The organism is Streptomyces sp. B3I8, from assembly GCF_030816915.1.
GTDB lineage: Bacteria > Actinomycetota > Actinomycetes > Streptomycetales > Streptomycetaceae > Streptomyces.
In genome coordinates this window covers 5,548,027-6,006,888 of record NZ_JAUSYN010000002.1, presented here as the reverse complement: position 1 = coordinate 6,006,888, position 458,862 = coordinate 5,548,027, and the positions used below count along the sequence as shown (strand labels likewise).

The window sequence follows — 458,862 nt, the reverse complement described above, 5'->3', positions numbered from 1 at the left end:
CAACCCCCTGTTCGCCGGCAGCGTCCACGACGGCGTCCAGCCCGTCTCCGACGCCCTCGACGAAGTCCTGTGGACCGACCCTCCGGTCTCCAACTACAGCCCGCTGTACGCGCTGGGCCAGCAGACCTTCGAGGGCATGGTGCTCCAGCCCGGTTACCCCATCCTCGTCAGTTTCGCCGCGGCCAACGGCGACCCCTCCCTCGGCCTCGCCCCCACCTCCTACGCCGGCAACCGCGGGCACCTCGCCTTCAGCGCCGGCGTCCACGCCTGCCCCGCCCCCGACCTCGCCCGGATCATCGCGGAGACCGCCATCGAGCGCGCGCTCGACCGCCTGCCGCACCTGGCCCTGGCCACCACCCAGTTGATCCGCCGCCCCGGCACGTTCCACTCCGGCTTCACCGCTCTGCCCGTCCGCTTCCAGCCCGCAGCAGCCCTCGCCCCGACCGGAAGGTGACCGACATGACCACGCAGACGCCCGCCCGCTGCCCGTACCGGATCGACGGAGCCGGCACCGACATCCACGCCGAGGCCACCACCCTGCGCGCCCTCGGGCCGGCCACCCACGTCGAGCTGCCCGGCGACGTGGCGGCCTGGAGCGTGACAGACCCCGACCTGATCCGACGGCTGCTCACACACCCCGACATCTCCAAGGACGCCCACCGGCACTGGCCCGCGTTCATCAAGGGGGAGATACCCGCCGACTGGCCGCTGCGGGTCTGGGTCGAGGTCCGCAACGCCCTGAGCGCTTACGGCAGCGAGCACACCCGTCTGCGCCGGCCGCTTGCGGCCGCGTTCAACCCGCGCCGGGTCCGCGCCCTTCGCCCGCAGATCACCTCGATCACCCGCCAGCTCCTGGACGAGCTCAGCGACACCGCCCCGGACGAGGTCGTCGACCTGCGGGCCCGCTTCGCCTGGCGGCTGCCACTGCTCGTCGTCAACGTGATGCTCGGCGTGCCCGAGGAGCTCCACGACGGCTTCCGGGCCGCGATCGGCGCCCTGTTCGACACCTCCCGCAACGAGCAGGAGGCCGCCGCCGCGTACGCCGAGACGTACCGGCTGCTGAACCTGCTGGTGGAGACCAAGGGCAAGCAGCCGGACGACGACGTGGCCTCCACGCTGATCGCCGACCACGACAGCGGGACGCTCAGCCGCCAGGAACTCCTGGACAGCCTCATGCTGGTCATCGGCGCCGGACACGAGACCACCGTCAACCTCCTCGACCACGCCGTAGTCAACCTGCTCACCCACCCCGACCAGCACGCCCTGATCGCCTCCGGCAAGGCGGCCTGGGAGCAGGCCATCGAGGAGACGCTGCGGCACCAGGCGCCCATCGCCAGCATCATCATGCGGTTCCCCACCCGCGACATCGAGGACGAGCCGACCGGTCTGACCTTCCGGCAGGGCGACGCCATCGTCATCAACTACGCCGCGGGCGGCCGCGATCCGCACGTCCACGGCGCCAGCGCCGACGCCTTCGACATCACCCGCACCACCGCACGGGAGCACCTGGCGTTCGGCCACGGCCCGCACTTCTGCCCTGGCGCGCCGCTGGCCCGGCTGGAGGCCGCCATCGCCCTGCCAATGCTCTTCGACTCCTACCCCGAGCTGCGCCTGGCCGTCGATCCCGAGGAGCTCAAGCCGCTGTCCTCCTTCATCTCCAACGGCCACCGGCATCTGCCCGTCCGCCTTCGGCCCCCGGCCGATTCCTGACCACCCACCCCACCACCACGGCCTGTGGCCGGAAGGGAAGACGCATGGCTGCCACCCTGCGCTCAGCAACCGAGTTGACCACCTTGACGCCCACCGAGAAGCGCGTTGCCGAGAAGATCGCGGCCGGTCTCAGCAACCAGGAGGCCGCAGCCGAACTCGGGATGCAGCCCGGCACCCTGGGCCGGCACGTCATGAACATCGGCCTCAAGTTCGGCGTCAGCTCCCGTCCGGCCAAGATCCACGCTGCGCTGGCCAGCGGCCAGGCCCTCGCTCCGGAAGCGCCGGACACCGTCCCGGCCTTCACCGAGGACGAATTGCTCCTGCTCCGCGCGGTCGCCACCAAATCGGACAACGACGAGATCGCCGCAGCCGCACGCATCGCCCCGGCCTTGGTGACGACCCGCATCCGCGACCTGGCCGACAAGGCCGGGGCGCTCAACTCCAGCCACCTGGTGGGCATGGCCCACGCCTGGCAGCTCCTGGACTCCGAGACGGCCACGAAGCCGGACACCTCGGCCTCGCCGTCGCCGACCACGCTGCCGGACCATCGCGCCTCCGGAGGTACGCAGTGACGACGCCCCACCAGCACCAGCCGCAGCGGCCCGACATCGCCCAGACCCTGATCCAGCATGCCAAGGCCGCCAGTGAGAACCGGCGGGCCGCCCGTTCCACCGCCGCGGCGCAGCAGGGACCGGCGGGGGCCGACGCCGCGCTGCTCACGGACCAGGCCAACACCCAGGTACTCGCGCGGATCGTGGCCGCCCACGGGTGGCCCGGCCGCAGCCTCGTCGGCGAGGAGGCCGCGCGGGCCGCGCTGACGCTCGCGCTGCACGCCGATCACGACCTCCGTGACCAGAACGGATTCCTCCGCGCGGTCCACGAAGCCGCCCAGCAACGCGAGGCGAGCGCGGGCCAGTGGGCGCGCTTGTACGACCGGTGTCTGGCGCGCGACGGAAAACTGCAGGTCTACGGCACGCAGCACCGCCGTCGGTCCGACGGAGAGCTGGAGCTCTACCCGGTCCAAGACCACGATCAGCTCGACGTCCGGCGTGCACAGGTCGGGCTGCTCCCCCACGCAGAGCAGTTCCGGCTCCTGCGCGAGCGCCTGGCGGGCGGGAGCGGTTCGTTACCGGTCCCGGTAACGGACCACGACGAGGACCTCGCCTTGGCCGGGAGTAATCCGTGAGCAGGGCCAGCGGCTGCAGCCGACTCGCACGGGCTCCGCCCCAGGGAGCCGCTGAACGCACGGAACCCAGCTGGTACCACTTCGATCTTTTCCCTGACTCCACCGGGATGGGGCGGCGCGATGATGAGTCCGAGATCAGAGAAGGCGGAGCGAAACGAGGTCTTACTCAAGCATCTGGAGACGCTGGACTGGTCGATCAGCGGCTTCGCACGCCGGATCGCCGCACGCTGTGAGGCGATCCGTTTGCCCTACGCAGTGGCCACTAGCACCGTCTCTCGGTGGTGCAAGGGCGCGACTCCCGGCGAGGACCTCGCAGCCGCCGCCTGCCATGTACTGTCGGCAGCGCTGCACCGGGTAGTGACGCCGGAGAGCTTAGGTTGGCCGTCCGACACCGGCCTGGTCGCGGTGCAATCGTTGGAATACCTGGACGTTCCCCACGCCGTACGCATGCTGTCGAAGCTGTGGGCCCTGGACGCCATGCGCCGGCGCAGCGTGGTCAAGAGCGCGTTCTCACCGAGCGTGTTTGGTCCCGCGTCGCGCGAGGCGCTCGTGATGCCGGCGGACGCCGCCATCGGTGGCCACGGGCAGCACAGGGTCACCGCAGCGGACATCGACCTGCTTGACGAGCAGACTCGGTTGTACGGCAAGCTGGACTCCCAACACGGCGGGGGCAAGTTCCGCAGTGTGTTCGCGTCGATGATGGACACGCACGCAACACCGATGTTGAACGGGAGCTTCTCCGCACGAACCGGTCGCCGACTGTACGGCAGCGTGGTGGACGCGGTTCTTGCGATGGCCTCGATGGCCTACGACGATCAGCTCCCCGGTTTGGCGCAGCGCTACGACCTTCAGGCAATGCGGCTGGCCCAGGCGATCGGAGACCGCGCCCGCATCACTCGGGTCCACATCCACCAAGCCCGGCTGGCGGCAACGCAGGGCGGGCAGGCGGATGTGCTCGCTCACGCGCGCAGTGCTGTGCTGGCGGCCGAGGGAGCGCCTCCCCTCGTCAGGGCCTATGCGTGCGTGACCGAAGCTCGAGCATGGGCGCTGAACGGACAGCCGGATCAGGTCGTGGCGGCGGTGAAGCGGGCCCGCGAGTTCTTCGCCCGCGCGCAGAGCAGCACCGGTCCGGCCTGGCTGGAGTGGTTCGACTTCCGTGAGCTGGAGGGACAGACGGCGTGGGCGTTTGCCGTTGCCGGGCTGGCCGAACAGGGGGCGCAGGCCCTGAAGGAGGCGTCGGTCCTTTCATCGGACCGGACACGCGACACGGTGGAACTCCTGATTACCGAGGCCGAACTGGCGCGGCTGCGCGGTGACTCGGCCGAGCACGCGGCCGTGGCGAAGCGCGCCTCCCAGGCGTCCCAGCATCTGATGAGCCGTCGGCTCTCTGAGCGCCTCGACCGCCTGAAGGCGGGCGAGCCGCTGCGAGGCTTCTGACCACCTCGGCCCGCACTGGAGACACATCTAGTTCTGTTCACGAGCTCCGGCTCCGACGGCAGATGTGCACGACTTCGGGAGGTGCTCCGACCGGGCCGTGGTCGATGTTCACCAGAACGTTCTCGTGAACAGAGACACACATCCGCACGCCGGGACCGAGGCCGCCGTGTCATCGTCCGGCGCCGCTCCGGAGCACGTCGGCGCTACGACGGTTCCGCCAACATCTGGAGCTTCGCTCTCTACCTCGCCAGCACCGATAAGTACGAAGACACCATCCTGCCCACCGGCGCCTTCGTCGGCAGCCCCGAGGACGCCCTGGACCGTGCCTGCGGCCTCTACCTGTCGCCTTCGACATTTGAACGTCAGGGCCAGACCTCGCCATATTCGGCCAGCAGTTCTCTGAGACGCCTGGCCCGCTCGTTGTCCTGGCCGCGGAGCTTGCTCTTGTACTTGTGCTTCCACCGGGCAAGCGCGTGCTCATGTTCATCCCCATTCATGAGCGAGGGGGTCACGTGGCCGTGGGCCTTCCCGAAGTCGGTCAGTGCGGCGAGCTTGGCCGCCCAGGCGTCCGCGTTCTTGCTCCAAGTCCAACCCGGCAGGGCTTCCAGGTCACTGACCTGCTCGACCGTCAGCCGTGGTCGAGAGGACCGCCAGTTGGTGACCCACATACCGATCTTGTGCCCATCCCAGACGTCCTTGTCCTTGACGCTCGCCAGAGTGGTGCCCAGCCTGTGGCAGTAGTCGACCAGCACGTCGATCTGCTCTTCGAACCGACTGTCACGAGGCGTCCAGGACCAGCCCGGCAGCGCGTCCATCGCTTCGACCTGATAGGCCGGGAGGTCCCGTCCTTCCGCAAGCCGGTTGCGGCGCCGTTCGCGCAGCTTCTGGGCCCACCGTCGGGCTTCATGAACCTCCTCGGTTTCAGCCTCGGGGTTGCGCTGGCCGGCGCCGTTCCAGTTGAAGGTGTTCTGGAATTTCTCGTGGCCGTCCCAGAACTTTCCGCTCAGAGCATCGAAGGTCCAGGACGGGATCGACTCCAGGCGCTGCCGCCGGTCCTCCGCGAGTTTTCCCTGTCGGTGGGCGGCCCGCTGTGAGTAGCACCAAGTTCGCAGGTCAACACCTTGGACGAGGATGCCGTCCGGGACGCGGCAGTGCCCGAAGCGTGCCTGGAAGCTCTCCAGGGCCGCGTGCATCCGATCCCATTTGTCCCCCACGGAATCGCGCTCGGCACTGGAAACAGCGCTGCCGAGGCGCTCGGCTATCCAGGCATCGGACAGTTCCTTGGCCTGCAGGGCACCTGCTTGAACGTAGGTCTCAGCGGCGGTGGCAGAGATGAAACCGAGGAGCGCAAGGTGCTCGACCACTGCCACCGCGACCTTGTAGGGGTGGGCGTCCTTATCGACGGTGATGTCGAACCCAGGGTCGACCTTGGTGAGGCTGTGCTCCCGGACTCGAACGACGGTCCAGCCCGAATCCCTGAGACGGCGGGTCTTCGCGATGTCGCGCTCCAGGCCGCCGGGGCGGCCGTGAAAATATGCGCCGTCGAATTCGACAACAAGCCGGCGCCCCGGATCTGCGATGTCGACCTCTTCCCGCACTCCGCCGTCAACGAGTGCCTTGTTCGGTTCCGGATCGACGGTCAGGAACCGGCTCAACTCTGCCTTGAGTCGCAGTTCGGGGCGAGAGGTGCGGACGAGCGAGCAATCAGGGCAGCCGGTGCCCTCCCTCGTTGCGCTTCCGACGCGGTCGGAGACGGCCGCGGGCCAGGACGGATGCTTGGGGTTGTCGAGGCAGTCCCAGATGACGGTCTTGCCACTGGCCAGCGACACCTGTTCCGGTGTGAGGGGAAGGTTCCGCTCCTTGTTCCACGACCGGACCAAGTCCGGGCGGCAGATGGACAGGCGGTTCTCGTCGGTGACCCGGAAGGCGAGCATCGGACGGCGCGGGCACTCGGGGCACTTCGCCGGAAACCTCTCGCGGGTCCGTGTACTGACTTTTGATGGATAAGAGGGATGTTTTCCTGTCGGACACTTCCAGAACCACGCCCTCGCGCTCGAGCTGACCGAGACGTCATCGGGGGTGTGCGGATAGTTCTTGTCGTAGTCCCAGTCCTCGGCCACGTCCGGACGACACATCGAGAGGCGGTTCCCGTCGTGCAGGTGTGCCGTCGACAGAGGGTCCGCATCTGACCGAGGCACGAGCACCGGCCTTCGTGCCGGGCACTCCGGACACTTCAGCGGATTCTTGCGCGTGCGCTGTTCGATCTTGCGCTCGAAGGAAGGGTGCCCCTCTCGGCAGATCCACCATTTCCACGCGTTCGAGCTGACCGTGAACTCAGCGGGTGTGTCCTCGTTCTTGTCGTAGTCCCAGTCTTCGGCCACGTCCGGGCGGCACATCGAGAGGCGGTTCGCGTCGGTGAGTCGTGCCACTGTGCCCCCCGGGGCGGAAGCTGATCATCATGCAGGAACATGGGAGCACTTCTCTGCCCTCCGCCGCCAGCCTGTCACGGGGCACTGACAATTCAAGATTCGACATTTGACACAGCGACAGCACGCTATTGGCACCAGGTCGACCCCCGAAGGACTTTCGGCCCTGACCACTTAGTTACGTTCGTCGTCGGTGGTCTGCGTGACCGCGTGCTGGGGAAGTCTCAGCCGCCGGCACCGTCGAGCCAGGTGATCTTGGCAAAGTTGTCGAACGGCGGCCGTTCAGCGAAAGTGCCGGACGGGCACCGGGTACCGACGTACAGCCAGCCCAGAAGCTGCTCCCTGTCGGCGACGCCGAGGTACTTGCGGACCTGGGGCGCCTGGACTGCGGACCCGGTGCGCCAGATCGACGCCCAGCCGTAGCCGTGCAAGAGCAGCGACAGTGTGGTGACCACGCCCGTGGTGGCGGCCAGTTGCTCCCATTCGGGGACTTTCGGATGGTCGGGCACGGGGCAGTGGACGATAGACAGGAGCAACGGGGCGCGCAGGGGCTTCGTGGCGGCGCGCCGGGCCTGCTCCGGCGAGGCGGCGGCTTCGGCGAGCACGTCACCGAGTCGGGCCCGCTCGTTCCCGGTCACCGCGACCAGCCTCCAAGGGCGAAGTCGCCCGTGGTCGGGTGCGGTGGCCGCGGCCTGGATGAGTCGCTCCAGGTCGTGACGGCCGGGCGCGGGCTCGGTCAGTCGGGGGGCGCTGCGCCGGGTGAGGACCGCTTCCAGAACCGGGTTCGGGGGCTGGGTCATCCGGTCACCTCCCGGGCGGGGTCACGCTCGGGATCGTCGTGCGCTGCCGGCGGGGTCATCCTCGGGTCGTCGCTGGCCACGCGCCTGAGTATCGGGGCGGTGGCCGCGGTAGTGATGACGGTCATGACCACCAGGAGGGTGAACAGCGGCTCGCTGATGACACCGCTCTGGAGGCCGATGCCGAGCACGACGAGTTCGGTTAGGCCGCGGCAGTTCATGAGCGTGCCAACAGCGGCCGACCAGCGCCAGTCGGAGCCGGTGAGTCGGGCTGCGCCAGCCGTGCCGCCCCACTTGCCGATGACGGCGACCGCGAGGATCGCCGCTCCCCAGCCCCACTGTCCGGCTGGCAGCGTGGAGAAGTCGGTGTGCAGGCCGGTGTCGACGAAGAATAGCGGCAGCAGGAGCGGCAGAACGACGGCGCGGAAGCGCGCGGCGCTGCGCTCGACGGCCGGGAGCCCACGAGGTGCGGTGACGCCGAACAGGAAGGCGCCGAAGGCGGGGTGCACGCCGATCTGGTCGGTGGTGTAGGCGCTGAGGCACAGTCCGGCGAAGAGCAGGACCAGGACGAGGTCGTCGGAGGTTCGGCTGGCGCGTTCGAGTAGGGCGCGCAGCAGGGGGCGCAGGACGACGGTGAGGCCGGCGGCGAAGACGGCGGTCAGGGCGAGGGTGGTCAAAGCCGACAGGACGGTGCCAGAGGTGGACAGGGCGACAACGGCGGTGAGCAGGCACCAGGCGAGGGCGTCGTCGGTGGCGGCGCAGGCCAAGGCGAAGGCGCCCAGGGGCGTGGTCTCCAGGCCGCGGTCGGCGAGGATCCGTGCGAGGACCGGGAATGCGGTAATGCTCAGGGCGACGGCGATGAACAGGGTGAACGGCAGTCGTCCGACCCCGTCGGGCGCGAAGTGCGGGTAGAGGGCGGAGGCCAGCGCGGCGCCGAGGGCCATGGGGAGCAGGACCCCGCTGAGGCTGACTGCGGCAACCGAGCCTCGGGTGGTGCCCAGGCTGCGGAGGTCGAGTTCCAGTCCAATCAGGAAGAGGAACGCCAAGAGGCCGAGGTTGCCCAGGGCGGAGGTGATGGGCAGGACCGAGAGAGGCAGGATGTGGTGCTGGACGCTGGGTGCGAGCCAGCCGAGCAGTGAGGGGCCGAGCAGAATCCCTGCCAGGATTTCGCCGATGACCGGCGGCTGGCCGAGCAGCCTGACGGCGCGCCCGCCTGCCTGGCAGGCGAGGACCACGACCGGGACGGCGAGGAGCACAGGCAGCAGCGGGTCGGACACGGCAGCTCCAGGAGTCGGCGCGGATGGCCGCACCGCGGCCAGGCGTGGAGAGAGCGGATCAGGCGCGGGTCAACGGCAGGGTGGTGCAGCGAAGCGAGCCGGGGATCCGGGTGACCTCGGAGTAATCGACGGTGAGGACCTCGAGTCCGCGCGCGGCGAGCTGCGCTGCGATGCGGTCGCTGCCGGCGGCGACGATCACGGTGCCCGGCGCGATCGCCAGAACGTTGGCCTGGACGGCACGGGCCTCGTCGTTGGTGACGTCGATCAGGTCGAAATGCTGCTCGAACCAGTACAGTTCGCCGGGTGGGAAGACGCTGCGGTGGATGAGCGCGGTGCCGGGAGCGACGATCGTGAAGTGGTCGTCCAGGTGAACGATGCCGTCGACGGCGAAGTGGACCGGGCGGACCTCGCGCGCGACCCCATGGTGAGCCAGCGCCCGCTGCAGCGCCCTCACGCCCGTGGGGGACGTCTCCTCGCCGAGGCCGACCAGGACGGTGCCGGTATGCAGGATGACGTCACCGCCCTCGATGGTGCCCTCGTCCAGGTGGGCGACGTGCAGGGCGTCGGCCAGGAGCGGGGCGAGCGCGTCGGCCTCGGGAAGGCGCTTCGCGGAGTTCAGGCGTGCCAGAACGATGACGTGGTCGATGACGAAGGCGATGTCGCGGGGGTAGTGCTGGACCGGACAGCCCGGCGACTGGTCGAGGAGGGTCACCTCCGTGCCGCGGCTGCGCAGCAGGTCGATCAGGGTGTCCTGCTGGGTGCGGACGGTGGCCGGGGCGTACGGCCTCCAGGAGCTGGTGGTCTTCTGGCGGGTCAGGACGGGATGGCCTTCGGGGCCGTCGAGGTCGGGGGTGACGTCGCCGGCATAGCGCATGGCGACGTGGCGCAGGGCGCCGTACTCGCTGGTGGCATGCGGAGTGAGCACAATGAGTTCTCCTGGGCCGGATGCTGGACGGGTCGGACGGCGAGCCGGACGCGGCGCAGACAGTCCCAGGCAGGACGGGTCCCGGGGGCCGGCAGGTCAGGGCTGCCGGCCCCCGGAGGTCTCGCGGGTGTCAGCCGACGGGGCTGTTCTGGGTGTCCGGGACCTGCGGCAGCCAGTGCACGGCGTCGTCGCGGAAGGACTGGTTGACGGGGACGAGGTCGGCTCCGCTGGTGTCGTCCAGGGCCGTGACGACGATGCCGAGCTCGGGGACGTCGCTGTCGATCGCCGCGAGGCGGCTGCCGCAGTGGGGGCAGAAGCCGCGCTGGGCCTCGCCCTCGAACGTCTCGAACCAGGTCGGCTCGATCCCGTTGGTCCAGGTGACATCGTCCGTTGCGAAGCCAGCCCACCACATCATCGGGCCGCCCCCGAGCTTCTTGCAGTGCGGACAGCTGCACGTGTGCGGGTAAACGGCCCTGCCCTTGACGGTGAAGCGGATCCGCCCGCACAGGCATCCGCCGGAGCGCTCCTGGATGGCGGCGACGATGTCGGAGGTGGCGTTCATCAGTTCATCTCCCAGGCACGGTGGGCGAGTTGAGCCCACCAGTGTGTCATCCCCTCGGCGATCGTCAGGAAGCCGTCCATCGCCTGGGGCAGCTCGACGTGGAAGAGTTCACTCTCCTTGATGAACCGGGCCAGGCCCTCAATGTGCGCGGCCTCGACGCTCAGGCCGCCGACCTGGGCGGCCTCGTGCCCCTCGTCGAGGTGGAGCTCGTAGTAGTAGTGCAGGGCCTTCAGCTCGCTGTCGCTGCCCTGGCCGGTCAGCTCGCCGTAGCGGTTGGTGATGTCCCGCAGGATCTCGGTCTCGGCGATCGCCACGGCCTCGGTCGCGTAGTAGGCGCCGGCGATGAAGCTGGGCATGTGCGAGCCGACCATCCACTGGTGGAGGTTGACCAGCGTCTCGGTCTCGCGGGCAGGCACATGGCCGTTGACGAGGAGCCCGAGGTCGGACAGAAGCGCGTTGGTGTAGAGAACGTAGTGCGCAGGAACCTTGCCGCGCTCGCCGCCCTCCTCCAGGTGGTTGCGGCGCAGCTCGTGCGCGAGCTCGGGGCAGAACCCCTCCACGCCGGTGGCGGCCGCCTTGAGGAACTGGGCGTTGTAGCGGGCGAACACCGAGAGCTCCTCGATGTACATCCGGGCCTGACGTACGTTGAGGTCGGCGGCACCAACCTTCTCGGCGATCTTCCCGTAGGCCCAGTCGATCATGGGAGCCAGGTGCGCGGTGACCAGGGCATCGCCGGAGGTGAACTTGCCTAGCAGGGTGCCGTTGACGGCGCTCTGCGTCTCGGGGTTGGCCTTGAGGTAAGCCTGGATGAGGCTGTTGTCGGGGGTCATTTCTCGGTGTCCTCCCTGTCGGCGGGGCGGGGCGTCAAGTGCAGGCCGCCGGTGGCTCCCAGGGCCCGGACGACCGCGAGTAGTTCCGGGCTGTCGGGCAGGGTGATCGCAGCGCCGTCGTTGAGCGCGGTGATGGTGTCCCGGGCCAGGGCCGCGACGTCGAGGGCGATGCCCGTCTGGTGGCCGCGCAGCAGGACGTGCTGGGTGTCGTCGCCGCCGTTGAGGGTGGTCACCTGGTAGGGGGCGATCAGGGTGATCTCGGCGCCGGGCGCCACCTGCTGGGGATCGAAGGCGTCCGCGGCTTCTTGGCGGGCGAGGTCGCCCTCGACCAGTTCCCAGCCGCCGTTGCTGAGCAGCGTGGCCCACCGCTGTTCGGCGTGCTCGCGGGCCGCGCCGCGGACGCGGTCGGCGGCGACGGTCAGGAGTTCGCGGCCGACGCCGGCCAGTCGGTCGGTGACGGAACCGGGCCCGGCGGCCGTGTCCGCCATCGCGGAGGGCTCGTTGAGCGGGTCGTCGGGTCCGTCGCCGACCAGTTCGGCGAGGACGTCCGGGATGATGCGGCTCTGCAGGAGCTGCGCGTACGGGTAGGTGTACAGCGGCATCGCCACCGAAACGGAGAAGGTGTCCTGGGTGCCGACGTGGAAGACCCGGCGGGGCAGGAACAGGGCGTCGCCCGGCTCCAGCAGGAAGTGCTCGGCCTCCTCCAGCAGCGCGCGGTAGTCGCCGTAGGTGGGCTGTTTGCCACCGGTGAGCTTCTCGTACTGCTCGGCGGGCCAGCAGTAGAAGTTCTTGGCGTTGGGGCCGAGGTGGACGAGGAAGGCGTCCTCGTAGCCCTCGTGGATCCCGAACGCGGTCCCGCTGTAGTTGCCGGCGAAGGCGACTTGTTCAGCGCCGCCCAGCGGCAGGCCCCACCCATCGATGACGCTCTTCAGGAAGGTGCCGAGTCCGGCTGCGAGGGCGGGGCTGACGGTCTCCAGGTTGTTGATGACCAGGGAGAACCGCTCGGCGGCGGCGAGGTCCTGCATCCACGGCACGAAGGCGTCCACGCCCCCATCCCAGGAAGGGGCGGTCAGCGCCTGGGGCAGGAGGTCGTCGCGACGTTCCTCGCCGACATAGACACGCGCGTGCGCCTTGATGCTGGTGCCAGCAGCATGGGCCCTTCGGATGGCCTCGAATCCTCCCAGGACGTCGTCCGGGCCGGCCGCGGCGGCGGGGATGATGCCCTTGAAAAGGAAGGGCGTGGTCCGTCCCGTGGTGTGGTCGAGGAAGGCGCCGGTCCAGAATGCCTGGTCGGGCGGCCAGGGGTAGGCAGTGTCCATCAAGAAGCTCCTGATGTCGGGGGCTGTCGTGATCGGGGCGGGAGAAGAGGCGCGGTGACGGGGCGCCATGGTCAGCTGAGGTAGTCCTCGGGGCCGCCGCGGCGGACGGTGTCCAAGGTGAAGCAGTGGAATCCGCCGCCGAACAGGCGCCGGTGGCGGTGGCGGACCGGGACGACAGTGAATCCGCGTCGCTCCAGAACCGTGATCAGCTCCGGGTAGAGGAAGTTGACGACAACCGTGTCCTCGTCAACGGACAGCAGGTTGATGTCCATGTACCGGCTGCCGATAGGGATGACGAAGCCGAGGTCGGTGTAGTCCGGGAAGTTGCTGTCGTCGGTCTCCGGGGCGTAGATCACGTCCCAGGACTGCATGGCCTCGGGCAGGTACTTGAGGTATTCCGGCGAGCGCAGCAGCATCAGGCCGGGGCGTAGCGGGACTAGGACGCTGTCGATGTGGTTGTCGGCCATGGCGTCCAGGCGGTGGAACCGCAGGTTACGGACGTTGTCCCGCAGCCAGCGCAGGGCAAGTTCGTGGTTGTGGTTGGCGACGTTGACCAGGACGTCGCGGCCCAGCCGCATGCACTGCGCGCCGTCGAAGACCATCTCCAGGCCCAGGCCCTCGATGCTGCCGGCCGTCTCGCCGTCGGTGGCACGGCTGACGTCCAGGCCCTGGCGGGTGAAGTAGCTGGTGTCCAGAGAGTCGCTGGCAAGGGCGGGCCGCGGCATGCTCAGCCAGTTCGCTCCGGCCTCGTAGTAGCGGTAGAAGGCTGGCTTGAGCAGGTCGTTCTCGAAGATGCGGGCGCGGATGTGGGGTGCGGTCTCCACGATGGTGTTGCCGAGGATGATGGTCTGGTCGCGGACGTTGAGGGGTGGGGTGGCCCTCGCGTCCCAGTGCGGGGAGCGGATGTCGACGTCCTTGCCCGGAACGGCGGGTCGCAGGACGTTCACCCCGCAGCCGGTCAGGGCGTCGGCCAGGCCGGAGATGTCCTCGTTGAGCTCGTCGGTCAGCTGTGAGGGGATCGGCAGGAGTTCCTCCCCCGAGGGGGTGGTGTGCCGGCCGAGGACGGGGGCGACGTTGTCGTAGAAGAACAGCCGCCACGAGGGTTCCGTGTGGTGGGCGTTGTAGTGGTCGGCGCGGCCGAGGACGACTTCTTCGAGCCGGGTGAACTCGTCGAAGCTGTTCAGGGCCGGCGGGGGGACGGAGGTGGGCTGGGGCATGGTGGGCCGCCTCCTCGGCGGCGGGCGACGGCGCGACCCTGTACTGGCGCGCGCGTGCGTCCCGGAGGGTCGGTGCCGTACGGGCTTATGTGGGCGGGTTCGGGGCCGGAGTCAAGCGGCCGAGGCGTGCTGGTGCGGGGTGCAGGCGGCTTCGGGTGCGGGATGCAGCCGGGCGATGATGTCCTCAATCACGCACGGCTGGTCGGGAGTGGAGCGCCGGCGGAAGAAGTAGCCGGAGCACCAGGGCACTTCGCCGAAGCGCGACAGACGCTGCGCGGTGAGGACGCGGGCCGCGGGCAGGCGCCGCCAGGGGATCTGCGGGCACCAGTGGTGGATGGGGTGGAACATGTCGTCGAGGTGGCCGCCGAGCAGGTGCCGGGTGAGCCAGTGGGAGGTCCAGCCGCGGGTTTGCAGGAGGACGTCGTCGTTCTCGATCAGCCCGGCGTGGTTGCCGAGGTCGGTGATCCAGGTGACGACGGGCCGCACCAGGACGAGGGGGAGCAGCCAGTAGAGCAGGAGGTACGGAACGCCGTCCACGGGCCACAGCGCGGCGACGACGCCCGCCCACAGCACGGCCCGGGCGGCCAGGGCCCGCCAGGTCTCCCCTGGTGCGCGGGTGACCAGGGTCAGCACCGCGGTCTTCGGCAGCCGCCACAGGGCGTTGCGCACGATGACCCGCAGGACGAACGAGCGGCGGCTGGGCGCCTGACCCGCAGCGCGGATGTTGCCTGCGCGGTAGGACTGAAACATAGGGTCGTCGTCGGAACCGAGCTTGGCGTGGTGCACGTAGTGGCTGATGCGGTAGGGCTCGAAGCCTTCGCCGAGCAGGCCGGTCAGGATGTAGCCGAGGGCCCGGTTGCCGCGGCGGGTGGCCATGAGCTTGGAATGCACGCACTCGTGCCCGAGGTTGGACAGGTGGCGCTGGCGCACGCCGATGTAGCAGACGGCGAGCAGGGGGCCGACGACGTGACCGATGAGGTGGCCGGTGATCGCCGCGGCGGCGATCGCGACGAGGTCCCATGCGACGTCCCACAGGCCGATGGTCGGGCGTCCGCAGAGCTTCTCCAGGTCGGCGATGAGCTGCTGCCCGAGGGCCTTGCGGACGGGGCCGGAGGCTCCAGTGCCGTTGCGGGTCCTGCTGGCGACGGGGCTGCCCATCAGGTCCTCCAGTCGGATGCGGTGCGGGTGGGGATGTGCCGGGCTCCAACGCGCCCGCAGTCGGACAGTGCACTGGCAACCTGCCGTGGGCGGGCGCGCCGGAGCCGGACGAGGGGTGATTCAGCCGCAGGTCAGGCTGCGATGAGGGCGCTGTCGGGGCGCATCCCGGCCTTGAGCACGGGGGCGTCGGGACGCATCCCGAGCTTCAGCTCCGGGGCGTCCGGGCGCATGCCCGACTTCAGCGCGGGGGCGTCGGGACGCATCCCGAGCTTCAGCTCGGCCGCGTCGGGACGCATCCCGGCCTTCAGCACGGGGGCGTCGGGACGCATCCCGAGCTTGAGCTCGGAGGCGTCCGGGCGCATGCCGGCCTTCAGGCCGGTGTCCGGGGTCATTCCGGCGGTAGCGGTCATCTAGTTCTCCCTCTTCGGTCGCGGGTGATCCGCGAATCCGGGTGATCGGGCTGTGGAACTGCCGGGCCGCGGGTCCGGTGAGGTGCTGAACCATCGGCTCGGCACGCCATTGGCGCAGGCGCGCGCCGGTGGAGAAGGTCGCGCCGGGGCACGTCTTGTCCATCTGCGGATGAGCGTTGCGTGGCGCGGTCGCGCTGGGCGCTTGGCCAGTCACGCTAGGGCTGCGCCAAAGAGAGCCGCAACGGCTCTGGGCGTTGCGCCGGTTGCACGGGACCGTTGCGTGCCCGTTGCGCGCACATCCTGCTTGAGCTGCGAAAACGCCGAAGTCTGGTCCTGAATGGGCGGCAGATCAGCCCCGTTGGGCCCGGCAGGGCCGGTGGAAGGGCTTCTACTGCTCGCGTCGGCGCGGCTAGTTTGTGGCCCCGCCGAGAAGCCACGCACGAGATCGCCGTGGGCCCGGCTTCCCTCCAACTTCCGTCGGAGTAACCGACCTTGAGGAGCACCCGTGCTCAACCCCGTCGTCATGAAGTCGGACCTGCTGTTCAGCCTGCGGGACACGCTCCGCGCGGATGCCTTCGTCGAGGTGGTCACCCCGACGCTGCGGAGGGCCGACCTCGGCCCGGGGCGCCGTCTACCGGTGGACCATGACGGCGGGCGGTTCCTGCGGGCGATGATCGGCCCGGCACTGCGGGTGAACTTGGAGCACCACCGGCGGGTCTTCGAGATCGGCCCGTGCTTCCGGCCCGAGAAGCCGGACGAGCTCCACGCGCCCGAGTTCCAGATGCTCGACCTCTACGCCGCCGACGAGGACTTCGACTTCCTCATGGCGCTCGCCGAAAAGCTGATCGGCCCGCACATCCCCTACACCCCCCAGCGGGTCTCCGTCGCCAGCCACATCCGCGACCACTTCGGCATCGACCTTCGCCGTGAACCCCTCGGTGACCTGCCCGCGCAAATGGCCGCGCACCTGGGCAAGGGCAGCGACGTGCCGTTCAAGACAGTGCTCGGGCAGTTCGTGGAGCGCGAGCTGGAGACCCAGAGCACCGGCGCCGCGCTGTTCCTCACCGAGTACCCGGTCGGCGGGGACGAGCCGTGCGCCCGCCTCACACCGGGCACGGCCGCCGTCCTCAACCGCTTCGAGCTCCTGGTCGACGGCGTCGAGGTCATCCACGGCTACGAGGACGAGCCCGACCGTGCCGAGTTCGTCGAACGGGCCCGTGCGGTCGACCTGTACGACGACGAGCAGGCCCTGGTGTGGAAGGCGATCGACGCCGGGCGGGCGCCGGCCAGCAGCGTTGGGCTCGGCATCGGCATCGAGCGGCTTTGCATGGCCGCCTCTGGCATCAAGGACGTCACCTTCTTCCAGCAGTCGTCCCAGTTCTGATCACCGACACGACCGTCCGGAAAGGAGCCGCGATGTCCTTGCCGCTGCGCCCGCTCGACGAGAGCGGCTTCGGCGCCGTCGTCGACTGCAACCTCGCGACCGACGCCGAAGACCTCCTGCCCCAGCTGGCGCGAGCCCTTCATCGGCACCGGTTGCTGATCGCGCCCCGACAGCACCTGACCCACGCCGATCTCCTGACCGTCGCCTCCTGTTTCGGGACGGTGGACACGAGCGTCGACCGCCGGTACGCCGTCGGCGGCTTCCCCGGGCTGACCGTCATCAGCAACATCGTTGAGGACGGCGAGCACGTCGGCATCTACGACGGGGACAACGAGGAGGAGTGGCATGCCGACAACAGCTTCAAGCCGAAGCTAACCTCCGCGACCCTGCTGTACTCGGTCATCACCCCCGAGCAGGGCGGTGAGACCCGCTTCGCCGACGCGACCCGCGCCTACGCCGCCCTTCCCCCGGCGATGCGGCAGCCGATCGAGGGGATGCGCGCGGTGCACTCCATCGAGCAGCTACGTGTCCTGCAGAGCCAGGCCAGCGGCGGCCAATCGTCGGTCGCGGCCGGAAGTCTCGCTGGTCACCCGGAGGTTGAGCACCCGCTCGTCCTGACCCACCCGGTCACCGGTGCCCGCTCGCTGCTGCTCGGCTCCATGGTGATCAGCGGCATCAACGGACTCCCCGAGAAGGAGAGCCGCGCCCTGATCGACGAACTGCTGGAGCACACGATCAGCGCGCCGTACGTCTACAGCCACCGCTGGAGTCAGGGCGACCTGGTCGTGTGGGACAACCTCGCCACCCTCCACACCGCCTCCCCCTGCGACAGCTCCCGCCAGCGCCGGCTGCTGTACCGCGCCGCCGTCCGATAGCCGAAAGCCTCGTGTTCACACCGCCGGATGACCTGCGGCGAGAACACGAGGGCGGCCCCGTAGTCAGCCCTAGGGTTTGCCCATGACCGTGAAGGTTCCCCTGAAAGAGACCGCCCTCAACGCCGAGCGCATCGCCCGCATCGGCCGCGAAGTCCATTCGGCCTGCCCCGAGTTCGACGTCGACAGCTTCGTGAAGTCGGTGACGGCCGACCTTCCCCGGCTGGAGCTCAGCGGCCGGATCGCCCGCACCAGCGAGGGCCTGCACGCCCACCTTCCGGTCACCGGCCCCGACGCGCTCGACATCCTGCTGCGCTCCCTCCCACCGACGCCCGAGGCCGCCGGCGTGACCAATGACTTCGGCCTGCACATCTACTCGCCCCACTCCGACTACGTCTCCCGCTACCTGCGTACCGCTGAGCACCTGGACCAGGCGCTCGCCGCTCTGGCCCGCATGACGGGGTACTTTTCCGCCGAGCTCCCGGTGCGGCACTTTCTCGCCGACTTCCCCGACGAGACAATGAAGGCCGTCGGCGCGTGGACCCGCGACGAGGACTTCCGGGTGCGCAGACTGGCGAGCGAGGCCACCCGGCCCCTGCTGCCCTGGGCCCCACGGATCCAGATGCCCGTCGACGCGGCACTGCCCGTCCTCGATCAGCTCTACGGCGACGCTCACCTCTATGTCCGCACCTCCGTCGCCAACCACCTCAGCGACATCGCCGCCAGCCAGCCCGACCTCGTGGTGACCACCTTTCAGCGGTGGAAGCAGTCGGGCCGACTCGCAGACGAGCACTTCGCCTTCATCGCCCGGGGTGCCCTGCGCAACCGGCTGAAGGAGGGTTGGCCGCCCGCCTACGCCATCCTCGGCTACGCCCACGACGCGCCCATCGCGCTCACCCCCCTCGTCCTGGAGCGCACCGAACTCCGCGACGGCGACACCCTGAACTTCTCCGCCGCTCTCACTGCCACCGCCACCGCACCAGTCCACGTGATGATCGTGATCGCCACCACGGGGCAGAATGGCCAGCCGCGGGAGAAGGTCTCCTTCCTGCGGCGTGCCACAGCCGAAGCGGGCCAGGCACTGCGGCTCGCCAAGGCGCACCCGCTGCGCTCGACCGCACGGTGGAAGGTCTCACCGGGCTCCTACTCCCTCGCCCTCCAGGTCAACGGCCGCCGCTTCCCCTCCGTCGCCTTCACCGTCCTCAACGCCTGACACCCTCCCGCCGGTCCTGCTCTGAACACCTACCGCACGGCCGCCGCGGACTTCCGCGGCGGCCCGGTCCGTGCTGTCCGCAACCCCCTGAAGGAGTGAACCGCCCTGATCGAACGAGTTTGAGTCGCGACCGCCCAGAGCCCGCCTGCCCTGCTCCTGGCATTAGAACTCCCGTTCACCAAATGCCCTCCGATCGGGCCGTGACGGGACCAGGTCCAGTGCGTTTTTAGAGCATCAGTGCCACACCGACGCCCAGACGGAGGACACGCCATGCATCCCACCCCTGCCCCCTTGCAGCAGCCTCCCGGAATCGAACGGCGGCCCGGCGTGATCACGCACAGCGTTGACGACAAGCTCAGCTCAGCACGTCCGGATACGGGGTGGGCGGCATGAGTGAGCCCACCGATGCATCAGCCGACAGTGTTCCGGGACCGCGCACCACCCCCGCAGCGTCCCCCTCCGCGCCGTCCGCCAGAACGCCCGCACCCTCGCCGAGCGGCACTTCGCCCACGCCGGCTCCCGAGCCGCAGATGCGGTACGTCGACCTGACCGGCAGCCGCGAAGCAGCCGGCCGCTCAATCCGGATGCGCGACATGGCCCGCCGCCTGCCGCAACTGGTGCGCCGCTCGCTGGCTCTCGCCTGGCGCGTCGACCGACGAGCAACCGTCGGCCTCCTGCTGTGCCAGACCGTCACCGGCGTGATGCAGGCCCTGGGCCTGGTCGCCATCGCCGGCACCCTGACCGCCCTGCTGCGCAGCGGAGACGTCTACCACCGGCTCCTTCAGGCATGGCCCTCCGTCGCCCTGCTCGCCGGTGCCGCCGGCGTGCGCGCGCTCCTCGGAATCACCGTCAACTGGCTGTCCTCCCGGCTGGGCCCGCTGATGTCACGCGAGGCCGAGCAGATGCTGCTGACCGGCTGCGCCGAGGTCGAGCTGTGCGCGTACGACGACCCCGACTTCAACCGTGACCGGGAAGCCGCCGACCGCGGCGCCCAGGTCACCGGCGACCTGATCAACGAGGGCCAGGACTTGATCGCGTCGGGCGCCAGCTTCCTCGCCGGGGCGATCGTGCTGACCGGCGTGCACTGGGTCCTTCTCCCCCTCCTCGTCGCAGCCAGCCTGCCGCAGGCCCTGGCCCAGGTGAGCGCTGCGCGCGTCCGGTACCTGGCGAACCTCCGCAGCAACGGCGACAACCGGATGCTGTCGGTGCTGCGCTGGCACATCTACACCAAGGACGCCGCCGACCAGATCCGCGCCGGCACCATGGCCGGCTTCCTGTCCGGCCGGTACCGGCACACCGTCGCCCGGATCAACCGCGAGGACCGGGCCGCGGCCGACAAGGGCGCCCGGATGTCCCTGGTCGGCGCGGTGTGCGGAGGGCTGGGGTCGGCGGTGGTATGGGCGGCGGTCGTGTGGCTGCTCGCGACCGGCCGTATCACCGTCGGGCATGCCGGGACGGCCGTCTTCGCCCTGCAGACGGTAGGTATGTCGGTCCACGGTCTGGTGGCTGTCGGTGCGCGCGCCGTGCGGACGGGGCTGTACATGGACGACTGGAGCGGCTTCCTGGACAAGGCCGGCGGCTTCCGCATGCGCCGGGGTCCGCACCGCCCTGAGCCGCCGGAGACGATCGAGGTCAAGTCGGTCACCCACCGGTACGCCGGCAAGGACCGCGACGCGCTGTCCGACGTCTCCCTCACCTTGCGCCGGGGTGAGGTCACCGCGCTGGTGGGCTTCAACGGCTCGGGCAAGTCGACGCTGTCGAAGCTGGTCAGCGGTCTCTACCTGCCCACAGGCGGGCAGGTGCTGTGGGACGGCGTCCCCACCGGCGACGCCGATCCGCAGGCCCTGTGGCAGCAGGTCGCCCTCGTGCCGCAGAACTACGCGCACTGGCCGCTGACCGTGCGCGAGAACGTGACCCAGGGCCAGCCCACGGCGCGCGGCGACGCGGCGGTCCGCGAGGCGTGCGAGGCGGCCGACGCCGACGAAGTCGTCGACAAGCTCGGTGCCGGCCTGGACACCCTCCTGGCCCGCGAGTGGCTCAACGGGGAGGAATTGAGCGGCGGCCAGTGGCAGCGCATCGCCCTGGCGAGAGCGTTCTTCCGCCAGGCCGGTCTGCTGGTCCTCGACGAGCCGACGGCGAACCTGGATCCCCGCGCCGAGTACCGCATCTTCCAGCGGCTGCGAAACCTCGCCCGGGACCGGGCGGTGTTGCTGGTGACCCACCGCATCACCAATGTCGCCATCGCCGACCGCATCGTGGTCCTCGACGACGGCAAAATCGTCCAGGAGGGCACCTACGCCCAGCTCTCGCAACAGCCGGGTCTGTTCCAGCAGTTGCTGTCCTACCAGATCACGTCCGAGCCGGACGGCGAGAAGCGCGAGACCCCCGCGTGAGCGGCCCCGGCGCCATCTCAGTACGCCCCGCCGAAGCAGCCGCACCCACGGCCGCGGACGACCCCGCCCTTCCCATGCCGTCCCGAGGTGATGACGTGCCGCTCACCCGTTCCCACATCCGCGCGACCGCCGAGGCGTACCTGGCCCGGCATCCGCACGAGCGGGATTCCCTAGCCGGGCTGTTGTCCCTCCTGGACGGAGCCGACGCCCCGGCCAGCCGTGCCACGCTCCCCGGTCACGTCACTTGCAGCGCGGCGGTCATCGACCGGGAACAACGCGTTCTGCACATCGGCCACAAGGTCACGGGGCTGCTCCTCGCTCCGGGCGGCCATGTCGAGGACGACCGGACGCTCCTGGCCGCGGCGCTGCGGGAGGCGTGCGAGGAGACCGGCATCCGGCCGGGCGACCTGTGCCTGACTCCGCAGTTCCTCGGGGCTCCGATCGACATCGACGTCCACGACATCGACGCGAACCCCGCCAAGGGCGAAGGCTCCCACCAGCACTTCGACTTCCGCTTCGTCTTCTATCTCGTGCCCGAGCAGCACCCCGAGCTCACATTGCAGGACGATGAGGTTGCCGGCGCCCGGTGGCTCGAGTTCGCCGACGTCAGGTCCCCGACCTTGCGTGCCAAGCTCCTGGACGCCCGAGACCAGGGCCTCGACGGGCGGCCAGAGCCCGTTAACGCCTCCGCGCTGATCCACGACGGCCACGGCAGATACCTGCTTCACCTGCGTGACCAGCGTGAAGGCATCTGGGCCCCTGGCACGTTCGCTCTCCTCGGCGGCGGCCGTACGGTGGAGGACGTCAACCTGGAGGCGACCTTGCGGCGGGAGCTCGCCGAAGAGGTCCCGGGCCTGGAGGTGAATGGCCTGACGCCGTATGCCCTGGAGGAGGCGACGAGCGTCGACGGCTTCGCGGTGCCGATCCAGGTCTTCGTGGGCCGCTGGAGCGGTGATCCGGAGACGGTGGCGCTGCAAGAGGGCGTGCTGCTGCGGTGGTTCACCCCGGACACGCTGGAGCAGCTGCACCTGAGCCCCGGTCTCGGTGACCTGGTCCGCCGGCACGCGGCAGAGCATCCCCCCGCCGGCAGTCCGCCGGCCACGGCCTGGCTGCTGCGTGACGAGGCGCCGGAGGGGACCGAGCTCCACATCGTGGGTGTCCACCTCTACCTGGAGGACAACCGCGGCCGGATCCTCCTCGGCCTGCGTCACCCGGACTCGGCATACGCGGGCAACACGTGGCACTTCCTGGCCGGGCACTGCGAGCGGGAAGAAGCGATCAGCTGCCTGATCCGGGAGGCTCAGGAGGAAGGGGGGCTGATCATCGAGCCGGGCGACGTCGAGCTCGTGCACCTCGTCCACCTCGTGGACTCGCCGTCCGCCCGCCCGCGTATCGGCCTCGTCTTCCGGGCCCGCACCTGGTCCGGCACCCCAGTCGTCCTGGAGCCCGACCGGTGCGTGGAGTGGCGGTGGTGGAACCCGAAGGATCTCCCGGCCGCCGTCGTGCCCTACACCCGCCAGGCGATCGACGGAGTGCTCGCCGGGCGCTTGTACTCGCAGATGGGGTGGGACGGGCGATGAGGGCCCTGGACGCGAGCCCAGTCACGGCCGGCCGGACACCAGGGCGAGCAGGACGGCCGGCCGACAGCAACCGACCTTCGGCTGCCGAAGTGAATCCGGTCGACGCGCGCGCAGCAATGGTCGCCGAGCTGGAGAAGAAGCACGGGCTACGGCCCGGGCCGGTGCGCGACGCTCTGCTCACGCTGCCCCGCGAGGTACTGATGCCGCAGGCGTACGTGCGGCGCAGCGCCCCGGGTGAGGAGCCGCCGCGGTGGGACCTGCTGGACTGGTCGGCGCCGCAGGACCGTCCCGAGTTGCTCGGGCTGCTGTACGGCGGGGCCAGTGTGCTCGTCCAGCACGACGGTGAGCCCCTGATGGGCCGGGTGCGCGGGACGCGGTCGGGGGCGTCGATCACGTCGATGTCGACGGTGATGGGTCTGACCGCCTCGCTGCTGGAGGAGCTGGATCTACGCCCGGGTCAGCGGGTGTTGGATGTCGGGACGGGCGCGGGGGTGACCGCCGCGGTGGCCTGCCAGGTCTGCGGCGACCAAGAGGTGGTCAGCCTCGACCGGGACCGACACCTCACCGACGCGGCCAGGGTCCGGCTGGCCGACCTGGACTTCCGACCGGAGGTGGTGTGCGGGTCCGGCGAACAGGGTCTACCGGGGCGGAAGTTCGACCGCGTTTTCGTGTCGTACGCGGTGGGGCGTGTGCCGGCGGCCCTCGTCAAGCAGCTCGCCCCTGGCGGCAAACTGCTGGCGCACGTGACCAGCGCGTCACCGTCGTGGCCCGCCCTCGCCGTCGTGGAGCGCAACGACGGCGGGCAGATCACCGGAGAGCTGCGGGCGGTGGAGTTCGCCCACCGAGCCGGGCACGGAATGGAACGGATCTGGCTCAGCGAGGACTTCCGGCAGCGCATCGCCGCCGAGCCGGGCACCTGGACGCAGCGGAGCATGCTGGTGCCGCCTGCGGACACCGACCGGGGCCTGTGGCTGGCCGCAGACCACCTGCTCGGTGGGCTGGTGCGCGACTTCGGCGCCGAGCACCTGGTGATCGGCGCGCCCGCCTGCGGATCCTGGCTACGGGTGGAGCCGGTGGGGCGCTCTCGTTGGAACGTCACCACCCACGGTCCGCGCGACATCTGGAAGGAACTCCAGGACCTGGCCGTCCGGTGGCAGGCGGCCGGCAGCCCCAGCCGATACCGCCTCCTCTTCGAGCCGGACGGTGGCCAGCGGGCCGTATCCGCGTGCGGCCGTCTGTCCTGGCGCCTTCCCACCCGCCGTGCGCTCGACGAGGGAGCATCCGCGTGACCTATCCCGACGATCCCTCCCCGAGCCTGCCTGCGGGCCACGAAGCACTATTCGCGGCGGCCGCCGCCGAGTACGACCGCTACCGGCCGGGTGTGCCCGCCGAAGCTGCCCAGCTGCTGGCCGACACCGTCCGGGACCTTCCCGATCCAACACTGCTGGACCTGGGCACCGGCACCGGACAAGTCCCCCGGGCACTGCTGAAAGCTCTCCCCACTCTCGCGTACATCGAAGGCGTCGACTGGAGCCGGCCAATGCTCGACCAGGCCCGGGCCGCGCTCACGCCCCTGCTCGGGGACTGCACCCTCAACCTCGTCCAAACCTCCGCCGACGTCTACGCGCCCCTCGCCCCTCTGCCCGGGGAGGATAGATGGACGCCGGACTTGATCACCTGCTGCCGGGCCTACCACTGGATGAGCGGCCCGGACGTGCTGGCGATGGCGCACCGGATCGCCGCCCCGCAGGCCACACTGGCGATCATGGGGGACGGCAGCCTATGGACGTACGAGGCCGACTGGACCCGGGCACTGCGCGACCTGATCCAGGGCTACCTGGGGCCCAGGCGTCGCGCCGGAGTGCTCGGCGACTACCTCGAGCCCGTCCGCCCGTTCCAGGAGGACCTCGCCGACTCGGCGTGGAGCGAGGCGACCGAGCACCGCGTCCCCGTCACGCGTTCCTGGACGCCGGAGGGGGTGCTCGGCTACCTGCGCACCACGTCCTTCGCCGGGGCCGAGCTCTTCGGGGAGCGGCACGCGGCGTTCGAGGACGAGGCCCGGGCGCTGCTCAACGAGCTCGCAGCCAGCGGATCGCTGCTGGAGGAGGCCGTGTTCACGGTCCTACTCGCCCGGCGTCCGGGTGATGCGCGGTGAGCGGCGGGCAGCGGCACACCGAGCCGGTGGACGTCCATCTGATCTTGCGGCGGGAGAGCGCGGCAGGTCCGGAGGTTCTGTTGTCGCGGCGGGCCGGCCAGGTGTACGCCGCCGGCCTGTGGCACCTGCCCTCGGGGCATCTGGACGGTCCGCACGAGGACGTCGTCGCCGCCCTGGTGCGCGAGGCGCGGGAGGAGACCGGTGTCGTCATCGATCCGGCCGACGTGCGGGCCGCCGTGACCGTGCACCACCGCAGCCCCGGAGGGGCCTCCCGCACCGGATACTTCTTCGAGGTCCGGCGGTGGCAGGGCACGGCCCGGATCGCGGAGCCGGACGTCTGTGACGCCATGGACTGGACGCCCCTGGACGCCCTTCCTACCGGGATGGTGGCGTACTGCCGGGCTGGCCTAGACGCCTACTCCGCCGGTGCACGTCTCGCTGTCCACTTCCAACTGCCCGGGGACGCCATCGCCTTCGACTCTGGCACCGACCGTCTGCGGATCGTGCCGGACGTCACCGGCCGGGCGTTCGCCAGCTGTCCCGACGCTGCGGTCGTGGAGTTCGCCGAGCGGGCGGTCGGTCGGATCACCGAGTGGACGGATGCGTCGTGGGCGCGCGAGAACAGCCGTGTCTGGCGGGCCCAAGGCATCCAGGGCGGCACCTGGTACGTGAAGGTCCACCAGAACGACAAGTTCCACGGCAGGGAAGTACGGGGACTGCGAACGTGGGCACCAGCACTGGGCGCGGCCGCACCTCGACTGGTTGCCGCCGACGAGAAGCTGCTGGCGGTGGTACTCACCGCGGTGCCGGGCCGTCCGCTGCACGGCGCCGTCCTTGCCCCGGATCGGCAGAGGGCGGTCTTCCACCGGATCGGCGCGCTGGCCCGGCGCATCCACCAGTCCTCTCCCGCACGGCCCGCGCCTGCCGGCAGTGGCCCGGCCGTTGCCAAGGCCGACCGGCACCTGGCCGGAGCGCGGCCCCATCTGAACCCGGGCGATGAGGAGTTCGTCCGCAAGCTCGTCCGGCGGGCCGAGGATCTGCAGCCGCTGGAATGGGTGGAAACCCACGGGGACTTCCAGCTGCGCAACATCCTCTACACCCCCGACGCCGCAGATGAGGCGGACGATCCCGACGTCTTCGTGGCGGTGATCGATCTCGAGCGCAGTGAGCCGGGACCGGCCGTACGGGATCTGGTCCGCCTGTCCGACGCCTGGGTCGGCCGCCCCGACCTCTTCGAGGCGTTTCTGGCCGGGTACGGCAGGTCCCTGACCGCCGCCGAGGAGGCCCGGCTGGTCATCGACGCAGCTCTCGATTCCGTGAGCGGGATCGCGTACGGGGCCGCCCACGGTGATCCCGAGCTGGTCGAACGCGGCCACCGCACGCTGGCCCGGCTGCGGGCCAAGCACGACGCGACCCTCTCGTCGAAGGAGCAACCCGGTGCACGCTGATCCCACCTCCCCGCATGGCGAACGGCGCGCCGCTGAGAAATTCCTGGTGCGCGCGGCTGTGCCACAGGACGGCGCCGCCATCATCCAGCTGCGTTCCGCGTACATCCTGTCGACGCCACTGAGCGCTCAGTGGATCCGGCGGTGCGCGGACGAGCTGGCCGTCCGTCTGATGCCGGACGGCGACGCGCGCGCGTTCGTCATCGACTCCCCCACCGGTGGGCCGGTCGCCTGTGCTCTCGGGCTGATCCACCCGGTTCTTGCGGCGCCGTCCTACCCGCACGGGCTGGCCGCTCGCGTGCAGATGGTCGCCACCCATCCCGAGTACCGTCGCCGCGGCTACGCGCGGGCCGTTGTCGGCACGCTCGTTGACCACCTGGCCGACGAACACATCACCCTATTCGAGCTGCACACCAGCGCGGAGGCTGCGCCGCTGTACCGTGAGCTCGGCTTCAGCGGCAGCCCGGCACTGATGCGGATGACCCGGCACAGCGAATGCGCCGTCGCGGCGCACGACGCGCAGCCGGAGGAGACGTGGGTGCCGCCGGAGCAGTACGCCCAATCACTGCCCAAGGCGGTCGCGTTCGTGTGCCTGTACATCACCGACGAGGAAGACCGGCCCCTGCAACTGCACTCCGTCTACTCCCCCTCCCATCCCTGGCACATGATCGGCGGCGCGATGGATCTGGGCGAGCGGCCCTGGGACGCGGCCGTGCGCGAGTGCCGGGAGGAGACCGGCATGAGCGTCAAGGGTCCGCCCCGGCTGCTGGCCACCGTGTACGGGCAGCCCCGGGCACAGCGCCCCTACAGCACCCTTCAGCTCGTCTTCGACGGCGGGCGTCTCACCGCCGAACAGATCCGCGCCATCACGCTCGACGCGCGCGAGCACGACGAGGCCCGTGTCCTGCCCCTTCAGCTTTGGCAGCCGCTGATGCCGAAAGGCGACTTCGCGCGACTCCGCGCGGTGGAGGAGGCCCGCCGTACTGGCGTGGCCGCATACGTCGACAGCTGGGGGAACGCATGAACAGCGACGGCATTGTGTTGATGTCCGATTCGAGGGTCGCGGCGATCCCCGTGCAGGACCTTGGCGAGGCTTTGGTCGACGTCCGCGCAAACGGCCTGCCGGTCGATGACCGCAAACGCGACGCCACCGGGGCCTGGGCCTACGTCCGGCACGGAGTCCTCAGTCGGCTGCTGCACGCCCAGTCACTGCTGCCCAACGGGCTGCGGTTGCTGTTCATCGACGGGTACCGGCCCCCGGCGCTGCAGCGGCAGTACTTCGAGGAGTACTCGAAGGAGCTCTCCCGCGCCAACCCCGGGTGGCCGCCAGCAGAGCTTCGTCAGGCCGCCAGCCGCTTCGTTTCGCCTCCGGAGATCGCGCCGCACTCCGCCGGCGCGGCCGTGGACGTGACGCTGACCGACCACCAGGGCCGCGAGCTGGACATGGGCACGCGCGTCAACGCCTCCCCGGAGGAGTCCGACGGCGCCTGCTACACCGACGCACCCGGCCTCAGCGACCGGGCCCGCACAAACCGGGCCGCGCTGGGCCGCGCGCTGTCCTCCGCAGGCTTGATCAACTACGGCACGGAGTGGTGGCACTGGTCGGTCGGAGACCGGTACTGGGCGCTGCAGACCAAGCAGCCGACCGCCTTCTACGGCCTCATCGAACTGCCCTGACACCGCACCACCACCCCGCCATTCACGAACGAGGAGCGATCCGTGGGATACACCCGGACTGACTGGTCCGAGCATTACACCGAGGGGCGAGGCTTCCGGCGGCTCGGGGACGAGGAGAAGCGCCTGCTCGTCGAGCACGCGCCGGCACCCATGGACGGCCGCGCGCTCGACGTCGGCTGCGGCACGGGCGAGCTGGCTAGCTACCTCGCCTCCCTCGGGTACACCGTCGACGGAGCCGATTTCGCTGAGGGCGCGCTGAAGCGAGCCCGCGCGGAGCACGCCGAGGCGGAGGCGGTGCGCTGGCTGTGCGTGGACGTGGAGCACGACGACCTGGCAGACCTCGCGGAGGGCGGCTACGACCTGGTCGTGCTGCGGCTGTCCATCGCGTTCGTCCGCGATCGTGCCCGTGTCCTGCGCCGTCTGGCCGCGCGTCTGCGCGAGGGCGGGGTGCTGGTCATCATCACGCCGGTCGTGGAGCACACCCCGGAGGAGCGACGCCACATCGCGCTGGACGAGAGTGAACTGGCTGCGCTCACCGACGGCTTCGAGCAGGTTGAGCGGTTCGACGCGCAGGGCCTGGCGGTGCTGGTCCTGCGCGGGCCGGCCAGTTCGTTCAGCGCGGAGGAGAAACGGCGGCCCGAGCCGCAGGCCGTTTTCGGTGCCGCAGTGGTGGTCACCGACGCGTCCGGACGTGTCCTGCTGGGCCGCTCGACCCGGGGCATGTGGGAACTGCCGGCGGGCCGGATCGAGACAGGGGAGGCCGCACCGGCTGCCGCTGTCCGGGAGTTGGCGGAGGAGACCGGGCTGACGGCGCGCCTGGAAGACGCTCACGTCATCACCGTGCTCCACGACGACCGCCTCGACGTGCGCCGCATCACCGCCGTGGTCCGCGTCACCACCTGGAGCGGTGAACTCGGCCTGGCCGAGCCGCACCGCTTAGTACGGTGGGAGTGGCACGACCTCCATGCCCTGGCCACCCTGGGGAAGATCTTCGCGCCCACCACGCAGGCGCTCACCGCAGTGTGGCCCGGCGTGCTGCCTGGGCTGCCGCCCATGCACTCCTACGCGTGCTCTGCCGCCGTCCCGCCGGTGCCCGGGGAGCCGGCCGAGGCCGCGCGGCTGCGTGAGCGGATGGCGGACACCGTCATCGAGAAGGGCTGGGCGCCCTCCCCCCGCGTCCAAGCCGCACTGCGGGAGGTCCCCCGGCACCGGTTCGTTCCCGAAGCTCCGCTGGAGACGGCCTACCACGACGACCTTGCCGTGGTGACGGTCCGGGAGTCGCCCCAGACCGCGCTCAGCTCCGTCTCCGCAGCCTGGCTGCAGGCCGACATGATCGAGCAACTCCGGCCTGAGCCGGGAATGACCGTGCTGGAGGTCGGCTCCGGCGGATACAACGCGGAGCTCCTGGCCCACGTCCTGGGAGAGCGCGGACGCGTGGTGACCGTGGACGTCGACGCGTACGTAGTGCACCGCACTCAGCGGCTGTGCGCGGAAGCCGGCAGCGGCCGGGTCACCGCCGTCCTCGGCGACGGTGGTCTCGGCACCCCCGGCCACGTCCCCGCCAAGGGATTCGACGGGATCATGATCACGCACAACGCGTCCGACATCGCCCCGGCCTGGCGGGAGCAACTCGCCGAGGGGGCGCGCTTGGTCGTTCCGCTGGAGATGGGCGGCTACACCCGCTCCCTCACCCTCGTCCGGCGCGGCGACGTGCTGCACTGCGAACACTGGACGTACTGCGGGTTCGTGCGGGACCGCGGCGCCGCCGCCCGTACCGCACCCGCCGTCCCACTGGCCGGCGGCGAGGTCACCGTGCGGTGGGAAGACGGTGAGCCCGACGGTACCTCCGGGATCGAGGCGGCGCTGCGCGGACCGCGGCACGAACTCACCACGGGCCTCGTCGTCCGCGGCATCTTCAATTTCGAGACCCTGCAGGTCTACGCAGCGACCACGCTGCCGGGGTTCTGCCGCCTGGCCACCTCAAAGGGTTCCGCGCTGGTCGCGCAGCAGGACGCGGCGGCGATGCTGTCGGACGGCTCCCTCGCCTACCTGACCTACCGTAAGGTCAAGGACGCCCCGGATCCGGCCGACCGGCTCACGGAGTTCTTCATCCACGGCTACGGGCCGGCCGCCGACGAGCTGGCGGAGCGCTTCGCCGACTGCGTGCGCACATGGGACCAGCAAGTGCGCGAGAGCGGCTACCCGCCGATGACCGTCCACCCGGCCGGCACCCCGAACGAGCAACTGCCTACCGGCGACGTGCTCGACAAGCCCTCCGCGAGGCTCGTCTTCCAGTGGCCCGGACGCGTTCCCAACGGGGCCGCAGGACCTGCTCGCGGCGGGTGTCGACACTGATGCAGCGGGCAGGCGACCACGGCTCGGACATACTCAATGTAGGTGTCAGCCTGCTCGAGCCGATCAGATCTGTTGCGTCGTGGTCCATGGTGGCGTCGATACCGAGCGCGGCGATCAGGACACAGTAGAGCGTGCGTTGGCCGTAGGGGGCCAGAGCTCCCATCCTGGAAGACTCACCTCTTACTCGATGATCGCCGCGCGGCCTGGACCCACTTCGGCCGAGCCCGCTGACCTTGCTCGAGCATCGATTGTCAGGCTTACGCCGTTACGTGCCACGCCGGTACGATGCGATCCTCGCGCAGGCTGCTGCGAACTGGAAGAGGGGGCGCTGATCCATGGGGAAATCAGCACGGGTGTTGGGCTGGGAGTTTGGCCGAACGGCTCGCGAAATGAATGAGCTTCTCAAGAACTACGGCTACTTGTACGGGAACCCCGGCACTTATGGACTCACCGAGAAGGGGAAGCAGTACGCGGAAGAGCAGTACCACTCGCGCGGAACAGGCGGTTACGCGCAATACAACAGAAGCTGGGAAACTCGCACTTGGAGCGACGAGACGGCAGCGGCGCTTAAGGCTGACATGGAAGCTAACCCCGGAGGCTTCGACACAGGAGACTCTCCCACTGAAGAAGAGGAAGCTCTCGGGTACGAGCCTTTTGCAGACTACGACGGCAGTAGCGATGACGGCGCCCCTCAGCCAAGTTGGAAAGAATTGGCAATCGGCGGAGCCATAGTAGGAGCTCTTCTCATCTCCCCTCATGTCAAGCCCTTCTGGAACAACAAGGTGAAACCTGCTGCGAAGAAGCTGCGGGACGGGCTACTGAAACAGCCGTCGGTCGAATCCACCGACTCCTGATGCCACCGAGAGATTAATAGGTGATCGGGTATCTAAACTCTCCGAATTGCTCGACCAGCATGATGGCTCCTCCGTCGGGGCCGCAGATCGGCTTGGCCGGGTCGACGGAAGCCGCTGCGGTAGGGTGATGGCTCTACGAGCGGTGGCACCGGGGATGCGCTGGCGGCCCCGCTGCGGCGTCTCCAGATCGGGCGTGTGGTCGTCCTTGAAGTCGGCTCCACGATCTCGCGATCCAGTGGAGTCAGTCCAGCAAGGAGAAGTCGAGGTTGACGAAAATTTCGTTGAGGTCGATTCCCTCGGCTTCGGTAAACGCGCGCAGCTGACCCCACATTTCGGGGATACCGCTGACCGCGCCGCCCCGCAGGAGCACTCGGGGCAGATCATCGCCCCATTCGTCCACGTATAGCTCTGCGGCTTCGATTCCCGCCAATTCCTTGCAGATGCTGATGAGAGTCGTGGAGTCGGCCGTCAGACGTCGTTCGATGAACTGACAATCTGGCTCGTTCTCCTTGACAACCAGGGCGAGCACCTGGCGAGATTGCCGGGTCAGGGTGCTCACTCGGTCCGCGAGCTGGCAGATTAGGGCAAGAACCTGGGCCTCCTCCTCTGGTTCCAATTCCTCGCCCTCCCAGGCGAAGTACCGCCGCATCGTCGTGGCCGGGATGACGGTGTTCCCCGCCACCGCATCCTTGAACTCCGCTTCCAGTTGTTCCAGGCCGTATCGGTATGGCGCCTCATGACGTTCCTTTACGGCCCGCAGGTACTCCACGGTGAACTCGTCGCGCGAGTTCTTGTCATCGATGTTCCGGGCATGCACCTTGCAGAGCAATATCAGATTACTAAAATGCCGGAGGTCATCGACATCCTTCCCGTCCCACTCTTCATGCCTTGCACTGGTCGGCTCCGCACCAATGATGTGGGCGATCTCCCCCACCCAGCCGTCTTCCGCGGTGACGAGCCGTGTTGTGCAATTTGGGTCACCCCATGCGCACTCGTTCCCGGAGAAGACGAATAGCTGCCGCGCGACATCCGGCAGCGGCTTCCGCCGGTTCTTCTCCGTACCGTCCATCCTCTGCGCCACGGCTACCCCCCTGCCGATCCATGCTGGCTGGCGTCAGGCTACCCAAAACTCCACAGCTGCAGAGAGTGGCAGATGGAGCGATGGCGACAGTTGCACAGGCGAGCTCGCCAGTACCGGGTCCGCCGAGCCGCGCCCGTCCCCTCTTTGACGAGCGGCGTCAGAGGCTGACTGCTCCGGCCACTTCTCCGAACTCCGACGCCAAGTATTCGGCCATCGCAAGCAAGGTTCGGTCCGAGTACATCGGTCCCACAAGCTGTACGCCGATCGGGAGCCCCTCCGCGTTCCGCGCAACGGGTACGACCAGGCTGGGCAGACCGACGTGGCTCGTGAGGTTGGCCCAGCCGGTCTGGTCGAAGAAGCTGCGCTCGACGCCGTCGACCGTGAGAGAGCGGGTGCCAGCTGGGATCGCAGCGGTGGGGGCGGCGGGCGTGACGAGAATGTCGTGCTGGGCGTCGGCGAAGAACCGGTGCCACGTCTCCCGAAGCTGGAAGCGCTCCTCGTTGGCGCGGAGCCAGGAGCGGTGTGTCTGCGTTCGGTGGCGGAGGAAGGTGGCTCGTAGGCTTGCGTCATCCTCCTGCAGGTCATGCGCCGCCGCGAGCTCGGCCGCACCGGATTCGTCGTCGCTGGCGGCCGTCGCGGTCGCGTGAAGGAGCTGCTCGAAGAGTCGGAGAGAGCTGGCGAAGCCGACCGGTCCCCCGGTGCGGCGGACGTTCGTGCCGCCGGAGGCCAGTGCCTGCTCGACGGTGGTGAGAGCATCGGCAGCTTCGCGGTCGACGGGGCAGCTTGTGTCCTCGGCCCACACCACCACGCGGAGCTGGCCGACTGCGCGGCGCGGTGCGGGCAGATTAACGAGCCAGGGGTTGTTCTCGACAGGTGACGGCGTCGTCAGCGCGTCGAGGAGCAGAGCGATGTCGCGGGGGTGGCGTGCAAGAGGGCCGGGGATGACCATGTCGCTGCTGCTGATCCAGCCTGGCGGGCGAGGGATGTGACCGCGAGCCGGGATGAGTCCCTGCGTGGGGCGCAGGCCATAAACCCCGCAGTAGTGAGCCGGAAGCCGAAGTGAACCAGCGAGGTCGCTGCCGAGGTCGGCGGGGGTCAGGTGGGCGGCGACTGCTGCGGCCGGGCCGCCGGAGGAGCCGCCAGCGGTGCGCTTGGGGTCGTGCGGGTTGAGTGTGGGGCCGAACAGACTGTTGTCGGTGTGCAGGTCCTGGCAGTACGCCGGGGTGTTCGTCTTACCCATGATCACGGCGCCTTGGTGGCGGAGCCGGGCGACCGCGTCGGCGTCGCGTGCGGGTACGTGATCTGCCAGGGCTTCCGCACCGCTGGTGGTGCGTAGGCCGGCCGTCTCGAAGCTGTCCTTGATCGTGAGGGGAAGGCCGTCGAGGGTCCCGCTGCTCTCGTTGCGGGCGCGGCGTTCGTCTGCTGCTCGCGCGGCGGCTCGGGCCGCGCTGTCGTCACGGGTGATGACGGCGTTGACGTGGCTGGCGTCGATCCGGGCGAGGTGGAGGTCGAGCAGCTCACGGCTGGAGATCTCGCGGCGGTCCAGCGCCTGGAGCTGGACGTGTGCGGGCTGGCGGGTGAGGTCGGTCGTCATGCGGAGACTCGCTCAAGGTGGGGGGCCCGTGCCGACTGGCGGGGCAGGTGGCGAGCGACGTCGAGGAGAGCGTCGATGTCGTCCATGGGCCGGCTGGTCTGGCGTTCGAAGTCCGCGAATTCGGTGAGCTGGTCGGGCGCCGGGTGGGCACCTTCGGCCCGAGCAGCGATTCCGGCGAGGATTTGGTCGGCCGTGACGGCTGCAGACAGCTCCTGGCCGTGAAGTCCTCGGGCCCGATGGTGGGCTTCGCTGGCCTCGCGGACGGCGGCATCGAGGTATTGGCGGATCACGAACCGGCCGTCCCGGATCTCGACTGCTCGGCGGTAGAGGCGGATCGAGATGCGGCGGAAGCGACGCCTCTGGGCCGGGTCGACTCGGTCGATCGGCAGCTCGATCTCGGGCGCCTCGCTGTAGAACGCCAGCCACAGGGGGCGCAGGCCGTAGTAGCTGCGGTACTGCTTGATCCGGTATTGGACGCTCTGGGCTTGGTCGCTGATGGTGGGCACGAGCCAGCCAATGAGCGTGAGCATTGCGCCGACATCGCCACAGGTCCAGGCGAAGCCCTCCCACTCAGCGAGGGAGGTGCCGAAGGCGCCGGCGATCACGTCGCCGATGCGGACTGCGCTGTATCCGAGGGTGACGGTAGCCCCGAGGGCGACGATGCGCAGGCCCAGGCTGACGGATCCACGGGTGCTGCGGCGGGCCAGGCGCCAGCAGGCGCGGGCGAGGAACAGCTCCCCGACGGTGTAGGCCGTGACGTACAGGGTGAGGTACCCGGCGTACCAGTCGTCGTGCGCGTAGTACAGCGTGAAGTTGATCGGATGCGGCGCGCTGGGCGTCAGCAGGGCGAACAGCACCAACAGCCCTGCGATCACCGCAAAGCCGGCCCCGAGCCACCGGCGACTCCGCTGGCGGGCGACCTCGGGCGGGGATCCCCAGTAGGTGAGGACCACCTGTTGGCAGGCCAGCAGCGCGACAACGCAGCCTTGCGCGAGAGGCACGGAGAGGTTGGCGGTGCCGAGCACGCGGTCGAGATAGTTCCACATCGGCGCGATGGAGAACAGGAACGACAGTCCTGACAGTAGGAAGACGGCGGCCAGCGCGGTGGAGGCGGCGTCTCGGCGGCGGGTCAGCACGTCCCGCAGGAGGCAGAGGAAGCCGAGCGTGGCGACGACGAGGCTGATCGGGTGAAGCAGGTCCTTCACGACCGGGCCTCCCGTCGACGCAGAAGCGTGTGCGTGACTCGGTCCTGGACTTCGTCCCCGGAGGACTCATCGCTTCGCAGCCACCGGTCGATGATCCGGTGCTGGAGCAGCGAAGCGAGGAGTTCGGTGTCCCGCTCCTCGTCCTCGTCGTACTTGGTGCGCCCCAGCATCATCTGCACGGTGGCCGGGTCCAGGCTGGTGATGAAGGCCGGAGCCAGCGCGGACACCGGTCGGTTTTCGTGGTGGCCAAGCAGGAGGTGGCTGAACTCGTGGGCGATGATGTGGTCCTGGTGCAGGGAGCTGGTCCATGGGTCGTAGAACACGTGGACGGTACTCTCCGTGACGGCACATGCCCCGCACACCGAGGGCGCCTGCTCCCGGGGCTCCAGGACCACCGTCCGTCCCGTGCGGCGAGAGACCTCGTCGCTGAGGTCGCGGATATTGGTGACGTGCGGGAGCTTCAGCTCGGCCAGGAGGTCAGGCCGACGCAGCCTACGTGCAGACCACATTACTTTTCCTTGATCATTTACTGAACTAAGGCCGATTCATACGCCAGTTGAGGGCGGCAACCCCTCGGATTTCCGCACACTCTCAACGATCCCCAGGATGGCGTCCTTTCCATCCGCAGAGACGTCGGAGAGTCGAAGAAGAACGTTCTTGATCTTCGCGTCGCGAAGCAGCGCGAGCAACTCAAGCTCCTGCACGGTCTTTTCAGCGACAACGTCGTCGAACCAATAGGCAGGGTCCACTCCGAAAAAGCCTGCCAGCGCTTCGAGATGACGCTTCGTCGGATTATCCCGCTGCCCCGTCCTCAGGAGCCACAGGTACTGGGCCGACAACTTCCCCAGCCCACGCTTCTCCATCAGTTCGGCGACTTCAGCGTTGCTGAAGGGGCCGCGATTGGGCGGGTGCACCGTGTCGAACAGGCGGTTTAGGCGGTCCATGAGCCCCTTGGGGTTCACCTGACCTTCGATCGACTCTTCCATGATCCTTTCCCGGGGAGCTTCGCAATCACTTCGACCACTCTACCCCGCGATAAACACGAGTTGACGGGCCGATCCCGCATATGGAAAGTTCTCCCTCACCAGCACGTTTGCGTGTGGCGTACGCCGCACTTTTGGGTGGAACTGTCCGTTTCGACCGGCAGGAGCGCGCCGGGCGACGTGGCGCGAGCCACATTCACCCAGCAATACACGTCACGCCTGGTAGCACCAGGCTTTGATTTTCGACCGGAAAGCGCGGAGGCGACAGTGGAAACACCCCATCCACATCGCATTCCCGCCGCGGGAAATATCAGACACCTGCCCCAATTCGGACATGATGGCACGCGCTTGGCGTTCAGGGAAACCGCGGTAACGGTGCCCTTCGATGCTGGAGGGCGGCTCATGCCGGGCAGTACAGGCGGTTCCGGCGATAGATCGCGCCGTGACTCTCTGCAACCAGTACAGAGTTTAAGAACCAAGTCTGGATCTTGACACGGGTCCGTGCGTATGTTCATCGTCCCCGGGCAGCCCGCCCGCGACGACGGATGTGAGGAGCCAGCGAGCACGGACCGGACCGAGAAGGTCCGCAATACAGCGACGGCGCCCGAGAGCGGTAACTCGCGGACGCCGAGCGCTAAGCGGCATACCCGCCCCGGCAAGGGCGGAGATTGCCCACCATCACCACGCTGAGTCCTTCCAAGGGGCGCGTCAGCGCGGCAACACTGCAAAGGGGAGTATCGCATGCCTCCTGCCCTGCGCAAAAGGCCCTTCCGTCTGGCCTGCGCGGCAGCCACCTCCGCCTCGGCGCCTCAGCGCCCCGAGCCGGACCACACCATCCCGGCCCAGGCGGGCCGTCGGCCCCGCCCGTTCTCCGGGAGCGGCCGATGAGCAGCGAAGCCCGCGAGTGGGTTTGGGAGCACAGCTCCAGCCGGGGCACCGCGCGCCTGGTCCTGCTGTCGATCGCAGACCGGGTGGCCGACGAGCAGTGCGTCTCCTGGGCCTCGCTGTCCAGCCTGGCCAAGCGCACGCGTGCCTCCGTCTCCACGGTGCGCGAGGCCATCGATCGCCTGGTCGACGCCGGTGAGCTGGAGCAGCTTGACGACCTCACCGGCCCGCAGCGCAGCACCGTTTACCGCCTCCCCCTCGCCGCCAAGACCGTGGCAGAGACCGCCGAGGAGGACGCCGACCACGCGTCGAAGGAGGGGGCCGAGGCCACCCCGGCGCTCCGGATCTCGGCCCTGCGGCGGTGCGGAATCCGCCCACGTGAGGTGCCGGAATCCCCTGCGAGGGTCCGGAAACCGGCAGTACCGGAAACCGGCAGGTCCCGACGGAATCCGGCACCTCGACGTACCGGAAACCGGCACAGCGATGTACCGGAAACCGGCACACAGAACCGTAGTGAACCGGATTTGAACCGTAGGTACAGCAGTGGTGGTGCTGCCGTCACCTCGGCCGCCGAGTGGCAGGTCGACCCAGCCACCCACACCTGGGCCCGCCAGCAGGGACACCTCGACCGCCTCGGCGAACAGGGCCTCGCCGCGGCCGACGCGAAGTGGCGTGCCCACCGCGCCGACTTCAAGCCGAGGCCGGCGGATGCCTGGGCTGCCGACTGGCGCTCCTGGGTCGCCCGGGAACACGCCCCGGGTCGCCCGAACCTCTACGCCGTGCCCGGCAAGAGCCCCTCCGCGCCAGGCGGGATGACGCGGGCCGAGGCCCACACCGCCGCCCTCCTCGCCGCCCTTGACGAGCCGACTGGAACGGAGGGCTGACCGTGGACCGCCGCGAAATCGCCGCCCTGCTGGCGTACATCGGCCGACTCGACCCCCGCACCATCCGCACCGACCAGGGCGAGGCCCGCGACCAGCTCGCCCAGTGGCACGAGCTGCTCGGCGACGTGCCGATGGCCACCCCGCACGGCTGGGACGCCCGCGTCGCCGCCCGTCAGCACGTCCGCACCTCGCCATATCAGATCGTGCCCGCGGACGTGGCCCGTCCTTGGGAGAGCTACCGGCGCGATCGCCTGGCGAGGCACTCCGACCCCACGCCGTCCGTCGACCCGGACGACCAAGCCGCCTGGACCGCCGAGCTGGTCGGCACTCGCCGCGCCGTCGCCGCCGGCACCGCGCAGCCCGCGCAGGCCAGGGCGATCACCAGCGGTCGCGGCGGGATCGACCCGAGGCTGGAGGCGCGGCTGCGGGAGGTCGGCTCCTGCATACCGCCCGCAGCCCGTGCCGCCCTCGCGCCCTACCGGCCCGCGCGAGCAGCTCGCGAGGCCGCCGTCGCGCAGGGGCTGCCCGACGCTCTGAGTGTTAGGTGCGAGTGGTGCCTGGCCCAACCCGGCGAGCCGTGTCGTCGCCGCCGGATCGGTCCCGACGACGGGGTACGCGGAACCGCCCCGCGCGCCACCCCCCATCCCGGCCGCCTCGACCTCGCCGCGGCCCACCAGAAGGAGCAGGCCCAGCAGCCCGCCTTGGCCTGACCGGCGCATCCGGCCCGTGCATCCCGTCCGATGCACCGCCGCCCAACACCACCGTCCCGCCCCGGCTGCGGCGCAAGCCCTCGCGCCGCAGTCGGCACCCGACGCCGCATCCGCCCGGCACCGCCGCAGTCGGCGGACGTGGCAGCACATCGGAGACCCCCTTGCGCCACATCACTACCCACGACGCGCCGGCCACCGGCCTGCGCGGCATCGGAGACACCAGTTGGCACACCCGCGGAGCGTGCCACGGCATGGACGTCGAGGACGCCGACGCGGTGTTCTTCCCGCTCCCCCGTGACCACGAAGCCATCGCCGAGGCGAAGGAGCTGTGCGGCTGGTGCCCGGTACGCCGCGACTGCCTCGAATTCGCCTTGGAGAACGTCCTCAAGGAGGGCATCTGGGGCGGCTTCACCGAAGCCGAGCGGCGTCCCTTGCACGACGGACTGCCCCAGCGCCTCGACTACCGGCGCGTGATCGCCTTCTTCCAGGGACGGGACGTGCACCTGACCGAGGCCGAACGGCAGGTTGTCATCGACCACGCTTACGTGCGCGGCTGGCGGCCCGACCGGCTCGCTGCCGCCCTGCAGATCAGCCACAAGCACGCCCGCGATCTGCTCCGGCAGGCAGCCAACAAGGTGTTCGACCGCGACCGCGCGTACGGCGTGCCGCGCCCCAAGAAGAAGCGGAAGAAGACCACCCCGGCAACGGGCAGCCCCTCGCCCGACGCTCTCAGCACCCAGCAGCCGACAGCCCTCCCGGCAGCGTCGACCCCGGCGCACGCCCCTCTCGGAAAGGCCGCATGCCCCACCCCGCCTTGGCCCTCAGCGCCACTCCGGACCTCCCTCTCCTCCTCGCCGCCAGCGTGCCCGCCGCCCTCGTGCTCGTGCTGACCGGCTGGACGATCCGGCGCCGAGGCACTCGCCCGCAGAAACGTCTCGGCGGCCCGGCGGTCAAGGTCGCAGCTCTGGCCGCTCTCGGCTGCACCGCATACAGCGCCGACACCTCGTGGCGCTTCGCGGCCGACTACCTCGACATGGCCGGCACCGCCGAGCGGGCCGGGATGTTCTCCGCGGCCGAACTGGCGCTCTTCGCGACCGCGCTCATGGCACGGCAGAACCTGGCCATTGAGGGCGCCCCCGGTCTGCCGGGGACCCTGGTCTGGGTGATCACTGGAGTGCAGGTGATCCCCGCCTATTCCGAGAGCGGTCCTATCGGCGGCACGGTCCGGGCCTTCGTCGGGCCGGTCATGGCGGCGATGCTGTGGCACCTCGCCATGGGAATCGAACTGCGCGTGCGCGCTCCGGGCGCCGCCTCCCACGGACTGATCGCCGTCCTGGGGCGTGAGGCGCGCGAACGGCTCCTGTCCCGCCTCGGCATCGCAGCGCGAGACCGCGACGCTGCGCAGATCACCCGGGACCGGGCCACCGCCCGCGCGGTCGCCCTCGCTGCCCGCCTCGCCGAGCGCACGCCCGAGCAGCAGAGGAACTGGCGCAGCCGGCGGCTGACCCGGCGCCTGTCGAAGGCGGTCGGCAGGGCCTCGGTCGGCACCGACCCCCTCCAGCGCGCGCAGCTGCTCGACCAGCTCGCCGCACGTCGGCACGCACTCGCGCTCGCCACGGTGCCGCTGCCCTCTCCCTGGTCCCCAGAGTGCGGCACCGCAACGGCTGCCAAGGTCTCCTCGCAGAAGACCTCGGAGGCGCCGGTCCCCGTAGTCGGTCCCCACGGCCCCGGCGAGTTGGACACGGACTGGGGACCGGGCGACCCGAGGGGACCGGTCCCCGAAATCGCGGACTCCAAGGCGTCGGCAGGCGCGGGGACCGAAGGCGACGAAGCGGGGACCGAGGCCCCCGAAGCGAGGGCGGTCCCGGGGACCGGTCCCGCAAATCCGGAAGCCGCAGAGGGGGACGCCGGGGGCGCGGGGACCGCCCGCACCACGCGAGAAGTCCCTGCTCAGGGCCTCGATTCGCATCGGGGACCGAGCGTCGCCGGCATGGGGATCGAGACCACCGGGGACCGGGGGCCAACCGACACCGACACGGGGACCGAGACCACCGGGGACCGGGAACCAACCAACACCGACACGGGGACCGAGACCACCGGGGACCGGGAACCAACCAACACCGACACGGGGACCGAGACCACCGGGGACCGGGGACACAAGGCCCCCCTTCGCCGGAAGACGACCACGAAGCCCCGGACGAAGAACAAGGGGAAGCGCGCCCGGCCCCGCACCCCGCAGACACAGCGCCCGCCACGCGAGCCGGAGCAGTCGGTGGACCAGCTCGTCCAAGAGGTCCGTCCCCACGTCCCCGCCCTGCTCGAACGGGACGGCAACGAGTTCGTCACCCGGGTCCAGCTGCGGGAAATCCTCCGCCGCGAGGGCCTGAAGGGCGGCCGGAACGACCGACTGAGCCTCGTCCTCCAGCAACTGCGGAGCGACGACACCACGGCGACAAGGAGCTCCGCCCGATGAAGACCTGCCACCAGTTCGACACCGTCCGCGCAGAGTACGAGCGGGAGATCGGCTTCATGCTCGCCCACTCCAAGCGGCACGAGGGCAGGCCGGCAGCGAAGTCCAGCGCGAAGCAGGCTGCCTCGACGAAGCAGCGGATGGCCCGCGCGCTCAACAGCCACGTCGGCCGCTGCCCAGAGTGTGGCTGAACCAGCAAAACCCCTAATCGCAACCGGTGGCCCGGCTCTGTCCCGGGCCACCGTCCCGTTTCAGGAGACACGCCGTGATTCCGCATCCCCCTCGCTCATCCGAGCCCACATCCGCCGAGGCCAGCGCCTGGGCGGACGTTCTTGTCCGCCGGCGACTCCTGCGCGCCGCCGTCCGCATGCCGAACGGCCAGTCGCTCGTCCAGGACCACCCCGACGGACCCGTCCGCCCCCTTCTGGCACCGGCCGACGTCCTCGCGCTGGCCGCGACCATCCAACACCACACCCGCTCCACGAGGCCCGAAACGCGATGACGAACCCCGCCCAGAACGGCACCACCCCGGAACCCGCTCCCGACTCCAACTCGGTCTCGGGGCGAGCAAGTTGGGGCGGAAGCGTAGCTTCCGCCGAACCCGCCCCCAAGGGGGCGGGAGAGGACCTGCACCGGGGGGCGCAGGTCCTTCAGGCTTCGACCGGGGGCGGATCGAAGCCGGGGCAGGAGGAGAAGCAGACTGAGCCGCGCGCCCGCCGACAGCGCACCCCTCGTGCCCGCCAGCGTCCGCGCCAGTCACCCGAGAAGAAGCGCCTGCACCAGCCCAACACACGTTTCAACGATGATGAGTTCGCCCTGATCAAGTCCGCCGCCGCCCAGTGCAATCTGTCCGTCGCCGGATTCCTCGCCCGCTCCGCACTCGCCGCCGCCCGCGACCTCGACCGCACCAGTGCCGAGATCGCCGACGAACGCGAAGTGATCACAGCCCTGTTCGACAGCAGGCGTCGGCTCGGCTGGGCCGGCAGCAACCTCAACCAGGCAGTCAAGGCGCTCAACTCCGGTGCAGACGTCCCTCAGCTCGAAGCGGCCGTCGCCGCCGTACGGCGGGCCGCCGACACCGCGCACGAAGCCGCCACACGGCTGATCGAGCACCACGGCTCATGATCCCCAGCGTCAACCCGTCCGGGTCGGACACCAGAGGTCTCCTCTACTACCTCTACGAGACCGGCAAGTACGAGGACCACACCGACCCTCACCTCGTCGCTTCCTTCGACGGCATGTCGCCCGATCCCGGCCGCGACCCGAACGCCACCCTCAAGGACCTCCAGCAGCTCCTGGACCAGCCCGTGATGGCCCTCGCCAAACACGCACGCCCGGCCAAGCACGTATGGCACACCTCCGTACGCGCCGACCCCGGCGACCGGATCCTGTCCGACGAGGAGTGGGCCGACATCGCCCGCCGCATCGTCGCCGCCACCGGCATCGACCCCGGCGACGGACAGCCCGGCTGCCGCTGGGCCGCCGTACGCCACGCCGACGACCACATCCACATCGTCGCCACCCTCGTCACCGAGGACGGCCACCGCCCCGACGACTTCCGCTCCGGCGCTCGCGCGCAGGCCGAAGCCCGGCTCATCGAGAAGGAACTCGGTCTCCACCAGGTCGCGCCGGGCGACGGCACAGCCGCACAGCGGCCCACGAGCGCCGAGCGCCATAAGGCCGAACGGCAGGGTCGCGAGCGCACCGCCCGCGAGGAACTGCGCGAAACCGTACGACGCGCGGTGGCCGGGGCGAGGAGCGACGAGGAGTTCTTCGACCGGCTCGCCGCCGCCGGCCTCCTGATCCGCAAGCGTGCTGCGCCCTCCGGCGACCTGCTCGGATACAAGGTCGCACTGCCCGACGACCTGAACAAGGACGGCGAGCCAGTGTTCTATCCCGGCGCGCGCCTGGCCCCCGACCTGTCGCTGCCCCGCATCCGCGAGCGCTGGGCCGGTGAGGCCCAGGACGTTCCGGCTGCCCGGCGGGAGGATGCGATCCGTACGGGGCCGGGCAGTCCGGCCGCCGCGCGCCGCGGGACGGCTTCGGCCGTGTGGCAGGCCGTGCTCGTCGTCGAGCAGGGCGAGGACGCGGTCGCCGCCGCCCACATCGCAGCGGCCGGCGAGGTCCTGGATGCCCTCGCGAAGACGTCCGCTGCCCACACCCGCCGCGAACTGCGCGACGCGGCAACGGCTTTCGAACGGGCCTCGCGGTCTCACGTCCGCGCCATACGCGGGCACGACCGAGCCCTGCGGCAGGCCGCCCGCAACCTCGTCCAAGGCGGCCCGGCCCTCGGACGCGGCGAGGACGGAGCCACCACGGCCATGGTCATCGACATGCTGTTCTTCCTCATCACCGCCGCCGCGCACTGGCACGCAAGGAAGGGCCACGCCCAGCAGGCCGAGGCCGCCACCCGGGCCGCCGAGCACCTGCGCACCGCCTACCAGACCGCCGCCGCACAGCCTCTCGGCGTGCTCTACCAGCGTGGCCGGCGTCTGAGCCGGCCGATGCTCCAGCGGCAGACCGTGCTGCTGCGCGAGGCGCTGCCGGAGCTGGCCGAGCAGATCCTCGCCGAACCCGGCTGGTACGCCCTGGCGGCGACCCTCGCGGAAACCGAAGCCGCCGGCCACGACCCGGCCGCCCTACTGTCCGACGTCGCCGGACGCCGCGAACTCGGCACCGCGGACTCCATCAGCGACGTGCTCGTGTGGCGGATGCGGCGGACCGCCGACCTGCCCGCCGACGCCTCCCACCTGCCCGCCGACGCCTCCCACCTGCCCGAGACCAGCACCGCAAGGAGCCGGTCCGCAGCGCGTGAGACGCCCACCAGGCCCTCCGCGCCCGGCAGGCGGCGCAGCGGAGAGGAGACGTCGCGTAAACCCCGGTGAGCCCGTCAGGCGCTGGCACGGGCCTCAGCGCATCACCGCGAGAAGGGACAGCGCCACCGCTCCGACCGCAATCCACAACATGGTCGTACGCCACATCGGACCTCGGTGCCGGCCAGGTCCGATGCCGAGGCCGTCTGCATCCGTGCACGCGCAGGACGGACGGGCATGGCGCAGGTGGGGCGAGTCGAGCCAGTAGGCGTCGTGAAGTTGAGCGGTTGAGGCAGACAACGACGTGTGATCGGGCACACCGTGGCAGCACCGCCGCGCGGTATAGCACCGTGGCCAACTCGCCCTCTGGGCAACCGAGAAATCCGAGTACCCCTGCCGACCTGGCCGGAGGCGACTGTGGACTTTGTGAATTGAAACCGCCGGGGGCGCGGGGCACGATCATGAAACGCGCAGGACGAGGTGACGAGGTAGAGGAGGACGCCAGAGTGTTTCACCGGATACGCCGCCGCGCCAAGGAGCCGAGCGAAGCTCAGAGGCAGTTCGCCAAGCTGCATGCGCAGCTGCAGGGCCAGGTCCCGTCCGGCTTCGGAGTGCCGGCGCCTGAGCCGGAACCCACCGAACCGGCCGCCGTCGTGGACGACTTCCTTCCGCCGGAACTGCGCGTGCCGAGCCACGACCAGGTCGAGGGCAAGATGATGCCGTGGAAGCAGCCCCTCGTCCTCGACGGCGAGATGGCCGGCTGCACCGAGTGCGGCGCATACCGGGACTGGCTCATCCTCTCCACCCGTGGCGAGATCTGGCTGCGCTGCCGGGCAGGCCACCAGCAGCAGGAGACCCGCATCGACACCGCCTGGTACAACCGGCACTCCGGACCGGCGGACGCGACGCACGCCACGTTCGAGGACTGCCTGCGCCACCTCGGGCACTGACCACCACTCCTACGACCCCACCGGGCCCGCAGGCCCGCACTGACCACCCGTCGCCTAGCACCAAGGGGTCAGTTCCGTCATGCGCGTTCGCGTCGCCACCACCGCCCTCGGCATCACCGCCGCCCTCCTCGCCCTGCCCGCCTGCTCCACCGACACCACCGGGGGAACGCACCAGACCTCCTCCGCCGCCCGGACGGGAAAGCCGGCCGACGCCGTCCAGAAGCCAGCCGCGCTCTCCTCGGCCGCGCTCGAGTCCCGCCTGCTCGACCAGAGCGACCTCGGCAGCGGCTACCTGCCCAAGCCGGAGCGTCCGGCCCAGCACGACGACGTCACCGTCATCGGCTGCCCAGCCCTGAGCGAGCTGGGCGGCGACGCGGCGACTGGCGGCACGCTCGCCTTCCCGCACAAGGCGAAGGCGGACTTCACCTACGGCGGCAGCTCCTCGGAGATCTCCGAGGAGCTGTACAGCGACAGCGCGAGGAAGCTCTCCGACGGAATCGACCGGATCTTCGACGCCATGACCGGCTGCCCGACCTATCAGATCGTCGCGGGCGGCACCCCAGTTGACGTGACCTCGCAGAAGCTGCCCTCACCCCACGCCAGCGGTGACGAGCAGTGGAGCCAGCTCCTGACGTTCACCGCCGGGGGACGGAGCACCGTGGTCAAGCAGACCGCGATCCGCGACGGCAGCCTGCTGCTGATCGTCTCCGGCTCCCCGGCCCTCGTCGACCGCCACCTCGATAAGGCCCTCGCCAAGGCCACGTCAACGGGCTGACCTGCATGCACGTCACGCTGCTGCCTCCGACCACCGCGGGTCGGGGGCAGCAGTGCGTTACTGGATGGCTCGTTGAGCGGCGCGAGCGACTTGGCCTGGTACCCAGGCTCGGACCTGGCCGGGCTGTACGTAGAGCACGTTCGGGAAACAAGAAAGTCCGGCACCCCAACTGGGAGGGTGCCGGACTGCGATCGTCGAGAGTTGCGCGCTGGACGCTAGATGGCCGGCGCGCGCAGGAGGCGCTCCTGGGTGGCCACGGGCAGCACCCGCCGCAGGACCGGTGCGGTCGAGCTGAGAGAAGCGGCGAAGGCGGCGACGAGATCGTGCGGGACGCTGGCGGCGAACGATGCCGCCCACAGACACGGTGCGCCGAGCGCGGGCTCGGCCCACGCCTGCCATCCAGCCGGCCCCGTCTCGTCGTCCTCGGCGGACAGGGCACGCGGGTCGGCGTCCTGGATGAGGGGCGGGACCTCGCCGAGGCTGATGTGTGAGGTGAACGTCGGGTCCGTCGCTGCCGCCTGGGGCTGGTCGATGTCGCGGAACCATCCGTGGGCGGCGACAGCGTCAAGGACCAGCTCGGATCCGGCGAGCGGCACGGCAGGCTGGTCGCTTGCGTCGAGCGCGACGAGGAAGTCGACCACCGCCTCGCCAGGGACGTCGCGGGTGAAGTAGGCCGACCACTGGGCGAGCGGGCTGCTCGCCTCGGCTCGGGCGGAGATCTGCCAGGCGATCGGCAGCTCGCCCAGGTGGAACGGCTCGTCCGCCAGGCCCCACTGGGCCCATCGCAGGGCGTCTGGGCTGATGTGCAGGACGGTGCTGCGCAGGACCTGGCGGTCCTCCGGGGCCTCGTCCGGCTCATGACGTCCGCGGACGATCGTCAGGCTCGTCCAGCCCAGGCCGGCGAGCGTGTCGGCGACGACGTCGTAGAGGCGCCCATCGTCACCAGCCAGGTGCCGAGGACCGACCCAGAACGCGGGCTGGCCGCCGCGCGGCGTGGACGAGTCGGGCGGGAAGTCGGGGTACAGGGGCGCCTCCAAGGGCTCGGTGCGTATCTAGTTGCCGCCGGCGCGGCGGCGGGGGCGGCGCGGGGGTGCCTGAATTGGGCCCTGCCACGTCAGCTCGATGGCGACCTCGGGTGGCAGATGGCCGAGCTGTGCGTCCTCGTCACGCCCTTCAGCGAGGTAGACGACGGTCCGGCCGGTCTCGTCGACCGACTGCAGGACCTGCGCCAAGCGGTGGGCCATCGGGAAGAACGGGTTCATGGCCTGGCGGACCGGAGCATGCGGGTCGCAGCCGGACAGCAGGTCGATGAGATCGCCGACGGTCATCTCCGGGGACGTCACGAAGAGCCTCCTGGGGTGCGGGAAACGGGGCGGTGGAGCGGGCCGCCGTTCGGACGGCCAGCTCGCTCACAGGGCGGGCATTATCTGTCGGTGTCCGCGCTGTCAGAGGCGGCGTGAGGTCTCCAGCACGCGCGCTACGGCGGCGGCGACGATGTCGGCCGGCGTCTCGGTATCGAACGACAGGTGGTAGCCGCGGACCTTGGCGGTGCCGGTGACGGCTATCTTCCATCCCTCGCCGTCCGTGCCGGGGCGGCCGAGCGGGAACCAGCCGAGGTAGAACCTGCCGTCCTTGCTGCTGACATGCACGTCCGCGCGGTCATCGACGATCAGGTGGAAGTCCTCGGCGGAGAACTGGTCCATGACCAGGGTCGGCTGACCGGGGCCGAGCTGCCACTCCCGCAGTCGCAGGGCTTCGACGGTGGTGGAGAAACCGGGGCCGACAGGGGCTACGGTCACGGGCAATCACCTCTCTGACCTGGGATTTCTTGCAAGGTCGTCTACGTTGACATGCCCTCGAACCCGTTGGCCAGTCTTTCCGCGATCTTTCCTGTCTGCCCCCGGCGAACTGCCCATGGTCACCGAACCCACGTCGTGGCTCCGGCGCCCGTCAGGACGATGACCGAGGCCGGGCGGACTGGTGTCCGTGCGCTCTCTCAGCCGCTCGGACGCTCTCCTCCAGCGCTGTCATCAGATCCATCGCAGCGGTGGGTGCCGCTGGCTCGACGAGCTGAGCGCCGGTGATCTTCGCATCTACGAGCTGCTCAAGGGCATGAGCGTACTCGTCGCGCACCTCACCGACGTCGATACCGATAAGCTCCCGAATCAGCACCTCGGCCAGCCCCAGCTCCCGGTCGCTGACCGGCGCGGATGGCGCCAGGTCTCCCGGGTCACGCAACTCGTCCTGCCACAGCAGCGTCTGCAAAATGAGCACTCCGTGGCGGGGGCGAAGCAGCGCCAGACGCTCCCGGCTGCGCAAGGCGACCTTGCACACAGCAACGTAGCCGGTGCGGGCGAGGGCCTCGACAAGGAGGGCATACGGCCAGCCGGCACCGGGTCCGGGCCCCACGTAGTACGGCCGTTCGTAACTGATGGGGTCGATGTCCTCGAAGGGCACGAAGCCGAGCACGTCAATGGAGCGCTTGGTGGGCAAAGGCAGGCGGGCCAAGTCCTCCTCCGTAAGCGGCACCATGCGCCCATCGGCCAGTTCGAATCCCCTGCCGACCTGGTCGTAGGGGATTTCCCTGTTCTCGGCCCTGCAGAAGCGACGGTGTTCGACGCGGCTGCCGTCGGCGATATGGATCTCGCGAAGGCGCACGGGATGCTCCTCGGTCGCCGCGTACAGCTTGATCGGCATGGTGACCAGCGCGAACTGGATCATCCCGGACCACGTGGCCTTCATACCTCCAGAGTCATCCGGCGGCAGGGGGCACGCATCCCGGTCCGGGCTCATCCCGCTCCAGCCTCTGGTCACAGGGACGGTCTCGGCCGGCCGTGATGGACGTACGCAGACGCTTCGCCATGTCCGCGCTCTGCTCAGGGGTCGGGGCCAGTACGCCGTTCTCGGTCATGAGGGCGTGAAATTGTTGACGCTCGTACGGGACGCCGGGCGGCAGCCCAGCGATGTGCCAGTGCACGTGTGCGTTGCCCTGCTGGCTTCCCAGCGACAGCAGGTAGGTCCGTTCTGGGCGGAAGACTTCCTCCACGGCGAGCGCGACTCTGTGGACGACGAGCATGAGGCTGCTGAACGCGGCTTCGTCCAGGTCCCGGGCAATGTGCTCGATGTGTGCCTTCGGGGCGACGAGGGCTTTGCCGGGGACGGTGGGCCACCGGTCCAGGAATGCGACATGCGCATCGTGTTCCTAGATCGTCTCGTGCTGGTAGTCAGGGTGTCCGTCCAGGTACGCACAGATGAAGCAGGGGCCGGTCCGGGCCCTGGCGGCGTAGGCATCGAGATCCACGGACTCCCGCTCCGTCAGTTCACCAGTCCTTGATCGCGCGCCGGCGGTCGAAGGGCCTCGCGGTCACGCAGAGCTCTCATCGCCGGGGAGCCGGGCGCTGATCGCCGTCTCCAGTTCCGCCATCGTGCGGCGAAAGGCAGTCTCCAGATCGACGCCATATCGGTGGGCCAAGATGAGCACCGACCACAGGCAGTCCGCGAGTTCATGTTCCAGTGCCGCTCGCCCGCCCGGCATGTCCCGCGCTCCCTCTTCGGCCATGACCAGTTTGGCCAGATCGCCGACGTCACCCGCGAAGCCGAGCATGAACTCTTCCCGTGTCCACCCCCGGCCCCGTTCATCCAGGTTCAGCCGGTCGTACAGGTCATGCACTCGCATCGCCTGCTGCAGCAGCTCGTCAAGGCCCATCCGCGCCTCCCGCCGATCCGCGTCGAAACGCCCATGCTCCCAGTGTGACTGAGTGCCTCATCTGGCCACCCTCGGCATCGGAGTTGGCCACAGATAGGGACCGCCGTAGGCATACCAACTATCCCACTCGGTTCCAGCCTGTGATGTAGGGCGGAAAGAGAAGACGGCCGCCCGTATGCACGCCTGCGCAACTTCATGATCACCGTCTGATCATCAACCGAGCAGGGCAGCAAGTGCATCAGAGATCATTACGGGACGGCCGCAGGCCACGTTTGGTAGCGCTGGAAGGTGAGTGTGGGCGGTATTACGCAGCGCACGCCTTGTCCGGAGTCTTAGCGTCCACGTAATTTAGCCACGAAATGTCACCACGTGGCCGCTCGAACACAATGAGTCACAACGCATGCGGGGTGAGTGTTCACTCCGTACCGTGAGAAGGAGTTGCATGTCGCCACAGCGCAGAGCAGAGGAGACCGAAGTGTCCAGATTGGGATACGAAAAGCCTACCGCTCCGAAGGAATTTGTTGTGGCAGTAGATGAAGCCCTTCGTGAGATAGTGGCATCAAAGGCGCACAGCGGGGTCCTCAGCCGATTCCTTGCGGCTTACAACCAGAGAAAATCCTATCCGTGGCTTCCGGAGAGCGGATTGAATCCAGAGGCAGGCATGGAGAATGGCCTAGTCTGCGCTTTTCGTTACGCGCTCGCTACATACATCCCCGGACGAATTCAGCATGGCGATCCCCCCACTGACTTCTCCCCGGTTTCTGAGGAGGCTCGGAAACGAATCGAAGAGGCTGCCGCGCTAGTGGTGGAGGATTCAGTGAGTATCCTGCAGTTCTCCAGGGGCCTTTCTACAGAGGGCTCCGGCCCCCACGTTATTGGGCTCGACGAAATCAAGCGACACATCTCATCGGCACTTGAAGATTACTACCTGCTTCGGGAAACGGCCACATCCCCGGACCCCTGGTGACTTACATGTCTACTCAGCCACCCCCCTCCCCAGCTGGAACCTCACCCCTCCACCAGTGACCTCAACCCGGTGATCCGCTTGGTCGTAATAGCGTTGTCGCGCCACGCGCAGAGGTTCACCACCAGACCCCGCAACGGTTTTCTTTCCGAACTGCTTGCACAGGTCATCTGCGAAGCGGCTGGCCGCAATCGGGGAAGAGGTAAATTTCCCCGGATAAAAGACTCCGAGTCGCCAATCTTCGTAATATTGAGCCAGTGGCCCGCGCGATGAACCATTGAGCTTTTCCTTGAGTTTTTGGCAAGTGTAGAAATGGGCTTCCACCCGCCTCGACGACGCTTGGACAACTTCCCTAATTCCCGGCAGGTGGGCCTCTAGCGAAGCGGCAAAAGCTTCCGGTGTCTTCGGGGGCAAGAAATCGTTTCCTGCACGATCTATCGGATAGTCCGTGCGGGACAGGCAGACGCTAACTCCCGCAACATCCTCGATGGGCTTGAAGGGTACGAGGTTAAGTCCGCCAGGTTCCAACGGCATCATGATCGCATACCTGCATATTTGATGACCCTGGAGCACCAAAACCGGCGTTTTAGTTATCTCGACTGCCAGGGGAATTTCAGGGGTAATCCTCTCAAGCAGTTCAGGGATGTAGGCCCCGCAAGCGAGGACAAGAATCCTGCATCCTATGGCACTACGATTGCCAACATTAACGATCCACTCATGGTTTTTGGGCGAAGCAGTGATACTGTCTAGACTGGCAATCTCCATAGGCTCGACCCTGCACGATGCGACCTCATCCGCGACAGTCTGGAGCAGGTGACGTGTATCGAATGGCCGGTCATACACCTGGGCCATATAATCCAGCGGGGTCCCGTGAAGGATGGGATTCTCGTCCTGAATTTTCCGGATTTCCTTCTCTCCTATTGCGTTAATCGGGATCCCCTCTCTTCGACAGCGCTCCAATGTTCCCGTGAGACCTTGTTGACTTCTAAAAAGGAAGTAGCTCTCTACCTCCCGCAAGATAGCGTCAGGGTAGGTCTCAGTGATGTAGTCAAAGCCTTCGCGGCACCCTCTAGCCGCAGCTGCGTCGTCCACCGCCGCATAAAATGATCCACTCTGCAGCCATCCCTGGTTTCGAGTAGATGCATGTGCAGCCGCTGGGTCTTTTTCAATTACAATGCAGTCGCAGCCCCGTACCGCCAATTCCCTTGCCAGGAATAGCCCAGCACATCCACCGCCGACTATGCCCACGTCGTGATATGCCATCAGGACTCCAGCCTCACAGGAAGGTGGGAACGCTCGCGCAGTAGCCACCCAGTTCCAGTGCACCGCTTCGCCCACGACCGTGCAACTGGGCAAGGCGAGGGTTGCTTCACCCCGTGTCTGTAACCACAGTGGCGCCGGTCCTATCGGTGCATTGCGTGGAACGCTTGCCAATTAGGGCCTAGGAGAGGCCGCTGGCTGACGCGATGGAAACGCCTCACCTCAACCTCAAGCAATTCGGAGTTCTCGCTAGACGAAAATCGCATCTCGCATAGTAAAAGTTCTCTCTATGACGTCCATCGGACCGCCCAGCCCACTCTGCAGCCGTGCGTCGGCCGACCGCAGTGTCCGGCCACGCGCGGCGAATCGCGCGAGGGACGCGCCCGCCGGTCCGGCGCTCCACAGGAGCGGCTACGTCGTCGCCCCGAATCCGGCTGGCGTGTCCGTCGCAGCGCTGCCACCGCTCCGAACAGCAGAACGGCGCCCGTCGAGGCCCGTACTTCTTATGCTCCGGACGGGTACGCCTTGACCCTCAGGGCGGAAACCATCGGCTGCCCATGACCCCCGGTCACCAGGCCCGTCCGGCGCAGCGCCCGGCTAGGCGCGGAAATGAGTGCCGCCGCGGCCACCCAACACGCGCAGTGGCCAAGTGGCGCGCTCAGTCACACCCAGGGGGGCGGCCGGGACTCTACCGGGTCGCATCGAAAATCGAACACATGATTGGATTCGGTCATGCGATCGATTCCCGACGACCTCGCGCGAGCACAGGAGGAGTGGCACGCCGCCTACGGGCAACTCGCTGCGTGTCCTCGGACCGCGCTGCGCAGACGACTGATCCGCCTGTCGTCGCAGGTACTGTTCCACCCTTACTGGCAGGGTCGGCGGTCAGCGGCCTGGGCAGCGCTGCACGGTGAGCGCCGTGTCCGAACCTCCTCCTAGCCCGCCGCTGCCGCCCGACCCCCGTCGGCTCCGGGTCATCCTCGCGCACCTCGCCGAGGAGATCGCTGACAACGAAACGGTCGCCACCTACCTTCGGCTCCAGCGGGAGGCTGTTCTCGCTGCGCTCGGACGCGCCGAACGGCCGCCGCAGCAGCAGCGGCCGGGGCGCAAGGTGAAAGGCGCAGGACCGTTGCCGGCGTTCACTCCTCCGCCCGCGAGGGCCGGGTACGTCGTGCAGCAGAAGCGCACCACACACGGCCCGGAGCCCGCCTTCATCCACCTGGCCGACTGCACCATGTTCGAGGGAACACCGCACCCGATCAGGGCTGATGAGGCGCGGGCCGCCCTCACCGACCCCACCATTACTGCGTGCACATTCTGCAGACCGGACACCGAGCTGGGCATCGACCTGGCGTGACTTCCCCGGCCGACCACGAGCCGCCGGCCGCCGGGGGGACCTGGGTTTGATGTGTGGACGGGGTGGCGCAGCACATCGCCGTGCGGGCTGACCGGACCGTTGTCGGCCGGTTGCCCGGCTGCCTGCCGGATGCGCTGCTCTCGCCGAACTTCCCGCGAGTGAGTCCGCGAGTCCCATATCGTGTCCCGGCATGACGGTCTTGATCGTTGGCGGCAGCGGGTTCCTCGGCAACGAGCTGGTCCGCCAGGCGTCAGAGGCGGGACACGTGACGGCCGCGACGTTCGCTACCCGCCCCGGATCTGCCCCGCGCGCCGCCTGGCGTGCCCTTGATATGAGGGATGCAGGGCGTGTGGAGGCCGTGGTGGCGGAGACGAAACCGCGCGTCATCATCAACACCACGAGTGGCGGGCCCGACTGGGCGGTGACGGCGGAGGGGCCAGTCCGGCTGGCATTGGCTGCTGCGCGGTACGGGTGCCGGCTGGTCCATGTGTCGAGTGACGCGGTGTTCTCCGGTTCCAGCGTCAGCTACGACGAGTCGCGACTGCCCGATCCTGTCACCCCCTACGGCGCGGCAAAGGCCGCGGCCGAGACCGGTGTCGGCCTCGTGAACCCGGGCGCCGTCATTGCCCGCACTTCGCTGATCATCGGCGACCAGCGTTCCGAGCACGTGCGGACGGTGCACGACCTGGTGTCGGGCAGGCGGGACGGAGTGCTCTTCACGGACGACGTCCGCTGCCCCGTCCATGTAGGAGATCTGGCCGCCGCTCTCCTGGAATTGGCTGCCTCCGATGCCCGCGGCGTGCGCCACCTGGCGGGAGCCGATGCCCTCAGCCGTCACGAACTCGGTGTCCTCATCGCGCGTCGCGACGGGCTCGACGCCTCCCGGCTGAAGACAGGGCTGCGCAGCGAGGCGGGAATTCCTGGCGGACTCGACATCCGTCTTGACTGCCGCGCGAGCCAGCGCGAGCTAAGAACCTCCCTGCGCGGCGCCCGGCAGTTCCTCGCGGAGGGAACCTGAGAGGTTACGGCCGGCCGTCACTGATGCGGTCGATGTCCTCGGAGGGTACGAAACCGAGCACGTCTTCGTCGCGCAGCAGGCCAAACGCACAATCGTGGGACCTTGCGTGAAAGCTCGGCGGTGAGCTGACACCTGGGCCTAGGGTCGTCGGGCACATAGTCGTACGAGAGGTGTCACGCGATGCCTGAGCGGATCTGGCGCCCCATCGGCATGCTGGAGTCCTTCGTCGATCACACCCGACGCCGGACGGCTGAGGAAATGTCCAGGGGCACCATCGACAGAGTGGTGGCTGCCTCGGATGCGGGGCTGGGCTTGGCGTCGCTGCTCGGCGAGCGGCAGGGGGTGTAGACGGTGGGGCGGACGAAGAAGAACAGGCCGCGGCGCGAGGGGTCCGGCATTCCCAACAGGGTCATCACCGCGGAGGAGGCGGCGGAGCACAGGCGCGCCGTCGCGGCGGCCGACGTGCTGGAGCTGCCGGTCATTGCCTCCGAGCAAGAGACGGGCCTGGTCCTGGACGTGGCAGCCGTCGGCATCGACGGCGCCGGCCTGATCACCGGGGCGGAACCCGCGTATGTGCGTTGCACCGACCACAAGCTCTACCGGCTCCCGCAGTCGCTGCGGGAATGGGCGAGCACGGTGGTGGCCACGCACCTGGCTCACCGGCAGGCCGGACACCCGTCGATGTTCCCGTGCCGGGTCGAGTTCGGGATCCTCAATGGCGGGGCGTACGCCGAACTGCTGTAGCCCTCCCACGGTCAGTGCCGTGTCTACCCTGGCGCCTGTGCGAAGGAGACGGATGTGAAGCGGGCTCGGGCCGTGGAACTGGTTGAACAGATGATTCGCCGGCTCGACGGGGACACCAGTTGGCCGTTGGCCCTGGTGCAGGAGGTCTGGCTCTTCGGGAGTTTCGCGCGTGGCGCCCTGGAGCCGCACGACGTCGACGTGGCGGTGCGTTTCGAGCGTGACGAGCGGATGGACCAAGGTCGTCGTCCAGTCCCTGCTCTCCGGGCGTGGCAATCCCTACGCCGCTTCGCCGCGCGCTCGCGGGCACTTCCCGCGGGCTGCAGTTCCAGTTCGAGAATTCCGCGCGCGAGCAGCTTGAGGCCGAGGGAACGGTGATGCTCCCCCTGTGGCAGCGGGGCCACACGCTCACCCAGGCCCTTGCCGTGCTGCACGGGATCGCCGCGGATCCGACCGCTGGCCGGGCCGAGCGTCACGACATGATCGCCGCGTTCGACGGCCTCGACCGCTACATCCCCCGCCCCGTGCGGGCAAGGCTGATCGAGTGGCAGCAGCAGGGGTTCATATCCATCTCCCGCATCGAACTGCCAGACGCACCGGAAGACACCGATCTGCTGGCGAGCCCGGACATGCGGTGGGCCTTCCGACGGTGGGGCGATGACAGTCCACTGCGGCGCGCGGCCCTGGCGGGCCTGGCTCACATGCAGAACGCGTGAGTCATGCGTGGAGGCTAGCCGCATACCGTCACGTGCGGCGTTGCGGGTCGGGCGCGAGCGTGATGGTCATCCAGGGCGCCGCTGCTTCGCGGTAGCTGTGTCCGACCGGGGCCAGTTCGGCGCTGCGGGTGAGGCTGAAGATCGTGACCATGATCGTGTCCGAGCCGTCTGCGACGGAGGTGAGCTGGGTGCGGCAGCGCTGGCAGGATCCTCGGTGCAGAGTCGGCCAAGTGGAGAAGTAGGTCGGCGCTCCTGCCGGGCCCGTCCACTTCAGGGCGTCCTTGTGGAACCCAACCCATGCCATCGCCGGCGAACCGGACAGCCGCGTGCAGTGCTCGCACGAGCACAGGTGGGGGTCATCGGGGATGCCGAACGCCTCGTACACATGGTCGCCGCACTGGCAGCTCCCACTCCACTGGTCGGGCACGACGATCGACTCGGCTACGGGAACGACTCCTCTGCGTGCGAGAACGCTGGTTCGGTGGCAGTGTGCCGCACCCCTACGCTCTCGCGCTGGTGTTCGGCGCCCCGCGGCCCGAACGGGACAGCGAATCCACCCCTGACGGTGAACGTCCTTGGTTGCGTGACATGTTGGGCGGTCGCACCGCAGCGCGAGACACCCCGGGAAGAGGCGCTCCGTACTTCACAGTGCGTGCCTCGCCGCGAGAGCAGCAGGGGTCGACCCACCCTTCAGTTTCGAGTGACGTCCGTCACAGTTGAACAGAAGTGGCCACGAAGAAGCGTCACCGGCAGCCGGGATGCCTCAACGCACCTGACCAGCGCACCTCTTGATGCTGACGCGTATAACTTACCTAACCCCCTTCAATGGGTAAATTAGTGCATAAGATCACATCTTGTACTGTCTCCGCATGGACCACGCCACGCTGTTCGCGACCTTCTCCAGTCCGTTTCTTGCCTTGCTGACGGTGCTGTTCGCCGTAGCCCTGTCGCACCCCGAACCAGAGGTCAGGGTGCGGGCGGAGCGACTGCTGGCGGTGATCTTCCGAAGCCGGTAGATCGACCCGACGGCCAACCTGCACAAGGACTCACCTGTCCGTTCCTGCAACTACCGACGACATAGCCCCCGGAATCCTCGGCGGATTGCGGGGGCTATGCGCGGTGGGGCAGTTGGGGTTATTTCTCGGCGGAGCCGTTGTCGGTGGAGCCGTCCGTGCGCCGTCGGCGGGCGACGATGAGGGCACCTCCGCCGGCAGCGATCAGCACTGCCGCGCCGCCGATCAGCCACGGGATGCCGTCAGCTCCGGTGTGGGCGAGGGAGCCCGTCGGCGCCTTCGGTGTGGAGTTGCCTACCGGGGTTGCGGCAGCGGTGGAGGAGTCGAGATCCGATGTGTCGCTGCCCGGCGCGGAGGGCGTGGACCCACCGGTACCGCTGCTCGGCTCGCCCGAACTGGACGGGTGGTCGGTGGGCTTGTGCGTCGGCTTGTCCGAGGGGTCGGGCTTCGGGTCGGTGGCGGTCTTGGCGTTGGTGACGGTCACGGTCACCGGGGCGCCGGGACCAGCGGTGAACGTATTGGTCGGCTTGTAGAGGTCGTAGCCGGCGGGGGCCTTGATCTCCTTGACCCAGAACTGCGTCTTCCGGCTCGACACGGGCAACTCTCCGGAGGCCGTGCCCCTGGCTCCTGTGGTCAGGGTGAGCAGCGTCGAGGTGCCGGTGCCGATGTTCACGGTCGCTCCGGGCAGAAGCTCGCCGGTCTTGTCGTCCTTGGCCTGCAGGCGGACCTTGGCGGCCTTGAACGGATCGGTGACGGTCAGCCGGGTGGTCGCGCCCGGCGTGACAATGACGTCCTGATCGGCGACGACCTCGTGGAGCGCGTCGGACGCCGTCTGCTTGAGCCGGTAGACACCCGGCGCAAGGTCTGGGAAGGACAACTTCCCTTGTGCGTCGGTCTTCCCACGTCCGGCCTCTGCGCCGGCGGAGTCGAGCAGCAGGAACGCGGCACCGGGAAGCACATCCCCGGCCGTGTCCTTGCTGGTGATCTCAACGCTGCCCCCGTCCGGGGCCGCTGTCTCGGCGGGAGCGGCAGAAGCCAAGGGGGTCGGTTCGGAGGGCTGGGCGCTCGCGGTCGGCGACCAGATGAAGGGGCCGGTCACCGCGACGGCGACAGCAGCGGATCGGACGAGGCGTGCGTGCACGAGGAAGAGGACTCCTTGAGGCAGGGGGCGGGGAAGGTCATCGGGTCCGACCAGGGACCGGCGCAGGAGGCGCTGGGGCGACATGCGTGGTGCCCTGCGGCTGCTTGGCTGCCGGAGTAGCGACGTAGAGGGCGCGGCGGGTCTGGGCAGGGACATCCTGGACGGTGCGCTGCAGCGCTTCAGTGGAGATGAGCGAGGCGGTGAAGGCCGCGATGAGCGTGGTGGGAGTGCCGAACGAGAAGCGTGCCCTCCAGTGCGGCTCGCTGGGGTACCCGCCCCAGGCCCGCCAGGCTGGCCCGCTGGAGCCGCTGGTGGCGTAGCGGTGGCGTATACCTCCGAGTCCCTCCGGGGTGAGGAAGGTCTGTGTGCCGTCGGTCTTGACGGCGTGGCTCCAACCGCGGGTGAGCAATGGCGCGTACACCTCGTGCGGCGCCGTCTCGTCTTGGAACAGCCGGTCCTGGTCGCTGTGCCGGTCTTCGAGGTAGAGGTCGAGCAACTCGGTGTGGACATCGTGCAGCAGCTCGGCGGGAGTGGTGGCGTCGAAGGTGATCTGCCAGGTCGGCTCGGTGAACGGGGCCCGGTGGGCATTGACGGTCCACGTGCCGCTGCCGGGCTTTTCGGGCTGGGGGTCGAAGGTGGTCTGTAGTCGCAGGCACGGGCTGAACGCGGCGGCCGTGCCTGCGTCGGTCTGGGCGAACGGCCAGCCCTCGTCGAAGGGGAAGGCCCACACGGTTCGGGGGTCAGCCGCCCCGGGGCCGGCGAGGTGACGGGGCAGGACCTTCACGCTCTGGGCCGGGTCGAGGTTCTCGAAGGAGTGGGTCATCGCGGGCGGGGCTCCTGCTGGGAGAGTGCGAACGCCGGGGCTGGCGGGGTGGCGCAGCTCAACGTGCGCGGGTGCCGCTGCGTGCGGCCGGCAGGGTGGGAGCCGGGTGCGCGGTCCGGCCTGCGGCGCGGCTCGGCGCGGACTCGGTCCAGGCGCCGGGGAACCAGACGGCTGCGTACCTCTGGATGGCGTCGCGCAGTCCCGTGGTGTCGGCGCCCTCCCATGGGGGCTGGCCCGGCTTGGCGAGCGTGATGTTGAAGGTGTCCGGCATGTTGCGGTGGTGCAGGGCTCCCTTACGGCGGTGGAAGGTGCCGTGGTCGGCGAAGCTGAGTGCTACGGCGTCGATCTTTCCTCGGTCCACGTGCATCACGGTCAGACGCAGACCGCCGTACGTGTTCCTGTACATCGTGTCTGTGAAGCTGATCTGCAGACGTAGCGGTGCGTCCGCGATGGGGGTGGCGTAGTAGGTGTTGCCCACGGCAGTTCCGCTGGGGAAGGGAAGGCGGAGTTCGGCGAAGAACTCGGGGGCTCGCAGGGACAAGGGGGTCCTCCGGTTAGACGGGCTGGTTCTACCGGCGGGGGCCTGGCAGGGCCGGTCGGCTGGTGGTGCTCCAGCGCGGAACGCTGGCTGCGGGCAGCGCTGCAGGGCGCCGGGAGGCGGCAGCCCGCCGCACGTCAAGCGGGGTTGGGGCCGGCGGTCCGGGCGGGAGAATCGGGGTCAGCTCAGCCATGCCTTTGATGTAGCTGAAGGTCTCCTCGCGCCACCGGGGCAGTGGAGCCGGGTCGGCGACGCACTGGGTGACGGCGGCGAGCAGGGCGACGGGGGTGTCGGTGCTGGCCGTGGCGTACCAGACGGGCCGGTCGATGGAGTTGCCCGCCCACAGCTGCCAGCGGGCGTCGCGCGTGGTCAGTTCGGCTTCCGGGTCGATGTCGCCGGTGGTGAACTCCAGGCCGGCGAGTCCGTCCGGGGCCTGGATGGCGAAGACGCCCCAGCGCGGGCGGTCGATCTCCCAACCCTGTTTCAGCAGGGGTACGACGGCGAGGAAGGGGTCGTGCTCGTCGGTCCCGGAGACCGGCCGGGCGAGGTAGGCGTCCGGACCCTGCTGGTACGCCGTGACGAGGGCGGTGGTGAACGCCTGGACGAATTCGGTAGGGACGCGGTCGTTGAAACAGACGCCCCAGGTCGGTGGCCCGAACGGATCGCGGTAGGCGTTGATGCGCCAGAGCCCGTCGTCCTCGCCCTCAGGGAGGTAGCCCAGGCGGATCTTGCGGTCGGGGGCGTTGACGTAGGCGTTGCCGAGGTCGTCGTGATGGAGGTCCCAGCCGAGGTCGATGAGCGGGGCGAGAGCTGGGTCGCCGATTCCGGTGGTAGAGGCGAGGTGGCGCGGGGAGACGAAGACGTCTCCGTCAATCGTGCGCAGGTCGTCGTGAGAGGTCACAGGTTCCTGAAGGGTGAAGGCGGGTCAGGCAGCGAGCGCCAGTGCTTCTTGGAGGGCCTTGCTGGAGCCGGTGTAGTGCAGCGTCCGCAGGCCCAGGCGGGCGGCGGCCTGGCAGTTGTCGGCGCGGTCGTCCACGAACAGAACGCGTCGTGGATCGCGAACTCCGGATGCTCGCAGGGCGTGGTGGTAGGCGGCCGGGTCGGGCTTGCACACCTGCAGTCGGGCTGAGTACAGCGCCTGGGTCATCAAGCGTCGCCACCCGTGGGTGTCGAGCACGGTACTGAGATGGGCGGGTGCGTTGGACAGCAGCACCATGCGCAGTCCGGTGGCGTGAGCGCGGCGGAGGACAGCCAGGACGCTCTCGTCGGTCTCGGTCCACATGGCCGTGTCCGCGGCAAGGAGTTCGCGCAGCAGGCGGGAGCCGGGGTGGGCGCCAAGGACGCGCGCCCAGTACGCCAGGTCGCTGAGCTGGCCGGCGTCGTAGAGGTCGCGGGCGTTCCAGAAGGCCCGTTGGAAGCCTGCGAGATCGGCTTCGGGCCAGGAGGCGGTGTGGGCCAGTCGAAGCCAGTGGGCGCGGGTGGGCTGAAGTCCGATGACGCCGTTGTAGTCGAGGATGACGGCATCGAGTCTGGTGGGGCGGGTCAAGGGGCAGTGTTCTCCAGAGCGCGACGGGCGAAGGTGGCGAGAGCGGCTGCGAGGAGGGCGGGCAGCAGCAGGGCTGTGGGCAGGGTGGTGATACTGGCGAGGGCGCCGATGAGGGCGGGGCCGGCGAGCAGGCCGAGGTAGCCGGTGACGGAAACCGTGGCGACGGCCCTCGGCCCGTGGCTCCCGGCGGCGGTGATCAGGGAGGGGACGGTGCCGGACAGGCCGAGCCCGAACACGGCCCAGCCGGCCAGCGCCGCAGGCACGATGTCGGCCAGGACGCCGGTGGCCAGTCCGGCTGCGGCGAGCACCGCGCCGACGCGGACCACGGCAGGGGCACCGAAGCGGGTCGTGAGCCGGTCGCCGGTCAGCCGGCCGATCGCCATGCCGGTGCTGTAAAGGGCGAAGGCACTCGCGGCAACAGCCGTATTGGCGTGCAGGGCGTGCACATGCACGGCGGCCCAGTCGGCTGCCGCTCCCTCCCCCATCAGGCTGGCAGCCGCCAGCACCCCCAGCAGCCATACCCTCCCCGGCGCCCGGTCCCGATCGGTCCCCTGGGGGTCGAAGGTCTCGGGGTCGGCGCCGCTCAGCGTGAGGGTGCGCGGCCCGGCCACGAGCACGCTCGCCGTCAGCGCAGCGCCGACCGCCAGGAACAGAGCGCTGTGGGCGGTGCCGGCGGTGGCGGCGGCCAGGGCGGCGCCGCCCAGCGCACCGATCGAGTACGCGGCGTGCAGGGACGACATGATGGGCTTGCCGTAGGCGGTCTGACAGCGGACCGCCCCGGTGTTGGCGGCGACGTCCAGGACACCGTGCGCGGCGCCAAAGGCCAGCGCCGCTGCGAGCAGCGATGCCAGAGTCCGGCATTTCCCCAACAGGGCGAGTGCTGCTGCCAGTGCGACAGCTCCGCCGATCAGGAGCGCGGGAAGGCGTTCGGGCCGGGCGAGCCGGCCGCCGGCCTGCAGTCCGGCGACCATGCCGACAGCGGCGGCGAGCAGGACGAGGGAGAGGCTGCCGGTGGTGAGGTGGGCGGCGTTCTGGACGGCCGGCATCCGGGCGCCCCAGAGAGCCATTACCACGCCCAGGCCGAGGAAGTAGCCGGTCAGCAGGGCACGGCCGCGCCGGAGGGAAGCGTCGGTGCGGCTCATGCGGGGCGCCCACCGGCAACAGGCTCGTGGGCCGGGCGGGGCTCGACGCGGACCTGGATGCGGCGGACCGTTTCCTCGGCGCGGGCCTGTGCGAGGTCCGCAGTGGGCGCGGTGGTGATCAGGTAGCCGATCCGCGCGGTCCACATGTTGCCGCCGTCGGCCGGGAGAAGCAGCTGGTCGCCAACCTGGTGCTGGAAGTGCACGCGGTCCAGCCAGTCCGGGTTGACGCTGTCGAAGCCGAGGTGGAGCAGGGTGCCGGAGGTGTCCGGGTAGAGCAGCTGGATCGCGGCGGACGAGGACCGGGTGGGGGTGAGGTCGGGGGCCCGGCCGCAGGCGATGTCGGCGGCGGCGCGCGGCAGGTCGATGCCCGTGGCGAGTCGCACGAGGTGGCCGATCATGTCGCCGGCGATCCGGCCGTTGACCTCGACGAGCCGTGGCCGGCCGTCGACCAGCCGCATCTCGACATGGCAGACGCCGTCGGTGATCCCCAGAGCGCGGATCGCGGCCCGCGCCACGGGGGTCACCACGTCCAGCAGCGGGTCGGCGGCGTCCACGCAATGGGCCAGTTCCTCGAAGAAGGGCGGGGCGCTGACCGTCTTGCGGGTGACCGCGACCACGGTGGTCTCGCCGCGGTAGGTGACGCACTCGACCGACACCTCGGGCCCGTCGAGATACTCCTCCACGAGCACGCTGGTGGACTCCTGCCCGAGCCCGGCCGTCTGGTCGGCGAACGCGAAGGCAGCGGTGAGCTGTTCGGGGGTGTCAGCACGGATCACGCCGATACTGGCCGCGTGCGCGGCGGGCTTCAGCACGAGCGGGTAGCCGATCTGCTGGGCCGCCGCCACGGCCTCGGCCAGGGTGCGCACGCTCACCGAAGCAGCCGACGGCACGCCGTGCCGTGCGAACAGCGCACGCGACGTGGCCTTGTTGCGGCACGCCTGCATGGCCTCCGGGGTGGTGGTGCGCAGGCCGAGCTGGCGTGCAAGGCGGGCCACGGGGACGAGGTACCACTCGGTCCAGGTGAAGACCCCGGCCAGGTCATACCGTTCGGCCAGGGCCCGGCCGGCCGCGGACAGCTCCGCCTGGTCGGTCGGATCGGACACGACCACGTAGTCCCGCAGGTACGGCACCTCCCACGACGGCTCTTCGCCAGTGATCAAAACAACGTCATACGCGGCGGCCACGGACTGAAGGCAGTACCCGCGGTACGCCTCGGCCTCCATGTCGGCCGCGGCAACGATCAAGGCGACGGGACGATCGGACAAGAGCAAGCTCCTTGGGGTCGGAGGGCGGCAATGCGGTGGGCATGAGGCGGCGGACTGCAGCGGCAGAGGACGGCTGCTCAGCGAGCAGCCGACGCGCGGCCGGCGGCGTGGTGCGACTTCGGGCCGAGGCTGCTCGCGCAGCCCGCAGACTGCGGGGGTCACTCACGAGGCGGCCCGGCAGGCGGCCTTCGTCCGGCCGAACAAGGCGCGGAAGCGATGGAAGGGAGGGATGGTCAGGCGGCGCGGCGGCGACGCAGTTCGAACACGCTGGCCCAGTGGGGGTGGTCGTCGATCAGGCGGCGGGCGTAGAGGGCGGTGAAGTTGTTGTTCAGCCCGGCGACTCCGTACGGGAGTTGGCGGCGTAGGTCCTCGAAGAGGTCCTTGAGGCTGACCCGCGTGGCGCCGGCGGCCAAGCGGCGGGCGGCCATGCGTTCCAGGGCGCGGTAGACGTGCGGGTTGTGCGCGTCGAAGGCGTTGAACTGCTCGGTGATGGTGCGACCGCTGGCGCGGTTCATCCCGAGGACGGTGGGGGGCATGAGGTTCTCCACAGGCTGGGGGCGCAGCAGGGTCAGGTGCGCAGGGCGGGATCGGTGCGCAGGCGGGCGAAGGCGCAGAAGAGGCCGAGGGCCTGCAGGGCGGCGCAGGCGGTGATGACGTGGCCTAGTTCGTCGGGCGGGGTAAGCGCGGTGAGTACGCCGGCGACGGGGAAGGGCAGCAGGAGGATGAGGATGGTCGCCGACAGGGTGCTGCCGAACTTCTCTGGGGGGATCAGGCGGGAGCGCAGGGTGCGCAGGACCACCGTCATGCCGCCGTCTGCCGCCATGAGGACCGCGACCAGGACCAGGTAGCACAGGTAGTCGGGGGCCTGGGCGGCGGCGAGACAGACGAGCGAGGCGAGGGCTGCGCAGGTGGCGCCGACCGGCCACAGGCCCAGGCGGTCCAGTGCGAACCGGCAGAGCGTGACGCTGAGGAGTGTTGCGCCGGCGGCTGCGGACCAGACCAGGCCGACGGCAGTGGTGGACCGCCCGAAGTGCGCGACGACGATCACCGGACCGGCCGCCTGGAGGAGCCCGGTGGCCAGGTTGGACAGAGTCAGTCCGGCCACGAGCCAACCGAGTGCGGGCAGCGAGCGGATGGTGTGCCACCCGGTGAGGAGGCCGGCGCCGGGCCGCCCCTTCGGCGCGCGGGCCGGGGCGACTGGCGAGGGGGGTGTGCGCAGAGCGAGCAGCGCGGCAAGCAGCGAAAGCACGGTGATCACCGCGAGCATCGGCGGCGGCCCGGCGAGCAGGAGCAGCCCGGCGAGCGCCGGGCCGGCCAGCGTCGCGGTCTGGTCGATACCGAGCAGCACCGCCTGGACACGGTGAGCGCGTGCACCTGCCCGGCGGCCGGCGGCGGCGCCCGCGGTCTCGGCCGCGATGTAACTGCACTCGGTGAGCACGCCGGTGGCCGCCGCGAGCACCATCACGGTCACGCTCGCCACGGCGCCGGACGGGTGGAGATGGAGAAGGACCGCGCCGACGGCGAGAACCAAAGCGCGTCCCAGGGAGGCGAGGTGGAAGACCACGGATGCCCCGCGCCGGTCGACGACCGATCCGGCCCACCCGAACGCCGCCAGGCGCGGGATCCACTCCAGGGCGAACGCGGCGCCCGTCAGCGCGGCGGAGCGCGTGGTGGCCAGGACCAGCAATGGGATGCCGTAGGTGGACATCGCGAACGCGAGGGCGTCCGCCGTGCGCGGCAGGTAGATGCTGCGCATCAGCCCGGCGGAGTGGCGCGCGTGCCGGGGTGTGACCGCTACGCTCACGCGACCGGCTCGGGATCGGAAAGGGCGGTGACCTGCGGGTTCGCGGCCAGCCACTGGAGCAGGAGGGCACAGAGCCGGGCCAGGTCTTCCTCGGCCTCCGCGCCGGGTAGGCCCCGGGCGGACAACCGTGCGAGGCTGTCGGCGCCCTCGGTCGCGAGCGAGGGCGTCAGCAGGTCGAGGACGTGGTGGACGCGGTTGCTGAACTCGCAGACCGGTGACGGGGAGGCGTGGCGTCTCGACCAGCGCGCAGCCGTGTCGTACAGGTCGGCCAACTCCGACCCAGCGTCTGTGAGTTCCAGGCCGGTGCCGGGCGCGGTCCGGACGAGGCCGCGAGCGCGGGCTGTTTCGGTCGCGTGCCGCAGTTGATGGGTGGAGAGGTCGGCGAGGGTGTCGGCCAAGCGTCGTGGCGGTATCGCCCCGTTGTCGTCGATCTCGGTGACCAGGCGAATCAAGGAGCGAGAGGCCAGTAGATCGACCGCATTGCGTACTTCGGCGGTGGTGAAGAGGGTGGTCATCGGCGCGGGCCTCCCGCCGGGACGGCCGCCTTCGGGCGGGCGGTCGTGGCATGGGAGAAGAGATCGCGGTTCTGCCAGGCCGGAGCGGATTCGCCTGTCCGGGTTGGGGATATCGCCGCGGGCTCCGGGCGGGACTGGCTGCTGACCCACGGCCTCGACGCGGGCTTCGCCAGCGGGTGCCCCCAGACCGGGTGGTGGGCCGCCTGGTCGAGGGGCTGCCCGGCGGACCACGCGGACAAGGCGCCGAGAACTGGGCCCAGGCCGTCGCCTGCAGCGGACAGCCGGTACGGCTGGCCGGCGCCTTCGGTGTCGACCAGGCCGTCGGCCACGAGCTGCCGCAGCGGCGGGTACACGTTGGTCCAGTCGCTGTTGGGCATCACGATCCGGGCCAGCGCCCGGCCGCTGACCTCCTTGCGCGACTTCAGTACCCACAGGATGGCAGCGGCGTGCCGCCGGGTGAGCAGGGTGAGGCTGTCCTCGATCTGCTCGATCGCGGGCAGCGGGCAGTCCGCCGTTTCCAGATGTTCTTCGGCCCAGGTGACGATCATCGGCAGGACCGGCAGCAGGGCAGCACCACGCTCGGTGTGGCCGTAGGTCACGTGGCGTGCGGTGTGTTCGGTGCGCTCGACGAGACCGGCGTTGCACAGCGACTGGAGCTTGGGGTGGAGCTGGCCGTTCTGCAGCCAGGACACCTTGGCCGCCAACTCGCTATAGCGCAGTGGCGGGCCGGAGAGTGCCAGCAAGATCCTCACGTTCCAGCGTGGGGTGATCATGGCGAGGACTTCGGTGACCCGGGCGATGTCGATGTCGGTGTCAGGTGGCAGAGCGGTGATGGCCAAGGGAGGAACTCCTGGGTGGATGAGGGGGGAACTGCCTGCGGTCAGCGGCTGTGCGCCGGGCTCTGCACCGGGATGGGCGGAGCCGGTAGCGGCGGTGACGGTGCCGGCGGGGACGGCGCTGGGGCCGGGGCACGGGCGAGGCTTTGCAGGACGGCGGCGACCGACTTGGCCTGGACGTCGCGGACGGCGACGGCTTCGGCGAGCCGTCGCGCACCGTCGAGAAGGTGGGCGACCTCGTGCCGACCGATCTGCCGCTCGGGGAGGATGAGCCGGGCGAGGTGGTCGCGGTGGAAGTCGATGCTGCGCTCGGCGAGCGCGAGGTCGTGGTGCATGCCGAGCAGGGCGGAGAGCATGCCGGGCGGCTGGCCCTCGGCGTAGGCGGTGAGGTCGGCGAGCGGTGCGCCGTACAGGTCCTCGATCCGTCCGGCAATCTCGGTGGACGTGAGGGGCAAGCGGGGCTTTCAGGGTCGGCGGGCCCGCGCCGCCCCGGCACGCGGTGGTGCCGGGGCGGCAGACGGAGGCAGGGTGGCGGTGGCCTTGAGCTGCTTCATGCGGACGGGCCGGGCCTGCTGGTCGGGCGGGGGCATCGTGCGTAGCAGTTCGCCGAGGGCCGCGCGGTAACCGTCGCGGGCATCGAGCGCTGCCTCCAGCCACTGCGCGTCGAAGCGGAGCTTGTCCGCCGACAGCTCGCCCATGTCGCGGTCCGGGTCCATGTCCGCGTGCACGCGATCGCGAACAAGGGCCACCTGCTCCTCGGTCAGAGCCAGGAACGAACGCAATTCCAGGGCACGGGCGAGGGCCGGAGAGGCATCGTGGCCGACAGCTGCCTCGTGCAGATCAGGAACCGTACCGCCGAAGACCTTCTGCAGGTCGGCGTCCATAGTGCTGGCCTTGACCGGGCTCATCGAACAGCCCTTCCCGCCCGCCCCGCCGTCGCCGGCACGGGTGTACCCGCGGGTCGGTGAGGAGCGCTGGTCTGCACCGCCGGACCAGTTCGAGGGCGAAGGCGGGCGAGCCGTTCGGCGGCGAGGTCCTTCTTACCCGGAGCGTCCGGGTCGAGGAGCCACCGGACGACCAGGGCCCGGCCGTCGCGGGCAGTGACGGCCGCGTTCACGCGGTGGGCGAGACCCATCGTCGGGTCGTCGACCTCGCTGGGTTGGGTTTCCAGCGCGGCGAGGAGGTCGTCCTCCGCGTGGTCGAGCACGGATTGGGCCTCGACGAGGAGGCCGTGCCACTTGACGACATCGGTGGCGTCAGGATTCGCCAGCGGCGCGGCGGTGACCGCGGCCTTCAACTGGTCCATGTCCATGCCGAAGCGCGCTTCGATCCGTTCGGTGAGCACGCCGACGACATCCTCAGCGTCATCGAATATGCCGTCGGACAAAAGGGGAACTCCTGTTCTGGAAAGGCCGATGCCTGGAGGAATACGAGAGGCAGCCGTGCTCGGCGACTCAACTGCTTTCGGGCCGCCTATTGGGGCCTGTCAGTCGAGGCACATTCGGACGTCGCGGTAGACGTACGTGCCGGAGACCCAGCCCTTGACGCCGGTCGTCTTGTCCGTGATGTAGAGCCAGTTGCCGCTCTTCCTGGCCACGCTGAACTTGTGGCTGCTGTAGAGCACGCCGAGCGCGGTGGACTTCGAGCTGGCCTTGGACCGGATGGTCACAGCCTTGGTGTGCACCGCGTACGGCAGCGGCGGCTTGGACGAGCAGCTGCTCGCCGGGGCCGCGGAGACGGCAGCGGGTGCCGCGTTGGCGGTGGTGGCGGAGAGTACCGGCAGCGCGAGCGCGCCGAGCATCGCTGCGGATATGGCAATTCGGGTGGAGCGCATGCGAAAGAAACCTCCGTGAAGGCATAGGGATTGCGTGGAAGGCACCGCGGGTGTTGTCCCGGCGGCTGTATAAGAGTCCGGAGAATCGCCGGTTTGGCTAACCGGCGATCGTCGGCTATGTTGCGCCGCCGTAGGCGGCGGCGGGGCTCAGCGAGCCCGGCCGGGCGGGCGCGGAGCAGGGGACTTCGCCACACCGACTGAGCGGCTGCCGGCGGCTGCCAGGCGGACCGGTGGCAGAGAGTCGGCCTCGCCGGCAATCCGGTCGTCGCACCACTGCAAGGCGTCCTCGACCGTGGCGAAGCCGCCCTCTCGAAGCGTGCGCGTCCAGGCGCCGGTGTCGACCTCTTCGACGATGACGCGGAACGGCGAAGGGGCTCGCTCGTCCAGGGCGCGCAGTGCCACGACGGTCACCATGTCGTCGGGGTCGTCGCAGGTGTAGGAGTAGCCCATGGCGTAGTGGTCGCCGTCGCCCGCGAGGCGTCGTTCCAGTGCACGTGTCGCCTCGTCCGCCGGCTGCGGGCCGAACTCGGGGTTTAGGCCGATGGCGTCGTGCGGGCAGCCGCGGTGGATGAGCCAGGACTGCGCCATCGCGGGCAGCGGCAGGGGGGCCTGCTCGAAGGCGAACGTCCGCTGCTCACGGTCCCGTTGCAGATGAACGGCGAGGACCTGCGGCATACCGGGGTGTCCCCAGGTGGCGGTGCGGTCGAACAGGACGTAGTAGCTGTGCGCGCCGTCGGGGGTGTGGTGTTCGGCGAGGGGGACGAGCATGTCCTCGCGGACGGCGACCTTGCGGTAGAAGTCGCGGTACATCTCCTCGTCGGCGTCGAAGTCGTCCAGCTCGAAGTCGACCTGGGGGATGGACTTCCGGGACGCCGGTTCGGTGGGAGGCAACAAGGGCCTTTCGGTGGAGTTCAGCGCCGCTGTGCCGGGGTGGACGGCGACGCGCCGGGGCGGGCCGGGAGCTTGGATGGCTGGGTCGTGGGGGTCCGCCGGGCGGCGAACAGTGCGGCCCGTCCGGTGTCGGTGAGGGTGACCGGCTGGCCGGCGTGCACGGGGTGGCCGGTGTCCCGGACGACCAGGCCGGCATCCTCCAGCCGCTGGAGCTTGGCGTGAGGAATGCGGGTGCCGGAGGCCGCGGTCACGGACATCCGGCCGGTTAGAAGGTGTTCGTAGAGCTTGGCGCCGCCGGCGATGGCGAGCAGCGCGGCCTGGTCGTCCGTCGAGAGCTGCTGCGCGCGGGGCGTCGAGGCCGCGGCAGCGGCCTCGATCGGCTTCAGCGCGGCGAGGACCTTCCGGGCAGCGGCGTCACGCTGGTCTCTGGCCTCGTCCAGCTGGTCCACGGTGCGGTCGATGCGGGTGAACAGGGCGTCGTCGACGTCGAACTCGCCGCTGGACAGGCGGTGGAGGAGGCGGAGGTAGAAGGTGACGCCGGTCTGGGTCTTGGCCAGTTCGCGGTGCCGGTCGACCAGGTGGGCGTGGGGCTCGTCGAGGACGCCGCGGTCGCGGTAGGACCACAGGGTGTCAATGTCGTGGCCGGTCACGGCTTCGAGGCGATGGTCGAGCGGGGACACCGCACGCCGGGCTGGTAGCGGCGCGGGTTCAGGGGGCATAGGCGACGCTCCGTGCGTCAGCGGGTGTGGTGGTGCGCGGGGTTGTGTGCGGGACGGGGCAGACCCGGCAGTGCGGTGGGCGGCGGACCGGACCGGGGCGCGGGAGTGCGGGTGGTCAGCTGCGGGGAACGGGAGCGGGCCGCGTGGGTGCGGGCGCTCAGCGGCCGGCGGGTCATCCCCAGGCGGCGGCCGACCTCGTCGTAGACGTCGTTGCCCGCGCGCGGCCGGACGGCGACGACGTGGATCTCCTTCTGATGTGCGGACTCCGCGGGTGCCGGACGGACGCCGTAGACGACGCGCCAGTCCTTCCGGGAGTCCACGAAAAGCTTTCGATAGCCCTCCAGGTCGCCGTCGAGGCGCAGTCCGAAGCGCTGTGCGTTCACGACTTCCTGCAGGTAAGCGAGGGTGAGGTCGCGGATATCGCTGGGGGCCTGGAGGAGATCGGTCAGCGCTCGGGGGTCGAAGCTCAGTCCGAAGGCGGGCTGTCCCACTCCCGCGTTCATGACGTCGGCTCGTCCGGCTCGGCGGCGCCGGCGGCTTCCGCCGTGGACGCCGTCTCCGTCCGTACGGACGGCGGCGGGCCGGGCAGAAGACGGTGCGCGGGCCGGTCGGGAGATGTCATGCAGGCCGACAGCGGGCCACCCGGCGCGCGGATCGCCGCAACGGCGTGGGTGAGGAAGTCCCGGTGCCACACGAACAGACCGCTCAATCCGACTTCGGAGTCCTTGTGCTGCTGGTAGGCGAGCCACAGGGCGTGGAGCCAGGCCACGACGTCGTCGTGCTCCTGCCATTGCAGGCACCAGGGCGCCGCGGTGGTGACCTCCGCTCCGTAGACCGGGAGGAAGAAGTCGTCGACCCAGTCGCTGAGCGCGTCGAGTTCGTCCTCGCGCTCCTCTCCGTCCAGCTCCAGGATCGGGCGGGGCTCTGGCGGAGCGGCGGGAGCAGGCCCACCGAACCCCGGCATGCCGAAGGCCGCGAACGGCGATCCGCCCGGCGCCGGCGAGGACGCGAGATGGTCGAGCTGTTGGGCCTGCTGAGCCGACTGCTCCATGAGCCGTCGGACGCTCGCCTCGATCCCCTCCAATTGCGGGTCCGGGACGCGAACCGGCTCCAATTCCCCGCTGCCTGCGGGTTCTATGGATTCGGGCATGAAAAGTACGGCCTCCTACGAGACGCGAGATGGCAGGTGGGCGGAATCCACGGCGCACGGACCCGCCGGAGGGTTGCACGAACGTCCCGGCGGGATCCGGAAAAGACTGGGAGGGTGCGCGGGGCTCCGGAGCGAAATACAGCGGAGCGGATCAGACGGTGAGAACCACGTCGTCCTGGGTGAGCGTTTCACGGATCGTCTCGGTGAGCCGGTCGGCCGCGATCGACGCGTAGTGCTCGGTTTTCTCCACGCCGATGAAGTCGCGGCCTTCCAGCAGGGCGGCGACGCCCGTGGAGCCGGAGCCGGCGCAGAAGTCGAGAACCGTGCCGCCCTCGGGGCTGATCTTGACCAGCTCGCGCATCACCTCGACGGGCTTCTGCGTGATGTGCTGACGCTTCGCCCCCGAAGGCTGCGACGCGCTGTAGAGGCCGGGCAGGTAGACGGGGTTGCGGGAGCCGTCGATCGCTCCCTTGGACGCCCAGACGATGAATTCACAGTTCTGGGTGAACCGGCCCTTCTGCGGCCTGGCCTGCGGCTTGTGCCAGGCCAACACTCCGCGCCAGAGCCATCCGGCCGCCTGGATCGCGTCCGTGGTGACGGGGAGCTGGCGCCAGTCGGTGAACAGCAGCGCGGTGCCGCCGCTGCGGGTGAGGCGGTGGGCTTCGGTCATGATCTGCGTCAGCCAGAACCCGTACGACCTTTGGTCCATGTTCTCGCCGGTGAAGTCCGGCAGAGCGTGCTGGGCGGCACCGGAGGTGTACTTCTGCTTCGCGGAGCGGGTGGTGCGCTCCTTCGCGGTCCGCCCGCCGGAGTTGTACGGCGGGTCGGTGATGACGGAGTCGACGCAACCGTCCGGGAGGCCGGCGAGAACGCTGAGGGCGTCGCCCTGGTGCAGGGAAAAAGGCAAAGAGGAACCCCTATTCGGGTGCGGAATCGCGGAGGGAACTGCCCGTCTCGTGCAGAAACCTCGCGGGCCGGAAGTGGGCATACAGAAGCCCAGGGCCACAGACCGAGGTGGGAGAGAGGGAGTCCAAAAACTGTAGAGGCGAATCCGCCGACGACCAAGAAGTGCTGTGCTGGGGTATCGGATTCCGGCACCTCACGCCGACTTTTTGGTCAACCGCCGATCTGCGCCTACTGTTTTTGAACCGCCCGGCGCACACCGCCGCTGGCTATTCCCGCCACGCCTCACGGAGGTACCCCTTGCCCCGGCACACCTAGCTCACGGTCCGGCCTCGCAGAGCGAGCGGCAACTCGCCCGCGCCGGCCCGTCCCGATCGCCCACCCCGGCCGCCGCGGCCTTCCGACACGCTTCGCGCACGCGGCTCGCCGGACACCGCACCCCCGAAGGACACGTTCATGACGTCTCGTTACCCACCTCTGCCCGACATCGCTGACCGGCGAGCGGTCCGCTCGGGTTGAAGGGGCTCGCCGCCGGCATCGGCGTCGTCTTCCTCTCCCCGATCCTGATCGCCGGCACCGGCATGATGCTGGCCTCCTCCGCCGACGCCGTGCAGAGCAGCGGCTCCTTCAGCAGTTGCTCGACCGACATCGACACCGGCAAGGTCGCCGAACAGGTCACCAAGATCCTCGACGGCGCGTCCGCCAAAGACGTCCACGTCGAGGGCCTGGACCTGCCCGCCGAGCAAGTTCCCAACGCACAGACGATCGTGGCCGCCGGTCTCTCGCTCGACGTCCCCAAGAAGGGACAGATCATCGCGCTCGCCACGGCGATGCAGGAGAGCCGGCTGCGCAACCTGAACTACGGGGACCGCGACTCGCTCGGCTTGTTCCAGCAGCGCCCTTCCCAGGGCTGGGGCAGCGCCCAGCAGATCCGCGATCCGGTCTACGCCTCCGAGCAGTTCTACAAGCACTTGCTCAAGGTCGACGGCTGGCAGCAGATGACCGTAACCCAGGCTGCCCAAGCCGTGCAGAAGTCCGGGCTGCCGGACGCGTACGCCCAGTGGGAAAACCTGGCCACTGCGTTGCAAGAGGCCATCGCCAAGACCTTCCCGGGTGGCAACGACAAGGACGGCAAGGACGCGGACCAGGGCAAGCAGGCGTCGCCCGGCACCACCGGCTGTGCTCCGGGCCAGGACGGCTCCGGCTTCGGCCGGATCCCCGAGGGGAGCGTCCCCAAGGGTTACAAGATCCCCAAGGACGCTGATCCGCGGGCGCGCAAGGCCATCACCTGGGCGATGCAGCAACTCGGCACGCTCTACCAGTGGGGCGGCTCCTGCACCAACGCGCACGGCCCCGACCCCATGGGCCGCTGCGACTGTTCCTCCCTGATGCAGCAGGCGTACGCCCACGCCGGCGTGACACTCACCCGCACCACGTACACGCAGGTCAACGAGGGCAAGGCGGTATCGCCCGCCCAACTCAAGCCCGGTGACCTGATCTTCAGCCGCGGCGCCGCCGCCCGGCCCGAGCACGTCGGCATGTACATGGGCGAGGGCCTCGTGATCGAGGCGCCCCGCACCACCAAGCCGGTCCGGATCACTCCGATCAAGGACTGGACGATCCTCGCCGCCCGCCGCGTCCTCTGAGGCCGCCGCCGCCCGGCACCGCCCCGGGTGGGGTCGCCGTCGCGGCCACTTCCGCGTCCCAGGCGCACCTCCCCTCTCCGCTTTCCCCTTCCCGCAGGTCCTCGCCTGACCCGCGTATGCAAGGAGCCCCGCCACACCTATGTCCGTTCCTCTCGCCGACCGCGTCATCCAGCTCGCCTACGACCCAGGAATCTCACCCAAGGGCGGTGGTCTGCCCGGCCTGAGCGTGCTGAAGAACGTCGTCAACTCGATCAACATGTTCGGCATCATCGCCGTCGTCGGCGCCCTCGCCGTCTCGCTCGGCGTATGGGCCTGGGGCCACCACACCGGTGGTCACCAGGCCGAAGCCAACGGCAAGAAGGGCGCGGTCGTAGCCGCCGGCGCCGCCCTCGGTCTGGGCGCCGCGAACGGAATCGTGGCCTTCTTCTCCGGCCTGGGGGCGCAGGTCCACTAATGCGGAATCGATTCCCCGCCTTCTCGCTGTCCTCGTACGGAGCGGGCTGGTCGGCCAACCGGCGCATCGCGATCGTCACCTGCGTCGTCGCCGCCCTGCTCGCCATCGCCGGGATCGTCGCCCTGCTGTCCGCCGGCAGGAACGGCCACCAGACCCCGGCCGCCGATGCGCCCGCCCCGACCGGCAGCCCGACCGCCTCCGAAGCCGCACCGAAGCCTTCCTCCGGATCCGGTTCCGTGCCCAAGCCTCCGCAGATCGCCGATCCGGTCACCTACGCCAAGGCAGCCACGCAGATGCTGTGGTCCTACGACACCCGCGACACCAGCCACGACCAGCAACTCGTCGGCATGCGCGCCTGGATGACCACCGAGACCAAGTACGCCGACTGGGCGTCCGTCTCCGGCCAGGTTCCCGATCCGCTGCTGTGGTCGCGGATGGCCGACCAGGACCAGCACGCCACCGCCAGCGTCACCGAGGGCCACTACCCCGGCGCGTTCAAGCGGGCGTTGGCCGACGACCCGTCCGCGATCGCCGAGGCGTACATCTACGTCGTCACCGTCAATGGCAAGCAGCAGATCGCCTGGAAGAAGGGCGGCGGCGGGGCCGAGGAACGGGCCGTGACTCTCGCCATTCAGTGCCGCCCCGGCCACGACTGCTCCCTGGCCGCCATCGCTCCGAGCGTCACGCAGTGACCCGCGCCTGATTCAAGAAAGGAGGGGCAACTCTCTCGTGGGTTTCTGTGATTACCCCCTGGCAGACAAGCTGTGCGCCGTCGGAGACGCGGTGGATTTCGCCTCGGACCCCGGCAAAGCCATCGGTGACTGGATGGCAAAGTCTGCCGGTGAACTGGCAGCCGCCGCTGCCGATTTGGCCGCCGAGGCAGTCGACACCACCACGAAGGTGGACCTCAACGCATCGTGGTTCGTCGATAACTACGAGATGCTGCTGCCACTGGGCCTGGTCCTGCTGGTCGCCACGTTCTGCGCGCAGCTGGTCCGGGCCGCCGTCCGGCGCGACGGACAAGCCCTGACACAGGCGTTCACCGGCACCATGAGCGGCGTCCTGTTCGCCTTCTGTGCCATCGCCTTGACCACGGTCGCCGTCGAGGTGGTCGACGCCGTCTCCGACGGCTTGTTCAAGACCGCGCACCTGAACATCGGGTCGGCCGTGCGCCGCATCGTGAAGGTCAGCCAAATCGGGTCCCTAGCCGGGCTGGGCTGGCTCGTCCCGGTCGTCGTCGGCCTCGGTGCCGCCATCGGCGCCTTCCTGTACTGGTGCGTGATGATGGTCCGCAAGGTCGGCATCCTGGTCATGGTCACGCTGGCTGTCTTCGCGTCCGCCGGCGGCGGGTGGGAGGTCGCGCGGCGCTGGCGCAAGGGCTGGATCGAGGCCACCGCCACCCTCGTGGTCTCCAAGCTGCTGATGACCGTGATCTTCGTGCTCGGCATCGCCGCCATGGGCAAGACGGAGGCGAAGGACGGCGTCGCGGCCCTCGCCGATGTCATGTCCGGCATCGTGATCATGATCCTGGTGCTGCTGTGTCCGTACGCCGTCTTCAAGTTCGTGCACTGGGCGGCCGACGGGACCGACGGCGAGTCCATCCACCGCGCTGGCGGAGCCGGAGCGCAGATCGCCAAGGCGCATGCCGAGAAGGCCGCCCGTAAGGCCGCCGCGGCTGCGGCCACTGCCGGAACCGGTGGCGCTGCAGCCGGAGCAGGCGCGGCACCGCAGGGCCCCGACGCCGCTGGCGGAGGCGGCTTCCCCGGCGACATTGCCGCCACCCCGTCAGGCGGAGGCGGAGAGGGCAAGGAAGGTTCACAAAGCGGCGGAACGGGCAGCTCGCCCGGTGGCGATGCCGTCAAGTCCGGTCTGGAGAAGGCCGTCCAGCCCGCGCCGACGAGCGCGTCCGACAACACCAGCGGCCAGGTGGGAGGCAGCCCGGGGCCGGGCGGAGCCGGAGCGAACGCCGCGTCCGGCCAGGGCGGCGGATGGCAGTCCACGGCGCCGACCACGACCCCGCCGCCGCAGGGCGCACCACCGTCCTCCGGTTCACAGAACGCCGCGTCAAGCGGGGCGAGCGGACCGCCGCCGCCTCCGACCGGTCTCTGATCCCCTGCCCGACTCCCGGGGGCGGGAGTGCACGCCACCTCCCGCCCCCGGGTTCCACCCGCGCCTCCAGGACCCGCCCCTTGACTGATTTCTCCGTCGCCCCGGTCACGGTGAAGTTCCCGCACCGGTCCCGCCGCGGCATCCTCCTCGGCCTTTCCCTTCCTCAACTCGTCCTCGTTTCGTGCACGTTGGCGCTGCTGCTGATGACGGTGATCTCCACCGGACTGCTCGGCGCCGTTGCCCTGGCCCCGCTGTGGGCGGCAGCCGGTGCGCTCGTCGCGATCCGCCGGCATGGCCGCTCCCTGATCGACTGGGCGCCGATCGTCGCCCGCTACGCGCACCGCCGCCGCACCGGCCAGACCCTTTGGCTCGCCCGGCCCGTCACCCGGCCCCGGCAGGACGGAATCCTCCACCTGCCCGGCACCGCCGCCTCCCTCAAGGTCGTTACCCCCGGCGACTCGGCCAATCAGGCCGCGGCTGTCCACGACCCTCATCAGCAGACACTGACCGCCATCGCCCGCATCAGCAGCCGCGCCTTCGCCCTCCTCGACCCCGCCACGCAGAACCACAACGTGAGCAGCTGGGGACGTGCGCTGGCGGGCATCGCCCGCACCGGGCACATCGCCACCGTCCAGGTGCTGGAGCGCACCGTCCCCGACAGCGGCGACACCCTCACCCGCCACTGGACCCAGAACGGACAGCCCCAGACCCCCGTCGCCGGACAGATCTACTCCGAACTGGTCGCCTCGGCAGGCCCCGCCGCCGCACCGCACGAGACCTACCTCGCCATCTCCCTCGACCTCAAGGCCGCCCGGCGCCTGATCAACCAGGCCGGCGGCGGGCTGCCCGGGGCGTTCACCGTCATGGAGCAGACCACCGCGTCCATCGCCCAGGCCGCCCGCAACGCCGGACTCCAGGTCACCGGATGGCTGACCTCGCGGGAGATCGCCGCCGTCATCCGCACCGCCTACGACCCGAAAACGCTCGGTGCACTCCAGCAGTGGTCCGAGACCGGCCGCGCCGAGGCCGCCCCTGCCGCCGCCGGGCCCGTCGTCCAGTTCGAGGAGTACGACCGCCTCGCCACCGACAGCGCACGGCACGCAACGTACTGGGTGGAGAACTGGCCGCGCACCGAAATGGGAGCCGGGTTCCTGCACGGGATCATGTTCACGGCCGGCGTGCGCCGCAGCCTCTCCCTTATATACGTGCCGCAGGGGCTCGAATCAGCGCTGCGGGACGTCCAGCGGAAGAAGGCGGCGATCATCGCCGACGCCAACGAGAGGGCCCGCCGGGGGCAGGTCGACAGCGAGGAAGACTCCGTCGAGTACGCCGACGTCAAGCAGCGTGAGCGCCAGCTCATCGCCGGGCATGCCGACGTGGCGCTGACCGGCTTGGTCACCGTCACCGCCGAGACCGACGCGCTACTGGACGCCGCCTGCGCACAGATCGAGACCCACGCCGTCACCTCGGGCGTCGATCTCCGACGGCTCAACTACCAGCAGCCGGACGCCTTCACCCTCACCGCGCTCCCGCTCGCACGGACTGCCCTGTGAGCCCGTCCCGCCGCCGGCACCCTGGCCCGCTGCTCTTCGATCACCCGCGACGGACCACCCGTCGCTGCCCCTGCCTCCCGGCAGGAAGGACCACCACCTTTGACCTCCCGCACACCTCCGGACGACGCGCACCCCTACCTCCGCGCCGCGAGCGCCGGAGTCCGCCACCACACCCGGGCCCTTGCCTCGTCGGACGCGACCCCACCCCGGCCGGCGGACCGCCTGCACCTTGACGTGCTCCACGCACACCTCACCGCCCTGCACCAGCTCCTGGACCGCCTCGCCGAAACCACCCGTCCGCCACACCCCGTCGCCGGCCGCCACCTGGCCAGCGCGCACACCCGCCTCTGGCAGGCCACCAGCGAGGTTCACGCCGCCTTCCACCTGCTGCCCAGCACCACCGTGGCAGACGCCGAGGCGAGCGCGTGCCATCCAGAGCAGCTACCCGAGGGGCCGCCCGCACTGACGATCTGCCAGCGCCACCTCACCGCCGGACACGTCATCCGCCGCAAGACCACCCCCACCGACCTTCGCCCGCACACCACGGCCTGCGTGCGATGAGCACCACCCGCAGAATCGAGGGCCCCCGATGAGCCACCGGCCAGCCCGTCGCGCCCGCCGCGCCTCCGCCAGCCCCCTGTTCACCCCCCACGGCACCGACCGTGCCAGCCGCAAAGCTGCCCGCCGCCAGCTCGCCGAGGCCACCGCCAAGGCCCGCGCCGAAGCCAGCGCCCACCAGAGCGAGACCACGTCAGCCGAGCACCAGATGCCCGCCGCGCTCCACCCCCTGAGCGGGCGTCCCGGTCCCGCCTCCGCGCGGGGGAACCGGATGAAGCTGCCCGCCCACCGCATGACGACGGCCGTGGCCGCCGGCGCGTACCCGTTCCTGGCCGAAGGTGGCCTCGGCGCCGAGGGCATCTACATCGGCCGCGACGTCCACGCCGAGGCTAGCTTCGTCTTCGATCCGTTCGCGCTGTACGGCAAGGTCGAGGGGTTCACCAACCCGAACCTCTTGCTCGCCGGAGTGATCGGCCAGGGCAAGAGCGCGCTCGCCAAGTCCTTCGCGCTGCGTTCGGTGGCCTTCGGATACCGCGTCTACGTGCCGTGTGACCCGAAAGGCGAGTGGACGCCGGTGGCGGAAGCTCTCGGCGGCCGGTCCGTCGCCCTCGGTCCCGGACTGCCGGGACGGCTGAACCCCCTGGACGCAGCCCCACGCCCGGAGAGCGTCTCCGAGACCGACTGGGTCGGCGAGATCCGTAAGCGGCGCCTGCTCCTGCTCGGCTCTCTCGCCCGGACCGTCCTGGGCCGGGACCTGATGCCCATGGAACACACCGCCCTGGACATCGCCCTCGACGCCGTCGTCACCCGCGCCGCCGACACGCACCGCGCCCCACTCCTCGGCGACGTCGCCGCCACCCTCAACAACCCCAGCGCACTCGACGAAGCCGCCGGGATGATGTCGGGCCAACTCGGCGACGCAGCACGCGACCTCGCCCACGCCATGCGGCGCCTCGTCCACGGCGACCTGGCCGGCATGTTCGACGCCCCTTCCACCGTCGCCTTCGACCCGAACGCGCCGATGCTCACCATCGACCTGTCCCGCCTCGGCGGCTCCGGCGACGACACCGCCCTCGTCCTGGCGATGACCTGCGCCTCCGCCTGGATGGAGTCCGCCCTCTCCGACCCCAAGGGCGGCCGGCGCTGGATCGTGTACGACGAGGCATGGCGCCTGATGCGACACGTCGGACTGCTCCAGCGCATGCAGGCCCAGTGGAAGCTCAGCCGCGGCCTCGGCATCGCCAACCTCATGGTGATCCACCGGCTGTCTGACCTGCTCACCGCCGGCGACGCCGGATCACAGGGTCGGGCGCTGGCCGAAGGACTCCTCGCCGACTGCTCCACCCGCATCATCTACCGCCAGGAGACCGACCAACTCCACGCCGCGGCCTCTTTGCTCGGCCTGACCTCCGTCGAAATGGATGCCATCGCCCACCTCAACCGAGGGCGTGGCCTGTGGAAAGTCGCCGGACGATCTTTCATCGTGCAGCACCTCCTGCACGCGTACGAGCTGGCGCTCTTCGACACCGATGCCCGGATGCATTGAAAACATGACATTTTGCGCAAATAGGCCGATCCCGACCGGTTCAGGGATACATACAGGACAGGGATGTACGACACCTCCACCTACCCCCATGACATCCGTAGAACCAACCCCGGCTACCTCCGGGCAGCGGCGCGGAGCCTCGAAAGGTTCGCAGACCAACTTCCGCAGTCCGTCGCCGGAGGACAGGGCGAGGCCATCAGCGACGCGATCGATGCGGCGCTCGCGCAGATCACCTGGGAATTGAACTGCATCGCCGATGACCTGGTCACCAGTTTCAACGGCAAGGGCAGCGACCGCGACATGCACGCGACGGCTATTCGCCAGTGTGCCGCGCCTCTGGGGCTCGCCCACCACTACCTGGCCAAGGCCATGGACCAGATCAGCTCCCACCATCATTTCTTCGCGCCCGTCACGGACGCGCAGATCGAAGCCCCGAAGGATCTGCTCCTGTTCTTGCAGCAGGACATCGAGCACGCTCGTACCGCGATCTACGCCACCGCGAACCAGTTCAAGACCAACGCTTCTCTGCTAGGCAGCCACCCCATCGCCAGCACGCCGCCGCCGAACTGACGGCCTACAGACAGGGCCGAGTTCACTCCGACTGACGGATTCTCACTTCCCATGCACCTCCGTCAGGTACAACAGCCCCCATCCGACGGCACCTGTGACACACGAGACTTGGAGAACCCCTGCAAAACCCCGACTTCGAGCTTTACGACAACGTCGGCCGCACCTCCGACCAGATCCACGCCTACCACACCCGCTCCGCCACCCGAGGCGACCTGCACCGCTGGGCCGATCGCGATGCCGCCGCCTTCCGGACCCGGCACCCCCTGCCGCACGAGCCCTTCCCCGCCCCGGACCTGAGCCCCTACCGCGCGGCTCTGGACGCAGCCGAGACGCCGGCCGAGTTCAGCACCGTACTCAATGCCCTGCTGGACGCCGTCGCCCCGTTCCTCGGCGAGGTCATCGATCACCTGGGCACCACGGCGAAGTGGCGGGGCCAAAACCGGGGAGCCGAACCCGAGTCACCGCCCTGGCTACTGCGCGGCGCCGCCAGCAATATTGCCTCCGGACTGGCCATGGCCACCGAAGCGGATCTCAAGATCCTTCGCGCGCACTACGACCCGGCCCCGGACCTCGACGCGCTCCTGAAGCAAACCCGCACTGCGCCCGGACCGCCCCCGGCCCCGCCCGGCCCGCAGCCCGGCCCCGCAGGGCCACGGCGCTGACCGCCGAGGGGTCAGCCACCCGCCACCTCGACTTCCACCGCTGCTTCCCCGCGCCCTCCCATCGCGAGAGCACCGTGGCACCACCGCTGCCCAGACCGAGTGGTCTCCACCGTTAACCCTGGCCGCCCCTCACGAGGAGTCCCCTGAACCGCCCCGCCCACTTCAGCGACGCCGACTGGGCCGAATACCAGCAGTGCCAAGCCGAGCACGACGACCTCATGGCACAGATCGCCGACCGCGAAGCCCAGATGGAACACGGCCTGATCGCCACCTACGACGAGTACGAACTCGACTTCAGTCCGGCATCGAAGCCGGAAGCCGACCCCGCTCGCCGGCTACCGCCCTCGCACCGATCGCCAGCCTCCCGCAGGAGGAGCCGTGGCCGCTGACGAGCAGAGCACTCCAGACGCCCACCGCGCAGCTCGGCTCGCGCCGCTTCCGAACCACCGCAACGTGGACACCTCGTGGTGGCAGGAGCTGTGGCGCCGTCACGCGCACATCACCACACCGCTGCGAGAGCGTGGGCTGGAGTGCGACATCGAGTTCGGCCTCAGCGCCTACATCGTGCGTGTGTCGCTCCCCGACGACAGTTACCTGATCATCAGCCCGCCGCAGGAGCCCCCCTCCGAGCGCCAGCCGGGAAACCCGGAGGGCTGGATCGCGACCCGTGAGCACCCCGACGACCAGTCGCTGTTCGAGGTCCTCTACGACTCGGCTCCCTCCGGCGACCCCGGTGCTCCGCAGCGGCCCGAAGCCCGCCATGGCGGCAGCGCCCAGCCCCTGATCGAGGCGATCGACCATCGCCTTACCCAGCTCGGGCTGCTGCCGCATCCCGTCGTGCCCCACGAAGGCTCACCTGTGCACCCAGCTCAGTCGACACCCCACCCGCGCCAGGTCCCGGGTGTCCCCGACACAGCAGACCACGCTCGCAACTACGTCTATGGCGACGCAATCCTCGCCTTGACCGACCGGCTCAACGGAGCCGAGTCGCATGCGGATGCGGCTGCCCTGCTCCACCAGATCCTGGATCCGATCAACGGCTTGCTCGAACGGCTCGGCGAGTTCTTCGAAGCAGCCGGGGAGAAGGCCAAGGAGGCAGTGGAGGACGACGGCTTCGACCTGTTCTACGACCTCGCCGACGCCGCCGCCGAGATCCGCAATCTCGGAGAGGTGTTGCACGTGGCCGAGGACCGGATGCGGGCACTCACCCCGCTCGTGCCGGCACCGCGGCTCCCTTCCACCGCGGCTCGTGCGCCCTCCCTTCCCCCGCGGGCCCTCCCGCCGGCACAGCCGCGGCACATGCGCTGAGGCCGGACCATCGCCTCCCTCCAGGAACACATGACGTCACCCCGCACCGACCTGTCCGCGTTCGCCGTCGGCCTTGCCGCCCGCCTGCCCGGCACCTGGACCAGCGAATATCAGCGCTACGGGCAGTACGCGGACCAGTTCCCCCGCACCGAGCAGCTCTGGGACACCGGCCACGTCGAGTACATCGTCAGCCAGTACGTCCTCACCCACGACGCAGTGCTCCACGGGCCGGCCGACCAGCGGCTGTACGTGACCGACCGGCCCCTCTACCCGCACCAGTTCGTCGTCGCCCCGCTCGCCCCCGACGGCACGCACATCAAGCCCCACCACTTCGTCGCGGTCGAGGAACCCAATGGCATCGCCGTTCCCAAGGACGTCGTGCGGGCGGCGGCGCAAGTCGCCCGGAGGCTGCTGCCCCGCTACGGGCAGGCCCTGCAGACTGTGCTCGCCAACGCGACGAACCAGCCCGACCCCCCGCACCGGCCCGGCCCGCCACAGGTCGATCAGGTCCTCACCCTGACCCTGTACAGCGACGGAGCCCTCGGCGCACCGTACGAGAGCGTGCCGGTCGATGCCCGCATGACGCTGTACGCCCACGGCTTCCAGTACCACCCACACCAAGCAGCGTTCCTCCTGCCCGCCGCGTACGGGGACAGCGGTCGCGCGCTTCGTGTCCACGGCGTGGTCCAGCAGCTCACGGCCAAGGGCATCGGTGTGAACCTGCGCCACTCGGCGCCCACGACCACCGCAGCCCTTCCGCCGACATCGCCGAAGGCCGCGCCAACGACCAGCCGTACGCGCTGATCCACTCCCTCCCCGTAGATCCTTGGAGCCTCCATCCGCACCACTCGCCGTACCCTGCCGCTGTTCATCGGCGCGGCCTGCCTCGCCTTGGCCCTCACCGGCTGCTCCGACGACGACGGCACCACCCGCACCCAGCAGACGCCCAAGGCCAGCACTGCCCCGGACCCCGCCCCGGCCCTCAGCGCCGCCGAGGCCCGCGACGTCATCACCCACTACTCGAAGATCAACAACGCGGCCAACGCTGTCCGGAACCGCGCCCTGCTCGACACGGTCGAGGACGGACCTCTGTACGCGATGTCCGTCTCGGACTACACCGAGACCGAAGGGCTCCCCGCGGCGGACCGTAAGCCGTACAAGCCGTGGTCCTACGACTCCGCAGACGCCAAGCTGTACATCCCGCGCCTGGCCGCCGGGCAGGACCGCTGGTTCGCCGCCGCGCTCTCGGACCAAACGGGCAAGGCACCCTCGCGTCTGGGCGTGTTCGCCGAACGCCCCCAGCACGAGCGCTGGGAACTGGTCTCCATTGTCGACCTCGACAGCCCGGAATTGCCGGACATTGCCCTCGACCGCGACGGGTACGCGACGGCTGTCGCCGCCGACGGCAACAAGCAGCTGGCAGCGGGCGCCACCCTGCTGCGCACCGCCGTGCTCGACAACTTCGCCACCGGAGGCAAGGACACCGGGACCAAGGTCTTCGCCCCGGCCAAGGCGAGCAAGCAGCAGATCGAAGTTCACGACAAGACCGGCACCCGCTACGGGAACCAGGGCACCACCGTCTTCGCCGGCGCCGCCAACCGCTATGAGGACGCCTACGCCCTCAAAACCACCGACGGCGGCGCGCTGATCCTCTTCTCCCACACGCACACCCAGACCGACGCCGTCGCGCACTCCGGCCTGCAAATCAACCCAGGCAAGGACGACCGGGCCTGGCTCCACGACGTGCCCCGCACCTCCATCACGTACACGTTCGTGTGCAACGACGCCGCCACCGTCCCCGCGAAGGCCGAACCCTCCCGCCTGATCGGCTACACCTGCGCCCGCACCGACGCCTCCGGCCCACCGGTCCCGTCCTGGTCGGACCGCGCGTAGACGCACCCGCGCGCACCTTGATGGCCTCCGAACATCCCCCGCCCCCTGCTCGATCTGGAGAACTCCCTGTCCACACGCTCCTTCATCGCCCGACCCACCGTCGGCACGGGATACAGCGGCATCCACGTCCAGCTCGACGGCGTACCCAGCCACCACCTTCCCCTGCTCCTGGCCGCCTACCAGTACAAGTTCGGACGCAACGTCGAGACCATGTGCCGGCACCTCATCGACGACGTCGCCGTCGGCTGGGACGAACTGGGCACCGATCTCCTCGACAATGCGCCGCCCGCACTCGTGGCCGCGCTGACCGGCGGCGAGCAGTGGCCCAGCCGTACCCTCGACCACCTGATCACCCCGGACGGCTCCCCGCCGGTGCGCATGTCGGTCACCGACGAGACCGCCGACAAGCAGGACATGCAGTGGGGGTACGTCCTGAACAAGGAGGGCGTCGAGGGGATCAGCCTCCTGAACGAGGACATCGGCCCGGTCGTGGACTGGGACACCGACCCGCACACCGTTTTCAACGACCACCCGTCGGCCTGGTCCTCCCTCGACCCCGCGCCAACTATCCGGGCATCGCGCAGCACGCCGCCCCCGAGCGCCCCCGCCGCAACCCCGGCGAAGGCCAGCACCCCGCGCCCCGCCGCCCGCCGCTAGTTCTCCTCGTCTTCCCGGAGCCCTCCCTGTCCCCGCACACCACGCCCCTGATCACCGTCGTTATCTCCAGCCGCCTGCGCGAAGACCGGCTGGACTATCTGACTGCCATGCACGCCAGTCTTACCCGGCAGTCCGTGCCGTGGGAGGCCGTGATCGCCCTGGACGGTGCCTCGCCCGACCGTCTGCCGGCCCCGCTCGCGCAGGACCCTCGCGTCCGCACGCTGGTGCTGCCCCGGCCGGTCGGCGCCGCCTGCGCCCGGAACCTGGCCCTCGCCCACGTCCGCACCCGGTACTTGAACTGGGCCGACGACGATGATGAGTTCCCGAACGACGCGATGTCCGTACGGCTGAACGCCCTGGAATCGACCGGAGTCGGCTGGTGTGCGGGCTGGAGCGAGGACCAGCACCTCGACGGCTCGACCACTCTGTGGCGATGTCCCACACCGCCCGGCCGGCACGAGGCCGGCGACGTGTGGACGTACTGGAAGTCGCCGGCGGACACCATCCCCATCGGGCCGACCACGATCCTCGCCCGCACCGACCTCGTGCGTGCCGCTCCAATGGGCGGCCTCGTCCAGGGCGAGGACTACTGCGCGGCCCTCGGCGTGACCACTCTTGCGCCCGGAATCCTGCTGCCGGTCCCCGTATACAGATATCGCAAATGGGACGGGCAGATGACGGCCCAGGTCGGATACGACCAGCTCGAGGTGGCGGCCCGGGCGCACGCCTGGGCCTACGGCCGCAGCCTGCGCGCCGCCCTGCGCCGCGGGGAGGACCGGGTCCATGGCTGAGGCGCAGATCATCCTGTCGCACAGCCGAGAGTCCGGGATCGTCGCCATCGCCTCGGGCGAGCAGTACCCGTGGGCACACACCGCCCTCGCGGAGAGCGGCTTCCGGCGAGACGACGAGGGCGTCTACCACCTGCCGGCAGATGGCACCGGGACCACCGTGGTCGACCTGGTCACGTGCGCGAAACGGCACCGCACCAGCGTGCACACGAGCAGCCGGCGCTTCATCGGCGATGCCGCCCGCGACCTCGCCCGCCAGCTGCCAGGCCAGTGGCATGCCTCAGTCGAGATCTACTCGCACCCCTCCTGGCAGGAAGACCTCGTGCCCTGGATCTGGGACAGCGGCGAACTCGGCCGCGCCCTCCAGAGCGAGCGAATCCCCTACGCCGCCACGCTCACCGACACGGTGCACGGCACCACGCTGCTGTTCATCGAGCGCCCCGGCCGCCAACTCGACTACCTGGTCGGCGCCTTCGCTCCAGAGGGCCTCGAAGAGGGGTACGGCGATCCGCACGCCCCGCGCAGCATCGTCCTGCCGCCGTTCGCCGGTCGCGCGGCCCAGGCCGTCGCCGACCGATATCTGCCCTCCTACGAGCAGGCCGTCCATGCCCGCCGGACCGCAGCCATCGCCGCCGTACTCGGGGACATCCGCTCCGAGCGCGACACCTGGCAGGCCATGGTCGCCTCCTGCCGCTACTGCGACGCCACCCTCCTGAGCGCTGCCGCCCTCGGCTCCGCGACCGAGGAATTCCTCGACCATGCCTGGCGCCGTTTCCTCGTCGTCGTCGACCACGCCCCGACGCTGATCGACCGGTGCCGTCCTGACAGCAGCCCGTGGCCCGACGACGCCACGGCGCTGTCCCGCCTAGCCGACGCCGTGGCCGATGCCGAGACCCTGCTCGACGAGGTCGTCCACGGCGGTTCTGTGCCGCCGCAGGAGCGCCGTGCACGCGCGTGGCCGGCCATCGAGACCTGGCTCACCAACGGCGAGAGGTTCTTGCGCCAGGCCCGCGTGAGCGCACCTCACCGCCGCCCAGCCCTTCCCGTCGCCGCGCCGGCCAGCCCCCTCACCGCGGGCCGGCTCGCGCAACGCAGCCGCTGACAGTTCCACTCCAACAACGCGAGGAGAACCCCGCCCCCTTGCAACCCGGCACCCATTTCGCCTTCGGCGACCACGCCACCCACGGCTTCGTCGCCTCCTTCACCTCCTCCGTGCCCGCGCACCTCGCCCACTGGTACCTGGTGCGCGAACAGTTCGAGCCCGTCCCCGATGAACCCGGCTTGTACCGGCTCAGCGAGCCCGAGCGCGACGGTCCCCGCCGGACCCGCCAGGCCGTCCACGATCTGCGCCGCCAGGGCTACACCGTGCAGGCCGACATCCGCCTCGACCCATCTCTCGCCGCCGGCCCGCCACGCCCCGTCCGGCCCAACGGACTCCAGGAGCGCCGCAGCCGTCTCGCCCAGGCCGCCGCCGGCCGAACGACGCAGCGCTCCGCACCGCCCACCACCTCCCCGCCGTCGGCTCGGCCGATCCCGCCGAAGCCCACCTATGCTCCGACCGTCCACCTGACGGCTCCGGGCGGCGGGCGGTCCCGATGACGCCCGCGAGTAATCCGGTCGCCGACGGCCCCTTGGCGGCACCGGAACTCGCCAATGGGGTCCGTGACTTCCGGCTACGGATGGCGGTCATCGACCGTGAGACCGAGGTCGCGCTCGACTTGACACGCGACCGGTTCGGCCGCACCGTCCACCCGGGCGCCGCGGCAGCCGCACGAGCGCACCGCGACAAGGCGGCGGTGGAGGCGTACACCACCCACCTCGCCCCGCACGCCGAGGCTCTGCTCGATGTCGCCCGCCTTGTGCTCGACGAGCTGCCACCTGCCCGGCACCTGGCCGGGTGGCGGGCTGTGCTGGACGGCTTGGCCGCCTCCGCCGCCGAGATCCGCCGGGCCCTCGACCGGCCGGCCGCCCCCGACTCCCCGGCCGAACGCGCTCAGCACTCGGCCCTGTGGCCCCACCTCACCGCCTGGGTGGACCACAGCTCCATCGCCAGCAACCTCGCCGACCAACGCGATGGCCAGCACCACAAGGCTCCGCTGACCGACGAGGAACAGCGAATGTGGACCGAGATGGCCCAGGCAGCGCAGCAGCGAGGCGAGCTGGAGCTGACCGAGTCGTGGTACGCCGCCGACGGGCAGCCGATCACCCTCGCCCACCTGATCGAGGACGACGACTCGACGCTTGTCGCGCTGCGAGGCGACCCGGACGCACCGGGCTGGCAGGTGATCGGGCACTACGCGCACGAATACGAGGCAGGGAAGGTACTGCCCGCCCCGGTCCCGCCCGGCGTGCTGCGCGCAGACGTCTCCCGGTTCAACCGCCCGGCACCGGCCCCGGAGGTATCCCTGCAGGAACTCATCCGCGACGTCGTCGAAGGCCAGACCGCAGGAGACGCCTCCGAAGCCCTCCTCGGCGCCGTCCACCGCGGCTACGACGCGGGCCCGATGATCCGCCTCCAGGAACTCCTCGAAACGAGTAGCCAGTTCGCCAGCGCCCTGGAGACCGTGCAGGGCCGCCAGATCGCTGCCCGCCTCTCAACGCTGGGCCGGCAAATCGAGTTCCTCACCCGCGAAGTCGAAGAAGTGGCCGAAGACCTCGGCGCGACCGTCGCCGTCCTGCCCCCACACCGCACCCCCGCGCTGCGTGTCCGCCCACCACGCCCCGCCGTGGACACCACGCCCCCCGCTCCACCGCCCCGCGCCAGCACGACCGCCCGCCACCGCTGAGCACCGCCCCGGCTGCTTGCCGCCGGTGCCGTGTTCAACGCCGGGTGGATCCTGCCGGTGGCTCTGCCGGGACCCATCGCGGCCACCGTCGCGGTCGCCCTGCCCTGTGCATTCTTGACCGTGATCGCCTGCGCCTACGTGACCACGGACGCTCTTGCCCCGGCGGGCCGGTCCAGCGAGGCGTACCCGTGGCTGATCCTGTCGGTCGGCGTCGGACAGTCCGCCGGTACCGCCTTGGCCGGACGCCTCGCCGAGCAGCCGCTCGCCAGCGCTGTGCTCCCCGCCGCTAAAGCGGCCTTCGCTCTCGCCGTCCTTCTCGCCGCGCGCCGACGTCTTGTCCCGCCGGACAGCTGCCGCGCGGCCGACACCGCCGCCCACTCCGAGGCCGGCACAAGACGCCCAGCTCAGGGCGCAACCCCACCACTTTCCAACCCTTTTGAGGAGACTCGTTTATGGCCGTGCGTACGCAGTGGACCGTGGAGCATGCCTGCTCCCACCGTGTGGATCATGACCTGTCCAATCGTCCTGCCGACAAGCGGGCAGGTTTCGCCCGCTGGCTCGCGTCGAAGGACTGCACCGACTGCTGGAAGGCGGCGCGCGACACCGACACCGAGTCCAAGCAGGAGTGGCTCGCGGCGAAGCGCACCGCGGAGCAGGAGGCGGCCGTCGTGTGGGCGAAGCAGTTCGACATGCCGCAGTTGGAGGGCCCGGAGAAGGCCCTGGACTGGGGCGAGCGCTCCCGACACCAGCTGATGACGGCCGCGCACACCGCGCTGGTCCTAGAGGGGAGTTGGGACGAGGCGGACTGGGCGGAGCTGGAGGAGAAGGCCCGCTCCATCACCCGTGTCGGATGGTGGATCGACCAGCGCGATGCCGAAGGCACTGACCTGCTCGAACTCCTCGACGCAGCCACCGAGGCGGACCGCGGGACGGAGAACCCGTTCCGCTGACGGCGGGGGAACATAGCCGGGAAACGCCGGTTAGCCAAACCGGCGTTCCTCCGGACCATTGTTCCTCCCACCCCGCCACCGACCGCGTGGAAGGAACCGCATGTCCCAGCCCCCGCCCACTTCGGCCTTCGCGCCGACGCCCGACCCGCTCACCCTCAACCGGGACATCACCCACGCACACTTCCAGGCCGGCGACACCATCGTCGTCCTGAAAGGGGTAGCCAACGGGGAACTGTGGGGCGATGCGATGCGCGTCGTGGCCCCGTCCTGGCACACCCCGACCGACGAGGACGGGTGGCGGCTGCGTGATGCGACCGGCGGCGCCCAGTCCTACGTCACCGGCCACCCCCGCTACCTCGTGCACCTCTCGCGCCGCTGCCCGGACTGCCTGATCTACCTGCGGGCCATGGAGGACGCACTCCTTGCGCGGTTCGCCGGCCGCGACGAGCTGATCGATTGCGGCTGGTACACCACCACCGCCCTGGGCCAGCTCGTGCACATCGCCGACATCCGGAGCGGCCGGTGATCCCCCGTCTGCACGAGCGGACCCACCGGCCCCAGGACCCGCTCGAAGAGGCGCTCGGCCGGCCGGTCTCACCGAACGAGGGCCTGACGGAGTACACCGTCGTCGCCCACTGGCCGGGCCTGGATTACTTCACCCTGGACGACGAGCAGAAGACCTGGACGGCCGTCCAGTGGGCCGAGCACCTCGAAGACCCCTACCTGGAGCACCCGTTCACCGCCAGCCCAGAAGACGACCGGCGGGCGATTCTCCACCTCAGCATCCGCCTTCACCCGCACGACCGGGAACTGACAGGACCCGAGTGGGCCGAAGTCGCTCACCGGCTCGCGCGGGCCGCCGGCATCGAGATTCCCGGTAAAGATCACGGCTGCCGGTGGATCGCCGTCCAAGCCCAGCCCGGGCGGCTCGACCTGATCGCGAACCTGATCCACCTCGACGGCGCATGGCACACCCCTCCCGCCGACAGACTGCGGCGCCTTGCGAACGAGGCGCGTCGCATTGAGCAGGACCTCCATCTGATCCCCGTTCGCTCCGGCCCCGCTCCGCGGCCTGCCATTCGCTCGGCGCCCACGGCATCGGCCCAGCTCGCGGGCATCCTCACGCAGCTCGCTGACGAACAGGCCGGCCCGCTGGCCACGGTGCGCGGACTCGTCGAGCACACCGCACACCGGATCGCCCGCCAGCCGGGAGCGGCCGGCACCGATACCGCGCACCGCCTGGAGCTGATCGCCCGCCGCCTCGACGCCATCCAGCAGGACCTGGACAGCACCGCAGCCCACCTGTTTCAGCCACCTGCCGTCGCCGTCCCGGCCGCCGTCCGGCACACCGCCCACCGATCGCCGTAGGAGAAGCGTCTCCTTGCTCCGTACCGACCGCTTCCTGGACATCCGCCGCGACCCGCACTCCGGAGAACTGCTCGCCCGCGGCGGCGACTCCGAGGCGCACAGCATTTTGCAGCGCGTGGGCTTCATCGCCGTTGTCCGCGTCCACGAGACCTACCACCGTGCCCCCACCGGTCTGGCCTCGGATGACGAGTCCCGTCTCGGCACCGATGCCGTCGCCCGACTCCCAGCCGCCGGATACCACGTCGACTGCGACGCGGTCTTCGACACCGACTCGCGTCCGGCCAGTTACCTGCCGCTCGGCGCTTCGGTCGCCCACCTCGCCGAGCGGGTCCGCGAGGCCACCACCACGGACGAGGCGGCCGACGCGCTGACCGAGCTGACCGCCGCCCACGACGGCATCCTCGCCGCGCTGGACGAAGTCCTCACTGCCACGGCCGACTTCCATGACGGGCTTGGTGGCCCGTCCGACAAGTACATCGCCCAGCGGCTCCGCCACATCGCTGACGAGCATCTCCGCGTAATCCACGGCGACCTCTCCTACCTCCGCAACAAGCTCGCCGACCGGCACGCCCCGCATCCCGGCCGCAGCACCTGCACCAGGGAAGTTCCGTCCACCGAACAAGAGCGCTCCGCCGTGTGCGCCTGCCCGCCCCCGCCGCGCGCGCTCCCTGCCCCGCCGCCCCCGTTGGCCGCCGGACTGCGCCGCTGACTCCAACCCTGCCCAAGGACACCATGCACGACCACGACACCTCCGAGCGCCTCGCCTCCTACGCCGACGTCCTCGCCGGCGAACTCCCTGATACCTGGACCAGCTCCCACCTCCCGACGGACGCCAAGGACGACCTCGCCGAACTCGCCGACCGCATCTGGGACCTGGACCTGGTAGCCGCGTCCCTCGCCGAGCACCCGCTGAAGCAGGCCGCCGTCCTGAGCCGCCCGGACGGAGCCCAGCTTGTCGTCCTTGACCGGCATGACGGACGCGACGGATTCCTCGTCGCCGCCGTCGCCCCCCGCGCCCTGCCCGACGAGGCGTACCGCGCCGTCCCCGAGCCCAACGGCATCGCGCTGGCCGACGACCCGTTTCTGAGCGCCGAGCAGGTCGCCGGCGACCTGCTCGCCCGCTACGACAGCGCCCTCGCCCAGGTCCGCCACAACGCCCTGGGCGGCATCCAGCCGTCCCAGCCGGACCGGGTCGTCCTGACCTGGCAGCAGGACGGCAGCGTCGCCACCGCCCCCGCCGACGACCGTGCCGACACCGTCCTCGTGGCCCACGGCTTCGTCCAGGACCCGCACAGCGGCATCTACCGCCTCAACGGCGACGACACCCAGGCCCAGGCCCGCGCCCTGCGCGAGATCGGCCCGCAACTCGACGCGCTCGGCATCGGCACGGCCCTCCAGCACCCCGCAGGCCGGATTGCGCCCACCGCCGCCCCAGCTTCCATGCCGCCGGTACCGGCCGGCAGCCGTACGCCGACCACCAGGTCTCGGTGAAGCAGCCGGAGCCCGACTTCTGGGTGTTGGAGTACGTCACCATCACCAAGGATCCCCGCACCGACCTGGTCGTCGCCATCGGCGGCACCGAGAAGGCGGCGGACATCCTCCAGCGGACCGGGGGCTTCCTCTCCGTTGCCGGGCCTCGCGGGGACTACCACCGGCTTCCGCACGGCCTGCCCACCGAGCAGCAGCGCCTGAAGGCAACCACCGCTTCACACGCCCTGCTCGCCGCCGGTCACAGCGTCCACCTCGACCCCGCCCTCAACATGCTGGTCACACCGGACGGCGAACGTGAGGCAGCCCTGCGCTACCTGGCCCGGCTCGCCGAGCGGGTCGCTGCCGCCGAGACCAGCGGTGAGGTGGCAGAGGTCCTGACCGAGGTCGCTGCCCCAGTCCAAGGGCTGCTGCCCCTCACCAGGGAAGTGGTCGTCCGCGCCTGGACGGCCGCCTGTGACCTCCCGGGGGCACTCGGCGAGGAACCCGAGCCGATCGCGCGGCTCGGGGACACCGCGAGATCCATGAGCGAGGCCGCCCGCGTGATCCTCCACGCCCGCAATCACGCCGCACGGCCTGCGCAGCGGCCGGCCACGGCACCGGCGCCGAGCCGCGTCCAGTCCTCGGTATCCCGCCGCCGCTAACCCCGGAAAGAACTACATGGCCAACCTGGCCGACGAGTACGGCACAGACGTCGAGATCTACATCAAGGCCCTGACGACCACCATCCACGCCGACACCCCGACCGGCGCTCCAGCCAAGCTCCACGACCTGCTGGAAAAGCTCGGCCTGGAGCGCCACGCATACCCCACGGACGCCCCGATCTACATCTGGCACACCGTGCCCGAACACCTTGATGCCGACGAGCAGAAGCGCCTGGCGACCCGCACCATCCCCGCCCTGCTCCTGGCCGGGTATGAGGTCAACTGCACGCCCGACGTCTTCGACGAAGCCACCTACCGGCAGGCCGTGCACGACATCCGCACCCGTACGGCCCGCCCTGCCGCGCAGCAACCGGCGCCGGCCGGCTCCCCCTCGCGCCCCGCACAGGCCCGCCGTACCCCGTAATACGCCCGGGCGGCCCCGGTACGACGCCGGGGCCGCCCGGCCACCGCACCGCCCGATTCCCGGAGAAACCCGTAGCAACTCGCACACCCCCGCCGATCAGCGACCGGCTCAAGCCCCGGCTCGCCACGGCCCTGTTCCGCCGCTATCTGCGCGCCTGCATTCCCGCCGGCCCCGACCGCGCCTCCCCGCTGGCCGGCGCCCGCCCGGAGGCCGTACTCGCCGAGACGCAGCGCGTCGGGCAGCGCCACAACCACTGACCGTCCACCGACCCGGAGGAGCATGTCCCACCCCGCCCCCTACCCGGTGAGACTGGCCGACGAGATCTCCCGCCAGCTCGGTCAGCTCGCCGACCACCTCTCGCGGCTTCCCCCGACCCAGGCCGCTCAGGTCATCGCCCGCATTCTCGACCCGGACGCCGGAGTCCTCGGCGGCGTCACCACCTCGTCGCCACCGGAAGCGTGTTCGCCAAGGACCAGGCAGAGCGAGGCGCGCTCCCCGCAGAGGTGTGGCTCGCTCTGGGCCGTGCCTCGAACGAACTGCACGACATCACCCTCGACCTGGACGAACACCAAGACACCCTCAAGCGCGTCGGCGCCCAACCCGCCACCACGGCGGCAAAGCCCCCGGCACCCGCACCGCTCGTCGTCCGGCGGCGCCGGTGAAGAAGAAGCAGTGGCAGGGCTGGGGGGCGGGCGAGCAGGCCGAGCAGCACTACCTCGTCCAGCCCCGTGCCCTGGCTGGTGGCGGCGACGTCCGGCACGTCTCGGAGTTCCTGCGCGCCTCGGGCTGGCGGGACAAGTCCAAGTCGGGCGACCCCCTGCACATGGAGAGCCCGGACCGGACCGTCCGCGTCGCCTACGACCCCTACGTCCTTCCCGGCGGGTGGACCATCCACGGCCAAGCAGATGGTGCCAACGGCGAGTGGTCGGCGCACCTGGGCCGGCAGACCCCGGTGGAGATCGTCGCCGGACTGACCGACGCCCTCACTCGCCCCCGCTCCGCCCACGCCCCCAACGTCTGGGCACCTCTGCAGGAGCAGAACTGGCACACGCGTTTCGAGGGCGCGCACTACATGGCGACGAGCCCCGACGGCACCGCGTGGATGCAGTACCACCAGGGCGCCGACGGCTCGGCGATGTGGTGGACCGGAGCGCAGGACAAGCAGGGCAACGGCTGGACGGCCAACTTCACGCCGAACACACCGATGCACCTGGTGCAAGCCTTCTCGACCGAACTCGCCAGCCCCGATCCCGTGATGCGTCCGCGCGGACGCGTGCCGCACAGCGCGCAGATCCGTACCTGGTCGGTCTCCGTCAAACCCTCCCAGCTCAGTGCGTGGCAGCAGGCCCGGATCACGGCCGCCCGCGCCGCCACCTGGGCCCGCAACAGCGCCCGAAGTACCCGGCCGCGTACCAGCCCCCGTCCCTACACCCCGACCAGCAGCGCCCGGACCCGCCGCTGACCCCCGCCCCCCTTGCAAGGAGCCCGATGCCCGCACTCACCCCGGACACCATCCGCACCCTGACCGAAACGCTGGCGGACCTCACCGACTACCTGCGCGAGAACCCCGACCCCGCGGAAGCCATCGCCCTCGTTGAGCCTCTCCTCGACGAGTACACGGGCCTGCCCGTCCAGCTCGCCGACACGCTGCGCGCCCTCGCCCGTGCCGTGCAGGAACACCCGGACACGCCCCGCACCGCGCAAGTCGACCTCCTGATCACCGAGTTGCGTACGGCCGCGTGGGAACAGACCGACCAGCACACCCTCCACTACGTCGTGGACGATCTGCGCCAGCTGTACGGCAGTTCGCCGGCGAGCGAGCAGGGGTGCTGTTGGTGCCGCTGAGCGAACGGCAGCTCGCCGCCTTCGCCGACAAGCACGCCGGACGCATCCCGTTCGACACCAGCCCCCGCCACCTCGCCGGCCCCGGAGACGCCCGCCACGTCACCCACGGCCTGGCCGCCGCCGGATGGAGTCCCGTCTCCGACCCCCTGAGTGCCGAGATCGTCCTGTGCAGCCCTGACCTTCGCCACCGTCTCCAGTTCGACCCGCAGTCCACCACCTCCGCGTGGTGGCGGCTGCGGGCCGAGCCCACCGACACCGAGCCCGGCTGGTACGCCGAGTTCGGCGAACTCGTGCCCGCCGAGGTCCTCGCCGCCTTCGCCGACGCCCTCATCGTCCCGCCGCCACGGCAGCCGGACCCTTGGCGGCCGGTGACCTCGGCGGGCTGGCACCACGACTCGGACGGCACCGCGCGCTCGCCGGACTCCATGTGTCACATCGAACTGCGCCCGCTGAGCGAATTCCACGACCGGCCGTCCTGGCACATCGAGACCCGCGAGCCTGGCCACGGAGAGTTTCCCGGCCCACGCATCTGGCACGCCTACCTCGACGAGCACACCCCCACCCACCTGGTCAGCGCGTTCCTCACCGCGCTGGCCGACCGCAGCCCGCTCCAGCGAGGCATGTACGACCGCACCGGCCACTACAGCGCCGTACAGGAGCCCAGCCCGCTGCGCCCGCAGCAGGTGGTCGACGCCCACGCCACTCGCCTCAAGTCGCTCCGCGCACAGGCACGCTCCGCCCGCCGCCGGCAGACGAAAACCGTGACGCCCCCGGCGCACGCCAGCACCGCGCTGCTGGCCGCTCGCCGCTGAACCGACAGGACCCCTCCCCATCTCCCGAGACCACCACGCACACCGCGACTTCTTGCGCCACCTCGACCACTACGTGCGCGACAGCAAGAAGATCCTCGACGCCTGGGACGCCTACTCCGACGAGCACACCGACCTCGACGGCTGGCCCCACGACGACCACGCCTACGGCATGCGCGCAAGCCAGCGCGACGCCGACACCGCCGAGGCGTTCGAGCCGCTCCGCTACGGCGCCCGTCACCTGCTGGCGACCGCCGAGACACAGATGGCCCAGCTGCCGGAGAACACGGTGCAAAGCCGCTGGGTCTACCAGTTGGGCGTCCTGCGCGACGCCCTCGACCGGCTCGACGAACTGCACGAGCAATGGCTGGTCACCCGCGACGCGCTCCCCGCCACCGCCAAGCCCGGCACGGCCGAATTCGACGACGCCCTCGCCGAGCATCACGCCGAATCGTGGAGCTACCTCGACGACTGGGCCACTCACGGCAAAGCGCTCCGGGAGATCAACACCGCTGCTCGAAAGGCCCGTTCGCCTCTGGCCCCAGTACCGGCCCCCGCGCCCATCCGGCGAACCGCGGCACGGAAGTGAACATGCCCGCGACTCCCGAGACCGTCGAGGTCGACTTCATCACCCCGCGCCACCTCGCCGGCGGCGGTGACCCCGCCTGGATCACCGTCCCCCTCCACCGTGCCTGCGGCTGGAGCCACGGCAACGACCCCCTGATGCCGCGCGTCCTGCTCTCCAGCCCCGACCAGAAGGCCCTCCTCCGCCTGGAGCCCGACCCCGACGGACAGTGGTGGACCCTTCACCGCGCCGCCGAGCCGGACCGGCCCGCCTGGTACGCCAGCTTCGGCGCCCGCACCCCCGTCGAACTCATCGCCGCCGTCACCGACGCCCTCACCGACCCGGCCCCAGCCGCTGACGCGCCTTCCGACCCGTACGGAGCACTCCGACAGACCGGTTGGTCACCGTACGGCGACAACGGCCTCGTTTCCCCGGACAAGACGGCGTACATCGAGCGCCTGGGAACACCGGCTGATCTGGAAGCCTGGTTCGTCACCGTCACCCTCGGCATGCATCAGAAGGTGTGGCAGGCCCGCTTCGGCGAGCACACCCCGCCTCACGTCGTCGCCGCGTTCACTGGTGCACTCGCCGATCCGAAGCCCGTACTCCGTATCGACAACGGGCGCAGTCTCCCGACCCTCGACCCCAGCGTCGTCACCCGCCAGACCACGGACGTGCTCGCCTTGTACGTCGCCGGGGCGCTGGAAGAACGCGTCCACACCCTCGCTGCCCGGCACGCGACCGCGCCGACGGTCTCGGTCCCCTCGCGGCAGCCGCCGGCCAGGAACAACCGCAGCCGCTGACCCTCACCTCCCCGCCCGGAAGCACGTAGCCCTTGCCCTCTTCCTCCTCCAACAGCGGCACCGACGGGTACGACCTCGTCCTGCGCCTCCTGATCGGCGTGCTCGCCATCGTCGTCCCCCTGTCCCACCTGGCCTGGCTGTCCGGCAACATCACCGCCTACCTCACCGGCACCGCCTGGGCCCCCTACCAGCCGACCAACGCCCTGCTCCACCCCGAGCGGGTCTGGCCCGACGCAGGAGAAACGTCCCTCCTGATCGGTGCCCGCATCGTCCCCGTTTTCCTGCTCCTGGCCCTCGGGGTGGGGGCGGGCGTCCTGTGGGCCCGGCACAAGAACCGAAGCGGCGGCCGGAAGAAGAAGATCGCCGACATGGCCAAGGCCCGGGACATCGAGCCGCTGATGGCCAAGGCGATCACCGACAAAGCCCGCTCCCTGCGCCCCAGCCTGAAGGACAGCAAGCGCATCGACGCGAAGGACACCGGCATCCTCCTCGGCAACCTGCAGGGCAGCCGCCACGAGGTCAGGATGGGGTTCGAAGACGTCGCCGTCGCGATCATGGCGCCCCGATCCGGCAAGACCACCTCGCTCGCCATCCCCTCCATGCTCGGCGCACCCGGCCCGGTCCTGCTGACATCGAACAAGGCCGCCGGCGACGCCTTCACCACCGCCTACGAGGCGAGGGCCCGGGCGGGGACGGTGTGGACCATGGACCCGCAGCAGATCGCGCACGCCGCCCGCGAGATGTGGTGGAACCCCCTCGCCAGCGCGAGAACCCTGGACGGGGCGAACCGGCTCGCCGGACACTTCCTCGCCGCCTCCGTGGACGCCTCCCAGCAGGGTGACTTCTGGTCGAAGGCCGGCAGCAACATCCTCTCCCAGCTGCTCCTGGCCGCAGCGCTAGACGAGCGGCCCATCACCGACATCATGCAGTGGCTCGCCTTCCCCGCCGACCGCACGCCGCTGGACATCCTGCGCGACCATGGCTTCGCCGCCGTCGCCGCCCAGCTCAAGGGCACCGTCGAAGGGCCGCCCGAGACCCGAGACGGCATCTACGAGACCGCCCGGCAGTACGCCTCCGCGCTCCTGAACGCGGAAATCGCCGCCTGGGTGACACCGCAGAAAGACGTACCGGAATTCCGGCCGGAGCAATTCGTCACATCCACCGACACCCTGTTCCTGCTCAGCAAGGACGGCGGAGGCGGAGCCTCGGCGCTGATCGCCGCGTGCGCGGACTCGGTGATGCGAGCCGCGACCGCGCAGGCCGAACGAGCAGGCGGACGCCTTGACCCGCCCATGCTCGCGATCCTCGACGAGGCAGCCAACGTGTGCAAAATTTCGGACCTCCCGGATTTGTACTCCCACCTCGGCAGCCGCGGGATCATCCCGATCACCATCCTGCAGTCCTACCGCCAGGGTCAGAAGGTCTGGGGAGACGCGGGCATGGACGCCATGTGGTCCGCCTCGACCGTGAAGGTCATCGGCTCCGGCATCGACGACCCCGACTTCGCCGACAAGCTCAGCCGTTTGATCGGCGACCACGACGTGGAGACCACGTCCACCTCGCACTCGGAGTCCGGGAAGTCGACTTCGGTCAGCATGCGGCAGGAGCGGATCCTGCCCGCCGACGCGATCCGCGCCCTCCCCAAGGGCACCGCGCTCTGCTTCGCCACCGGCATGCGCGCCGCCATGCTCGACCTACGCCCGTGGTACCGGGAGCCCGGCGCGGAGGAGTTGTCCGCGGCGTCCGCCCGCGCGTCGCAGGCAATCACCGCCCGCGCCGTCGCAAAGCACGCGCCGACACAGTCCGAGTTCGGGAAGGCCGCGTGAGCGACGCCCGGCTGCACCTGGTGCCGGTCCGCTCACGCCAGGCGAAGGACTTCGTGCGCACCTGGCACCGCCACCACCCTCCGCCCGCAGGCCAGATCTTCGCCGTCGGCGCAGCCGATGAGACCGGCATCCTGCGCGCCGTGGCCATCGTCGGCCGGCCCGTGGCCCGCCACCTCGACGACGGCGCCACCCTCGAAGTCACCCGGACCGCCAGCGACGGCACCCGCAACGTCAACTCCCTTCTGTACGGCGCATCGTGGCGCGCGGCCAAGGCCCTCGGATACCGGCGCCTGATCACCTTCACCCAGGAGGGCGAGAGCGGCGCCTCCCTGCGCGGCGCGGGCTGTCACCTGATCGCCAGCCGGCCGCCCCGGGCTGGATGGCACACCCCCGCCCCCGGGCCAGCCACGGCAACGACCACGTCGCCCGCTTCCTGTGGCAAGCCCCCTGAACCACACGCCAGGAGACGACCTGCACACCTACGAACCTCGCGACCTCGAAGACATGTCTGTGCGCCAAGCCGTAGACGCCGTGACCGCGGACATCCGCGACCACCACATCACCGTGGACGGCACCGGCCTGTTCACCGCCATGCGGCATATCGACCTGCTGTGCCACCTCGCTGCTCGCATGGCCGCCGACGTCGAGTACCAGCTCTCCTCGAACATCGCCGACCTCCCGCCCGCCGAGACCCTCGGCGCCAGTGCCGGCCATCTCGGGCGAGCCATCGCCCACTACACCCAGGCCCTCGCCCCGCTCATCACCCTCACCACCACAGCGCAGGACACGCTCCAGCAAAAGCTCGACTCGCTCGACCACCACAGCCACCTGCGGATCCACCTCGACGACGCCGACCGGGCCCTGGCCGCCGCCCGCACCGCGCTGGAAGTGCCGCGGCCCCCCGCTGCTACGAGCGCACCCGCCCCGGCCCCGATGCACACCCCGGCCGCCCGGCGCCGAGCATGACGACACCGCCCGCCGAGGGCCTCCTGTTCCACGTAGCCGCCCCACCGACGCCGGTTGAACGGCTGATGCTGCTCGCAGACCAGTACGTGCAGCACAACGACACGCTCGACCGGCTCCTGCAGGCCCGTTCGCAGTCCCAGCCCGACGTCCATGCCGCTTCCGCACAGCAACTCGCCGCCGCGACCCGCACCGCCATCAAAGCGGTCACCGACGAACGCCTCTTCCAGAGTCACGAACTGTCGGACGCGGTGGTCCGCCTCCAGCAACTCGCCTTCCTGAGCAGCGCCTCCGCGGACCACCGGCTCCCGATGGCCCGGACTCTGACCGCCTTGGCACCCGAAGCGGCCATGGGCTGCGCCGACACCCTCGCCCACGAGATCCGACGCCGACGTGGGAGTACCAGCGACGCTCCGGACCACCGGCTGACCGCCACACACCGCACCGCCCTGTGGGAGATCGCCTGCGGAAACGTCGTGGCGACCCGCTCTCTGGGACGGCAGTACGTCCACTACCGCGACGAGCGCGTGCTCATCGGCACACTGCGGTCGCTGGAGGCGAACGGCCTCGCGGAACGCGTCCCGCAGTCCGCGCCCTCCGCCTACGTGGACGGACCGCTCCAAGACCGAGTCCGTCTCACCCCCGCCGGCACCACCGCCCTGGCCGCTGCCATCAGCAGCCCGCCCGCCAGCAGAGCGCCCGGTACGACACCCGCGCCCGCACCCACCGCCGCGAAGACGGCCACCCGAAGCCGTTAACCGATCCTCCGGAGCCACACCAGCCCATGACCTCGCACAACCATGCAGAACAAGCGGAACAACTCCGCGCCTTGGCCCGGGACTTCGAAGGGCTGGCCACGTGATACTCGATCTCTTCGCGGGGCCGGGCGGCTGGAGCAGGGCACTGCATGTCCTTGGCGTGCGCGACGTCGGTCTGGAATGGGACGAGTGGGCGTGCAAGACCCGTGCTGCTGCTGGACAGTTGACTATCCGGACCGACGTGGCGATGTATCCGACCTGGCCGTTCATCGGCCGCACGCGCGGGCTGATCGCTTCCCCGCCGTGCCAGGCGTGGAGCATGGCCGGCAAGCGCCTCGGCCTGCTCGACCAGCCGCTGGTGCATGCGGCGGTCGAGGACCTGGCTGCCGGACGCGACACCCGCGAACGCCTCCTCGTCGCCTGCCGTGACGAGCGTTCCCTGCTCGCGGCCGAGCCGATGCGGTACCTCCACGCCCTGAACACGGTCGGCGAGCCCGACTGGGTCGCCATGGAGGAGGTGCCGGACGTCCTACCGCTGTGGAAGCAGTACGCGGCCGTCCTGCGCGGGTGGGGATTCTCGGTCTGGTACGGGATCCTCAACGCCGCCGACTTCGGCGTTCCGCAGACCAGGAGGCGGGCGATCCTGCTGGCCTCCCGGGTCCGTACGGCGCAGCCTCCCATGCCCACGCACTCCCAAGTCGCCGAGCCGGAATCGCTGTTCGGTCCGGGCCGGGCCCGCTGGGTCAGCATGGCCGAGGCCCTGGGATGGGGTGCGACTGACCGGCCAGTTCCCACCGTCTGCGCCGGCGGCGGGCCGGGCGGCGGACCCGAACCGTTCCCGTCGGGCTCCCGCAAGACGCTCTCCGACGCCCGGGAGCGCGGCACCTGGATGCCCAGGCCGGATGGAGTAGCCCTGCGGTCCCGCCGTGAAGGCGCTGGATGGGCGGCCCGGCACGGCACACGCGAGAACCGGGACGCCGACCTTCCGGCGTCGACGTTCACCGCCGAGGCGCACCGCTGGTCCTGGTCCCTGCGCAGCAACAACCAGGCCAACGCCACCGTCCGTCCGCTGTCCGAGCCGGCAGGCACGCTGTTCTTCGGACACCGGGCCAACGAGTGCACCTGGGTCGCCGAACCCACCTCGCCTCCCACTGCGGACACGGACGCGTCGGCAGTGCCGGAGCCGATCCGGATCACCGCCCGCGAGGCCGGCATCCTGCAGACATTCCCCGCCGACTACCCCTGGGCCGGAAACAAAGGCCAGGTCTTCGGCCAGATCGGTAACGCCGTACCGCCGCTGCTCGCCGGCCACCTCCTCGCTCCGCACCTCGGCGTCGCCCTCGACCCCGACGACTTCGCTCTCGCCGCCTGATGCCCCAAACCCCAGAACCCGACGAAGACGACCTCTACGCCAGCGCACCACCGCAGCCGGTGTTCCACGTCGAGCAGGCTCTCCTCGGTGCCCTCCTCCTCGATCCGCACCGTCTCGGCGACGTGAACGGCATCTCCGCCGACTCTTTCTCCACAGCCGCGCACTCCGCCCTGTTCGCCGCGATCAGCACCCTGCCGCCGCCCGACCCGGCCGAGCACGCGAAGAACACCAATTGGCTCAACCGCGTGCTCGCCATGGCACGCGAGCAGGCACGCGGACTGACCACCTCAGACCTGCACGCCCTCGTCCAGGTCTGCCCCTGGCCCCGCCACGCACCGGCCTACGCACGCATGGTCGAGGCCGAACACGCCCGCCGCCGCCTGCAGACAGCCGCCGAACGCCTCATCCAGACCGTCCACGATGCCTCCCTCCCGCACCCCGTCCAGACAGTGCTCGCCGAGACCGACGCGCTCACCTCAGTCGTGGACGACGTCGCAGCCCGCTTCCCTCCACGCGCCGGCGTGCTGCCACGCACCGGGGCACCATCGCCGCCCGTCCCGCCTGACTACACGGAGGCAGTCGAGGAGGAGCAGTTGCTGCTCGCGACCGCCACCGCCTACCCCGCCGACATCGAGTCCGTCCGGTGGCTGCTCCCGGACGACCTCACCCTGCCCTTGCACGCCGGTCTCTGGCAGTGCCTGACCGCCCTGGCTCGCCGCCCCGAGCCCGTCGACCCCGTCACGGTCCTATGGGAGGCCCAGCAGCGCGGCCTGCTGGGCGACGGAAGTGAGCCGGGCGAGGTGCTCCGCATGCTGGCCGAACCGGCCGGATCCGTGGAGTACTGGGGCGAGCGCGCCCTGCAGCGTTCCCTCCTGGCCACTGCCGATCTCACCGGCCGGCACATCAAGGCGTACGCAGGAGACCCCGCGAACACCCCGTTCCAACTCGTCGTCGGCGCCCGCCGAGCCCTCGCCGACATCGGCGCCGTCCGCACCCGCTGGCAGCACGCCACCGGAACGGTCCCGACGCCGCGACCGCGACCGACGCCCACCACCCGTGCCGGCCCGCCCACCACCACGGCCGCGCACGCCGCCCGCGCCGCGCGAGCCACCCGATAGCACCCCGCACACGCCGGTGGCCGGACCCGAAATCCCGGCCACTGGCAGAGGAGACGACACCCCACGTGACTTCCAGCATCGACGCCCACGTCCGCCTCGACACCCACCCCATCCATCCAAGCGCCGTGACCGCCGTCTTGACCGGCACCCAGGCCCACGTTGCCCAACTGGGTCTGGAGGCAGCCGACTGGACCGCCGTCGCCGACAACGTCCTGGTCCTCGTCCGCATCGACCGCGAGGAGCCCTACTGGGCCAAGGACGCAGCCAAGCACCTGTCCGCCGAGGGCATCGCGGTCGAGATCACCCCTCGGCTGCAGGAGGCCATGGACGAGGAATGGACCTGGGCGAACTATCCGATGCCGTGGTGCACCCGCAGCGAAATCCGCGAGGTCTCCAATCAGGCGCAGAAGATCCACGATGACATCCACCACGGCCAGCTCCTCATCCACGCCCACGCCCACGACGGCCACACCACCGTCGCGGTCGGCACCTACCTTCCCCGAGGCGACAAGTCCGTCTACCTCCACGGCGAGGACCACCTGCGCCAGATCGCCGACACCTTCGACTCACCCGCGCAGGCCCTGCTTGCCTTCGAGAAGCTCCACGCGGCCGAGATGCGCCCCGGCCCAGCACCCCTGACCGACACCGAACGCGCCGCCATCGAGGCCCGCTCCGTCTTCGACGTCACCGCGGCCAAGACCGAACCCTCCCGCCCAGAGCCGGATACAGTCCCCGTCTACCTGGCCGATGCCGGCGACCACGACGCTCTCCTCGACGCCTTCCTCGACGCGCACGGCGAGTTCGAGAAGTGGCGGACTTGGTCGGATGAGACAACGCACGCCATCCACGAGTCCCAGACCCTGCGCATCGAGCGCGTCCACGAAACGCCAGCTCACGAAACAGCGTGGACCGTGGCCGCCTACGAGACACCCGTCTCCGACCGCATGTGGGTCCTCACCGCGACCGGCGCCACCCCCGCCCCGGTGTTGGAGGAGTTGCTGAATCACCTCGCCGACGGCGACGGCTGGGACACAGTCATCGGCGCCCCAGTGGACGAGAAGATGGTCACCGCGGCCACGCAGCCTCTGTCCGACGCCGGATGGAAACACACCGTGGATGGTCGATGGATCCGCTGGACGTCCCCCACCGGGGACGCGGGCATCCAGTTCGACGCCTTCACCGCCCAGCACCCGAGCCAGAACCTGGCCACCTGGACCGTCTGGGCCGGTCCCGACCCGGACCGACCCACCTGGACCCTCACCGCGTCCCCGCACACCCCGAGTTCGCTGCTGGCCGATCTCTCCGAGACCCTCGCCCACAAAACCGGCACTCGCCACCCACAGACCGGAACCCCCGAACGCAGAACGAGCCTCGTCACCAGCCCGCCGGTCACCCCCGCGGTCGCGGCCACCCCCGCTGTCAGCCGTACACGCTGATCGTCAGCACGCAAGAGCGGGGCGACATAGCGCGGGATCGCCGGTTAGCCCAACCGGCGATCCCGCACATCATTGGTAGTCCACCGCCACGCCCTACTCGCACGTCGAAAGGGGCCACCCCACGGCCACAGAGCAGCCATAGGCCGGCAGACGATCACGCCGCCGCGTAGCTGGCCCGGAACAGATCCTGCGCCCGCTCCACGTCTCGCGGCGTACGCAGCTGCACCTCCAGATCACCCGTCCCGTGGTGACCGAGACCGGACACGTCACGGGTGAAACCCGGAACGAGGTCGACGTCCTGCGGATCGACCTTCAGGTAGACCAGCAGCTTGCTGCGCTGCGGCGGGCAGAGGCAGGCGAAGTTCCGCAGCCGCTGATAGGCCCGGTAGGTCTTGCGCTCGACGCGGTTCACGCCGTCCCCGAGCCCGAGCAGTACCTCGTCGACAGCGTTCGCCAGCTCCACCATCGACGCGCCCTGGACGTCGGCCGCAGCCCGGGCAACCGCCTGGCGGCGCGGCCGGCGTGCTACCTGCATGCCCCCGCTCACGGACGCCACGGTCTCAAGGCCGAGCAGGTCGCCGCCGAAGAGTCGGTAGCGGACCAGGTCGATCGACCGCCGGTGCTCGCGAACGGCGTGCACGTCGTAACGCGTGAAGTCGCCGGCGATACAGATCAGGCGCGGTCCGCTCCACAGGACCTGGGACGCGGCCGTCACCTCGAGCCGGTCGCGGACCATCTGCTCGAACTCGGCGCGATGGTCCATCAGCCATGAGAGGTAGAACAGGCCCTGGTTGATGACGCCGGCGTCGACGCCGCGCTTGTACTCGACGATGACCGGCGATCCGTTCTCGTCCAGACCGAGCGAATCGATGCGGCCCCCGTGAACCGGCCCCGTGCCGTACTCGCTCGCCAGGAACCGGACACCCAGCAACGTCTCCATGTGCGCCTCGACGAGACCTTGCACATCTGCCTCGGCCTCAGCAAGACGCGGCGTGACCTCGGTCATGCCACTATTCGTCGTGTTCGTGCGGAACAGCTTCAGGCCCGACACCTTCCCCTCCTCGACTCGGAGATCACCAACGCCGATGAGGTGCGGGATTGTTTCCGCGAGAGGCTGAGGAGGCGTGAAGATAATACGAGACCCTGCGTGCGGCCCGGCCGGAGAGGCGTCGCCTCTCTCGGTCACCGGGAATCTACGGTTCCCCCATGCGTCCCCCGCGCCCCAGGGGACAGCATTAGGAAGCTCTGGAGCATGACGCCACGAGGGCTGGCCGCGGCAACGCTATGGGGCCATTCCGTCGCCGTACCATCCTTGGCAGAACGGGTGTGGAGCGAGCGCAGGCCGGACCTGGAGAGCAGGTCCGGCCTGCTGATGGCGCTGTTCTTCTGCGCGAAGGTCGCAGGGCCACACGTGCACCCGGGGGATCCCCGGCTGGAGCCGGCCAGGAAGGAAGCCGCGCGGCTCATTGCTGAGCTTCACAACCTTGGACGACGGCCCCGCGGCAGCTGCCCGGACTGACCGTCATCAGCCCTCTGGCCAGCCGTCCAACGAGAGGATGGGGCCCCCGTCCAAGTACCGCTTGACCGCGACCAGGGTGGTGTGTGTAAAGGGTTGCGGAAGGCCGTCCGGAGGCACCCAGGCGATGGTGTCGTGCTTGTGCGGCTCCGCATTGCGGGGAGGACCGCTCCACTGGTCGGTGTGGAAGACCAGGGCCATGAACATTCCTGGGGCCTCCGCTCCCCAGCAGCCATGGACGACGTGGATGAGGCGCAGGTCCGTCTCGGCGACGACGACGCCCGTCTCCTCCTTCAGTTCTCGTACCGCAGTCGCGGTGATCGGTTCCCGGGGTTCGCCCTTTCCGCTGGGGACATCCCATTCGCCAGGCGCGAAATCCAAGTGGCTGCTCCGCCGCAGGATGAGGAGTCTGCCGTTGTCAGGATCCGTGACGAGAACAGCAGCGATGAGCCGCGTCGTCATCGGTTCACTCTTCCACCGGGCCGTCGGCTGATCGGACTCAGTCAATCGCCCTCCTCCAAACGATCTCAAAGCGTGGGAGCGATACACCCAGCTCTTAAGCTCGGTCAGTCTGCCGCAGAAGCCGAACGATGCGCCTCAATATTTCGCGGCGCGAACGCCCGCTGGTCGCTTTTCATGACCAGCCCTCACCCTGGTCATGGGCCCTTGACTCGAATGCTGCCCCTTTTCGCCGGGATACCCAGCCTTCCCACGCATTGACCTCACCCGGCCGATCCACAAGAAGCGCCCCACCGGACAGGACCCTGCGGCCACTTCCTCACCATCCAGTCGCTACCGAACCCTCGGAGCGATCGGCTCCGGGATGAGCACGGCCCCGTCGCAACACTGTCGGACGCCAAGGACCTCCACCTCAGCAGGAGATCAGGGAAACGCCTTTGAGCCATAGGTTTCGCGCCAGCCGCTCAAATCTGCGCCCATCCTCCGCCATGGCGGCCACACGAACTGGGAACGGTCACCCGAGAGCGGCACGCCAGCCATCGCAGGCTGCCCCTCACCGCATCCATAAATAGCGCACCAGTTCGGGTCCTGAGTGATTGTCAGTGCTGTGTCCTAGCTTGAAATCGCAAGGCGAGACCGGGAATTAGGGGAAGACCTGGTGATCTTTGAAGAGCCGTCCGCAATCTACGAGAGCATCACGTCGCGGATGCGAGCCCTAGCGGTGGTCTATCCGGTGCTGGGCTTGGATGCCAGCAAGGCCAAGAAGGAGCGCGGGTGGGACCGGTACCGTATGGCTGAGCTGGCCTTGGCCGCGATTGACTTCGTAACGCTGCGCACCGACATGCGGACAGCCGTGCGGCAGGAGGCTGTCGTGGAACATGTGGCCGAATTCGCCGCACTGCAGCAGTCGGGCCGGACTGGGGAGGAGTACCGGGCAGTCGCCCGCTGGGTGACCGAGCGGCTGATCAACACCGAAGAACGCGACCGCGCCTTCCGTCACGACGTCGGGTACGTGACAGACAACGAGTTCGAGACGCGCGAGGCATCTTTCCAGATCCTCAAGGAAGTCCCCGATCACGTGGGGCAGGCAGCTCTCATCGCCACGGACGCGGCGATCACCGTGCTGGTGCATGCGATCGACGTCGATATTGCCTCGGAACAGATTGCCGCCGAAGCCAAGCTGGAAGCTCTGCTCAAGCGTTCACGGATCAGCGAGGCGTGGCAGGCCGCGCACAACGCACGGATCCAGAGCGTCCGGTACGCCAAGGACATCCATGGGCGCATCGAAGCCATGAAGCGCAATGTGCGGGCTGTGGACTGGGACACGGAAGTCAGGGACACGGTCGATGAGGCTCTGGAGCACGTGCGCAGCCGGTCCGCGGCCGAGACGAAGCACAAGGAGCGGGTCAACCAACTACTGGAAGCCACCGCCGATGAACGCAAGCGCAGACAGCTGCAAGACCTGGAGGCGCTCATCCACGAGTGCTGGCAACGCCACGCGGTACTGATTGACATGCTGATGACGGTCGGTCCTGAGTTCCGGCGCCAACAGGACCGTCAGGTGTTCGTGGCTCCGGCGATTCACACCCGCGTACATCTACATGAGCAGCTCCTTCAGCCGGTGCTGGAACTCTCACTTAACGCGTGCTTGGGCCCCTTGGAGGCGTTCACTCGTGCCGTCATGGGGCCCGTGCGTCCTCGTGTGATGTACCTGCCCGACTTTCTGGAAGGGCTCACCAGGGTCGCCGAGGAGGCCGGCGGGGAGCTGGTGCCGGTTCAGAACGAGTACGACTGGTCGGAGATCGACGCCCGTACCGCTTTCAGCGAAGAGCAACACTACGCGGTGGACGCGCTGCTGGCTGCCATCACGGACCAGGGCGTGCGGCTCTCGACCCTGCTGGCGGCCACACGCCAACCAGGCCCGGGAACAGGACCGGAATCAGGCACCGACGAGTTGCTCACGCTTCGCACCCAGCAGCTCTTCCGGCTCATTCCGGTGCGCCAACTCGTCGATGGTGAAACTGCCGTGGTGGCCGTCGACGACGGCACAGTCCTGGATGACGTCCTCTTTGGCGGCAGCGACTTCCTCCTGGTCCGCACCGGGGGCATCGGTCCCTCGCAGGAGTCACAGACGAACGCGCCACTGCCCACTTTCCCAGCACCGCGCCGCCCGCAAGGCCCTGACGCCCACCAGCTTGATCAGGAGAGTGCATGAACCGTCACGAGGATGCTGCCGAGGCTGCCCGGATGGTCGCCTTCGCCATGGCCCGCCGCAAAGCGCCCGCTCGCTCTGGCGACTACGCCCGACTCGTCCAACGCTTCGACACTGAGCCGGACTTCGCGCAGGTAGTGCGCAAGGTCGCCCAGGGATTCGACCTGACGGTGCTGGAAGTTCATCCCATGACCGGGTTGGTCCTGGGCACCACGCCCGAGACCGACTTCGGGGTGTCCGTCTCCGACCTCGTCCCGCAGACCGCCGATCGCCCCCTGTACCTGCTGGCCCAGCTGACCATCGCCGCCATGGTCTTCCCCCGTCCCGAAGACCTCGACGATGACGAGCATGTCGGCCGGATCTCAGTCAAGCAGGTCGATGAAGAGGTCCGGGTCCTGGCGTCGACCATCGAACGCCGCCTTGCACAGAGTGACGGAGATGTTGATCCACCCTCCGATCAGCCGGGGCTGGAAGGACTGTGGCGGGCCTACCTGCGCCGGAACGCCACGGGAAAGACGCAGACCGACAGGGCCCCACGAGCCTCGACGAGAGCACTGGTGAAAAAGGCGTTCGCGCATTTGGAGAGCCACGGTTTCGTACGCAAGGTCAGCGACGAAGACGCCGGCACATATGTCACCAACGTCAAGTACCGACTGCAGATCCGCGACCAGGCCGCGCGCGACATGCTGGAGGAACTCGCAGCACTGGGAGTCGCAGCGCTCCCCACGGACGGCACACCCAACCACGACCAGCCATCACCGCACGACCCCCCGTCGCCGACCGAGAACACGCCGGTAACCGACCTGTTCAGCTGACCGCCCTCCTGCAAGGACCTCTTTCATGTATGAGCTCAATCGCATCCTGCTGCGAAACTTCGGGCCGCGAGATGCCCGCTACGAAGACGTACCCCTGGACTTCTCCGGCGCCGGCGCCGAAGTGGAGACCGCCTCGCTGATCCCCGACGCCGGACACGTCGCCCAGCGCCCGGCACCCGCCAGCCTGGTGATGCTGCAGAACGGCGGCGGCAAAGGCGTCTTACTGACCGGCATCACCTGCACCACCATCCCCTACCGTCACAGCGATCTGGAGACGCTACGCAACTTCACCGTTTCGATGGCCCAGCCGTCGCACGTGGTACTCGAATGGGCCGACGCCCGCACCGGACGCCTGCTGGTCACCGCACAGGTCCTGGCCCCCGAACACGACGGCAAACTGCACCGCTGCTTCTACAGCTTCCACCCTTCCGCGGCCCTGGACGCCGACCGGCTTCCCTTCCACCGTCAAGGGCACTGGACTCCGTACGAGGACTACTGCACCGAACTGCGCGACTGGGAAAAACGAATGGAAGCGCTCGAACTGCACATCGTCGAAGGCCAGGAGAAGTGGGAGAAACACCAGCGCGGCCTCGGCCTGCAACCCGAACTCTTTGACGTGCAGCGCAGGATGAACGCGAAGGAGAGCGACGCCGCCGCAGCCTTCACCACCAACACCGCCGACGCCTTCGTCGAATGGCTGCTGCGCAAGGCCACAGACGATGACCGGTACACCGAACTGGGCACGGCCTTCCACGGTTATGCCGCTGCACACGACGAACGCGCCCTCTGGGAAAGGGAGCGGCAGTTCGCGATGGAGATGCAGCACGCATGCGAGGACGTCGCCAGCCTCCACGACACGCTCAACCGGCATGCCGGTGCAGCCAAGAACGCCGAAAAGGACCTCGTTCACCTCACCTCCGCGATCCGGGCACGTCACACCGCCCTCACCGCCACCGAGGCCGAGAGAAACACCACCCTCAAGGACACGCACCGCGCGCTGGAAGCCGCGAAGCGCAGCAGCGAACTCGCCCACTCCCGCGTCCAGCACGTACAGGCGTGTTCCCACACCCTCGAACTGGACGAGATCACCGCCCAAGAACAGGAAACCCAGAAGAACAGGCAACAGGCGCAAGATGAGAGGACGGCGTGGGCGAGCGTCCCGATCGCGCTGCGTCACACACAGGCACTGGACAACAACAACCGTGCCCAGCGGGCCCTCGTCCAGGCCGAACTGACCGCTGCCCCCTTCGTCCAAGCCCTCGACGCCGCAGCAGCAGCGCTGCGGGCGGGCTATACCCGGGCTGAGAAAGAGGCCCGCGACACGATCCGCACGCACAAAGACACCACAGCCGAGACGCAGAAGCAGATCGAACAATGGCGTATCCGCAGCAACAAGCTACTCACCGCGGCGGGCGCTGCCCAGGAGGAAACCCGCACCCTACAGAAGCAGACCGACGCCTTCGCATTACGCCTGAACGCCGCCCGGGAAGATGATCTCCTTGCCCCGCAAGAAAGCGCCGCCGATGCCGCCGCCCGTACCCAGGACCACGCACGCCACAGCGAGCAGCTGCTCCGGGAAGCCGACCAGGTCCGCAAGAGCGTCCGAACCGAACGGGACCGCGCCCACTCCGCACTGGCGGGGCAACAAGAACTGGCCTGGTCCGCGCGTGCGGCCGCGTCAGCAGCGGACGAGGAGACCAGCCAACTGCGAGCTCAGGCTGTAGCCATCCGCAGCAATCCGCTGTGCGCCGAGCTACTGGAAGCCAACAGCGACGAGCTTCACGCCGACGACGCATTGCGCTGGCTGGATGACCATGCCGGCGCCCTGCACCAGCTCGCCGAGCGTCGCACCGGCGGCCTCGAGACCGCACGGACACGCAAGCACATCGACCTGCAGAACGATCAGGATCTCCTCTCCCTCCTCGACACCAGCGAGGGCCTGCTGCCTGCCGCCGAAGAGGTACGCGACCTGTGCGGCCAACTGTCGGACCACGGGATCCACGCGGTGCCCGGCTGGCAGTGGATGCGCGACAACGTCCCGACCACGGAGCGCCAGCAGGTCATCAGTACACACCCCGATCTGGTCGGCGGGATCATCGTGGGCGGTCTCGACGGCTTGGACACCGCCCAGAGCATTGTGGAGCGCCTGCGCCCCCTGCCCTCCGCGGCCGTCACCGTCGGCACCGGAGAACGGATGCTGAGCACCCAGGCAGCGTCCGACGGCGGACGATTCGTGGTCGAACCTACCCCCGCCCTCCACGACGAAGAAGCCGCCGCACACGAGCGCGCTGCGGTCGACGCCCGCATCACCGAGGTCACCCGCGAGTTGAACTTGCTCGGACAGCGCATCACCGCTGTACGAGACCTTCTGCGTCAGATCGCGAACTGGCGTGATGCCTGCGGTATGCGGACTGTGTCCGACCTGCTTGGCCAGCTGGAACTTCTGGAGACCTCTGCTGAAGAGGCCGAGACCGCACTGGCCGCAGCCCGCACCGCAGCAGGTGAGCAGGAGACTGCGCTGGAGGTCGCTGAGGACGAATGCGAACGTCGTACCGAAGGTCTTAAGGCGGCGCAGAGGGTCGCCGAGGAGCTGGCTCGCCTGGCGGAGGAGGAGACCGCTGCCGACCAAGCACGGGCCCGGATCAAGGCCCTTGCCGGCGAGAGGGTCGCCCGCACCAACGAACTCGAGTTGCTGGCGGGCCAGATCGACCAGGCTGGTGAGGAGATCCTGTATCTCGCGCGAGCCATCGAATCAGCCGAGCAGGCCGCAGACCGATACGCCCGGGCGCGCGAAGAGATCACCAGCACGTCCCAAGCGCAACAGGCACACGAAGCCTCCAACGCAACCCTGTTGCCCCTCCCCTCTCTCCAACATCGCTATCTGCAAGCGCAGGACGAACTGAGGGGCGTTGAGGTCGGTGAGGACCAGCAAGTGCGTGCCACGGCCGCGCAGAAGGCTCTGCTCGCGAGCCAGGAAGAATGGAACAAAGTCCCCGAACAGGTACGAGGTCTGGCCATGGCCCACAGTCGCGATGGACGGGCCGGTGACCCCGTTCAGCGCGACGCCATTCTGCGCGCCCTCACCGCCAAGATCGATTCCTGCGACGTGGCCCTTCAGCGACTGCGGGATCAGTCGAGCCGTCTTGCGGAGCGCTCCAAGCATCTCACCCCGGCAGCAGTCTCGCTGAACGACGAAGACGCCGCAGCCTGGACACCGACCACCGTTACTGAGGCCCGCGAGCTGGAGGCCCGGGCCACGGGCGCACTCGACACGGCTCAGGACAAGGAACGTCTTGCCGCTGCAGCCTTCAACACCGCCCGCCGCGATCAGGCCAGTTCCACCAAGGAGCTTGTGGCATTCGACCGTGTCCTGCCGGTGCTGGAAACCGCTGTCCACGGCCTAGCCGTTCCTCCGGACCGGGAGCCCTACGACGGCACTGCGGAAGCAGCCGCATTCGCCGCTCGACAGGTGACAGCCGCACACACCACGTGCCGGGACGCAGCCCGCCAGACAGAGCGAAGCCTGGAAGGAAGCGTCAGCCGGCTCAAAGAAGTACCCGCCGATGTCCGATTCGAAGGACTCGACATCCCGCTGCGTACGCAGATCTCCGCCCTGGACAGCCGCCACATCCCAGCAATGGCTGCCACCTGGACCGATGCACTGACCTCTCGCATCGCAGCCCTGAACTCAGATCTCGAAGGCATGGCCAAAGCCCGCGAGGCCCTCGCCTCACAACTCAGCGGCCACGTCACCGACCTCCTGCAGCGCCTCGACCAGGCCAGCCGCTTCTCCGCCTTCCCTGAAGGGGACGCTCCCTGGTCCGGACAGAAATTCCTCACCATCCGCTACAAGAAACCGGATCTCACTGCCCTAGCCGCCCAGATGCACGAATCCGTCGATGCACTGGCCGGCAATCAACGCACTCGCAAGCTCAAGGGTATCGACGTCGTCATGCGCTGCCTCGTAGCGGCCGTCCCCCGAGGATTCACCGCCGAGGTCATGAAGCCCAACGCCTCCCAACGCCTGGACCGCGTCCCCGTCGAGGAAATGAGCCGCGTCTTCTCCGGTGGCCAAGAACTGACCGGGGCCATCCTCCTGTACTGCGCACTCGCCGCACTCCGTACTTCACCCGGGCCTCGCAGCCGCACCCGTAACGGCGGACTGCTCCTGCTCGACAACCCCATCGGTCGGGCCAATGCCGGGTACCTCGTCGACATCCAGATGGAGATGGCCGCCGCCCTCGGAATCCAGCTGATCTACACCACCGGACTGAGCGACGAGGACGTCATCTCGCGGTTCCCCATGCGCATCCAGCTCCGCAACGACGCCGAGGCCCGAAGCGGCCTCTCCCTCATCCGGCTCGATGAACAGGTACGCAACGCTCTCATCCCCGCCCCCCGTATCAATCCAGACCAAGACGTCCCCGAACCCGTCGGTGTCCTCACCTCTGCCCGGCTGTACAGGAAGCAGGGCGACGCTAAATGACCTCCCCCACGGGACAACTCCAGGTGCCGCTCTCCCCCGCAGCAGCACAACTCAGCGCCGCACTCCAGGCCCGCACCGACCGCGTCACGGTCGGCCGGGCCACCCTCATCGAGGCATTCCGCGACGCTCTACCTGGCGCCGCCAGCGGCGAGAACGCACGCAGCACGCTCGCCACACTCCTGTACGAAATCGCCGAACACGGCATCATCGACCTGCCCACCTCCCGCACCAAATGGGACGCCGGCCGCCCGGCCCTTCCGGAACAGGTCCGGATCCCCACCGCGCCGCCAGCGAAATCCTCCACCCCACGCCAGCATGTGTCATGGCGGCCAGAGCTCAACTGGGCCTACGGCACCCGGTTGACCGCGTCCCAAACCGAAGACCTCCTCGCCTGCAACCGCTGGTTCCGGGATACCCACAACCAACCAGCCCGCCGCGCTCCGCTCCCCCTACGCGAGCGCTCACACGAGATCTTCCGCTACGAAAAGCGCCTCGACACCCTGATCACCGGAGCACTCTTCGCCCCCGGCAGACTGACCCTCGAACAGCTCTCCACCTACCGCGAACCGCCACCGCTGGCCTACCGCAGGCTCGGCGACGGCGACACCATGCTCGTAGTGGAAAACAGCGACACCTACGCCACCTTGCACAACCTGCTCAAGGCCGCCCCCGGCCCCATCGGATACATCGCCTTCGGCTCCGGAAGAGCCTTCGAAGCATCCGTAGAAAACATCGCTGAGCTCCCTGGCATCCACCGCATCGTCTATTACGGCGACCTCGACGCCGAAGGCATCGCCATCCCAGCCAGAGCCTCAATCAACGGCGTCCAGCACGGACTGCCACCTATCGAACCGGCGACGGGGCTGTACCGCCTGTTGCTGGCCCGCGAACCCAACGCCGGCGACATCATCGCCAGCGACCGGGCCCACAGCCTGACGGCATGGCTCCCCGAGGAACTCCGGGAGGTAGCGCACGTCCTACTGACCAAAGGGCAACGCATCGCGCAGGAAGCAACCAACCGGAACGAACTCAGCGTCGATCCAGACTGGCGATGGTGAGCCTCCCCTTCGGCAATTGTTCGCCGTGACTCTCGCTGGTAGGGCTTCGCATGGGACGGCCCCTTGCGCGGGGGCCGTCCGACGGACTGGGGAGGCAGTTGTTACGTGGTGTGCGCGGTAGCTTCGTCGCCGCTCTGACCAGGTAAAAGTTCAGCTAGCGACCATGGGAGGACGGTGAGGTCGGCGACGGACCGGGGAAGCCGCGGATAGCGGTTCAGCTGGCGCATCTTCTGCATCAGGGCGAAGCCGTCCTCCGCAGCGACGAATCCCGCTTTCACGGCAAGCTGCATCATGTCGAGCGTCTCCGCCGTCATGATGCCCTGCCCAATCGCATACTCCAGAGCGGATTTATCATCCGATATCCACCATGCACCGGAGAACTGGGGCCAGCGTTGGATGATGTGGCAGGTCTCGGCCTCGCCGAGGTGCTGCAGGTACCGGTCGGCTTGGCCGCCGAACACAGCCGTGCGAAGGTGCCCGACGTTCTCAACGTCGTCCGGAGCCGTTAGTCGGATTGCTTCGCCGAGCCAGCCCTGCTGTCTCAGGTCGTGAAGAGCGGGCAGCTGTTCGGCCGATTTGCGGGCCTCTCGCGACACAGCCGCGGTCCACTTGCCGCGGCCGGCCAGGACCGCGCGGAGCAGATCGAGGCGTTCAACGGCGGCGAAGTTGCACAGGACGGTGTTGTCCGGGAACAGGAAGTCGCTCATGCTGTACCGCCGTTGTCCTGTTCGGACGCTAACTGGTCTCTGAGCTCGTCGACATCAACGCCGAGTAGCGACGCGTACGGACGCAAGGTCGCCTTGCCGGCGTCATAGGCAGCGCGCGTGTCGCGTACAAGAAGTCCGGGGAGCCGTTTCTCCTGCGAGGCCACGACTTGCCGGTCGAGTTCTTCCACGCGGTCAGCGACGACTGCGGCCTCGCGCACGGTCATGCGCTTGTAGTAGTCGCAGGCGCCGGCGTCGATCACACGAAGCGTGAGCAGTCTGTAGGCCAGGGTCGCAGGGCTGACGATGAAGTCGCAGCACAGCGCGGCAAAGCTTTCCCGGGTCAACCTCACTGCACCGACTGCTTCGCGCAGGGATTGTTCGGGCAAGAGGAAGACGGAAGCGAAGGCGTTGGCTCTCTGCTCGCTCGGATCGATCTTCTGGGCCCGTTCGAAGATATCGCGGTCGAAGTGGACGTCCTGGTCGTCGTCGGCGAGAAGGTGCCCAAGCTCGTGCGCGAGAGTGAAGCGCTGACGTGCCGGGTTAGATGTCGTAGTCAGGAGGATGAGCTTGGCACCTTGCCCCATGGCAGCGAGGCCGTCAAAGCCGTCGCCCAGCGGCTCGACAGCCACATCGGCACCGAAGACCGCCTCGATCAGTTCCGGCAGGCCGCCCTGGACCACCGATCGTCCCTGGAGCTCCACCGCCCTCCGAGCGGATTTCGCCAGCGCCTCTCCCTGGGCAGCGTAAGTACTGCCAGCAGGCGCTGCCGAGGAGACGGGCCGCCAGGGCTGCGTATACCCGAGCTTGTCCAGGTCGGCGCGTCGGGCAACGTAGTCCCGAGCGGCTGCCAGTGCCTCGGCCGCCTTTCCAGTGGTCGTTCTCGCTGCCACGGCCAGTGGGGGCTCGGCTCCGGTGAGCAGCCAGTCCATGGAGACGTGGAATTCATCGGCAATGACCGCGAGATCAACAGTTGAGAAGGGGCTCGTGCCGCTGAGGCACTCACGGAACTGCTCGGCGTCGATGTCGGCCTGGTCGGCGAAATCGTGGAGGCTCAAGCCCGACTGGTCGATCAGGCTTCTCACGCGATCGGAGATGCTGGACACCCGTGGACAGTAGTCCGCCATCTGCCCAGTTCTCAAGGCGAATGGCAGACGATCCCCAGGTGTCGAACCCGTACTGCTCCCCAGCCGGGAGACACCAGCTTTAGCTGGAGGATCGCATCGCCATTGACCCGAGATCAAGCGGAATCCGGTCCCAGGAGCCCGGGGCTGCCAACGCCTCCCGGGACGGTCTGTGAGGGCACTCCTGCACCCGGCTGACCAGCGATGTCAGCGAGTTCGCGCGACTCGAAGCAGGCCGCACCCAAGGTCGTAGATACTGGTGCTTTCGTGATCCTCCAGCGCCTCGTGGCGGCGCGAAGCGCAAAGGGGATCTCAGTCCGGCAATGACGGCATCGGTGAAGGAGTCTGCCCAGGTGGCGACCGCTACGGAGCATCCGCAGGGATCAGCGAGCACTACCCCGAGCGCAGCGGCCCTTCCGCCACTCCCAGAGCCGGGTCAGGTCGTCAAGGTCCGAGGCTCCACCTGGGCCGTGTCTGATGTCCGTAAGCAAGGTCTCCCCCGCAGCCCTGCCGACGAGGGCGTGCCGGGTCTAACCCATGTGGTCAGCCTGCAGTCGCTCGACGAGGACCGGCTCGGTCAAGAGCTGACCGTGGTCTGGGAGCTGGAGATCGGGCACACCGTCGCCCCGAACCAGGGCCTTCCCGAGACCGTGCGCGCCGAAGCATTCGACGATCCGAACACGCTCGCCGCATTCGTGGACGCGGTCCGCTGGGGCGCGGTCACGTCGGCGGACGCGGACTCTTACCAAGCTCCCTTCCGCAGCGGCGCGAATGTAGAGGCGTACCAGCTGGAGCCATTGCGCCGAGCTCTGCAGTCATCGCGTACGAACCTGCTCCTCGCCGACGACGTCGGCCTGGGCAAGACCATCGAGGCCGGTCTCGTCGTGCAGGAGCTACTGCTGCGCCACCGCGCCCGATCCGTGATCATCGTCTGCCCTCCGAGCCTCTCGCTGAAGTGGCAGGACGAGATGCGCGAGAAGTTCGGCCTCGACTTCGTCATCGTCAACAGCGAGCTGATGGCGAAGGTACGCCGCAGCCATGGCCTGAACGCCAACCCCTTCCGACTCTTCCCACGTGTGATCGTGAGCATGGCGTGGCTGCCGTCGCTGAGAGCGCAGCGTCTGCTGCGCGACGTGCTGGCCGACGTGCGTAGCTCAGGAACGGCTCGGCGGTACGCATTCGACGCGGTTGGTAGTCGACGAGGCGCACCATGTGGCACCGGCCAGCCCAACGACGGCGCCGGGCCAGCGCGGATACGCAGTGGACAGCCATCGGACGACGGCCACAAAGAAGCTGGCGGAGGCGTGCGAGCACCGGCTGTTTCTGAGCGCGACGCCGCACAACGGCTACTCGGAGTCGTTCACCGCCCTCCTGGAAATGATCGACGGTCGACGGTTCACCCGCGGCGCAAGCATCGACGAGAAGGCGCTGAGGGAGGTGATGGTGCGGTGGCTGAAGAGCGATCTCCCGGAGAAGGGGTTCAAGGCGCGGAAGCTCGGAACCCTTCCGTTCACGCCGTCGGAAGAGGAGCAGCGACAGTTCGAGCGTCTGGAACGACTGCTGACAGAAAGCGCCCGGGCAAACGGGAAGGGATCGGGCGGCGACATCGTCGCGATGCTGCTGAAGAAGCGCTTCCTGTCCAGCCCCTGGTCCTTCGCCCGCACGCTTGAGCTGTACGAGGGTGCGGACGGCGGCGACCGCCAGCTGCAAATGGACGACGAGGACGAGTACTACACGGAGGTTCTGGGCAGCGGCCAGTCGGACGAGGAGGAAGGCTCAGCCGAGCACCCCGAGTTCACCGCGCTGCGCCACTCGAAAGCGTCAGACCCCCTGGTCGCGGCCACACGCAGCGAGATCGCCTCACTGATCGAGTGGGGGCGCGGCTATGAGCACAAGCCAGACTCCCGGCTGGAGAAACTGCTTTCCTTCCTGAGCGCCGTCTGCCGCCCCGACGGCCGCCACTGGACCAACGAACGGGTCGTGGTATTCACCGAGTACGCGGCCACCCTCGACTGGATCGCCGGCATCCTGCGGCAGCGCGGCTACAACGACGTACTGGAAGTCATCCAGGGCTCAACCCCTACCGAGGAGCGGGAGAAGATCCGCGCCCGGTTCACCGAAAGCCCCGACAAGCACCCGGTACGCGTCCTACTTGCCACCGACTCCGCAGGCGAGGGCATCGACCTGCAGACCCACTGCCACCGTCTGGTGAACTTCGACATCCCCTTCAACCCGTCCCGCCTGGAACAGCGCATCGGCCGAATCGACCGGTACGGGCAGACGCAGAACCCTGAAATCTTCCACTTCGTGCCCGTCTCCAGCTCCACGACGTACGAAGCGGACATGAAGTTCATGGGGATCATCGCCACGAAGGTCGGACAAGCCACCGAGGACCTCGGCAAGGTCAACCAAGTCATCGACGCAGAGGTGCAGGAGCACTTCAGCCCCACCCGTACGACACGTAAGCCACGGCTGACGGCGCCGGACGACGGCAACGAGGTAATCACGCGGGTGCTGGCCGGCGGTATCGAGCTGAACCGCAAGCTGACCCAGCTGTCAGCCACGTACGGCGAGTCCAAAGCCGCCATGCACCTCACACCCGCCAATGCGCGCCGGGTAGTAGATACCGCACTCGCCCTCACCTCCCAGCCCCCGCTCATCGAGATCGGCGACGACCACACCGAGGCGCAGGTCTTCGAAATCCCAAACCTCGGCCGTACCTGGCAGTGGGCACTGCGCGGCCTGGACACCCGGCTTGAACCGGGCGTGCTGCGTCCTATCACCTTCGACGACCAAGCAGCACAACAGCGCACCGACCTTGTCCACATTCACCTCGGGCACGCCCTCATGCAGCGGGCCACCCGCACCCTGCGCTCAGCGCTGTTCAGCACGGACTCCCCGGTCCACCGCGTCACCGCCGTCATCACCCCCGACCTCCCCCAGTCGTGTGTCGCGGCCGTCTCGCGGCTCGTCCTGGTCGGGCGCGGCGGGCTACGACTCCATGAAGAGGTCTTCCTCACCGGTGTCCGTCTACGCGGCCAGGCACTCGCGGAGTCCAAGGTCGAGCAGGTACTCGATGAGACGCTCGACTCCGAGAAGCTGCTCCTCGCGGACGAGGAGGTACGGGCCCACCTTGCCGAGCAGTGGAACGACGACGGCGCGCGGTTGCGCAGCCGCCTGCTGACCGCGATGGAACGCAAAAGCGCCAGCCGGCAGGAGAAGGTCACCGAGGCGCTCACCCAGCGACGGGACTCCGACATCGCACGTGCCCGTGAGATCTTCGGCGCGTTCCGGATCAACCTGCGTGAGTCTCGTGACCGTCTGGAGCAGGCCATCCGCGCCGAGGAGGAGCTGCTGTTCACCGACGACCAGCAGAGGCAGCGCCGCCGCGACCTGCAACACATGAACGAACGCCTGGAGAGCCTGGGCGACGAGGAAGAGCGCGAGATCGCGTCCATCCGGGAGCGATACAGCGACATCAGGCCCTACGTGTCGGCCGCCGCGGTCGTGTTCGCCCTGACCCCCGAAGACGCGAAGAACGGAATGGTTAAGGCATGAGCCGCATGTACGCCCCGACATCCGCCGACCTTCATCGCGCCTGGCTCGAACTCGTCGACGCCGACGGCCCGTTCCTAGCCGTCCCCGCCCTGGAACGCGTCTGGCCTCAGGGCATCCCCCAGCCTGACGCCCGGGCGCTCGACGCCATCAAGGACGCCAAGCCCGCCTTCGAGAAGGCTTGGGAGAACTGGGACGAGCACCGCGACGACGAAGCCGCCCTCGACCTCTACCGTGGGGCCCGCGACACCTGGGTCGACCTCGTCCTGCGCCAGGGCCTGCGCTGGGGCACCTCCTATACCGTTCCCGGCCCGGCCACTGCCGAGGTCCACTCGCCCGACTACGCCGTCTCCGTGCGAGCCAATGGCGCACTCGTCCATGGCGAAACCACCGGGGCACTCGTCCTCATCACCGACCCTGCGGACTCCCTTCGCGACCCGCTCACCGACGGCTGGTTGGCCAGCCCCATCGACCGTATGGAAGAGCTGCTGCGCGCCTCGGAGGTCCCCATCGGCGTCGTCACCGACGGCCGCTGGTGGGCGATCGTCAGCGCCCGCTCCCAGACGATGGTCGCCTCCGGCATCGTCGACGCCCAAACCTGGATCGAAGAGCCCCAGACCCGCAACGCCTTCATCGAACTCCTGCAGCGCCGCCGCCTGATCGGCGGCAAGCCGCAGGACCGGCTGACCGAACTGTTCGGCGAGTCCGTCACCGCAGCCGAAAAGATCACCGAAGCCCTCGGCACTCAGGTACGCCGCGCCGTCGAACTCATTGTCCAAGCCCTGTCCGAAGGCGCCCTGGCCGCGCAGCGGCGCGGTGAGGCAGACCCGCTGCCCGCCCGACGCGGCGAGGTCTACGAGGCCGCCGTCACTGTCATGATGCGCGTCGTCTTCCTCCTTTTCGCCGAAGAACGCGGACTCCTTCCTCAAAGCCGCCTCTTCGCCATGGGCTACGGCATCAGCGATGAGCTCGACCTCCTTGACGCACGGGAGAAGGAGGAAGGCGAACAGGCTCTCGACGCCACCTTCCTGACCTGGCACCGACTCCTTGCCACCTCCCAGGCCCTCTATCGTGGCGCGTCCTTCGAGGACCTGCGTCTGCCCGAGTATGGCGGCTCGCTCTTCGACCCTGCCCGCTTTCCCTTTCTCACCGCCTGCGACTCTCAGGACACACTGGCCATCACGGTCAGCGACCGCGTCATGCTTGAGGTCCTGCGCGCCGTCCAGATTGCTCAGTTGCCGGGCGGCGCTAGGCGGATCTCCTTCCGCGACATCGACGTCGAGCAGATCGGTTACATCTACGAGGGTCTCCTCGGGTACTCCTGCGAACCCGCCGAAGAGATCGTCGTCGGCCTGGCCGGCAGCGCGGGCTCCGAACCGGAAGTACCTCTGGCCACCCTCGAAGAGTTCAGCCAGGCCAAGCACACCGAGGCCGCACTGGCCGATGCGATCCTCAACTGGATCAAGGTGAACCAGCCAGCGGCAAAGCCGCCCAGCAAGGCCGCTCTCACCACGGCGCTGAAGGCCGGCGAAACACTCGACGATACCGAGACCGCCTTGCGTGACGTCACCGACGATCCCGAACTACGGGAGCGACTGCGTCCGTACATCGGCATCATCCGCCGCGACCTGCGAGGCCGCCCCCTCGTCGTCGAACCCGGCGGTGTTCTGCTGGTGGAGACCCCCTCGCGAGCCTCGGCAGGTGCGCACTACACGCCGCGCTCGCTGGCCGAGGAAGTCGTCCGTTACGCGCTCGAGCCGCTCGTCTACTCGTATGGCCCCCACCAGAGTGTCGACCAGGACGCGTGGCGGCCGCTCGACTCCGACCAGATCCTCGAACTACGCATCGCCGACATCGCCTGCGGCTCGGGCGCCTTCCTCGTTGCAGCCGCACGCTACCTCGCTGACCGCCTCGTTGAGGCATGGCAGCGCGAGGGGGTGGCGTACGGAAGGACGCCGCATGACCTGCTCGTCCACGCCATAAGGACCGTCGTCGCGACTTGCCTGTACGGCGCCGACATCAACGGCATGGCCGTGGAAATGTGCAAACTGTCGCTGTGGCTGGTCTCCCTCGACCCCAAACTGCCCTTCTCCTTCGTCGACGACAAAGTGCTGCACGGCAATGCCCTGCTGGGCCTGACCGCCGCCGACCAACTACGCCGCCTCCACATCGACCCCGCCGCGGCCGACCACCAGCTCAGTGTCTTCGCCCTGGACGTGGACGACATCCTCAACCAGGCCACCCGCCTACGCCGCCAGCTCGCCACCGAGGTCGATGACAGAGACCCGCAGCGCTCAGCGGCCACCAAGCGCCGGCAATGGCGCCGGTACCAAGAACTGACCGAGCAGCTCGCTGACGTCGCGGATGGGGTGGTCGCGGCCGGGCTGCAGTGGGGCGGGAAGCCGGGGAAACAGTTGAAGGCGGCGTACGAGAATCTGCGCATCGCGGTAGAGCGCGCATACCCCGCCGGGGGCGAGGATGCGGACCGGGAGCGGACGATGCTCGACAGCATCAAGGATGCTGGGCTCACCCCGACGGTGACAACGGACTACGCGCGGTGGAAGCCGCTCCACTGGATCCTGGCCGTGCCAGATGTGATGGAGCGAGGCGGATTTGACGCTGTGATCGGGAACCCGCCGTTCCTAGGTGGGCAGAAACTCACCGGCTCGATGGGGACCAACGTCCGCGACTGGTTCGTCAACGCACTCGCGGTCGGGAAGAAGGGGAGCGCGGACCTGGTGGCGTACTTCTTCCTGCGCGCGCATGAACTGCTGTCGCGGCGCGGCACTCTAGGGCTGATCGCAACAAACTCGGTCGCTCAGGGGGACACCCGACGAGTTGGACTCGACCAGCTGGTCTCAAAGGACTTCACCATCACCCGCGCGATCCAGAGCCGGTCGTGGCCTGCGGCCAGCGCCAACCTCGAGTACGCGGCAGTTTGGGGCACCCGGGCTGACATCAATTCGACGGTGCCCCGGGTCGTCGCCGAGATCGAAGACGACATCGAGGTTGAGCGGATCTCCACCCTGCTGGAACCGGGGGGCCGTGTGGACGGCGACCCTGTGCGGTTGGCGAAGAACGTGGGGATCGCGTTCCAGGGCTGCATCGTGCTAGGCATGGGCTTCGTGCTGGAGCCCAATGAGGCTGCGGCGTGGATTGAGGCCGAACCGCGGAACGCGGAGGTTCTCTTCCCGTACCTTAACGGTGAGGATCTCAACTCCCGCCCAGACAATTCAGCTTCACGATGGGTCATTGACTTCAATGACAGGTCGGAGCAGCAAGCGCAGGAGTACGAGCTGCCATATGAGCGGGTGCTGGAGCGCGTAAAACCCGAGCGGGCGAGGAACAAACGGAAACCTCGACGTGAGCGATGGTGGCAGTTTGCCGAGCTGGCACCCGCGATGCGGAGGGCGATTGCCGACGCCGACTTGGAAGAGGTTCTGGTCATCGCACGAGTCAGTAAGACTGTGATGCCTCTGCGTGTGTCAACACGACAGGTCTTCCACGAAAAGCTAGTTGTGTTCGCTAAGGGGGCATCCACAGATCTGGCGGTTTTGTCCAGTAGTGCTCATCAGTTGTGGGCAATCAAATATGGCACCACGATGAGGATTGACCCGACGTACACGCCGTCGACGGTCTTTGAGACCTTTCCGCGTCCGGATGTGAACGAGCATCTTGCTGAGGTCGGTGAGCTGCTCGACGCCGACCGCCGCGAGATCATGCGCCGCCGCGACCTCGGCCTCACCAAGCTCTACAACCTAGTCAACGACCCCGGCATCCCCGACTCCGGCGACGCCGATGTAGCCCGCCTCCGCGAGATCCACGTCCAGCTCGACCGAGCCGTCATGGCCGCGTACGGCTGGGACGACGTCCCCCTAGACCACGGTTTCCACACCTACCGCCAGATGCAGCGATGGACGGTGAGCCCCGCCGCCCGGGTGGAGATCCTCGACCGCCTCCTCGAAGAGAATCATCTCCGTGCCGTCTCACAGGGCGTTGTCGTACCCACCAGCGACAATGAGGACACCGAGGAAGAGGAGGGCGACGAGTGACCACCCCCCGGCGCGACGGCACCCAGCCCGCAGCGGGATCCGGCGGCCCCCAGGCCCCGGCCTACCGTCTCGCTCTCGAACCCGACAACCGTTCCTGGACGGCCCGCGAGAACCTGGTCGACATCCTGGAGCGTGAGCTCCTCGGCCCGGCCAACGGCCCGGACGAGATCCTCGACGGGGTCCCCGACTCGGCGTACCTGATCGGCCGGATCGCGCCCGTGCGGCTCACCGCCGGCCAGGACGACCCCGGCGAGGCTGGATCGGACAACGCAGCGACCGACGTGGGCGACGCCGTGGACGCTGCCGAGAGCCGGGGCGTGCCGCTCACCGCCGTCGACGACAGCAGCGCGAGCTCGGACGAGGACGAGGTCGAGGACCAGCCGCAGAAGCGTGGGCTGATGATCCCGGCGTCGATGGGGCTGCGCTTCCAGATCCCTGACGACCTCGACGAGTTCACAGTGACCGCTTCGTGGGGCACGTACGAGCCGGTGAAGGAGAAGCGCGGCGAGGGCACCGAAGGCGGCGGGAACGACGGCGCGGCACCCGCTCCGGCTCTCCGTCGTTTCCAGCGTACCCCGCACGCCATCGCGAAGACGATCAACGTTGCCGACCTGGAGCCGTCCCGTACGACCGAGATCGTACTCAAGGACAAGATCTTGGTCCGGGTGGATCGGTACGACGACTCCGAGCGTGGCTGTCGGCTGATCGAGGTGGCGCTGTGCAACGACCGGGAGACTCCCCGCAAGATCCCGGTCGAGGCGTGGCTGTACCAGACCAAGCTGTCGGTGTCGGCCGGTGGCGTTGAGGTGTTCCTGCCGGTCAATGACGTACTCCTGGACACGCGCGAGGAGCCGGACGACGAGCTGCGGCGACTGCGGCTTCAGTACCGCCACCGTCTGGAGTTCGCCCACGGCCGGACCTGCTCGGTGGACTGGAAGGTAGCCGAGGGAGCGCGCAGGGCCAGCGAGGTCTGGACGACGTGGCTGCCGGTGAGTGAGACGCCTCAGACGGCCGCCGAGGAGATCGGCGCGGCCCTGCTGGACATGCGCAAGCTCCAGGAGGCGTCGACCGACGAACTGCGTACGGGTCTTGAGCCGATCGTCGCGGGTTACACGGCCTGGCTGGACGGCGAGGAGCAGCGGGCCGAGGTGCTTCCGGAGCATCTGCGGTCCGAGGGTTTGGACGCGGTCACCGAGGCGCGTCGGGTGCAGCGCCAGCTTGAGGAGGGTCTGAAGCATCTCCTCGGGGCCGAGGAGGCGTTGCGCTGCTTCCGGTTCATGAACCGGGTGATGGCCGATCAGCGTGTGCAGTCCCAAATCGCGGAGCGGCGAGCGAGTCGCCCGGAGGAGAGCATCGACGAGGCTCGCGAGGCGATCCTCGCGGAGAAGGGAGCCCTGGCGCATTCGTGGCGTACCTTCCAGCTCGCCTTCGTGCTCATGCAGTTGCCGTTGCTGTCCGACCCGGCGGCCGAGAAGCGGTCGGGGGATCTAGCCAAGGCGCAACTGCTGTTCTTCCCGACCGGTGGTGGCAAGACGGAGGCGTATCTGGGTCTGGCCGCGTACACGTTCGCGATCCGGCGCCGCCAAGGCGTTGTGGATGCCTTTGAGGGGCCATTGGACGGACGGTCCGGGGTGGCCGTTCTCATGCGGTACACGTTGCGTCTGCTCACCGCCCAGCAGTTCCAGCGCGCCACCGCCCTGGTGTGCGCAGCGGAGATGGCGCGGCGCGATGATGTGGCGACCTGGGGAGACGAGCCGTTCCGGATCGGGCTGTGGGTCGGTACCGATGTGAGCCCGAAGCGGTATGACGAGGCTGCCGAGCAGTTGCAGAAGGCCCACGGGGGCCGCGGCTATCGGCTGACGGTGCTGCAGATCCAGCGCTGCCCGTGGTGCGGGACGCGGGTCGAGGCGCGGGATGTGCGCACGGAGCCCGCGCTGCGTCGGGTGTACGTGTACTGCGGCGACGAGCTGGCCGAGTGCCCGTTCTCTGACGGCGGTGAGGTCCCCGACGGGCTGCCGGTCCTCACGGTCGACGAGGAGATCTACCGGCTCGCGCCGGCGTTCGTCATCGCCACAGTGGACAAGTTCGCCCGTCTGGCGCGGGAGGGCGAGGCGGCCTCGCTCTTCGGGCATGTCTCGCGACGCTGCGAGCGGCACGGCTTCGTGCACCCCGACTATCAGCAGTGCGATATCAAGGACGGCAGCAAGCACCCCAAGAAGGACGGCCATCCGGCCGCTCCCGTGCACCCGGCCACCCGGCTCCGGCCCCCGGATCTGGTCATCCAGGACGAGCTTCACCTGATCACGGGAGCCCTTGGCACCACGGTGGGCCTGTTCGAGGTGGCCATCGACGTGATGACCGACTGGCGTACGAAGGACGGGCGCCCGGTTCGTCCGCTCCTTGTCGCCTCCACCGCCACCGCACGCAACGCGGCCGACCAGGTACGTGCGTTGTACGGGCGGGACGTCACTATCTTCCCGCCGCAGGTCCTGGATGCCGGGAACACTTTCTTCTCCAAGGAGATCCCGGTCTCCGAGGACAAGCCGGGTCGCCGGTACGTCGGGATCAGTACGACCGGGGTGCGCTTGACCACGGCGGAGATCCGGGTTGCCGAGGTTCTCATGGCCGGCGGGCAACTGCTTCTTGACCGCTCCGGCAGCGTGGCCGATCCGTACATGAGCCTGGTCGGCTACTTCAGCGCTACCCGTGAATTGGCCGGCATGGCACGGTATATGAGCGACGACATCCAGACCGCGCTCGCCAAGGGCCGCCCCTGGTCGAAGCTGCCCCGCCGCACGGGTACCAACTACGGGTCGCTGCACGTCGCCGAGCTGACGTCACGTGTGGCCAGCGCCGACATCACCGCTACCCTCGACCAGATGGCGGTGTCGTTCGATCCGGGTTTCGACTCCACCGCGGGCAAGCGGAACCGGCGCGCGTTGCGGGAGGCGAAGAAGTCTGAGCCCACGCGCGAGGTGAACCCGTACGACGTGGTACTGGCCACCTCCATGCTGCAGGTGGGGGTCGACGTGACCCGGCTGGGTCTGATGCTCGTAGTCGGCCAGCCGAAAAACACCGCCGAGTACATCCAGGCGTCTTCCCGCGTCGGCCGGGCAGCAGACCGGCCGGGCCTGGTCCTCGCGCTGGGGAACTGGGCGCGCCCCAGGGACCTCGCCCACTTCGAGCAGTTCCGCCACTACCACGAGACGTTCTACGCGCAGGTCGAGGCGCTGTCCGTGACTCCCTTCTCGGTGACCTCGCTGGAACGCGGCCTGGACGGTGTGCTGGTCAGCGCGGCCAGGGTTTTGCAGGCCGCAAAGGCCGGCCCCGGCCAAGGGCTGTCCCCGGAGGACGGCGCGGCCCGTATCGAGGCCGAGCAGCACTTCGCCGGTGAGCTCATCGACGCCCTAGTGCGCCGGATTGCGCGGGCCGGCGACGAGGACGCGTCCAACCGCGCCCGCCTGCGCTTGGAGAACCGGCTCGATCAGTGGGGCAAGCGTCGCAAGCACCTCGTAGAGCTGCGTAAGTCACTGGTGTACGAGAGGGTTCTGGACGACAGCCGGCACGATGCCCTGATGATGAGCGCGGAGAACGCGAAGGCGGGCCTTGACACACGGGACGCGCCGCCGTTCATCGTGGCGAACTCGATGCGTGAGGTGCAGCCGGAGATCAACTTGCTGGTGAGCCCGATCAAGGAACGACTGGTGTACCGAGCACCTGACTATGCCCCGAAGTGGCAGATGCCGGAGGAGAGTTCATGAGTGACGAGACGCGGTTCGTCTACGACGTCGCTCACGCCGTCGACCCACTGGGCGATCTGGAGCAGGAGGCGGAGAAGGCCACCAAGCACAACCGCGCCAAGGTCGGCTCAGCCCGCCCCTCCTCCCTGCTTTACACCTACGGTCCCGGCGCGATCATGGACCTGCCACAGTTCACGATCATGCCCACTGGCTTGGACGAGTGGGACCGCATCTGGCAGCGGCGTGACTCTGCGCCTCCCCAGATCCACGCTCCACGGCTGCGTGACGTGGTCCGGATGATGCTGCGCTCCCCCGACGTGCAGCTGCGGCCGTATCCCTGGCAGCCGAAGAAGCACAGCCGGTCCGCCGAGGGCAACGACCTCGGCGTCCCGTCCCGGGTCTTCCCGCAGTGGCTGCGGTGCACTGGCTGCGACATGCTCGGGTTGCTCGCCCAGTTCGATTACCGCAATACGCATCCCTTCCGCACCGACCTGGCCGTCTTCGAACATGCCAAGTGCACGGGGCGCGCGGGTGGCCGCACCCGCAAGCCGATGCGGCGCACTGCCATCCCGGCCCGTTATCTGCTGGCCTGCGTCGACGGGCACCTGGACGAGTTCCCGTACGACCTGTGGGTGCACCGCGGGCAGCCATGCAGCAAGGCAGAACTGCCCGCCCTGAAGATGGTCGACCGGACGGCCGGGAAGGGTGCCTCGGCCGTCATCCAGTGCGCCTCCTGCGACCTGCGGCGCCCGATGAACGAGGCACAGGGCGAGGCCGGCAAGGCGAAACTGCCGAAGTGTCGCGGACGTCACCCGCACCTGGACGCCTTCGAGCCCAGGGGGTGCGGCAACGACACCCGGCTGATGCTCGTCGGGGCCTCCAACCTGTGGTTCCCGGCCACCCAGTCGATCATCGTCATGCCGGAGTCCCAGGAAGAAAAGGCCAGCGACCTGGCCGACCGGGTCCGCACCGCGCTCGGCGACAAGCTCGCCAAGTACCGCGCCAACCTCGACCTGATCAGGGACCTGCTCGGGATGGACGGCGGCGTAAACGTAACCGGCCTGTCTGACCACGATCTGGAACAAGTCCTTCAGGCCGCCTCCGCACCCACCGACACTCCGGAGGAGCAGGAAGAGAAGCTCCGCGACTGGGATCCAGTCGACCTTCTCGTCCCTGAATGGCGTTACTTGCTGCGTGACATCGTCGGCACCCGCGTCGAGGACCCCAAGAGCGGCCTCACCCTCGCCACCCGCGAGCGAGGCGACACCCTGCAGCCGGAGATCACCCGCGTCCTCGCGGTCGAACGTCTCCGCAAGGTGAATGCCCTGGTCGGCTTCACCCGCATTGATGACATGGACCGCGTCGGCGACCTCCCACGCCGCCTGGCCCCACTGACCCGTACACCACGACCGGCCTGGACCGTAGCAACCGAGGACCGGGGCGAAGGCATCTTCCTACAGCTCGACGAGAACGCAGTCGCCGCATGGGAAAAACGCGTCCTCGACACCGACATGTGGAAGTTCCACCGCGAGGCACACGTCAGAAACTTCAGACGCCGCTTCTCCGACACCGCCGACCAGGTCGACCCCGACACCCGGCTGAAGCCCCCGCGCTACTGGCTCGTCCACACATTCGCCCACATCCTGATCCGTGAACTCGCCCTCACCTGCGGGTACTCGGCGGCAAGTCTCAGCGAACGCCTCTACGCCTGGCCCGCCGCGGAGGGCCGAGACCCGTCGGCCGGCCTTCTGATCTGCACAACCGCCTCCGACAGCGACGGCACCCTCGGCGGACTCGTCCAACTCAGCGAGCCTTCCCGCCTCCAAAGGGTCGTCGGCAGCGCGCTACGCAAGGCCGCCCGATGCTCCTCCGACCCCATCTGCTCGAAGCGCACCCCGCAGGACCCCGAGGACTTCCTCCACGGTGCCGCCTGCCATTGCTGTGTCATGGCCTCGGAGACCTCCTGCGAACGCGCCAACCGTTTCCTCGACCGCCGCTTCCTCCTCGACCTGCCCGGCAGCAACCTCGGGTTCTTCCAGGTCCATGAGTGAGGCGGACGCGCCACGACGCCTTGGCCAACTGCTCACCGGGACCGAGGCCAAAGGCATAGCGGACCGGCTTGCCGACGGTGACACCCTCACCGCGGCGCTCAAGGTCGTCGCGGTCGGCCAGCGGGCAGAGGTCCGACGCCTTCTGGAGGCGGTTGCCAGCGGCACCGGGACAAGGCACCAACAGGTCCTGGCCCTGCGCGCAATCGAGGGGGCACGGGCTCTGCCGACCACGTTGTCGCCGCTCTGGACCATGCCCGGACACCTCGTCCAGAGCGGGCCGCTCACCACCTCGGTGACCCGCCTCGTGGACAGCGCACGCCACGCAATCACATGCTCAACCTTCAACTTCCAGCCGACTTCAGCGCTTTGGAAGTCATTACGAGAAGCCGCACAGCGTGACGACATCGCCGTCCGCGTCTATATGGACGCGCGGGCCGCGGACGGCGTCGGACAGCAACGGTCCCCGACGACTGCAGAAGTCGCTGCGCACCTAGCGCCGGCCGAAGTCTGGCGAACCAAGCAGTTCGACGGCACATACGTCCGCAACCACGCCAAGTTCCTTGCCATCGATCACCATCTTCTCCTGGTGACCAGCGCGAACTTCTCCTGGAGCGCGGAGAACAACAACGTCGAGTTCGGCGTCCTCATCGACAACCCGAACCTCACCGAAGCCGTCGAGCGCGAGCTGCGCGAGGCGGAGGGCGCCCTGTACGAACGGATTTCCTGACGTCTCGCAGAGCGGCCTTCCGGAGCCTTTCTGCGAGAACCAGGCGCCGCCAACCCGCCCGATCTGCATCGCCAACAAGCTGCTGGCCCATCAGAACAGGCCGACCACATAGACGATCTCTGGTACTCCGACTACTCGTGGCGCACCATGCGCCACGACGGCATGCCCTGCTACGGATTCACCCGGTCCCTCCCAGGCTGGACCCGAGTAATGCAGTTCCCGAGGCCGAGCAGCGCCTCGTCGACCACCTCGGCCAGCTCCGCCATCGCGCCGTCCTGCCGTCGGGCCGGCACCCGCCTCACCGCGCGCCGGCGAGGCCGGGTGTCGGTGCCGTTGCCCCGACGGAGTAACGGAAGGCCGGGGCAGTTACGGCGCCGAGCTCCACAGGTGTTTCCCGGGAGAAGGCAGCAAGAAACGGGCCCGGGCTGGAACAGCCGGTCCACACGAGTGGACGCATATGGGCCCAGACAGCTTCGAAGCGAAGCAACATAGCCCAGGATCGCCGGTTAGCCAAACCGGCGATCCCGCGGATCATTGATGGTCCACCGCCACTACCTGCCCCTACGTCGAAAGGGATCGCCAAGACGGCTGTCAATTCAAAGCGTCGCGCGTCTGTCAGCGCTCTGCGGTGCCGCAAAGCTCCTGCGAACAGGTGCCGTGAGCACTCAAGGTCCCGTAAGGCGCGTAGCAGCATCCCGAGTACACCCGGGCATGGAGTCGACCTTGCACCCGGGGGGCTTGCTCATCGGCATCAGCCGCAGCCCGCAATGCAGGTGACCTCACTTACGTCGTCAATTTCCAGGTCGGCACCGTGATCCACAAGCACCGTCTTAACAACCGGAGAATCCGAATTGCACGGACAGACCAACGAGGTGCAAGGCACCCGTTACAGCCCAACGCACATCCGCGCCACCTGGGACGGAACGGGGAGCGTGCAAGACGCCTCCAGAGCGTTGGGGTTCTCTCGGGCGAAGGGCTACGACCTGGTGCGTCGCGGGGAGTTCCCGTGCCGCGTGCTACGCATCGGCCGTACAACACGTGTCGTCACTGCATCCTTGCTCCGCGTCCTGGAAAGCGGAGAGCCGGAGTACAACGGTGCCCTCGCCGGACACTGCACGCCGTCGTAGCCCCCCATGCGCAGACGCCCCGCCGGAGTTCCCCGGCGGGCTTCGTCGTCTCAAAGGCGCCAGCAGTGCGCCCGGCCGGCAGATGAGCTGGCCGGGCGCTTCGCTTCTGCCATCGAACGGCGGGGGCCGCTGCGCCGTCTCACTCAGAGGCGAGACACGCAGCCGGTACCCCGCGTTCACCAAGCAGTGTCCTGAGCGACGAGACCGGATCCGGTGCAGCGGTGATAGCGGTGACCTCCGTATCGCTGATCCGGATTGTCGGGAGCCCGTCGTGCACGGGCGGCAGCAGATCCGCCAGTGCGTCCCTGAAGGCGCGTTGCCGATGGCGCCCGCCCTCGCCAGGGAACAACGGCGGCTTTGACTTGCCGAAGCCGCCGCCGGGTTCACGCCCGGTGAGAGCCTGCGAGCGGGCCAACCATCTAGAAGCGTCGAAGCCGAGCTTCACGCCTGCCGGGTAGCACTCCAGCGTCAAAGCGCGGGCTGCGGTGAAGTGCTGCTTCTCGTCAACTTCCAGGATCTGCTGCTGCCCGTTCTCGCAGGTCAGCAGGACGTCCAGGCTCCGCCGCTCGCGAGAAGGGGCCTGCTCCGGCAGGACCAGCCCAGTGAGCGCGCCGTAGATGGCCGCGACCGTCTCCCACATGCCGACGCACTCGGTCCGCCCTGGCCGCCGCAACCAGGTCGGGCAGCTCTCTGGCTCAATCTCCGCCTTGACCACGTCAGGCAGTAGGCGGGTTATACCGTCCTGCAACTCCTTCACACCGACACCCTCTCACCTGATAAACCATCCGAGTATCGGCGACGCCTCTGACACCGACTCGCTCTCGTTGGCCCTGCCTCCGGCCTTCCAGCGCGGCCGGGCAGCGCCGCCCACATACGTCCACCAGCTTCCGCGCGCGTGGTCGAATGCCGATCGCGGGTCCAGCCCAGCCAGCGGGCTGGCGAGTTCTGCACGTCATCGAGCAGGGCAGCATCGTCACCTCCACTATGGAAGGCAGGCGATTTTCGGGATGTCGTCCGTGCTCGCCGGACCCCAGCGCGAGCTGATCGTGGCGAACACCAACGACGGGCTCGCCTCCGCGAGGGCTCGCGGCCGGTCCGGGAGCCCGGGCCCAAGCTCACTCCCGACCCGGCCAAGCTCGCCCAGCAGCTCTACGTCGCCCGGGAGAAGACCGTCCAGCAGATCGCAGACCTATTCGGAGTGCCCTGGTCCTCGGCCTACGGACACCTCGGCAGGAAGACTGTGCCCCGCCATCCGAAATCGAAGATCCCGCTCGCTGAGTCCCTGACGGCTACCTTGCGTTTGGGAGCAGAGGGGAGTTCGGGCCTGTTTTTCTGGTCTCCCCTGCTAGTTGGTGCTGGCGTTGTGCAGGTGTTCACCGAAGAATCCCACGACGATCAGGCCGCTTTGATCCGTGTCATCGAGGTAGTGCAAGCGCGGTGCGGGTGGCGCTCCGTCGCCGATGCGGATGTGTTCCAGCATTGCCGCGTATCCCGACGGGTCGATGTCCTCGGGGACCCGGAGTCTCCTGTCAGCCTTGCCGCGAGGGCTGCTGCTGGCGAACTTCCCCTCATTCAGAATAACCTTGACTGGTGAGAGCAAGGGGGATGGGCGGCTGCCGCAGTACGCCCTCAGGTTGGCGAAGTCAGGGCCCGCCCCGCGGCCGCGCGCCCTGGTCAGGTTCTTATCCTCGGCGTACGCCTGGATCATCGCGAGGGCGTCTGCAAGGCGCTTCCTCCAGAGCGACGCCTTTTGATGGTGCTCAAGCCGTTCGGCCTCGTCAAGATCAGCGGTGATCACGAGCAGCGTGCAGTACTGCTTCGCTTGTTCGAGGACGCCGCAAAGGGTGGGTGCATCCAACCTCAGCTGGAGGGCCTCCGCGTCTCCCACCACAATGCCGTCCTCCTGCCGGGGTCGCAGGCGTGCGATGGCAGTGTCACGGGCGCGCAGGGCTGCGTCTCGCTCCTCCTCTGCAGCTCTGAGCAGCTCGGCGAGGCTGCCCCGCTCCTTCTCCGCCGCCCTGAGCTGAGCTTCCAACTCAGCGACCTCGGGTTCCTTCGGCAGGTGCTGCACTTCCTGCACCAAGTCAGGGATCATCGATTCGAGTTTCGCTTTGAGGTCATCATGCTGGTCTATCACTTTGGCGTAGGACCTTGCCCTAGTCTCGGCCTCGCGGCGCGCGTCCCTTTCCATTTCAGCAAGGTGCTGGTACTTCGCGGTCTCCTTCCTGTATTCCTCCACGAGTGCCTTGGACAGGTTCTTAACGTTCTCGTCGAGCAACACCAGCTCAGCATGGGCCTTGATGTTGCAGTGCTGCTCTGCTGCAGGGCCAAACGGGCTCCGCGCTATCGGGTTCATGCATCCCCCTCAACGTCCGTGTGGGGTCGATCGTATGGGCGGAGCGTGACGGCCCTGACCAGTACCAGCAAGTTACTTGTCCCCTGGTGTCTGAGTTACTGAACTCTTCGGAGCGTTGTCGGCTGATCCGTGAGCTTGAGTCCAGTGCCAGCAAGGCACCCGTCGATCAGGTCTGGGCGGAGCTGAATATGACGCAGACCCCGGCGGAGGGTGCGTTCGAGATGGTCGTCGTCGGTGAAGGCGGTGTTGGCCAGCGGACCGCGCGAGCGAATCGCAGACGCTCCGCCAGGATTGGGCACATGACCTGCGTCATCTCCGCTTCTGAGACCGCGTCCCACGGTACGAGGCGTCGGCCCGTGCCGTGGGACGCATCCAGCGGCCGGTTACGGGGTGAGCCGGTTTGGCCCGCGGAAGAGGAAGCTGGCCTCGCGGATGGACTCCAGGCCGAGCATCACCATCAGCACCCGTCCGAGGCCCATGCCCAGGCCGCCGTGCGGCGGGCACCCGTACCGGAACGCGTTCAGGTAGTCCTGCATTGGCTCGGGGCTCATGACCTTCTCGGCGGCCTGCTTCAGCAGTACGTCGTAGCGGTGCTCGCGCTGCGCGCCGGTGGTGACCTCCAGCCCCTTCCACAGCAGGTCGAAGCTCAGGGTCACGCTCGGGTCGTCGTCCGGCCGCATGTGGTAAAAGGGCCGGATACTCACCGGATAGTGCGTGATGAACACGAACTCGTGCCCCGTGGCCTCCTGGATATGGGCGCTAATGCTCCGCTCGCCCTCCGGGTCCAGGTCCTCCTTGATCCCCTCCGGGTCCCAGCCGCCCTTGCGCAGGATGTCGTGCGCCTCGGCCATGGTGATGCGGGGGAACGGCGTCTCGGGGACAGTGATCTCCACGCCGAACTGTTCCCGGACGGCCTCGCCGTGGGTGTCGGCGACCTTGGCGATCGCGTGGGCGAGCATCCGCTCCTCGAACACCATGACGTCCTCGACACCGTCGATCCATGCCAGCTCGACGTCGACGCCAGTGAACTCGGTGGCGTGCCGGGAGGTGAACGACGGCTCGGCACGGAAAACGGGGCCGATCTCGAAGACCTTGTCGATCCCGGCCGCGATCGCCATCTGCTTGTAGAACTGGGGCGACTGCGCCAGGTAGGCGCTGCGGCCGAAGTAGCCGAGCTTGAAGACCTCAGCGCCGGACTCCGAGGCGGTGCCCATGAGCTTGGGGGTGTGCATCTCGGTGGCGCCCTGCGCGTAGGCGTACTCGCGCATCCCGTGCTCCAGGGTGGTCTGCACGGCGAACATCAGCTGGGTGGCGGGACGGCGGCGCACGTCCAGGAAGCGCCAGTCCAGCCGGTGCTCGATCCCGGTGTGCTCGTCGATCGGCAGCGGTGTGGCGGCCTGGTTCAGCACCTGGATCGTCTCAGGGACGAGTTCGAGGCCACCGAGCTTGACCTGGGCGGCGTCCACGACGCGGCCGGTGATCTTGACGGCGGACTCGGCGGTGAGGGCTTCGAGCTGGACCTCCAGCGGCCCGCTGTCCCGCCTGTGGGTGACTTGCACCAGACCGGTGCTGTCCCGTACGACGACGAACTGCATCTTGCTCTGCAGGCGAAGGGTGTTTACCCATCCGCAGACGGTTACGGTGCGGCCGACGTGTTCTCGCAGGTCGGAGACGTGTACGTGGCTTTGGATCATTGCGGTCCTCCGAAGGACATCGTCATGATCCCTTAGGAGTGCGGGCGAGAAGGGCAACTCGCGGTACCACCGCACTTTCGCCGTCACCTGCCGGTGGCAGCCTCATTCGGGCCCGGTGACGGGGGCCGGCCGGCGGGGTTGGGACACCCAGGGGCGCCGTTTCTCCCCGCGCTCGGGAGGGTCTTCACCTTGGGGTGCGAGACCGCCTTCACAGCTTCCGGCGGCTCTCTCGGCTCGCGAGATCCCTGGCTACTCGTCTCCGTCAACGCGTTGCCCGGAAGGATATGGATCTCACGGGTACCGCCGCAACCAAGAACGGCGAACCCCGCTATGGGAACTGGCCCTGTCTCGGGAAGTCCAGTGAGCAACCACCCCCCAAAAGGAGCGGCACCGAAGATGCGGTGGATCTTGATCTATTTGACCACCGGCGTGATCTTTCCCGTCCACCGTCCCAGCCGCGGAGCCCCGCGCTCACTGAGCAGAAACGTCAGAAGCTCCCTGGTCATCTTCGCCACCCCTAACGCCTCATCAAGCATCCCGTAAGGCGTGCGTCACCGGCGTCACTCCGCCAACACCCTCGCCGCAGTCGCCCGTCGCTGCACCGCACGGGTATAGGCCGCTGGCCTCGGAGCGTACGGGCGTCCACCCGGTGTACGACGGATGCTCCCCGAACCCGGTCGAGCGGCCTCCCCAGTCCACGCAGAGGCCCCCACCGAACGCTGCCGTGTGTATGAGGTGATCTCACCGGGGTGCCGCTGTCGAGACTGACGGGGCCGCTGCCGTCATCTCGGGTCACTCCGGGGGAAGGCGTCGCCGGTGGGCCAGCGTTCCGGCAGACCGAGAGCGGTGTGGACGGAGCGAATCGCGGGCTGGCGCTTGACCTGGATCCCCGCCAGTTGCGCGGTTGCCCAGGTAGGGAAGATGGGGGCAGGAAGCGAGGCGGGATCCGGGCTTTGCCAGAGAACGGGAGTGTTTTTCGTCCAGGTCCAGGGTGCTGGGTTGTTCACGACGAGCACGCCGCTGACACGGCTGTGGGCATGGTCGTAGGTGGCAGTCCAGTAGCCATCGGGCTTTCGGCTGAAGGTCGATCCGCTGTCGTAGGCGTACTCGACCGTACTCCCGTACAGCGCTCTCTCGATGTCCTCATCTTCGGGGAAGTCGGCTGCATGGCCTACCGCCACGATGAATGGCAGCTCCAGGTCACCATACTTCCCGCCCTTGTGTGTGACGGCGTGGAGCACTCGCTCCGATCCGTCCTCGACCGCCCATGCCGAGGGGTAGACGCCGATTGTCCTGCTGGATGGATTGCCACGTTTGCCTGGGCTGCGGGGGATCGCTTGAAACGTGAGGCACCAGCCAGCCTCTTGCCAAGTGTGACGGGGAAGCGGCACCTTGCGCTCATGGTCGGCGATGACCTGGTCGGGGTCCAAGCTTGCAAGCCATCGCGTCAGCCCGGACTTCAGCCGTCTCTGCGGCGGCGTTGCCGTACTGGCGCTGTGGAGTTCGCAGGATACGAAGAAGTTCGGACTCGGCACGCGATCGATGGCATCGCTCAACTGCGGTGGGAGTGAGTAGGGCCCAGCGTCGCGCTTCTGAGCCTTCCAGATCGCCTCGACGACGAACTGCTCGTTGCCGCGCGTAACCAGGAAGTCGGGCTTATAGCCACCTGTTCCCGTTTGCTGCTCAACCTCCACGCTGCAACCTGAACCGAGCAACATCTGGTGCAGGTACAACTCCCACAGCGCAGAGTAGACGTTCGTGTCGGAGTTTCGGTCCCGCAGCCGGCTGAGCAGGCCGGGTTGAGCCTGATCAGGGAAGCGCGACCACCATTCGTTGATCACATCCCGAACCTGGTCCCAGAACGGACCGGCGACCCTCTCGAAGAACTCGGCCTGTGACTCGGCCGCCCGCTTCGGCGCCGCATCCGTCCGATTCCGGCTCGCGTATACACCCATGACAGACGATCGTAGGTCGCTCCGCGGGCCATTCTCATTCCCTTTCCACTGCGTCCCGACGACCGCAGGGCTCAACCGAGTCAGCCGTTCTCACACCTTCCGGTCCCCTGTTGAAGTGGCCGACCCGAGGAAGTGCCCACAGGCCGGTTTGGCCTCCAGCGGGGGCACAGGTGCGAGATGCGCGAGTGCTCGGACCAAGACCGGCGGGCGCCCTACCGCCAACCGCGTTGACCATCACCTCGCTGGCGACGCGGACGCGTTGCCCCAACCAGCAATGCTGGTTGGGCTTGCAACTCACCCTCACGCTGAGCGGAGCAGGGTATCCGTCAAAGGCCGGTTACCGAAACCGGTGATTCCTTGGACTATGGGCAGTCCACCGCGTCTCCCCGCTTCCCCGCTGCCCGGGAAGCAATCAAGCCGGAAAGGCACTGTTGACAGGAATGCCCAGCCAGAGCAGCGAAACGCATCACGGCCCGTTCAGCCCCGAGCACATCCGCGCCACCTGGAATGGGACCGCGAGCGTCGAGGACGCCGCCCAGGCGTCCGGCTTGTCGAGATCGAAGAGCTACGACTTGTTCGCCGCCGGGAATTCCCCTACCGCGTGCTGCCGATAGGCCGCACCGCCCGCGTCGTCACCGCCTCGCTCCTCCCCGTACTCGAGAGCGGCGAGCCGGAGTACAACGGCGCCCCCAGTACAAGCCCCAATCCGTCTTGACCAACTGCACGACGACGTCCCGCTGGAGCAAGCCGGCGGGGCGTCGTCGTATCACGTCCCCATCTATGCAGCACCCCCGTCGGAGCATGCCGAAGGGTCCTTACACATCACAGCCCCTATGAGCGGGGTGCCGGCTGTAGCTGTTTGACCAGGTGGAAGACCTCGCGGGCCGCGTAGCGCTTTAGGCAAGGGACGATTTCGCGACGGGACTTACCCCCTTGATCGGCGCTCGTAGTAGTCCTGAGCGCGCGGGGTCGACGGCCCCGCAGGAGCGATCATCATCACCATCCGCGGAGCATCCCCGCGGGGGCGCGGGGTCGACGCGACCGATCAAAACTACGGTCGACGTTGTACGGGCACCTCGTCCGCCCCGCCTGGGACCACCGCAAGACGATCCGGCGAGCAGCTGTTCGGCCCGCCTCTACGTCAGTCAGACGAGAAGTCGCATCCAAGAGACGCAACTCGCCCACAGATGCCGGGCTGACTCCCGCCGTCAGCGGGCGGTCGCTCACCGAGGCTCGCCCATGCCAGGCGGGGAGCGGAAGCGGTTCAAAGCGACAGCTCGGTCGTGGAATCGGGAACGGGACATCCGAGAGACCATGCGCCACATTTCTCTCTCTTCTGCGATGTCCTGTGGCAGCTCAAGGCCCATGGCCTGAGCCAATGGGTGGCGCCCCAGGTTGACCAGTGCGCGGACGGCTGCCGCCCATTCATCAGTTGCTGCAACCGCGGCCCGATACCAAAGCGGGCACAGAGCGCAGAGGACGCCGGCCGTGCCGAGGAGAACTGGGGGATCGGCACTATCAACCGATGTGGCACACAGGGCCATGGCGACGAGGACTGTGTGCCCGTACAGCAGGGCTATGAAGAAGTCGACGCTGGTGCGCGCGGTGTCGACCTGCCGACGAGCTTGCTCGGGTGCCATCGCGGTGAGCTCGTTCCAAAGCACCTGAGAATCTAGGCGATACCGGTCATATCCGTACTCCTCCAAGCGTCGAATGGCGTTGCCAAGCCTAGTAGGAGTGACCTGGTCGTCCTGCACCGGATATCTGGCCAGCCGCTCACCAAGCAGCGCCTGCTGCGTCGCTGTTAGTACTTCGTCGCGCGGATCCGGCACGGCCGGGGCTTCTCCGTCAGGGGTAAGTGGCGTCTGTGCAGTGCCTGCCGACTGCACCCGCTCAGCTGCAGCCCGACGCGCGCGGCGCGTCCGTGTCAGTTCATCGGCCAGTTCGCTACGGCGCTTGCGGTGGTGGCGACAGCGCCGCGCATACAGTCGCGCCGGCCAGAGCAGATACCCCTCCAAAACTCGATAGAGGGGAACTTGCAAGGCATTGAGGATAAGGCCCGTCAATACGGAAGCAATCAGTAACAGCAGCGCCTTGGCGCCCGGCGAGGCAGTGAATATCTGGTTCGCCACCGGGACCTGGCGCAGGCTGGGCCCCATGGTGATGGCCAGAATGCCCAAGTTGATGGCTGTCGGCAGGATCCAGCCCACCAACAGGCTCCACCCGCCACCGAGAACACCCTTGGCGATATCCCCCAACTACTCGTCCCATTCATCGTCGTCATCGCCCAGTGGAGGGCCCGGCGGGGTGTGACCAAGGGGCATGTCGAGCGGTGGGCTTTCGAGAGCTGCGCGCTCCTCGGCGTCTCGGAACTCGGGCTCCGGGTCCGGCAGTCGCAGATCCCCAAGCTGCCGAGAGTCAGACAGGAGTATCCGCTGGCTAATCCGGAGAAACATCCGAGCATCGCGAAGCAAGTCCTCCGCTTCGCGCATGCTCGCCGCGCCTGGGAGGTCGGCCTCGGCGCGAGCGCGCGTTTGAGCCCTAGCCGCGAATAGAACGCTCCACTCGGTCAGCTCCGGAGCTACTTCAGGAAGCACCTCCCATGCGCTGCGGATCCGCCTGCGGCGTCCATCGCTCGCGCCTTCCGGCGGCCGCCCTCGGGCAGCAAGCACGGCGGCGGCGGTGCGTAGTGCTGCCAGATGAGCCGTGGCGAAACGACCATTCGCAGACTCCATCGCAGATGCCTCTTGCAGGCCAGCCTCTGCCTGGGCCAACAGCTCCAGCGCAGGACGGGGAACGGTCCCCTGACGCCTGCGGGCTCTCGCAGCGAGATCCATCAACTCTCGAAGGCGCGTTATCAGCGCCTGTGGGACGTTGGTGACTGCCAAAGCGTCATCCAGCTGGTGGGCGACCGTTCCAACCGTTCGTTCCGCATCGGCGATCTCGTCGAACGCGCGGTATACGAGTGCCACGGCCCTGACGGTCTGGGCGTCCGTACCAGCCGCGAGGTGGAGGCGAATTTCCGCTAGGCACTGTGCGACTGCCGTAGAGGTCCCCGGGACGTCATTGACGTCCTCCCCATAGGTGAAACGGATAACGGTGCCGCCATGGCCATCCGAAACAGCACCCTCTTTGACCGCAGATCGTCGACCATTGCCCGCCGCCATCACACCCCCGAAGCCAACACGAATGTTGCACACGACGCCCTCACCAGTGGTGGCGTAAGGCCGCGCGATCCGCCCGAGGTTATCGCGCGGGGAACCTCCAGGACACGTGCGAGCCGGACATGCGACGCAGGATACTCACCGCAGGTTCCGCCTTCGGGCACCATCGCGGGACGGTGGCATACAAGCGGCCTCGTCCGAAGGGCCAGGTGCAACCGCGACTGCTCTCGTAGTACCGGAAGAGCGTGGCCTGGTACACGACCTCGTACAGCGCCCAGGAGCGGCCCAGCGGTGCGTCCGGCTGCCAGTGCGGCGGGGCGGGACCGCCTCTCAACACCAACTCTTGTGCACAGGTGTGCAGTCGGACCTCGACGCCAGCTTCGCACAGCAGCGCCGCGCTCTCCTGCGCAGACTGTCCGGCGCCCACCACGAAGACATCCGTCCCCGGAGAGCCGCACGTTGGCACACGACCGGCTGGCGGAGTTGCTGACCGAGCCTGCATGGACCGCCACAGAGCCCGCACAGACAGCCACACAGCCTGCCGCACGACGCCCCCGCCCCGCCGAAATCCGCAGGCGCCACCCCCGCCCGCCAGGCAGAATCGCCCTCATGTCCCAGCGCGCCGAACACCTGCTCACAGCCGTCGACCGGCTCTCCTACCCCCACCGCATGCGTGAGCTGGCCTCCGCTGCCCGGCGCGCCGCGGCAATGGGGGCGGTCGACGAGCTTGTGACCGGGCTCGCCGCCCACGGCGTCTACGGGCGGCGGCTCGCCGCCACCGTGGCGGACATGGTGCGCCACGACGGGTATCTGGAGGGCTGCCTCGCGGACCCCGACCGCCTCGTCCGCGCCCCCGCGATCAGGGCGCTGCTGCAGGGGCGGCTCACGGACGCCACCGTGATCGAGGCCATCGAGGACGCACCCGCCGCCGTGCGGCAGCAGCTCGTGCACGCCATCGCCGTGGCGGGGCGTACGGGCCTCGCCGAGGTGCTGGTCGGGCCGACGTACCGGCGATGGGGCGCCGAGGCCGCCGCGGAACTGCTCGCCGCCTGCACGGTGGAGACCGCCGCCCGGCTGCTGCCCCGCCTGTTCCGCGGACTGAGCTCCTACCGGCTGCTCGCCGCCCGCCATCCCGCTCTGCTGCTCGCCGAGATGGAGCGGCAGCTCGACACCCTCCCCGCCGTCGTACGGGACGGCTGGCTGGCGTCCCACGCGGACGCGCTCGCGCTCCTCGCCGAACGGGATCCGCTCGGCGTGCTGGCTGTGCTCGAGCGTTACGAGACGCTGCCGATGCCCGTGGACCGCAAGCTGCACCTCCTGGTCGAGGCGGATCCCGGCCGCACGGTGCGGCTGCTGCTACGCCCGAAGCTGCGGTCCCGGCTGAACAGCGGCCGCCTCGAACCCGCCGTGCTGCGCCGCCTCGTCCGCCACGCCCCGGCGGAACTCACCGACCTCGCCTGCGCCTGGAGCGACAACGCAGCCGCTCTCGCCCGGCTGCTGGCCTGTCTGCCGCCCTCCCGCCGCGGCGCCCTGTTCGACGCGGCGATGGAGGGCAAGGACCTCGCCCACGCGGGCCTCAGTCCCGCCCTGCTCGACGTACTGCCGTACGAGCGGCGCACTGCCGAGGCTCGGCGGATAGCGACGCTGGCCCGCGGCAGGGGCGCGCACTGGACGCAGATACTGACGGCAGCCGCCTATCTGCCGCCGGACGAGGTCCGTGACGACCTTCTCACCGCCGTCCGCCGCTCCGCCGCGGACGACCGCGCCACGGCGTACCCACTGCTCGTCCGCAACGCGGCACGCTCCCGCGACCCACAGGAAGTGAGCCGGTTGCTGCGTGCGCTGCTGCGGCTGCGCAATGAACAGGACTCGGTCCGCAGCGCCGCCCTCTCCGCACTGGCGGAGGTGCGCCCTTCGCTGTTCGCAGAGGACGCCGCAGAGGACCTCAGACGAATCGCCATCGACGCCGTCGAAGCCCGCGACTCCTCCTGGAGCACCCGTCACGCGCTCAGCACGCTCGCCCTGTCCGTGCTGCGCGAGCACGCCGTCACGGGCGGCACGCGGCTCATCGGCTGGGCCCTCGACACCCTCACCCGGCTGTCCGGCCACACCGGCGGCGCGAACGTCGGCCGCCTCGACATCGTGCTGCGGCGCGGCCAGGAGTACGAGGTGCTGGCGGCGCTACGGCCGTGGCTGGAGGCCGCCACCGACAAGGCCGACTACTCGCTCGTCTTCGCACTCGTACGGGCACTCGGGCGGCGCGCGTGGGGGATGGCCGAACTCCAGGAGTACCTGTGGCAGGCCGTCCAGTTCGGAAACGACGCGTCCGTCCGCACCGCCGTCGACCTCTGGCTGGAGCAGCCGAAGGGGCGCGACGAGCGGGTGGAGCGGCTCGTGCGGCTGGAGCCGTCCGCCGCCGTCCTGCCGTCCGTTCTGAGAGTCCTGACGGGGCGGCGTACGGACCTGCTCGACCCGGTGCTGGCGGACACCCCACCGTACGGCCGCTTCCTGACCGCCCGCAGCCACTGGACGCCACCCACCTACCGGGCCCACCGCTGGGTGCCGCGCCAGCAGCGGGCGGCGGCGGAGCTGCTCGCGCGCACGGCGGGCGACGCGGGGCAGCTGGTGCATGTGCGCGTCCAGGCACTCTCGGCGGCGGCAGTGATCCCGGAGGCGGGCCTGGAAGTCGTCCGCCGCTACACGGGATCGTCGAACATCCCGCTGGCGGAGGCGGCCCTCGGCGCACTGCCGTGGACCGACCGCCCCGACGAGGTGCTGCCGCTGCTGCTGGAGCACGCGGGCGGCGACCGCGCCCGGGTCGCGGTCTACGCGGCGACTCGGGCCGCACAGTACGTCGCGCCGTCGCGGCTCGCCACGGAGCTCCGCAGGCTGCTCACGCCGAAGGACCCGCGGACGGTGAAGGTCACCAGCCGCAAGGAGGCGGTGCGCCTCACGGCGACGATGCTGCCCCCGGCGCAGGCGGCGCCGCTGCTGTGGGAAGCGTTCGAGCTGCCCGGGTAGCACCACGACGTTCAGTCGGTGTGCGTCGCGTTTGCCCAGGGGATGCTGGCGGAGCCGGCCAGCTGGCCCATGCTGGAGTCGGCCGCGCAGGGACGCACGGAGCTCCGCCAGGAGCTGGCACGGGCGGCCGTGGCCGAGGTGGACGAGGAGCATCGGGCCAGGTACGCAGGGCTGCTGCATCGCGCCTGCGAGCCGCTCGAACCGGAAACGGCTGCGGCGCTGTTCCCAGCACTGGCGGAATGGGCACCGTGGCAGCCGGAGATCGCCGAGATGCTGGTGGCCGCCACCACGGACCTTGACGATCGGGCGGTGTGGGCGATGGCCGGGCAGGAGCTGGTGGAGCTCGCGGCGGACGACGACGGCCCGTACCTTCGGGCCCTGCGGGCGATGCTGGAAGCCACAGGAGACCCGGACCAACCCGACGCCGAGCCCGAACGCGACCAGCCGGCCCTGCAGCGGGGCGCGAGCCTGCTGCACCACCTCCTGCTCCACCATCGCTACCGGGGCGGGGGCCGGCCGACGGCGGACGTGCTGCTGCGCGCCGCCGACACTGCCGCCGGGCACGAGGATTTCGCGCGCTCCGTCGCCGAACTCCGGCTGTACGCCCTCGAACTGAACAAGGACGCCACCGCGCTGTCGTCGGGCCTGCGCCGATTGGCTGCCGACTGCGAAGGACGTCCGCTGCTCGCCCGGGACATCGCCGAAGGGCTCAGCTCGCGGCTCAGCGCGATCAGCGGCCCAGCGCCAGACGCGTGGTTGGAGACCGCCCGCACGCTGGGTGCGGAACCGGGCCTGGCCCAGGGCCTGTTCGCCATCAGGCTCATCGTCGCCGGCGGCAGCCGCTCTCGGTGGACGGAGCCGTGGCGCGGCCAGCTCCGCACCCTGCGCCGGCACGCACACCCCGACGTCCGCGCGTCGGCACGCGAGACGGTCACGGCACGGGAGGCGCCGCCGTCGGTCCCAGGGACGATCCAGTGGTGACCGGGACCCGCGCGGTGGCGCCGGGCCGGTGGCCGCCAGGCCCTGATACGGCGGCCAGCCACACCCAGCCGGCGAACGGACCGACACCGTCGAACGCTCCCCCGAAGACCAGCTTGCGGGCCCACCCAGGAGATCACGCCCGCCAGCGCAACCTCCGACCCCAGGCGCGTTGCCGAGATCGAAGCGGCACACCACAGGCGCATCCACCGGGAAGCCGCCACAAAAGAGGCCCGCATCCAGTACGTCGAGGCTCAGCGCGCGCCATCCCCACCATCGCGCCAGCCATGCCGCCGAGCCAGACCAAAACACAACCAGCCGACCGGGGGCTTCGTCGCGCTGCCAGCTGTCACGGGCGAGTCACAAACGCCGTGGACACACTCTCGGCACAGGATCTCGAAACCAGACATATATGCCCGCACAGGACTGGATGGACGCCCCTGGACGCCTTCTACGACATGTGCCATGTGGTACCCAGTGAGGGACCCAAGATCAGGACCGGAGCGTCTTCTGGCCCGTCAAAGCGGTATTGCAGGGTGTTCGGTGGTGTCTCACTCACGCCCCAGACCCTCTCACGTCTCACGGACGCCCCTATAACGCGGGGGTGCGGGCAACCCGTCTGACCAGGTTGAATACCTCGCGGGCTGCGTATCGCTTGAGGCATCGGATGATCTCACGGCGGGTCTTGCCCTCCTGGGTGCGGCGTTCGTAGTACGCCTGGGTGCGCGGGTCGTGGCGCAGGCGGGTGAAGACGATGCGGTGCAGGGCCGCGTTGGCCTGGCGATCGCCGCCGTGATTGAGCCGGTGCGTGCTCCGACGGCCGGAGGAGTACTCGATGGGGCTGACTCCGCAAAGGGCAGCAAACGACGCCTCGGTGTTCAGTCGCTCGGGGTTGTCTCCCATGGTGATCAGGAGCGTGACGGCGCTGTCCGGGCCGATGCCCACCGGTTCGAGCAGCTGTGGGGCGTGGTGTTCGACGAGCCCGGTCAGGCGCTGGTTCAGCTCATTGATCTGCCCAGTGAGCTGCTCGATACGCTCGGCGAGCATGCGCAACGTCAGGTGGGTGGCCTGTGCCACCGCGTCCTCGTCTCCCTCAGCGTCGGGTGGGCCGAGGCGTGCGCAGGTGCGGAACAGCTCGGCATTGCCCAGGCCGGAGAGCTGTTCCCGCAGAACGGGGTCGGCGATTACCAGGACGGCCTTGAGCTGGTTGATCGCCTGGGTGCGGGCCTTGACCGCGGAGTCCTTGGCGAGCTTGAACAACCGGGCACTTTGCACCGGACCGTCACCGGACTTGGCCCGGGCCCGGGCGCGACCGCTGAGCACGGCCCGCGCGGCAGCCTGCGCGTCGAGCGGGTCCGACTTCCCGAGCAGTCGGCGGGCCGAGCGGTCGGGCCGGTTCACTTCGAACACCTGGATCTGCTGGGCCAACAGGTAGCGGGACAGGCCCGCGCCGAAGGTGCCGGTGCCCTCCACACCGGCCCGGCGCACCGTCCCCCGCTTACGGGCCCACACGAGCAGCTGCCGGTAGCCGGCCGCCGTGGCCGGAAAGGACTCCGTGCCCAGGATCTTCCCGAGCGGGGAGACCACGGCGGCGACATGCACCTCGCCGTGCGTGTCCACGCCCAGGACGACCTCGCTCGGAACAGGAGGATCCGTGGTGGAGGAGGTGCTGCGCTGTCTGGTCGTCATGGTGGTTCGCCTTCCCGCGGGTGACGTGCTGGGTGGACGGCACCGGCCCGCTCGGGCGGTCTGAACCGTGATGGCGCCTGAAACTCGGCAAGGCCCCTATGGGGACACGCCCCTGTGGCTCGGTACCTGCAGGTGCTGTCCCGCAACGACAGTCGACACGCCTGTGACTGGACACTTGGGTCATATATCTCATGAGTCAGACCCCCGTCCGGAACGGCACCGCGCAACCGTCCCATCGGTCCCGGTACAACGGCATGACCCGACCACAGCCGAAAAGCTTCGCCCGAACCGGTGCTCAACATGGCCAGGGCGAGCTGCCCTGTGTTGCCTCTTCGTCTACTCACGACCGGCATTGACGGACAGCCTTGCCGCCCGCCTTACGAGCTGTCGTTCGTCGACCATGGCACGAACGGCACGAGACACCGTCCACGGGGCGGGCCTCGCGCAGCCCGGCGAAGACTCCTCACTGCCGAGGGCGTCTCGGGTCCTCCCCCGGTCGAGCAGCTGCCGGCGTGGCGTTCCCCGAGTCGGGCCAGTCGGCCTTCACTTCCTGCCTCCGAGGCTCCCTGGTGTGTGCCGAGGAAGCGCGGTTCTCTGCGCTGCCTCGGCACTCTGGGCCTGCCCGGTCGGGCGCTGTGCGGTCTGTCAGCCCATGTCCGTCAGGAGGGCATTCAGTTCTTTCTCCTGCTGCGCAGGCGACATCGGCGGGTTCGAGTGGTCGATGCCGAACGTCTTGAGCATCTTGTCCATCTGGGCGTCGATGGAGGTCCAGCCGGTCTGGTCCAGCGGCTGCAGCGACGCCTGGTCGGCGTCCCACAGGTCACGCAGCTTCTGGGCGGCCGCGTGGGCCCCGGTCTCGTTCCCCGAGCGTGCGTCCTTGAGCGAGGTGGAGGCGAGGGTCTTCAGCGCGGCGACCTTGGCGGGCGGGAACTTCTTCACCGCCTGGCCGGGGGCCATCTGGACGGCGGAGGTGTTGTCCTCCTCCGGCGCCGGGCCGACGTGCGGCTGGCCGTGGGCCCAGACGAGCAGGCCCGCGGTGGCGACGGCGAGCAGTCCGAAGCCGGCCAGCGCGACGCGCTCCTTGCGGGGGTCGCCGGTGGTGTGTGCGGCGTGGGTCGCCTCGTGGGTCTCGGTCACGTCAGAGCGCGTCACCGTCAGGTAGATCACCGTGGCCAGGATGAGGCCGAGGAAGATCAGGCTGGTAGTGAACGTGCCCAGGGCGAGGCCGGTCGGCTCGCCGGGCTGGGCGACCTTCGGGGAGGCGAGCCAGTCGCCGATGTTCGCGCCCAGCGGGCGGGTCAGGATATAGGCGAGCCAGAAGGACAGCACCGGGTTGGCGCCGAACTTCCACAGCGCGGTGATCGCCGCGATGAGGCCGAGCGGCAGCAGGACCGAGACTCCCGGGCTCCAGCCGGTCAGTTCCAGGGTCCAGTCGCCGGTCGCGGTGCCGAGCGCGAAGGTGACGAGAACGGCGAGCCAGTAGAACGACTCCCGCGGAAGCGTGGTGACCGAGTGGATCGACAGGGTGCGCTCCCGCGCCCACCACACGCCGAAGACCGCCGCGAGCAGCACCGAGAAGACCGCGGAACTGATCCACAGCGGCACGTTCAGCTGGTCGGTCAGGATGTCGGTGTACAGGGTGCCGGTGACGCTGACAACGACCACGGTCAGCCAGTACGGGAACGGGACGTACCGCTTCAGCCGCAGCTGGACGGCCAGGGCCACCACGAACACCGCGGTGAAGATCCAGGCGGTGTTCACCAGGCCGACGCCCAGCTTCATGTTGATCCAGTCGGCAAAGCTCTCACCGACGGTCGTGCACAGGACCTTGATCACCCAGAACCAGATGGTGACCTCGGGAACCTTGTTGAGCATGAGACGCCCACTGCGCGCGCGTGCTTCCGTTGTCGTTGTCATGCGGGGAGGTTTACGCGGGGAATCTGCACATAACCTGACTACGCGGCTGCACGGGCGGCCGGGAGTGTCATCTCGACGTGACCGCGGCCGTCCGCGATCGCGCGGACCTCCACACCGGCCGAGGCTGCGATGCGCCGGACCACCGGCAGCCCCAGCCCGTACCCGTCGCCACCGGTCACCCCCACTTCGAAGACCCGGTCGACGTCCGCGGGATCGAATCCGGGGCCGTCGTCCAGGACATCGACCACGATGGCCTCGCCCTGGTTGCGCGCTGTGATCCACACCCGGGACTTCGCATGCCTCAGGCCGTTGTCCAGCAGGGGTGCCAGCAGCGACACGGCGACGTCGGCCGCCACGGCGACCTCGAGCCTCGAGGGGAAGGCGACCTCGACCGCACGGCCGGCGATCGCCTGCCGTGCGGCGGAGCGCAGGTCGCACCAGGTCCCCTCGTCCGTCCGTGCGCGCGCGGCGCGCAGAAGCGTCGTGATCGCCGTATCGAGGCGGTCGACCTCGCTCAGCACCGCCTCCGTCGGTACCGGCTCGCCGGACAGCTGCGCCAGCTGCGCCTCGGCCCGCAGGACCGTGAGCGGTGTCCGCAGCTCGTGGGCGATCTCATCGGTGAGCCGGCGCTCGTCCGCCAGCGCGTTGTCGACGCGCTCCAGGAGATGGTCCAGGGTCCGCCCCAGTTCCCCGAACTCGTCGCGGGGGATGCCGAGGTTGAAGCGGCGCCCGGGTTCGTGCTGGCCCCAGTCGTCGGCGAGGGCGGCCATCTCGTGCACGACCCGCAGCGCGCGGCGCACCACGAGGTGTGCGACCCCGCCGGCGAGGAGGATCGTGAGGCCGCCCAGTATCAGGGACAAGGTCAGGCTGCGCTGCTCGGATGTCTCGTAGGGCGTGAGGTCCACCCGGGCGATCACCATGACGTGGTGGCCGTCCATCGGGACCTTCCGCGCGTACAGGAGGTAATCGCTGACCGACGCCGTCTGCGAGCGCCCCGAGTCCGCGAGCTCCTCGACGCGACCGACCAGGCTCGGCGGGACGTTTCCGTCGATCAGACGGCCGTCGGCATACATCCAGGCGACCTCGTCCAGCGCCTCACTGCCGTTCTCCGTCAGTACGATACGGCCGCCTTTGGCGGTGACGTTCGCCGCCACCGCCTCGGCTCGCGTACGTGCCAGGTCGTGGGCGTCGGCGTCCGTCACCCGGCTCAGCAGCACGTGCGAGACCACGACCAGGATCGCGACCACGGCGGTGGCGATCAGCACGGTGAGTGCGACGACCCGCTTACGGAATCCCGTCACTGCCATCGGTAGCCCACGCCGCGGACGGTCGCCAGACGCTCGGCCACACCCAGCGAACCAAGCTTGGCCCGCAGCCGGCGCACATAGGAGTCGAGGGTGTTGTCGCTGACCTGCGCCCCGTGCGGCCAGCCGGCAGCGACGAGGGCGTGGCGGCGTACCGCGTCGCCCTGCGAGGCGATCAGACGGCCCAGCAGCCGGAACTCCGTCGGGGTCAGGCTCATGCTCACCGAATCGTAGGTAACCACGTGCTTCGCTGGATCGAGGACGACCTCGCGCGGTGCGGGCACCACGGTGGCCCGGCGCAGCAGCGCCCGGACGCGGACCAGCAGTTCCGGAATGTCGAAGGGCTTGGTCATGTAATCGTCGGCGCCGGCCTCGAAGCCGCCCACCTTGTGATGCAGGCCGTCCAGGGCGGTGAGCATCAACACCGGCGCGTCGACGCCGCGAGCCCGCAGGGCCAGACAGACGTCTCGGCCGTCGGCATCTGGGAGCCCGAGATCCAGGACGACCAGGTGGGGCGCCGGTTCGAGCTGCCGCAGCAGGCTGTCGGCCGTGGCGGCGACGGAGACGGTGTGCCCGTCGTGCTCCAGGGCGCGCTTGAGGACGCCGCGGACCGCCGCGTCGTCTTCACACACCATGATGAAAGCCACCAGCTGACCCTAGATACTCCCGTCCCAGTTCTCCATCTTCCCTGGTCAGCCGCTGAGGGCGGGGAGCAGGCCACTGTTGACGGCCCCACGTGCGAGCTGACCCGCATAGAGCCATACGGTCACAGGTATCGACGCCTGTCGCACCCCGAGGACATGCTGCGGCAGCTTGCGCGCACGGCCGCAAGCAGGTCCAGGGAACTCCGATCGCCGACGTGAAGGACGGGGCGCCGGTTTCATGGCCCTGCGAAGAACCCGAGCTCATGGACGAACTTCGTACGGAAGTCGGCAATGTCCCGGTCGGTGGCACCGGGCCGGGCGAAGGCGACGTCGTCCCGCAGACCGCGCTGGAAGAGCTCCGGGTTTTACCCCTGCATTACTGCTCCATGACCATCCGACTACAGGTCTGTAGTCATGATGGTCCAGTCTTAGTTAGGGTTGCCTACGCTAATGGGCGCTGCTCGTACGGAGGCCGCCCGGGGAGGGTCGCATGTGGGATGACGTGGTTCCGAGTTTCCTGATCGGGTTGCGGGAAGGGCTCGAAGCGGGACTCATCGTCTCCATCCTCGTCGCGACCCTTGTGCGGGCCGATGCCCGCTCCCGGCTGCCGCAGGTGTGGACAGGCGTACTCGCGGCGATCGCGCTTGCCATGAGTTTCGGCGCGGTCCTCACCTTTACGGCAGCCTCCCTTTCAGCGACCGCGCAGGAAGCCTTCGGCGGCACCCTCAGCGTGATCGCGGTCGCGTTCGTCACCGCCATGGTGTTCTGGATGCGCCGCTCGGCCCGCAGCCTGTCCGGTGAGATCAAGGAGAAGGTCACCGGAGCCCTGGCCATGGGCTCGGGCGTGCTGATCCTCACTTCCTTCCTCGCCGTGGGCCGGGAGGGTCTGGAGACCGCCCTGTTCCTGTGGACCACGGCCCAGGCGGCCGGCGAGTCCTCCGGCCCTCTGACCGGCGCCGCCATCGGGCTGCTCCTGTCGGCCGCTCTGTGCTGGGGCCTGTACCGGCGGGTCCTGAAGATCAACCTGACGAAGTTCTTCACCGCCACCGGCGCGGTCCTGATCGTGATCGCGGCCGGCGTTCTCGGTTATGGGCTGCGCGACCTGCAAGAGGGCGGAGTGCTGCCCGGCAAGGCGGCGTACGCCGTCGACCTGAGCGGCAGTATCGACGCCGGCTCCTGGTACAGCACGCTGGTGCAGGGCGTGTTCAACCTGACGCCCGCCATGACCTGGCTGCAGGTCTTCGGTTACGCCGGCTATCTCGCCGTGGTCATGACGCTGTTCGTGCGCGGCCTGCGCGCCACGGCGCCGAAGCCGGCCTCCGGCAAGGCGGCACCGGCCCCGGACGCCCCGACGCCCGCGCGGCGCCGCCCTGCCTGGGTGGTTCCTGTCGCCGTCGTCACCGTCCCCGCGCTCCTCGCGGGCCTCGCCGTCACTTTCGGCCGCCCCAAGCCCGGCGCCGCCCAGACCGTCGCCGTCTCGGAGAAGGACTGCGGCGAGGGTTTCACCGCGCCCAGACCCGGCCGGCAGACCTTCCAGATGCACAACACCGGCGACAAGACTGCCGAGGTGTACCTCATCGACCCGGCCACGAACGCTGTCTACGGCGAGATCGAGGGCCTGGCCCCCGGCACCACCCGCGCCCTGGTCGCCACTGTCGCCGACGGCGCATACGCCTGGCGGTGCGTACCCAGCGGCGGCACCGCGGTCACCTCCGAGGCCGTCCGCGTCACCGGTGGCGGGGTTGCGAAAGCGGTCGTCCCGGTCTCGGAACACGACCTCTCCGGCCCGCTCGCGCAGTACCGGACGTACGTCGACAAGGGCCTGGCCACACTCGTGACCTAGACCCTCACCCTGGCCGACGACATCAGGCACAACCACCTCGGCCAGGCCCGCACCGACTGGCTCACCGCCCATCGCACCTATGCCTCCCTCGGCGCCGCCTACGGCACCTTCGAGGACTTCGACCAGAAGATCGACGGAAGGGCCGACGGACTGCCGGACGGCGTGCACGACAAGGATTTCACCGGCCTCCACCGCATCGAGTACGGCCTGTGGCACGGCGAGCCCGCCACCTCGCTCACCGCGCCGGCCCAGCGACTGGCCGCCGACGCCGCCGGCCTACGGAAAGCCTTCCCGCACCAAAACTTCGACCCGTCCGACCTGCCGCTGCGCGCCCACGAGGTCCTCGAGAACACACTGCAGTTCGAGCTGACCGGCGACACGGACGAGGGCAGCGGCACCAACCTCGCCACCGCCGACGCCAACCTCGCCGGCACCCGCGAACTGCTCACCGTCCTCAGGCCGCTGCTCACCAGCCGCTCTCCGCACCTGCTGCCGACCGTCGACGCGGACGTCACACGGCTGCAGAAGCTCCTGGACTCCGCCCACCATGGCAGCCACTGGACCCCCGTCGGACAGCTCGGCGCCACCGCCCGCGCCCGCATAAACGGGGCCACCGGCCAGCTGCTGGAGGACCTCTCCCCCGTCCCGGACCTGCTGGAGATCCGGAAGTCCGCCTGATGACCACCGCACACCACCGCATCGACGACCCAGCACGCACCGAAGGGAACGCCCCCATGCCGTCCGCCGAAACCCCCGCCCCGCAGGGTGGCTGCCCGGCCGGCGCCGACCGCCGCTCCTTCGTGAAGACGGCCCTCGGCGCCGGAGCAGCCGGCGCGGTTCTGGCCGGCGGCGGGCTCGCGCTCGCCGAAAGCGGCGGCGGCACCGCACAGGCGGCCGCGCAGACGCAGAACGCCGCCGAAGTGCCCTTCCACGGCCTCCACCAGGCCGGCATCATCACCCCGGCGCCGGCCGCTGCCACCTTCGTCTCCTTCACCGTCATCGCCGAAGACCGCGCGCAGTTGGTGGAGTTGCTGAAGACGCTCACCAGCCGGGCCCGCTTCCTGACCGCCGGCGGCATCCCCGCCGATCTCGGCGTCGGCGCCCCGCCCTCCGACAACGGCATCCTCGGCCCGACCGTCCCCGCCGACGGTCTCACCATCACCGTCGGCGTCGGCGCGTCCCTCTTCGACGACCGCTACGGTCTCGCCACGGCCAAGCCCCGCCGCCTGACTCCCATGCGGACCTTCCCCAACGACAACCTCAAGCCCGCCGAGTGCCACGGCGACCTGTCCCTGCAGATCTGCGCCAACCGTCAGGACACCGTCCTGCACGCGTTGCGCGACATCGCCCGGCACACCCGTGGGGCCATGCAGATCAAGTGGCGCATCGACGGCTTCCAGAACACGCCCCGCCCCATTGGCGCCCAGCGCAACCTGCTCGGCTTCAAGGACGGCATCGCCAACCCAGACGTCGCCTCGTCCCGAGAAAGCAACCGCCTCATATGGGCCGGGGGCGGCGCCGGCGAGCCCGCATGGGCCAGTGGCGGCAGCTACCAGGTCATACGGATCATCCGCATGCTCGTCGAGTTCTGGGACCGGGTCTCCCTCACCGAGCAGGAGAAGATGTTCGGCCGCCGCAAGGACACCGGCGCCCCGCTCGACGGCGTCAAGGAGACCGATGTCCCCAACTACGCCAAGGATCCGCACGGCAACGCGATCCCCCTCGACGCCCACATCCGTCTCGCCAACCCACGCACCGTCGCCACGGACGATTCCCGCATCCTGCGCCGCGGCTACAACTACGACCGCGGAATCGACGATGTCGGCAACCTCGACATGGGCCTGGTCTTCTGCTGCTACCAGCAGGACGTCAAGCGCCAGTTCGAGGCCACCCAGACCCGGCTGATCGACGAACCCCTCGTCGACTACATCTCACCCACCGGCGGCGGCTACTTCTTCGCCCTGCCCGGAGTCCGCGACACCAAGGACTGGCTCGGCCGCGGGATGCTCACGAGCTGACACAGATTCCTCAAGCCCGCCCCCGTGCCGTGCCGCCCCGGCTTTCGAAGGAGTCCATCGCCTCATGCCCGGCCGCGCAGCGGCGTGGTGACCAAAACGCCCGATGCCTGCTCGCACGTTCACCACTCAGTGAGCGGGCGTGGACCGCACGGCCCGGGTGAACCACAGCAGAACCAGCGCGGCGACCTGGATGCCGGCGACGACCACGATCAGAAGGGGAACGGAGATGTCGTACAGCACCCCGACCAGGGCGCCACCTGCCAGCGCAGCCGCTCCCATGATCCCGGCGAAGACGCCGTACGCGGTGGCCCGGCGGCCCACGGGTACGAGGTCGGCGACGGTGGCACGCAGCGTGGACTCCTGGACCCCGACGGCGGCGCCCCACACCAGTGCACCCGCCACGGCGGCCCCCACCGTGTCGGTGAAGGCGAGGGCCGGAACAGCGGCGGACAGCAGCGGCAGGACGACCAGGACCTGGGCTCCGAGCCGGTCGTACAGCCAGCCCGTGGCCAGCGCCGCCACCGCGTCAGCAGCCATGGCCGCCGCGTACAGCACCGGCACCATCGCGGTCGGCATCAAGTGGCGGACGACCAGGTGATAAGAGAGCACACCGAAGGTGGCGAAACCGGTCAGGGTCGCTGCGGTGAATACCGCGTAGGCCCAGAAGGCCCGCGGCAGCCTCCTCTCGCGGGATCCGGCGGGAGGCGACTGCTCGGGCGCCGCCGTGCCGACGGTGGTCTCGTAGCCCACCGGATCGGGACCCTGGCACGCAGCCAGAGCAGCAGTGCGACGGCGGCCACGCCGGGCAGCGCGAGCACCCCGAGCGCCGGGGCGTAGTCGCCGCCGGTCAAGGCGAGGACCCCGGCCACCGTGAGCGGGCCGATGAGCGCGCCGACCTGGTCCATCGCCTCGTGCACCGCGAAGCCGCGGCCCCGACCGGTGGCGGCGGTGGCGTGCGAGAGCAGCGTGTCCTTGGCCGGGGAGCGCACGGCCTTGCCGACGCGTTCCGCGATCACCAGGGTGCAGGCCACCCACAGCACGCCGGTCAGGCCGAGAACCGGGACTGTGGCCGCGGTCAGCACGTATCCGGCGATCGTCCATGCCCAGAAGCGGCGGCTGCGGTCGGCCAGCGGTCCCGAGGCCAGACGCAGCCCTAGCTGTTCTGTCCCGGGAGGTTGTGGACGGGTGAGGCAGGTCTCGGCTGGGGGATCTTGAACAGGTGAGGGCCTTTCGAGTTCGGTGTGGATTGCGACGTCTACACCAACAGAAAGGCCCTCGTGCCCCACCGTAATGCACCCCTGACCGAGACCGGCCGCCTGCGCCTGGCTCGCTGTGTCGTCGAGGACGGCTGGACTCTTCGCCGGGCCGCCGAACGCTTCCAGGTCTCACCGACCACGGCCCAGCGCTGGGCCGACCGCTACCGCACCCAGGGCGAGGCCGGGATGAGCGATCTGTCCTCCCGGCCGCACACCAGCCCTCGCCGCATCCCGACCCGCACCGAACGGCGGATCATCAAGGTCCGCATCCTGCGCCGCTGGGGACCGGCCCGCATCGCACACCTGCTGCGGCTCGTGCCCTCCACCGTGCACCGGGTGCTGACCCGCTACCGCCTGGCCCGGCTCACGCACCTGGACCGGGCAACGGGCCGCGTCATACGCCGCTACGAACGCGACCGCCCCGGCGAACTGGTCCATGTCGACATCAAGAAGCTCGGCAACATCCCCGACGGCGGCGGACACAGGGCCTTGGGCCGGCAGGCGGGACGCAAGAACCGCAAGAATGCCGGCTACAGCTACCTGCCCACCGCCGTCGACGACCACTCCCGCCTGGCCTACAGCGAGATCCACTCGGACGAGAAGAAGGAGACCGCCACCGGCTTCTGGCAGCGGGCTCACACTTTCTTCGCCCAGGCCGGGATCACCGTGGAGCGGGTGCTGACCGACAACGGCTCCTGCTACCGCTCACGCGACTGGCGGGACCTGATGGCGGCAACAGGGATCGCCCACAAGCGCACCCGGCCCTACCGGCCGCAGACCAACGGCAAGGTCGAACGCTTCAACCGCACCCTGCTCGATGAATGGGCCTACGCCCGCCCCTACCGAAGCGAACAGGAACGACGCGGCGCCTTCCCCGGCTGGCTGCACACCTACAATCACCACCGCGGACACACCGCGCTGAAAGGCCAACCACCCGCCAGCCGCGTCCCCAACCTCTCAGGGCAATACACCTAGCGCGGCGGCCTCACCCGCCCCCGTGACCACGCCGACCACGGCCGCGGAGGCGCCCAGGTGAGCGAGCAGCGGGCCGGTGACGGAACGAGCGCCCTCGTAGACGAAGTCCATCAGCAGACTGACGCCCCCGAACACCGCCACGAACCGCCACGCTGAGAGCTCCCGGGCAGGTGGGTTCGACGGCTCGGGCGTGGCGGACGTGGTGCGGGCAGGCTTCATGGACTTCTCTCGAGGCTGTCACGTGCCCGGCAGGCCGGACATGGCTTCTTGGATGTCGGACCACCTCCTGGGAGCACTCTCCTCTTCACTGGAGACTCCGGCAGACGCATCTTCTCTCGACACGCTGCAGCAGTCAGGTGGGGAAGCGGGCGCGCGACGGGCACGCGCATCAGGGCCACCAGCACCACCAGGACGCCGGTCACCAGCGCTGCCCCGTCGGCGTAGCCAGGCCCGAGCTGTCGGACAGGAAGTCGCCCATCGAGACGCCGAGCGGGCGGGTGAGGATGTAGGCGATCCAGAGGTCCACACCGCGTCCAGGCCCAGTGCGAAGTGCGCGATCGCCAAGGCGGCGATGGCCAGCGCGAACAGGACCGCCGCGAGTCAGTAGCCGAGGTCCATGCGCTCGGAGACCAGATCGCCGCCGGTGCACGCCCGCTCGGTACGCCGTGGTGCGGAACTGGACGACGAGGCGACCGCGAGCGGCGCGCTCATGAACACGAACACTCCGGTCGGGCCCAGGCCGGCCTTCTCGTTGATTCAACGCGGAGGGCGGCAGGAGCGAGCGGAGGCACTCGCGCCGGGTTCGGCCTAGGGAGTCTCGGAGAGTTCGTAGGTCATGGGCAGGACGCTGCCAGCGGTTACCTGAACGCATCCTGACTGCGCGCGGCGATCCCGGCCCCGCCGGGTCCGCCTGATCACGATGGGGTGCATGCACACCCGCGCCGCGTCCTGGCTGCGGCACCGGCTCGGCCGCGCCGTCGTCCTGTCCTATGCCCTCGCCCTGTTCCTGCCCGGACCCGGCCTGTGGCTGCGCCGCCCCCACCCCCTGCCGCCCCCGTCGCACCTGACGCTGCACACCGCACCGCTCCTGCTGTCCCTGGTGCTGTTCTCGGCCGGGCTCCAGGTCCCCGTCCGCGCGCTGGGTGCCCTGCTGCGGCATCCGAAGGCCCTGCTCGCCGGCCTCGTGCTGCACCTGGCGATCCCCCTGGCGGTCGTGCCGTTCGTCGCCTTCCTCCTGCGGCGCACCCCGGACACCGACGGCGGCAGCGGACTGCTCACCGCGATGATCCTCGTCGTGGCGATGCCGGTCGCCGCCGGGGCGACCGTGTGGACCGACAAGGGCGAGGGAGATCAGCCGACGATGGTGGGCCTCGTCCTGGCCTCCACCCTCCTCAGCCCGCTGAGCACGCCCGTGCTGCTGGCGACGCTGTCGCCGCTGCTCAGCGGCGGCTACGCGCACACCCTCGCCGACACCGGCCGGCTGGCCCAGGGCGGATTCGCCCTCACCGCCGTGGTCCTTCCCTGCGCTGCGGGCCTGCTGGGCGCACTCGTCCTGCCCACGCGATGGCTGGGCCGCCTGGTCACGACGGTGACGCCGTCGGCCATGGCCGGATCGCTGGTCCTGACCTACGTCAACGCCAGCGGCGCCCTCGGATCCGTCCTCACCCGGCCGCGCCCGCTGCTGTTCACCGCCGCTCTGGCCGTGGCCGCCCTGGTCTGCCTGCTCTCCTTCGTCCTCGGCCGGGTCGCCGCCCGCCTCCTGCGGCTGGAGGCGGCTACCGCCTCGTCGCTGACGCTCGCCTGCGGCATGAACAACAGCAGCGCGAGCGCGGTACTGATCACCGCGTCCCTGCCCGACAAACCGCACCTGCTGCTGCCGGTCCTCGCCTACGGGCTGCTGCAGAAGACCGCCGCGAACCGCATCGTCACCCGGCGGCGCCCGGCTCCCACCGCAGCAGGCACCTGAACCCTCCTCAGCCGGCGCCCTCGGAGCCGGGCTCCTCGCGGCGTACGGGGATGAGCAGGGTGAAGGCGGTTGGATGGCGGCCGCTCAGGGAGAGTCTGCCGCCCAGGGACACGGCCAGATCGTGGGCGAGGGACAGGCCGATGCCGGAGCCCTCCCCCCGCGCCGGTGCGGCCGCGGTCGAACAGCCGGGACGCCTCGCCGTCCACCGCGCCCTCGTCGGTCACATCGAAGGCGACGGCTTCCCCGAGGTCGCGGGCCGTCAGGCGCACGGTGCCGCGCCCGTGGACGCGCGCGTTCTCCAGCAGGACGCCGAGGATCTCGGTGACGGGGGCACCGAGGACTCGAACGTCGCCCCCCGTCTCAAGGGCCCCTGCCTCCAGGCGTCTGCCGTCGCGGGCGAACAGTCCGTGCCAGCGCTGCTCGGCCTCGCGCAGCAGCTGTGACACGGGCGTGTCCGGGGCGGGCCGACGCGGCAGGCCGTGGAAGCGGGACAGGCGCAGCACCTCCTCCACCGTGCGGTGCAGGCGGCGCGTGGTGGCCAGAGCCGCCTCCAGGGCGGGCCGCAGCCGGGCGTCGTCGTCCTGGGCGATCCCCGCCTCCAGGATGAGCTGCAGCCCGGTGAGCGGGGTGCGTAGCTGGTGAGAGGCGTTGGCGGTGAAGTCGCGCTCGTGGCGCAACAGTTCGGTCAGGCTGTGCAGCATCTCGTTGTGGGTCCGCGCGACCTGGTCGATCTCGGCGACGCTGCTGGGCGCGGCCCGGGCGCTCAGGTCGCCGGCGGTGACGGCCCGGCAGTGCCCGGAGAGGTCCTCCAGCGGCGCGGCCAGCACCCGCGCCTGCCTGCGGGCGACGAGGACCGCCACCGTCAGCGCGAGGGCGCAGACCCCGGCGAGGACCGCCCAGGCGATCAGGACACGGCTGCGTACAGCAGCCCCTGGTGAGGAGGCCCGTACGACGCCGATCACCCGCTCGGCGTGCGAAACGGGCACCACCACGACCAGGTCACCGCTCGACCGGCCGCGCACCACCTCCGCGGCCAGCGCCCGTCGCACGGCCGCGTCGCCGGTGCGGGGGCCGGTGCCAGCCCGCAGGCGCAGTGCGGGATCGTACAGGCCGAGGCGTCCGCCGGCCGGGGGCGCGGACAGTTCCACGGGGTCGCCGGTCACGTAGTCCGGGCTGACGCGCACGGCACCCGACAGAGCCGCCCGTTCCAGCGTGTCGCGCTGGTCGGCGTACAGGGACGACCTGATCGCCAGGGCCAGCGGGACGGCGAGGAGGACGACGGCGACCAGGGCGGCGGTGAGGGCGACTCGCACCACGCGCTGTCTCATGCCCCCATCCTGCGGGCCCCCGACCGGTCCCTGGGCGGTACGCCACGCGCTTTTGCCGTCGTCTAACCGTCGGTGGGCGGGGCGTTAACCGACGGCTCTCTAGCGTCGGTGACATGACCGGGGAGCAGTTCCCGGCAGTTCCTCGGGAGGGCAGTGGCATGTCGTACAAGCGTACTTCCGCCGGCCTCGTGGCAGTGACGGTGGTCGCGGCGGTGATCGCGGGGTGCTCCGGATCGTCGTCCGGGGCGCATTCCGGCTCGGGTTCGACGGCCCCGGTGCGGGCGAATCCGGCCCCCACCGAGTCGAACCCGCCCGGGGACATCCCCGACAACCAGGTGTTCGTGGCCTACCGTCCCACCGGCGGCTTCACCGGGTTCACGGTGAAGGTACCGGAGGGCTGGGCCCGCACCGACAAGGGCGGTACGACCGTCTTCACGGACAAGCTGAACAGCGTCACCATCGCCACGGCCAACGCCTCCATCGCCCCGACCGTCACCTCCGTCAAGAACACGGTCGTACCGCAATTGCGCGGGAAGGTGTCGAAGTTCGCATCGCCGAAGGTGTCGCAGGTGACCCGTAAAGCGGGCCCGGTCGTCCTTCTCACCTACCAGGGCGACTCGGCCAAGGACCCGGTCACCGGCAAGGTGGTGCGGGACGCGTTCGAGCGGTACGCCTTCTACCGGCAGGGCCACGAGGTGGACCTGACGCTGTCCGGCCCGGTCAACGCCGACAACGTCGATCCGTGGCGGATCGTCAGCGACTCGTTCGCGTGGCGGTGAGTGCGATGCCCGCCGAACTGTCCCACGACGAGGTGGTGTTGGCCGCCCGGGAGCTCTATCGCTTCTACCGGGCCGGTGAGGAGGAGACGCTCGCGTTGCGCGGGGTGTCACTGCGGGTGCGGCGCGGGGAGACGGTCGCCGTCGTCGGCCCGTCGGGGGCGGGCAAGTCGACCCTGCTGGCGTGCCTGGCCGGTCTCGACGAGCCGTCGGGCGGCGAGGTCCGGGTGGCGGGCGTGCGCATCAGCCACCGGCCCGAGACCGAACGCGCCCGGCTGCGCGCGCGTCATGTGGGGGTGCTTCTGCAGTCCCGCAACCTGCTGCCGCATCTGACCGTGCGCGACAACATCCGCCTCGCCCAGCATGCGGTGCGCGGCCGTCCCACGGTGCGGGCCGGGGCGCTGCTGGAGCAGGTGGGGCTCGGGCGGCGGGCGGGCGCGCTGCCGCGGCAGCTGTCCGGCGGTGAGCTGGCCCGGGCCGGGCTAGCCGTCGCGCTGGCCAACTCCCCGGCCGTCCTGCTGGCCGACGAGCCGACCGGCGAACTCGACGGCATGACCGAGGAGTTGGTGCTGCGGATGCTTCGGGACCGGGCGGCGGACGGTTGCGCGGTGCTGATCGTGACGCACAGCGCGGAAGCGGTGCGGGGCGCCGACCGAGTGATCACACTGGACGACGGGCGGGCCCACGAGGGACGCGAGGGAACCGCTCAGGCAAAGGAGAGCAGCCATGTCCTCCGCTGACCTGCTCGTCTCCTGCCGGGGCGTCGCGCTCACCTTCGGCCGGGGCCCCACCGCCGTGGTGGCGGTGCACGGCGCCGATCTGGACGTCCGCTCCGGCGACCGGCTGGCGATCGTGGGACCGTCCGGGTCGGGGAAGTCGTCCCTGCTCCATCTGCTGGCCGGGCTCGAACGCCCCACCAGCGGCACGATCACCCGGCCCGGACTCCACGGGCCGCGGGACATCGGCCTGGTCTTCCAGGCCGACAGCCTCATTCCCGCCCTCGACGTCACGGAGAACACCGCGCTGCCGCTCGTCCTCGCGGGACGTCCGCAGGAGGACACCCGCCGTCGGGTCGGCGAGGCGCTCGACGTGGTCGGGGCGGCCGGGCTGGCCGACCGGCTGCCCGACGAGATCTCCGGCGGCCAGGCCCAGCGGGTGGCCGTGGCCCGCGTGCTGGCGCAGGCGCCGCGGCTGATCCTCGCGGACGAGCCCACCGGCCGCCTCGACCACGCCACCGGCGCCCGCGTCCTGGACGCCCTGCTCGCGGCGGCCGACCGGACGGGCGCGGCCCTCGTCGTCACCACCCACGACCCCGCCGTCGCCGCCCGGCTCACCCTTCGGCGGGGCATGCGCGACGGCCGGCTGCTCGCACCCGAAGCAGCGGAAGCGCCGGATCCACGAGGGAGCCTGTCATGATCACCGCCTGGGCGGGCGGACTGGCCCGCCACCGCATCGGACGGCTCCTGGCCGCCGTCGCCGGGATCGCCCTCGCCGTCGCCCTGGTCGCCGCGCTCGGCTCCTTCCTCACCGCGTCCAAGGCGACCATGACCGAGCGCGCGGTTCGCTCGGTCGCCGTGGACTGGCAGGTCGAGGTACAGCCGGGCGCCGACCCGAACGCCGTGCGGTCGCTGGTGCAGGCCGCCGACGGCACCCGGGCCGCACTGCCCGTCGGCTTCGCCCGCACCACCGGCTTCACCGCCACCGTGGGAGGCAGCACCCAGACGACCGGCCCCGGCGTCGCGCTCGGCCTGCCCGCCGACTACCGCAGTCACTTCCCCGACGAACTGCGCACGCTCTCCGGCTCCGGCAACGGCGTTCTGCTCGCCCAGCAGACCGCCTCCAACCTGCACGCCGCCCCCGGCGACACCATCGGCGTGCGGCTGCCCGGCACCGGGCTGCGGCAGGTGCGGGTGGACGGCGTGGTCGACCTGCCCCAGGCCGACTCGCTGTTCCAGAAGGTCGGCGCGCCCACGCAGTCCCAGCCGACCGCTCCCCCGGACAACGTCGTCCTCCTGCCCGCCGCCCGGTTCGCCTCCCTCACCCGGGGAGCCACCGACGTCACCACCCAGATCCACGTGGCCCGCGACGCGAAACTGCCGGCCGACCCGGCCGCCGCCTTCACCTCGGTCACCGGCGCCGCACACCACCTGGAGGCCACGTCGGCCGGCTCCGCGCTCGTCGGCAACAACCTCGGCGCGGCCCTCGACTCCGCCCGCCAGGACGCCCTCTACGCCCAGATCCTCTTCCTCTTCCTCGGCGTCCCCGGCGCCGTCCTGGCCGCCGCCCTGACGGTGGCGGTCGCCTCGGCCGGCGGCGAACGGCGCCGCCGGGAACAGGGCCTGCTGCGGCTGCGCGGGCTACGTCCCCGCCAGATCACCGCGCTCGCGGGCCTGGAGGCCGCACTGGTAGGCGCCGGCGGCGGCCTCGCGGGGCTCGGGCTCGCCGCTCTGACCGGCCGCCTCGCCTTCGGCGCTGCCTCCTTCGGGGCGGGCGCGGGCACCTGGGCCCTCTGGTACGCCGTCGCTTTCGTCCTCGGCGTGGCCGTTGCCGCCGCCGCCGTGCTCGTGCCCGCCCTGCGGGATCTGCGCACGGTGACCGTCGCCGACACCAGGAGAGAGCCGCGCGGGTCGCGTTCGCCCTGGTGGCTGCGGTACGGCCTGGACTTCGCGCTGCTGATCGGCTCCTGGCTGGTCTTCCGCGCCTCCTCCGGCAACCAGTACGCCCTCGTCCTCGCCCCGGAGGGCGTGCCCAGCGTGTCCGTCTCCTACTGGGCGTTCCTCGGGCCAGCCCTGCTGTGGCTGGGCGCGGCCCTCCTGCTGTGGCGACTGACCCTGCTGGTCCTCGCCCACGGCCGGCCGGCCCTGGCCCGCCTCGCCCGACCGCTGACCGCGACCCTCGCCACGACCACGGCAGCCGTGCTGTCCCGCCGCCGACGGCCGCTGGCCCGCTCTGTGGTACTGCTCGCCCTCGCCGTGTCGTTCGCGATCTCCACGGCCGTCTTCAACTCCACCTACCGGCAGCAGTCCGAGGTCGACGCCCGCCTCACCAACGGCGCGGACGTCACCGTCACCGAACCGCCCGGCGCGCAGGTCCGGCCGAGCGCGGCCGACACGCTGAACGTCTCCGGCGTCCGGCACGTCGAGCCCCTCCAGCACCGCTACGCCTACGTCGGCTCCGACCTCCAGGACCTCTACGGCGTCCAGCCCGCCACCGTCACCAACGCGACCTCTCTCCAGGACGCCTACTTCTCGGGCGGCACGGCAGGTCAGCTGATGCGCCGGCTCGCCCAGCGCCCCGACAACCTGCTGGTCAGCGTGGAGACCGTGCACGACTTCCAGCTCTCCCCGGGCGACACCGTCAACCTCCGGATCCAGGACGCCCGTACGAAGGCCCTGCGCACCGTGCCCTTTCACTACGCGGGGATCGTCAAGGAGTTCCCGACCGCGCCGAAGGACAGCTTCTTCGTCGCCAACGCCGCCTATGTGGCGAAGGCGACCGGCAGCGACGCGGTCGGCGCCTTCCTGCTCGACACGGGCGGCAGCCACCAGCAGCAGATCGCCGCACATCTGCGCCGGCAACTGGGCACCGGCGCCACGGTCACCGACCTCACGCAGACCCGCGGCACGGTCGGCACCAGTCTGACCTCGGTCGACCTGGCCGGACTCACCCGGATCGAGCTGACCTTCGCGGTGCTGCTGGCCGCCGGGGCGGGAGGGCTCGTCCTCGCCCTGGGCCTCGCCGAGCGCCGCCGTACCTTCGCCGTGGCCACCGTCCTCGGCGCGAAGAGCGGCCAACTGCGCGGCATGGTCCTCACCGAGGCCCTGCTGCTGGCCGCCGGCGGCCTGGCGGGCGGCGCCCTCATCGGCTGGGCCCTGTCCGAGATGCTCGTGAAGGTCCTGACGGGTGTCTTCGATCCGCCGCCGGCCAGTCTGTCGGTGCCGGGGAGCTACCTGGCCCTGACCGCGGGCGCGGCCGTCGCCGCCGTACTGGCGGCCGCGCTGAACGGCATCCGCAGCGCCGGCCGGCCCGCCGTGGAGGAGCTGCGTGACCTCTGAGCGGACGGGAGCGGGCAGGCCGCGCGCGTCGCCCGCTCCTACGCTGTCCAGCATGCGTACGCACGCGACCGCCGACCCCAGCCGTCACCGCGTCCTCGTCGTCGAGGACGACGAGACCATCGGCCGCCACCTGGAGACCGGCCTGCGCGGCAACGGCTACGCACCGACCTGGAGCCGGACGGGTTCCGCAGCGCTGACCGAAGCCGCGCGGACCCCGTACGACGTGCTGCTGCTCGACCTGGGACTGCCCGACATGGACGGTCTGGACGTCGCCCGCGCCGTGCGCGCCCGGCATCCGGACCTGCTGATCGTCATCCTGACAGCCCGCACGGACGACATCGACGTCATCGCCGGGCTGGACGCGGGGGCCGACGACTACCTCGTCAAGCCGTTCAGCCTGACCGTGCTGCTCGCTCGGCTCCGCGCCCATCTGCGCCGCCGGGTCGTCGCCACGCCGCCGCAGGGACCCGTCCGACTGGCCGACCTCGTCCTCGACGTCATGGCCCGACGCTGCACGCTGCACGACGCGGACGTCGACCTACGTCCCAAGGAGTTCGACCTGCTCGCCGTCCTGGCCCGGCACGCGGGGGAAGCCGTCTCCCGGGAGACCCTGATGGCCGAGGTCTGGGACGAGAACTGGTTCGGCTCCACCAAGACCCTCGATGTCACCATGGCCGGCCTGCGCCGCCGCCTCGCGCAGGCCGCCGACGCCTCGGTCCGTTCCGCTGACCTGCCTCGCATCACCACCCTGCGGGGGCACGGCTACCGCCTGGAACTCTGACGGGCGCCGCGGCGCGGCAGCGGCGAGCAGGCCGCCGGTCTTCCCGGACGTCGCTCATCAGGTTCAGTCCACGCCGGGCCGGGCGAGCCCGTGGTCGTAGGCGAAGATCACGGCCTGGATGCGGTCACGAGCGCCGATCTTGGCCAGGACCCTGCCGACGTGGGTCTTGACGGTGGACTCGGACAGGACGAACCGGGCGGCGATCTCACCGTTGGTCCAGCCCTTGCCGACGGCGACGAGGATCTCCCGTTCGCGGTCGGTGAGGGAGCCGAGCCTCGGGTCCTCGGCGGAGTCGCCCCGGTGGGCGGGGACGTACTGGGCGAACTCGTCCAGGAGGCGGCGGGTGAGGGCCGGCGCGATCACGGCGTCGCCGGAGGCGACGGCGCGGATTCCGGCGAGAAGCTCCTCGGGGCGCGCGTCCTTGAGGAGGAAGCCGCTGGCGCCGGCGCGGATGGCTGCGTGGACGTACTCGTCGAGGTCGAAGGTGGTGAGCACGAGGACGCGGGAGCGGCCGCCGGAGGCGACGATGCGGCGGGTGGCCTCGATGCCGTCCATGCCGGGCATCCGGACGTCCATCAGGACGACGTCGGGACGCAGTTCGGCAGCCTTGCGCACGGACTCGGCGCCGTGGGCGGCCTCGCCGACGACGTCGGTCTCGGGGACGGAGTCCAGGAGCAGGTGGAAGCCGTAACGTTGCAGCGGCTGGTCGTCCACGATGAGGACGGTGGTCATCGGTCACCACCGCTTCCAGGCGGGAGGTCGAGAACGGCCTCGACGCACCATCCTCCGCCGCCCGTCGGTCCCGCGCTGACGGTGCCGCCGTACAAGGCCGCTCTCTCCCGCATGCCCACCAGGCCATGTCCTTCCTCGTTCGGCGGTCCGGGCGGTGTGGCCGGGCCGGTGTCCAGGACCCGGATGCTCAGCCGGGCGCCCGTCACGACGACCGCCAGGTGCACCCGGGCGTCGTCGGCGGCGTGCTTCAGGGTGTTGGTGAGGGCTTCCTGGACGATGCGGTACACCGTCAGCTGCATCCCGCCGTCCAGGGCGTCCACGTCGCCGGATGTCCGGTAGACGACCTCCAGTCCTGCGGCGCGCACGGTGGCGCACAATGCTTCGATGTCCGCAATGCCGGGCTGCGGGCTGAGTTCGGGTCTGTCCGGGGGACCGTCCGCGGTCTCGTGCAGCACGCCGAGCACGCGTCGCAGCTCGCCGAGGGCCTGTCGGCCGGTGTCGCCGATGAGCCGCAGGGCCTCCTTGCCGCGTTCGGGTGCGATGTCCGTGGCGTAGGCGCCGGCGTCGGCGAGGGTGATGATGACGGACAGGTTGTGGCCGACGATGTCGTGCATCTCGCGGGCGACCCGGGTGCGTTCGGTGGCCGTGGCCAGCCTGTTGCGCTGGTCGCGCTCGATCTCCAGCCGGGCGGCCCGATCCCGCAGTCCGGCGAGCTGGGCCCGGCGGATCCGGACCATCATGCCGAGCGCGAGCGCCGCGGTCGCCGTGCTCAGCAGGAAGAACAGCGCGTCCCAGACGGACACGACCGAGGACGCGCGGACCGCGACCAGCACCATGGCGGCCGCCATGACCGCACAGGCCCACGGCAACTGCCGCAGCCGCCCGTGCAGGGCCAGGCTGTACAGCGCGACGAAGAGGGCGATGTCCGCACGCATCGCGGCGCCCAGGGACCACTGCAGGACGAACACCGCGGCGATGACGCCGAACGCCACCTCGGGCTTGCGCCGCCGCCACAGGAGGGGCAGGACCAGTCCGGCCTGCAGGGCCAGCATGCCCGCTACGGGCAGCCGGGTGAAGGCGACCCGGAACCGGGGCGGGCTGTCGCCGTCGTGCACACCGCCGTGGATCAGGTCGGGCAGGCAGAACATCAGGAAGACCAGGACGACGACCGCGGTGTCCAGCACCCACGGATGTGTCCGGTCGGCATGCCGCAGCCGCTGGCCGCCCCGGGACAGTCGGGCGACCAGCGGTCCCATCCCGCTGATGTCATCGGTGGTCACGGACGTCACCTGCCCATGGTGCGGGCGTCAGACGTCACTGCGCACGAGCCGGTACGCCGCGCCGCCCAGCGCCAGCGCCGTCCAGCACAGGAACACCAGCAGTCCGGCGCCCGGCGACAGGGTCGTGGAGTCGTGGGTCAGGGCGAACATCGCCTGGCCCGCGTTGGACGGCAGGTAGGGGCTGATGTCGTTCTGCCAGGAGCTCGGGAGCAGTGAGATCAGTCCGGGGATCAGCATCAGGGTGGCCACCAGGACCGAGATCCCGCCGGCCACCGACCGCAGCAGTGCACCCAGGGCGGCGCCGATCACCCCGACCAGGCCGAGGTAGAGCCCCGCGCCCAGCAAGCTACGCAGGACACCCGCGTGCGAGAGACTCATGGCCGCGGGTGTGCCCGAGACGATTCCGCGCCCGATCAGGAAGGTGACGAACGCCCCCAGCGTCCCCACCACCAGCGCGACCAGGCCGAACACAGCCGCCTTGGACCACAGCACGGGCAGCCTGCGGGGCACCGCCGCCAGCGTCGAGCGGATCATGCCGGTCGAGTACTCGCCCGCCGTGACCAGCACGCCGAGCACGCCCAGGGCGAGCTGGGCGAAGTTCGTACCGAAGAGGGACAGGCTCACGGTCGTCGAGTCGGCGAAGTCCCGGTCCAGGTTGCCGGAGTCGATCCCCGCCTTGTAACGGCTCGCGGCGATCAGGCCGAAGGCCACCAGGAACAACAGGCCCAGGCCCAAGGTGATCCAGGTCGAGCGCAGGGACCACAACTTAGCCCATTCGGAGGCCAGCACGCGCCGCCCGGTCACCCGGTAGGCGGGGCGGGCAGGCGTGGTGCGGGGCTCCTCGGCGGTTGCGGTGAGGGTGCTCATGCGGGCCTCCCGAGGGTCTCGATGCCGGTCGTGGTGCCGTGGTACTCCACGGCATCCCTGGTCAGGTCCATGAATGCTTCCTCCAGCGACACGGTCCGCGCGCTCAGCTCGAACAGGGCGATCCCGTGCTCGGCGGCCTTCAACCCGATCTCTCGGGCCGACAGCCCGGTCACCTGCAGCTCCTCGGAGCCGATGCGGCCGGTGACGTCGACACCCGGTCCGGCCAGGACGTCCCGCAGCCGCGCCGGGTCCTGCGTCGCGACCTTCACCGTGTCGCCGCCCGCCTCGCGGATCAGGTCCGCGACGGTGGTGTCGGCCAGCAGCCGCCCGCGTCCCACGATGATCAGGTGGTCCGCGACCAGAGCCATCTCGCTCATCAGGTGGGAGGACACGAACACCGTCCGGCCCTCGTCGGCGAGCCCTTTCAGGAGGTTGCGGATCCAGAGCACTCCTTCCGGGTCCAGCCCGTTGACCGGCTCATCGAGCATCACCGTCTGCGGATCGCCCAGCAGCGCCGCCGCGATGCCCAGCCGCTGGCCCATCCCGAGGGAGAAGGCGCCGGCCCGCTTCTTCGCCACGCTGTCGAGCCCCGCAAGGCCGATGACCTCGTCGACCCGTCGGCCTGAAATGCCGTGGGTCAGCGCGAGGGCCCTGAGGTGGGTGTACGCCGAGCGGCCGGGGTGGATCGACTTCGCCTCCAGGAGGGCGCCGACCTCCTGCAGCGGCGCCTGGTGGCGGGCGTAGGGGTGGCCGTTCACGGTGACGGAGCCGCTGGTCGGGGCGTCCAGGCCGACGATCATGCGCATCGTCGTGGACTTGCCCGCGCCGTTGGGCCCCAGAAAGCCGGTCACCGTGCCGGGCTTCACGACGAAGTCCAGCCCGTCGACGGCCGTCTTCTCGCCGTATTTCTTGGTCAGCTGCCGTGCGTCGATCATTCGCGTTCTTTCTGTCGGGCTCCGGCGTCCGTCACTTCGACGCCGCACCGGCAACGCTAGGTGCCGAATCACCAGAATCCGGTGGTACCGGGAGGCTGAACCGCGGCTGGCGCGTAGTACCGCGGTACTACGTGGACACCTGTGCTGCCTTCCGTGTTCGTCAGCCCCACGGCCGCAGCAGGCGCCCGGCCGCTACAGAGGGCGCCCCATGCTGCGCTCGGCATCCCAGCGCCCGCGGCGCACTGTGCCCACTATCGACCAGGCTCTCGCCGTCCGACGCGCCGTCGCCCCGTACCCGCGTGTCACGGGGGGCCACGAAGCGCTCGTCATGACGTGCGGCGTGCGGCGCTGGGCCGGGACCAGCAGGCCCTGCGCATCGCGCTGGGGCACCGCCCGCCAGGCGCGGCCAGGACGGCAAGTGGCACCGAGAGGAGCGACGTTGAGTCTCGGATTCCGTTGGCATCAGCCAGCATCACAGGACGGAGCTGCGGACCAGCAGCCCCAGCACCAGCAGGCCGGGGAACAGCGGCAGCCAGGCCGTCAGCAGCCGGTAGCCGAAGACCGCAGACAGGGCCGCGGCTCCCGGCACCCCGGCCGCGGTGAGCGTCAGCACGAGCGCGGCGTCCAGCGAGCCCAGACCGCCCGGGGGCGGAGGAACAGCCCGCGTAGTGGGCGATGGGGACGTCGTTCACTCCAGTGACCAGGCAGGGCGGGCGAACGCCCAGCCGGTGCAGCCCGGCGGCGACGGAGGCCCACTCGCGGTGAGCTGCGGTGGTACGGCGCACGGTGTCCTCCAGCACCACGAGCTGCGCGGCCAGATGCCCGGCCAGCGCGAGGGTCAGCAGCGTCACGGTCAGCGGCCGGCGGATCCGTCGTCCGGGCACCCGTACCAGGTGCACCAGGAGATCGGCGACGGGAACGGCCAGCAGCGCGTAGGCGGGCAGCAGGAAGCGGGGCGCCGCGTAGCCGATCATGAAAAGGTAGGGGAAGGCCGCCGAGGCGGCGCAGGCCAGCGGTACGAGCGTGGCGGCGGGCCGCCGGGCGCGGAGGGCGACCACGACCGCGAGGACGGCGAGCAGCGGCAGGGCGTACCACCACAGGGTCACGGGCAGAGGAGGCGCGGCGCCGGTGCACGGGCGGCACAGCGTACGTCCGCCCAGAGCGCGCAGTTGGTCTCCGACGGCAATGTTCCAGCCGAGGCCGCCCTGGATGCGGGATGCCTCGGACAGGCGGTGCGCCAGTCCGCCGTAGGAGACGTACGCCTCGATCACCCACTCGGCCGCCCCGGCGACCAGGCCGCCGACCAGCGCCCCCAGCAGCGCGGGACGCCGCCACCGCCGTACACATACCGGCAGGACGAGCAGGGGCAGGGTCGACCAAACCGCGTCCGTGGGGCGCATCCAGGCCGTCAGCGCCGCGCTCAGGCCCACGCCCCACAGGGCCGTATGGTCGAAGCGGTTTGCCTGGGCGCGCAGGAAGCAGCCCGTCCCGGCCAGGCCGCCGACGGCGACCCAGTAGTTGGGCATGGCCTGCGGGCCGTAGAACAGCGTCACCCACAAGGCGGCGAACAGGGCGCCCGCGGTCGCGAGCACCCGCGCGGGAAGGACGCCCCGCCAGGCGCGGAGCGCGAGAAAGAGGGCGAGACCGTACAGGACGGCCAGGTAGATCCGCAGCAGCACGGTGGACGACGACCAGGCAGCGACCGGCGCCACCAGCAGCGGGACTCCACGGGCGCGCGGGGCGCTGAAGAACGCGGCCGGCGCGTGGGAGGAGACCTGGCTGACGTAGACCGCCTCGTCCCAGCCGAGACCCATCCCCGGTCGTACCAGAAGGAGCTGCGCCACGGTGAAAGCGCCGGCCACGACCGCGAGCGCCACCACACCGCGGGATCGTGGGGTGAGGCGAACGGCCGTGAGCGGGGCGGGCCTGCGCGAGCCGGTCGACGCGGCTGACGCGCTGCCCGTGGCCTGAGGGCCGTCTCTCATCACTCACCCCTTGCTCCTACAGGCTGTAGGGCCAGATTAACCCTACAGACTGTAGGGTTAGCGCCAACGCCTCGGTCCGGCACGCCCCTACGCGCTGTAAGGTTTCAGACATGGCTGGCAGGAGCCCGCGGGGCAGAGCCGAACGACGCAACGCCGGTGAGCTGGAGAGCGAGGTGCTCGCCGCCCTGTGGGCGGCGGACGGGGCGCTGACGCCGGCGGAGGTCCAGACCGAACTAGGCGGCGACCTCGCGTACAACACCGTGCACACCATTCTCAGGCGCCTGTACGACAAGGGGCTCGTCCTGCGGGACGCGGACGGGCGGCGCGGCACCTACCGGCCGGCCAAGGACGCCGCCGAGCTGACCGCGCAGGCCATGCACGAGGCTCTCGAGCGGGGCCCGGACCCCATAGCGGCGCTCCAGCGGTTCGTCACCGGACTGAGTGCCGAGGAGGAACGGGCGCTGCGCGAGCTGCTGGGGGGAGAGGAACGGTGAGGGTCGACGTCTACACACCGTTCCTGCTCTCGCTCCTGCTCGCCGGGGTCTGTCCGCTGATCGGCAGCCGAATGGCACCGGCGCTCGCCGCCCGCGTGCTGGCCGGTGCCGCCGTCGTCAGCGCGGTGGCGACCGTATGGTCCCTGCTTCTGCTGGTCGCCACCCTCCTCGACGAAGCCCCCCTGGTCGTCGCGGACGCCCGCGAGGACGGCCGCCGGTTGCCCGAGCCCGTACCGGAGGTCGTCGCGTTCGCCGCGTGTGCGCTGCTCCTCGTCGTGGCATACCGGCTCCTCAGAGCCGCCCGCACCGAGTACCTCACCCGCCAAACGCTGCGGCTGCTGTGCGAGGGGGAGCCGCCGGACACCGAACTGATCGTGGCCGCCTCCGCCGCCCCCATGGCGTTCGCCATCCCGGGAAGTACGGGTTCACCGGGCCGGATCCTGGTCACCGACACCATGCTGGGTGCCCTCTCGGCCGAAGAACGCCGCGCGGGCGCATCTGACCCACCGCCACGCGCGGCTGGGCACCGCCGTGACCCTGGCCGCCGCGGCCAACCCGCTCCTCGCCCCGGTCCGGCACATGGTCGCCTTCCTCCTGGAACGCTGGGCCGACGAACAGGCGACCGTGGTGGTCGGGGACCGCGCGTCCACCGCCCGCGCCCTCGCTCGGGCAGCGCTCACGGCCGGCCGCCGGGAGCCGCCGCACGGACTCGGCTTCACCGACCGCGCGGTCTCCCGCCGTATCGCCGCCCTCCAGGCCTCCCCACCCCCGCACCTGTGGCCGCTGGCGGCGACCGTTCTGGCTCTCGGCGCCCTCACCGCGCTGGGCGCCGCCGACGCAACCGGCGACCTGCTCCGACTGCTGGAGCCGTCCCTCGCCTGAGGTTGGTTACGCGGCGGGCCGGTTGAGCTTCAGGCGGTGGGCCGCCGGGCCGAACGGGTCAGGGAGTCTCCTCGCCCTGGGCGACCTCGACCTCGTGGTGGAAGTCGACGACGCCTGCCGCTCCGGCGGCGACGGACAGGACCGTGCAGGCCACGAGGAGGAACGCGGTACGGCGGGTGGTGCGCGGGCGCGCCCGGGTGGGTGCGAGAAGCGCCGCGACGCGTTGCGGCACCGGTCCGGTCGTCGCCGCGGGCGCGAAGTCCGGGCGGGTGGAGGTGGAGGCGCTTCCGGCGAGGGCGGCGCGGGCAATGGCCGTGGCGATCAGGCGTCGGTCGCCGGTGACCTCGGCGGCGGCCTCGTCGGCGGCTCGCTCGGCGGCGAGCCGGATGGTGTCGCGGGTGGTGCGCAGGGCGGGGTGGCAGTGGGCGGCGAGTTCGGCGGCGGCCAGGAAGTAGTGGTGGCCGGCCCGGTTGTGGGCGCGCTCGTGGGCGAAGAGTGCCTCGCGCTCGGCGGGTCCCAGGCTGCGCAGCATGGCGGTGGTGACGACGATACGGTGGGGCCGGCCGGGCAGAGCGTATGCGTCCGGATCGGGCGATTCGATCACGCACAGGTCACCTGCGGCGGGGCGGCGGTCGGCCCGCGTGCGGGCGGTTCGGAAGGCGCGGGCCTGCCGGAAGGCCGAGCGTGCGAGGGTCCAGACGCTGAGGGTGAGCACCCCGGTGGCAGCCATGGCGGCGGGGACGGCGAAGTAGTCCGAGGCGGTCCTCAGGGGGTGGACGAGTTCGCCGAGGGTGGCGAGGACGGGGAGTTTGAGCAGTCCGGTCAGGACCAGCGCCCCGAGGGAGGCGACGCAGGCTCCCGCCAGGGCCAGGGCTGAGGCGGCGAGGACCCACAGTGCGGTGGCGGGGGCCAGTCGGTCGAGGGTCCGGCGGGCCAGCGTCGGCGCGAGGAAGGGCAGGATCAGCGGGAGGAGCAGCAGAGCGGTCATCGCTCGTCACCCTCCAGGAGCCGGCGCAGGTGCTGCTCGTCACCGGGGCTGAGTTGGGCGACGAAGCGGGCCAGGACCGTCTCCCGGTCGGTGTCCCGGTCGAGTTCGGTGTGCATGCGCCGGGCGGTCAGGCCGGGAGCGTCCTGGACGGGGAGGTAGGCGTAGCCGCGGCCCTGCCGCTCCCTGTCGACGATGCCCTTCTCGTGCAGGCGGGTCAGTATCGTCGCCACCGTGGTCCGGGCCAGGCCCGAGCCGAGTTCGGTCTGCACCCGTCCGGGCGTGAGCGGGGCCCCGGCGGCCCACAGCGCGGCCATGACGGCGGCTTCGAGCTCGCCGGCCGGCCGCCTCTCGTCCCTCGCGTCCGTCTCGTCCCTGGCGTCGGTCATGGGAACGTTCCTCATTCCGCCATCGTCTACAGTTCAGTAGACCGTCTACAAGATTGTAGTCAGTCGTCGGATGCCACCGCGCCGCCGTTCCGCCGCATCCGACCGTCCGGAAGAACGATGAAGGAGCTCCCGACGATGACCACAGCCGTACACCTATCGTCGCAGCTCGCCCTCAATGTGCTCGACGCGCGGTCGCTGCTGTCCGCGTTCGGCGTGCTGAGTGTGGGCGTGGTGCTGTTCGCCGAGACCGGGCTGCTGATCGGCTTCGTCCTGCCTGGCGATTCCCTGCTGTTCACCGCCGGTCTGCTGTGCACCGGCACCGCCGAGAGCGGTCTGAAGCTGTCACTCGGCCCGCTCCTGGTCGCCGCGGCGGTGGGAGCTCTGGCCGGCGCACAGTGCGGATACCTCCTGGGCCGCCGAGCGGGCGGCACCGTGCTCGCCCGAAGCCGCTCGGCCCGCCTGCACGAGGGGGCAAGACGCGCGGAGGAGCTGCTGGAACGCTACGGGTACGCGAAGGCGATCGTCCTGGCCCGCTTCGTTCCGGTGGTGCGCACGGTCCTGAACCCGATGGCAGGCGCCCTGCGGGTGCCGGTGAGGACGTTCACCGTCTGGCAGGTGACCGGCGGGCTGGTGTGGAGCCTTGGCCTCACCCTGGCGGGATACGCGCTGGGCTCCTCCGTGCCGAACGTGGACCGCTATCTGCTGCCGATCGTCGCGGTGATCGTGGCCCTGTCGCTGATTCCCGTCGCCTCCGAGGTGTACCGCTCACGCCGGGCCGCGAAGGCGAAGGAGGCACGCGGATGATCATCGCCCTTGACGGCTCCTCGGTCGACGGCTCGGCGTACACCGACGTGGTGGACCTCGCCCGCCACTCCCCCGTCTGGCTGGACGACACGGTGTCGGCCTGGTCGACCTACGGGCTCGCCCTGTTCGCGGTGCTTATGGCCGCCGGCTGGTGGCACGCCCGGCGTGTGGGCGCCACCGCCTCGGTGACGGCGCTCGCCGTACCGTTCGTCGTGGTCGTGGCCTTCGGGGTGGACGCGATGCTGAAGCTGCTGGTGCGCGAGGACCGGCCCTGCCAGAGCCTGCGGGTGACCACGCTGGAGGCGTGTCCGACGCCCGGCGACTGGTCCTTCCCCAGCAACCACGCGGCCATCGCCGCCGCGGGCGGCCGTCGCCCTACTGTTCGTCTCCCGCCGACTCGGCGCCCTCGCCGTGGTGGCTGCCTGCGCGATGGCACTCTCGCGTGTCTGGGTGGGCGCGCACTACCCCCACGACGTGCTGGCAGGCGTCGTGGTGGGCGCGCTCGTCGCCTTGCTCGTCATGTCGGCACTGCGCAGGCGTGCGCAGGCCACAGCTCTGCGGCTCGCGGCCACCCGTCTGCGTCCGCTGCTGGTGGTGTCGTGAAGCGCGGCGAGGTCGCCGAACTGGCCGGCAGCTGCGGCCTCGGCGCGTGGACGGCGTTCGGCGTGCTGACCATGGTCGTGGTGGGCCACGACGGCATACCGCTGTTCACGGACGCCGACATCCTCTCGTGGTCCGTCGGCCATCGGCCCGACGTGGCGGTGGCGTTCGCCCGCGGGCTGACCGACACCGGGACCGGTGTCATCCCGTACGCGCTGGCGGTGCTGGCCGCGCTCATCGCCGGGCGCACCCCACGCCAGCGCGCGCTCGCCGTCGCCCTCTGCCTGGGCTGCCTCGGGGCGGGCCAGGCGCTGCGGTACGCGGTGATGGCACTCGTCACACGGCCCCGACCACCCCTGACGGGCTGGGCGACGCACGCCTCGGGATGGGCGTTCCCGTCCGGTCACACCACCACTGCGGCCCTCACCGCGGGACTGCTGATCATCGCCGTCCGCATGCGCGGCCCGCGCGGCACGACCCCGCTCGCCCTGGTCATCGGCGGCTGGGGCGCGTCGGTCGGCCTGACCCGCGTCTACCTCGGAGTGCACTGGTTCACCGACGTCGTCGGCGGCTGGCTGTTCGCCCTCGGTTGGCTTGGCCTGTATCTGGGCGCCGTAGCCCGCTGGCTTCCCGACCGATGGACCCCCGGCGCGACGGACACGGACACGGCGCGCGGGACGGCAGAACCTACGGGCAGCACAGCAGGGGGCCGAACGCACCCGGCACCGGAACAGACGGACGTGGCACGAGAACAGAGGAAGGACCATGCGCCAGACGATCCTGGTCGTCGAGGACGATCACGCCCTGCGTGACGTGCTGATGCGCGGCCTGCGCGACGAGGACTTCGACCCCGTGCCCGCACCGGACGGCGCCACCGCCCTACGACTGGCCACCCCCGACATCTGTGCCGCCGTACTCGACATCGGGCTGCCGGACGCCGACGGACGGGACGTGTGCCAGGCGATGCGCGCGAACGGATTCCTCTCCCCCGTCATCTTCCTGACCGCCCACCACCGGCTGAGCGACCGGCTGTCCGGGTTCTCGGCCGGAGGCGACGACTACCTGCCCAAGCCGTTCCATCTCAGCGAACTCGCGGCCCGCCTGCGGGCAGCCCTCAAACGGGCCGCACCGCCGCCTGCCGCCGCAGCGGGAGACCTGGCACTGGACGCAATGCGGCACGTGGTCAGCATCCGAGGCACCCGAGTCGACCTGACACCGACCGAATTCCGTCTCCTGGCGGCGCTCATGGCGGCTTCCGGCGGCATCGTGCGCCGTCGCGAGCTGGTCCGGGCGGCCTGGCCCGAGGGCGCCCAGGTCCACGACAACACCCTCGACCAGTATCTGACCCGCCTGCGACGCAAGCTGCGCGAGGCGGGCAGCGACCGGACCATCGGCACGGCCCGGGGAATCGGCCACCGGCTGTCATGAGCGGTGCCCGCCACCGGCTGCGGCCCGCTGTGACGGCCTTCCTCCACCGTCTGGCGCCTCGCACGCTGCGCGGCCAGCTCTCCGTCGTGGCCCTCACCACGGCCGCGCTGCTGATGCTGGTCCTCACCGTCGCCTTCAACGCCGTGGCCCAGCACCGCCTCCAGCACCAGGCGGACGACGAACTGCGCACCCGCGCTGCCGCCGTCGCGACGACCATCGACACCACCACCACGAGCGTGGGCGTCCTGGAGACCTCCAACGACGCCCTCCTCGACACCAACGTATGGATCTACGCTGGCAAACGCCTGCTAGAAGAGCCCCCGAACGCCGGCCGCCTCACCAATGTCGCCGACGCCCTCGCCGGGCGCGGCGGGCGGCGGTGCATCACCGCCGACGTGGACGGCCCCCTCCGGCTGTGCTCGCAGACAGTGGCAGGAGACAACAGCGAGGCCATGGTGATCACCGCGCTCGACCTCTCCCCCTACCGGAGTTCGGCGGACACCCTGCTCGTGGGATCGCTCGGGCTGGACGTCGTGATGCTCGCCTGCACCTACGCCCTGACCCGGCTGGCGGTGGGCCGCGCGCTGCGCCCGGTCCGCACGATGACCGACCAGGCCACCCAGTGGAGCGCCATCGCCTCCGAAGAACGCTTCGGCCATACGCGGCACCCGGCCGAACTCGCGCGCCTCGGTACGTCGCTGGACTCCATACTGGACCGCATCCGCACCCTCCTGCGCCACGAGCGGCAGCTCACCGGGGAACTCTCGCACGAGCTGCGCACACCCCTGAGCCGGATCGTCGCCGAACTCGACTGGTGGCAGAACCACCCCCGCACCGCCGACCAGACCCACGCCAGCCACAAGGTCATCGCGGAAGCCGCCCAGTCCATGCGCACCATCTGCGACACCCTCCTCGACGACGCCCGTGGCCGCACACTCACCGCTCCCGGCACCACCGAGATCCTCCCCATACTGCGACGCCTCACGGAAGTCCTCCACAGACGCCCCTATGACGCGGGGGTGCGGGCGACCGGTCTGACCAGGTTGAACACCTCTCGGGCGGCATATCGCTTGAGGCATCGGATGATCTCGCGTCGGGTCTTGCCCTCCTGGGTGCGGCGTTCGTAGTACGCCTGTGTGCGCGGGTCGTGGCGCAGGCGGGTGAACACGATGCGGTGCAGGGCGGCGTTGGCCTGCCGGTCGCCGCCGTAGTTGCACAGCTGTTCCCGCAGTGCGGGGTCGGCGATGACCAGGACGGCTTTGAGCTGGTTGATCGCCTGGGGACGGGCCTTGACCGCGGAGTCCTTGGCGAGTTTCAACATCCGGGCGCTGTGCACCGGACCGTCGCCGGACTTGGCCCGGGCCCGGGCACGACCGCTGAGCACGGCCCGCGCGGCGGCCTGAGCGTCGAGCGGGTCCGACTTCCCCAACTGCCGGCGGGCCGACCGGTCGGGCCGGTTCACCTCGTACACCTGCTTCTGCTGCGCCAAAAGGTAGCGGGACAGGCCCGCGCCGAAGGTACCGGTGCCCTCCACCCCGGCCCGGCGCACCGTTCCCCGCTTGCGGGCCCACATTAAGCAGCTGCCGGTAGCCGGCCGCCGTCGCCGGAAAGGACTCGGTCCCCAAGATCTTCCCGAGCGGGGAGACCACGGCGGCGACATGCACCTCGCCGTGCGTGTCCACGCCCAGGACGACCTCGCGCCGAACGGGAGGATCCGTGCTTGAGGAGGTGGTGCGCTGTCGGCTCGTCATGATGAATCGCCTCCCACGTGATGACGTGCTGGGTGGATGGCACCGGCCCGCTCGGGCGGTCTGAACCGTGATGGCGCCTGGAACTCGGCAAGGCCCCTACTGGGACACGCCCTGTGGCTCGGTACCAGCAGGCGCCGTCCCGCAACGACAGTCGACATGCCCGTGACTGGACACTTCGGTCATAGATCTCATGAGTCAGACCCCCGCCCGGGACGGCAGTGTCCAACCGTCCCACTGATGTCGGTACAACGGCATGACTCGATCGCCGCCGGACGACTTTGTCGGAGCTGGCACTCAACCTGGCTTGGACGGGCTGACAGCGAGTCGAGTTCTCGGCCACCCGTGACCGGCATTGACGGAGAGTCCTTGGGCCCGGCTTACCGGCCCTGCGGTCGGGTAGCTACGGCAAAGGAACAGTAGCGTCGAGTAGCTGCTGTAACTAAGCGTGATGGGCGAGGGGCCCGTCGGGCGAGCACCGCCGGCGAGGCCAGCGCCGGGAGGAACCACGGGGTCATACCGTCGCAGTGCAGACGAAGCCGAGGTCGGTCAGTCCCTTAACCTGGCAGAGCCGATCGGAGGCACCGCCGGCGGTGGTCTGCAGCAGCTGGTAGTCCGGTGTCGGGGACCAGCGGAAATCTCAGGAGTCAGACCCCGCCGCAGGACAGCACCCACCTACCGTTCTGCGTCTATCCGGCTTGCAGCCACGTCAGCTCGCTCGTTCGGACGAATCGAGTCGAAGCGCCGGTCACCTGCCAACGGAACTGGCACCATGCCGCCGTCGTACGTCACTGCAAGTCGAAGGCGGACCATTGGAACGGCGGGTCAATGAGCGACAGCTCTCGGTGTTGCAGTGGGTGGAAGCCGGGTGCCCTGCCGGCGAATGGGAGACCAACTCCTACAAGACCACCTGTCAGGCACTGCACAACCGGGGCCTGGTAACGGTCTCCCGGAAGGCCGGGCAGCGGAGCGTAGCCCTGACGAGCGCCGGCCAGCACTACCTGGCACACGGCACGCACCCTCCCCACAACTCACGCGCGCGGAAGACCCAGGTCGCCGCTCCACGTCCCCCTTACTGCAACTACTATGCAATAGCTTGAGATCATCAATAAGGGTGTGAGGTCCATGACGGTCCGACGGATACGGACAGCCGCCGCCACGGCGGCGATACTCACGGGTGTCGCCGCCTGCTCGGCTCCCGGCAACAGCACAGGCAGCGGCGACGTAGCCGACTCCGTCGTGATCGGGGTGGCCTCCGAGCCGGACACGCTCAGTCCGCTGCTCGGATACGGCAAGGACGGCAACTCGAAGATCTTCGACGGCCTGCTGGCCCGGGACGCCGACCTGAAGCTGAAGCCGGCCCTCGCGAGGGCACTTCCCGAGGTGAGCGGCAACGGCCTCACCTACACCTACACCCTGCGCGACGGCGTGAAGTTCAGCGACGGCCAGCCGCTTACCTCCGCCGACGTCGTCTTCACGTACGACACGATCCTCGACGCGAAGACCAATAACACCAACCGCAGCGAACTGGACGCCATCAAGGACGTGCGGGCGGACGGCAATGACAAGGTGGTCTTCACCCTCAAGTACCCGTACGCGCCCTTCGCCGGGCGCACGGTGCTGCCCATCGTCCCCGAGCACGTCGCGGGCAAGCAGGACCCCAACACCGGCTCCTTCAACACCAAGCCGATCGGCACCGGCCCCTATCTGCTCGCCTCCTGGAGCAAGGGCGAGAAGCTCACCTTCAAGGCCAACCCCGACTACTGGGGCGGTGCGCCGAAGGTGAAGAAGGTGACCATGGCGGTCATCGAGGACGACGACGTGCGGGCCACCCGGTTGCGCTCGGGCGACCTCGACGGCGCGATCCTGCCGCCCAACCTTGCCGCCACCTTCAAGAGCGACAAGGCGAAGAAGACGTACGACGCGAAGACGTACGACTTCCGCACGGTCACCCTCCCTCAGGAGAACAGGGTCACCGGCGATCGCGCCATCCGCCAGGCCCTGGACGCGGCCGTGGACCGGCAGGCCATGGTTGACAAGATCCTCGACGGGGCCGGGCGTCCGGCGTACGGGCCGCTGCCGGTCGACGACCCGTGGTTTGCCAAGGGTATCGAGCGCAAGCAGGACCTCACCAAGGCCAGGCGCATCCTGGACCAGGCGGGCTGGAAGAGCGGCGAGGGCGGCATCCGCGCCAAGGACGGGCAGCGGGCCTCGTTCACACTCCTGTACCCCTCGGGCGACAAGGTCCGCCAGGACCATGCCCTCGCCTACGCCTCCGACGCCAAGAAGGCCGGCATCGAGGTGAAGGTGGAGAGCGCAACCTGGGAGGTCATCGAGCCGCGCATGAAGACGGACGCGGTTCTGGCCGGCTTCGGCAGCAGCGGCGACCCGGACTACGGCCTCTACACGCTGCTGCACTCCTCCCTTGCCGACGACGGCTTCAACAACATGGCCCGCTACAACGACCCGGTCGTGGACAAGGCTCTCGATACTGGCCGCCGCAGCTCGGACACGGCGACCCGCAAGGCCGCCTACGACAGCCTCCAACGCGAACTGGTGAAGAACCCCGGCTACACCTTCCTCACCCACATCGACCACGTCTACGTCCTCGCCGATCGCTGGGCCGGGCTGACCACGCAGGTCGAGCCGCACGAGCACGGCTTTGCCTCCGGCCCGTGGTGGAATCTCGAAGCCTGGCAGCCGAAGAAGTGAGGCCCTCCCTGCCCTGGGGAGCGATGGCACGGCTGGCGGGGCGGCGGCTGCTGTTCGCCGTCCCAATCCTGCTCGTCGTGACTCTCGGCGTCTTCGCGATCGCCGCCGCCTCCCCCTTCGACCCGGTCAAGGCGTACGCCGGCACGGCCGCCCTCGGCGCGGACGCGGAGACGCTGGCGCGGCTGCGGGAGAACCTGGGCGTGGACCAGCCGTTCACCTCCCGCTGGTGGCACTGGCTGACTGCAGCCGTCACGGGCGATCTCGGGCAGTCCAGCGTGATGCGGCAGCCGGTCGCCCAGGTCATCGGCGAACGCCTCGTCTGGTCGACGCTGTTGTGCGCGGTCGCGTTCGTGGTGGCCGTGCCGGCGGGTACGGTGCTGGGTGTGCTGGCGGCTCGGCGCCCGGGATCGGTGCTCGACCGGGCCGTGACGTCGCTGGCCTACTCGCTGGAGGCGGCGCCCGTCTTCTGGCTGGCCCTGCTGGCCGTCTGGCTGTTCGCCCTCCAGCTCGGCGTGCTCCCGGCCGGCGGTCTCACCGACACCGCGAGCGAGCAGGTCACAGCCGATCAGGTAGCCAGTCACCTTGTGCTGCCGGCCGGGGTTCTCGCCGTCTCCCAGTTGCCCTGGTTCACCCTGTACGTCCGTCAGGGTGTCGGCGATGCTCTCGCCGAGGACCCTGTACGCGGAGCACGGGCCAGGGGGCTGAGCGAGCGAACGGTCCTGCTCGGCCACGCCCTGCGCTCTGGCCTGCTGCCGCTCCTGACGCTGGTCGGCTCGAGGGTGCCCGAACTCATCACCGGAGCCCTGCTGGTGGAGAGCGTCTTCAGCTGGCCCGGCATCGCGGCCGCCACCGTGGAGGCGGCCACCGCCGTCGACTTCCCGCTGCTCGCCGCGCTCACCACGCTCGCCACCGCCGCGGTGCTCGTCGGCAACCTCCTCGCCGACCTGCTCTACGGCCTGTTCGACCCGCGGGTGAAGTTCAGTGACATGTGAAGCAACTGGTGACGTGACAGGTGAATCGACGGCCGAGCCCGTCTGGCGGTCGTACGGCACGAGCCGCCGCTCCACCAGGACGCTGCGGGTACGCATCTCGGCAGCCCTTGTCGGTGTCACCGTCCTGGCCGTACTCCTCGTGCCACCGCTGGTGCAGCTCGACCAGCAGGCGGTCGACCTGGGCGCGAAGCTGCTGCCGCCGAGTTGGTCGCACCCCTTCGGCACCGACGACCTCGGCCGGGATCTCCTCCTGCGCTGCCTCTACGGCCTGCGCGTGTCCTTGCTGGTCGGGGTCGCGGCGGCGCTCACGGCGACGGTGATCGGCACGGCCGTCGGGGCGATTGCCGGGGCCTTGGGCGGCTGGGCCGACCGGGCTCTCATGCGGGTCGTCGACACGGTCTCGTCCGTGCCGCATCTGCTGTTGGGCATCTTCGTCGTGGCCATGTTCCGGCCCGGGGTGTGGCCGGTGGTGGTGTCGGTCGCGCTCACCCACTGGCTGTCCACCGCCCGGATCGTGCGCGCCGAGGTGCTGTCCCTGCGCTCGCGCCCCTACATCGACGCAGCCGTCTCCGGTGGCGCGTCCCGGTGGCGGGTGGCGGTACGGCATCTGCTGCCCGGCGTGCTGCCGCAGGCCGCGCTGGCCGCCGTGCTGATGGTGCCGCACGCCATGTGGCACGAGTCGGCGCTGTCCTTCCTCGGGCTCGGCCTGCCCACCCACCTGGCCAGCCTCGGCAACCTCATCCAGGGCGCGCGGGGCTCGCTGCTCGCTGGGCAGTGGTGGCCGACCCTCTTCCCGGGCCTGTTCATCATCGTCCCCACGCTCGCCATCGCCGGGCTCGCCGGTGCCTGGCGGGAGCGGATCAATCCCCGCCGCCGATCGGAGCTGATGCTGTGACTGACCGAATCCCGGTCCTGTCGGTACGCGGGCTGTCCGTGCGCTTCCTGATGCCGGGTGGGCGGCGGATCGCCGCCGTCACTGAAGCGCACTTCGACGTGGCGGCCGGCGAGTGTCTGGCCCTGATCGGTGAGAGCGGCTGCGGCAAGTCGGTCCTCGCCTCCGCCCTGCTCGGTCTGCTGCCCGCCAACGCCCAGGCCGCGGGTGAGGCCCGGCTCGGCGACCTGGATCTGATCGCCGCCGACGAACGGACGCTGGCGCGGACGGTACGGGGCCGCCTGATCGGCCTCATCCCGCAGAGCCCCGCCGCGCACCTCACGCCGGTGCGCACCGTTCGCTCCCAACTGGAAGAAACCGTGGCCGCGTTGACCGATGTCCGCGGGCGGGCAGCCGTACGATCCGGGGCCGAGGCAGCTGCCGAACGCGCCGCCTTCCCCGCCGGCCACCTCGACCGCCACCCGCACGAACTCTCCGGCGGCCTGGCCCAGCGCGCTGCCACCGCCCTCGCCCTCGTCGGCGACGCGCCCCTGCTCCTGGCCGACGAGCCCACCACCGGCCTCGACCGCGACCTGGTCGACCACACCGTGGACGAACTACGCCGCCACGTCGACACCGGCCGTCGGGGCCTGCTCGTGATCACCCACGACCTGGCCGCCGCCGAGCGCATCGCCGACCGCGTGGCTGTAATGTATGCGGGCCGGATCGTCGAACTCACCGACGCGAGAGCCTTCTTCGGCACGCCGGGCCCCCGCCACCCCTACAGCCGCGGTCTGCTCCAGGCCCTCCCCGACCGCGACTTCGCCCCGATCCCCGGCATGCCGCCCGAACTCGGCAATCTCCCCGACGGCTGCGCCTTCGCCCCACGCTGCGAGCGGGCCACCGACGCCTGCACCGCACTTCCGCAGCCGGCCGACGGCATCGCCTGCCACCACCCGCATGTACCGGAGGACCTCCGTGCTTGAACTGCACGACATCACCGCCGGATACAACAGAGGAGCCCCCGTCGTCCGCAACGCCACCCTGGCCCTCGCCCCCGGCGAGTCCGTCGGCCTGCTGGGTCCCAGCGGCTGCGGCAAGTCCACCCTCGCCCGGGTCGCGGCTCTGCTGCACCGCCCCGAGGCCGGCACCGTGACGCTCGACGGTGAACCCGTACGCGGCTGGCGCTACCGCACCCCACGCGTCCAGCGCACCGCCCTCGGCGTGGTCTTCCAGCAGCCCCGCCTCTCCGCCGACCCGCGGCTGCGGCTCACCGACCTGATCGCCGAGCCCCTGCGCGTCACCGGCCGCCGAGACGGAATACCACAGCGCCTGGCCGAGTTGGCCCCAGCCGTCGGCCTCACACCCGACCTCCTGGACCGCCGTCCCCACGAGGTCAGCGACGGCCAGCTCCAACGCGCGTGCCTCGCCCGCGCTCTCGTCCTGCGTCCGCGCTGGCTGATCTGCGACGAGATGACCGCGATGCTGGATGCCTCCACCGCCGCCGCCCTGGTGGCAGCCGTCGAGGAGTACCGCACCGCCACCGGCGCCGGACTGCTAGCCGTCGGCCACGACCAGGTGCTCCTGGACCGCTGGTGCGACCGCACCGTGCACTGGGAGAATCTGACCGCCGCAGAGGTCGGGGAGTAAGCGGATGCAGTCCACGACGATCAAGCGCGCCGTCGCGCAGGACGCCGACCGCCTCACCAGCCTGATCCAGAACTCCGGTGCCTACCGGGGACCGTACGCCTCGATCATCTCCGACTACCGGGTCACCGCCGACTACATCGCCGGACACCAGGTCTTCGTGGCCATCGATACGGCCGAACGGCTCCAGGGCTTCTACGCCCTGCTGCTGGAGCCACCGGAGCTGGACCTGGCGTTCGTGGCGGACGACGTTCAGGGCAGGGGTGTCGGCCGACTCCTCATCGAGCACATGATCCGCCAGGCCAGGGCCGCCGGCCTGACCGAGGTGCGGGTGGTCTCCCATCCGCCGGCCGAGGAGTTCTACCGACGCCTGGGCGCCGAGCGGGTGGGGACCGTTGCCCCCTCACCACCGAAGGTCGACTGGGAGCGGCCCGAACTGCGGTTCACCACCGCCTGAAGCCGCACAACAGCCCCTCACGCCTGCCTCAGCAACAGGAAGGCTCCCGCAGGCATCGGGCCTGCGGGAGCCCTCCCTCCTACCGCCTGCTCCGTGAAGGGTGAGAAGACGATCACGAGCAGGACGTCTGTGCGACGCGGCTACGGCGTCACGGCTTGAGCAACAGGCTGTCGCCGCGCTCCTTGGCAGCGGCGTAACGCTTGGCCACGTCCTGCCAGTTGACGACGGCCCACATGGCGTCGATGAAGTCGACCTTCTGGTTCTTGTACTGGAGGTAGAAGGCGTGCTCCCAGGCGTCGAAGACCAGGATCGGGGTGGAACCCTGGCCGACGTTGCCCTGGTGGTCGTAGACCTGCTCGACGATCAGCCGCCCACTGACGGGCTCGTACGCGAGGACGCCCCAGCCGGATCCCTGGGTGGTGGCGGCGGCCTTGGTGAGCTGGGCTTTGAAACCGGCGAAGGAGCCGAAGGACTCGGTGATCGCGTCGGCGAGGTCGCCCACACCGTCGGCGGCCAGGGGCTCGCCGCCGCCGCCCTTCGGGCCGGTCATGTTCTGCCAGTAGATCGAGTGCAGGATGTGGCCGGACAGGTGGAAGGCCAGGTTCTTCTCCAGGCCGTTGATCGAGCCCCAGGTCTCCTTGTCCCGCGCCTCGGCCAGCTGCTCCAGCGTGTCGTTGGCGCCCTTCACGTAGGCGGCGTGGTGCTTGTCGTGGTGCAGCTCGATGATCTCGGGGCTGATGACCGGGGCGAGCGCCGAGTAGTCGTACGGCAGGTCCGGGAGCGTGTACACCGGCATGTCCAACGTCCTCCGACATAATTGCGAATAGTGTGCAGCTGCACGCTAGCAGCAACAAGTGTCGCTGCCGATCAGGCATTGGACCTAGGACTCGGGGCCGTGTCGGGGCAGTTGCAACCAAGTCTTTGCCGTTGGGCAACAGCCGTGGGAAGGGGCGGAGGCGTGAGGGTGGTCCAGCAGCCGGCGCATGACGCAGCGACAGCACGGCCGGAGGCGCGCGGGAGACTGAAGCGGCACGGCTTGCGCTGCACTCCGGGCCGACTTGGTTTGCTGGCACTGTTGTCCTCGTCGGAACGCCAGCTCTCCCCGGCCGAAGCCTTCGAGGAACTGGCCCGGTCCGGGTACGCCGTGAACCCCACCACCGTCTACCGCACGCTGGATGCGCTGACGGCCGTGGGCCTCACCCACGCGGTCCACGGTCCCGGACCGGCGCGCTACGGCATCACGGGAGAACCGCACCACCACACCGTGTGCCGCGAGTGCGGCAGCGTCGCGGCCCTCGCGAGCCGGCACCTGACCGAGGCGGCGGGCGAGATCGAGGAGCTGACGGGTCTGCGGCCGGACTCCGAGGGGGCGATTCTCATCTACGGGCGGTGCACTCGCTGCAGCTCCTGACCGGTGAGGAGCGCGGCGCCGCCTGGAGGCGGGCCGCGCTTCAACCCGCCCTACTCGGCGGCCTGCTCCGCCGTCGCGGGCTCGGCCAGGCCCGCAGTCCACTTCTCCTCGATCCGGCCGAACTTCCACACCAGCAGGGCGATGGCCCAAGTGGCGAAGAACAGGCCGACGATGACGTAGCCGATGATGTTCAGGTCGATGCCGGAGACCCGGTCCCAGAAGGGGCCGTGCAGGTCTGCCTTCTCGGCGATCAGGCCGAGCAGTTCGACGGTGCCGATGATGAGGGCGACGGCGACGGACAGGCCGGTGATGGTGAGGTTGTAGTAGACCTTGCGGACCGGCTTGGAGAAGGCCCAGCCGTAGGCGAAGTTCATGAACGAGCCGTCGATGGTGTCCAGCAGGGACATGCCGGCCGCGAAGAGGACCGGCAGACAGAGGATCGCGTACCAGGGCAGGCCGGAGGCCGCGCCCGAGCCGGCGAGGACGAGGAGCGCGATCTCGGTGGCGGTGTCGAAGCCGAGGCCGAAGAGCAGGCCCAGGGGGTACATCTGCCAGGGCTTGGTGATCGACTTCATCAGGCGGCCCAGGAGGCGGTTCATGAACCCTCGGTTGTTGAGCTGTTCCTCCAGGGCGGCCTCGTCGAAGTGGCCGGAGCGCATCTGCCGGAAGACCTTCCAGATCCCAACCATGATCAGCAGGTTGATGATCGCGATGACGTAGAGGAAGGTGCCCGAGACGGTCGTACCGATCCAGCCGGTGACGCTGTGCAGCTCCGAGTCGTCGTTCTCGACCGGGCCTGCCAGTTCCTTCACTCCCAGGGAGAGCAGGAAGGCCAGGGCGAAGACGATCGAGGAGTGGCCGAGGGAGAACCAGAAGCCGACCGACAGCGGGCGCTGGCCCTCGTTCATCAGTTTCCGGGTGGTGTTGTCGATGGCGGCGATGTGGTCGGCGTCGAAGGCGTGCCGCATGCCCAGGGTGTAGGCGGTGACGCCGATGCCTACGCCGAAGGTCTTGCTGCCCAGGCTGTAGTGCTCGGGAGCGACGATCACGACCAGCGTGAACCAGCCGATGACGTGCAGCGCCAGGATGAACGCGGCCATCCCGCCGACGCTGGCCCATTCTTTGCGGGTCATCGAGGTGCGGATGCGGTGCCACGAGAGTCCGCGGCCCTTGCCTGGGGCGGCAGGGCGGGGAGAAGCGGAATCAGGAGCGGTGGTCATGAAGACGCGGGCCTTACTGCTCGGCGATCGGCTGTTTTCAGCCGCACCATTCAGGTTTCTGCCAATGAGTTGCAACTACAAGATGACTGCGGCAAAGCCCCGGTCAGTATTCGGCCAGCGGCAAGGAAAGATTCCAGGTCAGATGCTCGCACGCCGAGACCACTGAGCGGCGGCCGACGCGAATCTCGGCCGATGCCACGGACCGGTCAGGTCGTTGGCACCTTCTCTGCAGGAGCAGACCGCGTCTGCCGACCGTGCTGATGGTGTTGCGCCCAGCGGACAGCAGGTGGTGCCGCCAGGTCCGTCAGGGTGAACATGGCCCCCACGACGTACCAGCCGGGGCGGCCCCAGGTGATGCAGAGCAGGATGAGCAGGCCGGGCCCGAGGGCCTCGGCGAGTCCGGCACCGAGGCCGAAGGCACCCAGGTACTGGCCGGTGGCGTGCCGCGGGGCGAGGGCGAAGGAGACCTCGAAGCCGGCGGCGGAGTGCCAGAGTTCGCCGACAGTGTGGATCACCACGGAGGCCAGGAGCAGGATGGCGGCGGCCCACGCCGGTATGCCCGCCGACAGCGAGATCAGCGAGCAGGCGACGAGAAATGCCACGCCGGCCCGGCGGTAGGCGTGTGCGCCGGCCGCGGGGGAGTCGACGTTGCGGCTGGCCCGTACCTAGCAGTGCTTGTCCTCCCCGTAGAAGGCTTCGAACCCTTCCCGGGCGAGCGCATTGTTCAGCGCGCAAGGCATTGGGCCGGTCGAGACCCTCGTTGAGGGCATCCGCCGGATTCATCAGGTGGTCGATCACCCTGCAGAAGGACCCGGTGGGTGTGAAGGCCCCTCGTGCGGCTCTGCCAGCAATTGTTCCAGCACCCCTGCGACCCAGCGGTGCCGCGTCGAGCCGTCGTGTTCCCAATCCATGTCGAGTTCCGCGAAGAACTCGGTGATGTAGCTGCTTGAGCGATACGGGAAATATGCAGGCTCGGCGTCAGCTTGAGGGTCTGCTGCACCGAGGTTCCCGCAAATGAGGTCGCCAAGCATTTCCAGCGTTCGCTTTCTGAACTTCACGACGCCCTCCCCAGAGCCGCTCCCCCAGACACCGCGTGCCGACCATTGTGCCCTGTCACCGCAGGACGCCCGGCACGTACGACCAAGTCCGGTTTCATCACGGGGTGCAGCACCAACGATGGCCACGACGTCGCACATCCGCCCGCCCGGTTTCCCCGCGGGACCGCGTGGCCTCACAGGTCCCGTCTTGCTGGCTGCAATCGCAAATTCAGCGTCGCCGAACGCAGCGCAGGAACACGAACTGCATGAGGAGCCGAGCGCGTCATGAGCGTAAGCACAGTCGAGAGAGGAAGCCCCACCGGAGTGCTCCGGTGGGGCTTCCTCTCGTGGCTCCCGGCAGAGGCGCCGCCAGCATGCTCCCCCCCCCCCCCCCCCCCGCCTCGCCCTGTCACCGGGCTGTCACGGGCGCTGTCACACGTCTGTCACCAACTACGCCGACTCCCCCGGACCGCGATGCCGTGACCTGCACTTACGCACCCGCTCTGGACTGACGTGGACGCCCAAAGACGGTCTCTACAACCTGTGCCATGTGGTGCCCAGTGAGGGACCCAGGATCAGGACCGGAGCGTCTTCCGGCCCGTCGAAGCGGTATTGCAGGGTGTTCGGTGGTGTCTCACTCACGCCCCAGACCCTCTCACGTCTCACGACTGCCCCTATAACGAGGGTTGCGGCTGCACATGTCTGACCAGGTGGAAGACCTCCCGGGCCGCGTAGCGCGCGAGGCTTCGGACTGTCTCGCGTCGGGTCTTGCCCTCCTAGGGCCTGTTGCGGCGCCCATACCGGGAATCAGGCCGCGACGAGCTCCTGCTCGCGGGCCGGCGTGCTGACCTTGGGCTTCTTGTTCGGCAGCGAGAGCCGGAAGACCTTGTGCCACGCGGAGAACACCTGCTTGGGCAGCGGCCCGGTGACGTACTCCAGCTCGTACTTCTCGAACAACGCGCGCACCTTCACCGCGACCTCGGCGTACCGGTTGCTCGGCAGGTCCGGGAACAGGTGGTGCTCGATCTGGTGCGACAGGTTGCCGGTCATGAAGTGCATGGCCTTGCTGCCGCTGATGTTCGCCGAGCCCATCATCTGGCGCAGATACCACTGGCCGCGCGTCTCACCCTTGATCGACCGGCGCTCGAAGACCTGTACGCCCTCGGGGAAGTGCCCGCACATGATCACCGAGTGGGACCAGATGTTGCGGACCAGGTTCGCGGTGAACGTGGCGGCGAGCGTGGTGAGGAACGACGGGCCCGACAGCAGCGGGTGGATCACGTAGTCCTTGAGCACCTGCTTGCGGATCTTGCGGCCCACGGCCTTGGCCCGCGCGCGGAACTCCGGGTCCTTGCGGCGGCGCTTGTTCAGGTTGTTGCCGAGCTCCAGGTCGTACGCCGCGATGCCGTACTCGAAGAAGCAGGCGTTGATGAAGTTCCACAGCGGCTGGCCGAGGTGGAACGGGTGCCACTTCTGGTCCTCGTCGACGCGCATGATGCCGTAGCCGAGGTCGTTGTCCTTGCCGATCACGTTGGTGTACGTGTGGTGCAGCTCGTTGTGCGAGTGCTTCCACTGCTCGGACGGCGAGACGTGATCCCACTCCCAGGTGGTGGAGTGGATCTTCGGGTCCCGCATCCAGTCCCACTGGCCGTGCAGGATGTTGTGGCCGATCTCCATGTTGTCCATGATCTTCGCCACGGACAGACCGGCGGTGCCGATCAGCCACGCGGGCGGGAAGGTCGAGAACAGCAGCACGCCCCTGCTGACCAGCTCGAGTTTGCGCTGCGCCGAGATGACCTTACGGATGTAGGCGGCGTCTTTCTCGCCGCGGCCTGCGATCACCTCGTCGCGGATCGCGTCCAGCTCGCGGCCGAGCTCCTCGATCTGCTCCGCGGTCAGGTGGGCGGTGGGGTCGATGGCGGTCAAAGTGCTCCTACCGTTCGATGTCGCAGGGGCCCGCCGCGGCGGACACGCAGGTCTGGATGAGGACGCCCGGCTCGGCCTCGGTGATCTCGCCGGTGCGCAGGTCGCGGACGGCGCCTGCCTTGAGCGGCGTGACACAGCCGAAGCAGATGCCCATGCGGCACCCGGAGGGCATGAGCACGCCGGCCTCCTCGCCGACGTCCAGCAACGGCGTGGCACCGTCCGCGTCGACGGTCTTGCCGGTGGCGCTGAACGTGACCTCGCCGCCGTCACCGGCGACGACGATGCTGGGGCGGAAGCGTTCGGTGTGCAGGCGCTCCGGGACGCCGTGCTCGCTCCAGTGCTTTTCGGCGGCGTCGAGCAGGCCCGCGGGCCCGCAAGCCCAGGTCTCGCGCTCGGCCCAGTCGGCCACGAGTTCGTCGAGACGGGCGATGTCGAGCATGCCGTCGGTGTCGGTGTGCACCTCGGTGAGCCGCAGCTTCTTGTCCGCGACCAGGTCATGCAGTTCGTTGCGGAAGATCACGTCTTGCGGCTGTGGCGCGCAGTGGACCATGACGACGTCGTCGAACTCGGTGTCGCGCAGCATGCCCATCACGGGCGTGATGCCGCTTCCGGCCGTCAGGTAGAGCACCTTGGCGGGCTTGGCCTGCGGCAGCACGAAGTCACCGGTCGCCTGGTCGAGCTGGATCAGCGTGCCCGGTCTCACCCTGCGGACCAGATGGTTGCTGACCTTGCCGTCCGGGATCGCCTTCACGGTGATCGTGACGCGGCCGTCCCGGCGGTCCGCCGGTGAGGTGAGGGAGTAGGCACGCCACAGGCGCACACCGTCGACGTCGACGCCGATCCGCACGTACTGACCGGCCGTGTGGCCGTGCCAGCCCCGGCCCGGCCTGATCACGATGGTCGCGGCGTCATCCGTCTCGGGGTCCACGGCCTCGATGCGCCCACGCAGGTCGGCGCCCGCTCGCAGCGGGCTGACCAGGTCGAAGTAGTCCGACGGCAGCAGCGGCGTCGTGACCATCTCCAGCAGTTTCCACGCCCTGCTGCGGAGGGCTGCACTTCTCATGACCCCAGCTTGATGCGCCTCCGCGCGTAAAGTCCTGACCACAGGACGTAAATCTGGCCGGCTGAATTGTTCGCAGGGAACAAAAAATGAGGCATGCAATCCGGAGGGCCAGCGAACTGGCCCTGGATGAGACGACGGTCACCGCACTGCGGGCCGCGCTGAAAAGCACCGCGGACGAGGTCGTCCAGGCGATCATCGACGAGGTCCCTCCCTATGCCAACGCCCTTTCGGGCAGCATGGGCGCCACCATCCGCAGAGCCGTCCGCACCGCCCTGGGGCACTACCTGGACCTCGCCAGCGGGAACGCCACAGGCGGCGACGCCGGTGACGCAGCCTACGAGCTGGGCCGCGGCGAGGTACGCGACGGCCGTTCGATGGACGCCCTGCTCAGCGCCTACCGCGTCGGCGCCCGCGTGGCCTGGCGATGCCTCGCAGCGGGTGCCGTACCCGCAGGTCTGCCCGCCGCCGAGGTCGCCAAGTTCGCCGAGCTGACCTTCGCCTACATCGACGAGCTCTCCGCCGCGAGCGCCGCGGGCCACGCCGACGAGCTGGCCGCCCGGGGCCGGGCCCACGAGCGCCACCTGGAACAGCTCGCCCGCGACCTCCTCGCCGGCGCGAGCCCGGACGTGCTGCTCGTCTCTGCTCAACGGGCCGGGTGGCAGCCTCCGGTTTCGCTGACCGCGGTCCTGCTGCCCGCCGCCCAGGCCCGGCCTGCCTACCGCGCACTCGACCCGAGCACCCTCGTCCTCGACGATCTGCCGGACGCTTCCGGCGTGCTGCTCGTCCCCGATGCGGACCGATCACATCTCTTGCGGCAGCTGACCGACCGCACCGCCGTGGTCGGCCCGGCCCGGCCATGGACTCGTGCGTCCGCCTCGTACGCACGAGCCGTACGCGCGCGTTCCCTCTCCTCCGATATTCGCGACACCGAGGACCATCTGCCCGAGCTGGTGCTGAGCGCCGACCTGGACGCGTTCGCAGACCTGCGTGCCCGAGCCCTCGCACCGTTGCGGACCTTGCCTGTCGCAACCGCGCGGCGGCTGGAGGAGACGTTGCGGGCGTGGCTGCTGCACCAGGGCAAGCGGGATGAGGTGGCTGCGGCGTTGTTCGTCCATCCCCAGACCGTCCGGTACCGGATGTCCCAGCTGCGGGAGCTGTTTCCGGATCTCGCATCGCCGCACCGGGTCCTTGAACTGACCCTGGCGGTCGGTCTTCGGGGCAGCTGACGCGTTCTTCGACCGTCCAGGACCGTTTCCGCGAGCGGTCCAGGAATCGGCCTCGTCCTCGGTGCGGTCTTCGCAGTTGCCCATAGGCCGACGCTGGATACCCGTCCTGAACCCTGCGGGTTCGGTGGAGGCTCTATGCGTCGACTCCAGCCGCCGGTTGGGGCGGACGGACCTGCCATGACTCGATCCTCTCAGGGAATCGAGCCTCCATCAGATCCGGGGCGGTTCACAAGCCGGTGCTCTGCGAACCGGCACACCGCGTCAGGCCGACGAAATGCGAAACCCGAATTCGGGACGGTCCCACGGCACGGCGGGCGGGTATGCGAGCGCGGTTCCGCACCGCACCGCACCGCACCGACGCGGTGGTAGAAGTCCTCAGCGGGAAGATGCGACACGACCTTGACACGGTCGAGCCCAGCGGCACGGGCCCTCGACTGCATGTGCGCGACGAGCAGTCGTCCAAAACCCCGTCCTTGCGCTTCGTCGGTGGCGAACAGCGGATCGAGCTCCGGTGGAGCGAGGACGAGCGAGCAGAAGCCGAAGACCCGGCCTCCATGCCCGTCCGCGCCGACAGCTACGAAGGCCCGGTGGGCCTCGACGTAATCAGGTGCGCGGACTCCTCGGGAAGGCATGTCGCGCCGAGGCCCCCTCAGCATGTTCCTCAGCGGGACCTCGCCGTCTCACCCGTTGTCACAGGGAGATCACACGGGCGACAGATCATCTCGTTCCGCTCTCCGGGTACCGTCAGGGTATGAGTCATCCACACCCCGAGCTGAAAGCCGCCCCACCCCTTCCCGAAGGAGGGCTGCGGGTCGTCGCACTGGGCGGCCTGGGTGAGATCGGCCGCAACATGACCGTCTACGAGTACGCCGGCAAACTGCTCATCGTCGACTGTGGTGTGCTGTTCCCCGAGGAGACCCAGCCCGGCGTGGACGTGATCCTGCCGGACTTCACCTCGATCCGGGACCGGCTGGACGACGTCGTGGGCATCGTCCTCACCCATGGCCACGAGGACCACATCGGCGGCGTGCCGTACCTCCTGCGCGAGCGGTCCGACATCCCCGTCGTCGGGTCCAAGCTGACGCTGGCGTTCCTGGAGGCCAAGCTGAAGGAGCACGGCATCCGGCCGCGCACGGTGCGGGTACGGGAGGGCGACCGGCGTGGTTTCGGGCCCTTCGACTGCGAGTTCGTGGCGGTCAACCACTCCATCCCCGACAGTCTCGCGGTCGCGATCCGCACCCGGGCCGGGATGGTGCTGCACACCGGCGACTTCAAGATGGACCAGTTCCCTCTCGACGACCGCATCACCGATCTCCGCGCCTTCGCCCGCCTCGGCGAGGAGGGTGTGGACCTGTTCCTCACCGACTCCACCAACGCCGAAGTACCCGGCTTCACCACCTCCGAGCGGGAGCTGAACCCGGCGATCGAGCAGGTGATGCGCACCGCGCCCCGCCGGGTCATCGTCTCCAGTTTCGCCAGCCACGTGCACCGCATCCAGCAGGTCCTGGACGCCGCCCACCAGCACGGCCGCAAGGTCGCCTTCGTCGGCCGGTCGATGGTCCGCAACATGGGCATCGCCCGTGACCTCGGCTATCTGAAGGTCCCCTCCGGTCTGGTCGTGAGCACGAAGGAGCTGGAGAAACTCCCGGACCACAAGATCACTCTGGTGTGCACCGGCTCCCAGGGCGAACCCATGGCCGCGCTGTCCCGAATGGCCAACCGCGACCACATGATCCGCATCGGCAAGGACGACACCGTCCTGCTCGCCAGCTCCCTCATCCCCGGCAACGAGAACGCCATCTACCGGGTGATCAACGGACTCACCCGGTGGGGCGCCCACGTGGTGCACAAGGGCAACGCCAAGGTGCACGTCTCCGGGCACGCCAGCGCCGGCGAACTCGTCTACTGCTACAACATCGTCAAACCCCGCAACGTCATGCCCGTGCACGGCGAATGGCGCCACCTGCGGGCCAACGCCGACCTCGCCATCCGTACCGGTGTCGACCCCGACCGGGTCGTCATCGCCGAGGACGGCGTCGTCGTCGACCTGGTCGACGGGCGCGCGTCCATCACCGGCAAGGTCCCCGCCGGCAACGTCTACGTGGACGGCATGGAAGTCGGCGGCGCCACCGAAGCCTCCCTCAAGGACCGCCTCACCCTCGCGGAGGAAGGCGTGGTCACGGTGGTGGCGATCGTCGACGCGGACACCGGCGCCCTCGCCGAGGCTCCCGACTTCCTGGCCCGCGGCTTCGTCCACGACGACACCACCTTCGAGCCGGTCGTCCCCGTCATCGAGAAGACCCTGGCCACCGCGGCCGAGGAAGGCGTCGGGGACGCCCGCCAGCTCGAACAACTCCTCGCCCGCGCCGTGGCGAACTGGGCCTTCCGCACCTACCGCCGCAAGCCCCTCATCATCCCCGTCATCATCGACGCCTGAACCACAGCCCGGCGCCCGGCCCCCGGTACCGGTCACGGTCTCGCGGCGTCGCGGCCGGGCACGGGGGTCGGCAGCCACCCACCTGTACGCCGGCACCGGCGACAGGACGACCGGGCACGACCGGGGTGATTCCGTGCGCCGACGCCGCCCGGCCTGATCGTGCGCACCCGCGCGCTGCATCCCCGCGAGGCCGCCCGCACCCTCATCGCGGCGATCGTCGACGCCGACCACGGTCACCTGCAGGACGATTCCCGGACCATGACTCGGGCCTTCTCCGGTCCCCCGCTTCCGCGGGCCCTCGGGCGGACGAACCAGGGGTGCTTTGCCCGGGATGGCGGCGTCACCGGGGCAGGCGCCTCCGAAGGCGGCCCAGGCGCGGGCTGAGAAGGACGAAGACAGCGGTCAGGACCACCACACCGATAACGAGCAGGTGGAACAGGCTCTTTGCCACCGATCCTCGGAGTGGTGGGGGAAGTCGGTTTCTCGTAGCGACCGACCTTCAGATGCCCCGGATCGACCGCCGCGTCGCCCGGAGGGACGAACACCAGCCGGTGCCGGGTCGGCAGGCCGACCGTGACTGTCGCGAGGCCGGGCTGGTCCGTGGTCGGGGTGCAGATGTGGACCGCTTCCAGGTCACCCACCGTGTGCCACGCACAGTCGGTGTCCTGGCCTCGCCGTTCCCTGACGCCTTCCGTCTCGCACTCGAGGCTCCTCCGGCGGGTCAGCTACGGACCGATACCCCGGCCACCGCCCGGCCCATTCAGGGTCGTCGTGGAAGAGCCTCGCCCAGGGGTCCCCAGGTGCCGCGGTGGTGGACGGCGCTCGTTGCGAACAGCAGCCGGGCGGTGACCGAGTACACGGCGCAGGCCAGGACCGCCTGCATGGAGCCGGCCACGCAACCTCGGCTTGATCGGTTCGGCCAGGTCGGCCGCCCGCCCCGCCAGAGCGGCAACCGAGTGAACCTTCTCCCCTGCATGGCCGCCTTGCGATCCGTCGGGTAGCCCACGGCGCTCTCCACGCGCTGAGGCAACGTGACCAGATTCGACTTCAGCGGCATCACGGGACACAGCTTCTCGTTCTCCCCTCGGACGACTGGGCGTCACTGGCAGCAATGCGGTGATGCCGAAAGACCTCACTCCGGCAGCATCATGGGATGTCGGTCCAGGGCCCCAGGGCCATCGCCGGGCCCGGGCCGGCTCGCCACCGCGTGAACTCCAGCCCTGTTGACCCTCGCGCCGATTGGGCCTGCCCAAGCCGATGAGAACGGCCGGCCATGGCAAAGATCAGGGCTTCCGAACGGGCATCTCCGCTCGCCTACGCACAAGGATCGCCCATGCTTCCTGAGGTCCGCCCCCACGTATCCACCGCCCTCGCAGACCAGTCGGAACACCAACTGGACCTGGCTCCGGATCTCGAGGCCGGCCGGTTCGATGTGGAGGGCGTCGCCGGCATCGCAGTCGTCGCAGCCGCCCACTCCGACGGCTGTGCGGCCACCGGCCATCTCCTGGGGCTGCTGGCCGCGCTGCCTACCCCCACCTCCAAGCTGCGCGAACCGAGGGGCAGGGCATGCGGCACCCGAGCCGTACGACGCTCGAGGCAACTGAGGTCAGGAGGTTCGACCGAGGTCGCACTCGCCTCAACACATCAGGGGCCGCACAGCAATGGCTGCGCGGCCCCTGATCCTGTGCACGCCGGGCACGCGAGCAGGCGCTTCACCCGGTGGGCGGCAGAGCCCGCACGAGCGGCGCTCCCCGGACGCAGGGTGCGCGATCTCTCGGGCAGGTCCGCGCGGTCAGGCCAGGTTGATGTTCTCGGCCTGCGGACCCTTCTGGCCCTGGGTGACGTCGAACGTCACAGCCTGACCCTCCTGGAGCTCACGAAAGCCCGAGGAGTTGATCGCGGAGTAGTGCGCGAAGACGTCCGGGCCGCCGCCGTCCTGGGCGATGAAGCCGAAGCCCTTCTCCGCGTTGAACCACTTCACAGTTCCCGTTGCCATGTTGATGCCTTCCAGTCGATGAACGCCCCCACTCCATGTGGCAGGCGGAGGTGATCGCCCTGGTTCCTGCGGCACAGCACAGCAAAACGCCCACACCAAAGGCGCGGGCAGGGGGAAATTCCGAACCACGACAGCTGAGACAGAACGCTACACGCCCACACGCCGTGTCACCACAGGAAACGATCACACCGGACGGCAGACCATGCGCGCGGTGCCCGCGGCACGGACGTGCATGCTCACCTCACGCTGCTGCGGTCGGGTTCGCTGATTCGGTGGCACGTCGGTATTCGGCGTTGATGCGCCGGGCTTCCTCGAGCCGGTCCTCGAGGATGATGATCCGGCAGGCGGCCTCGATGGGAGTGCCGTGGTCGACGAGCTCCCGGGCGCGGGCGGCGATGCGCAGCCGGTAGCGGGAGTAGCGGCGGTGTCCGCCCGCGGAGCGCAGCGGGGTGATGAGGCGGGCTTCGCCGATGGCGCGCAAGAAGCCCTGCGTGGCGCCGAGCATCTCGGCGGCCCGGCCCATGGTGTAGACGGGGCAACTCTTCCTCCCGGGGCGATCCTGATGGCGCTCGGCTCCTCCGTCCTTCCCTCTTGATCAACTACTCACTGAAGGAAACTGCGAACTGCTGATACCTCGAACCACTGGTGGCCTCGAACAGCGCCACTCTTCGGCAGCCGGCCCCGTCGCCCGTCCTGCGTCTGCTCTGGCTCAGAACCCCGCTGCCGAACGTCCCGGTGCGCGCGCCCGCAGCCGACGCCTTCACCGAGGTAGTCCGCCTCGTCCGGTCTGCCTCGACCGGCCCACAGATGGTTCAAGCAGCTCCGAGGCTCGGTCCGGCGCACTCAGTGGCCCCGCCGCGCAGTGCGGCCGGCTGAGCGCGAGGTCGCCGACCGGGACCGATGCACCGGTCGGCCGACCGCCGAGCCGGTGTGGGAGCAGAGGGTGCCGGATGTGCTGAGGGATTCCGCCCGCTTGGGCGAGATCGCCGCCGTCCTCGGCGCCCCCGTGAAGGAGGACGGGCCGCCCGCGCGTCTGCACTTCCATGCCGCCCGGAACCTGCAGGGCAAGGTGACGGAAACCCGCTGCACGTGGTGTGGGCCCGACCGGCGTACCGGTCGGGCCCACACTGCTGCTCAGGTGTCTGCTCGTGCCTGTTACCCGGTCAGACCGTGACGGGGGTGTCGAGCATCGCGGAAGCGTGCTGCATCGGGCTGAGAATGCCCAGGGGCGCTGCCTTGGGAACGGCGCGGCAGGTGAAGCCGAGCTGAGCCATGGCCCGCAGGACTTCGGCGGCGCTGAAGTCACGGCGGTCCTGGCGCGTGATGACCTGGCCGACCTGCTTGACAGGGTAGTGGCGGCGGCCGATGATCACCGACTGGCCGATGACCGGTTCGGGCTTGATGCCCTTCATCGATTCCAGCACGCCGCCCTTGGTGAGCTCGAAGGGGAAGCGGGCGATGACGCAGCGCATGTGACCTCACAGAGAGAAGGGAAGAACGGTCCGACCAGGGGCCAGGTGTTTCAGCGGGAGAGGGCGAGGCTGCCCGGGGCGCTGCCTTGCTCGTCGACCACCGGCAGGACACCGAGCCGACGGGTGCGCATCGCGTGCTCGGCTTCGGCCATCGTGGTCACGGGTGAGGCGAACGAAACCGTGGTCGCCGAGGATGTCGCGCAGGCGGACACGGTCCGTATCGTCGCAGCTGTCACGGACGGCGGCGAGTTCGGCATGGGTGACCAGGCCGGTGCACTGGCCGTCCTGGTCGCAGACGACCAGTCGGACCGTGCGGGCAGCGGCCATGACGGCCAGCGCCACCTCGACGCTCATGTCGTCACAGACCTGCGGTCCGGCCGCATCCGTGACCTCCACCGCTGTCCTGTGCACGGGGTCGGCGTCCGCCGGGCGGGACTCTGTCCGAACCAGCGTCAAAACGTCCCTCATGCAGAGATGGGCCGGCTTCCTGATCACTGAAGTTCTAGGCCACCGCGCCGAAGCCGGTCTGGCGTACGGGGGTGCGCCTGGTCGCCGAGGCGGGGCGGCGGCGACCTCGGGAGGTGGCGCTGCGCTTGGGGCGTTCGACCACCGGCGCGGTGATGACGACCGGGATGCCGGAGGGGGCCTGGGCGCCGGTGATCCGGCTCAGGGCCTCGTCTCCCGAACGGACCTGGGTGGTCTGCGGCCGGATTCCGGCGTCCGACATGAGGCGGACCATGCCTCGGCGCTGGTTCGGCGTGACCAGGGTGACGACGCTCCCGGACTCGCCGGCGCGGGCGGTCCGGCCTCCGCGGTGGAGGTAGTCCTTGTGGTCGGTCGGCGGATCGACGTTGACGACGAGGTCGAGGTTGTCGACGTGGATGCCGCGCGCCGCGACGTTGGTCGCCACCAGCACGGTGACGTGTCCCGTTTTGAACTGCGCCAGCGTGCGGGTGCGCTGCGGCTGCGACTTGCCGCCGTGCAGCGCCGCGGCCCGTACCCCGCTGTTGAGAAGATCCTGGGTCAGCCGGTCGACGGCGTGCTTGGTGTCCAAGAACATGATCACGCGGCCGTCGCGCGCGGCGATCTGCGTGGTCGCCGCGTGCTTGTCCGCGCCATGGACGTGCAGGACGTGGTGCTCCATCGTCGTGACCGCACCGGCCGACGGGTCGACCGAATGCACGACAGGGTCGGTCAGATAGCGGCGCACCAGCAGGTCGACGTTGCGGTCCAGGGTGGCGGAGAACAGCATGCGCTGCCCCTCCGGGCGCACCTGGTCGAGCAGCGCGGTGACCTGGGGCATGAAGCCCATGTCGGCCATCTGGTCGGCCTCGTCCAGCACGGTGATGTCCACGTGGTTCAGCTGACAGTCGCCGCGGTCGATGAGGTCCTTGAGCCGTCCCGGTGTAGCGACGACGATCTCACTGCCGGCGCGCAGTGCGCCGGCCTGTCGGCCGATGGACATGCCGCCCACCACCGTCGCCAGCCGCAGCCGCACGGAGCGGGCGTACGGGGTCAGCGCGTCGGTCACCTGCTGTGCCAGTTCACGCGTCGGGACGAGGATCAGCCCCAGCGGCCGGCGGGGCTCAGCACGCTGCCCAGCGGTACGCGCGAGCAGGGCGAGGCCGAAGGCGAGGGTCTTGCCGGAGCCGGTGCGTCCGCGGCCCAGGACGTCACGGCCCGCAAGGGAGTTCGGCAGTGTCGCGCCCTGAATCGGGAACGGTGCCGTCACACCCTGCCTGCCGAGCTCGGCCAGCATCTGCTCGGGCAGGTCGAGATCGGCGAAGCCCTCGACGGCGGGCAGCCCGGGAGTGGTCGTCCTGGGCAGCGCGAACTCACCGCGCATCGCGGCGGGCCGGCGGCCGGAACCGCCGGAGCGCACGGGCCCGCCGGTACGACGCGGTGCCTGTGAGCCGTGACCGCCGCCCCGTCCGGCGTCGGCACGGCCGTCGCGGGAGCGGGCGGGGCGGTCGTTCGTGTACGTGCGGTTCATGCGGAACCTTCCTCGATGTGGCACATATCAAGGAATTCCCGCTGCGGTGAACGGCACGGAGAATCACAAGTATGGACCGGTGGCAAAAGAAAGCAGATCTGGCCGCCCGAAATCCCGGGGGCACAGGTGCTGAAATCGGTGACGCGATGGGGACCTCGCGATCCCGGCGCCGGCTGCGGGGCAGCGCTTCAGGATGCGCCTGCGTCCTGAGCGAGGAACCCTTGTGGTGGTACTGCGGGTTCCTCCGGGGCGTCCCGCGGGTGAAAGCCGGCGCGGGATGCGCGTGCAGCTGGGGCCCGCACCCCGAAGGATGCGGGCCCCAGCTACGGATTGCGCGTGAGCGTCAGGCCGGAACGATGTTCTCGGCCGTCGGGCCCTTCTGGCCCTGCGCGATGTCGAAGTTCACCTTCTGGCCCTCGAGCAGCTCACGGAAGCCCTGCGCGGCGATGTTCGAGTAGTGGGCGAACACGTCGGCGCCGCCACCGTCCTGCTCGATGAAGCCGAAGCCCTTTTCCGCGTTGAACCACTTCACGGTACCAGCAGCCATGTCATATCTCCTTCGGGGCAGTGCATCGGCATCCGCACTGCGCGGACGCCGAGTCGCCGCGATGATTACCCCGCCCGGAAAATGACCGGAAATACAAAAGTGCTCCCAACCGGAAGAAGCCTGGCGGGGGCACTTGAAGTCTTGGGAACCACAACTGCAACTGAGACGACAGTAGCACGCCGGAACGGCGCGTGCACGGTGAATAATTCTGCTCTGCTCTTCGCGGCAAAAACTCCCGCTGCACGGCTCTCGAAAAACTGATCCCTCGGGAACAGATATTGATTCGGCGTTCAACACCTCAGGAAGGGTGGCCGATCGGCATGCTGCGTGAAGTCGGCGCACCTGGGTCACGTGCCAGGTCGTCGTCCAAGGACTCCTGCAGAAATTCTTCCAGACTGCGGCCACCGATTTCCGTGACCGGGCGGCCGCTCAGGGCCTGGGCCAAAGACCTCTGGCTCAGGACACCAGGCACGGGTCCGCGCGACGTACTGGGCGTCGGCGGTGCGCGCGTGCGGGCCGAGTCGGCGTCGTTCGCCATGCTGTCAGCCGACGCCGCCACCCCGCACGCCGGCACCGTCCCCGCGCCGGCCGCTCCCGTCTCATTCGCCCCCGCAGCGCCTCGCTTCACGGCAGACGTCAGGGAAAGCGGTGAGGCCGACGGGAGCGCAGGCTGTTACTGGGGGCGGCGTCCGGCGATGTCCCCGCTGGGGTCGTCAGGTAGGGCGATGCGGGCGGTGACGCGTTTGCCGACCGGCTCCCGCTGAGCCTCGAAGCCCTGGGCGACGGCCATGACGATCTCCAGGCCGTGCTGCCCGACTCTGCCCGCATCGGCGGCCCGCGCCACTGGCAGGGGCCGCGGCGGATCATCTGGTGGGCCAGGTAGCCGAACCACCGCTCGATCTGGTCGATCCAGGAGGAGCCGGTCGGGGTGAAGTGCAGGGCGGGAGTCTTGTGGGTGCCGTGCGGCCGGGGGCACGGCATGGGGAAGGCGGCCGGCGCTTCGGTACGGCGCAGGTCACGGTCCCTGCGGCGACCGCGCCTCCGACATCGTTGTCGGTGGCGCGGCCTGCCCGAGCGCGGCCCTACCGGACGCCGTACGCCCCGAGGGGGCGCCGAATGCCGGGAACGCCGGGGCCTGTGGTCCGTCTACGGCGTATAGCGGGCGTTGCTTCCGTACAGCTCCCTGGTGAACGCGGAGACGTCGGCGCTGCGATCGGCGCCGTCGAGGTTGTACGTCAGATAGACGCCGTATCCCTCACTGACCGTACGGCGGGCCAGGCTGGTGACCGTGCTCTGCGAGGTCCGACCGATCTCGACGGCCGCCGGCGACAGCTTCGACTTGGGCAGTGCGATGCCGGGGACCTGCCAGGAGCCGTAGTACGGGTTCCAGGCGTAGTCGAACTTGGACGAGACGTCGACGCCGCCGTAGGACAGGCGCGACGCGGCCGGTCCGATGTTGTAGAGGCTGATGATCTTGCCCGGCATGTCGGCGCGCAGTGCCGACACCAGGTGGACGAACGAGCCGGCGTTGGGCTGGCCGGTGCCGTTGTTGCCGTACTCGGCGTACTCGTCGTCGAAGTCGATGCCGTCGAGGCCGTACTTGGCCACGGTGTCCGACAGTCGTCCGGCGAACGTCGAAGCCGCCTGCTGGGAAGGGAAGTTGGCGAAGCCCGCGCCCTGGTGGTTGCCGAGCACCGAGAGGACGACCTTGATGCCCTTCTGCTGCAACGGCCGTATCTGCGTGGCGGCGTTGTCGAGAACGCGTTGGACGTTCTCGTTGAAATACAGCGTCGTCGACTTCGTGCCCGCGTCGTAGTTGATGTTCGCCGCGAAGATCACGGCGACGTCGAAGACGTTGCCGCCGCCGTTGGTGAGGGTGTATTTGCCGACGTTCAGCATGCTGTTGTTGTTCACCTCGACGTACGCCACCGAGGTCGGTCCCTGTTTCGCGGGAGCGGGAGCGGGGGCCGCTGCCGCGCCCGTCGTGGAGGTCGCGCCGAAGGTGAGGGCCGCAATGGCCGAGAGCGCGAGCGCGGCTCTCCGTAGTCTGCTCCGCACCGGAGTGAACATCGTCGATCGGTCTCCCATCGCATGGAGCGGCGCCCGACGTGCTCGCGAGCGCCGAGAAAGCCCCCCCCCTCCCGGATCCTTCCGTTCCCGTGACCGGATCCCCAGAACCATGCGGGAACTCTTCACGACTCCCACGCACACACGTCGCACCGTGACTCCTGACCCCGGCAGGGGAGTTACCGGAACGCGGCGCTGTCGCGCAGGAGCCCGGCCGACACCTCCCGGGTTCTGTACGCGTCGGCCGTCTCCCGCCTGCATGACCCTTTCGGGCACGCCGGCGAACTCCTGATCGCGGCTGCGGCGTGCTGTTCCCGGAGGAGAACCAGCCCGGCTGGACGTGATCCCGCCGGCCTTCACGGCGGTGGCGATCGCCTACACCGGCACCCTCGCCGAGGCCCCGGACTTCCCGGCTCGCGGCTTCGCCCACGACGACATCGCCTTCGTCGCGGCCGACGCCGTGGCCCGTGACCGCGGCCGAGTACTGGCCTCTGGTGGATGCCCGAGCCGCGCCCGAGCCGCGTGAGCCGTTCGGCGTCCCGCGCGACGGCCCTCCGTGTCGTGACCTCCCCGCCCCTCGGCGCGGTGCGTGGCTGCACCGAGCGCGTATGCCGCACCCGAGCCGGCCTCACACGGTGGGTCGGCCGACGGGGCGGACCGGTACGGCGCCCTGCGCGGCAAGGCATGATTCCGAGCAGGATCGGATGCGTTGTCGCACTCGTTCACACATGAGCATGATCGCCTCGACCGGCCGGACCGGTGACGGGCGACGACGAGTACGCCGGCCTGCCCGCCTTCGACCAGTGCCGGACCCGGGCCGCCGCACCTGGGCGTGCCCGCCTCCCGGCACGTCGGCGCTCCGGTGCGCCGGCGTGCCGGACGCCGTTCTCAGCGGGGCGGCGCCACGGGCGGGCGCGTGCGGGGATCCTCCGGTGCGCTCCAGCGCAGGGGGGTGGCTCCGGCGATCTCCACCACGCCGGTGACGGTGAACTCTACGATCCGCCGCGCGCCGGGCACGGCCGCGGCCGCCGCGGGGTCCCAGTCGGTGCGGGCGGTGCCGGTGAGCTGCACGGTGGCACCCGTGCGCCAGTCCGGGAAGAGCAGCCCGGCCCGTGCGTCGACCTCCAGATTGCCCAGGGTGTTGAACATGGCGTTGCCGGTGTAGTCGGGCCAGCGCAGCGCGGTGGGTGAGAGCACCTGGACGAAGCCCGGGTCGCCGCCGCGGTGCGAGGCGTCGGTGTGGCCGTCCCGGTCCGTCGTCGCGACGAAGAACGTGTCGGCGTCGGCGAGGAACGCGCGCAGGTGGTCCGGCAGTCGTGTGTCCCGCGTCCGTACGACGGGGCTGCCGGAGGTGCCCGGCGCCCGGTGGGGTTCCCTTCTCCGGATGTACTTCGGGCAGTTGGCGTACACCTGGTCGAGCGCGACGTGGAAGCCGTCCCCGCTCGGTGTGCCGTACCCGTTGAGGCGCATCCGGCGCCGGGTCGCCGGCTCGATCGCGATCATCCCGACCGGGGCGGGACCGCCGCCCAGCCGTGCGTACAGGGGGTCTGCGGGCACGGGGAGCGCGGCGACGGCGAGTTCCGTGTCGCTCTCCGCCCGCAGGAACCCGGGGTTCCCGGAGAGAAGGGAGGCCCAGAGGCGGCCCTCTTCGTCGGCGGCGCCCAGCACGGCCATGGGTTGCCGGGCGAGGAAATCCCGGGCCACGCCGGGGATCGACGCGCGGACGGCGCGGGAGACGTGTGCGCCCTGATCGAGCAGTCCCGCGCGCCGCTGGACGGCGAGCTCCCCTTCGTGGAAGACGTCGAGCGGCACGGCGCTCTCCTTATCAGTGGACGTCGGCGGCCGGTGCGCCTACCGGTCAGAAGAAGCCGCAGGTGGGCGCGGTGCCGGTGGGGGCCGTGGCGTTCTCGGCGCCGTTCGGTGCGTAGATCTCCAGACGGATGCCGTCGGGGTCGGTGAAGAAGATGCCACCGGACGCCGTGCCCTCGCCGTGCGGGACGACGCCCTCGTGGTGGAAGTCGGCGCCGAGTTCGCGCAGCACCTCCTCGGCCGCGCGCACCTGCTCCATGGAGTCCGCCTCGAAGGACAGGTGGTGCAGCCCGGCCGAGGCGACCGGGAAGGGCGCCGTGCCCTGCTGCCACAGGGTCAGCACCAGCCGTCCGTCGCGCCCGAGGAAGGCCCAGCGGCGCCCGTCGTCCTCGCCCTCGGACTGCGTCTGGAGACCGAACACGCGGGCGTAGAACGGCGTCGAGCGCTCCAGGTCGGTGACATTCAGGCCGACGTGTCCCGTCCGGACGTTCGGGCCGACGTGTCCCGTCCGCGGGGCGCCGGGAGCAGCAGTGGTCATGGTCCACCTCCGTGAGATCTAACCGATGAAGTGAAGATAGAAGGTTGGGCGTCGACCGTCAACCGCCAAAGATGCGTTAGGCGGTAAAGTGGAGGGGGTTCCGCCCGTTTCCGCCGACCGCCGCAGGAGGCGCCGCCGTGTCCGAGTCGTCGTCCCGGGTCCCCGGGGACCGCCGTCCGCTGGTCGGTGAGCCGCTCTGCCTCGACCTGCTCAACACGCGATGGATGCACCACGCCGAGCCGCAGGACCTGCTGGACTCGGTGGAGGGGCTGGCCGTCTGGCTCTGTGCGGCGGGCCTGGAGGAGGACGCCGGCGCGGACGGGGCGACGCTCGCCGCCGTGCGGGAGACCCGCGAGATACTCCTGGCCCTGGTGGACACCGGTTCGGACACGGCCCGGGAGGACCTCAACCGCGTACTGGCCCACGGCGCCCTCCGCCACGAGCTCGGGCCCGAGGGTCCGCGGACCCGCCCGGAGGTCGACGACGCGGCCTGGCTGCCGGCCTGGCTCGCCGCCGCCGACTATCTGCGACTCGTCGCCGAGGCACCCCGGCGGATCAAACGTTGCGCGGCCCACCCGAGGTGCGTGCTGCACTTCCACGACACCACGAAGAACGGCACGCGCCGATGGTGCTCCATGGCCGCGTGCGGCAACCGGGCCAAGGCCGCCCGCCACTACGGGCGGAGCAGGACCGGCGCACGGCCGGGGGCCTGAGGCGCCGCCCGCCCGAGCCCCGGCCGCGCCGGGTGCACGTGGGTTGCGCGCCGGGTGCACGTCCGCCGCGCGGCGGCGTACTCCTCACGCGGCCGGCGGGGCGCGGGGAACCCCGCGCCGGGTCGGGCCTTCGCGCATGCTCGGAGCGTCGGAGTACCGCTCGGCGTCGCGCTCAGCCCCTCGATGTGCGGGGGCACATCACCGCGCGCCCGCGCGGTGGTCACCGTGTCGCGGCGGCCAGGGCCGCGCGGATGGTGGCCTCGTCGGCCGGACGGCCCTGCTCGTCCGAGTACGGACCGTACGGGGTTCCCCACACCGGTGTGCCCGTCGCCTGCCGTCGGCCTTCGGCGAGCGGTCCGGCGTCGACCACGCCGTACCCGAGGGATTCGATGAACGCGGTCACCTCCGCCTTCGCCTGCGCGGAGTCCCCGGCGATGGGCAGGAAGGAGCGATCGGCCGCCCCCGCCGGGCGGGCGAGTGACAGCAGGTGCTTGTAGTAGATGTTGTTGAACGCCTTGACGGGTCGGGCGTCCGGGAGGTGCCGCAGCAGCAACTCGCTCGAGGTGAGCGACCCGTTGTCGAGCTCGGGAATGTGTCCGTCGCGCTCGGGGCCGTAGTTGCACGTGTCGATGACCGTCTTCCCGGCCGGCATCGCGGCGGGCAGATCCGGGAAGGCCTTGACCGGCACCGTGACCACGACGATGTCACCGGCCGTCGCGGCCTCCTCGCTCGTCGCGGCGGACGCCCGCGGCCCCAGCTCCGCGAGGGTGTCCGCGAGGGTTCGGGGACCGCGCGAGTTGCTGAGCACGACCCGGTGCCCGGCCCCGACCGCGAGCCGCGCCACGGTCCTGCCGATCTGTCCGCTTCCGATGAATCCCACAGTCGTCATGATGTCCGCGTTCCTTGAGAGGAGGAGTCGAGCCGAACTCCCGTATTGCAGAGTTCCGTTGCGATTCCGAGCCGTCAGCCGGCCGGGAAGTAGTGGCCGTTGTCCAGGCCGGCGAGCAGGCCGGGCCGGGCGGGTTCCCAGCCGAGGGTCCGGCGGGTGAGGAGGTTGGACGCCGGATAGCTCTGCGTGACGATGTTCGCCAGGAAGCCGAAGTACCCCGGCACCATCAGCTCGTCCGCGGGAACGCTCACGGCGGGCAGGCCGAGACGGCCGCCGATGGCCTCGGCGATCTCCCGGAACGGGAGGGCCCCGTCCCCCACCGCGTGCCAGTATCTGCCGGCCTGCCCCTTCTCCAGCGCCAGGCGGAAGAGGGAGGCGAGGTCGCGGGCGTGCACGGCGTTCCACACGTTCGTGCCGTCCCCGGGGTAGCCGGCGAAGCCCTTCTCCTTCGCCAGCGCGATCATCTGCACGAGGAAACCGGCACGGTCCGTCGTACTGTGCGCGATGTTGGAGATCCGCACGACCGAGGAGCGCACTCCTCGCTCGGCGAGTCCGATCACGGCCGTCTCCACGACGTTGCGGACCCGCAGGGTTCCCCTGTGCTCCTCGCCGACGGGCAGGGCCGGATCCTCCTCGGTGACGGGGCGGCCCAGGTTCCCGGGCGAGCCTATGCTCCCCGCCGCGACCAGCGGCTTTCCGGTTCCCGCGAGTGCCTCGCCGTACGCGAGCATGATCGGGAGCTCCGCGGCGGCCACGGCGTCGATCCCGCCCGACGGAAGCAGGTCCTGACGGTGTGCGACGTGGATGACGCCGTCGGAGTCCGCGGCCGCCTCCTTGAGTCCGTCGAGATCCTCGAGGTCGCCGCGACGCGCCTTCGCGCCGAGGGCGGACAACGCGGCCGCCGCGGTGTCCGACCGGGCCAGGCCGGTGACCTCGTGTCCGGCGGCGACGAGTTCGGGGATGATGTACGAACCGGAATGGCCGGTCCCGCCAGTGACGAAAACGCGCATGCTTCGATTCCTTGTGAGTGAGGTGGCGCGAGACGTGGCGCCGAGAAGTGACGGTGGCGCGCTCAGGCAGACGTGTGGGCACCGAGGGCGGGGTCGGACGTTTCGACGCCGAGGGCGAAGTCGAAGCTCCCGCCGCGGCGGCCCAGGCTGATCATCAACAGGCCCGTTCCCTCCAGCCAGCGCGCCATCGCCAGGGGGCCGGTGTCCCTCGGCCGCAACCCGAGGCTCGTGATGAAGGCCCACACGGCCGCCTTGGCCTCGGCGTCGTCACCCGCGAGAAGCACGTCCAACGCGCCGCCCCGCGCCAGCATGTGACCGAAGACGGTGTTGAACGCCTTCACGACGTGCGCGCCCGCCGGAACCGCCTTGGCGATCTCCTGCGCACCGGAGCTGTCGTCGGGGGTGACGAGGCTCTCGGCGTCCGGGGAGACGGGATTGGTGAGGTCGACGACGACCTTGCCGCGCAGTGCGTCCCCGAACTCGCCGACCACCGCCGCCGCGCCGGCGTACGGCACAGCCAGGACAACGAGGTCTCCCGCCGGGACGGCGTCGAACGTCCCGACAGTGGCACCGTCGAGTCCGGCGGCCAGCTCCCCGGCCCTGGCCGGGTCGCGGCCGATGATCTCGACGGCGTTGCCGCCGGCGAGCGCCCGGCCCGCCAGGGCGGCCGCCATGTCGCCCGTGCCGATAATGCTGACGCTGCTCATTGATACGCCTGCTTTCCCGAGTGTTCCATTCCCGCATTCATTTCGAACCCGAGCTCCCGACTCATTCCGAGTGCGGGCGCCGCTTTCACATTCCTGAAAGAATTCCTGCGCCGGATTCACGCGCCGGTATCGCTTCGCCCCCATCGGGGATCCGGTACTTGTTCAGGCTGTCACCGGCGTGAATGGGCGTCCAATACTTGTTCCGGACGCGGTGATACCTTGGAAGCATCACCGGAACCGGGAGGCGCCGTGGATCTGGACCTGCGCAAACTCCGCTACTTCGTCGCCGTGGCCGACCAGTTGCACTTCGGCCGCGCCGCCGAGGAGCTGCACATCGCGCAGCCGGTGCTGAGCCGGCAGATCAAGGCGCTGGAGCAGGATCTCGGCGCTTCGCTGTTCACCCGGGACCGCCATGGCGTGGCGCTGACCGACGCGGGACGACAACTGTCGGCCGAGGCCGGTCCGCTGCTCGCCTCGGCGCTCGCGGTGCGCCGCCGGGTGTCCGAGGCCGCCCGTGGCAGCCGGCGGCTGGTGATCGGCTTCCGGGCCGGCGTCGCCGTCATCCCGGCGGCTCGGGCGTTCGAGGCCCGGCACCCGGACGTGGTCGTCGACGTGCAGCGGATCGAATGGGGCGACCAGGCTCCCCTGCTGCTCGACGGCCGCATCGACGTCGGCTATGTGCGGCTGCCCATCGACGAGACCGGCCTGCGTGTCACCCCGCTGTACACCGAGCCGCGGGTGGCCGTCCTGCCCACCGGCCACCGGTGGGCAGGCAAAGGGGAGGTCACCGAGGCCGACCTGGCCGGCGAGCCGCTGGTCTGGCACGGCGACCCCAGCACGCAGCCCACCAGGCGTCCACATCCCGACGCCGGATACCGGGTGCGCGGCGTCGACGAGACACTGGAGCATGTCGCGGCCGGACGGGGCATCTCGTTCCTGCCCCGTTCGACGACCGTGTTCCACTCGCACCCGGACGTCACCTACGTCACGGTCCGGGATCTGGCGCCCGACCAGGTGTGCCTCGCGGTGGCGGCCTCACGCACCTCGCCGCTGGTCGACGCATTCGTCGCCGCGGCGCGGGCGGCGGCCGAGATCACGGCAGAATGCGGAAACTACGAAATGTGGCAGCGCGCGGGCGACTCGGTTTCCCGGCACGGTTGAGCGGTCGGCTTTTCCGGGCACGACCGGACGGTCGGCGTTCACGAGCACGGCTGATCGGCACGTTCGGTCGGTCCGGTCGGTCCGGTCGGCCTGAAGCAGCGGCGCCGGTGCACCGCCTCATTCCGGAGCGATGCGGAACTCGAATTCGGGACGGTCCCACGGCACGGCGGGCGGGTTCGCGGGCACGGTCCCGATCCGCACCGCACCGACGCGGTGATAGAAGTCCTCGGCGGGTACGTGCGACACGACCTTGACACGGTCCAACCCGGCGGCACGGGCCTCGGACAGCATGTGCGCGACGAGCAGTCGCCCGATACCCCGCCCCTGCACGTCGTCGGCGACGAACAGCAGGTCGAGCTCCGGTGGCGCGAGGACGAGCGAGTAGAACCCGAGGATCCGGCCCGCGGGCGCGTCGGCCTCGACGGCCTCGACGGCCTCGACGGCCTCGACGGCCTCGACGGCGACGAAGGTGCGGTGGGCCTCGATGTAGTCCTGCCCCACCCGGTAGCCCGCGACCGCCGCCGCGTACACGCCCTCGTAGGCACCCGAGTTACGCACGAGCCGTGTGAGCCGCTTGGCATCCCTGGCGACAGCCCTCCGTATCGCGATCGGCCCGCCGGGAGGGGAAGTGCGTGAGCTCATCGAACGAGTATTTCGCACCGGAAGGTGCCCGCGTGCCGGGGGCCGCCGTCGGGGGGCGACTGACGGACCCCAGGGCGCTTTCGTTGAGACTGCACTTTCAGAAAGATTGCGCTTTCGAAAAGCTAGTGCAAGGCTGTGCGCGTCCTCACGAGTCCTCGCGGAAGGAGTGACACCGTGGATCGTCGTTCACTGCTCACCAAAGGCGGCGCGGCCACGTTCGGCGCGCTCGCCCTGACCGCCGTCACCGACGGCACCGCGTTCGCCGGAACGGCACAGAGCCAGACCTCGGGGCACCCGTGGGCGGGGCCGCTCCCCGACCCCGCCACCACGCCGGTGCCCGACCCGCCGTTCCCCAAGGGGCTCACCGCCGGGGAACGCCGCAATCTGCGGACGTTCGACGAGCTGGACTTCGACGTCTTCTCCCACGCCGACTGGGACAGGCTCGACGAGAGTCACGCCCGCACCATCCGGGTGCACTGGCCCGACGGCCACTACACCGACGGCATCGACAAGCACATCGCCGACCTGGCGGCCATGTTCGTCTTGGGCGCCCGACACCCGCATCGAGTCGCACCACCTGCGTGTGGCCACGGGCGACCTGACGGCCGTCGCCGGCGTGATGCGGGGCACCTTCACCCGGCCCATGCCCGACGGGAAGGGCGGGACCATCGCGCCCACCGGGAAGAAGTACGCCATCAGCATGGCCACCGTCGGCCTGTGGACCCCTCGCGGTGTGATGGACGAGGAGTTCCTGTTCTGGGACAACCAGACCTTCTACCAGCAGATCGGCCTGGCCTAAGGGCTGTCCCGTGATCCCCGGCGGGCGCGCGACGACAGCTACGGCACCTCGCCGCGTTGTCGGAACGTCCGCATACATCCAGTATGCGGACGCCCCTCCGCCTTGCGATGCACCGCATCTGACGCCGCGCGCTGATCCACCGGGGATCACGGGACAGCCCTTAGGGCCTCTCGTTCGGATCATTCCGGCGTCGCGGGGTTTGGCACGCGCCTCTGCGGCGTTGTCGTCGGTTGCCGGGGCTCCGCCCCGGCGCCCTCCTCCGCCTTGCCGCCGCACGCACCGGACCCCGCCCGGGTCGGTCGAAGACGCACCGCGCCTCCCAGCCGGCCCGATCCAGACGAAAGACCCTAGAGGGTCCGGCTCCACACGAACGGAGCCGGACCGGCAGGTGGCAGGGGGCCCGGGGGACACTCCGCGGTCAGGGGCACCCCCTGGCGCCGGGCCGGCATGCGCAGAGCGGCGCGCTGCGCGGTGGTGAAGTCCGTGCAGAACCCGGTCAGCAGCCGACGAAGGAGAGCTGCGGCATCTGAGCGAACCACTGCGGCCGCAGGGCGGCGGTGCCGAGGAGTTCCTCGAACGGCCCGTCCAGGACCTCCAGGTTCAGCAACGTCTCGTAGACGTCGAAAGCCGGCACGTGGGTCGTGGGCGGGTCCGTTCAGGGGTCGCGCGGTGAGTGAGTGTGAGGAGGCGGGCGCGGGGGACGGAGGGGCGTGCGCGCGTCACGCCGGTCGGTCGGTCAGCCGATGGTTTCCGTGAGGGCCGCGAGGATGCGGTCGGGCTCGGTGCGGGTCGTGTAATTCGGGTGGACGTCGATCCAGCGCAGGACGCCCCGGTCGTCGACGAGTACCACCGTCGGCATGACGATGTCCTGCGTGCCGTCGGCGTTCACCTCGGTCAGGTCCACGCCGAGGGACGCCTGCGCGTGCAGCACCTGGTCGTCGGACCTGGTGACGATGCCCAGCTCCCGGCCGATCCGGTTGCCCGGGTCCGAGAGGACCGTGTACGTGAGTTCATTGGCCTCGACGATGCTGAGCGAGCCGTCCGGTTTCTGCGGGCTGACGGCGATCATCACCACGCCCCGCTCGTCCAGCTCGCCCGCGAGCTCCCGCTGATAGGTGCGCAGGGCCACGTTGCAGTACGGGCACCACGCGCCGCGGTAGAACACCACGACCGCAGGACGGCCGGCCCGCGCCTCATCCAGCGTGACGGGGCGGCCCCGCACGTCGAGCAGTGACGCGTCGGGCATGGGGGTGCCGGGCTCCGCGATGCCGGACGGCAGCCCGGCGGTGTCCAGGTCCGCCTGTTCGGCGCCGAACACCTTCAGCACCTCGGCCGGCAGCTGGTCGGCGACCTTCTCCTGGAGGTCGGCGACCTGGTCGGCGATGGGGGTGGTGGTCACGGGGTACCGCCCTTCCGCTTCTGGTTCTGGTTTGATCATTTTTAGATCGATCACTCTAATCTTGAGCCGTAGAAAATAGAATGTCAAGTCTAAAAACTGACGGGATGCGGTAGCGTGAAGGGGTGACGAGCAGCACCGCAGCACGACGTCTGACCCCCAAGGGGCAGGCCACGCGCAACCGCATCGCGGCGGCGGCAGCCGCGCTGATGTACGACAACGGCGTGGCGGGCACCAGCACCGAGGACATCCTCAAGGCCGCGGGGGTGAGCAGCCCGTCGCAGCTCTACCACTACTTCGGTGACAAGAAGGCGCTGGTCCAGGCGGTCATCGAATACCAGACCGAGCGCGTCCTCGACTTCCAGCGGCCGCTGCTCGGCCGGCTGGACAGCTTCGAGGCGCTGCAGGCCTGGCGGGACGCCGTCGTCCGGGCGCAGCATGCGCGCGACTGCAGGGGAGGGTGCCCGCTGGGGTCCCTGGCCGCCGAACTGTCCGACACGGACCCGCAGGCCCGCGCCCGGCTCGTGGCGGGCTACGCGCAGTGGCAGGACGCCATCCGCGACGGGCTGCGGGCCATGCGGGAACGCGGCGAACTGGACCCGGACGCCGACCCCGACCGACTGGCCCTCGCCCTGCTCACCGCCCTGCAGGGCGGCCTGTTGATGACGCAGGCCCACCGCGACACCACGGCTCTCGAAGCGGTGCTCGACGCGATGATCGACCGCATCCGCTGCCACGCGGCGGGGCGGGCGTAGCGCTCGCGAGCGGTGCGGACGTGGTGCGGTGCGCGTGTGGTGCGGGTGCGGTGCGCGCCCGGTGCCGGGGCCGGTCGGCGCCCCGTCACGGTATGCCGCCCAGTCCTGTGAGGGCGCCGATCGGGTCGAGGTCGGGGATGCCGCGGGGCCACCAGTCGTCGGCGCCCGGATCGGACTCGTAGGCGTACCAGAGGTGGTCGCGGCCCAGACGGAGCTGGACGTGGCCGACGGGGTGCGTGAGCCGGTTGCGCCAGGGGCGGAAGGCGGGCAGGTCGGCGGCGAGGAGCAGCGGGCGGGCCCGGTCGAACCGGCCTGCCGGCGGGTCCCACGGTTCCTCCAGGACGGCGAGCCCTTCGAGTCCGCCCTGCCGCCAGGCGGCGACCGCGCGGGCGAGGTCGGCGGTCGTACGGCCGGTGGCGGAGGCGAGGGAGGCGTAGACGGCGCGGGTGGAGGCGGTGAGGCCGGAACCGGGGCGGGCGGCGGCGAGGCGGACGGCGTCCTGCCACAGGGTGAGTTCGGCGACGGGGTCGCGACCGGTGGTGAGCAGTGCGTGGGCGCGGGCGGCGGCGTCGGTGGCGAGTTGGTCGAGGGCGAGTGGGTCCGGGCCGCCGGGGGCGGCGGGGTGGGCCGGGGGCTGCTCGGGGTGCGGGGGCGGGGGCAGCGGGGCGGGGAGCGGCGGGAGCGTGCGCGGGGTGACGGCGTCCCGGGCGCGGACGCCGGGGAGGGCGGCCGTGTCGTGCGCGTCCTGTGCGGCGCGGGCCGCGTGGGCGGCGCTGCGGCGGGAGAGGGCGTCGAGGATCTCGCGTTCGCCCCGGCCGCGGAGCAGGAGCAGGACGAAGGGGTCCTCGTCGAGCAGGCGTGCGGTCTGGTAGCAGAGGGCGGCGGCGTGTTTGCAGGGGTGGCCTCGGTCGGGGCAGCTGCACAGCGGTTCCAGGTCGCCGGGGCCGGGGAGCAGGGGGACGCCGCAGTCCGACAGCGAGTGCGGCATCTCCTTGTCCAGGAGGGCGGCGATGTGGCCGGTGTGTTCGACGGCGGCGTCCAGGAAGCGGTCCCAGTCGGCGTCGGAGAGGGTGCGGAGGCGGACCTGGGTGCGGTAGGGGCGGGGGCGGCTGCCGCGGACGTAGGCCAGTGCCTGGCCGGGGGTGACGGTGATGGCGTCGACGTGGCCCTGCGCGGCGTAGGTGCGGCCGCGGGCGAGGCGGGCGGCGTCGAGGGCGCCGGCCTCCAGGGCGGTGAGCCAGGCGTTGCCCCACCATGTGGTGGCGACGGGGTCGCCGTTCGCGTCCGTGGCGCGGGGTGCGCTCGGGGGGAAGGTGCGGCGGAGGTCGCCGTCTCGGGTGGGGGCGGCCATGGAGTGGGGGGTGCGGGGGGTTGTCGGTGCGGGGGGCTCGGGTGCGGGAGGGGGGTTCGGTGCGTTGACGGGTGCGGGTGCGCGGGGGTTGGTCGCGCGGCTCCCCGCGCCCCTGAGGGGGGTGCCGTCGGGCTCGGACGCCGGGGAGCTCGAAGGGGTCGGTGTGCCGGCGGGTGCGGGTGCGTCGGGGCTGGGCGCGCCGTTCCCCGCGCCCCTGAGGGGGGCCGGGGCGTCGTGGGGCACGGTGGGGGGCGTGGCCTCGGCGCGGGCGGCTCGCAGGGCCCGGCGGGCGATGTCGCCGGGGCGGGCCGGCTTCGCCGGGGGGCGGGTGGGGCGCGGGGTCCCCGTCCCGGGCGATTTCCCTGTCCCGGATGATGTCCCCGCCTCGGGCGGTTTTCCTGCCCCGGTCGGTTCCCCCGCCTCGGTCGGTTCCCCCGGCTCGGGTGGCCTGGGTGCGCGGGCGCGGGCCTCCCGCAAGGCCTTGCGGGCCGCGTCGCCTGGCCTGGGGGCGGGTGCGTTCGGGGTTTCCTCCGTCATGACGCCGCCCTCCGCAGGGAGACCAGGTCGGACAGTTCGCGGTCGGACAGTTCCGTCAGGGAGGTCTCGCCGGAGCCGAGGATCGCGTCGGCGAGGGCGCGCTTGGAGCGCAGCATGTCGTCGATGCGGTCCTCGACCGTGCCCTCGGTGATCAGCCGGTGCACCTGCACCGGCTGGGTCTGCCCGATACGGTAGGCACGGTCGGTGGCTTGCTCCTCGACCGCCGGGTTCCACCACCGGTCGACGTGGACGACGTGCCCCGCGCGGGTGAGGTTCAGGCCCGTGCCGGCGGCTTTGAGGGAGAGGACGAGCACCGGGGTCGCACCCTCCTGGAAGCGGTCCACCATGCGCTCGCGTTCCGGCACCGGGGTGCCGCCGTGCAGCAGCTCGACGGGGACGGCGCGGGCGGCGAGGTGGGCGGTGATCAGCCGGGCCATGCCCACGTACTGGGTGAAGAGCAGCGCCGAACCGTCCTCGGAGAGAAGGGTGTCCAGGAGTTCGTCGAGGAGCGCGAGCTTCCCGGAGCGCTCCCCGAGTGACCGGGCGGTGGCGGGGTCCTCCTTGAGGTACAGCGCGGGGTGGTCGCAGATCTGTTTGAGGGAGGTGAGGAGCTTGAGCACCATGCCGCGCCGGGCGATGCCCTGGGCCGTCTCGATCGCGAGCATCGACTCGCGGACCACCGCCTCGTACAGCGCGGCCTGTTCGCGGGTGAGTGGTACCGGGTGGTCGGTCTCGGTCTTGGGCGGGAGTTCGGGGACGATGCCCGGGTCGGACTTCTTGCGGCGCAGCAGGAACGGGCGGACCAGGCGGGCCAGCCGTTCGGCGGCGCCGGGGTCCTCGCCGCCCTCGACGGCGCGCGCGTGCCGGGCGCGGAAGGATTTCAGCGGGCCGAGCAGTCCGGGCGTCGTCCAGTCCAGCAGCGCCCACAGTTCGGAGAGGTTGTTCTCCACCGGGGTGCCGGTCAGCGCGACCCGCGCGGGCACCGGGATCGTGCGCAGCGCCTTGGCCGTCGCCGAGTAGGGGTTCTTCACGTGCTGCGCCTCGTCGGCGACGACGAGCCCCCAGCTCTGCTCGGCCAGCAGGTGCGCGGTGGAGCGCATGGTGCCGTAGGTGGTGAGGACGAAGCCGCCGTCCAGGCCGTCCAGCGTACGGTCGGGGCCGTGGAAGCGGCGGACGGGGACGCCGGGCGCGAAGCGGGTGATCTCCCGCTGCCAGTTGCCGAGCAGGGAGGCCGGGCAGACGACGAGGGTGGGTTCGCGGCGGGCGCGGCGCAGGTGCAGCGCGATCAGGGTGACGGTCTTGCCGAGGCCCATGTCGTCGGCGAGGCAGCCGCCGAGGCCGAGGGAGGTCATGAGGTCGAGCCAGGCCAGTCCGCGCAGTTGGTAGTCGCGCAGGCGGGCGTCGAGTCCGGGTGGCGGCTCGACGGGGGTGATGCCAGCCGTCAGCCGGTCCCGCAGCGCGGCCAGGGCGCCGACGGGGACCGCTTCCACGCTCTCGCCGTCGACCTCGGCGGTGCCGGTGAGGGCGACGGACAGCGCGTCGACCGGGTCGAGCAGGCCGAGTTCCCTTTTGCGGGCCTTGCGGACGAGGGCGGGGTCGACGAGCACCCACTGGTCGCGCAGCCGGACCACCGGGCGGTGCGCCTCCGCCAGGGCGTCCATCTCGGCCTCGGTGAGCGGGTCGCCGCGCAGCGCGAGCTGCCAGCCGAAGCGGAGCAGGTCCTCGCTCTCGAAGAAGCCTGTGCCGTCGGTGGCGGAGCCGGGGGCCGGGTGCAGTACGGCGGTCGCGGTGAGGTCCTGGGCGAGGTCCCGGGGCCAGTGCACGGCGACGCCGGCGGCGCCGAGCCGGGTGGCGGCGACGCCGAGGAGGTCGGTGAGCTCCTCCTCGGACAGGGCCAGGACGTCGGGCGCGTCCTGTTCCGTGAGCCGCTCCAGGGGTGGCCAGACGCGGGCCGCGCGGCGCACCGCGAGCGCGGCGTCCACCCGGGCGCGGGGCCCGAACGCGTCGTCGGACTCCCCCGCCCACAACGTGGCCGCGTCGGTGACGAGTGTGGGATCGGCGAGGCTGTGCACCTGGACGACGGCCGTTCCGGCCCGGCGGGCGTCCTCGGCGTCGTCGAAGAGCTGGTACGCCGACAGGTCCAGGCGCAGCGAGATCCGTACGCCGGTGTCCATGCCGGCGGCGACCTCGGCTGCCCAGTCGCGGGCGCCGGGCAGCCGGGTCGTGGCGCGGGCGGCGAAGGGCCGGCCGGACACGTGGGCCGCGGCGGGGGTGCGTGGCAGGGTGTCGGCGACCGCGTCCAGGAAGGCGCGCACCAGGGCCTCCGGCTCGGGCAGGCGGAGGGGGCCGCGCCCGGGAAGCGGCACGGCGTGCCCCTCGTACGGGAGGGCGGCGGCGATCGCCCTCAGGTGGGCGATGTCGTCCCGTTCCAGCGGGCCCGCGCGCCAGGCGTCGTACCCCTCGGCGGTGAGGCCGGGCAGCAGCCGGCCCCGGGCGACGAGCCGCAGGGCGTGCAGTGCGGCTGCCCCCCAGCAGGCGGTGGCGGGGTGGGCGGCCGGGGCGTGCCGGGCGGCGGTGAGGACGGGCAGGGCGGCCGCGACGGTGAGGGTGCGCGCGGGCACGGTGGCCCGGCGGACGGTGGCGCCGTGCGGCCGTACGACGACCAGTTCCTCGACGGGGGCGGCGGGCGGCGCGGAGCCCTCCGGGTCCCAGAAGGCGACGCGGCCCTGCCGGGGCACGGGGCCGGGCAGGAAGACGGCGGCGAGGCGCGCGGGCACTCCCTCGTGCGCGTGCTCCACGTGCGTGTGTTGCCCGTGTTCCATACGTCCGGCCACCTCCCGCCCCTCGCGTCGTGTCAGGTGTCTACGACTGTACGGGCGGGGTCTGACAGTCGGCTCCGGAGCCCGTGCGGGGTGGCCGCGGCAGCGCGGCGACGGCGCCGGCCTGCCGGAAGCGGCCGCAGCGGCAGCAGCGGCAGCGGCGGCAGCCACTGTGGCGGGCCGGTCTACGGCACCGTGCGCGACGGCCGGTCTACGGCACCGTGCGCGACGGCCGGTCTACGGCACCGTGCGCGAGACGACGTACACCATCGGGTGCGCCGGGTCGGAGCGGTTGACGACGATGTCGTGGGTGGGGGACGGGCTCTTCTGCTTGTGGACCAGCCCGTACCAGGGTCCCGGCCCGCTGAAGCTCCAGCCGATGACCTGCTGGTCACGGGTGCCGATGGCGACGTCGCCCATCTTCAGCGCGGTGGCCTCGGTACCCGTCTGGCGCAGGAAGCGCTCCAGCCCCTCGTTGCTGGTCAGAAACTGGGTGTACAGCCTGCTGGTCTTCCAGTTGTTCGTCTCGTAGTAGGCGACGTCGCGCGAGTACGGCGGGACGGGCACCTGGTAGAGGCGGCGCTGCACGAGTGAGGGCCAGCCGGCGGTGAGACCGGTCGCCGACCACTTCTCCTCCTTCTGCTTGCCGCTGTCCCGGCTCTGGTTGGCGGAGATCACCAGGTAGCCGGCCGGGACGCCGATGAGCAGCACGATGGTCAGGAGGGTGAACGCACGCCGGCGGATCATGTGCCGGCGGTTCTCGGGCGTACGTGCGGTCTGCTGGGGCGTGAGGGGCTGGTGGGGTACCGCGGCGGACGTCATGAGGCGTCCTCCCGTTCCGAGCGCCGGGAGTCGGCGTACCGCTCGTAGCGCTCGTGGCGCTCCACCCGGCGGCGCTTGGCGCGGCGGAAGCGGCGGGCGACCAGCCGGGCCAGGTCGGCGGCGCCGACCATGCCGGCCTCGGGGCCGAGCTGGGCGCGCACGATACGGGCCTCGGGGCGGTAGCCGCGGCCGGTGAGGTGCCGCTTGAAGGCGTCCCGGGCGGGGCCGATGAGCAGGTCGTCGGCGGCGCTGACGCCGCCGCCGATCACGAAGCAGGACGGGTCGAGGGCGGCGGCGAGGTTGGCGATGCCGACGCCGAGCCACTGGCCGATGTCCTGGAGCAGTTCGACGCACATGGCGTCACCCTCGCGGGCGAGTTCGGTGATCATCGGGCCGGTGATGTCGCCGACCTGCCCCTTGACGTGCTCGATGATCCCGTACGCCACCGGGGAGTCGGCGGCGGCCAGTTCCCTGGCCTCGCGGACCAGCGCGTTGCCGGAGCTGTACTGCTCCCAGCAGCCGCGGTTGCCGCAGGGGCAGCGGTGCCCGCCGGGCACGACCTGCATGTGGCCGAACTCGCCCGCGACCCCGTACTTGCCGCGCTTGACCTGGCCGTCCTCCAGGATGGCGCCGCCGATGCCGGTACCGAGGGTGATCATGACGAGGTGGTCCTCGCCGCGCCCGGCGCCGAAGCGCCACTCGGCCCAGGCGGCGGAGTTGGCGTCGTTGTCGACCAGGACGGGCACGGCCAGGCGCTCGGCCAGGCGGTCCCGCAGCGGCTCGTTGCGCCAGGACAGGTGCGGGGCGAACAGGACGCGGTTGCGGTCGGCGTCGACCCAGCCGGCCGCGCCGATGCCCACCGCGTGCACGTCGTGCCGGTCGGACAGGTCGAGCACCAGCTCGGCGATGGTGTCCTCGACGACCTTGGGACTCTTCGACTTGTCCGGGGTCTCCGTGCGCAGCCGCTCCAGGATGTTGCCGTCCGCGTCCACGACGCCCGCCATCACCTTGGTGCCGCCGATGTCGATGCCGACGGTCGGCACGCGGGGCGCCGTCAGGTGCGAGCGGCGCTCGCGGGTGCCGACGGTGCGCAGGGCGGTGGCGCGGCGGGAGCCGATGGGCGCGCCGGCGGTGACTCTGGCGGCGCCCAGTGCGCGCGGGAGGGAGAGGTCGCGGTAGGTGCTCATCGTCGCCGATTGTGCCGTATGACTGCGTCGGCCGGGGGGCGGGCTCCCCGCCCGGGGGTGCGGGGCGGGCGCCGGGCAGGGGGGTGGCGGGCGCCGTTGTTTCCGGGTGCGGGGGTGTTGTGGCTGGTCGCGCGCTTCCGGTGCCCGGCCGCGGACCGGGAGTCGGACTTCGCCGGACCTCTCGGATCAGCCGCGGACGAGGAGCTGGAATTCGAACGAGTAGCGGCTGGGACGGTAGGTGTGGGTGCCGTACTCGACGGCGCGGCCGGTGTCGTCGAACGTGGTGCGCTGCATGGTCAGCAGGGGGGCGCCGGCGGCTTCGTCCAGCCGCTCGCCCTCCTCGGCGGTGGCCGCGCGGGCGCCGATGGACTGGCGGGCGCTGTGCAGGGTGATGCCGGCCGCGCGCATCATCCGGTACAGGCCGGTCGCCGCGAGCTGCCCGCTGTCCAGGTCGAACAGCCCGGTCGGCAGGTAGTTGCACAGGTGGGCCATCGGTTCGCCGTGGGTCAGCCGCAGCCGCTCGATGCGGTGCACCTGGACGCCCTCGGCGATCTGGAGGGCGGCGGCCACCAGGGCGGGGGCGGGCTCCAGCACATTGACGAGGACCTCGGTGGCGGGGCGCTGCCCGGCCGCCTCCAGGTCGTCGTAGAGGCTGCTGAGCTCCAGCGGGCGTTTGACCTGGCTGTGCACGACCTGGGTGCCGACCCCTCGCCGGCGCACCAGCAGTCCCTTGTCGACCAGGGACTGGATGGCCTGGCGCACCGTGGGCCGGGACAGGCCGAGGCGTGCGGCGAGTTCTATCTCGTTGCCCAGCAGGCTGCCCGGCGTCAGCGTTCCGTGCTCGATCGCGGCCTCCAGCTGCTGGGAGAGCTGGAAGTAGAGGGGCACCGGACTGCTGCGGTCGACGCCGAGTTCGAGCGACACGGTGTGGTCCACTTCTGGTTTGGGCACGGCCCGAGCGTAGCTGCGGCACCTGTTGACGGGAAGTTGTGCGGTCAGGTTGTCCGGACAAAGGATTGACAGCGTGACGGCTGTCACCTCACTTTGTTCACATGCGCATCGGACTCATCGGGGCGGGCCGTATCGGCACGCTCCACGCGGCCACGCTCAGCCGCCACCGCGACGTGGGAGCCCTCATCGTCACCGACGTCGACCCGGCCCGGGCGCACGCCCTCGCGGACCGGCTGGGCGCAACGGCGGCCCCCGGGGTGGACGAGATCTTCACCTGGGGCGTGGACGCGGTGGTCATCACGGCGGCCACCGCGGCCCACGGCGAACTGATCGGCCGGGCGGCGCGGTCGGGGCTGCCGGTGTTCTGCGAGAAGCCGGTCGCGGTCGACCTGCCGGGCACGCTGGCGGCGCTCGCCGAGGTGAAGGCGGCGGGCACGGTGCTGCAGATGGGCTTCCAGCGCCGGTTCGACGCGGGGTACGCCGGCGCGCGGGACGCCGTGCGCGCCGGGCGGCTGGGCCGGTTGCACACGGTGCGGGCACTCACGGCGGACCGTACGCCGCCGTCGGCCGCGCACCTGCGGGTCTCGGGCGGGTTCTTCCGGGACACCCTGGTGCACGACTTCGACATGGTGCGGTGGGTGACCGGGCGCGAGGTCGCCGAGGTGTACGCGACCGGCTCGGACGCCGGGCCGGAACCGTTCCGGGAGGCGGCGGACGTGGACACGGCGGCCGCCGTGCTCACGCTGGACGACGGCACGCTCGCGACGGTGACCGGAGCGCGGGTCAACGGCGCGGGGTACGACGTGCGGATGGAGCTGGCGGGCGAGCGGGACACGATCGTGGTGGGGCTGGACGACCGCACCCCGATCGCGTCCACGGAACCGGCCGGACCACCCCCGGCGGACAAGCCGTGGCCGGGGTTCCTCGAACGGTTCGCGGCGGCGTACGAGGGGGAGCTGGGCGCGTTCGTGCGGGTGGTGCGGGGGGAGCGGGAGAACCCGTGCGACGGGTGGGAGGCGCTCGGGGCGTTGCGGATCGCGGAGGCGTGCGAGATGTCGCGCCGTGAGCGGCGCGCGGTGAAGGTGGAGGAGGTGGCGGGGGGTTAGGGCCTGGGGCGGGGGTGCGTGGGCCAGGGGGGTTTTCGCCCCCGCCGCCCCTTCCCTTCCCGACCCCGGGGGGGCCGCCCCCCGGCCCCCCGAAGGATCGCGCAGTTCCCCGCGCCCCTGAGTACCTACCAGCGGATCGGCAAGGTGCGGAAGCCGCGCATCAGCATGCCCGGCACCCGCGGGCCCGGAGGGCCGTCGAGGGTCAGATCGGGGCAGCGGTCCAGCAGGGACCGCAGCGCCGTGCGGGCCTCCAGGCGCGCCAGCGGCGCCCCCAGGCAGAAGTGCAGGCCGTGCCCGAACGCCAGGTGTCCCTGCGGGGCGCGCCGGATGTCGAAGCGGTCGGGGTTCGGGTAGCGCGCGCCGTCCCGGTCGGCCGAGTCGAGGCCGACCAGCACCCCCTCTCCCCTGCCGATCAGCCGGCCGCCCAGTTCCACCGGCTCCGCCGCGAAGCGGAACGTCGCCGTCTCCACGGGCCCCTCGTAGCGCAGCATCTCCTCGACCGCGCCGTCCAGCAGCGACATGTCGGCCCGCAGCGCCGCCAGTTGCTCGGGATGGGTGAGCAGCGCGTGCACGCCGTTGGTGAGGAGGTTGACGGTCGTCTCGTGTCCCGCGACGAGCAGGATGAACGCCATGCCGCGCAGTTCCGCCCGGGACAGCCGGTCGCCGTCCTCGGCGCGGGTGCGGATGAGGTCGCTGAGCAGGTCGTCGCCCGGCGCGGCGGCCCGCTTGTCCTCGATCAGCTCGTCCAGGTACGCCGCCATCTCCCCCAGCGCGCCGCCGTGGTCGTCGTCACCGGCGGCCGGTGCCACGACCCGGGTCGACAGCGCCCGGAACGCCTCGCGGTCCAGGTCGGGCACGCCGAGCAGTTCGCAGATGACGGTGATGGGCAGCGGATAGGCGAAGGACCCCACCAGGTCGGCCCGGCCGCGCGGCACCATCTTGTCCAGCAGGTCGTCGGTGATCTGCTGCACTCGCGGAGCGAGCGCCCGGATCCGCCGCGCGGTGAACGCCCGGGTGACCAGCGCGCGCAGCCGGGTGTGCTCGGGCGGGTCGGAGACGAGCACGTGCCGGCCCATGATCCGCTCGTCGAACGCCTGCGCGCCCAGCTTCCGGACGTCCTTGGCGAACCGCGGGTCGGCGAGCGCCGCACGCGCCTCCTCGTACCCGACGACCAGCCAGCACTCCCACGGATCGGGCTCCGGCATCCGCACCCGGTGCACGGGTCCCCGCTCCCGCAGCTCCGCGTAGACCGGGAACGGGTCCTCGGCGAAGGCCTCGCCGTACTGCCCCAGGTCGATCACCGTGTCCGCCACGGCACTCCTTCCGTTCGCGTGTCACGCCCGCGTCCTCGAACGGGACAACGTGTGGCGGCCCGACTTGGTGCCCCGCGGCCGTCAACGGCGGTTCGCCCCCGGGAAGGTCCGCAGGCTCACCGAGGGCGTGACGCCGTGGACGGCCTTGTAGGAGGCGGCGAAGCGGCCCGCGTGGTGGAAGCCCCATCGGGTCGCGATCTCGGTGACGGTCGTGGCGTCGGCCGGGTCGGAGGGGTCGGCGGCCAGGAGCTCGCGGTGCGCCCGTTCCAGCCGGATCCGCCGCATGTAGTGGTGCGGGGTCTCGTCGAGGGCGCGGCGGAAGCCGAGTTCGAGGGCGCGTACGGTCAGTCCGAGGTGGCGGGCCAGCTCGCCGACGTTGAACTCGGCGGTGGTCTCGTCCTCTATCAGGCGCATCGCCGAGCGCACCGCCTTGCTGGGTGTCGCCCGGTAGGCAGGCCCGGCGGGGGCGCCCAGGTCGTGGTCCAGACCGAGCAGCACGGCGTTCAGGGCGTGTTCGGAGAGCCGCCGCAGCAACCCGCCGGGAACGGCGGCGACATCGCCGTACCGTCCGAAGTTCTCGGCGAGCAGTCTGGCGGCGCTGTGCACGGCGTGGCCGCGGTCCAGGGGCAGCACCTGGTGCACGAAGCGCGGTGGCCGGTCCGTGTCCCGTTCGCCGGTCAGCGCGCGGGCCGCACGCGCCAGTGAGGTGGTCGTCACGCGCAGCATGAGGGCGCGGCAGTCGGCGCTCCAGTCGACGAGCACACGTCCGTCCGGTGCGATCACCACGACCGATTCCCCGGCGTACGCGTCGAGGACCTCGCTTCCCCTCCGGACGCGGAGGCGCCCCGACAGGGGTATCGCGATGCCGAGGTAGCGGGAGTCCGCCTCCCTGTCCATGATCACGTCCGCGCCGTAACTCATGTGCCCGACCCCTACGGAGCCGGTGTCGGCGTAGAAGGCGCGCGCGTCGACGTCGCCGCGGCGATCGGGGCGCGCGCGCAGCCGGCCCGGTGCCATGAACCGTCTGACCTCCCCTTCCGCCACCTCCAGATCGTGGGTCTCGAAGCGCTTGTAGGCGGCGAGCGCGCGCAGGACACAGTCGTCGGGATGCACGCGGTGGGTTCCTTCGAGGGGGGCGGTCATACGGTTCTCCAGGATGTCGGCACGTGGTCCGCCACGGACCTCGCGCTTCACACCCTGACATCACGCGCACCGCATGCCACCGCACCGCATGCCACCACTCCGCACGGCGCCGCCCGCGGCCGGCCCGCGTGTCAGTGGGCCGCGCGGCCCGCCAGCAGGGTCGCGGCGTTCGTGGCCGTCAGCTCCCGCCACGGGCCATGGGACTCCGCCCGCCATCCGGTGTCGAGGGCGGCGACCTGGTCGGCGACCAGCCCCGGCGGCGTCCAGCAGTAGTCGCTGCCGTAGAGCAACCGCCCGGTGCCGACATGGCTGATCAGAGCCTCGACGTGCACCGGCAGCGGGGTCCCGGCCAGGTCGAACCAGAGGTGCGCGAGCCCCGCGTCGATGCGCGCGGCCCCGTCCGGGGAGGGCTGGAGGGCGGCGAACAGCCGCAGCCGGTCCACGAGCACCGGCAACGACGCGCCGCAGTGCGGCACGACGGTCCGCAGCCCGCTGCGACGGGCCGCCTCGCCGCCGGTGAGCATGGCGGCCAGCACGCGGGTGGTCTCGGCGAAGAACTCCACCATGGGACGCGGCAGTTCCGGCACCGTCGGCTCCCAGCCGAGCGGGGTCGTGGGGTGCACGAACATGACGGCGCCCCGCCGGTCCAACTCGTCGAGGAACGGCGCGACGCGCGGGTCGCCGAGGGAGACGCCACCGGCGTTCGTCATCACCACCGTGCCGGCGGCGCCGAGTTCGTCGAGCGCCCGGCCGGCCTCCGCGACGGCCTCGTCGACGTCCGGCAGCGGCACCGAGGCGAAGAACCGGAACCGGTCCGGATGCTCGGCGGCCAGACCCGCCGCGTAGTCGTTGACCCGACGGCACAGCGCGACCGAGGCCTCCCTGTCCCCGAACCAGACCCCCGGTGAGGAGATCGAGAGGACGGCCTGCTCGATGCCGTGCGCGTCCATCAGCCGGAGGTGGTCCTCCGGGCTCCACGCCGGCCACGCCGGCATCCCGTCGGGGTGGTGGTGTCCGGCGGCCTTCGCGGCCTCGACGTACCAGGGCGTCACGAAGTGGGCGTGGACGTCGACGAGGGGTTCTGCTGGGTGCTGCTCCATCGTTGTTCCTCTCCTGTGACGGCCGTGTCGGCCCTGTCGGCCGTGTCGGCTGGAAGGGGCGGCGGCCCGACGGGCGGGTGACCGCGCGGTCGTGGTCCCGTCATGGTCCCGGAGCGCGGGCCCGCTCCGGGCCCTCGAACGCCTTTCGGCCGGGCTCTTTTCGCAACTTGGACACCGGGGCCGGCCCACCCCCACGTGCTCCCGGGTGCGGGCGGGCGGGGGCGCTCCGTGTGTCCGCCCGGCCGCCCGCCGTCCCGGTGGAAGAATCTCCGTCCATGCGCGCCGCTTACATCGAACAGCTCGGGCCGCCCGAGGTGATCCGTCTCGGGGAACTGCCCACGCCCGTGCCGGGGGCCGGTGAGGTACTGGTGGACGTGGTGGCCAGCGCCGTCGATCCGGTGGACACGCTCGTGCGGTCGGGGGTGTTCCGTACGCCGCTGACGTTCCCCTTTGTCGTCGGGCGCGATCTGGTGGGGACGGTCGTGGAGGCGGCCGGCGGGTTCGCGGCGGGCGAGACGGTGTGGTGCAACAGTCTGGGGCACGGGGGGCGGCAGGGAGCCGCCGCCGAGCGGGTCGTCGTCGCCGCGAACCGGTTGTACCGGCTGCCGGACGGGGTGCCGCCGCTGGAGGCGGTGGCCGTGCTGCACCCGGCGGCCACCGCGTATCTCGCCCTGTTCAACCACGGGGAGCTGCTCCCCGGCGAGACGGTGCTGGTGGCCGGGGCCGCGGGCAACGTGGGATCGGCGCTGGTCGCGCTGGCCGCGCGGGCCGGTGCGCGGGTGCTCGCCACTGCCTCACCACGCGACCACGAGCACGTACGGGCGCTGGGTGCGGCCGAGGTCGTCGACTACCGGGAGCCGGTCGAACGGCTGGCCGAGCTGGCCCCGGGCGGTGTCGACCTGCACGTCGACACCTCCGGTCGGCACGACCTCGACGCGGCCGTCGGGCTGCTCGCCAACCGGGGCCGCATCGTGCTGCTGGCCGGTCCGGGAGCGCGGCCCGCGCTGCCGGTGGGGCCGCTGTACATGAAGGACGGCTCCGTGCGCGGCTTCGCCATCTCCCGGGCCACCGTCGCCGAACTGGCGGAGGCCGCGGCGGCCCTGAACGACGTGCTCGCCCGGGGCCTGCTGCGCCCGCGCGCGCTGGAGGTGCTGCCACTCGACGCGGCGGCCGAGGCCCATCGCCGGCTGGAGGCCGGTGAGCTGCGCGGCCGCCGGGTGGTGCTGCGGGTGGCGGCGGGGACGCCGGGGGCCGACGAGGGGCAGTAGCCGTCGCGGCAGAGGCACCGGGGCCGGGGATCGTGAGTCGGGGATCGGGGCCCGGGGCGGCGAGGGGCCGTGGCCGTCGCGGGCGGGGCCGTGTTCCGGGAAGGTCGGCCCGCGTGAGCCGGGACGGTCAGCTTGCGCGGGTCGGGACGGTCAGCTTGCGCGGGTCGGGACGGTCAGCCCGCGTGCGTCGAGAACATCCCGCCCGTGGGGCCCTGTTTGTCGCCGCCCTGGGCCTTCTTGAGGGCGTTGGCGAGGCCCTCGATGGTGAGGGACTGCAGGATGACGCGGCCGTTGCCCTCCAGCGTCGCCAGGGACAGGCCCTCGCCGCCGAGTACCGCGTTCATCAGGCCCTGCCGGTTGAGGCCGCCGATGCGCTGGACTCCGTACCGGATGCCCTCCTCGAAGGCGACGACGCAGCCGGTGTCGACCTCGATCCGGCCGCCGAAGTCCGCCGGGTTCAGGTCGATGAAGTTGCCGGCACCGGCGATGATCACGGTGCCCAGGCCGGTGAACTTCTCCAGGACGAAGCCCTCGCCGCCGCTCATGCCGGTGCGGCCGCCCTGGAAGGCGATGCCGAACTCCACCGTCGACTCGGCGGCCACGAAGGCGTCCTTCTCGGCGAACCACGCGCGCGTGCCGTCCAGCTCCAGGGCGCGCATCTCGCCGGGGAGCACACCGGCGAAGCCGACGGTGCCCTCGGCACCGGACGCCGTGAAGTGCTGGAACGCCAGGGACTCACCTGCGAGCATGCGCTGGCCGGCCTGCATGGCCGTGCCCATGGCCTGGCGGAGCATGCCGCCCATGCCGCCGCTCCCGGAGCCGGAGCCGCCTCCCGCGCCGCCGCCGCTGCCCGGGGCGGACAGGCGCGTCTCCATGCTGACGTTCGCGGTCTTGAAGAGGAACTTGCCGGCTTCGCAGTAGACGGTCTGGCCGGGGTGCAGGTTGACGATCGCCATCTGCATGGCGGTGCCGACGATGTCTTGCCGAAGAGTCACACCGGCGCAACGAGTGGACCCGGCCGCGGGTTCCCGCACCCGCCGGACCTCACCCGACCGCCGGGTAGGCTGCTGGCCTCCGTAGGTCGCCGGCTCCTCGTGGGCTGCCGGCCCGTGGGTTGCCGGTCCCCGTCCCCCGGAAAGGAACGCGCCGTGCCGTCGTCGTCCAGTGCCCGAGACGCCGCCAGGTCCGCCGGCTCCGGTGGTGGTGTCCAGTCCCTGGAGCGCGCCTTCGACCTGCTGGAGCGGATGGCGGACGCGGGTGGCGAGGTCGGCCTGAGCGAGCTGGCGGCGAGCAGCGGGCTGCCGCTGCCCACCATCCACCGTCTGATGCGCACACTGGTCGCGTCCGGTTACGTGCGTCAGCAGGCGAACCGGCGGTACGCGCTCGGCCCCCGGCTGATCCGTCTCGGGGAGTCCGCCTCGCGGCTGCTCGGCACCTGGGCCCGGCCGCACCTCGCCCGGCTCGTGGAGGAGACCGGCGAGACGGCCAACATGGCGCTGCTCGACGGCGACGAGATCGTGTACGTGGCGCAGGTGCCGTCCAAGCACTCGATGCGGATGTTCACCGAGGTGGGCCGGCGGGTGCTGCCGCACACCACGGGGGTCGGCAAGGCGCTGCTGGCCGGTCTGGAGCCGGCTGAGGTGCGGGCCCTGCTGCGCCGCACGGGCATGCCCGCCGCGACGGAGCGCACGATCACCTCGCCGGACGCCTTCCTCACCGCCCTGGAGGAGGTACGGCGCCAGGGGTACGCGGTCGACGACAGCGAGCAGGAGATGGGCGTGCGGTGCCTGGCGGCCCCGGTGCCGGGAGCGCCGACCGCCGCGGCCATCTCCATCTCGGGCCCGGCCGGCCGGGTCACCGAGGCGGCGACGGCCACGATCGTGCCGTTGCTGCGGCAGGTCGCGGCGGACCTGTCCCGGGCGCTCGCCACCTGATCACATCCCGGGCGCTCGCGACCTGGCCGCGCCCGCGCCGCGCACCCCGGCGTGCGCCCGCCTACGTGCGCGGCGGCGTGCCGAACAGGTCCACCGCGTCCCGGACCTCCTCCAGCCCCCGCGACAACGCGCTGACCGAGCCGATCGACCCGGCGATCAGCAGCAGCGAGCGCCGCATGCGCCGTGTTTCCGGCGCGCCCCCCGCGATCATCGCGGCGAGGGCCGCCAGTTCGTCCTCGGCGATCGACCGGTCGGGCAACTCCGCCGGGTGAAGGGCGAGTTGACGCCGTAAGCGGGACACGGCCGTCCGCAGTCCGGTCACTCTCGGGTCCTCGTCGCCGCCGGTCACCCGTCTCTGCCCCAAGCTCCGCAACACAGCTCCCCCTTCGCGCCTCACCCGTGCGCACCCCCATGACGCGGTTGCACGACCGCGTGCGCCCCGGCGCACGGACAGGGCGCATGGGGGGTGCGGGTCAGTAAACGCCACCCGACGCCGCGTGCGCCACCGTGCGGACCGAAATTGGGCACCAACGTGTATGCAGGAGTGCATGCGATCGAACGAAGAGCGAACCGGGGCCGCCGCGTCCGCCCACGCCGCCGCCGCGTCCGGCCCCCGTCCCGTCGTCGGGCTGTTGCTCGCGGCGGGGGGCGGACGGCGGCTCGGCGGGCGCCCCAAGGCGCTGCTCGTGCACGACGGGCGCCCCCTGGTGGAACACGCGGCCGAGGCGCTGCGGGCGGCCGGGTGCGCCCGGGTGCACGTCGTGCTGGGCGCCGCGGCCGAGGAGGTGCGCGCCCGCGCGGAGCTGCCGGACTGCGTCCTGGTGGACAACCCGGAGTGGGAGGAGGGCATGGGCACCTCACTGCGCGCGGGGCTCGGCTCACTGGCCGGGACGGGGGCGGGCGCGGCACTGGTCACGCTGGTGGACCAGCCCGGCATCGGCCCGCGCGCCATGCGGCGCGTGCTGGCCGCGTACGCCTCCCCGGCGACCCTCGCCTCGGCCGCGTACGACGGCGTACGCGGCCATCCGGTGCTGCTGGGCGCGGACCACTGGGCGGGCGTGGCCGCGACGGCGACCGGCGACCGGGGGGCGCGCACGTATCTCAAGGCGCACGGGGGCGCACTCCGGCTCGTGGAGTGCGGCGATGTGGCCGAGCCCTACGACATCGACACCGAGGCGGATCTCGTCCGGCTGCGCGTCGGCCCGCCAACGGCGCCCCCTACGACGTCCCCCACTCTTGGTCAGCATTGAAGTTCCACAATGAGGAAACTAGGATCCACCAGACAGAAAACTGTCTGGCGACCACAGAGCTCCACCGCGCCCGTCGAAGGATGTGACCTCCGCATGTCCGCACCCGTGCCGTCCCCGCCGCGCGGCGGTGCTGTCGTCGTGGACGACGCCGCCCCGTCCCTGCCCCGGCAGGAGGAGGTGCTGACCGAGGAGGCGCTCGACTTCGTGGGCGAGCTGCACCGCCGGTTCACGCCCCGTCGCGACGAACTCCTCGCCCGCCGCGCGGAGCGCCGCGCCGAGATCGCCCGCACCGCGCGGCTGGACTTCCTGCCGGAGACGGCCGCGATCCGCGCGGACGACTCTTGGCGGGTGGCCCCCGCGCCACCCGCGCTGGAGGACCGCCGGGTGGAGATCACCGGCCCCACCGACCGCCGGATGACCGTCAACGCGCTCAACTCCGGCGCCAGGATCTGGCTGGCCGACTTCGAGGACGCTTCCGCGCCCACCTGGGAGAACGTGGTCCTCGGCCAGCTCAACCTGATCGACGCCCACCGCCGCACCATCGACTTCACCGACGAGCGCACCGGCAAGTCGTACGCCCTGCGCCCCGACGCCGAGTTGGCCACGGCGGTCGTGCGCCCGCGCGGCTGGCACCTGGACGAGCGCCATCTGCGCGACGGGGCGGACGGGGCCCGGGTCCCGGGGGCGCTCGTCGACTTCGGGCTGTACTTCTTCCACAACGCGGGCCGGCTGCTCGACGCCGGCAAGGGCCCGTACTTCTACCTGCCGAAGACGGAGTCGCACCTGGAGGCCCGCCTCTGGAACGACGTGTTCGTCTTCGCGCAGGACCGCCTCGGCATTCCGCGCGGCACGGTCCGGGCCACCGTCCTGATCGAGACGATCACGGCCGCGTTCGAGATGGACGAGATCCTCCACGAACTCCGCGAGCACGCCTCGGGGTTGAACGCGGGCCGCTGGGACTACCTGTTCTCCCTGATCAAGAACTTCCGTACCGCGGGGCCCGAGTTCGTCCTCCCGGACCGCAACGCGGTCACGATGACGGCCCCGTTCATGCGGGCGTACACCGAACTCCTCGTCCGCACCTGCCACCGGCGCGGCGCGCACGCGATCGGCGGCATGGCGGCGTTCATCCCGTCCCGGCGGGACGCGGAGGTCAACCGGGTGGCGTTCGAGAAGGTGCGCGCCGACAAGGACCGCGAGGCGCGCGACGGGTTCGACGGCTCCTGGGTCGCCCACCCCGATCTCGTGCCGATCGCGCGGGAGTCCTTCGACGCCGTCCTGGGCGAGCGCCCGCACCAGAAGGACCGGCTGCGTGAGGACGTGCGCGTGACGGCCGCCGACCTGCTCGCGGTCGGCTCCCTCGACGCACGTCCGACGCGCGCGGGCCTGGTCAACGCCGTGCAGGTCGGCATCCGTTACATCGAGGCGTGGCTGCGCGGGCAGGGCGCGGTGGCCATCTTCCACCTCATGGAGGACGCCGCCACCGCGGAGATCTCGCGCTCCCAGATCTGGCAGTGGGTCAACGCCGGTGTCGTCCTCGACGACGGCGCGGAGGTCACCGCGGAACTGGTGCGCGAGGTGGCCGCAGGCGAACTCGATGCCCTCGGCGAGGAGTTGGGCGCGGAAGCGTTCGCCGCGGGGGCCTGGCAGGAGGCGCACGACCTGCTGCTGCGGGTGGCGCTCGACGAGGACTACGCGGAGTTCCTGACCCTGCCGGCGTACGAGCGGCTGAGGGGCTGAGACGAGAAAATCGGCAGAAGAGGGGCGCGCCCGGTTGCCCCCGGCCGCCTCGCGTCACCCCAGGTGTGTCGACCAGTCCTGTTCCGCCGCCGGTCTGCCGTGCAGGTCGGGGACATGCCGGAGCCAGGCCGGGCGGCCGCGCCGGGTGTGGGCCGCGCGCCGGGCCTCCTCGGCGGCGCGCTCCTCCCGGGTGGGGAAGTCCGTCGGCAGCCAGGCCGCCGAGGCCCGGACGCGGGCGGCCAGATAGCCGACGTAGGCCTCGCGGACCTCGTCGGCCGTCGCGAACCCCGCCTCGCCGGTCAGCCACGCGTCCGGCACCGCGGCGGTCACCTCGCGCAGCAGATCCTCCGTCACGCGCGGCGCGAGTGCCGCGTCGGCGGCCCTTACGTCCGGCGCGGCGTGGCCGAGCGCGTGGTGCCGGAAGTCGTACGCCTTCTCGGGGGCCGAGGTGTCCCAGCGGTGGTGGAAGACGAGGGCCGCGCCGTGGTCGATGAGCCACAGGCGCGGGGGCGCCACCCCGAGCGTCGGCCAGACCATGAGGTTGGAACTGTGCACGGTGCGGTCGACGTTGACGGTGAGGGCGTCCAGCCAGACGATGCGCCCGGCCTCCAGCGGGTCGACGGGGAAGGTCTCGGCGAGGTCGGGGGTGTAGTCGGCGGCGCCCGGCAGGTGGTCCATGCCGAGGTTGAGCCCGGGGCTGGCGTTCACCAGGTCGCGGACCTCCTGGTGGGGCTCGTGCGCGGCGACCGCCGGGTCGAAGCGGACCCGGACGAGCTCGGGGACCCGCAGGCCGAGGGCGCGGGCCAGCTCACCGACGATCACCTCGGCGACCAGCGCCTTCAGCCCCTGCGCGGAGGCGGTGAACTTGACGACGTACGTCCCGAGGTCGTCGGCCTCGACGATGCCGGGCACGGAGCCGCCGGAGTGCAGGGGTGCGACGTAGTGGGTCGCGGTGACCTCTCTCAACATGAGCAATGGTCCCGCGTCTCTTGATCCTCGGATTTCACGGCCCGCCTCCGGCCTCCGGCACGAGGTGAGCATAACCGGGCGGCGTCCGCGCACCGGACCCCGGGCGGCCCGCCGACCGCGACGCGGAGCCGAGTGATCAGTTCCACAACGGCCACTATTGCATATTTGCCGCAACTACTGATTTGACGCGTTGACGTGGTTCCGCGGCGCCCCGCGCGAACCCCGGCCGGCGGGCACGGGGCCCGACCGTCCCACCGCCGTGCGGTGGCACCTCGACACGCTGCGCGCGCAGGGCTTCGGTGAGGCACGGCAGATCCGGTGCTCGGCGAGCGACTCACTGGTGGCCGCACCGCGCTGAACCCGCACCGGGCGCCGGGTGGCCGTCACCGCGCGAGGTGCCGGGCACCCGGGGCGAACGCGGAGGACCGACCGGTCCACGTCCGCCCGCGGGCTCGGACCGGCCGGTCCGCCCTCGGACCGGCCGGTTCACGTCCGCCCTCAGTGCGGTCGGGCGCCCGCCTGGTCCGTCACCAGGAGGACTTGGTCACCCCCGGCAGGTTCCCGGCGTGCGCCTGGGCCCGCAGACTCACCCGTGACAGCCCGAACTTGCGCAGATGTCCACGAGGCCGGCCGTCCACGCTGTCCCGGTTGCGGATCCGGGTCGCGCTCGCGTCGCGCGGCTGACGGCGCAACTCCGCCTGGGCAGCGGTCTTCTCCTCGTCCGTGCTCCGGGGCGAGGCCAGGACGGACTTCAGCACGGCGCGCCGCTCGGCGTAACGGGCCACGATCTCCTTGCGCCGCTCGTTCTTCGCGATCTTGCTCTTCTTCGCCATCAGACGCGTTCCCCTCGGGCCCGGATCCGCGCGACGGCGGCCTCGATGCCGATGACGTCCACCGTCTTGATACCGCGCGCGCTGAGCCGCAGTCGCACGTGACGGTTCTCGCCGGGCAGCCAGTAGCGCTTGCTCTGGATGTTGGGGTCGAAGCGGCGGGACGTGCGCCGGTGCGAGTGGGAGATCTTGTTGCCGAAGCCCGGTTGCGCGCCGGTCAGTTGGCAGTGAGCGGACATGGTGGTGCTGCCTTTCTCTCCATCGGCGTACCGATAATGGAAATCATTGTCGTATGCTACCCGCCATGGCACGCAACGAACTACGCCCCGTCATCAAACTGCGCTCCACCGCCGGGACCGGCTACACGTACGTGACCCGCAAGAACCGCCGCAACGACCCGGACCGGCTCGTTCTGCGCAAGTACGACCCGATGGCCCGACGGCACGTCGACTTCCGCGAAGAGCGCTGACGCAAGCACCGCTCCGCCCCGGGCGGCCGGCACACCCCGCCGTCCTCCCCGCTCCCCCGCTCCCCCGCCCCTCCGGCTCCCTGCCTTCCCTGCCTTCCCTGCCTTCCCTGCCTTCCCTGCCTTCCCTGCCTTCCCTGCCCTCCCTGCCCTCCCTGCCCTCCCTCAAGGAGCATCCCGTGAAGCCCGGAATCCACCCCGAGTACCGCCCGGTCGTCTTCCGCGACAAGGCCGGTGACTTCGCCTTCCTCACCCGCTCGACCATGACCAGCGACCACACCGTCGAGTGGGAGGACGGACAGACCTACCCGGTCGTCGACGTGGAGATCTCCTCGGCGAGCCACCCCTTCTACACCGGCACCCAGCGCGTCCTGGACACCGCCGGGCGCGTCGAGCGGTTCGAGCGCCGCTACGGGACGGGGAGGGGCCGCCGATGATCTCCGGGGAACCGATGGCCGTGGTGGTCGTGAGCGGTCTGCACGCCGAAGCCCGCCGTGCCGCGGTCGAGCGGATACTGCGCGAGGTGCCCGGCAGCGTCGCCCTCCTGCACGACCTGTCCGCGGGCCCCGCGGGCGAAGTGCGCCGCAGCGTCCGCGACGCCACCGGCGAGCTGTCCTGGGGCGAGACGCCCCTGGTCGACGACTGCCCCTGCTGCGCGCTGCGCGAGGACCTCGTGCCCGAACTGGAGCGTCTCGCCGGCAGCGGTCTCACCCGCCTCGCGGTGGTGGAACTGTGGGACTCCGTCGAGCCCCGGGGCATGGCCGAGGTGATAGCGGCGCACGGCGACGGTGCCTTCCGGCTGACCAACGTGATGACGGCCGTGGACCCCTCCCTCGTCCTGGCCTGCCTGTCCAACGGCGACGATCTCGCGGAGGCCGGGCTCGCCGCGTCCGCGACGGACCGGCGCACCGTGGCCGACACCTTCGCCCGCCAACTGGAGTACGTACCCGTCCTCGCCGTGTCCGACAGTGACGACACCGGCCTCGACGACCTCGCGCTCCTGCGGCAGTTGCATCCGACCGCCGAGCGCGTCCCCCTCACCTCGGGAATGCTGGGCGCGGCCGCCGTCGCCGGCTTCGACGTGGACGCGGCCGCGGCCGCGTCGCATCCGGCCTGCGCCCGCCTCCCCCACGACTGCCACGCACACGGCGTCAGCACCCTCGTCTGGCAGCGCCGCCGCCCCTTCCACGCGGGGCGGCTCTACGACGCGCTGGAGGACCTGTGCTGTGCGGCGGCCCGCAGCCGCGGACGGTTCTGGCTCGCGGACCGGCCCGACACCCTGCTCGCCTGGGACGCCGCCGGAGGTGCCCTGTGCGTGGAGAGCGCCGGGCCCTGGATGGCCTCGCTGCCGGACGCGGCCTGGGAGACGGTGTCGCCCGAACGCCGCGCCGCGGCCGCCCTCGACTGGCACCCCGAACACGGCGACCGCTGCCAGCACCTCGTGTTCACCTCCCCCGACCTCGACCGGGAGGGGCTGCTCCACCTGCTCGACTCCTGCCTTCTCACCGACGCCGAACTCGCCGCGGGGCCCGACACGTCGTCCCGGCCCACCGGATTCGACGAACTGCTCGACTTCGCCGCCTGACCATCGCCGCACCTCCTTCCGACGAGGAACCACCATGCCCCGGACCGGCAAGCCCGCTCCCGCCCGCAAGAACCGGCCGAACCCGCTCGACGTGGCCGGCATCACCTACATCGACTACAAGGACACCGACCTGCTGCGGAAGTTCCTGTCCGACCGCGGCAAGGTCCGCAGCCGCCGCGTCACCCGGGTCAGCCGGCAGCAGCAGCGCCGACTGGCCGCGGCCATCAAGAACGCCCGCGAGATGGCCCTGCTGCCGTACGCCAACCGCTGACCCGCCCACCCGACTCCGACCAACCACCCGACCGTCCGTCCATCCGTCAGAAGGAGCCTCACCATGGCAGTGCCCAAGCGCAGGATGTCCCGCAGCAACACCCGCCACCGCCGCGCCCAGTGGAAGGCGAACACCCCCGCACTCGTCCCCGTCACCGTCGACGGCAGCACCCACCTGGTGCCCCAGCACCTCAGGAAGGCGTACGAGCGCGGCCTCCTGCACCCGCAGGACTGACCCGTGAAGGGCCGCACGCCGACCGGCGAGCCCCCTCCCCCCGGCGGTACACCCGGCAGCGCGCCGCGGTCCTCCGGGCCCTCCGGGACTCCAGCACGTTCGTCTCCGCGCGCGAGCTGCACGCCCGACTGGACGCCGGCGGCGCCCTGGTGGGGCTGACCACGGCGTACCGGACCCTGCGCGTGCTGGAGTGGGAAGGGCACGTGGACGTCGTCCGCGAGCAGTCCGGGGAACGCCTGTACCGCCCGCGCCCCTCGGACGGCCATCGCCACTGTCTCGTCTGCCGCGTGTGCGGCCTCAGTCCGACCGTCGTGCTTCCCCGATGCCCCCACGGCGCGTGCGCACCGTACGGCGCCCGCGGGAACCGCCGCTCCGGTCAGAAGGCCCTGGCCAGGGCGAGGACGACGTTGTGGCCACCGAAGCCGAAGGAGTGGCTGACGGCCACCCGGACGTCCTGCCGCCGGGGTTCCTTGCTGACGCAGTCGAGGTCGAACTCGGGCGCCGGGGCGCCCAGGTTGGCGATCGGGGGCACCGTGCGGTGCTGGAGGGTGAGGACGGTCAGCGCCGCCTCGATCGCCCCCGCCGCGCCCAGGCCGTGACCGAGGACGCCCTTGGGCGCGGTGACGCTGGGTCGGTGCGGCAGGACCCGGGCGATCAGGGCCGCCTCCCCGGCGTCACCCAGGGGGGTGGAGGTGCCGTGGGCATTGACGTGATCGACGTCGTGCGGCGCGAGTCCGGCGTCCGCCAGGGCGGTGCGCAGGGCCGCCTCCGCGCCCCGGGCGCCGGGTGCGGGCGCGGTGGGGTGGTGGGCGTCCGCGGTGCTGCCGCACCCCACCAGGAGGGCGCGGACACGGGCCCCGCGGGCGGCCGCGTCCCCGGTGCGCTCCAGCACGAGCACGCCGGCGCCCTCCGCCAGGACGAAGCCGTCGCGGTCGGCGGCGAACGGCCGGGACGCGCCGACGGGGGTGCCGGTGCGCCGGGACAGGGCGCCGGCCCGCCAGAAACCGGCGCAGACGAGCGGGGTCACGGCGGCCTCGGTGGCCCCCGCGACGGCGATGTCGCACCGCCCGGCGGCGAGGAGGTCGCGGGCCACGGCGAGGGCGCTGCCGCCGGAGGCGCAGGCGGTGTTCGGGGCGAGGACGGGACCGCGGGCACCGAGGTCGATGGAGACCTCGCCGCTCGCCATGTTCGACAGGACGAGGGCGGAGGTGAGCGCGGAGACCGCCTCGGGGCCGGATTCCCACAGCCGCACGGCCTGCGCCTCGCGTTCGGCGTCCGCGCCCAGTCCGCAGCCGAGGACGACGGCGACCCGGTCACCGTCCCAGCTCCCGGGGTCGAGGCCGGCGTCGAGGACCGCCTCGCGGGCGGCGAGGACCGCGAGCCCCGAGTTCCGCGCCATGCGCCAGGCGGCGCGTCCGATCCGCCGGCCCAGTTCCTCGGACGACAGGGGGACACGGCAGGAGAAGTCCACGGGGAGGCCGTGCAGCGCCGGATCGTGGGCCGCCGTGCCCAGACCGCGCCGGACCCCGTCCCAGGTGGCGTCGGTGCCGTCGCCCGCAGGGGTGAGCAGGCCGAGGCCGGTGACGGCGACGGGAGCGGTCGTACCGGCGGTCACGAGGACGCCACCGCGCCGCTGCCGCCCGCGCACAACGAGGCGAGGTGGCCGGCCAGTCGGTCGACGGTCGTGTCCCGGGAGGCGTACTCGCCGTCGATCCGCACCCCGAGGCGTTCGTGCAGGACGAGCGCCAGCTCCGCGAGGGCCAGCGAGTCCAGGTCGAGCTGCCCCAGCGTGCGGCCGGGTTCGATGTCCGTCCCCGGCACGCGGAAGGTATCGGTCAGGACGGATCGGACGGTGTCGTAGGTGTCCGGCACGGCGACTCCTGGGGGTGGTGGCTGTCTTCGTCGGAAGGGCCGGCTTCGGCGGGGTGACCTGCCTCGTTGCCGTGGCCGTCGTCCGGGGCGGTCCGGGTGAGTTCCGCGATCCCCTCGTCGAAGCCGATCGGCGGCTCGAAGCCGAGGTCGCGGCGGGCCGCGGTGAGGTCGAAGTGGTGCGGGGTCAGCAGTTCCGCGACCAGGAAGCGGCTCAGGGCGTGGGTGCGGGTGCTGCGGGTCACGCGCAGGACGGTGTCGCCGACGGCGGCCGCGGCGGTGGCGAGCCGGGGCGGCACGGCGTGCCAGCGGGCGTCGACGCCGGCGGCGCGCAGGAAGTGCGCGGCGATCTCCCGCAGGGGGCGCGGGTCGCCCTGGGAGATGAAGTAGGCGCGGCCGCCGATCGCCGGGGTGTCCGCCGCCGGCGTCCGTCGCAGCCGGTCGAGGGCGAGCAGATGGGCGTGTGCGGCGGTGCGGACATGCGTGGTGTCGACGAGGTTGCCGCCGTCGCCGGGCATCAGCAGGCGGCCGGCCCGCACGGCGCGCAGGAGGGCGGGGGCGAAGTGGGGGTCGCCCGGCCCCCAGATGATGTGCGGGCGCAGCGAGACGGTGGCCAGCTCCGGGCCGTGCGCGGCCAGCACCAGCGCCTCGGCGCGGGCCTTGGTGGCGGGGTAGGCGGCCAGGCGGCAGGGGGTCGGGTACGCCTGCTCGGTGGCGCCCTCCAGGCCGCCGGGCCGGAAGGCGACACTGGCGGTCGAGGTGTACACCAGTGCGCGGACACCGTGGGCACGGCACTGCGCGATCACCTGACGGGTGCCGACGACGTTGGCCGACCAGTACGGCCGCGCCGGGCCGCTGACCCCGGCGAGGGCCGCGTTGTGGACGACGGCGCCGCACCCGGCCACGGCACGGGAGACGGCGTCGGCGTCGGTGAGGTCGCCCAGGTGCTGCGGGACGCGCAGTCGCCGCAGCGCGGCGCTGGGGCGGCGGGCGAGGGAGGAGACGACCGCGCCGTGGGCGCCGAGAAGGCGGCACAGTTCCCGTCCGAGGAAGCCGCTCCCCCCGGTGACCAGTACCTTCAGCCCCCGCAGGTCCGGGTCCGTCATCGGAACCTCCCGCGCAGCCGCCGGGTCGCCCAGCCGGCCAGGCGCATGCGGTCGATCTTGGAGTTGTGCCGGGGATCGACCGGGAATCGGCGGTGCGGCAGTACGGCGCCGACCCGGTGGCCGTCGGGGTGGTCCGCCAGTACGGCGCGTACGGCCGCCAGGGCGTCGGCGCGTGTCACGGAGGGCAGCGACTCGACGCACAGGACGGGCAGTTGGCACACCGCCGGGCCGGCTCCCACGAGGGCGGTGCGGCGCACGCCGGAGGCCGTGTCCGCCGCGGCCTCGAGGTCCTCGGTGGGCAGGGTGAAACCTGCGCCGGTGACCAGGTGGGCCTTGCGTCCGAGGAACCACAGCCGGCCCTCGTCGTCCAGCCGGCCCAGGTCTCCGGTGCGGTGCAGTACGCCGTGGCCGGTGGCGCTCTTGGTGACGGCGTCGGCGTCGGGGCGCGCGTGGTAGGCGGGGCTGACGGTGGGACCGGCGACGGCGATCTCGCCGAGCCCGGTGGCGTCGGCGTCGAGGATGCGCGCGTGGACGCCGGGCAGCGGCCGGCCCAGGCAGGTGCCGGCGTGCCCGGCGGGCGGGGCGAGGCGGGAAGTCCGCAGGGTGTGGTCGTCGAGCGCGGAGACGGGCAGGCACTCGGTGGCGCCGTAGACGCTGAGGATCTCGGCGTCCACGGGCACGGCGGCGCGCAGGGCGTCGGCGAGCCCGGTGCGCAGGGGGGCGCCGAAGGAGAGAATCCGCCGGACCGAGGGCAGGGTGAGGCGGTGGCGTGCGCAGTGGCCGGCGAGGAGGGCGAGGACGGCGGGGGACGCCAGGATCGTGGTGACCCGGTGCTGGAGGACGGGCCCGACGAGCTCCCTCGGCGGTGTGCGGGCGGGCGCGAGGTGGTTGACGGCCGGGGCGACGGTGACCGGCCCCAGGAGCGGGCCGAGCAGCGCGACCGGCAGGAACCCGGCGAGGAGCACGTCGTCGGGCCGGGGGTCGAGCAGGGTCCTCAGCGCGTCGATCTGTCCGGCCAGGGTGGTGTGACGGTACTCGGCGCCCTTGGGACGTCCGGTGGAGCCGGAGGTGAAGGCGATCATGGCGAGCGGGTCGCCGTCGGGGTCCTGTGCCCGCAGCGACGAAGGCGCCGCCGACGAGGGTGACGGGGCCGGGATCGACGTGTCCCCGTGCACCTCCAGCCGCCTCCCCAGCGCACCCGGCGCCGCACCGATGACCAGCGGGACGCGCACATGTGCCCGCCCCCAGCCGAGGACCCGGCGCCCCAGATGGGCCAGGGGTTCGCCGATGAAGACGTCCGGGGCGACGTCCTCCAGGCAACGGCCCACCTCCGCACGCGGTTCGATCAGTACGGGGACGGCGCCGAGGACGCCGAGCGCGTACGCGAGGGTGGTCAGGTCGTAGGCGTCGCGCGTCATCACGACCGCCTTGTGGCCGGGGCGCACCCCGGCGTCGTACAGCGTCCGCGCGAGCCGGTGGCAGTCCCGCACCAGCTCGCCCCTGCCGGTCGTCCGGGAGGTTCCCCTGCGGCAGCGGATGAGGGCGGTGTCGTCGGGCCGGTCGGCCAGGTGTGCGGCGAAGCCGGGCACGGAGAGGATCATGCGGTCTCCTGGAGGAAGTCCCGGATGCGGTCGGCCAGTCGGGGTGCGGCGTCCTCCATCACGTAGTGCCCGGCGTCGGGGAAGCGGTGGACGTCGGCGTGGGGGAAGCGGCGGATCCACTCCTCCAGCAGCGCCGGGGTGAAGACGGGGTCGCGCATGCCCCAGGCGACGAGCAGCGGCAGCGCGGCCAGGCCGGCGCCTCCGTCGGGCGGTTCGAGCATCCGCCAGGCCGGGTCCGCGGGGTCCCGGGGGATCGCCCGGACGGCGTCGGTGAGCGCCCGGCGTTCCGCGCGGCGGGCGTGCGGCCGCAGCAGCGCCCGGCGTTCGGCGGACGGCAGCGGGTGGTGGACCCCGGCGCGCACGGCGATGCGGGCGAACGCGTTGGTGAGGTGGACCAGTTCGGCGACCGGCCGGTGGTCGCGGATCCAGCGCAGGTAGTACGGCAGCGCGAAGCCGTCCGGGAAGGGGAAGGCCACGGTGTTGCAGACGACGAGGCGGGACACCACGCCCGGGTTGCGCAGGGACCAGGCGGCACCGAGCGGGCCGCCCCAGTCGTGCAGGACGAACGTCCAGCCCTGTTCGGGCAGGCCCGCCTCGCGCACCAGGTGGCGGTAGAGGCTGTCCAGGCACTCCAGTTGGGCCTCGTAGGGGTCGGGCACCCCGTCCGAGGGGCGCATGTGCCGGGAGAGGCCGAAGCCGGGCAGATCGGGGGCGAGGCAGCGGGCGTGCGGCGAGAGCAGGTGCAGCAGCTTGCGCCAGACGTAGCTCCACGACGGGTTGCCGTGCAGGAGGAGCACGGGCCGGCCGGTGCCGAGGTCGAGGTAGTGCTGTCCGGTGGCCGGCACCCGCCGCCAGTGCCGGGGCGAGGGGTAACCGGGGAGCATCGGCGGGCCGGAGCGGCCGGGGAGCGCCGACCGTGCGGGGTCACCGGGGAGCGCCGACCGCCCGGGGTGATCGTCGAGCGCGGGCCGCCCGGGGTCGCCCGGCAGCGGCGGGCGACCGGCGGGCGGGCCGTCGGCCTTCGCGGTCACCACCGGACCAGTGCCAGGCCGAAGCTGAACCCGCTGGCCAGGCCGATCATCGTCACCAGGTCGCCGCGCTCGATGCGGTCGGCCTCCCGCGCCTTGACCAGTTGCAACGGGAGGGAGGCAGCGGCGCAGTTGCCGTGCTCGGCCACCGCGGGCATGCAGCGGTCCTCGGGCAGGGAGAGCAGCTCGATCATCTCCCGGTACTGCGGCATGGCGATCTGGTGGAAGGCGACGAAGGCGCTGGAGCCCACCGCTTCGAGTTCCTTCCCGGCGGCCTCCAGGATGCGCGGCAGGGCGTCGAGCGCGCCCTGGCGCAGGTCGCCGTTCAGGCGCAGCGTGGTGTGGTCGTCGTGCGTGGAGAGGTGGTGCATGCTGCCGCCGCCGGACACCGTGCAGGCCTCCCAGGCGTCGGAGTTGCCGGCGAACCGCAGGGCGAGGATGCCGGGGTCGTCCTCGCCCGCGGGACCGGCGGTGAGGACGAGCGCGGCGCCCGCGTCGGAGGCGGTGTAGCCGGGCAGTGCGCGCAGGAGGGCCTGACGGTCGGGGGCGTGCCAGCGGGTGGCCAGGGTGGCGGGTTCGCCGCAGGCGATGAGGACCGTGCGGTAGCGGCCGGTCTCGATGAACGAGGCGGCCACTTCCATGGCGTTGAGCACGCTGTTGCAGGCGTTCTTGATGTCGAACACCGGGCAGGAGGCGCCGAGTTTGGTGGCCACGAGGTGGGAGGTGGCGGGTTCGACCAGGTCCTGCGCGGTGGCGGCGAACAGCAGCAGGTCGATGTCGCCGATGGCGAGGCCCGCCTCGTCGAGCGCCGTGCGGGCGGCGGCCACGGCGAGGTCGGAGGCGTTCTCGCCGTCTTCGTGCACATGGACGCCGCGGACCCCGGTGAGGTCTTCGAGCAGTCCGGGCGGGGGCGCGTAGCCGCCGGTACCGGCGATCCGGGCACGGATCTCGTCCATGGTCCGGTAGTGGGACGGCAGATGAGCGGAGACGGCGGCGATGCGGGCACGGAGGGCTTCGGGCACCGCGTCACCGTAGCGGCGCCCTCGCCGCGCTCGCGCCGAAAATCCCTCTGTGCGGCGGTCTTCACCACAACGAGTGGTCATGACTGGCTTTTCCGTACGGCGCCCCTCTTCACTTCGCTACCAAGGTGCGCAAACGGCGCGAGAGGGCGGGGATTTGGCATGGAGCAGTGCGAACGGGCCGTGGCGGTGGTGGGGATCGGTTGTCGGCTCCCCGGAGGCATCACGGATCTGGACGGACTGTGGTCCGTGCTGCGCGACGGGCGGGACATGGTCGGGGAGATGCCCGCCGACCGGCTCCCCCGGCAGCGCGTGGTGGACCCGGAGACCGTGCGCCCCGGCCGCAGTTACACCGCCGCCGGCGGCTTCCTCACGGACGTCGCCTCGTTCGACGCGGCCTACTTCGGCATGTCGCCCGCCGAGGCCCGGCACATCGACCCGCAGCAGCGGCTGCTCCTGGAGATGGCCGCCGAGGCGCTCGACGACGCGGCGCTGCCCGCCGGGTCGCTCGCCGGGTCGGACACCTGCGTGTACGTGGGTGTCTCCGACCCCGGTTACGGGGTGACCCTGTCGATGATGCAGGACCACACCAGTCCGCACACCATGCCCGGCGCCACCCTGTCCCTCACCGCGAACCGCCTGTCGTACGCCTTCGACCTGCGCGGTCCGAGCATGGCGGTGGACACGGCCTGCTCCTCCGCCCTGGTCGCCCTCGACCGCGCCTGCCGCACCCTGCGCGAGGGCACCGGCCGGGTCGCGCTGGCCGGCGGCGTCAACGTGCTGTCGACGCCCTATCCGTTCGCCGGGTTCTCCTACGCGGGCATGCTGTCGCGGCGCGGCCGCTGCGCCGCGTTCTCCGCCGAGGCCGACGGTTTCGTGCGGGCGGAGGGCGGCGCGGTGCTCGTCCTCAAGCGGCTCACGGACGCGCTGGCCGACGGCGACCGGGTGCACGCCGTGCTGGCCGCCACCGGCAACAACACCGACGGCCGCAGCACGGGCCTGATCGTGCCCAGCTCCGAGACGCAGGAGGCGCTGCTGCACACGGTGTACGGGGAGGCCGGGATCGACCCCGACGACCTCGTGTACGTCGAGGCCCACGGCACCGGGACCCAGGTCGGGGACCCGGTGGAGGCCGAGGCCATCGGGCGGGCGCTGGGCCGGCGCCGCAGCGGCGGGCCGCTGCCGATCGGCTCGGTGAAGTCCAACCTCGGCCATCTGGAGCCCGCCTCCGGGATGCCGGCCCTGCTCAAGGCGATCCTGGTGCTGCGCCACCGGATGGTGCCGGCGTCGCTGCACGCCCTCCCCCTCAACCCCGCGATCGACTTCGACGGCCTGGGGCTCGCCCCCGCCGTCGAGCCCGTCCCGCTGACGGTGGGGCCGCGGGCCGCCGTGGGCGTGTCCGCGTTCGGCTTCGGCGGGGCCAACGCGCATGTCGTGGTCACCCTGCCGCCCGCGGACCGGGAGCCGGGGGCGGTGCCGGGCCCGGAATCGGGACCGGTGTCGGCGCCGGTGTCGGTGTCGACGCCGGGCCGGGAACCGGTTCCGGCCCCGCTGCCGCTGGTGGTCTCCGCGCGCTCCCCGAAGGCACTCAAGGAGATGACCGCCCGCATGGCCGAGCGGCTGCGGAACACCGCGCCCGGGGAGTTCTACGACCTCGCCCACACCAGCACCGTACGGCGCACCGCGCACCCTCACCGCGCCGCCGTCCTGGCCGCCGATCCGCGGGACGCCGCCCGGCAGTTGGAGCTGCTGACGGCCGCGGAGCCCGCCCGGGGAGCCGTCGTCCGCACGGCCGAGCGGGGCGGGACCGCGTTCGTGTACTCCGGGAACGCCTCCCAGTGGCCGGGCATGGGCGCCGACCTGCTGAAGCGGGAGCCGGTGTTCCGCGCGGCCGTCGAGGAGGCGGACGCGGCCCTGGCGCCCCACCTCGGCCGGTCGGTGGCCAAGGAGCTGGCGCATCCCCGTCCCGCGTCCTGGCAGCGCACGGAGATCGCCCAACCCGCCCTGTTCGCCGTGCAGGTGGGCCTGACCGCGCTGCTGGCCTCGCACGGTGTGCGCCCGTGCGCGGTGGCCGGGCACAGCGTCGGCGAGGTCGCCGCCGCGCACGCCGCCGGTGTCCTCACCCTGGAGCAGGCGGCGCTGGTGATCGCCGAACGCAGCCGGACCCAGGGCGCCACGGCCGGCCGGGGCCGGATGGCCGCCGTCGGCCTGCCCGAGGACCGGGCACGCGAGGAACTGCGCGCTCACGGGGGCGCGCTGGAGATCGCGGGCGTCAACAGCGAGCGTGACGTGACCGTCGCCGGGGACGCCGACGCGCTGGCGGCCTGGGGGGCGGACCTGACCGCGCGCGGTGTCTTCTTCCGCGAACTCGCGCTGGACTACGCCTTCCACAGCCGGGCCATGGACCCCATCCGGGAGCCGCTGCTCACCGCCCTCGCGGGACTCGCCCCCGCCCCGGCCCGCGTCCCGTTCGTCTCCACCGTCACCGGAACCCCGCTGGACGGGCCGGAGCTCGACGCCGCGTACTGGTGGCGCAACGTCCGCGAGCCCGTCCGGTTCGCGGCGGCCGCCGCCGTTCTCGCCGCCGAGCACGCCGGTGTCCTCGTCGAGGTCGGCCCGCACCCGGTGCTGCGCCCGTATCTGCGCCGCACCGGCACCGTGAGCGTCGGCACCCTGCACCGGGACGGGGACGGCGTGCGCGAGACCGCGGCGGCCGTCGCCGCCGTGCTCGCCACCGACACCGGCACCGACTGGCACCACCACTTCCCGCGGCCGGGCCGCGTCCTCGACCTGCCCGCCTACGCGTGGCAGCACGAGCGGTACTGGCACGGCACCCCGCAGGATCTGGTCGTCCGCGCCACCGGCAGCGGTCTGCTGGACCACCCGCTGGTGGGTGAGCGGATGCCCGCCCCGCACCCCGTCTGGCACGGCACCGTCGAGCCGCAGCTCGTGCCCTGGCTCGGCGACCACCGGATCGGCGAGGACGTCCTCATGCCGGCGGCCGCCTACGTCGAGATGGCGCTGAGCGCCGGCCGGCGGGCCCTGGACCGGCCGGTCGAGGTACGGCACCTGGAGATCGGCCGGCCGCTGTCCGTGCCGTGGCCGGACCCGACGCCGGTCGCCCTGCAGACGGCGCTCACCCCGGACGACGGGGCACTGACCGTCAGCGTCCGCGAGGAGCACGGCGGGGAGTGCCGGCCCGTCGTACGCGCCCAGGTCCGCACCCTCCTCGGCACGGCACCGGCGCCGCTGGCCGTCGACGCGCTCCGTGACCGCTGCCGACGGACGCTGGACGGGGCGGAGTTCTACGAGAAGTGCCACGGCATCGGGCTCAACTGCGGGCCCGCCTTCCAGCTCATCGACCGCGTCGACACCGGCGACGGCGAGGCCCTGGTCTCGTACCGACTGCCGCACACCGCCGACACAGATGCCGGTTCCGACGCCGACGCCGATGCCCGCGTCTACACCGCCCACCCGGTGCTGCTCGACGCGCCGTTGCAGGCCACCGTGGCGCTCGCCGGGCCGGACGCGGAGTCCGCCGCGTTCCTGCCGACCGTGTTCGGCGCCGTACGGGTGTGGCGCACCCCGTCGCCCACCGGGGTGGTGCACCTGCGCCGGCGCAGCCGCAGCGCCAACGAGATCTGCTGGGACATCACCTACGCCGACCCGGACGGCACGGTCACCGTCGAGATCGACGGCTGCCGCACCCGGCGCGGCCACCTGACCGAGCACACCCCGCTGACCGTCCAGCGCACGGTCCTGCGGGCCGCGCCACGGCCGGGGACGCCCGCCGCGCCCTCGCCACTGCCCGCGCCCACCGAGGTGATGAGCGCCGTCGAGGGGCGCCTGGCCGCCGCCCGCGCCGCCCTGGACGACACCGGCCACGCCCGGTTCGTGGCCGCCGCCGCACGGGCCGGCGCCCACTGCTGGGCCGGGACGCTGCACGGTCTGCTCGCCGACCCGGCGGCCCCGTTCTCGACGGCCGACCTGGTGGCCGGGGGCATGCAGCCCCGGCACCGGCGGGCGGCCCGGCTGCTGCTCCCCCTGCTGACCGAGCACGGCCTCGTCCGGCAGGAGGGGGAGAGCCTGCGGCTCACCGGCACCGGGATCCGGTCCGAGGCGTGCCTGCGTGAACTGGTGGAGGACCATCCCGCGTACGGCGCCGAGACGCTGATCCTCAACCGGCTGTTGCGCCGGCTCCCCGACGTCGTGCGCGGCCGCGTGGACGCGGGCGCGCTCCTGTCCCCCGGGGACGGTGCCCACGAGCAGCTCCAGGAGACCGGGCCCGCCCACCGGTTCGCCCACCGTGCCGTACAGGCGCTGCTCGGGGAGCTCGTCGCCCACTGGCCCGCCGACCGGCCGCTGCGCGTCCTGGAGATCGGCGCGGCCACGACCGCCCTGACGGCGGCGGTCCTGCCGCTGCTGCCGGCCGATCGCACCCTGTACACCTGCACGGCACCGGCCCAGAGCACGCTCGCCCGCGCCGAACACCGTTTCGCCGCCTACGACGTCGTCGAGTACCGCTTCCTGGACCCGAACGGCGACCCGGTGGACCAGGGGCTGCCCCGGGGCGGTTTCGACCTCGTCCTCGCGGGCGACGCGCTGCACGGCACGGCCGACCTGGCCGCGACCCTGCGCCGACTGCACACCGTCCTCGCCCCCGGGGGCCACCTGCTGGCCGTCGAACCGCACGACGTCCGGCTCCAGGCGCTGCTGTCCGGCATGCTGGACGACTTCTGGGAGCGCGGCGACCACGCGCTGCGCCCCGACTGCCGCGTCCTTCCCCGCGCCCGATGGGCCCCGCTGCTGCGGCGGTGCGGTTTCCCGGCCGTGGCGCAGACCGGGCCCGAGGACCGCTCCGTGCTCCTCGCGGCGGCGGACCACGACGACACGGCGGAGACGGCGGCGAAGGCGCCGGGCCCGCTTCCCGGCGCCGCGTGGGTGGTGGCCGTGGAGGACGCCACGGAGACGGCGACGGCACGGGCGCTGGCCGCCCGTCTCGGCCGGGCGACGGTCGTCACGGCACCGGAGACGGCGGCCGAGTGGGCGCCGGTCCTGGGGGTGGGCTCCGGGGCCGCGCCCGCGGGGGCCGGCCCGCGCGTCGTCCTGCTGCTCGCCGAGCCCGGGTCGGACGACGGGGACGGGGACGGGGACGAGGTGGTCACGCGCACCACCCGTCGCGCGGCCCTGCTGCGCGCGCTGGCCACCGCCTGCGACGGCCCCGACAGCGGCAACGGCGGCAACGGCAACGGCTCGGTGGGCAGCGACACCCCGAGGATCTGGCTCGTCACTCGCCCCACCGGTCTCTTCCCGGCTCCGGAGCAGCCCTCGCACCCGGTCGACGCGGCGGTCTGGGCGGCCTGCCGTTCGCTCGCCAACGAGCGTCCCGACCTGAGTCTGCGGCGCCTGTCGTGCCACCGCGTCGGCGCCCCCGAGGCGGATGCCGACCGCCTGGCCGGGGAACTCCTCGCCCCCGACGACGAGCCGGGCGCCCAGGAGGACGAGATCGTCCTGACCGCGCGCGGCCGCTTCGTGCCCCGGCAGGTCCAGCACCGGGCGGACGAACCGCCGCCCGCCACCGCAGGCCCCGCCGTCCCGTACGTCCTGGAGGCCCGCGACCCCGGTCTGCACCGGCGGCTGGTGTGGCGCGCCATGGATCTCCCCGAGCCCGGACCGGGTGAGGTGGCCCTGGAGATGCGGGCCGTGGCCCTGAACTACCGCGACCCCATGCGGGCCAACGGCCTGCTGCCCCCCGAGGCCGTGGAGAACAGCCCGATCGGCCGCGGGCTGGGCACCGACGGCGCCGGGATCGTCCGCGCCGTGGGCGAGGGAGTCACCGGGCTGACGCCCGGGGACCGGGTCTGCGGCCTGGTGCCCGCCGCGCTCGCCTCGCACGCGACGTCACCGGCAGCCGCCCTCGTGCGCATCCCCGACGGCGTGAGCTTCGCCGAGGCCGCGACCTTCCCCGTCGCCTTCCTCACCGTCCACGAGACGCTGGTCAACAAGGCCCGCCTCGCCGCCGGGGAGACCGTGCTGGTGCACGGCGGAGCGGGCGCGGTCGGCCTCGCCGTGCTGCAGTGCGCCCGTCGGCAGGGCGCCCGCGTCCTCGCCACCGCCGGCACCGAGACCAAGCGCGACCTGCTGCGTACCCTCGGCGTCACGGACGTGCTGGACTCCCGCAGCCTGGACTTCGTCCCCCGGGTGCGGGAACTGACCGACGGCCGGGGCGTGGACGTCGTCGTGAACTCGCTCAGCGGCGAGGCCATCGCCCGGGGTCTCGAACTGCTGCGCCCCAACGGCCGGTTCGTCGAACTCGGCAAGCGGGACATCTACCTCAACAACCCGGTCACGCTGCGCCCCTTCGACCGCAGCCTCACCTTCATCGGCTTCAACCTCGACGCCGTGATCGACTCCCCGGCCCTGCGCTCCCGGCTGCTCGCGGACTTCGAAGCGGAGGTCGGCTCCGGCGCGTACCGGCCACTCCCCCACACGATTCATCCCGCCGCCCGGGTCGACGAGGCCTTCCACCTGCTCCAGCACTCCCGGCACACGGGCAAGGTCGTCGTCTCCTTCGATCCCCTGGACGAACCCGTCCCGGTGGAGCCCGCTCCCGGCGTCCCGCGGCTCGACGGCGAGGGCACCTATCTGATCACCGGCGGGCTGAGCGGACTCGGCGCCGCCACCGCCCGCCGGCTGGCCGAAGGCGGCGCCCGGCACCTCGCGCTGGTCTCCCGCCGCGGCTCCGACGCCCCTGAGGCGCCCGCGCTCCTGCGCGACCTCGCGACACGGGGCGTTCGGGCCACCGCGTACGCCGCCGACGTCACCGACGAGGCCGCGGTGCGCCGGGTCCTGGACGCCGTCGGCGCCACCGGGCACCCGCTGCGGGGCCTGGTGCACGCGGCGATGCATCTGGACGACGCGGCGCTGGCGGATCTGGACGGCGAGCGGTTCGCCGCCGTACTGGCACCCAAGGCGGGCGGCGCGGCACTGCTGGACCGCCTGACCGCCGAACGGGCCCCGGACCTGGACCTGTTCCTCGGCCACTCCTCCGTCTCCGCCGCCATCGGCAACCCCGGCCAGTCCGCGTACGCGGCGGCCAACGCCTATCTGGAGGCCCTCGCCCGTGCCCGGCGTGCGGCGGGGCGCGCGGGTACGGCCCTTGCGTGGGGCCCGATCGGCGGGACGGGGTATGTCGCCCGCAGCGGCATGGGCGGCGCCATGACCGGACGCGGCCTGGAACTCCTCACCGCGGACGAGGTGCTGACCACCGCCGACCGGTTGCTGGCGGCCGGTGCCGACGTCGCCGGGGCGGGCCGCTACCGCTGGGGCGCCGCCCGTCATCTGCTGCCGGCCCTGGCCACCCCGCGCTTCGCCCACCTCGCCCCGTCGTCCTCGACGACCTCGCCGGACGCCCGCGACGAACTGCTGCGCACGCTGCGGGACCTGCCGGAGGACGAGGCCCTGGAGAAGATCACCGACACCGTGCTCCGGCTCCTCGCGGCCGTCCTGCAGACCGACCCTGCCGACCTCGACCCGACGCGCAACGTCACCGACTACGGTCTGGACTCGCTCCTGGGCATGCAGTTCCTGGTCCGGGCGAGGGATCTCTTCGACATCCGGCTGGCCCCGGCGGACCTGGCCACGGGCCGCACGCTCGCCCACCTGGCCCGGCTGATCCACCAGCGTCTGGAGCCTCGTTAGGAAGGCGCCGGGCGGGGGCGGAGGGCACCGTACCCGCCCCCGCCGTACCGGCTCCCCGTCACCGCTCGCGCAGCGGATTGGGGACGGGGGCGTAGCGCGCCGCCGCCCCGTCCGCTCCCGTCCACCGCAGCAGCAGGTTGGTCTTGCCCGGCAGCGTCGGCGCGTCGAGCAGCCCCGCCGTCTCCCGCACCGCGTGCCGCCGCAGTGCCTCCCGCACGGGCGGCCACGGGTCGAATCCCGCGAACCGCTCCCCCAGTGACTCCGCGACCTCGCCGAGGTGGTTGACGACCAGGCAGTACACCAGCCGCTCCCACCCGGCCGCCCGCCCCGCCTCCGCGACCAGTTTCACGCCCTCCGCGTCACGGAACAGCGCCTGCACCGGCGTGCCCGCGGCGTCGACCGCGACCAGCGCGTTCTGCAGATGCGCCTCCAGCACCACCCCGTGCCGGTCGAACGCCTCCAGCACCGGTGGCACGACCTGCCCGAGGTACGCCTCCCACCAGGCCGCCGGGTCGGCGAGCCGGTCCAGCGGGCTGCCCTCGAAGCCCTCGACCAGCGCGGCGGCCAGCAGCGGTGTCGTGCCGGGCAGCACATGGCCGCGCAGCCCGTCGCGCACCAGCACCGCGAGTTCCTCGAACGCGAAGCCGGCGGTGCGGTAGCCGCGGTCGCCGAGCCACGCCGCCGGCCCGGGCAGCGCGGCGAACGCCGCCGTCACGGCCGCGTCCGTACCGCGCAGCCGGCGCAGGTCGTGCCGCCACAGCCGGCGGATGTCGTTGGTGATGCGCACGTCGAGGCTGAACTTGAGGAAGAGGTCGGGGCCGGGCGCGTAGAGCGTGCGCACGGCGGCCGTCGGCCACAGGTCGCCGTCGGTGCGGCCGAGCCGGACCAGCCGGCCGTCGGCGAAGGCGGCCCGCAACTCCGGGCCGCCGACCAGGTCGAGCTGCCAGGGGTGCGCCGGGAGCAGCCGGTAGCCGGGCGGGGCCTCGCCCAGCGCGTCGAGGGCGCGCGTGTCGCCCTCCTCCACCACCGCGTCCTCGCGCACACCGAGCAGGACGAGCGGGAAGTGGGCGTACGCCTCCGGCGCGTACGGCAGCCACCCGGTGACCGGGCCGCCGCCGCGCGCCTTGGGGGCGGGGTGGTGGGGGTGGCCGGTGAGCAGGGACTGCTCGGAGCGCAGATAGAGGTCGTCGGGCGGGACGGCGCCGGCCCGGGCGGTGAGCAGCGCGGCGACGGCGGCCCGGCTGTCGAGCATTTCGCCGGGCAGCTCGAGGTTGGTCCGGCCGGTGTACCGGCGCAGTTCCTCGGTGACGAGTTTGACCAGTTCGGTGTGGGTGAGCCGGTGCCAGGCCCCGGCGGCGCGCAGTTCGGGGTCGCGGGGGCGGCGGGCGCCGCGTACACGCAGCAGCCGGCCGCTGGCGCGCAGCCGGTGGACGCCGGGCACGTCCGTGGGCTCGGCGGCCTCCCGCAGCAGGCAGTTGAGCAACGGTGCGGCCGCGTAGGCGTCGGCGGCGGCGCCGAGGGCGTCGGCTGCCGCGTCCGGGGCCCCGGCCGCCGCACCGGGATCGTCGTCGGCCGTACCGGAGGCGCCGGCGGTCGCGCCGGGGGCGTCCCCGGGACCCACGGGAGGTTCGTAGGGAGCGCGGGGCGGCGGGTCCGGGAGCACGGGCGGCATCGGGAGCTGGGGGTCCACGGGATCCCTTCGTTCCGTACGGTGCACTGGTGATCAGTATGTCTCCCGCCGACGCATCCGGCGAAGCCGTGATCGGGCCGAACCGGGCCGGAAGCCCCCGCGTGCGGTCCGCGCCCCGGGAGACCGGTCCTGTCGCCCGTTCCGAGGAGCCCCGCCGTGTCCCGTCCCGTCAGCGATGCCGAAGCAGAGCCGGTCGCCGCGCTGGAGGCCGTACGGCCCGCGCTGTCCGTCCCGTACACGCGGGCGCTGCCGGGCGCCCGGGCCGCGGTGCTGACCCGGTTGTGGCGGGCGCTGGCGCACGAGCCGCTGCCGTGGATCACCGGGCGCGAGCGGGCGTACGACGCGCTGGTACTGCGCCTCGCCGACGGGCGGCGGCTGCACGGCCCGCCCTCCGACCCGTACGCGACGGCCGACCACGTCACGGAGGTCCGGCTGGACGACACGCCCTACGACCGCCCGGCCGCCCTGCTGGCCGCTCTCGGCGTCCCGCACGGCGCCGGCTTCGCGGCCGAACTGGACGCGGGTACGGCCTCGTTGGCGCTGTCCCGGGCGGACCGGGAGGAGTGGGCGGACCGGGAGGACCGGGACGGCCCGGACCACCGCGACCACCGCGAGCACCGCGACCACGGCCACGTCGGTCCCGCGGACGTACCCCCCACCCCCGTCTGGGCGTGGGAGCAGCGGGTCGTCGACGGGCATCCCTACCACCCGGGGTGCCGCTCCCGCCCCGGTTTCTCGGTCGCCGAGCAGCTCGCGTACGGGCCCGAGCACCGGCCGGTGGTGCGGCTGGGGCTGGCGGCGGTGGACGACTGCGAGGTCACCGGGGAGTGGCCGGCCCGGCTGCGGGACGGCGGGCGGGTGCTGATCCCCGTCCACCCGTGGCAGCGGGCGCACGTGCTGGACCGGCGGCTTCCCGTCACCGACGGCCCCGCGGCCCGGCCGCTGATGTCCCTGCGCACGCTCGCCCTCCCCGACGGGGGCCCGCATGTGAAGACGGCCCTGAGCGCGCGGCTGACGTCCTCCGTGCGGGACATATCGCCGTACTCGGTGCGGACGGCGGCGGCGGTCTCGGCGCTGGTCGCGTCGGTCGCCGGCCGCACCGACGGGCTGCTGCACGTCACCCGCACGCTGGGCGCCGTCACCACCGGCTCGCCCGATCTCGCGGCGGTGCTGCGCGAACCGCCGGAGCGGTACGCGGGTCCCGGCGAGCGCGTCCTGCCGGTGGCGGCGCTGCCCGCGACCGGGCTGCCCCGCTCCCCGGCCTGGCTGGCCGACTTCGCGCGGCTGACGCTCACCGTGGGGCTGCGGCTGCTGGACCTGGGCGTGGCACTGGAGGCACACGGCCAGAACCTGCTGGTCGTCCTCGACGCGGCCACCGGCGCCCCGCTGCGGATGATCTACCGCGACCTCGCGGACATCAGGGTCAGCCCGGCCCGCATGGCCCGGCACGGCCTGTCGGCCGGGGAGTTGACGGGGCGTCTGGTGACCGACGACCCGACGGCCCTGCGCCGCAAGCTGTTCGGCTCGCTCGTCGCCGGGGCGCTCGCGGCGACCGCCGGCTCGCACACGGCGCTGGGCGAGGCGCTGGCCGCCGCCGTGCCGGATCTGGCGCACACTCCCGACCTGGAGGTGTTGAGTCACGTCACCCTTCCCGCGAAGGCGTTGACGCTCATGCGGCTCACTCCCGGCCGGACCGGCGACCTCTGGGCGGCCCTGCCCAACCCGCTGTACGAGCGGGCGCGTTGAGGGGGACCGTTTTGTTGGTGGAGCCCTGCGATCAATAGGATCCGCCGATGATCACAAGACAACGGCTGGCGGTGGGCGTGTGCGCCCTGCTCGCCGCCCTGGCGACGGGTGTCGCCGTCCCGTCCGGCGCCGCCGCCGACGAGACGGCGGACCGGGACGCGCCCAAGGTGGACCTCGTCCTCGACGTCAGCGGCTCCATGCGCGCGAAGGACATCGACGGCGGCTCCCGGATGGCCGCGGCCAAGCAGGCGTTCAACGAGGTCCTGGACGCGACCCCCGAGGAGGTCCGGCTCGGCATCCGCACCCTGGGCGCCGACTATCCCGGCGACGACCGCAAAACGGGCTGCAAGGACACCGCGCAGCTCTACCCGGTCGGCCCGCTGAACCGCACCGAGGCGAAGACGGCGGTCGCCACGCTCAGCCCGACCGGCTGGACCCCGATCGGCCCCGCGCTGCTCAAGGCCGCCGACGACCTGGACGGCGGCAACGGCTCCAAGCGGATCGTCCTCATCAGCGACGGCGAGGACACCTGCGCCCCGCTCGACCCCTGCGAGGTGGCCCGCGAGATCGCGGCCAAGGGCATCGGCCTGACCATCGACACCCTCGGCCTGGTCCCCAATGTCAAGCTGAACCGGCAGCTCAGCTGCATCGCCGAGGCGACCGGCGGCACGTACACCTCGGTGGAGCACCGCGACCAGCTCACCGACAAGGTCAGCCAGTTGGTGGACCGCGCCGCCGACCCGGTCGTCACCCCGGTGGCGGTGGAGGGCGCCTCCGCGTGCTCCAGTGCGCCGGAACTCAAGTCGGGACTGTTCACCGACCGCGAGGAGTTCGCCCGGCACCGCTACTACAAGGTGGCCGTGGAGCCCGGCAAGGAACTGCGCGCCTCGGTGAGCGTGTCCGCCGACCGCGCCGTCGGCCCCGACTACGGCGTGACGCTGCGCGCGCTCACCGCGCACGGGCGCGAGATCGTGCGCGGCGAGGCCACCGGCAGCGGCCGCACGGACGCGCTGTCGACGGGTCTGCGCTACCCGAAGGCGGAGTCCGACGACGACGATGCCGCCCCGGAAACGGTGTGCCTGGAGGTCGCCAACTCCTTCTCCCCCGCGTCCGGCGTGAAGACCACCCCCGGTCTGCCGCTGGAGCTGACGGTCGACGTGGTCGACGGACCGGACTCGGCGGGCGACGTGGCCGCCTTCGGTCTCGGGCGCGGCTGGTGGCTGCTGGGCGCGCTGGTGCTCGTCGGCTTCCTGGCGGGCCTGCTGTGGGGCTGGGTGTCGCGCTGGCGGGTCACCGTCTGGAGGTCCAACTGATGCGAGGGACACGAGTGGTGAGAGGCGTCGGAGCCCTACGCGTGCTGGCGGCGGCCGGGCTGATGCTGGGCGCGGCGGTGGCCCCGGCGGCCGCCGAGTCCCCGTCGCCCACGTCCAGCGCCTCGTCCGACGGGGACTCGGCGCCGACGACGGCGGGCACCTCGTTCCGTACGGCGACGGAGATCGAGCAGGGCGAGAAGGCCACGGCGAACGGTTCCACGGGCGACTACCTGTACTGGTCGTTCCCCGCGGACCTCGGGCAGCGGCCCACGGTGAAGGCGACCGTGAAGCTGCCGGAGTCCGGCAAGCGCGGCGCCGGGCAGACGTGGCGGATCGACGTCTACGACGGGCTGCGGCGCCGCCAGGCGTGCCAGTACGGCGCCCAGACGCGGACGGTGACGCCCGAGGCGTCCTCGGTCGACCTGGCCTGCACGCTGCGGACCGTACGGGGCTGGGCGGAGCCGTGGGCCGATGACCCGCTGCCGGGCACGTACTACGTCCGGCTCACCGCGGTCTCGGTCGGCTCGGCCGACCTGGGCCGGCCGGCGAGCGCGGAGGTCGAGGTCGACTCCAAGGACATCGGCGGTTCGGCGGCGGTGGACGGCTCGCTGGGCAAGCCGCTGGTCCCGGGGATCGCGGTGAAGTCGGCGTCGGACGAGGAGTCGGACGACTCCGCGGTGCTGTCCTCCCTGGACCCCGACGACGGCTGGTCGTCCGGCTGGTGGACCGACCGCTGGATCTGGACGGCGGTCGGCGGCGTCCTCGCCGCCCTGGCAGGCATCGGCGGCTACGCCCTCACCAAGGGCAACGGCCGCCCCCGCCCCTAGCCACCCGGCCGCGGGCAATCGTGCCGCGGGGCGGCACGGGTGGGCGATGGGGGTCTCCCCCCGCTCATGGGGTCCCCCCGCCCCGCAGAGGCCCGCCGCGGCAACACCGCGGCGGGCCTCACCCCGCAGGTCCCCAGGGGTGAGGCCCGCCCCTACTCCCCCCGCAACACCTTCGCCACCGCGGAGTCCCCCTCCACCCCCACCACACCCTCCGCCACGGCCGCACGCAGTGCGAGCTCACCGCTCGCCAGCCCCGTCACCGCCGACGCGTCCAGCGTGAGCACGGCGTCGGGCTCCCCGGCCCCCGCCCCCTCCCCGTACACCGCCCCGTCGGTCTCCGTCGCCCCCAGCCGGAGGTGGAACCTCCCCTCCTCCAGGCGCACCTCGACGAGCCCCTCGCCCGGCCCCTCCTCCTCCAGCACCCGCAGCAGCGGCAGCGCGAACCAGTGCGCCCGCACCGCGTCCGTCGGCCGGCGCTCACCCAGCAGCGCCCCGCCCCACTCCCCCAGCGCCAGCAGCACCGGCAGCAACTCCCGTCCCCGCGCGGTGAGTTCGTACACGTACGCCACCCCCGGCGGCGGCAGCCGGCGGCGCGTCGTCAGGCCGTCGCGCTCCATGTCCTTCAGCCGAGAGGCGAGTACGTCCGTGCTGACGCCCGGCAGGTCCGCGTGCAGGTCGGTGTAACGGCGCGGTCCGGCCAGGAGTTCACGGACGATCAGCAGGGTCCAGCGGTCGCCCACGGCGTCCAGCGCGCGGGCGGCGGAACAGTACTGGTCGTAGCTTCGGCGAGGTGACATGCGACGCAGTCTAGACAAGACATTGGACTTTCCAAGCGGCAACTTGGTAAAACCAAGCAACACACATTCCGGAGGGGCGGCACACGCATGGAGTTCCGGCAGTCGAGCAAGCTGAGCGACGTCTGTTACGAGATCCGCGGCCCGGTGATCGAGCACGCGGACGCACTGGAGGCGGCCGGCCACAGCGTGCTGCGCCTGAACACCGGCAACCCCGCCGCGTTCGGCTTCGAGGCGCCGGAGGAGATCCTCCAGGACATGATCCGCATGCTGCCGCAGGCACACGGCTACACCGACTCGCGCGGTGTCCTCTCCGCCCGCCGCGCGGTCGCCCAGCGCTACCAGGCCCTCGGGCTGGAGGTCGGCGTCGACGACGTGCTCCTCGGCAACGGCGTCTCCGAACTCGTCTCGATGGCCGTGCAGGCGCTGATCGAGGACGGCGACGAGATCCTCATCCCCGCCCCGGACTTCCCGCTGTGGACCGCCGTCACCACGCTCGCGGGCGGCACGGCGGTGCACTACCTGTGCGACGAGCAGTCCGACTGGAACCCCGACCTCGCCGACATGGCGTCGAAGATCACGGACCGTACGAAGGCCCTCGTCCTCATCAACCCGAACAACCCCACGGGCGCGGTCTACCCCAAGGAGATCGTCGAGGGCGTCCTGGACCTCGCCCGCCGGCACGGCCTGCTGGTGTTCGCGGACGAGATCTACGACCAGATCCTGTACGACGACGCCGTGCACCACTCGGCCGCCGCCCTCGCCCCCGACCTGGTCGTCCTGACCTTCTGCGGCCTGTCCAAGACGTACCGGGTGGCGGGGTTCCGCTCGGGCTGGATGGTGGTGACCGGCCCCCGGCAGCACGCGCGCGACTACCTCGAAGGCCTGACGATGCTGGCCTCCATGCGGCTGTGCGCCAACGCGCCCGCCCAGTTCGCCATCCAGGCCGCGCTCGGCGGCCGGCAGTCCATCCACGAACTGACCGCGCCCGGCGGCAGGCTGCGCGAACAGCGCGACCGCGCCTGGGAGAAGCTCAACGAGATCCCGGGCGTCTCCTGCGTCAGGCCGAAGGGCGCGCTGTACGCGTTCCCGCGTCTGGACCCGGCCGTGCACAAGATCCACGACGACGAGAAGTTCGTCCTGGACCTGCTGCTGCGCGAGAAGATCCAGGTCGTCCAGGGCACCGGCTTCAACTGGCCCCGCCCCGACCACTTCCGCATCCTCACCCTGCCGTACGCCGACGACCTGGACGCGGCGATCAGCAGGATCGGACGCTTCCTGAGCGGGTACCGGCAGTAGCGCCGCCCGGCGGACCGGCGCCCCCGCCCGCCCGGCGGCCGGACCCCGGCCGGGCGTAGCCTGTAGTCGAAGTCGATCAAGAGGCGCGGTGGAGGGATCGCACATGGGTGACCTGCTGTTGATACGGCACGGCGAGACCGAGTGGTCGCGCTCGGGCAAGCACACCGGGTCCAGCGACATCCCGCTGACCGACACCGGTCGTGAGCAGGCACGGCGGCTGGCGCCGCTGGTGGCCTCGCACCGGATCGCGACGGCGTTCGTCAGCCCGTTGCAGCGGGCGCGGGAGACCGCGCTGCTGGCGGGTGTGCCGGACGCGCAGGTCGACGAGGACCTGAGGGAGTGGGACTACGGCGGCTACGAGGGCGTGACGACCCACGAGATCCACCGCACCCGCCCGGACTGGTTCCTGTTCACGGACGGCGTCACCGCCGGCCCGCCCGAGCACCCCGGGGAGAGCCCCGAGGAGGTCGGCGCCCGGGCCGAGCGGATGCTGGCCAAGATCGACGCGGCGCTCGCCGACTCCGCCGGCAGCGTGGTCGTCTTCTCCCACGGCCACTTCCTGCGCGTGCTCACCGCCCGGCGCCTCGGCCTGCCCGCGCGGGACGGCGCGCTGTTCCAGCTCGGCACGGGAACGCTCAGCCGGCTCAGCACGGAACACCGCCGGCACGTGGTGGCCGGCTGGAATGTCAGACCCTCCTCGTAGTCTTCCGATCGTGGCCGTCTCGGGGGAGGCGGCCGGTCCACGGGGACACGGGAAGGGAGCGTGTGTGACGTGACGCGCCCGCCGACCGCCGCGCAGTGGCGGGTGATCGAGGCGGCCGATCCCGTGACGGGACGGCTGAGGGGTACGGCGGCCCAGCACGAGGCGCTGGTGAGGCGTGGCCTGGCCTTCCGGCACCCGCGCCCGCCGCACGACCACTTCCTGACCCCCGCGGGCCACCGCATACGCGAGGAGCGGGAACCGGAGGAGCCGGAAGATACGGAGGCGAAGGGGGCGGGCCCGGCGGAGAACGCCGGGGGCGCCGCCGGGACCGGGGTGTTCGCCGCGCGGGTCGGCGGCGAGGAGGCCCCCGCCGCGCCGGCCCGCCGCACCCGCGAGGTGCACAGTGCCTGGCAGGGACTGCTGGAGCTGCGGCGGATGACCAACCCGGACGGGGACACCGACCGTCCCTGCGGCTGGGAGCGCGCCAACCTGGTGCGGGCGGCCGCACTCGCCCTGGAGGCCGACGGCCACGCCCCCGCCGGTCCTGATCCGGCGGGCCCCGGCTACCGGGTGCGGGCCACGCCCCAGCCGGAGGCCGTCGCCGTGCACGAGCCCGACACCGACGCGCTGCGCGCCTGCGCGGCCACGCTGGAGCGCGCGGGCTGGCAGGTCGGCGAGCACGCGGAGGCCCGTACCGGCCGGCGGTACGTGCTGGCGTCGCCGCGCCGGAGATGAACGGCAGAGCCGCGTGGCGGAGCGGTACGCCGGAGGCATGGCGGAGGTGCCTGACCGAGGCGCACGGCAGAGGCGCACGCCGGAGCGAACGGTCCGATTCCGGCCTGTCAGGGGTGCTCGAGCCGCGTTAGCCTCTCGCCATCTGACTTGTCGTCATTTCGGGGGACGCTCATGTCTGAGCAATCACTGTCCATGGGGGCATCGGCAGCCTTAGGAACGGGCGTCGCCGAGGTGCCGCGCCCGCCCGGGAAGCGTCGGCGGGTGCTGGCCTGGCTGGTCGACTTCACCCTGGTCGTCACGGTGGCCGTGCTGCTCGCCGCCCTCACCGCCGACCGCATCGGCGCGTTGACGACCGACGCCACCGGGCCGGCCGGGCGCGGCGCCTGGGAGATCGTCACCTCGCACGGCGAACTGGCAGGCACCGCCGGGGACTTCGGCACCTCGATCTGGTCCTCCGTCGTGCGGGACGTCCAGGAGGCGTTCGCCGCGCTGGTGCTCGCCACCTTCGTCTACCAGTTCCTGACGCTCGCGCTGACCGGCCGCACGCTCGGCAAGCTGCTGCTCGGCCTGCGCGTCTCCGGCACCGCACCGGGCCGCCTCGGACGGCGCCGGGCCGCGGTCCGCGCCGCCGTCACCACGGCGGCCGACGTCGGCTGCTTCGCGGTGGCCTGCTGCGTGCTGGTCGACGGTTCCCTCGTGCTGTCGGTGCTGTGCTGGGCGGTCGCGGTGGCGGTCTTCTGGGCCAACGCCCTCCCTGTCCTGGTGGGCCGCGGGCGCTCCCTCGCCGACCGCTTGGCCGGCACCGCCGTCGTCACCGTCACGCTGCCCCGGCCCGACTGGGCCGGCGCCCAGCAGGGCGTCCGACAGGCCGTGGACCTGGGCCGCGCCGGTGCCCGCGGCTCTCAGGCCGCCTGGGGAACCGTGGTCCGCGGTGCCCAGGACGGCGGACAGCGCATAGCCCGGCACGACGCCGTGCGACGCGTCGTCGACTCCGAGGCGAGCCGCGCGGCCGCGGACAGGGGCCGCGCCGCCCTGGACCGGGCCAGGGCCGCCGCCGCCCGCAGGCGCCCCGGAACCCCGCCTCCGCCGCCCTTCTCCCCTCCGCACCCCACCTCGGCCCCGCCCCCGCCACCCCTCAGTCCACCGCACACCGTCCCGGCCCCACCTCCGCCGCCCTTCAGCCCGCCCCACGCCGCCCCGGCCCCACCCGCTGCCCCGGCCAACGCCTCTGACGTCGGCCACCAGGCCGCTTCGGATCCCGCCGAGGACTCCCGGCCGTAGTTCCGGAACTCACTCGTGACGTTCCGCCGGTGATCCGTCACACCTCTGTTCGTTCACCCGGGCTTCTCCTCCAAGTGGGCGGCATGCCTCCCACCACCCGCTTGGGCGGGTATGTCTGCCACCACGTGCCGGGTGCGGGTCCGCTCCCTCGCCGGTGCCGCCCCCGACCGCCCCGTGAACGACGGAGACACCATGCCGCTGGCGCGCCGTTCCCTGCTCACCGCTCTGGCCGTCGGCTCCACGGGTGCTGCCGTCGCCTGTGCGCCCGCCACCGCGGAGGGCACCCCCGCGGCCGGTACCCGCGCCGCGGCCGCCGCCGCACGCCGACTGCTGCCCCGCCACTGGCGCCAGTTCTCCTTCCGCACCGCGGGCGACAGTGACACGTTCACCGTGTCCGGGGGCGCCGGCCGGCTCCGCGTCACCGGAGGCACGCCCGGCACCCAGCTCACCGGGCTCAACTGGTATCTGCGCCACGTCGCCGACGCCGACGTCAACTGGGCCGGCGAGCAGCTCGACCTGCCCCGCACCCTGCCCGGGGTGCCCGGCGGCACCCCGGTCACCCGCCGCGCCGACGTCCCCCACCGCTTCGCGCTCAACGACACCAACGACGGCTACACCGGCCCGTACCACGACTGGTCGTACTGGGAGCGCGAGCTGGACGTGCTCGCACTGCACGGCTACAACGAGGTGCTGGTCACCGTGGGCGCCGACGCGCTGTACCACCGGGTGTTCCAGGAGTTCGGATACGGCGAGCAGGAGCTGCGGGCGTGGCTCCCGGGACCGGCCCACCAGCCGTGGTGGCTGCTGCAGAACCTGTCCGCCTTCCCCACGTTCCGCGAACCCGTCTCCCGCCGACTCCTCGACGCCCGCGCCGTGCTCGGCCGGCGCATCGCCGACCGGCTGCGCGAGCTCGGCATGGTGCCGGTACTCCCCGGCTACTTCGGCACGGTCCCGCCCGGCTTCGCGGACCGCAACCCGGGCGCGCGCACGGTGCCGCAGGGAACCTGGATGGGGTTCGCCCGGCCCGACTGGCTCGACCCGCGCACCGACCTGTTCGCCCGGGTCGCCGCCGCCTTCTACCGGGAGCAGGAGGAGTTGTTCGGGGACTCCACCCGCTACAAGATGGACCTGCTGCACGAGGGCGGCACCGCGGGCGACGTGCCCGTCGGGGAGGCCGCGAAGGGTGTCGAGCGGGCACTGCGCCGGGCCCGGCCCGACGCGGTCTGGGTCATCCTCGGCTGGCAGCACAACCCCCCGCGCGCGATCCTCGACGCCGTCGCCTCCGGCGGCCCGGACGGCTCGTCGGGCAAGGAGCGGCTGCTGGTCGTGGACGGCCTGTCCGACCGCTTGCCCACCGTCACCGACCGCGAGGCGGACTGGGGAGGCGTCCCGTACGCCTTCGGCTCGATCTGGAACTTCGGCGGCCACACGACGCTCGGCGCCAACACCCCGGACTGGGCCCGCCTCTACGACACGTGGCGCTCCAGGGAGGGCAGCGCCCTGCGCGGCATCGCGCTGCTCCCGGAGGCCGCCGACAACAACCCGGCGGCGTTCGCCCTGTTCTCCGAGCTCCCGTGGCGGGAGCGGGAGGGAGAGGGGGAACTGGATCTGAAGGCATGGTTCGCGCAGTGGGCGCGGTCGCGGTACGGAGCGTACGACGCACACGCCGAGGCCGCCTGGGACGTGCTGCGCCGCACCGCGTACGGCACCACGCGCGCCGACTCCTGGAGCGAGGGCGCCGACGGACTGTTCGGCGCCCGCCCCTCGCTGACCGCCCGCCGGGCGGCGTCCTGGTCCCCGAAGGAACTCCGCTACGACGCACGCGAGTTCGAGCGGGCACTGGTCGAGCTGCTGAAGGTACGTCCGGGGCTGCGCGAGTCGTCGGCGTACCGGCGGGACCTGCTCGACGTGGCCCGCCAGTGCCTGTCCAACCGCAGCCGGACGCTGCTGCCCCGGATCAGGAAGGCGTACGAGGCGCGGGACGTGAAGGCCTTCGACGCGGCGAGCGGGGACTGGCTGTCCCTGATGGACCTGCTGGAGCGGCTGCTCACCACCGACTCCGCCCATCTGCTGGGTCGTTGGGTGGCCGAGGCACGGGCGTGGGGCGCGGACGACGCCGAGCGTGACCGGCTGCGGTACGACGCCCTGTCCCTGCTGACGGTGTGGGGCACCCGGCAGGGCGCGGACGCGGGACTGCGGGACTACGCGAACCGCGAGTGGGCGGGGCTGGTCGGCGGTCTGTACCGGCTGCGCTGGTCGAGGTACTTCACGGAACTGCGCGCGGCCCTGCGCGAGGGCCGGGCACCGGCGGCGGTCGACTGGTACGCCCTGGAGGAGCGCTGGACCCGCGCGCCCGGCCATCTGGCCACCCGTCCGGCCGGGGACGTCCACCGGATCGCGACGGAGGTCCGTGACCGACTGCGCGCCACGGCCTGACCCGGACGCCGGGTCGGGTCGGGTCGGGTCACGACCTGGCCCGGGCACCCGGGCAGCGCACGCCGGGAGGCGGACGGCGTACAACCCGCGGCGTACGCGCCCTACGCAACCCTCAAATCAACCTCTGAACCCCGCTCCCGGCGCTTCGACCGCCCCCGCGCACGGGCACATTCCCCCTCACACGGTGTCCGCCGGCACGGGGGCGGCGGGCCTCGTGGACGTCACGCGGAACCGGCAGGGGTGTTCGGATCCGCGTCACGGAGAACCACCGGTCTCCGCGCGGATGCGCGGTGAGCGGTGCGGCGCGGGGGCGGCCCAGGTCGTGGGGGGCCGCCCCCGCGGCGTGTCCGGCTCCGTCGGTCCCGTCCGTCCGGAGCTCCGTCAGCCCGCCGCCGGCCCGTCCGGCTCCGCGTACCGTTCCCGGAGCTCCACCTTGCGGACCTTCCCCGACACGGTCATCGGGAAGGAGTCGAGGACGCTCAGCCGGGTGGGCACCTTGTAGTGGGCCAACTGCCCTTCGCAGAAGGCGCGTACGTCCTCGAGGGTGGGCGGGTCGCCGGCGTCGCGCGGGATGACGCAGGCGAGCACCTCCTCGCCGTAACGTTCGTGCGGCAGGCCGACCACCTGCACGTCGGCGATCTTCGGGTGGGCGTAGAGGAACTCCTCGATCTCGCGCGGGTAGATGTTCTCGCCACCGCGGATGATCATGTCCTTGATGCGGCCGACGATCTCGACGTACCCGTCCTCGCGCATCATCGCGAGGTCCCCGGTGTGCATCCAGCGCCCGGCGTCGACGACCTCGGCGGTCTTCGCGGGCTCCTCCCAGTAGCCGAGCATCACGCTGTAGCCGCGGGTGCACAGTTCGCCGGAGGCGCCACGCGGCAGGGTCACCCCGGTCGCGGGGTCGACGACCTTGACCTCGATGTGCGGCAGGACGCGGCCCACGGTGCCGGTGCGGTGCTCCAGGTCGTCGTCGCGGCGGGTCTGGAGCGACACGGGCGAGGTCTCCGTCATGCCGTAGCAGATGGACACCTGCGCCATGTGCATCTCGGCGACGACGCGTTTCATCACCTCGACCGGGCAGGGCGAACCCGCCATGATGCCGGTGCGCAGGGTGGAGAGGTCGTAGGAGGCGAAGTCGGGGAGGTTCAGCTCCGCGATGAACATGGTGGGGACGCCGTACAGGGACGTGCACCGCTCCTGCTGGACGGCCCGCAGGGTGGCGGCCGGTTCGAAGGAGGGGGCCGGGATGACGATGCAGGCGCCGTGCGAGGTGGCGCCCAGATTGCCCATGACCATGCCGAAGCAGTGGTAGAAGGGCACGGGCAGACACACCCGGTCCTGTGCGGTGTAGCCGACCGTACGGCCCACCCAGTAGCCGTTGTTGAGGATGTTGTGGTGGGAGAGGGTGGCGCCCTTGGGGAAGCCGGTCGTGCCCGAGGTGTACTGGATGTTGATGGGGTCGTCGCAGCTCAGCCCGGCGCCGATCGCCGCGAGCCGGTCGTGCGGGACGGCCGGGGCGCCGGCGGTGAGGGCGTCCCAGGAGGGATCGCCGATGTACACCGTCTCGCGCAACCGCGGGCACCGGCCGCGCACTTCGTCGACGAGGGCGCGGTAGTCGCTGCCCTTGTGCGCGAGGGAGGCGATCAGCAGGGTGATCCCCGCCCGGTCGAGCACGAACTCCAACTCGTGCGCGCGGTAGGCGGGGTTGATGTTCACCATGACGGCGCCGATGCGCGCGGTGGCGTACTGGGTGAGCACCCACTCCGGGCAGTTGACCGCCCAGATGCCGACCCGGTCGCCGGTGGTGACGCCCTTGGCGAGCAGCCCGCGCGCCACCTCGTCGACGGCGGCGCCGAACTCGGCGTAGGTCCAGCGGCGCCCGGAGGGGACGTCCACGAGGGCGTCGCGGTCCGGGTACGCGGCGATCGCGCGGTCGAGGTTGGCGCCGATGGTGTCGCCGAGGAGGGGTGTCGTACTGGTGCCGTGGGCGTACGACAGCGGCGGCGCGTCCGGTGCCGGGGTCACGGGTCCCGGGGTCACCGGAAGTCCTCCTCGCGGTACTCGGCCGTCGAACCGGCGGCGGTGGCCTCGCGCAGCTCGATGCGGCGGATCTTGCCGGACACGGTCTTGGGCAGCGCGCCGAACTCCAGCCGGCGGATCCGCTTGTACGGGGCGAGGGTCTCCCGGGAGTGCTCGAAGATCACCTTGGCGGTGTCGGGGCCCGGTTCCCAGCCCGCCGCCAGGACGACGTACGCCTTCGGCACCGCGAGCCGCAGCTCGTCGGGGGCGGGCACGACGGCGGCCTCGGCGACCGCCTCGTGCTCCAGCAGGGCGCTCTCCAGCTCGAACGGGCTGATCTTGTAGTCGCTCGCCTTGAAGACGTCGTCACTGCGCCCGATGTAGGTGAGGTAGCCGTCCTCGTCCCGGGAGCCGATGTCACCGGTGCGGTAGTAGCCGCCGGCCATGGCCTCGGCGGTGCGGTCGGCGTCGCCGTGGTAGCCGGTCATCAGGCCGACGGGGTGGTCGGACATGTCGATGGCGATCTCGCCCTCGTCCGCGCCGGGGGCGCCCGAGACCGGGTCGAGCAGTTCGATGCGGTAGCCGGGGCTGGGGCGGCCCATCGAGCCCGCCTTGAGCGGCTGGCCGGGACTGTTGGAGACCTGCACGGCCGTCTCGGTCTGCCCGAAGCCGTCCCGGATGGTGACGCCCCACGCCCGCCGCACCTGCTCGATCACCTCGGGGTTGAGCGGCTCACCGGCGGCGACGACCTCGCGCGGCCGGGTGCGGAGCTGGCCGAGATCGGCCTGGATGAGCATGCGCCACACGGTGGGCGGGGCGCAGAAGGTGGTGACCCGCGCCTTGTCCATCTCGGCCATCAGCCGGGCCGCGTCGAAGCGGGTGTAGTTGAACAGGAAGACGGTGGCCTCGGCGTTCCAGGGCGCGAAGAGATTGGACCAGGCGTGCTTGGCCCAGCCGGGCGAGGAGATGTTCAGGTGCACGTCGCCGGGTTCGAGCCCGATCCAGTACATGGTGGCGAGGTGGCCGACCGGGTACGAGGTGTGGGTGTGCTCGACGAGTTTGGGGTGGGCGGTGGTGCCGGAGGTGAAGTACAGCATGAGCGGGTCGTCGGAGTGGGTGGGCCCGTCGGGGGTGAACGCGGCGGGTGCCGCGTAGGCGTCCTCGTACCGCTGCCAGCCGTCGGGGGCACCGCCTCCCACCGCGATACGGGTGTAGCGGCCGGGAACGTCCGCGAACTTCTCCGCGTCCTCGGTCCGCACGACGACGTGCCGTACGCGGCCGCGCTCGACACGGTCACGCAGGTCGGCGGGGCCGAGGAGGGGGGTGGCGGGGATGACGACGGCGCGCAGTTTCATCGCGGCGAGCATGGTCTCCCACAGCTCGGCCTGGTTGCCCAGCATGACCAGCACCCGGTCCTCGGCGCGCACCCCGCGCCCGCGCAGCCAGTTCGCGATCCGGTCGGAGCGTTCGGACAGCTCGGCGAAGGACAGCCGGACGGTGCTGCCGTCCTCCTCGACGATGTGCAGGGCGGTGCGGTCGTTGCCCCGGGCGATGACGTCGAACCAGTCGAGCGCCCAGTTGAAGCGCGCCGGGCGGGGCCAGCGGAAGCCCTCGTAGGCCGCGGCCCAGTCCTCGCGGTGGGTGAGCAGGAAGTCCCGCGCGGCCCTGAACTCGTCCGTCGCGCCCGTACCCGTAGTCGCCGTCATGTGTCCTCCTCAGTGCCGGACTCATTGCCGGACAGCCGTTCCCCATCGTCTAATCCGTGATGCGGGTCTCACCACCCCCGAACGGGGGGTGGGTGACGGGTACCCGTGGTGACGGGTGCGGCGAAGGGCGGACGGTATGGCGGCTGACGCGGGCCGGGCGGCCGATGCGGCGGAGATGCGCGGGGCGCTGGCGCGGCTGCGGCGGACGACGGGGCTGCCGGTGGCGTTCGGCGGGCTGGTCGAACCCGGGCGCCCGCAGATCCGCATCAGCGAGCTGAGCGGGACCGCGACGGCCGCGCTGCGCTCGCTGGCGGTGGTGTCCGGCAACGGTCTCGGCGGCAAGGTGGTGGCGCTGGCCCGGCCGTACGCGGTGACCGAGTACGCGGCGGCCCGGCACATCACGCACGAGTACGACGCACCGGTGGCCAGGGAGGGACTGCGGTCGGTGGTCGCGGTGCCGGTGGTGGTACGGCGGCGGGTGCGCGGGGTGCTGTACGGGGCGCTGCGCTCGGCCCAGCCGCTGGGCGACCGCACACTGGCGGCGGCGGTGGCGGCGGCGCGGGACGTGGAGCAGTCGCTGGTGGTGCGGGACGAGGCGGCGGGGCTCTTGGCGGCGGCGCGGGACGCCTCCGGCGGCGGGGCCGGGGGTGACGGCGGGGCCACCGGTGACTGGGAGCGCGTACGGGAGGCGCACGGGGCACTGCGCGCGCTGGCGCCGCGCATCGCCGACCCGGCGCTGCGGGCGGAGCTGCTGGCGGTGTGCGGGCGGCTCGCGGGGGCGGACGGGGGTGCGGTCGACGTGGGGCTGTCGCCCCGGGAGGTCGACGTGCTGGCGTGGGTCGCGGTCGGGGCGACGAACGCGGGGGCGGCGGAGCGGCTGGGTGTCCGCCCCGAGACGGTCAAGGGTTACCTGAGGTCCGCGATGCGGAAGCTGGGCGCGAGGACACGCGGCGAGGCGGTCGTCGCCGCCCGCCGGGCGGGCGCACTGCCGTAGCCCTCCGGGCGGGGCGGGGGCTGTGGTGGCCCGGGAGCCCAAGCGCCTCGGAACTCGGGCGCGCGCACCGGTCGGGCGACCGCGGGTGCCTCGTGGCCCCCGCGCGGTTCCCCGCGCCCGTGCGTTCCTGACGGGCACCGGAGCGCCTCACAGCTCGGGGGTACGCGTACACCCGGCGACTGCGGACCGGGACATGGCTGGTCGCACCCGACCCGCACCCACCCCACAACCCCACCCACCCGGGCTCCCGGGCGCCCGCCCGACCCGCCCCGGCTCCCCGCCCACCCGGGGGTCGAGAGGGCGGAGCCCCTGGGGGACGGGAAGGGTGGAGGCGGCGGGGGCGGGAAAGGTCCGTTCGGTCACCCGCGCGCCGCACCTAAGATTGGCTCCGGCCCGACAGCAGGAGGAGGCGGAGACCGTGGGACGCGAGTCCGAAGAACCCGGCAGAGCCCGCCCCACCCCCCTCGTCGGCCGCGAGGACCTCGTCGCCGGCGCCCGCGAGCAACTCGCCCGCGGCGGCAGCGTCCTCGTCCACGGCCCCGCCGGCATCGGCAAGTCCACCGTCCTGCGCGCGCTCGCCACCGAGCACGCGCCCACCGCGCACACCGTGCTGCGCTGCTCCGCCACCGAGTCCGAGTCCCACCTCCCCTTCCTCGCCCTGGCCGATCTCCTCGGCCTGGTCGCCGCCGACGTCGCCGACCGCCTGCCCGCCGCCCAGCGCACCGCGCTGGAGTCCGCGCTCACCGGCCGCGGCGAGTCCACCCTGGAGCGCGACGGTCTCGCCCTGCGCCTCGCCGTGCTCTCCACCCTGCGCGCGCTCGCCGCCCGCGGCCCCGTCCTGATCGTCGCCGACGACCTGCAATGGCTGGACCCCGCCAGCACCGAACTCCTCGGCTTCGCCGCCCGTCGCCTCGGCGACATGCCGATCCGGATACTGTGCGCCGCACGCACCGGAAGCGATCCGCACGGCTCCGGCCCCGAGCACGACCGTTTCCTGCGCGCCACACCACCGGACACCCTCGCGGTGCGCGTCGGCCCGCTCTCCCGCACGGGGACCGCCGAACTCCTCACCCGCCGCGGCTTCGGCGCGCTGCCCCGCCCGACCGTGCGGGAGATCCACCGCACCAGCGGGGGCAACCCGCTCTTCGCCCTGGAACTGGGCCGCGCGCTCGCCGAGAATCCCGTCCCGCCCGGCCCGGGCGAACCGCTGCCGGTGCCGACGTCGCTGCGCGCCCTCGTCCTCAACCGGCTGGAGGCGCTGCCCGCGGAGGCCCGCCGTACCCTCCTCGTGGCCAGCGCCGGCGCCCGCCCGACCACCGCGCTGCTGCACGCCGCCGGGCGGGAGAACGCCGAGGCCGAGATCGCGCAGGCCGCCGCGCTCGGGCTGCTGGTGACCGACCGGGACTCCCCCGGCGTACGGTTCGCGCACCCGCTGATCTCCGCCGCACTGTACGCGGAGGCCGACCCGCAGGAGCGGCGCTCCGCGCACGCGGCGCTGTCCACGGCCGCCTCCGACCCGATCGAACGTGCCCGGCACCTGGCGCTGGCCACCGACGGAACGGACCCCCGGGTCGCCGAGCGGCTCGGCGAGGCCGCCGCGGCGGCCCGGGAACGCGGGGCCCCCTCCGTGGCGGCGGGGCTCGGTCTGCTCGCCGCCCGGCACACCCCGCCGGACGCCGAGCCGGGCCCGTCCGTGCGGCGGCTGCAGGCGGCCGAGGACGCGCTGACGGCCGGCGAGACCGACCTCGCCCGTAACCTCGCCCGCCAGGTCCTGGCCGACGCCACCGATCCCGCCGAACGCGTACGGGCCTGGATCGTGGTGATCGAGTCGGCGGGGCACGCCCTGGGCGAGGTCGACGCGGCGTACCCGCAGGCGCTCGCCGACGCCGGTGAGGACCCCCGGCTGCTGGCGCTCGTGCACTACCAGCTCGCCTGGCGGGCCATGCTCTACGAGGGCGACTTCCCCGAGGCCCGGCAGGAGGCCGCGCGGGCGGCCGCGCTGGCCGAGCGGGCGGGCGACCGGCGCACCGAACTGATGGCGCTCGCCTTCCAGGCCCAGGCGGAGACGCTGATGGGCCACCCGGACGCCCCGGCCACCATCAAGCGGGCGCTGAAGGAGCCGCAGGACCCGCGGGTCGCCTGCGACCACAACGGCGTCGGCTCCGCCCGCTTCCGCTGGCTGATCATGAGCGACCGGCTCGCCGAGGCCCGCACCACGATCAGCGCGCTGCTGCGCGAGGTGCGCCGGCGCGGAATGGTCGAGAGCGAGGTGCACTTCCTGCGCGGGCTGGCCGAGACCGAACTGCGCTCCGGGCACTGCGCCCGCGCCCTCGACCTGGCCCGGGAGAGCCTGCGGCTGGCCCGCGACACGGGCATCGGCCAGGCCGCCGCGGCGATGTTCACCTCGCTCGCGGAGGCCGCGGGCGGTGACGTGGAGCGGGCCGGCGCGCTGGCCCGGGAGGCGGTGGCACGCGCCGAGGACCACGGCGACCAGGTGTATCTCTCCCGGGCGCTCGGCGCGCTGGGGCACGCCCAGCTCGTGGCCGGGGACGCGGCGGGCGCGGTGCGCTCGCTGCGGCGGGTGCGGGACGTGGAGGAGCAGCTCGGCGTGACCGATCCGGCGCGCGGACGCTGGCACGGCGATCTCGCGGAGGCGCTGGTGCGCGTCGGCGAGGTCGCGGAGGCCCAGCGGCTCGTCGACGTCACACGGGTACGGGCCGCCGCGCTCGGGCGGGAGAGCGTGCTGGCGGTACTGGACCGCGCGGAGGCGCTGGTGCGGGCCGCGCGCGGGGACGTCGACGGCGCGGTACGGCAGCTGATGTCGGCGCGGGACCGGCTGGGGCGGCTCGGGTACGGGCTGGAGGAGGCGCGGGCGGTGTACGCGCTGGCGGGACTGCGGGGGCGGCGGCCGGGAGGCGGCGCCTCCTACGAGGAGGCCGCGCGGCTGTTCCGGCGGTGCCGGGCGATGCCGTGGCTGCGGCAGGTCGAGGCGGAGCCGGCGGCCGAGCCGGGCGCTTCGGCGGCGGTGCGGGCGGGGGCGTCGCCGGGGGCGGAGGCCCTGGGAGGGCTCGCCGCGACCGAGCGACAGGTGGCGGCGCTGGTGATGGAGGGGGCGACGAACCGGGAGATCGCGGCGCGGCTGTTCATCAGCGTGAAGACGGTCGAGGCGACGTTGACGCGGGTGTACCGCAAGCTGGGCATCCGCTCCCGGGTGGACATCGTCCGGCTGGCGGCAGCGCGACGCGCGGACTGAACGTCCGCACTGGACCCGCGGACCGGGTGTCCGCACCCGGCCCGCGGACTGTTTCTCCCACCCTCAGGTCATCGAGGGTTTTCCCTGCGCGCGGGGCCGTAGGGGGTTCCCTCCTTGGGAGAGGTCCACGACGCGTCCTAGCGTGACATCCGTGCCGCTCGCCCGGGCAGACAGGGATCGGTCCCGCCATCCCCGTCGCACATCGAGCCAGGGGGCGCTGCGGGCCTCCACGAGCGGCCCGCAACGCCCCCTGTCCACGTATCCGGGACCGCTCGGGCTATCTTGACGGCCATGCAGTCCTACACGATCGGCCAGGCCGCCCGTCTCCTGGGCGTCAGCCCGGACACCGCGCGCCGCTGGGCCGACGCGGGCCGCATGGCCACCCACCGGGACGAGGGCGGACGCCGCCTGATCGAGGGCCGCGACCTCGCCGCCTTCTCCGTGGAGCTCGCGCGCGGCGGCGGCCCGGACGGGACCGAGGACCTCCCCTCGTACACCTCGGTCCGCAACGCGTTCCCCGGCATCGTCACGGCGGTCAAGCTGGGCGACGTGGCGGCGCAGGTGGAGATCCAGGCGGGCCCGCACCGCCTGGTGTCCCTGCTGACCCGCGAGGCGGTGGAGGAACTGGGCCTGGAGGTGGGCGTGGAGGCCACGGCCCGGGTGAAGTCGACGAACGTGCACATCGACCGGGCCTGACGGCCCCCCGCCCACCCAAATCACCCGGTCGCCATCAGCTGAAAGCCCGTACGTACCGCTTCTGCCACGGCGTCTCCACCGCCCGGCGGTCGTAGTGGCGGCGCACGAACGCCACCGCCTCGGCCGCCGGTACCCCGTCGAGGACCGCCAGGCAGGCCAGCGCCGTCCCGGTGCGTCCGCGCCCGCCGCCGCAGGCGAACTCGACGCGTTCGGCGCCGGCCCGCTCCCACGCGTCGGCGAGCACCTCGCGCGCCCGTGCCCGGTCGGCGGGCAGCCGGAAGTCGGGCCAGCGCAGCCAGCAGGCCTCCCAGTCGGTCTCCGGCGGCCGGCCACCGAGCAGGTACACGCCGTACCGGGGTGTCGCGCCCGGTGGCAGCGGGTGCCGCAGGCCGCGCCCCCGGACCAGCCGGCCCGAGGGCAGTTTCAGCACGCCGGGGTCACCGGCCCGCCAGGTATCAGTCATGCCGTCAACGTAACTCCCGCGGCGAAGCGAACGCGTGCCGGCCGACGAGGAGGTGGCCTCGGAGGTGCGGGGCGCGCCGGCCGGGCGCGGACCGGGTGATCGCCGACGCGCTCGGCGCCGGCTGCCGGTCCTGCCACCGCCCTCGTCTCCGCCGCGCCGGGTCTCCCGTCGCGCGGCAGTCCCGACCATGCCGGCGCCGTGCTGACCCGACACCTGGTCCCCCTCGCCCGAGAACGGAACCCGACGCCGACGGTGCCGCGCCGCGCATGACCCGTTCCACCGCACGTGGTTGACCGGACGCCCGGTCGGCACGCCGCGGCGTGGATCCGCGAAACGCCGTGAGTCTGCCGCGAGGTGACGTGCAGCAGCGTGGCCTCGTGAGCCGGGGCGTGTCGCGCACCTCAGTCCCGGTCTCCGGGCGTTCGGGGGTCTGACCGTTCGGGGGTCCGGCGCCGGGAGGAGGGTTCGGCCGGCGGCCGCGCCCCTGCCCCGGGCCGACCTGGCGTGTGGTCAGTTGTGTGGAGCCGCAGGTCTTGGAGAGCACTTTCGGGTGCGTGGCGTACGTGGTCGTCGTGGTGCGGTCCGCCGCGGTGCCGGTGAGTGCTGGATACGCGCCGCGGCGCACCCGACCTCGACTTACCTGGCGTAACGCTTGGCGAGTTGATCACGCTGTTCGAAGTGTGCAGGTTGTTGAGCAGTAAACGTCGCAGTCCCCCGCGGCAGTTGTGCGCCGCGGGCGTCCGACCCGACGTGTCCGGCAGCCGGTTCGCCCTTGTGACCGCGGTCCGGGATGCGGCCTGCCTCCACCTCCCAGGAAGGGGATCACCGGAAGAACCCGTTCACCCACTTCGCCCCTTTCCCCGCCCAGGTCCTTCGCCGACCGCCGTCACGGTCCACAGGAAAGTCCGTCGCCTTGATAGCTACGAGAATCCGGCCCGCTGTGCCCCGGCACGCCCGCACCGTCACCCACGGCCGGATGCGGAACATCTACCTGCCTCGCCTGGCGGACGCGACCGCCTCCTCGATGGCCACCTACGGCATCCCGCTGCTGGTGCTGGGCACGACGAACTCGGCTTCCCTGACCGGAATCGCCTTCGTGCTGGCGTGGGCGCCACGCCTGTGCACGTTCGGTCTGGCCGGTATGGCTGTCGACCGTTACGGACCCGCACGGGTGTTCCGGCTGGCCGCCGCGGCCCGTGCGCTGGTCGTCGCAGGCGTGGCCCCCGCCCTGGCGATGACCGACGACGACATGACCTTGGGCCCCGTGATGCTCCTGGCGGCGTGCGTGGGCTGCCTGACCCAGTTCAGCTACATCGCGGCCGAGAGCGTCGGCGCGGTCGCCAGCCGGGACGCGGGCGACGCGGGACACCGCGTCCAGTCGGTCCTCCTGGGCATCGACCAGGCCGCTGCTCTGGTCGGTCCGGCAGCGGGCGGCTTCCTGCTGCAATGGGACGGCTCCAGTGGCATGCTCGCCGTGATCGGCGGCCTGTCGACACTGGCGGCCGCCATCGCGCCGGGCATGCGCCGGGCACCCGCGCACGTGACCGCGCCCGCCGCACAGGGATGGCGGACAGGCTGGTCCACCCTGCGCGCGCTCCCGGCGCTCATGTGGCTGGTGGCCGGGCTGGCGTTCTCCAACCTGGCCCTCGGTCTCCTGGAGGCGGCCACCCCGGTGATCGTCGTGAAGAACCTCGGCCGGTCCAGCGCCTCCGTCGGCGTGATCTGGTCCTGCGCGGCCGCCGCGTCGCTGCTGGCGGTCACCGTCTGCCGCTTCATGATCGACCGGTGGGGGCTGGCGCGGGTAGGACGCTTCGCCGCCGTGGTGACGAGCGTGCCGTGCCTCCTCATCGGGCACGCCGATTCCTACCGGACGTACCTGGCACTGATCGCCGTCTTCATGGCGGGCGACAGCATGCTGGCCGTCGTACTGCGCACTCTGCGGTCCCGCCTCATCCCCGTCGGGGTGTTCGGCAGCACACTGTCGGTGACCGTGCTGCTCCTGCTCCTGCCCTACCCCCTCGCCGGCCTCCTCATGGCCGTCGTCGGCCCGGCGGCCATACACACGCTGATCACCTTCTGCGCGGTACTGCAGAGCCTCGGCCTCGTCGTCGCCCTCACCTACGGCACCCGCTCCCGGCAGCGCCGAGGCAAGCACCGCGCGTGAGATCCGCGCCGGCCCCTCTCGGGCACGGACCCGCCAGGAGTGTGCCCGGGCGGCAGCGAAGCACTGCCGGTGAAGCGCGGGCCGGGCGACGAACGCCGGGGATCGGGCCGTGCCCGTGATCCGGTGGCACCGCCGCAGCGAGAGGTGGCCCGACGTCCCCACGCCGCCACCGGCCGGTCGGAGCGTCAGCCGGCGTCCCGTACGTGGTGGCGGCTGATGTTGGCCTCCAGGAGCCGGGTGGAGACCGCCACGCCCACCGCGTCCGGGGTGCCGGCGGCGTCGGGGAGCCGTCCGTCCGCGCGCTTGAGGGCGTCCAGGGCGGTGTCGATGGCCCGGTGGGCGGCGAACAGGCAGGGCGTGCTGTAGATCGCCACGTCGACGGAGAGTTCCGTCAGCTCGGTGAGGGAGAGGCGGGGCGACTTGCCGCCCTCGATCTGGTTGAACAGCAGCGGGGTGTCGCCGACCGCCTCGCGGATCCGGCGGATCGCGGCCACATCCCGCACGCCGTCGACGAGGACGACGTCGGCGCCGCGCTTGGCGAGCGCCCTCGCCCGGCGGATCTGCTCGGCGTCCTCGACGGCGTCGGTGCGGGCGACCACCACCAGTTCCCGCCGGCTGTCGAGGACCATGCCGAGCTTGTCCAGGTACTCCTCCAGCGGCAGGATCCGCTTGCCGTCCGCGTGCCCGCAGCGCCGGGGCCGCTGCCGGTCCTCCAGGATGACGCCGGACGCCCCGGCCCGTTCCAGGCGCTGTACGACGTGGCAGGCGACCTCGGGGTCGGCGTAACCGTCGTCGATGTCGACGAGGAGGTGGTGGGCGGGCAGCGCGAGCCGCAGCCGTTCGGTGAACTGCACGATGTCCGGCCAGGCGATGAAGCCGATGTCGGGCAGCCCGTAGTGGGAGGCGGCGAAGCCGAACCCGGAGACGAACAGACCGTCGTAGTGCCGGGCCGCCAGGGAGGCGGAGTACATGTCGTAGACGCCGATGAGCGGGGTCGTACCGGGGTGGGCGATCGCGGCGCGCAGCCGACGGCCGTGGTGCATGGGCCCTCCGTTGATCGAATGGGGCCTCACAGTTCCAGCGAAGGCCGACGAAACGCAAGATTCCGGTCACCCGCTCGGGTCAACGGGGGCGAGCCGGTCGGTGAGGCGGCGGGCCTGGGTGAGCAGGGTGCCGTACGTGGCGAGGTCCTCGGGGTCGCCGGTGGCGGCGTCCGGCAGCCGGCGGCGCAGCTCGTCGAGGGTGTCGCGCAGCCCTTCGACGGCCTTCCCGAGTTCCTCCGCGGAGCCGTCGTCGAAGCGGGCCGCGCTGTAGAGGCGTACGGCCTCGGCGGTCCGGCGCAGGAACGCGGCGTAGGGCCGGGCGAGGGAGGTGCCGGGCCAGGACGCCGAGCGGTCCTCCCCGGCGGTCTCCAGGACGGTCCGGGTGACGCCGGCGGTGTGGACGGCGATGTGGTCGAAGACGGTCACGGCGTCGTCGTAGGCGCTGCCCGGCTCCGCGACGGCGCGGGAGCGGCGGCGCGGGTTGACGCGCAGGCTCTCCCGGCTCCACCCGAGGGCGGAGCGGGCCTGATCGACCAGGCGGCTCAGGTGGAGGGCGCGCTCGTGCCATTCGCCGGCCCGGGCGGCGTCCCACTCGGCGCCGTCGAGGCCGTCCGCCACGTCCTCCATCACGGACCGCGCCTCGTCGGCGGCGTCGAGCAGCGCGGAGCGCGGGCTGCGCAGATACATCGGCGGCCGGATCAGCGCGTTGACGGCGATGCCGACGAGCGCGCCGAAGGCGGCCTCGCCGATCCGGGCGGCGGAGGTGGTGACACCGACCGAGGGGCCGGTGAGGACGAAGAGGGCGCCGGTGGCCGCATAGATGCCCTGGCTGCCGAGGCGGCGCCAGTTGCCGAGCAGGACGGTGGCGGGGAGTACGACGGCCATCGCGAGCAGCGTGCTGTTCAGGGCGAGGGCGAAGGCCGTCGCGACGACGGTGCCGGTGGCGATCGCGGCGAGCTGCTGCAGCCCGTGCGCGATCGAGCGGTACACCGTGGACTCGACGAGGACGATGGCGACCCAGGGGGCGACGAAGGCGACGGGGGCGTGCAGCCACCAGCCGGCGGCGAGCCAGGCGAGGAAGGCGGCGAGGGCCGCCTTGCACGCCTGGACGACCAGGTCGCGTTCGCGGCCGGGCGCCACCCGGGCGCGGTGCGCGGTGAGGGTGGCGGCCCTCGCCTGCGCGCGGACGGCCCGTGCGGCCGTTCGGAACGAGTGCATGGGGCACCAGTGCCACGGTTCGGGCCCGCCGATGCGTGGGCCCCCCGGGGGAGGGGGGTGCGATGGCTCACGTACGCCGGGGGTGGCCCCGGAGCCCCTGCCCGGGCCGGGCCGGGCGCGTTGTCGGCCGGCCGCCGGTGGCCGCTTCTCGCGCAGTTCCCCGCGCCCCTGGGTAGACCGGGGCGGGCCGGGGACGAGAGGGTGCCCCCTCCCGCATCCCCCGGGTCGAGCCGGGCGCGTTGCCGGCCGGCCGCCGGTGGGGCCTCTCGCGCAGTTCCCCGCGCCCCTGGGTAGACCGGGGCGGGCCGGGGACGAGAGGGTGCCCCCTCCCGCATCCCCCGGGTCGAGCCGGGCGCGTTGCCGGCCGGCCGCCGGTGGGGCCTCTCGCGCAGTTCCCCGCGCCCCTGGGTAGACCGGGGCGGGCCGGGAACGAGAGGGTGCCCATGCCCGTACGGTCCCGGAAGACGTGGGACGCAGTCCCCTCTCGCGCGGGAGGGCTGGGCACCCCGGTCCGCCGAAGCCACCCCCAGGGGCGCGGGGAACTGCGCGACCGGCCACAGCGGCGCCGCACCTGCCCCGAACCCGCGCCGCCCACCACCCACCTAGGGGCGCGGGGAACTGCGCGATCGGTTACGGCACCCGGCCTGGGCGAGCCGTTGCTCGAGAAGGCGGAGCCCGGCCCGTCAGGGCCCGGACCGCCGGCACAGGAGGCGGAAGAGGCCGAACAGCGCCACCGGCCACACCACCGCGAAGGCCCAGATGACCGCCGGCTCACCCGTGCAGATGCCCGTCACCATCAACGCCACCGCCACGCACAGCCAGACGCCCACCACCGCCGCCCGCGGCTCGTACCCGGCGAGCCGCCGGACGTCGGGACCCCGCCGCATCCGCAATGTGCGCAACCGCCGGTCCAGCCTCCGGTCGCCGCGCCGCAACGCGGCCTCGATGTCGGCGAGTACGCGCTGCTCGTGCTCGGGGATATCGGGGACATCGGGTATCCGGTCGGTGCTCACCTCGGGGGCCTCCCCAAAAAACGCCTGCCCTGTGGACGCACGGTTCCGGGTGCCCGCGACCCCCCGGAACTAACTGCCGCCCAGGGCCCGCGCCCCCTGTATCTCCAGCGCGTCGAGCAGCCCCGCCGCCCCGTCCCTCGCGCCGGGCGTCACCCCCGCCCCGGACGCCCCGCGGAACTCCTCCCGCACCTCCCGTGCAGCCGACCGCCCGGAGGTCAGACACCAGGTCCACCAGTGCTCGAGGCGCCGTACGTCGAGCCGTTCGGCGCCGACCACCGCGGGCCAGCCGCAGGCGTGGGCCTGTGCGGTCACCTTCGCTCCGCCCTCGACCGGGTCGACGGCCAGCGCGGGCACACCGGCCCGCAGCGCCAGCACCATGCCGTGCAGCCGGTCGGTGACCACCACGTCCAACCGGTGCAGTACGGACTGGAGTTGGGCCGCCGTCGCGGCCGACCGCCAGTCGTGGGAGTCCAGTCGGGTCTCCAGCGGCAGCCGCGCGCAGTCCTTGCCGCCGAGCCAGCGGGTGAGCACGTCCGCGACCTCGGCATGCCGCCGGCGTTCCCCGTACTCGTGCTGGCCGTCGGTGAGAATCACTCCGGCCACCGGCGTGGAGAGGACCTGCGGGGCGCTCGCGGCGAGGTCCCGGGCCGGCTCGCGGTGGGGCGCGTCGCGGGCCAGGACGCGGTGGAACCCGGTGACCGCCGCACTGCCGGGGTCGATCACCGAGACGCCCACCGCGATCCGCACGCATCCCGGGAACCGCGCGTGCAACTGCTCCACCTGCGGCCCGTGCAGCGGCCCGCACACGAACACCAGATGGGTGTACTCGCCGGGCCGGACCGCGTCGAGGTGCGGTGCCCCGGGGCAAAAGCCGGGGCTCCAGACCGCGTCGTGGGCCAGTCCGGCGCGGTCGAGGACGTCCTCGACGCGTCGCAGGGCCAGGACGTCGCCCGCGGTGGCCTCGCCGTCCAGGAAGCTGAACCAGCCGACCAGCAGAATCCTTCGTCGCACCGTGCGCTCCTCCCGTTCGCCGCGAGCCGATCGCCGCATGCCGTGCGCCGCGAACCGGTGGCCGCGTACCGAGGCCCGGCGTCGGCGTTCCCCCGCGTGTGGTCCGCGTGTGCTCCGCGTCCCGGCGGGAACCCGGGTCCGTCGAGACGAGGAGCCGTCATGCCGACCGAACTGTCAGCCCAGGAGGTCGACGACCTCCGTGCCCGGCTCGTCGCGCAGGCGCAAGGCCTGCGCGCGGAGCTGGCGGCCGTCGACGCACAGGCCACCACGCTCCGTACGGACCGCGGTCTCGGCGTGGGCGACCTGGGCGCCAAGGTGACCGCCGCCGACCGGCTGCGGGCGGACGCCGAGCGGGTGCGGGCCCTGCTGGAGCGGACCCACGCCGCGCTGGACCGCCTCGGCACGCCCGCGTACGGGCGGTGCACGGTGTGCGGCGGATCCATCTCACGCGACCGGCTGCTCGCCGTGCCGCACGCCGACGTCTGTGTCGGCTGCGGTCGCGGCGCCGGTGGGCGTCGCCGCCCGGCCGCACGCTGACCGGCCCGCGCGTGGTACCGGCCCGCGCCCGGGACCGGCCCGCCGTCCGTGGTGGGCCTCGGCGTCGGATCCGCACCTCAGATCCGGCCGGGCTCCTGTTCGCCGGGCTCCGGGTCGCGCTCGCCCTCGGCCTGCGAGGGCGTCGGGTGCGGAAAGTCGGCGCGTCCGTCGGTCGTCGCGTCCTCGTCGTCCCGCTCGCCCTCCGCCTGCGAAGGGGTGACCTGCTCGTCCATGACATCTCCGTCCGGTCCGTTCGGGGACAGATCGTTTCGCCCCGTCCGGGTTACCCGGCACCCCCGCGCCAAACGGCCGGCACGACGCCGTGCACGGAGGTACCGGGCCGATGCCGGTGGGCCCCTGCGAACGGGGGTACGCGGTCGCAGCGTGTCCGGAGCGTGAGCGGGCCCGTCGGGGATACCCGGACTCCATGTCGCGGCTATCGAAACTCGCACACAGGCACCACGACGCGGACGCCGGCACGGCCGCGGACGCGGACACCCGCACGGAATCGGTGAAGGACACCCGCACGGGCTCGGTCAGGGACGACCGGCGGTACGGCCCGGACGCGCAGGTCGAGCGCAGGGCCCCGGACACTCCGACGGAGCTGCCCGCACGCTCCTGGAAGGAGGTGCTCAAGGGCACCCTGCGCGAGTTCAAGGACGACGAGCTGACCGACCGCGCCGCCGCGCTCACCTACTACGGGGTGCTGGCCCTGTTCCCGGCGCTGCTGGTCCTGGTCTCGATCCTCGGCATGACCGGGAAGTCGACCACGGACAAGCTTCTGGACCAGGTCCACAGCCTCGCCCCCGGCTCGGCCTCGACCATCCTCACCGACGCGGTGCACCAGTTGCAGGGCAGCGGCGGCACCGGCTCGATCATGGCGGTGGTCGGCCTCGTCCTGGCGTTGTGGTCGGCGTCGGGCTACATCGCCGCGTTCATCCGCACCGCCAACGCGGTCTACGACGTGCCCGAGGGCCGCCCGGTCTGGAAGGTGCTGCCGCTGCGGATGGCCGTGACGGTGGTGCTGATGGTGCTGGCGCTCATCAGCTCGTTCATCGTGGTGTTCACCGGCGGCATCGCCAAGCGGGCCGGTGACGCGCTGGGTCTGGGCGACACGGCGCTGACGGTGTGGTCGATCGCCAAGTGGCCGGTCCTGGTGCTGCTGGTGGTTCTCATGATCGCGATCCTGTACTGGTCCACGCCCAACGCGAAGGTACAGGGCTTCAGGTGGATCACCCCCGGCAGCCTGCTGGCGCTGCTGATCTGGCTGGTGGCCTCCGGCGGGTTCGCGTTCTACGTGGCCAACTTCGGCTCGTACAACAAGACGTACGGGACCATGGCCGGCGTCATCGTCTTCCTGGTGTGGCTGTGGATCAGCAACCTGGCGATCCTGCTGGGCCTGGAGTTCGACGCGGAGACGGCACGGCAGCGGGCGGTGGCCGGCGGGCTCCCGCCGGACGAGGAGCCGTACGCCGAGCCGCGGGACACCCGGACGTGGGACGAGCAGGACAGGCGCCGCGCCGAGGGCGAGGGACCGATCGGCTGAGTCACGGGGCCTCCCGGTCACCACGCCACCGAGCCGCGGGTACGGCTGTCACACCCATGAGGAACCGCCGAGGAACCGACGAGGAACTCACGAGCACGAGGAAAGGACATGTCGATGGCTGAACGCAGTGCGTCCGACGGGGCCGGTCCCGCCACCAAGGAGGAACTGCGCGAACAGATCGCGCACACCCGCGAGGAACTGGGCCGCACCGTCGAGGAACTGGCCGCGAAGACGGACGTGAAGGCCCGCGCCCGCGAGAAGGCGGAGGCCGTCCGCGAACGCGCCGGGGAGCGGGCGTCCCGGGTGTCGCAGGGCGTACGGGAACGGCCGGTGCCCGTGCTCGCGGCGGCGGCCGCGGTGGCCGTGGGAGTGGGCCTGCTCATCACGTGGAGGGTGCGCCGGCACTGACGCGCCACGTGACCGTAGGTACGACGCCCCCAGGGCGCGCGGCTCCGGGGGCGTCGTGCGCCGTACCCCCGGCCCGCGTCACGGCGTGTGCCTCAGGCGGCGTCCCGCCGTGCCGTCGCCGCGTTCCCGTCGCCTGCCGCCGTCCCGGCCGCACGGGCGGCGCGGCCCCCGTGGATCAGGCGCAGGTGCCGGCGGCGCGAGGACGTACGGGCATGGCGGGGTGACTCGGCGGCGGGACCGCCGAACAGCCGCTCCTCCCACCAGGAGAGCGCGGCCAGCGTGACCGCCGCGACGGGAAGAAGCGACACTGCGACGACGAACACGGAAACCCCCTCGATACGCTGCCCGGAAGCGGGTGCCCCGCACGGGCGAGAAGAAGGGGCGGCCGAGGTGAAGGTCCGGTGACCGAAGGTGTTCGGCCCCGCGCACCTCTGCGCACCGCAGCAGACGCTTTCAGGTGAGGCATTCAGGAGAGGCGTTCAGGAGAACATGACGCGGTAGGTCTGGTAGCCGTGCCCGACCTGCCGCTTCGCCGCGAACGGGGCGGCCGCGTCACCTGTGCCCCGGTAGAAGTACAGGTCACCGCTCGGCTGGCGGGCGATGAGGTCGGCCTTGCCGTCGAGGTCCATGTCGCCGGTGGCGACGAGGGCGTCGAACTGGTTCCATCCGGAACCGACCTTCGTGCGTGCCTCGAAGGGGGCGTTGCCGTCTCCGGTGCCCTTGTAGAGCCACAGGACGCCGGAGGAGTCGCGCGCGACAAGGTCGGGCCGCTGATCGCCCGTGAGGTCGCCCTTGCCAGTGAGCTGGGTGTACTGGTCCCATGAGGAGCCGACCTTGTGGCGCGCGGTGAGAGTGCCGTCGCCGTACCCGTAGTAGAACCACAGCACGCCGTCGGCGTCGCGGCCGAGTACGTCGTATCCCTGGGCGCCGCCGAGATCGCCGGGCGTGAAGACGCTGTCGTAGATGTTCCAGCCGCCTCCCACATAGCCGTAACTGCTGGACAGTCCGCCGTTGGTGGTCCAGACCCAGGTGTCGTCCGCGACGCCGTCGCCGTCGTCGTCGGCGCTGCCGGCCGTGCGGACGTCCGCGAAGTCGGTGGCGAGCTGTTCGCGCGGGGCGAGGACGTCGGCGCTGTCGGGGGCGTAGGAATACAGGTTGCCCCTGGTATCGATGGCGAACATGCCGAAGACGGCGGCCGTCCCCGAGGCGGCCGTAGCCGGCGATGCGGCGGCGGTCGGAGTGCGGGAGGGCCCGGACACGGCCTCCTGCGGGATATGAGCGGCCCGTGTGATCCGGGCGGCGTCCGCGGAGGTGGGCGAAGCGCTGGTGTCAGCGGAAGCGGTGCCGGCCGCGGCCGTGGACAGAGTTCCCATGGCGAGGACGAGAGCGAGCCGCGAAAGCGATGTGAGCGAACGGCCATTGCTGGTGCCTTGCATCGGGTCTCCCCTGCAGAGGTTCGGGTGCGGCGGCGAAGGGTGCCGCACGCATGCGTCGGCCACCGCGCCACGCGGAGCCGTAGGGTCTTGCTCGGTAGCCGGGCAACAAGCCTCTGTCACAACGGTAGTGACGAACAGTCAGCGAGTGGAGGGCTGTCGATCACTGTCCGAAGTGATCGACTCGGAGAGCTTGTCATATGCGTCAGCTGTGTGACTACTGTGACTTCGCTATGGCGTATCAGTGAAGATCACGCCTCTCGATACGGTCGGGCGATCACCTCGCGCCAGGTCGCCATGCCCGCCGACTCGCGTGTGATGCCACCGGCCCGGAGGAGGTGATGTCAGGCCCATGCCATCAACACACCGTCGATGACGGTGTGCGAAGGGACGCGGGTTGAGATTCGGAAGAACACCGGACAGGCGCGGGAGAAGCGGGAAACGCGGCAGAGGGGGACTCGCCCGGCGCGCGCCGGGGCTGACCTCCGTCACCGCGCTGGCCCTCCTCACAGGACTGGCTGTGAATCCAGGTGCCCTGACTCCCGGGCAGGACGACCGCACGGAGAACGTCAGCCAGGACTGGTACGAGACCACGGCCGCCGAGCAACTGCGGGAGGACCAGTGCCTGATGAACGGGGTGCTGCAACTGGGCGGCCCGTCCATGGCGGCCGTCGCGCAGGACGCGTTGAACCAGCCGGCGGACCGGTTACACGAGCTGGCCGACCGCGACTACTGGGACGGGACACCGCTCAGTCAGGCGCTCGCCGAGGACAAGGCGGACGCCGACAGGGCGAGTGAAGCCATCGGGCCCATGGAGGACCGATGGGAGGCGCAGCTGGCAGGCCTGCAGCACCCGGCGGTCATGCCCGACGCCGACTTCTACTGGGCGCCCGGACATCCCGGCGACGACAAGCAGGGCCTGTTCCAGCAGACCGGCCTCTCCCAGTGGTACTTCGACCAGTACTGGAAGCAGGAGAGCGACTTCTACGAGGACCCCACCGGCAGGGCCGACGAGGCGACGAAGAACGTGGTGACCGCGGTGGGCGGTCCGCTTTACGGCGAGGATGCCCCGAGTGGTTCCGACTCGACATATGACGAGAAGCAGGCCTTCGAGTATCTGACGGACTGGAATCTCGAACCGACGGGTGCGGACAACGCCCGCATCTTCCTGCAGTCGGGCGGTTTCCCCAGGTCGGCGCCGCAGCCGGACAGTGCCGAATTCCGGATCGCGGTGGAGGACCTCAAGACCCGCTTCGGCGCCTGTGCGTGGCGCGATCCGATCGACCCCAACACGGTGCTGGGACAGGAGGAGACGTCCGCCGCCGCCGAGTGGCAGCAGGAGATCGCCTCGCAGGCCACCCAGCGCAACCAGATCCTGACCGCCAACACGACAGCGGCCAAGTCCCTGGTCTCCGGTTCGAAGATCCTCGGCAACATGCTCGGCTACTCCTGGGCGGCCGACCACATCGCGCAGTGGCAGGGGTACTGGTCCCCCGGAGGCGCAGGCAAGGACGACGCGTTCCCGCCGGACGCGGCGCAGTTCACGCTGGCCAAGAACAACTTGGCGCACGCGCAGTCGGTCAGCAAGGCGCAGCTGATCCTCCTCAAGCAGCAGGCGGCCGCCGCGAAACGAGCGGTGACCACCAGCGACACCGCGGTGCAGGACGCGTACGCCACGGCCGACGCGGAGGGCGCCCCACGCGGGCGCGGTCTCCTCGTCGCACAGCAGAAGGCACAGGTCACGCACGGCATCACGGCCGCGCTGGACGCCATGGTGATCGCCGGGCAGACGGCGGAGGCGGCCACGCACGCCTCCGCCGCCGACAGTGCGACGATCGCCCAGCGCGCGATCACCCAGGCGGCGCAGTCCAAGGCGGAGTTCCGCAAGGAGTCCGCGCAGTACGCCGAGTTGCAGGCTAAGTGGGCATCGGAGGCGGCGAAGGACCACCGTGACAACGCCAAGGCGGACAAGGAGACCGCCGAGGCCAAGCTGGAAGTGGCGCTGACGGCCGAGGGCGACGCCAAGGACGCCGCGGAGGACGCGCACAAGAAACGCCTCGCGGCGGAGGCCGAGGAGCAGACGGCCAAGGAGGAGAAGGAGACCGCCGCCGCCAAGCAGGCGGAAGCCGCCCGGCATCGCGAGGATGCCGAGGCCTACGACTCCACGGCGCAGGACGCCAAGACGAAGGCCCAGACCGCGGCGGGCACCGCGTCCGCGCGGCGCGCGGACGCGGAAGCGGCACGCGACGACGCCAAGGCGAAGCGGGACGACGCGTGGGACGCCGAGCAGAAGGCCGACGCGGCCCGCGCCAAGGCCGACGCGAAGGATGCCTACGCCGACTCACTGGACGCGGGCGACGCGGCAACCGCCGCGCGTGCGGCGGCCGACGAGGCGGACCGCCAGGCCACGACGGCGGAGACCGCGGCGAAGAACGCCCGGACCGCCGCCGACGCCGCCACCCAGGCGGCAGCAGACGCGGACGCGGCGGCCACCCGCGCGGAGGCGGCCGCCGACCGGGCCCGCGCGAACTCCGACGCGGCCCAGGCGGACAAACTGACGGCGGACGCGGCGGTGCGTACGGCTACAAGCGCGGCGGCGGACGCCATCGCCGCGTCCCAGCATGCCGCTGCCGAGGCGGACTTGGCGGTCGAAGCCGCCGACGCGGCCGAGAAGCACGCCAAGGAGGCCAAGGACGACGCGGACGCGGCACTGAAGGAATCGGTGACGGCGCGGGTGGCGGCGGCCAAGGCGGCAGGTTTCGCCTACAGCACCGCACAGGCGGCGGTCGACGCCCACCAAGCGGCGTCCCGCGTCGCCGACCCCGCCAACGACGCCATCCAGCTCGGCTCCCCGTACCTCACCAAGGACTCGGCGGCCGGCCTGGTCGTCCTGGTCGGCCAGAACGCGAAGACCATCGCCGAACAGCAGGCGGCGGTCGCCGACGCGCATGCCAAGAACGCCGTGAAGGAAGCGGCCCTCGCCAAAAGCCTGGCGGACAAGGCGACGGCGGACGCGAAGGCCGCCCTGCAGTCGGCGGCGGACGCGGCGGCATACGCCTCCGAGGCCCGCGGCTACGCCAAGGAAGCCCTCGGCTACTCGGCGGCGGCCGCCACAGCGGCGGCCAAGGCGACCCAGTCCCTGGCGCGCACCATAGAGTACGACCGCCGGGCCACGGAGGACGCGGCCGCCGCGGACACGGCGGCGGACCGGGCCGAGAGCTATGCCACGGACGCCCGCACCTCGGCGGACCAGGCGGCCCTGGACGCCCAGGCGGCCCGCGAGGCGGCGACCCGGGCGGAGACGGCGGCGAAGGACGCACGGACGGCCGCGAACCAGGCGGACGCGGACGCGGACGCGGCCGAGGAGGCTGCCAAGGACGCGGACAAGTACGCCAAGGAGGCACAGGAGGCCTCCGACCGCGCGGAGCGGGAGAAGGCCAACCAGGCGAGTGCCGAAGGAACCGGTACGGGCATTCCCGGTGTGTTCGCCGTTCCCGACGAGTCAACGGTCGAGATCGTCGGTTCCCGTCAGATCGGCACGTGTCCGGGCATGCCGGAAGCGGCCTTCTCGGGCTGCGACGCCATGTACAACCTGGTCGTCACCTACGAGGCCGACTACTACCTGTGCGCCGACGCCGAGGCCCAGGCCACGGCCGAGGGGTGCCCGAAGGCGGCATGGCAGTTCCTGAAGCGGGCGTCACTGAAGGACGTCCACATCGACGGCTGGACGCACCACTTCTCCGGCAAGGACATCGTCCGCGCCGGTTGGCAGAGCCTCTTCGGCGACGTACCGGGGGGAATCCTGTTCTCCTTCTTCGCCGAGGACCTGATGGACTGCTGGCACGGCGACAAGTCCGCCTGCGCGTGGAGTCTCGCCACCTATTTCCCGCTCGACGTGCCCCTGGCCGCGATCGCCGACGCGGTCAAGGCCGTGAACATCTCGCTGCGCACCGGCACCGGAGTCACCGAGGCCCTGGCGGCGCTGCGCACGCTGGACATCGACGCGGCGGCGCTGGCAGGTATCGAGCGGTCGGCGCGGCTGACCGAGGCGATGCGCATGGGCTGCCGGATCAACAGTTTCCCCGGCACCACCGAGGTGCTCATGGCGGACGGTTCGCGCCGGCCCATCAGCCAGGTGGGTGTGGGAGACCGTGTGCGGTCCATGGATCCGGACTCCGGCCGCTTGAGCGACCGGCGGATCACGGACACCTTCCGACACGACACCCGGCGGCTGATGGACATCACCGTCGCCGGTGGGGGCAGGCTGAGCAGCACCGCCGGCCACCGGTTCTACGTGGTGGATCGCGGGTGGACCCTGGTGTCGGAGCTGCACGTCGGTGACCGCCTGCGTACATCGGACGGCACCGTCCGCCCCGTGACCGCCCTCCTCGACCGCCCGGGTCTGTCCCCGCACGAGGTGTACGACCTCACGGTCGGCGAACTGCACACGTTCTTCGTGTTCGCGGGCGCCACTCCGGTACTCGTCCACAACTGCAAGATCGCCCTGGGGTGGCAGAACAAGGGGGCGCTCGACGCGTGGGCCGGTCTTCCCGAGAACAGGTTCTGGACCTTCTCGCAGGTGGCTCCGCAGGACTTCGCCCGGCAGGCGGAGATGGCGATCGCCGATCCGGGTGTCGTGCTGCACGTCAACCTGACGGGGCTGAACGATCTCGGCGGATTCATGGCAGCCGCCAAGCGCGGCCTGCTGGCCGGTGAGGCCGGACCAGCCACGGACTACGAGATGTCCATGATTGCCAGAGCGGTCGCCAACGGTCAGCGCCCCTGGAGTTCGGTGAAGTTCTATTCGCCGTCCGGAACCGGGGGCGCCATGAAGCTGGACCCGCCGACGAGCGTGCCCAACTTCTCGGAGTTGGGTGAACTGAAGCCCGTGAAGGGTTCTGTCATCGGGTACTGCCACTGCTGAGGGGGCCGAAGGCATATGGACGCGCACGGAGAAGATCTGTACCCGGACGTGACCGCTTCCGGCGGCCTCGCGTCCGCCATGAGGGAGGTGGCGCGGCTGCGCGGACTGGACATCGGACTCGCCCCCTGGGCCCACGGCGTCATCGGCATCGAGACGCCGAGGGGGTACCTGGCCGTCGGCATGGCCACGGGGGAACGGCTCTTCCGGCTCGGGGTCCACATCCCCGATTTCCGCTGGGAGATCGGGGCCACGGGGGATCTCGGGCTGCTCGTGGAGGCCGTCGCCGCATGGCGGGAAGGCCTTCCGTTCGACGTGCTGGCCGCACGGTTCCCGTTCATGGATCTCAACGAACTCGCCGGGGACCTCGCACGGGGGGAGCCGGCTGCCTCGCAGTGGTCCGCCCTGCTGTCGACCGAGTACTACCGGCGGCAATGGGATCTTCTGCGCCGCCTCCACTCGGACGGGGTACTGCGGCGGATGTTCCCCACGGTCTCGCACGGCGCGGTGCGCCTTCGGGTGGAAGCGCTGGACGCGGCCGGCCGCCAGGTCCTGGTGCACCAGGACGACGGAGGACGTCACGAGGTCAGGCGGGTCGGAGTTCCGGAGGACGTCTGGACCGAGGTGCCGACCGGTGACCTGATCGCGTACCTGCGCGCCGCCTTGACCGAGGAGTGAGGCCGGTGAACCCGTAAGGCCGCGTCAACGGCCGGATCGAACCCCGCCGGGTGGTCCCTGGCGGGGTTCCTTCGTGCCGGGCCGCACGCCGGGCACATCCGCCCGGGGACCCGTCGGCCGGGGTCAGGGGGTCGGGGGCAGGGGATCAGGCGGTCAGGGGCCGTACTGGCGGGCCGTGGAGCGGCGTTGGGGGGCGTCAAGGAGGCGGAGTCTTCGTTCCACCTCCGGTGGGACCACCTTCCGCTCGCGTGCCACCCAGCCCGCGCCGGCCGCGGCCAGCGCGAAGCCGCGCAGGGACGTCGTGTCCCGCGGCACCGTCCGCGCCATGTGCGCCGTCTTGCGCAGCGCCACCCCGGCCGGCCTGCGCAGCCAGGAGAACCACAGCGTGTTCCGGATGCCGTGCGCGCGGCGCAGCGACGCGTCGCGGGCCGCCGAGGGCGCGTGGTGGATCGTCAGCTCCTCCGCGTAGGCGAGCCACCATCCGGCCGCCGCCAGGTCCGCCGCCAGCAGTTCCTCCTCGCCGCCCAGCCACAGCCGCGGCGAGAAGCCGCCGGCCGCGCGGAACGCGTCCGTGCGCAGGACGGTCGCCGCCGCGAGGAAGGAGCCGAGTGCGGGTCCGGGCAGCCAGTCGGGGCCGGGGATCGGCGAGTCGCGCAGTTCGGCGACGATCGGGTCCTCCGTCCCCGCCGGTTCGACGAGGATGCGCGCGGTGACGGCGGCGAGCCGCGGGTGCCGGTCGAGCAGGTCGGCCGCCGCGGGCAGGGAGCCCGGTTCCCACCAGGAGTCGTCGTCGCAGAACGCCACGTAGGGCGTGCGCACGCGCTCGACGGCGAGGTTGCGGCCGACCGCGCCGAGGTTGCGGCCGGGCCGCAGCAGGGTGACCCAGGGGTGCCGTGCGGCGACCGCGTCGGCGCTGCCGTCGGTGGAGCCGTTGTCGGTGACGATCACCGGCGGCGCCTCCGGGAGCGCGGCCAACTCGTCAATCGTGCGCAGGAGTTCGGGGCGCCGGTTGTGGGTGATGACGACGACGGTCGTACGGGGGTCCGGGTGCGCCGCCGCCTCCGGGCGCGCTGTCTCGTCCGGGTGCGCCGCCTCGTCCCGCCGTGCCGCCTCCGGGTGCGCTGTCCCGTTCCGGCGTGCCGCCTCGTCCGGGTGTGTCATGCCGGCGCTTCCTGGCGTGCGCGGTCGTGGTCGAGGAGGCGGGCGGCGCGTTCGACCTCCGGCGGCAGCGGGCGGCGCTGTCGCAGCGCGGCCGGCAGGCGCAGCAGCGTCTCGCGCAGTGCGCGACGGGCGGCGGGGTCGTGGCGGGCGTCGGCGGCCAGCCGCCGGGTGCGGCCGGCGGCGTACGGCAGGGGGCGGCGCAGCCAGGCGGTGAGCAGTTCGTTGCGGCGTACGACGGCGGAGCGGTGCGGGCGGGCCGAGGGCGCCGGGTGGTGGTGGGCGACCACCTCGGGGCAGTGGGTGACGCCCCAGCCGAGGGCGGCGAGGTCGTAGGCGAGCAGGGTCTCCTCGCCGCCGAAGAACAGCAGCGGGTGGTAGCCGCCCGCGTCGAGGTAGGCGGTGCGGCGGGCGACGACCGCGCAGGCGAGGAAGCCGAGGACGCGGGTGCCGGGCAGGTCGGGGTCGGTGCCGAGGGGGGAGCGGGCGAGGACGGTGTTGAGCGGGTCGGGCTCCTCGGCGGGGCCCACGAGGGTGCGCGCGGAGAGCAGTCCGAGCCGGGGGTGGGTGTCGAGCAGCCGGGCGGCGGTGGCGAGCGCGCCGGGTTCCCACCAGGAGTCGTCGTCGCTGAACGCCACGTAGGGGGTGTCGAGGGCGCGTACGGCGTCGGTGCGGGCGAGGGCGCCCCGGTTGGCCGGGAGGGGGAGCACACGCACCTGGGGGAAACGGCGGGCGAGCAGGGCGCGGGTGCCGTCGGTGGAGCCGTTGTCGGCGACCACGACGGGGGGCCGTTCCGGGAGGGCGAGCAGGTGGTCGAGGGCGGTCGCGAGGGAGCCGGCCCGGTTGCGGGTGGCGAGGGCGATGCCGACGGAGGGTGCGCGGGTCATGGGGAGGGTCACCGGGAGGGGGCGGGGAGCGGAGCGTGGGGGGCGGGTGGGGTGTCCCGGGCCGGTGGGGTCGGTGGTGTGGGCCCGTCGCTGTCGGTGCGCGCGGGCAGGCGGCCGAGGGCGTCGAGGACCTCGTCGGGGCCGATGCGGAGCAGTGCCGGGTCGGGGGTGCGGGCGTGCGGATCGCCGGGCGGGCCGGGGTGCCACAGGGCGCGGTGGCGGGGGTGCGCGGGCGGGCCCCACCGGCTGGGCGGGACGGGCCCGAAGAGGGTGACCGACGGGGTGCCGTACGCGACCGCGAGGTGGGCGATGCCGGTGTCGCCGCTGACGACCGCGCGGGCGCCCGCGACGAGCGCGGCGAGGGTGCCGAAGGGCAGGCCGCCGGCGAGGACGTCCTCGGCGGGCACGTCCGCGTGCTCGGCGAGCGCGGTCACCAGCGCCTCTTCCCCCGGCCCGCCGGTGACGACGACCCGTCGGCCCCGGGCGCGGAGGGCGGTGGCGACGGCGGCGTACCGGTCGACCGGCCAGCAGCGGGAGGGCGCCCCGGCGCCGGGGTGCAGGACGACCGCGCCGGGTGCCGGGGAGGGCGCGTCCGGCGGGGGGAGGCGCAGGTCGGTGGGGTCGGCGGGGATGCCGTAGGAGGTGAGCAGCCGGCACCAGCGGTCGCGCTCGTGCTCCTCGGCGTACCAGGGCGGGCCGTCCGGGGCCGCGAAGGCGAGGACGCGGCGGGGGCGCAGCGCCCGGAGCGGGCGGAGGCTCTCGGGGCCCTTGCCGTGCAGGTCGACGGCGAGGTCGGGGGGCGGTCCGGTCCAGTCGAGGGCGGTGGGTACGGCCCGGCCGGGGGCGGCGGCGGGCAGCAGCCGGTCGACGGCGCCGCTCGCCCCGGCGAGGGGGGCCAGCCCGGCGGGCGCGGCCAGCACGACCTCGTGCCCGGGGAGGGCCCGGCGCAGCGCGCGCAGCGCGGGCACCCCGGCGAGCAGGTCCCCGAGCCCCAGCGCCCGCAGGACGAGGAGGCGGGGGCGGGAGGCGGTGGGGGGCGGCGGCGGGGCGGGGCGCTGGGTCATGAGGAGGGGCTCCGGGGTGTAGAGCGGGGACGGTCGGGGTGGGGAGGACGGGTCAGCCGCTGCGCCCTCCGCCCCCGCCCCCGGCGGCCGCCGCGGCGGCTGCCGCGCGTGCGGCGAGGCGGGTGCTGGAGCGGCCGTCGAGGTAGGGCAGCAGGACGGTCTGGCCGCCCCAGCCGTCGAGCAGGACGGCCTCGGGCAGATCGGCGTGGGTGTAGTCGCCGCCCTTGACCCACACGTCGGGCTTGAGCCGGGTGAGCAGGGCCTCGGGGGTGTCCTCGTCGAAGACGGCGACGGCGTCCACGCACTCCAGGGCGCGCAGCACGCGGACCCGGTCCGCGAGGGGGTTGACGGGGCGGCCGTCGCCCTTGCGGCGGCGTACGGAGGCGTCGGAGTTGACGCAGACGACGAGGCAGTCGCCGATGCGCCGGGCCGCCTGGAGCAGTCCGACGTGGCCGGCGTGCAGGAGGTCGAAGCAGCCGCCGGCGGCGACGACCGTGCCGCCGGTGGCGCGGACATGGGCGATGAGCCGCTCGGCGTCGCCGGTCGCCGAGCCCGGGTGGGTCCGGTCGGGGTCGGCCGGGCCGCCGGTGCGGACCTGTGCCCCGGGCGTACGACGGGCTGCCGGGTCGGCCGTACGGGCCTTCGAACCGGCCGTCTCCCACCGCAGCCCGCCCGCCCCGCCGGCGCCCACGAAGGCGCTGGCGGTGGTGACCGCGCCCTGCACCGCCTCGTCGGTGGCGGCGCCGTCGGCGAGCAGCCCGGCGGCGGTGGCGGCGAACCGGTCGCCCGCGCCGCAACTGTCACCGCCGTGTGTCTCGGGCGCCGGGACGAGCAGCGGGAAGTCGCCGTAGGAGAGCAACGCGCCACGGGCGCCGAGGGTGACGGCGACCGAGCCGACCCTCCAGTCCCGTACGAGGGCGGCGGCGCCGTGCGCGGTGGCGCGCAGGTCGTTGTCGTGGACGGTGGCGCCGCCCGCCGCGGCGAACGCCTTGGCCTCGGCCGCGGCCGGGGTGACCAGGCGGGTGCCGGGCACCGGCGGGCCGCCGCGGGGGTGCGGGTCCCAGACGGCCGGGGGCCGTTCGGTGAGGGCGTCGCGCAGGACGTCGGCGGCGCCGCGGCCGTAGTCGGAGACGAGCACCGCGCGCGCCGAGCGGATCGCGGCGCGGGCCTCGTCGGTGGCGGCGGCGGCGCGGCCGGTGCCCCGGTCGACGCGGACCAGCGGGCGGTCCTGGGCCAGCACCCGGGTCTTCTCGGGCAGCGGGCCGGTGGCGGGCAGGGCGATCAGGGTGAGCCAGGGTTCGAGGAGCCGGCGCAGCTCGCGGGCGGCCGGGTCGTCACCGAGGGCGGTGACGAGGGTGACCTCGCGGCCGTCGCGGGCGGCGAGGTAGGCGGCGAGGGCGGCGCCGCCGGGCCGCAGCCGTTCCTCCCCGTCGGCGACGACGGGGACGGGGGCGTCGGGGGCGAGCCGCTCGGCGCGGCCGGAGACGTCCCGGTCGAGCAGCGCGTCCCCGACGACGAGCAGCGGCGCGCGTCCCGCGGAGTCAGCCCTCACGGAGCCCGCCGTCAAGGAGTCAGCCGGCATCACGCCGTTCCTTCCGCCCGGTGCCGTCCTCGGGCACGGCACGGTGCCGGCCGGTCCCGCCGCGGGGGGCCGGGGCCGCGCGCCCCTCGCCGGACCGGCCGGGCCGGGGGGTGCCGTCGGCCGGCCCGCCACCCGGTCGGGGGTTCCCGTCGGCCGGCACACCGTCGGGCCGACGCACACCGTCGGGCCGACGCGCACCGTCGAGCCGACGCGCACCGTCACGCGGAAGCGCACCGTCACGCGGGAGAGCGGCGCCGCCCCGCGCGGTCCCGTCGGCGGCCGTGCCCCGCGTGCTCAGGGAGCGGGCGATGCCCGTGCCGTGTGTCGTGGTGGGCCCGGCGTGGAGGAGACCGCCCGCCTCCAGCGCGTCGTCGAAGGCCGCGCACACCATGTGCACGGCGACCAGGTGGAGTTCCTGCACCGTCGCCGTCGACGGGGCGTCCACGCAGAACGCCTCGTCGGCCGCGGCGGCCAGCGGGTTGGGGGCGGGGCCGGTCAACGCCCACACGTGCAGGCCGGCGGCCCGGCCGGCGTCCGCCGCGGAGAGCAGGTTGGCGCTGGCGCCGCTGGTCGACAGCAGGATCAGGAGGTCGCCGGGGCGGCCGTGGGCGCGCACCTGGCGGGCGAACAGCTCGTCGACGCCGTAGTCGTTGGCGATCGCCGTCGTGCTGGAGGTGTCCGCGTGGAGGGCGATCGCGGAGAACGGCGGGCGGTCGGTGCGGTAGCGGCCGACGAGTTCGGCCGTGAGGTGCTGGGCCTGTGCCGCGCTGCCCCCGTTGCCCGCGGCCAGCAGCCGGCCGCCGCCGCACAGCACGGCGGCGAGCCGCTCCCCCCAGTGGCCGGCCAGCGCGGCCGAGCGGCGGAACGGCCCCAGGGCGTCGAGGAGTTCGTCGCAATGGCTCACGACGGGTGTGCATGTCATCGGTCCTTCTCCTCCGCGAGAGGGCTCTCCGGTCGGCTCACGCGGCGGTGGCGCTCCGGGGAGCGCGCCGCGTGCCGTACGCGGGCGTGCCGTACGCGGGCCGCGCGTCACGCGACCTCCGTGCGCGGTTCCCGGTCCGCCGCGACCTGGCGGTACACCTGTTCCGCGCCGAGGGCGACCCGCTGCCAGGTGAACCGGGCGAGGACGCGGTCACGGCCGGCGGCGCCGTAGCGCCGGCGCAGCACGGTGTCGTCCAGGAGTTCCCGGACCGCCGCGGCGATCGCGCCGGTATCGCCGGGCGGGACGAGCCGGCCGGTGACCCGGTCGGCCACGCTGTCGCGGTGGCCGCCGACGTCGGTGGCGACGACCGGTACGCCGCACGCCATCGCCTCCAGGGGCACGATCCCGAAGGGTTCGTAGGCGGGGGTGCACAGCACCAGGTCGCCGGAGCGCATGAGCTCCGGCATCCGCGCCGGGTCGACCGCGCCGAGCAGTCGTACGCGGTCGCCGACGCCGAGGTCCTCGGCGAGCCGGAGCAGCCGCCGGGCCTCCGGGCCGTCGGCCGGCAGGTGCTCCGGGGGGCCGCCGGCGACGAGCAGTTCGGTGTCGGGGACGCGGGGCAGGGCGCGGACGGCCTGGTCGTAGCCCTTGCGCGGGACCAGCCGGCCGACGGCGAGCAGCCGGTGCGCCGCCCGCCGCTCGGGCGGCCGCCACGCGTCGCCGGGTGCGACGCCGTTCGACGGACCCCGTCCGCCTTCGGAGCCGAACCGCCTGCCGTGCGCCCGCGGCGCCCCACCACCGGAACCGAACCGCCCCCCGTCGGACCGCACCGCCCCGCCGTCCGGCCGGAAGTGTTCCGCGTCGACCCCGCACGGCACCACCGACACCCGGCGCCGCGGGACGCCCATCGCGGCGAGTTCACGGACCTCGTCGCTGCACGTGGCCAGCACCCGGTCGCATGTACGGCCGAGCCCCCGCTCCACGCCGATCCGCTCGGGCGGGCTGGTGTCGGCCGCCCCCTGGTGGCGTCGCTTGACCGTGCCGAGGGCGTGGAACGTCTGCACGACCGGGATGCCGTGCGGGTGCGCGCCGAGCTGCGCGGCGATGCCGGACATCCAGAAGTGCGCGTGCACCACCTCCGGCCGGTCCCGTTCGCGCGCCCAGACCCGGGCCAGGTGCGCCCCGAACGCGGGCATGTGGGCGAGGAGTTCGTCCTTCGGGATCGGCTCCGCCGGTCCGGCCGGTACGTGCTCGACGACGGCGCCGCACGCCAGCGGCACCCGGTCCGGGAGCGCGTCCGTGTCACGCCGGGTGTAGACGGTGACCTGGTGGCCGCGCCTGGTCATTTCCTGCGCCAGGCGCGCCACGTACACGTTCTGGCCGCCGGCGTCGGGGCCGCCGAGCGGGGCGAGCGGGCTCGCGTGCTCGGACACCATGGCGATCCTCATCGGGTCACCTCCTTGAACAGCCGCTCCCAGTCGTCGAGGAAGCGGGGAAGCCCGTAGCGGGCGAGTGCCGCCGACCGGGCCCGCGCGCCGGTGCGGCGCGCCAGCTCGGGGTCGGCGACGAACTCCCGCACGGCGTCGGTGAGTACGTCGATCCGGTTGGACACCACCCCGGCGTCCTCGGGCACGGCCTCGACGACCTCGGTGGTGGCGAGGGCGACCACGGGCATGCCCAGGTGCATCGCCTCCAGCAGGGACAGACCGAGGGAGGTCCAGCGCACGGGGTGGACGTAGAGGCGGCGCCGGGCGAGCGCCGTGTGCAGTTCGCTCTGCACGAGTTCGTGGTCCCGGCAGCGCGCGGGGTCCAGGCCCAGGTGGCCGGCGAGGCCCGCGGTGCCCATGCCGAACACGTCGAGCGGCACGGCGGCGGCGAAGGCGGGCAGCAGGTCGGTGCCGGTGGTACGGCCGCGCCGCATCGGCTCGTTGACGACGACGGCCGCGTGCGGCAGCTCGCCGGTGCAGAGCGGACCGGGGTCGACGATGCCGTGCTCGACGACGGTGGACGGGGCCGGACCGGTGTCCCACATCAGTCGGTTGAAGTGGGTGACGTGCACGACGGGGATGCCGGGCAGATCGGCGGCCGGGTGCCGGGTGTCGGGGACGTTCCCGTGCGGGGCGTTGTGCTCGAGGTAGACGGCGGGCACGTCCCGGCCGGGGGTGCGGCCGAGCCACTTCCGGGCGAGCGCGAACTCGTGCGGGCGCTGCAGCACCACGAGGTCGAGGTCGGTGTCCCGGAGCTCCTCGGGCGGGAGCTCGACGACAGAGGCGGGCCAGTCCCAGGTGCGGGCCCGGCCGAGGCCGTCGGGGCCGCGGCCGGGGGTGACGGGGACGACGTAGGTGTGCGGGCCCTGGACGAACGCGGTGGTCCAGGAGCCGTGCACATGCCAGATCAGGATCCTCATACGGCCCTCACCTTCTCGACGGCCTCTTTCTCCCCGGCCTCCCCCTTCACGCCCTCCCCTTTCACGGCCGTCTCCTTCACGGCCGTCTCCCTCACGGCCACCTTCTCGACGGCGGCCAGCACGTCGTGCGCGGTGACCGAGTCCAGGCAGGGGTGGCCGGGCACCGGGCAGGTCCGCGCCCTGCTGTCGGCGCACGGCGCGTCCTGGTCGCCGAGCAGCACGCACGGCACGCCGTACGGCCGCCAGCGTTCGGCGGGTACGACGGGCGCGAACAGGGAGACGACGGGGGTGCCGACGGCGGCGGCGAGGTGCGCGGGCCCGGTGTTGCCGGTGACGACGGCCGAGGCGCCGGCGAGGACGCCCGCGAGCCGTGCGGCGTCGGTCCGGCCGCCGAGGTCGAGCCCACGTTCCCCGGCCACGTGCGCGGTGAGCTCCCGCTCCCCCGCGCCGCCCGTGACGACCACGCGGTGCCCGGCGGCGGCGAGTTCGCGCACGGCCTGGGCGCAGCGGTCGGGGCTCCAGGCGCGGGCGGGGACACTGGCGCCGGGGTGCACCACGACGTACGGCGAACTCCCGGTCGTCGCGGCCGTGTCGGGGGTGGGACGGATACGGAGGCGCCCGTCGTCCACGGCCGGGAACCCGGCGGCGGCGGCCAGGTCGAGCGCGGCCTCCACCTCGTGCGCGTGCGGCGCCCGGTGGTGCCGTACGTCGAGGAGGGATCCCGGGTGGTCCTCGCTGTCGGCGGCGATCCGGGCGACCCCGGCCAGCCGCAGCACGAGCGCGGTGGGCAGCGGGGACTGGTGGAAGGAGGTGAGGACGAGCGCGGTGTCGGCGTCGACGCGGCGGGTGAGCCGGTCGATGTCCGCCCGGTCCACGTCCGGTGCCTCGAACCCGGCCCAGGGGGCGTCCCACACGAGGACGTCGTCCACCCCGGGCAGCAGCCGGGCGGCGGGCTCGCCCTTGGACCCGCACAGGAACGTGACGTGCTCGGCGCGGGCGGCGACGGCGCGGACGGCGGGCCCCGCGAGCAGCACGTCGCCGAAGCTGTCGAGCCGCGCGACGAGCGCCCGGCCGGCGGTGCGCCGGGCGGTCATGCGGGCCCCCCGGGTACGGCGGTGGCGTCACCGGGGACCGGCTCACCGGCCGCATCGCCGGTCTCGACGGCGCGGTCATCACCAGGTGCGAGGCCACCCAGCAGCATGCGCACGGCCGCCCCCAGGTCGGGCGCCGTGTACGCCGCGCCGGCGATCTCCTCCGCCCGGGTCACCGGCGTCGGCACGAGCACGCCGTACGTCCCGGCCCGGCGGGCGGCCTCGATGTCGGCGCCGATGTCGCCGACGACGGCGCAGTTCCGGACGGGGACGCCGAGCCGTTCCGCGGCGGCGCGCACGAGTCCGGGCGCGGGCTTGCGGCAGGCGCATCCGTCGCCCGGCCCGTGCGGGCACACTGCCCAGGTGTCGAACGGTCCGAGCAGCGCGTCGATCCGCGCGTTGACCCGTACGACGTCGGCGGCGCCGAGCAGCCCGCGCGCCACCCCGGACTGGTTGCTGACGACGGCGGTCCGGATGCCGCGCCCGCGCAGCAGCGCCAGCGCCTCGCGCGCCCCGGCGACGGGCCGGACCCGCTCGGGGTCGCCGTTGTAGGGCACGTCCTCGACGAGGGTCCCGTCCCGGTCGAACAGCACGGCGCGCAGGGCGGGCGCCGCACCACCGCGAGTGCTGTGGGCGGCTCGCGTGCCGGTCATGACGTCACCTCCCGCCAGGCGGGGGCCCGTCGGTGGTGCCATGCGCCGGCGAGCCGGTGCCAGGTGGCGGCGGGCGGGATCAGGACGCTGGTCGCGAGCATCGTGCCGACCTCGTGCCGGGTGCGCGGTCCCGGCGCGATGCGGGCCCAGGCGAACTCGGCGGTGCCCAGTGCCCAGCCGAGGCCGAGGGCGGCGGCGGCGCGGGGCCGGCCGAGGGCGGCGAGGGCGCAGGCGCCCGCACCGGTGGCCGTGACGGCGACGTGGGTGCGGATGCGGCCGCGCGGCGCCGCGGCCTCGGTCCACCAGCCGGGGCCGTGCAGCCGACTCATGAGCGCGTCGTCGGCGTTGCCGCGCTGGGCGCGCAGCGAGACCCAGCGGTCGGCGGGCCGCACCGGATGGCGGGTGGTGCGCCGCCCGCGCCGGATGCCCCACCCGGCGTCCAGGACGCGCAGCGCGAGGTCGGCGTCCTCGCGGAAGGCGCGGCGGAAGCGTTCGTCGAAGCCGCCGACCTCCTTGAGGACGGCGGTGCGGTAGGCCATGTCGGCGGTGATCCAACGTGCCTCGGCGAGCCCGGCGGTGCCGCGTTCCCAGTCGGTGGGGCGGCGTTCGCCGGGCAGCGGCACGGCGATGACGCCCTGGATGCCGGCGGTGTCGTCGGGTGCTTCCCCGATGTCCTCGGCGAGTTGGGCGCACCAGTGCGGTCCGACCTGGACGTCGTCGTCGAGGAAGACCGTCCAGGGCGCGCCCACGGCCCGTGCCCCGGTGTTGCGGGCGGCGGCGGGTCCGCGTCCGCCGCTCGTCAACACCCGTGTGCGGTCGCGCAGTTCGCCCAGTATCCGCAGCGGGTGCGCGAGCGCGGCGGGGTCGGCGTCCGCCTCCGGACGGTCGTCGACGAGGACGATCTCGGCCGGCCGCGGCCCGGTCGCGGCGGCGAGCGCGGCGAGGCAGTCGGCGAGCGTGGCGCGGACGAGGGTCGGTATCACCACCGCGTACAGCGGCCCGTCCGTCGGCTCATGGGGACCTGTCATGCGAACGCCCTCCCGCGGCGGACGGCGAACGGCCCGATCGCGAGCAGGTCCACGGGCGCGGAGCCGAAGCACTCCAGCGCGTCGCGCGGGTCGTCGACCATCGGCCGGCCTGCCGTGTTGAGGCTGGTGTTGACGACGACCGGGATGCCGGTGCGCCGTTCGAACGCGGCCAGCATCCGGGCGACGAGCGGCTCCTGGCCCTCGTCGACGGTCTGGACGCGGGCGGTGCCGTCGACGTGGACGACGGCGGGGATGCGCGCGCGCCAGTCGCGGCGCACGTCGTGCACGAAGAGCATGTACGGGCTGGGCAGCGGCCCGTCGAACAGGTCGGCGGCGCGGTCGGCGAGCACCATGGGGGCGACCGGGCGGAACTCCTCGCGCCCCTTGACCCGGTTGAGGCGTTCGAGGTTCTCGGCGCGGCCTGGGTGGGCCATCAGGGAGCGGTGGCCGAGCGCGCGCGGCCCGAACTCGCTGCGGCCCTGGAACCAGGCGACGACGCCGTCGCGGGCGAGTTCCCCGGCGACCGTCTCGGCGATGTCGTCGGGCCGCTCGTACGGTACGGCGGCCTCGTCGAGCCAGTGCCGGATCTCGTCGTCGCTCCAGCCGCGGCCGAGGTCGGCGCCGCGCATCGGTACCGGGTCGCGGGCGAGGTGGAGGGCGGCGCCGAGCGCGGTGCCGGCGTCGCCGGCGGCGGGCTGGACCCACACGTTCCGGTACGGGCCGAGGCGGGCGAGCCTGGAGTTGGCGACGCAGTTGAGTGCCACGCCGCCGGCCATGGCGAGCGAGTCGCCGCCGGCCGCGGCGTGCAGCCACTGCGCGAGTTCCAGCAGGGTCTCCTCAAGGACGGCCTGGGTGCTGGCGGCGAGGTCGGCGTGGTCCTGGTTCCACTCCTCGTCCCCGGCGCGGGCGGGCGCGAGGGCGGCCCAGTCGACGCCGTGGGCGGTGAAGCCGCCGTCGCCGGTGGCGTGCACGAGCTGGCGCATCTGGGGCAGGAAGCGGGGCTTGCCGTAGGAGGCGAGCGCCATCACCTTGTACTCGTCGCTGGAGCGCAGGAAGCCGAGGTGCTCGGTGAGTTCCTCGTAGACCAGGCCGAGGGAGTGCGGCAGCGTCTGCTGGGCGAGGGTGTGCAGTTCTCCGCCCTCGTAGCGGCCTGCGAGGTGGGAGGCTGCCTCGCCGCGGCCGTCCAGGACGAGGACGGCGCTGTCCGGGTGCGGGGAGGCGGGCCCGGCGGAGGCGGCGTGCGCGACGTGGTGCGGCACGAACACGACCTTGCCGGGGTCCAGTCCGGGCAGCGTCTCGGCAAGGAACTCGGGGGCGCGGCGGGCGTACTCCAGGCGCAGCGGGTCCCAGGGGTCGAACAGGCCCATGTCGGCGGCCGGGCGGGCGAGGCCGGGGTCGAAGGAGTACGCGACCGCGTCGAGTTCGGCGGCGCGTACGCCGGCCCGCGCGAGACACCAGCGGGCCGCCTGCTCCGGCAGCTCCCACGCGGAGAACGGCACCGGGCGCTTGCCGTGCTTGCGCCGGCTGAAGCGCTCCTCCTCCGCGGCCGCGACCGTGACGCCGTCGACGACGAGGGCGGCGGCGGGGTCGTGGAAGAGGGCGTTGACGCCAAGGATGCGCATGGTGGGAACTCCGTCGCGTGTCGGCGGGTGGGTCTCCGTGTGCGGGTGGGGTCCGTGTTCCTACGGGTACGGCGAGTGGCCTTCCGCGGCAGACTTAAACTCTTTGAGACGACTTGCCATGACCTGTCACACTTTGCCACCGTGTGTGAGCCACGACCCGAGTCGAGTCGTACGACCGCCGCGGCTATGCCGCCAGGGGCCGCGCCGCGAACCAGCCGATCGTGCGTTCGAGACCTTCCGCCCAGGAGGTACGGGGCCGCCAGCCCAGCACCTCCCGCGCCCGCGTGGTGTCCGGCCGGCGCCGTGCGGGGTCGTCGACGGGGCGCTCCACGAAGCGGATCCTTGACGACGAGCCCGTCAGCTCCACCACCCGCCGCGCCAGTTCGAGCATCGTGATCTCGTCACTGCCGCCGATGTTGACCGGCCCCGTCTCCCCCGCCGCCCCGGCCAGCGCGAGCACCCCGTCGACCGTGTCGTCGACGTAGCACAGGGACCGGGTCTGCCCGCCGTCCCCGGCGACGGTGAGCGGCGTCCCGTCCAGCGCCTGCGCGATGAACGTGGGTACCGCCCGGCCGTCCCCCGTCCGCATGCGCGGGCCGTAGGTGTTGAAGATGCGGACGATCGCCGCGTCCGTGCCGTGCACCTGCCGGTGCGAGGTGGCCAACGCCTCCGCGAACCGCTTGGACTCGTCGTAGACGCTGCGCGGCCCGATCGGGTTGACGTTCCCCCAGTACGTCTCCGGCTGCGGGTGTTCGAGGGGGTCGCCGTACACCTCGGAGGTGGACGCGAGCAGGAACCGCGCGCCGTCGCGCCGGGCGCGCTCCAGCGTGTTGCGGGTGCCGGTGCTGCCGGCCTCCAGCGTCTCCAGCGGGAGCCGCAGGTAGTCCACGGGCGAGGCGGGGCAGGCGAAGTGCAGCACGAGGTCGAAGGTGCCGGGCAGGGAGCGCACCACGGCCGGGTCGGTGACGTCACCCCGCACGAAGCGGAACCCGGACCGTTGTTCGAACGGTGCGACGTTGCCGCGCGACCCGGTGGCGAGGTTGTCCAGGCAGACCACCTCCGCGCCCTGATCGAGCAGACGTTCGCACAGATGCGAGCCGACGAAGCCCGCTCCTCCTGTCACCAGCGCGCGGCGCCACGTGTGCACATCCACGGGCCTCTCCTTTCGCTCTCGTGTCCACTCGAGTGCGCGGCGAGTACCCATTCGTCACGATATGCACCTGTCGACCCGGTACACCCCGGTGGGCGGCCTGCCACGGCGGGTGACCCGTCCCGGCGGGCGCGCACGCCGGGCCGCGCCTACGATCGCCCCGTGGCCCTCTTCCAACTGGAGCGCGTCGCCCCTCGGCTCTCCGTCGACCAGACCTGGCAGCGGCTGACCGACTGGCCGCGCCACGCCGACGTCACCCCGCTCACCCGGATCACCGTCCTCACCGAGCCGCCCACCCACGAGGGCACGGCCTTCGTGGGCCGCACGGGTGCGGGCCCGCTGGGCTTCGACGATCCGATGGAGGTCACCGCCTGGGAGCCCCCGCCGGAGCACACCCCGGCCCGCTGCCGCCTGGAGAAACACGGGCGACTGCTCCGCGGCTGGGTGGAGATCCGCGTCCACCCGCATCCCCCGGGCGGCGCCCGCGTGGTGTGGCAGGAGGACCTGCGGGTCCGCGGCTTCCCCCGCCTCCTGGACCCTGCCGTCCGCACGGGCGCCCGCCGGGCCTACGGCTACGCACTGGACCGCCTGTTGACGGCCTGACACCCGACACCTGACGCCTGACGCCTGGCGGTGACGCTCATGAATCGACGGCCCGCCGAGCGTTCCAGGGGGCCGTCGAAAAACATTTCCGGCGCACGCGCTCTTCGGTGTTCTCTCGGGCCGGGACGAGAGATACCGCTACCGCCGTCTCAGATGGTCGGGGTGTCGTCGACGGCCGGCTTGTGGATCTCGACGACCGGCTTCCACCCCGCGGAGAACTCGATGAAGTCCGCGCGGGTGGGATAGGTGTCGATCGCGCGACGGTCACGCTTGGGAGTGTCGCCGCCCTTGCGTCCCCGGGGAATCTGCTCCTCGAAGATGTCGACCTTCACGTCGGGAACCTCCTTGAGGCCCTGGCGCCAGATCTGCACGACGTCGGCACCGAACGCCTGCCGGGCCGCGGCGTAAAGGGCCGAGAGGGCCCCCTTGTCCCCACCGGGGACGAAAAGCGCCAGGTCCAGCACGACACCGGCGGACTGGAGGACCTCGATGGTCACCGGGCCGTTCTCGTCGGCCACGTGGACGCCGGCGTCGTTCTCGTCGTCCGGAAGGCTGGAGACCTCTTCCTGGAACACGGTCCTCGCCGTGATCGAGCCGCCCTCGAATTCCTCACCGGGCTTGGTCAGAAAGGCAGGGACATAGCAGTCGGGAAGTTTGAGTTCCGCCGAATCGGCGGAAACGAAAATCCTGTCCTGCACGCCGAGCTTCGTCACCTCTTCAAGCGAGATGCGGCGAGCGGCGATCTTCTCCGTGTTCACGATTTCCCTTTCAGGTCGCACTGTCCCTCCGAGCGAGGACGTTACCACGAAACCACGAGGTCAACTGCCCAGTAAACTTTAGGCAGATGACCTCCGAGGACCCGCACGGGAGGATATCGGGGCGAGTGCCGGTCGGCCGGGAACTCGCATCCGCCGGATAGTGTCCCTCGTCATGGCGCGGGTGTTCAACCGGCGGTTGCGTTTCGGTGCGTTGAGTGACACAGAGGAACCAAGAGAGAGTTTACGGCGGAAGTCACCCCAATTCCCTTCCGGGCAGCAGGCGGAGGCGGCAGGACAAGCCGATGCGAGCCACAAGCCGCCCCGGACGGGCCACGCACACGCCCCGGCACGACCGCCCTTCACCCACGTGTGCCCTGCGGCTCCCCTCGGAGCGGCAGGGCACGGTGGTCGTACGGCGCCGGCTCAGCGTGTCCGGTCCCCGGCGTACCCGACGAACGCCGCCCAGGCGTCCCGGGCGACGGACAGCCCGGACCGGGCCGTGTCCTTGGAGTCCCGGACATGAACGGCGGGAGCGGCGAGGGCGACCTCGACGCACTGGCCACCCTCGCCACTGCTGTAGGTGCTCTTGAACCAGGCCAGTTCCGCTGTCATCTTCATAGCTCTTCCAGCACCCCTCTACGAAGCGCATCGACTCTCGCGGAGTGAGAGCCTGGGCCCGGATGATTCCATACTGCGCTTCGAGCCCTCGTACGGAACTCCGCTCGGTGTGGAGAGAACTGCTTCGCCGGACCTCCACGTAGGCGATGCGCTGCCCCTCCCGGGTCTCGATCAACGTGAACGGGCCTCCCGGCCCCGCGTGTTCTTCCCGCAACAGCGGCATGACCCGGACTTCGACGTTGCGGTGCCGCGCGACGGCCAGGACGCGCTCAAGTTGTCCGCGATGTACCCCGGCCCCTCCGACGGGTCGGCGCAGCGCACACTCCTCGATGACGAAGCTCCTCAGCGGTACCGGCCACCGCGAGAAGATCTCCTGTCGTTGAAGCCGAGCGGCCACCCGTTGCTCGATCGTCCCCTCGTCGAGGAGGGGACGTCGCCTGGCGAAGACAGCCCGTACGTACTCCTCCGTCTGCAACAGGCCCTTGATGACATGAGTGTCGTAGGCGTGCAGTTCTACCGCCTCGGCCTCCAACCGCGCCGCGTCGCGGAAGAACGCCGGGAACTGCGCCCGCGCGACCTCCTCCTTCATCTCCCGCAGGACACCACCCGCGTCCAGGAGTTCGTCCCACGTCGATGAACCGGGGCGGCGGTACGCGCCTGCCCTGCTCGTACGACGCGATGGTGGACGGTGAATAACCCGTCCGCGCCCCGACCTCCACCCGCTCGGACGTACCGCGCTGGTCGCAGACGACGGCGCGGGTAGACCCACGTGGTACGCGGCGGTACCCCCCGGGGCTGGTTACCGGAGCGGTCCGCCGTCCTGACATGCCGGAGGCGGGCCCCGGGGCGCCGCATGGGACCGGCGCATCTCGCCGCACGACGGGGGATCCCATGCAGTGGGGCCCGCCCTCCGGCGTGCACGGACAAGGAGATGTACCGCGTTCTCCGACCGGTCACTCGGTGTTTCGGCTTCTGGCCGACGGCCTCTGAGAGGAGAGACCCCGTCCGTCGCCCGCACCGTCTCCCCGCCGGTCGCCAACGGCCGGTCGGCCGGCGAAGAGTGCCGTTCCGCGGTGGATCGGGATGTCCGCCCCCGTCAGCGGCGCCCCCGTGCCGCCCCGCCGTACCGCGACCAGTTCCGCCGCGATGGACACCGCCGTCTCCTCCGGGGTGCGGGCGCCCAGGTCGAGGCCGATCGGGGAGCGCAGGCGGGACAGTTCCGTCTCCGTCGCGCCCGCCTCGCGCAGCCGGCGCAGCCGGTCCTCGTGGGTGCGGCGCGAGCCCATCGCGCCGACGTACGCGAGCGGCAGCCGCAGGGCGCGGCGCAGCAGGGGGACGTCGAACCTGGCCTCGTGGGTGAGGACGCACAGGGCCGTGCGGGCGTCGACGCGGGTGCGGTCCAGGTAGCGGTGCGGCCAGTCGACGACGACCTCGTCCGCCTCCGGGAACCGGGCCGGTGTCGCGAAGACCGGGCGGGCGTCGCACACCGTGACGTGGAAGCCGAGGAGTTTGCCCGCGCGGACCAGGGCGGCGGTGAAGTCGACCGCGCCGAAGACGATCAGCCGGGGCGGTGGCGCGGACGCCTCCACCAGCACCGTGAGCGGCGTCCCGCAGCGGGACACCTCCGCCGTGCCGGTGCGGCCCGCGTCCAGGAAGGCGCGCGCCTCGGCCGCCACCGCACGGTCGAGGGCCGGGTCTCCGCCGAGGCCGCCCGTGTGCGTGCCGTCGGGGCGGACGAGCAGGGCCCGGCCCTCGTACGGGTCCGGGCCCGCGGACGCGTCCGTGCCCATGTCTGTGCGCGTGTCCGTCACCACTCGGGCCAGGGCCGCCGGGCGACCCGCCGCCGCGAGGGCGACGGCGGCCGCGTACACCTCCCGTGCCGGGTCCCCGATCCGCGCCGGCACCACCAGGACGTCGAGGACACCGCCGCAGGTCAGGCCGATGGCGAAGGCGTCGTCGCCGTCGCCGTCAGCGCCGTGGCCGAACCGTCCGCGGACGGGGCGGCCGTCGGCGAGGGCCTGCCGGCACAGGTCGTACACCGCGCCCTCGACGCAGCCGCCGGAGACCGAGCCGGTCACCGTGCCGGCCCGGTCCACCGCGAGGGCGGCGCCCGGCGGACGCGGCGCGCTGCCGTGGACGGTGACCACGGTGGCCACCGCCATCTCACGCCCCTCGGTGAACCACCGGTGCAGTTCCTCGGCGATGTCCAGCATTGTCTCGGGCTCCTCCCGCGGTCCGCGGTCCTGGGGACGACGCCTCAGCCCGGCGCGATGTGTTCCGGGCGCACCGGGACCCGGTCGAGCGCGAGGCCCGTCGCGTCACGGATCGCCGCCACGATCGCCGGGGTCGAGGACAGGGTGGGGGCCTCGCCCGCGCCGCGCAGCCCGTACGGGGCGTGCGGGTCGGCCAGTTCCAGCAGGTCGACCGGGATCGGCGGGGTGTCGAGGAGGGTGGGGATCAGGTAGTCCGTGAAGGACGGGTTGCGCACCCGTGCCGTCCCGGGGTCGATCACGATCTCCTCCATCACCGCGATGCCCAGCCCCTGGGCCGTACCGCCCTGGACCTGCCCGGTGACGGCCAGCGGGTTGACGGCCTTCCCGACGTCCTGCGCGCAGGCCAGTTCGACGACCTTGACCAGGCCCAGTTCGGTGTCGACCTCGACCACCGCCCGGTGCGCGGCGAACGTGTACTGGAGGTGGCCGTCGCCCTGCCCGGTGTGCGGGTCGAGCGGTTCGGTCGGGCGGTGCCGCCACTCGCGCTCGACCTCCACCACATCCTCGCCGAGCACGTCCGCGAGGCCGGCGAGCACCTCGCCGCCGACGGTGACCACCTTGCCGTCCGTGAGCAGCAACTCCTCGGTGTGCCAAACCGGTTGGGCTGCACCGAACCGGTGCCGGCCCAGCTCCAGCACCCGCGCGCGGACCAGCGCGCAGGCGTGGCGCACGGCGCCGCCGGTGACGTAGGTCTGCCGGGAGGCGGAGGTCGAACCGGCGCTGCCCACCCGGGTGTCGGCCGGGGCGAGGGTGACCCGGGCGACGCCCAGCTCGGTGCGGGCGATCTGCTCCTGGACGGTGATGTTCCCCTGGCCGACCTCGGCCATCGCGGTGTGCACCGTGACGACGGGTTCGCCGCCGGTCGTCTCCAGGCGGACGCGGGCCGTGGAGTGGTCGTCGAAGCCCTCGGAGAAGCCGACGTTCTTCATGCCGACGGCGTATCCGACGCCCCGTACGACGCCCTCCCCGTGCGTGCTGTTCGACGGGCCGCCGGGCAACTGCCGTACGTCCGCGCCCTCGGTGGTCTCCCACTGGCGTGCGGGCGGCAGCGGGCGCTCCCGGACCCGGCGCAGGAGTTCGGCGACCGGTGCCGGGGAGTCGACGCGCTGTCCGGTGGGCATGGCCGAGCCCTGCGCGAGGGCGTTGCGCTGCCTCAACTCCACGGGGTGAAGGCCGAGTTCGACGGCCAGCTTGTCCATCTGCGCCTCGTAGGCGAAGCACGCCTGCACGGCGCCGAAGCCGCGCATCGCGCCGCAGGGCGGGTTGTTGGTGTAGAGGGCGAGCGCCTCGACGTCCACGTCGTCCACGACGTACGGGCCGACGCCGAGCGAGGCCGCGTTGCCGACGACCGCCGGGGAGGTGGAGGCGTAGGCGCCGCCGTCGAGGACGATCCGGGCACGGACGTGGGTGAGCCTGCCGTCGCGGGTGGCGCCGTGCTCGTAGCGCAGGCGCGCGGGGTGGCGGTGGACGTGGCCGAGGAAGGACTCGGCGCGGTCGTAGACCATCTTGACCGGGCGGCCGGTGCGCAGCGCCAGCAGACAGGCGTGGATCTGCATGGACAGGTCCTCGCGGCCGCCGAAGGCGCCGCCGACCCCGGCCAGGGTCATGCGCACGAGTTCCTCGGGCAGGCCGAGCACGGGGGCGATCTGGTGCCGGTCGCCGTGCAGCCACTGGGTGGCGACGTACAGGTCGACGCCGCCGTCCTCGGCGGGCACGGCGAGTCCGGACTCGGGGCCGAGGAATGCCTGGTCCTGCATGCCGAAGACGTACTCGCCCGTCACGATCACGTCGGCGCGCTCCCGGGCCGACGGCACGTCGCCGCGCAGGATCGGCTGGCGGTGCAGGACGTTGGGGTGCGGGACGTGGGCGGCGAACGGGTCGGTGCGGCCGGGGTGGAGGAGGGGCGCGTCGGGGGACAGCGCGCTCGACTCGTCGGTGACGAGGGGGAGTTCGCGGTAGACGACCTTGATCCTTGCCGCCGCGCGGCGGGCGGTCTCGGGATGGTCGGCGGCGACGAGCGCGACGGGTTCGCCGTGGTGGCGGACGCGGTCGTGGGCGAGGACGGGGGTGTCGGGGATCACCAGTCCGTAGTGGCGGACGGCGGTGGGCAGATCCTCGTGGGTGAGGACGGCGTGGACACCGGGGACGGCGAGCGCGTCGGTGGGGTCGAGGGCGACGATCTCGGCGTGGGCGACCGGGGAGCGCAGGGTGCGGCCCCAGAGCATGTCCTCGTGCCACAGGTCGGAGCCGTAGGCGAACTCGCCGGTGACCTTGAGGATGCCGTCGGGGCGGGCGGCGGACTCGCCGACGCCACCCCGGGTGGACGGGGTCGACCGGGTGGAAGGGGGCGTCGCGGCGGGCAGGCCGGTCGGCGCGCCGGATGTCGCGCCGGATGTCGTGGCCGCCGGGGGTCGGCCGTTCGTCGCCATCGGGGATCAGGCCTCCTCGGCGTACCGCGCGGCCGCCAGGCGGACCGCGTCCATGATCTTCTCGTAGCCGGTGCAGCGGCACAGGTTGCCCGCGAGCGCCTCGCGGATGTCCTCGTCGGTGGGGCCGGGCCGCTGCCGCAGCAGCGCGTCGGCGGCGACCAGCAGACCGGGCGTGCAGAAGCCGCACTGGACGGCACCGGCGTCGAGGAACGCCTGCTGGACGGGGGCGAGTCCGTCCCCGTCCGCGAGTCCTTCGACGGTGACGACCTCGCTCCCCTCCGCCTGCCCCGCGGCGACCAGGCAGGCGCACACGAGGGTGCCGTCCAGCCGGACCGTGCACGAACCGCACTCCCCCTGTTCGCAGGCGTTCTTCGAGCCGGGCAGCCCCAGCCGCTCGCGCAGCACGTACAGGAGGGACTCGCTCTCCCGGACGTCGTCGGCCCGCAGCGGACGTCCGTTGACGGTCAGGCCGACACGCATCACGCGGCTCCCTCGAAGGCGTCGGGCCGGGCGCGGTAGGCCTCCCAGGCCCAGGCCAGGGTGCGCCGGGCCAGCACGCCGACCGCGTGGCGGCGGTAGCGGGCGGTGGAGCGCACGTCGTCGATCGGGTCGCAGGCGGCGGCGCACAGCGCGGCGAACTCCGCGGCGGCCGCGGGGGTGACGGCCCGCCCGGTGTCCCAGTGCCGGCCCTCGGCCAGGACCCCGTTCAGGAACTCCTCGGCGGGCGTGGCCCGTACGGGGGTCGGGGCGGCCGAGCCGATGCCGGTGCGGACGGTGCGGGTGGCGGGGTGCAGGGCGAGGCCGAACGCGCACACCGCGATGACCATGGCGTTGCGGGTGCCGACCTTGGCGTACTGCTGGGGTCCGTCGGCGGTGGGGATGTGGACGGCGCGGATCAGCTCGTCGGGCGCGAGCGCGTTGCGTTTCACGCCGGTGTAGAAGTCGTCGACGGGGATGCGCCGGGTGCCCCGTACGGAGGCGGCCTCGACCTCGGCGCCCGCGGCGAGCAGCGCCGGGTGCGCGTCGCCGGCCGGGGAGGCGGTGCCGAGGTTGCCGCCGACGCCGGCGCGGTTGCGGATCTGCGGGGAGGCGACCGTGCGGGAGGCGAGGGCGAGGCCCGGCAGGGCGCGGCCCAGGCGATCCATGATCGTCGTGTACGGCACTCCGGCGCCGAGACGTACGGATCCGGCGCCGGTCTCCCAGTCGTGGAGTTCGCGGACACGGGTGAGGTCGAGGAGCCGCTCGGGCCGCCGGAGACCGAAGTTGAGCTCCACCATCACGTCGGTGCCCCCGGCGAGCGGTACGGCGTCGGGGTACGCGGCCTTCGCCGCGAGCGCCTCGTCCCAGCCGGTGGGGCGCAGGAATTCCATGACCGGCTCCCTCGTTCGGGGCGTGCTCCCGCGCTCGGGGCACGCCTCCTTGCTCACCGGGCCGCTCCTCCTTGCCCGCCGGGTCCGCCCGCTGCTCACCGGGCCCGCTCCTCCGTTCGATTCACGCCAGGGCGGAGGCGGTGGCTCCGGCCCGGACGGCGTGCCGCGTACGGAGGGCGCGGTCGGTGCACAGCGGCACGGCGGTCCGGGTCGGTCACGGAAAACCCGAAGGAGTTCGCTGGCCACATCCATCATCTTGTAGATTCATATGAACGGAGGCCGTCGGCAACCCGGCCGCTCTCGCGCTAAGCCGCCCCGAAGCCCCGTACGCACCAGGCCACGGTCCGCGACGGCCGGAATCGCCCTGTTGCGAACCCCCTTCCGACATGCTGTGAAAGACGAGAACGGCGGCGACGACATGCGGCTGCGCGCACTGCTGGAGAACGATGCGCTGGGCCTGAGGCTGCTGGGCGGTGCGGACGAACTGGACCGCACCGTGCGCGGGGTGATGACCACGGACCTGACCGACCCCGGCCGCTACCTCTCGGGCGGCGAACTGGTCCTGACGGGACTGGCCTGGCGGCACGGCCCGGCCGACTCGGAACCGTTCGTCCGCGTCCTGGTGGCCGCCGGCGTCGCCGCGCTCGCCGTCGGCGACGCCGAACTGAGCGGCGTGCCGGAGGACCTGGTGACCGCCTGCGCCCGGCACCGGCTGCCGCTGCTCGCCGTGGACGAGTCGGTGGCGTTCGCCACCGTCACCGAGTACGTCGTGCGGCAGGTCTCCGGGGAGCGGGCCGGCGATCTGGCCGCGGTCGTCGACCGGCACCGGCGGATGATGACCTCCGGACCGGCCGGCGGCGGCCCCGACGTCGTCCTCGACCTGCTCGGCACCGACCTCGACCTGCGCGCCTGGGTCCTCTCCTGCACCGGCCGGATCGTCGCCGGGCGCGGCGACGCGCTGCCTGCCGGGGCGGGCGCCCTGCTGGCCGCCGAGCACCTGACGGCGGTGCGCGCGGGGCGGCGGGCGCCGTACCGGGTGAGCGTGGACGGGACGCCGTACTCCCTCTTCCCGGTGCGCGACGGCCGCCCGCCGCGGGAGCACGGCGACACGCGCGGGACGCTGCTGTCCGACTGGCTGCTCGCGGTGTCCGCGGACGCCGGGGACTGGCCCGAGGAGCGGCTGGACCTGCTGCACGGGGTGACCCAGCTCATCGCGGTGGAACGCGACCGCCGGGACGCTGCGCGCACGGTACGGCGACGGCTGGCGCAGGAGGTCCTCGAACTGGTGCAGACGGGCGCGGCGCCGACCGAGATCGCCGCCCGGCTGCGGGTCGCCGCACCGGTCCTGCTGCCCGGGCTCGGCGCCGCCCCGCAGTGGCAGGTGGTCGTCGCCCGGCTCCAGTGGGACGGCACGGAGGGCGGGGACGGGGGCGGGAACGAGGAGACGGCCGGGGGCGCGAGCGGGCCGGCGACACAGGCGCTGCTCGAGGAGATCCTGGTCGGTCCGCCGGCCGACGGCCCGGAGCCGGCCGACCGGATCGCGGTCGCCCACACGGGTGGGGAGGCCGTCGCGCTGGTGCCACTCCCTGCCGTCCCGGCCGAGGACGGCGGTTCCGAGTACGGCCTCCTCGCCGACACCCTGCTCGACGCGGTACGGGAACCGCTGACCGCCGGGCTCGACGGTGACGGGCGGCTCACCCTCGGCGTCAGCGCGCCGGTGCACTCGGCGGAGGGACTGCGCGGGGCGCTGGAGGAGGCCCGGCACGCCCGCCGGGTGGCCGCCGCGCGGCAGGGCCGGGTCTGCGCGGCCGGCCACCACGAACTCGCCTCGCACGTCCTGCTGCTGCCGTTCGTGCCGGACGACGTGCGCCGGGCGTTCACCGCACGGCTGCTCGACCCGCTGCGCGCGTACGACCGCCGGCACCGCGCCGAGCTGATACCGACCCTGGAGGCGTTCCTCGACTCCGACGGCTCCTGGACGCGCTGCGCGACCCGGCTCCATCTGCACGTCAACACACTGCGCTACCGGGTGGGGCGCATCGAACAGCTCACCGGCCGCGACCTGTCCCGCCTGGAGGACAAGCTGGACTTCTTCCTGGCACTGCGGATGAGCTGAGCGGGACGGGAGCGCGCGCCACTGCGGGTGCGGGGGTGCGCGCCGGTGCGGGCGTGGGGGTGCGCGCCGGTGCGTGAACACCCGCGTGGGGGCGCGTACGGCGGGGCACCGGCGCCCGGCAGGGCGCGACCGACGCGCCATGACTTTGTGAAATCCTTCACCCAGCCCCTTGGCGGGCTCCGCCATTGGTGCTGGAATGCCGCCACCACTCAACAGCTCGACGGCGCGCTCGGGGAGGGCAATGTGGCGTTCACCGCCATGTCTGGTACCGGAACGACCGCAGGAGACGATCCACTCCAGACCGCGATATGGCGGTTGCGCTCCCGCGCCTGCTGGACGGACGCGGCGGCGCTGCTCGAACCGGTCACGGCGCCGGCCGCGCTGCAGCGCGTCGCCCTGCTCGTGGAGCGTTGCCTCTACGCCGAACAGGGCTGGGACGAGGCCGAGGACGCGCTGCGCACGGCGGAGGCACTGGCCCACACCGACGAGGAGCGGGGCGCCGCGGCCTGCGAGCGCGGGCAGCTCGCGTACGCGGCGACGCTGCTGCGGGTGCGGGACAGGGCGGACGAGGCGCGGTCCGCGTTCGGACGGGCCGCGGCGCTGATCGCGCCGGGGGTGGCGGCGCGGGCACAACTGGACTTCCGGCGGGGGCTGCTCGCCGAGAACATCACGCGTTCCCCGCAGGCGGCGAAGGCGGCGTACCGGCGGGCGCACGCGGGTGCCGTCGCCCATGACGACCCGCTGCTGCTCTCCTCCACCTGGCGGCATCTCGCCGGACTCGCCCTGCGCGAGGGCGAGTTGGCGGAGGCGCGGCACGGTTTCGCCGAGTCGCTGCGGATCCGGGAGGAGTTGGGGTTCCTCGTCGGCACGGCGCCGGCGCTGGTGTCGCTCGCGGACGCGGAGGCGGAACCGGAGGCGGGGCGCCTCCGCGCGGAGGCGGGCCGCCTGTTCCGCCTCCTCGGCGGCGTCCCGACATGGCTCGCCCCACACGTCCCCGACACTTTGTGACTGCCGTCACATACCCGCGCCAACTCCGCGGCACGGTGCCGCTACCGGGCGGGGCCGCCTGCCGACCCGGGGGCGCCCTCACCGGGCCGGTTCGCCTGACAGCGGGGCGCCCACCGGGCGGGGGGCCCGGACCATCGGCGGCTGCGGCTCGCACTCGGCCGGTCGCGCGGTTCCCCGCGCCACCGACCAGGCCGGGCCCCGCTCCGTGACCAGCGACCCCTCCTCGACCGCGCACCACCCCGCCCACAAACCACACCCGCCCACCCACCAGGCGCCCAGGCACACGGGGGGAGCCGCACAAACACCCCCCACCTCCACCCCCCAAGGGGCGCGGGGAACTGCGCGACCAGCCCCCACCCGCCCGCGCCCGCCGGCGCACCACAACCGCCCACCCCGTCAGGCGATCAGGGGCGCGGGGAACTGCGCAAAACACCCCCCCACCCGCACCCGCACCCGCACCCGCACCCGCACCCGCACCCGCACCCGCACCCGGCGACGAACGAAGCGCCCCACGCAAGGTGCCCCACGCCACTCGTGACCGGGGTCACATACTCCCGGTCGGACCGCCGAAGTGCTCCCCCACCAACACCCCCACCGCCCCCGCGTCCTGCGCGATCAACGCGTCCAGCAACGCCGTATGCTCCGCCGCGTCGGCGACAAGCGCCGCCCGCCCGTGGCGCGCCGCACCGCCCACACCCCGCGCACCCCCGCGCACCGGCCCCGGCCCCTGCGCCCGCCGACGCAGATCGTCCGCGAGCCGCACCAACTGCTCGTTGCCCGCGAGCCCCAGTACCGCCCGGTGGAACGCCCGGTCCGCCTCCGCGTACGCCCCCGGGTCACCGCCGGAGGCAGCCCGTACCGTCGCCTCGGCCAGCGGCCGCAACTCCGCCCAGCGCCCCGCCGACACCGTACGGGCGAGCCGCAGCACCACCGGCACCTCCAGCAACGCCCGTATCTCCGCCAGCTCGGCCAACTCGCGGGCGCACCGCTCGACCACCCGGAACCCCCGGTTGGGAACGACCTCGACCGCGCCCTCCAGCGCGAGCTGCTGCATCGCCTCGCGCACCGGCGTCGCGGAGACCCCGAACCGCTCGCCGAGCACGGGCGCCGAGTACACCTCGCCCGGCTCCAGTTCCCCGGCGACCAGCGCCGCCCGCAACGCCTCCAGCACCTGCCCCCGGACCGACGTACGCCGTACGACGGGCCGCCCGTCCGCCCGGGGCGACGGGATCGGGAACTCGGCGTGCGTGTGCTCGCCCCGCGCGGCCCCCTCGGCGGCGGGACGGCTCCGCTCGGGGCCGACGGCCCGCGGCCGCGCGGCCGGACGCGGTTCGGCAGGGCGGGAGTCCGTGAACCCGAGGCTGTCGGCGGGACGACGTGAAGCGGCCTGTTCCACGGGTACTCCTCACGGACTTGACGGCACACGGCACCCATTGAGGGCATAGTCGCGCCTTTGTCACCAGTCGGGGAGAACGATAGGCGCACCCGCCCCAGGGTCAAAGCGCAAGCGGTGCGCTAAGGTAAGCCTTACCTCTGTAGGCCCCGCGACCCCGGTGGTACCGCATGCTCCTGTCCACGGCCGCCCGCCCCGCCGACCGCACCGTCCCGGACACCGCGGCCCCCCGCACGGCCGCCGCCGTTCTCGCCGAGTCGTACGAGCGCACAGCCGAGGCACTCCCCTGGATCACCTTCCTCCCGCTCGGACCGGACGAGCCGCTGCCCGAGGGCGACACCTGGGTCGGCGCCGCGGCGCTCGCACGGGACCCCGAGGCGCTGGACGCGTATCTGACGTGGGACAGGGAGCAGGTCCTGCGGGACCACGGCCGGCCCGGCCGCCCGGACGTCGTGGCCGGCTTCGGTCTGCACCGCTACGCCTGGCCGGCCTGTCTGCTGTTCACGCTCCCCTGGTTCCTGCACCGCAGGGTGCCGCACCTGCCCGTGGAGCGGGTCGCCCACGACCGCGAGCACGGCAGGATCGCCGCCCGCCCCGCCGGCTTCGCCTGCCTGCCCGGCGACCCGGCGGCCTCGGTGCCCGGCGCCCGCGTCCTACGGGACGAGGATGCCCTGCGCGCGGAGCTGCGGTCGGCGGTGGCGGAGCACCTGGGGCCGGTCCTGGACGCCTTCGGCCCGGTGATGCGGCGTCGCGGCCGGGGCCTGTGGGGCATGGCGACGGACGAGATGACGGAGGGGCTCTGGTACGTCGGCAACCTGCTCGGCGAGGAGCGGCGGGCCGTGCGCGAGCTGGAGGCGCTGCTGCCGGGCACGGAGAAGCCGTACGCCGGCTCCCCCGCGTTCCGCGAACTGACCGGCCCGCGGGGCGAGTCGCTGACCACCCGGGACCGGGTGAGCTGCTGCCTCTTCTACACACTGAACCCGCGCGACACCTGCGTCACCTGCCCTCGGACCTGCGACCAGGACCGCGTCGCCAAGTTGACGACTCCCGCGGTCGGCTGACCACCCGTCGGCCACCGCACCGGGCCGTGCCGTAAGATCAACTTCGAACAGGACGACCCCGTACCGGACCGGTATCGATCCGGTGTCCTCCCGCGCAGGTCACAGGTAGTTCACAATATCCTCACTCGGCGCAGGAACTTTTCGTGGCACCACGCTTACGGGTAGTCTTATTCGAACTCAACTCCCGCCCCTCATGCGACAGTTCGAGCAGATCGCCGCCCTGGGCATTCCCTTGCACCTCCTTGGCGGCCTCTTGCCCCGAAACCCCCTGAGGGCCCTCGGGAGTGGGCCACTATGGCGGGCGTTACGCCCTATCCCAATGCAAGGGACCCCAGATGAGATTGACCGACATATCGCTGAACTGGCTGCTGCCGGGCGGCGTACTGCTCCTGGGCATGCTGGCGGCGGTGGCGGTGCTCGCGCGCGGCAAGCGCACCACGGGGGAGAGCGCGAGCGCGGACGACTCGTGGGAGCGTGCCGAGGAGCGCCGCAGGCGCAAGGAGGCACTGTACGGCACCGCCTCCTACGTGCTGCTGTTCTGCTGTGCGGCGGTCGCCGCCGCCCTCTCCTTCCACGGCCTGGTCGGCTTCGGCCAGCAGAACCTCGGCCTCACCGGCGGCTGGGAGTACCTCGTCCCGTTCGGTCTGGACGGCGCGGCCATGTTCTGCTCGGTGCTCGCGGTACGTGAGGCCAGCCATGGCGACGCGGCGCTCGGCTCCCGGATACTGGTGTGGACGTTCGCCGGTGCCGCGGCCTGGTTCAACTGGGTGCACGCGCCCAGGGGTGTCGCCCACGCGGGCGCACCGCAGTTCTTCTCCGGCATGTCGCTCTCCGCGGCCGTGCTGTTCGACCGCGCGCTGAAGCAGACCCGCCGGGCCGCCCTGCGTGAGCAGGGCCTGGTGCCGCGGCCGCTGCCGCAGATCCGCGTCGTCCGCTGGCTGCGGGCGCCCCGCGAGACGTACAAGGCGTGGTCGCTGATGCTGCTCGAGGGCGTGCGGAGCCTGGACGAGGCCGTCGAGGAGGTCCGCGAGGACCAGCGCCAGAAGGAGCAGAACCGACTGCGCCGGCGCGAGCAGGAGAAGCTGGACCGCGCCCATTTGAAGGCGATCAGCCGCGGCCACCGCGGGCTGCCCGGCCGCGGCGGTGGCGGCGGCCACCAGGTCGAGGTGGAACGGGCGCCCGCGCAGGCGGACCCCGCGATACCCAAGGCGGAGCTGCCCGCGCGCGCCGCCCGCCCCTCCCTGCAGCCCGTCCGGCCCGGCGGCTCGGACTCCGTCACCGTCGACCTCACATCGGAGGACGACACACAGGCTCTCCCTCGGCTCGACTCGCTGGAGCGCAAGCTCAAGGACCTGGAGCAGCAGTTCGGCTGAGCACTGGCACACGGTGAGCCGGTACGTACTGCCACGGGGACGCGGCCTGAACCTTCAGGCCGCGTCCCCGTCCAGTGAGAGCCCCCTCACCGCCCCCACGTCCGGCGCCTCGCCAGTCGCACGACCCGCCGCACCGGCGGCCGTCGGTTCGGCCGCCGCATCGACAGCCGCAGTATCGACAGCCGCCCGATCTGTCGTCAGGCCGGATGCCGCACCGGTCGTCAGATCGGTCAGTTCGAACCACACCGTCTTGCCCACACCATGCGCGCGCACCCCCCAGGCGTCGGCGAGGGCGCGCACCAGCACCAGCCCCCGGCCGTTCGTCCGCTGCACGGCCGCGTCCGGCTCCTCCTGCGCGGGAGAGGGCCGGGGCGTGGGCCCGCTCTCCGCGAAGTCCCGCACCTCCACGTGTAGTTCGCCCCCCGAGACGACGGCCGTGACGACCGCCTCGCGGTCGGTGTGCACGAGGGCGTTGGCGACCAGCTCGCTGGTGAGCAGCTCGGCGACGGCGGAGCGGTCCGGCTCCGCCCGGTCGTCCAGCAACTCGCGCAGTTCACGCCGCACTTCGGACACGGACCGTAGGTCCGCCGCCTCCAGTCCGAGCCGCAGCCGGGCGTCTTCCGCACGCCCCGTCCGCCCCGTCCGGCCTCTCGCCCTCCGTAACTCCGACACCGGCTGCCCGTTCATGATCCCCCGGATTCCCGCCCCGTACGTCACCGTGACTCGCGGTCGTGGTCGTGGTCGTGGTCATATTCGTGATCATGGTCGTACTCGTGGTCATCGTGGTGCTCGTGGTCATCGTCGTACTCGCACTCGTGGTCGTGGTCCGTCGTCGTGGTCTGTCGTCGTCGGCTCGAACACGTTCACGGGGATGCATGCCCGGCCGTTCGGCCGGGCAGTCCTGGCGCACCCTCGACAACGGGTCGGGTATGCGCCATGTCCGTACCTGCCGCCCCACCCTTCGGCACGGACGGCGCGGCACCGCGGTTCAGGGGCGGGGCACGTTGCGCAGGTTGGATCGGGCCATCTGCAGCATGCGGCCGACGCCGCCGTCGAGGACCATCTTCGAGGCGGACAGCGCGAACCCGGTGACCATCTCCGCGCTGATCTTCGGCGGGATCGACAGGGCGTTGGGGTCGGTGACGACGTCGACGAGAGCCGGACCCTTGTGCTTGAAGGCGTCCTTCAGCGCGCCGGGGAGGTCCTTGGGCTTCTCCACGCGGACCCCGTGGGCGCCACAGGCGCGGGCCACCGCGGCGAAGTCGGGGTTCTTGTTGGTGGTGCCGTGCGAGGGGAGTCCGGCGACCAGCATCTCCAACTCGACCATGCCGAGCGAGGAGTTGTTGAACAGTACGACCTTCACCGGCAGGTCGTACTGGACGAGGGTGAGGAAGTCGCCCATCAGCATGCTGAACCCGCCGTCGCCGGAGAGCGAGATCACCTGCCGTCTGCGGTCGGTGAACTGCGCGCCGATCGCCATGGGCAGCGCGTTGGCCATGGAACCGTGCGAGAACGACCCGATGATCCGGCGGCGGCCGTTGGGCGAGAGGTACCGTGCGGCCCACACGTTGCACATCCCCGTGTCGACGGTGAACACGGCGTCGTCGGCGGCGAGTTCGTCGACGACGGAGGCCACGTACTCGGGGTGGACGGGGACGTGCTTGTCGACCTTGCGGGTGTAGGCCTTGACGACCCCCTCCAGCGCGTCGGCGTGCTTCTTCAGCATCCGGTCCAGGAAGCGGCGGTTCTTCTTCTCCCGCACGCGCGGGATCAGGCACCGCAGGGTCTCCCGCACGTCGCCCCAGACCGCGAGGTCCAGCTTGGAGCGGCGGCCGAGACGCTCGGGGCGGACGTCGACCTGGGCGATCTTCACGTCGTGGGGCAGGAAGGCGTTGTACGGGAAGTCCGTGCCGAGCAGGATCAGCAGCTCGCACTCGTGGGTGGCCTCGTAGGCGGCCCCGTACCCGAGCAGACCGCTCATCCCGACGTCGAACGGGTTGTCGTACTGGATCCACTCCTTGCCGCGCAGGGCGTGCCCGACGGGCGACTTGATCAGCCCGGCGAACTCCATCACCTCGGCGTGCGCACCGGCGGTGCCGCTGCCGCAGAAGAGGGTGACCCGGTCGGCGGCGTCGATCATGTCGACCAGCCGGTCGATCTCCGCGTCGCCGGGCCGGACGGTCGGCCGGGAGGTGACCAGCGCGGTCTCGGCGGCCCGCTCGGACACGGGCTCACCGGCGATGTCGCCCGGCAGCGCCACGACGCTCACCCCGCCCTGCCCGACCGCGTGCTGGATCGCGGTCTGCAGCAGCCGTGGCATCTGCCGGGTGTTGGAGATCAGCTCGCTGTAGTGGCTGCACTCGCGGAAGAGCTGGTCGGGGTGGGTCTCCTGGAAGTAGCCGAGGCCGATCTCACCGGCGGGGATGTGCGAGGCGAGGGCGAGGACGGGGGCCATCGAACGGTGGGCGTCGTAGAGGCCGTTGACGAGGTGCAGGTTGCCGGGCCCGCTGGAGCCGGCGCAGGCGGTCAGCCGGCCGGTGATCTGCGCCTCGGCCCCGGCCGCGAAGGCGGCGGTCTCCTCGTGCCGTACGTGCACCCAGTCCATGCCGGAGTGCCGGCGCACGGCGTCCACCACGGGGTTCAGGCTGTCCCCGACCACCCCGTACAGCCGCCTGACCCCGGCACGCGCCAGGATGTCGACGAACTGCTCGGCGACGTTCTGCTTGGCCATGGTCCATGCCCTTCGGTTCGGCGGGGTCGGATCGGGGCGCTCCGGTGGCGATGTGGCGGTTGTGGGGCTCGGCACGGGGTGCCCCGATTCCATCCATCCACACCGGCCGGGACGCCGCGACTTCGACGGGGCCCGGTGCGACCATCCGGACTCCGTCCGCTGTCCGCTGTCCGCTCCGCCTACCCCTTCTCCCAGACCGCCGCGGCCGTACGGTCGTCCGCGTAGCCCTTGACCCGGACCTGGGCGTCGGCGAGGAACGCGGCGAGGCCGGGGGGTTCGCCACCGGCCCAGCGGTCCGTCAGGTGCCGGGCCAGCTCCGGCTCACCGCGCAGGGGGTCGGCGAGGCCCGCGGTGCATAGCAGCAGGACGTCACCCGGGCGGGCGACGGAGGCCCGGAAGCGGAAGGGCGCGCGGGGCGGTTCGGGGGCGGGCCGGTACGGGCTCGGCGGGGCGGCGATGCCGAGGTCCATGGTGAGCCGGTCCCCGCCCCCGGACCCGGGGACGGCACCGGCGCCGTCACCGGCCCGCGGCTCGATGTCCTGCCACTCGCCGTCCCGCAGCCGGAACAGCCCGCCGTCACCGGCCCCGAAGAAGACGCGGACCCGGCACTCGGGGTCGGCCGGGAGCAGCAGACAGCGCAGGGCGGCGTGGTACGTGTCCGGGTCCAGCCCCTGCTCGACGGCGTCGGCGCGGAGCCGGCCGAGGGAGCGGTCGGTGAGGCGTTGCAGCCCCGACTTCAGGTCGCCGCGGCGCCCGGCGCGGATGTCCTCGGCGAGCCGTCCGTGGCTGCGGCCGACGGCGCGGCCGATGTGCCGGCACAGCTCGGCGGCGGCACGGTGCGCGCCGGGGGTGCCGCGGGCGCCGGTGGCCACGGCGACGAACACCAACGCGTCGTCGCCCCCGCCGAAGCGGGCCGTGAGCAGCGCGTCCCGCCGCGGCTCACCGCGGAATCGCCCGGAATCGCCCCGCAGCGAGACGGCCCGCACCGTGCAGGCCCCGTACCGGGCTCCGTCCAGCACGGTGTCCGGGACGACGTCCCGCAGCACGTCCGGGTCGGACAGCGGGAGCGCGGTGGGCTCGGCGTCGTAGGTGGGCGGCCCGGACCCCACGTGGAGGACGCTCGCGGGGACACGGGGCGGCGCCGAGGGCGGCGGGACCGCGTCCTCCGGTCCGCGCGAGGACACGGGAGCCGGGGGTGCCGCAGGTGTCGGAGGCGGGGGTGCGGAAGCCGCCGGAGGGCTTGCCGGTACCGGCGGCGTGGTCGGTGCCTGCGCGCCGGACGGTGCCGGAGGGCCTGACGGTGCCGGGGGTGCCGGGGGTGCCGGAGGCACGTCGGCTTCGTGGGCGACCGCACCGGAACCGCCCCATGGACGGTACTCGTCCTCGAAGTCCTCCCCGTCGCCTGCCCCGATACCGGCCTCGATGTCGTCTCCGGCATCCGCCCCGACATCCGCCCCCGCGTCCTCCACGACCGCTCCCGCCGAGGCGAACCGGTCGTCCAGGGAGTCACCCGCCGCGCTCGGCCCCGCGTCCTGCGCGGAACCGTCGTACAGCTCCCGCCACCAGTCGTCCTCCCGGCCGATGGGCCGCTCCCGGCTCTCCCCCTGCTGGCTCATGCCCCCAATTGTCGCCCGCGAGGGCCATTTGAAAACGGCGCATCAGGAAAAGCCGCGCGCGTCCGGTGCCCGACGGCGTACCGGAACCCGCGCACCACCGCTCCGCACCGCCGGACGGCCCCACCCCCCACGGGAGGGCCGTCCGGCGGCGTCGGCGGGCCCGGGCGGGACCGCGCCCGCCGGGCATGAGACGTGCGGCTCGCACCGGCCGCGGGCCGGACACCGACCGCCCGCGTACCGCGCGGAACCACCGCGCGTCGTCCGCCCCCGTACGGGACACCTGAACAGCCCCGTACGACCGGCGGTGGCGCCACCTTGTCAGAGTGGACGCGGATACCGCGATGATGTTGGCGGGCGGGTTTGCGTCATGGCAGTTTCCCGCCACACAGGCCACACGTGTCACCCAAGCCACAGCTCCCCCACAACCCCACACAGCCGCACACCCACACGCCCCGCACAGCCCCAAGCCCCACGATCGGTTCAATCCGTCCGATCCATTCGATCCATTCGATCCGTACAAGTCATCGGGAGGGACGTCGCCGCATGCTCGCAGCGATCGGTCTGGACGAGACGCACGAGGCGGCGTACCGCGCCCTGGTGTCGGTGGGTGCCGCCGACATACCCGACCTGGCGCGGCGGCTCACGCTCGGCGAGCACGACACGGAGCGCGCCCTGCGGCGCCTGGAACGGCACGGTCTGGCTGCCCAGTCCTCCTCCCGGCCCGGCCGCTGGGTTGCCGCACCGCCCGGTGTCGCGCTCGGCGCCCTGCTCACCCAGCACCGGCACGAGCTGGAGAAGGCGGAGCTGACGGCGGCGTCACTGGTCGAGGAGTACAGGGCGCGGGCGGCGGAGCCGACGGTGCACGACCTGGTGGAGGTGGTGACCGGCGCGGCGGCGGTCGCACAGCGGTTCCTGCAGCTCCAGTTGGGCGCGACGGACGAGGTGCAGGCGTTGGTCACCGGCGTGCCCATGGCGGTCACGGCGGCCGAGAACCACGCGGAGGAGCAGGCCGCCGCCCGGGGTGTGCGCTACCGCGTGGTGGTGGAGCGGGCGGTGCTCGACGGCCCGGCCGCCGTCGGTGAACTGTCGGCCGCGCTGGGCCGGGACGAGCGGGTACGGGTCGCGGAGCGGGTGCCGACGAAGCTGGTCGTCGCCGACCGCACGCTCGCCATGGTGCCGCTGGTCTCCTCGCCCGACGCCGAGCCGGCCGCGCTGGTCGTGCACGCCAGCGGACTGCTGGAGGTGCTGTCGGGACTGTTCGAGACGGTGTGGCGGGAGGCGCTGCCGCTGCGCCTGGGCCGTGACGGCTCCGTGGAGGAACAGCGGCCGGAGGGGCCCGACGGCACGGACCTGGAGATCCTCTCCCTGCTCCTGGCCGGCCTGACCGACGCGAGCGTGGCCAAGCAGCTCGACCTGGGCCTGCGCACGGTGCAGCGCCGGGTGCGGCACCTGATGGAGATCGCCGGGGTGACGACCCGGCTCCAACTGGGCTGGCAGGCCTACGAACGGGGCTGGGTGGCCCGGCGGTGACACACCGCGCCGGGCCACCCTGCCCCGGGTCATCCCCGGCGTCCGCGCTTGAGCTCCATCGCCGCGCGCCCCTGTGCCCCCTTCCGCTTCCAGTCCCGGCGCAGCTCCGCCCGGACCCGGGCGTCGGTCTTGGCGACGATCCACTGGTTCTCGCGCTGGAGCTTGCGGTAGCTGTCCAGTCGCCGCTGCGCCAGCCGGCCGTCGTCGAGCGCGGCCAGCACGGCGCAGCCGGGTTCGGTGCCGTGCGCGCAGTCGTGGAACCGGCACTCCCGCGCCAGCTCCTCGATCTCCGCGAACACCTGGCCGACCCCGGCCTCGGCGTCCCACAGCCCGACCCCCCGGAGCCCGGGGGTGTCGATGAGGACGCCGCCGCCGGGCAGCACGAGCAGGTTGCGCGTGGTGGTCGTATGACGGCCCTTGCCGTCCACGTCACGTGTGGCGTGGACGCGCATGACGTCCTCGCCGACCAGAGCGTTGGCGAGCGTCGACTTGCCCGCCCCGGACTGCCCGAGCAGCACGGAGGTACCGCCGGCGACAGCGGCACCGAGGACGTCGAGCCCGTCGCCGCCCAGCGCGCTGACGGCACATACCGGCACCCCGGGCGCGGCGCCCTCGACGTCCTCGACGAGGTGGGACACCGTCACGGGATCGCCCACGAGATCGGCCTTGGTCAACACGACCAGGGGCCGCGCCCCGCTCTCCCAGGCCAGCGCGAGGAACCGCTCGACGCGAGCGAGGTCGAGCTCCGCGGCGAGCGACACGGCGACGACGGCGTGGTCGACGTTGGCGGCGAGGATCTGCCCCTCGGACCGCTTGGACGAGGTGGACCGTACGAATGCCGACCGCCGTGGCAGGCAGTCACGCACGTACCGCGGATCACCGGCGGGCTCGACGGCGACCCAGTCACCGGTGCAGACGACCCGCAACGGATCGTGCGGCGTGACGAACGCGGTGTCGGCCCGCAGCACGCCGTCCGCCGTGACAACGTCACACTGCCCCCGGTCGACACGCACGACCCGCCCGGCCAGCAGCCCCTGTTCGGCGTACGGGGTGAACTCGGACTCCCAGCTCGCATCCCAGCCGTACGGGGCCAGCGGATGCGACGAAGCCGGGCTCGGGAGAGAGCTCGAAAGAGAGGAGGAAGACAAGGGGAAACCCTTCACATGGGTGGCCCCGGCACCGCGTGTTCGGACGCGGGAAGGAGAAGTGGGATCAGCCGGCGGCCACAGGAGTGGACTTGACGAACTTCCGGATGCGGGCAACGCCCGTCGCCACGACAGTCATCGGTCAACACCTCCTGGATCACATCGCAGACGCCCACGGCACGAGGCAGCCGCAGGAACGAACGCGACCATAGCCGCCGGTGCCGGCGACGCGCCACAGCTTTTCCACCCCGCCAACCCCGACCGAACGGTGTCGGTCCCGGGCCGGACCGGACCGGACCGCAGGGACATCGCACAGCCACTCGACCGGCCCGCCGCTGCGTCGACGTCCCCCGGGAACTCCCCCGTGACGACCCATGGGAAAAGTACCCATGTGGGCGTCCCCCTCTCACTGCGCGGACAACTCGACGGCCCGTTCCGGGAATCGCCGCATCACGTTGAACACCTTCACTCGCCCGGAGACGGCGACCTCGTATCGAAGGAGGCGCGGGCCGAAAAGTTCGAGGAAGATCCAGGAGTCTTCCCCGCGAATTCACCGCTCATTCCGTGATCTTCCGTCACCTGTCGGCCGTGGCGCCGGCCGCCCACTTGCCCCTCTGCACTGCCCTTCCGGCCCTCGCCCCCAAGAAAGAGGGCAGACGTACGGGCAATGCTGACCGAGAACCGCTAGGAACAGGCCATGTACCGGCCGCCGGGCGGTGCCGTTTCCGCGCCGCACACACGAGTCGAGCGCATCGACGCCGACGCGAAGATGCCATATCACCGCAGGCAGGCGGCACCCCGGCCATGATCGCGGGGCAACCGTCGCACCCCCGCGGGAAACCGTCCTTGACGGTACGGAGATCTCACTTTTAGCGTCGTCGCCGCACCGCACTCACTTCACGTTCCGGCCCCAAAAAGGAGTCAGAAATGCTGTCCAGGAAACTGCGCCTCGCCCTCCCCGTCGCTGCCGCCGCCGTCTTGGCCGCCGTGGTTCCCACGGGCAGTGCCCACGCCATCAGCGGCGTGCCCTGCGGCCCGTCCGACTACCTTCAGGTGTGGGACCACCACATCGACCCCATTTTCCATGCGCCCGTCGTGGGACAGTGGTGCTTCGCGAACAAGGGCAGGGCGGATTTCGGGTCCGGCATCTGGGTCGACAAGATCTCGACCGGAAACAACGCGGTCAGGTACTACGACGTCAATGGCACCGTCGTCTCCTATCCCAAGAACTTCATCATCACGTTCCCCAACAACCCTCCGCACGTGGGCGCCATCGAGATCCTGTAGCGGGTCGCGGGGCCCGCACCAGGACTCCCCGACCGGTGGGGCGGGCGCTGGGCACGGTTTTCACCGTTCCCGGTGCCCGCCCCTCAGCCCGCTGCCGCATCGACGCCACCCGGGACTGCTCCGTGACTTCCCATGCGAAACGTATCCACGCGGCCGCCCCCTCTCACTGCCCGGACAGCTCGACGGCCTGTTCCGGAGATTTACCGCATCGAGAACTCAGGAGCCGACCCCGGCTTCGCCGCTCATTCCGTAGCCTTCCTTCACCACTTGTCCAGAGCGCCGACCACCCGCTTGCCCCTCTGTACTGCCCTCCCAGTCACCACCCCCCAAGAAAGAGGACAGGCGTACGGGCAATAGTTCTCGAAAAGCGACAGGAACAGGGCACTTGTCGGCCACCGGGCGGTGTCATTTCCGCGCTGCACACGCGGGCCGAACGCGTCGGTCCCACGCGAGGATGCCGCATCATCGCAGGTCGGAGGCGACGCGACCATGGTCACGGCACAGCCGGGACATCCCTGCGGGAAACCGTCCTTGACGGTACGGCGATCTCACTTTTAGCGTCGTCGCCGCACCGCACTCACTTCACGTCCCGACCTCGAAAAAGGAGTCAGAAATGCTGTCCAGGAAACTGCGCCTCGCCCTCCCCGTCGCCGCGGCCGCCGTCATGGCCGCCGTGGTGCCGACCGGAACAGCGCACGCCATCGACCGCGTGAACTGCGGCCCGTCCGACTACCTGCAGATCTGGTACCACTTCCCCCTCGGCGAAACGAAGACGAGGTGCTTCGCGAACAAGGGCTACTACGACTTCACAACCGTGTCGGAGGGCGTTGTGTGGGTCGAAAAGATTTCGACCGGAAACAACGCGGTGAGGTTCTACGACACCAACGGCTCGACGCGCGACTACCGCAAGAATTTCATCATCACGTTCCCCAACAACCCGCCTGAGATGGCACACATCGAGATTCTGTAGCGGGACGCGGGGTACCGCTGCCGGGCTCTCCCAGCGAGGAGAGGCCGGTGCCCGGCACGGTCCCGGGCGCCGGTCCTTCAGCCCGCCACCCGGCAGCTCTCCCCGTTCAGCGTGAAGTCGTACGGGGCCGGGTCGGCATGGCGCGTGGAGCCCAGGAAGCCGAAGGCGAAGGTGCCGCCGGCGGCGACGTTCCTGTTGTAGTCGGCGGCCTCGGCCGACACCCTCGTACCGTTCTGCGTGATCCAGGCGTCCCACCGCTGTGTCACGCGCTGGCCCCCGCCGAACGTCCAGGCCAGCCGCCAGTCGTGGAGCGCTGCCTCGGTGCTCACCGTGACGGTGGCCTCGAAACCGTCCGACCACTCGGTCACGACGTCGTACGCGACCTCGCAGCCCGAGTCCGTCGAGTCCGCCGTTTCCTCCCGCTCTCCGGCCCCCTCCGAGGCGCGCGCCTCCTGGGTGTCCCGCAGTGGGCCGGGCGATCGGCCCTGGGGTTCGGTGTCACGGTCGCCGTGTGTCGGCGTCGTACCGGTGTCCTTCGTCGGGCGCGGTGTGGACGAAGCACTCGGGGTGCCCGGGGTGTCCCGCTCCTCGTCCGACGGGTGGGCGGTGGGCGGCGCGGAGAACGCGGGGTCTGATCTGGGGCGTTCGCCGGCCGTGCCGCGGGCGGCGACGTTCTCGGCCGGGGTGCCGGCCTGCATCAGCGACACCGTCAGCGCCAGCGCGGAGACGAGGACCGCAGCGGCCAGGATCCCGGTGCGGCCGATCCAGGGCCGGGCGACGGTGCCGACCGCGAGCCCGGTGTCGGCGGCCGCGTCGACCCGGCCGCCCCTGAGCCCGGCCGCCGCCGCCCGGCGCCGCCGCTCCAGGTACACGCGGCCGCCCCAGCCGATCACCCCGTCGGCCAGCACGACCGGCAGACCGCCGCCGGAGGCCCGCAGGCACGCGGCGGCCCCGGCGCACTCCCCGCACCCGGCCAGGTGCCGGGAGAGGTCCTCCGGGGTGTCCGTACCGCCGGGCGCCCGGGTGACGGCGACGAGCAGCCCGGCGTAGGCGCGGCACTCCGCGTCCAGGGGGGCGTCGAGGTGGTTGCGGTGGCAACGGCCGCGGAACAGTGCCCGTACCCGGTCGAGTTCCGCCGCGGCGGCCGACGGGTCGAGCCCCAGCCGGCGGGCCACGAGCGGCAGCGGCAGCGACTCGGCCTCGGCGAGCCACAGCAGCGCCGCGTCCGGCTCCCGCATGTCGCGCAGCGCGCGCAGGGCGAGCGGGCGGCGCAGCGGCGGCCCGGTGTACCGGGCGGCCCCGGCGCCCCCGTCGGCGGTCAGCCATCGCCGCAGGCCGGGGTCGAGCCGGTGGCCGAGCCCCCGTGCCTCCCACTCGGCGGCGGTGGTGCGCACGGCGGTGAGCAGCAGCGGGATGCGCGGCAGTCGGGGGAAGCGGCGTTCGGCGCCCCGTGCCGTGGACTCGGCGGCGCGCGCCTCGTGGATGCCCCGGGTGAACGCCTCCGCCGCCAGTTCCGCGCCGGCCGCCGATCCCGACGTGCACAGGTCGGCGTAGGACAGGACCGCGTCCCAGACCTCCGAGAACTCGGCGGCCTCGGCGGCGTCCTGCGGGGTCGGCAGGTCGGGCATGAGGGCTCCTGCGTGGCTCCTGCGTCAACGGCTCGTCCCGCTCGCCCACTTCCGCGAGCGAATCCAACGTGCTTGTCGCGGGCGGGAGTTGGCGGTCGTCTCACGACAGGGCCCGAGCTTTTCACGCTCCCGGCACAACTGACAAGCGGCGCATCCGGATACCGCGCGCGCCCGCCCGGTGCCTCGTCCGGCGGCCGTCGCGCCCTCACCGTAGCCGTGCCCGTGAGCCCCTCCCTCGCACGCGGCGGCCCGCCCACCCCGGCCGGAAAGTCGGGGCGGGCGGGCCGCCGCGGGTGCGGGGCCGGGGTCTCAGACCTCGACCGCTCGCTCCGCCGGCTCCGTCCGCTCCGCCGGCAGGCTGTCCATGAAGGAGCTGACGGAGAAGACGGCGTTGCCCGGTCCGGGCGGGCCGTATCCCGGAGGCGAGGACAGGCCGAAGTCCTCCATGGTCCGCCGGTACGCCTCCAGGAGCCGGATGTGGTACTCCAGCGGCGCACCGTTCGGATTGGCCTTGCCGAGCGGGGTCGTCGGCTCGGGGCACCACGTGGTGAACCGGGGCGTGATGCCGTGGGACATGAAGAAGCGCAGCCCCTCGGTCGTCGACGCGATCGCCTCGTCGACCGTCTTGAAGCCGAACGGCTCGGCCATCTCCACGCCGGCCACGAAGTTCGGGATCACGTTGCGGGCGCCGAAGACGTCGGCGGAGTCGAGGATGCGCCGGTGCCACTCGTCGCGGCCGACGTACCGCTCCTTGCCGGGGCAGTACATCTTGAACAGGTACTCGTCCCACACCTCGAAGTTGGGGTGGTAGATCTGTACGCCGTAGTCCTTGAACCGCTGCACGTCCGGCTTGGGCAGCGCCTGGGCGACGACCTTGCCGATCCAGCGGCCGGGAAAACGTTCCTCGATGGCCTTGGCGTAGTGGCCGTAGAAGTCGGCCTCGTCACGGCCGGAGACCGTCTTGGTGATGGCGCCGCCGGTGAGGGTGTAGGCGGTGGAGACCTTCTGGGTGTCGTACCTGTCGATGATCTCCAGGGCCTCCAGCACCTCCTCGACGTCCTTGACGCCGGTGTAGGGCCGGCCGGCCGCCTTGTGCTGGCGCCAGTTGTGGTTGATGTCGCAGTACTGGCACTCCTCCTTGGCGCCGAAGTACTGGCAGACGCGGAAGACGGTGAGGTAGATCAGGTAGCCCCACTGGATGGTGGGGGCCACCTCCATCACGGACTTCCCGTTGGAGAGGGTGTGCCGGTAGTACTCCGGCATGGGCGGCACGCCCACGTCGGCGATCCGGGCGCCGTCGAGGTACAGCCCGAGCATGCCGTCCTCGCCGGCGGCGACCCGGTACGGCGAGGAGGGGTTCACGCGCACCGAGACGACGGTGCGGCGCAGGTCGTAGGGGCCACCGGTGAGGATGATCTCCTCCGGCGGGCGGCGCAGCGCGGCCTCGCCCAGTTCGGGCAGGGTGCCGTGGTCGAAGGAGAAGATGAAGTACGACTTCGGCTTGACGTCCCCGCTCTCGTTGTCGCTGAGCGCGGACGCGTCGAAGGCGACCCCGCCCCGAAGCAGGTCCTCCTTGAAGACGGCTTCGCGCGGCACGTGTGCGAACCGTTCCAGCAGATCCTCGACCAGCGCGGTGCGGCTGCCCATCCGTTGTCTCCTCCCTGGTCGGACGTTTCCCGGACGTTCCACTCCTCACGGTATGCCCCCGCTCGCCCGGCGCGGGTACCGGGTCCCCGCGCGCCGGGGGCGGGTGAGAAGGTGCGTACGGCGGCCGACCAGCGCCGCAGGGACTTTCCCGGAGGAACCACAGTGACGAGGGACACGGTCGCCAACTGGGCCGGCAACATCATCTACACGGCCGAGGAACTGCACCGGCCTCGCTCGCTCGACGCGCTGCGGGCCGTCGTCGCGGACAGTTCCCGGGCCGGCGTACGGGTGCGCGTGCTGGGCAGCGGGCACTCGTTCAACGAGATCGCCGAGCCCGGCGCGGACGGCGTGCTGCTGTCACTGGACGCACTGCCGTCCGAGGTGGCGGTGGACACCGTGGCCCGCACGGTACGGGTCGGGGGCGGGGTGCGGTACGCGGAGCTGGCGCGGGTGGTGCACGCGCACGGGCTGGCGCTGCCGAACATGGCGTCGCTGCCGCACATCTCGGTGGCGGGTTCGGTGGCCACGGGGACGCACGGCTCGGGGGTGGCCAACGGTCCGCTCGCCGCGGCGGTGCGGGAGGTCGAGCTGGTCACGGCGGACGGCTCGACGGTCGTCATCGGCCAGGACGACCCGCGCTTCGACGGGGCGGTGACCTCACTGGGCGCGCTCGGTGTGGTCACCGCGCTCACCCTCGACCTGGAGCCCGGTTACGAGGTGGCGCAGCACGTCTTCACCGAGCTGCCGCTTCAGGGGCTGGACTTCGAGGCGGTGGCGGCGTCGGCGTACAGCGTGAGCCTGTTCACCGACTGGCGCTCGCCGGGGTTCCGCCAGGTGTGGCTGAAGCGGCGCACGGACCAGGCGCCGGTGGACTTCCCGTGGGCTGCCCCGGCCACCGAGAAGATGCACCCGGTGCCGGGCATGCCGGCGGTCAACTGCACCGAGCAGTTCGGCGTGCCGGGCCCCTGGCACGAGCGACTGCCGCACTTCCGGGCGGAGTTCACCCCGAGCAGCGGGGCGGAGCTGCAGTCGGAGTACCTGCTGTCCCGGGAGCACGCGACGGCGGCACTGCACGCCGTGGAGGCGATCGGGGCCACGCTCGCACCGGTCCTGCAGACCTGCGAGGTGCGCACGATCGCGGCGGACGCCCAGTGGCTCGGCCCGGCGTACGGCCGCGATTCGGTCGCCCTGCACTTCACCTGGGTGGCGGACACGGCCCTCGTCCTGCCGGTGGTACGGCGCCTTGAGTCGGCCCTGGACGGCTTCGACGCCCGGCCCCACTGGGGCAAGGTCTTCACCACCCCGCCCGCCACCCTGCGCGCGCTCTACCCGCGTCTGGCCGACTTCGCCGCCCTGGCGGCGGACCTCGACCCGACCGGCACGTTCCGCAACGCGTTCGTGGAGGGGGTACTGGCGGGGTGAGGCGAGAGGGGCGTGACTCCGGGACGGGGAGGCATCGTGGTCCTGTCCGGGGCCCGGACGCCCCTCGGGCTGTCGTGCGTCTTTCCTCTCTCCTTCGAAGCGTCGGCTCGTCATAGGCCGGGCCGCGCGGCGAGGGGCCGAGGGCGGCGGCCCGGAGGCCGGGGCCGCGCGCCCCGCGGGCGATAACCTGGGCGTTCGGTTCGTCGTCCGGGATGTCGCTCATCGAAGGAGGGCCGGGCATGGCCCGTGCCGGTCTCAGTGTCGAGCGGCTCGTCGTGGCCGCGGCGGAGCTCGCCGACGAGGTGGGCTTCGACGCGGTCACGCTGTCCGCGCTCGCGCGGCGGTTCGGGGTGAAGGACGCCAGTCTGTACGCGCATGTGCGCGGCCTGCGCGAGCTGCGGACGCGGCTCGCGCTGCTGGCCGGGGGCGAGATGATCGACGAGATCGCCGACGCCGTGGCCGGGCGGGCCGGGCGGGAGGCGCTGGCGGCGTTCGCCGGGGCCTACCGGGACTACGCGCTGCGGCACCCGGGACGGTACGCCGCGATGCAGATCCGGATCGACGCGGACGTCGCCCCCGACTCCCCCGCGATGCGGCGCACGGCCGAGATCACCTACGGGATGCTCCGGGCGTACGGTCTCGGCGAGCCCGATCTCACCGACGCCGTACGGCTGTTGCGGGCCACGTTCCACGGGTACTGCGCGCTGGAGGCCGCGGGCGGCTTCGCCGATCCGCGGGACGTGCGGGCCTCCTGGGACAAGGCGGTGGACGCCCTGCACGTGGCGTTGGAGAACTGGCCCGGGGAGACGGTCACGGCAGACGCGCGGCCGTGACCGGCGGGCCGGCCTGGGGCGCCCCGGTTCCGGTCGGGACGCCCCAGGGTTCGAGGGGAGGGGCGCGCGAGCGCGTGTCGCACCCGGCTCGTCGCTCGGCCCCTCCGGTGTCGGACGCAGTATCGGATGATGCGTCACCACACGCGAACACACCAGCCCTGTGTACTGGGTTACCCGGTGAACAGAAGTATGCGTGCTGTGACACCGCTCGTTGTAGGGGGAGATCCATATTGACTTCCGCCGACGGCGGGCGTATGCGGCGTGTGCGGTGTAATGGGCCGTATGAGCAGTGAGACGCATCCCTCGCTCGCCGAGGTTCTGGCCGCCGAGACCCCGTCTGCGGAGGGCCCGGGCTCCGGAGCCGTCGTCCTGGACGGCGGGTTGTCCAACCAGCTCGAAGCGGCCGGGTACGACCTGGGCGACGCGCTGTGGTCGGCTCGGCTGCTGGCCGAGGCGCCGGAGGCGATCACCCGCGCGCATCTGGCCTACTTCGAGGCGGGGGCGAGCGTGGCGATCACCGCGAGCTACCAGGCCACGTTCGAGGGGTTCGCGCGGTACGGCGTCGCCCACGCCCGTACGGCCGAACTCCTCTCGCTGAGCGTGGAATCGGCACGGGAGGCGGCACGCCGGGCGCGGGAGCGCGGGGTGTCGCGGCCGTTGTGGGTGGCGGCCTCGGCCGGCCCGTACGGGGCGATGCTCGCGGACGGTTCCGAGTACCGCGGCCGCTACGGTCTGTCGGTCGCCGAACTGGCCGACTTCCACCGTCCCCGCCTGGAGGCCCTGGCCGCCGCCCGCCCCGACGTCCTGGCCCTGGAGACGGTGCCGGACTCGGACGAGGCGCGGGCGCTGCTGCGGGCGGTACGGGGGCTCGGGGTTCCCGCGTGGCTGTCGTACACCGTCGCGGGCTCCCGCACCCGGGCCGGGCAACCTCTGGAGGAGGCGTTCGCCCTGGCCGCGGAGGCGGAGGAGATCGTCGCGGTGGGCGTCAACTGCTGTGCGCCGGCGGACGTGGAGCCCGCGGTGACGCTCGCGGCGGAGGTGACCGGCAAACCGGTCGTCGCCTACCCCAACAGTGGCGAGACGTGGGACGCGGACGCCGCCACGTGGACGGGTCCCAGCACCTTCACTCCCGAGGCCGTACGGGGCTGGCTGCGGGCGGGCGCCCGCCTGATCGGGGGCTGCTGCAGGGTGGGACCGGCCGGGGTGCGGGGGGTCGCGGAGGTGGTGGGGGGTGCGTGAGCGGCTCGCTCCGTGGGTGAGGTGCGCGGTGTGTGCGGTGGCGGGCTCATCGCGTTCCGTTCCGCCGAGCGAACCGGTCCAGGGCTTCCCGTACGTGGCGGCGAGTGGTCGCGCCGCCCAGGTGGCCCGCGTCATCGACGACGATCAGTTCCGCGTCGGGCCAGGCGCGGGCGAGTTCCCAGGCCGTGTCGAGGGGACCTCCCAGGTCGAGCCGGCCGTGGACCAGGACACCGGGGATTCCGGCCAGCCGGTGGGCCTCGCGCAGCAGTTCGCCCTCCTCCAGCCAGGCGCCGTGGGAGAAGTAGTGCGTACAGATCCGCACCAGGGCGAGCCTCGCGGCCGGCGGGCGGTCGCCATAGGGGCGGGAGGCGCCCTTCGTCTCCCCCGACAGGACCGCGTCCTCCCAGGCGCACCAGTCGGCGGTGGCCCTCTCCCGTACGGCGGCCTCCGGGTGTTCCGTCAGGCGCGCGTAGGCCGCGACGACGTCGCCGTCCCGCGGGGTGCCGGGGGCGCCCGCCAGGAAGCGTTCCCACTGCTCGGGGAGGAACCGGCCGACACCGCGGTAGAGCCAGTCGATCTCGGAGCGCCGGGTGGTGGTGACGGCGGACAGGACGATCTCCGACACCCGCTCCGGGTGCGTCTCGGCGTAGGCGAGGGCCAGCGTGGAGCCCCAGGAACCGCCGTGCAGGAGCCAGCGGTCGATGCCCAGGTGGGCGCGCAGCCGCTCCATGTCGGCGACCAGGTGCGGGGTGGTGTTGTGCCGCATGTCGGTGGCGGGGTCGCTCGCGTGCGGGCGGCTGCGTCCGCAGCCGCGCTGGTCGAACAGGACGACGCGGTATGTGTCCGGGTCGAAGTACCGGCGCGCGCCGGGGCCGCACCCCGAGCCCGGGCCGCCGTGGACCACCACGGCCGGTTTGCCGTCCGGGTTGCCGCACACCTCCCAGTGCACGAGGTTGCCCTCGCCGACGTCGAGCATCCCCGTCGCGTGGGGTTCGACCGGCGGGAACAGCTCACTCATGGCTCACCTTCGGGGGTCGGCGGCGTCGAGGCCGCGGTGTGAGGGGGCACGGGCCCACCGGCGGTTCACAAGGCACGCCGACGGTTCACCGAGCACACCGGCAGTGGAGCCGGTGGCCGCGGCCTGCGTCAGGATCTCCGGAAGCGGCGGACCGCCGACAGCGGGGCCGTCACCCGCAGTGGCGGGCGGGTCACCCGGCGGGTCACCCGGCCGGGGTCGGGGCGTCGGGACTGCGCCTGCCACAAGGCCATCTCCGCGTCGCGGGGGCCGTGCACCAGGGGGTTCTCCTCCCCGCCCCCGCCGAACAGCCGTACGGGGTGGGACGCGTCCCACGGCGCCCACCCGGGGTCGCCGTCCACCGCGAACCGCACCCAGGCCTCGTGCATCTCCTGCGCCAACTCCCGGGGCGCGTCCGGGCCGGCGAGCCGTTCCGCCTCCGGTACGTCGGCCGCGTCGAAGACGAAGCCCAGTTCCAGGGCGTGACAGGCGCCGAGGCCGGGGACGTTGGAGCGCCAGGCGAATTCGTACACGTGGGTGCCGGCCGCGAGGGTGGCCGGTGCGATGCCGGAGGGCGGGTTCGCGGGCGGGTTCGCGGGCGGGTTCGCGGGCGGGTTCGCGGGCGGGGGTCCGTCCGTCGGGGCGAGGCCCGCGCGGGCGTCGGCCAGTCGGTGCAGCGGCACACGGAGCAGGTGGTCGGTGACCATCTGGCCGATCAGCTCGGACGTCGTGGCCGCCGGGTGCGCGGCGCGGTAGCCGCGGATCACCTCGGGTCCGCAGTGGCAGCGGGCCATCGCCAGCGCGACGGCGAGCGGGCCGAGGCGGTCGATGCGCTCGACCAGCCCCGTGGGCGCGATCCACAGCCGGTACTCCTCGCTGGTCCAGCCCATCAGCAGCGGTACGTCCCGGGCGGCGCCGTCCATCAGCGCCGCCTGCGGGTCGCGGGGCACGAGGTCGCCGTCGACGACGATGCCGAACGCGGGGCCGCCCAGGATGGGGCCGGCCATGCGGCCGGCCTCCGCCTGGGCCTCGGCCAGCCGGGTGCGGTCCACGTCGGCGAAGGCGGCGGCCGTGGCGGGGACCTCCAGCCGCGCGGCCATCCGCCGCACCAGCCGGCGCACCTTGTCCCGGTCCGTCACCTCGGGCGGCCCGCTCTGCAGCACCGCCCGCCGGAACAGGCCCCGGGCGCGCGGCGCGGCCAGCAGTGCGCCGATGCTGATGGCGCCCGCCGACTCGCCGAACACGGTGACGTGGTCCGGATCGCCGCCGAACTCCGCGACGGACGCGTGCACCCACTCCAGCGCGGCGAGCTGGTCGTGCAGGCCGAGGTTGGGCGGGGCGTCCGGGAAGAGGCCGTAACCCTCCACTCCGAGGCGGTAGTTGAAGGAGACGAGAACGACTCCGTCGCGGGCGAAGGCCGTGCCGTCGTAGATGGGCACGGCGGAGGAGCCGCGGGTGAGGGCGCCGCCGTGGATCCACACCATGACCGGGAGCCGGGCCCCGCGGCCCGGCTCCGGTGTCCACACGTTCAGGTTGAGGCAGTCGTCGCCGGCGACCACCGGGTCGGCGAGGAAGCGGGCGAACGCCTCGGAGTACGGCGGCTTGGGCGGGGTGGGCCCGTAGGCGCCGGCGTCGCGGACGCCGCCCCACGGCTCGGGCGGCACGGGGGGCCGGAAGCGGCGCGGGCCGAAGGGCGGGGCGGCGAAGGGGATGCCGCGGAAGACGGCGACGCCCTGTTCGTAGCGGCCGCGGACGCGGCCGTGGGGAGTGCGGACGACGGGGTCCGGGGACCCCGAGGGGTCGTTGGCAGGGGTCTCGGAGGTTGCCATGCGCGCGTCCTTCCTGCCGGGTGGTGCGGTGGGGTGGAGCGGGGAGGCGGCTCGGTCTTTCGGTGCGGGTGCGTGTGGGTGCGTGCGGATGCGGTTCGGGGCGGCTCATATCGTATTTTGCGGTGGGTGTGTTGGGGGTGGCCCGGCGCGTGCTTTGTGGTGCCGAGAGGTGCGGGGGTGCGCTGCGTGGTTCGTGGTGTCGGGGGCGCGGCGAGCCCGCCGCCGCCGGGCATACTGCCCGGGGTGTGGAGGGGACACGTTCGCTGTGGACCAGCTACGCGGCGGGCTGCGCCGCACCCCCGCGCCCCGCTCCCGTCCGTACGCGGGTGCGGGTTCGTACGGGCGCGCTACCGCAGCAACCGTCGTTCCTTCGCCAGCGCCACCGCGCCTGCCCGGGTTTCTACCCCCAACTTGCCGTAGATCCGCTGCAGATGGGTCTTCACCGTCGCCTCGCTGATGAACAGCGCCCGTGCGATCTCACGGTTGCCCAGTCCCCGTGACAGTTGCTGGAGGATCTCGTGCTCGCGGTCCGACAGGGCCGGGCGAGGGTCGCGCAGGTGTGCGAGCAGGCGGTCGGCGACCGGCGCCGACAGGGCCGTACGCCCTGTTGCCGCGTCACGGATCGCGGCGAACAGTTCCTCCGGGCGCTCCGCCTTGAGCAGATACCCGGTGGCGCCCGCCTCGACGGCCCGGGTGATGTCGGCGTCCGTGTCGAACATGGTGAGGACGAGGACGCGCGGCGCCGGCGTCCCGGCTGTCAGCTTCCGGGTCGCCTTCACGCCGTCGATGCCGTCGCCGAGTTGCAGGTCCATCAGTACGACGTCCGGGCGGAGCTGGGCGGCGAGCGCGAGCGCCTCCTCGCCACTGCCCGCCTCGCCGACGACCTCGATGCCGTCGGCGCTGGACAGCAGGGCGCGCAGGCCGGCCCGGACCACCGCGTGGTCGTCGCACAGCAGCAGTCGTACGGGTACAGGGGTCATGGCGCGAACTCCAGCGGGGTGATGGCGGTGACGACGGTGCCCTCGCCCGGCGTCGACTCGACGGTGAGGGTGCCCCCGGCCTGCCGGGCTCTGATGCGCATGGCGGGGAGCCCGTGTCCCCTGCCGGAGACGGGGGCCGGGCGGGCCGTCGGGTCGAAGCCGCGGCCGTTGTCCGCGATGTCGAGCGCGATCCGGTCGTCGAGGCAGGTGAGCGTGAGGGCGGCGCGGGTCGCCGCCGCGTGCTCGCGCACGTTGGCCAGCGCGCCCTGCGCGATGCGCAGCAGTGTCGCCTCGACCCGGTCCGGGAGCGGACCGGGCGTGCCGTCGAGCCGGAACTCCACCGCGAGGCCCGGCCGGCTCTCGCGCTCGGTGAGGGCCCGGAGCGCGCCGGGGAGGGTGTCGTCGGTGAGGTCGGCGGGGCCGAGGTCCTGGACCAGGCGCCGGGCCTCGGTGAGGTTGCGGGCGGTGATGCCGGTGGCTTCGCGCAGGTGGTCGTGGGCCGTCGCGGGATCCGTGCGCCAGACCCGTTCGGCGGCCTGGAGCAGCATGCGTTGGCTGGTCAGGCCCTGGGCGAGGGTGTCGTGGATCTCGGCGGACAGCCGGTGCCGCTCGGCGAGGACGCCGGCCCGCCGTTCGGTGGCCGCGAGGTCCCGGCGGGTGCGGACCAGGTCGTCGATGAGGAGGCGTCGGCGGGCCGACTGGCGCTGGAGGTGGACCAGTACGGCGGTGGCGACCGCGCCGATGGCCGGCGGGGCGACGACCATGTTGGGGTTGAGCGTGCCGTGCGACATCCGGATCTCGGAGCCGACGACCAGCGCGGTGAGCAGTGCCACGAGCGGTACGGCGAGGCGCGGGGGCAGTGCGTGCAGCCCGGTGAACAGCAGGGGCATCGCGCACCAGGTGGCGCTCGGCGCCTGGACGAGGAGCACGATCCAGTTCGCGGTGACGGCCCCGAGCCAGACGAGGTGCCGGACGGTGGGCCGCGTGCCGGGCGCGGGGGCGGGGGCGAGCAGCCGGCCGGCGGCGTAAAGGAGCGGGAAGGTCACGAACAGGGCGACCGTACGGGCGTCACCACCGTGGGCGTGGGTGAGGTAGCGGACGAGGGAGGAGCAGAGGAGGGCGAGGAAGGCGGTGTGGAGGACGGCGTTGAGCCAGCGCGCGTCGGGATCGGTGGCTTCCTGCGCGTACGGCTGGGACTGCGGCTGCTCCATGGGGTCCTCCGTCCTCTCCCGTTCGTGTCTATCGGGGTGTTCGGGCGTGCGCATCAACCGATCGGTTGACACCGGTGTCGGCCGGGCCGGGCCGGAGAGCGATCCGGACGGCCGACAGGCGTGGGCCGTCGTCGCCGCCAGGCTGGGCGGGACAGCGCGGAACGACCGAGGAGGACCCTGTGCCGGCCAAGAACGTCACCGTCGACCGAGCGAGCTTCGGGCACCGTGTGGGCTACGCCGTGCGGCATCCGGGCCGGGTGCCGAGGCATCTCGTGCGTGTCACCCGGGACATGTGGCTGCGCCGCAAGTACCCGGACCACGTCGACTACTACCGGGCCGTGATGCGCTCCGACACGCAGGTGAGTCCGGACGCGGCGGTCGGCAGCCCGACCCGGGAGCGGTGGCTGGCGCTCGGCGCGATGCAGTTCGACTACCTGGTGGAACACGGGCTGCGTCCCGAGCACCGGATGCTGGAGATCGGCTGCGGCAACCTGCGCGCCGGCTGGCGGTTCATCCGGCATCTGGAGCCCGGGCACTACTACGGTCTGGACATCTCCCCCGACATCCTCGCCGCGGCACAGGACACGATCGCGGAGAAGGGGCTGCAACGGCGGCTCCCGACGCTCACGCCGGTCCGCGACCTGAAGTTCGCGTTCCTGCCCGACGCGCACTTCGACGTCGTCCACGCGCACAGCGTCTTCTCCCACTCGCCGCTGCCGGTGATCGAGGAGTGCCTGGCGCACGTCGGCCGGGTGCTCGCGCCGGGGGGCTGGTTCGACTTCACCTTCGACCGGACCGAGGGCGAGGAGCACCACGTGCTGCACGAGGACTTCTACTACCGCACGCAGACGCTCGTGGCGCTGGCCGCCCGGTACGGGCTCCGGGCCCGGTTCATGGACGACTGGGAGCGGCTGCCGCACGGCCAGTCCAAGATCCGGGTGACTCACGCCCCGGCGGGGTGAGCGAGCCCGGCCGCCCAGCGCAGCCCGCCGAGGAGGTGGGTGCGGAAGGCCGGGTCGGCGTAGGCGGGCGAGGCGTGGCCGAGGGCGGTGTAGAAGACCCGGCCGGCGCCCTGCTCGCGGTACCAGGCGAGCGGGTGGTCGGTGCCCATGCCTCCGCCCTCGTACGAGTTCTCGTCGGCGCGCAGCAGGATGTGCGCGGTGGCGCGGGGGTTGGTGTCGAAGTCGTACCACTCGTCGGTGAGGTCCCAGCGGGCGGGGAGGTGGGCGGTGGCGGGGTGGGCGCGGTCCTCGACGACGACCTGGCCCGGCTGGTAGACGGGGTGCCGGGTGAAACGGGCGCCCAGCAGTTCGCCGAAGTACGGCCAGTCGTACTCGGTGCAGGCCGCCGCGTGCACCCCTGCGAAGCCGCCGCCGGCCTCGATGTACGCGGCCAGACGGGAGCGGCCGGCGTCGGTGAGGACCTCGCCGCTGGTGGAGAGGAAGACGACGGCCGCGTACGGGGTGAGGGGGGCCTCCAGGGCGGCCGGGTCCTCGGTGGCGTCCACGGCGAGACCGCCGGGGTCGAGGGTGCGCAGGGCGGCGACGGCGTCCGGGACGGAGTCGTGACGGTAGGCGGTGGTGCGGGTGTACACGAGGAGTCGGGAGGCCATGGGTGCGCAGCCTATGCGGTGTCCGTTTCCTTCAAGACCCGGGGCGAGCGGCCCGCCTACGGTGACCGCATGACTCCACGACTCGACGCGATCGGCCTGGTCGTCTCCGACATGGCCGCCTCCCTCGCCTTCTACCGCCGGCTGGGCTTCGTCTTCCCCGAGGGCAGCGAGCGGCAACCGCACGCGGAGGCGGAGGTGCCCGGCGGGATGCGCCTGCTGCTGGACACGGAGGAGGTGGTGCGCTCCTTCCGCCCCGGCTGGCACCCGCCGTCGGACGGCGCCGGGGGCCGCGCGTCCCTCGCCGTGCGCTGCGCGACCCCGGCCGAGGTGGACACCCTCCACGAGGCCCTGGTGACCGCCGGCCACCACGGCGAACTCGCCCCGTGGGACGCGGTCTGGGGCCAGCGCTACGCGATCGTCCACGACCCGGACGGCAATGCGGTGGATCTTTACGCGGGGCTGTGAGAAGCCGGTCCCGGGTCCGGGTCCACGACGGACACGGGCCGTGCGGTCAGGAGAACACGAGGTGATCCGCCGTGCGGCCGCCGCCCACCGGTGGTACTGCCACGCATGGGTGCCCGGCCCGGTGGACGAAGAGGCGCCGGCGGTCCTGCGGAGGGATCCGTGCGGTGTTCTCGGTGCGCGCCCTCAGCCCGGCGGATCCCCGTGCGGAGGCGGGAAGAGCCGCCCCGGGGTCATCCCCGTCAGAGCCCGTACCTCTCGCGTGAGGTGGGCCTGGTCCGCGTAGCCCGTTCGGGCCGCCACCTCCGCGTGCGGTGCGCCCTCCGCCGCCGCCCTCAGTGCCCGCTGCAGCCGCAGGACGCGGGAGAGGGTCTTCGGGCCGTAGCCGAATGCCGTGCGGGAGCGGCGGTGGAGCCGGCGGGTGCTCATGCCGAGGGCTTCTGCGGTCGCGGTCACCGAGTGGCCCGCGTTCAGGGAGGCGACCACCCGCGTCAGCAGCGGGTCAGGGGGGTCCGTGTCCGCCGCCCGGTCCAGCGCGAGTGCCTCCAGTGCGGTGGCCGGGTCCGGGGCCGCGTCGACGCGGGCGGTCAGGCGTCGGACCAGGGTGGCCGGCCACAGGTCGGCGAGGTCGACGCGGCGGTCGCGCAGTTCGTGGGCCGGGACGCCGAGCAGCGTCGGCGCCGTGCCGGGCGGGAAGCGGACGCCCACCCAGTGCGCGGGCAGGCCGTCGGGGACGTACGCGTGCGTGTCGGGACCGGCGACCAGCAGCCGGCCCTCGGTCCACAGCAGGTCCATGCAGCCGTCGGGCAGGACGGGACGCTCGGGCAGGACGGGCGGGCCTGGTCGCCGGGACGGGGCAGGCAGGACGGACGGTACGGCGGCCGGCCGTTCCGTGCGACGGCGCCAGACCACCGCCCCCGGCAGCCGTGACGCCCGTTCCGCGTACATACCGCCAGGCTAGCCCCGCGGCTCTCTCGGCCCGCCGGACGGTTTGCCGTGGTGGTAGCTGCGGACGTGGGCGCGCAGGCGGGACGTGACGTCCTCCGGGGGCAGGAAACGCGACCAGCGTTCGGGGAACTCGGAGGGCATGTCGGGGTCGTCCGGGTCGTCGTCGCACAGGGCGGCCGTGCGGGCGACGTACTCCGCGGCCTGTTCCCTGCGGAGCCGCTCGTTGGCCTCGCGGGCGGCGGCGGTCGCGGCGGCCGGCCAGACGCGGTCGATCGCGGCGTTGACGGCCGCGCCCACCAGCACCGCGAACGCGGCGACGCCGATCCACAGCAGGACGGCGACGGGCGCGGCCAGCGAGCCGTAGATCGTGGGGCCCTCGATGGTGCTGGTGAGGTAGATGCGCAGCAGGAAGCTGCCGAGCACCCACATGGCGAGGGCGACGAGCGCGCCGGGCACGTCCTCCACCCAGGGCGAGCGGACCGGCACGGAGACCTGGTAGAGCGTGGTGAGGAAGACGATCGAGAGGACGACGACGACCGGCCAGTACAGCACTTGTACGACCGTGGTGGACCAGGGGACCACCTCCACCACCGCGTCCGGTCCGGCCACTGTCAGCGGCAGCACGACGGAGCCGATGAGCAGGGCGACGATGAACAGGCCGAACGCCAGCAGCCGGGTCTTGACGATGCCGCGGGTGCCGTCGAGACCGTACATCACGGTGATGGTGTCGATGAAGACGTTCACCGCGCGCGAGCCGGACCACAGGGCGAACAGGAAGCCTATGGAGATGATGTCGGGGCGGCCGCCCTTCATCACGTCGTGCAGCAGCGGCTCGGCGACCTCGGTGACCCCCTTGTCGGACAGCACCGTGCGGGAGGCCTCCAGGAGGTTGTTCTCCAGGCTGCTGATGGTGTCGGTGCCGGTCCAGTCGTCGACGTAGCCGAGCAGGCCGATGAGGCTCAGCAGCAGCGGCGGCACGGAGAGCAGCGTGAAGAACGCCGCCTCCGCCGCGAGGCCGAGGATGCGGTACTCCACGCAGGAGTTGACGGTGTCCTTCAGAAGCAGCCAGGCGGTCCGGCGTTTGCTGACATTCCGGTACAGGGCCCGTGCCCGGTGGAAGCGGCCGGGCGGGGAGTCGGGGGATTCACTTGCTGGCTGCACGTTCCAAAGGTATCGGCCGTCGCCCCCTGCGCTCATACCCTGGTCGCCCCGGCTGTCCGCGCGGGTGCCCGCGAGCTGGTGACCTCCCCCGTACCGGGGGGTAGGTTCCTTGCATGGCAGCCAGCACGCACACGGTGACCAACCAGGCCCCGCCCCTGGTCGGATACGACGTCTTCTCCGCCGACCGGGCCCTCGTGGAGGCCGTGGAACGGCATGTGGCCCCCGAGCATCTCGGGGAGGTACGGGAGGAACTCGCGGGGCTGGGGCGCACGGCCGGTGCGGCGCAGGTGCAGGAGTGGGGGGTGCTGGCCAACGAGAACCCGCCGGCGCTGCGCACGCACGACCGGTACGGCAACCGGCTCGACGAGGTCGACTTCCACCCCTCCTGGCACCGGCTGCTCGGCAAGGGCGTCTCGGCGGGGCTGACGGCGGCCTGGTCGCGGCCGGCCGGGCACGTGCGGCGGGCGGCGGCCTTCGTGGTGTGGACGCAGGTGGAGGCGGGCAACGGCTGCCCGCTGTCGATGACGCACGCGGCGGTGCCCGCGCTGCGCACCGACCCGGTGCTGGCGGCCGAGTGGGAGCCGCGGCTCACGTCGATGATCTACGACCGTGGGTTGCGGCCCGCCGCGCAGAAGGCCGGCGCGATCTTCGGCATGGGGATGACGGAGAAGCAGGGCGGCAGCGACGTACGGGCGAACACCACCGAGGCCCGGCCGCTGGCCGAGGACGGCACGTACGAGCTGCGCGGCCACAAGTGGTTCTGTTCGGCACCGATGTCGGACGGGTTCCTGGTGCTGGCGCAGGCGCCGGGCGGGCTGACGTGCTTCCTGGTGCCGCGGGTGCTGGCGGACGGCACACGCAACGTGTTCCTGATCCAGCGGCTCAAGGACAAGCTGGGCAACCGGTCGAACGCCTCCGCCGAGGTCGAGTTCGACGGGACGTGGGCGCGCCGGGTCGGCGAGGAGGGGCGCGGGGTACGAACCATCATCGAGATGGTCGCCGCGACCCGGCTCGACTGTGTGCTCGGGGCGGCCGCGCTGATGCGGCAGGCGGTGGCGCAGGCCGTGCACCACGCCACGCACCGCGAGGCCTTCGGGGGTCCCCTCGTCGACAAGGCGCTGATGCGGAACGTACTGGCCGACCTGGCGCTGGAGTCGGAGGCCGCGACCGCGCTCGGACTGCGGCTGGCGGCGGCCTACGACGACGGGGGCGAGCAGGAGCGGGCGCTGCTGCGGCTGGCGGTGCCGACCGCGAAGTACTGGGTGACCAAGCGGTGCACGCCGCTGGTGGCGGAGGCCTCCGAGTGCCTGGGCGGCAACGGGTACGTGGAGGAGTCGGGGATGCCCCGGCTGCTGCGGGAGTCACCGCTCAACTCGATCTGGGAGGGCGCCGGGAACGTCCAGGCGCTGGACGTGCCGCGGGCGTTGCAACGCGAACCGCAGGCGATCGACGCGTTCCTGCGCGAGGTCGGCACGACGCGGGGCGCGGACCACCGGCTGGACGGCGCGGTCAAGAACCTGCTCACCGAACTCGCCGACCTGGACGGCGTCGAGGGCCGCGCCCGCCGCCTGGCGGAGCGCATGGCGCTGGTCCTCCAGGGCTCGCTGCTGGTGCGGTACGCGCCGCCCGCGGTTGCCGACGCGTTCTGCGCCTCGCGGCTGGGCGGCGACTGGGGCACGGCGTTCGGCACCCTGCCGCACACGCTGGACCTGGCGTCGGTGGTGGAGCGGGCGCGCCCGGTGGAAGCGGGTCCGGCGGAGGCGCGTCCGGCGGAGGGCTGACGGGCGGCGGCACGGGGCCGCGAAACCGCGCCCGTCCGCGGGGAGTCGTACCGGGCGGGTGGTGTGACGGGGGTGGTGTGACGGGGGTGGTGCTGCGCCGACACGGCACCACCCCCGTTGAGCTGCCCCACCGGCGGTGCCTCGGGGCACTGCCGGAACGGCTTGAACAAGTTTCAATCACCGTACGGCTGTTCGCCAGGGTTGCATGGGGTTGCAAGCTGCCGCCCCGCGTGGCCCTGGCGTGCCACTGTGTCACCGGGAGCGCGGCAGTATGGGGCGCGGTGACGAAGCGAACAGTCGACGGGCCCGGCCATCGCGCTACGGGCCCCCGGGAGGACCGAGTTGGCGCACACTGTGGTGGACGTGACGCGGATCGCCGCCCAGGACCCCGTGCAGGCGGCGCAGGTGCTCGGCGAGGTGCGCACCGCCGCGCTCGGGTCCCGGCGGACGGGCATGGCGCCGCGTGCGGTGATCGAGGAGTCCTGGAGCCGCATGCTGCGCAGCGGTTTCGACCCCGACCGGGAGCCACGGATCGGGCTGCTCGGCCGGGACGAGGTCGAGCGGCGCCGGCAGGCGTCGCCGCTGCGGCACGTGGTGCCGGTGCTGCGCGAGACGCTGCTGTCGGTCGCGGAGGCCGCACATCACATCATGGTCGTCGCCGACGACGAGGGCCGGGTGCTGTGGCGCGAGGGCAGCGCGCCGGTGCTGCGCCGGGCGGACGGCATGGGTCTGGAGGTCGGCGCGGACTGGAGCGAGAAGACCGTCGCCACCAGCGGGGTCGGCACCCCACTGGTGGTACGGCGGCCCGTACAGGTGTTCTCCGGCGAGCACTTCGTGCGCTCCCTGCTGCCGTGGACGTGTGCCGGGGCGCCGATCAGCGATCCGCGCGACGGCCGGCTCCTCGGCATCGTCAATGTCAGCGGTCCACTGGAGGCGATGCATCCGACCGCGCTGGCCTGGGTCGACTCGGTGGCCCGGCTCGCCGAGGCCAGGCTGCGGGAGCTGCACCTGACCTCGCTGGAGCGGCTGCGCGCGGTGGCGGCGCCGCTGCTGGCCCGGATGGACGACAACGGGGCGCTCGCGGTGGACCGTGACGGCTGGACGGCGGCGGTGGCGTCCGTGCCGTACACCCCGCGGGTGGCGCTGCCCGGGTCGCTGGGCGCCGGGCGCGGTTCCGTGCCGGGCCTCGGGCCGTGCGCGGTGGAGCCGTTGCCGGGCGGCTGGCTGCTGCGGCCGCAGGAGCGGCCGACGGGGGCGCGGGCGGCGCTGCGGATGGTGCTCGACGTGTCCCGGCCGCGGCACTGGACGGTGACGGTGTCCAGCGAGGCGGGTGCCTGGACGCAGGTACTGAGCCTGCGGCACGCGGAGTTGCTGTGCCTGCTGGCGTCGGACCGGGCGGGGCGGACGGCGTCCGCGCTGGCCGCGGACCTGTTCGGCGATCCGCGCCGCACGGTCACGGTCCGTGCGGAACTGTCGCGCATGCGGCGCTATCTGGGCTCGTTGCTGGCCCACCGGCCCTACCGGCTCCACGAGGACGCGGAGGTGGAGGTGCGCTTCCCGGCGGACCGGGGCGCGTTGTTGCCGCCGTCCACCGCGCCGGGGGTCGCGCGGGCGCGGGGGGCGGGGCCAGGGACCCCGGGCGCGTGCTGATTCCTCGTGCGGTGCCGAACATCCCCACCGCTTCGTGAGGGACGTCCCGCCAATTCCCCCGTTGTAGGTGGGCCGCGTGGCCCACTGACGTAGCATCCTCCCCGGACCACCACTCGTGCCACGGCCGACGAGAGGGCCGTATGGCGCGGTTGACGGTCCCGGGAGGGCAACGATGGGACACGGCAGACATCGGCGCAAGAAGCGGGGGCGCGCGCTGCGCGCCACCCTGGCCGGCACCGCGCTGGCCCTGACCGCCGCCGCGACACTGATCAGCACCTCCCAGGCGGCGGGCGACAACGACCCGGGGCCGCTGACCCCGCTCACCTCCTCCGCCGAGCGCGGCAAGCTCCAGTTGCACGAGAACCTGGTGCAGACCGGCAGCCTGGACACGCTCACGAAGGCGATGGGCGGCAACGTCGGCGTGCACGGGGTGCTGCAGAGCGCCAACCACCCGATGCGCGACAAGTCGGACTGCGACGGCACGGAGCGGGCCGCGCTGCCCGTCCAGCCCGCGGCGAGCCGCGCGTACTGCTGGGACGCCGGGGACGCCACGACACAGAAGTGGCTGCCGCAGTCCGTCACCACCTCCGGTGACGCGGACGACGACGGCACGTGGGGCGAGGACCGCGTGATCCTGGCCGGCTGGACGCACAACGACCACAAAGCGGGCGAGCCGGCCGACGACAAGGGGCTCGCCCGGGTCGCGTTCGTCGATGCGAACGATCCCGCGCACCTCAGGTACCGCTGGGTGCTGCTGGTCGCCCCGCTCTCCGGCGGCACCGACTTCGGCGCCGTCCGCTCCCACATCGGCGGCATGGTCTGGTACCAGGACAAGCTGATCGTCACCGCGAAGAACGGCGCCGACCACGACAACGCGCTGTTCGTCTTCGACATGCACCGCATCCTGCGGGCGAACGTGAACAGCGCTGCGGTGGGCAAGGTGAGCGGCGGCTTCTCGGCGCACGGCTACCAGTACGTGCTGCCCGCCGTCGGCTCGTACAGCCTGACCGGCGGCGCGTGCGACGCGACCGACGACGACCACGTGCCGTGCTTCGCCTCCGTCTCGCTGGACCGCACCTCCACCCCGGACAGTCTGGTGGCGAACGAGTGGTTCAGCTCCGGCGGCACCCAGCCGGCCCGGCTCTGGCGCTACTACTTCAGCACCCAGAGCACGCGTACCGGACTGCTCGGCACCGACGCGAACGGCGATGCCGACGCGGACGAGGCGTACGAGACGAAGGCGGTCGGCGTCCAGGGCGCCCTCTCGCACCGGCCGGACGGGGCGAGCGCGGCGAACTGGTACGTCGGCCAGGCCCCCGGCGCCCGCGGGAAGCACGGCACGCTGTGGCGGCAGACGGCCTCCGGCACGGAGGCGGCCACCTGCACGGCGGACCGGACGAAGGCGTGCTGGGGACAGCACACCGAGGCGCTGTCGTACTGGCAGGAGACGGGCGAGCTGTGGACGCTCACGGAGTGGGCGGCCGACGCGGACAACGGCTGGGAGGGCACGCCGATCCCGGAGCGGGTGCTGTACGCGGTGCCGCTGTCGTCGGTCGACGACTCCGTGGACTGAGCCGACTGAATGGGCCGAGTGGGCCGAGTGGGCCGAGTGGGCCGAGTGGGCCGAGTGGGCCGAAGAGGCGGCGGAGCCACGGGCCGGACGTCGGCTCCGTCTCGCCTGCCGACCCGCCTGTCTCCCCTGTCGGACGGCCGTCTCCTTCGCCGGACCGGCCTTGGACCCGGCCGCACCCCCGTGGTTGTCTGGCCGCATGAGCAACATCGCCGTGACCACCTGGTCCCTGGAGCAGACCTCCCCCACCGATCTGCTGCCCGCCGAGGCCCCCGAGGGGGACGTCCGCGTCGTCCGTGCCGAGGTGCCCTCGCCCGAGTTCAGCCGTTTCCTGTACGCCTCGGTCGGCGGCGACATCCGCTGGACCGACCGGCTGCCGTGGTCGTACGCGCGCTGGCAGGAGCACCTGGACCGGCCCGGCGTGGAGACGTGGGTCGCGTACGAGCGGGGCACCCCGGCCGGATACGTGGAGCTGGAGGCGCAGGACGAGGGGGCCGTGGAGATCCTCTATTTCGGGCTGCTGCCCGCCTTCCGGGGCCGGCGGATCGGCGGTCACCTGCTGTCGTACGGCACCGCCCGCGCGTGGGACCTGGGCGAGCGTCACCCGGACCTGGCGCCGACCAAGCGGGTGTGGCTGCACACGTGCAGCAAGGACGGGGCGCACGCGCTGGCCAACTACCAGCGACGCGGCTTCCACCTCTTCGACACCGAGGTGGAGGAGGAGCGGGAGGCGGCTACCCCCGGCCCCTGGCCGGGCGCGTTCCCGGTCTGACCGGCTCCCGCCCGCCCTCACCCGCTCGCACCCTGGCCTGCTCCGACCCGCCCGACCTGCGCGGACGCGTAAACCCCGGGAGCATGTGACGATGACCACCCTCGTCCCATGATGCGAGACAAGGACGTCCGGATGTTGGACGATGGTGGACGGTGTCCGGATTGCCGTGCCACGCTTCCGCCATGTCTGGAACTGGAATCGCCCTGGTGAGTCGGCGCCACGTCGATCTCGGCCGCATGTCCAGCGCCATCTGTCCGGCGAGCTGAGTACCAGCACCGCCGGATCCCCGCGTACCTCCCCCTTCCCGCGCAATGACGCGCACGCCCGCCCTGCATGCACTCCGCATGCCCCTGCGCGCAGGCACGAGCCGCACTCACCGCTGTCCCGAAGGACGTATCCGCATGGCCGCCACCCCTCGCAATTCCGCCGCGCCCCGCCGCAAGGTGAGCCGTCACCGCGGCGAGGGTCAGTGGGCCGTGGGGCACTTCACCCCGCTGAACGGCAACGAGCAGCTCAAGAAGGACGACGACGGTCTCAATGTGCGGACACGCATTGAGACGATCTACTCCAAGAGCGGTTTCGACTCCATCGACCCCAACGATCTGCGGGGACGTTTCCGCTGGTGGGGTCTGTACACCCAGCGCCGCCCCGGGATCGACGGCGGCCGCACGGGCGTGCTGGAGCCGGAGGAGCTGGAGGACGAGTACTTCATGATGCGCGTCCGTATCACCGGCGGACGGCTCACCACCGAGCAGCTGCGGGCCGTCGGCGAGGTCTCCGAGACCTACGCGCGCGGCACCGCGGACATCACCGACCGGCAGAACATCCAGTTCCACTGGGTGCGCGTCGAGGACGTGCCCGCCATCTGGGAGCGGCTGGAGTCCGTCGGCCTGTCCACCACCGAGGCGTGCGGCGACTGCCCGCGCGGCATGCTCGGCTCGCCGGTCGCCGGCGTGGCCGAGGACGAGATCATCGACGGCACGCCCGCGCTGGACGAGATCGTCCGCCGCTACGTCGGCGACCCGCGCTTCTCCAACCTGCCCCGCAAGTTCAAGACGGCCGTCTCCGGTTCCCCGCTGCTCGACGTGGCACACGAGATCAACGACATCTCCTTCGTCGGCGTCGTCCACCCCGAACACGGCCCCGGCTTCGACCTGTGGGTCGGCGGCGGGCTGTCCACCAACCCCAGGTTCGGTGAGCGGCTGGGCGCCTGGGTGCCCGAGGCCGAGGTGCCGGACGTGTGGGAGGGCGTCACCTCGATCTTCCGCGACTACGGCTACCGGCGGCTGCGCAACCGCGCCCGGTTGAAGTTCCTGCTCGCGGACTGGGGCGCGGAGAAGTTCCGCCAGGTCCTGGAGGACGAGTACCTGCACCGCAAGCTGATCGACGGCCCCGCGCCCGAGATGCCCGCGCAGGCCTGGCGCGACCACATCGGCGTCCACCGCCAGAAGGACGGCCGCTTCTACGTGGGCTTCGCCCCGCGCGTCGGCCGGCTCGACGGCTCGCTGCTCACCAAGATCGCCGAGCTCGCCGAGGCCCACGGCTCGGGCCGGGTCTCCACCACCGTCGAGCAGAAGATGATCGTCCTCGACGTGCCGCAGGACCGGGTGGACTCCCTCGTGGAGAGCCTGGAGGCGCTGGACCTCAGGGTGAACCCCTCGCCGTTCCGGCGCGGCACGATGGCCTGCACCGGCATCGAGTTCTGCAAGCTGGCCATCGTCGAGACCAAGGAACGCGGCAGCGAGCTGATCGACGAACTGGAGCGCCGACTGCCGGAGTTCGAGGAGCCGGTCACCATCAACATCAACGGCTGCCCCAACGCCTGCGCCCGCATCCAGACCGCGGACATCGGTCTCAAGGGCCAGCTGGTCACCGACGCCGAGGGCAACCAGGTCGGCGGCTACCAGGTGCACCTGGGCGGCGCGCTCGGCCTGGAGCCGTCCTTCGGCCGCAAGGTCCGCGGCCTGAAGGTCACCTCCGAGGAGCTGCCCGACTACATCGAGCGCGTCCTGCGCCGCTTCCAGGTGGAGCGCGAGGACGGCGAGCGGTTCGCCACGTGGGCCGCGCGGGCCTCCGAGGAGGCGCTGTCGTGAGCGAGCGGGCGGCACCGTTCTACTGCCCCTACTGCGGCGACGAGGACCTGCGTCCGGGCGAGGAGGGCCACGGTGCGTGGGAATGCGGGGCCTGCAACCGGGCCTTCCGGTTGAAGTTCCTCGGGCTGCTCGCCCAGGGACTCCACGGGCACGACACGGGAGGGGACCAGAGATGACCACGGTGCGCACCGACCGGTCGGCCACCGCGCCGGACGACAGCGAACTGTCGCTCCGCGAGGCCGAGTTGAAGGCGCTCGCCGAGCAGGCCGGCCGCGACCTGGAGGACGCCTCCGCCCTGGAGATCCTCCGGTGGGCGGCAAAGACCTTCGGCAAGCGGTTCTGCGTGACCTCCTCCATGGAGGACGCGGTGGTCGCCCACCTCGCCTCCCGGGCGATGCCCGGCGTGGACGTGGTGTTCCTGGACACCGGCTACCACTTCCCCGAGACGATCGGCACCCGGGACGCCGTCGAGGCCGTGATGGACGTCCGTGTCCTGACCCTCACCCCGAAGCAGACGGTCGCCGAGCAGGACGCCGAGTACGGGCCGGGGCTGCACGACCGCGACCCCGACCTGTGCTGCTTCCTGCGCAAGGTCAAGCCGCTCCAGGAGGGCCTGGCCGGCTACGAGGCCTGGGCGACCGGGCTGCGCCGCGACGAGTCCTTGACCCGCGCGAACACCCCTGTCGTGGGCTGGGACGACAAGCGCCGCAAGGTGAAGATCTCCCCCATCGCCCGCTGGACGCAGGACGACGTGGACGCCTACGTCACCGAGCACGGCGTGCTCACCAACCCGCTGCTGACGGACGGTTACGCGTCCGTCGGCTGCGCCCCCTGCACCCGCCGCGTCGCCGAGGGCGAGGACGCGCGCGCCGGCCGCTGGGCGGGCCGCGCCAAGACCGAGTGCGGGCTGCACGGATGACGACGACCACCGACGGTCCCCGCGCCGTCCCCGACGATCCCCACGCCGTTCCCCACGATCCCCGGGAGAAGCCGTTGAGCACCGGAGCCACCGTCTGGCTCACGGGTCTGCCGAGCGCCGGCAAGACCACCATCGCCCACGAGCTGGCCGGCCTGCTGCGCGCCGACGGCCGCCGCGTCGAGGTGCTGGACGGCGACGAGATCCGCGCGGTCCTCACCGCGGACCTCGGCTTCAGCCGCGCCGACCGGCACACCAACGTGCAGCGCATCGGCTTCCTCGCCGAGCTGCTGGCCCGCAACGGCGTCACGGCGCTGGTCCCGGTGATCGCCCCCTACTCCGACAGCCGCGAGGCGGTGCGGAAGCGCCACGAGGCGGGCGGGACCGCGTACGTGGAGGTGCACGTGGCCACCCCGGTGGAGGTGTGCTCGGCACGGGACGTGAAGGGCCTGTACGCCAAGCAGGCCGCCGGTGAGATCTCCGGGCTGACGGGTGTGGACGACCCGTACGAGGAGCCCGTCGCGCCCGATCTGCGCATCGAGTCGCACACCCAGACCGTCGTGGAGTCCGCCGCCGCCGTCCACCAGCTGCTCGCCGAAAGGGGTCTGGCATGACGACCGTCGCCTCCGTCACCGAGGAGACCGACAGCCCGTACGCGCTCTCGCACCTGGACGCGCTGGAGTCCGAGGCGGTGCACATCTTCCGCGAGGTGGCGGGCGAGTTCGAACGGCCGGTGATCCTCTTCTCCGGTGGCAAGGACTCCATCCTGATGCTCCACCTGGCGCTGAAGGCGTTCACCCCCGCCCCCGTGCCGTTCTCCCTGCTCCATGTGGACACCGGTCACAACTTCCCCGAGGTCCTCGCCTACCGCGACCGGGCGGTGGAGCGGCACCGGCTGCGCCTGCATGTCGCCTCGGTGCAGGACTACATCGACCGGGGGGTGCTGAAGGAGCGCCCGGACGGCACCCGCAACCCACTGCAGATCGTCCCGCTCACCGAGAAGATCCAGAGCGAGAGGTTCGACGCCGTCTTCGGCGGCGGGCGCAGGGACGAGGAGAAGGCGCGGGCGAAGGAACGCGTGTTCTCCCTGCGGGACGAGTTCTCCCAGTGGGACCCGCGCCGCCAGCGCCCCGAGCTGTGGAACCTGTACAACGGCCGCCACGCGCCCGGCGAGCATGTCCGCGTCTTCCCGCTGTCCAACTGGACCGAGCTGGACGTGTGGCAGTACATCGCCCGCGAGCGCATCGAGCTGCCGCAGATCTACTTCGCCCACGAGCGCGAGGTGTTCGCCCGCAACGGCATGTGGCTGACCGCCGGTGAGTGGGGCGGGCCCAAGGGGGGCGAGACGGTTCAGAAGCGGCAGGTCCGCTACCGCACCGTCGGTGACATGTCCTGCACCGGAGCGGTCGACTCCGACGCCGACACCATCGAGAAGGTGATCACCGAGATCGCCGCCTCCCGGCTCACCGAACGCGGTGCCACCCGCGCCGACGACAAGCTGTCGGAGGCCGCGATGGAGGACCGCAAGCGCGAGGGGTACTTCTAGCCATGACCACCACCACGGAACCCGCGGACCTCACGGAGCTCCCCGAGACCACCCTGCTGCGGTTCGCCACGGCCGGTTCGGTCGACGACGGCAAGTCCACGCTCGTCGGACGGCTGCTGCACGACTCCAAGTCGGTCCTGACCGACCAACTGGAGGCCGTGGAGCGGGCGTCGGCCGGACGCGGCCAGGAAGGTCCCGACCTCGCTCTGCTGACGGACGGTCTGCGGGCCGAGCGCGAGCAGGGCATCACCATCGACGTGGCCTACCGCTACTTCGCCACGCCCAGGCGCCGGTTCATCCTCGCCGACACCCCGGGGCATGTGCAGTACACCCGCAACATGGTCACCGGGGCGTCCACCGCCGAGCTGACGGTCGTGCTGGTCGACGCGCGCAACGGCGTCGTCGAGCAGACCCGCCGGCACGCCGCGATCGCCGCGCTGCTGCGGGTGCCGCACGTCGTGCTGGCCGTCAACAAGATGGACCTCGTCGGCCACCAGGAGTCCGTGTTCGCCGCGATCGCCGAGGAGTTCACGGCGTACGCGACGGAACTGGGCGTCCCGGACGTCACCGCGATCCCGATCTCCGCGCTCGAGGGCGACAACGTCGTCGAGCCGTCCGGGACCATGGACTGGTACGGCGGTCCCACGGTGCTCGAACACCTGGAGACCGTGCCGGTCAGCCACGACCTGGCGCACTGCCACGCCCGCTTCCCGGTGCAGTACGTGATCCGTCCGCAGACCGCCGAGCACCCGGACTACCGGGGGTACGCGGGCCAGATCGCGGCCGGCACGTTCCGTGTCGGCGACGCGGTCACCGTGCTGCCGTCGGGCCGTACGACGACGGTCACCGGGATCGATCTGCTGGGCACGCCCGTCGACGTGGCGTGGACGCCGCAGTCGGTGACGCTGCTGCTCGCGGACGACCTGGACATCTCCCGCGGCGATCTGATCGCACCGGCCCCGGACGCCCCCGCCACCAGCCAGGACATCGAGGCGACGGTCTGCCACGTGGCCGACCAGCCGCTGACGGTGGGCCACCGGGTGCTGCTCAAGCACGGTACGCGCACGGTCAAGGCGATCGTCAAGGACATCCCGTCCCGGCTGACGCTGGCCGATCTGTCCCTGCACCCGCACCCCGGCACGCTGGCCGCCAACGACATCGGCCGGGTGAAGATCCGCACCGCCGAGCCGCTCCCGGCCGACGCCTACGCCGACTCCCGGCGCACCGGTTCGTTCATCCTGATCGATCCGTCGGACGGCACCACGCTCACCGCCGGGATGGTCGGCGAGTCCTTCGCCGCGCCCGAGCCGGTGAAGTCCGAGGCCGACGAGGGCTGGGACTTCTGACATGACCGGGGTCGACGACATCTTCGCGACGTTCGCCAAGGAGGGCGGCCGTGTGGGCAGCGGCGCCCTCGGCAGCGGCACGGGCGGGGTCGCGCGATGTGCGCGGTGACGTACGCGCACTGCCTGCGCGCCCTCACCCCCCACCCGCGTCACCGAAGACCCGTCGACCTCCCGGCCACGACCTGAAACCGTGACCGCCGGGCCAACGAGAGGAACACCTCCCGTGCCTGCCAACCGATCCCCGCGTGTCGCGCGTATCCCGCGCCCGCTGCTGCGCAAGGGCATGACAGTGCTCGCCGCCCTCCCCCTGCTCACGCTCGCCGCGTGCGGCTACGGCTCGAAGTCCGACGACACCGGCGGGGACGCCAAGGTCGCCGCCGACGCGAGGAAGACCGACGGTCTGGACTCCGTACGCATCGGCTACTTCGGCAACCTGACCCACGCCACCGCGCTGGTGGGCAACCAGAAGGGCTTCTTCCAGAAGGAGCTGGGGGCGACGAAGGCGAAGTACGCCGTCTTCAACGCGGGCCCCTCCGAGATCGAGGCGCTGAACTCCGGTTCCGTCGACATCGGCTGGCTCGGCCCCTCCCCCGCGATCAACGGGTACACCAAGTCGAACGGCAAGAGCCTGAAGATCGTCTCGGGTTCGGCGTCGGGCGGCGTCAAGCTGGTGGTGAACCCGAAGAAGGTCAAGAGCCTCAAGGACCTCCAGGGCAAGAAGATCGCCACCCCGCAGCTCGGCAACACCCAGGACGTGGCGTTCCTCAACTGGATCGCCGAGCAGGGCTGGAAGGTCGACGCGCAGAGCGGCAGGGGCGACGTCACGGTCGTGCGCAGCGACAACAAGGTGACCCCGGACGCGTTCAGGGCCGGTTCGCTGGACGGCGCGTGGGTGCCGGAGCCGACGGCGTCGAAGCTGGTCGCCGAGGGCGGCAAGGTGCTGCTCGACGAGTCGACGCTGTGGCCGGACCGGAAGTTCGTGATCACCAACGTGGTGGTGCGGGCGGCGTTCCTCAAGGAGCACCCGAAGGCCGTCGAGGCGGTGCTGAGGGCGTCGGTCGAGACCAACAAGTGGATCAACGCCCATCAGGACGCGGCGAAGGCGGCGGCCAACACGCAGTTGGAGAAGGACTCCGGCAAGGCGCTGCCGGCCGACGTCCTGGACCCGGCGTGGAAGTCGATCACAATCCTCGACGACCCGCTGGCGTCCACGCTGCGCAGTGAGGCCGACCACGCGGTCAAGGCCGGCCTGCTGGAGAAGCCCGACCTGGACGGCATCTACGACCTCACCCTCCTGAACAAGGTCCTGAAGGCGGAGGGCGCGCGCACGGTCGACGCGGCCGGACTGGGCACGCAGTGACCGGCGGCGTCGGCGGCTGACCCGCATCCCGTTCCTGTCCGCTGCGATCCGATCCGTTCGGTTCCCCTCCGTTCGGTTTCCTTTCGATCGGTTCCCTTCCGTTCCGTTCCCAGGAGGTGACGACCATGGCCACGACCACACTCGCCAAGGCGGCCGAGGACGAGGCGGTGCGGCACGCCGCCCGTATCGAGCACGTCTCGAAGTCCTTCGCCGGACCCGCCGGGCGGCAGCTCGTCCTGGACGACATCACCCTCGATGTCGCGCCGGGCGAGTTCGTCACCCTCCTGGGGGCGTCGGGCTGCGGCAAGTCCACGCTGCTGAACCTGGTGGCGGGGCTCGACGCCCCGTCGTCGGGCAGCATCTCGACCGACGGCCGCCCGGCGCTGATGTTCCAGGAGCACGCCCTGTTCCCCTGGCTGACGGCAGGGAAGAACATAGAACTGGCCCTGCGGCTGCGCGGGGTGCCCAAGGCCGACCGCCGCGAGCGGGCCGAGGAGCTGCTCGGCCTCGTCCGGCTGAGGGGCGCGCACGGCAAGCGGGTGCACGAGCTGTCCGGCGGCATGCGGCAGCGGGTGGCGCTGGCCCGCGCGCTCGCGCAGGACAGCAGGCTGCTGCTGATGGACGAGCCGTTCGCCGCGCTCGACGCCATCACCCGGGACGTGCTGCACGACGAACTGACCCGCATCTGGGCCGAGACGGGGGTCTCCGTCCTGTTCGTCACGCACAACGTGCGCGAGGCGGTGCGGCTCGCGCAGCGCGTCGTGCTGCTGTCGTCGCGGCCGGGGCGGGTGGCGCGCCAGTGGACGGTCGACATCCCGCAGCCGCGCCGTATCGAGGACGCGCCCGTGGCGGAACTGTCCGTCGAGATCACCGAAGTCCTGCGTGGGGAGATCCGCCGCCATGGCCAGCACTGAGACGAGCACGGACCCCCGAGGCGCGGAGCACGAGGCCGCCGGGGGCGGGGACGAGTTGGCCGGTGTCGAGGCCGGCCTCGACGCGCTGGAGTCCACCGCCTCCGGCCGCCCGCCGCTGCGGCGCACCCTGATCGACAAGATTCTGCCGCCGGTCGTCGCCGTCGCGTTGATCCTGGTGGTCTGGCAGGCGCTGATCTCCTTCAAGGTCGTCGACGACCCGACGAAGCTGCCCTCGCCGTCGGCCGTGTGGGGCGAGGTCCACGAAGCCTGGCTCAGGGGCGATCTGCTCGGTTACATCTGGACCAGCGTCTCGCGCGGTCTGCTCGGCTTCCTCTTCGCCCTGGTCATCGGCACCCCGCTGGGGCTGCTGGTGGCGCGGGTGAAGTTCGTGCGGGCGGCGATCGGCCCGATCCTGTCCGGTCTGCAGTCGCTGCCGTCGGTGGCGTGGGTGCCGCCGGCCGTGATCTGGCTGGGCCTGGACAACTCGATGATGTACGCGGTGATCCTGCTCGGCGCGGTGCCCTCCATCGCCAACGGGCTGGTCTCCGGCGTCGACCAGGTGCCCCCGCTGTTCCTGCGGGCGGGCCGCACCCTGGGCGCGACGGGGCTGAAGGGCACCTGGCACATCGTGCTCCCGGCCGCGCTGCCGGGGTATGTGGCAGGCTTGAAGCAGGGCTGGGCGTTCTCCTGGCGGTCGCTGATGGCCGCGGAGATCATCGCGTCCTTCCCCGACCTCGGCGTCGGGCTCGGCCAGCTCCTGGAGAACGGCCGCAACGCCAGCGACATGTCGATGGTGTTCGAGGCCATCCTGCTCATCCTGATCGTCGGCATCGCCATCGACCTGCTGATCTTCAGTCCGCTGGAGCGGTGGGTCCTGCGCAGCCGCGGCCTCCTGGTGAGGAACTGACACCCATGCGCAGCCAACCGGTCCTCCTGGTCATCGCCCACGGCAGCCGCGACCCGCGGCACGCCGCGACCGTGCACGCCCTGGTACGGCGGGTGCGGTCGCTGCGGCCGGGGGTGCGCGTGGAGACCGGGTTCCTGGACTTCAACGTGCCCTCGGTGCCGGGCGTGCTGGAGTCGCTGGCTGCTCAGGGCGTACGGGACGTGGTGGCGCTGCCGCTGCTGCTCACCCGGGCCTTCCACGCCAAGTCCGACATCCCGGCGGTACTGCGGCAGGCGCCGCGCGGACTGCGGATCCGGCAGGCGGAGGTGCTCGGGCCCTCGCCGCTGTTGCTGGCGGGTCTCGAGCGGCGGCTGTACGAGGCGGGGCTCGACCCCGCGATGAAGTCCTCGACCGGGGTCGTACTGGCCTCGGCGGGGTCCAGTGACCCGGAGGCGATCGCAGTGATCGCAGAAATCGCGCGGGAGTGGCGGCACACCGGTTGGTGCGCCGTGCGGCCTGCGTTCGCCTCCGCGGTGTTGCCCCGTACGGAGGAGGCGGTGCGGGAGTTGCGGGCGATGGGGTGCCGGCGGGTGGCTGTGGCACCGTACGTGCTGGCGCCGGGGCGGTTGCCGGACCGGATCGCGCGGGGGGCGGCCGGGGCGGACGTCCTGGCCGACGTCCTGGGCCCGTCGCAGGAGGTCGCCCGCGTCCTCCTGCACCGGTACGACGAGGCGGCGCTGCCGCGTCTGTCGGCGGCCGTGGGCGCGTGACGCCTTCCGGGCCGGGGGCTCCTGTCGCACGGCGGCTGCGGGCGCGTCGTGGCCGGCCGCGCGGTTGCCCGCGCCCCTGACAGGGGCGCGGGCAACCGCGCGATCTTTTCGGGGTCCGGGGGCGGAGCCCCCGGGGTCGGGACGGGAAGGGTCGGCGGGGGCGCGAGAACCCCCGGGCGGCTCAGACCGCCGTCAGTTCCTCCAGCTTGCGGACCGTGTTCCAGTTGCGGGTCGTCGCGACGACATCTCCCACCACCCGCCGCGACGCCAACGCCACCGCCAGCTTCGACCGCCCCAGTCCCTCCGGCGCGTACAGGTACAGCACCCTGTCCCCGAGCCGGAACTCCTCCGGCAGGAACCTCTCCCGCGCCACCGACGCGAAGCGTTCCTCGTCCACCGGTGCCGAGAAGAACGTCGCGTGGAGCTGCCTGCCCTCCAGCCGGTCCGCGGGGAACGGACACCCCTGCCGCACCGCCCGCAGATACGCGTGGTCGCGGACGAGGACGTCCACCGCGAAGCCGAACCGCTTCTCCACCGCCGCCGCGAGGTCCGCGGCCAGGGACTCCTCGTCGCCCCGCTCCGCCGTGAACACGGCCTGGCCGCTCTGCAGATACGTGCGCACGCCGCCGTACCCCGACTCCGTCAGCAGTGCGCGCAGGTCGGCCATCGGCACCTTCTTGTTGCCGCCCACATTGATCCCGCGCAGCAGCGCGGAGTACGTCGTCATGCGCCCACCCTAGGACCGCCGACCCTGAGCGGCGCCCCCCGACAAATTCCTTACGTGTAGGGGCCAGGCTCGTCCCTCGTGGGGAGGGCGGTGCGGTCCGCAGGAAGGAGGAAGGGCCCACAGGGTTCACCGGACAGTACGAAGAGACGCTCTTGTCCGGCACATACCTTCGAAGCACCGGGTGACGGCAGGGGGCCGCCACCACGCACAAGGGGGCTGGCCCGTCATGGGAAACGGCAACACACGGGTGCGCGGCATCGCCGCCCGCGCCGGCGGCTGGAGCGCTCGGCACCGATGGGCCGCCGTCGGCATCTGGGTGCTGTTCGTCGCCGTCGCGATGGGACTCGGGTCGGTGGCGGGCCGGGTCGACGTCAAGGAGAGCGACCAGCTCAGCGGTGAGACGCACACCGCCGCGCGGATCCTGGAGGACGCCGGCGTCGACGAACCGGCGAGCGAGTCCGTACTGGTCCAGGCGAAGGGCGGCGGCACCAGGGCCACGGACCCGGCCTTCCACGCCGCCGTCACCGCCGTGATCAAGGCGGTCGAGGGCACCGGCAGGGTGACGGACGTGTCCTCGCCCTACGACACGAAGACGATCTCCGAGGACGGCCGCAGCGCGCTCGTCCAGTTCGACATGCGCGGCGACGCGGACACCGCCGGCGAGCGGGTCGAGCCGGTGCTCGACGCCGTCGAGGGCGTACAGCAGGGGCACGAGTCGCTGCGGATCGAGGAGGTGGGCGGCGCGAGCATCCAGAAGACGTTCGACGACGCCTTCGGCAGCGACTTCCAGCAGGCGGAGCTCTCCGCCGTCCCCGTGGCGCTCGGCATTCTGCTGATCGCGTTCGGCGCGCTGGTCGCGGCGCTGCTGCCGGTGGCGCTGTCGATCACCGCGATCGTCGCCACGATGGGTCTGATGGGGGTCGTCAGCCATCTCGTGCCGATGAGCGACACCGCCAACTCGGTCATGCTGCTGGTCGGCCTGGCCGTCGGCGTCGACTACTGCCTGTTCTACCTGCGCCGGGAGCGGGAGGAGCGGACGGCGGGCCGGGACGGGGCGACCGCGCTGCGGATCGCCGCCGCGACCAGTGGCCGCGCGATCGTGGTCTCCGGTGTCACGGTGTGCGTGGCGATGGCGGGCATGCTGTTCACCGGGATCGCCGAGTTCGAGGCGATGGGGCTGGCCTCGCTGATGGTGGTGGCGGTCGCGATGGTCGGTTCCGTCACCGTGCTGCCCGCGCTGCTCTCGCTGCTGGGCGAGCGGGTGGAGAAGGGGCGCGTGCCCTACCTCAGCCCCGAGGCGAGGCAGCGCCGGGCCGAGCGCCGCGGCCGCACCGCGCGGGAGGGTTCGCGGTTCTGGGGCGCGGTGCTCCGGGTGGTGCTGGCCAGGCCCGCCGTCTCGCTGGTCGTCGCGGCCGGCACGCTGCTGGCGATCGCCGCGCCCGCGCTCGGCATGAAGACGCAGAACCTCACGCTGGACCAGGAGTTCGGCGACTCGCTGCCGATCGTCGCCACGTACGACCGGGTCAACGACGCCTTCCCGGGCGGTTCGGGCCCCGCCGAGGTGGTCGTCGACGCGAAGGACATCAACGCCCCCGAGGTGCGGGCCGCCCTCGACGACTTCCGTGAGCGGGCGGTGAGTTCGGGCGCCTCGCGCGGCCCGGTCGAGGTCAAGGTGAACGACGCGAAGAACCTGGCCCTCGTGTACGTGCCGCTGGTCGGCGGCTCGGACCTGGACAAGGCGGGCCGGAGCCTGGACACGCTGCGCGACGAGGTGCGGCCGGCCACGCTCGGCAAGGTCGACGGGGTGCGGGCGCCCATCACCGGCGAGGTGGCCGGCTCGAAGGACTTCAACGACCAACTCGCCGGAGCCGTCGTCCCGGTGTTCGCGTTCGTCGTGGTCTTCGCCTTCGTGCTGATGCTGCTGTCGTTCCGCTCGCTGACGGTGGCGATCACCTCGATCCTGCTCAACCTGCTGTCGGTGGGCGCCGCGTACGGCATCCTCGTCGCGGTCTTCCAGCACGGCTGGGGCGCGTCCCTGGTGGGCGCGGAGGGCGTGGGCGCCATCATCACCTGGCTGCCGCTGTTCCTCTTCGTCATCCTGTTCGGGCTGAGCATGGACTACCACGTGTTCGTGGTCTCCCGGATCCGCGAGGCGCGGCTGCGCGGCCTTACGACGCGGGACGCGATCACCCACGGTGTGGTCACCACGGCGGGCGTCGTCACCAGTGCCGCGGTCATCATGGTCGCCGTGTTCGCCATCTTCGGCACGCTGTCGATGCAGTCCATGAAGCAGATGGGGGTGGGCCTGGCGGCGGCGGTGCTGATCGACGCGACCGTCATCCGGGGCGTGCTGCTCCCGGCGGTGATGGCGCTGCTGGGCGAGCGCAACTGGTACTTCCCGAAGTGGCTGCGCCGGCTGCCCGACCTCACCCACGACGAGTCGGTGCCGGAGCCGGTGGCGCCGGCGTGGCCGGCGGCGACGGTCGAGGGGGAGACGGTACGGATCTGAGAGGGACGGCGAAGGGCGGGGCCGGGGTGGATGTCCACCCCGGCCCCGCCCTTCGCCGTCGCCCTTCGCCTTTGCCGGCCGACCGGCCGGCGTGCGGGTACGGCTCAGACGCCCTGGGTCGCTGCGCCCTGCGCCGTCGCGTCCGCGCTCCCCTCGCCGGGAACCGTCACCCCGAGGGCGGCGGCCTCCTCGGCGGCCGCGGCCGCGCGGGCCGCCGCCTCACGGTCGAAGGAGTCGATGGTGCGGGCGAAGTCGCGCGTCGACAGCAGCAGCTTGTAGACGATGGCGAGCTCGAACACCAGCAGCAGCGCGCCGGCCACGATCGTGGTCGGGATGACCGCGTTGATCAGCGGGCCGACGATGAAGACGCCCATCTGGAACTCGATGCCGCTGATCAGGTGCGTACGGATGCGGTGCCGCAGCAGGAAGGAGCGGAACCGCAGGTAGGCCGGGAAGCGGTGGCGGAACTCCTGGTGCAGGTCGATGACCCGGGCGTTGCGCGGCAGGCCCTTCCCTCCGGTGGACTCCGCGGCGCCCTCGGCGGTCGCGGCGCCGTCGCCGGTTCCGGCGCCCTCGGCGCCAGGGGCCTCGGCACCCTCGGCTGCCCGGGGCGCGGGGATGTGCGCGCCGACGGTGTCCTGGCCGGCATCGGCGGCCGGGACGGAGGTACCCGTCGCCGTCGTCGGCCCGCCCTCCCGCACCTCGGCCTCGGCCAGCAGCGCGGCGCCCTGCGCCTCGGACAGCAGCCCGCCGTCCTCGGCGGTCAGGGCACGGGTGCCCTCCTCGGCGGCGCGGCGCAGGTCCTGCTCGATGTCCGCCGACGGGTTGTCCCGCAGCAGGTCCTCCATGAAGGCGACCTGGGAGGCGTTCTCGGCACGGCGGGCCGCGCGCAGGCGGGCCTTGATCTGCTTGCGCATGCTGTGCCGGGTCTTGAAGATCTCGAGCGAGTTGAGGTACCTCAGCCCGTCGAGGAAGATCACCACGGCGGCGAGCCAGATGTACAGCGTGTCATCGGTGCGGTGGTACTGACCGGCCATCAGGGCGACGGCACAGGCCATGACGCGGACCCGGTCGAAGATGTAGTCGAGCCAGGCGCCGAAGACCGAACCCTGGCCGGTGAGCCGGGCGACCTTGCCGTCCATGCAGTCCAGGATGAAGCTGACGTGGTAGACGACGGCGCCGATGATCAGCCACTGCCAGTCCCCCTGCCAGAAGCAGCCCGCCGCGACGAGGCCGAGCAGCAGCGCGCCCCAGGTGATCTGGTTCGGTGTGATGCGCGTGCGCTTCGCGACCAGCCGCACAAGGGGTGTGGCGACCGGGTCGACGAGGAGCACGGTCCACCACGCGTCGCGCTTCTTCTGGACGAGACGGCGCACCTCGGCGAGGTCGGGCACGTCCCGGTGTTTCGATGGCATGGGCCAACTCCCTGGCTTCGATTGGAGTTCATCCCACGTTAAGAAGGCTCTTACCAAGAGAGCAACATCCGGGGAGCACAACCTTCTGCGGGGGGTAACGGTCCAAGGGGTGAGAAGGGTCGACGGCCATGCCAGGCGAGCCCCGCGTTATCCGAGCGTTATCAAGTGATCCGCCCGTGACGTGAAGTGCGCCGGTCTTTCACCGCACGCGTGGAACCGGCCCCCGTGAAATTCCCTCGGTCGCCGTGAGTGCGACACTTTCCGACGCGTGAACGATCACGGAGATCCGATCGCGAGGATCGATCGCGGAGATCCAGTCACGGGGATCACGGAAGGCGGAGGCGGACGATGGACGAGGCCCGGGCACGCGAGGTACTCGCGGAGGCGGACGTGGTGCCCGGTGGGGGACGGGCGGCCCGGGAGGCGCGGCTTCTCGCCCTCGGCGAGAACGCGGTGTTCGACACCGGCGACCTGGTCGTCAAGGTCGGCCGGGACGACGCGGACCTGCCCGCGCGGGCCCGCCGCGAACTGGCCGTCGCCGGGTGGCTGGCCGAGGCGGGCGTTCCCGCGGTGCGGGCGGCCGTGCCCGAGCCGCTGCTGGTCGAGGGACACCCGGTGACCGTGTGGCACCGGCTGCCGGACGCGGTCCGGCCGGCCGGACCGCGCGATCTCGCCGCACTGCTGCGGCAGGTGCACGCCCTGCCCGACCCCGGCCTCGCGCTGCCGCGCCGGGAGCTGCTGGGCGGGGTGGAGCGGTGGCTGCGGCTCGCGGGGGACGCGATCGACCCGGAGGACGCGGCGTATCTGCGGGAGCGCCGGGACGGCTTCGCGGCGGCCGCGGCCGCGCTCGTCCCGCACCTGCCGCCGGGGCCGATCCACGGGGACGCGCTGCCGCGCAATGTGCACGTGGGCCCGGACGGCCCGGTGCTGGTGGACCTGGAGACGTTCTCCTCCGATCTGCGGGAGCACGACCTGGTGGTGATGGCACTCTCGCGCGACCGGTACGGGCTCGGGAACGAGGCCTACGACGCCTTCACCCGGGAGTACGGGTGGGATGTGCGGGAGTGGGAGGGGTGCGCGGTGCTGCGCGGGGCGCGGGAGACGGCGAGCTGCGCGTGGGTGGCGCAGCATGCGCCGGCCGGCGACGCGGCTCTCGCCGAGTTCGAGCGCCGGGTGCGGTCGCTGCGCGACGGTGACCCGGAGGTGCGGTGGTATCCGTTCTGAGATCTCCCGCCGCCCCTGCCCTTCCCGTATCTGCAAGGGGCTCCGCCCCTTGCACCCCGGGAGAGGCAGCCGGGGGCGGGAGAGTGCGCGGGAGTGCTCGGGTGGGTGGGGTACGTGGGCGGGTGCGCTGTGGCTGGTCGCGCAGTTCTCCGCGCCCCTTTGCTCGCGCCCACGCGGCGGAGCCGCACAGCCGACACAGCCCGTCCCTCACAGGGCATGGCGAGCCCTCGGTGTCGGGCTAGGAGGCGCCCCCGCGCACCGTTTCCTCCGCCGGTTCCCGGAGGGGCCAGCGGCCGTCGACGACCGCGTCGTCGGCGCCCTTGCGGCGCAGGAACGCCTGGAAGTCCGCCGCCCAGTCCGCGTACCACTCGATCTGACGGGCGTGCAGCTCCGCCGGGGTGAGGGACGCGATCTTCGGGTGGCGGTCGGCTATCGCGGTCGTCAGCCGCGCCGCGGCCACCGCGTCCGCCGTCGCGTCGTGCGCGGTGCCGAGCACGACGCCGTACTCCCCGCAGACCGCCTCAAGGTTCCGCTTTCCGCGCCGGTAGCGCTCCACCCGCCGGTCGACGGTGTAGGGGTCGACGACGGGCGCCGGGTCCGCGCCGTCCAGCCGCTCGCGCAGCGACGGCAGCCCGTGGCGCCGCAGTTCCGCGCTGAGCAGGGTGAGGTCGAACGCCGCGTTGTAGGCGACGACGGGCACGCCCGCGCGCCAGTACCCGGTCAGGACCTCGGCGATCGCGTCCGCCACCCGGTCCGGAGGGGAGCCCTCGGCCGCCGCGCGTTCATTGGTGATGCCGTGCACGGCGATGGCGTCCTCGGGGATCTCCACGCCCGGGTCGGCCAGCCACTGCCGGTGTCCTTGGCGTTCCCCGTCCCTGACCTCGATCACCGCCCCGGTGACGATGCGTGCCTCGTACGGGTCCGTGCCCGTCGTCTCCAGGTCGAAGCCGACCAGCAGCTCCCGGTGCCAGGCCATGACGGTCCCCCTTCGTGGTGGTGCGTTCCCCCAGTGGTCATCACCTTCGCATGCGCCACTGACAATCCGAACAGGGGATTCCGCTCAGCGGCCCCGGCGGGACCCCGCGAACCCTGCCCTCCGGGGACCCTCTCAGGGGGCACCACAAAGGCACTCGGGGGCACCTCCGATGTGCCTCGCAGGGCGCGTCGAGGCACATCGGGGGGCGCATCGGGGCACCTCAGGAGACCGGCCGCGAGTCCGCCCAGGAGGTCTCGAACTCCTCCCGGTAGGTGGGGAAGAGCCCGGCGTCCATCACGTCGTCCGCCTTCACCACCCGGCCGGCACCGCGCAGCACCATCACCGGGGTCTCCATGCCGCGGGCGCCCCGCAGATAGGACTGCACCACCGCGATGCCGTCGGAGCCGTCCCCGTCGACCAGGTAGGCGGAGAAGCGGGGGGTGTCGTCGTAGACCTGGATCTGGAAGGCGTCGGGGTCGCGCAGCCGGGAGCGCACGCGCCGCATGTGCAGGATGTTCATCTCCACCGAGCGCCCCAGTTCACCCCGTTTCATCCCCAGTTCGCGTTCGCGGCGCTTGACCGCGCTGGAGGCCGGGTTGAGGAACAGCAGCCGCACCCGGGTGCCGGACTCGGCGAGCCGGACCAGCCGCCGGCCGGAGAAGTTCTGCACCAGCAGGTTGAGCCCGATGCCTACGGCGTCGAGCCGGCGGGCGGAGCCGAAGATGTCCTCGGCGGGGAACTGGCGCAGCAGCCGCACCCGGTCGGGGTGGACGGCGACCACGTCGGCGTACCGCTCGCCGACCAGGTCCTCGACCGCGTCGACGGGCAGCCGACGGGCGGAGGGCACGTCGCTGCCGGCGCCGAGGATCTCCAGGAGCCGGGCGGAGGCCCGTTCGGCCTGGGCGAGCACGGCCTCGGACAGCGCCCGGTTGCGGGAGACGACGTTGCGCGTCACCTCCAGCTCGTCCATGGCGAGTTCGACGTCGCGGCGCTCGTCCATGTAGGGCTCGAAGCACGGCCAATGCTGCACCATCAGCTCGCGGAGCTGGGGCAGGGTGAGGAAGCTGAGCACGTTGTCGTCGGCCGGGTCGAGCAGATAGCCCTTGCGGCGGCTCACCTCTCGTACGGCGACGGCCCGTTGCACCCACTCCTGGCCGGCCGGCCCGGCCGCGGCGACGACCCAGTCGTCGCCGTGGACGGGTTCGTAGATCGGGCGCAGGACGGCGGCCACGACCGCGCGCAGCCGCTGCTCGACCAGATTCAGCCAGATGTACGCGCGGCCCGCCCGCTGGGCGCGGGTGCGCACCTCGTGCCAGGCGTCGGCGTTCCAGTCCAGTTCCGGGCCGATGGAGCCGCGCTCCATCGGCCGGGCCAGCGACACCGCGCCGGGTGGGACGTCCGCGGAGTTGCCACCCCGTTCCTCGTGACCCTCGTCACCAGGAGGCAGCTCCAGCCCTCCCGAGCCCACCCGTGCACCGCCTTCCGTTCCCCCGTGAACAACCCGTCCCAACGATCAAGGAAGGGTACTCCGGGAGCGGTCGGCGGTGCAGCCGGATGGACAGGGTTCGTTCCTCAACTACCCGAGTCGTAATCGCCGTTCTGGTCCGCGAGTTCGGCGGGTGTGAGCGGATTCATGGCCGTCACGTCGCGCGGTGCGAGCGAGAAGCCCTGCCAGTGCACGGGCATGGGCTGCTGGTCCTCGTCGCGGGCGATGTGGTGGAAGCCGACGTTGACCCAGACGACGGGGTGCTTGAGGGTCTCGCCGTTGGCCCACTTGTCGACCGACTTCCCCGCGCCCGACCCACAGTTGCGCAGGTTGTCGCTGGCGAACTGCTCGCACTTCTTGTACTGGGTGAAGTAGATGTCGTGCTTGGTGTAGCTGCGGCCCGGGTACTTGGCGCTGGGTCCGGGGACGATCTCGTAGCTGCGCGCGTGCTGGTCCTTGTTCTTGCCGCTCTCGCTGACCACGCGCCACCAGCGCATGTTGGCGGCGTCGCCCGCGAGTTCCTTGGTGACCTTGGTGCGGGTGGTCTTGTTGGTGGGGCCCTCGTTGCCGTTGGCGGCCGCGGTGACCTTGGAGTCGTACTGCTCGACCTTGGCCTTGGAGGAGCCGTCGAGGGCGAAGTTGAGCCGCCAGAAGACGTTGTGGCTGTGGCTGGTGGCGTAGGCGCGGGCGCCCTTGCCGAGCGGCCAGCCGCGGCCGTCGGTGGCGTTGTAGTCGCCGGGCGCGAGGGTGCCGGTGGCGCCGACGTTCATGTGGATGGTGCCGTCGTCCTGGAACCGCCACTCAGTGATGTACTCGTACCAGCCGGTCTGGTTGACGGTGTAGACGAGCAGGTCCTTGCCCTGTTCCTGGAACACCTTGTTCCCGGTGTCGGCCTCCATGCGGTAGGCGTGGCCGCGGGCGCGGGTGGTGGTGCACAGGCCCTTGACGTTCTCGTGCTCGGGGTCCCAGGCCTCGGGCACCTTGACGCTCTTGATGGTGCCGCCGGGGCACTCCCCGGGCGCCATCTCCATCAGCCCCTGGCCGAAGCCGGCGCCGGTGAGGTCGCTGTACTCGGCGGAGCCGTTGTCGTAGGGGACGTGGATCTGGGCGAGCTTGGCGGTGGAGAGCACCTTGATGGGGGCGCTCTCGCCGGGGGGCTGGTAGGAGACGTCGGACAGGACGAGTCCTGCCTCGGCCTCGTAGCTCCAGCACATCCGCCAGGTGGTCCCGGTGGAGAGCTTCTGTTCGATCCGGTAGGCGGCGCTGCAGTCGGGCTCGGCCGCAGCGGGGGCAGCCTTGGGCTGTGCGGCGGGCTCCGCGGAGGCGGGTCCGGCGGCCGACGTCCAGCCGGCGGCGAGGGCGGCCACCGACAGGCCGACGGCGGCCCGCCTGCGGGCACCGCTGATTCTGTTCACACGCATGACGAAGAGACTCCTTGCCGAGAGCAGGGAAGAACGAAGAACGCGGGAGGGGCGGGCCTGATCGGGCCGGCCCCGGTCAGTGCAGCTTGGCGACCTTGCGGGCGCTGAGGTCGATGATCAGGTCGCGGCTGTCGATCCACGGGCCGTTCTTCACCTTCGGGAAGAGCCGCACACAGCGGTGCTCGCCGCACTTGTCGAGCGCGGCCGGCTGGGCGCCGGACGAGGCGCGGTAGACCATGCTGTCCAGCCGGAGCTGGTCCGGCGAGGCCAGCTTCTTGCCGGTGGCGTCCTTGTAGTCGGCCCTGAGCCCGGCGCCGAGCGGGTCGGCGATCAGCAGCCGGGCCGCCTCCACCGTCTCGTCGTGGCTGAGCGGCGGCTGGACGCCGTGCTGGGTGCCGGTGTCCTCGACCTTGCCGGTGTCGAGGTTGACGGTCTTGGTGACGAGGGTGTCGTTCTTGTAGTCGTAGTACGTGACGTCCGCGCGGCGGGGCGCCGAGGTGACGTCGAGTTCGTCCTCGTCGGGCTCGGCGAGTGCCACGCTCAGCCGCTCCGGGCCCTTGTCGCCCTCGACGTTCTCGGTACGGGCAAGGGCCTGCGGGCCGGCGGCGATCTTCACCACCCTGGCGGTCTCGTCGTCGGTGAGCGGGTCGCTGCCGACGCCCTTCTTCCCCACGGCGGGCGGCTCCTCGACGACGCCGGGCGGTACGGCGGCGGCGTCACCGGCCGCGCCCGCCCGGGCCGCCGAGCCGCTCGCGGTGCCGGACCCGTTCCCGTTCCCATTGCCGGACGCTCCCGCCGATCCGGGCAGTGTGACGGCGAGCATCGCCGCCGTCCCCGCCACAGCGATCGCCGCGCCCGCCACCACCTTCCCCAGATGGCGGTGCACTTTTCTGCGCACGTTTCCCCCTGCTCCCCCGGGCATCCGGGAAGACAGTGTTGATTCCCCACTGGTTCGGCGTACTCCATAGGCGGCGTACGCACTGGTCGCCGGGTAAGAGGGACGTAAGTCATGGGTGGTTCCCCCCTTTTCGGGGAAACTCGACCTGTCGTCGCCCCTCGGGGTTCGGAACTACTGGAAGAGATGTGTCCATGCAGGTCTGGCCTGGAGAGGCGTATCCCCTCGGCGCCACGTACGACGGCGCCGGCACCAACTTCGCGGTCTTCTCGGAGGCCGCCCACCGCATCGAGCTGTGTCTGCTGCACGACGACGGTTCCGAGACCGCGGTGGAGATGCGCGAGACCGACGCGTTCGTCCGGCACGCCTATCTGCCGGGCATCATGCCGGGGCAGCGGTACGGCTACCGCGTGCACGGCCCCTACGCCCCCGAGCGCGGGCTGCGCTGCAATTCGGCGAAGCTGCTGCTCGACCCGTACGCGCGCGCGATCAGCGGGGCGGTCGACTGGGGCGAGGAGGTGTACGGCTACCACTTCGACGAGCCCGGCCGGCGCAACGACCTCGATTCGGCCCCGCACACGATGGCCTCGGTCGTGGTCAATCCCTACTTCGACTGGGGGGACGACCGCCCGCCCCGGCACGGCTACCACGACACGGTGATCTACGAGGCCCACGTCAAGGGCCTGACGATGCGCCACCCGGAGCTGCCGGAGGAGCTGCGCGGCACCTACGCGGCGCTGGCCCACCCCGCGATCATCGAACACCTGACGGAACTGGGCGTCACCGCGCTCGAGGTGATGCCCGTACACCAGTTCGTCAACGACCACCGTCTGGTCGACATGGGCCTCAACAACTACTGGGGCTACAACACCATCGGCTTCTTCGCCCCGCACAACGCCTACGCCTCCTGGGGCGACCGCGGCCAGCAGGTGCTGGAGTTCAAGTCCGCCGTCCGGGCGCTGCACGAGGCCGGCATCGAGGTCATCCTCGACGTCGTCTACAACCACACCGCCGAGGGCAACCACCTGGGTCCGACGCTCTCCTTCAAAGGCATCGACAACCCCTCGTACTACCGGCTCACCGACGACCCGCAGTACTACATGGACACCACCGGGACCGGGAACTCCCTGCTCATGCGGTCCCCGCACGTCCTGCAACTGATCATGGACTCGCTGCGCTACTGGGTCACCGACATGCATGTCGACGGCTTCCGCTTCGACCTCGCGGCGACCCTGGCCCGGCAGTTCCACGAGGTGGACCGGCTGTCGTCCTTCTTCGACCTGGTCCAGCAGGACCCGGTCGTCTCCCAGGTGAAGCTGATCGCCGAGCCCTGGGACGTCGGCGAGGGCGGCTACCAGGTGGGCAACTTCCCGCCGCTGTGGACGGAGTGGAACGGCAAGTACCGGGACACCGTGCGAGACCTGTGGCGGGGCGAGCCGCGGGCGCTCGCGGAGTTCGCCTCCCGGCTCACCGGCTCCTCCGACCTCTACCAGGACGACGGCCGCCGCCCGCTCGCCTCGATCAACTTCGTCACCTGCCACGACGGCTTCACGCTCCACGACCTGGTCGCGTACAACGACAAGCACAACGACGCCAACGGCGAGGACAACCGGGACGGCGAGAGCCACAACCGGTCCTGGAACTGCGGCGCCGAGGGCGACACCGACGACCCGGACATCCTGGCCCTGCGCGGCCGGCAGATGCGGAACTTCATCGCCACGCTGATGCTCTCCCAGGGCGTGCCCATGCTCAGCCACGGCGACGAGCTGGCCCGCACCCAGCGGGGCAACAACAACGCGTACTGCCAGGACAACGAGCTGTCCTGGGTCGACTGGCCCGAACCCGGGGGGAACAGCGACCTGCTGGCCTTCACCCGGGCGATGGTCTGGCTGCGCCGCGACCACCCCGTTCTGCGCCGCCGCCGCTTCTTCCACGGCCGCCCCGTGGAGGGAACCCACGACGAGCTGTCGGACATCGCCTGGTTCACCCCCGAGGGCAACGAGATGACCCAGCAGGACTGGGACTCCGCGCAGGCCAGCGCCCTGACCGTGTTCCTCAACGGCGACGCGATCTCCGAACCCGGCCCGCGCGGCGAACGCATCCAGGACGACTCGTTCCTGCTGATGTTCAACGCGTTCCACGAGCCCCTGGAGTTCGAGGTCCCGGTGGGCCAGGGCGGCGAATGGCAGGTGGTCGTCGACACGGCCCACCCCGAAGGAACCCCCACGGACAAGGACCGGAAACTCAAGAAGGGCGACCACCTCACCCTGACCGACCGCAGCATGACGGTGCTGCACCGCGCACCGTAAGGACGCGGCTCCGCCGCGTGGGCGTGCGCTTCCCGTGGGGTCCGGCTGTCCGGTGGGTGCGGTGCGTCGTGGCCCCTCGCGCGGTTCCCCGCTCTCAAGGGACGCGGGGAACCGCGCGAGCAGCCCCCACCCACCCGCACTCGCCGCACGACCCGGGAACCGGCCCCGGAACGGCCCCCACCCACTCGCCGCAGACACAAAACCCCGCATCGCGGGTACGTACGTCCCCATGACACCTGAGCGCCCCCCGTCGCCGCCGCCCACGGCCACCTACCGCCTGCAACTGCAGCCCGGGTTCCCGTTCGCCGCCGCCGAGGCAGCCGTCCCCTACCTCGCCCCGCTCGGCGTCTCCCACCTCCACCTCTCCCCCGTCCTGGAGGCCGTGCCCGGCTCCCTCCACGGCTACGACGTCGTCGACCACTCCCGCGTCCGGGAGGAACTCGGCGGCGAGGCGGCCCTGCGCTCGCTGTCGGCGACGGCACGCGAGCACGGCCTCGGCCTGATCGTGGACATCGTCCCCAACCACATGGCGATGTCCCCCCGCCACAACCACGCCCTGTGGGAGGTCCTGCGCGAGGGCCCGAAGTCCCCGTACGCGCGCTGGTTCGACATCGACTGGGAGGCGCAGGGCGGCCGACTGCTGCTGCCCGTCCTCGGCCATCCGCTCGGCGCCGAGATCGACCACCTCACCGTCGACGGCGACGTCCTGCGCTACCACGACCACGTCTTCCCGCTCCGCGAGGGCACCGCGAAGCTGCCGCTGCCGCGGCTGATCGACGCCCAGTGGTACCGCCCCGCCTGGTGGCGGCTGGCCCGCACCGAGCTGAACTACCGCAGGTTCTTCAGCATCTCCGACCTCATCGGCGTCCGCGTGGAGGACCCCGACGTGTTCGACGCCACGCACGCCACCGTGCTGCGACTGCTCGACGAGGACGTGATCCACGGGCTGCGCGTGGACCACCCGGACGGCCTCGCCGACCCCGACGGATATCTGCGCCGCCTCGACGAGGCGACCGGCGGCCGGTGGACCGTCGTGGAGAAGATCCTCGCCGACCGTGAGGTGCTCTCCCCGGCCTGGCCGGTGGCCGGCACCACCGGCTACGACGCCCTGCGCCGCGTCGACGGCGTCCTCACCGACCCCGACGGCGCCCGCGAACTGCTGGCGCGCTACCGCGACTTCGCGGCCCCCGAGCCGGACGCCGGGGGCGACTGGACGGCCACCGCGCGCCGGGCGGCGTACGAGACCCTCGACCACGAACTGGCCACCGAGGTGGACCGGCTCACCCGGGCCGCCGTACGGGTCTGCGCCGGCTCACCCGACCCCGCCCTGCGCGATCACGCCCCCTGGGCGCTGCGCACCGCGCTGCGGGAGCTGCTGGTCCGCATGGAGGTCTACCGGCCCTACGACTCCACCGACGCCGAGGCGGTCGTCACCGAGGAGGCCGCCGCCGAGGCCCGCGCGGCCTTCCGGGTGCCGGAGGAGGCACACGCGGTGAGCGTCGTACGGGACCTGGCGCTGGGGCGGGCCGGGGACGGGGCGGGGCACGAGGAGTTCCGCACCCGGTTCGCGCAGACCGCCTCCGCGCTGCGCGCCAAGTCGCTGGAGGACACCGCGTTCTACCGCTACGTGCCGCTGCTGTCGGCGAACGAGGTGGGCGGCGACCCGGGCGCGCCCGGGCTCTCTCCCGGCGACTTCCACGCGTACTGCACGCGCCTGCAGAGCGACTGGCCGCTGACCGGGACCGTGCTGTCCACCCACGACACCAAGCGCAGCTCGGACGTGCGGGCGGCGGTCGCCGTGCTCACCGAGTGCCCCGAGCGCTGGGCCGGGGTGCTCGCCGAGGCGGCCCGCACCGGCCCCGAGGCGCCCGACGGCGCCCTGGCCTGGGCGGCCTGGCAGACCCTGCTGGGGCTCGGCCTCCCGGACGCGGACCGGCTGCGGGAGGCGCTGCTCAAGCACGCGCGGGAGGCGAAGCTCCACACGTCCTGGACCGAGCAGGACGCCGGATACGAGGAGCAGGTCGCGGCGTTCGTGGACGGGGGCCCGTGCGGGCCCGGCGGACGCCACGTGACGGACTTCCGCGCCGCGCTCACCCCGCACATCCGGGCCAACGTCCTGGGGGCCACCCTGACGCATCTGACGATGCCGGGCGTGCCGGATGTCTACCAGGGCACCGAGGGCGAGTACCGGGCGCTGGTCGACCCCGACAACCGGGCGCCGTTCGCGCCGCAGGAGGGCGCCTCGGCGAAGGAGGCGGTCACCGCGGCCGCGCTGCGGCTGCGCGCCCGGCGCCCGGAGCTGTTCGGCGCGGCGGCGACGTACGCCCCGCTGTGGGCGGAGGGGCCGGGCGCGGCGCACTGCCTGGCGTTCACGCGCTCCGGGCGGGTCCTCACCGCGGTCACCCGGCTGTCGCTGCGGCTCGCGGAGGCGGGCGGCTGGCGGGAGACGGTGCTCCCGCTGCCGCCGGGCCGCTGGAGCGACCTGTTCGCCCCGGAGCGGCGGTTCGAGGGCCGGGTGCGGGTGGCGGAGCTGTTCTCGCCGCTGCCGGTGGCGCTGCTCGAACGCGCCGGGGACGAGTGACGGTGCGCGCCCGCCGGGTCAGCGCCGGTCCGGGAGCGGGCGGCCGTCCGGCCCTGGGCGGTCGTCGGTGAACGCGAACACGGCACCCGTCCGGGCGCCGAGCACACAACGGTTGGGGAACGTGCGTTCGTACGTCACCCGGCGGCCGCCCCACCGGCCGTCGGCCCTGGCGGTGACCGGGGCATAGACCATCGGGCAGAACGTGTCCCGGCTCGGGATGCGGTCGATGTCGCCCCCCGCCCCGTCGAGCTCGGCACAGGCACGGTCGGCGCGCACGTGGCCCCGGGGCGGGTCGCACAGCAGCAGGGTGCGGTCGGCGGTGCCGGTGGCGTGCGCGTGGGCGTCGCCGGGGGTCAGCGTCAGGTACAGGTGGTCGCCCGGTGCGTGCCGCCCGGGGACGGCGTGGGCCGGGGTCGCGGGGGCCGGTACGGCGTGGGCCGGGGTCGCCGTCAGCAGGGTCACGGCGGCGAGGAGGGCCGCGCGGAGCGCGGTGGTCGGATGCGTCATTCCCTGTGCATCGGCACGGCGGTTCCCGCCCCCCACTCCGGCTCACCCGATCGGGGCCGCGCCTCCGCGGCGCGCGGCGCCCGCGTCTGCCGCCGGGCGGCCAGCCGGGAGGCGGCGAGAACCACGCGCGACTGGTACTCCACCTGGCGGGCGACGGGGATCCAGCGCGCCCCGTAGTGGTCGCGGTAGTCCGCGCACCAGCCGTCGATCAGCGCGTCCAGGCGGGGCAGCAGACCGGCCGCGTCGGGCCCGGCGGCGGTCGCGAGCCGGTGCAGCAGCCCGGCGGTACGCAGGGCGACCCGGCGCCCCGAGATGCCGAGCGCGGTCAGGTGGGCGGTGTCGCACACCGGGAGCGGACGGGCCGCGGGGTCGTGCACGTCGGGGTCCCAGGAGTCGGCCAGGCCGGGGCTGACCAGTAAATAGTCGTCCACCGGGGCGAGCAGCCGGTCGGCGTCGGGCACGCCGGCCAGCAGGGGGCGGAGCCGGGCGAGGAGGCCGTCGAGGAGCCCGGTGTCATGGCGCAGGGCGCGGGCCACGGTGCGCAGAAACGTTTCCGGATCGGCGGCCGGAGTGGCGTCCGCCACCGCGGGCACGCCCCACATGGGTGCCTCGACGACGGCGGTGACGGTGCCGTAGCGGTGCGGGTGGTACCAGGTCGACTCGACGGCGGCCTCGGTGATGGCGGCGGCGAGGTCGCCGCGGCGCGGGGGCGGGATGCGGTAGACGGCGGGGCCGAGACTGGGCCAGTACAGGGTGTCGTACGGGCCCAGTTCGCGCGGGATGCCCAGGCGGGCGGCGGTGTGCGCGACGCGCCGGTCGAGGCCGGGCAGGTCGCGGGTGAGCTCGACGAAGCCGCCGCCGACGTCGACACCGTGCAGCGAGCAGTGGAAGAAGGGGCGCAGCTCGTCCTGGAGGGCGAGGAGGGCGCGGGTCTCGGGGAGCGCGGCGCGGTCGGCGCCGTCCGGGAGCCACTCGGGCTGTTCGGTGAAGCCGGGGCGGAAGAAGTGCCGGAAGTAGTGGCCGAGGGTGTAGGGGCCGCGCAGCCAGCCCTCGTTGCGGCGGGCGCCGTCGGGGTCGAGGCAGAGCAGGAAGTTCCAGGTGACGTCGGCGTCGTCGCCGGCCGGCGGGGAGCCGGCGAGGAGCCGCTCGGCGAGGCGGAGGGCCGTGGCGCCGCCGACGGGTTCGTTGGCGTGCGGGCCGGCCACGACCAGGGCGTGGCGGGAGCCGTGGCCGACGGAGAGCAGCCGGAGGGGAGTGCCGGCGCGGGAGGTCCCGACGTGACGGAGGCGGGCGGCGCCGGGGTGACGGGCGGCGAGGGCGGCGGCGTGGAGAGCGAGGTCGTCCACGGTGGGATAGCGGAGGAGCGTGGGCAGGACACACCTCCGCGGGGTGACTCCGTCGGTTTCACGTGTTGTACAGCGGCCCTCTACATTCAGTCACCGAGGGCGCCCGCGTCAACGGGGCGCACGGCGGGTCTTCGCCCCCGCCGCCCCTTCCCTCCCCCAAGCTCTCAACTCCTCCCCCAAGCTCTCAACTCCGTTCGAGCAGGGGGGACCCCCATGAGCAGGGGGGACCCCCATGAGCAGGGGGCGCCCCCGCCGTCCCCCGGGGGCTCCGCCCCCCCAACCCCCGGGAAGCACGCGCCCACGCGGCGGAGCCGCACATCGGCGCGGCCCCGCGCCCCTCGTTCAGTCCGACGCCAGCCGGAACATCATCGTGCCGAAGGTGACCAGGTCACCGTCGCGCACCACCGCCGCTCCGATCACCCGCCGTCCGTTCACGGACGTGCCGTTCGTGGAGCCGAGGTCGCGGAGGACCCAGAGGCCGCCCTGGCGGCTGAGTTCCGCGTGGACCCGGGAGACCGACTCGTGGCTCAGACGCAGTCCGCTCGCCGGGTCCCGCCCTATCCGGAGCGGATACATCCGATCCGGCCGCGGCAGCGGCAGCTTCGGCAGACGTTCGGAGAGCCAGGCCCGGCGCAGCTTCACCGTGAAGCCGGACAGCGCCTCGACGCTGCCGTAGACGAACCGCGACAACGGCGCGCGCGGCGGCAGGTCCGCGGTGAGTGCGGCCAGTTCCTCGGGGACGCGCGCGGTCAGTGCCAGCTCCATGCGCCGGATGAAGGTGTCGTGCGAGATGCGGCCGAGGACGACACCGTCACGGAGCACCTTCAGCGCCCGGTCACGGTCGTTGTCCGACAGCCGCGCGGGGTACGTGGGGAACTCGAAGGACGACGTCACACGGGTGATTGTCGGGCAGCGGCGCCGAGGTGTCCAGCGAGCCCCCGGGGCCGGTTCCCGTGCCCCGCCGGCGTCGTCCGGCGTGTCAAACGGGTCGGTTCCGGAGAGGATTGATCGAGTGTGACGCACCATGGACGGACCACGTCACAAACAGGCGAAGCAGGACGAACGACACACGAGGGGGAACCGTCCGTGCAGTTCGAGGTGTGGGCTCCGCAGGCCGAGGACCGGGTGACGCTCCACTGCGACGGCGCCACGCGCACGATGGAGCCCGATCCGGAGCGCGCCGGATGGTGGCGTACGGAGGCGCCGGCCGACGACGGTTCGCGCTACGGGTTCGCCCTGGACGGCGGCCCGGTCCTGCCCGATCCCCGCTCCCGCCGCCAGCCCGACGGCCCGGACGGGCTCGGCGCGGTGGTCGACCAGGACCGGTACGAGTGGCGCGCCCCCTGGCCGGGGCGCGGGCTGCCGGGCGCGGTCCTGTACGAACTGCACGTGGGCACGTACACCCCCGAGGGGACCCTGGACGCGGCCGCCGCCCGGCTCGGGCACCTCGTGGAACTGGGCGTCACCCACGTGGAGTTGATGCCGCTGTGTCCCTTCCCCGGCCGGCACGGCTGGGGTTACGAGGGCGTGTCGCTGTGGGCCGTGCACGAGCCGTACGGCGGCCCCGAGGCGCTGAAGCGGTTCGTGGACCGGGCGCACGAGCTGGGCCTGGGTGTGGTCCTGGACGTGGTGCACAACCACCTCGGTCCGTCCGGGAACCACCTGCCCGCGTTCGGCCCGTACTTCACCGACACCCACCACACCCCGTGGGGCGTCGCCGTCAATCTGGACGCGCCCGGCTCCGACGAGGTGCGCGCCTTCCTGCTCGGCAGCGCGCTGGCCTGGCTGCGCGACTACCGCCTGGACGGGCTGCGCCTGGACGCCGTGCACGCGCTGCACGACACACGCGCGTGCCACTTCCTGGAGGAACTGTCCACCGCCGTCGACGCGCTCGCCGCCGAGCTGGACCGTCCGCTGTTCCTGATCGCCGAGTCCGACCTCGCCGACCCGCGGCTGATCACCCCACGCCCCGAGGGCGGCCTCGGGCTGCACGCGCAGTGGAACGACGACTTCCACCACGCCCTGCACACCGCCCTGACCGGCGAGGGACAGGGCTACTACGAGGACTTCGCCCGCGCCCCGCTCGCCGCGCTCGCCAAGACCCTCTCCCACGGCTTCTTCCACGACGGCACGTACTCGACGTTCCGGGGCCGCTCCCACGGCCGTCCGCTGGACCGCACACGGATGTCGGCGCACCGGCTGCTGGGCTACACCCAGACCCACGACCAGGTAGGCAACCGTGCGCAGGGCGACCGGCTCGCCGCCTCCCTCTCCCCCGGGCTGCTGGCCTGCGCGGCGACGCTGATGCTGACCGCGCCGTTCACGCCGATGCTGTTCATGGGCGAGGAGTGGGCGGCCGGCACGCCCTGGCAGTTCTTCACCGACCACACCGATGCGGAGCTCGCCGCGGCCGTGCGCGACGGCAGGCGCCGGGAGTTCGCGGCGCACGGCTGGGCCGAGGAGGACGTGCCCGACCCGCAGGACCCCGCCACCCGGGACCGCTCCTGCCTGGACTGGTCGGAGCCGGGCGGCGGTGTGCACGCGCGCGTGCTGGCCTGGTACCGGGAGCTGATCGCGCTGCGGCACGCCCAGCCGGACCTGACCGATCCCGATCTGTCCGACGTGAAGGTCACCTTCGACGAGGCCGCGCGCTGGCTGGCCTTCCGCCGCGGTGACGTCCGGGTGGCGGTCAATCTCGGCACGGAGCCGGTCCGCGTCCCGCTGGGGCCGCGCGGGGCGCGTGTCCTGGCCGCGTGGGAGCCGGTGTCCGCGCCGGACGCGGACGGGGTGCTGTCGCTGCCGGGCGAGTCGGCCGTCGTCCTGCTGCGCGAGTAGGGGCCGTCGCCGGGCTCCGGCGGCGGGGCCGGCCCGCCGCTCCGGCCGGGAGCCCGGCGCCTCAGGCCCCGTCCGCCGGTTCGCCCGCCGGTTCGCCGACGGGCCGGCCGGCCTGATCACCGGCATCGCGGCGCCGGTGCACGGTGGCGACGGCGCCCAGGACCAGGCCGACCGCGAGGACGATCAGCCCGCGTACCCGGACGTCGCCGTCGACCCGGGTGGCCGGCGCCACGCAGGAGGCCGCACCCAGGACCGGGACGACGGTGTACGCGCGGAAGTGCGGCCGCGTCGTACGGTCCCGCCGCTGGACGAGGACCGCGGTGTCGACCAGGAAGAACACCACGAGGAGCAGCAGTACGAGGGTGGAGGCGAGGGTCGCCACGTCCCCGGTGAGCGCCGGCAGGAAGGACAGGGCGGTCGTGACCGCTGTCGAGGCCCACGGGGTGCGGCGCCCGGGGAGGACGCGGGTGAGGAAGCGGGGCAGCAGACCGTCCCGCGCCATGCCGAAGGCCAGCCGCGAGCTCATGATGCCGGTGAGCAGCGCGCCGTCGGCGACGGCCACCAGGGCGATGGCGCTGAACACCTTGGGCGGCACCCCGCCCGCCTCCCTCACCACTTCCAGCAGCGGACCGCTGAACGCGGCCGGCCGTCCGGTGGGGACGGCGGCCGAGGCGACGATGCCCACGAGGACGTAGACGGCCCCGGCCGTCACCAGCGCGCCGAAGAGGGCGCGGGGGTAGGAGCGGCGCGGGTCGCGGGTCTCCTCGGCGACGTTGACGGAGGTCTCGAAGCCGACGAAGGAGTAGTAGGCCAGCACGGTCCCGCTCAGCACACCGGCGGCCGCCCCGGAGTCGGCGGTGCCGAGATGGACGAGCCGGCCGGGGTCGCCGTCGCCGCGCAGGAACAGCCGGACGCCGAGACCGATGACGAGGAGGAGGCCGCCCACCTCGACGAGCGTCGCCGCCACGTTGGCGCGCGTGGACTCGCTGATGCCGCGGGCGTTCAGCAGGGCGAGGAGGCACAGGAAGACGGCCGCCACCGCCACCACGGGCAGGCTGACGAAGGCGGACAGGTAGTCGCCGGCGAAGCCACGGGCCGGCGCGGCAACGGACACGACGCCCGCGGCCGGCATGGAGAACCCGGCGAGGAAGCCGGTGAACGGCCCGTTGGCGAGGGTCGTGTAGTGGGAGGCGCCGCCGGCCCGGGGTACTTCGTGCTGAGTTCGGCGTACGAGGCGGCCGTGAGCAGGGACAGGAGCAGGGCCAGGAGGAGCGGCACCCACACGGCGCCACCCGACTCCGCGGCGATCTGACCGATGAGGACGTAGACGCCGGCGCCCAGCACATCGCCGAGGATGAAGAAGTACAGCAGGGGGGTGGTGAGCGCCTTCTTGAGCGGGGAGGCGCCGTCCTGCCGCGGGGTGCCGTGCCGGGGAGAGCCGGCGGACGTCGGTGCGGGTGGAGTAGCCACCTGTGCCGCGTACCCGCGCGGCACGGTGACAGACGGTGCGGGAGTGGTGTGAGCCGAGGCGGCACCTGCCGTCGGCGCCCGGGGCGGACGTACGCCTTACAACTCCCCCGCTTCGCCCCGCAGGTCCGTGACGCGTTCCAGCAGGATCGGTTCCCAGGCGCGGCGCAGGCGGTGGCGGAGCAGGGGCAGCGGGTCACCGGTGGGGGTGTCGAGGCGGGTGGCGAGGTGGAGCAGTGCGTCGCAGCGGGCCAGCCACAGGCCGCGCAGGCAGGGGCGGGGCCCATAGCCGGCGAGGGTCGCGGCGCGTACGGCGGCGGGGGCGCCGACCGCGCGGGCGAGCCCGGCGATGTCCTCGGCGGGGTCGCCGGTCACCGCGTCGCCCCAGCCGAGCACCCCGCGCACCCTGCCGTCGTCGCCGACCACCAGGTGGGCGCCGGTGAGCGAGTGGTGGACGAGGACGGCCGCCCCCGGCTGCGCGGCGAGCTGTGCGGCGGCGGTGGCCGTGAACGGGGCGAGCCGGGCCGGGTCGAACTCGTCGGCCGCGCCCAGCCGCCGCGCGGCGCCGTCCGCGGATCCGCGCAGCGCGTCCAGGGGGCGTGGCGCCCGGCGCGGCACGCCGAGCGTCTCCGCCTGCCGTACGGGCACCTCGCGCAGCCCGGTCAGGAACGCCGCGAGGTCGGCCTCGCCGACGGCGGACACGCTCCGGTCCTCGGCACCGGCGCCGGTCAGCCGGGTGTCGAGGGTGTAGGCGCGGCCGGGGGCCCACTCGCCGTGGGCGACGCCGACGGGCACGGCGAGCGGCACGTACGGCCGGACCAGGTCGCGCAGCCGCAGCTCGCGGCGCCTGCGCACGGTGGCGTCGCGGTGGGACGCCAGTCGCAGGACGTACCGGCCGCCGACCCACCAGACGGTGCCGTCCTCGTCCTCGGCGGCGAGCCGCACCTCGGGGGCGCCACCCGGCCCGGACACCCCGGTGGGCGCCTCGTCGGGCGCCTCCTTCGCCAGGAGGGTGTCGACGAGCCGGCGTACGGTGTCCGCCGTCGGTGTGGGTGCCTGGGTCATGGTCGTCGCGCCGTTGTCGTCTCGGGGGTACGGGCCTCGCCGCCGGGGTCCGGCGGTTCGGGCTTCGCTTCCGGTGGCCGGGCGGCCGTCGTGCCGCGCGGGTCACTCGACGAGCACCATCTCCCGTTCGGTGTTGTTCAGGCGCCGGCCGCCGTCCTCGGTGACCGTCACGATGTCCTCGATGCGCACCCCGAAGCGTCCGGGCAGATAGATGCCGGGTTCGACGGAGAAGCACATGCCGGGGACGAGCGGCTGTTCCTCGCCCTCGATCATGTACGGCGGCTCGTGCGTGGTGACGCCGATGCCGTGCCCGGTGCGGTGGATGAAGTACTCGCCGTAGCCGGCGTCGGCGATGACCTCGCGGGCCGCCCGGTCGACGTCCTGGCAGGCGGCGCCGGGCCGCACCGCCCGGAATCCGGCCTCCTGGGCCTGCCGGACGATGTCGTGGACGCGGCGTTCCTCGTCGGTGGGCTCGCCGACGTGGACGGTGCGGGTGGTGTCGGAGCCGTAGCCGTGCTTGAGGCCGCCGAAGTCCAGAACGACCATGTCGCCGCGTTCGATGACGCGGTCGTCGGCCTCGTGGTGCGGGTTGGCGCCGTTGGGGCCGGAGCCGACGACGGTGAAGTCCACCTGGGAGTGGCCGTGGCGGAGCAGCAGTGCGGCGAGGTCGGCGGCGACCTCCCGCTCCCGGCGACCGGCGAAGGCCACCTTTCGGATCTCCTCGAACGCGGCGTCCGCGGCGGCGCCCGCCGCGGCGAGCCGCTCCAGTTCGGCGGCGTCCTTGACGGCGCGGAGCATCGGCAGCGCCTCGGTGAGCGCGACATGGTCCGAGTCCGGGAGCCGTCGGCGCAGGCCGAGCAGGTGCATCGCCCAGGCGTTGTCGCTGATCCCGAAGCGGCCGGCGGGTACGAGGAGGGAGCCGGCGGCCTCGTACGGGTCCTGGCCGTCGGTCCAGTCGCGCAGGGTGAGCGCGGGGCCGCCGGCGGAGCCGGCCGCGTCGGGAGCCTCCAGGGTCGGCACCACCAGGACGGGGTCCTGGCCGGCGCGCAGCACGAGGAGGGTGAGCCGCTCGGTCTCCACCGGCCGGTAGCCGGTCAGCCACAGCAGGTCCGGTCCGGGTGCGATCAGTACGCCGTCGAGCCCGGCGTCGGCGGCGCTCCTCGCGGCGCGGCGCATCCGGGCCGCGTAGTCGGCGGCGGTGAAGAGGGCGGGGTCACTCCCCGTGGCGACGGCCATCGTGCCTCCAAGGTCCACTGCCGCCATCCTGCCTCCCGGCGGGGGTGGATGCGAGTGGATTGCCTGTCACGGGCGCCGCCTCGAGCAGCGCTGGGCGCGACGGCGCCGCGCCGGGGGGGTGAACGGGCGGCCGGCGTGACGGTTTCCCTTGTCGCCGGGTGCGGGTTCGTCGTGGCCGGTCGCGCCCCGCGGCGGTTGCCGCGGATCGGCACAGCCCCGCGCCCCTTCACACACGGCCGGCGAGCCGCGCAGGCGTGTGGTCCGGGACGAAGCCGTGGGCTCTGCGGGCGAGGTAGTCCGCCCGGTAGCGGTCCACGTGCTGGTGCCAGTTGAGGATGCCGGACATCCAGTTCTGGAGTTGGACCACATACCCCTCCATCGTCGCCCGCGCGTCGGGAGAGAGGGCGAAGTCCTCGTAGAGGACGGGGAGTTCGTGCGCGGAGACGTGCTCGAACTGTTCCATCCGCTGGTTCATCAGGTCCCCGACGACACGCACCGCCTCGTCGTACCCGCAGCGGAAGAAGTTCTGCACGACGAGGACCCCGTTGTGGATCTCTCCCTCGTACTCGATCTCCTTCTGGTAGGAGAACACGTCGTTGAGGAGCACCGCGTAGTCCATCGCCGCGTTCTCCAGCGAGCAGATCGGCCCGCTGGTGTACACCTCGGCGGCCACGTTGGGCGCGTGTCCCATCCGGCACAGGTTCTTGGTGAGGTCGGAGCCGAAGGTGTCCCGGCGCATCTCCAGGTAGTCGACGGGGTCGGGGACGCGGTGCTGGGCCTGGTTGGACAGCTCCCACACCCAGCTCGCCGTCATCACGTCGACCGAGCGCCGCATCGTGCGGCGCTGGTCGAGGTCCATGCCGGCCGTGGTGCGCTGCCACAGGTCGGTCAGTGAGCGCTCCAGCGCGTTGGCCGGCACCAGCGGCGCCTCACCGTCGACCGGCATGCACGCCGACAGCCGTTCGGTGCACAGCTTCGCCCCGGCGAGGTCGCGTCGGTGGCCGTACATCACGGGGTAGTAGTCGTCGCCGTAGGTGCCCCAGGCGAGCCACTGGGAGGCGAGGTCGAGGGCCTCGGGGGTGGCGTCGGGGTGGAGGCCGGCGGCGCACAGGGGCAGGTCGCAGGAGGCGAGCTTGTCCTCGTCCCAGACGCCCTCGGAGAGCATGCCCGATGCGAACGCCCAGGGCAGCAGCCGGGCGCGGGCGCCGTCGAGGTGTTCGCTGAGCCGGAGCGTGAACGGCATGCGGATCTCGGGGATGCGGGAGGGGCCGACCTTCTGGAACGGGATGTGCGTGTGGGCGCGCAGCCGCTCGACACCGGCGTCGGCGAGCAGTCCCCGGACGTCGGCGGCAAAGGCACCCGTGGCCGGCAGGCCGAGGGGGCGGCGGGCCGCGAGGGCGCCCTCGTTCATGTAGCGGCTGGAGCGCAGGTGCCATTCGTGGCCGCCGGACTGCCAGTCCTGCAGTCCCCGCGTGTACGCCGCGATCGCCGCGACCTCGTCCGGTGCGAGGCCGTGCTCCAGGGCGAGTGCGGGGACCTCGGTGAGTGCCGTGTGCTCGAACTGGTGGAGCCGGGAGGTCAGGATGTCGTTGACCGTCTCGGCGGCCTGCTGCGTGGTGCAGCCGAAGAACGTCTCCAGGACGAGGACGCCGTTGCTCAGTTCGCCCTCGTCCTCGACCTCGCGCTGGTAGGAGAAGAGGTCGTTGCGCAGGTGGACGCCGTCGGAGAACGTCTCCATCAGGACCCGCAGCGGGCGCGAGCGGGCGACGCGCGCGGGGACCTCGGCGGTGGCGTACTCCACGAGGCCGGCGGACCAGGGGGCGCCGCCGACCTTGCGGCGCATCTCGATGTACTCGACGGGGTTGGCGATCCGCCCCTCGTTGATGTTGGACAGCTCCCACAGGGACTCGTTGAGCAGGTGTTCGGTGGCGACGGCGAAGCGGCGCCGCCAGTCGGCCGACATCGCCGGGACCGTACGGGCCCACAGGTCGGCGAGACCCGCCTCGACCGGGTTCTGCGGCTCGGGCACGGGGGTGGCGGGGTCGGCCGGCATGAACAGGGGCAGCCGGTCCAGGTGCGCCTTGCCGGCCGCGCGGTCCTGGGTGCGCTTGAACAGCTCCAGGAAGTGGTCGTCGAAGAAGAACACCCACACGTACCAGTCGGTGATGAGCGAGAGGGCCGGACCGTCGCAGTCGGGGTGCGTGTACGCGCACAGCAGGCCGTAGTCGTGCGCGTCGAGGTCGGACTGTTCCCAGACGCCGGAGCCCTCGAGCATGCCCCTCTCGCGCGCCCAGGCGGTCGAGTGCGCGCGCGCCTCGTCGAGGTGCGGATTGAGCCGCGCGGGATACGGCATGTAGAAGTGCGGGAGGCGGAACGGCTGCGTCATGGCCGGGTCCTGCCCAGGGCTCCGGCCGCGCATCCGGACGGCGGAACATGATCACACCATCGCGTGAAGCGGTGGCGCGGGGTTGTCGGGGTGGTACCGGGGCGCGTCAGGGGGATGTACGGGGCTCGTCAGGGGCGCACCTGGATCAGCGCGTGCGCCCCGCTGGTGCGCCAGCGCTGCCCCTCCGTCTCGACGAGGGTGGTCTCCGTGTGCGGGTCGAGTCCGGTGATCACGTCGGACTTCAGGGTGCGCAGCGCCACCACCGGGCCGGGGAAGTACGCGGTCGGCCGGGCGAACGGCGTGGTCGGCGGCCAGAGCCGGTCGCCCACCAGGCGGCGGTAGTTGAGGTCGCCCTTGAGGATCGTGAGGTCGGCGGCGGCGAACTCGCGGCGCAGGTCGTCGGGCATGTCGGCGTACGGCAGGGGCGCGCAGGAGAACGGGTGGGCACGCAGGACGAGCCGGCCGCCGGCCAGCGCCGACCACAGCCGGCGCCCGGCGGCACCCGCCTCGCCGGGCGCGCGGTGCAGCCGGTCGATCGCGTCCAGGACGTCGGCGGTGGTCGCGTCGGAGACGTAGTAGGGGTGGGGTTTGACGTGCAGCACGGCGCGCTCGGCGCCGCCGTGGCGCAGCAGATGGTCGACGAGCAGCAGGTCGGGGACGAGTTCGCGCCCGGCGTTGTCGGCGACCAGGCACAGGGTGGGGACGGGCAGCATCGACCACAGTGTCTCGCTGTCGTCGGCGACGAGGCGGGCGTCGGCGGCGGGCCCGGCGCCCGTGCCCGCTCCGTGGCCGCTCTCGACGGAGAGCCGGAAGCCGAGGTCCGCGCTGTTGCCCCACAGGGAGCCGTGCAGCAGGGCGGCGGCGCGCTCGGCCGGCGGGCGGTCGGCGAGCGCGTCGAGGGCCGCGAGTTCCTCGTCGGTCTCCGGCCCGGCGAGCTCGGCGAGTTTGAACGGGCGGAACGGGTCGACGCCGCGCCAGGGCCCGGTGCCGAAGTAGCCGAGCGCGTCGAGGAAGCGGCGGTAGAAGTAGCTCTCGGCCCACAGGAACGGCGCCGCGAACCAGGAGCGGCCGAGGTGCTCGGCCAGCCCCCACTCCTCCGTCCAGCGCTCGGCGTCCCGGGCACCGGGTTCGGGCGGTTCGACCACGCCCTTGAGGTGGTTGTCGAGCAGCGCGGTGAGCGCGGCCCGCTCGTCGGGGCCGTAGGGGACGGTGTCCAGGACGCGGGCGACGAGCGCGGGGTGGCGTTCCGCCAGGACGCCGTGGGGGAAGGAGGCGGGGTCGTCGCTCACGATCACGGGGGCGGGGGCGGCGGCCTCAGACATGGTTCTCTGCTCCTCGGGGACGGGGGAGGGTCCCGGGCGGCACGTCGGCCGTACGGGCCCGTTCCTCCAGCTCCCCGCCGTACCCCGCCTCGGTCCACACCAGTTTCCGGAACTGTTCCGGCGTCAGCCGACCCTGCCACGGTTCGCCGCCGGGGCAGGAGACCGACGCGCAGCCGGGACAGTGGTGCGCCGGTCGCCACAGGGCGTCGGCGCGGGGCTCGCCGGCGGTGACGGCGGCGCGGCCGCGGGTCTCGTTGCGGACGACGAGCGCGGTGCCGGTCAGCGCGATGAGGGCGAGGAGGGTGCCGCCGACGGTGGGCACGGTGGTGTGGCCGGCGAGGCCGCCCTGGGCGAGGGCGATCCCCACGCCGGCCATGATCAGGCCTTCGACGGCGTGGAGGGCGGTGGTGCCGCGGGAGGCGACCGCGGGGGCCTTGGCGAGGCGGTCGGCGAGGTCGTCGTGGAGGGAGGCGGGGTCCGCGACGGTGTCGGCGACGCGGCGGGTGGGTGCGCCGCACCCGGCGCACACCGGTGGGGCCGGCGGGGCCGGCGGTGGGGGCGTCTGACTCGGCATCCGCCCACGCTAGCGGGGCGAAAGGTGTTTCGCCCCCGCCGCCCCTGCCGCCCCTGCCCGTCCCGTCCCGTCCCTCCAAGGGGCTCCGCCCCTTTCACCCCGAGAGGGGGAGTCGGGGGCGGACGGGGAGAGCTCGTGGGTGGTGAGGGCTCGGGTGAGTGCGTGCGTGGGCGGGTGCGGGTGCGTTGTGGCTGGTCGCGCAGTTCCCCGCGCCCTTCAAAGGGCGCTGCGCCCCTTCCAGGGTGCGGGGAACTGCGCGATCTTTTCGGGGGTCCGGGGGGCGGAGCCCTCGGGTCAGTTGACGTACACCGTCGGGGAGCCGGCCTGGCTCGTGTCGGTGACCGGGGCGTACGTCGCCGTGAAGTAGCCGTTGGCGAAGCACAGCGACGACCCGGACACCTTCGTGAAGTGCTGCGCACTGAACGCGATGCCGTTCGCGGCCTCGTCCACCGTGCCGTTCAGACTCGGCGCCTGGTACACGCACGTGATGCTGCCCAGCAGGGTCCGCAGCTTCACCGTCGTCTGGATGGTGGACCCGGCCGGCGGGGTCACGGTCACCGCCCCGTCCGAGGTGACGGTCGTGCCGTAGGGCAGATGCTCGACGGTGATGCCGGTCACCCCGGTCACACCGATGACGTTGCTGGAGCAGCTGCCCGCGTCGAAGGTGTGCCCGGTCAGCGACTCGGTCGCGGTGCCCGGCGCCGCCGGGTTGTCGGTGACGGTGGCGGTGAAGGCCGAGGAGGTGCAGGACACCCCGCTGGTGCCGGTGGCACTGGAGTAGAGCGTGGCCGACGTGCCACTGGCGAGCGACGCGTTGAGCACGTCGCCGACGGAGACGGCGTCGCCGCCCGCGCCGCCGGTGGTGAGGACCGTGTCGGCCGCGGTGGCCGGCGAGGCCGTGGCCAGCGCGAAGGCCGTGGCGGCACCGGCAAGGGCGAGGAGGGTACGGGTGCGGGTCGTACGCATGGGGATGCCTCTTCTCGGGAGTGGGGAGAGGTGCGTGTTCTCGGAGTGGGGAGAGGTGCGAGAAGGTCGCCGCCGATCCCGTGACGCCTTCTCCGTACGTGACGGGGCCGACGGCGGCAGGGCGGACCGGACACGGGCCGCGGACAGGGGATGGTCCGGGGCCGTGCCGGTGCCGCGGAAGGAGCGGATCGTGCGCGGTGAAGAATCCGTGCGCCGCACGGCGCGCAGAGGTGTCACATATGCCCCGAGAGGCGGGGCCGGGAGAGTGACGTGCGCCGTACGGACGGATCCGGCGCCACGGATCCGCAGGAAAACAGAGGCAGTTGTAGACCTGATGCTCCGTCACCGTCAAGGGTTCGCGCGGGAGTTCGTCGGACGAACCGCCACCTGCCGGGCGTGCGCGCAGGTCAGCCCGGACGCGGCCGGAAGGCCCCCGACACGCGATCACCACAATCAACATCCCTCTGCCACAGCTCTCTTGACCCCTTGGTGTAACCATCGGTAACTTCCTTGATGGCTACTGCCGCGTAACGAGCAAGCCCTTGTGCACGCCGGGAGGCGGGAGGAGGCGTGCGCGGCAGGCGCTGTCCGCGCCAGGACAACGCGCCAGTGAATCCGGTTAGGTTCCCTCCGCATTGACTGCGCCCAGGAGTAGACATGGCCTCGTCCTCGGACCACACGGCATCCACCGCCGGCCTGCCCGAGCCCCCGGAGAGCGGTTCCGCCGGGGGCGAAAGACGCGGACGCGTACGTCTGCGTCGCGCCGCCGTCCTGGCGGTGCCCGCCACCGCGATCGCGGCGGGACTGATCGTCGCGACCGCCCAGGGTGCGCTGGGTGTGCAGTTCTTCATCTCCGGCATGCCGTTCACGGTCACCGCGACCGAGCTCGACGGCACCGGGTTCGAACAGTTCGGTGATCTCGACAGCATGACGGAGGACAGCCCCAACGCCGGCGACACAGGCGGGCAGGTGCTGGTCATCACCTCCGCGATCAAGAAGGCGACGCTCACCAAGCTCTGCCAGAGCGTGGACCTCGGCGGCACGAATCTGCTGATCACCGCGGGGGGCGGGGACACCAAGGTGACAGCCCGGGACCTCACCACCGACTCCACGCAGCTCTCGGGCGACGCGGCGTTCAAGAACATCGAGATCGGCAACGACGCGAGCACCATGTCCAAGGCCGGGGTGCAGGGCAGGCCGGGGGTGTTCGGGCAGCAGGCCGACACCGTGCACATCAAGAACCTGCGGCAGACCAACTACGCCACCACGGCGGGGGTCTTCAAGCTGCCGGGGCTGAAGATGCGCTTCTCCGACTCCGGGTGCTGACGTGGGTGCCGGTGGTGGCGGGTTCCGCGGCTGGCGGGCGCGGCGCCCGTTCTGGGGCGGTGTGCTGCTGACCCTGGGGGGCGGGGAGATCCTGCTCACCGAAAAGGCGTCGATGAAGGTGGTGCTGCATGTCGGCATGCAGGGCGTGGCGGGATATCTGCTGCCGACGGTGATGGTGCTGTGCGGCGTGCTGACACTGCTGAGCCCCGGTCAGCGGTTGTTCTACTCGCTGGTGGGCGCCCTGTCGGCGCTGGGCACGTGGCTGACGTCGAACCTGGGCGGGTTCCTGGTGGGACTGCTGCTGGGGCTGGTCGGGGCCTGTCTGATCTTCGGGTGGATGCCGGACCAGGAGCCGCGCGGCAGGTGGTTGCGGCGACGGAACAAGCAGAACAAGAGGAACCGGGGGGCCGAGGGGGATACGGCCCCGACGTGGGCGACATCGGCCGGTGCCGCACGGATCCCCGCGCCCCGCGCGGGCGGCTCTACGCCGCCGTTTCCTCCCGCACCGTGAAACTCGCGCCGTCGGGGTCCGTCAGGACCGCTTCGCGCGCGCCGTCCGCCCACCGCACCACGCCTCCCCCGTGCGCCCGCGCCGCCGCCACGCACGCCGGTACGTCGTCCACGGTGAAGTGGACCTGCCAGTGCGGGCGGATCGTGGGGTCCGGGGCGGCGCCCAGCGCGCCCGAGTGGATGCGGGCCACCGTCTCCCCGGCGCTGCGCAGGACGACCTCCGCGCCGTCGTACTGCACCTCGCAGCACCCCTCGCTCCCGGTCGCCCACTGCAGCACCTCGCCGTAGAAGATCGCCGCGTCGAAGGCGTCCCGGGTGTGCAGGCGGACGGAGACCGGGGCGGCCTTGCGCCACTCCTCCCAGCCGGTCGCCAACTGCCCCTCCCAGATGCCGAAGACGGCTCCGTCCCGGTCGGCCAGGACGGCGGCGCGGCCCGGCGGGAAGGCGAGCGGGCCGACCGCCGTCGTACCGCCGCGCTCCCTGCTGCGGGCCACCGCGTCGTCCGCGCTCGGCACGGCGAAGTACGGCGTCCAGGCAGCCGCCATCCGGTACACCGAGGCGACGGCGGCCAGGCCCGCGACGGGCACGTCGTCGGCCAGCGCCGTGCGGAACCGTGCGCCGAGGCGGCCGGTGCGGAAGGTCCAGCCGAGCACCGCCGTGTAGAACGCCCCGGCGACGTCGAGGTCGCGGGTCGTCAGACTCACCCAGCACGGCGCTCCGAAGACCGAGTCGCTGGAGAGGACCGCGTGCGGGAGTGTGCTGTCGCTGTCAGTGTTCATGGTCCTACCGTCCTGCCATCCCTTCCGCCCGGGCGCAACCGGAGAACCCCGGGTACCCCGCGGCGGACGGTTCAGCCCACGGAGGCCGGTGACCATCGCGGGGTGATGCCCGCGAGACGGCAGGTGAGGAAGTACAGCGGGAGCGGCGGGGTGTAGGGCGAGTCGTGGTCGGGCCGGTGGATCAGCCGGACCCGCCCGGCCGGACCCCGGCCGCGCCGCCCGGTGAGCGTCGCACCGACGGCGTACCGCGTGGAGGACGGCCAGGCCACCCCGATCTGGGACCCCGTGGGGACGACCCACCACCATTGGCGGTCGTCGGCGAAGACGCAGCCGATGCGGGGCAGACACTCCATGATCCGTCTGCCGTGCTCGGGTGTGGTGCCCACCGCGTCGTGGCCGAGTCCGCCGGACAGGTCGTCGGGGATCGGCAGACCGAGGGTGCCCGGGGGCGTCTCGGGGATGGCGGGACCGGGCGTGCGCGGGGGCGCGTCGGCGATCGGGACGCCGTGCATGTGGCGGCGTGCGTCGGGGAGCCGCTCGGGCCGGGGGCAGGGGTCAGGGGTGCGCTGAGGGTTCATGCGGGTGCGTTCCTTCGGCCAGGCGGGGGACGGGCCGGATGTCGTGCACGGAGGCGGAGGGCGCCAGGGAGGTGACGGCCGGCGCCAGGGTCGGTACGGGGGTGAAGCCCAGGGCCGGGTCCTGGTCGAGGTCGGGGTCGGGGCCCTCGGGGATCAGCTCCGCCCAGACGATGCGGCCGGGCCCGTACGGGCTGTCCCGTACGCCCCAGTCGCTGCTGAGCACGCCGACCAGCATCAGCCCCCGGCCGCCCTGGTCGTCGGGGCGGGAGATGCGCTGCTCGGGCAGGGTGGGGCCGCGGCTCTCGTCCTCGACCTCGATGCGGATACGGTCACCGTCCGTGCGCAGCCTGCACACGATGCGGTCGCTCGCGGTGTGCATCACCGCGTTGGTGACCAGCTCCGAGGTGACGAGGACGGCGTTGTCGCAGGTCTCGGGGTCGAACTCCCAGTCCTCCAGGAGGCCGCGCACATGGCCGCGGGCGAGTCCGACGGAGGCGGGGGCGGCCGGGAGTCCGAAGATGCCCGCCCGGGGTGCGGGCCGGCCGGAGCCCGGGGGCCGGCCCAACGGCTGCGGGGAGGAGGGCGGAGCCATCGCCGTTCGCCTTTCGTCTGCCGTCGCACCGCGGACGGTGCCGGTGCGCTGCCGCCCGTGCGTCGTCGCGGGTCCGGGGTGGCCCGCCATGGTCACGGGGCCCTGTCGGCCCGCGTCGGAACGGGACCGGCAGCAGTCCCATGTCCCCCCACCGGACTGCGCGTGTCGCCGTTCGCCGATGCCTGACGGTATGGACACTGTGGCACCTGCCAACGACGGCCCGCAACCGGCAAGTTGAAAATTGCAATGTGTGGGGCACAAGCCGCCTCGGCGGGCGGACGGTCGTGACAGACTGTGACTCCGCACATGATGTGTGCCCGAGGTGAACCCGACGTGAGGGGGTGGCGTGACCGCGGAGACCGACTGGGGCGGAGCGCCGTCCGTGCTGCGCATGATCCTCGGCCGTCAGCTCGAGGAACTGCGCAGCCGGGCCGGGCTCACCTTCGAGGAGGCCGGTGAGGCGATCGGCGTCAGCCACTCGACGATCCGGCGGATGGAGTCCGCGAAGGTGGCCCGGCTGCGGCTGCCGGACGTCGAGAAACTGCTGCAGACGTACGGCGTCACCGACCAGCAGGAGATCGACACCTTCCTCAAGTCCGCGCGCGAGGCCAACAAGCGCGGCTGGTGGCACACCTACCGGGACGTGCTGCCGGACTGGTTCGCGGCGTATCTGAGCCTGGAGCAGGCGGCCCTGCAGATCCGTGCCTACGAGCCGCAGTTCGTGCCGGGGCTGCTGCAGACGGAGGCGTACGCGCGGGCGCTGATCACCGCCGGGAACCCGCACGCGTCGGCCGAGGCGACCGAGCGGCGGGTGCAGCTGCGGATGCGGCGGCAGGAGCTGCTGTCACGGCCGACGGTGCCGCGGGTGTGGGTGGTGCTGGACGAGACGGTGCTGCGGTGGCCGGTGGGCGGTACGGAGGTGATGCGGGAGCAGATCGACCACCTCACGGAGGTCAACCGGCTGCCACAGGTGACGGTGCAGATCATGCCCTTCGCCAACGGTCCGCACCCGGCGATGCGGGCGGGTGCCTACCACGTGTTCCGGTTCCGGGCCCGGGAACTGCCGGACATCGTGTACCTGAACGGGATGGTGGGCGCCGTCTATCTGGACAAACGGGACGACGTGGTGGTGTACCGCGAGGCGCTGGACCGGCTCGGTGCGCAGGCGGCACCGGCCCGCATGACCGAGTCCGTGCTCCGTGAGATCCGCAAGGAACTGTGAACGGACCTGGTCAGCAAGGGACTTGGGGTTCCCGGGGTACTTGAGGGTTCCCGGAAACTCCTGGTCTCCTGTGGACGTTGCCACTTCACCTACGACGTGATGGGAGGGCCGCGTTGCCCGACAACGGATGGCCTGCCGACCGTATCGACACCGAGAGCGCGCATTCCGCGCGCATCTACGACTACATCCTGGGCGGGAAGGACTACTACCCGGCCGACAAGGAGGCGGGCGACGCCATGGCGCGGGAGTGGCCGGCGCTCCCGATCCACATGCGCGCCAACCGCGACTGGATGAACCGCGCGGTGCGGTGGCTGGCCGAGGAGGCCGGGATCCGGCAGTTCCTCGACATCGGCACCGGCATCCCCACCTCCCCCAACCTGCACGAGATCGCCCAGTCGGTGGCGCCCGCGTCCCGGGTGGTCTACGTCGACAACGACCCGATCGTGCTGACCCTCTCCCAGGGGCTGCTGGCCAGCACGCCCGAGGGGAAGACCGCGTACGTCGAGGCGGACATGCGGGACCCGGGGAGCATCCTGGACGCGCCGGAACTGCGGGAGACGCTCGACCTGTCGCAGCCGGTGGCCCTGACAGTCATCGCGATCGTCCACTTCATGCTCGACGTGGACGACGCGGTGGGGGTCGTACGGCGGCTGCTGGAGCCGCTGCCGTCGGGGAGCTACCTGGCGATGACCATCGGCACCGCCGAGTTCGCACCGCAGGAGGTCGGACGGGTGGCCCGCGAGTACGAGGCGCGGAACATGCCGATGCGGCTGCGGACGATCGACGAGGCGCACGAGTTCTTCGCGGGCCTCGACCTGGTCGAGCCCGGCATCGTCCAGGTGCACAAGTGGCACCCGGACGGGACGGGTGAGCAGGGGATCAGGGACGAGGACATCGCGATGTACGGAGCGGTGGCCCGAAAGGGCTGACCCTTTCGGGCCGGGGGGTGGGGAGGCGGTCGGCCCGGCCGGCGGGGGTGGGGGGATGCGTTTCCCTCGCTGGGGGCGGGCGGGGCCCCTCTGCCCCCGCATACGCGGCGATGCCCCTGCCCCCGGATGGGGAGGCGGTTCCCCCTGGCCGGGCGCGGTACGGCTCCCGCGGTGCGGGGGCGTTGTGGTTGCGCGCGGTTCCCCGCACCCCTTCACGGGGGTGAGGCCCCCGGATGCCAGGAAGTGGCCCCTGGCCGGGCGGCACGGCCCCCACCGTGCGGGTGCGTTGTGGTTGCGCGCGGTTCCCCGCGCCCCTGTGCGCGGTGGGTCACAGGTGGGCCAGGTGCGGGAGTAGGTCTGTTGCCTCGGAGATGTCGGGGGTCAGGGGGCGGTCCTCCGTTTGTGGGGGGAGGACGGCGGATGCCACGGTGAATGCCGGCATGTCCGGCGTGGTGCCGCTCAGGCGCAGCGCCCGTACTGCCACCACGAGCTCGCAGGCCAGGACCGTACGGTAGGCGTCCACCGCGCGCAGGGCCTGGCGGGCCGCCTGGGAGGCGAAGCCGGCCGCCTCCTCCAGGCCGTGGGAGAGCACGGCGTGGCCCGCCGAGGCGGGGGACGCCGACGCGCGCAGTTCGGCGAGGGCGGAGTGCGCGGTGTACTCCATGATCATCGTGCCGGAGCTCCCGGCGGGGCCCTCGGCGAGGAAGGCGGGCAGCCCGGTGAGGTCCGCGCGGCCGAGCCCGGCCAGTCGCGCGGCGGAGAGCTGGGCGGTGCCGAGCAGGGCGAGGTCGGCTGCGTCGAGGGCGAGGCCCAGAGGTGCGGCGTAGAAGCCGCCGTGGTGGTAGGCGGTGTCCTCGTCGGGGACGATGAGCGGGTTCTCGGTGGGGCAGTTGATCTCGGTCTCGACGACGTGCCGCAGCCGTTCGGCGGCGTCGAGCGCGGCACCGTGCACCTGCGGGAAGGCGCGGAAGCCGTAGGGGTCCTGGACGCGCCGCCCGCCGCCGGGCGGGGGCCGGTCGGGCAGGCCGAGCAGCCGCCGCACCTCGGCGGCCGCGCGCGCGGGGCCCGGGTAGGGACGTACCGCGTGCACGGGCGCGGCGTACGCCTCGGTCGAACCGGAGACGGCGAGGAGCGACAGCGCGGCCACGGCGTGCGCGGCCCGCAGCAGCACCGTGAGGTCGTGGCAGGCGAGCGCTGCCTGGCCGAGGGTGAGCGCGCTGCTGCTGAGCAGCGCGAGCGCGTCCCCGGGCCGCAGCATGACGGGCGCGGGCAGACCCGCACCCGCCGCCGGGGCGGCACGCGGTCGCGGGGCGGGCTGCGGTCGGGGCGCAGTCGTGCCGGACTGCGGCTGCGCAATGGCCTGCGGCTGCGGGGCCGCCTGCGGTCGGGAGGCGGCCGTGCCGGACCGCGGTCGACGCGGGACGGGTATCGGGGAGCCGTCCTCGTACGGGCCGACGCCGCGCGGGGAACCGGCGCGCGGGTGCCCGGCGCCCGGTCCGGACGCGTCACTCGGGGCGCCCAGCCAGGGGTGTTCGCCAAGGAGGGCGAGGCCGGTCTGGGCCAGGGCCGTGAGGTCGCCCGTGCCCACCGAGCCGTACTCCGTGATCGCCGGGTGGACGCCCAGGCGCAGTGCCTCGGCGAGGGCCTCGACGAAGTCGGGGTGGATGCCGGAGCCGCCGGCCAGGAGCTGGTTGGCACGGACGGCGAGCATCGCGCGCGCCTGCCGGGCGGGCAGCACCGCGCCCGCGCCGCCCGCGTGGCTGCGCAGCAGGCGCAGGCCGTGGCCGGCCAGGTCGGCCTCGTCGACGGCGATCTGCCGGTGGGCGCCGACCCCGGTGCCGCGCCCGTAGAGCCGGCCGCGCGCGGCGAGCCGCTCGGCCGCCTGCCAGGCGTGCCGGACCCGGGCGAGCGGCTCGGCGGGGACGTCCGGCACGGCGTCGTGGTCGGCGAGCCGGACCACGCCGCCGACGTCCAGCCCGGCACCGTCCAGGACGACGCGGGCGTGCGCCCCCGTCCCGTCCGGCAGGCCCCGGGCACCCTCGGCGGAGGGCGCCCGGGTCGGCTCGTCGGCGGTCGTGCTCACGCGCGGTGCTCCCGCGTCAGCCGAGGCCGGCGGACTTCAGCCAGGTCTTGGCCACGTCCAGCGGGTCCTTGTTCTCGAGCTGCACCTTCGCGTCCAGGTCCAGCAGCGCGGCCGTGTCGAGCTTGGCCGAGACCGCGTTCAGCGCGGCCGCGGCCTCCTTGGAGAGTCCGCCCTTGTAGACGAGCGGCTGCACGTTCTCGAACCCGAAGAGGTTCTCCGGGTCCTGGAGGACGACGAACTTCTCCTTGGTGATGGTCGGGTCGGTGGTGAAGAGGTCGGCCGCCTGGACCGTGTTCTTCTTCAGCGCCGCCTGGGTGAGCGGGCCGCCCGCGTCGAGCGCCTTGAAGGACTTGAACTCCACGCCGTACACCGACTTCAGGCCCTTGAGGCCCTGCTGTCGGGTCTGGAACTCCGGGGAGCCGCCGATGACCAGGTCGGACGCGATGTCCTTGAGGTCGGCGATGGTGGACTTGTCGGTCAGCCCGTGCTTCTTCGCGGCGTCCGCGTTGACCGTGACCGAGTCCTTGTCCTGCGCGGCGGCCGGCTCCAGGAGCTCCAGCTTCTTGTCCAGCTTCGCGTTGATCGCGGCGGTGGTCTCGGCGACCGTCTTCGGGGTGGCCTTGGCGTCGAGGTAGGCCAGCAGCGCGCCGTTGTACTCGGGCAGCACGGTGATGGAGCCGTTCTTCAGCAGACCGTAGGTGGTCTCGCGGCTGCCGATGTTGGGCTTGTAGTCGACCTTGACGCCCTTGGCCTTCAGCGCCTCGCCGTAGATGTCGGCGAGGAGGATGCTCTCGGCGAAGTTGTTGGAGCCGACGACGACCGTGTCGCCGCCCGACTTCTCGCCCGCGAGCGGATCGTCGCTCTTGTCGTCCGATCCGCACCCCGCCGCCAGGAGGGCCGTGGCGGCGGCGAGCGCTACGGCCGCCGCTCCGGATCGTCTCTTACTGGACCTGCTGCTCTTCGCGGTAGTCACAATTCCCGTTCCGGACTTTGGGGTGGAGGGCGGGCACGGCCGCACAGGCGCGAGGCCTCGGGGCACATGCCGAGGACGACGGTACGCGTCATTCCGGCACCGCACCCGACTGATCCAATCCAGCCGCTTCTCGACTAGTCAAGTGCCTTCCGGTCAACAAGCGATTTCCGTGGGTCACTTGTTGTGAAGATGTGGTGGGTGTTCACTGGTGGGACTGGTGGGGTTGTAACGGATTCTTGACATAGCGTGCCCATCCGCGATCACAAGAGACGGTACTCTCACCGAAGTTGACCACGGGGAGCGGTGTGGCCGGCATGGGCGCGCGGATGTCGCCCAGTGGGAACTGCGGTGCCCCCTGTCCGAAACCGATCATCATCCGATCAACGGTCTCGTGAACCTTGCGCGCCGTGATGACGCCCACAAGGAGGCTCGGTGTCCACGAACGTGGTGGACGCGTCCACCCCCGCGCCGGCACCGCCGTCGCCGCCGAGCGGTATTCGTCGCTTCGCCGACCGGTGGCCCTTCCGGCGCAAGCTCAACGCCCTCGTCGGCGTCCCGCTCGCGGTGGTCGCGATGCTGCTGTCGTACCTCATCGCCGACCAGGTGGGACAGGCCCGCGACGCGGCGGACGCCGCCGACCTGGTGCGGAACAGCGTGCAGGTGGCCGCCCTGGTCGACCAGGTGCAGAACGAGTACCAGCAGGCGATGCTGCTCTCCGTGCGGTACGAGGCCGCCGGCAAGGCGGACCGGCCGTCCACCACGGGGTACCGCAAGGCGCAGGCGGCCGTGGACGCGCAGGTGGACAAGGTGCGCGACACCTTCGGCGACCGGCTCCCCGGCACCGAGGCACAGGCCCTGCGCGAGGTCAACGGTCTCACCAGCCTCCGGGAGAACGTCGAGGCGGGGTATCTGCCCGCCGACAACATCGACCCCACGTACACCAGCGTGGCCAAGGGCCTGATCGACGGGCTCGGCCTGGACCGCAACACCGCGCTCGCGGCCACCTTCACCGGCAATCTGCTGGAGTCGCTGCTGCGCGCCGACGCCGCGCACAGCGCGTTCGAGACCGACGTGTTCTCCGCGACCACGGGTGACAGCAACGCGCTGATCCAGTTCAACAGCGCGGTCGGCGCCTACCAGCTCTACACGTACCAGGCCGACCGCTTCAGCCGCTTCGCCACCGAGGAGCAGGCGGACCAGCTGGGCAGCATGGAGCGCGACGGCCCGATGGCCACGATCGCCCAGCAGTACGCCGAACTCCAGGTCGACCCGAGCGCGTTGCAGGCCAAGGGGCCGACCCAACTGCGCCGGGCGTTCACCTCGTCCCTGGCCACCTACCCGGACTACCGGGCCCAGGCCGAGTCCCGGCTGAAGATCACCACCTCGCTGACCGGCCAGATCGCCCACCGGGCCGACAGCGCCTCCTCCGACTCCTGGTGGCGGGCCGGCTGGCTGCTCGCCGCGGCACTGCTCGGGTTCGTCCTCTGGCTCGGCTTCTCGGTCGCCGTACGACGTTCCGTGGTGCGGCCGGTGACGGCGCTGACCGGAGCCGCGCAGCAGGTCGCCGAGGTGGCGGGGCGCGAACTGGCCCGGGTCGCCGACGACGACGCGGAGGACGCGGGGCCGCCGAGGCTGAGCGAGGTGCCGGTCGTCGTGCGCGACGAGATCGGCGAGCTCGCCGAGGCGTTCAACCATGTGCAGGGCACGGCGGCGGCGCTGCTGGAACGCCAGGTGCTCAGCCGGCGCAACGTCGCCGAGATGTTCGGCAACGTGGGACGCCGGGTCAGCAACCTGACCGCCCGTCAGCTCGCGCTGATCGACGCGGTCGAGCGCGGCGAGACCGACCCCGCGCTGCTGGACCGGCTGTACCGCATCGACCACATCGCCGTGCGTCTGCGCCGCAACGCCGACAGCCTGATGCTGCTGGCCGGCATCCGCGAGACCGTGCTGGACTCCGGACCGACCGCGCTCACCAACGTCGTAAGGGCCGCGCTCGGGCAGGTCGAGGGCTACCAGCGGGTGTCGCTGCGCGCCGACACGGAGGTCATGGTCGAGCCGGACATCATCGGCGACCTGACGCTGATGGTGGCCGAACTGATCGAGAACGCGGTGGCGTTCTCGCCCGCGCGCAGCCCTGTCGAGGTGGCGGTGCGGGCGGACGGCGACGGCGTCGCGCACATCGAGATCGCCGACCACGGCCTGGGCATGAGCGCGGAGCGGCTCGCCGAGGAGAACGCGCGGCTGGTGCGCCGCGAGCGGCTGGACCTGGTGCCGACGAAGGTGCTGGGCCTGTTCGTGGTGGGCACGCTGGCGCGCCGCTGGGGTGTGACCGTGACGCTGTCCCGGACCCCGGGCGGCGGCGTCACCTCGCACATCGCACTGCCGTCGACGCTGCTGCTGGCGCTGAGCCCGCTCGCGGCCGAGCCGTCGCGGCCGTCCTCGTCGGCCGCCGTGGAACGGAACGTCGAACGGGACATCGAACGGGACGTGGTGGCGCCGGCGGCGAGCCCGGAGGGCCGCGCCGCGGACCCGGTGGAGCCGGGCGCCGTCACCCCCTCGGAACCCCGCAGGGCCCTGCCGACGGGATCCTCTCCGACGGACGGCAGGCGCGACGAACGGCCCGCGGCCGACGCGGAGCCGGACAGCACCGCGCATCCGGAGCCGGCCTCCGCCCCGGCGCCGGCGGAAGCCGGACGCGGCACCGGCCGCACCCCGGCCTGGGCCGCCCGCCGCGCGGCGGAGGCCGGGCGGGCAGGGGGCGAGACGGCATCGGCCGACGGCGACCCGCTCGTCCCGCTCCCCCGCCGCGTTCCCCGCGGGGACCAGGAGGAGACGGTCCCCGCGGGGGACCGGGCGGAGACGGCCCCCGCAGGACGGACGCCCGGGGCAGGAACGTCCGCCGGGCGGGCGTCCGAGGGCGGCGGCCGCGGCACGGGGTACGTCCCGGTCCGGCCGGGCACCTCCCGGCCGGCTGCGGACGAAGCGCTCCCCTCCGCGGGGACGCCGACGCCCCCGGCCGCCACCCCGGCCGAACGATCCGATACCTCCGCGCGGACCGGGCGGGAGCATCCCGAGCGGGACCGGCCCTACGTGGCCGACGAGTTCGGTTACGGGCGCGAGCCCGAGGCGGGGGCCGGGGCGGGCGCCGGAACCTCCCGGCCGCACGAGGCCGACATCCCGCGCACCCACGACGAGGCCGCCACCGGTGCCTCGCCGGGCGGCCGGTCCGGCGCCGTCGTACCACCCGCCCCCCGGGGCGGCGCGGCCGCGACCGGCCCGGAGGAACCGGGCGACGGCGCCCGGCCGTTGCGGCGGCGCGTGCGGGGGGCGACCCTGCGGACCACGTTCGCGGACACGGCCGCGCAGCGGGCCGCCGAGCCACTGCGGCCCGCCGACGCCGACGCCGTCCGCTCCGCGCTCGAGGAGTTCGAGGCGGCCGTCGAGCGCGCAAACCGGGACGCGCGCGCCGACGCCGCCGACGGCCGACGTACGCTTCCCCCGGTATCCCCCACGTCCTCAGCCACCACCCGCGCCACGCACGACCAGAACCACCTCCCGGAAGGAGCGGAGCAGTGACAACGTCGACAGGTGACACCTCCATGGGCGGGGCCTCGCCGACGGACCTGCGGGCTGCCGCGGCCGACTTCACCTGGCTCCTGAATCGTTTCGCCACCGAGACCGCCGGCGTCGTCGACGCCATCGCCGTGTCGTCCGACGGTCTGCTCATCGCCGTCTCCGAACTGCGCGAGCACGCCGACTCGGAACGGCTCGCGGCGATCGTCTCCGGCATCACGAGCCTGGCGTCCGGCGCTTCCGGCAACTACGGTCTGGGCGGGCTCAACAAGGTCATCATCGACCTGGAGGGTGGCCACGTCCTGGTCTCCGCGATCGGCAGCGGCGCCGTCCTCGGCGTGGTCACCGACAAGGAGGCCAAGCTCGGCAACATCGCCTACGAGATGACCCTGTTCGCCAACCGCGCCGGCACCGCGCTGAGCCCTCAGCTCGTACTGGAACTGAAGAACAGCGTCGGCGCCGCGTCGGCTGGATGACCGGTCGCCACCGGGTCGAGGGAGGAAGAAAAAACCGATGGCGGACGGCCAAGCACCCCCGGGCGCGCACGGCTTCACCGGCCCCGACGGAACCCCCGTCGGCCCGGCCCCCGCGGTCCGGCCGTTCCTGGTCACCGCGGGCCGGGTGGCGGGCACCGCGTCCGGCCGGCCGATCCCCGTCGAGACCCAGATGGTGGCCACCACCGCGGGGATCGACGCGCTCGAACGCCTGTCGTTCGAGCAGCACGACATCGTCGCCGCCTGCCGGCGGCCGCAGTCCCTCGCGGAGATCGCGGCCCGGCTGCGGCTGCATCTGAACGTGGTCCGCGTCCTGGCCGAGGACCTGCGCGCCGACGGACAACTGTCGGTGCACGTACCACGCACCGACATCATCCGCGACGCTTCCGTACTGCGAAGGGTTATCGATGGCCTCCGTGCCATCCCCGACTCCCGGGGGGTACTCCGTGACTCCGACTGAACCGGCCGCCCACGGCGGCGCGGTGACCGCCGAACGGCCGCCGCTGCCGGTCAAACTGGTGATCGCGGGCGGCTTCGGCGTGGGCAAGACCACCGCCGTCGGCTCCATCTCGGAGATCGAGCCGCTCACCACCGAAGCGGCCATCACCGAGGTCGCGGCGGGGGTGGACGACCTCAGTCACACCCCGGCCAAGACCACCACCACGGTCGCGATGGACTTCGGCTGCATCACCATCGACCCGACCCTGAAGCTGTACCTGTTCGGCACGCCCGGCCAGGACCGGTTCGGGTTCATGTGGGACGACCTCGTGGAGGGCGCGGTCGGCGGTCTGGTCATCGTCGACAGCCGGCGGCTCGACGACTGCTACGCGGCCGTCGACTACTTCGAGCACCGGGGCATCCCGTTCGCGGTCGCGTTGAACGCGTTCGACGGGATCGTGGAGCATTCACTGGACGAGGTGCGGTGGGCGCTGGACATGGCCGACCAGGTGCCGGTCGTGGTGTTCGACGCGCGCGAGCGCGGCTCGGTGCGCGACGCGCTGCTGACGGTGCTGGAGCTGGCGCTGGCACGCACGCAGGGGTGATCCCTTGGGAGGGATGAGTCCCTGCCTTCGCTCCTTGTCTCCTCTCAGCTCCCCCGCGCGGCGGTCCGGCGGTACCGCCCCGGAGACATCCCGACGACACGGCTGAACGCGTGGCTGAAGGAGCTCTCCGAGGCGTACCCGAGGCGTTCGCCGAGCGCGGCGACCGTCGTGTCGGAGTCCCGCAGCGCCTGCCGCGCAAGCCGTAGCCGCCAGTGGGACACGTACGCCAGCGGTGTCTCGCCCGCCACCTCGCGGAACCGCCCGGCGAAGTGACTGCGCGACATGCCCGCCACCGAGGCCAGCTCCCGCAGCTCCCAGGGGTGTCCGGGATCGGCGTGCACGGCCTCCACGGCGAGCCGCAGCCGTGCGTCCGCGAGCAGGCGCAGCCAGCCGGGGCGCAACACCCCCGCCCCGCCGCGCAGTCCGACGCGCAGGGCGTGCAGCAGCAGGAGCTGAGCGTGCTGGTGGCGGGCGAACGCGGCGCCCGGGCGGTCCTGTGCCGTCTCCTCGACGATCTGCTCCAGCAGGCTCCGCATCCGCGCCGCCTCGACGCCGTGCGCGCCGGCGTGGGCGTGCAGGACGTCGGGCAGCGCCGCGGTGAACCACTCGGCGGCGGCCGGATCGAGCTCCACGTGCCCGCCGACGATCGTCACGTCCTCACCGCTGCCGAGCCGGTGGAGCGTGCCGGGCGCGGACGGGGGGAGGTCCGGCTCTTCCACCGTGGTCTGCCCCGGTCCGCCGTCCGTGGTCTCCCCCGGTCCCCCGTCCGGGGTCTCCCCCGGTTCGCCGCAGAGCACCACGGAGCCGGCGCCGTTCAGGACGACGACGTCACCCGCGGTCAGTCGCAGCGGGGGCCGGCCGCCGGCGAGGAGCAGGCAGGAGCCGTGTGTGACGGCGTCCAGTTTGACCTGCGCCGCGTGCGGCCCGGAGCGCAGGGACCACCGGCCGCCGGCCCGCAGACCGCCGGTGATCTCACACCGCGCGCGCACCAGAGCGAGCACGTCCGAGAGCGGGTCAGCGGCGGCCATGGGCGGACTCCGGATCAAGTACGGGGGACCGTGGAGCATTCACAGTCCACTGTACGGTCGGCAGACTTCCTCGTATGGACACCGTTCGCACAGACACCACTGGCCCCGTTCCGGCCCCCGTGACCTTCGACAGCCGTGGCGTCGCCCTCGCCGCGCACCTCCGTGTGCCGCCGGGCTTCGACACCGCGGAGGGACGGCGGCACCCGGCGCTCGTCTGCGTCCACCCGGGCAACGGAGTGAAGGAGCAGACGGCCGGGGTCTACGCCCGGCACCTGGCGGCGCGGGGGTACGTCACGCTCGCGTTCGATGCCTCCCACCAGGGCGCGAGCGGCGGCGAGCCCAGGCACCTGGAGGAGCCGGCCACCCGCGTGGAGGACATCAGGTCCGCCGTCGACTTCCTGACCACCCTGCCCTTCGTGGACGAGGAGCGCATCGGCGTGCTCGGCGTGTGCGCGGGCGGCGGTTACGCGGTCAACGCCGCCCTGACCGAGCGGCGCCTCAGGGCGGTGGGCACGGTCGTGCCCGTGAACATCGGCCGGGCCCGCCGGGCCGGCGGTTCTGTCGCCGAGCGGCTGGCAAAGGTGGGGAACCGGCGCACGGCCGAGGCCCGCGGCGGGGCCCCGTCGCTCACGACATGGCTCCCCGAGGATCTCGGGGACCCGGCGGAGGCGGGGGTCACCGACGTCGACCTGATCGAGGCGGTCGACTACTACCTCACGCCGCGCGGCGGGCACGAGCGGTCGGTCAACCGGCTGGCGCACCGGAGTATCGCGTCGATGCTCGCGTTCGACGCCTTCCACCTGGTGGAGGAGTTGCTGACCCAGCCCCTCCAGATCGTGGTCGGCGACCGGACCGGGTCCTTCGGCTCCTGCCGGGAGGGGCGGGAACTGTTCGCGAGGGCGAGGGGCCCGAAGGACCTTCTGGTCGTCGAGGGCGCGAGCCACTACGACCTGTACGACCGGCCCGAGTACGTCGGCCGGGCGGTGGAGACGCTGGCGGCCTTCTACGCGAAACACCTGTGACGCCTCCCGAACGGCAGACCCTGAGGCCTCCTCAGCTGCGGCGCACCCCCGGTGAGACCGCCGCCCTCGCCGCCGCCCAGAACAGTCCGAGGGTGACCAGGGCCAGTACCGCCACCAGGGTCGCGCCGCCCACGACCTTCTCGTAGTTGCGCTGGTAGAGCCCGTCGACGATGTACCGGCCGAGTCCGCCGAGGCTGACGTACGCGGCGATCGTGGCCGTGGAGACGATCTGGATGGCGGCCGAGCGCAGGCCACTGAAAATCAGCGGGAGCGCGACCGGCAGTTCGACCTGGAACAGGATGCGCGGCTCGGTCATGCCCATGCCCCGGGCCGCGTCGACGGGGGCGGGCTCGACCGTGCGGACCGCCTCGTAGGTGGTGACGAGGATGGGCGGCACGGCGAGCACCACCAGCGGGATCATCACCGGCAGCAGTCCGAGGCCGAGCAGGACGAACATCAGCACCAGCAGGCCGAAGCTGGGCAGTGCCCGGGCCGCGGTGGCGATGAGGGCGAGCGCGGTGCCGCCGCGCCCGGTGTGGCCGGTGATCAGGCCGACCGGCAGGCCGATCGCGGCGGCGATGGCCAGCGCGATCAACGAGTACTGGACGTGTTCGAGGAGGCGGTGCGGGATGCCGTCGTAGCCGTGCCAGTGGGCGCTGTCGCTGAAGAAGTCGTTGATGAAGTTCAGGACGTTCATCGGGCGGTGTCCTTCACGGGTGCGGCGCCCTGCACGGCGGGCGCGGCCGGTTCGGGCCGTACGGTCTGCTCCTGCGCGGGCCGGCCGGGCAGCCGTCGGCGGCCGCCGCGCCGGGCCGTCCGGGTACCGCCGGAGGAGGGCGGTGCCCAGGGGGTGAGCACCTTGCGCAGCAGCACCAGCAGGGCGTCGATGACGATGGCGAGGACGGCCGTGGTGACCACGGAGTTCACCGCGAGCGCGGTGCGGTGGTAGAACATCGCGTCGGCGAGCAGGTTGCCGAGCGCGCCCTGGTTGCCGATGAGGGTGCCGACGCTGACCAGGGAGATGCTGGAGACCGTGGCGATCCGCAGCCCCGCGATGAGGGCGGGTACGGCGATCGGCAACTGCACCTGGAGGTAGCGGCGTACGGGTCCGAAGCCCATGGCGGTGGCGGCGGCGAGGGTCTCCTGCGGGACCGAGCGGACGCCGTCGACGATGGCGGGGACCAGCACCACCAGGCTGTACACGGCGAGCGGGATCATCACCGTCGTCTCGCTCTGGCCGGTGTAGTCGATCAGGACGACGAAGAACGCCAGCGACGGGACGGCGTACAGCACGGTCGTCACCCACAGCACCGGCGGGTACAGCCAGCGCAGCCGGACGCACAGCTGCCCGATGGGCAGCGCCAGGACGAGCCCGGCCAGGACCGGGATCAGCGCCTCGCGCAGGTGCAGCCCGATCAGGCCGAGCCAGCTGTGCTGGAGGTCGCTCGGAATGTCGAAGAAGCCGTTCATCCGGCGACGTCCGCCTTCCGGCGCTCGGCGTGCGCGGCGCGGATGGCCTCGCCGATGGTCTCCTGGGAGGCGACGCCGACGGCCCGGCCCTCTGCGTCGACGGCGACCGCCCAGCCGGTGGGCGAGAGCACCGCGCAGTCCAGGGCGGCCCGCAGCGAGTCCTTGCCGGACTCGAACGGCCTGCCGTAGGACAGCAGTTGGCCGGGCTCGGCGCCGGGGAATTCCTCCGGGGCGCACCAGCCGAGCGGTTTGCCGTCGAGGTCGGTGACGAGGAGGTACGGGGCGGTGTTCTCCGCCTCGCGCGCGGCCAGTTGCTCGGCGGTGGTGTCGACGGCGACGACGGGGGTGGTGGTCAGTTCCAGACCGGCGGTGGTGAAGAAGGACAGCCGGCGGATGCCGCGGTCGGCGCCGAGGAAGTCCTCGACGAAGGCGTCGGCGGGCGAGGAGAGCAGTTCGGCGGGCGGCGCGAACTGCGCGAGGTGGCCGCCGGTGCGCATCACGGCGACCATGGTGCCGAGCCGGATCGCCTCGTCGATGTCGTGCGTGACGAAGACGATGGTCTTGCCCAGCTCCTCCTGGATGCGCAGCAGTTCCTCCTGGAGGCCCTTGCGCACGATCGGGTCGACGGCGGAGAACGGCTCGTCCATCAGCAGCACGGGCGGGTCCGCGGCGAGCGCGCGGGCGACACCGACGCGCTGCTGCTGGCCGCCGGAGAGCTGGTACGGGTAACGGCTCGCGAGCGAGGCGTCCAGTCCGACCCGCGTCATCAGTTCCCGGGCCCGGCCGCGCGCCCGGTCCTTGCTCCAGCCCAGCAGCCGGGGCACGGTCGCGATGTTGTCGACGATCGTGCGGTGCTGGAAGAGGCCCGCGTTCTGGATGACGTAGCCCATGCCCCGGCGCAGCGTGTTGACCGGCTGCTTCTGGATGTCGACGCCGTCGATCAGGATGGTGCCCTCGCTGGGCTCGATCATCCGGTTGATCATCCGCAGGGTCGTCGTCTTGCCGCAGCCGGACGGTCCGACGAGCACCGTGATGGAGCGGTCCGGAATCTCCAGCGACAGGCGGTCGACCGCCACTGTGCCGTCCGGGTATCGCTTCGTGACTGAATCTATGCGTATCAAGACGCCGCAAACCCTTCGGGTGTGGCCGGGAACTGCTTTGTTCGGGTCACTTTTATGATCACTGACAAGCAGGCCGTGGGGGGAGAGTCACGCAGGCCGTAGGGGGAGAGTGTAGACGGCCGGTGTTGCGGCGGTATGGCGGGCGACCTTCGGGCCACGGCGCGTCCACGAGCCATGATCGGCCGGGCCGGCCTTGATCGCTCTGCGGAAAAGTCTCGCGTTTGTCGAGATTTTCCCGCATCACCCCGCATCGGACCACCATGAGGGGGCAGCCTGCCGCCGTGCGCCGGCTCGCCGAGCACGCGCGATGCGACTCCAGGAGTGTTGTCGAGATGACCGTCCTTCCCCCCACGTCACCTGCTTCCCCCACTGACTCCCCCTCCCCCACCCCCGTACGGCGGCCGCGGCGGTCCTCCGCCCTCCGTCGGGCCGCGGCCCTCGTCGCGGTGACCGGGGCGCTCGGCCTCGTCGCCGCCTGCGGTGCGGACGACGGCTCCACGAGCGGCCCGCACACCTCTGGCGCCACGACCGGCCGGGCCTCCGGCGGCAGCGCCACGACCGGCCCGGGCGGCGGGAGCGGCTCGGACTCCGCCTCCGCGGCCCCCGGCGCGTCGGACGGAACGAAGGGCACGCGGGGGGCGTCGAACGGCGACTCCTCGTCCGCTTCGGGCGCCCGCTGTCACACCTCGGAGCTGGCCGCCTCGCTCGGCGCGAACCATCCCGGTGCCGGGCAGGAGAACTTCTCCGTGGTGCTGACCAACACCTCGCACCGCACCTGCACCGTGCGCGGCTACCCGGGCGCCGCCTTCACGGACGCCTCCGGCAAGCAGCTCGGCCCGGACCCCGTGCGCACCGGCGACACGAAGACGACGATCAGGCTGACGCCGGGCCACAGCGCGTGGGCGGGGGTGTCGTTCTCCAACCCGGAGCTGAGCGAGGCGCGTACCGCCACCCCGGTCTCGCTGCTGGTCACGCCCCCGGACGAGCGGGACCACCTGTCGGTGCGGTGGACCGGGGGCGAGGTCCCGGTGTCCGGCAACTCGTCGTCGGTGAAGCTGACGGCACTGCGCGACGGCACGGGGGGCTGACGGCGGGCCGCCTGATGTCACGGGTGGCCGACGGCACGGTCCCGCCGTCCGCTCCCCGCTCCCCGCTCCCCGCCGATCGCCACCCCCGAACGTGTGCGCGATATTCGTTCGGCGTTGTCAGTATCCGGCCCTAAAGTGCTGATCAGCACCGGGGCTCGTCCTTCCCCCGGGGGGTATCCATGTCCGGGGAGAGTCCGTGAGCCAAACCTTCCGTGTCGATCTGCGCGGGATCGTCGACCTGTTGAGCCATCACCTCTACACCAGCCCGCAGGTGTACATCCGCGAGCTGCTGCAGAACGCGGTGGACGCGATCACCGCCGCGCACGGCACGCACGGCACGGACGCCGGCGAGGCACCCGGCCCGATCGGCCGGATCGGCCTGACATCCGGTGAGGCCACCGGGGACGGCTCCCTGACGATCGAGGACAACGGCATCGGTCTGACCGAGGCGCAGGTCCACGAACTGCTCGCCACCATCGGCCGCAGCTCCAAGCGGGACGAGCTGGGCTTCGCGCGGCACGAGTTCCTCGGGCAGTTCGGCATCGGGCTGCTGTCCTGCTTCATGGTGTCCGACGCCATCGAGGTGATCACCCGCCGCGCCGGCGAGCCCACGGTGCTGTGGCACGGCCGCTCCGACGGCAGCTACACGGTGCGTCCGGCCCCGGCCGACGCCCAGCGTGCCGAGCCGGGCACCACGGTCACCCTGCGGCCCCGCCCCGGCTGTGAGCACCTCCTCACCCGGGAGGCCGTCACCGAGTTGGTGACCCACTACGGCGCCCATCTCCCGCACACGGTCACGGTGGACGGCGCCGAGGTCACCGGCGGCCCCGCCCCCTGGGACCGCCCCGCCGGCGAGGACCCGGGCGAACGCCGGGCCCGGCTGGGGTCGTACTGCGAGCAGGTGTTCGGCTTCACCCCCTTCGACGTGGTGGACCTCGACGCCGCGGAGTCCGGGCTGCGCGGCGTCGCCTTCGTCCTGCCGATGCCCGCCAACCCCGCGGTTCCCGCCCGGCACCGCGTCTACCTCAAGCAGATGCTGCTCTCCGAGGGCGCCGAGCGGCTGCTGCCGGAGTGGGCCTTCTTCGTCCGCTGCGTCGCGGACACCTCGGAGCTGCGGCCCACCGCGAGCCGCGAGGCGCTGTACGAGGACTCCCTGCTGGAGGGCACGCGGGACGCGCTCGGCGCGGGCCTGCGCGACTGGCTGGTCCGGCTCAGCCGGCAGAGCCCCGCCCGGCTGCGGGAGTTCCTGCGTGTCCACCACCTGGGCGTGAAGGCGCTGGCCCTGCACGACGACGAGATGCTGCGGCTGGTCACGGACTACTGGCCGATGGAGACCAACGTCGGCCCGCTGACCCTGGCCGAGTTCCGGGAGCGGTACGGGGTGGTGCGCTTCACCCCGCTGGTCGACGAGTTCCGCCAGCTCGCCCCCGTGGCCGCCGCCCAGGGGCTCGCCGTGGTCAACGCCGGCTACGTGTACGACGCGCAGATCATCGACCGGCTGGCCACCGTGGGCGAACAGGTCGAGGCGGAGCCGCTGCGCGCGGCCGACCTGACGACGCACCTGGAGCGGCTGGCCTCCGCCGAGGAGCAGGCCCTCGCCGTCACCCTCGCCGCCGCCGACCGGGTGCTCGCCCGCCTCGGCTGCGACCTCCTCGTACGGGCCTTCGAGCCGTCCGGGCTCCCGGCGCTGTATCTCCTCGACGACGACACCGCCTTCCAGGTCGACCTGCGGGAGGCCAAGGAGCGGGCGGACGACGTGTGGGCGTCGATCCTCGGCAGCTTCGAGACCGCCGAGGAGCCCCGCCCCCGTCTGGTCCTCAACCACCGCAACGCGCTGGCCCGCCAGGTGCTGGCGCTGGAGGACGCCGAACTGCGCGCGACCTGTCTGGAGGGCCTGTACGTGCAGGCGCTGCTGCTCGGCCACCATCCCCTGCGCCCGGCCGACACCGCCGTGCTCAACCAGTCCTTCCTCGGCCTCATCGGCCGGGCCGTCGCCGGGGGTGCCCGATGAGCCGTACCGAACAGCAGGTGCGCGAGCTCTACCGCACCACGTTCGCCATGCCGAAGGGGCCCGCGAAGTTCGCGGCCCTGGAGGAGGTGATGCGCCACGCGGACGCGCTCGGCCTGGTGGAGTTCGCCTTCGACGTACGGATGAACGCCACATCGGTGTTCCAGCACGGCTGGGTCCCGGCCAAGGCGTTCCTCGCCTACTCCTGGTGCCTGGCGGCCTACGACCGCGAGCCCGAGCGGTTCGGCGCGGGTGCCGAGCACCGGCTGCTGTGGAACATCAAGTGGATGATCTACAGCGTCCACCAGTTTCCGGAGATCCCGCTGGGGCGTGCCCATGACCTGTTGGACGACATGGAGCGCCGGTACCGGCGCGGCGGCCACAGCATGCACGCCGTGCTCCAGCACCGCGGGCTGATCGCGGAGAGTGTGGGTGAGCTGGACCGGGCGCAGGACTTCTACGAGCAGATGTCCCGCACCCGGCGCGACGGGCTGTCGGACTGCTCCGGCTGCGTGCCGAGCAGCCAGGTGCGCACCCTGGTCGCGCTGGGCCGGGACGAGGAGGCGATACGGATCGGGGAGCCGGCCCGCACCTCGGGGTGTTCCGAGCAGCCGCAGTGGATCAACTCCGAACTGCTGCTGCCCTACGTCCGCGCCGGGCGCGGCGCGCAGGCCGTCGAGGCCCACCGCACCGCCTACCGGCGGATCCGCGACAACCCGCACCACCTGGCCGAGCTGGCTCTGCACCTGCTGTTCTGCGTGCACACCGGCAACGCACTGCGGGGACTGGACCTGGTCGAGCGCCATCTGTCCTGGCTGGACGACGCCCGGACCCCGCTCGCCGAGGGGGAGTTCGCGGCGGCGGCGGTGGCCGTGCTGAGCGAGCTGGAGCGGCACGGCGAGGGCGGGCGGACGCTGCGGTTCCCGACGGCAAAGGGGCGGCGCCGCCCGGACGTCACGGTGGCCGCGCTCGCCGTCGAACTGCGGGAGCGGGCCCGGGGGATCGCGGCCCGCTTCGACACCCGCAACGGCAACGACCACCAGAGCACCCGGCTCGGCCGGTGGATGGCGGCCGGACCGATCGGGGAGCCGCTGCCGCTGTCCGTGTTCTCCACCGCCGCCCACACGGATTCCGAGCCCGGCGCGGAGCGCGTCCGGCCGCTGGTCGAGCGGGTGGCCGCCGCGACCGCCGCAGGCGACCTCGCGACCGCGGCGCGCACCCGGGTCGCCGTCGCCGAGGCACTGCTGGAGGTGAAGCGGACGCAGGAGGCGCAGGAGGCCGCGGAGGAAGCGGTGCGTGAGCTGAACCGCCTCGGCATGACCGAGGACGCCGACCGCTGCCGCCTGCTGCTGGCCCACGCCTACGCCGACGGCCGTCTGCGGAGGGAGGCCGCCCGCCATCTGCGGTCCCTCCTGGACGACGAGCCGGGCTCCGGGACCGGGTCCCGGACCGGGGAGATACCCGGGCTGCCCCCGCGTCCGGAGCTGGAGGACCTGCTCGGCCGGTGGTTGGGGTACGGGCCGGAGGCGTCGCGCCGCCACGCGGCGGCCGCCCGTGGCTTCGCCGCGGCCGGCCGGACCGCGGAGCGGCTGGCCGCGCTCCGCCGGGCCCTGTCCTGCCGTCCGGACCCGGCGACGGTGGGCGCGCTGCTGGCCGACGCGGAGGCCGCGCTGGCCGGAGCGGAGGCAACGGCGGCCCCGGTCGAGGACCGGGCCGGACTACGGTTCGCCTGCGCCCGTGTGCTGTATGCCGAGGGGCGGACCGAGGAGGCGGCAGGACAGCTGGAGGCGGCCCGCGCCCTGCTCACCGCGCCGACGCCCGTCGGAGCGGCGACGCGGGACGGAGCGGCCGACGCGGGAGGGGGAAGGGCGGCAGCGGCGGGCCGGGAAACGACGGACGGCACGGGTCTCGACGAGGCCGTGCGGCTGCTGGGCGATGTGCTGGCCGGGCTGGCGAGCATCCGGCTCCTGCTCGGCGCCCCGGACGCCGCGGAGGAGGCGGCCCGCGCCGCCCTAAACGTACCGGCCGGGGGCGAGGACGACCCCTGGGACGAGACGGCGTGGCACGCGGCGGTGGTCCTCGTCCGGATCCTGCGGGCCCGCGGGGCCACGGCGGAGGCCGAGCGGGTGACGGCCGAGTACGAGGTCACCGAGGACGAGCTGGAGGCGTGGACCGGCTGGGAGAACTGACCGGCCGGAAGGGCCGACCGGCCACGGCCGCCAGGGGCGAACACCCCTGGCGGCCTCTGTCAGCTCTCGTCGGGCGCCAGTCGCAGCGAGATGCTGTTGATGCAGTACCGCTGGTCCGTGGGGGTGGGGTACCCCTCTCCCTCGAACACGTGCCCGAGGTGTGAACCGCACCGGGCGCAGCGCACCTCGGTGCGGACCATCCCGTGGGTCCGGTCCTGGATCAGCTCCACCGCGTCGGTGTCCTTCGGGTCGTAGAAGGACGGCCATCCGCAGTGGGACTCGAACTTGGTGCCGGAGGTGAACAGTTCGGCACCGCAGGCGCGGCAGGAGTACACGCCCTCGGTCTTGGTGTCGGTGTACTCACCGGTGAACGCCGGCTCCGTGGCGGCCTGGCGGAGCACCGCGTACTCCGCCGGGTTCAGCTCCGCGCGCCACTGCTCGTCCGGCTTGTCGACGTCGTACGCCATGACTGCCACCCCTTTACCCGTAGATCCGTGGACCCGTTGACCCGTTGTCGGCGCCACCGCCGCTGCCGCGACGGCTACCGTCGCGCGAGGCGCTCCAGGATGCGCGGACCGAGGTCGGTCACGTCTCCGGCGCCCATGGTGAGAACGAGATCGCCGGGCTCCGTCATTCCCGCGACGGCCTCGGGCACCTCGTCCATGCCGTGCACGGTACGCACGTCGGCGCCGGCGGCCCGGGCCGCGTCGATGATCAGCTCGCTAGTGATGCCGGGGATCGGGTCCTCGCGGGCGGGATAGATGTCGAGGACGAGCGAGGCGTCCGCGAGGGCGAGGGCCTGCCCCATCTCCTTGCCCAGCTCCTGGGTGCGGGAGAACAGGTGCGGCTGGAAGACGACGAGGATGCGGCCCTCGGTCCCGGAGCGCATCGCCTCCAGGTCGGCGGTCATCTCGGTGGGGTGGTGCGCGTAGGAGTCGACGACCTGGACGCCGGCCGCCTCGCCCTTGAGCTGAAGACGCCGCTTGACACCCCGGTAGGCGGCGAGGGCGGGGGCCAGCTCGACGGCCGGGATGCCGAGCGCCCGGCCGGCCACGAGCGCGGCGACCGCGTTGTGCGCGTAGTGCCGGCCGGGGACGGAGACGGTGAAGGTGAGCGGGGCACCGTCCAGCTCGACGGTGACCTCGCTGGTCAGCCCGTGCGGCACGACGGACAGCACGCGCACGTCGGCGTCGTCGGCCGCCCCGTACGTGACCGTGCGCACCGAGCCGGCCAGCCGCCGGGTCAGCTCGCGGGCGCCCTCGTGGTCGGCGCTGACGACGAGCGTGCCGCCGGGGACGATCCGCCCGGCGAACGTCTCGAAGGACTCGTGGATCTCTTCGAGGGAGGCGTAGTTGGCGTGGTGGTCGAGCTCGACGTTGAGGACGATGGCGACCTCGGGGGCGTACTTGTGGAAGCTGCGGTCGCTCTCGTCGGCCTCGGCGACGAAGAGGTCGCCCTCGCCGTGCAGGGCGTTGGAGCCGGGCGCGTCCAGGTCGCCGCCGATCGCGTACGAGGGCTCGCGGCCCAGCTCGGTGAGGGAGACGGCGAGCATGGAGGTGGTGGTCGTCTTGCCGTGCGTGCCGGCGACGGCGATCGGGCGCAGCCCGTCCATCAGCCGGGCGAGCGCGTCCGAACGGTGGACGACCGGGATGCCGCGCTCGGCGGCGCGGGCGAGCTCCGGGTTGTCGGCGCGGATCGCGGAGGAGACGACGACACAGCTCGCGTCGTCGGCGAGGTGCTCGGCGGCGTGGCCGAGGTGCACGGTGACGCCGAGCGCGCGCAGCGCGTCCGCCGTCGGCGAGTCCTTGGCGTCACTGCCGGCGACCTTGGCGCCGCGCTGGGCGAGGATCTTGGCGATGCCCGACATTCCGGCGCCGCCGATGCCGATGAAGTGCGGTCGGTCCATGGCGGGGGGAAGGCCGGGTGCCATACGTGTCTCTCCCAGGTGCGGTACGACGGTGAGCGCGCCCACGGGCGCCGAGCACAGCCTATGCGGTGCCCGGCACGGCCCGCCGCACGCCCGTTTCGTGCCGGTCCGTGCCTCAGTCCTTGCTGTGGCTGAACAGCTTCAGCACCGGTACGCCGATCTTGTGCCGGGCCCGGGAGGCCCAGTCGCGGTGGAAGAACTCCTCCACATAGTGCGGATCGGTCAGCACGATCACCTCGTCGGCGCCGGTCTCGGCCACGAGCGCCTTGAGCGCGTCCAGGGGATGCGCCTCGATGAGTCTGCCGTCCGCCTCACTGCCGGCGGCGCGCAGGGCGCGCAGGGAGACGTCGAGGGCCTGCCGGCCCGGGGCGAGCGCCTCGTCGCCCTCGGGGGTCTCGCCCTCCCGGGCCGCCTCGTCGAGCTCGCCGAGGGCGACGTCGTCCAGTGCGCGCAACAGGCGGTCGGCCTGGTCGCCGCGGGGTTGGAGCAGCACGTGGAAGGAGACGGTCTCCTCGCCGTGCAGGGTGGTGACGAACTCCACGTCGGCGGTCGTCAGGGCCTTCTCGATCATCAGTACGCTCGTGAACACGCCGTCTGCCCCTCTTCTCCCTCTGGGACCCGGACACGGGCCCCTACCATCCTGCCCCGTCTTCCCACCCGAGGTAGGTGTAGGCACCCCCACAAGGACGGCGAGGACCAACGCGTCCAGGGGCCCACAGGGGCGTGGGGAACCGCGCGGGAACCCCCACCCACCCGCGCCCGGCAGCCCACCCCGCCCAAGGGGGTCCGGGGCGCAGCCCCCGGGAGTCGGGACGGGCAGAGGCGGCGGGGGCGAGAGACCCCCCGCCCTCACCCCCGCCGGTAACGCGTGAACAGAAACCCCTCCTCCTCCAGTACGGACGCCAGTCGGTACCGGACCGGCACCACCACCCCCGGTCCCCCGGCGATCCGCTGCGCACCCCCCGCCACCGCCACCGGCGCCACCGTCAGACACAACTCGTCCAGCACCCCCGCCGCCATGAACTGCCCGAGCAGCCGCGGACCTCCCTCCGTCAGCAGCCGCGTCAGCCCCGCCTCTCCCAGCACCCGCACCGCCCGCCCCGGATCCACCCCCGCCCCGTCCCCCGCGACCAGCACCCGCACCCCCGCCCGCTCCGCCTCCGCCACCCGCCCCGGATCCGCCGCCGCCCCCGTCAGCAGCAGCGTCGGCACCAGCGGCGACGTGAACAGCGGCAGCGTGAAGTCCAGTTCGAGCCCCGCGCTGACCACCGCGATCGCCGGTGCCGGCCCCTGCCCGGCGGCCTCCCGCAGCGCCGCGGACCCGGCCCGCGCGCGGGCCGGCCGGTACCCCTCCTGCCGTACCGTCTCCGCGCCGACGACCACCACGTCGGCCAGTGCCCGCAGCACCCCGAAGATCCGCATGTCGGCCGCGCCGGAGATCGGCTCGGAGTGGCCCTCGTGCTGCGCGGCCCCGTCGAGGGTGGAGATCATGTTCGCCCGCAGCCACGGCCGCGGCTGCCCGCCCTCGGCCGCGGGGTAGGCGTAAGCGGCGGCAAGCTCATCGAACGTCCATTCGCGCCCGACAGCGGCGGGACGGACGTCGGGCCGGTCGCCACCGGCCCGAACCCCCTCATCAGCAGCTCCACGTGTCGTATCGCTCACAGGCAGCAGGCGTCGCATGCGGTGCAGTCTGGCACGGCGCCTACCATGGGGAACCGTGCCCCACTCCACCCCCGCCACCGGGATCGAACCGATGGCCGACACGACCCCGCTCTCGCTGTGCGCCCGCGAGCCCCACGTCCCGGCCGACCGGCTGGTCGCCGAAATGGTGCCGCCGCCGCGCTTCGACTCGGTCCGCTTCGCCACATACCTCCCGGACCCGAACCAGCCCAGCCAGACCGAGGCCGTCCGCGTCCTGGAGGGCTTCGCCGCCGGGCTCGACGGCGGGGGGCCGGAGAGCGCCGGAAAGCGCTCGTTCCTCGGCCTCGGCTTCGGAAGGGGCGCCCGCAGGGCCAAGGCCCCGGCCGGCCCCCGCGGCGTCTATCTCGACGGCGGCTACGGCGTCGGCAAGACCCACCTGCTGGCCTCCCTCTGGCACGCCACCCCCGCCCCGCCCGAGCGCAAGGCGTTCGGCACCTTCGTGGAGCTGACCAACCTGGTCGGCGCCCTCGGTTTCCAGCAGACCGTGCGGACCCTCTCCGAGCACCGGCTGCTGTGCATCGACGAGTTCGAACTGGACGACCCCGGGGACACCGTCCTCGTCTCGACCCTGCTGGGCCGTCTGGTCGAGGCCGGGGTCGCGCTGGCCGCCACCTCGAACACCCTGCCGGGCAAGCTCGGCGAGGGCCGGTTCGCCGCCGCCGACTTCCTGCGCGAGATACAGGGCCTGTCCGCGCACTTCCGCGCCCTGCGCATCGACGGCGAGGACTACCGCCACCGGGGGCTGCCCGAGGCGCCGGCTCCGTTCACCGACGCGCAGGTCACCAGGGCGGCGCACGCGACGCCGGGCGCCTCCCTCGACGACTTCCCCGCCCTCCTGGACCATCTCGCCCGGGTCCACCCCAGCCGCTACGGCGCGCTCACCGACGGACTCCGGGCGGTCTGCCTCACCGCCGTCGGCCCGGTGCCGGACCAGTCGACGGCGCTGCGCCTCGTCGTCCTCGCCGACCGGCTGTACGACCGCGAGGTGCCGGTGCTGGCCTCGGGCCTGCCGTTCGACCGGCTGTTCAGCGAGGAGATGCTGAACGGCGGCTACCGCAAGAAGTACTTCCGCGCGATCTCCCGCCTGACGGCCCTCGCACGCGACGCGAAGGAACTCGTGACGGAGTGAGCGCAGCCGAGGGCCCCCGGGGCGGAGGGCCACCCGGGACGCGGGGCCACCGAACGACGCGGGGCCACCGGGACGGACCCGGGGGCGGGACTACCGCCGACGGGTGACGTCTCACCCCCGGCGCGGGCGACGCCCCTTCCGATGGCCGATTTCTCAGATTCATCCGCTTATCTTCATGCGGTGATCCCTCGTCGCCTGCGGCACCTCGCCCCCGCCCTCTGTCTCCTGCCCGCCACCGCCCTCGCCGCCTGCGGCACCGTCACCGGCGCGCACCCCGGGTCCCGGCCCTCCGCCACCGCCCCGTCCACCGCCACCCCGTCCGTCCGCCCCTCGGCGCCCGGCACCCCCCGGCCGCCCACCCTGGCGCCCGGACCGGGCGGCCTCGCCCCCGTCTTCTCGCACGGCCCGCGCGACGCCGCGCACAAGACCGTCGCCCTCACCTTCGACGCCGACATGACCGCCGACGAGGGGCCCCGCGCCGCCGCCGGGGAGCGCTTCGACAATCCGGCGCTGCTCGACACCCTGCGCACGCTGAAGGTCCCGGCGACCGTGTTCATGACGGGCCGGTGGGCGGAGGAGTACCCGGACGAGGCGAGGGCCATCGGCCGGGACCCGCTCTTCGAGATCGCCAACCACTCCTACAGCCACTACTCCTTCACCGGCGACTGCTACGGGCTGCCGACGCTGGACGGCGACACGGACCGCATGCGCACCGACGTCGAGCGGGCGTTCACCGCGATCCGCGCGGCGGGCGTGCCCCGTCCGATGCCGTACTTCCGTTTCCCCGGCGGCTGCCACGACCGGCGGTCGTTGCGGGCGGTCAGCGCGCTCGGTGTCACGGCGGTGCAGTGGGACGTGGTCGGCGGGGACGCCTTCGCCACGGACGCGGGCGCCGTGGCGCGCCAGGTGCTCGACGGTGTACGCCCCGGTTCCGTGGTCGTCCTGCACTGCACCCGCAGCGCGGCCCCGGTCACCGAGCGGGCGGTACGGCAGGTCGTACCGGAACTGCGCGAGCGCGGCTACCGGTTCGTCCGGGTCTCCGAGCTCATCGGTGCCTCGGCGGGGCGCCACTGAGCCCGGCCGCGACTGTCATGGGCCGGCTCTACGCTGGAGTCATGGCTGAGACAGCGAAGGAAGCGCGGGAGACGGCCGGGTCCGCGCCGGAGACGGACGTCTACCGCGCGCCCGCCGGACCCACGGCGGCGGTGCCGGAGGCCGGCGGGCCGCCGTACGCGGAGTGCGTGCTGTGCAGGGAGCCGACGGAGTACCCGCAGTCGCACCAGGGCATCACGCTGTGTCCCGTCTGCGAGTGGCAGGAGGCCCAGCGGACCGCCTGCTCGGGCTGACCGGACGGTCGTGATCGCGCCCCTGGCAGACTGGGGACCGTGACGACCGACCCGGCCCCGACCAGCCCTCCGCCCTCCCCCGCCGCGACGCCACCGCCGTACGCCCGGGAGCAGGACAGTCCCTTCCGCACCGAACCGAACGCCCGCGACAGCGCACGGCAGTTCGTGCTGCCGCTCGTGGTCCGGATCGAGCGGGACGCCCCGCCGGCCCGCACCGACGCGCTGGAGACGGCGGCCCGCGCGGTCCTGGTGATGCTGAGCGACGAGCGGTCGCACGGCGACGGCCCCTGGGCCGGGGCGGTGCGGGACTGGCAGGACGCCCGCATCCGCAAGGTGGTGCGAAGGGCGCGCGGCGCGGAGTGGCGGCGGGCCGAGGCGCTGGACGGCATCACGGTCACCGGCGGCTCCGCACAGGTGCGGGTCTTCCCGCCGGTGCCGCTGGACGGCTGGCCCAAGGACCTGGCCCGGCTGCAGGTCTCCGGCACCGACCTCGACGACCCGGAGCCGCCGCCCGCCGCCGGGACCGGCGTACCGGTGCTGTGGCTCAACCCGGAGCTGGCGATGTCGGCGGGCAAGGCGATGGCCCAGGCCGGCCACGGGGCGCAACTGGCCTGGTGGGAGCTGTCCGACGCGCGGCGCGCCGACTGGCGGGCGGCCGGGTTCCCGCTGGCCGTGCGCACGGCGCCGACGGCGCGGTGGACGGAACTGACCGCGTCCGGGCTGCCGTTGGTCCGGGACGCGGGGTTCACGGAGATCGCGCCCGGCTCGGCCACGGTGGTCTCGGAACACCCGGCGCTGCGGCGGGGCTGACGGACAGCACCGTCACCGAAACCGTGAGCCGCGGTGGTGGAGGGTCTGTCGCGGGCCCCCGGGGCGGGTTCGGCCAACCTCAAATGTTGCTCTGAACGGCCCCTGCGGGCGGTTCGGCCGTCTTCGGCGGGGCGATGACACCGTCACGCACGGACGGGAGGAGGGGGCCGGGGATGGAGCGTCTGGGTACGGGGATCGGCTGGCGGCCGGAGATCGCTGAGGCCGTGGAGGCGATGCCGGGCATCGACTGGGTCGAGGCCGTGGCGGAGAACCTCTGTCCCGGGCATCTCCCCGAGTCGCTGCGGCGGCTGCGCGAGCGCGGGGTGACCGTCGTCCCGCACGGTGTCTCCCTCGGCCTCGGCGGCGCCGACCGCCCCGACGGGGCACGGCTGACCGCCCTCGCCGAGTGCGCCGGGGCGCTGGGCTCGCCGCTGGTCACCGAGCACATCGCGTTCGTCCGGGCGGGCGGCCCCGGCACCGGCTCCCCTCTGCTGGAGGCGGGCCACCTGCTGCCCGTGCCGCGCACCCGGGACGCCCTGGACGTGCTGTGCGCGAACGTACGGATCGCCCAGGCCGCCCTTCCGGTGCCGCTCGCGGTGGAGAACATCGCGGCGCTGCTCGCCTGGCCCGGCGAGGAGATGACCGAGGGCCAGTTCCTGTACGACCTCGTCGACCGTACGGGGGTGCGGCTGCTGATCGACGTGGCCAACCTGCACACCAACCATGTCAACCGGGGCGAGGACCCGGCCCGGGCGCTCGACGAACTGCCCGTCGAGGCGATCGCGTACGTGCACGTCGCGGGCGGGTACGAGCGGGACGGGGTCTGGCACGACAGCCACGCCCACCCGGTGCCGCCCCGGGTCCTCGGCATCCTCACGGACCTGGCGGAACGGGTACGGCCGCCGGGGGTGCTCCTGGAGCGGGACGAGAACTTCCCGTCGCCCGCGGAGCTGGCGGGGGAACTGCGGGCGATCGGTGAGGCGGTGGAGAAGGGGGCGGGGAGCGACGCGAGGAGGGGCGCGGGGGCGACGGCAGTCACCGTGCCCACGGCTGACCGCCCCGGCAGCGGTTCCGGCCCCGCGCCCGGCCCCCACCCCGGCCCCCACTCCGGCAGCGGTCCCGCCGTCGCGTCCGATGCCGCGCGGGAGCGGGTCGGGGCGGCGCAGACGGGGCTGCTGGCGGCGCTCGTCGCGGGGGCGGCGGTGCCGGACGGCTTCGACGCGGTCCGGGTCGGCGTCCAGGCGCGGGCGCTGGTGGCGAAGCGGGCGGCCGTGGTGGCGAAGGTGGCCCCGGAGCTGCCGGAGATCCTGGGCGCGGAGTACCGGACCGCGTTCCTGGCGTACGCGGAGGCACGGGCGATGAGTGGGGGATACCGGCGGGACGCGCTGGACTTCGCGGAGTACGTGCTGAGCGGTGACCGCCCGGACGGCGCACGGGCCCGGCGCCGGCTGCGCCGGTGGTGGCTGGACCGCGCGGGCCCCACGCCACCGTCGTCCCGGCTCACCCGGGCGACCCGCCGCCTCCTCCCCCGCCCCTGACGGAAACCCGCCGGGGGGACGCGGCGCGAGCGGACCGGGAGGTCGCGCGAGCGGGAGGGGGCTGCGAAGGGCGACAAAACGGCGCAGTACCATGCATGGCACCGAACGGGACACACCACCCGGTGCCGCGCCACAGGAGGGCACCATGCGCCACCCCGCCTCCGGAGCAGCCCGCGGACGGAACGGCTCCACGCCCCTCCGCCGCCGGCACGTCACCAGCACCACCCTCATCATCGCCGGGCTCGCCGCCACCCTCGCCGCCCTGGTCTTCCCCGTCTGGACCTACACCGACCGCCCCGCCACCGACGCCGACACTCTCAGCACCCAGACCTTCTCCACCCGGTACGGGCCCCTCTCCCCCCTCGACCAGGATTTCCTCACCAAGGTGCGGCTGGCCGGGCTCTGGGAGCTGCCCGCCGGCGAGCAGGCCGAACACAAGGGCACCACCCCGGCCGTCCGCACCGCCGGTGAGCACCTCGTCGAGGGGCACACCCTGCTCGACGCCCGCGTCCGCGACGTCGCCCGCCACCTCGGTTTCGTCCTGCCCGACGCACCCACCGCCCAGCAACGCCAGTGGCTCGACACCCTCGACGCGTCCCGTGGGCAGGCGTACGACCGTGACTTCGCCACGCTGCTGCGCCAGGCGCACGGCACGGTCTTCCCGCTGATCGCCCAGGTCCGCGTGACCACCCGCAACGTCCTGGTGCGGGAACTCGCCGAGGACGCCGGCACCACCGTCCTGGACCACATCAAGGTGCTGGAGGCCACGGGTTACGTCGACTTCGACGCCCTGGCCCGCGACGCGACGGCCGCGGGCCCTCCGCCGGGGAACGTGGTGCCCCTCCCGCCCGCCACGAGCACCCCGCCCGCCCCGTCCGCATCGTGAGAACCCCATGGCGGTGACGGGCCGGTTGGTCTTGGATCAACGCCATGTTCTCGGTCCTTCTGCTGCTCCTGGCCTGGTGCGCCGCCGGCACGGCCTGCGCGCGGCTCTGTCTCGCCGCGGTCCGCGCGGCCACCGCGATCGTGGCGTCCGCCGAAGCCACCGGCAGCGGGGACGGGGACGGGGAGCGTGCGGGTGAACTCACCCTGCACGAGGCTGCGTTCCTGTCCGGCGGTCCCACCCGGGTCGTCGACCTGACGCTGGTCGCCATGGCCCGTGGGCGTCGGCTGCTGCTGGCGCACACCGGCTGGGTCACGGTCGTCGACCCGGAGCCGGAGGACGAGTGGGAGCGGTCGGTGCTCGGCGCCATAGGGCCGCGGGGTCAGTCCCCGCTCGCCCCGGTACGCAGGGCGGCCGCCGCCGGGGACGCCGTGCGCGGCCTCGCCGACCGGCTGGTCGCCGCGGGACTCGCGGTGCCGGACGGGGGCGGGGGGCGCACGACGGTGGCCGGCGCGGTACGCCAGGTGCGCGTCGCCGCGGCGGCCGTGGTGGCGCTGGGTGTCGTCGCGCTGCTGATGCCGCAGGACGGCGGCGCGGAGGACTGGCTGGTGGCGCTGTGGTTCGGGCTGCCGCTGCTGCTGAGCGTCAGTTGCCTGGCCATCGCCCGGGTGGAGGCCCATCCGTACGCGCGGTGGGCCTCACCGGCCGGGCAGCGCCTGCTCGCCGCGGCGGTCGCCGCCGAGCGAGCCGACCGGGAGCTGGCGCTGGTCGCCGTCCGCGGGACCCGGGCGCTGGACGAGCCTGCGATGAGGGCGGCGTTCACCCACCGTTAGCCCCCGGAGGGTGCCGTTCGGGCACCGGGGCCGGGAGGTCCGTGGCCGGGAGGCGCCGCCGCCCCGACGCGCGCCCTGCCTCAGGCGAGCCCGGCCACCAGGTCCCCCACGTCCTTGCGGCGGCCCGTGAAGAACGGGACCTCCTCACGCACGTGGCGGCGGGTCTCCGAGCCGCGCAGGTGGCGCATCAGGTCGACGATGCGGTGCAGTTCGTCGGCCTCGAAGGCGAGAAGCCACTCGTAGTCCCCGAGGGCGAAGGACGCCACCGTGTTGGCGCGGACGTCCGGGTAGTCGCGGGCCATCCTGCCGTGCTCGGCGAGCAGGCGGCGGCGGTCCTCGTCGGCCAGCAGGTACCACTCGTAGGAGCGCACGAACGGGTAGACGGCGACGTAGTCGCGCGGGGTCTCGTCCGCGAGGAACGCCGGGATGTGCGAGCGGTTGAACTCGGCGGGGCGGTGCAGCGCCATGTTCGACCACACCGGCTCCAGCGCGCGGCCCAGCTTCGTGCGACGGAAGAGGTTGTACGCCTCCTGGAGCTGGTCGGCGGTCTCGGCGTGCCACCAGATCATGAGGTCGGCGTCGGCGCGCAGGCCGGAGAGGTCGTACGTGCCGCGGACGGTCACGTCCTTGGCCGCGAGCTGGTCGAACAGCTCCTGCACCTCGTCGGCGTACCCGGCGCGGTCCTCGGGGAGGGCGTCCTTCAGCTTGAAGACGGACCACAGGGTGTAGCGGATGACCTCGTTGAGGTCCTTGGCCAGCTTGCCCTTGTTCGGGATCCGGCCGGGTTCGGTGGTGGGTGCGTCGTCACTCATGAGGTCATTCTCCCGCTCGTGTCCGGGCGCTCGGCACCGGGTGCCCGGTGAGTTCCGGCACTTCGGTGGGTCCCGGCGCTCCGGTTGGTTCCCACACTCCGGTGAGCGCCGCGCCCACCGCGTCCGCGGCGGTGTGGGCGCTCGCGACGCACGCCGGGATGCCGACGCCGTCGTAGGCCGCTCCGCAGACCGCGAGGCCGGGCAGGGCGGCGAGGTGCGCGCGGATCCGGGCCACCCGCGCGTGGTGGCCCACCGGGTACTGCGGCAGGCCGTCGTCCCAGCGGGTGACCCGGGTGGCGACGGGTTCGGCCGCGAGGCCGGTCGCGGCGTGCAGGTCGCGCCGGGAGAGTGCGACGAGGCCGGCGTCGTCCCGGCCGAGGAGGTCGCTCTCGCCGTACCGTCCCACCGAGGTGCGCAGCACCAGCAGGTCGGGGTCCTCCTCGGCGATCCAGCCCCATTTGCGGGAGGAGAAGGTGGCGGCCTTGATGGCGCGTCCGTCGACCGGGGGGACCAGGAAGCCGCTGCCCTCGGGCAGTTCGGCGTCCCGGCGGCGGTAGGCGAGGGTGATCAGCGCCATGGAGGCGTACTCGACGCCGGACAGCTCGGCCGCGGCGGCGGGTGCCTCGGCGCGCAGCAGTGCGGCGGCGGGTCCGGCGGGCAGCGCCACCACGACGGCGTCGGCGGTCAGCACCCGCTCCCCCGCGATGACCTCCCAGCCGCCGGCGGTGCGGCGCAGTGCGGTGGCCGGGGTGCCGGTGGCGATCTCGCCGCCGCGCGCCCGTACCGACTCGGCGACGGCGAGCGGCAGTTGGCCGACGCCGCCCACGATCCCGGTGAACACGGGTCCGCCCTGCCGCGGTGCGGCGGTCGTACGGTCCTGGATCTCGCGCACGGCCGCCGTCAGGGAGGTGTGGGCGCGGGCCGCCGCGAAGAGCTGGGGGACGGCGGAGCGCATCGACAGCCGGTACGCGTCGCCCGCGTAGACCCCGCCGAGCAGCGGCTCCACCAGGCGGTCGACGACCTCGCGGCCGAGCCGGTCGGCCACGTACTCCCCGACGGCCACGTCGTCGCCGATCTCGGTGGGCGGCAGGTCGGCGTCGCGTTCGATGCGGGCGAGGCCCTCCGCGGAGAGCAGCCCGGACAGCGCGGCGGCCGTACCGGGCACGCCCATGACGTGGCCCTTGGGCATGGGGCGCAGGGCGTCCCGGGTCCAGATCGATGCCGAGGCGGTGCCGGGCGGCATCAGCCGGTCGGCCAGGCCCACCTCGCGGGCGAGGGTGACCGCCTCGGGGCGGCGGGCCAGGATCGACTCGGCGCCGAGGTCGACACGGACGCCGGCGATCTCGCCGGGCAGCAGCTTGCCGCCGACGCGGCCCGCGGCCTCCAGGACGGTCACCCGCGCGCCGCGGTCCAGCAGCCGGTGCGCGGCGGCCAGTCCGGCGATCCCGCCTCCGACGACGACGACATTCCCGGCCTGCCCGGCACGGGCCTCCTCTTCGCTCATGCCTCCACCCTCTCAAACCGCACCGCCGGATCGAGCCGGACCCCGGGTCGGCGGGCCGTCCGCCGAGCGGAAGGGTCCGGTGGGCCCCCCGCTTCCCGTGCCGGCCGGCCCGACGCCTTGCCGCCGTCAGGCCCTTGCGGTCCGCACGACTGCGCGCCGGCCCCGGTGTCCGGGCCGAGTCCGGACCGTGACCGCACCGGGACCGCGATCGGCGAACGCCCGCGGGGGGACGCACGTCGAAGCGGTAACCGTCACATCGACACCCCGGGGGGCTTCCGCATGCACGTCACCTCACAACCAACTGGCCACCGCTCACAGCCGACGGGCCACCGCGCCCGCACACGTCCCGGCATCCGTCCCCGTCCCGGCACCCGTCCGTCCGGCCGGCTGCTCGCGGCGGCGCTGCTCACCGCCGCCCTCGCGCTGGCCGGCTGCGGCGCCGGCCCCGACACGGACTCGGGCGGCGACAAGGCGGCCGCCCCCGGGGCGAAGGCGCAGCGGCAGGGCGCGGCCGGCAGCGGCGACACCGCTGCGTCCCGAGCGCGGAAGGGGGCGCCGGAGGGGACCGCGAAGGGGGCGCCGAAGCCCGCCGCGAGCAGCATCGTGCGCACCGCCTCCCTCACCGTCCGGGTGAAGGACGTGCCCGAGGCCCTGGACACGGCGCGCACGGCCGCGCAGGACGCGGGCGGCTTCGTCGGCGACGAGAGCACGCGCCGGGACGAGGACGGCAGCCGGCACAGCCGCGTCGTGCTGCGCGTGCCGGCCGAGAAGTGCGACGAGGTCCTCGGGGAGCTGCAGGGCACCGGCGAGCTGCTGCGCCGCACCGCCAAGGCGGAGGACGTCACCGACCAGGTCGTCGACGTGGACAGCCGGGTGAAGTCGCAGCGGGCCAGCGTCGCCCGGATCCGCGCGCTGATGGACCGGGCGACCGAGCTGAGCGACGTCGTCAGCCTGGAGAGCGAACTCGGCAGTCGCGAGGCCGATCTGGAGGCACTCCTGGCCCAGCAGGCCTCCCTGAAGGACCGGGTGGACCTGGCCACCATCACGCTCTCCCTCACCGGGACCGCAGCGGCGAAGAAGGCGGCCGCGGACGACGACCCCGGCTTCCTGGACGCCCTCGCCGGCGGCTGGGACGTGTTCCTGACGCTGTTGCGGTGGATCGCCCTGACGGTCGGCGCGGCACTGCCGTTCCTGGCGGTGCTCGCCCTGGGAGCGCTGGTCCGGCAGCGGGTCCTCCGCCCGCGCCTGCGCCGCCGCCCGGTCCCGGCGGCGCCCCCCGCCGCCCCGGGCACCCTGCCGTCGGCACCTCCGGTGCGGGGCGGGGACGACTGATCCAACGGTGTCCGCGCGGGACCGGGTGAGCGGCCCGCCGGACGGTGGAACTCCCTTTCCGCCGGGACCGGGCGACCGGGCCCGCCGGACGGTGAACTCCCTTCTCCCCGTAGCGTGTCAGCATGAGCATGAGCATGAGTACGAGTGCCACGGGCCCGGACAGGGGCGGCAGGGAACGCATGGTCGTGATCGGCGGCGACGCGGCGGGCATGTCCGCCGCGTCGCAGGCGCGCCGTCTGCGGGACCCGGAGCGGCTGGAGATCGTGGCCTTCGAGCGCGGCCACTTCACGTCGTTCTCGGCGTGCGGCATCCCGTACTGGGTGGGCGGCGACGTCACCGACCGGGACCAGTTGATCGCCCGCAGCCCGGAGGAGCACCGGGCCCGCGACATCGACCTGCGGATGCGCACCGAGGTCACGGAGATCGACGTCGCGGGCGCCAGGGTCCGCGCGCGGGACGTGGACTCGGGGGCCGAATCCTGGACGTCGTACGACAAGCTGGTGATCGCCACGGGCGCCCGCCCCGTCCGACCGGAGCTGCCCGGCATGGACGCGCGCGGGGTGCACGGGGTGCAGACCCTGGACGACGGCCAGGCCCTGCTGGACACGCTCGCCACGACGCGGGGCCGGCGCGCGGTGGTGGTCGGCGCCGGGTACATCGGCGTGGAGATGGCCGAGGCGCTCATCAACCGCGGCTACGAGGTGACCGTCCTCAACCGCGGCACGGAACCGATGGCCACGCTCGACCCCGACATGGGCCGCCTGGTGCACGACGCCATGGAGGGCATGGGCATCACCATGGTGAACGGCGCCGAGGTGACCGAGGTGCTCACCGACGCCGACGGCCGGGTCCGGGGTGTGGTGGCCGGAAGCCCGGGGGGTTCCGGGAAGACGGAGTACCCGGCGGACGTGGTGGTGCTCGGCATCGGCGTACGCCCCGAGACGACGCTGGCGGAGGCCGCCGGACTGCCGCTGGGCGCGCATGGCGGACTGCTCACCGACCTCGCGATGCGGGTGCGCGGCCACGAGAACATCTGGGCGGGCGGCGACTGCGTCGAGGTCCTCGACCTGGTCTCGGGCAGCGAGCGGCACATCGCGCTCGGCACCCACGCCAACAAGCACGGCCAGGTCATCGGCACCAACGCGGGCGGCGGCTACGCCACGTTCCCGGGGGTCGTCGGCACGGCCGTGAGCAAGGTCTGCGAGCTGGAGATCGCCCGCACCGGGCTGCGCGAGAAGGACGCGCGGCGGGCGGGGCTGCACTATGTGACGGTCACCATCGAGTCGTCCAGCCGCGCGGGCTACTACCCGGGGGCGGCCCCCATGACGGTGAAGATGCTCGCCGAGCGCCGCACCGGCCGTCTGCTCGGCACGCAGATCGTCGGCCGCGAGGGGGCCGCCAAGCGGGTCGACGTCGCCGCGGTGGCGCTCACCGCGGGCATGACGGTCGAACAGATGACGGCGCTCGACCTGGGCTACGCGCCACCGTTCTCACCGGTGTGGGACCCGGTCCTGGTGGCGGCCCGCAAGGCCACCGCGGCGGTGCGGCAACAGGGCGCCTGAGCCGGCGGGCGGATACGCCCTACGCCGACTCCCCGCTCCCGTTCACCCGCTCCGCCCCCGCCCGCACCGGCTCCGCCGGGGGCCTCGGCGGGAGCGAGGACACGGACCCGGACGAGGCGGACGCGGAGGAGGCGGACGGCGCGGCGGACGCGGCCGCCGTGGACCGCGCGTGCGCCGCCACCCTCGTCGACCGCAGCCGGTGGCTGACCGCCTCGTCCAGCGTCACCGGCCGCTGCATCTGCGCGGCGAGCCGCCCCGCCTCCTGGCCGAGCCGGGCGACGTCCTCCCACGGCAGGTGCAGCACGAGTGCGATCTCCGCCTCGCCGTCGGGCAGGGCGTGCATCGCGGGGGTGGCACGGTCGTTCATCGTTCGTTCCTCACATCGTCCCTGGACGGTCGAGGAGTCATACGCACCGGCGTACGGCCGCGTTCACCGGTACGGCGGTGCGCCGGTACAGCGGTGCGCCGGCGCGCCGCTTCGCGCGTACACCGGTACACGCGGGCACCCGTACGCCGGTTCGCCGGTCCCGTCCCGGGAAGTAGTTTTCCGTGGTGATCCCCGTCCATGACGTCAACCCGGCACGCCGCACGCCCTACGTGACGTACACGCTGATCGCGGCCGACTTCCTGGTGTTCCTGTTCATGCCCGGCCTGTCGGGCTCGGTGGCCGGGCAGAGCGACCTGTCGCAGCTGTGCCACCTGCACGCGTTCCTGGACCACTACGCGGTGGTGCCCAGAGAGCTGATCCACCACCAGATGCCGCACCTGGTGCCGACGGGCGACGTCGCCGCCGGGCCGCACGGCGCGGGCTGTCTGGCGGCGCCGCCGGACTACGACAAGTCGCCGCCGCTGTCGGTGCTCACGGCGATGTTCCTGCACGGCAGCTGGCTGCACCTGCTGGGCAACATGCTGTTCCTGTACATCTTCGGCAACAACATCGAGGACCGCCTCGGACACGTCAGGTTCACGCTGTTCTACCTGGTGTGCGGTTACGCGGCGGCGTACGGCTACGCGCTGGTCAACGAGAGCTCGGGCGACCCGCTGATCGGGGCGTCGGGGGCGATCGCCGGGGTGCTGGGCGCTTATCTGGTGCTGTATCCGAGGGCCAGGGTCTGGGTCCTCGTACCCTTCCTGATCTTCCTGCCGCTGCGGCTGCCCGCGTGGATGGTGCTGGGCTTCTGGTTCGTGCTGCAGGCGGTGTACTCCTCCGGCGGCGGCGTCTCCGACGCGGGCACGGTGGCGTACGCGGCCCACGTGGTCGGCTTCCTCGTCGGCATGGCGCTGGCCTGGCCGCTGCGGCCGGGCACCCCGCCGCCGCCGGAGCCGCGCCGGCTGCTGTTCGGCAGGCAGGCGCGGCACACCTGGTGAGACGGGCCCCGGGTCAGCGCGCGGTGTGCGTGTGGACGTACTCCACGAGGCGGGTCAGCGCGTCCGGGTCGGTGGCCGGGAGCACGCCGTGGCCGAGGTTGAAGACGTGGCCCTCCAGACCGGCGGCCGCGTCCAGCACCTCCTGTGCCTTGGCCTCGACGGCCGCGGTCGGTGCGAACAGGATCGCCGGGTCCAGGTTGCCCTGGAGCGCCGTGCCGGGGCCGACACGGCGGGCGGCCTCGTCGAGCGGGACGCGCCAGTCGACGCCGACGACGTCCGCGCCGGCCTCGCCGAGCAGGCCGAGCAGCTCGCCGGTGCCGGCGCCGAAGTGGATGCGCGGGACGCCGAGCCCGGCGACGGACTCCAGCACCTTCGCGGAGGCGGGGAGCACGGAGCGGCGGTAGTCCGCGGGGGCGAGGGCACCGACCCAGGAGTCGAAGAGCTGGACGGCCGAGGCGCCGGCCGCGATCTGGACCTTCAGGAAGGCGGAGGTGATCTCCGCGAGGCGGTCCAGCAGGTCGGCCCAGAGCTGCGGGTCGCCGTACATGAGCGCCTTGGTGTGCTCGTGGTTGCGGGACGGGCCGCCCTCCACGAGGTAGCTGGCGAGGGTGAAGGGGGCGCCGGCGAAGCCGATGAGCGGGGTCGGGCCGAGCTCGCGGACGAGGATGCCCATGGCCTCGGTGACGTAGGTGACGTCCTCGGGGGTGAGGTCACGCAGCTGGGCGAGGTCCGCGCGGGTGCGGATCGGCTGGGCCACGACGGGGCCGACGCCGGGCTTGATGTCCAGGTCGACGCCGATCGCCTTCAGCGGGACGACGATGTCGCTGTAGAAGACCGCCGCGTCGACGTGGTGCCGGCGGACCGGTTGGAGGGTGATCTCCGCGACCAGCTCGGGCATGGCGCAGGCTTCCAGCATCGGGATGCCCGCGCGCACCTTGTGGTACTCCGGTAGGGAGCGGCCGGCCTGGCGCATGAACCACACGGGGGTGTGCGGCACGGGTTCGCGTCGGCACGCCCTCAGGAAGGCGGAGTCCTTGACGGCGGGGTCGATCGCTGACGGCTGGCCGCCCGTCACGGGGCGTTCTTCCTTGACACTCACCCGCCCAGTCTCCCACGCGCGGCCGGGGCGGAACGCCGCGGGCGTCCCCGACGGGCGGCGGACGCGCGGCCCCGGAGGACGAGGTGAGCGCGCGGGGCGACGGGAGGGCGCGGGCGCGTCGGCCCGAAGTGACGGGCGGGCGCGCCGACGGGGCGCAAAAGCACCGGTCGTGCACCGCCGCACGGGTGTCCCTCCGCGCACGAGACCTCACTTCCCCTTAACCTTCCCCGCATGGCTGCGGCTCAGGGACGACTGTCGGACGACGCTGGCGGAATGGACGACGCGACGGAGGAGAACCGTAAAGCGGTGCAGACGGCCCCGCCCCCCTTCCGCGCGGCCGTCGAGGCACTGCGGTCCGCCCGGCTGCGGCCGGAGATCGAGATCTCCGCGACCCCGGCCCCCCGCCGGCTCGCCCCGCACGCCTACGCCCTGGAGGCCGCCGTCGTCGAGGGCGAGGACGACCTGGCCGACGGCCGCCTGGTCCTCCTGCACGACCCGGCGGGGCACGACGCCTGGCAGGGCACCTTCCGCCTGGTGACCCTCGTCCGCGCGGAACTGGAACCGGAGATGGCCGCCGACCCGCTGCTGCCGGACGTGTGCTGGTCCTGGCTGACCGGTGCGCTCCAGGGGCGCGGCCTGTCGTTCGGGGAGCCCAGCGGCACGGTCACCCGCGCCAGTTCGCACTACTTCGGCGGTCTCGAACAGCGGCCCGCCGCCTCCCAGATCGAGATGCGCGCCTCCTGGACGCCCCGCGAGGGCCTCGGCGGGGTCCCCGACACCGCCGCGCACCTCGCGGCCTGGGGCGATCTGCTCTGCCAGGTCGCCGGCCTGCCGCCGACCGGCCCGTCCGACGCCTCCGTGGTGAGCCTCCCGCAGCGCAGGGGCCCCCAGCCCCGCTGACGCCCGCTCCCCCGCCTCCCACCTCTCACCTCACCGTTGCCCCACCGCTTCCCGACCGCTTTCCGAAGAGCCGCACGCCGCGTGCGGCTCTTCTCGCGTTCACGCCCGCGCCACCGCGCGCACGTCACCCCGCCCGACAGCTCGGTTTGTCGATATGACACCTCACGCTTTGTCGATACGACCACTTTCCGACAGCTATCGACTCGCCAGCGACCCGATTCGATCTTCGGGTGATCGATCGCGCGTCCGAATTGCACGGATTGTTACTCATCAAATCGTGATCACTCTCTAAAGGAGCCCCCTGTCACTGCCGAAGACGACTGTGACCCTGAAAGCACGGTTCGTCCCGGCTTAAACCCCGAAGCCGGTCTTCGTCCCCACCCCCCACCTCCCAGGAGGCCTGGTGTCCGTTCTCCTCGAGCAGCCCGCAAGCCTGGTCGCCTACCGCCCCAACAAGCCGACCGCCATGGTGGTCGTGGCCGACCCCCGGGTCCGTTCCACCGTCACCCGCCATCTGTGGGCGCTCGGAGTGCGTGACGTCATCGAGGCGTCGTCCGTGGCGGAGGCCCGTCCCCGAATCGGCAACCCGCGCGACATCTGCGTCGCCGACGTCCACCTCCCCGACGGCTCCGGCCTGACCCTGCTGTCGGAGACCCGCGCGGCCGGCTGGCCCAACGGTCTCGCCCTGTCCGCCGCCGACGACATCGGTGCCGTGCGCAACGCCCTGGCCGGAGGCGTCAAGGGGTACGTCGTCACCGGTACGCGCACCAACCTCGGGCTCCCCGCCCGCCCCGGTGTCTCCCCCCTCGGCGCCGCCGCCCGCATGCACCGCCGGCCCCCGGGTGCCCCGAGCCACCCGGGCGGCTACCGCGAGCTCTCCGGGCGCGAGGTCGAGGTGCTGCGCCTGGTCGCGGAGGGCCAGTCGAACAAGGCGATCGGCGTCTCCATGGGCCTGTCGGCGCTCACCGTCAAGAGCCACCTGGCCCGCATCGCCCGCAAGCTCGGCACGGGCGACCGGGCCGGCATGGTGGCGGTGGCCCTGCGCACCGGAATCATCCACTGACCGGCCGGGCGGGCGGGCGGTCAGCGGGTCGGTCGGGCCGCCGTCCGGGCCGTCGACCGCACGCGGCCCCGAACGACCGGTCGTGACCCGCCGCTGACCGGTTTACGCCCCTCCCGCACCCGCCGACGGAACGTTCCGTCGGCGGGTGCGGTGCATCCACGGATACCCTTGACAGGTGACCGACGCCCAAGAGACCGCAGCAGACAGCCCCCTGCGCACCGCGGAGGGCGCCCCTCCGGACACCGAGGGAGCCGCTGCGGCCCGGACACCGGTCCCCTTGCTGGAGCCCCGCGAGGGCATTCCACCGGTGATCGCCGACGAGGCCTCGCTCGCCGAGGTGGTCGCCGCCTTCGCCGCGGGCAGCGGTCCGGTGGCCGTCGACGCCGAGCGCGCCTCCGGTTACCGCTACGGCCAGCGCGCGTATCTGGTGCAGTTGCGCCGTGCGGGCGCCGGGAGCGCGCTGATCGACCCCGTGGCCTGCCCCGACCTCTCCGCGTTCGGTGCGGCGATCGCCGACGCCGAATGGGTTCTGCACGCCGCCACCCAGGACCTGCCCTGCCTCCGCGAAATAGGCATGCGTCCCACCCGTCTGTTCGACACGGAACTGGCGGGCCGGCTGGCCGGCTTCCCCCGGGTCGGCCTCGGCGCCATGGTGGAGAACGTCCTCGGCTTCGTCCTGGAGAAGGGGCACTCCGCCGTCGACTGGTCGACCCGCCCGCTGCCCGAGCCCTGGCTGCGGTACGCCGCGCTCGACGTCGAACTGCTGGTCGACCTGCGTGACGCGCTGGAGAAGGAGCTGGACCGCCAGGGCAAGCTGGAGTGGGCCCTGGAGGAGTTCGACGCGATCGCCTCCGCGCCGCCCGCCGAGCCGCGCAAGGACCCCTGGCGGCGTACGTCCGGGATGCACAAGGTGCGCCGGCGCCGGCAGATGGCGGTGGTGCGGGAGCTGTGGCAGACGCGGGACCGGATCGCGCAGCGCCGGGACGTCTCGCCGGGCAAGGTGCTCGGGGACGCGGCGATCGTCGAGGCGGCGCTCGCCCTGCCGCCGAACGTGCACGCGCTGGCCGGGCTGAACGGCTTCGGACACCGGATGGGGCGCCGGCAGCTCGAACAGTGGCAGAGCGCGGTGGACCGCGCGAAGGAGCTTCCGGAGGCGGAGCTGCCGCAGCCGGGGCAGCCGGTGACGGGCCCGCCACCGCCCCGGGCGTGGGCCGACAAGGATCCGGCGGCGGCGGCGCGGCTGAGTGCGGCGCGGGCGGCGGTGTCGGCGCGGGCCGAGGAGCTGAACCTGCCGCCGGAGAACCTGATCACGCCGGACACGGTGCGGCGGGTGTGCTGGGAGCCTCCGCAGGGCGTCGACGGCGAGTCGGTCGCGGGGGCGCTGGCGGAGTGCGGGGCGCGGGCGTGGCAGGTGGAGTTGGTGGCGCCGGTTCTGGTGGAGGCGTTGCGCTCCGCGGGGTGAGCGGCCCCTTCCGGGCCGGCCTCCGACCGACCAGATCACGCCAAGATCCTCGGTGGGCCGGGGGCCGTGCGGGGTTTCTCGCCCCCGCCGCCCCTACCCTTCTAATCCCTTCAAGGGGCGGAGCCCCTTGGACCCCGGGGGGCGTTCTCGGCTGACCTTCCGTGGGGGCTGGTCGCGCAGTTCCCCGCGCCCCTGGAAAGAGTGGGGCGCCCCGGTGCTTTTCAGGGGCACGGGGAACTGCGCGAGGAACCACGGCACGTCCGCAGGCGCCCCACGAGCCGCACCCCCCGAGCCGTGAGGCGCCGGAGGGTGCGGGGGCGGAGGGTGCGGGGGCGGACGGGCGGGACCCGCCCGGGGTCACGCCGGGACGCTGGCCACGCCCGGGGCGAGGAACCGCTTGCCGTTGACGCGGTCGGAGACGCCCTCGCGGTCCAGGTACGGGGTGATGCCGCCCAGGTGGAAGGGCCAGCCCGCGCCCGTGATCAGGCAGAGGTCGATGTCCTGGGCCTCGGCGACGACACCCTCGTCGAGCATCAGGCCGATCTCCTGGGCCACGGCGTCCAGGACACGCGCCCGGACCTGCTCCTCCGTCAGCACGGTGTCGCCCTGCTTCAGCAGCGCGGCGACCTCCGGGTCCAGCTCCGGCTTTCCGCTGTCGTAGACGTAGAAGCCGCGCTTGCCGGCCTCGACGACCGCCTTGAGGTTCGGCGAGACGGTGAAGCGGTCCGGGAAGGCCCGGTGCAGGGTCTCCGAGACGTGCAGGCCGATGGCGGGGCCGACCAGCTCCAGCAGGACCAGCGGGGACATCGGCAGGCCGAGCGGCTCGACCGCCTTCTCGGCGACGTCGACCGGTGTGCCCTCGTCGATGACGTTCTGGATCTCGCCCATGAAGCGGGTCAGGATCCGGTTGACGACGAACGCCGGGGCGTCCTTGACCAGGACGGCCGTCTTCTTCAGCTTCCTGGCCACCGCGAACGCGGTCGCCAGCGACGCGTCGTCCGTCTGCTCGCCGCGGACGATCTCGAGCAGCGGCAGGACGGCGACGGGGTTGAAGAAGTGGAAGCCGACGACCCGCTCGGGGTTCTTCAGCTTCGAGGCCATCTCCGTGACGGAGAGGGAGGAGGTGTTGGTCGCCAGGATCGCGTGCGCGGGCGCCACCGCCTCGACCTCGGCGAACACCTGCTGCTTGACGCCGATCTCCTCGAAGACGGCCTCGATGACGAAGTCCGCGTCCGCGAAGCCCTCCGCCTTGTCCAGCACGCCGGTGACCAGGGCCTTGAGGCGGTTGGCCTTGTCCTGGTTGATGCGGCCCTTGCCGAGCAGCTTGTCGATCTCGGCGTGGACATAGCCGACGCCCTTGTCGACGCGCTCCTGGTCGATGTCGGTCAGCACGACCGGCACTTCCAGGCGGCGCAGGAACAGCAGCGCGAGCTGGCTGGCCATCAGGCCGGCGCCGACCACGCCCACCTTGGTCACCGGACGGGCCAGCGACTTGTCGGGCGCGCCCGCCGGGCGCTTGCCGCGCTTCTGGACGAGGTTGAAGGCGTAGATGCCGGAGCGCAGTTCGCCGCTCATGATGAGGTCGGCGAGCGCCCGGTCCTCGGCGTCGTAGCCCTGCTGGAGGTCGCCGTTCTTGGCGGCGGCGATGATGTCGAGGGCGCGGTAGGCGGCCGGGGCGGCGCCGTGCACCTTGGAGTCGGCGATGAACCTGCCCTTGGCGACGGCCTGGTCCCAGCCCTCGCCGCGGTCGAGGACCGGGCGGTCGACGGCGATCTCGCCCTTGAGGACGGCCGCCGTCCAGATCAGCGACTGCTCCAGGAAGTCCGCGCCCTCGAACAGCGCGTCGGCGATGCCGAGTTCGTAGACCTGCGCGCCCTTGAGCTGCCTGTTCTGGTTGAGGCTGTTCTCGATGATCACCGAGACGGCCTTGTCGGCGCCGATCAGGTTCGGCAGAAGCGTGCAGCCGCCCCAGCCGGGGACCAGGCCGAGGAAGACCTCGGGGAGCGAGAACGCCGGGAGGGCCGCGGAGACCGTGCGGTACGAGCAGTGCAGACCGATCTCCACGCCGCCGCCCATGGCCGCGCCGTTGTAGTACGCGAAGGTCGGCACGGCGAGCTGCGACAGCCGCTTGAAGACGTCGTGGCCGCCCTTGCCGATGGCGAGCGCGTCCTCGTGGGTGCCCAGCAGCTCGACGCCCTTGAGGTCGGCGCCGACGGCGAAGATGAACGGCTTGCCGGTGACGCCGACGCCGACGATGTCGCCGTCCGCGGCCTCCTTCTCGACCTGGTCGATCGCGGCGTCGAAGTTGGCGAGCGACTGCGGGCCGAGGGTGGTCGGCTTGGTGTGGTCGTGCCCGTTGTCGAGCGTGATGAGCGCGAACCGCCCGGCGCCCAGCGGCAGGTCGAAGTGGCGTACGTGCGCCCGCGTGACGACCTCGTCCGGGAAGAGCTCGGCGGCGCGCTTCAACAGGTCGGCGGTGGTGCTCACTTGTCGCCTCCGGCGTTCTCGAAGTGCGGGTTCTCCCAGACGACCGTCGCGCCCATGCCGAAGCCGACGCACATGGTGGTCAGGCCGTAGCGGACGTGCGGCTGCTCCTCGAACTGGCGGGCCAGCTGGGTCATCAGCCGGACGCCGGAGGAGGCCAGCGGGTGACCGAAGGCGATGGCGCCGCCGTACTGGTTGACGCGGGCGTCGTCGTCGGCGATGCCGTAGTGCTCCAGAAAGGCGAGGACCTGGACGGCGAAGGCCTCGTTGATCTCGAACAGGCCGATGTCGGAGATCGACAGGCCCGCCTTGGCCAGGGCCTTCTCGGTGGCCGGGATCGGGCCGTAGCCCATGACCTCGGGCTCGACGCCGGCGAAGGCGTAGGAGACCAGGCGCATCTTGACCGGGAGGCCGTTCTCGCGGGCGAACTCCTCGCTCGCGATGACGGAGGCGGTGGCGCCGTCGTTCAGGCCGGCCGCGTTGCCGGCGGTGACCCGGCCGTGCACGCGGAACGGGGTCTTGAGGTTCGCCAGGTTCTCCAGCGTGGTGCCGGGGCGCATCGGCTCGTCGGCCGTGACCAGACCCCAGCCGGTCTCGCCGCCCTCGGGGCTCGTACGGCGTACGGAGATCGGCACCAGGTCGGCCTGGATCTGGCCGTTGGCGTACGCCTTGGCGGCCTTCTCCTGGGAGCGCACGGCGTACTCGTCGGCGCGCAGCTTGGTGATGCCCGGGTAGCGGTCGTGCAGGTTCTCCGCGGTCATGCCCATGAACAGGGCGGACTCGTCGACCAGCTTCTCGCTCACGAACCGCGGGTTGGGGTCGACGCCCTCGCCCATCGGGTGACGGCCCATGTGCTCGACGCCGCCGGCGATGGCGACGTCGTACGCGCCGAACGCGACCGAGCCGGCCACCGTGGTGACGGCGGTCAGGGCGCCCGCGCACATGCGGTCGATGGAGTAGCCGGGGACGGAGGTGGGCAGGCCCGCGAGGATGCCGGCGGTGCGGCCGATGGTCAGGCCCTGGTCGCCGATCTGGGTGGTGGCGGCGACGGCGACCTCGTCGACCTTCTTCGGGTCGAGGCCGGGGTTGCGGCGCAGCAGCTCCCGGATCGCCTTCACGACGAGGTCGTCGGCGCGGGTCTCGTGGTAGATGCCCTTCGGGCCCGCCTTGCCGAACGGGGTGCGGACGCCGTCGACGAAGACGACGTCCCTGACGGTACGAGGCACGATGGCTCTCCTCCAGGGGACGGGGTGGCACTGCCGCGACACGCTGAGCGTGCGCTCAGACTCTATGCTACTTACGGGTAACTCCCATGCCCAGCCCCCCACGCCGGAGCGTCGAAGCTCACACCCCCGCATCCCTGATCAGGGGCGCGGGGAACCGCGCGAAACGGGGCGAAGCCCCGTGCCGGGGTCCAAGGGCGAAGCCTTGGAGGGAGGGGAGGGGCAAGGGCGGCCGGGGCGAAAGACCCGCAAGCACCCCCCCTCCTACACCACCCGCCACGCCTCCAACGCCAACCCCGCCTCCGCCTTGCGCCGCGTCACCCGCAACTCCCCCGTCGTCGGGCTCGACGTCACCGCGACGACCCGCCCGCCCCCGTCCCGCGCGAGCGCGACCTCCGCATCCTCAGGCACCGGCTCTCCCGACTCCGTCCACCACGCCCCCGCCGACTCCCGCTCCGCCGGATACGCGGCGAAGGCGACCCGCCCGCTCGCCGCCCGCTGGGCGAGCAACGTGCAGGGGACGCCGTCCAGTTCGCAGCCCACCGCCGCCACCGGCCCCGGCCCCGCGGCCGGCAGCAGGACGGCCGGCTCCGCGCCGGAGCGCCACGCGCACAGGTCGCCCGACGCGTCGGTGAAGAACACCGTGACGTGCGCGTCGGAGGTGACGACCGCGCGCAGCGTGCCCGGCCGGACCGGCACCCGCAGCGAGTCGTCCGCCACCGGCCGCGCCCCCGGCTCCGGCTGGCGCCAGCACACGATGCCGTCCGGCACGGTGCCGTACACCTCCACCAGCCCGGCCCGGGTGGACACGGCGGCCAGGTCGTCGTGCAGGTCCCGGCCCTTGAGGTCGCGCCAGGGGTCCCAGCCGCCCTTCTCCTTCTGCGCGACCATGCTCAGTCCGCCGCCGTTGTTGCGCACGAAGACGTGCGCGCGCCCCTGGGCGTCGACGGCGACGGCCGGTGGCCCGGTGACCTTGCCCTTCTTGTTGGGGTGCCCGATCGGGTTCCAGTCCAGGGCGGCCAGCGCGGGCCGGAAGTGGGTGGAGTGCACCAGACCGGACTCGCCGTTGATCGTGGGACGCCACGAGACGAGGTGCGCGTACTGGTCGACGCCCTGCCCCACGGCGAGGACGGGATGCAGTTTCTGGTCGCCACCGATCCGCCGGGGGGCGTCCCAGGGGCCCGAGGGAACGCTTTCCGCCCGGCACAGGACATGGTCGTCGGAGAGTCGGTAGACGCTGAGCCGACCGTCGCGGCCGCGGAGTAGCCAGTCGCCGTTCACCCGCTCACTTTATGACGTGGGGCAGCCGAAGCCGACGGGAGGGGCGGGGCCGGCCGGGGCCGCGTGCGACGCTTCTCCCATGGCCGAGCGGAGTGTGCCCCTGATTGTCGTCGACGCCGCGAATGTCGTCGGTTCCGTGCCCGACGGGTGGTGGCGGGACCGGCGCGGGGCGGCGGAACGGTTGCGGGACGCGCTGGCGGCCGGCGCGGAGACCGGGGTCGCCGGATGGGCGCCCCCGGTGGAGGTCGTGATGGTGGTGGAGGGGGCCGCGCGGGGCGTGGAGCCGGTCCCCGGGGTGCGGGTGGAGGCGGCGGCCGGCAGCGGGGACGACGCGATCGTGGACGTCGTACGGGCGGCCGCCGGGCGGCGGTGCCTGGTGGTGACCGCCGACCGGGAGCTGCGCCGGAGGGTGGGGGAACTGGGTGCGGAGGTGGTGGGGCCGCGAGCGGTGCGCGGTGGCCCCACCGACGGTCATTCCTAGGATCGGCCCACCGGATCGGCCCTAGGACACGCTCTGCTCCTCGCGGCGGGCCAGGCGGCTGTGGCCGCGGCCGTACAGGAAGTACACCGCGAAGCCGATGACCATCCAGATGCCGAAGCGCAGCCAGGTCTCCGCGGGGAGGTTGAGCATCAGCCAGAGGGAGGCCAGGACGGAGAGGATCGGGACGACGGGCACCAGCGGGGTGCGGAAGGAGCGCTCCAGGTCGGGGCGGGTGCGGCGCAGGATGACGACGCTGATCGCGACCACGATGAAGGCGAAGAGCGTGCCGATGTTCACCAGCTCGGCCAGTTCGCTCAGGCTGGTGAAGCCCGCGACGATCGCGATGACCACGCCGAGCAGGATGGTGGGGCGGTAGGGGGTGCGGAAGCGCGGGTGGGTGTGCGAGAAGAAGCGCGGCAGCAGGCCGTCGCGGCTCATCGCGAAGAACACCCGGGCCTGGCCGAGCAGCAGGATCATGCACACCGTGGTCAGGCCGACCGCCGCGCCGAAACTGATCAGGCCGGCGAACCAGGGGTGCCCGGTGGCCTTGAAGGCGTCGGCGAGCGGGGCGTCCACGGACAGCTTGGAGTACTTCTGCATGCCGGTGACGACGATCGACACGGCGACGTACAGCGTGGTGCAGATGATCAGGGAGCCGATGATGCCGCGCGGCACGTCGCGCTGCGGGTGGCGGGTCTCCTCGGCGGTGGTGGCGACGACGTCGAAGCCGATGAACGCGAAGAACACGACGGACGCGGCGGTGAAGATGCCCATGACGCCGAAGTTCGAGGGTGCCCAGCCGAAGATGAGCTGGATGAGTGGCGCCTTGAGGTTGCCGCCCGCCTCCACCGGCTGCGCCTTGGGGATGAACGGGTCGTAGTTGCCGCTGTGGATGAAGAAGGCGCCGGCGACGATGACGACGAGGACGACGGCGACCTTGATGGCGACGACGACCGTGGTGACCCGTGCGGAGAGCTTCATGCCCACGACGAGGATGGCGGTGAGGACGAGCACGAGCAGCGCGGCGAGGATGTCGAAGCCGAACCCGGAGGCGCCGTCCCGTCCGCTGAGCGCCTCGGGCAGGTACCAGCCGGCGTTGTCCAGCAGGGAGTGGATGTAGCCCGACCAGCCGACGGCGACCACCGCCGTGCCCAGCGCGAGTTCCAGGACGAGGTCCCAGCCGATGATCCAGGCGGGGAACTCGCCGAGGGAGGCGTAGGAGAAGGTGTAGGCGGAGCCGGCCACCGGGACCGTGGAGGCGAACTCGGCGTAGCAGAGGGCGGCCAGCGCGCAGACGATGCCGGCCACGACGAAGGCCAGGGAGACGGCGGGGCCCGCGGTGTTCTTCGCGGCCGTGCCGGTCAGGACGAAGATGCCGGTGCCGATGATGACGCCGACGCCGAAGACGGTCAGGTCGAGCGCGGAGAGGGATTTCTTGAGCGCGTGTTCGGGTTCCTCGGTGTCCTTGATCGACTGCTCGATGTTCTTCGTCCGGAAGAGGGTGTTGCTCACTGGCGTACCTCCCACACTCGTCGTCCCCGGTCCGCCCGGCATGAGTGATCGGGGCGGGGCGTACATGCGTGTGCCCCGGTGTGGCCGGATTCACGCGAAGGAGCCGGTCCCACCACCGTAAAGGTGGTCGGACCGGCTCGCTCCTCGGTGCGGGGTCGACAGGTCAGTCGCGTGCCGGTTCCTCCACCGGCTCGGCCTCGGCGGTCGGCCGTTCGAAGCGGCCGTCGAGCTTGGAGACCAGTCCGGTGACCTGGCGGGCGATGGCGGGTGCCGTCAGCCCGATCTCCGCCATGACCTCGGCGCGCGAGGCGTGGTCGAGGAAGCGCGGGGGGATGCCGAAGTCGCGCAGCGGGACGTCGACGCCCGCGTCGCGCAGGGCCTGGGCGATCGTGGAGCCGACGCCGCCGACGCGCGAGTTGTCCTCGACGGTGACGACGACCCGGTGGCGCTCGGCGAGCGGGGCCATGGCCTCGTCGACCGGCTTGACCCAGCGGGGGTCGACGACGGTGGTGGTGATGCCCTGCTTGTCGAGCAGCCCGGCGATCTCCAGGCACATCGGGGCGAGGGCGCCGACGGAGACCAGCAGCACGTCCGGGCGGTCGGTGCCGGGCTCGCGCAGCACGTCCATGCCGCCGACGCGGCCCACGGCGGGCACGGCGGGGCCGACGGCACCCTTGGAGAAGCGGACCACGGTGGGCGCGTCCTCGACGGCGACGGCCTCGCGGAGCTGGGCGCGGACCTGGTCGGCGTCGCGCGGCGCGGCGAGCCGGAGGCCGGGCACGACCTGGAGGATGGACATGTCCCACATGCCGTTGTGGGAGGCGCCGTCGGTGCCGGTGACGCCGGCCCGGTCCAGGACGAAGGTCACGCCGCACTTGTGCAGGGCGACGTCCATCAGGACCTGGTCGAAGGCACGGTTGAGGAAGGTGGCGTAGACGGCGAAGACGGGGTGCGTGCCCGCGTGGGCGAGGCCGGCGGCGGAGACGGCGCCGTGCTGCTCGGCGATGCCGACGTCGTAGATGCGGTCGGGGAAGGCGTCCGCGAACTTCTTCAGGCCGACGGGCTGGAGCATGGCGGCCGTGATGGCCACGATGTCGTCGCGCTCGGTGCCGAGCCGGACCATCTCGTCGCCGAAGACGGAGGTCCAGTCGGCGCCGGCGGCCTTGACGGGCAGGCCGGTGTCGGGGTGGATGGGGCCGATGCCGTGGAAGCGGTCGGCCTCGTCCGCCAGGGCGGGCTGGTAGCCGCGGCCCTTCTCGGTGAGGCAGTGCACGATGACGGGGCCGCCGAAGCGCTTGGCGCGGGTCAGCGCGGACTCCAGGGCCTCGATGTCGTGGCCGTCGATCGGGCCGACGTACTTCAGGCCCAGGTCCTCGAACATGCCCTGCGGGGTGATGAAGTCCTTCAGGCCCTTCTTGGCGCCGTGCAGGGTCTCGTAGAGCGGCCGGCCGACGACCGGGGTGCGCTCCAGGACCTCGCGGGTGCGGGCCAGGAAGCGCTCGTAGCCGTCGGTGGTGCGCAGGGTGGCCAGGTGGTTGGCGAGGCCGCCGATGGTGGGGGCGTACGAGCGCTCGTTGTCGTTGACGACGATGACCAGGGGACGGTCCTTGGCGTCGGCGATGTTGTTGAGCGCCTCCCAGGCCATGCCGCCGGTCAGGGCGCCGTCACCGATGACCGCGACGACGTGGCTGTCGCGCTTCTTGAGCTGGTTGGCCTTGGCGATGCCGTCGGCCCAGCCCAGCACGGTGGAGGCGTGACTGTTCTCGATGACGTCGTGCTCGGACTCGGCCTGGGAGGGGTAGCCGGACAGGCCGCCCTTCTGCTTCAGCCTCGAGAAGTCCTGGCGGCCGGTGAGCAGCTTGTGCACGTAGGACTGGTGGCCGGTGTCGAAGAGGACCTTGTCCTTGGGCGACTGGAAGACGCGGTGCAGGGCCAGGGTGAGCTCGACGACACCGAGGTTCGGGCCCAGGTGGCCGCCGGTCTTGGAGACGGCATCGACGAGGAAGGTGCGGATCTCCTCCGCCAGCTCGTCCAGCTCCTCCAGGGTGAGCCGGTCCAGATCACGCGGTCCCCTGATGCGGGTCAGCAGCGGCACCCGTGCCTCCTTGCAGTAAGAGCCGGCAGTTCCGGGCTTCGTTCGGCCCGACGAGTCTAATGTTCGGCCGCGCCGCCCGGAGCCCACCCCCGACGCGGTACCCCTGCCGTCCCCCGGACATGCCTGTGCCCGGCGCCCCCTGGGGGTGCCGGGCACAGGATCACGGCGTCACGCGTTACGCGCGGCCCGCGGTCTTCTGCGTCTTGCGGGTGATGGAGTCGATCACCACGGTGGTCAGCAGGACCGCCGCCGTGATCATGTACTTCACCGGTTCGGCGATGGACTCGAGCTGCAGGCCGTACTGGATCGAGACGATCACCAGGACACCGAGCAGCGCGTTCCACGTGCGGCCGCGGCCGCCGAAGAGGGACGTGCCACCGATGACCGCCGCGGCGATCGCGTTCATCAGCAGGTCACCGGTGCCGGCGCTCTGGTTGGCCGAGGCGATCTTGGAGGCCAGGAAGAGGCCGCCGATGGCGGAGAACCCGCCGGCGATCGCGAAGACCGTGATCCGCACGGTGGTGACGTTGATGCCCGCTCGGCGGGAGGCCTCGACGCTGCCGCCGAGCGCGAAGATCTTGCGGCCGTAGGCGGTGCGGCGCAGCAGGAAGTCGCTGCCGACCAGGAAGGCCAGGAAGATCACGGTGGCCAGCGGCAGGCCCTTGTACTGGTTGTACATCGCGGCCGCGGCGAACGAGACCACGGCGAGCAGGGCCGTGCGCAGCAGGGTGTCGCTGAGCGGCCGGGACGGGACGCCCGCGGCCTCGCGGCGGCGGTTGCCCAGGAAGGAGCTGAGGAAGAACAGCGCGACGACGACGACCGCCAAGCCGTACGCGGCGGCCACGTCCGCGAAGAAGTACGTGGTCAGCTTGCCGATGAGGCCGTCGCTGTCGAGGTTGATGGTGGCCGTTCTCGCCGAGCACCTTCAGCATGAAGCCGAGCCAGAACAGCAGGCCGGCCAGGGTGACGGCGAAGGCGGGGGCGCCGAGCACCGCGAAGAAGAAGCCGTGCAGCGCGCCGATGGCCGCGCCGGCGGCGACGGCGAAGAGCACCGCGGCCCACTCCGGCCAGCCCTGGTTGACCGCCAGGACGGCCGCGATGGCGCTGGCGGCGCCGCTGACCGAGCCGACCGACAGGTCGATCTCGCCGAGCAGCAGCACGAAGACGATGCCGACGGAGATCATGCCCGTGCCGACCATGGTGACGGAGATGTCACTCAGGTTCTGCGCGGACAGGAAGTTGGAGTTCAGGCTCTGGAAGACGATGCAGATGATGATCAGACCGAGGACGACGGGGATGGACCCCAGCTCGCCGGCCTTGATCTTGCGCTTGAACTCGCCGACGTAGCCGGCCAGGCCGCGTTCGCGGATGAGCAGCCGGGGGTCGACGGCGACATCGGCGCCGCGCGCCGCCTCGGGGTTCTCGACCGGTTCGGCGGTGTCCTTCGACACCGTCGCGGACGGCTTGTCGATGCTCACTTGGTGACCTCCCCGTTCGAGCGGGCCGCACGACGGGTGACGGCGTTGTCGGTGGCGCCGGTGATGGCGGAGATGATCTCCTCCTGCGAGGTCGACTTGACCTCGAAGACGCCGTTGTTGCGGCCGAGCCGCAGGACGGCCACCTTGTCGGCCACCGCCTTGACGTCGGCCATGTTGTGGCTGATGAGGATGACGGCGAGGCCGCGCTCGCGGAGCCGCTCGACCAGGTCGAGGACCTGTGCGGTCTGCTCGACGCCGAGGGCGGCGGTGGGCTCGTCGAGGATGACCAGATTGGGCTCGCCGAGCATCGAACGGGCGATCGCCACGACCTGGCGCTGACCGCCGGAGAGGGAGGCGATCGGGATGCGGACGCTGGGGATGCGGATGGACAGCGTGTCCAGCAGCTCGCGGGAGCGCCGCTCCATCTCGACCTCGTCGAGGATGCCGAACCTCTTGACCTCGCGACCGAGGTAGAGGTTGCCGACGACGTCGATGTTGTCGCACAGCGCCAGGTCCTGGTAGACGGTGGCGATGCCCAGTGCCTGGGCGTCGTGCGGCCTGCCGATCGACACGGCACTGCCGTTCCACTCGATGACGCCGTCATCGATGGGGTGCACGCCGGCGATCGTCTTGACCAGCGTGGACTTTCCGGCTCCGTTGTCGCCCACCAGGGCGACCACCTCACCGGCGTGGACCTCAAGCTCTACGTCGGTGAGCGCCTGGACGGCACCGAACCGCTTGGAGACCCCGCGCAACGCCAGCACGGGCGTAGCGGACACGTGAACCATCTCCTTCGCCGCCTGACCCGGCGGAGAGGTTGTACAGAAAGTTGGGGGGAAGTGATCCGTCCGGCGCCCCGCACGAGCTTGCGGGGCTGTTGATCACGGGACACCGGACGGAGTACGAGGCGCGTCCGTCCCCGTAAAGCGGATCCGCGAGGGGTCCGTGTGCGGGGGACGGGCGCGAGGGCCTTCGGGCCAGGCGTCCGCGGGACGCGGTCGCCTGGGGTCGTCGGCCGGCCGGTGCTACTTGAGACCGGCCTTGTTGCAGGCGGCCTTGTACTTGGCCGTGCAGATCTCGTCGAGCGTGTAGTAGCCGTCCTTGATGACGGTGTCCTTGATGTTCGCCGTGGTCAGCGAGACGACGGGGATGATGGCCGCGGGGATGCCCTTGGCGCTGGCGCTGTCGACCTTGGTCTTGGCGATGGAGTCCGTGCTCTCGCCCTTGGCCACGGCGACCGCGAACTCGGCGACGACGGTCGCCTCCTGCGGGTAGGACTTGTAGACGCTCATGTACTGGTCGCCGGCGAGGATGCGCTGCACGCCGGCGAGCTCGGCGTCCTGGCCGGTGACCGGGACCTTGATGCCCGCGGCCTTCAGGGCGGTGATGGCGCCGCCGGCCATGCCGTCGTTGGCGGAGTAGACGCCCGCGATGTTCTTGGCGCCGACGGCGGAGATCGCCGCCTCCATCTCGGAGTTGGCGTTGTCCGGCGACCACTCCTTGGTGTCGTACTCCTTGGCGACGGTCACCTTGCCGTCCAGGGAGGAGTGGGCGCCCTTCTTGAACTGCGCGGCGTTCGGGTCGGTGACCGAACCGTTGATCATGACGATCTTGGAGGACTTCTTGGCCTTGTCGCCCAGCGCCTTCAGCAGGGCGTCGCCCTGGGCCTTGCCCACCTGCTCGTTGTCGAACGAGGTGTAGCCGCTGATCGGGCCCTCGGCCAGGCGGTCGTACGCGACGACCTTGATGCCGCTGTCGACTGCCTTCTGGACCGAGTTCTTGATCGCCTTGGAGTCGACGGCGTCGACGATGAGGACGTCCACCTTGTTGGTGACCATCGTGTCGACCTGCTGCGACTGCAGGTTGGCGTCGCCGCGCGCGTTGTTGTAGAGGACCTTGGCCTTGTTGTTCGTCAGGTCCTTGATCTTCTTCTCGATCAGGGGCTTGTCGAACTTCTCGTACCGGGCGGTCTTGTTCTCCGGCAGAAGCAGGCCGACCGTGATGTCGTCGCCCTTCTTCTTCGCGGCGGACGAGGAGTCGGAGTCGGAGTCCTTGGACTCCTTGGCGCTGCCACAGGCGGCGAGAGAGACGGCCATGGCACCGGCGGCAACCGCAACGGCGGCGCGACGCATACGCGTGTTCACTTCAGAAACCTCCCTGACGAGGCCGCGACGTTGCGGCCGAGGTGGCTGGAAGTCAACTCGGCCACACGTGCGGCGTCAAGAAGTAAATCCTTAACGAGATGGCAACGGTGCCATCCGTTCTCTAAGTGAAGGCAGGAGTGGACACGGGAGCAGACCCGTCCAGAAGGGTCGAATCACCCATCTCGCTGAGCGCGAGAGCGAGTGCTCCGAGCACCTCCGCACGGCCCCCGAGGGCCCCCGGAAGCACCGACAGATGCCGGGCGGCGCTGGGGATCGCGTACCGGCCCACGGACTCCCTTATGGGCCCCAGGACGAGCTCCCCGGCCTCGGCGAGATCGCCGCCGAGAACCACCCGGCTGGGATTCAGCAGATTACAGAGATTGGCCACTCCGCTGCCCACGTGTCGGCCCACATCGGCGATGACACGCCGGCAGCCCGGGTCGCCGTCCCTCGCCAGCCGGACGACGCCGTCCAGCGTGAGATCGGTGCCGTGACTGGACCTCAGCAGCGGCAGCACGTAGCGCGCCGAGGCGAAGGTCTCCAGGCAGCCCCGGTTGCCGCAGCGGCAGACCGGACCCGACTCGTCGAGGGTGATGTGCCCTATCTCGCCCGCCGTGCCGCCCGGTCCCCGGTAGATCTTCCCCTGGATCACGAGCCCGGCTCCGACGCCGCTGGCCACCTTGATGTACGCCAGGTCCTTCACGCCCCGCCCGCTGCCCCAGACCAGCTCGCCCAGGGCGCCGAGGTTGGCGTCGTTGTCCACGTGCACGGGCACGCCGAGGCGCTCGCGCAGCTCCTCGGCGGGCCGGGCGCCGGTCCAGCCCGGCAGGATGGCGGTGGAGCCCAGGGTGCCCGCCTCCACGTCGATCGGACCGGGCACGCCGAGCCCGACGCCGGCGATCTTGGAGCGGTCCACGCCGGTCGCCTCGATCAGCCGGCTGACGACCTGCTCGGCCCGGTCGAAGCCCTGGGCGGCGGAGGCGTCCACGTCCAGCGGTTCGGCCTCCTCGGCGAGCACCTGGTGGGCCAGGTTGCCGATCGCGACGCGCAGGTGGGTGTGGCCGAAGTCGACGCCGATGACGATGCCGGCGTCCCCGCTCAGCGAGACGCTGCGGGCCCGGCGACCGCCCGCCGAGGTCGGGGTGACCTCCACCGTCCCGCCGCTCTTCAGTTCCCGCACGATGTTCGAGACCGTCGCCGCGGACAGACCAGTGGTCCTCGCGATCTCCGCCTGCGTGAGCGACCCGGCCAGGCGTACGGCACGTACGACCCGCTCCAGGTTGGCTCGGTGCAGCGACGACTGCGACCCTGGAGTCTCCACGACGACCTCCTGCGCGCGGGACCGCTTCGGCGAGGCCCCGTCCGTGTCCAACTAGTGAACCCTAAGCTGAGCCGTTCGGGTCGCCTCCCGTCAAGAGGTTGAACCGTTTCGACGCTCAACCGGCCACCGCGCCGGGACATGCCGCAGGGCCGCCTCCGGGAGCCGGAGGCGGCGCGTGGCGGCGGACCGCGGGAGGTCGCGAGCGGGGCGGCGGCGACGGGCCGGCCGGTGTTCCCCCTGCTCGCGGAGGGGTCCGGCTACTTCAGGGCGCCCGCCGTCAGCCCCTGGACCACCTGGCGCTGGAAGACGATGTACGCCGCGAGTACCGGCAGCATGGCCATCACCAGTCCGGCGAAGAGTCCGGACCAGTCACCCTTGTAGCCCTGGCTCGCGGCGAGCTGGACCAGCCCCTGGGTGAGGACCCGCTTGTCGGGATCGGTGTTGAGCACGGTGGGCAGCATGTACTGGTTCCACTGGCCCAGGAAGTTGAAGATCCCTACGCTGACCAGGCCGGGCTTGGCCATCGGCAGCATGATCTGGAAGAACGTACGGGTGTGCGAGGCACCGTCCACGAAGGCCGCCTCCGCCACCGAGCTGGGCAGGGTGCGGAAGAACGCGGTCAGGAAGAAGACGGTGAAGGGCAGCGAGTAGGCGATGTAGACCAGGATCAGCCCGTGGATCGTGTTCAACAGGCCCATGTTGTTCACCACGTAGAACAACGGCACCAGCGCGAGCATGATCGGGAAACTCATGCCGCCGATGAACAGGTAGTAGATGAACCGGTTGCCCGGGAAGTCGAACCGCGCCAGCACGTACGCCGCCATCGACCCGAGCACCAGCGTGCCGATGAGAGAGCCGCCCACCACCAGGACGGTGTTGAAGAAGTAGTCGCCCATGTGGGCATCGGTCCACGCCCTCGACCAGTTGTCGAAGTGCAGCTTGTCCGGCAGCGCCCAGGGCGAGGAGAAGATGGACTTGTCGTCCTTGAAGGACGTCATCACCGCCCAGAGCAGCGGCATCACCACCATGACCGCCCACAGCACGAGCATGCCGTGCGAGAAGGCGTTGAGGATGCCGCCCTCCTTGCGCTCCTTCGGCGGCTCGGCGGCCGGGCGGTCGCCCTTGGAGACGGTGACACCGGGCTCGGCCGGTACGGGGGCGGGGGTCTCGGTCGTCTTCATGATCTTCAGAACTCCAGCCGCTCGCGCCGGCCCAGCCGCATCACGACCGCCGCGAACAGCAGCGTGACGACGAGCAGGGCGACGCCGATCGTGGTTGCGTAGGCGGCCTGACCGTCACGGAAGGCCTTCTGGTAGACGTACAGGACCAGCACGGTGGTCGAATAGTCGGGCCCGCCCGGTCCGGTCGTCATGATCTGTACGACCGCGAACGATTCGGCGCCGAGCGCGAGAATGCCCATGTAGACCCAGCCGGACTGCACGGTGTCCCACAGCAGCGGCAGGGTGATCTTGAAGAAGGTACTGGCCCGGCCGGCCCCGTCCAGCAGCGCCGCCTCGTAGAGATCCGCCGGGATGGAGGCCATTCCGGCGGAGAAGAGGACCACGAAGAAGCCGACGGTGGACCACACGAGTACCGCCATCACGCACCACAGCGCGTAGTTCGGATCGCCCAGCCACAGTGGCTGCCAACTGTCGAGTCCGACGCCCCGCAGCACCGAGTTGATCGCTCCGCTGTCCGGGTTGTACGCGAAGGCGAACAGCAACGCGACGATGGCGATGGACAGCACCTGCGGGAAGAAGTACACGATCTTGTAGAACGAGGAGCCCCGCACCCCGGTGATCGCCGGACCTCCCCGGCGCCGCCGGCCGCCCACGTTGATCATGAAGGCGAGGAACAGCGCCAGACTGATCGTCACCAGCGGCAGCAGCACCGCGAAGAGCAGGCTGTGCTGCAACGACTTCCAGAAGACGTCGTCGTGCAGCATCTTCGTGTAGTTGTCGAGACCGACCGTCTTGAACTCGGGACTCAGGCCGGTCCAGTCCGTGAACGAGTAGTAGATCGACTGGATGAACGGCCAGATCACGAAGAGGGCGTACAGCCCCAGGGGCAGCGCGAGGAACCCCACGATGAACCGGTACTTGCCGTGCTGCATTGCCACCGACCTCGGTCTAAGGGCGGGTGCCGCCGCCGGTGACACCCGCCTCGGGGCGTCACCGGCGGCGGCACCGGTGTGCTGAGCCTGCCGCTTACTGGTGCTTGTAGTGCTTGATCGAGTCGTCCTTGGCGGCGGCGTCGGCGTAGCCCTGGATCTTCTTGATGGTCTCCGCCGGGGTGGCCCGGCCCGCCATCATCTCGCCGAGACCGGAGACGCCGATCTGCTCCTTCTGCAGCTTCACGTACCAGTCCTGCAGCCGCGGGTTCACCACGTTGTCGCCGGCCTTCTCCAGCGCCGCGACACCGGACTTCAGGCCCGGGGTCAGCGAGATGCCGTCGGTGCCGCCGTTGAACGCGGTGAGCGACTTGACCTTGGAGGTGAAGTTCTTCGACGAGGCCTCGCTGAGCATGATGCGGAGCTGCTCCATGCCGCCCGCGCCGTTCTTCGCCTTGGCCGGGACGATGAAGGGCTCGCCGCCGGAGGCCCAGATGGTGCCGAAGGGCATCTTGTCGGAGGAGTCGATGCCGGTGGGCGCGGAGACCGCGAGGTCGAAGTCCTTGGGGATGACGTTGGCGGACTCGTTCTCCACCCAGGAGCCGTTCGGGATGAACAGCGCCTCGCCCTTGGCCCAGGCGGTCTGCGACTGGATGTGGTCCAGGCCGGGCGTGCCCTTGAGGATGTAGCCCTTCTGCTGGAGCTCGTAGTACGCCTCGAAGCAGGCCTTGACGGCCGGGTGCTTCCAGGCGCCCGGCTCCAGGTTGTCGATGGCGTCCAGGACCTCGCGGCCGCCGACCTTGCCGATCATCGGGTAGAGCGAGAAGGGGATGTAGTAGGGGTACTTGCCGGCGTACGTCCAGCCGGCCATGCCCTTCTTCTTCGCCTTCGCGCAGACGGCGAGCATGTCGTCCCAGGTCTCCGGGTACGTCGCGTCGAGCGAGTCCAGGGCCTTCTGGGAGTACCAGACGCCGTAGACGGTGTAGGCGTAGTAGAAGATCCACACCGGCTTGCCGTCGAACTGGCCCATCTCGACGATGCCGGGGCGCAGCGTGTCGCGGACCTTCTTGTTCGGGTCGTCGAAGGACGGGGCGTCGAGCAGCGGGGTGAGGTCGGCGAGCTGGTTCTTGCCGACGAGGACGCCCATGTCCATCTGCTCGGCGCCGGAGTTGTCGATGAGGTCCGGCGGGGTGCCGCCGTTGAAGCGGGGCTGCAGGGTGGACTGGATCTTCTGGGTGGCGGAGAACTTGACCTTCGCCTTGGGGAAGTCCTTCTCGTAGATCTTGACGGCGTCCTCGGCGTACTCCTTGCCGAAGCCGCCGTCGAAGAGGACGAACTCCATCTGGGCGGTGTCGTTGACGCCGAGCGGGTTCTTGCCGGTCTTCTTGCCCGCCTTGGCCTTCTCCTCGCCGCCCCCGCTGCCGCTGGCACACGCGGAGAGGAAGCCCATGGCGGGGACGGAGACGAGGCCGAGCGCCGCGGAGCGCCGGATCAGGTCGCGGCGGCCGACGCCCGAGGGGGCGGTGTGCCCGTCGGTGCCGGTCTTGGGGGAACTGTGCTCGGCGGAAGTGGATCCCATGCTCAAGTCCTCGCCTTCTCACAGGACTCAGGCGGTGAACCGGATCTTCCCCGGCACCGCGGTGATGTGAAGCTGGGGTCGTGCACGAGGGAACCGGAAGGGACGATACGGCACTCACTCGTGCGTGGTGGAGATCCGCCGCCCCCCGTTTCCCCCCGGGTCGTGCGCGTCCGTCGGCGCGTACCACGAGGTGACGGCCAGCCGGACGCCGACAGGTATAGTCCACTTCCCCGCGGCGGAGCAAGATCGAACACAAGGTTGGCGGAGGCCTTTTCCGAGTTGAGACCTCGCGGAAATATGAGCGGATCCGCGGGGCGTGCGCGGGCGGCATGACGCCGGAAATATGCGCTTCCCGCGCGGCACCCATGTGAAGATCGACAACCCCGCGGCCTTTCCCGGCGGAGGAGTTCCGGCGGGCTCCGGTCGGCAAGGGACCCGTATGCCGCAGGCAACACCCTTGACACCGGCGGTCACTTGAATCCCTACTGGTCTTGCGCGCGAAGTTGACAACGTTGTCCGTTACTTCTTTCCGATCCGCGCAGCAGGAAGGGTTTTCGCGCATGCGGTACAGAGCTCGGCACAGATGGGGTCCCTCGGCGGTCGTGGCAGCGACCGCCTTCGCTCTGGTGGTGGCCTCCCAGGGCGCCGCCGTCGCCCGGCCCGCACAAGCGGCGAAGGCCGACCGGGAGTTCAGTTCCTCCTTCGAGTCGGGGGATCCGGCCCCCACATGGGTCAACACCGTCGACACGACGGCCGGCGGCGCCAAGCGCTCCTCGGGCGTCGACGGCGGATACAGCACCGGCATTCCCGGCAGCGTCACCGACCACGTCTCCAGCGTGCGGGCCAGCGCCGAGAACACGCAGGGCGGCGAGGTCAAGGAGAACCTCGTCGACAGCGAGCCGACCACCAAGTGGCTCACCTTCGAGAACACCGGCTGGGTCGAGTTCGACCTGGACGCCCCGGTCAAGCTGACCACCTACGCCCTCACCTCCGCCAACGACGTCGTCGAACGCGACCCGGCCGACTGGACCCTGAAGGGTTCCACGGACGGCAAGGACTGGAAGACGATCGACACGCGCACGGGTCAGTCCTTCGCCGACCGGCAGACGACCAACACCTACGACCTGGCCGAGCCGGCCGAGTACCAGCACTTCCGGCTGGACATCACCAAGAACCACGGCGCGGACATCCTCCAACTCGCCGACGTGCAGTTCTCCGACGGGCACGTCGCCACCACGCCCGAGGACATGCTGAGCCTCGTGGACCAGGGCCCCACCGGATCACCGACCGCAAAGTCCGGCGCGGGCTTCACCGGCAAGCGGGCGCTGCGCTACGCCGGCCGGCACAAGGCGGACGGCCGGGCATATTCGTACAACAAGGTGTTCGACGTCAATGTGCGCGTCGAGCGGAACACGCAGTTGTCGTACCGGATCTTCCCCGCGATGGCCTCCGGTGACCTCGACTACGACGCCACCAACGTCTCCGTCGACCTCGCCTTCACCGACGGCACCTACCTCAGCCAACTGGGGGCGGTGGACGAGCACGGCTTCCCGCTGACCCCGCGCGGGCAGGGCGACGCCAAGGTCCTCTACGTCAACCAGTGGAACGACGTGCTCTCCTCGATCGGCTCGGTGGCCGCCGGGAAGACCGTGGACCGGATACTGGTGGCCTACGACTCCCCCAAGGGTCCGGCGAAGTTCCGCGGCTGGGTGGACGACGTGTCGCTGAAGGTCGCGGCGCCCGAGCGGCCCAAGGCGCACCTGTCGGACTACGCGCTGACCACCCGCGGCACCAACTCCACCGGCAGCTTCTCGCGCGGCAACACGTTCCCGGCCGCGGCGGTCCCGCACGGCTTCAACTTCTGGACGCCGGTGACCAACGCGAGCGTGGAGAACTGGCTCTACGACTACTCCCGCGGCAACAACGACGACAACCTGCCGACCATCCAGGCGTTCAGCGCCAGCCACGAGCCCAGCCCGTGGATGGGTGACCGGCAGACCTTCCAGGTGATGCCGTCGGCCGCCTCCGGCACGCCGGACACCGGCAAGACGGCCCGGCAGCTCCCCTTCCGCCACGAGAAGGAGACCGCCCGCCCGTACTACTACGGCGTGACCTTCGAGAACGGCATCAAGGCGGAGATGGCGCCGACCGACCACGCGGCGGCCATGCGCTTCACCTACCCCGGTGACGACGCGAGCGTCGTCTTCGACAACATCCGGGACGAGGGCGGCCTCACCCTGGACAAGGAGAACGGCGTCATCACCGGCTACTCGGACGTGAAGTCCGGCGGTTCGGCGGGCGCCACCCGGCTGTTCCTCTACGGCAGGTTCGACTCGGCGGTCAAGGACGGCTCGTCCTCCGGCGTCACGGGCTACCTGCGCTTCGACGCGGGCCACGACCACGCCGTCACCCTGCGCCTGGCGACCTCGCTGATCAGCGTGGACCAGGCCAAGGACAACCTGTCGCGGGAGCTGCCGGACAGCAGGTCCTTCGACTCGGTCAAGCGCGGCGCCCAGCAGGCGTGGGACAAGATCCTCGGCAAGGTCGAGGTCGAGGGTGCCACCTCCGACCAGCTGACCACGCTGTACTCCTCGCTCTACCGGCTGTACCTGTACCCCAACTCGGGCTTCGAGAAGGTGGACGGCAAGTACCAGTACGCCTCCCCGTTCTCCAAGGCGACCGGCGAGAACACCCCGACGCACACCGGCGCCAAGATCGTCGACGGCAAGGTGTACGTCAACAACGGGTTCTGGGACACCTACCGCACCACCTGGCCGGCGTACTCGTTCCTGACGCCCTCCCAGGCCGGTGAGATGGTCGACGGCTTCGTCCAGCAGTACAAGGACGGCGGCTGGACCTCCCGCTGGTCCTCTCCCGGCTACGCGGACCTGATGACCGGCACGTCCTCGGACGTGGCGTTCGCCGACGCGTACGTCAAGGGCGTGAAGATGGACGCCGAGTCGGCGTACGACGCGGCGCTGAAGAACGCCACCGTCGTCCCGCCCTCCTCCGGCGTAGGCCGCAAGGGCATGACGACCTCGCCCTTCCTCGGCTACACCAGCACCAGCACGGGCGAGGGCCTGTCCTGGGCGATGGAGGGTTACGTCAACGACTACGGCATCGCCCAGATGGGCGCGGCGCTGTACAAGAAGACGCACCAGAAGCACTACAAGGAGGAGTCCGAGTACTTCCTCAACCGCGCCCGCGACTACGTCAACCTCTTCGACTCCAAGGCCGGGTTCTTCCAGGGCAAGGACGAGAAGGGCAACTGGCGGGTGCCCTCCGACAAGTACGACCCCCGCGTGTGGGGCTACGACTACACGGAGACCAACGGCTGGGGCTACGCCTTCACCGTGCCGCAGGACAGCCACGGCCTGGCCAACCTGTACGGCGGCAAGGACAAGCTCGCCGGCAAGCTGGACACGTTCTTCTCGACCCCGGAGACGGCTTCCGTGGACCTGAAGGGCTCCTACGGCGGCGTCATCCACGAGATGATCGAGGCGCGTGACGTACGGATGGGCATGTACGGCCACTCCAACCAGGTCGCGCACCACATCACCTACATGTACGACGCGGCCGGGCAGCCGTACAAGACGCAGAAGAACGTGCGCGAGGTGCTCTCCCGCCTCTACAACGGCAGCGACATAGGGCAGGGCTACCACGGCGACGAGGACAACGGCGAGCAGTCGGCCTGGTACCTGTTCTCGGCGCTCGGCTTCTACCCGCTGGTGATGGGCAGCGGCGAGTACGCGATCGGCTCCCCGCTGTTCAAGAAGGCCACCGTGCACCTGGAGAACGGCCACGACCTGGTCGTCAAGGCGCCGAAGAACAGCACGAGGAACATCTACGTGCAGGGGCTGCGGGTCAACGGCAAGAAGTGGTCGAAGACCTCCCTGCCGCACTCGCTGCTCTCCCGCGGCGGCGTGCTCGACTTCGACATGGGCGCGAAGCCGTCGTCCTGGGGCACCGGCAAGCACGACGCGCCGGTGTCGGTGACGAAGGACGACAAGGTGGCCACGCCCCGCGCGGACGTCCTCAAGAGCGAGGGCGCGCTGTTCGACAACACCTCCGCGACGGAGGCGAGCGCGACGACGGTGGACCTGCCGCTGTCGGGCGACAGCGCCAAGGCGGTCCAGTACACACTGACGTCGCCGGCCGACCGCACCAAGGCCCCGACGGGCTGGACGCTGCAGGCCTCCAGCGACGGCACGCACTGGAAGACGCTGGACGAGCGGTCCGGCGAGAGCTTCCGCTGGGACCGCCAGACCCGCGCGTTCTCCGTCCCGCACGCCCACTCGTACGCCCACTACCGCCTGGTCCTGAACGGCGAGGCGACCCTGTCGGAGGTGGAGCTCCTGGGGTGACGACGCCGGCACGGCCGTAGCACGCGAGGGGCGGGCCCGGGGAGTTGGATCTCCGGGCCCGCTCTGCTGTGCGGGGGGATGCGTGCCCGGGGACATGACCCGACCGCGCGCCACAGCAGGCTGCGAAGTCCTGGACCCCGCCGCCGTGGACCACTTGGCGGGACGCCACCGCCGGAGCGGGCCGGGAACGGATCGGGTACCGGACGGGAATCGGTACCCGCACGCTCGATGATGCGGAAGGAAGCCCCCCCCCCACCAAGGCAGGCGCGCTTCGTGGCGCTGTTCTCCGACGCGATGGCCGGCTCTCGCGGCAATCGCCGACGATGGGCGAGGAACCGATTCGACCAGCAGCACCACGCAGGAGCAGCGCACTGTCGCTTCAGACGGGAGAACCACGATGAGCAGTCCCGCTGCGCCTGGCCGGGGCACGGAGCGTTCGTCCCCCTACGACTCGATCGGCGGCCACTACCAGGACGTCAAGTCTCTTCCCTCGGCCGAGGTGGAACGCGCCGCCGTGCTGGCCGCCTGCGGAGATGTGACCGGCCTGCGCGTCCTCGACCTCGCCTGCGGGACCGGCTACTACACGCGCGAGCTGCGCCGCCTCGGCGCCGGCGGTTGCCTCGGCGTCGACGTGTCCGCCGCGATGGTCGAGGCGGCCCGCGAGCAGGAGCGCGAGGAGCCGCTCGGCATCGAGTACCGGGTTCAGGACGCCACGGATCTGCCCCTTCTCGGCCGCTTCGACCTGGTGACCGGCGTCTGGCTCCTCAACTACGCCGCCGATCCGACGGCGATGACCGCGATGCTGACCTCCGTGGCCAGGAACCTGGCGCCGGGGCAGCGCTTCGTCGGCGCCACGCAGAACCCGGCCTTCGACTTCGGCGGACCGCCGACCCAGCGGTACGGATGGTCCTTCGCGCCGATCGGTGAATCCGCGTTCGGCACCCGGGTCCGGGCCACCGCCCACACCACCCCGGTCATCCAGTTCGAGGCCCAGTTCGCCCGAGCCGAGGTGTACGCCGGGGCAGCGCGCGACGCGGGGTTCACGGAGTTCACCTGGCTGCCCCTGACCGTCCCCGAGGACGCCGTACGCCGCCGTGACCAGGGATTCTGGGACGACTTCCTGGCCAACCCCTTCCTCGGCGTCTTCAGCGCCCGGCTCGGTCTTTAGCACCCGGCATACCGGCCTGGACGGAGAAGCACGACATCTTCCGCCCGACAACGACCGCGGCAGCGTGCCGCCCTGGAAGGGCGGCACGCTGCCGGGCCCGGGCGGAGAGGCGCCCGGGCCCGGCAGCGGCATCCTCGGGGGGTCAGCCCACGGCGACCGTGAAGACGTGCAGGTCACCGTTGTTCGGGAGCGTCACGCTCGCGATCTGCTTGCCGGCCGGGGCCTCGTACGGCTTCGTGGCGAAGACGTAGGTGGCGACCGGGTCCTTGTCGGCGCCGGCGACGTTGCGGTACGCGGTCTTGGCGACGACCACGTTGTCGTACTGGACCGTGCCGCCGCCCCCGCCGACCGTCCAGTCCGTGAAGGACAGGTCGGTCTGCGCGGTCGTGCCGTCCGTGAACGTGACCGTCGCCTTCGTCTGCTGGTTGCCGTTGACCGCGCTGCCGAGGAAGGACAGCTTGCCGGCCGGGTCTGCCAGCTCGACCCTCTGGCCGGCGGCGGCCGCGTTGTCGGGGCGGCCCGACGGGGAGTCGGGCCAGGTGTAGGTCAGCCCGGACACCGTGCCCTGCGCGCCGGGGGTCAGCCCGGCCGTCTTCAGCGCCTGCAGCGAGTAGCTCCAGCCGCCGCCGTCGTAGTCCGCCTCGTCGTGGTCACCGGCGTCGTCGGAGACACCGGTGTTGTTGTACGCGGCCAGCAGAGAGCCGGGGGCCGCGACGGTCAGGGCGATCGGCTGGGCGTAGGAGGTGTCACCGGAGGTGACGCTCACCTTCACGTCCGAGAAGCCCTGCTCCGCGTCCTTCGCCGCGGTGAGGGTGATCTTCTGGGCGCCGTCCTTCACCGTGCCCGAGGCCGGGCTCGCCGTCACGCCCGCCGGGGTGTCCACCTGGAAGCGGACCTCCGGACCCGCGCCGCCGCTCAGGGCCAGCGCGCGGATGTCGAGCGTGGTGCTCTCGCCCGGGGCGAGTGTCGCCGTGGTCGGGCCCACACCGATCTGGTACGGCTGCTCACCGTCCCGGAAGGACGGCGGGGCGTCGGCCGCGTCGGTGCCCCACGTCTTGTCGGGCGTCGAGGAGAGCGTGTAGTCCAGCCGGCCGCCGTCGCGGACGAAGGACTCCGGGAGCCAGGTGCGGTCGGTGGACCTGCCGTCGACCTTGAGGGACTGGATGTACGGGGCGTCCGCGGCGGCGCCCTTCGCGCGGATCTCGATGTCCTTGCCGTGCGGGCGGTCGATCACCACGCGCGGGAACAGCGGGGAGGCGAGGACGAGTTCGGCGCGGGAGGGCACCTGCGGGTACATGCCGAGCGCCGAGAAGACGTACCAGGACGACATCGCGCCGAGGTCGTCGTTGCCGGGGATGCCGCCCGGCTGCGTCGTCCACAGCTTCGTCATCGCCGCGCGCACGGTCTCCTGCGTCTTGTAGGGCGCGCCCGCGTAGTCGTACAGGTAGGGCACGTTGATGGACGGCTCGTTGTCCATCTCGGACTTGTCGCCGCCGCTGCCGGTGAACGCCCAGCCGCCGTCGGCGTCGTGGAAGAAGGAGTCGAGGCGGGCGAGCGCCTTGTCCTTGCCGCCCATCGCGGCGAACAGCCCGGCCGGGTTGTGCTGGACCATCCAGGTGTACTGGGCGGCCGTGCCCTCCACGAAGCCGTTGCCGGTGCCCGGGGTGAACCCGGTGACCCAGCTGCCGTCGGCCTTGCGGTTGGCGATGTAGCCGCCGGTCTGGTCGGCGGCGAGGTTGAAGTTGTTCTGCCACCACTGCGAGCGGCTCGCGAAGGTCTTCGCGGTCTTCTTGTCGTGCACCGCCGAGGCGAGCTGGGAGAGGGAGAAGTCGGCGGTCGACATCTCCAGCGTCTCGGCAGCGCCGCCCCAGGCGTTGGAGACCGACGGCATGTAGTGCAGCTTCAGGTACTTGTCGAGCGAGGGACGCTGGCCCGCCGAGAGGACCGGCTTGCCCGCGGAGGACAGGTCCTGCGCGGTCGGTACGGTGGCCGCCTTCACCAGGGACTTCAGCGCGCCGCGCAGATCGAAGTCGGTGCCGCCGAAGGCACGGATGCCGGCCAGGGCGGACGGCGAGGGATCGCCGTTCATCACGTGGGTGCCGGAGGCTCCGTGCAGCCAGCGGTCCCAGACTCCCCCGTTCTGCCGGGCGAGTTCGTACAGCGACTGCGCCACGTCGGAGCCGGCGCGGGGGTCCAGCAGTGTCAGCAGCTGCACCTGGTCGCGGTAGACG

At 71.7% G+C, this 458,862-nt stretch carries 393 protein-coding genes and 20 pseudogenes (2 of these 413 cut by a window edge); 206 read left to right on the top strand and 207 right to left on the bottom strand.

Annotated elements, in window-relative coordinates; translation table 11 throughout:
* The 5 genes from QFZ64_RS28800 to QFZ64_RS28780 form a co-directional block, all read left to right on the top strand.
* Positions 1-454 carry the 3' end of a cytochrome P450 gene (locus QFZ64_RS28800; RefSeq protein ID WP_187286141.1) on the top strand. The gene continues 818 nt to the left of window position 1, outside the view, so 454 of the gene's 1,272 nt are visible here — the last part of the coding sequence; its start codon lies off the left edge, out of view; it ends in the stop codon at positions 452-454.
* 5 nt (positions 455-459) lie between these two features.
* The gene (locus QFZ64_RS28795; RefSeq protein WP_148015019.1) at positions 460-1,710 is read left to right on the top strand and encodes a cytochrome P450; all 1,251 of its coding nucleotides are present in this window, start codon (positions 460-462) and stop codon (positions 1,708-1,710) included.
* Positions 1,711-1,754: 44 nt separating this feature from the next.
* On the top strand, positions 1,755-2,282 hold the full coding sequence (locus QFZ64_RS28790; protein WP_307070408.1) for a LuxR C-terminal-related transcriptional regulator: 528 nt from the start codon (positions 1,755-1,757) through the stop codon (positions 2,280-2,282).
* Complete coding sequence (locus QFZ64_RS28785) at positions 2,279-2,896, top strand: DUF6624 domain-containing protein (protein WP_307070407.1); 618 nt, start codon at positions 2,279-2,281, stop codon at positions 2,894-2,896. The genes QFZ64_RS28790 and QFZ64_RS28785 overlap by 4 nt, the downstream gene beginning before the upstream one ends.
* A gap of 120 nt (positions 2,897-3,016) precedes the next feature.
* Positions 3,017-4,333 carry a transcriptional regulator gene (locus QFZ64_RS28780; RefSeq protein WP_250400414.1) on the top strand — a complete coding sequence of 439 codons (1,317 nt, stop codon included), beginning with the start codon at positions 3,017-3,019 and terminating at the stop codon, positions 4,331-4,333.
* Between the two features lie 362 nt (positions 4,334-4,695).
* On the opposite strand, the gene QFZ64_RS28775 is transcribed toward QFZ64_RS28780, so the two are convergent.
* The 10 genes from QFZ64_RS28775 to QFZ64_RS28730 all read right to left on the bottom strand — a co-directional run bounded on the left by QFZ64_RS28775 (position 4,696) and on the right by QFZ64_RS28730 (position 15,254).
* Entirely contained in the window at positions 4,696-6,762 is a 2,067-nt protein-coding gene (locus QFZ64_RS28775; protein ID WP_307070406.1) for a zinc-ribbon domain-containing protein, read from the bottom strand.
* A gap of 221 nt (positions 6,763-6,983) precedes the next feature.
* Complete coding sequence (locus tag QFZ64_RS28770; protein WP_307070405.1) at positions 6,984-7,559, bottom strand: nitroreductase; 576 nt, start codon at positions 7,557-7,559, stop codon at positions 6,984-6,986.
* Entirely contained in the window at positions 7,556-8,833 is a 1,278-nt protein-coding gene (locus tag QFZ64_RS28765) for a cation:proton antiporter (RefSeq protein WP_307070404.1), read from the bottom strand. The genes QFZ64_RS28770 and QFZ64_RS28765 overlap by 4 nt, the downstream gene beginning before the upstream one ends.
* Positions 8,834-8,891: 58 nt before the next feature.
* Positions 8,892-9,758, bottom strand: coding sequence for a dimethylarginine dimethylaminohydrolase family protein (locus tag QFZ64_RS28760; RefSeq protein WP_187286142.1), 867 nt, complete (start codon positions 9,756-9,758; stop codon positions 8,892-8,894).
* Between the two features lie 130 nt (positions 9,759-9,888).
* Positions 9,889-10,320 carry a GFA family protein gene (locus QFZ64_RS28755; protein ID WP_307070403.1) on the bottom strand — a complete coding sequence of 144 codons (432 nt, stop codon included), beginning with the start codon at positions 10,318-10,320 and terminating at the stop codon, positions 9,889-9,891.
* Positions 10,320-11,150, bottom strand: coding sequence for a DUF3865 domain-containing protein (locus QFZ64_RS28750; protein WP_148015026.1), 831 nt, complete (start codon positions 11,148-11,150; stop codon positions 10,320-10,322). Before QFZ64_RS28750 ends, QFZ64_RS28755 begins: the two co-directional genes overlap by 1 nt.
* Positions 11,147-12,469 (bottom strand): JmjC domain-containing protein, encoded by a 1,323-nt coding sequence (locus tag QFZ64_RS28745; RefSeq protein ID WP_148015027.1) that lies wholly within the window; start codon positions 12,467-12,469, stop codon positions 11,147-11,149. The genes QFZ64_RS28750 and QFZ64_RS28745 overlap by 4 nt, the downstream gene beginning before the upstream one ends.
* A 71-nt stretch (positions 12,470-12,540) precedes the next feature.
* Complete coding sequence (locus QFZ64_RS28740) at positions 12,541-13,686, bottom strand: inosamine-phosphate amidinotransferase 1 (protein ID WP_307070402.1); 1,146 nt, start codon at positions 13,684-13,686, stop codon at positions 12,541-12,543.
* A 111-nt stretch (positions 13,687-13,797) separates the two neighbouring features.
* Positions 13,798-14,844: a fatty acid desaturase gene (locus tag QFZ64_RS28735; RefSeq protein ID WP_307070401.1), complete on the bottom strand. Its 1,047-nt coding sequence runs from the start codon at positions 14,842-14,844 to the stop codon at positions 13,798-13,800.
* Between the two features lie 131 nt (positions 14,845-14,975).
* A complete protein-coding gene (locus tag QFZ64_RS28730; RefSeq protein WP_307070400.1) occupies positions 14,976-15,254 on the bottom strand; it encodes a hypothetical protein in 279 nt (92 codons plus the stop codon).
* A 505-nt stretch (positions 15,255-15,759) separates the two neighbouring features.
* Here QFZ64_RS28730 and QFZ64_RS28725 point away from each other — a divergent pair.
* The 12 genes from QFZ64_RS28725 to QFZ64_RS28670 all read left to right on the top strand — a co-directional run bounded on the left by QFZ64_RS28725 (position 15,760) and on the right by QFZ64_RS28670 (position 31,182).
* The gene (locus QFZ64_RS28725) at positions 15,760-16,638 is read left to right on the top strand and encodes an amino acid--tRNA ligase-related protein (RefSeq protein ID WP_307070399.1); all 879 of its coding nucleotides are present in this window, start codon (positions 15,760-15,762) and stop codon (positions 16,636-16,638) included.
* A 32-nt stretch (positions 16,639-16,670) separates the two neighbouring features.
* Complete coding sequence (locus QFZ64_RS28720; RefSeq protein ID WP_307070398.1) at positions 16,671-17,513, top strand: TauD/TfdA family dioxygenase; 843 nt, start codon at positions 16,671-16,673, stop codon at positions 17,511-17,513.
* Between the two features lie 82 nt (positions 17,514-17,595).
* Positions 17,596-18,723, top strand: coding sequence for a hypothetical protein (locus QFZ64_RS28715; protein WP_148007434.1), 1,128 nt, complete (start codon positions 17,596-17,598; stop codon positions 18,721-18,723).
* Between the two features lie 530 nt (positions 18,724-19,253).
* Positions 19,254-21,116 (top strand): ABC transporter ATP-binding protein, encoded by a 1,863-nt coding sequence (locus QFZ64_RS28710; RefSeq protein ID WP_148007433.1) that lies wholly within the window; start codon positions 19,254-19,256, stop codon positions 21,114-21,116.
* A 95-nt stretch (positions 21,117-21,211) separates the two neighbouring features.
* Positions 21,212-22,696 carry an NUDIX domain-containing protein gene (locus tag QFZ64_RS28705; protein WP_307070397.1) on the top strand — a complete coding sequence of 495 codons (1,485 nt, stop codon included), beginning with the start codon at positions 21,212-21,214 and terminating at the stop codon, positions 22,694-22,696.
* 89 nt (positions 22,697-22,785) lie between these two features.
* A complete protein-coding gene (locus QFZ64_RS28700) occupies positions 22,786-23,985 on the top strand; it encodes a protein-L-isoaspartate O-methyltransferase (RefSeq protein ID WP_307070396.1) in 1,200 nt (399 codons plus the stop codon).
* Positions 23,982-24,851, top strand: a complete 870-nt coding sequence (locus QFZ64_RS28695; RefSeq protein WP_261994387.1) for a class I SAM-dependent methyltransferase — start codon at positions 23,982-23,984, stop codon at positions 24,849-24,851. Before QFZ64_RS28700 ends, QFZ64_RS28695 begins: the two co-directional genes overlap by 4 nt.
* Positions 24,848-26,299: a phosphotransferase gene (locus tag QFZ64_RS28690; protein WP_307070395.1), complete on the top strand. Its 1,452-nt coding sequence runs from the start codon at positions 24,848-24,850 to the stop codon at positions 26,297-26,299. The genes QFZ64_RS28695 and QFZ64_RS28690 overlap by 4 nt, the downstream gene beginning before the upstream one ends.
* Positions 26,289-27,320, top strand: a complete 1,032-nt coding sequence (locus tag QFZ64_RS28685; protein ID WP_307070394.1) for a GNAT family N-acetyltransferase — start codon at positions 26,289-26,291, stop codon at positions 27,318-27,320. Before QFZ64_RS28690 ends, QFZ64_RS28685 begins: the two co-directional genes overlap by 11 nt.
* A 20-nt stretch (positions 27,321-27,340) precedes the next feature.
* The gene (locus tag QFZ64_RS28680) at positions 27,341-27,973 is read left to right on the top strand and encodes a M15 family metallopeptidase (protein ID WP_307070393.1); all 633 of its coding nucleotides are present in this window, start codon (positions 27,341-27,343) and stop codon (positions 27,971-27,973) included.
* A gap of 42 nt (positions 27,974-28,015) precedes the next feature.
* The gene (gene fxlM / locus QFZ64_RS28675; protein WP_307070392.1) at positions 28,016-30,328 is read left to right on the top strand and encodes a methyltransferase, FxLD system; all 2,313 of its coding nucleotides are present in this window, start codon (positions 28,016-28,018) and stop codon (positions 30,326-30,328) included.
* A 389-nt stretch (positions 30,329-30,717) separates the two neighbouring features.
* Complete coding sequence (locus QFZ64_RS28670; protein ID WP_148007426.1) at positions 30,718-31,182, top strand: hypothetical protein; 465 nt, start codon at positions 30,718-30,720, stop codon at positions 31,180-31,182.
* A 241-nt stretch (positions 31,183-31,423) separates the two neighbouring features.
* Here QFZ64_RS28670 and QFZ64_RS28665 read toward each other — a convergent pair whose 3' ends face one another.
* The 5 genes from QFZ64_RS28665 to QFZ64_RS28645 all read right to left on the bottom strand — a co-directional run bounded on the left by QFZ64_RS28665 (position 31,424) and on the right by QFZ64_RS28645 (position 36,048).
* Complete coding sequence (locus QFZ64_RS28665) at positions 31,424-32,263, bottom strand: hypothetical protein (RefSeq protein ID WP_148007425.1); 840 nt, start codon at positions 32,261-32,263, stop codon at positions 31,424-31,426.
* Between the two features lie 157 nt (positions 32,264-32,420).
* Positions 32,421-33,857, bottom strand: coding sequence for an amidase family protein (locus tag QFZ64_RS28660; RefSeq protein ID WP_148007424.1), 1,437 nt, complete (start codon positions 33,855-33,857; stop codon positions 32,421-32,423).
* Complete coding sequence (locus QFZ64_RS28655; protein WP_307070391.1) at positions 33,854-35,062, bottom strand: MAB_1171c family putative transporter; 1,209 nt, start codon at positions 35,060-35,062, stop codon at positions 33,854-33,856. Before QFZ64_RS28655 ends, QFZ64_RS28660 begins: the two co-directional genes overlap by 4 nt.
* On the bottom strand, positions 35,059-35,571 hold the full coding sequence (locus QFZ64_RS28650) for a hypothetical protein (protein WP_261994385.1): 513 nt from the start codon (positions 35,569-35,571) through the stop codon (positions 35,059-35,061). Before QFZ64_RS28650 ends, QFZ64_RS28655 begins: the two co-directional genes overlap by 4 nt.
* 36 nt (positions 35,572-35,607) lie before the next feature.
* On the bottom strand, positions 35,608-36,048 hold the full coding sequence (locus QFZ64_RS28645; protein WP_261994384.1) for an XRE family transcriptional regulator: 441 nt from the start codon (positions 36,046-36,048) through the stop codon (positions 35,608-35,610).
* 881 nt (positions 36,049-36,929) lie between these two features.
* Between QFZ64_RS28645 and QFZ64_RS28640 the strand changes: the two genes are divergently transcribed.
* The 10 genes from QFZ64_RS28640 to QFZ64_RS28595 all read left to right on the top strand — a co-directional run bounded on the left by QFZ64_RS28640 (position 36,930) and on the right by QFZ64_RS28595 (position 45,532).
* Positions 36,930-37,814, top strand: coding sequence for a helix-turn-helix domain-containing protein (locus QFZ64_RS28640; RefSeq protein ID WP_148007422.1), 885 nt, complete (start codon positions 36,930-36,932; stop codon positions 37,812-37,814).
* 2 nt (positions 37,815-37,816) lie between these two features.
* The gene (locus tag QFZ64_RS28635) at positions 37,817-38,524 is read left to right on the top strand and encodes a hypothetical protein (RefSeq protein WP_307070390.1); all 708 of its coding nucleotides are present in this window, start codon (positions 37,817-37,819) and stop codon (positions 38,522-38,524) included.
* Between the two features lie 161 nt (positions 38,525-38,685).
* Complete coding sequence (locus QFZ64_RS28630; RefSeq protein WP_261994383.1) at positions 38,686-39,414, top strand: WhiB family transcriptional regulator; 729 nt, start codon at positions 38,686-38,688, stop codon at positions 39,412-39,414.
* Complete coding sequence (locus QFZ64_RS28625) at positions 39,324-40,997, top strand: hypothetical protein (protein ID WP_307070389.1); 1,674 nt, start codon at positions 39,324-39,326, stop codon at positions 40,995-40,997. Before QFZ64_RS28630 ends, QFZ64_RS28625 begins: the two co-directional genes overlap by 91 nt.
* Positions 40,994-41,185 carry a hypothetical protein gene (locus QFZ64_RS28620; RefSeq protein ID WP_055493674.1) on the top strand — a complete coding sequence of 64 codons (192 nt, stop codon included), beginning with the start codon at positions 40,994-40,996 and terminating at the stop codon, positions 41,183-41,185. The genes QFZ64_RS28625 and QFZ64_RS28620 overlap by 4 nt, the downstream gene beginning before the upstream one ends.
* A 74-nt stretch (positions 41,186-41,259) precedes the next feature.
* Entirely contained in the window at positions 41,260-41,496 is a 237-nt protein-coding gene (locus tag QFZ64_RS28615; RefSeq protein ID WP_148007419.1) for a hypothetical protein, read from the top strand.
* Positions 41,493-42,119 (top strand): hypothetical protein, encoded by a 627-nt coding sequence (locus QFZ64_RS28610; protein WP_261994382.1) that lies wholly within the window; start codon positions 41,493-41,495, stop codon positions 42,117-42,119. Before QFZ64_RS28615 ends, QFZ64_RS28610 begins: the two co-directional genes overlap by 4 nt.
* Positions 42,116-43,879: a relaxase/mobilization nuclease domain-containing protein gene (locus QFZ64_RS28605; RefSeq protein ID WP_307070388.1), complete on the top strand. Its 1,764-nt coding sequence runs from the start codon at positions 42,116-42,118 to the stop codon at positions 43,877-43,879. Before QFZ64_RS28610 ends, QFZ64_RS28605 begins: the two co-directional genes overlap by 4 nt.
* Before the next feature lie 434 nt (positions 43,880-44,313).
* On the top strand, positions 44,314-44,757 hold the full coding sequence (locus QFZ64_RS28600) for a hypothetical protein (protein WP_307070387.1): 444 nt from the start codon (positions 44,314-44,316) through the stop codon (positions 44,755-44,757).
* Between the two features lie 79 nt (positions 44,758-44,836).
* On the top strand, positions 44,837-45,532 hold the full coding sequence (locus QFZ64_RS28595; RefSeq protein ID WP_307070386.1) for a hypothetical protein: 696 nt from the start codon (positions 44,837-44,839) through the stop codon (positions 45,530-45,532).
* A gap of 215 nt (positions 45,533-45,747) precedes the next feature.
* On the opposite strand, the gene QFZ64_RS28590 is transcribed toward QFZ64_RS28595, so the two are convergent.
* The 6 genes and pseudogenes from QFZ64_RS28590 to QFZ64_RS28565 form a co-directional block, all read right to left on the bottom strand.
* The gene (locus QFZ64_RS28590) at positions 45,748-46,569 is read right to left on the bottom strand and encodes a DUF317 domain-containing protein (protein WP_307070385.1); all 822 of its coding nucleotides are present in this window, start codon (positions 46,567-46,569) and stop codon (positions 45,748-45,750) included.
* A 15-nt stretch (positions 46,570-46,584) separates the two neighbouring features.
* Positions 46,585-46,875 carry a hypothetical protein gene (locus QFZ64_RS28585; protein ID WP_148007415.1) on the bottom strand — a complete coding sequence of 97 codons (291 nt, stop codon included), beginning with the start codon at positions 46,873-46,875 and terminating at the stop codon, positions 46,585-46,587.
* Between the two features lie 102 nt (positions 46,876-46,977).
* The gene (locus tag QFZ64_RS28580) at positions 46,978-47,331 is read right to left on the bottom strand and encodes a DUF317 domain-containing protein (protein ID WP_067230065.1); all 354 of its coding nucleotides are present in this window, start codon (positions 47,329-47,331) and stop codon (positions 46,978-46,980) included.
* 151 nt (positions 47,332-47,482) lie between these two features.
* Positions 47,483-48,274, bottom strand: a complete 792-nt coding sequence (locus QFZ64_RS28575) for a Ku protein (protein ID WP_187285484.1) — start codon at positions 48,272-48,274, stop codon at positions 47,483-47,485.
* A 10-nt stretch (positions 48,275-48,284) separates the two neighbouring features.
* Positions 48,285-48,719 (bottom strand): annotated as a pseudogene (locus QFZ64_RS28570) (HIT family protein); the annotation flags it as partial.
* Positions 48,720-48,896: 177 nt separating this feature from the next.
* A complete protein-coding gene (locus QFZ64_RS28565) occupies positions 48,897-49,238 on the bottom strand; it encodes a MazG nucleotide pyrophosphohydrolase domain-containing protein (protein WP_307070384.1) in 342 nt (113 codons plus the stop codon).
* A 442-nt stretch (positions 49,239-49,680) separates the two neighbouring features.
* On the opposite strand from QFZ64_RS28565, the gene QFZ64_RS28560 reads away from it, so the two are divergent.
* Positions 49,681-50,205, top strand: coding sequence for a hypothetical protein (locus tag QFZ64_RS28560; protein ID WP_148007411.1), 525 nt, complete (start codon positions 49,681-49,683; stop codon positions 50,203-50,205).
* A gap of 9 nt (positions 50,206-50,214) precedes the next feature.
* Here the strand turns inward: QFZ64_RS28560 and QFZ64_RS28555 are convergent, their stop codons facing one another.
* Positions 50,215-51,465 (bottom strand): FAD-dependent oxidoreductase, encoded by a 1,251-nt coding sequence (locus QFZ64_RS28555; protein ID WP_307070383.1) that lies wholly within the window; start codon positions 51,463-51,465, stop codon positions 50,215-50,217.
* Positions 51,466-52,381: 916 nt separating this feature from the next.
* Here QFZ64_RS28555 and QFZ64_RS28550 point away from each other — a divergent pair.
* From QFZ64_RS28550 to QFZ64_RS28525, 6 genes are all read left to right on the top strand, one after another.
* The gene (locus QFZ64_RS28550; protein WP_307070382.1) at positions 52,382-52,819 is read left to right on the top strand and encodes a DUF6233 domain-containing protein; all 438 of its coding nucleotides are present in this window, start codon (positions 52,382-52,384) and stop codon (positions 52,817-52,819) included.
* A gap of 190 nt (positions 52,820-53,009) precedes the next feature.
* Positions 53,010-53,837: a sugar nucleotide-binding protein gene (locus QFZ64_RS28545; protein WP_148007409.1), complete on the top strand. Its 828-nt coding sequence runs from the start codon at positions 53,010-53,012 to the stop codon at positions 53,835-53,837.
* A 180-nt stretch (positions 53,838-54,017) separates the two neighbouring features.
* Positions 54,018-54,185, top strand: a complete 168-nt coding sequence (locus QFZ64_RS28540) for a hypothetical protein (protein ID WP_187285483.1) — start codon at positions 54,018-54,020, stop codon at positions 54,183-54,185.
* Between the two features lie 3 nt (positions 54,186-54,188).
* Positions 54,189-54,581 carry a hypothetical protein gene (locus QFZ64_RS28535; RefSeq protein ID WP_307070381.1) on the top strand — a complete coding sequence of 131 codons (393 nt, stop codon included), beginning with the start codon at positions 54,189-54,191 and terminating at the stop codon, positions 54,579-54,581.
* 90 nt (positions 54,582-54,671) lie between these two features.
* On the top strand, positions 54,672-54,956 hold the full coding sequence (locus tag QFZ64_RS28530; protein WP_307071902.1) for a nucleotidyltransferase domain-containing protein: 285 nt from the start codon (positions 54,672-54,674) through the stop codon (positions 54,954-54,956).
* The gene (locus QFZ64_RS28525) at positions 54,848-55,294 is read left to right on the top strand and encodes a hypothetical protein (RefSeq protein WP_307071983.1); all 447 of its coding nucleotides are present in this window, start codon (positions 54,848-54,850) and stop codon (positions 55,292-55,294) included. The genes QFZ64_RS28530 and QFZ64_RS28525 overlap by 109 nt, the downstream gene beginning before the upstream one ends.
* A 28-nt stretch (positions 55,295-55,322) precedes the next feature.
* On the opposite strand, the gene QFZ64_RS28520 is transcribed toward QFZ64_RS28525, so the two are convergent.
* Positions 55,323-55,679 carry a GFA family protein gene (locus tag QFZ64_RS28520; protein WP_261994389.1) on the bottom strand — a complete coding sequence of 119 codons (357 nt, stop codon included), beginning with the start codon at positions 55,677-55,679 and terminating at the stop codon, positions 55,323-55,325.
* Between the two features lie 484 nt (positions 55,680-56,163).
* Between QFZ64_RS28520 and QFZ64_RS28515 the strand changes: the two genes are divergently transcribed.
* Positions 56,164-56,310 (top strand): hypothetical protein, encoded by a 147-nt coding sequence (locus QFZ64_RS28515; RefSeq protein WP_187285482.1) that lies wholly within the window; start codon positions 56,164-56,166, stop codon positions 56,308-56,310.
* A gap of 118 nt (positions 56,311-56,428) precedes the next feature.
* Here QFZ64_RS28515 and QFZ64_RS28510 read toward each other — a convergent pair whose 3' ends face one another.
* From QFZ64_RS28510 to QFZ64_RS28415, 20 genes are all read right to left on the bottom strand, one after another.
* A complete protein-coding gene (locus QFZ64_RS28510) occupies positions 56,429-57,448 on the bottom strand; it encodes a SpaA isopeptide-forming pilin-related protein (protein WP_148007406.1) in 1,020 nt (339 codons plus the stop codon).
* Positions 57,449-57,485: 37 nt separating this feature from the next.
* Positions 57,486-58,271, bottom strand: a complete 786-nt coding sequence (locus tag QFZ64_RS28505) for a DUF317 domain-containing protein (protein WP_148007405.1) — start codon at positions 58,269-58,271, stop codon at positions 57,486-57,488.
* A gap of 58 nt (positions 58,272-58,329) precedes the next feature.
* Positions 58,330-58,812, bottom strand: coding sequence for a hypothetical protein (locus QFZ64_RS28500; RefSeq protein WP_148007404.1), 483 nt, complete (start codon positions 58,810-58,812; stop codon positions 58,330-58,332).
* Between the two features lie 28 nt (positions 58,813-58,840).
* The gene (locus tag QFZ64_RS28495; RefSeq protein WP_307070380.1) at positions 58,841-59,710 is read right to left on the bottom strand and encodes a DUF317 domain-containing protein; all 870 of its coding nucleotides are present in this window, start codon (positions 59,708-59,710) and stop codon (positions 58,841-58,843) included.
* Between the two features lie 24 nt (positions 59,711-59,734).
* A complete protein-coding gene (locus QFZ64_RS28490) occupies positions 59,735-60,355 on the bottom strand; it encodes an HAD family phosphatase (RefSeq protein ID WP_307070379.1) in 621 nt (206 codons plus the stop codon).
* Positions 60,352-61,497 carry an MFS transporter gene (locus tag QFZ64_RS28485; protein WP_307070378.1) on the bottom strand — a complete coding sequence of 382 codons (1,146 nt, stop codon included), beginning with the start codon at positions 61,495-61,497 and terminating at the stop codon, positions 60,352-60,354. The genes QFZ64_RS28490 and QFZ64_RS28485 overlap by 4 nt, the downstream gene beginning before the upstream one ends.
* Positions 61,494-62,720: an ATP-grasp domain-containing protein gene (locus QFZ64_RS28480; RefSeq protein ID WP_307071901.1), complete on the bottom strand. Its 1,227-nt coding sequence runs from the start codon at positions 62,718-62,720 to the stop codon at positions 61,494-61,496. The genes QFZ64_RS28485 and QFZ64_RS28480 overlap by 4 nt, the downstream gene beginning before the upstream one ends.
* Positions 62,721-62,995: 275 nt before the next feature.
* The gene (locus QFZ64_RS28475; protein WP_148007400.1) at positions 62,996-63,298 is read right to left on the bottom strand and encodes a hypothetical protein; all 303 of its coding nucleotides are present in this window, start codon (positions 63,296-63,298) and stop codon (positions 62,996-62,998) included.
* A gap of 32 nt (positions 63,299-63,330) precedes the next feature.
* Positions 63,331-64,566, bottom strand: coding sequence for an MFS transporter (locus tag QFZ64_RS28470; protein ID WP_148007399.1), 1,236 nt, complete (start codon positions 64,564-64,566; stop codon positions 63,331-63,333).
* The gene (locus QFZ64_RS28465) at positions 64,563-65,081 is read right to left on the bottom strand and encodes a regulator (RefSeq protein WP_148007398.1); all 519 of its coding nucleotides are present in this window, start codon (positions 65,079-65,081) and stop codon (positions 64,563-64,565) included. Before QFZ64_RS28465 ends, QFZ64_RS28470 begins: the two co-directional genes overlap by 4 nt.
* Positions 65,078-65,920: a winged helix-turn-helix transcriptional regulator gene (locus tag QFZ64_RS28460; RefSeq protein WP_148007397.1), complete on the bottom strand. Its 843-nt coding sequence runs from the start codon at positions 65,918-65,920 to the stop codon at positions 65,078-65,080. Before QFZ64_RS28460 ends, QFZ64_RS28465 begins: the two co-directional genes overlap by 4 nt.
* 41 nt (positions 65,921-65,961) lie before the next feature.
* Positions 65,962-66,372, bottom strand: coding sequence for a hypothetical protein (locus tag QFZ64_RS28455; protein ID WP_307070377.1), 411 nt, complete (start codon positions 66,370-66,372; stop codon positions 65,962-65,964).
* Positions 66,373-66,381: 9 nt separating this feature from the next.
* A complete protein-coding gene (locus tag QFZ64_RS28450) occupies positions 66,382-66,825 on the bottom strand; it encodes a hypothetical protein (RefSeq protein ID WP_148007396.1) in 444 nt (147 codons plus the stop codon).
* Positions 66,822-67,304, bottom strand: a complete 483-nt coding sequence (locus QFZ64_RS28445) for a hypothetical protein (RefSeq protein ID WP_307070376.1) — start codon at positions 67,302-67,304, stop codon at positions 66,822-66,824. Before QFZ64_RS28445 ends, QFZ64_RS28450 begins: the two co-directional genes overlap by 4 nt.
* Before the next feature lie 99 nt (positions 67,305-67,403).
* Positions 67,404-67,751 carry an SH3 domain-containing protein gene (locus QFZ64_RS28440; RefSeq protein ID WP_245726839.1) on the bottom strand — a complete coding sequence of 116 codons (348 nt, stop codon included), beginning with the start codon at positions 67,749-67,751 and terminating at the stop codon, positions 67,404-67,406.
* Between the two features lie 147 nt (positions 67,752-67,898).
* On the bottom strand, positions 67,899-68,645 hold the full coding sequence (locus tag QFZ64_RS28435) for a hypothetical protein (protein ID WP_307070375.1): 747 nt from the start codon (positions 68,643-68,645) through the stop codon (positions 67,899-67,901).
* 17 nt (positions 68,646-68,662) lie between these two features.
* A complete protein-coding gene (locus tag QFZ64_RS28430; RefSeq protein WP_307070374.1) occupies positions 68,663-69,361 on the bottom strand; it encodes a hypothetical protein in 699 nt (232 codons plus the stop codon).
* A gap of 17 nt (positions 69,362-69,378) precedes the next feature.
* Positions 69,379-69,864 (bottom strand): hypothetical protein, encoded by a 486-nt coding sequence (locus QFZ64_RS28425; protein WP_307070373.1) that lies wholly within the window; start codon positions 69,862-69,864, stop codon positions 69,379-69,381.
* Positions 69,861-70,412 carry a DUF4913 domain-containing protein gene (locus QFZ64_RS28420; protein WP_307071900.1) on the bottom strand — a complete coding sequence of 184 codons (552 nt, stop codon included), beginning with the start codon at positions 70,410-70,412 and terminating at the stop codon, positions 69,861-69,863. The genes QFZ64_RS28425 and QFZ64_RS28420 overlap by 4 nt, the downstream gene beginning before the upstream one ends.
* Before the next feature lie 250 nt (positions 70,413-70,662).
* Positions 70,663-71,418 (bottom strand): site-specific DNA-methyltransferase, encoded by a 756-nt coding sequence (locus QFZ64_RS28415; RefSeq protein ID WP_067230008.1) that lies wholly within the window; start codon positions 71,416-71,418, stop codon positions 70,663-70,665.
* A 511-nt stretch (positions 71,419-71,929) separates the two neighbouring features.
* Between QFZ64_RS28415 and QFZ64_RS28410 the strand changes: the two genes are divergently transcribed.
* The 8 genes from QFZ64_RS28410 (at position 71,930) to QFZ64_RS28375 (ending at position 79,850) form a co-directional block, all read left to right on the top strand.
* On the top strand, positions 71,930-73,060 hold the full coding sequence (locus QFZ64_RS28410; protein ID WP_307070372.1) for a C40 family peptidase: 1,131 nt from the start codon (positions 71,930-71,932) through the stop codon (positions 73,058-73,060).
* Positions 73,061-73,199: 139 nt separating this feature from the next.
* Entirely contained in the window at positions 73,200-73,514 is a 315-nt protein-coding gene (locus QFZ64_RS28405; RefSeq protein ID WP_067230003.1) for a DUF6112 family protein, read from the top strand.
* On the top strand, positions 73,514-74,206 hold the full coding sequence (locus QFZ64_RS28400; RefSeq protein WP_307070371.1) for a hypothetical protein: 693 nt from the start codon (positions 73,514-73,516) through the stop codon (positions 74,204-74,206). The genes QFZ64_RS28405 and QFZ64_RS28400 overlap by 1 nt, the downstream gene beginning before the upstream one ends.
* Positions 74,207-74,243: 37 nt before the next feature.
* The gene (locus tag QFZ64_RS28395) at positions 74,244-75,623 is read left to right on the top strand and encodes an ATP-binding protein (RefSeq protein WP_307070370.1); all 1,380 of its coding nucleotides are present in this window, start codon (positions 74,244-74,246) and stop codon (positions 75,621-75,623) included.
* Positions 75,624-75,703: 80 nt separating this feature from the next.
* Positions 75,704-77,176 carry an SCO6880 family protein gene (locus QFZ64_RS28390; protein ID WP_307070369.1) on the top strand — a complete coding sequence of 491 codons (1,473 nt, stop codon included), beginning with the start codon at positions 75,704-75,706 and terminating at the stop codon, positions 77,174-77,176.
* A gap of 99 nt (positions 77,177-77,275) precedes the next feature.
* Positions 77,276-77,737 (top strand): DUF6238 family protein, encoded by a 462-nt coding sequence (locus tag QFZ64_RS28385; protein ID WP_307070368.1) that lies wholly within the window; start codon positions 77,276-77,278, stop codon positions 77,735-77,737.
* 28 nt (positions 77,738-77,765) lie between these two features.
* The gene (locus QFZ64_RS28380) at positions 77,766-79,280 is read left to right on the top strand and encodes a VirB4 family type IV secretion system protein (protein WP_307070367.1); all 1,515 of its coding nucleotides are present in this window, start codon (positions 77,766-77,768) and stop codon (positions 79,278-79,280) included.
* Positions 79,281-79,343: 63 nt separating this feature from the next.
* On the top strand, positions 79,344-79,850 hold the full coding sequence (locus tag QFZ64_RS28375; RefSeq protein WP_307070366.1) for a hypothetical protein: 507 nt from the start codon (positions 79,344-79,346) through the stop codon (positions 79,848-79,850).
* 62 nt (positions 79,851-79,912) lie between these two features.
* On the opposite strand, the gene QFZ64_RS28370 is transcribed toward QFZ64_RS28375, so the two are convergent.
* A complete protein-coding gene (locus QFZ64_RS28370) occupies positions 79,913-80,257 on the bottom strand; it encodes a hypothetical protein (protein WP_307070365.1) in 345 nt (114 codons plus the stop codon).
* A 473-nt stretch (positions 80,258-80,730) separates the two neighbouring features.
* Between QFZ64_RS28370 and QFZ64_RS28365 the strand changes: the two genes are divergently transcribed.
* The 29 genes and pseudogenes from QFZ64_RS28365 to QFZ64_RS28230 all read left to right on the top strand — a co-directional run bounded on the left by QFZ64_RS28365 (position 80,731) and on the right by QFZ64_RS28230 (position 104,313).
* On the top strand, positions 80,731-80,901 hold the full coding sequence (locus QFZ64_RS28365) for a hypothetical protein (RefSeq protein ID WP_169808460.1): 171 nt from the start codon (positions 80,731-80,733) through the stop codon (positions 80,899-80,901).
* Complete coding sequence (locus QFZ64_RS28360; RefSeq protein ID WP_307070364.1) at positions 80,891-81,820, top strand: hypothetical protein; 930 nt, start codon at positions 80,891-80,893, stop codon at positions 81,818-81,820. The genes QFZ64_RS28365 and QFZ64_RS28360 overlap by 11 nt, the downstream gene beginning before the upstream one ends.
* 30 nt (positions 81,821-81,850) lie before the next feature.
* Complete coding sequence (locus QFZ64_RS28355) at positions 81,851-82,624, top strand: hypothetical protein (protein WP_307070363.1); 774 nt, start codon at positions 81,851-81,853, stop codon at positions 82,622-82,624.
* A gap of 87 nt (positions 82,625-82,711) precedes the next feature.
* Positions 82,712-83,713, top strand: a complete 1,002-nt coding sequence (locus QFZ64_RS28350; RefSeq protein ID WP_307070362.1) for a hypothetical protein — start codon at positions 82,712-82,714, stop codon at positions 83,711-83,713.
* 210 nt (positions 83,714-83,923) lie between these two features.
* A complete protein-coding gene (locus tag QFZ64_RS28345; protein WP_307070361.1) occupies positions 83,924-84,370 on the top strand; it encodes a hypothetical protein in 447 nt (148 codons plus the stop codon).
* A gap of 47 nt (positions 84,371-84,417) precedes the next feature.
* Positions 84,418-85,161, top strand: coding sequence for a glycosyltransferase (locus QFZ64_RS28340; RefSeq protein WP_307071899.1), 744 nt, complete (start codon positions 84,418-84,420; stop codon positions 85,159-85,161).
* Positions 85,154-86,260, top strand: a complete 1,107-nt coding sequence (locus tag QFZ64_RS28335) for a hypothetical protein (protein WP_307070360.1) — start codon at positions 85,154-85,156, stop codon at positions 86,258-86,260. Before QFZ64_RS28340 ends, QFZ64_RS28335 begins: the two co-directional genes overlap by 8 nt.
* A gap of 38 nt (positions 86,261-86,298) precedes the next feature.
* Positions 86,299-86,757, top strand: coding sequence for a hypothetical protein (locus QFZ64_RS28330; protein WP_307070359.1), 459 nt, complete (start codon positions 86,299-86,301; stop codon positions 86,755-86,757).
* Positions 86,754-87,944, top strand: a complete 1,191-nt coding sequence (locus tag QFZ64_RS28325; protein WP_307070358.1) for a hypothetical protein — start codon at positions 86,754-86,756, stop codon at positions 87,942-87,944. The genes QFZ64_RS28330 and QFZ64_RS28325 overlap by 4 nt, the downstream gene beginning before the upstream one ends.
* Positions 87,945-88,396: 452 nt before the next feature.
* Positions 88,397-88,894, top strand: a complete 498-nt coding sequence (locus tag QFZ64_RS28320) for a hypothetical protein (RefSeq protein WP_307070357.1) — start codon at positions 88,397-88,399, stop codon at positions 88,892-88,894.
* Between the two features lie 100 nt (positions 88,895-88,994).
* The gene (locus tag QFZ64_RS28315; RefSeq protein ID WP_307070356.1) at positions 88,995-89,420 is read left to right on the top strand and encodes a hypothetical protein; all 426 of its coding nucleotides are present in this window, start codon (positions 88,995-88,997) and stop codon (positions 89,418-89,420) included.
* Entirely contained in the window at positions 89,417-90,262 is an 846-nt protein-coding gene (locus QFZ64_RS28310) for a relaxase/mobilization nuclease (RefSeq protein ID WP_307070355.1), read from the top strand. The genes QFZ64_RS28315 and QFZ64_RS28310 overlap by 4 nt, the downstream gene beginning before the upstream one ends.
* Positions 90,263-90,275: 13 nt before the next feature.
* A complete protein-coding gene (locus QFZ64_RS28305; protein WP_307070354.1) occupies positions 90,276-90,971 on the top strand; it encodes a hypothetical protein in 696 nt (231 codons plus the stop codon).
* 23 nt (positions 90,972-90,994) lie between these two features.
* A complete protein-coding gene (locus QFZ64_RS28300; protein ID WP_307070353.1) occupies positions 90,995-91,753 on the top strand; it encodes a hypothetical protein in 759 nt (252 codons plus the stop codon).
* A complete protein-coding gene (locus QFZ64_RS28295) occupies positions 91,750-92,394 on the top strand; it encodes a hypothetical protein (RefSeq protein WP_307070352.1) in 645 nt (214 codons plus the stop codon). Before QFZ64_RS28300 ends, QFZ64_RS28295 begins: the two co-directional genes overlap by 4 nt.
* Positions 92,395-92,410: 16 nt before the next feature.
* Positions 92,411-92,818, top strand: a complete 408-nt coding sequence (locus QFZ64_RS28290) for a hypothetical protein (protein WP_307070351.1) — start codon at positions 92,411-92,413, stop codon at positions 92,816-92,818.
* 279 nt (positions 92,819-93,097) lie between these two features.
* Positions 93,098-93,480 (top strand): annotated as a pseudogene (locus QFZ64_RS28285) (hypothetical protein).
* On the top strand, positions 93,477-94,280 hold the full coding sequence (locus QFZ64_RS28280; RefSeq protein WP_307070350.1) for a DUF317 domain-containing protein: 804 nt from the start codon (positions 93,477-93,479) through the stop codon (positions 94,278-94,280). Before QFZ64_RS28285 ends, QFZ64_RS28280 begins: the two are co-directional and overlap by 4 nt.
* 26 nt (positions 94,281-94,306) lie before the next feature.
* Entirely contained in the window at positions 94,307-94,663 is a 357-nt protein-coding gene (locus QFZ64_RS28275; RefSeq protein ID WP_307070349.1) for a hypothetical protein, read from the top strand.
* A complete protein-coding gene (locus QFZ64_RS28270; protein ID WP_307070348.1) occupies positions 94,654-95,475 on the top strand; it encodes a DUF317 domain-containing protein in 822 nt (273 codons plus the stop codon). The genes QFZ64_RS28275 and QFZ64_RS28270 overlap by 10 nt, the downstream gene beginning before the upstream one ends.
* 52 nt (positions 95,476-95,527) lie before the next feature.
* Positions 95,528-96,061 carry a hypothetical protein gene (locus QFZ64_RS28265; RefSeq protein ID WP_307070347.1) on the top strand — a complete coding sequence of 178 codons (534 nt, stop codon included), beginning with the start codon at positions 95,528-95,530 and terminating at the stop codon, positions 96,059-96,061.
* A gap of 2 nt (positions 96,062-96,063) precedes the next feature.
* Positions 96,064-96,840: a DUF317 domain-containing protein gene (locus QFZ64_RS28260; RefSeq protein WP_307070346.1), complete on the top strand. Its 777-nt coding sequence runs from the start codon at positions 96,064-96,066 to the stop codon at positions 96,838-96,840.
* A 32-nt stretch (positions 96,841-96,872) separates the two neighbouring features.
* Positions 96,873-98,666 (top strand): type IV secretory system conjugative DNA transfer family protein, encoded by a 1,794-nt coding sequence (locus QFZ64_RS28255; protein ID WP_307070345.1) that lies wholly within the window; start codon positions 96,873-96,875, stop codon positions 98,664-98,666.
* Positions 98,663-99,004 (top strand): annotated as a pseudogene (locus QFZ64_RS35435) (XF1762 family protein); the annotation flags it as partial. The gene QFZ64_RS28255 and the pseudogene QFZ64_RS35435, both read left to right, overlap by 4 nt.
* 166 nt (positions 99,005-99,170) lie before the next feature.
* Positions 99,171-99,632, top strand: coding sequence for a hypothetical protein (locus QFZ64_RS28250; RefSeq protein ID WP_307070344.1), 462 nt, complete (start codon positions 99,171-99,173; stop codon positions 99,630-99,632).
* Positions 99,629-100,387 (top strand): hypothetical protein, encoded by a 759-nt coding sequence (locus QFZ64_RS28245; protein ID WP_307070343.1) that lies wholly within the window; start codon positions 99,629-99,631, stop codon positions 100,385-100,387. Before QFZ64_RS28250 ends, QFZ64_RS28245 begins: the two co-directional genes overlap by 4 nt.
* 100 nt (positions 100,388-100,487) lie before the next feature.
* Positions 100,488-101,759 carry a DNA cytosine methyltransferase gene (locus QFZ64_RS28240; RefSeq protein ID WP_307070342.1) on the top strand — a complete coding sequence of 424 codons (1,272 nt, stop codon included), beginning with the start codon at positions 100,488-100,490 and terminating at the stop codon, positions 101,757-101,759.
* The gene (locus tag QFZ64_RS28235; RefSeq protein WP_307070341.1) at positions 101,759-102,877 is read left to right on the top strand and encodes a DnaB-like helicase N-terminal domain-containing protein; all 1,119 of its coding nucleotides are present in this window, start codon (positions 101,759-101,761) and stop codon (positions 102,875-102,877) included. Before QFZ64_RS28240 ends, QFZ64_RS28235 begins: the two co-directional genes overlap by 1 nt.
* Positions 102,878-102,942: 65 nt before the next feature.
* A complete protein-coding gene (locus QFZ64_RS28230) occupies positions 102,943-104,313 on the top strand; it encodes a DUF317 domain-containing protein (protein WP_307070340.1) in 1,371 nt (456 codons plus the stop codon).
* Between the two features lie 154 nt (positions 104,314-104,467).
* On the opposite strand, the gene QFZ64_RS28225 is transcribed toward QFZ64_RS28230, so the two are convergent.
* Positions 104,468-105,364 carry a DUF5655 domain-containing protein gene (locus QFZ64_RS28225; RefSeq protein WP_307070339.1) on the bottom strand — a complete coding sequence of 299 codons (897 nt, stop codon included), beginning with the start codon at positions 105,362-105,364 and terminating at the stop codon, positions 104,468-104,470.
* A gap of 474 nt (positions 105,365-105,838) precedes the next feature.
* Positions 105,839-106,336: an NUDIX domain-containing protein gene (locus QFZ64_RS28215; RefSeq protein WP_307070338.1), complete on the bottom strand. Its 498-nt coding sequence runs from the start codon at positions 106,334-106,336 to the stop codon at positions 105,839-105,841.
* Positions 106,337-106,946: 610 nt separating this feature from the next.
* Here QFZ64_RS28215 and QFZ64_RS28210 point away from each other — a divergent pair.
* Genes QFZ64_RS28210 through QFZ64_RS28195 form a run of 4 tightly spaced genes read left to right on the top strand, consistent with a single transcriptional unit; the run spans position 106,947 to position 114,859 of the window.
* Positions 106,947-108,503: a hypothetical protein gene (locus QFZ64_RS28210; protein ID WP_307070337.1), complete on the top strand. Its 1,557-nt coding sequence runs from the start codon at positions 106,947-106,949 to the stop codon at positions 108,501-108,503.
* Positions 108,500-109,315, top strand: a complete 816-nt coding sequence (locus QFZ64_RS28205; protein WP_307070336.1) for a hypothetical protein — start codon at positions 108,500-108,502, stop codon at positions 109,313-109,315. The genes QFZ64_RS28210 and QFZ64_RS28205 overlap by 4 nt, the downstream gene beginning before the upstream one ends.
* A 25-nt stretch (positions 109,316-109,340) precedes the next feature.
* On the top strand, positions 109,341-113,801 hold the full coding sequence (locus QFZ64_RS28200; protein ID WP_307070335.1) for a hypothetical protein: 4,461 nt from the start codon (positions 109,341-109,343) through the stop codon (positions 113,799-113,801).
* Complete coding sequence (locus tag QFZ64_RS28195; protein ID WP_307070334.1) at positions 113,798-114,859, top strand: Wadjet anti-phage system protein JetD domain-containing protein; 1,062 nt, start codon at positions 113,798-113,800, stop codon at positions 114,857-114,859. Before QFZ64_RS28200 ends, QFZ64_RS28195 begins: the two co-directional genes overlap by 4 nt.
* 101 nt (positions 114,860-114,960) lie before the next feature.
* Here the strand turns inward: QFZ64_RS28195 and QFZ64_RS28190 are convergent, their stop codons facing one another.
* Both QFZ64_RS28190 and QFZ64_RS28185 read right to left on the bottom strand, forming a co-directional pair.
* Positions 114,961-115,566 (bottom strand): hypothetical protein, encoded by a 606-nt coding sequence (locus tag QFZ64_RS28190; protein ID WP_307070333.1) that lies wholly within the window; start codon positions 115,564-115,566, stop codon positions 114,961-114,963.
* Positions 115,563-116,669, bottom strand: coding sequence for an ImmA/IrrE family metallo-endopeptidase (locus QFZ64_RS28185; protein WP_307070332.1), 1,107 nt, complete (start codon positions 116,667-116,669; stop codon positions 115,563-115,565). The genes QFZ64_RS28190 and QFZ64_RS28185 overlap by 4 nt, the downstream gene beginning before the upstream one ends.
* A gap of 341 nt (positions 116,670-117,010) precedes the next feature.
* Between QFZ64_RS28185 and QFZ64_RS28180 the strand changes: the two are divergent.
* The 7 genes and pseudogenes from QFZ64_RS28180 to QFZ64_RS28150 form a co-directional block, all read left to right on the top strand.
* Positions 117,011-117,610: pseudogene (locus QFZ64_RS28180) on the top strand (ATP-dependent helicase); the annotation flags it as partial.
* Positions 117,611-117,899: 289 nt separating this feature from the next.
* Complete coding sequence (gene drmD, locus QFZ64_RS28175) at positions 117,900-120,245, top strand: DISARM system SNF2-like helicase DrmD (RefSeq protein ID WP_307070331.1); 2,346 nt, start codon at positions 117,900-117,902, stop codon at positions 120,243-120,245.
* On the top strand, positions 120,242-124,294 hold the full coding sequence (locus QFZ64_RS28170; protein WP_307070330.1) for an Eco57I restriction-modification methylase domain-containing protein: 4,053 nt from the start codon (positions 120,242-120,244) through the stop codon (positions 124,292-124,294). The genes drmD and QFZ64_RS28170 overlap by 4 nt, the downstream gene beginning before the upstream one ends.
* Positions 124,291-128,055: a DISARM system helicase DrmA gene (gene drmA, locus QFZ64_RS28165; RefSeq protein WP_307070329.1), complete on the top strand. Its 3,765-nt coding sequence runs from the start codon at positions 124,291-124,293 to the stop codon at positions 128,053-128,055. The genes QFZ64_RS28170 and drmA overlap by 4 nt, the downstream gene beginning before the upstream one ends.
* Positions 128,052-130,085 carry a DUF1998 domain-containing protein gene (gene drmB / locus QFZ64_RS28160; protein WP_307070328.1) on the top strand — a complete coding sequence of 678 codons (2,034 nt, stop codon included), beginning with the start codon at positions 128,052-128,054 and terminating at the stop codon, positions 130,083-130,085. Before drmA ends, drmB begins: the two co-directional genes overlap by 4 nt.
* Positions 130,078-130,812: a DISARM system phospholipase D-like protein DrmC gene (gene drmC / locus QFZ64_RS28155; RefSeq protein ID WP_307070327.1), complete on the top strand. Its 735-nt coding sequence runs from the start codon at positions 130,078-130,080 to the stop codon at positions 130,810-130,812. The genes drmB and drmC overlap by 8 nt, the downstream gene beginning before the upstream one ends.
* Positions 130,813-131,684: 872 nt before the next feature.
* On the top strand, positions 131,685-131,939 hold the full coding sequence (locus QFZ64_RS28150; protein ID WP_107105032.1) for a helix-turn-helix domain-containing protein: 255 nt from the start codon (positions 131,685-131,687) through the stop codon (positions 131,937-131,939).
* A 139-nt stretch (positions 131,940-132,078) separates the two neighbouring features.
* Here the strand turns inward: QFZ64_RS28150 and QFZ64_RS28145 are convergent, their stop codons facing one another.
* The 6 genes from QFZ64_RS28145 to QFZ64_RS28120 form a co-directional block, all read right to left on the bottom strand.
* The gene (locus QFZ64_RS28145; protein WP_307070326.1) at positions 132,079-132,696 is read right to left on the bottom strand and encodes a hypothetical protein; all 618 of its coding nucleotides are present in this window, start codon (positions 132,694-132,696) and stop codon (positions 132,079-132,081) included.
* A gap of 588 nt (positions 132,697-133,284) precedes the next feature.
* Complete coding sequence (locus tag QFZ64_RS28140; protein WP_307070325.1) at positions 133,285-134,295, bottom strand: hypothetical protein; 1,011 nt, start codon at positions 134,293-134,295, stop codon at positions 133,285-133,287.
* 383 nt (positions 134,296-134,678) lie between these two features.
* A complete protein-coding gene (aspS, locus tag QFZ64_RS28135; protein WP_307070324.1) occupies positions 134,679-135,989 on the bottom strand; it encodes an aspartate--tRNA(Asn) ligase in 1,311 nt (436 codons plus the stop codon).
* 782 nt (positions 135,990-136,771) lie between these two features.
* Positions 136,772-137,944, bottom strand: a complete 1,173-nt coding sequence (locus QFZ64_RS28130; protein WP_307070323.1) for a hypothetical protein — start codon at positions 137,942-137,944, stop codon at positions 136,772-136,774.
* Between the two features lie 1,223 nt (positions 137,945-139,167).
* Positions 139,168-140,154: a hypothetical protein gene (locus tag QFZ64_RS28125; RefSeq protein WP_307070322.1), complete on the bottom strand. Its 987-nt coding sequence runs from the start codon at positions 140,152-140,154 to the stop codon at positions 139,168-139,170.
* A 48-nt stretch (positions 140,155-140,202) separates the two neighbouring features.
* The gene (locus QFZ64_RS28120; RefSeq protein ID WP_307071898.1) at positions 140,203-140,781 is read right to left on the bottom strand and encodes an SAV_6107 family HEPN domain-containing protein; all 579 of its coding nucleotides are present in this window, start codon (positions 140,779-140,781) and stop codon (positions 140,203-140,205) included.
* 936 nt (positions 140,782-141,717) lie between these two features.
* On the opposite strand from QFZ64_RS28120, the gene QFZ64_RS28115 reads away from it, so the two are divergent.
* Positions 141,718-144,129 carry a hypothetical protein gene (locus tag QFZ64_RS28115; protein WP_307070321.1) on the top strand — a complete coding sequence of 804 codons (2,412 nt, stop codon included), beginning with the start codon at positions 141,718-141,720 and terminating at the stop codon, positions 144,127-144,129.
* A gap of 18 nt (positions 144,130-144,147) precedes the next feature.
* Complete coding sequence (locus tag QFZ64_RS28110; RefSeq protein WP_307070320.1) at positions 144,148-145,110, top strand: hypothetical protein; 963 nt, start codon at positions 144,148-144,150, stop codon at positions 145,108-145,110.
* A gap of 588 nt (positions 145,111-145,698) precedes the next feature.
* On the opposite strand, the gene QFZ64_RS28105 is transcribed toward QFZ64_RS28110, so the two are convergent.
* The 4 genes from QFZ64_RS28105 to QFZ64_RS28090 all read right to left on the bottom strand — a co-directional run bounded on the left by QFZ64_RS28105 (position 145,699) and on the right by QFZ64_RS28090 (position 150,664).
* Positions 145,699-146,796: an IS110 family transposase gene (locus tag QFZ64_RS28105; RefSeq protein ID WP_307070319.1), complete on the bottom strand. Its 1,098-nt coding sequence runs from the start codon at positions 146,794-146,796 to the stop codon at positions 145,699-145,701.
* Positions 146,797-147,441: 645 nt separating this feature from the next.
* Positions 147,442-148,713 carry a hypothetical protein gene (locus QFZ64_RS28100; RefSeq protein WP_307070318.1) on the bottom strand — a complete coding sequence of 424 codons (1,272 nt, stop codon included), beginning with the start codon at positions 148,711-148,713 and terminating at the stop codon, positions 147,442-147,444.
* A 38-nt stretch (positions 148,714-148,751) separates the two neighbouring features.
* Positions 148,752-150,020 (bottom strand): HAMP domain-containing sensor histidine kinase, encoded by a 1,269-nt coding sequence (locus tag QFZ64_RS28095; protein ID WP_307070317.1) that lies wholly within the window; start codon positions 150,018-150,020, stop codon positions 148,752-148,754.
* Positions 150,011-150,664 carry a response regulator transcription factor gene (locus tag QFZ64_RS28090; protein WP_307070316.1) on the bottom strand — a complete coding sequence of 218 codons (654 nt, stop codon included), beginning with the start codon at positions 150,662-150,664 and terminating at the stop codon, positions 150,011-150,013. The genes QFZ64_RS28095 and QFZ64_RS28090 overlap by 10 nt, the downstream gene beginning before the upstream one ends.
* 487 nt (positions 150,665-151,151) lie before the next feature.
* Between QFZ64_RS28090 and efeU the strand changes: the two are divergent.
* A pseudogene (gene efeU, locus QFZ64_RS28085) lies at positions 151,152-153,182 on the top strand (iron uptake transporter permease EfeU).
* A 56-nt stretch (positions 153,183-153,238) separates the two neighbouring features.
* Positions 153,239-154,522, top strand: coding sequence for an iron uptake transporter deferrochelatase/peroxidase subunit (efeB, locus tag QFZ64_RS28080; protein WP_307071897.1), 1,284 nt, complete (start codon positions 153,239-153,241; stop codon positions 154,520-154,522).
* 126 nt (positions 154,523-154,648) lie between these two features.
* Here efeB and QFZ64_RS28075 read toward each other — a convergent pair whose 3' ends face one another.
* Positions 154,649-155,131 (bottom strand): MFS transporter, encoded by a 483-nt coding sequence (locus tag QFZ64_RS28075; RefSeq protein ID WP_307070315.1) that lies wholly within the window; start codon positions 155,129-155,131, stop codon positions 154,649-154,651.
* A gap of 20 nt (positions 155,132-155,151) precedes the next feature.
* Complete coding sequence (locus tag QFZ64_RS28070) at positions 155,152-155,808, bottom strand: MFS transporter (RefSeq protein WP_307070314.1); 657 nt, start codon at positions 155,806-155,808, stop codon at positions 155,152-155,154.
* Here QFZ64_RS28070 and QFZ64_RS28065 point away from each other — a divergent pair.
* Positions 155,800-156,753: an IS481 family transposase gene (locus QFZ64_RS28065; RefSeq protein ID WP_307070313.1), complete on the top strand. Its 954-nt coding sequence runs from the start codon at positions 155,800-155,802 to the stop codon at positions 156,751-156,753. The two genes, QFZ64_RS28070 and QFZ64_RS28065, sit on opposite strands and share 9 nt — an antisense overlap.
* Here the strand turns inward: QFZ64_RS28065 and QFZ64_RS28060 are convergent.
* Complete coding sequence (locus QFZ64_RS28060; RefSeq protein ID WP_307070312.1) at positions 156,736-156,972, bottom strand: hypothetical protein; 237 nt, start codon at positions 156,970-156,972, stop codon at positions 156,736-156,738. The genes QFZ64_RS28065 and QFZ64_RS28060 overlap by 18 nt on opposite strands.
* Positions 156,969-157,392 (bottom strand): annotated as a pseudogene (locus QFZ64_RS28055) (hypothetical protein); the annotation flags it as partial. The pseudogene QFZ64_RS28055 and the gene QFZ64_RS28060, both read right to left, overlap by 4 nt.
* A gap of 289 nt (positions 157,393-157,681) precedes the next feature.
* Between QFZ64_RS28055 and QFZ64_RS28050 the strand changes: the two are divergent.
* On the top strand, positions 157,682-158,719 hold the full coding sequence (locus QFZ64_RS28050) for a sodium-dependent transporter (protein ID WP_307070311.1): 1,038 nt from the start codon (positions 157,682-157,684) through the stop codon (positions 158,717-158,719).
* On the opposite strand, the gene QFZ64_RS28045 is transcribed toward QFZ64_RS28050, so the two are convergent.
* A complete protein-coding gene (locus QFZ64_RS28045) occupies positions 158,641-160,047 on the bottom strand; it encodes a HAMP domain-containing sensor histidine kinase (RefSeq protein WP_307070310.1) in 1,407 nt (468 codons plus the stop codon). The genes QFZ64_RS28050 and QFZ64_RS28045 overlap by 79 nt on opposite strands.
* 158 nt (positions 160,048-160,205) lie before the next feature.
* Here QFZ64_RS28045 and QFZ64_RS28040 point away from each other — a divergent pair, with 158 nt between their 5' ends.
* The 5 genes from QFZ64_RS28040 to QFZ64_RS28020 are packed head-to-tail and all read left to right on the top strand — an operon-like array spanning position 160,206 to position 165,659.
* The gene (locus QFZ64_RS28040; protein ID WP_307070309.1) at positions 160,206-160,826 is read left to right on the top strand and encodes a hypothetical protein; all 621 of its coding nucleotides are present in this window, start codon (positions 160,206-160,208) and stop codon (positions 160,824-160,826) included.
* 5 nt (positions 160,827-160,831) lie between these two features.
* The gene (locus tag QFZ64_RS28035; RefSeq protein ID WP_307070308.1) at positions 160,832-161,563 is read left to right on the top strand and encodes an ABC transporter ATP-binding protein; all 732 of its coding nucleotides are present in this window, start codon (positions 160,832-160,834) and stop codon (positions 161,561-161,563) included.
* On the top strand, positions 161,550-162,239 hold the full coding sequence (locus tag QFZ64_RS28030; protein ID WP_307070307.1) for an ABC transporter ATP-binding protein: 690 nt from the start codon (positions 161,550-161,552) through the stop codon (positions 162,237-162,239). The genes QFZ64_RS28035 and QFZ64_RS28030 overlap by 14 nt, the downstream gene beginning before the upstream one ends.
* Positions 162,236-164,878: an FtsX-like permease family protein gene (locus QFZ64_RS28025; RefSeq protein ID WP_307070306.1), complete on the top strand. Its 2,643-nt coding sequence runs from the start codon at positions 162,236-162,238 to the stop codon at positions 164,876-164,878. The genes QFZ64_RS28030 and QFZ64_RS28025 overlap by 4 nt, the downstream gene beginning before the upstream one ends.
* A gap of 52 nt (positions 164,879-164,930) precedes the next feature.
* A complete protein-coding gene (locus tag QFZ64_RS28020; RefSeq protein WP_307070305.1) occupies positions 164,931-165,659 on the top strand; it encodes a response regulator transcription factor in 729 nt (242 codons plus the stop codon).
* A 63-nt stretch (positions 165,660-165,722) separates the two neighbouring features.
* Here QFZ64_RS28020 and QFZ64_RS28015 read toward each other — a convergent pair whose 3' ends face one another.
* From QFZ64_RS28015 to QFZ64_RS27990, 6 genes and pseudogenes are all read right to left on the bottom strand, one after another.
* Positions 165,723-166,391 (bottom strand): response regulator transcription factor, encoded by a 669-nt coding sequence (locus tag QFZ64_RS28015; protein ID WP_307070304.1) that lies wholly within the window; start codon positions 166,389-166,391, stop codon positions 165,723-165,725.
* Positions 166,388-167,671, bottom strand: a complete 1,284-nt coding sequence (locus QFZ64_RS28010) for a sensor histidine kinase (RefSeq protein ID WP_307070303.1) — start codon at positions 167,669-167,671, stop codon at positions 166,388-166,390. Before QFZ64_RS28010 ends, QFZ64_RS28015 begins: the two co-directional genes overlap by 4 nt.
* Positions 167,672-167,698: 27 nt before the next feature.
* Positions 167,699-168,538, bottom strand: a complete 840-nt coding sequence (locus tag QFZ64_RS28005) for an ABC transporter permease (RefSeq protein WP_307070302.1) — start codon at positions 168,536-168,538, stop codon at positions 167,699-167,701.
* Positions 168,535-169,473 (bottom strand): ATP-binding cassette domain-containing protein, encoded by a 939-nt coding sequence (locus QFZ64_RS28000; RefSeq protein ID WP_307070301.1) that lies wholly within the window; start codon positions 169,471-169,473, stop codon positions 168,535-168,537. Before QFZ64_RS28000 ends, QFZ64_RS28005 begins: the two co-directional genes overlap by 4 nt.
* Positions 169,474-169,945: 472 nt before the next feature.
* Complete coding sequence (locus QFZ64_RS27995; protein WP_307071896.1) at positions 169,946-170,086, bottom strand: hypothetical protein; 141 nt, start codon at positions 170,084-170,086, stop codon at positions 169,946-169,948.
* A gap of 37 nt (positions 170,087-170,123) precedes the next feature.
* Positions 170,124-171,458: pseudogene (locus QFZ64_RS27990) on the bottom strand (hypothetical protein); the annotation flags it as partial.
* Positions 171,459-171,568: 110 nt separating this feature from the next.
* On the opposite strand from QFZ64_RS27990, the gene QFZ64_RS27985 reads away from it, so the two are divergent.
* Positions 171,569-171,952, top strand: a complete 384-nt coding sequence (locus QFZ64_RS27985) for a BlaI/MecI/CopY family transcriptional regulator (protein WP_307070300.1) — start codon at positions 171,569-171,571, stop codon at positions 171,950-171,952.
* Between the two features lie 462 nt (positions 171,953-172,414).
* Positions 172,415-172,834, top strand: coding sequence for a hypothetical protein (locus tag QFZ64_RS27980; RefSeq protein WP_307070299.1), 420 nt, complete (start codon positions 172,415-172,417; stop codon positions 172,832-172,834).
* A gap of 58 nt (positions 172,835-172,892) precedes the next feature.
* Here the strand turns inward: QFZ64_RS27980 and QFZ64_RS27975 are convergent, their stop codons facing one another.
* Both QFZ64_RS27975 and QFZ64_RS27970 read right to left on the bottom strand, forming a co-directional pair.
* Positions 172,893-173,822 carry a M48 family metalloprotease gene (locus tag QFZ64_RS27975; RefSeq protein ID WP_307070298.1) on the bottom strand — a complete coding sequence of 310 codons (930 nt, stop codon included), beginning with the start codon at positions 173,820-173,822 and terminating at the stop codon, positions 172,893-172,895.
* Complete coding sequence (locus tag QFZ64_RS27970; protein WP_307070297.1) at positions 173,819-174,208, bottom strand: BlaI/MecI/CopY family transcriptional regulator; 390 nt, start codon at positions 174,206-174,208, stop codon at positions 173,819-173,821. Before QFZ64_RS27970 ends, QFZ64_RS27975 begins: the two co-directional genes overlap by 4 nt.
* A 135-nt stretch (positions 174,209-174,343) precedes the next feature.
* Here QFZ64_RS27970 and QFZ64_RS27965 point away from each other — a divergent pair, with 135 nt between their 5' ends.
* The 5 genes and pseudogenes from QFZ64_RS27965 to QFZ64_RS27945 all read left to right on the top strand — a co-directional run.
* A complete protein-coding gene (locus QFZ64_RS27965; RefSeq protein WP_307070296.1) occupies positions 174,344-175,012 on the top strand; it encodes a DedA family protein in 669 nt (222 codons plus the stop codon).
* Positions 175,009-175,615, top strand: a pseudogene (locus QFZ64_RS27960) (phosphatase PAP2 family protein). The gene QFZ64_RS27965 and the pseudogene QFZ64_RS27960 overlap by 4 nt, the downstream one beginning before the upstream one ends.
* Positions 175,612-176,424 (top strand): phosphatase PAP2 family protein, encoded by an 813-nt coding sequence (locus tag QFZ64_RS27955; protein WP_307070295.1) that lies wholly within the window; start codon positions 175,612-175,614, stop codon positions 176,422-176,424. The pseudogene QFZ64_RS27960 and the gene QFZ64_RS27955 overlap by 4 nt, the downstream one beginning before the upstream one ends.
* On the top strand, positions 176,378-177,040 hold the full coding sequence (locus tag QFZ64_RS27950) for a response regulator transcription factor (protein WP_307070294.1): 663 nt from the start codon (positions 176,378-176,380) through the stop codon (positions 177,038-177,040). Before QFZ64_RS27955 ends, QFZ64_RS27950 begins: the two co-directional genes overlap by 47 nt.
* Positions 177,037-178,035: pseudogene (locus QFZ64_RS27945) on the top strand (histidine kinase dimerization/phospho-acceptor domain-containing protein); the annotation flags it as partial. The gene QFZ64_RS27950 and the pseudogene QFZ64_RS27945, both read left to right, overlap by 4 nt.
* A gap of 11 nt (positions 178,036-178,046) precedes the next feature.
* Here QFZ64_RS27945 and QFZ64_RS27940 read toward each other — a convergent pair.
* A pseudogene (locus QFZ64_RS27940) lies at positions 178,047-178,791 on the bottom strand (transposase).
* Between the two features lie 1,122 nt (positions 178,792-179,913).
* On the opposite strand from QFZ64_RS27940, the gene QFZ64_RS27935 reads away from it, so the two are divergent.
* The 6 genes from QFZ64_RS27935 to QFZ64_RS27910 are packed head-to-tail and all read left to right on the top strand — an operon-like array spanning position 179,914 to position 185,467.
* The gene (locus QFZ64_RS27935; RefSeq protein WP_307070293.1) at positions 179,914-181,500 is read left to right on the top strand and encodes an ABC transporter substrate-binding protein; all 1,587 of its coding nucleotides are present in this window, start codon (positions 179,914-179,916) and stop codon (positions 181,498-181,500) included.
* 23 nt (positions 181,501-181,523) lie between these two features.
* Positions 181,524-182,492 carry an ABC transporter permease gene (locus QFZ64_RS27930; protein ID WP_307070292.1) on the top strand — a complete coding sequence of 323 codons (969 nt, stop codon included), beginning with the start codon at positions 181,524-181,526 and terminating at the stop codon, positions 182,490-182,492.
* 13 nt (positions 182,493-182,505) lie between these two features.
* Complete coding sequence (locus QFZ64_RS27925) at positions 182,506-183,387, top strand: ABC transporter permease (protein ID WP_307070291.1); 882 nt, start codon at positions 182,506-182,508, stop codon at positions 183,385-183,387.
* Entirely contained in the window at positions 183,384-184,349 is a 966-nt protein-coding gene (locus QFZ64_RS27920) for an ABC transporter ATP-binding protein (RefSeq protein ID WP_307070290.1), read from the top strand. Before QFZ64_RS27925 ends, QFZ64_RS27920 begins: the two co-directional genes overlap by 4 nt.
* Positions 184,342-185,013, top strand: coding sequence for an ABC transporter ATP-binding protein (locus QFZ64_RS27915; protein ID WP_307070289.1), 672 nt, complete (start codon positions 184,342-184,344; stop codon positions 185,011-185,013). The genes QFZ64_RS27920 and QFZ64_RS27915 overlap by 8 nt, the downstream gene beginning before the upstream one ends.
* A 4-nt stretch (positions 185,014-185,017) precedes the next feature.
* Positions 185,018-185,467 (top strand): GNAT family N-acetyltransferase, encoded by a 450-nt coding sequence (locus QFZ64_RS27910; RefSeq protein WP_307070288.1) that lies wholly within the window; start codon positions 185,018-185,020, stop codon positions 185,465-185,467.
* Between the two features lie 148 nt (positions 185,468-185,615).
* On the opposite strand, the gene QFZ64_RS27905 is transcribed toward QFZ64_RS27910, so the two are convergent.
* Positions 185,616-186,263 carry a superoxide dismutase gene (locus QFZ64_RS27905; RefSeq protein WP_307070287.1) on the bottom strand — a complete coding sequence of 216 codons (648 nt, stop codon included), beginning with the start codon at positions 186,261-186,263 and terminating at the stop codon, positions 185,616-185,618.
* 30 nt (positions 186,264-186,293) lie between these two features.
* Here QFZ64_RS27905 and QFZ64_RS27900 point away from each other — a divergent pair, with 30 nt between their 5' ends.
* Positions 186,294-186,878, top strand: a complete 585-nt coding sequence (locus QFZ64_RS27900; RefSeq protein ID WP_307070286.1) for a Fur family transcriptional regulator — start codon at positions 186,294-186,296, stop codon at positions 186,876-186,878.
* Between the two features lie 50 nt (positions 186,879-186,928).
* On the opposite strand, the gene QFZ64_RS27895 is transcribed toward QFZ64_RS27900, so the two are convergent.
* The 6 genes and pseudogenes from QFZ64_RS27895 to QFZ64_RS27875 all read right to left on the bottom strand — a co-directional run bounded on the left by QFZ64_RS27895 (position 186,929) and on the right by QFZ64_RS27875 (position 192,124).
* Complete coding sequence (locus QFZ64_RS27895; RefSeq protein ID WP_307070285.1) at positions 186,929-188,098, bottom strand: HoxN/HupN/NixA family nickel/cobalt transporter; 1,170 nt, start codon at positions 188,096-188,098, stop codon at positions 186,929-186,931.
* Between the two features lie 206 nt (positions 188,099-188,304).
* Positions 188,305-188,700, bottom strand: coding sequence for a hypothetical protein (locus QFZ64_RS27890; RefSeq protein ID WP_307070284.1), 396 nt, complete (start codon positions 188,698-188,700; stop codon positions 188,305-188,307).
* A 192-nt stretch (positions 188,701-188,892) separates the two neighbouring features.
* Positions 188,893-189,156 (bottom strand): hypothetical protein, encoded by a 264-nt coding sequence (locus QFZ64_RS27885; protein WP_307070283.1) that lies wholly within the window; start codon positions 189,154-189,156, stop codon positions 188,893-188,895.
* A 522-nt stretch (positions 189,157-189,678) separates the two neighbouring features.
* A pseudogene (locus QFZ64_RS35430) lies at positions 189,679-189,813 on the bottom strand (3-oxoadipate enol-lactonase); the annotation flags it as partial.
* A gap of 129 nt (positions 189,814-189,942) precedes the next feature.
* Positions 189,943-191,061: an acyl-CoA desaturase gene (locus QFZ64_RS27880; RefSeq protein WP_307070282.1), complete on the bottom strand. Its 1,119-nt coding sequence runs from the start codon at positions 191,059-191,061 to the stop codon at positions 189,943-189,945.
* A 7-nt stretch (positions 191,062-191,068) separates the two neighbouring features.
* Positions 191,069-192,124, bottom strand: coding sequence for a ferredoxin reductase (locus QFZ64_RS27875; protein ID WP_307070281.1), 1,056 nt, complete (start codon positions 192,122-192,124; stop codon positions 191,069-191,071).
* Between the two features lie 86 nt (positions 192,125-192,210).
* On the opposite strand from QFZ64_RS27875, the gene QFZ64_RS27870 reads away from it, so the two are divergent.
* Positions 192,211-193,350: a CdaR family transcriptional regulator gene (locus QFZ64_RS27870; protein ID WP_307070280.1), complete on the top strand. Its 1,140-nt coding sequence runs from the start codon at positions 192,211-192,213 to the stop codon at positions 193,348-193,350.
* 261 nt (positions 193,351-193,611) lie between these two features.
* Here QFZ64_RS27870 and QFZ64_RS27865 read toward each other — a convergent pair.
* Positions 193,612-193,958, bottom strand: a pseudogene (locus tag QFZ64_RS27865) (GNAT family N-acetyltransferase); the annotation flags it as partial.
* Between the two features lie 143 nt (positions 193,959-194,101).
* Between QFZ64_RS27865 and QFZ64_RS27860 the strand changes: the two are divergent.
* Complete coding sequence (locus tag QFZ64_RS27860; RefSeq protein WP_307070279.1) at positions 194,102-195,787, top strand: ribonuclease J; 1,686 nt, start codon at positions 194,102-194,104, stop codon at positions 195,785-195,787.
* 1,792 nt (positions 195,788-197,579) lie between these two features.
* On the opposite strand, the gene QFZ64_RS27845 is transcribed toward QFZ64_RS27860, so the two are convergent.
* The 9 genes and pseudogenes from QFZ64_RS27845 to QFZ64_RS27810 all read right to left on the bottom strand — a co-directional run bounded on the left by QFZ64_RS27845 (position 197,580) and on the right by QFZ64_RS27810 (position 203,865).
* Entirely contained in the window at positions 197,580-197,783 is a 204-nt protein-coding gene (locus QFZ64_RS27845; protein ID WP_065965692.1) for a cold-shock protein, read from the bottom strand.
* Positions 197,784-198,024: 241 nt separating this feature from the next.
* Positions 198,025-198,306 (bottom strand): MerR family transcriptional regulator, encoded by a 282-nt coding sequence (locus tag QFZ64_RS27840; RefSeq protein WP_307070278.1) that lies wholly within the window; start codon positions 198,304-198,306, stop codon positions 198,025-198,027.
* Positions 198,307-198,946: 640 nt separating this feature from the next.
* The gene (locus tag QFZ64_RS27835) at positions 198,947-199,255 is read right to left on the bottom strand and encodes an SCO5918 family protein (protein ID WP_307070277.1); all 309 of its coding nucleotides are present in this window, start codon (positions 199,253-199,255) and stop codon (positions 198,947-198,949) included.
* Positions 199,256-199,305: 50 nt separating this feature from the next.
* Positions 199,306-199,711: pseudogene (locus QFZ64_RS27830) on the bottom strand (CBS domain-containing protein).
* Positions 199,712-199,757: 46 nt separating this feature from the next.
* Positions 199,758-201,248 (bottom strand): DEAD/DEAH box helicase, encoded by a 1,491-nt coding sequence (locus QFZ64_RS27825; protein WP_307070276.1) that lies wholly within the window; start codon positions 201,246-201,248, stop codon positions 199,758-199,760.
* Between the two features lie 343 nt (positions 201,249-201,591).
* Entirely contained in the window at positions 201,592-201,795 is a 204-nt protein-coding gene (locus QFZ64_RS27820; RefSeq protein ID WP_003973099.1) for a cold-shock protein, read from the bottom strand.
* A 673-nt stretch (positions 201,796-202,468) separates the two neighbouring features.
* A pseudogene (locus QFZ64_RS27815) lies at positions 202,469-202,645 on the bottom strand (ATP-binding protein); the annotation flags it as partial.
* Between the two features lie 2 nt (positions 202,646-202,647).
* Positions 202,648-202,758 (bottom strand): annotated as a pseudogene (locus tag QFZ64_RS35425) (IS630 family transposase); the annotation flags it as partial.
* A 183-nt stretch (positions 202,759-202,941) separates the two neighbouring features.
* Positions 202,942-203,865, bottom strand: coding sequence for an endo-beta-N-acetylglucosaminidase H (locus tag QFZ64_RS27810; RefSeq protein WP_307071895.1), 924 nt, complete (start codon positions 203,863-203,865; stop codon positions 202,942-202,944).
* A gap of 337 nt (positions 203,866-204,202) precedes the next feature.
* On the opposite strand from QFZ64_RS27810, the gene QFZ64_RS27805 reads away from it, so the two are divergent.
* Positions 204,203-204,388, top strand: a complete 186-nt coding sequence (locus tag QFZ64_RS27805) for a hypothetical protein (protein ID WP_307070275.1) — start codon at positions 204,203-204,205, stop codon at positions 204,386-204,388.
* 362 nt (positions 204,389-204,750) lie between these two features.
* Here QFZ64_RS27805 and QFZ64_RS27800 read toward each other — a convergent pair whose 3' ends face one another.
* A complete protein-coding gene (locus QFZ64_RS27800; RefSeq protein WP_307070274.1) occupies positions 204,751-205,674 on the bottom strand; it encodes a pyridoxamine 5'-phosphate oxidase family protein in 924 nt (307 codons plus the stop codon).
* Positions 205,675-205,720: 46 nt separating this feature from the next.
* Positions 205,721-206,209: a VOC family protein gene (locus QFZ64_RS27795; RefSeq protein ID WP_307070273.1), complete on the bottom strand. Its 489-nt coding sequence runs from the start codon at positions 206,207-206,209 to the stop codon at positions 205,721-205,723.
* A 137-nt stretch (positions 206,210-206,346) separates the two neighbouring features.
* Between QFZ64_RS27795 and QFZ64_RS27790 the strand changes: the two genes are divergently transcribed.
* A complete protein-coding gene (locus QFZ64_RS27790; protein ID WP_307070272.1) occupies positions 206,347-206,922 on the top strand; it encodes a CGNR zinc finger domain-containing protein in 576 nt (191 codons plus the stop codon).
* A 220-nt stretch (positions 206,923-207,142) separates the two neighbouring features.
* Here the strand turns inward: QFZ64_RS27790 and QFZ64_RS27785 are convergent, their stop codons facing one another.
* The 3 genes from QFZ64_RS27785 to QFZ64_RS27775 form a co-directional block, all read right to left on the bottom strand.
* Positions 207,143-207,811, bottom strand: coding sequence for an NADPH-dependent F420 reductase (locus QFZ64_RS27785; protein WP_307070271.1), 669 nt, complete (start codon positions 207,809-207,811; stop codon positions 207,143-207,145).
* A 74-nt stretch (positions 207,812-207,885) separates the two neighbouring features.
* The gene (locus QFZ64_RS27780; protein WP_307070270.1) at positions 207,886-208,821 is read right to left on the bottom strand and encodes an SDR family oxidoreductase; all 936 of its coding nucleotides are present in this window, start codon (positions 208,819-208,821) and stop codon (positions 207,886-207,888) included.
* Between the two features lie 62 nt (positions 208,822-208,883).
* Positions 208,884-209,528 (bottom strand): NADPH-dependent F420 reductase, encoded by a 645-nt coding sequence (locus QFZ64_RS27775; RefSeq protein ID WP_307070269.1) that lies wholly within the window; start codon positions 209,526-209,528, stop codon positions 208,884-208,886.
* A gap of 249 nt (positions 209,529-209,777) precedes the next feature.
* Between QFZ64_RS27775 and QFZ64_RS27770 the strand changes: the two genes are divergently transcribed.
* On the top strand, positions 209,778-210,689 hold the full coding sequence (locus QFZ64_RS27770) for a LysR family transcriptional regulator (RefSeq protein ID WP_307070268.1): 912 nt from the start codon (positions 209,778-209,780) through the stop codon (positions 210,687-210,689).
* Between the two features lie 117 nt (positions 210,690-210,806).
* Here QFZ64_RS27770 and QFZ64_RS27765 read toward each other — a convergent pair whose 3' ends face one another.
* Positions 210,807-211,331, bottom strand: coding sequence for a GNAT family N-acetyltransferase (locus tag QFZ64_RS27765; protein WP_307070267.1), 525 nt, complete (start codon positions 211,329-211,331; stop codon positions 210,807-210,809).
* Positions 211,332-211,914: 583 nt separating this feature from the next.
* On the opposite strand from QFZ64_RS27765, the gene QFZ64_RS27760 reads away from it, so the two are divergent.
* Positions 211,915-212,130 carry a hypothetical protein gene (locus tag QFZ64_RS27760; protein ID WP_307070266.1) on the top strand — a complete coding sequence of 72 codons (216 nt, stop codon included), beginning with the start codon at positions 211,915-211,917 and terminating at the stop codon, positions 212,128-212,130.
* A gap of 496 nt (positions 212,131-212,626) precedes the next feature.
* Here the strand turns inward: QFZ64_RS27760 and QFZ64_RS27755 are convergent, their stop codons facing one another.
* Positions 212,627-212,764: a hypothetical protein gene (locus QFZ64_RS27755; RefSeq protein WP_307070265.1), complete on the bottom strand. Its 138-nt coding sequence runs from the start codon at positions 212,762-212,764 to the stop codon at positions 212,627-212,629.
* Positions 212,765-212,866: 102 nt separating this feature from the next.
* A complete protein-coding gene (locus tag QFZ64_RS27750) occupies positions 212,867-213,529 on the bottom strand; it encodes a peroxiredoxin-like family protein (RefSeq protein WP_307070264.1) in 663 nt (220 codons plus the stop codon).
* A 122-nt stretch (positions 213,530-213,651) separates the two neighbouring features.
* Between QFZ64_RS27750 and QFZ64_RS27745 the strand changes: the two genes are divergently transcribed.
* A complete protein-coding gene (locus tag QFZ64_RS27745) occupies positions 213,652-214,281 on the top strand; it encodes a TetR/AcrR family transcriptional regulator (RefSeq protein WP_307070263.1) in 630 nt (209 codons plus the stop codon).
* A gap of 85 nt (positions 214,282-214,366) precedes the next feature.
* On the opposite strand, the gene QFZ64_RS27740 is transcribed toward QFZ64_RS27745, so the two are convergent.
* The 5 genes from QFZ64_RS27740 to QFZ64_RS27720 form a co-directional block, all read right to left on the bottom strand.
* Complete coding sequence (locus QFZ64_RS27740) at positions 214,367-216,169, bottom strand: SWIM zinc finger family protein (RefSeq protein ID WP_307070262.1); 1,803 nt, start codon at positions 216,167-216,169, stop codon at positions 214,367-214,369.
* Positions 216,166-218,991 (bottom strand): DEAD/DEAH box helicase, encoded by a 2,826-nt coding sequence (locus QFZ64_RS27735; protein ID WP_307070261.1) that lies wholly within the window; start codon positions 218,989-218,991, stop codon positions 216,166-216,168. Before QFZ64_RS27735 ends, QFZ64_RS27740 begins: the two co-directional genes overlap by 4 nt.
* A 234-nt stretch (positions 218,992-219,225) precedes the next feature.
* Positions 219,226-219,810, bottom strand: a complete 585-nt coding sequence (locus tag QFZ64_RS27730) for a sugar kinase (protein ID WP_307070260.1) — start codon at positions 219,808-219,810, stop codon at positions 219,226-219,228.
* Complete coding sequence (locus QFZ64_RS27725; protein ID WP_307070259.1) at positions 219,807-220,997, bottom strand: ROK family glucokinase; 1,191 nt, start codon at positions 220,995-220,997, stop codon at positions 219,807-219,809. Before QFZ64_RS27725 ends, QFZ64_RS27730 begins: the two co-directional genes overlap by 4 nt.
* Positions 220,998-221,183: 186 nt before the next feature.
* On the bottom strand, positions 221,184-221,921 hold the full coding sequence (locus QFZ64_RS27720) for a GntR family transcriptional regulator (RefSeq protein ID WP_307071894.1): 738 nt from the start codon (positions 221,919-221,921) through the stop codon (positions 221,184-221,186).
* Positions 221,922-222,049: 128 nt separating this feature from the next.
* Here QFZ64_RS27720 and QFZ64_RS27715 point away from each other — a divergent pair, with 128 nt between their 5' ends.
* The gene (locus QFZ64_RS27715; RefSeq protein WP_307070258.1) at positions 222,050-223,054 is read left to right on the top strand and encodes a Gfo/Idh/MocA family oxidoreductase; all 1,005 of its coding nucleotides are present in this window, start codon (positions 222,050-222,052) and stop codon (positions 223,052-223,054) included.
* A gap of 125 nt (positions 223,055-223,179) precedes the next feature.
* Here the strand turns inward: QFZ64_RS27715 and QFZ64_RS27710 are convergent, their stop codons facing one another.
* From QFZ64_RS27710 to QFZ64_RS27700, 3 genes are all read right to left on the bottom strand, one after another.
* On the bottom strand, positions 223,180-224,367 hold the full coding sequence (locus tag QFZ64_RS27710; protein ID WP_307070257.1) for a cytochrome P450: 1,188 nt from the start codon (positions 224,365-224,367) through the stop codon (positions 223,180-223,182).
* A gap of 81 nt (positions 224,368-224,448) precedes the next feature.
* Positions 224,449-225,510 carry an AraC family transcriptional regulator gene (locus tag QFZ64_RS27705; protein ID WP_307070256.1) on the bottom strand — a complete coding sequence of 354 codons (1,062 nt, stop codon included), beginning with the start codon at positions 225,508-225,510 and terminating at the stop codon, positions 224,449-224,451.
* 131 nt (positions 225,511-225,641) lie between these two features.
* Positions 225,642-226,610: an amidohydrolase family protein gene (locus QFZ64_RS27700; RefSeq protein ID WP_307070255.1), complete on the bottom strand. Its 969-nt coding sequence runs from the start codon at positions 226,608-226,610 to the stop codon at positions 225,642-225,644.
* 275 nt (positions 226,611-226,885) lie between these two features.
* Between QFZ64_RS27700 and QFZ64_RS27695 the strand changes: the two genes are divergently transcribed.
* Positions 226,886-227,878: an NADPH:quinone reductase gene (locus tag QFZ64_RS27695; RefSeq protein WP_307070254.1), complete on the top strand. Its 993-nt coding sequence runs from the start codon at positions 226,886-226,888 to the stop codon at positions 227,876-227,878.
* A 173-nt stretch (positions 227,879-228,051) separates the two neighbouring features.
* Here the strand turns inward: QFZ64_RS27695 and QFZ64_RS27690 are convergent, their stop codons facing one another.
* Positions 228,052-228,873: an AIM24 family protein gene (locus tag QFZ64_RS27690; protein WP_307070253.1), complete on the bottom strand. Its 822-nt coding sequence runs from the start codon at positions 228,871-228,873 to the stop codon at positions 228,052-228,054.
* Between the two features lie 153 nt (positions 228,874-229,026).
* On the opposite strand from QFZ64_RS27690, the gene QFZ64_RS27685 reads away from it, so the two are divergent.
* Entirely contained in the window at positions 229,027-229,812 is a 786-nt protein-coding gene (locus QFZ64_RS27685) for an IclR family transcriptional regulator (RefSeq protein ID WP_307070252.1), read from the top strand.
* A gap of 61 nt (positions 229,813-229,873) precedes the next feature.
* Here QFZ64_RS27685 and QFZ64_RS27680 read toward each other — a convergent pair whose 3' ends face one another.
* Positions 229,874-230,188 carry a DUF5955 family protein gene (locus QFZ64_RS27680; RefSeq protein ID WP_307070251.1) on the bottom strand — a complete coding sequence of 105 codons (315 nt, stop codon included), beginning with the start codon at positions 230,186-230,188 and terminating at the stop codon, positions 229,874-229,876.
* 172 nt (positions 230,189-230,360) lie between these two features.
* Between QFZ64_RS27680 and QFZ64_RS27675 the strand changes: the two genes are divergently transcribed.
* Positions 230,361-231,062, top strand: a complete 702-nt coding sequence (locus QFZ64_RS27675; protein ID WP_307070250.1) for a nucleotidyltransferase family protein — start codon at positions 230,361-230,363, stop codon at positions 231,060-231,062.
* A gap of 93 nt (positions 231,063-231,155) precedes the next feature.
* Positions 231,156-232,802 carry a malate synthase A gene (gene aceB / locus QFZ64_RS27670; protein ID WP_307070249.1) on the top strand — a complete coding sequence of 549 codons (1,647 nt, stop codon included), beginning with the start codon at positions 231,156-231,158 and terminating at the stop codon, positions 232,800-232,802.
* A gap of 54 nt (positions 232,803-232,856) precedes the next feature.
* On the opposite strand, the gene QFZ64_RS27665 is transcribed toward aceB, so the two are convergent.
* Positions 232,857-233,771: a HipA family kinase gene (locus QFZ64_RS27665; RefSeq protein WP_307070248.1), complete on the bottom strand. Its 915-nt coding sequence runs from the start codon at positions 233,769-233,771 to the stop codon at positions 232,857-232,859.
* A 190-nt stretch (positions 233,772-233,961) separates the two neighbouring features.
* Here QFZ64_RS27665 and QFZ64_RS27660 point away from each other — a divergent pair, with 190 nt between their 5' ends.
* On the top strand, positions 233,962-234,129 hold the full coding sequence (locus QFZ64_RS27660; RefSeq protein WP_373430675.1) for a hypothetical protein: 168 nt from the start codon (positions 233,962-233,964) through the stop codon (positions 234,127-234,129).
* A 169-nt stretch (positions 234,130-234,298) separates the two neighbouring features.
* On the opposite strand, the gene rpsN is transcribed toward QFZ64_RS27660, so the two are convergent.
* Together rpsN and rpmB are read right to left on the bottom strand one after the other, a co-directional pair.
* Positions 234,299-234,604: a 30S ribosomal protein S14 gene (gene rpsN / locus QFZ64_RS27655; protein WP_307070247.1), complete on the bottom strand. Its 306-nt coding sequence runs from the start codon at positions 234,602-234,604 to the stop codon at positions 234,299-234,301.
* Complete coding sequence (gene rpmB / locus QFZ64_RS27650; protein ID WP_307070246.1) at positions 234,604-234,840, bottom strand: 50S ribosomal protein L28; 237 nt, start codon at positions 234,838-234,840, stop codon at positions 234,604-234,606. Before rpmB ends, rpsN begins: the two co-directional genes overlap by 1 nt.
* 65 nt (positions 234,841-234,905) lie before the next feature.
* Between rpmB and rpmG the strand changes: the two genes are divergently transcribed.
* The 6 genes and pseudogenes from rpmG to QFZ64_RS27620 all read left to right on the top strand — a co-directional run.
* Positions 234,906-235,070 carry a 50S ribosomal protein L33 gene (rpmG, locus tag QFZ64_RS27645; protein ID WP_307070245.1) on the top strand — a complete coding sequence of 55 codons (165 nt, stop codon included), beginning with the start codon at positions 234,906-234,908 and terminating at the stop codon, positions 235,068-235,070.
* 176 nt (positions 235,071-235,246) lie between these two features.
* Complete coding sequence (locus QFZ64_RS27640) at positions 235,247-235,504, top strand: type B 50S ribosomal protein L31 (protein WP_307070244.1); 258 nt, start codon at positions 235,247-235,249, stop codon at positions 235,502-235,504.
* Entirely contained in the window at positions 235,501-236,652 is a 1,152-nt protein-coding gene (locus QFZ64_RS27635) for a GTP-binding protein (protein ID WP_307070243.1), read from the top strand. Before QFZ64_RS27640 ends, QFZ64_RS27635 begins: the two co-directional genes overlap by 4 nt.
* 34 nt (positions 236,653-236,686) lie before the next feature.
* Positions 236,687-236,923, top strand: coding sequence for a 30S ribosomal protein S18 (gene rpsR / locus QFZ64_RS27630; RefSeq protein WP_307070242.1), 237 nt, complete (start codon positions 236,687-236,689; stop codon positions 236,921-236,923).
* 63 nt (positions 236,924-236,986) lie between these two features.
* A complete protein-coding gene (gene rpmF / locus QFZ64_RS27625) occupies positions 236,987-237,157 on the top strand; it encodes a 50S ribosomal protein L32 (RefSeq protein WP_307070241.1) in 171 nt (56 codons plus the stop codon).
* Positions 237,154-237,441: pseudogene (locus tag QFZ64_RS27620) on the top strand (Fur family transcriptional regulator); the annotation flags it as partial. The gene rpmF and the pseudogene QFZ64_RS27620, both read left to right, overlap by 4 nt.
* A gap of 92 nt (positions 237,442-237,533) precedes the next feature.
* Here the strand turns inward: QFZ64_RS27620 and QFZ64_RS27615 are convergent.
* Genes QFZ64_RS27615 through QFZ64_RS27590 form a run of 6 tightly spaced genes read right to left on the bottom strand, consistent with a single transcriptional unit; the run spans position 237,534 to position 243,783 of the window.
* Positions 237,534-238,772, bottom strand: a complete 1,239-nt coding sequence (locus QFZ64_RS27615; RefSeq protein WP_307070240.1) for a beta-ketoacyl synthase — start codon at positions 238,770-238,772, stop codon at positions 237,534-237,536.
* Positions 238,769-239,029 (bottom strand): phosphopantetheine-binding protein, encoded by a 261-nt coding sequence (locus QFZ64_RS27610; protein ID WP_307070239.1) that lies wholly within the window; start codon positions 239,027-239,029, stop codon positions 238,769-238,771. The genes QFZ64_RS27615 and QFZ64_RS27610 overlap by 4 nt, the downstream gene beginning before the upstream one ends.
* Positions 238,993-240,132 carry an NAD-dependent epimerase/dehydratase family protein gene (locus QFZ64_RS27605; RefSeq protein WP_307070238.1) on the bottom strand — a complete coding sequence of 380 codons (1,140 nt, stop codon included), beginning with the start codon at positions 240,130-240,132 and terminating at the stop codon, positions 238,993-238,995. The genes QFZ64_RS27610 and QFZ64_RS27605 overlap by 37 nt, the downstream gene beginning before the upstream one ends.
* A complete protein-coding gene (locus tag QFZ64_RS27600; RefSeq protein WP_307070237.1) occupies positions 240,129-241,733 on the bottom strand; it encodes an AMP-binding protein in 1,605 nt (534 codons plus the stop codon). Before QFZ64_RS27600 ends, QFZ64_RS27605 begins: the two co-directional genes overlap by 4 nt.
* Entirely contained in the window at positions 241,730-242,767 is a 1,038-nt protein-coding gene (locus QFZ64_RS27595) for an alpha/beta fold hydrolase (protein WP_307070236.1), read from the bottom strand. Before QFZ64_RS27595 ends, QFZ64_RS27600 begins: the two co-directional genes overlap by 4 nt.
* On the bottom strand, positions 242,761-243,783 hold the full coding sequence (locus tag QFZ64_RS27590) for a 3-oxoacyl-ACP synthase III family protein (RefSeq protein ID WP_307070235.1): 1,023 nt from the start codon (positions 243,781-243,783) through the stop codon (positions 242,761-242,763). The genes QFZ64_RS27595 and QFZ64_RS27590 overlap by 7 nt, the downstream gene beginning before the upstream one ends.
* A 159-nt stretch (positions 243,784-243,942) precedes the next feature.
* Here QFZ64_RS27590 and QFZ64_RS27585 point away from each other — a divergent pair, with 159 nt between their 5' ends.
* Positions 243,943-251,481, top strand: coding sequence for an SDR family NAD(P)-dependent oxidoreductase (locus QFZ64_RS27585; protein ID WP_307070234.1), 7,539 nt, complete (start codon positions 243,943-243,945; stop codon positions 251,479-251,481).
* A 58-nt stretch (positions 251,482-251,539) separates the two neighbouring features.
* On the opposite strand, the gene QFZ64_RS27580 is transcribed toward QFZ64_RS27585, so the two are convergent.
* On the bottom strand, positions 251,540-253,153 hold the full coding sequence (locus QFZ64_RS27580) for an IucA/IucC family siderophore biosynthesis protein (RefSeq protein WP_307071893.1): 1,614 nt from the start codon (positions 253,151-253,153) through the stop codon (positions 251,540-251,542).
* Between the two features lie 174 nt (positions 253,154-253,327).
* On the opposite strand from QFZ64_RS27580, the gene QFZ64_RS27575 reads away from it, so the two are divergent.
* Genes QFZ64_RS27575 through QFZ64_RS27565 form a run of 3 tightly spaced genes read left to right on the top strand, consistent with a single transcriptional unit; the run spans position 253,328 to position 257,057 of the window.
* A complete protein-coding gene (locus QFZ64_RS27575) occupies positions 253,328-254,917 on the top strand; it encodes an IucA/IucC family protein (RefSeq protein WP_307070233.1) in 1,590 nt (529 codons plus the stop codon).
* Between the two features lie 47 nt (positions 254,918-254,964).
* On the top strand, positions 254,965-256,230 hold the full coding sequence (locus QFZ64_RS27570) for a VWA domain-containing protein (RefSeq protein ID WP_307070232.1): 1,266 nt from the start codon (positions 254,965-254,967) through the stop codon (positions 256,228-256,230).
* Positions 256,230-257,057 (top strand): hypothetical protein, encoded by an 828-nt coding sequence (locus QFZ64_RS27565; RefSeq protein ID WP_307070231.1) that lies wholly within the window; start codon positions 256,230-256,232, stop codon positions 257,055-257,057. Before QFZ64_RS27570 ends, QFZ64_RS27565 begins: the two co-directional genes overlap by 1 nt.
* A 152-nt stretch (positions 257,058-257,209) precedes the next feature.
* Here QFZ64_RS27565 and QFZ64_RS27560 read toward each other — a convergent pair whose 3' ends face one another.
* A complete protein-coding gene (locus QFZ64_RS27560; RefSeq protein ID WP_307070230.1) occupies positions 257,210-257,854 on the bottom strand; it encodes a helix-turn-helix domain-containing protein in 645 nt (214 codons plus the stop codon).
* 87 nt (positions 257,855-257,941) lie between these two features.
* On the opposite strand from QFZ64_RS27560, the gene QFZ64_RS27555 reads away from it, so the two are divergent.
* The 5 genes from QFZ64_RS27555 to QFZ64_RS27535 all read left to right on the top strand — a co-directional run bounded on the left by QFZ64_RS27555 (position 257,942) and on the right by QFZ64_RS27535 (position 264,305).
* The gene (locus tag QFZ64_RS27555; RefSeq protein WP_307070229.1) at positions 257,942-259,150 is read left to right on the top strand and encodes a pyridoxal phosphate-dependent aminotransferase; all 1,209 of its coding nucleotides are present in this window, start codon (positions 257,942-257,944) and stop codon (positions 259,148-259,150) included.
* Positions 259,151-259,253: 103 nt separating this feature from the next.
* On the top strand, positions 259,254-259,853 hold the full coding sequence (locus QFZ64_RS27550) for a histidine phosphatase family protein (protein WP_307070228.1): 600 nt from the start codon (positions 259,254-259,256) through the stop codon (positions 259,851-259,853).
* Between the two features lie 69 nt (positions 259,854-259,922).
* Positions 259,923-260,588 carry a hypothetical protein gene (locus tag QFZ64_RS27545; RefSeq protein ID WP_307070227.1) on the top strand — a complete coding sequence of 222 codons (666 nt, stop codon included), beginning with the start codon at positions 259,923-259,925 and terminating at the stop codon, positions 260,586-260,588.
* Positions 260,589-260,759: 171 nt separating this feature from the next.
* Positions 260,760-261,869, top strand: coding sequence for an RDD family protein (locus QFZ64_RS27540; protein WP_307070226.1), 1,110 nt, complete (start codon positions 260,760-260,762; stop codon positions 261,867-261,869).
* Positions 261,870-262,061: 192 nt separating this feature from the next.
* Entirely contained in the window at positions 262,062-264,305 is a 2,244-nt protein-coding gene (locus QFZ64_RS27535; protein ID WP_307071891.1) for an alpha-N-acetylglucosaminidase, read from the top strand.
* Positions 264,306-264,686: 381 nt separating this feature from the next.
* Here QFZ64_RS27535 and QFZ64_RS27530 read toward each other — a convergent pair whose 3' ends face one another.
* Together QFZ64_RS27530 and QFZ64_RS27525 are read right to left on the bottom strand one after the other, a co-directional pair.
* Complete coding sequence (locus QFZ64_RS27530; protein ID WP_373430776.1) at positions 264,687-266,333, bottom strand: AMP-binding protein; 1,647 nt, start codon at positions 266,331-266,333, stop codon at positions 264,687-264,689.
* A gap of 11 nt (positions 266,334-266,344) precedes the next feature.
* Positions 266,345-268,033: an AMP-binding protein gene (locus QFZ64_RS27525; RefSeq protein ID WP_307070225.1), complete on the bottom strand. Its 1,689-nt coding sequence runs from the start codon at positions 268,031-268,033 to the stop codon at positions 266,345-266,347.
* Positions 268,034-268,169: 136 nt separating this feature from the next.
* Here QFZ64_RS27525 and QFZ64_RS27520 point away from each other — a divergent pair, with 136 nt between their 5' ends.
* From QFZ64_RS27520 to QFZ64_RS27510, 3 genes are all read left to right on the top strand, one after another.
* Complete coding sequence (locus tag QFZ64_RS27520) at positions 268,170-269,027, top strand: helix-turn-helix transcriptional regulator (RefSeq protein WP_307070224.1); 858 nt, start codon at positions 268,170-268,172, stop codon at positions 269,025-269,027.
* Positions 269,028-269,445: 418 nt separating this feature from the next.
* The gene (locus QFZ64_RS27515) at positions 269,446-272,280 is read left to right on the top strand and encodes an AAA family ATPase (RefSeq protein ID WP_307070223.1); all 2,835 of its coding nucleotides are present in this window, start codon (positions 269,446-269,448) and stop codon (positions 272,278-272,280) included.
* A 291-nt stretch (positions 272,281-272,571) separates the two neighbouring features.
* On the top strand, positions 272,572-272,976 hold the full coding sequence (locus QFZ64_RS27510; protein WP_307070222.1) for a molybdopterin-binding protein: 405 nt from the start codon (positions 272,572-272,574) through the stop codon (positions 272,974-272,976).
* Positions 272,977-273,010: 34 nt separating this feature from the next.
* On the opposite strand, the gene QFZ64_RS27505 is transcribed toward QFZ64_RS27510, so the two are convergent.
* The gene (locus QFZ64_RS27505; protein ID WP_307070221.1) at positions 273,011-273,439 is read right to left on the bottom strand and encodes a protein phosphatase; all 429 of its coding nucleotides are present in this window, start codon (positions 273,437-273,439) and stop codon (positions 273,011-273,013) included.
* Positions 273,440-274,415: 976 nt separating this feature from the next.
* Between QFZ64_RS27505 and QFZ64_RS27500 the strand changes: the two genes are divergently transcribed.
* Positions 274,416-275,603 carry an MFS transporter gene (locus tag QFZ64_RS27500; RefSeq protein WP_307071888.1) on the top strand — a complete coding sequence of 396 codons (1,188 nt, stop codon included), beginning with the start codon at positions 274,416-274,418 and terminating at the stop codon, positions 275,601-275,603.
* Positions 275,604-275,788: 185 nt separating this feature from the next.
* On the opposite strand, the gene QFZ64_RS27495 is transcribed toward QFZ64_RS27500, so the two are convergent.
* The 4 genes from QFZ64_RS27495 to QFZ64_RS27480 all read right to left on the bottom strand — a co-directional run bounded on the left by QFZ64_RS27495 (position 275,789) and on the right by QFZ64_RS27480 (position 279,927).
* Positions 275,789-276,646, bottom strand: coding sequence for an oxaloacetate decarboxylase (locus QFZ64_RS27495; RefSeq protein WP_307070220.1), 858 nt, complete (start codon positions 276,644-276,646; stop codon positions 275,789-275,791).
* Positions 276,647-276,712: 66 nt separating this feature from the next.
* Positions 276,713-277,864, bottom strand: coding sequence for an aromatic acid exporter family protein (locus QFZ64_RS27490; RefSeq protein WP_307070219.1), 1,152 nt, complete (start codon positions 277,862-277,864; stop codon positions 276,713-276,715).
* A gap of 683 nt (positions 277,865-278,547) precedes the next feature.
* A complete protein-coding gene (locus QFZ64_RS27485; protein ID WP_307070218.1) occupies positions 278,548-278,877 on the bottom strand; it encodes a DUF3040 domain-containing protein in 330 nt (109 codons plus the stop codon).
* A gap of 69 nt (positions 278,878-278,946) precedes the next feature.
* Complete coding sequence (locus tag QFZ64_RS27480; RefSeq protein WP_307070217.1) at positions 278,947-279,927, bottom strand: polysaccharide pyruvyl transferase family protein; 981 nt, start codon at positions 279,925-279,927, stop codon at positions 278,947-278,949.
* Positions 279,928-280,047: 120 nt separating this feature from the next.
* Between QFZ64_RS27480 and QFZ64_RS27475 the strand changes: the two genes are divergently transcribed.
* The gene (locus tag QFZ64_RS27475; protein WP_307070216.1) at positions 280,048-280,425 is read left to right on the top strand and encodes a TraR/DksA C4-type zinc finger protein; all 378 of its coding nucleotides are present in this window, start codon (positions 280,048-280,050) and stop codon (positions 280,423-280,425) included.
* A 77-nt stretch (positions 280,426-280,502) separates the two neighbouring features.
* Here the strand turns inward: QFZ64_RS27475 and QFZ64_RS27470 are convergent, their stop codons facing one another.
* Positions 280,503-280,658, bottom strand: coding sequence for a hypothetical protein (locus QFZ64_RS27470; RefSeq protein WP_307070215.1), 156 nt, complete (start codon positions 280,656-280,658; stop codon positions 280,503-280,505).
* Between the two features lie 194 nt (positions 280,659-280,852).
* Here QFZ64_RS27470 and QFZ64_RS27465 point away from each other — a divergent pair, with 194 nt between their 5' ends.
* Both QFZ64_RS27465 and QFZ64_RS27460 read left to right on the top strand, forming a co-directional pair.
* Positions 280,853-281,971, top strand: coding sequence for a YihY/virulence factor BrkB family protein (locus QFZ64_RS27465; RefSeq protein ID WP_307070214.1), 1,119 nt, complete (start codon positions 280,853-280,855; stop codon positions 281,969-281,971).
* 114 nt (positions 281,972-282,085) lie between these two features.
* Positions 282,086-282,379, top strand: coding sequence for a DUF3618 domain-containing protein (locus QFZ64_RS27460; RefSeq protein WP_307070213.1), 294 nt, complete (start codon positions 282,086-282,088; stop codon positions 282,377-282,379).
* Between the two features lie 92 nt (positions 282,380-282,471).
* Here the strand turns inward: QFZ64_RS27460 and QFZ64_RS27455 are convergent, their stop codons facing one another.
* Positions 282,472-282,702: a hypothetical protein gene (locus tag QFZ64_RS27455; RefSeq protein ID WP_307070211.1), complete on the bottom strand. Its 231-nt coding sequence runs from the start codon at positions 282,700-282,702 to the stop codon at positions 282,472-282,474.
* A gap of 156 nt (positions 282,703-282,858) precedes the next feature.
* Positions 282,859-283,752: a VCBS repeat-containing protein gene (locus tag QFZ64_RS27450; protein ID WP_307070209.1), complete on the bottom strand. Its 894-nt coding sequence runs from the start codon at positions 283,750-283,752 to the stop codon at positions 282,859-282,861.
* 580 nt (positions 283,753-284,332) lie between these two features.
* On the opposite strand from QFZ64_RS27450, the gene QFZ64_RS27445 reads away from it, so the two are divergent.
* Both QFZ64_RS27445 and QFZ64_RS27440 read left to right on the top strand, forming a co-directional pair.
* Positions 284,333-288,736, top strand: coding sequence for a polymorphic toxin-type HINT domain-containing protein (locus QFZ64_RS27445; protein ID WP_307070207.1), 4,404 nt, complete (start codon positions 284,333-284,335; stop codon positions 288,734-288,736).
* 15 nt (positions 288,737-288,751) lie between these two features.
* On the top strand, positions 288,752-289,411 hold the full coding sequence (locus QFZ64_RS27440; RefSeq protein ID WP_307070205.1) for a hypothetical protein: 660 nt from the start codon (positions 288,752-288,754) through the stop codon (positions 289,409-289,411).
* 153 nt (positions 289,412-289,564) lie between these two features.
* Here QFZ64_RS27440 and QFZ64_RS27435 read toward each other — a convergent pair whose 3' ends face one another.
* From QFZ64_RS27435 to QFZ64_RS27380, 12 genes and pseudogenes are all read right to left on the bottom strand, one after another.
* Positions 289,565-290,572: a glycosyltransferase family 2 protein gene (locus QFZ64_RS27435; protein WP_307070203.1), complete on the bottom strand. Its 1,008-nt coding sequence runs from the start codon at positions 290,570-290,572 to the stop codon at positions 289,565-289,567.
* On the bottom strand, positions 290,569-291,456 hold the full coding sequence (locus tag QFZ64_RS27430) for a glycosyltransferase family 2 protein (protein WP_307070201.1): 888 nt from the start codon (positions 291,454-291,456) through the stop codon (positions 290,569-290,571). The genes QFZ64_RS27435 and QFZ64_RS27430 overlap by 4 nt, the downstream gene beginning before the upstream one ends.
* Positions 291,457-291,464: 8 nt before the next feature.
* Positions 291,465-292,520: a glycosyltransferase family 9 protein gene (locus tag QFZ64_RS27425; protein WP_307070198.1), complete on the bottom strand. Its 1,056-nt coding sequence runs from the start codon at positions 292,518-292,520 to the stop codon at positions 291,465-291,467.
* A gap of 52 nt (positions 292,521-292,572) precedes the next feature.
* A complete protein-coding gene (gene rfaE2 / locus QFZ64_RS27420) occupies positions 292,573-294,102 on the bottom strand; it encodes a D-glycero-beta-D-manno-heptose 1-phosphate adenylyltransferase (RefSeq protein ID WP_307070196.1) in 1,530 nt (509 codons plus the stop codon).
* A 352-nt stretch (positions 294,103-294,454) separates the two neighbouring features.
* Positions 294,455-295,024, bottom strand: a pseudogene (locus tag QFZ64_RS27415) (SIS domain-containing protein); the annotation flags it as partial.
* 107 nt (positions 295,025-295,131) lie between these two features.
* The gene (locus tag QFZ64_RS27410; protein WP_307070193.1) at positions 295,132-296,472 is read right to left on the bottom strand and encodes a glycosyltransferase; all 1,341 of its coding nucleotides are present in this window, start codon (positions 296,470-296,472) and stop codon (positions 295,132-295,134) included.
* On the bottom strand, positions 296,469-297,431 hold the full coding sequence (locus tag QFZ64_RS27405; RefSeq protein WP_307070191.1) for a glycosyltransferase: 963 nt from the start codon (positions 297,429-297,431) through the stop codon (positions 296,469-296,471). Before QFZ64_RS27405 ends, QFZ64_RS27410 begins: the two co-directional genes overlap by 4 nt.
* Complete coding sequence (locus QFZ64_RS27400; protein ID WP_307070189.1) at positions 297,428-298,525, bottom strand: glycosyltransferase family 9 protein; 1,098 nt, start codon at positions 298,523-298,525, stop codon at positions 297,428-297,430. The genes QFZ64_RS27405 and QFZ64_RS27400 overlap by 4 nt, the downstream gene beginning before the upstream one ends.
* Positions 298,522-299,175 (bottom strand): HAD family hydrolase, encoded by a 654-nt coding sequence (locus QFZ64_RS27395; RefSeq protein WP_307070186.1) that lies wholly within the window; start codon positions 299,173-299,175, stop codon positions 298,522-298,524. The genes QFZ64_RS27400 and QFZ64_RS27395 overlap by 4 nt, the downstream gene beginning before the upstream one ends.
* Positions 299,172-300,203 (bottom strand): glycosyltransferase, encoded by a 1,032-nt coding sequence (locus QFZ64_RS27390; RefSeq protein ID WP_307070184.1) that lies wholly within the window; start codon positions 300,201-300,203, stop codon positions 299,172-299,174. Before QFZ64_RS27390 ends, QFZ64_RS27395 begins: the two co-directional genes overlap by 4 nt.
* Positions 300,200-301,825 (bottom strand): carbamoyltransferase C-terminal domain-containing protein, encoded by a 1,626-nt coding sequence (locus tag QFZ64_RS27385; RefSeq protein WP_307070182.1) that lies wholly within the window; start codon positions 301,823-301,825, stop codon positions 300,200-300,202. Before QFZ64_RS27385 ends, QFZ64_RS27390 begins: the two co-directional genes overlap by 4 nt.
* 184 nt (positions 301,826-302,009) lie before the next feature.
* Positions 302,010-302,978: a UDP-glucuronic acid decarboxylase family protein gene (locus tag QFZ64_RS27380; RefSeq protein ID WP_307070179.1), complete on the bottom strand. Its 969-nt coding sequence runs from the start codon at positions 302,976-302,978 to the stop codon at positions 302,010-302,012.
* Between the two features lie 159 nt (positions 302,979-303,137).
* Between QFZ64_RS27380 and QFZ64_RS27375 the strand changes: the two genes are divergently transcribed.
* A complete protein-coding gene (locus QFZ64_RS27375; protein WP_307070177.1) occupies positions 303,138-303,578 on the top strand; it encodes an SRPBCC family protein in 441 nt (146 codons plus the stop codon).
* A gap of 149 nt (positions 303,579-303,727) precedes the next feature.
* Here QFZ64_RS27375 and QFZ64_RS27370 read toward each other — a convergent pair whose 3' ends face one another.
* The 7 genes and pseudogenes from QFZ64_RS27370 to QFZ64_RS27340 form a co-directional block, all read right to left on the bottom strand.
* Positions 303,728-304,336 (bottom strand): hypothetical protein, encoded by a 609-nt coding sequence (locus QFZ64_RS27370; protein ID WP_307070175.1) that lies wholly within the window; start codon positions 304,334-304,336, stop codon positions 303,728-303,730.
* 423 nt (positions 304,337-304,759) lie between these two features.
* Positions 304,760-304,954, bottom strand: coding sequence for a DUF397 domain-containing protein (locus QFZ64_RS27365; RefSeq protein WP_307070174.1), 195 nt, complete (start codon positions 304,952-304,954; stop codon positions 304,760-304,762).
* 16 nt (positions 304,955-304,970) lie between these two features.
* Positions 304,971-305,847 (bottom strand): annotated as a pseudogene (locus QFZ64_RS27360) (helix-turn-helix transcriptional regulator); the annotation flags it as partial.
* 60 nt (positions 305,848-305,907) lie between these two features.
* The gene (locus QFZ64_RS27355; protein WP_307070172.1) at positions 305,908-307,167 is read right to left on the bottom strand and encodes an XdhC family protein; all 1,260 of its coding nucleotides are present in this window, start codon (positions 307,165-307,167) and stop codon (positions 305,908-305,910) included.
* Positions 307,168-307,211: 44 nt separating this feature from the next.
* Positions 307,212-309,656, bottom strand: coding sequence for a xanthine dehydrogenase subunit D (gene pucD, locus QFZ64_RS27350; RefSeq protein ID WP_307070169.1), 2,445 nt, complete (start codon positions 309,654-309,656; stop codon positions 307,212-307,214).
* A 6-nt stretch (positions 309,657-309,662) separates the two neighbouring features.
* Complete coding sequence (locus QFZ64_RS27345; protein ID WP_307070167.1) at positions 309,663-310,136, bottom strand: (2Fe-2S)-binding protein; 474 nt, start codon at positions 310,134-310,136, stop codon at positions 309,663-309,665.
* Positions 310,136-311,026: a xanthine dehydrogenase family protein subunit M gene (locus QFZ64_RS27340; RefSeq protein WP_307070165.1), complete on the bottom strand. Its 891-nt coding sequence runs from the start codon at positions 311,024-311,026 to the stop codon at positions 310,136-310,138. The genes QFZ64_RS27345 and QFZ64_RS27340 overlap by 1 nt, the downstream gene beginning before the upstream one ends.
* 418 nt (positions 311,027-311,444) lie before the next feature.
* Here QFZ64_RS27340 and QFZ64_RS27335 point away from each other — a divergent pair, with 418 nt between their 5' ends.
* Both QFZ64_RS27335 and QFZ64_RS27330 read left to right on the top strand, forming a co-directional pair.
* Positions 311,445-313,142 (top strand): PucR family transcriptional regulator, encoded by a 1,698-nt coding sequence (locus tag QFZ64_RS27335; protein ID WP_307071887.1) that lies wholly within the window; start codon positions 311,445-311,447, stop codon positions 313,140-313,142.
* A 243-nt stretch (positions 313,143-313,385) separates the two neighbouring features.
* Positions 313,386-314,150 carry a hypothetical protein gene (locus QFZ64_RS27330; protein ID WP_307071886.1) on the top strand — a complete coding sequence of 255 codons (765 nt, stop codon included), beginning with the start codon at positions 313,386-313,388 and terminating at the stop codon, positions 314,148-314,150.
* 544 nt (positions 314,151-314,694) lie between these two features.
* On the opposite strand, the gene QFZ64_RS27325 is transcribed toward QFZ64_RS27330, so the two are convergent.
* Positions 314,695-315,546, bottom strand: a complete 852-nt coding sequence (locus tag QFZ64_RS27325; protein WP_307070163.1) for a GntR family transcriptional regulator — start codon at positions 315,544-315,546, stop codon at positions 314,695-314,697.
* A 167-nt stretch (positions 315,547-315,713) separates the two neighbouring features.
* Here QFZ64_RS27325 and QFZ64_RS27320 point away from each other — a divergent pair, with 167 nt between their 5' ends.
* Positions 315,714-316,604, top strand: a complete 891-nt coding sequence (locus tag QFZ64_RS27320) for a (2Fe-2S)-binding protein (RefSeq protein ID WP_307070161.1) — start codon at positions 315,714-315,716, stop codon at positions 316,602-316,604.
* Between the two features lie 335 nt (positions 316,605-316,939).
* Positions 316,940-317,977 carry a DUF2637 domain-containing protein gene (locus QFZ64_RS27315; RefSeq protein WP_307070159.1) on the top strand — a complete coding sequence of 346 codons (1,038 nt, stop codon included), beginning with the start codon at positions 316,940-316,942 and terminating at the stop codon, positions 317,975-317,977.
* A 54-nt stretch (positions 317,978-318,031) separates the two neighbouring features.
* On the opposite strand, the gene QFZ64_RS27310 is transcribed toward QFZ64_RS27315, so the two are convergent.
* The 3 genes from QFZ64_RS27310 to QFZ64_RS27300 all read right to left on the bottom strand — a co-directional run bounded on the left by QFZ64_RS27310 (position 318,032) and on the right by QFZ64_RS27300 (position 322,324).
* Positions 318,032-318,550 carry an ATP-binding protein gene (locus QFZ64_RS27310; protein WP_373430673.1) on the bottom strand — a complete coding sequence of 173 codons (519 nt, stop codon included), beginning with the start codon at positions 318,548-318,550 and terminating at the stop codon, positions 318,032-318,034.
* Between the two features lie 415 nt (positions 318,551-318,965).
* On the bottom strand, positions 318,966-320,708 hold the full coding sequence (locus tag QFZ64_RS27305; protein WP_307070157.1) for a pyruvate dehydrogenase: 1,743 nt from the start codon (positions 320,706-320,708) through the stop codon (positions 318,966-318,968).
* A gap of 179 nt (positions 320,709-320,887) precedes the next feature.
* Positions 320,888-322,324, bottom strand: coding sequence for a protein phosphatase 2C domain-containing protein (locus QFZ64_RS27300; protein WP_307070154.1), 1,437 nt, complete (start codon positions 322,322-322,324; stop codon positions 320,888-320,890).
* Positions 322,325-322,867: 543 nt separating this feature from the next.
* On the opposite strand from QFZ64_RS27300, the gene QFZ64_RS27295 reads away from it, so the two are divergent.
* Positions 322,868-323,854 carry a helix-turn-helix domain-containing protein gene (locus QFZ64_RS27295; RefSeq protein ID WP_307070152.1) on the top strand — a complete coding sequence of 329 codons (987 nt, stop codon included), beginning with the start codon at positions 322,868-322,870 and terminating at the stop codon, positions 323,852-323,854.
* Positions 323,855-323,883: 29 nt separating this feature from the next.
* On the opposite strand, the gene rsgA is transcribed toward QFZ64_RS27295, so the two are convergent.
* The gene (gene rsgA, locus QFZ64_RS27290; protein ID WP_307070150.1) at positions 323,884-325,002 is read right to left on the bottom strand and encodes a ribosome small subunit-dependent GTPase A; all 1,119 of its coding nucleotides are present in this window, start codon (positions 325,000-325,002) and stop codon (positions 323,884-323,886) included.
* A 924-nt stretch (positions 325,003-325,926) separates the two neighbouring features.
* On the opposite strand from rsgA, the gene QFZ64_RS27285 reads away from it, so the two are divergent.
* Positions 325,927-326,286 carry a beta/gamma crystallin domain-containing protein gene (locus QFZ64_RS27285; protein WP_307070147.1) on the top strand — a complete coding sequence of 120 codons (360 nt, stop codon included), beginning with the start codon at positions 325,927-325,929 and terminating at the stop codon, positions 326,284-326,286.
* Positions 326,287-326,899: 613 nt separating this feature from the next.
* Entirely contained in the window at positions 326,900-327,256 is a 357-nt protein-coding gene (locus tag QFZ64_RS27280; protein ID WP_307070145.1) for a beta/gamma crystallin domain-containing protein, read from the top strand.
* Between the two features lie 77 nt (positions 327,257-327,333).
* Here the strand turns inward: QFZ64_RS27280 and QFZ64_RS27275 are convergent, their stop codons facing one another.
* Entirely contained in the window at positions 327,334-328,884 is a 1,551-nt protein-coding gene (locus QFZ64_RS27275) for a cellulose-binding domain-containing protein (protein WP_307070143.1), read from the bottom strand.
* 309 nt (positions 328,885-329,193) lie between these two features.
* Complete coding sequence (locus QFZ64_RS27270) at positions 329,194-330,531, bottom strand: radical SAM protein (RefSeq protein ID WP_307070141.1); 1,338 nt, start codon at positions 330,529-330,531, stop codon at positions 329,194-329,196.
* A gap of 162 nt (positions 330,532-330,693) precedes the next feature.
* Here QFZ64_RS27270 and QFZ64_RS27265 point away from each other — a divergent pair, with 162 nt between their 5' ends.
* The 3 genes from QFZ64_RS27265 (at position 330,694) to mmuM (ending at position 334,025) form a co-directional block, all read left to right on the top strand.
* Positions 330,694-331,953 carry an FAD-binding protein gene (locus tag QFZ64_RS27265; protein ID WP_307070139.1) on the top strand — a complete coding sequence of 420 codons (1,260 nt, stop codon included), beginning with the start codon at positions 330,694-330,696 and terminating at the stop codon, positions 331,951-331,953.
* A gap of 239 nt (positions 331,954-332,192) precedes the next feature.
* A complete protein-coding gene (locus tag QFZ64_RS27260) occupies positions 332,193-332,786 on the top strand; it encodes a TetR/AcrR family transcriptional regulator (RefSeq protein WP_307070138.1) in 594 nt (197 codons plus the stop codon).
* A gap of 282 nt (positions 332,787-333,068) precedes the next feature.
* On the top strand, positions 333,069-334,025 hold the full coding sequence (gene mmuM / locus QFZ64_RS27255) for a homocysteine S-methyltransferase (protein WP_307070135.1): 957 nt from the start codon (positions 333,069-333,071) through the stop codon (positions 334,023-334,025).
* 46 nt (positions 334,026-334,071) lie between these two features.
* Here mmuM and pip read toward each other — a convergent pair whose 3' ends face one another.
* The 4 genes from pip to QFZ64_RS27235 all read right to left on the bottom strand — a co-directional run bounded on the left by pip (position 334,072) and on the right by QFZ64_RS27235 (position 339,060).
* Entirely contained in the window at positions 334,072-335,043 is a 972-nt protein-coding gene (pip, locus tag QFZ64_RS27250; protein WP_307070133.1) for a prolyl aminopeptidase, read from the bottom strand.
* A 128-nt stretch (positions 335,044-335,171) separates the two neighbouring features.
* Positions 335,172-336,869: a carboxylesterase/lipase family protein gene (locus QFZ64_RS27245; RefSeq protein WP_307070132.1), complete on the bottom strand. Its 1,698-nt coding sequence runs from the start codon at positions 336,867-336,869 to the stop codon at positions 335,172-335,174.
* Between the two features lie 347 nt (positions 336,870-337,216).
* Positions 337,217-337,849 (bottom strand): response regulator transcription factor, encoded by a 633-nt coding sequence (locus QFZ64_RS27240; RefSeq protein WP_307070129.1) that lies wholly within the window; start codon positions 337,847-337,849, stop codon positions 337,217-337,219.
* Positions 337,846-339,060, bottom strand: coding sequence for a sensor histidine kinase (locus QFZ64_RS27235; RefSeq protein WP_307070127.1), 1,215 nt, complete (start codon positions 339,058-339,060; stop codon positions 337,846-337,848). Before QFZ64_RS27235 ends, QFZ64_RS27240 begins: the two co-directional genes overlap by 4 nt.
* 179 nt (positions 339,061-339,239) lie before the next feature.
* Between QFZ64_RS27235 and QFZ64_RS27230 the strand changes: the two genes are divergently transcribed.
* Positions 339,240-340,022 (top strand): class I SAM-dependent methyltransferase, encoded by a 783-nt coding sequence (locus QFZ64_RS27230; RefSeq protein ID WP_307070124.1) that lies wholly within the window; start codon positions 339,240-339,242, stop codon positions 340,020-340,022.
* Here QFZ64_RS27230 and QFZ64_RS27225 read toward each other — a convergent pair.
* Positions 340,004-340,672: a ThuA domain-containing protein gene (locus QFZ64_RS27225; protein ID WP_307070122.1), complete on the bottom strand. Its 669-nt coding sequence runs from the start codon at positions 340,670-340,672 to the stop codon at positions 340,004-340,006. The two genes, QFZ64_RS27230 and QFZ64_RS27225, sit on opposite strands and share 19 nt — an antisense overlap.
* A 69-nt stretch (positions 340,673-340,741) precedes the next feature.
* Between QFZ64_RS27225 and QFZ64_RS27220 the strand changes: the two genes are divergently transcribed.
* Complete coding sequence (locus QFZ64_RS27220) at positions 340,742-341,137, top strand: VOC family protein (protein WP_307070121.1); 396 nt, start codon at positions 340,742-340,744, stop codon at positions 341,135-341,137.
* A 183-nt stretch (positions 341,138-341,320) separates the two neighbouring features.
* Here the strand turns inward: QFZ64_RS27220 and QFZ64_RS27215 are convergent, their stop codons facing one another.
* A complete protein-coding gene (locus QFZ64_RS27215; protein WP_307070119.1) occupies positions 341,321-342,082 on the bottom strand; it encodes an AraC family transcriptional regulator in 762 nt (253 codons plus the stop codon).
* A 9-nt stretch (positions 342,083-342,091) separates the two neighbouring features.
* Entirely contained in the window at positions 342,092-343,243 is a 1,152-nt protein-coding gene (locus QFZ64_RS27210) for a YihY/virulence factor BrkB family protein (protein WP_307070118.1), read from the bottom strand.
* 113 nt (positions 343,244-343,356) lie between these two features.
* Here QFZ64_RS27210 and QFZ64_RS27205 point away from each other — a divergent pair, with 113 nt between their 5' ends.
* The 15 genes from QFZ64_RS27205 (at position 343,357) to QFZ64_RS27140 (ending at position 358,847) form a co-directional block, all read left to right on the top strand.
* Positions 343,357-345,024: an acyl-CoA dehydrogenase family protein gene (locus tag QFZ64_RS27205; protein WP_307070116.1), complete on the top strand. Its 1,668-nt coding sequence runs from the start codon at positions 343,357-343,359 to the stop codon at positions 345,022-345,024.
* 342 nt (positions 345,025-345,366) lie between these two features.
* Positions 345,367-346,674: a GAF domain-containing protein gene (locus QFZ64_RS27200; RefSeq protein WP_307070114.1), complete on the top strand. Its 1,308-nt coding sequence runs from the start codon at positions 345,367-345,369 to the stop codon at positions 346,672-346,674.
* Positions 346,675-346,846: 172 nt separating this feature from the next.
* Positions 346,847-348,247, top strand: coding sequence for a hypothetical protein (locus QFZ64_RS27195; protein ID WP_307070112.1), 1,401 nt, complete (start codon positions 346,847-346,849; stop codon positions 348,245-348,247).
* A gap of 196 nt (positions 348,248-348,443) precedes the next feature.
* Positions 348,444-349,016 (top strand): GNAT family N-acetyltransferase, encoded by a 573-nt coding sequence (locus tag QFZ64_RS27190; protein ID WP_307070110.1) that lies wholly within the window; start codon positions 348,444-348,446, stop codon positions 349,014-349,016.
* 182 nt (positions 349,017-349,198) lie between these two features.
* Complete coding sequence (locus QFZ64_RS35420; protein WP_309486338.1) at positions 349,199-349,282, top strand: putative leader peptide; 84 nt, start codon at positions 349,199-349,201, stop codon at positions 349,280-349,282.
* A 135-nt stretch (positions 349,283-349,417) separates the two neighbouring features.
* The gene (locus tag QFZ64_RS27185) at positions 349,418-351,109 is read left to right on the top strand and encodes a nitrite/sulfite reductase (protein ID WP_307070108.1); all 1,692 of its coding nucleotides are present in this window, start codon (positions 349,418-349,420) and stop codon (positions 351,107-351,109) included.
* The gene (locus tag QFZ64_RS27180; RefSeq protein WP_307070106.1) at positions 351,106-351,285 is read left to right on the top strand and encodes a hypothetical protein; all 180 of its coding nucleotides are present in this window, start codon (positions 351,106-351,108) and stop codon (positions 351,283-351,285) included. Before QFZ64_RS27185 ends, QFZ64_RS27180 begins: the two co-directional genes overlap by 4 nt.
* Complete coding sequence (locus QFZ64_RS27175; RefSeq protein ID WP_307070104.1) at positions 351,282-352,028, top strand: phosphoadenylyl-sulfate reductase; 747 nt, start codon at positions 351,282-351,284, stop codon at positions 352,026-352,028. The genes QFZ64_RS27180 and QFZ64_RS27175 overlap by 4 nt, the downstream gene beginning before the upstream one ends.
* A 74-nt stretch (positions 352,029-352,102) precedes the next feature.
* Positions 352,103-352,639 carry an adenylyl-sulfate kinase gene (cysC, locus tag QFZ64_RS27170; protein ID WP_307172659.1) on the top strand — a complete coding sequence of 179 codons (537 nt, stop codon included), beginning with the start codon at positions 352,103-352,105 and terminating at the stop codon, positions 352,637-352,639.
* Positions 352,636-353,571, top strand: coding sequence for a sulfate adenylyltransferase subunit CysD (gene cysD, locus QFZ64_RS27165; protein WP_307070099.1), 936 nt, complete (start codon positions 352,636-352,638; stop codon positions 353,569-353,571). The genes cysC and cysD overlap by 4 nt, the downstream gene beginning before the upstream one ends.
* A gap of 2 nt (positions 353,572-353,573) precedes the next feature.
* Positions 353,574-354,917 carry a sulfate adenylyltransferase subunit 1 gene (locus QFZ64_RS27160; RefSeq protein WP_307070097.1) on the top strand — a complete coding sequence of 448 codons (1,344 nt, stop codon included), beginning with the start codon at positions 353,574-353,576 and terminating at the stop codon, positions 354,915-354,917.
* A gap of 283 nt (positions 354,918-355,200) precedes the next feature.
* Positions 355,201-356,277, top strand: a complete 1,077-nt coding sequence (locus QFZ64_RS27155) for an aliphatic sulfonate ABC transporter substrate-binding protein (RefSeq protein ID WP_307071885.1) — start codon at positions 355,201-355,203, stop codon at positions 356,275-356,277.
* A 125-nt stretch (positions 356,278-356,402) separates the two neighbouring features.
* A complete protein-coding gene (locus QFZ64_RS27150; protein WP_307070095.1) occupies positions 356,403-357,191 on the top strand; it encodes an ABC transporter ATP-binding protein in 789 nt (262 codons plus the stop codon).
* Positions 357,178-358,098, top strand: a complete 921-nt coding sequence (locus QFZ64_RS27145; protein ID WP_307070093.1) for an ABC transporter permease — start codon at positions 357,178-357,180, stop codon at positions 358,096-358,098. Before QFZ64_RS27150 ends, QFZ64_RS27145 begins: the two co-directional genes overlap by 14 nt.
* Positions 358,099-358,103: 5 nt before the next feature.
* Entirely contained in the window at positions 358,104-358,847 is a 744-nt protein-coding gene (locus tag QFZ64_RS27140; protein ID WP_307070091.1) for a sirohydrochlorin chelatase, read from the top strand.
* Between the two features lie 181 nt (positions 358,848-359,028).
* On the opposite strand, the gene QFZ64_RS27135 is transcribed toward QFZ64_RS27140, so the two are convergent.
* Positions 359,029-359,574 (bottom strand): DUF1697 domain-containing protein, encoded by a 546-nt coding sequence (locus QFZ64_RS27135; protein WP_307070089.1) that lies wholly within the window; start codon positions 359,572-359,574, stop codon positions 359,029-359,031.
* A gap of 226 nt (positions 359,575-359,800) precedes the next feature.
* Here QFZ64_RS27135 and QFZ64_RS27130 point away from each other — a divergent pair, with 226 nt between their 5' ends.
* Positions 359,801-362,083, top strand: a complete 2,283-nt coding sequence (locus QFZ64_RS27130; RefSeq protein ID WP_307070087.1) for an MMPL family transporter — start codon at positions 359,801-359,803, stop codon at positions 362,081-362,083.
* Positions 362,084-362,187: 104 nt separating this feature from the next.
* On the opposite strand, the gene QFZ64_RS27125 is transcribed toward QFZ64_RS27130, so the two are convergent.
* Complete coding sequence (locus QFZ64_RS27125) at positions 362,188-363,498, bottom strand: CDP-alcohol phosphatidyltransferase family protein (protein WP_307070085.1); 1,311 nt, start codon at positions 363,496-363,498, stop codon at positions 362,188-362,190.
* Between the two features lie 348 nt (positions 363,499-363,846).
* On the opposite strand from QFZ64_RS27125, the gene QFZ64_RS27120 reads away from it, so the two are divergent.
* Complete coding sequence (locus QFZ64_RS27120; RefSeq protein WP_307070083.1) at positions 363,847-364,722, top strand: phosphotransferase enzyme family protein; 876 nt, start codon at positions 363,847-363,849, stop codon at positions 364,720-364,722.
* A 238-nt stretch (positions 364,723-364,960) separates the two neighbouring features.
* Here the strand turns inward: QFZ64_RS27120 and QFZ64_RS27115 are convergent, their stop codons facing one another.
* From QFZ64_RS27115 to QFZ64_RS27100, 4 genes are all read right to left on the bottom strand, one after another.
* Positions 364,961-365,698 (bottom strand): 3'-5' exonuclease, encoded by a 738-nt coding sequence (locus QFZ64_RS27115; RefSeq protein ID WP_307070082.1) that lies wholly within the window; start codon positions 365,696-365,698, stop codon positions 364,961-364,963.
* Between the two features lie 220 nt (positions 365,699-365,918).
* Complete coding sequence (locus QFZ64_RS27110) at positions 365,919-367,166, bottom strand: SAV2148 family HEPN domain-containing protein (RefSeq protein WP_307070080.1); 1,248 nt, start codon at positions 367,164-367,166, stop codon at positions 365,919-365,921.
* Between the two features lie 104 nt (positions 367,167-367,270).
* Positions 367,271-368,605, bottom strand: a complete 1,335-nt coding sequence (locus QFZ64_RS27105) for a copper amine oxidase (RefSeq protein WP_307070078.1) — start codon at positions 368,603-368,605, stop codon at positions 367,271-367,273.
* A 76-nt stretch (positions 368,606-368,681) separates the two neighbouring features.
* Positions 368,682-369,503 (bottom strand): Tat pathway signal sequence domain protein, encoded by an 822-nt coding sequence (locus QFZ64_RS27100; protein ID WP_307070076.1) that lies wholly within the window; start codon positions 369,501-369,503, stop codon positions 368,682-368,684.
* A gap of 191 nt (positions 369,504-369,694) precedes the next feature.
* Between QFZ64_RS27100 and glgX the strand changes: the two genes are divergently transcribed.
* Together glgX and treY are read left to right on the top strand one after the other, a co-directional pair.
* On the top strand, positions 369,695-371,809 hold the full coding sequence (gene glgX, locus QFZ64_RS27095) for a glycogen debranching protein GlgX (RefSeq protein ID WP_307070074.1): 2,115 nt from the start codon (positions 369,695-369,697) through the stop codon (positions 371,807-371,809).
* A gap of 229 nt (positions 371,810-372,038) precedes the next feature.
* Positions 372,039-374,390 carry a malto-oligosyltrehalose synthase gene (gene treY, locus QFZ64_RS27090; protein WP_307070072.1) on the top strand — a complete coding sequence of 784 codons (2,352 nt, stop codon included), beginning with the start codon at positions 372,039-372,041 and terminating at the stop codon, positions 374,388-374,390.
* Positions 374,391-374,408: 18 nt separating this feature from the next.
* Here the strand turns inward: treY and QFZ64_RS27085 are convergent, their stop codons facing one another.
* The 3 genes from QFZ64_RS27085 to QFZ64_RS27075 form a co-directional block, all read right to left on the bottom strand.
* Positions 374,409-374,897 carry an SSI family serine proteinase inhibitor gene (locus QFZ64_RS27085; RefSeq protein WP_307070070.1) on the bottom strand — a complete coding sequence of 163 codons (489 nt, stop codon included), beginning with the start codon at positions 374,895-374,897 and terminating at the stop codon, positions 374,409-374,411.
* Entirely contained in the window at positions 374,894-376,243 is a 1,350-nt protein-coding gene (locus QFZ64_RS27080) for a M14 family zinc carboxypeptidase (RefSeq protein ID WP_307070068.1), read from the bottom strand. Before QFZ64_RS27080 ends, QFZ64_RS27085 begins: the two co-directional genes overlap by 4 nt.
* A 342-nt stretch (positions 376,244-376,585) precedes the next feature.
* On the bottom strand, positions 376,586-377,137 hold the full coding sequence (locus QFZ64_RS27075) for a DUF1707 and FHA domain-containing protein (RefSeq protein WP_307070066.1): 552 nt from the start codon (positions 377,135-377,137) through the stop codon (positions 376,586-376,588).
* A gap of 192 nt (positions 377,138-377,329) precedes the next feature.
* On the opposite strand from QFZ64_RS27075, the gene treZ reads away from it, so the two are divergent.
* Positions 377,330-379,078 (top strand): malto-oligosyltrehalose trehalohydrolase, encoded by a 1,749-nt coding sequence (gene treZ / locus QFZ64_RS27070; RefSeq protein ID WP_307070064.1) that lies wholly within the window; start codon positions 377,330-377,332, stop codon positions 379,076-379,078.
* A gap of 61 nt (positions 379,079-379,139) precedes the next feature.
* On the opposite strand, the pseudogene QFZ64_RS27065 reads toward treZ, so the two are convergent.
* From QFZ64_RS27065 to QFZ64_RS27035, 7 genes and pseudogenes are all read right to left on the bottom strand, one after another.
* Positions 379,140-380,548, bottom strand: a pseudogene (locus tag QFZ64_RS27065) (APC family permease).
* Positions 380,549-380,644: 96 nt separating this feature from the next.
* Positions 380,645-381,610 carry an aminoglycoside phosphotransferase family protein gene (locus QFZ64_RS27060; protein ID WP_307070062.1) on the bottom strand — a complete coding sequence of 322 codons (966 nt, stop codon included), beginning with the start codon at positions 381,608-381,610 and terminating at the stop codon, positions 380,645-380,647.
* Positions 381,611-381,712: 102 nt separating this feature from the next.
* Positions 381,713-382,846, bottom strand: coding sequence for an aminopeptidase P family protein (locus QFZ64_RS27055; RefSeq protein WP_307070060.1), 1,134 nt, complete (start codon positions 382,844-382,846; stop codon positions 381,713-381,715).
* 226 nt (positions 382,847-383,072) lie between these two features.
* Positions 383,073-385,232 carry a germacradienol/geosmin synthase Cyc2 gene (gene cyc2 / locus QFZ64_RS27050; protein WP_307070057.1) on the bottom strand — a complete coding sequence of 720 codons (2,160 nt, stop codon included), beginning with the start codon at positions 385,230-385,232 and terminating at the stop codon, positions 383,073-383,075.
* Positions 385,233-385,360: 128 nt separating this feature from the next.
* Positions 385,361-386,554: a damage-control phosphatase ARMT1 family protein gene (locus tag QFZ64_RS27045; protein ID WP_307070055.1), complete on the bottom strand. Its 1,194-nt coding sequence runs from the start codon at positions 386,552-386,554 to the stop codon at positions 385,361-385,363.
* Positions 386,547-387,128: a hypothetical protein gene (locus tag QFZ64_RS27040; RefSeq protein WP_307070052.1), complete on the bottom strand. Its 582-nt coding sequence runs from the start codon at positions 387,126-387,128 to the stop codon at positions 386,547-386,549. Before QFZ64_RS27040 ends, QFZ64_RS27045 begins: the two co-directional genes overlap by 8 nt.
* 294 nt (positions 387,129-387,422) lie before the next feature.
* Positions 387,423-388,094: a Tat pathway signal sequence domain protein gene (locus QFZ64_RS27035; protein WP_307070050.1), complete on the bottom strand. Its 672-nt coding sequence runs from the start codon at positions 388,092-388,094 to the stop codon at positions 387,423-387,425.
* Positions 388,095-388,751: 657 nt separating this feature from the next.
* Between QFZ64_RS27035 and QFZ64_RS27030 the strand changes: the two genes are divergently transcribed.
* Entirely contained in the window at positions 388,752-389,420 is a 669-nt protein-coding gene (locus QFZ64_RS27030) for a DUF6230 family protein (RefSeq protein ID WP_307070048.1), read from the top strand.
* 1 nt (position 389,421) lies between these two features.
* Positions 389,422-389,931, top strand: a complete 510-nt coding sequence (locus QFZ64_RS27025; RefSeq protein ID WP_307070045.1) for a DUF6114 domain-containing protein — start codon at positions 389,422-389,424, stop codon at positions 389,929-389,931.
* Here QFZ64_RS27025 and QFZ64_RS27020 read toward each other — a convergent pair.
* From QFZ64_RS27020 to QFZ64_RS27010, 3 genes are all read right to left on the bottom strand, one after another.
* Entirely contained in the window at positions 389,903-390,709 is an 807-nt protein-coding gene (locus QFZ64_RS27020; protein ID WP_307070043.1) for a VOC family protein, read from the bottom strand. The two genes, QFZ64_RS27025 and QFZ64_RS27020, sit on opposite strands and share 29 nt — an antisense overlap.
* A 71-nt stretch (positions 390,710-390,780) precedes the next feature.
* Positions 390,781-391,287 (bottom strand): hypothetical protein, encoded by a 507-nt coding sequence (locus QFZ64_RS27015; protein ID WP_307070041.1) that lies wholly within the window; start codon positions 391,285-391,287, stop codon positions 390,781-390,783.
* Positions 391,265-391,879, bottom strand: a complete 615-nt coding sequence (locus QFZ64_RS27010; RefSeq protein WP_307070039.1) for an ATP-binding protein — start codon at positions 391,877-391,879, stop codon at positions 391,265-391,267. Before QFZ64_RS27010 ends, QFZ64_RS27015 begins: the two co-directional genes overlap by 23 nt.
* A 346-nt stretch (positions 391,880-392,225) precedes the next feature.
* Between QFZ64_RS27010 and QFZ64_RS27005 the strand changes: the two genes are divergently transcribed.
* Complete coding sequence (locus tag QFZ64_RS27005) at positions 392,226-393,101, top strand: helix-turn-helix transcriptional regulator (RefSeq protein WP_307070038.1); 876 nt, start codon at positions 392,226-392,228, stop codon at positions 393,099-393,101.
* A 113-nt stretch (positions 393,102-393,214) separates the two neighbouring features.
* Positions 393,215-394,030: an SAM-dependent methyltransferase gene (locus tag QFZ64_RS27000; RefSeq protein ID WP_307070036.1), complete on the top strand. Its 816-nt coding sequence runs from the start codon at positions 393,215-393,217 to the stop codon at positions 394,028-394,030.
* A gap of 328 nt (positions 394,031-394,358) precedes the next feature.
* Here QFZ64_RS27000 and QFZ64_RS26995 read toward each other — a convergent pair whose 3' ends face one another.
* Both QFZ64_RS26995 and QFZ64_RS26990 read right to left on the bottom strand, forming a co-directional pair.
* Complete coding sequence (locus tag QFZ64_RS26995) at positions 394,359-396,113, bottom strand: aromatic amino acid lyase (RefSeq protein WP_307070033.1); 1,755 nt, start codon at positions 396,111-396,113, stop codon at positions 394,359-394,361.
* 16 nt (positions 396,114-396,129) lie between these two features.
* Entirely contained in the window at positions 396,130-397,089 is a 960-nt protein-coding gene (locus tag QFZ64_RS26990; protein WP_307071884.1) for an ABC transporter substrate-binding protein, read from the bottom strand.
* A gap of 429 nt (positions 397,090-397,518) precedes the next feature.
* On the opposite strand from QFZ64_RS26990, the gene QFZ64_RS26985 reads away from it, so the two are divergent.
* The 4 genes from QFZ64_RS26985 to QFZ64_RS26970 are packed head-to-tail and all read left to right on the top strand — an operon-like array spanning position 397,519 to position 402,196.
* Positions 397,519-400,662: an ATP-binding protein gene (locus QFZ64_RS26985; protein WP_307070031.1), complete on the top strand. Its 3,144-nt coding sequence runs from the start codon at positions 397,519-397,521 to the stop codon at positions 400,660-400,662.
* Positions 400,659-401,135, top strand: coding sequence for a roadblock/LC7 domain-containing protein (locus QFZ64_RS26980; protein WP_307070029.1), 477 nt, complete (start codon positions 400,659-400,661; stop codon positions 401,133-401,135). The genes QFZ64_RS26985 and QFZ64_RS26980 overlap by 4 nt, the downstream gene beginning before the upstream one ends.
* Before the next feature lie 37 nt (positions 401,136-401,172).
* A complete protein-coding gene (locus QFZ64_RS26975; RefSeq protein ID WP_307070028.1) occupies positions 401,173-401,613 on the top strand; it encodes a DUF742 domain-containing protein in 441 nt (146 codons plus the stop codon).
* Positions 401,600-402,196 carry an ATP/GTP-binding protein gene (locus QFZ64_RS26970; RefSeq protein ID WP_307070026.1) on the top strand — a complete coding sequence of 199 codons (597 nt, stop codon included), beginning with the start codon at positions 401,600-401,602 and terminating at the stop codon, positions 402,194-402,196. Before QFZ64_RS26975 ends, QFZ64_RS26970 begins: the two co-directional genes overlap by 14 nt.
* Before the next feature lie 44 nt (positions 402,197-402,240).
* On the opposite strand, the gene QFZ64_RS26965 is transcribed toward QFZ64_RS26970, so the two are convergent.
* Positions 402,241-403,224 (bottom strand): AraC family transcriptional regulator, encoded by a 984-nt coding sequence (locus QFZ64_RS26965; RefSeq protein ID WP_307070024.1) that lies wholly within the window; start codon positions 403,222-403,224, stop codon positions 402,241-402,243.
* Between the two features lie 74 nt (positions 403,225-403,298).
* Here QFZ64_RS26965 and QFZ64_RS26960 point away from each other — a divergent pair, with 74 nt between their 5' ends.
* Positions 403,299-404,246: an alpha/beta hydrolase gene (locus QFZ64_RS26960; protein ID WP_307070022.1), complete on the top strand. Its 948-nt coding sequence runs from the start codon at positions 403,299-403,301 to the stop codon at positions 404,244-404,246.
* Between the two features lie 31 nt (positions 404,247-404,277).
* Here QFZ64_RS26960 and QFZ64_RS26955 read toward each other — a convergent pair whose 3' ends face one another.
* The 3 genes from QFZ64_RS26955 to QFZ64_RS26945 are packed head-to-tail and all read right to left on the bottom strand — an operon-like array spanning position 404,278 to position 406,837.
* Entirely contained in the window at positions 404,278-404,943 is a 666-nt protein-coding gene (locus tag QFZ64_RS26955; protein ID WP_307070020.1) for an ABC transporter permease, read from the bottom strand.
* Positions 404,940-405,716 carry an ABC transporter permease gene (locus QFZ64_RS26950; RefSeq protein WP_307070018.1) on the bottom strand — a complete coding sequence of 259 codons (777 nt, stop codon included), beginning with the start codon at positions 405,714-405,716 and terminating at the stop codon, positions 404,940-404,942. Before QFZ64_RS26950 ends, QFZ64_RS26955 begins: the two co-directional genes overlap by 4 nt.
* Complete coding sequence (locus QFZ64_RS26945; protein ID WP_307070016.1) at positions 405,713-406,837, bottom strand: ABC transporter ATP-binding protein; 1,125 nt, start codon at positions 406,835-406,837, stop codon at positions 405,713-405,715. Before QFZ64_RS26945 ends, QFZ64_RS26950 begins: the two co-directional genes overlap by 4 nt.
* A gap of 332 nt (positions 406,838-407,169) precedes the next feature.
* Here QFZ64_RS26945 and QFZ64_RS26940 point away from each other — a divergent pair, with 332 nt between their 5' ends.
* The 3 genes from QFZ64_RS26940 to QFZ64_RS26930 all read left to right on the top strand — a co-directional run bounded on the left by QFZ64_RS26940 (position 407,170) and on the right by QFZ64_RS26930 (position 412,122).
* Positions 407,170-407,925 (top strand): DUF4232 domain-containing protein, encoded by a 756-nt coding sequence (locus QFZ64_RS26940; RefSeq protein WP_307070014.1) that lies wholly within the window; start codon positions 407,170-407,172, stop codon positions 407,923-407,925.
* A 196-nt stretch (positions 407,926-408,121) separates the two neighbouring features.
* Positions 408,122-409,936: an HSP90 family protein gene (locus QFZ64_RS26935; RefSeq protein ID WP_307070012.1), complete on the top strand. Its 1,815-nt coding sequence runs from the start codon at positions 408,122-408,124 to the stop codon at positions 409,934-409,936.
* Positions 409,933-412,122: a hypothetical protein gene (locus QFZ64_RS26930; RefSeq protein WP_307070011.1), complete on the top strand. Its 2,190-nt coding sequence runs from the start codon at positions 409,933-409,935 to the stop codon at positions 412,120-412,122. Before QFZ64_RS26935 ends, QFZ64_RS26930 begins: the two co-directional genes overlap by 4 nt.
* 59 nt (positions 412,123-412,181) lie before the next feature.
* Here QFZ64_RS26930 and msrB read toward each other — a convergent pair whose 3' ends face one another.
* From msrB to QFZ64_RS26910, 4 genes are all read right to left on the bottom strand, one after another.
* A complete protein-coding gene (gene msrB / locus QFZ64_RS26925) occupies positions 412,182-412,589 on the bottom strand; it encodes a peptide-methionine (R)-S-oxide reductase MsrB (protein ID WP_307070009.1) in 408 nt (135 codons plus the stop codon).
* Positions 412,590-412,663: 74 nt separating this feature from the next.
* On the bottom strand, positions 412,664-414,052 hold the full coding sequence (gene murC, locus QFZ64_RS26920; protein WP_307070008.1) for a UDP-N-acetylmuramate--L-alanine ligase: 1,389 nt from the start codon (positions 414,050-414,052) through the stop codon (positions 412,664-412,666).
* A 112-nt stretch (positions 414,053-414,164) separates the two neighbouring features.
* The gene (locus QFZ64_RS26915; protein ID WP_307070007.1) at positions 414,165-414,638 is read right to left on the bottom strand and encodes an indole-3-glycerol phosphate synthase; all 474 of its coding nucleotides are present in this window, start codon (positions 414,636-414,638) and stop codon (positions 414,165-414,167) included.
* 260 nt (positions 414,639-414,898) lie between these two features.
* Entirely contained in the window at positions 414,899-415,729 is an 831-nt protein-coding gene (locus tag QFZ64_RS26910) for a pyrimidine reductase family protein (RefSeq protein WP_307070005.1), read from the bottom strand.
* Positions 415,730-415,802: 73 nt separating this feature from the next.
* Here QFZ64_RS26910 and zapE point away from each other — a divergent pair, with 73 nt between their 5' ends.
* The 7 genes from zapE (at position 415,803) to QFZ64_RS26875 (ending at position 422,289) form a co-directional block, all read left to right on the top strand.
* Positions 415,803-416,879, top strand: a complete 1,077-nt coding sequence (gene zapE / locus QFZ64_RS26905) for a cell division protein ZapE (protein ID WP_307071883.1) — start codon at positions 415,803-415,805, stop codon at positions 416,877-416,879.
* A gap of 180 nt (positions 416,880-417,059) precedes the next feature.
* Complete coding sequence (locus tag QFZ64_RS26900) at positions 417,060-417,953, top strand: polysaccharide deacetylase family protein (RefSeq protein ID WP_307070003.1); 894 nt, start codon at positions 417,060-417,062, stop codon at positions 417,951-417,953.
* A gap of 41 nt (positions 417,954-417,994) precedes the next feature.
* A complete protein-coding gene (locus QFZ64_RS26895; RefSeq protein ID WP_307070000.1) occupies positions 417,995-418,225 on the top strand; it encodes a hypothetical protein in 231 nt (76 codons plus the stop codon).
* Between the two features lie 39 nt (positions 418,226-418,264).
* Positions 418,265-419,035, top strand: coding sequence for a peptidyl-tRNA hydrolase (locus tag QFZ64_RS26890; protein ID WP_307069998.1), 771 nt, complete (start codon positions 418,265-418,267; stop codon positions 419,033-419,035).
* A 173-nt stretch (positions 419,036-419,208) separates the two neighbouring features.
* Positions 419,209-420,573, top strand: a complete 1,365-nt coding sequence (locus QFZ64_RS26885) for a DUF692 domain-containing protein (protein WP_307069996.1) — start codon at positions 419,209-419,211, stop codon at positions 420,571-420,573.
* 145 nt (positions 420,574-420,718) lie between these two features.
* Positions 420,719-421,459: a DUF4142 domain-containing protein gene (locus tag QFZ64_RS26880; RefSeq protein WP_307069994.1), complete on the top strand. Its 741-nt coding sequence runs from the start codon at positions 420,719-420,721 to the stop codon at positions 421,457-421,459.
* A 44-nt stretch (positions 421,460-421,503) separates the two neighbouring features.
* Positions 421,504-422,289, top strand: a complete 786-nt coding sequence (locus tag QFZ64_RS26875; RefSeq protein ID WP_307069991.1) for a TIGR04222 domain-containing membrane protein — start codon at positions 421,504-421,506, stop codon at positions 422,287-422,289.
* Positions 422,290-422,369: 80 nt separating this feature from the next.
* Here the strand turns inward: QFZ64_RS26875 and hemQ are convergent, their stop codons facing one another.
* Both hemQ and hemG read right to left on the bottom strand, forming a co-directional pair.
* The gene (gene hemQ / locus QFZ64_RS26870) at positions 422,370-423,101 is read right to left on the bottom strand and encodes a hydrogen peroxide-dependent heme synthase (protein ID WP_307069989.1); all 732 of its coding nucleotides are present in this window, start codon (positions 423,099-423,101) and stop codon (positions 422,370-422,372) included.
* A gap of 4 nt (positions 423,102-423,105) precedes the next feature.
* Positions 423,106-424,605 carry a protoporphyrinogen oxidase gene (hemG, locus tag QFZ64_RS26865; protein WP_307069987.1) on the bottom strand — a complete coding sequence of 500 codons (1,500 nt, stop codon included), beginning with the start codon at positions 424,603-424,605 and terminating at the stop codon, positions 423,106-423,108.
* Between the two features lie 279 nt (positions 424,606-424,884).
* On the opposite strand from hemG, the gene QFZ64_RS26860 reads away from it, so the two are divergent.
* Positions 424,885-425,937, top strand: coding sequence for a DUF4349 domain-containing protein (locus tag QFZ64_RS26860; protein WP_307069985.1), 1,053 nt, complete (start codon positions 424,885-424,887; stop codon positions 425,935-425,937).
* A gap of 134 nt (positions 425,938-426,071) precedes the next feature.
* Positions 426,072-427,499 carry an FAD-dependent oxidoreductase gene (locus QFZ64_RS26855; protein WP_307069983.1) on the top strand — a complete coding sequence of 476 codons (1,428 nt, stop codon included), beginning with the start codon at positions 426,072-426,074 and terminating at the stop codon, positions 427,497-427,499.
* A 19-nt stretch (positions 427,500-427,518) separates the two neighbouring features.
* Here QFZ64_RS26855 and QFZ64_RS26850 read toward each other — a convergent pair whose 3' ends face one another.
* Entirely contained in the window at positions 427,519-427,866 is a 348-nt protein-coding gene (locus tag QFZ64_RS26850; RefSeq protein ID WP_307069982.1) for a hypothetical protein, read from the bottom strand.
* 182 nt (positions 427,867-428,048) lie between these two features.
* Here QFZ64_RS26850 and QFZ64_RS26845 point away from each other — a divergent pair, with 182 nt between their 5' ends.
* On the top strand, positions 428,049-428,867 hold the full coding sequence (locus tag QFZ64_RS26845; RefSeq protein WP_307069980.1) for a rhomboid family intramembrane serine protease: 819 nt from the start codon (positions 428,049-428,051) through the stop codon (positions 428,865-428,867).
* 13 nt (positions 428,868-428,880) lie between these two features.
* Here the strand turns inward: QFZ64_RS26845 and hemE are convergent, their stop codons facing one another.
* Positions 428,881-429,942, bottom strand: coding sequence for a uroporphyrinogen decarboxylase (hemE, locus tag QFZ64_RS26840; RefSeq protein ID WP_307071882.1), 1,062 nt, complete (start codon positions 429,940-429,942; stop codon positions 428,881-428,883).
* Between the two features lie 297 nt (positions 429,943-430,239).
* On the opposite strand from hemE, the gene QFZ64_RS26835 reads away from it, so the two are divergent.
* The 3 genes from QFZ64_RS26835 (at position 430,240) to QFZ64_RS26825 (ending at position 433,391) form a co-directional block, all read left to right on the top strand.
* Entirely contained in the window at positions 430,240-430,866 is a 627-nt protein-coding gene (locus QFZ64_RS26835; RefSeq protein WP_307069978.1) for a DUF3000 domain-containing protein, read from the top strand.
* Positions 430,867-431,269: 403 nt separating this feature from the next.
* A complete protein-coding gene (locus QFZ64_RS26830; RefSeq protein WP_307069976.1) occupies positions 431,270-431,929 on the top strand; it encodes a response regulator transcription factor in 660 nt (219 codons plus the stop codon).
* Between the two features lie 175 nt (positions 431,930-432,104).
* Positions 432,105-433,391 carry a ribonuclease D gene (locus QFZ64_RS26825; RefSeq protein ID WP_307069974.1) on the top strand — a complete coding sequence of 429 codons (1,287 nt, stop codon included), beginning with the start codon at positions 432,105-432,107 and terminating at the stop codon, positions 433,389-433,391.
* Between the two features lie 357 nt (positions 433,392-433,748).
* On the opposite strand, the gene QFZ64_RS26820 is transcribed toward QFZ64_RS26825, so the two are convergent.
* The 3 genes from QFZ64_RS26820 to QFZ64_RS26810 all read right to left on the bottom strand — a co-directional run bounded on the left by QFZ64_RS26820 (position 433,749) and on the right by QFZ64_RS26810 (position 438,379).
* Positions 433,749-435,878 (bottom strand): 3-hydroxyacyl-CoA dehydrogenase NAD-binding domain-containing protein, encoded by a 2,130-nt coding sequence (locus QFZ64_RS26820; protein ID WP_307069972.1) that lies wholly within the window; start codon positions 435,876-435,878, stop codon positions 433,749-433,751.
* Positions 435,875-437,101: an acetyl-CoA C-acyltransferase gene (locus QFZ64_RS26815; RefSeq protein WP_307069970.1), complete on the bottom strand. Its 1,227-nt coding sequence runs from the start codon at positions 437,099-437,101 to the stop codon at positions 435,875-435,877. The genes QFZ64_RS26820 and QFZ64_RS26815 overlap by 4 nt, the downstream gene beginning before the upstream one ends.
* Before the next feature lie 261 nt (positions 437,102-437,362).
* Positions 437,363-438,379 (bottom strand): hypothetical protein, encoded by a 1,017-nt coding sequence (locus QFZ64_RS26810; protein ID WP_307069968.1) that lies wholly within the window; start codon positions 438,377-438,379, stop codon positions 437,363-437,365.
* A 79-nt stretch (positions 438,380-438,458) separates the two neighbouring features.
* Between QFZ64_RS26810 and QFZ64_RS26805 the strand changes: the two genes are divergently transcribed.
* Positions 438,459-438,860, top strand: a complete 402-nt coding sequence (locus QFZ64_RS26805) for an NTP pyrophosphohydrolase (protein WP_307069965.1) — start codon at positions 438,459-438,461, stop codon at positions 438,858-438,860.
* Between the two features lie 21 nt (positions 438,861-438,881).
* On the opposite strand, the gene QFZ64_RS26800 is transcribed toward QFZ64_RS26805, so the two are convergent.
* From QFZ64_RS26800 to ngcE, 9 genes and pseudogenes are all read right to left on the bottom strand, one after another.
* The gene (locus tag QFZ64_RS26800) at positions 438,882-440,372 is read right to left on the bottom strand and encodes an amino acid permease (RefSeq protein ID WP_307069963.1); all 1,491 of its coding nucleotides are present in this window, start codon (positions 440,370-440,372) and stop codon (positions 438,882-438,884) included.
* 163 nt (positions 440,373-440,535) lie between these two features.
* Positions 440,536-442,467, bottom strand: coding sequence for a 1-deoxy-D-xylulose-5-phosphate synthase (gene dxs / locus QFZ64_RS26795; protein WP_307069961.1), 1,932 nt, complete (start codon positions 442,465-442,467; stop codon positions 440,536-440,538).
* Positions 442,468-442,642: 175 nt separating this feature from the next.
* A pseudogene (locus QFZ64_RS26790) lies at positions 442,643-443,945 on the bottom strand (sugar ABC transporter permease).
* Positions 443,942-444,733, bottom strand: coding sequence for an ATP-binding cassette domain-containing protein (locus QFZ64_RS26785; RefSeq protein ID WP_307069959.1), 792 nt, complete (start codon positions 444,731-444,733; stop codon positions 443,942-443,944). Before QFZ64_RS26785 ends, QFZ64_RS26790 begins: the two are co-directional and overlap by 4 nt.
* Positions 444,734-444,970: 237 nt before the next feature.
* Positions 444,971-446,089, bottom strand: coding sequence for a substrate-binding domain-containing protein (locus QFZ64_RS26780; RefSeq protein WP_307069957.1), 1,119 nt, complete (start codon positions 446,087-446,089; stop codon positions 444,971-444,973).
* Between the two features lie 121 nt (positions 446,090-446,210).
* On the bottom strand, positions 446,211-447,410 hold the full coding sequence (locus QFZ64_RS26775; RefSeq protein WP_307069954.1) for an ROK family transcriptional regulator: 1,200 nt from the start codon (positions 447,408-447,410) through the stop codon (positions 446,211-446,213).
* A 257-nt stretch (positions 447,411-447,667) separates the two neighbouring features.
* Complete coding sequence (locus QFZ64_RS26770; RefSeq protein WP_307069952.1) at positions 447,668-448,591, bottom strand: carbohydrate ABC transporter permease; 924 nt, start codon at positions 448,589-448,591, stop codon at positions 447,668-447,670.
* Between the two features lie 5 nt (positions 448,592-448,596).
* Positions 448,597-449,523: a carbohydrate ABC transporter permease gene (locus QFZ64_RS26765; RefSeq protein WP_307071881.1), complete on the bottom strand. Its 927-nt coding sequence runs from the start codon at positions 449,521-449,523 to the stop codon at positions 448,597-448,599.
* Positions 449,524-449,617: 94 nt separating this feature from the next.
* Complete coding sequence (gene ngcE, locus QFZ64_RS26760) at positions 449,618-451,099, bottom strand: N-acetylglucosamine/diacetylchitobiose ABC transporter substrate-binding protein (RefSeq protein WP_307069950.1); 1,482 nt, start codon at positions 451,097-451,099, stop codon at positions 449,618-449,620.
* Positions 451,100-451,659: 560 nt separating this feature from the next.
* On the opposite strand from ngcE, the gene QFZ64_RS26755 reads away from it, so the two are divergent.
* Positions 451,660-455,463, top strand: a complete 3,804-nt coding sequence (locus QFZ64_RS26755; protein ID WP_307069948.1) for a GH92 family glycosyl hydrolase — start codon at positions 451,660-451,662, stop codon at positions 455,461-455,463.
* 397 nt (positions 455,464-455,860) lie between these two features.
* Positions 455,861-456,631 carry a class I SAM-dependent methyltransferase gene (locus QFZ64_RS26750; RefSeq protein WP_307069946.1) on the top strand — a complete coding sequence of 257 codons (771 nt, stop codon included), beginning with the start codon at positions 455,861-455,863 and terminating at the stop codon, positions 456,629-456,631.
* Between the two features lie 142 nt (positions 456,632-456,773).
* Here QFZ64_RS26750 and QFZ64_RS26745 read toward each other — a convergent pair whose 3' ends face one another.
* A protein-coding gene (locus QFZ64_RS26745; RefSeq protein WP_307069944.1) for a GH92 family glycosyl hydrolase crosses the window boundary here: on the bottom strand, positions 456,774-458,862 show its 3' portion. It continues 1,196 nt past the right edge of the window; only the last 2,089 of its 3,285 coding nucleotides appear in the window; its start codon lies beyond the right edge, outside the window — the gene reads right to left on this strand; its stop codon occupies positions 456,774-456,776.

What these genes read in the sequence shown, in the direction of transcription:
- QFZ64_RS27465 (WP_307070214.1), top strand. Translation starts at nt 280,853, where the DNA reads ATGTCGCGGCTATCGAAACTCGCACACAGGCACCACGACGCGGACGCC.
- QFZ64_RS28660 (WP_148007424.1), bottom strand. Translation starts at nt 33,857, where the DNA reads ATGACGACCGACCTCACCCGCCAGCCCGCACACGTCCAGCTCCAGGCG.
- QFZ64_RS27810 (WP_307071895.1), bottom strand. Translation starts at nt 203,865, where the DNA reads ATGTTCACTCCGGTGCGGAGCAGACTACGGAGAGCCGCGCTCGCGCTC.
- QFZ64_RS28515 (WP_187285482.1), top strand. Translation starts at nt 56,164, where the DNA reads ATGGACCACGCCACGCTGTTCGCGACCTTCTCCAGTCCGTTTCTTGCC.
- QFZ64_RS27505 (WP_307070221.1), bottom strand. Translation starts at nt 273,439, where the DNA reads ATGACTGATACCTGGCGGGCCGGTGACCCCGGCGTGCTGAAACTGCCC.
- QFZ64_RS28625 (WP_307070389.1), top strand. Translation starts at nt 39,324, where the DNA reads ATGCCCCACCCCGCCTTGGCCCTCAGCGCCACTCCGGACCTCCCTCTC.
- QFZ64_RS27870 (WP_307070280.1), top strand. Translation starts at nt 192,211, where the DNA reads ATGAGGCATGCAATCCGGAGGGCCAGCGAACTGGCCCTGGATGAGACG.
- QFZ64_RS27240 (WP_307070129.1), bottom strand. Translation starts at nt 337,849, where the DNA reads ATGACCCCTGTACCCGTACGACTGCTGCTGTGCGACGACCACGCGGTG.
- QFZ64_RS27405 (WP_307070191.1), bottom strand. Translation starts at nt 297,431, where the DNA reads ATGAGGATCCTGATCTGGCATGTGCACGGCTCCTGGACCACCGCGTTC.
- treY (WP_307070072.1), top strand. Translation starts at nt 372,039, where the DNA reads ATGACACCTGAGCGCCCCCCGTCGCCGCCGCCCACGGCCACCTACCGC.
- QFZ64_RS28365 (WP_169808460.1), top strand. Translation starts at nt 80,731, where the DNA reads ATGGCACAGATCGCCGACCGCGAAGCCCAGATGGAACACGGCCTGATC.
- QFZ64_RS27840 (WP_307070278.1), bottom strand. Translation starts at nt 198,306, where the DNA reads ATGGGCCGGGCCGCCGAGATGCTCGGCGCCACGCAGGGCTTCTTGCGC.
- QFZ64_RS27470 (WP_307070215.1), bottom strand. Translation starts at nt 280,658, where the DNA reads ATGGACGAGCAGGTCACCCCTTCGCAGGCGGAGGGCGAGCGGGACGAC.
- QFZ64_RS26785 (WP_307069959.1), bottom strand. Translation starts at nt 444,733, where the DNA reads ATGGTTCACGTGTCCGCTACGCCCGTGCTGGCGTTGCGCGGGGTCTCC.
- QFZ64_RS28795 (WP_148015019.1), top strand. Translation starts at nt 460, where the DNA reads ATGACCACGCAGACGCCCGCCCGCTGCCCGTACCGGATCGACGGAGCC.
- QFZ64_RS28720 (WP_307070398.1), top strand. Translation starts at nt 16,671, where the DNA reads ATGTCCTTGCCGCTGCGCCCGCTCGACGAGAGCGGCTTCGGCGCCGTC.
- QFZ64_RS28745 (WP_148015027.1), bottom strand. Translation starts at nt 12,469, where the DNA reads ATGGACACTGCCTACCCCTGGCCGCCCGACCAGGCATTCTGGACCGGC.
- QFZ64_RS28355 (WP_307070363.1), top strand. Translation starts at nt 81,851, where the DNA reads ATGACGTCACCCCGCACCGACCTGTCCGCGTTCGCCGTCGGCCTTGCC.
- QFZ64_RS27295 (WP_307070152.1), top strand. Translation starts at nt 322,868, where the DNA reads ATGCTCGCAGCGATCGGTCTGGACGAGACGCACGAGGCGGCGTACCGC.
- QFZ64_RS27115 (WP_307070082.1), bottom strand. Translation starts at nt 365,698, where the DNA reads ATGGCCTGGCACCGGGAGCTGCTGGTCGGCTTCGACCTGGAGACGACG.
- QFZ64_RS28325 (WP_307070358.1), top strand. Translation starts at nt 86,754, where the DNA reads ATGACGCCCGCGAGTAATCCGGTCGCCGACGGCCCCTTGGCGGCACCG.
- QFZ64_RS28610 (WP_261994382.1), top strand. Translation starts at nt 41,493, where the DNA reads ATGACGAACCCCGCCCAGAACGGCACCACCCCGGAACCCGCTCCCGAC.
- QFZ64_RS27410 (WP_307070193.1), bottom strand. Translation starts at nt 296,472, where the DNA reads ATGAGGATCGCCATGGTGTCCGAGCACGCGAGCCCGCTCGCCCCGCTC.
- QFZ64_RS27030 (WP_307070048.1), top strand. Translation starts at nt 388,752, where the DNA reads ATGGCCTCGTCCTCGGACCACACGGCATCCACCGCCGGCCTGCCCGAG.
- QFZ64_RS27285 (WP_307070147.1), top strand. Translation starts at nt 325,927, where the DNA reads ATGCTGTCCAGGAAACTGCGCCTCGCCCTCCCCGTCGCTGCCGCCGCC.
- QFZ64_RS27910 (WP_307070288.1), top strand. Translation starts at nt 185,018, where the DNA reads ATGCAGTCCACGACGATCAAGCGCGCCGTCGCGCAGGACGCCGACCGC.
- rpmG (WP_307070245.1), top strand. Translation starts at nt 234,906, where the DNA reads ATGGCACGCAACGAACTACGCCCCGTCATCAAACTGCGCTCCACCGCC.
- QFZ64_RS28100 (WP_307070318.1), bottom strand. Translation starts at nt 148,713, where the DNA reads ATGACAACGACAACGGAAGCACGCGCGCGCAGTGGGCGTCTCATGCTC.
- QFZ64_RS27705 (WP_307070256.1), bottom strand. Translation starts at nt 225,510, where the DNA reads ATGACCGCCCCCCTCGAAGGAACCCACCGCGTGCATCCCGACGACTGT.
- QFZ64_RS26955 (WP_307070020.1), bottom strand. Translation starts at nt 404,943, where the DNA reads ATGAACGTCCTGAACTTCATCAACGACTTCTTCAGCGACAGCGCCCAC.
- QFZ64_RS28275 (WP_307070349.1), top strand. Translation starts at nt 94,307, where the DNA reads ATGCCCGCACTCACCCCGGACACCATCCGCACCCTGACCGAAACGCTG.
- rpmF (WP_307070241.1), top strand. Translation starts at nt 236,987, where the DNA reads ATGGCAGTGCCCAAGCGCAGGATGTCCCGCAGCAACACCCGCCACCGC.
- rpsN (WP_307070247.1), bottom strand. Translation starts at nt 234,604, where the DNA reads ATGGCGAAGAAGAGCAAGATCGCGAAGAACGAGCGGCGCAAGGAGATC.
- QFZ64_RS27125 (WP_307070085.1), bottom strand. Translation starts at nt 363,498, where the DNA reads ATGCCATCGAAACACCGGGACGTGCCCGACCTCGCCGAGGTGCGCCGT.
- QFZ64_RS26965 (WP_307070024.1), bottom strand. Translation starts at nt 403,224, where the DNA reads ATGGCCGCCGCTGACCCGCTCTCGGACGTGCTCGCTCTGGTGCGCGCG.
- QFZ64_RS28140 (WP_307070325.1), bottom strand. Translation starts at nt 134,295, where the DNA reads ATGAACCCGATAGCGCGGAGCCCGTTTGGCCCTGCAGCAGAGCAGCAC.
- QFZ64_RS26895 (WP_307070000.1), top strand. Translation starts at nt 417,995, where the DNA reads ATGGCTGAGACAGCGAAGGAAGCGCGGGAGACGGCCGGGTCCGCGCCG.
- drmC (WP_307070327.1), top strand. Translation starts at nt 130,078, where the DNA reads ATGAGTGAGGCGGACGCGCCACGACGCCTTGGCCAACTGCTCACCGGG.
- QFZ64_RS28030 (WP_307070307.1), top strand. Translation starts at nt 161,550, where the DNA reads ATGTCCTCCGCTGACCTGCTCGTCTCCTGCCGGGGCGTCGCGCTCACC.
- murC (WP_307070008.1), bottom strand. Translation starts at nt 414,052, where the DNA reads ATGGCACCCGGCCTTCCCCCCGCCATGGACCGACCGCACTTCATCGGC.
- QFZ64_RS27015 (WP_307070041.1), bottom strand. Translation starts at nt 391,287, where the DNA reads ATGAACCCTCAGCGCACCCCTGACCCCTGCCCCCGGCCCGAGCGGCTC.
- QFZ64_RS27950 (WP_307070294.1), top strand. Translation starts at nt 176,378, where the DNA reads ATGCGCCAGACGATCCTGGTCGTCGAGGACGATCACGCCCTGCGTGAC.
- QFZ64_RS28130 (WP_307070323.1), bottom strand. Translation starts at nt 137,944, where the DNA reads ATGGGTGTATACGCGAGCCGGAATCGGACGGATGCGGCGCCGAAGCGG.
- QFZ64_RS28190 (WP_307070333.1), bottom strand. Translation starts at nt 115,566, where the DNA reads ATGAGCGACTTCCTGTTCCCGGACAACACCGTCCTGTGCAACTTCGCC.
- QFZ64_RS27780 (WP_307070270.1), bottom strand. Translation starts at nt 208,821, where the DNA reads ATGCGCGTTTTCGTCACTGGCGGGACCGGCCATTCCGGTTCGTACATC.
- QFZ64_RS28195 (WP_307070334.1), top strand. Translation starts at nt 113,798, where the DNA reads ATGACCTCCCCCACGGGACAACTCCAGGTGCCGCTCTCCCCCGCAGCA.
- QFZ64_RS27345 (WP_307070167.1), bottom strand. Translation starts at nt 310,136, where the DNA reads ATGCGTGTCGGCCTGACCGTCAACGGACGTCCGCTGCGGGCCGACGAC.
- QFZ64_RS28440 (WP_245726839.1), bottom strand. Translation starts at nt 67,751, where the DNA reads ATGCGCTCCACCCGAATTGCCATATCCGCAGCGATGCTCGGCGCGCTC.
- QFZ64_RS27055 (WP_307070060.1), bottom strand. Translation starts at nt 382,846, where the DNA reads ATGGCCGTCGCCACGGGGAGTGACCCCGCCCTCTTCACCGCCGCCGAC.
- QFZ64_RS27105 (WP_307070078.1), bottom strand. Translation starts at nt 368,605, where the DNA reads ATGCGTGTGAACAGAATCAGCGGTGCCCGCAGGCGGGCCGCCGTCGGC.
- QFZ64_RS27975 (WP_307070298.1), bottom strand. Translation starts at nt 173,822, where the DNA reads ATGACCGCTCTGCTGCTCCTCCCGCTGATCCTGCCCTTCCTCGCGCCG.
- QFZ64_RS27765 (WP_307070267.1), bottom strand. Translation starts at nt 211,331, where the DNA reads ATGAGCTCACGCACTTCCCCTCCCGGCGGGCCGATCGCGATACGGAGG.
- QFZ64_RS28045 (WP_307070310.1), bottom strand. Translation starts at nt 160,047, where the DNA reads ATGAGACAGCGCGTGGTGCGAGTCGCCCTCACCGCCGCCCTGGTCGCC.
- QFZ64_RS27040 (WP_307070052.1), bottom strand. Translation starts at nt 387,128, where the DNA reads ATGCCGAGTCAGACGCCCCCACCGCCGGCCCCGCCGGCCCCACCGGTG.
- QFZ64_RS28605 (WP_307070388.1), top strand. Translation starts at nt 42,116, where the DNA reads ATGATCCCCAGCGTCAACCCGTCCGGGTCGGACACCAGAGGTCTCCTC.
- QFZ64_RS27045 (WP_307070055.1), bottom strand. Translation starts at nt 386,554, where the DNA reads ATGTCTGAGGCCGCCGCCCCCGCCCCCGTGATCGTGAGCGACGACCCC.
- QFZ64_RS28095 (WP_307070317.1), bottom strand. Translation starts at nt 150,020, where the DNA reads ATGGCAGTGACGGGATTCCGTAAGCGGGTCGTCGCACTCACCGTGCTG.
- QFZ64_RS27475 (WP_307070216.1), top strand. Translation starts at nt 280,048, where the DNA reads ATGCCGACCGAACTGTCAGCCCAGGAGGTCGACGACCTCCGTGCCCGG.
- QFZ64_RS27150 (WP_307070095.1), top strand. Translation starts at nt 356,403, where the DNA reads ATGGCCACGACCACACTCGCCAAGGCGGCCGAGGACGAGGCGGTGCGG.
- QFZ64_RS27935 (WP_307070293.1), top strand. Translation starts at nt 179,914, where the DNA reads ATGACGGTCCGACGGATACGGACAGCCGCCGCCACGGCGGCGATACTC.
- QFZ64_RS27905 (WP_307070287.1), bottom strand. Translation starts at nt 186,263, where the DNA reads ATGCCGGTGTACACGCTCCCGGACCTGCCGTACGACTACTCGGCGCTC.
- QFZ64_RS26940 (WP_307070014.1), top strand. Translation starts at nt 407,170, where the DNA reads ATGACCGTCCTTCCCCCCACGTCACCTGCTTCCCCCACTGACTCCCCC.
- QFZ64_RS26910 (WP_307070005.1), bottom strand. Translation starts at nt 415,729, where the DNA reads ATGCGACGCCTGCTGCCTGTGAGCGATACGACACGTGGAGCTGCTGAT.
- QFZ64_RS26835 (WP_307069978.1), top strand. Translation starts at nt 430,240, where the DNA reads ATGGACGACGCGACGGAGGAGAACCGTAAAGCGGTGCAGACGGCCCCG.
- QFZ64_RS27820 (WP_003973099.1), bottom strand. Translation starts at nt 201,795, where the DNA reads ATGGCTGCTGGTACCGTGAAGTGGTTCAACGCGGAAAAGGGCTTCGGC.
- QFZ64_RS28235 (WP_307070341.1), top strand. Translation starts at nt 101,759, where the DNA reads ATGCCCCAAACCCCAGAACCCGACGAAGACGACCTCTACGCCAGCGCA.
- QFZ64_RS28555 (WP_307070383.1), bottom strand. Translation starts at nt 51,465, where the DNA reads ATGGCATATCACGACGTGGGCATAGTCGGCGGTGGATGTGCTGGGCTA.
- zapE (WP_307071883.1), top strand. Translation starts at nt 415,803, where the DNA reads ATGGCCGACACGACCCCGCTCTCGCTGTGCGCCCGCGAGCCCCACGTC.
- QFZ64_RS27215 (WP_307070119.1), bottom strand. Translation starts at nt 342,082, where the DNA reads ATGTACGCGGAACGGGCGTCACGGCTGCCGGGGGCGGTGGTCTGGCGC.
- QFZ64_RS26960 (WP_307070022.1), top strand. Translation starts at nt 403,299, where the DNA reads ATGGACACCGTTCGCACAGACACCACTGGCCCCGTTCCGGCCCCCGTG.
- QFZ64_RS28290 (WP_307070351.1), top strand. Translation starts at nt 92,411, where the DNA reads ATGGCCAACCTGGCCGACGAGTACGGCACAGACGTCGAGATCTACATC.
- QFZ64_RS28040 (WP_307070309.1), top strand. Translation starts at nt 160,206, where the DNA reads ATGTCGTACAAGCGTACTTCCGCCGGCCTCGTGGCAGTGACGGTGGTC.
- QFZ64_RS27140 (WP_307070091.1), top strand. Translation starts at nt 358,104, where the DNA reads ATGCGCAGCCAACCGGTCCTCCTGGTCATCGCCCACGGCAGCCGCGAC.
- QFZ64_RS27260 (WP_307070138.1), top strand. Translation starts at nt 332,193, where the DNA reads ATGGCCCGTGCCGGTCTCAGTGTCGAGCGGCTCGTCGTGGCCGCGGCG.
- QFZ64_RS28375 (WP_307070366.1), top strand. Translation starts at nt 79,344, where the DNA reads ATGTACGACACCTCCACCTACCCCCATGACATCCGTAGAACCAACCCC.
- QFZ64_RS26850 (WP_307069982.1), bottom strand. Translation starts at nt 427,866, where the DNA reads ATGAACGACCGTGCCACCCCCGCGATGCACGCCCTGCCCGACGGCGAG.
- pip (WP_307070133.1), bottom strand. Translation starts at nt 335,043, where the DNA reads ATGAGTGAGCTGTTCCCGCCGGTCGAACCCCACGCGACGGGGATGCTC.
- QFZ64_RS27740 (WP_307070262.1), bottom strand. Translation starts at nt 216,169, where the DNA reads ATGACGGAGGAAACCCCGAACGCACCCGCCCCCAGGCCAGGCGACGCG.
- QFZ64_RS27555 (WP_307070229.1), top strand. Translation starts at nt 257,942, where the DNA reads ATGGAGTTCCGGCAGTCGAGCAAGCTGAGCGACGTCTGTTACGAGATC.
- QFZ64_RS27365 (WP_307070174.1), bottom strand. Translation starts at nt 304,954, where the DNA reads ATGAAGATGACAGCGGAACTGGCCTGGTTCAAGAGCACCTACAGCAGT.
- QFZ64_RS26755 (WP_307069948.1), top strand. Translation starts at nt 451,660, where the DNA reads ATGCGGTACAGAGCTCGGCACAGATGGGGTCCCTCGGCGGTCGTGGCA.
- QFZ64_RS27970 (WP_307070297.1), bottom strand. Translation starts at nt 174,208, where the DNA reads ATGACCGACGCCAGGGACGAGACGGACGCGAGGGACGAGAGGCGGCCG.
- QFZ64_RS26880 (WP_307069994.1), top strand. Translation starts at nt 420,719, where the DNA reads ATGCGCCACCCCGCCTCCGGAGCAGCCCGCGGACGGAACGGCTCCACG.
- QFZ64_RS27305 (WP_307070157.1), bottom strand. Translation starts at nt 320,708, where the DNA reads ATGGCCAAGCAGAACGTCGCCGAGCAGTTCGTCGACATCCTGGCGCGT.
- QFZ64_RS27735 (WP_307070261.1), bottom strand. Translation starts at nt 218,991, where the DNA reads ATGGAACACGGGCAACACACGCACGTGGAGCACGCGCACGAGGGAGTG.
- QFZ64_RS28200 (WP_307070335.1), top strand. Translation starts at nt 109,341, where the DNA reads ATGTATGAGCTCAATCGCATCCTGCTGCGAAACTTCGGGCCGCGAGAT.
- QFZ64_RS35420 (WP_309486338.1), top strand. Translation starts at nt 349,199, where the DNA reads ATGTCTGGAACTGGAATCGCCCTGGTGAGTCGGCGCCACGTCGATCTC.
- QFZ64_RS28420 (WP_307071900.1), bottom strand. Translation starts at nt 70,412, where the DNA reads ATGGAGCAGTCGGCTCAGCAGGCCCAACAGCTCGACCATCTCGCGTCC.
- QFZ64_RS28250 (WP_307070344.1), top strand. Translation starts at nt 99,171, where the DNA reads ATGTCTGTGCGCCAAGCCGTAGACGCCGTGACCGCGGACATCCGCGAC.
- QFZ64_RS27270 (WP_307070141.1), bottom strand. Translation starts at nt 330,531, where the DNA reads ATGGGCAGCCGCACCGCGCTGGTCGAGGATCTGCTGGAACGGTTCGCA.
- QFZ64_RS28670 (WP_148007426.1), top strand. Translation starts at nt 30,718, where the DNA reads ATGAATGAGCTTCTCAAGAACTACGGCTACTTGTACGGGAACCCCGGC.
- QFZ64_RS28425 (WP_307070373.1), bottom strand. Translation starts at nt 69,864, where the DNA reads ATGAACGCGGGAGTGGGACAGCCCGCCTTCGGACTGAGCTTCGACCCC.
- QFZ64_RS27835 (WP_307070277.1), bottom strand. Translation starts at nt 199,255, where the DNA reads ATGCGCTGCGTCATCGCCCGCTTCCCCTTCGAGCTCACCAAGGGCGGC.
- QFZ64_RS26805 (WP_307069965.1), top strand. Translation starts at nt 438,459, where the DNA reads ATGGCCGAGCGGAGTGTGCCCCTGATTGTCGTCGACGCCGCGAATGTC.
- QFZ64_RS27495 (WP_307070220.1), bottom strand. Translation starts at nt 276,646, where the DNA reads ATGCACCACGGCCGTCGGCTGCGCGCCGCGATCGCCCACCCCGGTACG.
- QFZ64_RS27715 (WP_307070258.1), top strand. Translation starts at nt 222,050, where the DNA reads ATGCGCATCGGACTCATCGGGGCGGGCCGTATCGGCACGCTCCACGCG.
- QFZ64_RS28735 (WP_307070401.1), bottom strand. Translation starts at nt 14,844, where the DNA reads ATGGGCAGCCCCGTCGCCAGCAGGACCCGCAACGGCACTGGAGCCTCC.
- QFZ64_RS28475 (WP_148007400.1), bottom strand. Translation starts at nt 63,298, where the DNA reads ATGCCCCCCACCGTCCTCGGGATGAACCGCGCCAGCGGTCGCACCATC.
- QFZ64_RS28300 (WP_307070353.1), top strand. Translation starts at nt 90,995, where the DNA reads ATGCACGACCACGACACCTCCGAGCGCCTCGCCTCCTACGCCGACGTC.
- QFZ64_RS27500 (WP_307071888.1), top strand. Translation starts at nt 274,416, where the DNA reads ATGCGGAACATCTACCTGCCTCGCCTGGCGGACGCGACCGCCTCCTCG.
- QFZ64_RS27205 (WP_307070116.1), top strand. Translation starts at nt 343,357, where the DNA reads ATGGCAGCCAGCACGCACACGGTGACCAACCAGGCCCCGCCCCTGGTC.
- QFZ64_RS26930 (WP_307070011.1), top strand. Translation starts at nt 409,933, where the DNA reads ATGAGCCGTACCGAACAGCAGGTGCGCGAGCTCTACCGCACCACGTTC.
- QFZ64_RS28560 (WP_148007411.1), top strand. Translation starts at nt 49,681, where the DNA reads ATGTCGCCACAGCGCAGAGCAGAGGAGACCGAAGTGTCCAGATTGGGA.
- QFZ64_RS27695 (WP_307070254.1), top strand. Translation starts at nt 226,886, where the DNA reads ATGCGCGCCGCTTACATCGAACAGCTCGGGCCGCCCGAGGTGATCCGT.
- QFZ64_RS27160 (WP_307070097.1), top strand. Translation starts at nt 353,574, where the DNA reads ATGACCACCACCACGGAACCCGCGGACCTCACGGAGCTCCCCGAGACC.
- QFZ64_RS27605 (WP_307070238.1), bottom strand. Translation starts at nt 240,132, where the DNA reads ATGACGGACCCGGACCTGCGGGGGCTGAAGGTACTGGTCACCGGGGGG.
- QFZ64_RS27600 (WP_307070237.1), bottom strand. Translation starts at nt 241,733, where the DNA reads ATGATCCTCTCCGTGCCCGGCTTCGCCGCACACCTGGCCGACCGGCCC.
- QFZ64_RS27930 (WP_307070292.1), top strand. Translation starts at nt 181,524, where the DNA reads ATGGCACGGCTGGCGGGGCGGCGGCTGCTGTTCGCCGTCCCAATCCTG.
- QFZ64_RS27430 (WP_307070201.1), bottom strand. Translation starts at nt 291,456, where the DNA reads ATGACCCGCGCACCCTCCGTCGGCATCGCCCTCGCCACCCGCAACCGG.
- QFZ64_RS27675 (WP_307070250.1), top strand. Translation starts at nt 230,361, where the DNA reads ATGCGATCGAACGAAGAGCGAACCGGGGCCGCCGCGTCCGCCCACGCC.
- QFZ64_RS28035 (WP_307070308.1), top strand. Translation starts at nt 160,832, where the DNA reads ATGCCCGCCGAACTGTCCCACGACGAGGTGGTGTTGGCCGCCCGGGAG.
- QFZ64_RS27385 (WP_307070182.1), bottom strand. Translation starts at nt 301,825, where the DNA reads ATGCGCATCCTTGGCGTCAACGCCCTCTTCCACGACCCCGCCGCCGCC.
- QFZ64_RS28780 (WP_250400414.1), top strand. Translation starts at nt 3,017, where the DNA reads ATGATGAGTCCGAGATCAGAGAAGGCGGAGCGAAACGAGGTCTTACTC.
- QFZ64_RS28505 (WP_148007405.1), bottom strand. Translation starts at nt 58,271, where the DNA reads ATGACCCACTCCTTCGAGAACCTCGACCCGGCCCAGAGCGTGAAGGTC.
- QFZ64_RS28120 (WP_307071898.1), bottom strand. Translation starts at nt 140,781, where the DNA reads ATGGATCTCGCTGCGAGAGCCCGCAGGCGTCAGGGGACCGTTCCCCGT.
- QFZ64_RS27010 (WP_307070039.1), bottom strand. Translation starts at nt 391,879, where the DNA reads ATGGCTCCGCCCTCCTCCCCGCAGCCGTTGGGCCGGCCCCCGGGCTCC.
- QFZ64_RS27395 (WP_307070186.1), bottom strand. Translation starts at nt 299,175, where the DNA reads ATGACCGGCACGCGAGCCGCCCACAGCACTCGCGGTGGTGCGGCGCCC.
- QFZ64_RS28715 (WP_148007434.1), top strand. Translation starts at nt 17,596, where the DNA reads ATGACCGTGAAGGTTCCCCTGAAAGAGACCGCCCTCAACGCCGAGCGC.
- aspS (WP_307070324.1), bottom strand. Translation starts at nt 135,989, where the DNA reads ATGATCCAAAGCCACGTACACGTCTCCGACCTGCGAGAACACGTCGGC.
- QFZ64_RS28105 (WP_307070319.1), bottom strand. Translation starts at nt 146,796, where the DNA reads ATGACGACCAGACAGCGCAGCACCTCCTCCACCACGGATCCTCCTGTT.
- QFZ64_RS27120 (WP_307070083.1), top strand. Translation starts at nt 363,847, where the DNA reads ATGGACGAGGCCCGGGCACGCGAGGTACTCGCGGAGGCGGACGTGGTG.
- QFZ64_RS28205 (WP_307070336.1), top strand. Translation starts at nt 108,500, where the DNA reads ATGAACCGTCACGAGGATGCTGCCGAGGCTGCCCGGATGGTCGCCTTC.
- QFZ64_RS28545 (WP_148007409.1), top strand. Translation starts at nt 53,010, where the DNA reads ATGACGGTCTTGATCGTTGGCGGCAGCGGGTTCCTCGGCAACGAGCTG.
- cysD (WP_307070099.1), top strand. Translation starts at nt 352,636, where the DNA reads ATGACGACCGTCGCCTCCGTCACCGAGGAGACCGACAGCCCGTACGCG.
- QFZ64_RS27965 (WP_307070296.1), top strand. Translation starts at nt 174,344, where the DNA reads ATGACCACAGCCGTACACCTATCGTCGCAGCTCGCCCTCAATGTGCTC.
- QFZ64_RS28260 (WP_307070346.1), top strand. Translation starts at nt 96,064, where the DNA reads ATGCCCGCGACTCCCGAGACCGTCGAGGTCGACTTCATCACCCCGCGC.
- QFZ64_RS27775 (WP_307070269.1), bottom strand. Translation starts at nt 209,528, where the DNA reads ATGAGCAGCGTCAGCATTATCGGCACGGGCGACATGGCGGCCGCCCTG.
- QFZ64_RS28645 (WP_261994384.1), bottom strand. Translation starts at nt 36,048, where the DNA reads ATGGAAGAGTCGATCGAAGGTCAGGTGAACCCCAAGGGGCTCATGGAC.
- QFZ64_RS26770 (WP_307069952.1), bottom strand. Translation starts at nt 448,591, where the DNA reads ATGAAGACGACCGAGACCCCCGCCCCCGTACCGGCCGAGCCCGGTGTC.
- QFZ64_RS27725 (WP_307070259.1), bottom strand. Translation starts at nt 220,997, where the DNA reads ATGAGCACCTACCGCGACCTCTCCCTCCCGCGCGCACTGGGCGCCGCC.
- QFZ64_RS28115 (WP_307070321.1), top strand. Translation starts at nt 141,718, where the DNA reads ATGTCCCAGCGCGCCGAACACCTGCTCACAGCCGTCGACCGGCTCTCC.
- QFZ64_RS28540 (WP_187285483.1), top strand. Translation starts at nt 54,018, where the DNA reads ATGCCTGAGCGGATCTGGCGCCCCATCGGCATGCTGGAGTCCTTCGTC.
- hemG (WP_307069987.1), bottom strand. Translation starts at nt 424,605, where the DNA reads ATGAGCGAAGAGGAGGCCCGTGCCGGGCAGGCCGGGAATGTCGTCGTC.
- QFZ64_RS28575 (WP_187285484.1), bottom strand. Translation starts at nt 48,274, where the DNA reads ATGAAGGCCACGTGGTCCGGGATGATCCAGTTCGCGCTGGTCACCATG.
- QFZ64_RS27245 (WP_307070132.1), bottom strand. Translation starts at nt 336,869, where the DNA reads ATGGCAACCTCCGAGACCCCTGCCAACGACCCCTCGGGGTCCCCGGAC.
- QFZ64_RS27535 (WP_307071891.1), top strand. Translation starts at nt 262,062, where the DNA reads ATGCCGCTGGCGCGCCGTTCCCTGCTCACCGCTCTGGCCGTCGGCTCC.
- QFZ64_RS28450 (WP_148007396.1), bottom strand. Translation starts at nt 66,825, where the DNA reads ATGAGCCCGGTCAAGGCCAGCACTATGGACGCCGACCTGCAGAAGGTC.
- QFZ64_RS27560 (WP_307070230.1), bottom strand. Translation starts at nt 257,854, where the DNA reads ATGTCACCTCGCCGAAGCTACGACCAGTACTGTTCCGCCGCCCGCGCG.
- QFZ64_RS28400 (WP_307070371.1), top strand. Translation starts at nt 73,514, where the DNA reads ATGCGGAATCGATTCCCCGCCTTCTCGCTGTCCTCGTACGGAGCGGGC.
- QFZ64_RS28790 (WP_307070408.1), top strand. Translation starts at nt 1,755, where the DNA reads ATGGCTGCCACCCTGCGCTCAGCAACCGAGTTGACCACCTTGACGCCC.
- QFZ64_RS27315 (WP_307070159.1), top strand. Translation starts at nt 316,940, where the DNA reads ATGAGATTGACCGACATATCGCTGAACTGGCTGCTGCCGGGCGGCGTA.
- QFZ64_RS27275 (WP_307070143.1), bottom strand. Translation starts at nt 328,884, where the DNA reads ATGCCCGACCTGCCGACCCCGCAGGACGCCGCCGAGGCCGCCGAGTTC.
- QFZ64_RS28000 (WP_307070301.1), bottom strand. Translation starts at nt 169,473, where the DNA reads ATGATCGACGCACGGCAGCTGACCAAGAAATACGGCGAGAAGACGGCC.
- QFZ64_RS27580 (WP_307071893.1), bottom strand. Translation starts at nt 253,153, where the DNA reads ATGCCGCCCGTGCTCCCGGACCCGCCGCCCCGCGCTCCCTACGAACCT.
- QFZ64_RS27220 (WP_307070121.1), top strand. Translation starts at nt 340,742, where the DNA reads ATGACTCCACGACTCGACGCGATCGGCCTGGTCGTCTCCGACATGGCC.
- QFZ64_RS27570 (WP_307070232.1), top strand. Translation starts at nt 254,965, where the DNA reads ATGATCACAAGACAACGGCTGGCGGTGGGCGTGTGCGCCCTGCTCGCC.
- msrB (WP_307070009.1), bottom strand. Translation starts at nt 412,589, where the DNA reads ATGGCGTACGACGTCGACAAGCCGGACGAGCAGTGGCGCGCGGAGCTG.
- pucD (WP_307070169.1), bottom strand. Translation starts at nt 309,656, where the DNA reads ATGGCGACGAACGGCCGACCCCCGGCGGCCACGACATCCGGCGCGACA.
- QFZ64_RS28750 (WP_148015026.1), bottom strand. Translation starts at nt 11,150, where the DNA reads ATGACCCCCGACAACAGCCTCATCCAGGCTTACCTCAAGGCCAACCCC.
- QFZ64_RS26860 (WP_307069985.1), top strand. Translation starts at nt 424,885, where the DNA reads ATGCACGTCACCTCACAACCAACTGGCCACCGCTCACAGCCGACGGGC.
- mmuM (WP_307070135.1), top strand. Translation starts at nt 333,069, where the DNA reads ATGAGCAGTGAGACGCATCCCTCGCTCGCCGAGGTTCTGGCCGCCGAG.
- QFZ64_RS27525 (WP_307070225.1), bottom strand. Translation starts at nt 268,033, where the DNA reads ATGACGGCGACTACGGGTACGGGCGCGACGGACGAGTTCAGGGCCGCG.
- QFZ64_RS28380 (WP_307070367.1), top strand. Translation starts at nt 77,766, where the DNA reads ATGAGCCACCGGCCAGCCCGTCGCGCCCGCCGCGCCTCCGCCAGCCCC.
- cyc2 (WP_307070057.1), bottom strand. Translation starts at nt 385,232, where the DNA reads ATGACGCAGCCGTTCCGCCTCCCGCACTTCTACATGCCGTATCCCGCG.
- QFZ64_RS27020 (WP_307070043.1), bottom strand. Translation starts at nt 390,709, where the DNA reads ATGAACACTGACAGCGACAGCACACTCCCGCACGCGGTCCTCTCCAGC.
- QFZ64_RS28245 (WP_307070343.1), top strand. Translation starts at nt 99,629, where the DNA reads ATGACGACACCGCCCGCCGAGGGCCTCCTGTTCCACGTAGCCGCCCCA.
- QFZ64_RS28320 (WP_307070357.1), top strand. Translation starts at nt 88,397, where the DNA reads ATGGCCGTGCGTACGCAGTGGACCGTGGAGCATGCCTGCTCCCACCGT.
- QFZ64_RS27565 (WP_307070231.1), top strand. Translation starts at nt 256,230, where the DNA reads ATGCGAGGGACACGAGTGGTGAGAGGCGTCGGAGCCCTACGCGTGCTG.
- QFZ64_RS28480 (WP_307071901.1), bottom strand. Translation starts at nt 62,720, where the DNA reads ATGGAGGCCGAGGCGTACCGCGGGTACTGCCTTCAGTCCGTGGCCGCC.
- QFZ64_RS28405 (WP_067230003.1), top strand. Translation starts at nt 73,200, where the DNA reads ATGTCCGTTCCTCTCGCCGACCGCGTCATCCAGCTCGCCTACGACCCA.
- QFZ64_RS28595 (WP_307070386.1), top strand. Translation starts at nt 44,837, where the DNA reads ATGCGCGTTCGCGTCGCCACCACCGCCCTCGGCATCACCGCCGCCCTC.
- QFZ64_RS28530 (WP_307071902.1), top strand. Translation starts at nt 54,672, where the DNA reads ATGATTCGCCGGCTCGACGGGGACACCAGTTGGCCGTTGGCCCTGGTG.
- QFZ64_RS28755 (WP_307070403.1), bottom strand. Translation starts at nt 10,320, where the DNA reads ATGAACGCCACCTCCGACATCGTCGCCGCCATCCAGGAGCGCTCCGGC.
- QFZ64_RS28465 (WP_148007398.1), bottom strand. Translation starts at nt 65,081, where the DNA reads ATGACCACCCTCTTCACCACCGCCGAAGTACGCAATGCGGTCGATCTA.
- QFZ64_RS26765 (WP_307071881.1), bottom strand. Translation starts at nt 449,523, where the DNA reads ATGCAGCACGGCAAGTACCGGTTCATCGTGGGGTTCCTCGCGCTGCCC.
- QFZ64_RS28640 (WP_148007422.1), top strand. Translation starts at nt 36,930, where the DNA reads ATGAGCAGCGAAGCCCGCGAGTGGGTTTGGGAGCACAGCTCCAGCCGG.
- QFZ64_RS28335 (WP_307070360.1), top strand. Translation starts at nt 85,154, where the DNA reads ATGGCTGAGGCGCAGATCATCCTGTCGCACAGCCGAGAGTCCGGGATC.
- QFZ64_RS26950 (WP_307070018.1), bottom strand. Translation starts at nt 405,716, where the DNA reads ATGAACGGCTTCTTCGACATTCCGAGCGACCTCCAGCACAGCTGGCTC.
- QFZ64_RS27190 (WP_307070110.1), top strand. Translation starts at nt 348,444, where the DNA reads ATGAGCAACATCGCCGTGACCACCTGGTCCCTGGAGCAGACCTCCCCC.
- QFZ64_RS28650 (WP_261994385.1), bottom strand. Translation starts at nt 35,571, where the DNA reads ATGTGGTCTGCACGTAGGCTGCGTCGGCCTGACCTCCTGGCCGAGCTG.
- QFZ64_RS27335 (WP_307071887.1), top strand. Translation starts at nt 311,445, where the DNA reads ATGCGGCTGCGCGCACTGCTGGAGAACGATGCGCTGGGCCTGAGGCTG.
- QFZ64_RS26975 (WP_307070028.1), top strand. Translation starts at nt 401,173, where the DNA reads ATGGCGGACGGCCAAGCACCCCCGGGCGCGCACGGCTTCACCGGCCCC.
- QFZ64_RS27845 (WP_065965692.1), bottom strand. Translation starts at nt 197,783, where the DNA reads ATGGCAACGGGAACTGTGAAGTGGTTCAACGCGGAGAAGGGCTTCGGC.
- QFZ64_RS27825 (WP_307070276.1), bottom strand. Translation starts at nt 201,248, where the DNA reads ATGAACCGCACGTACACGAACGACCGCCCCGCCCGCTCCCGCGACGGC.
- QFZ64_RS27730 (WP_307070260.1), bottom strand. Translation starts at nt 219,810, where the DNA reads ATGACGTCCGCCGCGGTACCCCACCAGCCCCTCACGCCCCAGCAGACC.
- QFZ64_RS28015 (WP_307070304.1), bottom strand. Translation starts at nt 166,391, where the DNA reads ATGACCACCGTCCTCATCGTGGACGACCAGCCGCTGCAACGTTACGGC.
- QFZ64_RS28740 (WP_307070402.1), bottom strand. Translation starts at nt 13,686, where the DNA reads ATGCCCCAGCCCACCTCCGTCCCCCCGCCGGCCCTGAACAGCTTCGAC.
- QFZ64_RS27355 (WP_307070172.1), bottom strand. Translation starts at nt 307,167, where the DNA reads ATGCTGGACATCGCCGAGGAACTGCACCGGTGGTTCACCGAGGGGCGT.
- QFZ64_RS27540 (WP_307070226.1), top strand. Translation starts at nt 260,760, where the DNA reads ATGTCTGAGCAATCACTGTCCATGGGGGCATCGGCAGCCTTAGGAACG.
- QFZ64_RS27035 (WP_307070050.1), bottom strand. Translation starts at nt 388,094, where the DNA reads ATGCGTACGACCCGCACCCGTACCCTCCTCGCCCTTGCCGGTGCCGCC.
- QFZ64_RS28730 (WP_307070400.1), bottom strand. Translation starts at nt 15,254, where the DNA reads ATGACCGCTACCGCCGGAATGACCCCGGACACCGGCCTGAAGGCCGGC.
- QFZ64_RS26875 (WP_307069991.1), top strand. Translation starts at nt 421,504, where the DNA reads ATGTTCTCGGTCCTTCTGCTGCTCCTGGCCTGGTGCGCCGCCGGCACG.
- rpmB (WP_307070246.1), bottom strand. Translation starts at nt 234,840, where the DNA reads ATGTCCGCTCACTGCCAACTGACCGGCGCGCAACCGGGCTTCGGCAAC.
- QFZ64_RS27795 (WP_307070273.1), bottom strand. Translation starts at nt 206,209, where the DNA reads ATGACCACTGCTGCTCCCGGCGCCCCGCGGACGGGACACGTCGGCCCG.
- QFZ64_RS27235 (WP_307070127.1), bottom strand. Translation starts at nt 339,060, where the DNA reads ATGGAGCAGCCGCAGTCCCAGCCGTACGCGCAGGAAGCCACCGATCCC.
- QFZ64_RS27225 (WP_307070122.1), bottom strand. Translation starts at nt 340,672, where the DNA reads ATGGCCTCCCGACTCCTCGTGTACACCCGCACCACCGCCTACCGTCAC.
- QFZ64_RS26885 (WP_307069996.1), top strand. Translation starts at nt 419,209, where the DNA reads ATGGAGCGTCTGGGTACGGGGATCGGCTGGCGGCCGGAGATCGCTGAG.
- QFZ64_RS28005 (WP_307070302.1), bottom strand. Translation starts at nt 168,538, where the DNA reads ATGAGCACCCTCACCGCAACCGCCGAGGAGCCCCGCACCACGCCTGCC.
- QFZ64_RS26750 (WP_307069946.1), top strand. Translation starts at nt 455,861, where the DNA reads ATGAGCAGTCCCGCTGCGCCTGGCCGGGGCACGGAGCGTTCGTCCCCC.
- ngcE (WP_307069950.1), bottom strand. Translation starts at nt 451,099, where the DNA reads ATGGGATCCACTTCCGCCGAGCACAGTTCCCCCAAGACCGGCACCGAC.
- QFZ64_RS28345 (WP_307070361.1), top strand. Translation starts at nt 83,924, where the DNA reads ATGTGCCGGCACCTCATCGACGACGTCGCCGTCGGCTGGGACGAACTG.
- hemQ (WP_307069989.1), bottom strand. Translation starts at nt 423,101, where the DNA reads ATGAGTGACGACGCACCCACCACCGAACCCGGCCGGATCCCGAACAAG.
- QFZ64_RS27435 (WP_307070203.1), bottom strand. Translation starts at nt 290,572, where the DNA reads ATGACACACCCGGACGAGGCGGCACGCCGGAACGGGACAGCGCACCCG.
- rpsR (WP_307070242.1), top strand. Translation starts at nt 236,687, where the DNA reads ATGCCCCGGACCGGCAAGCCCGCTCCCGCCCGCAAGAACCGGCCGAAC.
- QFZ64_RS27785 (WP_307070271.1), bottom strand. Translation starts at nt 207,811, where the DNA reads ATGACGACTGTGGGATTCATCGGAAGCGGACAGATCGGCAGGACCGTG.
- QFZ64_RS27490 (WP_307070219.1), bottom strand. Translation starts at nt 277,864, where the DNA reads ATGCACTCGTTCCGAACGGCCGCACGGGCCGTCCGCGCGCAGGCGAGG.
- QFZ64_RS27985 (WP_307070300.1), top strand. Translation starts at nt 171,569, where the DNA reads ATGGCTGGCAGGAGCCCGCGGGGCAGAGCCGAACGACGCAACGCCGGT.
- QFZ64_RS27135 (WP_307070089.1), bottom strand. Translation starts at nt 359,574, where the DNA reads ATGACGACGTACTCCGCGCTGCTGCGCGGGATCAATGTGGGCGGCAAC.
- QFZ64_RS28485 (WP_307070378.1), bottom strand. Translation starts at nt 61,497, where the DNA reads ATGAGCCGCACCGACGCTTCCCTCCGGCGCGGCCGTGCCCTGCTGACC.
- QFZ64_RS27585 (WP_307070234.1), top strand. Translation starts at nt 243,943, where the DNA reads ATGGAGCAGTGCGAACGGGCCGTGGCGGTGGTGGGGATCGGTTGTCGG.
- QFZ64_RS27665 (WP_307070248.1), bottom strand. Translation starts at nt 233,771, where the DNA reads ATGTTGAGAGAGGTCACCGCGACCCACTACGTCGCACCCCTGCACTCC.
- efeB (WP_307071897.1), top strand. Translation starts at nt 153,239, where the DNA reads ATGCCGTCCGCCGAAACCCCCGCCCCGCAGGGTGGCTGCCCGGCCGGC.
- QFZ64_RS28315 (WP_307070356.1), top strand. Translation starts at nt 88,995, where the DNA reads ATGTCCCAGCCCCCGCCCACTTCGGCCTTCGCGCCGACGCCCGACCCG.
- QFZ64_RS28565 (WP_307070384.1), bottom strand. Translation starts at nt 49,238, where the DNA reads ATGGGCCTTGACGAGCTGCTGCAGCAGGCGATGCGAGTGCATGACCTG.
- QFZ64_RS28050 (WP_307070311.1), top strand. Translation starts at nt 157,682, where the DNA reads ATGCACACCCGCGCCGCGTCCTGGCTGCGGCACCGGCTCGGCCGCGCC.
- QFZ64_RS27155 (WP_307071885.1), top strand. Translation starts at nt 355,201, where the DNA reads ATGACAGTGCTCGCCGCCCTCCCCCTGCTCACGCTCGCCGCGTGCGGC.
- QFZ64_RS28060 (WP_307070312.1), bottom strand. Translation starts at nt 156,972, where the DNA reads ATGAAGCCTGCCCGCACCACGTCCGCCACGCCCGAGCCGTCGAACCCA.
- QFZ64_RS27450 (WP_307070209.1), bottom strand. Translation starts at nt 283,752, where the DNA reads ATGGGAACTCTGTCCACGGCCGCGGCCGGCACCGCTTCCGCTGACACC.
- QFZ64_RS26855 (WP_307069983.1), top strand. Translation starts at nt 426,072, where the DNA reads ATGAGTACGAGTGCCACGGGCCCGGACAGGGGCGGCAGGGAACGCATG.
- QFZ64_RS27300 (WP_307070154.1), bottom strand. Translation starts at nt 322,324, where the DNA reads ATGAGCCAGCAGGGGGAGAGCCGGGAGCGGCCCATCGGCCGGGAGGAC.
- QFZ64_RS28170 (WP_307070330.1), top strand. Translation starts at nt 120,242, where the DNA reads ATGAGCCGCATGTACGCCCCGACATCCGCCGACCTTCATCGCGCCTGG.
- rfaE2 (WP_307070196.1), bottom strand. Translation starts at nt 294,102, where the DNA reads ATGCCGGCTGACTCCTTGACGGCGGGCTCCGTGAGGGCTGACTCCGCG.
- QFZ64_RS28680 (WP_307070393.1), top strand. Translation starts at nt 27,341, where the DNA reads ATGTCCGATTCGAGGGTCGCGGCGATCCCCGTGCAGGACCTTGGCGAG.
- QFZ64_RS27700 (WP_307070255.1), bottom strand. Translation starts at nt 226,610, where the DNA reads ATGGAGCAGCACCCAGCAGAACCCCTCGTCGACGTCCACGCCCACTTC.
- aceB (WP_307070249.1), top strand. Translation starts at nt 231,156, where the DNA reads ATGTCCGCACCCGTGCCGTCCCCGCCGCGCGGCGGTGCTGTCGTCGTG.
- QFZ64_RS27480 (WP_307070217.1), bottom strand. Translation starts at nt 279,927, where the DNA reads ATGCGGCGATCGGCTCGCGGCGAACGGGAGGAGCGCACGGTGCGACGA.
- QFZ64_RS28710 (WP_148007433.1), top strand. Translation starts at nt 19,254, where the DNA reads ATGCGGTACGTCGACCTGACCGGCAGCCGCGAAGCAGCCGGCCGCTCA.
- QFZ64_RS27895 (WP_307070285.1), bottom strand. Translation starts at nt 188,098, where the DNA reads ATGACCACCGCTCCTGATTCCGCTTCTCCCCGCCCTGCCGCCCCAGGC.
- QFZ64_RS27460 (WP_307070213.1), top strand. Translation starts at nt 282,086, where the DNA reads ATGGCTGAACGCAGTGCGTCCGACGGGGCCGGTCCCGCCACCAAGGAG.
- QFZ64_RS27085 (WP_307070070.1), bottom strand. Translation starts at nt 374,897, where the DNA reads ATGACGCATCCGACCACCGCGCTCCGCGCGGCCCTCCTCGCCGCCGTG.
- QFZ64_RS27400 (WP_307070189.1), bottom strand. Translation starts at nt 298,525, where the DNA reads ATGACCGCCCGGCGCACCGCCGGCCGGGCGCTCGTCGCGCGGCTCGAC.
- QFZ64_RS27440 (WP_307070205.1), top strand. Translation starts at nt 288,752, where the DNA reads ATGGACGCGCACGGAGAAGATCTGTACCCGGACGTGACCGCTTCCGGC.
- QFZ64_RS27340 (WP_307070165.1), bottom strand. Translation starts at nt 311,026, where the DNA reads ATGGAATTCCTGCGCCCCACCGGCTGGGACGAGGCGCTCGCGGCGAAG.
- QFZ64_RS27520 (WP_307070224.1), top strand. Translation starts at nt 268,170, where the DNA reads ATGGCGGCTGACGCGGGCCGGGCGGCCGATGCGGCGGAGATGCGCGGG.
- QFZ64_RS28770 (WP_307070405.1), bottom strand. Translation starts at nt 7,559, where the DNA reads ATGACCCAGCCCCCGAACCCGGTTCTGGAAGCGGTCCTCACCCGGCGC.
- QFZ64_RS28025 (WP_307070306.1), top strand. Translation starts at nt 162,236, where the DNA reads ATGATCACCGCCTGGGCGGGCGGACTGGCCCGCCACCGCATCGGACGG.
- QFZ64_RS27145 (WP_307070093.1), top strand. Translation starts at nt 357,178, where the DNA reads ATGGCCAGCACTGAGACGAGCACGGACCCCCGAGGCGCGGAGCACGAG.
- QFZ64_RS27510 (WP_307070222.1), top strand. Translation starts at nt 272,572, where the DNA reads ATGCAGTCCTACACGATCGGCCAGGCCGCCCGTCTCCTGGGCGTCAGC.
- QFZ64_RS27635 (WP_307070243.1), top strand. Translation starts at nt 235,501, where the DNA reads ATGATCTCCGGGGAACCGATGGCCGTGGTGGTCGTGAGCGGTCTGCAC.
- QFZ64_RS27175 (WP_307070104.1), top strand. Translation starts at nt 351,282, where the DNA reads ATGACCACGGTGCGCACCGACCGGTCGGCCACCGCGCCGGACGACAGC.
- QFZ64_RS28620 (WP_055493674.1), top strand. Translation starts at nt 40,994, where the DNA reads ATGAAGACCTGCCACCAGTTCGACACCGTCCGCGCAGAGTACGAGCGG.
- QFZ64_RS28430 (WP_307070374.1), bottom strand. Translation starts at nt 69,361, where the DNA reads ATGCCCCCTGAACCCGCGCCGCTACCAGCCCGGCGTGCGGTGTCCCCG.
- QFZ64_RS27320 (WP_307070161.1), top strand. Translation starts at nt 315,714, where the DNA reads ATGCTCCTGTCCACGGCCGCCCGCCCCGCCGACCGCACCGTCCCGGAC.
- glgX (WP_307070074.1), top strand. Translation starts at nt 369,695, where the DNA reads ATGCAGGTCTGGCCTGGAGAGGCGTATCCCCTCGGCGCCACGTACGAC.
- QFZ64_RS27425 (WP_307070198.1), bottom strand. Translation starts at nt 292,520, where the DNA reads ATGACCCAGCGCCCCGCCCCGCCGCCGCCCCCCACCGCCTCCCGCCCC.
- drmB (WP_307070328.1), top strand. Translation starts at nt 128,052, where the DNA reads ATGAGTGACGAGACGCGGTTCGTCTACGACGTCGCTCACGCCGTCGAC.
- QFZ64_RS28020 (WP_307070305.1), top strand. Translation starts at nt 164,931, where the DNA reads ATGCGTACGCACGCGACCGCCGACCCCAGCCGTCACCGCGTCCTCGTC.
- QFZ64_RS27875 (WP_307070281.1), bottom strand. Translation starts at nt 192,124, where the DNA reads ATGAGAAGTGCAGCCCTCCGCAGCAGGGCGTGGAAACTGCTGGAGATG.
- QFZ64_RS27130 (WP_307070087.1), top strand. Translation starts at nt 359,801, where the DNA reads ATGGGAAACGGCAACACACGGGTGCGCGGCATCGCCGCCCGCGCCGGC.
- QFZ64_RS27060 (WP_307070062.1), bottom strand. Translation starts at nt 381,610, where the DNA reads ATGACCCAGGCACCCACACCGACGGCGGACACCGTACGCCGGCTCGTC.
- QFZ64_RS27390 (WP_307070184.1), bottom strand. Translation starts at nt 300,203, where the DNA reads ATGACAGGTCCCCATGAGCCGACGGACGGGCCGCTGTACGCGGTGGTG.
- QFZ64_RS27550 (WP_307070228.1), top strand. Translation starts at nt 259,254, where the DNA reads ATGGGTGACCTGCTGTTGATACGGCACGGCGAGACCGAGTGGTCGCGC.
- QFZ64_RS27195 (WP_307070112.1), top strand. Translation starts at nt 346,847, where the DNA reads ATGGGACACGGCAGACATCGGCGCAAGAAGCGGGGGCGCGCGCTGCGC.
- QFZ64_RS27280 (WP_307070145.1), top strand. Translation starts at nt 326,900, where the DNA reads ATGCTGTCCAGGAAACTGCGCCTCGCCCTCCCCGTCGCCGCGGCCGCC.
- QFZ64_RS27860 (WP_307070279.1), top strand. Translation starts at nt 194,102, where the DNA reads ATGAGTCATCCACACCCCGAGCTGAAAGCCGCCCCACCCCTTCCCGAA.
- QFZ64_RS27185 (WP_307070108.1), top strand. Translation starts at nt 349,418, where the DNA reads ATGGCCGCCACCCCTCGCAATTCCGCCGCGCCCCGCCGCAAGGTGAGC.